428 protein-coding genes, 4 tRNA genes, 1 other RNA gene and 4 pseudogenes (2 of these 437 running past the window's edge) are annotated in these 455,725 nt (G+C 72.8%); 249 read left to right on the forward strand and 188 right to left on the reverse strand.

The features are described from left to right. Positions 1–1,530, forward strand: the 3' portion of a protein-coding gene (locus tag ACN27D_RS19115) for a hypothetical protein (protein WP_135243161.1). The gene continues 1,245 nt to the left of window position 1, outside the view; the window shows 1,530 of its 2,775 coding nt (coding positions 1,246–2,775); the start codon falls outside the window, past its left edge; the stop codon is at positions 1,528–1,530. A 76-nt stretch (positions 1,531–1,606) separates the two neighbouring features. Beyond that, positions 1,607–2,074 carry a GNAT family N-acetyltransferase gene (locus ACN27D_RS19120; protein WP_135243162.1) on the forward strand — a complete coding sequence of 156 codons (468 nt, stop codon included), beginning with the start codon at positions 1,607–1,609 and terminating at the stop codon, positions 2,072–2,074. A gap of 624 nt (positions 2,075–2,698) precedes the next feature. Here the strand turns inward: ACN27D_RS19120 and ACN27D_RS19125 are convergent. Then, positions 2,699–2,872: a hypothetical protein gene (locus tag ACN27D_RS19125; protein WP_158614803.1), complete on the reverse strand. Its 174-nt coding sequence runs from the start codon at positions 2,870–2,872 to the stop codon at positions 2,699–2,701. A gap of 724 nt (positions 2,873–3,596) precedes the next feature. On the opposite strand from ACN27D_RS19125, the gene ACN27D_RS19130 reads away from it, so the two are divergent. Continuing rightward, on the forward strand, positions 3,597–3,938 hold the full coding sequence (locus tag ACN27D_RS19130; protein ID WP_358176662.1) for a hypothetical protein: 342 nt from the start codon (positions 3,597–3,599) through the stop codon (positions 3,936–3,938). Here the strand turns inward: ACN27D_RS19130 and ACN27D_RS19135 are convergent. The 6 genes from ACN27D_RS19135 to ACN27D_RS19160 form a co-directional block, all read right to left on the reverse strand. Beyond that, on the reverse strand, positions 3,926–4,288 hold the full coding sequence (locus tag ACN27D_RS19135; protein WP_121685158.1) for a hypothetical protein: 363 nt from the start codon (positions 4,286–4,288) through the stop codon (positions 3,926–3,928). The two genes, ACN27D_RS19130 and ACN27D_RS19135, sit on opposite strands and share 13 nt — an antisense overlap. A gap of 123 nt (positions 4,289–4,411) precedes the next feature. Continuing rightward, positions 4,412–4,735, reverse strand: coding sequence for a hypothetical protein (locus ACN27D_RS19140; protein WP_147457899.1), 324 nt, complete (start codon positions 4,733–4,735; stop codon positions 4,412–4,414). Between the two features lie 103 nt (positions 4,736–4,838). Continuing rightward, a complete protein-coding gene (locus tag ACN27D_RS19145; RefSeq protein ID WP_421499647.1) occupies positions 4,839–5,630 on the reverse strand; it encodes an alpha/beta fold hydrolase in 792 nt (263 codons plus the stop codon). A 148-nt stretch (positions 5,631–5,778) separates the two neighbouring features. Continuing rightward, positions 5,779–6,441 carry a DUF6882 domain-containing protein gene (locus ACN27D_RS19150; protein ID WP_421499648.1) on the reverse strand — a complete coding sequence of 221 codons (663 nt, stop codon included), beginning with the start codon at positions 6,439–6,441 and terminating at the stop codon, positions 5,779–5,781. Between the two features lie 74 nt (positions 6,442–6,515). Then, positions 6,516–6,689: a hypothetical protein gene (locus tag ACN27D_RS19155; protein ID WP_421499649.1), complete on the reverse strand. Its 174-nt coding sequence runs from the start codon at positions 6,687–6,689 to the stop codon at positions 6,516–6,518. A gap of 288 nt (positions 6,690–6,977) precedes the next feature. Further along, positions 6,978–8,063 (reverse strand): family 43 glycosylhydrolase, encoded by a 1,086-nt coding sequence (locus ACN27D_RS19160; RefSeq protein WP_421499650.1) that lies wholly within the window; start codon positions 8,061–8,063, stop codon positions 6,978–6,980. Between the two features lie 229 nt (positions 8,064–8,292). On the opposite strand from ACN27D_RS19160, the gene ACN27D_RS19165 reads away from it, so the two are divergent. Together ACN27D_RS19165 and ACN27D_RS19170 are read left to right on the forward strand one after the other, a co-directional pair. Then, positions 8,293–9,069, forward strand: coding sequence for an HAD-IIB family hydrolase (locus tag ACN27D_RS19165; protein ID WP_064447558.1), 777 nt, complete (start codon positions 8,293–8,295; stop codon positions 9,067–9,069). 121 nt (positions 9,070–9,190) lie between these two features. Continuing rightward, the gene (locus tag ACN27D_RS19170) at positions 9,191–10,990 is read left to right on the forward strand and encodes an adenylyl cyclase (protein ID WP_421499651.1); all 1,800 of its coding nucleotides are present in this window, start codon (positions 9,191–9,193) and stop codon (positions 10,988–10,990) included. A gap of 47 nt (positions 10,991–11,037) precedes the next feature. On the opposite strand, the gene ACN27D_RS19175 is transcribed toward ACN27D_RS19170, so the two are convergent. From ACN27D_RS19175 to ACN27D_RS19185, 3 genes are all read right to left on the reverse strand, one after another. Next, the gene (locus ACN27D_RS19175) at positions 11,038–11,628 is read right to left on the reverse strand and encodes an ATP-dependent Clp protease proteolytic subunit (protein ID WP_121685152.1); all 591 of its coding nucleotides are present in this window, start codon (positions 11,626–11,628) and stop codon (positions 11,038–11,040) included. A 125-nt stretch (positions 11,629–11,753) separates the two neighbouring features. Continuing rightward, a complete protein-coding gene (locus ACN27D_RS19180; RefSeq protein ID WP_421501174.1) occupies positions 11,754–12,395 on the reverse strand; it encodes a helix-turn-helix domain-containing protein in 642 nt (213 codons plus the stop codon). A 106-nt stretch (positions 12,396–12,501) separates the two neighbouring features. Next, entirely contained in the window at positions 12,502–13,722 is a 1,221-nt protein-coding gene (locus tag ACN27D_RS19185) for a hypothetical protein (protein ID WP_421499652.1), read from the reverse strand. A gap of 176 nt (positions 13,723–13,898) precedes the next feature. On the opposite strand from ACN27D_RS19185, the gene ACN27D_RS19190 reads away from it, so the two are divergent. Continuing rightward, positions 13,899–14,912 carry a potassium channel family protein gene (locus ACN27D_RS19190; RefSeq protein ID WP_064447562.1) on the forward strand — a complete coding sequence of 338 codons (1,014 nt, stop codon included), beginning with the start codon at positions 13,899–13,901 and terminating at the stop codon, positions 14,910–14,912. Between the two features lie 22 nt (positions 14,913–14,934). Here ACN27D_RS19190 and ACN27D_RS19195 read toward each other — a convergent pair whose 3' ends face one another. After that, a complete protein-coding gene (locus ACN27D_RS19195) occupies positions 14,935–15,417 on the reverse strand; it encodes a MarR family winged helix-turn-helix transcriptional regulator (protein WP_231915576.1) in 483 nt (160 codons plus the stop codon). 86 nt (positions 15,418–15,503) lie between these two features. Between ACN27D_RS19195 and ACN27D_RS19200 the strand changes: the two genes are divergently transcribed. After that, positions 15,504–16,151, forward strand: coding sequence for an FMN-dependent NADH-azoreductase (locus tag ACN27D_RS19200; protein ID WP_421499653.1), 648 nt, complete (start codon positions 15,504–15,506; stop codon positions 16,149–16,151). An 80-nt stretch (positions 16,152–16,231) separates the two neighbouring features. Here ACN27D_RS19200 and ACN27D_RS19205 read toward each other — a convergent pair whose 3' ends face one another. From ACN27D_RS19205 to ACN27D_RS19215, 3 genes are all read right to left on the reverse strand, one after another. Beyond that, the gene (locus ACN27D_RS19205; protein ID WP_064447565.1) at positions 16,232–17,266 is read right to left on the reverse strand and encodes a 2-oxoacid:ferredoxin oxidoreductase subunit beta; all 1,035 of its coding nucleotides are present in this window, start codon (positions 17,264–17,266) and stop codon (positions 16,232–16,234) included. Beyond that, on the reverse strand, positions 17,259–19,106 hold the full coding sequence (locus ACN27D_RS19210) for a 2-oxoacid:acceptor oxidoreductase subunit alpha (protein WP_421499654.1): 1,848 nt from the start codon (positions 19,104–19,106) through the stop codon (positions 17,259–17,261). The genes ACN27D_RS19205 and ACN27D_RS19210 overlap by 8 nt, the downstream gene beginning before the upstream one ends. A gap of 196 nt (positions 19,107–19,302) precedes the next feature. After that, a complete protein-coding gene (locus tag ACN27D_RS19215; RefSeq protein ID WP_421499655.1) occupies positions 19,303–20,715 on the reverse strand; it encodes a hypothetical protein in 1,413 nt (470 codons plus the stop codon). A 124-nt stretch (positions 20,716–20,839) separates the two neighbouring features. Here ACN27D_RS19215 and ACN27D_RS19220 point away from each other — a divergent pair, with 124 nt between their 5' ends. Then, positions 20,840–21,217: an NADH-quinone oxidoreductase subunit A gene (locus ACN27D_RS19220; protein ID WP_013473888.1), complete on the forward strand. Its 378-nt coding sequence runs from the start codon at positions 20,840–20,842 to the stop codon at positions 21,215–21,217. A gap of 18 nt (positions 21,218–21,235) precedes the next feature. Here the strand turns inward: ACN27D_RS19220 and folP are convergent, their stop codons facing one another. Beyond that, entirely contained in the window at positions 21,236–22,105 is an 870-nt protein-coding gene (gene folP / locus ACN27D_RS19225) for a dihydropteroate synthase (RefSeq protein ID WP_358176630.1), read from the reverse strand. 152 nt (positions 22,106–22,257) lie between these two features. On the opposite strand from folP, the gene ACN27D_RS19230 reads away from it, so the two are divergent. The 4 genes from ACN27D_RS19230 to ACN27D_RS19245 are packed head-to-tail and all read left to right on the forward strand — an operon-like array spanning position 22,258 to position 24,674. Then, positions 22,258–22,896: a DivIVA domain-containing protein gene (locus tag ACN27D_RS19230; protein WP_421499656.1), complete on the forward strand. Its 639-nt coding sequence runs from the start codon at positions 22,258–22,260 to the stop codon at positions 22,894–22,896. After that, positions 22,893–23,393, forward strand: a complete 501-nt coding sequence (locus tag ACN27D_RS19235; protein WP_421499657.1) for an SRPBCC family protein — start codon at positions 22,893–22,895, stop codon at positions 23,391–23,393. Before ACN27D_RS19230 ends, ACN27D_RS19235 begins: the two co-directional genes overlap by 4 nt. Before the next feature lie 36 nt (positions 23,394–23,429). Further along, positions 23,430–24,014: a DNA-3-methyladenine glycosylase I gene (locus ACN27D_RS19240; RefSeq protein ID WP_162959173.1), complete on the forward strand. Its 585-nt coding sequence runs from the start codon at positions 23,430–23,432 to the stop codon at positions 24,012–24,014. A 36-nt stretch (positions 24,015–24,050) separates the two neighbouring features. Beyond that, a complete protein-coding gene (locus ACN27D_RS19245; protein WP_358176622.1) occupies positions 24,051–24,674 on the forward strand; it encodes a hypothetical protein in 624 nt (207 codons plus the stop codon). 22 nt (positions 24,675–24,696) lie between these two features. Here the strand turns inward: ACN27D_RS19245 and ACN27D_RS19250 are convergent, their stop codons facing one another. Together ACN27D_RS19250 and ACN27D_RS19255 are read right to left on the reverse strand one after the other, a co-directional pair. Beyond that, entirely contained in the window at positions 24,697–25,488 is a 792-nt protein-coding gene (locus tag ACN27D_RS19250; RefSeq protein ID WP_120571786.1) for an enoyl-CoA hydratase/isomerase family protein, read from the reverse strand. Positions 25,489–25,491: 3 nt separating this feature from the next. Further along, complete coding sequence (locus ACN27D_RS19255; protein ID WP_121685149.1) at positions 25,492–26,310, reverse strand: PaaX family transcriptional regulator C-terminal domain-containing protein; 819 nt, start codon at positions 26,308–26,310, stop codon at positions 25,492–25,494. A gap of 190 nt (positions 26,311–26,500) precedes the next feature. On the opposite strand from ACN27D_RS19255, the gene ACN27D_RS19260 reads away from it, so the two are divergent. Continuing rightward, positions 26,501–26,668, forward strand: a complete 168-nt coding sequence (locus ACN27D_RS19260) for a DUF3117 domain-containing protein (RefSeq protein WP_013283866.1) — start codon at positions 26,501–26,503, stop codon at positions 26,666–26,668. Positions 26,669–26,813: 145 nt separating this feature from the next. Next, complete coding sequence (locus tag ACN27D_RS19265; protein WP_421499658.1) at positions 26,814–28,313, forward strand: leucyl aminopeptidase family protein; 1,500 nt, start codon at positions 26,814–26,816, stop codon at positions 28,311–28,313. A 29-nt stretch (positions 28,314–28,342) separates the two neighbouring features. Here ACN27D_RS19265 and ACN27D_RS19270 read toward each other — a convergent pair whose 3' ends face one another. Further along, positions 28,343–28,993, reverse strand: coding sequence for an O-methyltransferase (locus ACN27D_RS19270; protein WP_081636063.1), 651 nt, complete (start codon positions 28,991–28,993; stop codon positions 28,343–28,345). Between the two features lie 212 nt (positions 28,994–29,205). Here ACN27D_RS19270 and ACN27D_RS19275 point away from each other — a divergent pair, with 212 nt between their 5' ends. Next, positions 29,206–30,510: a S1C family serine protease gene (locus ACN27D_RS19275; RefSeq protein WP_199733218.1), complete on the forward strand. Its 1,305-nt coding sequence runs from the start codon at positions 29,206–29,208 to the stop codon at positions 30,508–30,510. Between the two features lie 72 nt (positions 30,511–30,582). After that, positions 30,583–31,005, forward strand: a complete 423-nt coding sequence (locus ACN27D_RS19280) for a preprotein translocase subunit TatB (protein ID WP_120571782.1) — start codon at positions 30,583–30,585, stop codon at positions 31,003–31,005. 151 nt (positions 31,006–31,156) lie between these two features. Here the strand turns inward: ACN27D_RS19280 and ACN27D_RS19285 are convergent, their stop codons facing one another. The 3 genes from ACN27D_RS19285 to ACN27D_RS19295 all read right to left on the reverse strand — a co-directional run bounded on the left by ACN27D_RS19285 (position 31,157) and on the right by ACN27D_RS19295 (position 34,265). Further along, complete coding sequence (locus ACN27D_RS19285) at positions 31,157–32,305, reverse strand: Mrp/NBP35 family ATP-binding protein (RefSeq protein WP_120571781.1); 1,149 nt, start codon at positions 32,303–32,305, stop codon at positions 31,157–31,159. A gap of 72 nt (positions 32,306–32,377) precedes the next feature. Then, a complete protein-coding gene (locus ACN27D_RS19290) occupies positions 32,378–32,986 on the reverse strand; it encodes a DUF1003 domain-containing protein (RefSeq protein WP_120571780.1) in 609 nt (202 codons plus the stop codon). Continuing rightward, positions 32,979–34,265: a magnesium transporter MgtE N-terminal domain-containing protein gene (locus ACN27D_RS19295; protein ID WP_120573991.1), complete on the reverse strand. Its 1,287-nt coding sequence runs from the start codon at positions 34,263–34,265 to the stop codon at positions 32,979–32,981. Before ACN27D_RS19295 ends, ACN27D_RS19290 begins: the two co-directional genes overlap by 8 nt. 33 nt (positions 34,266–34,298) lie before the next feature. Between ACN27D_RS19295 and ACN27D_RS19300 the strand changes: the two genes are divergently transcribed. Beyond that, a complete protein-coding gene (locus ACN27D_RS19300) occupies positions 34,299–35,168 on the forward strand; it encodes a PhzF family phenazine biosynthesis protein (RefSeq protein ID WP_120571779.1) in 870 nt (289 codons plus the stop codon). A gap of 17 nt (positions 35,169–35,185) precedes the next feature. Further along, entirely contained in the window at positions 35,186–35,716 is a 531-nt protein-coding gene (locus tag ACN27D_RS19305; RefSeq protein WP_205775925.1) for a hypothetical protein, read from the forward strand. Between the two features lie 100 nt (positions 35,717–35,816). On the opposite strand, the gene ACN27D_RS19310 is transcribed toward ACN27D_RS19305, so the two are convergent. Next, a complete protein-coding gene (locus tag ACN27D_RS19310; protein WP_358176613.1) occupies positions 35,817–36,512 on the reverse strand; it encodes an HAD family hydrolase in 696 nt (231 codons plus the stop codon). A gap of 108 nt (positions 36,513–36,620) precedes the next feature. Here ACN27D_RS19310 and ACN27D_RS19315 point away from each other — a divergent pair, with 108 nt between their 5' ends. Beyond that, positions 36,621–37,577 carry a DMT family transporter gene (locus ACN27D_RS19315; RefSeq protein ID WP_252452354.1) on the forward strand — a complete coding sequence of 319 codons (957 nt, stop codon included), beginning with the start codon at positions 36,621–36,623 and terminating at the stop codon, positions 37,575–37,577. 119 nt (positions 37,578–37,696) lie between these two features. Further along, positions 37,697–39,832: an APC family permease gene (locus ACN27D_RS19320; RefSeq protein WP_421499659.1), complete on the forward strand. Its 2,136-nt coding sequence runs from the start codon at positions 37,697–37,699 to the stop codon at positions 39,830–39,832. A gap of 3 nt (positions 39,833–39,835) precedes the next feature. Here ACN27D_RS19320 and ACN27D_RS19325 read toward each other — a convergent pair whose 3' ends face one another. The 3 genes from ACN27D_RS19325 to ACN27D_RS19335 form a co-directional block, all read right to left on the reverse strand. Next, on the reverse strand, positions 39,836–40,480 hold the full coding sequence (locus ACN27D_RS19325; RefSeq protein WP_358176606.1) for a hypothetical protein: 645 nt from the start codon (positions 40,478–40,480) through the stop codon (positions 39,836–39,838). A gap of 84 nt (positions 40,481–40,564) precedes the next feature. Further along, positions 40,565–40,852 (reverse strand): hypothetical protein, encoded by a 288-nt coding sequence (locus ACN27D_RS19330; RefSeq protein WP_358176603.1) that lies wholly within the window; start codon positions 40,850–40,852, stop codon positions 40,565–40,567. Positions 40,853–40,870: 18 nt separating this feature from the next. Continuing rightward, positions 40,871–41,695: an SDR family NAD(P)-dependent oxidoreductase gene (locus ACN27D_RS19335; protein WP_358176600.1), complete on the reverse strand. Its 825-nt coding sequence runs from the start codon at positions 41,693–41,695 to the stop codon at positions 40,871–40,873. A gap of 124 nt (positions 41,696–41,819) precedes the next feature. On the opposite strand from ACN27D_RS19335, the gene ACN27D_RS19340 reads away from it, so the two are divergent. Continuing rightward, a complete protein-coding gene (locus ACN27D_RS19340) occupies positions 41,820–42,776 on the forward strand; it encodes an HpcH/HpaI aldolase/citrate lyase family protein (protein ID WP_128136855.1) in 957 nt (318 codons plus the stop codon). A gap of 43 nt (positions 42,777–42,819) precedes the next feature. Here ACN27D_RS19340 and ACN27D_RS19345 read toward each other — a convergent pair whose 3' ends face one another. Beyond that, a complete protein-coding gene (locus ACN27D_RS19345; RefSeq protein WP_421499660.1) occupies positions 42,820–43,353 on the reverse strand; it encodes a DUF4190 domain-containing protein in 534 nt (177 codons plus the stop codon). Positions 43,354–43,469: 116 nt separating this feature from the next. Here ACN27D_RS19345 and ACN27D_RS19350 point away from each other — a divergent pair, with 116 nt between their 5' ends. After that, entirely contained in the window at positions 43,470–44,360 is an 891-nt protein-coding gene (locus ACN27D_RS19350; protein WP_036311415.1) for an SDR family NAD(P)-dependent oxidoreductase, read from the forward strand. A 3-nt stretch (positions 44,361–44,363) separates the two neighbouring features. On the opposite strand, the gene ACN27D_RS19355 is transcribed toward ACN27D_RS19350, so the two are convergent. Beyond that, positions 44,364–44,759 (reverse strand): DUF4190 domain-containing protein, encoded by a 396-nt coding sequence (locus tag ACN27D_RS19355; protein ID WP_421499661.1) that lies wholly within the window; start codon positions 44,757–44,759, stop codon positions 44,364–44,366. A gap of 172 nt (positions 44,760–44,931) precedes the next feature. Here ACN27D_RS19355 and ACN27D_RS19360 point away from each other — a divergent pair, with 172 nt between their 5' ends. Beyond that, entirely contained in the window at positions 44,932–46,128 is a 1,197-nt protein-coding gene (locus ACN27D_RS19360) for an acyl-CoA dehydrogenase family protein (protein ID WP_421499662.1), read from the forward strand. A gap of 2 nt (positions 46,129–46,130) precedes the next feature. Here ACN27D_RS19360 and ACN27D_RS19365 read toward each other — a convergent pair whose 3' ends face one another. From ACN27D_RS19365 to trxA, 4 genes are all read right to left on the reverse strand, one after another. After that, the gene (locus tag ACN27D_RS19365) at positions 46,131–46,877 is read right to left on the reverse strand and encodes a hypothetical protein (RefSeq protein WP_421499663.1); all 747 of its coding nucleotides are present in this window, start codon (positions 46,875–46,877) and stop codon (positions 46,131–46,133) included. A gap of 31 nt (positions 46,878–46,908) precedes the next feature. Continuing rightward, the gene (locus tag ACN27D_RS19370) at positions 46,909–47,331 is read right to left on the reverse strand and encodes a CoA-binding protein (RefSeq protein WP_421499664.1); all 423 of its coding nucleotides are present in this window, start codon (positions 47,329–47,331) and stop codon (positions 46,909–46,911) included. A 40-nt stretch (positions 47,332–47,371) separates the two neighbouring features. Next, entirely contained in the window at positions 47,372–49,426 is a 2,055-nt protein-coding gene (locus ACN27D_RS19375) for an intein-containing Rv2578c family radical SAM protein (protein WP_421499665.1), read from the reverse strand. 96 nt (positions 49,427–49,522) lie between these two features. Continuing rightward, on the reverse strand, positions 49,523–49,885 hold the full coding sequence (gene trxA, locus ACN27D_RS19380; RefSeq protein WP_013283893.1) for a thioredoxin: 363 nt from the start codon (positions 49,883–49,885) through the stop codon (positions 49,523–49,525). A 547-nt stretch (positions 49,886–50,432) separates the two neighbouring features. Here trxA and ACN27D_RS19385 point away from each other — a divergent pair. From ACN27D_RS19385 to ACN27D_RS19435, 11 genes are all read left to right on the forward strand, one after another. Beyond that, the gene (locus tag ACN27D_RS19385; protein WP_120571765.1) at positions 50,433–50,948 is read left to right on the forward strand and encodes a MaoC family dehydratase; all 516 of its coding nucleotides are present in this window, start codon (positions 50,433–50,435) and stop codon (positions 50,946–50,948) included. 94 nt (positions 50,949–51,042) lie between these two features. Continuing rightward, entirely contained in the window at positions 51,043–51,534 is a 492-nt protein-coding gene (locus ACN27D_RS19390; protein WP_421499666.1) for a hypothetical protein, read from the forward strand. 35 nt (positions 51,535–51,569) lie between these two features. Beyond that, positions 51,570–52,193, forward strand: a complete 624-nt coding sequence (locus tag ACN27D_RS19395) for a TrmH family RNA methyltransferase (RefSeq protein WP_421499667.1) — start codon at positions 51,570–51,572, stop codon at positions 52,191–52,193. Positions 52,194–52,296: 103 nt separating this feature from the next. Continuing rightward, positions 52,297–52,983 carry a DUF6758 family protein gene (locus ACN27D_RS19400; protein WP_350814658.1) on the forward strand — a complete coding sequence of 229 codons (687 nt, stop codon included), beginning with the start codon at positions 52,297–52,299 and terminating at the stop codon, positions 52,981–52,983. A gap of 118 nt (positions 52,984–53,101) precedes the next feature. Next, the gene (locus tag ACN27D_RS19405; protein ID WP_013283898.1) at positions 53,102–53,260 is read left to right on the forward strand and encodes a hypothetical protein; all 159 of its coding nucleotides are present in this window, start codon (positions 53,102–53,104) and stop codon (positions 53,258–53,260) included. A gap of 6 nt (positions 53,261–53,266) precedes the next feature. Further along, complete coding sequence (locus tag ACN27D_RS19410) at positions 53,267–54,118, forward strand: PH domain-containing protein (protein WP_120571763.1); 852 nt, start codon at positions 53,267–53,269, stop codon at positions 54,116–54,118. 93 nt (positions 54,119–54,211) lie between these two features. After that, a complete protein-coding gene (locus ACN27D_RS19415; protein WP_358176582.1) occupies positions 54,212–54,913 on the forward strand; it encodes a SigE family RNA polymerase sigma factor in 702 nt (233 codons plus the stop codon). 56 nt (positions 54,914–54,969) lie between these two features. Then, a complete protein-coding gene (locus tag ACN27D_RS19420; RefSeq protein WP_357899677.1) occupies positions 54,970–56,187 on the forward strand; it encodes a hypothetical protein in 1,218 nt (405 codons plus the stop codon). 10 nt (positions 56,188–56,197) lie between these two features. Further along, positions 56,198–57,064: a PHP domain-containing protein gene (locus ACN27D_RS19425; RefSeq protein WP_421499668.1), complete on the forward strand. Its 867-nt coding sequence runs from the start codon at positions 56,198–56,200 to the stop codon at positions 57,062–57,064. 31 nt (positions 57,065–57,095) lie between these two features. Then, the gene (locus tag ACN27D_RS19430) at positions 57,096–57,710 is read left to right on the forward strand and encodes a MarC family protein (RefSeq protein WP_120571759.1); all 615 of its coding nucleotides are present in this window, start codon (positions 57,096–57,098) and stop codon (positions 57,708–57,710) included. Between the two features lie 129 nt (positions 57,711–57,839). Continuing rightward, on the forward strand, positions 57,840–58,673 hold the full coding sequence (locus tag ACN27D_RS19435) for a RecB family exonuclease (protein WP_421501175.1): 834 nt from the start codon (positions 57,840–57,842) through the stop codon (positions 58,671–58,673). A 13-nt stretch (positions 58,674–58,686) separates the two neighbouring features. Here ACN27D_RS19435 and ACN27D_RS19440 read toward each other — a convergent pair whose 3' ends face one another. Both ACN27D_RS19440 and ACN27D_RS19445 read right to left on the reverse strand, forming a co-directional pair. Next, positions 58,687–59,538 carry an oxygenase MpaB family protein gene (locus ACN27D_RS19440; protein WP_421499669.1) on the reverse strand — a complete coding sequence of 284 codons (852 nt, stop codon included), beginning with the start codon at positions 59,536–59,538 and terminating at the stop codon, positions 58,687–58,689. 65 nt (positions 59,539–59,603) lie between these two features. Beyond that, complete coding sequence (locus tag ACN27D_RS19445) at positions 59,604–60,032, reverse strand: Fur family transcriptional regulator (RefSeq protein ID WP_120571756.1); 429 nt, start codon at positions 60,030–60,032, stop codon at positions 59,604–59,606. A gap of 161 nt (positions 60,033–60,193) precedes the next feature. Here ACN27D_RS19445 and ACN27D_RS19450 point away from each other — a divergent pair, with 161 nt between their 5' ends. Further along, positions 60,194–60,676 carry a DUF2231 domain-containing protein gene (locus ACN27D_RS19450; RefSeq protein WP_121683262.1) on the forward strand — a complete coding sequence of 161 codons (483 nt, stop codon included), beginning with the start codon at positions 60,194–60,196 and terminating at the stop codon, positions 60,674–60,676. A 1-nt stretch (position 60,677) separates the two neighbouring features. On the opposite strand, the gene ACN27D_RS19455 is transcribed toward ACN27D_RS19450, so the two are convergent. After that, entirely contained in the window at positions 60,678–61,160 is a 483-nt protein-coding gene (locus ACN27D_RS19455; protein WP_421499670.1) for a hypothetical protein, read from the reverse strand. Positions 61,161–61,737: 577 nt separating this feature from the next. On the opposite strand from ACN27D_RS19455, the gene ACN27D_RS19460 reads away from it, so the two are divergent. Then, positions 61,738–61,914: a hypothetical protein gene (locus ACN27D_RS19460; protein WP_192580693.1), complete on the forward strand. Its 177-nt coding sequence runs from the start codon at positions 61,738–61,740 to the stop codon at positions 61,912–61,914. Positions 61,915–62,014: 100 nt separating this feature from the next. Here the strand turns inward: ACN27D_RS19460 and ACN27D_RS19465 are convergent, their stop codons facing one another. Continuing rightward, positions 62,015–62,491: a flagellar biosynthesis protein FlgA gene (locus tag ACN27D_RS19465; RefSeq protein ID WP_421499671.1), complete on the reverse strand. Its 477-nt coding sequence runs from the start codon at positions 62,489–62,491 to the stop codon at positions 62,015–62,017. 318 nt (positions 62,492–62,809) lie between these two features. Here ACN27D_RS19465 and ACN27D_RS19470 point away from each other — a divergent pair, with 318 nt between their 5' ends. Then, entirely contained in the window at positions 62,810–63,040 is a 231-nt protein-coding gene (locus ACN27D_RS19470) for a hypothetical protein (protein WP_421501233.1), read from the forward strand. 62 nt (positions 63,041–63,102) lie between these two features. Here ACN27D_RS19470 and ACN27D_RS19475 read toward each other — a convergent pair. After that, positions 63,103–63,231 (reverse strand): annotated as a pseudogene (locus ACN27D_RS19475) (FmdB family zinc ribbon protein); the annotation flags it as partial. 27 nt (positions 63,232–63,258) lie between these two features. Continuing rightward, complete coding sequence (locus tag ACN27D_RS19480) at positions 63,259–63,906, reverse strand: 5-formyltetrahydrofolate cyclo-ligase (RefSeq protein WP_421499672.1); 648 nt, start codon at positions 63,904–63,906, stop codon at positions 63,259–63,261. A gap of 82 nt (positions 63,907–63,988) precedes the next feature. Here ACN27D_RS19480 and ACN27D_RS19485 point away from each other — a divergent pair, with 82 nt between their 5' ends. The 6 genes from ACN27D_RS19485 (at position 63,989) to ACN27D_RS19510 (ending at position 70,341) form a co-directional block, all read left to right on the forward strand. Beyond that, the gene (locus ACN27D_RS19485) at positions 63,989–66,178 is read left to right on the forward strand and encodes a GGDEF domain-containing protein (RefSeq protein ID WP_252452293.1); all 2,190 of its coding nucleotides are present in this window, start codon (positions 63,989–63,991) and stop codon (positions 66,176–66,178) included. Between the two features lie 9 nt (positions 66,179–66,187). After that, positions 66,188–67,177 (forward strand): UTP--glucose-1-phosphate uridylyltransferase, encoded by a 990-nt coding sequence (locus ACN27D_RS19490; protein ID WP_120571750.1) that lies wholly within the window; start codon positions 66,188–66,190, stop codon positions 67,175–67,177. Then, the gene (gene glp / locus ACN27D_RS19495; RefSeq protein ID WP_334459871.1) at positions 67,174–68,487 is read left to right on the forward strand and encodes a gephyrin-like molybdotransferase Glp; all 1,314 of its coding nucleotides are present in this window, start codon (positions 67,174–67,176) and stop codon (positions 68,485–68,487) included. The genes ACN27D_RS19490 and glp overlap by 4 nt, the downstream gene beginning before the upstream one ends. Continuing rightward, positions 68,484–69,125, forward strand: a complete 642-nt coding sequence (locus ACN27D_RS19500) for a GNAT family N-acetyltransferase (RefSeq protein ID WP_421499673.1) — start codon at positions 68,484–68,486, stop codon at positions 69,123–69,125. The genes glp and ACN27D_RS19500 overlap by 4 nt, the downstream gene beginning before the upstream one ends. Before the next feature lie 169 nt (positions 69,126–69,294). Then, on the forward strand, positions 69,295–70,077 hold the full coding sequence (locus ACN27D_RS19505; RefSeq protein WP_421499674.1) for a hypothetical protein: 783 nt from the start codon (positions 69,295–69,297) through the stop codon (positions 70,075–70,077). Between the two features lie 190 nt (positions 70,078–70,267). Then, a tRNA-Ala gene (locus tag ACN27D_RS19510) sits at positions 70,268–70,341 on the forward strand. 120 nt (positions 70,342–70,461) lie between these two features. On the opposite strand, the gene ACN27D_RS19515 is transcribed toward ACN27D_RS19510, so the two are convergent. The 6 genes from ACN27D_RS19515 to ACN27D_RS19540 form a co-directional block, all read right to left on the reverse strand. After that, on the reverse strand, positions 70,462–71,157 hold the full coding sequence (locus ACN27D_RS19515) for a proteasome protein (RefSeq protein WP_120571748.1): 696 nt from the start codon (positions 71,155–71,157) through the stop codon (positions 70,462–70,464). A 192-nt stretch (positions 71,158–71,349) separates the two neighbouring features. After that, positions 71,350–71,568 carry a hypothetical protein gene (locus ACN27D_RS19520; RefSeq protein ID WP_120571746.1) on the reverse strand — a complete coding sequence of 73 codons (219 nt, stop codon included), beginning with the start codon at positions 71,566–71,568 and terminating at the stop codon, positions 71,350–71,352. Positions 71,569–71,595: 27 nt separating this feature from the next. After that, a complete protein-coding gene (locus tag ACN27D_RS19525; RefSeq protein WP_421499675.1) occupies positions 71,596–72,378 on the reverse strand; it encodes a methyltransferase domain-containing protein in 783 nt (260 codons plus the stop codon). Positions 72,379–72,487: 109 nt separating this feature from the next. Next, complete coding sequence (locus ACN27D_RS19530) at positions 72,488–72,967, reverse strand: SRPBCC family protein (RefSeq protein ID WP_357899706.1); 480 nt, start codon at positions 72,965–72,967, stop codon at positions 72,488–72,490. Further along, on the reverse strand, positions 72,964–73,311 hold the full coding sequence (locus ACN27D_RS19535; RefSeq protein WP_013473924.1) for an ArsR/SmtB family transcription factor: 348 nt from the start codon (positions 73,309–73,311) through the stop codon (positions 72,964–72,966). Before ACN27D_RS19535 ends, ACN27D_RS19530 begins: the two co-directional genes overlap by 4 nt. Before the next feature lie 27 nt (positions 73,312–73,338). Next, positions 73,339–73,965: a DUF1963 domain-containing protein gene (locus ACN27D_RS19540; RefSeq protein WP_421499676.1), complete on the reverse strand. Its 627-nt coding sequence runs from the start codon at positions 73,963–73,965 to the stop codon at positions 73,339–73,341. Positions 73,966–74,101: 136 nt separating this feature from the next. Here ACN27D_RS19540 and ACN27D_RS19545 point away from each other — a divergent pair, with 136 nt between their 5' ends. Beyond that, positions 74,102–74,842: a hypothetical protein gene (locus tag ACN27D_RS19545; protein ID WP_421499677.1), complete on the forward strand. Its 741-nt coding sequence runs from the start codon at positions 74,102–74,104 to the stop codon at positions 74,840–74,842. 25 nt (positions 74,843–74,867) lie between these two features. Here the strand turns inward: ACN27D_RS19545 and rox are convergent, their stop codons facing one another. The 3 genes from rox to ACN27D_RS19560 are packed head-to-tail and all read right to left on the reverse strand — an operon-like array spanning position 74,868 to position 77,482. Further along, positions 74,868–76,295, reverse strand: a complete 1,428-nt coding sequence (rox, locus tag ACN27D_RS19550) for a rifampin monooxygenase (protein ID WP_421499678.1) — start codon at positions 76,293–76,295, stop codon at positions 74,868–74,870. A 20-nt stretch (positions 76,296–76,315) separates the two neighbouring features. After that, on the reverse strand, positions 76,316–76,492 hold the full coding sequence (locus tag ACN27D_RS19555; RefSeq protein WP_421499679.1) for a hypothetical protein: 177 nt from the start codon (positions 76,490–76,492) through the stop codon (positions 76,316–76,318). A 51-nt stretch (positions 76,493–76,543) separates the two neighbouring features. After that, a complete protein-coding gene (locus ACN27D_RS19560) occupies positions 76,544–77,482 on the reverse strand; it encodes a helix-turn-helix domain-containing protein (RefSeq protein ID WP_278091308.1) in 939 nt (312 codons plus the stop codon). A 94-nt stretch (positions 77,483–77,576) separates the two neighbouring features. Here ACN27D_RS19560 and ACN27D_RS19565 point away from each other — a divergent pair, with 94 nt between their 5' ends. From ACN27D_RS19565 to ACN27D_RS19575, 3 genes are all read left to right on the forward strand, one after another. After that, positions 77,577–78,587, forward strand: coding sequence for a saccharopine dehydrogenase NADP-binding domain-containing protein (locus ACN27D_RS19565; protein ID WP_421499680.1), 1,011 nt, complete (start codon positions 77,577–77,579; stop codon positions 78,585–78,587). A gap of 124 nt (positions 78,588–78,711) precedes the next feature. Continuing rightward, positions 78,712–80,832, forward strand: a complete 2,121-nt coding sequence (locus tag ACN27D_RS19570) for a cellulase family glycosylhydrolase (protein WP_421499681.1) — start codon at positions 78,712–78,714, stop codon at positions 80,830–80,832. Between the two features lie 110 nt (positions 80,833–80,942). Beyond that, the gene (locus ACN27D_RS19575; RefSeq protein ID WP_358176534.1) at positions 80,943–81,806 is read left to right on the forward strand and encodes an alpha/beta fold hydrolase; all 864 of its coding nucleotides are present in this window, start codon (positions 80,943–80,945) and stop codon (positions 81,804–81,806) included. A 6-nt stretch (positions 81,807–81,812) separates the two neighbouring features. On the opposite strand, the gene ACN27D_RS19580 is transcribed toward ACN27D_RS19575, so the two are convergent. The 5 genes from ACN27D_RS19580 to ACN27D_RS19600 form a co-directional block, all read right to left on the reverse strand. Continuing rightward, positions 81,813–82,277, reverse strand: a complete 465-nt coding sequence (locus ACN27D_RS19580) for a hypothetical protein (protein ID WP_357899733.1) — start codon at positions 82,275–82,277, stop codon at positions 81,813–81,815. 117 nt (positions 82,278–82,394) lie between these two features. Next, entirely contained in the window at positions 82,395–82,586 is a 192-nt protein-coding gene (locus ACN27D_RS19585; protein WP_120571734.1) for a general stress protein CsbD, read from the reverse strand. 124 nt (positions 82,587–82,710) lie between these two features. Next, positions 82,711–83,427 (reverse strand): VOC family protein, encoded by a 717-nt coding sequence (locus ACN27D_RS19590; RefSeq protein ID WP_121686295.1) that lies wholly within the window; start codon positions 83,425–83,427, stop codon positions 82,711–82,713. A gap of 128 nt (positions 83,428–83,555) precedes the next feature. Continuing rightward, positions 83,556–84,755, reverse strand: coding sequence for a hypothetical protein (locus ACN27D_RS19595; protein WP_358176528.1), 1,200 nt, complete (start codon positions 84,753–84,755; stop codon positions 83,556–83,558). A gap of 75 nt (positions 84,756–84,830) precedes the next feature. Further along, complete coding sequence (locus ACN27D_RS19600) at positions 84,831–85,487, reverse strand: 4'-phosphopantetheinyl transferase family protein (RefSeq protein WP_358176525.1); 657 nt, start codon at positions 85,485–85,487, stop codon at positions 84,831–84,833. Between the two features lie 127 nt (positions 85,488–85,614). Here ACN27D_RS19600 and ACN27D_RS19605 point away from each other — a divergent pair, with 127 nt between their 5' ends. Continuing rightward, positions 85,615–85,890, forward strand: coding sequence for a hypothetical protein (locus tag ACN27D_RS19605; RefSeq protein WP_120571731.1), 276 nt, complete (start codon positions 85,615–85,617; stop codon positions 85,888–85,890). Positions 85,891–85,942: 52 nt separating this feature from the next. On the opposite strand, the gene ACN27D_RS19610 is transcribed toward ACN27D_RS19605, so the two are convergent. From ACN27D_RS19610 to ACN27D_RS19620, 3 genes are all read right to left on the reverse strand, one after another. Beyond that, positions 85,943–86,716 (reverse strand): peptidase, encoded by a 774-nt coding sequence (locus ACN27D_RS19610; protein ID WP_421501176.1) that lies wholly within the window; start codon positions 86,714–86,716, stop codon positions 85,943–85,945. A 2-nt stretch (positions 86,717–86,718) separates the two neighbouring features. Next, positions 86,719–88,011: a VWA domain-containing protein gene (locus ACN27D_RS19615; RefSeq protein WP_421499682.1), complete on the reverse strand. Its 1,293-nt coding sequence runs from the start codon at positions 88,009–88,011 to the stop codon at positions 86,719–86,721. Positions 88,012–88,306: 295 nt separating this feature from the next. Next, entirely contained in the window at positions 88,307–89,977 is a 1,671-nt protein-coding gene (locus tag ACN27D_RS19620; RefSeq protein ID WP_120571728.1) for a dolichyl-phosphate-mannose--protein mannosyltransferase, read from the reverse strand. A 92-nt stretch (positions 89,978–90,069) separates the two neighbouring features. Between ACN27D_RS19620 and rsmI the strand changes: the two genes are divergently transcribed. Beyond that, the gene (rsmI, locus tag ACN27D_RS19625; RefSeq protein ID WP_393378243.1) at positions 90,070–90,909 is read left to right on the forward strand and encodes a 16S rRNA (cytidine(1402)-2'-O)-methyltransferase; all 840 of its coding nucleotides are present in this window, start codon (positions 90,070–90,072) and stop codon (positions 90,907–90,909) included. A gap of 12 nt (positions 90,910–90,921) precedes the next feature. Here rsmI and ACN27D_RS19630 read toward each other — a convergent pair whose 3' ends face one another. After that, positions 90,922–91,752: a hypothetical protein gene (locus tag ACN27D_RS19630; RefSeq protein WP_244933095.1), complete on the reverse strand. Its 831-nt coding sequence runs from the start codon at positions 91,750–91,752 to the stop codon at positions 90,922–90,924. Between the two features lie 127 nt (positions 91,753–91,879). Between ACN27D_RS19630 and metG the strand changes: the two genes are divergently transcribed. Then, positions 91,880–93,682: a methionine--tRNA ligase gene (metG, locus tag ACN27D_RS19635; protein WP_120573982.1), complete on the forward strand. Its 1,803-nt coding sequence runs from the start codon at positions 91,880–91,882 to the stop codon at positions 93,680–93,682. Between the two features lie 57 nt (positions 93,683–93,739). Here the strand turns inward: metG and ACN27D_RS19640 are convergent, their stop codons facing one another. Both ACN27D_RS19640 and ACN27D_RS19645 read right to left on the reverse strand, forming a co-directional pair. After that, a complete protein-coding gene (locus tag ACN27D_RS19640; protein WP_252452241.1) occupies positions 93,740–94,591 on the reverse strand; it encodes an alpha/beta fold hydrolase in 852 nt (283 codons plus the stop codon). Between the two features lie 61 nt (positions 94,592–94,652). Beyond that, positions 94,653–95,897 (reverse strand): hypothetical protein, encoded by a 1,245-nt coding sequence (locus ACN27D_RS19645; protein ID WP_421499683.1) that lies wholly within the window; start codon positions 95,895–95,897, stop codon positions 94,653–94,655. Positions 95,898–95,978: 81 nt separating this feature from the next. Here ACN27D_RS19645 and ACN27D_RS19650 point away from each other — a divergent pair, with 81 nt between their 5' ends. The 6 genes from ACN27D_RS19650 (at position 95,979) to ACN27D_RS19675 (ending at position 101,811) form a co-directional block, all read left to right on the forward strand. Beyond that, the gene (locus ACN27D_RS19650) at positions 95,979–96,881 is read left to right on the forward strand and encodes a TatD family hydrolase (protein ID WP_421501177.1); all 903 of its coding nucleotides are present in this window, start codon (positions 95,979–95,981) and stop codon (positions 96,879–96,881) included. Positions 96,882–96,894: 13 nt separating this feature from the next. Continuing rightward, a complete protein-coding gene (gene rsmA, locus ACN27D_RS19655; protein ID WP_421499684.1) occupies positions 96,895–97,764 on the forward strand; it encodes a 16S rRNA (adenine(1518)-N(6)/adenine(1519)-N(6))-dimethyltransferase RsmA in 870 nt (289 codons plus the stop codon). A gap of 86 nt (positions 97,765–97,850) precedes the next feature. Continuing rightward, the gene (locus ACN27D_RS19660) at positions 97,851–98,804 is read left to right on the forward strand and encodes a 4-(cytidine 5'-diphospho)-2-C-methyl-D-erythritol kinase (RefSeq protein ID WP_357798607.1); all 954 of its coding nucleotides are present in this window, start codon (positions 97,851–97,853) and stop codon (positions 98,802–98,804) included. A 65-nt stretch (positions 98,805–98,869) separates the two neighbouring features. Then, positions 98,870–100,669 carry an ABC-F family ATP-binding cassette domain-containing protein gene (locus ACN27D_RS19665; RefSeq protein ID WP_350814579.1) on the forward strand — a complete coding sequence of 600 codons (1,800 nt, stop codon included), beginning with the start codon at positions 98,870–98,872 and terminating at the stop codon, positions 100,667–100,669. Between the two features lie 97 nt (positions 100,670–100,766). Continuing rightward, on the forward strand, positions 100,767–101,222 hold the full coding sequence (locus ACN27D_RS19670; protein WP_121686220.1) for a DUF4383 domain-containing protein: 456 nt from the start codon (positions 100,767–100,769) through the stop codon (positions 101,220–101,222). 115 nt (positions 101,223–101,337) lie between these two features. Further along, positions 101,338–101,811: a DUF4383 domain-containing protein gene (locus ACN27D_RS19675; RefSeq protein WP_121686221.1), complete on the forward strand. Its 474-nt coding sequence runs from the start codon at positions 101,338–101,340 to the stop codon at positions 101,809–101,811. Positions 101,812–101,845: 34 nt separating this feature from the next. On the opposite strand, the gene ACN27D_RS19680 is transcribed toward ACN27D_RS19675, so the two are convergent. Beyond that, positions 101,846–102,472, reverse strand: a complete 627-nt coding sequence (locus ACN27D_RS19680) for a TetR/AcrR family transcriptional regulator (protein ID WP_421499685.1) — start codon at positions 102,470–102,472, stop codon at positions 101,846–101,848. Positions 102,473–102,579: 107 nt separating this feature from the next. On the opposite strand from ACN27D_RS19680, the gene ACN27D_RS19685 reads away from it, so the two are divergent. Next, complete coding sequence (locus tag ACN27D_RS19685; RefSeq protein ID WP_121686223.1) at positions 102,580–103,038, forward strand: ester cyclase; 459 nt, start codon at positions 102,580–102,582, stop codon at positions 103,036–103,038. Between the two features lie 34 nt (positions 103,039–103,072). Here ACN27D_RS19685 and ACN27D_RS19690 read toward each other — a convergent pair whose 3' ends face one another. After that, positions 103,073–103,738 (reverse strand): TetR/AcrR family transcriptional regulator, encoded by a 666-nt coding sequence (locus ACN27D_RS19690; RefSeq protein WP_121686224.1) that lies wholly within the window; start codon positions 103,736–103,738, stop codon positions 103,073–103,075. A 72-nt stretch (positions 103,739–103,810) separates the two neighbouring features. Between ACN27D_RS19690 and ACN27D_RS19695 the strand changes: the two genes are divergently transcribed. The 9 genes and pseudogenes from ACN27D_RS19695 (at position 103,811) to ACN27D_RS19735 (ending at position 112,295) form a co-directional block, all read left to right on the forward strand. Next, positions 103,811–104,671 (forward strand): helix-turn-helix domain-containing protein, encoded by an 861-nt coding sequence (locus tag ACN27D_RS19695; RefSeq protein ID WP_421499686.1) that lies wholly within the window; start codon positions 103,811–103,813, stop codon positions 104,669–104,671. Positions 104,672–104,686: 15 nt separating this feature from the next. Next, positions 104,687–104,758 (forward strand) — tRNA-Gln (locus tag ACN27D_RS19700). 116 nt (positions 104,759–104,874) lie between these two features. Next, a pseudogene (glmU, locus tag ACN27D_RS19705) lies at positions 104,875–106,398 on the forward strand (bifunctional UDP-N-acetylglucosamine diphosphorylase/glucosamine-1-phosphate N-acetyltransferase GlmU); the annotation flags it as partial. Positions 106,399–106,453: 55 nt separating this feature from the next. Next, positions 106,454–107,434 (forward strand): ribose-phosphate diphosphokinase, encoded by a 981-nt coding sequence (locus ACN27D_RS19710; protein WP_013283956.1) that lies wholly within the window; start codon positions 106,454–106,456, stop codon positions 107,432–107,434. 286 nt (positions 107,435–107,720) lie between these two features. Further along, on the forward strand, positions 107,721–108,416 hold the full coding sequence (locus ACN27D_RS19715) for a 50S ribosomal protein L25/general stress protein Ctc (protein WP_120571717.1): 696 nt from the start codon (positions 107,721–107,723) through the stop codon (positions 108,414–108,416). Positions 108,417–108,513: 97 nt separating this feature from the next. Next, positions 108,514–109,104 carry an aminoacyl-tRNA hydrolase gene (gene pth, locus ACN27D_RS19720; RefSeq protein ID WP_116503868.1) on the forward strand — a complete coding sequence of 197 codons (591 nt, stop codon included), beginning with the start codon at positions 108,514–108,516 and terminating at the stop codon, positions 109,102–109,104. 65 nt (positions 109,105–109,169) lie between these two features. Further along, positions 109,170–110,003 (forward strand): inositol monophosphatase family protein, encoded by an 834-nt coding sequence (locus ACN27D_RS19725; RefSeq protein WP_120571716.1) that lies wholly within the window; start codon positions 109,170–109,172, stop codon positions 110,001–110,003. A gap of 79 nt (positions 110,004–110,082) precedes the next feature. Next, positions 110,083–110,994 (forward strand): sulfate adenylyltransferase subunit CysD, encoded by a 912-nt coding sequence (gene cysD, locus ACN27D_RS19730; RefSeq protein WP_120571715.1) that lies wholly within the window; start codon positions 110,083–110,085, stop codon positions 110,992–110,994. Continuing rightward, complete coding sequence (locus tag ACN27D_RS19735; protein WP_120571714.1) at positions 110,994–112,295, forward strand: sulfate adenylyltransferase subunit 1; 1,302 nt, start codon at positions 110,994–110,996, stop codon at positions 112,293–112,295. The genes cysD and ACN27D_RS19735 overlap by 1 nt, the downstream gene beginning before the upstream one ends. Positions 112,296–112,345: 50 nt before the next feature. On the opposite strand, the gene galK is transcribed toward ACN27D_RS19735, so the two are convergent. Together galK and galE are read right to left on the reverse strand one after the other, a co-directional pair. Beyond that, positions 112,346–113,500: a galactokinase gene (gene galK / locus ACN27D_RS19740; protein WP_421499687.1), complete on the reverse strand. Its 1,155-nt coding sequence runs from the start codon at positions 113,498–113,500 to the stop codon at positions 112,346–112,348. 58 nt (positions 113,501–113,558) lie between these two features. Beyond that, complete coding sequence (gene galE / locus ACN27D_RS19745; protein WP_374668812.1) at positions 113,559–114,545, reverse strand: UDP-glucose 4-epimerase GalE; 987 nt, start codon at positions 114,543–114,545, stop codon at positions 113,559–113,561. 177 nt (positions 114,546–114,722) lie between these two features. On the opposite strand from galE, the gene ACN27D_RS19750 reads away from it, so the two are divergent. The 6 genes from ACN27D_RS19750 to ACN27D_RS19775 all read left to right on the forward strand — a co-directional run bounded on the left by ACN27D_RS19750 (position 114,723) and on the right by ACN27D_RS19775 (position 119,294). Next, positions 114,723–115,739: a hemolysin family protein gene (locus ACN27D_RS19750; protein WP_252452210.1), complete on the forward strand. Its 1,017-nt coding sequence runs from the start codon at positions 114,723–114,725 to the stop codon at positions 115,737–115,739. Positions 115,740–115,772: 33 nt separating this feature from the next. Next, positions 115,773–116,798 carry a tryptophan--tRNA ligase gene (trpS, locus tag ACN27D_RS19755; protein WP_120571709.1) on the forward strand — a complete coding sequence of 342 codons (1,026 nt, stop codon included), beginning with the start codon at positions 115,773–115,775 and terminating at the stop codon, positions 116,796–116,798. 22 nt (positions 116,799–116,820) lie between these two features. Continuing rightward, entirely contained in the window at positions 116,821–117,408 is a 588-nt protein-coding gene (locus ACN27D_RS19760) for a 2'-5' RNA ligase family protein (RefSeq protein ID WP_120571708.1), read from the forward strand. 56 nt (positions 117,409–117,464) lie between these two features. Further along, a complete protein-coding gene (locus tag ACN27D_RS19765) occupies positions 117,465–118,406 on the forward strand; it encodes a YhjD/YihY/BrkB family envelope integrity protein (RefSeq protein WP_120571707.1) in 942 nt (313 codons plus the stop codon). Beyond that, positions 118,403–118,777 carry a GntR family transcriptional regulator gene (locus ACN27D_RS19770; protein ID WP_358176494.1) on the forward strand — a complete coding sequence of 125 codons (375 nt, stop codon included), beginning with the start codon at positions 118,403–118,405 and terminating at the stop codon, positions 118,775–118,777. The genes ACN27D_RS19765 and ACN27D_RS19770 overlap by 4 nt, the downstream gene beginning before the upstream one ends. Positions 118,778–118,850: 73 nt before the next feature. Continuing rightward, positions 118,851–119,294 carry a hypothetical protein gene (locus ACN27D_RS19775; RefSeq protein WP_162959168.1) on the forward strand — a complete coding sequence of 148 codons (444 nt, stop codon included), beginning with the start codon at positions 118,851–118,853 and terminating at the stop codon, positions 119,292–119,294. Positions 119,295–119,447: 153 nt separating this feature from the next. Here ACN27D_RS19775 and ACN27D_RS19780 read toward each other — a convergent pair whose 3' ends face one another. Together ACN27D_RS19780 and ACN27D_RS19785 are read right to left on the reverse strand one after the other, a co-directional pair. Next, positions 119,448–121,082 (reverse strand): glycoside hydrolase family 13 protein, encoded by a 1,635-nt coding sequence (locus ACN27D_RS19780; protein WP_252452198.1) that lies wholly within the window; start codon positions 121,080–121,082, stop codon positions 119,448–119,450. A 419-nt stretch (positions 121,083–121,501) separates the two neighbouring features. Then, on the reverse strand, positions 121,502–122,587 hold the full coding sequence (locus ACN27D_RS19785) for a LacI family DNA-binding transcriptional regulator (protein ID WP_358176491.1): 1,086 nt from the start codon (positions 122,585–122,587) through the stop codon (positions 121,502–121,504). 199 nt (positions 122,588–122,786) lie between these two features. Between ACN27D_RS19785 and ACN27D_RS19790 the strand changes: the two genes are divergently transcribed. The 12 genes from ACN27D_RS19790 to ACN27D_RS19845 all read left to right on the forward strand — a co-directional run bounded on the left by ACN27D_RS19790 (position 122,787) and on the right by ACN27D_RS19845 (position 137,843). Further along, on the forward strand, positions 122,787–124,037 hold the full coding sequence (locus ACN27D_RS19790; protein WP_120571702.1) for a sugar ABC transporter substrate-binding protein: 1,251 nt from the start codon (positions 122,787–122,789) through the stop codon (positions 124,035–124,037). Further along, complete coding sequence (locus tag ACN27D_RS19795) at positions 124,037–125,680, forward strand: ABC transporter permease subunit (protein WP_358176488.1); 1,644 nt, start codon at positions 124,037–124,039, stop codon at positions 125,678–125,680. Before ACN27D_RS19790 ends, ACN27D_RS19795 begins: the two co-directional genes overlap by 1 nt. Continuing rightward, positions 125,677–126,582: a sugar ABC transporter permease gene (locus ACN27D_RS19800; RefSeq protein ID WP_252452189.1), complete on the forward strand. Its 906-nt coding sequence runs from the start codon at positions 125,677–125,679 to the stop codon at positions 126,580–126,582. The genes ACN27D_RS19795 and ACN27D_RS19800 overlap by 4 nt, the downstream gene beginning before the upstream one ends. Positions 126,583–126,724: 142 nt before the next feature. Continuing rightward, positions 126,725–128,536 carry a glycoside hydrolase family 13 protein gene (locus tag ACN27D_RS19805; protein ID WP_421499688.1) on the forward strand — a complete coding sequence of 604 codons (1,812 nt, stop codon included), beginning with the start codon at positions 126,725–126,727 and terminating at the stop codon, positions 128,534–128,536. A 173-nt stretch (positions 128,537–128,709) separates the two neighbouring features. After that, positions 128,710–129,051 (forward strand): hypothetical protein, encoded by a 342-nt coding sequence (locus tag ACN27D_RS19810; protein ID WP_421499689.1) that lies wholly within the window; start codon positions 128,710–128,712, stop codon positions 129,049–129,051. Between the two features lie 276 nt (positions 129,052–129,327). After that, a complete protein-coding gene (locus ACN27D_RS19815; protein ID WP_162959377.1) occupies positions 129,328–130,398 on the forward strand; it encodes a BMP family lipoprotein in 1,071 nt (356 codons plus the stop codon). A 270-nt stretch (positions 130,399–130,668) separates the two neighbouring features. Next, positions 130,669–132,177 (forward strand): ABC transporter ATP-binding protein, encoded by a 1,509-nt coding sequence (locus tag ACN27D_RS19820; protein ID WP_358193801.1) that lies wholly within the window; start codon positions 130,669–130,671, stop codon positions 132,175–132,177. Between the two features lie 173 nt (positions 132,178–132,350). Continuing rightward, a complete protein-coding gene (locus ACN27D_RS19825) occupies positions 132,351–133,538 on the forward strand; it encodes an ABC transporter permease (protein WP_374668855.1) in 1,188 nt (395 codons plus the stop codon). Positions 133,539–133,540: 2 nt separating this feature from the next. Continuing rightward, positions 133,541–134,821 (forward strand): ABC transporter permease, encoded by a 1,281-nt coding sequence (locus ACN27D_RS19830; RefSeq protein WP_091415370.1) that lies wholly within the window; start codon positions 133,541–133,543, stop codon positions 134,819–134,821. 105 nt (positions 134,822–134,926) lie between these two features. After that, positions 134,927–135,628 (forward strand): cytidine deaminase, encoded by a 702-nt coding sequence (locus ACN27D_RS19835; protein WP_120573979.1) that lies wholly within the window; start codon positions 134,927–134,929, stop codon positions 135,626–135,628. A 152-nt stretch (positions 135,629–135,780) separates the two neighbouring features. Then, a complete protein-coding gene (locus ACN27D_RS19840) occupies positions 135,781–137,061 on the forward strand; it encodes a thymidine phosphorylase (RefSeq protein ID WP_421499690.1) in 1,281 nt (426 codons plus the stop codon). Positions 137,062–137,162: 101 nt separating this feature from the next. Further along, entirely contained in the window at positions 137,163–137,843 is a 681-nt protein-coding gene (locus tag ACN27D_RS19845; RefSeq protein WP_128136722.1) for a DUF4272 domain-containing protein, read from the forward strand. Between the two features lie 6 nt (positions 137,844–137,849). On the opposite strand, the gene ACN27D_RS19850 is transcribed toward ACN27D_RS19845, so the two are convergent. Beyond that, on the reverse strand, positions 137,850–138,701 hold the full coding sequence (locus tag ACN27D_RS19850; RefSeq protein WP_421499691.1) for a putative RNA methyltransferase: 852 nt from the start codon (positions 138,699–138,701) through the stop codon (positions 137,850–137,852). Between the two features lie 3 nt (positions 138,702–138,704). Continuing rightward, positions 138,705–139,193, reverse strand: a complete 489-nt coding sequence (locus ACN27D_RS19855) for a MarR family winged helix-turn-helix transcriptional regulator (RefSeq protein ID WP_121683549.1) — start codon at positions 139,191–139,193, stop codon at positions 138,705–138,707. 57 nt (positions 139,194–139,250) lie between these two features. Here ACN27D_RS19855 and ACN27D_RS19860 point away from each other — a divergent pair, with 57 nt between their 5' ends. From ACN27D_RS19860 to ACN27D_RS19875, 4 genes are read left to right on the forward strand one after another with little or no spacing between them, the layout of a single operon-like run. Beyond that, the gene (locus ACN27D_RS19860; protein ID WP_120571689.1) at positions 139,251–139,877 is read left to right on the forward strand and encodes a YczE/YyaS/YitT family protein; all 627 of its coding nucleotides are present in this window, start codon (positions 139,251–139,253) and stop codon (positions 139,875–139,877) included. Next, positions 139,865–140,434 (forward strand): NADPH-dependent FMN reductase, encoded by a 570-nt coding sequence (locus ACN27D_RS19865; protein ID WP_121683550.1) that lies wholly within the window; start codon positions 139,865–139,867, stop codon positions 140,432–140,434. The genes ACN27D_RS19860 and ACN27D_RS19865 overlap by 13 nt, the downstream gene beginning before the upstream one ends. Next, complete coding sequence (locus ACN27D_RS19870; RefSeq protein ID WP_120571687.1) at positions 140,431–140,853, forward strand: PPOX class F420-dependent oxidoreductase; 423 nt, start codon at positions 140,431–140,433, stop codon at positions 140,851–140,853. The genes ACN27D_RS19865 and ACN27D_RS19870 overlap by 4 nt, the downstream gene beginning before the upstream one ends. A 50-nt stretch (positions 140,854–140,903) precedes the next feature. Next, positions 140,904–141,980 (forward strand): adenosine deaminase, encoded by a 1,077-nt coding sequence (locus tag ACN27D_RS19875; RefSeq protein WP_128139094.1) that lies wholly within the window; start codon positions 140,904–140,906, stop codon positions 141,978–141,980. Here ACN27D_RS19875 and ACN27D_RS19880 read toward each other — a convergent pair whose 3' ends face one another. After that, the gene (locus tag ACN27D_RS19880) at positions 141,981–142,418 is read right to left on the reverse strand and encodes an ATP-binding protein (protein ID WP_421499692.1); all 438 of its coding nucleotides are present in this window, start codon (positions 142,416–142,418) and stop codon (positions 141,981–141,983) included. A 361-nt stretch (positions 142,419–142,779) separates the two neighbouring features. Between ACN27D_RS19880 and ACN27D_RS19885 the strand changes: the two genes are divergently transcribed. The 4 genes from ACN27D_RS19885 to ACN27D_RS19900 all read left to right on the forward strand — a co-directional run bounded on the left by ACN27D_RS19885 (position 142,780) and on the right by ACN27D_RS19900 (position 147,895). Further along, the gene (locus ACN27D_RS19885) at positions 142,780–146,424 is read left to right on the forward strand and encodes a nitrate- and nitrite sensing domain-containing protein (RefSeq protein ID WP_421499693.1); all 3,645 of its coding nucleotides are present in this window, start codon (positions 142,780–142,782) and stop codon (positions 146,422–146,424) included. After that, positions 146,421–146,825 (forward strand): roadblock/LC7 domain-containing protein, encoded by a 405-nt coding sequence (locus ACN27D_RS19890; RefSeq protein WP_013283992.1) that lies wholly within the window; start codon positions 146,421–146,423, stop codon positions 146,823–146,825. Before ACN27D_RS19885 ends, ACN27D_RS19890 begins: the two co-directional genes overlap by 4 nt. Positions 146,826–146,925: 100 nt before the next feature. Beyond that, positions 146,926–147,300, forward strand: a complete 375-nt coding sequence (locus ACN27D_RS19895) for a DUF742 domain-containing protein (RefSeq protein WP_073827018.1) — start codon at positions 146,926–146,928, stop codon at positions 147,298–147,300. Position 147,301: 1 nt separating this feature from the next. After that, positions 147,302–147,895 (forward strand): GTP-binding protein, encoded by a 594-nt coding sequence (locus ACN27D_RS19900; protein ID WP_030501201.1) that lies wholly within the window; start codon positions 147,302–147,304, stop codon positions 147,893–147,895. Between the two features lie 122 nt (positions 147,896–148,017). On the opposite strand, the gene ACN27D_RS19905 is transcribed toward ACN27D_RS19900, so the two are convergent. From ACN27D_RS19905 to ACN27D_RS19915, 3 genes are all read right to left on the reverse strand, one after another. Further along, complete coding sequence (locus ACN27D_RS19905) at positions 148,018–149,238, reverse strand: ABC transporter substrate-binding protein (RefSeq protein ID WP_421499694.1); 1,221 nt, start codon at positions 149,236–149,238, stop codon at positions 148,018–148,020. 121 nt (positions 149,239–149,359) lie between these two features. Beyond that, positions 149,360–151,765 carry a transposase gene (locus tag ACN27D_RS19910; protein WP_421499695.1) on the reverse strand — a complete coding sequence of 802 codons (2,406 nt, stop codon included), beginning with the start codon at positions 151,763–151,765 and terminating at the stop codon, positions 149,360–149,362. Positions 151,766–151,805: 40 nt separating this feature from the next. Continuing rightward, the gene (locus tag ACN27D_RS19915; protein WP_421499696.1) at positions 151,806–152,759 is read right to left on the reverse strand and encodes a DNA primase; all 954 of its coding nucleotides are present in this window, start codon (positions 152,757–152,759) and stop codon (positions 151,806–151,808) included. A 145-nt stretch (positions 152,760–152,904) separates the two neighbouring features. On the opposite strand from ACN27D_RS19915, the gene ACN27D_RS19920 reads away from it, so the two are divergent. Next, a complete protein-coding gene (locus tag ACN27D_RS19920) occupies positions 152,905–153,246 on the forward strand; it encodes a PadR family transcriptional regulator (RefSeq protein ID WP_120571680.1) in 342 nt (113 codons plus the stop codon). Between the two features lie 54 nt (positions 153,247–153,300). On the opposite strand, the gene ACN27D_RS19925 is transcribed toward ACN27D_RS19920, so the two are convergent. The 10 genes from ACN27D_RS19925 to deoC all read right to left on the reverse strand — a co-directional run bounded on the left by ACN27D_RS19925 (position 153,301) and on the right by deoC (position 165,109). Next, positions 153,301–153,984 carry a permease prefix domain 1-containing protein gene (locus ACN27D_RS19925; protein ID WP_421499697.1) on the reverse strand — a complete coding sequence of 228 codons (684 nt, stop codon included), beginning with the start codon at positions 153,982–153,984 and terminating at the stop codon, positions 153,301–153,303. A 62-nt stretch (positions 153,985–154,046) separates the two neighbouring features. Continuing rightward, the gene (cydC, locus tag ACN27D_RS19930) at positions 154,047–155,885 is read right to left on the reverse strand and encodes a thiol reductant ABC exporter subunit CydC (RefSeq protein ID WP_421499698.1); all 1,839 of its coding nucleotides are present in this window, start codon (positions 155,883–155,885) and stop codon (positions 154,047–154,049) included. Positions 155,886–155,919: 34 nt separating this feature from the next. After that, a complete protein-coding gene (gene cydD, locus ACN27D_RS19935; RefSeq protein ID WP_421499699.1) occupies positions 155,920–157,602 on the reverse strand; it encodes a thiol reductant ABC exporter subunit CydD in 1,683 nt (560 codons plus the stop codon). Then, complete coding sequence (locus ACN27D_RS19940) at positions 157,599–158,606, reverse strand: cytochrome d ubiquinol oxidase subunit II (RefSeq protein ID WP_357799983.1); 1,008 nt, start codon at positions 158,604–158,606, stop codon at positions 157,599–157,601. The genes cydD and ACN27D_RS19940 overlap by 4 nt, the downstream gene beginning before the upstream one ends. A gap of 11 nt (positions 158,607–158,617) precedes the next feature. Beyond that, positions 158,618–159,865: a cytochrome ubiquinol oxidase subunit I gene (locus ACN27D_RS19945; protein ID WP_421499700.1), complete on the reverse strand. Its 1,248-nt coding sequence runs from the start codon at positions 159,863–159,865 to the stop codon at positions 158,618–158,620. A 103-nt stretch (positions 159,866–159,968) separates the two neighbouring features. Next, the gene (locus ACN27D_RS19950) at positions 159,969–160,874 is read right to left on the reverse strand and encodes a M56 family metallopeptidase (RefSeq protein WP_121686509.1); all 906 of its coding nucleotides are present in this window, start codon (positions 160,872–160,874) and stop codon (positions 159,969–159,971) included. A 10-nt stretch (positions 160,875–160,884) separates the two neighbouring features. Further along, a complete protein-coding gene (locus ACN27D_RS19955; protein WP_120571673.1) occupies positions 160,885–161,331 on the reverse strand; it encodes a BlaI/MecI/CopY family transcriptional regulator in 447 nt (148 codons plus the stop codon). 565 nt (positions 161,332–161,896) lie between these two features. Further along, a complete protein-coding gene (locus tag ACN27D_RS19960; RefSeq protein WP_364813591.1) occupies positions 161,897–162,721 on the reverse strand; it encodes an aldehyde dehydrogenase family protein in 825 nt (274 codons plus the stop codon). Continuing rightward, positions 162,714–164,144 (reverse strand): aldehyde dehydrogenase family protein, encoded by a 1,431-nt coding sequence (locus ACN27D_RS19965; protein ID WP_355506736.1) that lies wholly within the window; start codon positions 164,142–164,144, stop codon positions 162,714–162,716. The genes ACN27D_RS19960 and ACN27D_RS19965 overlap by 8 nt, the downstream gene beginning before the upstream one ends. Positions 164,145–164,149: 5 nt before the next feature. Beyond that, positions 164,150–165,109: a deoxyribose-phosphate aldolase gene (gene deoC, locus ACN27D_RS19970; protein ID WP_047893661.1), complete on the reverse strand. Its 960-nt coding sequence runs from the start codon at positions 165,107–165,109 to the stop codon at positions 164,150–164,152. A 136-nt stretch (positions 165,110–165,245) separates the two neighbouring features. On the opposite strand from deoC, the gene upp reads away from it, so the two are divergent. Both upp and ACN27D_RS19980 read left to right on the forward strand, forming a co-directional pair. Next, positions 165,246–165,878, forward strand: a complete 633-nt coding sequence (upp, locus tag ACN27D_RS19975; protein WP_120571672.1) for a uracil phosphoribosyltransferase — start codon at positions 165,246–165,248, stop codon at positions 165,876–165,878. A gap of 158 nt (positions 165,879–166,036) precedes the next feature. After that, complete coding sequence (locus ACN27D_RS19980) at positions 166,037–166,723, forward strand: GOLPH3/VPS74 family protein (RefSeq protein ID WP_421499701.1); 687 nt, start codon at positions 166,037–166,039, stop codon at positions 166,721–166,723. A 55-nt stretch (positions 166,724–166,778) separates the two neighbouring features. On the opposite strand, the gene ACN27D_RS19985 is transcribed toward ACN27D_RS19980, so the two are convergent. Further along, positions 166,779–168,443 (reverse strand): phospho-sugar mutase, encoded by a 1,665-nt coding sequence (locus ACN27D_RS19985; RefSeq protein ID WP_421499702.1) that lies wholly within the window; start codon positions 168,441–168,443, stop codon positions 166,779–166,781. 49 nt (positions 168,444–168,492) lie between these two features. Then, positions 168,493–170,511 carry a serine/threonine-protein kinase gene (locus tag ACN27D_RS19990; RefSeq protein WP_421499703.1) on the reverse strand — a complete coding sequence of 673 codons (2,019 nt, stop codon included), beginning with the start codon at positions 170,509–170,511 and terminating at the stop codon, positions 168,493–168,495. Between the two features lie 203 nt (positions 170,512–170,714). Between ACN27D_RS19990 and ACN27D_RS19995 the strand changes: the two genes are divergently transcribed. Next, a complete protein-coding gene (locus tag ACN27D_RS19995; RefSeq protein ID WP_121684340.1) occupies positions 170,715–172,298 on the forward strand; it encodes an acyl-CoA mutase large subunit family protein in 1,584 nt (527 codons plus the stop codon). Positions 172,299–172,769: 471 nt separating this feature from the next. Continuing rightward, a complete protein-coding gene (locus tag ACN27D_RS20000; RefSeq protein ID WP_120571667.1) occupies positions 172,770–174,029 on the forward strand; it encodes an amidohydrolase in 1,260 nt (419 codons plus the stop codon). On the opposite strand, the gene ACN27D_RS20005 is transcribed toward ACN27D_RS20000, so the two are convergent. After that, on the reverse strand, positions 173,986–174,981 hold the full coding sequence (locus ACN27D_RS20005) for a DUF4349 domain-containing protein (protein WP_421499704.1): 996 nt from the start codon (positions 174,979–174,981) through the stop codon (positions 173,986–173,988). The genes ACN27D_RS20000 and ACN27D_RS20005 overlap by 44 nt on opposite strands. A 124-nt stretch (positions 174,982–175,105) precedes the next feature. On the opposite strand from ACN27D_RS20005, the gene ACN27D_RS20010 reads away from it, so the two are divergent. From ACN27D_RS20010 to ACN27D_RS20025, 4 genes are read left to right on the forward strand one after another with little or no spacing between them, the layout of a single operon-like run. Further along, entirely contained in the window at positions 175,106–175,735 is a 630-nt protein-coding gene (locus ACN27D_RS20010) for an MBL fold metallo-hydrolase (RefSeq protein WP_357904946.1), read from the forward strand. A gap of 2 nt (positions 175,736–175,737) precedes the next feature. Beyond that, positions 175,738–176,664 (forward strand): hypothetical protein, encoded by a 927-nt coding sequence (locus tag ACN27D_RS20015; protein ID WP_121684337.1) that lies wholly within the window; start codon positions 175,738–175,740, stop codon positions 176,662–176,664. Positions 176,665–176,707: 43 nt separating this feature from the next. Then, complete coding sequence (locus tag ACN27D_RS20020) at positions 176,708–177,448, forward strand: SCO6745 family protein (protein WP_357898032.1); 741 nt, start codon at positions 176,708–176,710, stop codon at positions 177,446–177,448. 42 nt (positions 177,449–177,490) lie between these two features. Continuing rightward, positions 177,491–178,453 (forward strand): GNAT family N-acetyltransferase, encoded by a 963-nt coding sequence (locus ACN27D_RS20025; protein WP_364807093.1) that lies wholly within the window; start codon positions 177,491–177,493, stop codon positions 178,451–178,453. Positions 178,454–178,527: 74 nt separating this feature from the next. Here the strand turns inward: ACN27D_RS20025 and ACN27D_RS20030 are convergent, their stop codons facing one another. Then, positions 178,528–178,983 (reverse strand): gamma-glutamylcyclotransferase, encoded by a 456-nt coding sequence (locus tag ACN27D_RS20030; RefSeq protein ID WP_013284020.1) that lies wholly within the window; start codon positions 178,981–178,983, stop codon positions 178,528–178,530. 165 nt (positions 178,984–179,148) lie between these two features. On the opposite strand from ACN27D_RS20030, the gene ACN27D_RS20035 reads away from it, so the two are divergent. Further along, positions 179,149–180,552: an NAD(P)H-quinone dehydrogenase gene (locus tag ACN27D_RS20035; RefSeq protein WP_421499705.1), complete on the forward strand. Its 1,404-nt coding sequence runs from the start codon at positions 179,149–179,151 to the stop codon at positions 180,550–180,552. A gap of 26 nt (positions 180,553–180,578) precedes the next feature. Here ACN27D_RS20035 and ACN27D_RS20040 read toward each other — a convergent pair whose 3' ends face one another. From ACN27D_RS20040 to ACN27D_RS20055, 4 genes are all read right to left on the reverse strand, one after another. Further along, a complete protein-coding gene (locus tag ACN27D_RS20040) occupies positions 180,579–181,232 on the reverse strand; it encodes a DUF998 domain-containing protein (RefSeq protein WP_358169467.1) in 654 nt (217 codons plus the stop codon). 95 nt (positions 181,233–181,327) lie between these two features. Continuing rightward, complete coding sequence (locus ACN27D_RS20045) at positions 181,328–181,660, reverse strand: helix-turn-helix domain-containing protein (protein ID WP_121684334.1); 333 nt, start codon at positions 181,658–181,660, stop codon at positions 181,328–181,330. Further along, complete coding sequence (locus ACN27D_RS20050; RefSeq protein ID WP_120571659.1) at positions 181,657–182,025, reverse strand: type II toxin-antitoxin system RelE/ParE family toxin; 369 nt, start codon at positions 182,023–182,025, stop codon at positions 181,657–181,659. Before ACN27D_RS20050 ends, ACN27D_RS20045 begins: the two co-directional genes overlap by 4 nt. Before the next feature lie 46 nt (positions 182,026–182,071). Beyond that, positions 182,072–182,695, reverse strand: coding sequence for a DedA family protein (locus ACN27D_RS20055; protein ID WP_350814600.1), 624 nt, complete (start codon positions 182,693–182,695; stop codon positions 182,072–182,074). 502 nt (positions 182,696–183,197) lie between these two features. Here ACN27D_RS20055 and thrS point away from each other — a divergent pair. Next, positions 183,198–184,415, forward strand: a complete 1,218-nt coding sequence (gene thrS, locus ACN27D_RS20060) for a threonine--tRNA ligase (RefSeq protein ID WP_421499706.1) — start codon at positions 183,198–183,200, stop codon at positions 184,413–184,415. Positions 184,416–184,485: 70 nt separating this feature from the next. Here thrS and ACN27D_RS20065 read toward each other — a convergent pair whose 3' ends face one another. From ACN27D_RS20065 to ACN27D_RS20080, 4 genes are all read right to left on the reverse strand, one after another. Beyond that, entirely contained in the window at positions 184,486–186,564 is a 2,079-nt protein-coding gene (locus ACN27D_RS20065; protein WP_421499707.1) for an ABC transporter ATP-binding protein, read from the reverse strand. Next, the gene (locus tag ACN27D_RS20070; protein WP_421499708.1) at positions 186,561–188,294 is read right to left on the reverse strand and encodes an ABC transporter ATP-binding protein; all 1,734 of its coding nucleotides are present in this window, start codon (positions 188,292–188,294) and stop codon (positions 186,561–186,563) included. Before ACN27D_RS20070 ends, ACN27D_RS20065 begins: the two co-directional genes overlap by 4 nt. Continuing rightward, entirely contained in the window at positions 188,288–188,809 is a 522-nt protein-coding gene (locus ACN27D_RS20075) for a MarR family winged helix-turn-helix transcriptional regulator (protein WP_120573976.1), read from the reverse strand. The genes ACN27D_RS20070 and ACN27D_RS20075 overlap by 7 nt, the downstream gene beginning before the upstream one ends. A gap of 61 nt (positions 188,810–188,870) precedes the next feature. Beyond that, positions 188,871–189,386: a MarR family winged helix-turn-helix transcriptional regulator gene (locus tag ACN27D_RS20080; RefSeq protein ID WP_358169473.1), complete on the reverse strand. Its 516-nt coding sequence runs from the start codon at positions 189,384–189,386 to the stop codon at positions 188,871–188,873. Positions 189,387–189,440: 54 nt separating this feature from the next. Between ACN27D_RS20080 and ACN27D_RS20085 the strand changes: the two genes are divergently transcribed. Continuing rightward, positions 189,441–191,063, forward strand: coding sequence for a DHA2 family efflux MFS transporter permease subunit (locus ACN27D_RS20085; RefSeq protein ID WP_350814604.1), 1,623 nt, complete (start codon positions 189,441–189,443; stop codon positions 191,061–191,063). A gap of 70 nt (positions 191,064–191,133) precedes the next feature. Here the strand turns inward: ACN27D_RS20085 and ACN27D_RS20090 are convergent, their stop codons facing one another. Then, entirely contained in the window at positions 191,134–191,577 is a 444-nt protein-coding gene (locus ACN27D_RS20090) for a DoxX family protein (protein WP_350814605.1), read from the reverse strand. Between the two features lie 84 nt (positions 191,578–191,661). On the opposite strand from ACN27D_RS20090, the gene ACN27D_RS20095 reads away from it, so the two are divergent. After that, the gene (locus tag ACN27D_RS20095; RefSeq protein ID WP_350814606.1) at positions 191,662–192,201 is read left to right on the forward strand and encodes a TetR/AcrR family transcriptional regulator; all 540 of its coding nucleotides are present in this window, start codon (positions 191,662–191,664) and stop codon (positions 192,199–192,201) included. 21 nt (positions 192,202–192,222) lie between these two features. Here the strand turns inward: ACN27D_RS20095 and ACN27D_RS20100 are convergent, their stop codons facing one another. Beyond that, the gene (locus ACN27D_RS20100) at positions 192,223–193,662 is read right to left on the reverse strand and encodes a GuaB1 family IMP dehydrogenase-related protein (protein ID WP_252453163.1); all 1,440 of its coding nucleotides are present in this window, start codon (positions 193,660–193,662) and stop codon (positions 192,223–192,225) included. A gap of 70 nt (positions 193,663–193,732) precedes the next feature. Then, entirely contained in the window at positions 193,733–195,484 is a 1,752-nt protein-coding gene (locus tag ACN27D_RS20105; protein ID WP_350814608.1) for an acetyl/propionyl/methylcrotonyl-CoA carboxylase subunit alpha, read from the reverse strand. A 132-nt stretch (positions 195,485–195,616) separates the two neighbouring features. On the opposite strand from ACN27D_RS20105, the gene ACN27D_RS20110 reads away from it, so the two are divergent. The 4 genes from ACN27D_RS20110 to ACN27D_RS20125 all read left to right on the forward strand — a co-directional run bounded on the left by ACN27D_RS20110 (position 195,617) and on the right by ACN27D_RS20125 (position 199,542). Then, positions 195,617–196,207, forward strand: coding sequence for a PadR family transcriptional regulator (locus ACN27D_RS20110; RefSeq protein WP_120571651.1), 591 nt, complete (start codon positions 195,617–195,619; stop codon positions 196,205–196,207). A gap of 127 nt (positions 196,208–196,334) precedes the next feature. After that, entirely contained in the window at positions 196,335–197,294 is a 960-nt protein-coding gene (locus tag ACN27D_RS20115; RefSeq protein WP_421499709.1) for an ATP-binding cassette domain-containing protein, read from the forward strand. Between the two features lie 17 nt (positions 197,295–197,311). Further along, positions 197,312–198,067 (forward strand): ABC transporter permease, encoded by a 756-nt coding sequence (locus ACN27D_RS20120; RefSeq protein ID WP_013284036.1) that lies wholly within the window; start codon positions 197,312–197,314, stop codon positions 198,065–198,067. Between the two features lie 62 nt (positions 198,068–198,129). Beyond that, a complete protein-coding gene (locus tag ACN27D_RS20125; protein ID WP_421499710.1) occupies positions 198,130–199,542 on the forward strand; it encodes an MFS transporter in 1,413 nt (470 codons plus the stop codon). Between the two features lie 77 nt (positions 199,543–199,619). Here ACN27D_RS20125 and ACN27D_RS20130 read toward each other — a convergent pair whose 3' ends face one another. The 6 genes from ACN27D_RS20130 to ACN27D_RS20155 form a co-directional block, all read right to left on the reverse strand. Further along, a complete protein-coding gene (locus ACN27D_RS20130; protein WP_121684328.1) occupies positions 199,620–200,273 on the reverse strand; it encodes an O-methyltransferase in 654 nt (217 codons plus the stop codon). Between the two features lie 9 nt (positions 200,274–200,282). Continuing rightward, on the reverse strand, positions 200,283–200,939 hold the full coding sequence (locus tag ACN27D_RS20135) for a Maf family protein (RefSeq protein ID WP_421499711.1): 657 nt from the start codon (positions 200,937–200,939) through the stop codon (positions 200,283–200,285). 10 nt (positions 200,940–200,949) lie between these two features. Then, entirely contained in the window at positions 200,950–202,062 is a 1,113-nt protein-coding gene (gene mycP / locus ACN27D_RS20140) for a type VII secretion-associated serine protease mycosin (RefSeq protein ID WP_421499712.1), read from the reverse strand. Beyond that, complete coding sequence (locus tag ACN27D_RS20145) at positions 202,062–203,426, reverse strand: hypothetical protein (RefSeq protein ID WP_421499713.1); 1,365 nt, start codon at positions 203,424–203,426, stop codon at positions 202,062–202,064. Before ACN27D_RS20145 ends, mycP begins: the two co-directional genes overlap by 1 nt. After that, positions 203,423–203,875, reverse strand: coding sequence for a hypothetical protein (locus tag ACN27D_RS20150; protein ID WP_121684324.1), 453 nt, complete (start codon positions 203,873–203,875; stop codon positions 203,423–203,425). Before ACN27D_RS20150 ends, ACN27D_RS20145 begins: the two co-directional genes overlap by 4 nt. A gap of 101 nt (positions 203,876–203,976) precedes the next feature. After that, positions 203,977–204,189, reverse strand: coding sequence for an acyl-CoA carboxylase subunit epsilon (locus ACN27D_RS20155; RefSeq protein ID WP_358169485.1), 213 nt, complete (start codon positions 204,187–204,189; stop codon positions 203,977–203,979). Between the two features lie 92 nt (positions 204,190–204,281). Here ACN27D_RS20155 and ACN27D_RS20160 point away from each other — a divergent pair, with 92 nt between their 5' ends. Then, a complete protein-coding gene (locus ACN27D_RS20160; protein ID WP_421499714.1) occupies positions 204,282–206,270 on the forward strand; it encodes a protein kinase domain-containing protein in 1,989 nt (662 codons plus the stop codon). 88 nt (positions 206,271–206,358) lie between these two features. Continuing rightward, positions 206,359–206,571 (forward strand): hypothetical protein, encoded by a 213-nt coding sequence (locus ACN27D_RS20165; protein WP_120571642.1) that lies wholly within the window; start codon positions 206,359–206,361, stop codon positions 206,569–206,571. 64 nt (positions 206,572–206,635) lie between these two features. On the opposite strand, the gene ACN27D_RS20170 is transcribed toward ACN27D_RS20165, so the two are convergent. Both ACN27D_RS20170 and ACN27D_RS20175 read right to left on the reverse strand, forming a co-directional pair. After that, positions 206,636–207,388: a GH25 family lysozyme gene (locus tag ACN27D_RS20170; protein ID WP_120571641.1), complete on the reverse strand. Its 753-nt coding sequence runs from the start codon at positions 207,386–207,388 to the stop codon at positions 206,636–206,638. Between the two features lie 128 nt (positions 207,389–207,516). Beyond that, positions 207,517–208,065 carry a Uma2 family endonuclease gene (locus ACN27D_RS20175; RefSeq protein WP_114919451.1) on the reverse strand — a complete coding sequence of 183 codons (549 nt, stop codon included), beginning with the start codon at positions 208,063–208,065 and terminating at the stop codon, positions 207,517–207,519. Between the two features lie 100 nt (positions 208,066–208,165). Between ACN27D_RS20175 and ACN27D_RS20180 the strand changes: the two genes are divergently transcribed. The 4 genes from ACN27D_RS20180 (at position 208,166) to ACN27D_RS20195 (ending at position 211,397) form a co-directional block, all read left to right on the forward strand. Further along, the gene (locus ACN27D_RS20180; RefSeq protein WP_252453143.1) at positions 208,166–208,909 is read left to right on the forward strand and encodes a M50 family metallopeptidase; all 744 of its coding nucleotides are present in this window, start codon (positions 208,166–208,168) and stop codon (positions 208,907–208,909) included. 61 nt (positions 208,910–208,970) lie between these two features. After that, positions 208,971–209,954, forward strand: a complete 984-nt coding sequence (locus ACN27D_RS20185) for a ketopantoate reductase family protein (protein ID WP_421499715.1) — start codon at positions 208,971–208,973, stop codon at positions 209,952–209,954. Positions 209,955–210,013: 59 nt separating this feature from the next. Continuing rightward, entirely contained in the window at positions 210,014–210,517 is a 504-nt protein-coding gene (locus tag ACN27D_RS20190) for a sigma-70 family RNA polymerase sigma factor (RefSeq protein ID WP_120571637.1), read from the forward strand. Beyond that, positions 210,510–211,397 (forward strand): hypothetical protein, encoded by an 888-nt coding sequence (locus ACN27D_RS20195; RefSeq protein WP_358169489.1) that lies wholly within the window; start codon positions 210,510–210,512, stop codon positions 211,395–211,397. Before ACN27D_RS20190 ends, ACN27D_RS20195 begins: the two co-directional genes overlap by 8 nt. Positions 211,398–211,440: 43 nt before the next feature. On the opposite strand, the gene ACN27D_RS20200 is transcribed toward ACN27D_RS20195, so the two are convergent. Then, entirely contained in the window at positions 211,441–213,024 is a 1,584-nt protein-coding gene (locus ACN27D_RS20200) for an acyl-CoA carboxylase subunit beta (protein ID WP_120571635.1), read from the reverse strand. Positions 213,025–213,120: 96 nt separating this feature from the next. On the opposite strand from ACN27D_RS20200, the gene ACN27D_RS20205 reads away from it, so the two are divergent. Continuing rightward, the gene (locus ACN27D_RS20205; RefSeq protein ID WP_421499716.1) at positions 213,121–213,993 is read left to right on the forward strand and encodes a biotin--[acetyl-CoA-carboxylase] ligase; all 873 of its coding nucleotides are present in this window, start codon (positions 213,121–213,123) and stop codon (positions 213,991–213,993) included. 114 nt (positions 213,994–214,107) lie between these two features. Beyond that, positions 214,108–214,677, forward strand: coding sequence for a PH domain-containing protein (locus ACN27D_RS20210; RefSeq protein WP_421499717.1), 570 nt, complete (start codon positions 214,108–214,110; stop codon positions 214,675–214,677). Positions 214,678–214,732: 55 nt separating this feature from the next. On the opposite strand, the gene ACN27D_RS20215 is transcribed toward ACN27D_RS20210, so the two are convergent. Together ACN27D_RS20215 and ACN27D_RS20220 are read right to left on the reverse strand one after the other, a co-directional pair. Continuing rightward, entirely contained in the window at positions 214,733–215,428 is a 696-nt protein-coding gene (locus tag ACN27D_RS20215) for a GtrA family protein (protein WP_421499718.1), read from the reverse strand. Positions 215,429–215,490: 62 nt separating this feature from the next. Then, positions 215,491–216,027 (reverse strand): GtrA family protein, encoded by a 537-nt coding sequence (locus ACN27D_RS20220; RefSeq protein ID WP_121685400.1) that lies wholly within the window; start codon positions 216,025–216,027, stop codon positions 215,491–215,493. A 491-nt stretch (positions 216,028–216,518) separates the two neighbouring features. Here ACN27D_RS20220 and ACN27D_RS20225 point away from each other — a divergent pair, with 491 nt between their 5' ends. The 4 genes from ACN27D_RS20225 to ACN27D_RS20240 all read left to right on the forward strand — a co-directional run bounded on the left by ACN27D_RS20225 (position 216,519) and on the right by ACN27D_RS20240 (position 221,318). Continuing rightward, positions 216,519–218,360 (forward strand): phosphoenolpyruvate carboxykinase (GTP), encoded by a 1,842-nt coding sequence (locus ACN27D_RS20225; RefSeq protein ID WP_091415722.1) that lies wholly within the window; start codon positions 216,519–216,521, stop codon positions 218,358–218,360. 40 nt (positions 218,361–218,400) lie between these two features. Further along, positions 218,401–219,270, forward strand: coding sequence for a hypothetical protein (locus ACN27D_RS20230; protein ID WP_421499719.1), 870 nt, complete (start codon positions 218,401–218,403; stop codon positions 219,268–219,270). Positions 219,271–219,355: 85 nt separating this feature from the next. Continuing rightward, positions 219,356–220,516, forward strand: coding sequence for a geranylgeranyl reductase family protein (locus tag ACN27D_RS20235; RefSeq protein WP_421499720.1), 1,161 nt, complete (start codon positions 219,356–219,358; stop codon positions 220,514–220,516). Positions 220,517–220,547: 31 nt separating this feature from the next. Further along, positions 220,548–221,318, forward strand: coding sequence for an isoprenyl transferase (locus ACN27D_RS20240; RefSeq protein WP_120571629.1), 771 nt, complete (start codon positions 220,548–220,550; stop codon positions 221,316–221,318). Positions 221,319–221,463: 145 nt separating this feature from the next. Here ACN27D_RS20240 and otsB read toward each other — a convergent pair whose 3' ends face one another. From otsB to ACN27D_RS20255, 3 genes are all read right to left on the reverse strand, one after another. Next, entirely contained in the window at positions 221,464–222,288 is an 825-nt protein-coding gene (gene otsB / locus ACN27D_RS20245) for a trehalose-phosphatase (RefSeq protein WP_120571628.1), read from the reverse strand. Between the two features lie 69 nt (positions 222,289–222,357). Then, positions 222,358–222,711, reverse strand: coding sequence for a hypothetical protein (locus ACN27D_RS20250; protein WP_013284062.1), 354 nt, complete (start codon positions 222,709–222,711; stop codon positions 222,358–222,360). A 163-nt stretch (positions 222,712–222,874) separates the two neighbouring features. Further along, positions 222,875–223,315, reverse strand: a complete 441-nt coding sequence (locus ACN27D_RS20255; RefSeq protein WP_318332388.1) for a helix-turn-helix domain-containing protein — start codon at positions 223,313–223,315, stop codon at positions 222,875–222,877. 264 nt (positions 223,316–223,579) lie between these two features. On the opposite strand from ACN27D_RS20255, the gene ACN27D_RS20260 reads away from it, so the two are divergent. The 6 genes from ACN27D_RS20260 to ACN27D_RS20285 all read left to right on the forward strand — a co-directional run bounded on the left by ACN27D_RS20260 (position 223,580) and on the right by ACN27D_RS20285 (position 228,824). Then, complete coding sequence (locus ACN27D_RS20260; protein WP_064447658.1) at positions 223,580–223,921, forward strand: hypothetical protein; 342 nt, start codon at positions 223,580–223,582, stop codon at positions 223,919–223,921. Further along, positions 223,918–224,343: a hypothetical protein gene (locus tag ACN27D_RS20265; RefSeq protein ID WP_120571626.1), complete on the forward strand. Its 426-nt coding sequence runs from the start codon at positions 223,918–223,920 to the stop codon at positions 224,341–224,343. Before ACN27D_RS20260 ends, ACN27D_RS20265 begins: the two co-directional genes overlap by 4 nt. 317 nt (positions 224,344–224,660) lie before the next feature. Then, positions 224,661–226,067, forward strand: coding sequence for a PhoH family protein (locus ACN27D_RS20270; protein WP_120571625.1), 1,407 nt, complete (start codon positions 224,661–224,663; stop codon positions 226,065–226,067). A 232-nt stretch (positions 226,068–226,299) separates the two neighbouring features. After that, complete coding sequence (locus tag ACN27D_RS20275) at positions 226,300–226,992, forward strand: transglycosylase SLT domain-containing protein (protein WP_199733226.1); 693 nt, start codon at positions 226,300–226,302, stop codon at positions 226,990–226,992. A gap of 103 nt (positions 226,993–227,095) precedes the next feature. Beyond that, on the forward strand, positions 227,096–227,749 hold the full coding sequence (locus ACN27D_RS20280) for a rhomboid family intramembrane serine protease (RefSeq protein WP_121685217.1): 654 nt from the start codon (positions 227,096–227,098) through the stop codon (positions 227,747–227,749). Positions 227,750–227,855: 106 nt separating this feature from the next. Next, on the forward strand, positions 227,856–228,824 hold the full coding sequence (locus tag ACN27D_RS20285) for an NAD(P)/FAD-dependent oxidoreductase (RefSeq protein ID WP_120571622.1): 969 nt from the start codon (positions 227,856–227,858) through the stop codon (positions 228,822–228,824). A 12-nt stretch (positions 228,825–228,836) separates the two neighbouring features. Here the strand turns inward: ACN27D_RS20285 and ACN27D_RS20290 are convergent, their stop codons facing one another. Next, complete coding sequence (locus ACN27D_RS20290; protein ID WP_334460100.1) at positions 228,837–229,523, reverse strand: TetR/AcrR family transcriptional regulator; 687 nt, start codon at positions 229,521–229,523, stop codon at positions 228,837–228,839. A gap of 139 nt (positions 229,524–229,662) precedes the next feature. Between ACN27D_RS20290 and ACN27D_RS20295 the strand changes: the two genes are divergently transcribed. Further along, entirely contained in the window at positions 229,663–230,601 is a 939-nt protein-coding gene (locus ACN27D_RS20295; protein ID WP_364807020.1) for an NAD-dependent epimerase/dehydratase family protein, read from the forward strand. Here ACN27D_RS20295 and ACN27D_RS20300 read toward each other — a convergent pair. Next, positions 230,598–231,482 (reverse strand): DMT family transporter, encoded by an 885-nt coding sequence (locus ACN27D_RS20300; protein WP_421501178.1) that lies wholly within the window; start codon positions 231,480–231,482, stop codon positions 230,598–230,600. The genes ACN27D_RS20295 and ACN27D_RS20300 overlap by 4 nt on opposite strands. A gap of 92 nt (positions 231,483–231,574) precedes the next feature. Next, complete coding sequence (glpX, locus tag ACN27D_RS20305; protein ID WP_120573972.1) at positions 231,575–232,606, reverse strand: class II fructose-bisphosphatase; 1,032 nt, start codon at positions 232,604–232,606, stop codon at positions 231,575–231,577. 147 nt (positions 232,607–232,753) lie between these two features. On the opposite strand from glpX, the gene ACN27D_RS20310 reads away from it, so the two are divergent. Together ACN27D_RS20310 and ACN27D_RS20315 are read left to right on the forward strand one after the other, a co-directional pair. Further along, positions 232,754–233,443 (forward strand): DUF4245 domain-containing protein, encoded by a 690-nt coding sequence (locus tag ACN27D_RS20310; protein WP_199733182.1) that lies wholly within the window; start codon positions 232,754–232,756, stop codon positions 233,441–233,443. A 92-nt stretch (positions 233,444–233,535) separates the two neighbouring features. Further along, a complete protein-coding gene (locus ACN27D_RS20315) occupies positions 233,536–234,375 on the forward strand; it encodes a hypothetical protein (protein ID WP_120571617.1) in 840 nt (279 codons plus the stop codon). Positions 234,376–234,415: 40 nt separating this feature from the next. Here ACN27D_RS20315 and ACN27D_RS20320 read toward each other — a convergent pair whose 3' ends face one another. Both ACN27D_RS20320 and xseA read right to left on the reverse strand, forming a co-directional pair. Next, entirely contained in the window at positions 234,416–234,628 is a 213-nt protein-coding gene (locus tag ACN27D_RS20320; protein WP_120571616.1) for an exodeoxyribonuclease VII small subunit, read from the reverse strand. Positions 234,629–234,641: 13 nt separating this feature from the next. Beyond that, positions 234,642–235,880, reverse strand: a complete 1,239-nt coding sequence (gene xseA / locus ACN27D_RS20325) for an exodeoxyribonuclease VII large subunit (RefSeq protein ID WP_421499721.1) — start codon at positions 235,878–235,880, stop codon at positions 234,642–234,644. An 87-nt stretch (positions 235,881–235,967) separates the two neighbouring features. Between xseA and ACN27D_RS20330 the strand changes: the two genes are divergently transcribed. Then, positions 235,968–236,957: a 4-hydroxy-3-methylbut-2-enyl diphosphate reductase gene (locus ACN27D_RS20330; protein WP_199733183.1), complete on the forward strand. Its 990-nt coding sequence runs from the start codon at positions 235,968–235,970 to the stop codon at positions 236,955–236,957. Positions 236,958–236,995: 38 nt separating this feature from the next. Beyond that, positions 236,996–237,406 (forward strand): hypothetical protein, encoded by a 411-nt coding sequence (locus ACN27D_RS20335; protein WP_120571613.1) that lies wholly within the window; start codon positions 236,996–236,998, stop codon positions 237,404–237,406. 61 nt (positions 237,407–237,467) lie between these two features. On the opposite strand, the gene ACN27D_RS20340 is transcribed toward ACN27D_RS20335, so the two are convergent. Together ACN27D_RS20340 and ACN27D_RS20345 are read right to left on the reverse strand one after the other, a co-directional pair. Further along, complete coding sequence (locus ACN27D_RS20340) at positions 237,468–240,758, reverse strand: S8 family serine peptidase (protein WP_421499722.1); 3,291 nt, start codon at positions 240,756–240,758, stop codon at positions 237,468–237,470. Positions 240,759–240,907: 149 nt separating this feature from the next. Further along, entirely contained in the window at positions 240,908–242,086 is a 1,179-nt protein-coding gene (locus ACN27D_RS20345) for a DNA recombination protein RmuC (protein WP_269702167.1), read from the reverse strand. A gap of 54 nt (positions 242,087–242,140) precedes the next feature. Between ACN27D_RS20345 and ACN27D_RS20350 the strand changes: the two genes are divergently transcribed. Beyond that, the gene (locus ACN27D_RS20350) at positions 242,141–242,932 is read left to right on the forward strand and encodes a hypothetical protein (RefSeq protein WP_421499723.1); all 792 of its coding nucleotides are present in this window, start codon (positions 242,141–242,143) and stop codon (positions 242,930–242,932) included. Positions 242,933–242,981: 49 nt separating this feature from the next. Here the strand turns inward: ACN27D_RS20350 and ppc are convergent, their stop codons facing one another. Further along, entirely contained in the window at positions 242,982–245,768 is a 2,787-nt protein-coding gene (ppc, locus tag ACN27D_RS20355; RefSeq protein WP_252453101.1) for a phosphoenolpyruvate carboxylase, read from the reverse strand. Positions 245,769–245,891: 123 nt separating this feature from the next. Beyond that, on the reverse strand, positions 245,892–246,920 hold the full coding sequence (locus ACN27D_RS20360; RefSeq protein WP_421499724.1) for a hypothetical protein: 1,029 nt from the start codon (positions 246,918–246,920) through the stop codon (positions 245,892–245,894). Between the two features lie 84 nt (positions 246,921–247,004). Here ACN27D_RS20360 and ACN27D_RS20365 point away from each other — a divergent pair, with 84 nt between their 5' ends. Further along, entirely contained in the window at positions 247,005–248,045 is a 1,041-nt protein-coding gene (locus tag ACN27D_RS20365) for a S66 family peptidase (protein WP_421499725.1), read from the forward strand. A gap of 93 nt (positions 248,046–248,138) precedes the next feature. Here the strand turns inward: ACN27D_RS20365 and ACN27D_RS20370 are convergent, their stop codons facing one another. Beyond that, positions 248,139–249,047 (reverse strand): cyclase family protein, encoded by a 909-nt coding sequence (locus ACN27D_RS20370; protein ID WP_421499726.1) that lies wholly within the window; start codon positions 249,045–249,047, stop codon positions 248,139–248,141. 156 nt (positions 249,048–249,203) lie between these two features. Here ACN27D_RS20370 and mfd point away from each other — a divergent pair, with 156 nt between their 5' ends. The 4 genes from mfd to ACN27D_RS20390 all read left to right on the forward strand — a co-directional run bounded on the left by mfd (position 249,204) and on the right by ACN27D_RS20390 (position 256,818). Then, the gene (gene mfd, locus ACN27D_RS20375) at positions 249,204–252,860 is read left to right on the forward strand and encodes a transcription-repair coupling factor (RefSeq protein ID WP_421499727.1); all 3,657 of its coding nucleotides are present in this window, start codon (positions 249,204–249,206) and stop codon (positions 252,858–252,860) included. A gap of 103 nt (positions 252,861–252,963) precedes the next feature. Further along, entirely contained in the window at positions 252,964–253,734 is a 771-nt protein-coding gene (locus ACN27D_RS20380; RefSeq protein WP_358169512.1) for a hypothetical protein, read from the forward strand. Further along, positions 253,731–254,720 carry a nucleoside triphosphate pyrophosphohydrolase gene (locus tag ACN27D_RS20385; protein ID WP_358169514.1) on the forward strand — a complete coding sequence of 330 codons (990 nt, stop codon included), beginning with the start codon at positions 253,731–253,733 and terminating at the stop codon, positions 254,718–254,720. Before ACN27D_RS20380 ends, ACN27D_RS20385 begins: the two co-directional genes overlap by 4 nt. Positions 254,721–255,198: 478 nt before the next feature. After that, positions 255,199–256,818 (forward strand): DUF885 domain-containing protein, encoded by a 1,620-nt coding sequence (locus tag ACN27D_RS20390; protein ID WP_121686511.1) that lies wholly within the window; start codon positions 255,199–255,201, stop codon positions 256,816–256,818. A gap of 30 nt (positions 256,819–256,848) precedes the next feature. On the opposite strand, the gene ACN27D_RS20395 is transcribed toward ACN27D_RS20390, so the two are convergent. Both ACN27D_RS20395 and ACN27D_RS20400 read right to left on the reverse strand, forming a co-directional pair. Next, positions 256,849–257,769, reverse strand: coding sequence for an NAD(+) diphosphatase (locus ACN27D_RS20395; protein WP_421499728.1), 921 nt, complete (start codon positions 257,767–257,769; stop codon positions 256,849–256,851). Continuing rightward, positions 257,766–258,458, reverse strand: a complete 693-nt coding sequence (locus tag ACN27D_RS20400; RefSeq protein WP_120571602.1) for a hypothetical protein — start codon at positions 258,456–258,458, stop codon at positions 257,766–257,768. The genes ACN27D_RS20395 and ACN27D_RS20400 overlap by 4 nt, the downstream gene beginning before the upstream one ends. Positions 258,459–258,670: 212 nt before the next feature. Between ACN27D_RS20400 and eno the strand changes: the two genes are divergently transcribed. The 5 genes from eno to ACN27D_RS20425 are packed head-to-tail and all read left to right on the forward strand — an operon-like array spanning position 258,671 to position 262,682. Further along, positions 258,671–259,954: a phosphopyruvate hydratase gene (gene eno / locus ACN27D_RS20405; protein WP_013284093.1), complete on the forward strand. Its 1,284-nt coding sequence runs from the start codon at positions 258,671–258,673 to the stop codon at positions 259,952–259,954. Positions 259,955–259,982: 28 nt separating this feature from the next. Beyond that, on the forward strand, positions 259,983–260,618 hold the full coding sequence (locus ACN27D_RS20410; protein ID WP_421499729.1) for an FtsB family cell division protein: 636 nt from the start codon (positions 259,983–259,985) through the stop codon (positions 260,616–260,618). A 23-nt stretch (positions 260,619–260,641) separates the two neighbouring features. Next, positions 260,642–261,199 carry a DUF501 domain-containing protein gene (locus ACN27D_RS20415; RefSeq protein WP_013284095.1) on the forward strand — a complete coding sequence of 186 codons (558 nt, stop codon included), beginning with the start codon at positions 260,642–260,644 and terminating at the stop codon, positions 261,197–261,199. 1 nt (position 261,200) lies between these two features. After that, complete coding sequence (locus ACN27D_RS20420) at positions 261,201–261,710, forward strand: amino-acid N-acetyltransferase (protein WP_252449820.1); 510 nt, start codon at positions 261,201–261,203, stop codon at positions 261,708–261,710. A 42-nt stretch (positions 261,711–261,752) separates the two neighbouring features. Beyond that, the gene (locus ACN27D_RS20425) at positions 261,753–262,682 is read left to right on the forward strand and encodes a Ppx/GppA phosphatase family protein (RefSeq protein ID WP_358170448.1); all 930 of its coding nucleotides are present in this window, start codon (positions 261,753–261,755) and stop codon (positions 262,680–262,682) included. Positions 262,683–262,789: 107 nt separating this feature from the next. On the opposite strand, the gene ACN27D_RS20430 is transcribed toward ACN27D_RS20425, so the two are convergent. Beyond that, positions 262,790–262,978: a hypothetical protein gene (locus tag ACN27D_RS20430; protein ID WP_205775921.1), complete on the reverse strand. Its 189-nt coding sequence runs from the start codon at positions 262,976–262,978 to the stop codon at positions 262,790–262,792. A gap of 88 nt (positions 262,979–263,066) precedes the next feature. Between ACN27D_RS20430 and ACN27D_RS20435 the strand changes: the two genes are divergently transcribed. Genes ACN27D_RS20435 through ACN27D_RS20445 form a run of 3 tightly spaced genes read left to right on the forward strand, consistent with a single transcriptional unit; the run spans position 263,067 to position 264,685 of the window. Continuing rightward, positions 263,067–263,345 (forward strand): hypothetical protein, encoded by a 279-nt coding sequence (locus ACN27D_RS20435; RefSeq protein WP_421499730.1) that lies wholly within the window; start codon positions 263,067–263,069, stop codon positions 263,343–263,345. Positions 263,346–263,393: 48 nt separating this feature from the next. Next, positions 263,394–263,726 carry a PadR family transcriptional regulator gene (locus ACN27D_RS20440; protein ID WP_041798804.1) on the forward strand — a complete coding sequence of 111 codons (333 nt, stop codon included), beginning with the start codon at positions 263,394–263,396 and terminating at the stop codon, positions 263,724–263,726. Further along, positions 263,723–264,685 carry an HAAS signaling domain-containing protein gene (locus tag ACN27D_RS20445; protein WP_358169521.1) on the forward strand — a complete coding sequence of 321 codons (963 nt, stop codon included), beginning with the start codon at positions 263,723–263,725 and terminating at the stop codon, positions 264,683–264,685. Before ACN27D_RS20440 ends, ACN27D_RS20445 begins: the two co-directional genes overlap by 4 nt. A gap of 84 nt (positions 264,686–264,769) precedes the next feature. Here the strand turns inward: ACN27D_RS20445 and ACN27D_RS20450 are convergent, their stop codons facing one another. Both ACN27D_RS20450 and ACN27D_RS20455 read right to left on the reverse strand, forming a co-directional pair. Then, positions 264,770–265,087 (reverse strand): helix-turn-helix domain-containing protein, encoded by a 318-nt coding sequence (locus ACN27D_RS20450; RefSeq protein ID WP_358169522.1) that lies wholly within the window; start codon positions 265,085–265,087, stop codon positions 264,770–264,772. Then, positions 265,084–265,446, reverse strand: coding sequence for a type II toxin-antitoxin system RelE/ParE family toxin (locus tag ACN27D_RS20455; protein ID WP_358169524.1), 363 nt, complete (start codon positions 265,444–265,446; stop codon positions 265,084–265,086). Before ACN27D_RS20455 ends, ACN27D_RS20450 begins: the two co-directional genes overlap by 4 nt. 177 nt (positions 265,447–265,623) lie before the next feature. On the opposite strand from ACN27D_RS20455, the gene ACN27D_RS20460 reads away from it, so the two are divergent. The 8 genes from ACN27D_RS20460 to ACN27D_RS20495 all read left to right on the forward strand — a co-directional run bounded on the left by ACN27D_RS20460 (position 265,624) and on the right by ACN27D_RS20495 (position 272,848). After that, complete coding sequence (locus tag ACN27D_RS20460; protein WP_120571597.1) at positions 265,624–266,310, forward strand: dienelactone hydrolase family protein; 687 nt, start codon at positions 265,624–265,626, stop codon at positions 266,308–266,310. 19 nt (positions 266,311–266,329) lie between these two features. Beyond that, positions 266,330–267,043, forward strand: a complete 714-nt coding sequence (locus ACN27D_RS20465; RefSeq protein ID WP_252449832.1) for a uracil-DNA glycosylase — start codon at positions 266,330–266,332, stop codon at positions 267,041–267,043. Positions 267,044–267,063: 20 nt separating this feature from the next. After that, complete coding sequence (locus tag ACN27D_RS20470) at positions 267,064–267,795, forward strand: DUF4129 domain-containing protein (protein ID WP_421499731.1); 732 nt, start codon at positions 267,064–267,066, stop codon at positions 267,793–267,795. Continuing rightward, positions 267,792–268,376, forward strand: coding sequence for a hypothetical protein (locus tag ACN27D_RS20475; RefSeq protein ID WP_121684827.1), 585 nt, complete (start codon positions 267,792–267,794; stop codon positions 268,374–268,376). The genes ACN27D_RS20470 and ACN27D_RS20475 overlap by 4 nt, the downstream gene beginning before the upstream one ends. Beyond that, complete coding sequence (locus tag ACN27D_RS20480) at positions 268,376–269,374, forward strand: AAA family ATPase (RefSeq protein WP_121684826.1); 999 nt, start codon at positions 268,376–268,378, stop codon at positions 269,372–269,374. Before ACN27D_RS20475 ends, ACN27D_RS20480 begins: the two co-directional genes overlap by 1 nt. Then, entirely contained in the window at positions 269,374–270,735 is a 1,362-nt protein-coding gene (locus ACN27D_RS20485; protein WP_421499732.1) for a DUF58 domain-containing protein, read from the forward strand. The genes ACN27D_RS20480 and ACN27D_RS20485 overlap by 1 nt, the downstream gene beginning before the upstream one ends. Positions 270,736–270,849: 114 nt before the next feature. Beyond that, positions 270,850–271,413 carry a hypothetical protein gene (locus tag ACN27D_RS20490; protein ID WP_350814640.1) on the forward strand — a complete coding sequence of 188 codons (564 nt, stop codon included), beginning with the start codon at positions 270,850–270,852 and terminating at the stop codon, positions 271,411–271,413. 103 nt (positions 271,414–271,516) lie between these two features. Beyond that, on the forward strand, positions 271,517–272,848 hold the full coding sequence (locus tag ACN27D_RS20495; protein ID WP_047891391.1) for an NAD(P)/FAD-dependent oxidoreductase: 1,332 nt from the start codon (positions 271,517–271,519) through the stop codon (positions 272,846–272,848). A 58-nt stretch (positions 272,849–272,906) separates the two neighbouring features. Here ACN27D_RS20495 and ACN27D_RS20500 read toward each other — a convergent pair whose 3' ends face one another. Then, positions 272,907–274,736 carry a hypothetical protein gene (locus ACN27D_RS20500; RefSeq protein ID WP_421499733.1) on the reverse strand — a complete coding sequence of 610 codons (1,830 nt, stop codon included), beginning with the start codon at positions 274,734–274,736 and terminating at the stop codon, positions 272,907–272,909. A 90-nt stretch (positions 274,737–274,826) separates the two neighbouring features. Between ACN27D_RS20500 and ACN27D_RS20505 the strand changes: the two genes are divergently transcribed. Together ACN27D_RS20505 and ACN27D_RS20510 are read left to right on the forward strand one after the other, a co-directional pair. Further along, a tRNA-Leu gene (locus ACN27D_RS20505) sits at positions 274,827–274,910 on the forward strand. 177 nt (positions 274,911–275,087) lie between these two features. Beyond that, complete coding sequence (locus ACN27D_RS20510; protein WP_421499734.1) at positions 275,088–277,925, forward strand: CHAT domain-containing protein; 2,838 nt, start codon at positions 275,088–275,090, stop codon at positions 277,923–277,925. Here the strand turns inward: ACN27D_RS20510 and ACN27D_RS20515 are convergent. After that, positions 277,906–278,463, reverse strand: coding sequence for a nucleotide-binding protein (locus ACN27D_RS20515; RefSeq protein ID WP_421499735.1), 558 nt, complete (start codon positions 278,461–278,463; stop codon positions 277,906–277,908). The two genes, ACN27D_RS20510 and ACN27D_RS20515, sit on opposite strands and share 20 nt — an antisense overlap. Before the next feature lie 114 nt (positions 278,464–278,577). On the opposite strand from ACN27D_RS20515, the gene ACN27D_RS20520 reads away from it, so the two are divergent. Together ACN27D_RS20520 and ACN27D_RS20525 are read left to right on the forward strand one after the other, a co-directional pair. Further along, positions 278,578–278,919, forward strand: a complete 342-nt coding sequence (locus tag ACN27D_RS20520; protein ID WP_421499736.1) for a CATRA system-associated protein — start codon at positions 278,578–278,580, stop codon at positions 278,917–278,919. Further along, positions 278,897–281,086, forward strand: coding sequence for a CATRA conflict system CASPASE/TPR repeat-associated protein (locus ACN27D_RS20525; RefSeq protein WP_421499737.1), 2,190 nt, complete (start codon positions 278,897–278,899; stop codon positions 281,084–281,086). Before ACN27D_RS20520 ends, ACN27D_RS20525 begins: the two co-directional genes overlap by 23 nt. A gap of 32 nt (positions 281,087–281,118) precedes the next feature. Here ACN27D_RS20525 and ACN27D_RS20530 read toward each other — a convergent pair whose 3' ends face one another. The 3 genes from ACN27D_RS20530 to ACN27D_RS20540 all read right to left on the reverse strand — a co-directional run bounded on the left by ACN27D_RS20530 (position 281,119) and on the right by ACN27D_RS20540 (position 285,456). Next, positions 281,119–281,883 (reverse strand): hypothetical protein, encoded by a 765-nt coding sequence (locus ACN27D_RS20530; protein ID WP_421499738.1) that lies wholly within the window; start codon positions 281,881–281,883, stop codon positions 281,119–281,121. Positions 281,884–281,888: 5 nt separating this feature from the next. Continuing rightward, a complete protein-coding gene (locus ACN27D_RS20535; protein WP_421499739.1) occupies positions 281,889–284,531 on the reverse strand; it encodes a CHAT domain-containing protein in 2,643 nt (880 codons plus the stop codon). Positions 284,532–284,598: 67 nt separating this feature from the next. Next, a complete protein-coding gene (locus ACN27D_RS20540) occupies positions 284,599–285,456 on the reverse strand; it encodes a macro domain-containing protein (protein ID WP_421499740.1) in 858 nt (285 codons plus the stop codon). A 3-nt stretch (positions 285,457–285,459) separates the two neighbouring features. Between ACN27D_RS20540 and ACN27D_RS20545 the strand changes: the two genes are divergently transcribed. After that, entirely contained in the window at positions 285,460–286,272 is an 813-nt protein-coding gene (locus ACN27D_RS20545; protein WP_421499741.1) for a hypothetical protein, read from the forward strand. Here the strand turns inward: ACN27D_RS20545 and ACN27D_RS20550 are convergent, their stop codons facing one another. Beyond that, on the reverse strand, positions 286,273–288,864 hold the full coding sequence (locus ACN27D_RS20550) for a M48 family metalloprotease (RefSeq protein ID WP_421499742.1): 2,592 nt from the start codon (positions 288,862–288,864) through the stop codon (positions 286,273–286,275). A gap of 96 nt (positions 288,865–288,960) precedes the next feature. Here ACN27D_RS20550 and ACN27D_RS20555 point away from each other — a divergent pair, with 96 nt between their 5' ends. Then, the gene (locus tag ACN27D_RS20555) at positions 288,961–293,010 is read left to right on the forward strand and encodes a tetratricopeptide repeat protein (protein WP_421499743.1); all 4,050 of its coding nucleotides are present in this window, start codon (positions 288,961–288,963) and stop codon (positions 293,008–293,010) included. Here the strand turns inward: ACN27D_RS20555 and ACN27D_RS20560 are convergent. From ACN27D_RS20560 to ACN27D_RS20600, 9 genes are all read right to left on the reverse strand, one after another. Beyond that, on the reverse strand, positions 292,974–293,474 hold the full coding sequence (locus tag ACN27D_RS20560) for a hypothetical protein (RefSeq protein ID WP_421499744.1): 501 nt from the start codon (positions 293,472–293,474) through the stop codon (positions 292,974–292,976). The genes ACN27D_RS20555 and ACN27D_RS20560 overlap by 37 nt on opposite strands. Then, the gene (locus ACN27D_RS20565; protein WP_421499745.1) at positions 293,468–294,631 is read right to left on the reverse strand and encodes an OmpA family protein; all 1,164 of its coding nucleotides are present in this window, start codon (positions 294,629–294,631) and stop codon (positions 293,468–293,470) included. Before ACN27D_RS20565 ends, ACN27D_RS20560 begins: the two co-directional genes overlap by 7 nt. Before the next feature lie 3 nt (positions 294,632–294,634). Beyond that, entirely contained in the window at positions 294,635–295,573 is a 939-nt protein-coding gene (locus ACN27D_RS20570) for a hypothetical protein (RefSeq protein ID WP_421499746.1), read from the reverse strand. Continuing rightward, positions 295,566–296,186, reverse strand: a complete 621-nt coding sequence (locus ACN27D_RS20575; RefSeq protein ID WP_421499747.1) for a hypothetical protein — start codon at positions 296,184–296,186, stop codon at positions 295,566–295,568. Before ACN27D_RS20575 ends, ACN27D_RS20570 begins: the two co-directional genes overlap by 8 nt. Further along, positions 296,183–296,947, reverse strand: a complete 765-nt coding sequence (locus tag ACN27D_RS20580; RefSeq protein ID WP_421499748.1) for a hypothetical protein — start codon at positions 296,945–296,947, stop codon at positions 296,183–296,185. Before ACN27D_RS20580 ends, ACN27D_RS20575 begins: the two co-directional genes overlap by 4 nt. A gap of 34 nt (positions 296,948–296,981) precedes the next feature. Next, entirely contained in the window at positions 296,982–297,827 is an 846-nt protein-coding gene (locus tag ACN27D_RS20585) for a VWA domain-containing protein (RefSeq protein ID WP_421499749.1), read from the reverse strand. Positions 297,828–297,947: 120 nt separating this feature from the next. Continuing rightward, complete coding sequence (locus ACN27D_RS20590) at positions 297,948–298,571, reverse strand: hypothetical protein (protein ID WP_421499750.1); 624 nt, start codon at positions 298,569–298,571, stop codon at positions 297,948–297,950. Positions 298,572–298,640: 69 nt separating this feature from the next. Then, positions 298,641–300,266, reverse strand: a complete 1,626-nt coding sequence (locus tag ACN27D_RS20595; RefSeq protein ID WP_421499751.1) for an FAD-dependent monooxygenase — start codon at positions 300,264–300,266, stop codon at positions 298,641–298,643. 27 nt (positions 300,267–300,293) lie between these two features. Then, positions 300,294–303,056, reverse strand: a complete 2,763-nt coding sequence (locus tag ACN27D_RS20600) for an AAA family ATPase (protein ID WP_421499752.1) — start codon at positions 303,054–303,056, stop codon at positions 300,294–300,296. An 864-nt stretch (positions 303,057–303,920) separates the two neighbouring features. Between ACN27D_RS20600 and ACN27D_RS20605 the strand changes: the two genes are divergently transcribed. The 5 genes from ACN27D_RS20605 to ACN27D_RS20625 are packed head-to-tail and all read left to right on the forward strand — an operon-like array spanning position 303,921 to position 308,962. Further along, a complete protein-coding gene (locus ACN27D_RS20605; RefSeq protein ID WP_421499753.1) occupies positions 303,921–304,706 on the forward strand; it encodes a 2-amino-3,7-dideoxy-D-threo-hept-6-ulosonate synthase in 786 nt (261 codons plus the stop codon). Beyond that, positions 304,703–305,812 carry a 3-dehydroquinate synthase II family protein gene (locus ACN27D_RS20610; protein WP_421499754.1) on the forward strand — a complete coding sequence of 370 codons (1,110 nt, stop codon included), beginning with the start codon at positions 304,703–304,705 and terminating at the stop codon, positions 305,810–305,812. Before ACN27D_RS20605 ends, ACN27D_RS20610 begins: the two co-directional genes overlap by 4 nt. Beyond that, complete coding sequence (locus tag ACN27D_RS20615; protein ID WP_421499755.1) at positions 305,797–306,558, forward strand: amidohydrolase family protein; 762 nt, start codon at positions 305,797–305,799, stop codon at positions 306,556–306,558. Before ACN27D_RS20610 ends, ACN27D_RS20615 begins: the two co-directional genes overlap by 16 nt. Further along, the gene (locus ACN27D_RS20620; protein WP_421499756.1) at positions 306,558–307,844 is read left to right on the forward strand and encodes an AMP-binding protein; all 1,287 of its coding nucleotides are present in this window, start codon (positions 306,558–306,560) and stop codon (positions 307,842–307,844) included. Before ACN27D_RS20615 ends, ACN27D_RS20620 begins: the two co-directional genes overlap by 1 nt. Further along, positions 307,844–308,962, forward strand: a complete 1,119-nt coding sequence (locus ACN27D_RS20625; RefSeq protein ID WP_421499757.1) for an FAD-dependent monooxygenase — start codon at positions 307,844–307,846, stop codon at positions 308,960–308,962. Before ACN27D_RS20620 ends, ACN27D_RS20625 begins: the two co-directional genes overlap by 1 nt. Before the next feature lie 135 nt (positions 308,963–309,097). Here the strand turns inward: ACN27D_RS20625 and ACN27D_RS20630 are convergent, their stop codons facing one another. Then, complete coding sequence (locus ACN27D_RS20630) at positions 309,098–310,297, reverse strand: helix-turn-helix transcriptional regulator (RefSeq protein ID WP_421499758.1); 1,200 nt, start codon at positions 310,295–310,297, stop codon at positions 309,098–309,100. 89 nt (positions 310,298–310,386) lie between these two features. Next, on the reverse strand, positions 310,387–311,082 hold the full coding sequence (locus tag ACN27D_RS20635) for a Crp/Fnr family transcriptional regulator (RefSeq protein ID WP_421499759.1): 696 nt from the start codon (positions 311,080–311,082) through the stop codon (positions 310,387–310,389). A gap of 222 nt (positions 311,083–311,304) precedes the next feature. On the opposite strand from ACN27D_RS20635, the gene ACN27D_RS20640 reads away from it, so the two are divergent. The 3 genes from ACN27D_RS20640 (at position 311,305) to ACN27D_RS20650 (ending at position 313,406) form a co-directional block, all read left to right on the forward strand. Continuing rightward, on the forward strand, positions 311,305–312,150 hold the full coding sequence (locus tag ACN27D_RS20640) for a Bax inhibitor-1/YccA family protein (protein WP_302904105.1): 846 nt from the start codon (positions 311,305–311,307) through the stop codon (positions 312,148–312,150). Between the two features lie 125 nt (positions 312,151–312,275). Beyond that, entirely contained in the window at positions 312,276–313,034 is a 759-nt protein-coding gene (locus ACN27D_RS20645; RefSeq protein ID WP_421499760.1) for a Bax inhibitor-1/YccA family protein, read from the forward strand. Positions 313,035–313,085: 51 nt separating this feature from the next. Continuing rightward, entirely contained in the window at positions 313,086–313,406 is a 321-nt protein-coding gene (locus tag ACN27D_RS20650) for a hypothetical protein (protein WP_121684823.1), read from the forward strand. A 106-nt stretch (positions 313,407–313,512) separates the two neighbouring features. On the opposite strand, the gene ACN27D_RS20655 is transcribed toward ACN27D_RS20650, so the two are convergent. From ACN27D_RS20655 to ACN27D_RS20670, 4 genes are all read right to left on the reverse strand, one after another. After that, entirely contained in the window at positions 313,513–314,997 is a 1,485-nt protein-coding gene (locus tag ACN27D_RS20655; protein ID WP_421499761.1) for a CHAD domain-containing protein, read from the reverse strand. A gap of 40 nt (positions 314,998–315,037) precedes the next feature. Then, positions 315,038–316,300, reverse strand: a complete 1,263-nt coding sequence (locus ACN27D_RS20660; RefSeq protein ID WP_073824922.1) for an acetyl-CoA C-acetyltransferase — start codon at positions 316,298–316,300, stop codon at positions 315,038–315,040. A 58-nt stretch (positions 316,301–316,358) separates the two neighbouring features. Continuing rightward, positions 316,359–317,171, reverse strand: coding sequence for an SGNH/GDSL hydrolase family protein (locus ACN27D_RS20665; protein ID WP_120571586.1), 813 nt, complete (start codon positions 317,169–317,171; stop codon positions 316,359–316,361). A 147-nt stretch (positions 317,172–317,318) separates the two neighbouring features. Then, a complete protein-coding gene (locus tag ACN27D_RS20670) occupies positions 317,319–318,365 on the reverse strand; it encodes an SGNH/GDSL hydrolase family protein (protein WP_120571585.1) in 1,047 nt (348 codons plus the stop codon). Positions 318,366–318,505: 140 nt separating this feature from the next. Here ACN27D_RS20670 and ACN27D_RS20675 point away from each other — a divergent pair, with 140 nt between their 5' ends. Both ACN27D_RS20675 and ACN27D_RS20680 read left to right on the forward strand, forming a co-directional pair. Then, the gene (locus tag ACN27D_RS20675) at positions 318,506–318,862 is read left to right on the forward strand and encodes a YkvA family protein (protein WP_120571584.1); all 357 of its coding nucleotides are present in this window, start codon (positions 318,506–318,508) and stop codon (positions 318,860–318,862) included. Between the two features lie 78 nt (positions 318,863–318,940). After that, positions 318,941–320,311 (forward strand): cystathionine beta-synthase, encoded by a 1,371-nt coding sequence (locus ACN27D_RS20680; protein WP_120571583.1) that lies wholly within the window; start codon positions 318,941–318,943, stop codon positions 320,309–320,311. 37 nt (positions 320,312–320,348) lie between these two features. On the opposite strand, the gene ACN27D_RS20685 is transcribed toward ACN27D_RS20680, so the two are convergent. From ACN27D_RS20685 to ACN27D_RS20705, 5 genes are all read right to left on the reverse strand, one after another. Beyond that, on the reverse strand, positions 320,349–320,858 hold the full coding sequence (locus ACN27D_RS20685; RefSeq protein ID WP_421499762.1) for a GNAT family N-acetyltransferase: 510 nt from the start codon (positions 320,856–320,858) through the stop codon (positions 320,349–320,351). Further along, positions 320,855–321,784, reverse strand: a complete 930-nt coding sequence (locus tag ACN27D_RS20690) for a ribonuclease Z (RefSeq protein WP_421499763.1) — start codon at positions 321,782–321,784, stop codon at positions 320,855–320,857. Before ACN27D_RS20690 ends, ACN27D_RS20685 begins: the two co-directional genes overlap by 4 nt. A 305-nt stretch (positions 321,785–322,089) precedes the next feature. Then, on the reverse strand, positions 322,090–323,274 hold the full coding sequence (locus tag ACN27D_RS20695; protein ID WP_128138800.1) for an osmoprotectant NAGGN system M42 family peptidase: 1,185 nt from the start codon (positions 323,272–323,274) through the stop codon (positions 322,090–322,092). Next, positions 323,271–325,109 carry an N-acetylglutaminylglutamine synthetase gene (gene ngg, locus ACN27D_RS20700; RefSeq protein ID WP_421499764.1) on the reverse strand — a complete coding sequence of 613 codons (1,839 nt, stop codon included), beginning with the start codon at positions 325,107–325,109 and terminating at the stop codon, positions 323,271–323,273. Before ngg ends, ACN27D_RS20695 begins: the two co-directional genes overlap by 4 nt. Positions 325,110–325,111: 2 nt before the next feature. Continuing rightward, positions 325,112–326,902 (reverse strand): N-acetylglutaminylglutamine amidotransferase, encoded by a 1,791-nt coding sequence (locus tag ACN27D_RS20705; protein WP_252449805.1) that lies wholly within the window; start codon positions 326,900–326,902, stop codon positions 325,112–325,114. A 425-nt stretch (positions 326,903–327,327) separates the two neighbouring features. Between ACN27D_RS20705 and ACN27D_RS20710 the strand changes: the two genes are divergently transcribed. Next, positions 327,328–327,834 carry a hypothetical protein gene (locus ACN27D_RS20710; protein WP_393378315.1) on the forward strand — a complete coding sequence of 169 codons (507 nt, stop codon included), beginning with the start codon at positions 327,328–327,330 and terminating at the stop codon, positions 327,832–327,834. A 14-nt stretch (positions 327,835–327,848) separates the two neighbouring features. On the opposite strand, the gene msrA is transcribed toward ACN27D_RS20710, so the two are convergent. The 3 genes from msrA to ACN27D_RS20725 all read right to left on the reverse strand — a co-directional run bounded on the left by msrA (position 327,849) and on the right by ACN27D_RS20725 (position 329,488). Then, positions 327,849–328,517, reverse strand: a complete 669-nt coding sequence (gene msrA, locus ACN27D_RS20715) for a peptide-methionine (S)-S-oxide reductase MsrA (protein ID WP_120571576.1) — start codon at positions 328,515–328,517, stop codon at positions 327,849–327,851. Positions 328,518–328,593: 76 nt separating this feature from the next. Next, the gene (locus ACN27D_RS20720; RefSeq protein WP_013474065.1) at positions 328,594–329,007 is read right to left on the reverse strand and encodes an HIT family protein; all 414 of its coding nucleotides are present in this window, start codon (positions 329,005–329,007) and stop codon (positions 328,594–328,596) included. A 154-nt stretch (positions 329,008–329,161) separates the two neighbouring features. Beyond that, the gene (locus ACN27D_RS20725) at positions 329,162–329,488 is read right to left on the reverse strand and encodes a hypothetical protein (RefSeq protein ID WP_421499765.1); all 327 of its coding nucleotides are present in this window, start codon (positions 329,486–329,488) and stop codon (positions 329,162–329,164) included. 95 nt (positions 329,489–329,583) lie between these two features. Between ACN27D_RS20725 and ACN27D_RS20730 the strand changes: the two genes are divergently transcribed. The 4 genes from ACN27D_RS20730 to ilvA all read left to right on the forward strand — a co-directional run bounded on the left by ACN27D_RS20730 (position 329,584) and on the right by ilvA (position 334,327). Next, positions 329,584–330,726, forward strand: a complete 1,143-nt coding sequence (locus ACN27D_RS20730; protein ID WP_421499766.1) for a cystathionine gamma-synthase — start codon at positions 329,584–329,586, stop codon at positions 330,724–330,726. 16 nt (positions 330,727–330,742) lie between these two features. Then, entirely contained in the window at positions 330,743–332,155 is a 1,413-nt protein-coding gene (locus ACN27D_RS20735) for an amidase (protein ID WP_421499767.1), read from the forward strand. Positions 332,156–332,303: 148 nt separating this feature from the next. Beyond that, positions 332,304–333,110, forward strand: a complete 807-nt coding sequence (locus ACN27D_RS20740; RefSeq protein ID WP_421499768.1) for a DUF4328 domain-containing protein — start codon at positions 332,304–332,306, stop codon at positions 333,108–333,110. After that, positions 333,107–334,327, forward strand: coding sequence for a threonine ammonia-lyase (gene ilvA, locus ACN27D_RS20745; RefSeq protein WP_121684808.1), 1,221 nt, complete (start codon positions 333,107–333,109; stop codon positions 334,325–334,327). Before ACN27D_RS20740 ends, ilvA begins: the two co-directional genes overlap by 4 nt. Positions 334,328–334,501: 174 nt before the next feature. On the opposite strand, the gene greA is transcribed toward ilvA, so the two are convergent. Continuing rightward, a complete protein-coding gene (greA, locus tag ACN27D_RS20750; RefSeq protein WP_013284133.1) occupies positions 334,502–335,002 on the reverse strand; it encodes a transcription elongation factor GreA in 501 nt (166 codons plus the stop codon). Positions 335,003–335,146: 144 nt separating this feature from the next. Beyond that, the gene (locus tag ACN27D_RS20755) at positions 335,147–335,581 is read right to left on the reverse strand and encodes a DUF4307 domain-containing protein (protein WP_121684807.1); all 435 of its coding nucleotides are present in this window, start codon (positions 335,579–335,581) and stop codon (positions 335,147–335,149) included. A 242-nt stretch (positions 335,582–335,823) separates the two neighbouring features. Between ACN27D_RS20755 and mca the strand changes: the two genes are divergently transcribed. The 6 genes from mca (at position 335,824) to purE (ending at position 343,550) form a co-directional block, all read left to right on the forward strand. Continuing rightward, positions 335,824–336,705, forward strand: coding sequence for a mycothiol conjugate amidase Mca (gene mca, locus ACN27D_RS20760; RefSeq protein WP_120571569.1), 882 nt, complete (start codon positions 335,824–335,826; stop codon positions 336,703–336,705). 48 nt (positions 336,706–336,753) lie between these two features. Next, positions 336,754–337,038: a hypothetical protein gene (locus ACN27D_RS20765; protein WP_120571568.1), complete on the forward strand. Its 285-nt coding sequence runs from the start codon at positions 336,754–336,756 to the stop codon at positions 337,036–337,038. A gap of 216 nt (positions 337,039–337,254) precedes the next feature. Beyond that, positions 337,255–339,750 carry a putative bifunctional diguanylate cyclase/phosphodiesterase gene (locus tag ACN27D_RS20770; RefSeq protein ID WP_421501179.1) on the forward strand — a complete coding sequence of 832 codons (2,496 nt, stop codon included), beginning with the start codon at positions 337,255–337,257 and terminating at the stop codon, positions 339,748–339,750. 50 nt (positions 339,751–339,800) lie between these two features. Continuing rightward, on the forward strand, positions 339,801–341,837 hold the full coding sequence (locus ACN27D_RS20775; protein WP_421499769.1) for a thioredoxin domain-containing protein: 2,037 nt from the start codon (positions 339,801–339,803) through the stop codon (positions 341,835–341,837). A 64-nt stretch (positions 341,838–341,901) separates the two neighbouring features. Next, positions 341,902–343,059, forward strand: coding sequence for a 5-(carboxyamino)imidazole ribonucleotide synthase (locus tag ACN27D_RS20780; RefSeq protein ID WP_358169547.1), 1,158 nt, complete (start codon positions 341,902–341,904; stop codon positions 343,057–343,059). Beyond that, positions 343,059–343,550, forward strand: a complete 492-nt coding sequence (gene purE, locus ACN27D_RS20785) for a 5-(carboxyamino)imidazole ribonucleotide mutase (protein ID WP_358169548.1) — start codon at positions 343,059–343,061, stop codon at positions 343,548–343,550. The genes ACN27D_RS20780 and purE overlap by 1 nt, the downstream gene beginning before the upstream one ends. Positions 343,551–343,952: 402 nt before the next feature. Here the strand turns inward: purE and ACN27D_RS20790 are convergent, their stop codons facing one another. Next, on the reverse strand, positions 343,953–348,866 hold the full coding sequence (locus tag ACN27D_RS20790; RefSeq protein WP_421499770.1) for an SCO7613 C-terminal domain-containing membrane protein: 4,914 nt from the start codon (positions 348,864–348,866) through the stop codon (positions 343,953–343,955). A gap of 162 nt (positions 348,867–349,028) precedes the next feature. After that, positions 349,029–350,456, reverse strand: a complete 1,428-nt coding sequence (locus ACN27D_RS20795; RefSeq protein WP_120571563.1) for a UDP-glucose dehydrogenase family protein — start codon at positions 350,454–350,456, stop codon at positions 349,029–349,031. A 246-nt stretch (positions 350,457–350,702) separates the two neighbouring features. Between ACN27D_RS20795 and ACN27D_RS20800 the strand changes: the two genes are divergently transcribed. Continuing rightward, complete coding sequence (locus tag ACN27D_RS20800; RefSeq protein WP_120571562.1) at positions 350,703–351,866, forward strand: acyl-CoA dehydrogenase family protein; 1,164 nt, start codon at positions 350,703–350,705, stop codon at positions 351,864–351,866. Positions 351,867–351,920: 54 nt separating this feature from the next. Here the strand turns inward: ACN27D_RS20800 and ACN27D_RS20805 are convergent, their stop codons facing one another. Continuing rightward, entirely contained in the window at positions 351,921–352,574 is a 654-nt protein-coding gene (locus tag ACN27D_RS20805) for a hypothetical protein (RefSeq protein WP_120571561.1), read from the reverse strand. A gap of 23 nt (positions 352,575–352,597) precedes the next feature. Here ACN27D_RS20805 and ACN27D_RS20810 point away from each other — a divergent pair, with 23 nt between their 5' ends. Further along, positions 352,598–353,113: an acyl-CoA thioesterase gene (locus ACN27D_RS20810; protein WP_091418577.1), complete on the forward strand. Its 516-nt coding sequence runs from the start codon at positions 352,598–352,600 to the stop codon at positions 353,111–353,113. A 154-nt stretch (positions 353,114–353,267) separates the two neighbouring features. After that, the gene (locus tag ACN27D_RS20815) at positions 353,268–355,259 is read left to right on the forward strand and encodes an acetoacetate--CoA ligase (RefSeq protein WP_421499771.1); all 1,992 of its coding nucleotides are present in this window, start codon (positions 353,268–353,270) and stop codon (positions 355,257–355,259) included. Between the two features lie 90 nt (positions 355,260–355,349). On the opposite strand, the gene ACN27D_RS20820 is transcribed toward ACN27D_RS20815, so the two are convergent. Then, the gene (locus ACN27D_RS20820; protein WP_421499772.1) at positions 355,350–356,039 is read right to left on the reverse strand and encodes a TIGR03089 family protein; all 690 of its coding nucleotides are present in this window, start codon (positions 356,037–356,039) and stop codon (positions 355,350–355,352) included. 150 nt (positions 356,040–356,189) lie between these two features. Here ACN27D_RS20820 and ACN27D_RS20825 point away from each other — a divergent pair, with 150 nt between their 5' ends. Then, positions 356,190–357,335 carry a glycosyltransferase family 4 protein gene (locus ACN27D_RS20825; RefSeq protein WP_091418585.1) on the forward strand — a complete coding sequence of 382 codons (1,146 nt, stop codon included), beginning with the start codon at positions 356,190–356,192 and terminating at the stop codon, positions 357,333–357,335. Positions 357,336–357,399: 64 nt separating this feature from the next. Next, complete coding sequence (locus ACN27D_RS20830; RefSeq protein WP_121683630.1) at positions 357,400–358,491, forward strand: mannose-1-phosphate guanylyltransferase; 1,092 nt, start codon at positions 357,400–357,402, stop codon at positions 358,489–358,491. Between the two features lie 55 nt (positions 358,492–358,546). Here ACN27D_RS20830 and ACN27D_RS20835 read toward each other — a convergent pair whose 3' ends face one another. Beyond that, on the reverse strand, positions 358,547–359,116 hold the full coding sequence (locus tag ACN27D_RS20835; protein WP_121683628.1) for an NUDIX hydrolase: 570 nt from the start codon (positions 359,114–359,116) through the stop codon (positions 358,547–358,549). 39 nt (positions 359,117–359,155) lie between these two features. Here ACN27D_RS20835 and ACN27D_RS20840 point away from each other — a divergent pair, with 39 nt between their 5' ends. Together ACN27D_RS20840 and ACN27D_RS20845 are read left to right on the forward strand one after the other, a co-directional pair. Then, positions 359,156–360,199 carry a hypothetical protein gene (locus tag ACN27D_RS20840; RefSeq protein ID WP_358169557.1) on the forward strand — a complete coding sequence of 348 codons (1,044 nt, stop codon included), beginning with the start codon at positions 359,156–359,158 and terminating at the stop codon, positions 360,197–360,199. Between the two features lie 245 nt (positions 360,200–360,444). Continuing rightward, the gene (locus ACN27D_RS20845) at positions 360,445–361,434 is read left to right on the forward strand and encodes an ArsR/SmtB family transcription factor (RefSeq protein WP_120571556.1); all 990 of its coding nucleotides are present in this window, start codon (positions 360,445–360,447) and stop codon (positions 361,432–361,434) included. 16 nt (positions 361,435–361,450) lie between these two features. Here ACN27D_RS20845 and ACN27D_RS20850 read toward each other — a convergent pair whose 3' ends face one another. Both ACN27D_RS20850 and cofD read right to left on the reverse strand, forming a co-directional pair. Beyond that, entirely contained in the window at positions 361,451–362,536 is a 1,086-nt protein-coding gene (locus ACN27D_RS20850) for a coenzyme F420-0:L-glutamate ligase (RefSeq protein WP_358169558.1), read from the reverse strand. Then, entirely contained in the window at positions 362,533–363,480 is a 948-nt protein-coding gene (cofD, locus tag ACN27D_RS20855; protein WP_421499773.1) for a 2-phospho-L-lactate transferase, read from the reverse strand. Before cofD ends, ACN27D_RS20850 begins: the two co-directional genes overlap by 4 nt. A 99-nt stretch (positions 363,481–363,579) precedes the next feature. Between cofD and ACN27D_RS20860 the strand changes: the two genes are divergently transcribed. From ACN27D_RS20860 to ACN27D_RS20885, 6 genes are all read left to right on the forward strand, one after another. After that, on the forward strand, positions 363,580–364,524 hold the full coding sequence (locus ACN27D_RS20860; protein ID WP_120571554.1) for a hypothetical protein: 945 nt from the start codon (positions 363,580–363,582) through the stop codon (positions 364,522–364,524). A gap of 158 nt (positions 364,525–364,682) precedes the next feature. Next, on the forward strand, positions 364,683–367,208 hold the full coding sequence (locus ACN27D_RS20865; RefSeq protein ID WP_421499774.1) for a bifunctional FO biosynthesis protein CofGH: 2,526 nt from the start codon (positions 364,683–364,685) through the stop codon (positions 367,206–367,208). A gap of 150 nt (positions 367,209–367,358) precedes the next feature. After that, positions 367,359–367,652, forward strand: a complete 294-nt coding sequence (locus ACN27D_RS20870; RefSeq protein ID WP_358169560.1) for a hypothetical protein — start codon at positions 367,359–367,361, stop codon at positions 367,650–367,652. 72 nt (positions 367,653–367,724) lie between these two features. Beyond that, positions 367,725–369,122, forward strand: a complete 1,398-nt coding sequence (locus ACN27D_RS20875) for a DUF4331 domain-containing protein (protein WP_120571552.1) — start codon at positions 367,725–367,727, stop codon at positions 369,120–369,122. Between the two features lie 13 nt (positions 369,123–369,135). Continuing rightward, complete coding sequence (locus ACN27D_RS20880; protein ID WP_358169561.1) at positions 369,136–369,474, forward strand: phospholipase; 339 nt, start codon at positions 369,136–369,138, stop codon at positions 369,472–369,474. 459 nt (positions 369,475–369,933) lie between these two features. Beyond that, positions 369,934–370,194: a WhiB family transcriptional regulator gene (locus ACN27D_RS20885; RefSeq protein ID WP_013284161.1), complete on the forward strand. Its 261-nt coding sequence runs from the start codon at positions 369,934–369,936 to the stop codon at positions 370,192–370,194. Positions 370,195–370,296: 102 nt separating this feature from the next. Here ACN27D_RS20885 and ACN27D_RS20890 read toward each other — a convergent pair whose 3' ends face one another. Further along, complete coding sequence (locus ACN27D_RS20890; RefSeq protein WP_018787548.1) at positions 370,297–370,746, reverse strand: metallopeptidase family protein; 450 nt, start codon at positions 370,744–370,746, stop codon at positions 370,297–370,299. A gap of 153 nt (positions 370,747–370,899) precedes the next feature. Between ACN27D_RS20890 and ACN27D_RS20895 the strand changes: the two genes are divergently transcribed. Continuing rightward, a complete protein-coding gene (locus tag ACN27D_RS20895; RefSeq protein WP_120571551.1) occupies positions 370,900–371,268 on the forward strand; it encodes a DUF3499 domain-containing protein in 369 nt (122 codons plus the stop codon). Positions 371,269–371,412: 144 nt separating this feature from the next. Here the strand turns inward: ACN27D_RS20895 and ACN27D_RS20900 are convergent, their stop codons facing one another. The 3 genes from ACN27D_RS20900 to ACN27D_RS20910 all read right to left on the reverse strand — a co-directional run bounded on the left by ACN27D_RS20900 (position 371,413) and on the right by ACN27D_RS20910 (position 374,805). Then, a complete protein-coding gene (locus ACN27D_RS20900; RefSeq protein ID WP_421501180.1) occupies positions 371,413–372,792 on the reverse strand; it encodes an NAD(P)/FAD-dependent oxidoreductase in 1,380 nt (459 codons plus the stop codon). Positions 372,793–372,797: 5 nt separating this feature from the next. Beyond that, positions 372,798–374,144, reverse strand: coding sequence for an aspartate aminotransferase family protein (locus tag ACN27D_RS20905; RefSeq protein WP_135243415.1), 1,347 nt, complete (start codon positions 374,142–374,144; stop codon positions 372,798–372,800). Between the two features lie 148 nt (positions 374,145–374,292). Then, positions 374,293–374,805 carry an Lrp/AsnC family transcriptional regulator gene (locus ACN27D_RS20910; protein WP_018787551.1) on the reverse strand — a complete coding sequence of 171 codons (513 nt, stop codon included), beginning with the start codon at positions 374,803–374,805 and terminating at the stop codon, positions 374,293–374,295. A 205-nt stretch (positions 374,806–375,010) separates the two neighbouring features. On the opposite strand from ACN27D_RS20910, the gene ACN27D_RS20915 reads away from it, so the two are divergent. The 9 genes from ACN27D_RS20915 to ACN27D_RS20955 all read left to right on the forward strand — a co-directional run bounded on the left by ACN27D_RS20915 (position 375,011) and on the right by ACN27D_RS20955 (position 383,810). Beyond that, the gene (locus ACN27D_RS20915; RefSeq protein WP_421499775.1) at positions 375,011–376,195 is read left to right on the forward strand and encodes an extracellular solute-binding protein; all 1,185 of its coding nucleotides are present in this window, start codon (positions 375,011–375,013) and stop codon (positions 376,193–376,195) included. Next, positions 376,192–377,349 carry an ABC transporter ATP-binding protein gene (locus ACN27D_RS20920; protein ID WP_421499776.1) on the forward strand — a complete coding sequence of 386 codons (1,158 nt, stop codon included), beginning with the start codon at positions 376,192–376,194 and terminating at the stop codon, positions 377,347–377,349. Before ACN27D_RS20915 ends, ACN27D_RS20920 begins: the two co-directional genes overlap by 4 nt. Before the next feature lie 351 nt (positions 377,350–377,700). Next, entirely contained in the window at positions 377,701–378,609 is a 909-nt protein-coding gene (locus tag ACN27D_RS20925) for an ABC transporter permease (RefSeq protein ID WP_135243417.1), read from the forward strand. After that, complete coding sequence (locus ACN27D_RS20930) at positions 378,606–379,439, forward strand: ABC transporter permease (protein ID WP_421499777.1); 834 nt, start codon at positions 378,606–378,608, stop codon at positions 379,437–379,439. The genes ACN27D_RS20925 and ACN27D_RS20930 overlap by 4 nt, the downstream gene beginning before the upstream one ends. Beyond that, positions 379,436–380,857 carry an NAD(P)/FAD-dependent oxidoreductase gene (locus tag ACN27D_RS20935; protein WP_421499778.1) on the forward strand — a complete coding sequence of 474 codons (1,422 nt, stop codon included), beginning with the start codon at positions 379,436–379,438 and terminating at the stop codon, positions 380,855–380,857. The genes ACN27D_RS20930 and ACN27D_RS20935 overlap by 4 nt, the downstream gene beginning before the upstream one ends. Next, positions 380,857–382,059 (forward strand): saccharopine dehydrogenase family protein, encoded by a 1,203-nt coding sequence (locus ACN27D_RS20940; RefSeq protein ID WP_421499779.1) that lies wholly within the window; start codon positions 380,857–380,859, stop codon positions 382,057–382,059. The genes ACN27D_RS20935 and ACN27D_RS20940 overlap by 1 nt, the downstream gene beginning before the upstream one ends. Next, a complete protein-coding gene (gene speB, locus ACN27D_RS20945; protein WP_421499780.1) occupies positions 382,056–383,069 on the forward strand; it encodes an agmatinase in 1,014 nt (337 codons plus the stop codon). Before ACN27D_RS20940 ends, speB begins: the two co-directional genes overlap by 4 nt. A gap of 40 nt (positions 383,070–383,109) precedes the next feature. Next, positions 383,110–383,502: a type II toxin-antitoxin system RelE/ParE family toxin gene (locus ACN27D_RS20950; RefSeq protein ID WP_355506541.1), complete on the forward strand. Its 393-nt coding sequence runs from the start codon at positions 383,110–383,112 to the stop codon at positions 383,500–383,502. Further along, complete coding sequence (locus ACN27D_RS20955) at positions 383,499–383,810, forward strand: helix-turn-helix domain-containing protein (protein ID WP_013284175.1); 312 nt, start codon at positions 383,499–383,501, stop codon at positions 383,808–383,810. The genes ACN27D_RS20950 and ACN27D_RS20955 overlap by 4 nt, the downstream gene beginning before the upstream one ends. Before the next feature lie 19 nt (positions 383,811–383,829). Here the strand turns inward: ACN27D_RS20955 and ACN27D_RS20960 are convergent, their stop codons facing one another. The 4 genes from ACN27D_RS20960 to ACN27D_RS20975 all read right to left on the reverse strand — a co-directional run bounded on the left by ACN27D_RS20960 (position 383,830) and on the right by ACN27D_RS20975 (position 387,587). Next, positions 383,830–384,279, reverse strand: coding sequence for a hypothetical protein (locus ACN27D_RS20960; RefSeq protein WP_421499781.1), 450 nt, complete (start codon positions 384,277–384,279; stop codon positions 383,830–383,832). Positions 384,280–384,413: 134 nt separating this feature from the next. Further along, positions 384,414–384,761, reverse strand: coding sequence for a DUF779 domain-containing protein (locus ACN27D_RS20965; protein WP_121685212.1), 348 nt, complete (start codon positions 384,759–384,761; stop codon positions 384,414–384,416). Beyond that, positions 384,761–386,266: an aldehyde dehydrogenase gene (adh, locus tag ACN27D_RS20970; protein ID WP_421499782.1), complete on the reverse strand. Its 1,506-nt coding sequence runs from the start codon at positions 386,264–386,266 to the stop codon at positions 384,761–384,763. The genes ACN27D_RS20965 and adh overlap by 1 nt, the downstream gene beginning before the upstream one ends. Before the next feature lie 40 nt (positions 386,267–386,306). After that, on the reverse strand, positions 386,307–387,587 hold the full coding sequence (locus ACN27D_RS20975) for a transcriptional regulator (RefSeq protein WP_421499783.1): 1,281 nt from the start codon (positions 387,585–387,587) through the stop codon (positions 386,307–386,309). Between the two features lie 237 nt (positions 387,588–387,824). Here ACN27D_RS20975 and ACN27D_RS20980 point away from each other — a divergent pair, with 237 nt between their 5' ends. From ACN27D_RS20980 to ACN27D_RS21005, 6 genes are all read left to right on the forward strand, one after another. Beyond that, positions 387,825–388,490 (forward strand): response regulator transcription factor, encoded by a 666-nt coding sequence (locus ACN27D_RS20980; protein ID WP_120571538.1) that lies wholly within the window; start codon positions 387,825–387,827, stop codon positions 388,488–388,490. Then, complete coding sequence (locus ACN27D_RS20985) at positions 388,487–389,539, forward strand: sensor histidine kinase (protein ID WP_120571537.1); 1,053 nt, start codon at positions 388,487–388,489, stop codon at positions 389,537–389,539. The genes ACN27D_RS20980 and ACN27D_RS20985 overlap by 4 nt, the downstream gene beginning before the upstream one ends. 114 nt (positions 389,540–389,653) lie before the next feature. Then, positions 389,654–391,777 carry a pyridoxal-phosphate dependent enzyme gene (locus tag ACN27D_RS20990; RefSeq protein WP_358169573.1) on the forward strand — a complete coding sequence of 708 codons (2,124 nt, stop codon included), beginning with the start codon at positions 389,654–389,656 and terminating at the stop codon, positions 391,775–391,777. Beyond that, positions 391,774–392,907 carry a D-alanine--D-alanine ligase family protein gene (locus ACN27D_RS20995; protein ID WP_421499784.1) on the forward strand — a complete coding sequence of 378 codons (1,134 nt, stop codon included), beginning with the start codon at positions 391,774–391,776 and terminating at the stop codon, positions 392,905–392,907. The genes ACN27D_RS20990 and ACN27D_RS20995 overlap by 4 nt, the downstream gene beginning before the upstream one ends. After that, the gene (locus ACN27D_RS21000) at positions 392,904–393,539 is read left to right on the forward strand and encodes a M15 family metallopeptidase (RefSeq protein ID WP_421499785.1); all 636 of its coding nucleotides are present in this window, start codon (positions 392,904–392,906) and stop codon (positions 393,537–393,539) included. The genes ACN27D_RS20995 and ACN27D_RS21000 overlap by 4 nt, the downstream gene beginning before the upstream one ends. Positions 393,540–393,614: 75 nt before the next feature. Then, positions 393,615–394,274, forward strand: a complete 660-nt coding sequence (locus ACN27D_RS21005; RefSeq protein WP_421499786.1) for a hypothetical protein — start codon at positions 393,615–393,617, stop codon at positions 394,272–394,274. A gap of 67 nt (positions 394,275–394,341) precedes the next feature. On the opposite strand, the gene gabT is transcribed toward ACN27D_RS21005, so the two are convergent. Continuing rightward, entirely contained in the window at positions 394,342–395,613 is a 1,272-nt protein-coding gene (gene gabT / locus ACN27D_RS21010; RefSeq protein WP_421499787.1) for a 4-aminobutyrate--2-oxoglutarate transaminase, read from the reverse strand. A 6-nt stretch (positions 395,614–395,619) separates the two neighbouring features. Beyond that, entirely contained in the window at positions 395,620–397,056 is a 1,437-nt protein-coding gene (locus ACN27D_RS21015) for a gamma-aminobutyraldehyde dehydrogenase (RefSeq protein ID WP_421499788.1), read from the reverse strand. Between the two features lie 142 nt (positions 397,057–397,198). On the opposite strand from ACN27D_RS21015, the gene ACN27D_RS21020 reads away from it, so the two are divergent. Further along, positions 397,199–398,638, forward strand: a complete 1,440-nt coding sequence (locus ACN27D_RS21020) for an aldehyde dehydrogenase family protein (RefSeq protein WP_421499789.1) — start codon at positions 397,199–397,201, stop codon at positions 398,636–398,638. Between the two features lie 30 nt (positions 398,639–398,668). Here ACN27D_RS21020 and ACN27D_RS21025 read toward each other — a convergent pair whose 3' ends face one another. Then, positions 398,669–399,904 (reverse strand): SUKH-3 domain-containing protein, encoded by a 1,236-nt coding sequence (locus ACN27D_RS21025; RefSeq protein WP_421499790.1) that lies wholly within the window; start codon positions 399,902–399,904, stop codon positions 398,669–398,671. A gap of 78 nt (positions 399,905–399,982) precedes the next feature. On the opposite strand from ACN27D_RS21025, the gene ACN27D_RS21030 reads away from it, so the two are divergent. From ACN27D_RS21030 to efeB, 14 genes are all read left to right on the forward strand, one after another. Continuing rightward, positions 399,983–400,396: a YbaB/EbfC family nucleoid-associated protein gene (locus ACN27D_RS21030; protein ID WP_421499791.1), complete on the forward strand. Its 414-nt coding sequence runs from the start codon at positions 399,983–399,985 to the stop codon at positions 400,394–400,396. A gap of 3 nt (positions 400,397–400,399) precedes the next feature. Then, on the forward strand, positions 400,400–400,756 hold the full coding sequence (locus ACN27D_RS21035; RefSeq protein WP_120571527.1) for a hypothetical protein: 357 nt from the start codon (positions 400,400–400,402) through the stop codon (positions 400,754–400,756). Positions 400,757–400,774: 18 nt separating this feature from the next. Then, the gene (locus ACN27D_RS21040; protein ID WP_421499792.1) at positions 400,775–404,986 is read left to right on the forward strand and encodes a toxin glutamine deamidase domain-containing protein; all 4,212 of its coding nucleotides are present in this window, start codon (positions 400,775–400,777) and stop codon (positions 404,984–404,986) included. Next, a complete protein-coding gene (locus ACN27D_RS21045) occupies positions 404,983–405,426 on the forward strand; it encodes a hypothetical protein (protein ID WP_120571525.1) in 444 nt (147 codons plus the stop codon). Before ACN27D_RS21040 ends, ACN27D_RS21045 begins: the two co-directional genes overlap by 4 nt. Before the next feature lie 17 nt (positions 405,427–405,443). Beyond that, positions 405,444–406,163 carry a deoxyribonuclease V gene (nfi, locus tag ACN27D_RS21050; RefSeq protein ID WP_421499793.1) on the forward strand — a complete coding sequence of 240 codons (720 nt, stop codon included), beginning with the start codon at positions 405,444–405,446 and terminating at the stop codon, positions 406,161–406,163. A gap of 105 nt (positions 406,164–406,268) precedes the next feature. Then, on the forward strand, positions 406,269–407,261 hold the full coding sequence (locus ACN27D_RS21055) for a hypothetical protein (RefSeq protein ID WP_421499794.1): 993 nt from the start codon (positions 406,269–406,271) through the stop codon (positions 407,259–407,261). A gap of 199 nt (positions 407,262–407,460) precedes the next feature. Continuing rightward, a complete protein-coding gene (locus tag ACN27D_RS21060) occupies positions 407,461–407,667 on the forward strand; it encodes a Trm112 family protein (protein ID WP_091418686.1) in 207 nt (68 codons plus the stop codon). Then, a complete protein-coding gene (locus ACN27D_RS21065) occupies positions 407,664–408,860 on the forward strand; it encodes an SIS domain-containing protein (protein ID WP_421499795.1) in 1,197 nt (398 codons plus the stop codon). The genes ACN27D_RS21060 and ACN27D_RS21065 overlap by 4 nt, the downstream gene beginning before the upstream one ends. A 28-nt stretch (positions 408,861–408,888) precedes the next feature. Beyond that, positions 408,889–409,911 carry a cation diffusion facilitator family transporter gene (locus ACN27D_RS21070; RefSeq protein WP_421499796.1) on the forward strand — a complete coding sequence of 341 codons (1,023 nt, stop codon included), beginning with the start codon at positions 408,889–408,891 and terminating at the stop codon, positions 409,909–409,911. Between the two features lie 3 nt (positions 409,912–409,914). Next, complete coding sequence (gene manA / locus ACN27D_RS21075) at positions 409,915–411,075, forward strand: mannose-6-phosphate isomerase, class I (RefSeq protein ID WP_421499797.1); 1,161 nt, start codon at positions 409,915–409,917, stop codon at positions 411,073–411,075. A 288-nt stretch (positions 411,076–411,363) separates the two neighbouring features. Then, on the forward strand, positions 411,364–412,863 hold the full coding sequence (gene ahcY / locus ACN27D_RS21080) for an adenosylhomocysteinase (protein ID WP_120571519.1): 1,500 nt from the start codon (positions 411,364–411,366) through the stop codon (positions 412,861–412,863). A 177-nt stretch (positions 412,864–413,040) separates the two neighbouring features. Next, positions 413,041–413,940 (forward strand): iron uptake transporter permease EfeU, encoded by a 900-nt coding sequence (efeU, locus tag ACN27D_RS21085; protein WP_421499798.1) that lies wholly within the window; start codon positions 413,041–413,043, stop codon positions 413,938–413,940. Positions 413,941–413,969: 29 nt separating this feature from the next. Continuing rightward, positions 413,970–415,100, forward strand: a complete 1,131-nt coding sequence (gene efeO / locus ACN27D_RS21090) for an iron uptake system protein EfeO (protein ID WP_421499799.1) — start codon at positions 413,970–413,972, stop codon at positions 415,098–415,100. Continuing rightward, positions 415,097–416,419, forward strand: a complete 1,323-nt coding sequence (gene efeB, locus ACN27D_RS21095) for an iron uptake transporter deferrochelatase/peroxidase subunit (protein ID WP_421499800.1) — start codon at positions 415,097–415,099, stop codon at positions 416,417–416,419. Before efeO ends, efeB begins: the two co-directional genes overlap by 4 nt. 7 nt (positions 416,420–416,426) lie before the next feature. On the opposite strand, the gene ACN27D_RS21100 is transcribed toward efeB, so the two are convergent. Beyond that, positions 416,427–417,395, reverse strand: a complete 969-nt coding sequence (locus ACN27D_RS21100; RefSeq protein ID WP_358169591.1) for an RDD family protein — start codon at positions 417,393–417,395, stop codon at positions 416,427–416,429. 41 nt (positions 417,396–417,436) lie between these two features. On the opposite strand from ACN27D_RS21100, the gene ACN27D_RS21105 reads away from it, so the two are divergent. Further along, entirely contained in the window at positions 417,437–418,390 is a 954-nt protein-coding gene (locus ACN27D_RS21105; protein WP_120571515.1) for a stage II sporulation protein M, read from the forward strand. On the opposite strand, the gene ACN27D_RS21110 is transcribed toward ACN27D_RS21105, so the two are convergent. The 5 genes from ACN27D_RS21110 to ACN27D_RS21130 are packed head-to-tail and all read right to left on the reverse strand — an operon-like array spanning position 418,368 to position 423,391. Further along, the gene (locus ACN27D_RS21110) at positions 418,368–419,678 is read right to left on the reverse strand and encodes a DUF58 domain-containing protein (RefSeq protein ID WP_421499801.1); all 1,311 of its coding nucleotides are present in this window, start codon (positions 419,676–419,678) and stop codon (positions 418,368–418,370) included. The two genes, ACN27D_RS21105 and ACN27D_RS21110, sit on opposite strands and share 23 nt — an antisense overlap. Further along, positions 419,675–420,652, reverse strand: coding sequence for an AAA family ATPase (locus ACN27D_RS21115; RefSeq protein ID WP_013284206.1), 978 nt, complete (start codon positions 420,650–420,652; stop codon positions 419,675–419,677). The genes ACN27D_RS21110 and ACN27D_RS21115 overlap by 4 nt, the downstream gene beginning before the upstream one ends. Next, positions 420,649–421,953, reverse strand: coding sequence for a DUF4350 domain-containing protein (locus ACN27D_RS21120; protein ID WP_421499802.1), 1,305 nt, complete (start codon positions 421,951–421,953; stop codon positions 420,649–420,651). The genes ACN27D_RS21115 and ACN27D_RS21120 overlap by 4 nt, the downstream gene beginning before the upstream one ends. Next, complete coding sequence (locus tag ACN27D_RS21125) at positions 421,950–422,549, reverse strand: DUF4129 domain-containing protein (protein ID WP_350817099.1); 600 nt, start codon at positions 422,547–422,549, stop codon at positions 421,950–421,952. Before ACN27D_RS21125 ends, ACN27D_RS21120 begins: the two co-directional genes overlap by 4 nt. Beyond that, complete coding sequence (locus ACN27D_RS21130) at positions 422,546–423,391, reverse strand: hypothetical protein (protein WP_421499803.1); 846 nt, start codon at positions 423,389–423,391, stop codon at positions 422,546–422,548. The genes ACN27D_RS21125 and ACN27D_RS21130 overlap by 4 nt, the downstream gene beginning before the upstream one ends. Before the next feature lie 215 nt (positions 423,392–423,606). Between ACN27D_RS21130 and mtrA the strand changes: the two genes are divergently transcribed. From mtrA to hpf, 5 genes are all read left to right on the forward strand, one after another. After that, positions 423,607–424,296 carry an MtrAB system response regulator MtrA gene (gene mtrA / locus ACN27D_RS21135; protein ID WP_013284210.1) on the forward strand — a complete coding sequence of 230 codons (690 nt, stop codon included), beginning with the start codon at positions 423,607–423,609 and terminating at the stop codon, positions 424,294–424,296. 13 nt (positions 424,297–424,309) lie between these two features. Continuing rightward, on the forward strand, positions 424,310–426,058 hold the full coding sequence (mtrB, locus tag ACN27D_RS21140) for an MtrAB system histidine kinase MtrB (protein ID WP_420899536.1): 1,749 nt from the start codon (positions 424,310–424,312) through the stop codon (positions 426,056–426,058). Then, complete coding sequence (locus tag ACN27D_RS21145) at positions 426,055–427,854, forward strand: LpqB family beta-propeller domain-containing protein (protein WP_120571510.1); 1,800 nt, start codon at positions 426,055–426,057, stop codon at positions 427,852–427,854. Before mtrB ends, ACN27D_RS21145 begins: the two co-directional genes overlap by 4 nt. Before the next feature lie 4 nt (positions 427,855–427,858). After that, positions 427,859–428,563 carry a ComF family protein gene (locus ACN27D_RS21150; protein WP_421499804.1) on the forward strand — a complete coding sequence of 235 codons (705 nt, stop codon included), beginning with the start codon at positions 427,859–427,861 and terminating at the stop codon, positions 428,561–428,563. A 251-nt stretch (positions 428,564–428,814) separates the two neighbouring features. Next, positions 428,815–429,459, forward strand: a complete 645-nt coding sequence (hpf, locus tag ACN27D_RS21155) for a ribosome hibernation-promoting factor, HPF/YfiA family (protein ID WP_357897901.1) — start codon at positions 428,815–428,817, stop codon at positions 429,457–429,459. Positions 429,460–429,501: 42 nt separating this feature from the next. Here the strand turns inward: hpf and ACN27D_RS21160 are convergent, their stop codons facing one another. Continuing rightward, a complete protein-coding gene (locus ACN27D_RS21160) occupies positions 429,502–430,608 on the reverse strand; it encodes a GNAT family N-acetyltransferase (protein ID WP_421499805.1) in 1,107 nt (368 codons plus the stop codon). Then, positions 430,605–431,762 carry a GNAT family N-acetyltransferase gene (locus ACN27D_RS21165; protein ID WP_421499806.1) on the reverse strand — a complete coding sequence of 386 codons (1,158 nt, stop codon included), beginning with the start codon at positions 431,760–431,762 and terminating at the stop codon, positions 430,605–430,607. The genes ACN27D_RS21160 and ACN27D_RS21165 overlap by 4 nt, the downstream gene beginning before the upstream one ends. A gap of 169 nt (positions 431,763–431,931) precedes the next feature. Here ACN27D_RS21165 and secA point away from each other — a divergent pair. Beyond that, positions 431,932–434,584, forward strand: a pseudogene (gene secA, locus ACN27D_RS21170) (preprotein translocase subunit SecA); the annotation flags it as partial. A gap of 107 nt (positions 434,585–434,691) precedes the next feature. Beyond that, positions 434,692–434,841: pseudogene (locus ACN27D_RS21175) on the forward strand (SEC-C metal-binding domain-containing protein); the annotation flags it as partial. A 500-nt stretch (positions 434,842–435,341) separates the two neighbouring features. Here the strand turns inward: ACN27D_RS21175 and ACN27D_RS21180 are convergent. Both ACN27D_RS21180 and ACN27D_RS21185 read right to left on the reverse strand, forming a co-directional pair. Then, the gene (locus ACN27D_RS21180) at positions 435,342–435,920 is read right to left on the reverse strand and encodes an Rv3235 family protein (RefSeq protein WP_358169610.1); all 579 of its coding nucleotides are present in this window, start codon (positions 435,918–435,920) and stop codon (positions 435,342–435,344) included. Positions 435,921–436,015: 95 nt separating this feature from the next. Next, positions 436,016–436,243, reverse strand: coding sequence for a helix-turn-helix domain-containing protein (locus tag ACN27D_RS21185; RefSeq protein ID WP_013474124.1), 228 nt, complete (start codon positions 436,241–436,243; stop codon positions 436,016–436,018). Positions 436,244–436,438: 195 nt separating this feature from the next. Between ACN27D_RS21185 and ACN27D_RS21190 the strand changes: the two genes are divergently transcribed. Next, positions 436,439–436,948 (forward strand): DUF6912 family protein, encoded by a 510-nt coding sequence (locus tag ACN27D_RS21190; protein ID WP_120571502.1) that lies wholly within the window; start codon positions 436,439–436,441, stop codon positions 436,946–436,948. 7 nt (positions 436,949–436,955) lie between these two features. On the opposite strand, the gene ACN27D_RS21195 is transcribed toward ACN27D_RS21190, so the two are convergent. Continuing rightward, the gene (locus tag ACN27D_RS21195) at positions 436,956–437,981 is read right to left on the reverse strand and encodes a hypothetical protein (protein ID WP_421501181.1); all 1,026 of its coding nucleotides are present in this window, start codon (positions 437,979–437,981) and stop codon (positions 436,956–436,958) included. A gap of 453 nt (positions 437,982–438,434) precedes the next feature. Between ACN27D_RS21195 and pruA the strand changes: the two genes are divergently transcribed. The 9 genes from pruA (at position 438,435) to ACN27D_RS21240 (ending at position 446,362) form a co-directional block, all read left to right on the forward strand. Next, positions 438,435–440,063 (forward strand): L-glutamate gamma-semialdehyde dehydrogenase, encoded by a 1,629-nt coding sequence (gene pruA, locus ACN27D_RS21200; RefSeq protein ID WP_358169613.1) that lies wholly within the window; start codon positions 438,435–438,437, stop codon positions 440,061–440,063. A gap of 134 nt (positions 440,064–440,197) precedes the next feature. Next, positions 440,198–440,713: a PadR family transcriptional regulator gene (locus ACN27D_RS21205; RefSeq protein ID WP_120571501.1), complete on the forward strand. Its 516-nt coding sequence runs from the start codon at positions 440,198–440,200 to the stop codon at positions 440,711–440,713. 102 nt (positions 440,714–440,815) lie between these two features. Then, entirely contained in the window at positions 440,816–441,937 is a 1,122-nt protein-coding gene (gene prfB, locus ACN27D_RS21210) for a peptide chain release factor 2 (protein ID WP_358169615.1), read from the forward strand. Between the two features lie 118 nt (positions 441,938–442,055). Beyond that, complete coding sequence (gene ftsE, locus ACN27D_RS21215; protein WP_013284225.1) at positions 442,056–442,736, forward strand: cell division ATP-binding protein FtsE; 681 nt, start codon at positions 442,056–442,058, stop codon at positions 442,734–442,736. A gap of 65 nt (positions 442,737–442,801) precedes the next feature. Continuing rightward, positions 442,802–443,677: a permease-like cell division protein FtsX gene (gene ftsX / locus ACN27D_RS21220; protein WP_091418746.1), complete on the forward strand. Its 876-nt coding sequence runs from the start codon at positions 442,802–442,804 to the stop codon at positions 443,675–443,677. A 133-nt stretch (positions 443,678–443,810) separates the two neighbouring features. Beyond that, positions 443,811–444,290, forward strand: a complete 480-nt coding sequence (gene smpB, locus ACN27D_RS21225; RefSeq protein ID WP_030271124.1) for an SsrA-binding protein SmpB — start codon at positions 443,811–443,813, stop codon at positions 444,288–444,290. 103 nt (positions 444,291–444,393) lie between these two features. Beyond that, positions 444,394–444,769, forward strand: a transfer-messenger RNA (tmRNA) gene (gene ssrA, locus ACN27D_RS21230). 180 nt (positions 444,770–444,949) lie between these two features. Continuing rightward, the gene (locus ACN27D_RS21235) at positions 444,950–445,375 is read left to right on the forward strand and encodes a hypothetical protein (RefSeq protein ID WP_421499807.1); all 426 of its coding nucleotides are present in this window, start codon (positions 444,950–444,952) and stop codon (positions 445,373–445,375) included. Positions 445,376–445,417: 42 nt separating this feature from the next. Continuing rightward, positions 445,418–446,362 (forward strand): hypothetical protein, encoded by a 945-nt coding sequence (locus tag ACN27D_RS21240; RefSeq protein ID WP_421499808.1) that lies wholly within the window; start codon positions 445,418–445,420, stop codon positions 446,360–446,362. Positions 446,363–446,365: 3 nt separating this feature from the next. On the opposite strand, the gene mdlC is transcribed toward ACN27D_RS21240, so the two are convergent. Together mdlC and ACN27D_RS21250 are read right to left on the reverse strand one after the other, a co-directional pair. Further along, entirely contained in the window at positions 446,366–447,958 is a 1,593-nt protein-coding gene (gene mdlC, locus ACN27D_RS21245; RefSeq protein ID WP_421499809.1) for a benzoylformate decarboxylase, read from the reverse strand. A 109-nt stretch (positions 447,959–448,067) separates the two neighbouring features. After that, positions 448,068–448,868, reverse strand: coding sequence for an S-methyl-5'-thioadenosine phosphorylase (locus ACN27D_RS21250; protein WP_421499810.1), 801 nt, complete (start codon positions 448,866–448,868; stop codon positions 448,068–448,070). 149 nt (positions 448,869–449,017) lie between these two features. Here ACN27D_RS21250 and ACN27D_RS21255 point away from each other — a divergent pair, with 149 nt between their 5' ends. After that, positions 449,018–449,608 carry a YqgE/AlgH family protein gene (locus ACN27D_RS21255; protein WP_091418814.1) on the forward strand — a complete coding sequence of 197 codons (591 nt, stop codon included), beginning with the start codon at positions 449,018–449,020 and terminating at the stop codon, positions 449,606–449,608. A gap of 89 nt (positions 449,609–449,697) precedes the next feature. Further along, a tRNA-Ala gene (locus ACN27D_RS21260) sits at positions 449,698–449,770 on the forward strand. A gap of 112 nt (positions 449,771–449,882) precedes the next feature. Here the strand turns inward: ACN27D_RS21260 and ACN27D_RS21265 are convergent. Continuing rightward, a complete protein-coding gene (locus ACN27D_RS21265) occupies positions 449,883–450,497 on the reverse strand; it encodes a TetR family transcriptional regulator (RefSeq protein ID WP_421499811.1) in 615 nt (204 codons plus the stop codon). Positions 450,498–450,573: 76 nt separating this feature from the next. Here ACN27D_RS21265 and ACN27D_RS21270 point away from each other — a divergent pair, with 76 nt between their 5' ends. Then, a complete protein-coding gene (locus ACN27D_RS21270; RefSeq protein ID WP_358169645.1) occupies positions 450,574–450,972 on the forward strand; it encodes a VOC family protein in 399 nt (132 codons plus the stop codon). Positions 450,973–450,993: 21 nt separating this feature from the next. Here ACN27D_RS21270 and ACN27D_RS21275 read toward each other — a convergent pair whose 3' ends face one another. After that, positions 450,994–451,479, reverse strand: coding sequence for a DUF1772 domain-containing protein (locus ACN27D_RS21275; protein WP_421499812.1), 486 nt, complete (start codon positions 451,477–451,479; stop codon positions 450,994–450,996). Between the two features lie 71 nt (positions 451,480–451,550). On the opposite strand from ACN27D_RS21275, the gene ACN27D_RS21280 reads away from it, so the two are divergent. Both ACN27D_RS21280 and ACN27D_RS21285 read left to right on the forward strand, forming a co-directional pair. After that, positions 451,551–452,495 (forward strand): AraC family transcriptional regulator, encoded by a 945-nt coding sequence (locus tag ACN27D_RS21280; RefSeq protein WP_421499813.1) that lies wholly within the window; start codon positions 451,551–451,553, stop codon positions 452,493–452,495. Then, positions 452,492–452,833, forward strand: coding sequence for a VOC family protein (locus tag ACN27D_RS21285; protein ID WP_357897876.1), 342 nt, complete (start codon positions 452,492–452,494; stop codon positions 452,831–452,833). Before ACN27D_RS21280 ends, ACN27D_RS21285 begins: the two co-directional genes overlap by 4 nt. Positions 452,834–452,876: 43 nt before the next feature. Here the strand turns inward: ACN27D_RS21285 and ACN27D_RS21290 are convergent, their stop codons facing one another. Then, the gene (locus tag ACN27D_RS21290; RefSeq protein WP_421499814.1) at positions 452,877–455,372 is read right to left on the reverse strand and encodes a DUF4153 domain-containing protein; all 2,496 of its coding nucleotides are present in this window, start codon (positions 455,370–455,372) and stop codon (positions 452,877–452,879) included. A 155-nt stretch (positions 455,373–455,527) separates the two neighbouring features. Here ACN27D_RS21290 and ACN27D_RS21295 point away from each other — a divergent pair, with 155 nt between their 5' ends. After that, positions 455,528–455,725 carry the 5' portion of a lytic polysaccharide monooxygenase auxiliary activity family 9 protein gene (locus ACN27D_RS21295; protein ID WP_421499815.1) on the forward strand. Its footprint extends 699 nt past the window's final position, so only the first 198 of its 897 coding nucleotides appear in the window; it begins with the start codon at positions 455,528–455,530; the stop codon falls past the right edge of the window.

Below are 455,725 nucleotides of genomic sequence, written 5' to 3' on the forward strand. Positions count from 1 at the left end.
CGGGTCCTCGGACAGTCGCAGCCGGTTACCGGGGCCTCGTTCGGGTCGTTGCCCCTTGTCCGTCGTCTCACCGCAACCGGCCTCGTCGTCGGCGATCACACGGAGCTGACGTTCGCGTTGCCGGTGTTCGAACAGTATTTCGGGTCCGAAGCCCTCCGGATGGGCCTGGCTGACCTGGAGACGATCGCGGCGGCCAGTTCGTTCCCGCGGTGGCGATACGCGCTCGCTTTCGCCGTGTCCACCGCCATCGACCATGATCAAGAACGCCTCTTCGCCGGCCTTGCGACGGTCAATCCTGCGGCAGCGTTCTGGATCCTCGATGAGATCGCCGACGCCAGTACGGACCGCACCCATGAGGGTCCATCTGATGAGGCGATCGCGGCGCTCATCAGCCGCCGCGACCCCACCGGCGAGGTCACCGCCGAGCCCGACCTTGCCATCCGCGCAGGGCAGTGGCTGCGCGGCGCGGAACAAGCCCTGCTAATCGGACTCGGACCCCTGGCCGAGTCATTGGCACGACACCGCGACGGTCGCCTCGTCCAGTGGGGCACCTGGTTGCAGAACGGCTATCTGACGCTCGCCCGCTCGCGCGACCAGTTGTCGCCGCCGGACGTCGTCAAACTTCCCGAAATGTTCCCCAGCCTCGGCCGATGGCACCGCATCGAGGGGATTCGCTTTCCGACCTCTGACCTTGGTCGCTGGCTGCGCGCCCAGGCGGCGCTGCAAGAACAGCTCCAGAACGCGATCAGGAGACGGACCCTGCCCGTTCCCCGCACATCAACGCTGGCACGCGAACGGCTGTACCTACTCGCCGAGTTCGTCTACAACTACAGCGCCACACGCCGGCGCCGCACCATCCACCTCGCCGAACTGCGTGACACCGTCACCAAATGGATGGAGCGGGTGAACCGGTCGGTGCGGTCGACGTGGCAGGGCACAGGCCGATCCGTCGACTCGGACGACATCCGGTGGCTCGCCGCTCAACTGGACATGGAGGACGGCGATACGCTCCTACCGCCCTGGCCCGAAGGCGATCAACGCGGAACAGGCAGGTGGATCTGGCAGACGTACTCACCGGAGCTGACTTTGACCCTGGCGACGGACATCGTGCAACACGCCCTGATCGGCTATCGGCAGCTCGCCGAAACCTCCTTCCCTGCCTTCGGTGACGCCTTGGGGCTCTACAGCATGCTGCCCGTACGCGTCGAAGGACTCGTCCGGCGACCCGTCAACGACGAGAACGCGTACACGATCGAGATGATTGTCAGCCTGGACCCCGACCGCGATGCGCAACGATCGGACGTCCCGTCAGTCGACCTACGACTCGTACCCGACGACGGTCACGCGTTCTGGACCTTCAGCCAGCAGCGCCGCAGCGCCGCTCGGACGACGTTCGGCCAGAGCCCGCTCCAGAACGTAGAGCTGCCCCTGGGCCACACGTGTCCGGCGACCAGCCTGGCGTACCGATGGCTGGTCCAGGATCTTGCCGGAGTCGGCTGGCTCAACAATCACCACGGTCTCCTCGATTGAAGCCGGTTGAGCGACCAGAAGACGATACGGCTCCCTACCTGAGCATCGGCAGCTCTTCCTGATGCAGAATCACGGTATGAGCCTCACCTTGGTTGAACTCGATCGTCCAGTGGGCGAGCGGTTTTGGTTCCCGTTCACGTACGAGGAAGCAGGCCTCGGATTCAACAACCAATGGTGGTACGACGGCCCCGTCTATCCCCATTCCAAGAGCATCTTTCTACGAGTCCTAGAGAACAACAACGAGGTCGCCCGGGTTCATCTGGACAACGAGGTCGGAACAATCGATCACTACGCCGACGTTCCGCCACTTGGAGCCACCGCACTCGAGATCCAGTTCATTGAGGTGCACGACGATCACCGCGGCCGCGGCATCGGCCACGCTGTCATCGACCTCCTCCACAACCGCTACCCAGACCGTCGGCTCGTGGCCTTCTCCGAGGGCGCCGACGGCTTCTGGTCATCTCTCGGTTGGCGTCGGCACCTTCACGCCGATCCCGAAGAGGCGCCTTTCCGCCGACCACTCTTCATCCAGCCACAGGCGTAACGCACTGCCGCCGCGCGGACGAGGCTCCCGGGACCTACCGGCCTCGTCGGCTCGTAGTGAGCCTGGCGGGGAGGTGCCGTTGCCCCTGCCGGGTGCGCGCTCATCGGCCAGACGCCCCGGACGTCGACGATTCCGGCCGATGTGGCTCACCCGCACACGTTCGCCGATGGGCAGGTCAGCCGCTATGGCCAGGTAACCCGATGGGGCACAGTTTTGGGATGTATCCCGCCGAGGGCGTTCACCAACTGCTCCCCTTGATCATTTGGAATCCAGCGTTGATGCCACGTGCGCGCCGGGAGCCGGGGCAATGGTCAGCCCAACTGCCATGTTCCGCTGATGATGGCGGCGTCATGATCAACGCCAGCGCGTTCCCATGTTTGACGGGACCCGCCGGGGGCACCTCGAAGACCAGCCAAAACGCCACCTGAACAGCGGATACGCTCCCGCGTCGATCGATCGGCCGGTTCAGCCGGATGTCACCCGTATCCGCCGTTTGCAGCCCTCCGTGCAAAATACGTGCAATGATTTCGGGTCCTTGAGCGGCCATGTTTCCCCATCTCAAAGCCGCTGCAACGCGGAAGGGCCGAAGCGTCGCCACGGCCCCGCGCATCCCACCAGCGATCATCATCGGCTCAGCGCCGCCTCGATTCGCTCGTTCATCCTGCTGCGATCCCCGTCGAGGCACTTCGCGTACACCTTGAGCAGCACGTCGACCGAATGCCCGGCCCGCTGCGCAACCTCCGGCGCCGGCAACCCGGCGTTGAGCCAGAGCTGCCTCCGGCCGGCATCGGCCGGCACGGCGGGCCGATCGTTCGACTGGTTAGCATCGGCGGTGCCACCACGGTAGTTCGGGCGATGTCCGCGGATCGTGAAGGCTCCGGCGTAGCAGGACGGCGTCTAGGGCATCGACGAGGGCGCGCACTTCACTCCCGGCGTGCGGTGGAAGCATCATCACGACGTCTTCGAGCAGGTCGCGGGACCAGCCCGCACCGCAGCAGGAACAGGTGAACTCGGTCTCCCACTGCTTCCACGAACGTCGGATCCGACGTACGTGCACGGACCAGACGTTGATTGCCGCAGCCACGGCCCCCGGCATCAGTCGCGCGCCTTCGAGCTGCCGAATCGCCGCGTTGGTTGCTCCGGACAGGCTGGCAGTGCTGCGATAGCGCACCCACGGTCGTCGCCAGGTCCGCTCCCGCAATCGAAGCGATGCTGGTCTTCTACGCGGCATAGCCCCTTCGAATAGCGTTCATGTCGACATCCTGTCAGCCGTACACGGCCACCGTCAGGCCGTGACGATCGCGAGGGTGGCTGGACACCGCCGAGGATGGGGCGATCGCTGCCGCGCCGCTTCGGGGTTTGCCATCGGGTACCGGGCGCCAGGTGGCGGTGAGCCGTACCGCCGGACGACCGCGCGCCCATGCGCAGCCGTGCCCGCTACATGCCAGCAGCCGGTGTTCCAGATGGTCTGCCGGAAGGGCATGCGTGTCGACCCGTCAGCGGCCCAGGAGAGAATCGCTCGATGACGATCGTCGAGCCGCCGCAGGTAGTTACAGAGAAGGCCATCTTGCAACTCCTGCACCTAGCCTTCCTGGAGATCCGGCTCTACACGGCTCCGGTGGACGACGACCAGGCGTTGGAGACCTTGCTGAAGCGGCGTAAACAGATCAACGAACTAGCCGACCTGTGCCATGGGCTGCCCGGTTGTGTTGCTCCCGAGCGGCGGCATCTGGTGAGCGACAACTTGAGGTACCTGTGGCGCACCTCCTCTGCTCGGAAGCAGCAGTGGATGCGTTCCCGTTGGGACCACCTCGGCTACGACCACCGTTGGCTCACGGACTCGGATGCACCTCACGAGGACTGAACCTGCGTTTGGTGTTTCTGATCCACGCCAATGCACGCGAGGACTGACGCCGCGTCGGCCGCCAGGAAGAGCTGGAAATAGTAGGGAGGGTCGAGCTGCGTCACCCCGCCAAGTCGCACAGGCTGTTCACCGAGCGCATGGAGCGTCTCGACAGCCGCCGCGAACCCGAGCGTCGGAATGCCTCGATCCCTGGTAATCGCCTCCCGCCCTCGGTACGTGGACGCAAGGTTGTTGGCGGGGACCACGCCGTCCCAGATGCGGAACGACGCTCCCCGATCGAGGGCTTCACGACACGCCCTGATGACTGGGCTCTCGTCGGCAAGAAGAGACGTCAACTCGTCGCGCTCCACGCAACGACGGTACAGCCGTCCCGTACCGCCGAGCCGTCCCACTGAGTCAGGCCCTGGCCGACAACTGACCAGGAGGAGCGTCATTGCGAGATGACCTGGTGCCGGCTGGCAGAATATCCGCGGTCAATCTCCGTTGAACAGGAGCTGTCGGTGGTGGGGGCGTCGGGGCGCGGCCTCTAGGAGCGATGCGAGCTGAAGTATGGCCTGAGCGGCTGCACGCACGCTGTCATCCGTGGACCGCTCAATGATCGATTGAAGTTCGGTTGTCAGCATGGCCGTCTGGCGGCTGTTGAACCACGTGTCGTCGTATGGATCGACTCCGCAGAGCAACGGGTAGCGGGACGGCTCCGATGCAGCCAGGGAGCAGAGAGACGCGACGCCGGCGGCGTCCGTAAGTTGCTCTACGACGACACCGCTGTATTCCCGGACCTGCACACTCATTCCCACGGCCTCATCGTGCCGGACAAGGGTGATCGCAGGATGAGACCGGCCTCCCTGAGCACCCCGATCCTGCCGATCAACTGGTCGCTCGTACTGAGATCGCGCCAGGTCAAGTCGTACGGAAATGCTCCCCTGGCTCAGCCGGGTCGGACAAGAAGGCGCGAACAGTGGCGGCGAACTGTGTTAGGGCGTCGTGATGCACCACATGACCGGCCGGCAGTTCGGCAAGGCGAGCGTGGCCGGAGCGACGGGCGATCATCTCGCGAGCGTGGTCGGCTGCCAGTTCATCGCTACGCGTTCCACGAATCAGGAGAGTCGGGCAGCTCACCGAAACCCAGTCCTTCCAGTGGTCACCGCTGAGTGCCTTCTGAGATCCCACCGTGTCGTCGATGTCGAATGAGAAGCCCCAGCCGTCGTCGGACTGGCGGAAGGAACATTCGAGGTAGGGTGCCGCCGCGCCCAGGGCCGCGGCCAGTGCGTCGCGGGTTGGCGCGTGGCGGGGGAGGCTGGTCGTGAACGACCAATCGACGTCTACGACCGCGCCGGCATCCTCGACGATGAGCGCGGTGACCCGGTCGGGGTACCGCCCGGCGTACTGATAGGCGTTCACTCCGCCGAGCGAGTGGCCCAGCACCGCCGCAGGGCCGACTTTCAAGTGCTGGTGGAACGCGGCGACGTCGGATATGTAGTCGTCACGCTCGTAGCTCTCCGCACGGTCCGACGCTCCGTGTCCGCGCTGATCGAGTGCGATCACCCGCCAGTGGGGTGCCAGCGCCTGGGCCAGCGGGGCGAATGCCGACGCTTCGTTGTAGTGCCCGTGAAGAGCCAGGAGCGGTGCACCCGATCCACCGAAGTCCAGATAGGAGAGCCTTCGGCTCTCAATCGCTAAAAACCCACGCATGGCCTGGGATGCTAGCCCCGGTCGTTGTCGGCGGTCGGGCGGCGTGAGGTTGGTCGCTGTGGCCGTCGCGTCCCAGGCGGTAGGGGCGACGGCGGTCAGCTGTTGGGCGTGTGCCAGGTTCGAAGCCTGCCGGGGCGCCGGATTCCGCCTACGGGCTGACCGTTCCGGACATGTTGCTGACCCGGCCCATCGCGTCGAAGTCGACACGCAGGACCGACCCGCCCCGATCCTGCGCCGTCACCGACATCGGCGCCCGATCCAACCGCCACCCCTGCTGGTGCAGGAACGACTCGACGGCGACGCGGTGTTCCACCGGGAAGGACTGAAGCACCTGCGTCAGTACGGTCAGCACCCGCTCCGGCCGGACCGGCGCGGTGATCTGTGGCGGGGCGTCGTCGAGGTGGAAGAAGACGGCGCCGCCGTCGTACGGCCCGCGGTAGTAGCAGCGGCCGGTCAGGCCGGACGCCAGCAGGGCGAGGCGGTGTCCGTCGGCGCGCTGGAGCGGGAACGTGGGCGTGGTGAGTTCGGCGACGCCCTGGCGGTGCCCGTACTCGCGGAGCCAGCCGGCGAGATGGAGGAGCGCCGGCGGGAGGTTGCTGGCCTCGTTGGCCCAGGCCCACAGCCAGGTGCCGTCGTCGTGGCTCTCGGTACCGAGGAGCTGGATGCGGTACCGCAGGTCGATTCCGAACGTCACTGTGCCGTCGGGCAGGTCGAGCTGCCAGTCGCGCTCGCCGAGCAGGTCGGCCAGCGCCAGCTGGCGGGCCAGGCCGGTGCCGACATGTTCGGCGAAGAGTCGATCAAACGTCGGCATCGCCGCAGTGTGTCAGACCTTCGGGTGCGGGGCGGCCCCGCGTCCGGCCGGAGCCGGAGCGCAGGGCCGGCGGGTCAGCGGACCAGCGCTGCCACCAGCGTCCCGATGCAGGCGACGACGGCGGCGATGATCGGACTGAGCGTCTTGATGTACGCCAGGATGAGCCGGTGCCGGTCGGTCTGCTCGGCAACGGTTTCGTCCTCGTCCTCTGGTGTCTCGAAGTCTGACCCGTGAGGGATTACAGTCAACGTGACTCCTTCCGTTGCAGCGGTGGAGTCGAATGCGGCGTCCGGTGGCAGCCGGGCGCCGCCCTCTGTGTGAGGCGGCGCAGTACCGTTCGACGGTTCGAGCATGCTCCCGGCGGACAGCTAGCACAAGAGTGGGCAATTCACTGTCGGGTACCTGACAAGCAGATGCATCGCATCGAGAAAATTTCGGTGCCATCTCTTGCCAAATGCAATTTTCCGTGAAGCAGTTCAACCGAGCGTGACCACACCGAAGCGCATGGTGAGCAGGCGTGCCGTCGGGCGCACCGGCTACGAGACGAGGAAACCAGTGGAGGGGCGGGTCAGGACGCCGGTCATCGGGAAGCGGGTGGAGCCGTTCCACCAGTGCCACACCACGCGCTCGCTTCCGTCGGCGGCGGCGAAGACGTCCATCCCGCCGGGGCCCCGGTGGTTGCCGGGCAGGCCGCGGATCGGGTTGAGGCCGGCGCTGCCGGTGAAGCCGAAGAAGGGCCGGGACACGCCTTCACGGATGGGGCTGCAGCGTGAACCGGGGAGAGGGCTGGCGCCGCAGCGGGCGATGCCGGTGGCGTAGCGCGCGCTGTCCCAGTTGTTGCCCGAGTACATGAGGTACCAGTCCCCGTCGGCGGCCTTCCACATCGACGGGTTCTCCACCACGTGCGTACCGCCGCTGGTCTTGGCGGTGTCCCAGGTGATGTCGGTGCTCTTGAGCATGTCCCGGCGGGTGTCCCAGATCGCGCGGCCCTCGCCGTCGGTGCGGACGGTGGAGATGCCGGTCTCGGCGCCGGAGGCGATGGCGTCGTCCCGGTAGGTGACGTACAGGTTCCCCCCGCCCACGAAGGGGTTGGCGTCGAGTGCCCACCGGCCGGCGTCAGGGCAGGCCCATTCGCCCTGGTTCTGGGAGGGGCCGCGGGCGCTGTCGGAGATCGCTCGTCCGATGCACTTCTGGCCCGTGCCCTTGCGGGAGGCGGTGTAGAACATGAAGAACCGGCTGCCGAATTGCGCGACGCCGGGGGCCCAGACCGCGCCGCCGGGCTCGGCCCAGGCGCCCGGACCGGACGGCAGGGCGTCGTGCGACGCGCAGTTCGCCATGCCCACGCTGTTGCCGGAGCCGTGGACGAGGACCGGTACGTAAAGCCTGCCGGTCGCGCCGCAGCGCGCGCCGGTCCCGGCGCCGACAGTGGTGCCGTAGGTGACGTACGAGCCGTCCTCCGCCAGCAGGGTGTCCGGGTCGGCCAGCGGGAAGGTGGACGAGTCGGCCAGCGTGGACAGGTCGCCGGTGGGTGCGGCGGCGGCGGGTGCCACCGCCGCCGCGGTGACCACCAGGGCGGCCGCGGCGAGGGTGACGAGCCCTCCGCGCGTTCGAAGGAATTTCACCGGCACTCCTCGATTGATGAAGGTAATTATCAGGGAAACGGTATCGACGGTCAGCGATGCCGTCAACGGGAGAGCGTGGGGGTCTGAGCGCGGGAAGCGGGGCCGCCCGGAGGCCTGCCGCGTTACGCTCCGTCGAGGGGACGTGTCACCCGCCGGGCCCTCAGGCCGGTGCCAGAACCCGTCGGTACCCTGGCAGGTCCTGGCCTGTCCGCGACGACATGAGGTATTCGTGAACGATCTTCGAGTGGTGGCGTTCGATCTCGACGACACCCTGGCGATTTCCAAGTCCCAGATCGATCGTCGGATGGCGGAGTTGCTCGGCCACCTGCTCACCGAGGTGGACGTGCTGGTCATCTCCGGTGGCCGGTTCGAGCAGTTCCAGTCGCAGGTGCTCGCCCACCTCGACCTCACCGAGGAGCAGCGCGACCGGCTGCACCTGATGCCGACCTGCGGCACCCGCTACTACCGCTGGTCCGACGGGGACTGGCGGCAGGTCTACGCGGAGGACCTGACCGAGGCCGACAAGGCCCGTGTCGTCGCCGCGCTGACCGAGTCGGCGCAGGCGCTGGGTCTGTGGGAGGCGAAGACCTGGGGCGACATCATCGAGGACCGGGGCAGCCAGATCACGTTCTCCGCGCTGGGGCAGTCCGCCCCGCCGGCCGAGAAGTACGGCTGGGATCCGGACGGCGACAAGAAGCGGCGGCTGCGGGACGCGGTCGCGGCGAAGCTGCCCGACCTGGAGGTCCGCGGCGGCGGGTCGACCTCGATCGACGTGACCCGCAAGGGCGTGGACAAGGCGTACGGCATGCGGAAGCTGCTGGAACACCTGGACCTGAAGATCGACAACGTGCTCTTCGTGGGTGACCGCCTGGACGTGGGTGGCAACGACTACCCGGTCAAGGCGATGGGCATCCGTAGCGTCGCGGTCACCCGCTGGGAGGAGACCGCCGACTACGTCGAGAAGCTCGTCGACGACCTGGTGAGGCAGCGCGCCGAGCGCGCCTGAGCGCAGCCCGACCCAGAGCCCGCCGGTTCGCCGAACCGGCGGGCTCTGGCGGTATCGACGGTGATGAGGTAGGAACAGCCGAGAGAGCGCTCTCCCGTCCCCTCACCGAACAGGCAGGCAGATGCGATCACCCGACCCCTCCCGCCGCCGTTTCCTCACGCTCACCGCCTCCGCGGCCTCGCTCACCGCCCTCGGCCTCCCGGCCGGCGCCGCCGCCGCGTCCCCGGCCGCATCGCCGGCCGCGCGCCCCGCCCGCGAGCCCGACTTCGGCCCCAACGTCTTCGTGTACGACCCCAGCACGCCGGCCGAGGAGATCCAGTCCACGCTGGACCGGCTGTTCACCGCCCAGGAACGCAACGAGATGGGCTTCGACAGGTACGCCGTGCTGTTCAAGCCCGGCCGCTACGAGGTGGACGCCCGGCTCGGCTACTACACGACAGTCGCCGGTCTCGGCGCCCACCCGGACGACGTGGAGATCCACGGCGCGGTCCGGGTGGTCGGGCAGCCGGACCCGAACTCGCCCGCCGGCATCTCCGCGCTCACCAACTTCTGGCGCTCGGCGGAGAACCTCGCGGTCACGCCGACGGACTGGTCGAACCAATGGGCCGTCTCGCAGGCGTCACCGATGCGCCGGGTGCACGTCAAGGGCGTGCTGTGGCTGGAACCCGGCAACGGCGGCTACTCCAGCGGCGGCTACATCGCCGACTCCAAGGTGGACGGCATCACCATCAACGGTTCCCAGCAGCAGTGGCTCACCCGGGACAGCGAGCTCGGCGGCGAGTGGACGAACGGCGTGTGGAACCAGGTCTTCTCCGGCGTGATCGGCGCGCCCGCGCAGGGCTTCCCCGACCCGCCGTACACCACGCTGCCGACCAGCCCGGTCACCCGGGAGAAGCCGTACCTGTTCGTCGACGCCAAGGGCGCCTGGCGGGTCGCCGTACCGCGCCTGCGCCGCGACACCGCCGGCACCACCTGGGCCACCGGCGGCGCGCCGGTGCCGTCGCTGCCGCTGTCCGCGTTCTTCCTGGCCCGGCCCACCGACTCGGCGAAGCGGATCAACGCGGAACTGGCCCGGGGCCGGCACCTGCTGCTCACCCCCGGCGTCTACCACCTGGACCGGGCCCTGCGGGTACGCCGCCCGGACACCGTCGTGCTCGGCCTCGGCATGCCGAGCCTCGTGCCGGACCGCGGGGACGCGGCGCTGCGGATCGAGGACGTGGACGGGGTCCGCATCGCCGGGGTGCTCGTGGACGCCGGGCCGGTCGAGTCGCCGGTGCTGGTCGAGGTCGGTGCGCGGCACTGCCACCGGTCGCACGCCACGAACCCGATCTCGCTCCAGGACGTCTTCTTCCGCATCGGCGGCCCGTACGCCGGGCGCGCGGTGACCAGCCTGGTGGTCAACAGCCGGCACACGCTCGTGGACAACATCTGGGCCTGGCGCGGCGACCACGGCCGGGCCGGCACGATCGGCTGGACCGTGAACACCGCCGCCACCGGCGTGATCGTCAACGGCGACGACGTGACCGCGTACGGGCTGTTCGTCGAGCACTACCAGCGCTGGCAGACGATCTGGAACGGCGAGCGCGGCCGGACCGTGTTCTACCAGAGCGAGCTGCCCTACGACCCGCCGAGCCAGGCGGCCTGGCGCAGCCCGACCGGCAACGGCTGGGCCTCGTACAAGGTGGCCGACCACGTCCGCACGCACGAGGCGTGGGGGCTCGGCGTCTACTCGTACTTCAACCAGGGCGTCGACATCCGCTGCGACCGGGGGATCGAGGCGCCGCGCCGCGCCGGGGTGCGGTTCCACGACGCGATCACCGTGTTCCTGGACGGCAGCGGCGGCATCGAGCGCACGATCAACGAGATCGGCACGCCCGTCGTCGGCTCGTACGGCACCAGCCCGGTGATCAGCTACCCCTGACCGCGAGGGCGGCCCGGCCGGTGCGGGACCGGCCGGGCCGCGCCCGCTCACGCCGCGAGCTGGTCGACGCGGGTGAGCACCTGGTCGACGAGTCCGTACTCGCGGGCCTCCTCTGCGGTGAACCAGCGGTCGCGGTCCCAGTCGCGCTGGATCTCCTCCAGCGTCCGCCCGCTGTGTCGAGCGATCAGCTCCTGCATGGTGCGCTTGACGTGCAGCATGTTCTCGGCCTGAATGGTGATGTCCGCGGCGGTGCCGCCCATCCCGCCGGACGGCTGGTGCATCATGATCCGCGAGTGCGGCAGCGCGAACCGCTTGCCCGCCGCTCCGGCGCAGAGCAGGAACTGTCCCATCGACCCGGCCATCCCGAGCGCCAGCGTCGCCACGTCGTTCTTGACGTACCGCATGGTGTCGTAGACGGCCATGCCCGCGCTGACCGAACCGCCGGGCGAGTTGATGTAGAGGAAGATGTCGCGCTCGGCGTCCTCGGCCGCGAGGAGCAGGATCTGCGCGCAGATCTGGTTGGCCGACGCGTCGGTGACCTCGGTGCCGAGGAAGATGATCCGCTCCTTCAGCAACCGTTCGAAGACCCGGTCGCCGAACGCCGGCTGCCCCTCGTCGAGCATCCAGATGCCACCCATCGCCGCCACCTCCGTGCCGCCGGTGGGCGGGGGACCGCCCGGGAACCCGGCGGTCTCCAGCGTCCGCCGGGCGCACCCGTGCGAACCAGGCTTTCTGCCCGGGGCAGATCCGCCGTGAGCAGAAGCTACGCGGCGACCGGCCGCCGCCGGCCGGCGCGGGCCCGCCGCCGGGCCAGCGTGACGGAGGTACGCGGACGGGGGCGGACGGCCGGGGCGGAGGGAGCCGGCCAGATCCGGATGCCGCCGGCGATCCCGATCGGCGTGGCGGCGTCGAACGCGGGACCGAGCGGCGCCGGCCCGAGATCCACCGGCCGCAGCACGCCGCCCAGCAGCGGCATGGCGGTGACCGGGCGACGGGCGACGTGCGGCCGGAGCGAGACGGCGGGCCGCCGGGTCACGGGCGGCCGGGGTGACACGGCCGGGCGGCGCGTGACGGACAGCCGGGGCGGGCCGACCCGCAGGTGTGGCCCGGTGCGGGCGGACGGCACCCGGTCGAACCGGGCCGCCGAGATGCCGGGGCCGACCGGGGCCGGACGCTCCCGGCGCAGCTCGTCGCGGGCCTCTTCGAGCAGGTCGGCGAGGTGGATACCGAGCGCGCGGCAGATCGCGGCCAGCACCTCGGAGGATGCCTCCTTGCGGCCGCGTTCGACCTCGGAGAGATAGGGCAGGGAGACGCCGGCGGCCTGGGCCACCTCGCGCAGCGTGCGGCCCTGGCGCAGGCGGATGCGCCGGAGCACCCCGCCGATCACGCGTCGCAGCAACGACATGCCGGCCTCCTCGCGGTCGGGCGTCCCGGACGTCTCCATCATGCCCCGTCCACGCGCCCGGCACCTGCCCGGTCGGCCCCCGTGGTACCGACCGGGCCGGCGTGGATCAACGCCAGACGACCGCGCGGGAGTGCCAGCTCGGCGAGGTGAAGTAGGCCAGACCGACGATCAGGCCGGGGTCGTTGACGTTGATCGCGATGCTGCTCACCGCCCCGTCCGGCATCGGCAGCAGCTGGGACTCGGCGGTGGGTGAGGGCCAGATCATCGCCCGGCTCGTGATGCCGTCGGTGCCGATCACCAGGCCCGAGTCGTTCACCGCCTGCGCCGTCGGGGATTCCGCGCCGGTGGCCAGCCGGTGCATCGTCGTACCGTCCCAGAAGAAGGCGGCGAACCGGCCGTCCGCGGTCCAGCTCGTGCCGACCACCTGACCGAGGTCGTTGATGCCGGTCGCGTCGCTCGTGGGTCCGCCCAGGGTGCCCAGCGACCGCAGGACGCCGTCGCGCCAGACGAATGCCTGGTTGACGAAGGGCGGATCGGTCCAGTCCTTGTAGCCGTAGGTGCCCGCGACGGTGCCGGCCTCGTTCACCGCGAGCGCGCTCGCACCCGGCGGGGCGTCGATGGTGATCTCGGTGTTCCCGGTCCGGACGAACGGCCGCCGCCCGGAGAAGCTGTCGGTGACGTGGTAGACGCCGACCACCCGGTCGCCCGCCGTGTCGTACGCGATGGAGAAGATGCCCCCGGTCAGGCCGAGATCCTGGATCCTCCCGTCCACCCAGGCCACGGCATGGCTGCTGCCGTCGGCCGCCTGGGCGGTGCCCACGATGCGCCCTCGCTCGTCGATCGCCTCGGCCTGGCTGTTCGGCCCGCCCAGCGTCCCCAGATCCTCGATCTGCCCGTCCACCCAGCGCACCGCGTGCCAGTAGCCGCTTGCCACCTGCGCCGACCCGACAACCACCCCGGCGCTGTTGACGTCCGACGCCGAGGTGCCCCCGCCCAGTGTCGGCAGCAGCACGGCCGTCCGCTTCGCCGTCGGCATCGGAGCCGGCGTGGTGGCGGTCGGCGTACCGGTGGGCGACGGTGAGGCGGTCGGCGTCGCCGTGGCCGTGGCCGTGGCCGTGGCCGTCGGTGTCGGTACGGCGGTCGGTGTCGGCGAGGCGGTCGGTCGTGGGGAGAAGGTCGGCGAGGGGACGACGGTGGGCTTCGGCCGGGTGGGCCGGGCCGTCCCGGGTGGGCGGTCCCCGGGCCGGTTCGCCACAGCGGGCGGCGCCCCGGCGACCACCATCCCGACTGCCACGGCAAGCGCGGCCAATGCCATGCGTGTACGCATCCGACGTCCCCTCGTCACGATCGGTGAGTCATCAGTCTCACCCGTGGGCGCGTCGATGGATCTGACGAAATCCTTACCGCTCGCGGGCAGCAGCGGTGCCCGGCCCAGCCAGCCGGCTCGCGGCGTAACCGCTATCTTGAGGGCGTGCAGGCGACAGTGGCGGAGCAGGACCGACGGTGATCCATTTTCCCGCGCAACGGCGGGGGCCGCTGAGCGCGCTGAGCCTGCGCCTGCTCGCCGCCCTCGGCCTGGTCTTCGCCACCGTGGCGGTGGTCTGGCTGGACCGCGACGGCTACCGCGACGTGGACGAGAGCGGCCTGAGCCTGCTCGACTGCTTCTACTACGTGGTGGTCTCGCTCTCCACCACCGGGTACGGCGACATCACCCCGGTCAGTTCGTCGGCGCGGCTGGCGAACGTCCTGTTCATCACCCCCGCCCGGGTGCTGTTCCTGATCATCCTGGTCGGCACCACCCTGGAAGTCCTGACCGAGCAGTACCGCACCGGCCGTCGCCTGTCGCGGTGGAGGAGAACCGTGAAGGACCACGTCATCATCTGCGGCTACGGCACCAAGGGCCGCAGCGCGGTCTCCGCCCTGCTGGAGAACGGTACGGACAAGTCCAAGATCGTGGTGGTCGAGCGGAGCGGGCCGGCGCTGCGGCAGGCCACCTCCAACGGGCTGGTGACGATCGAGGGCTCGGCGACCCGCTCGTCGGTGCTGGAGCAGGCGCACGTGCGTACCGCGAAGTCGGTCATCATCGCGACCGACAGCGACGACGCCTCGGTGCTGGTGGCCCTCACGGTCCGGCAGCTCACCGCCGGTCAGGTCCGCATCATCGCGGCGGTCCGGGAGGCGGAGAACGCGCCGCTGCTCAAGCAGAGCGGGGCGCACCACGTGATCGTGTCGTCGGCGACGGCCGGGCGGCTGCTCGGCCTGTCGACCTCGGCCCCGCCCCTGATCGACGTGGTGGAGGACCTGCTCACCCCGGGTCAGGGCATGGCGCTGGCGATGCGGTCGGCCGAGCGCGACGAGGTGGGCCGCTCACCGCGTGAGCTGGAGTCGCTCGTCATCGCGCTGGTCCGCCGGGGCAAGGTGGTCACGCTCAACGACCGTGCGGGCGCGGTGATCGAGACCGGCGACATGCTCGTCCACGTCCGGGACGACCGGCCGCAGGCCACCTCCGCGATCTGACCCGGCCCGCCGGGCCGCCCGGTCAGCAGGCGCCCGGACCGCCCTCCGCGATCACTTCGCCGCAGGTCGACGACCGGCCCTGGGTAGCCCGGCGCAGGAGGTCGTAGAGCAGGTCCCGCTCGCCGGGGGCCAGCGCGCCGAGGACGTCCTCCTCCGCGCCGGCGAGCGCGCACTCGGCCTCGCGTAGTCGCTTCGTGCCCGCGTCGGTGAGGCGTACCTCGTGCCGGCGGCGGTCCTCCGGCGAGCGGCGGCGCTCGGCCAGGCCGTCCGACTCCAGGTCGTTGAGCAGCCCGACCACGTTCGTGCTGTCGATCTGGAGCGTGCCGGCCAGCGCCTGCTGGCTGATGCCGCCGGAGTCGCGCAGCACGGTGAGCGCCACCAGGTGGCGGGGGCGCAGGCCCAGCGGGGCCAGCACCGACTCCGAGCGCAGCCGCATCCGCCGGGCCAGGTGGTCGAGCAGGGGCCCGGAACGGCGCTCGGACTCCTCGGCCGGTGCGGCGGACATGTGACCCAGTTTACGCGCTCCGAGGAACGTCGACCTGCTATAAATAGTTGGTCCTACACGAACGATCGTCGGAGGAGGAATCACCAATGGCGCACCTACTGCACATCGACTCCAGCATCACCGGGGAGCGGTCGATCAGCCGGCGGCTCACCGCCCGCGCCGCCGCCGCCTGGCGCGTCGCCCACCCGGACGGCACTGTCACCTATCGCGACCTGGGTCAGAACCCGCTGCCGCACCTGAACACCGCCAGCGGCCTCGCGCGCATGGTGCCGCCGGATCAGCACACCCCCGAGCAGCAGGCGTCCTGGCAGCTGACCCAGGAGGTGGTGGCCGAGGTGAAGCAGGCCGACACGGTCCTGCTCGGGCTCCCGCTCTACAACTACGGCCCGCCCAGCAGCGTGAAGTCCTGGGTCGACCACCTGATCGCCCCCGGCATCGCGTACGACCCGGTGACGAACGCCGGGCTGCTCGGCGACCGCCAGTTCGTCGTCCTGGTCAGCCGCGGCGGCGGGTACGGCCCGGGCACCCCGCGCGAGGGCTGGGACCACGCCGAGCCGTGGCTGCCGCACGGCCTCTCCCTGACCGGGCTGGACCCGCGGTTCATCTGCGCCGAGCTGACCCTGGCCCCGGTCAACCCGGCGATGGCCGAGCTGATCCCGCTGTTCGAGCAGAGCCTCGCCGCGGCCGAGCGGGCCGTCGACGAGCTGTGGGTGCCCGCCTCGGCGGCCGCCTGACCGGGCCGCGTCACACCCGAAAGGGCGGGCCGTTCCGCGGGGGAACGGCCCGCCCTTTCGCGTGACGGGTCAGCGGTGGATCAGAGGATCGTCCAGGTGTCGCCGCTGCCGAGCAGCGCCGCGAGCTGCTGCTCCGGGGTCTTGTCCACGCCCGCCTTGGCCGCCGCGACCTGCTCCTGCACCACGCTGTCGTAGGAAGGGCGGTCCACCGACCGGAACACCCCGATCGGGGTGTTGCTCAGGTCCAGGCCGGGCAGCCGGGACAGCGCGAAGGCGTACGCCGGGTCGGCCACGCCCGCGTCGTGCACGACGATCTCCTCGGCCGGCGTGTTCGCGGTCTCCCGGACCTCCAGCCCGAAGCCGCCCGGCGGGTGGACGACGCAGAACTGCCCGTCCTTGCCGAACGTGATCGGCTGCCCGTGCTCCAGCCGGATCAGGAAGTCGTCCCGGGTGGCCGGCTCCTTCAGCGGGTCGAACGCGCCGTCGTTGAAGATGTTGCAGTTCTGGTAGATCTCCACGAACGCCGAACCCTCGTGCTGGGCGGCGGCCCGCAGCACCGACTGGAGGTGCTTGCGGTCCGAGTCGATCGTCCGGGCCACGAACGTGGCCTCGGCGCCGAGCGCCAGCGACAGCGGGTTGAACGGGGCGTCCGCCGAGCCGACCGGCGTCGACTTGGTGATCTTGCCGACCTCGGAGGTCGGCGAGTACTGGCCCTTGGTCAGCCCGTAGATCCGGTTGTTGAACAGCAGGATCTTCAGGTTCACGTTGCGGCGCAGCGCGTGGATCAGGTGGTTGCCGCCGATGGAGAGCGCATCGCCGTCACCGGTGACCACCCAGACCGACAGGTCCGGCCGGGACACCGACAGGCCGGTGGCGATCGCCGGGGCCCGGCCGTGGATCGAGTGCATCCCGTACGTGTTCATGTAGTACGGGAAGCGCGACGAGCAGCCGATGCCCGAGACGAAGACGATGTTCTCCCGGGGGATGTTCAGCTCCGGCATGAAGCCCTGCACGGCCGCCAGGATGGCGTAGTCACCGCAACCGGGGCACCAGCGCACCTCCTGGTCGGACTTGAAGTCCTTGGCGGTGAGCTTGAGGGCGACGGGCTCAGACATTCTTCAGGACCTCTTCCAGCATCGTCTCCAGCTCGGCGGCGGTGAACGGCAGGCCGCGGACCTGGTTGTAGCCGATCGCGTCGACCAGGTACTTCGCCCGGATCACGTGGGCGAGCTGGCCGAGGTTCATCTCCGGCACGACCACCTTGTCGTAGCGGCCCAGCACCTCGCCGAGGTTCGCCGGCATCGGGGCCAGGTGCCGCAGGTGGGCCTGGGCCACCGAGAGCCCGCGCTGGCGCAGGCCACGGCAGGCGGCGCCGATCGGCCCGTACGTCGAGCCCCAGCCCAGCACCAGCACCCGGGCGTCGCCGTCCGGGTCCTCGACCTCGACGTCCGGCACCGGGACGGTCTCGATGCGGGCCGCCCGGGTCCGCACCATGAAGTCGTGGTTGGCCGGGTCGTACGAGATGTCGCCGGTCTTGTCGGCCTTCTCCAGGCCGCCGATCCGATGCTCCAGACCGGCCGTGCCGGGCACCGCCCACGGGCGAGCCAGCGTCTGCGGATCCCGCAGGTACGGCAGGAACGTGGTGCCGTCCTCACCGTTGGGCTGCGTGGCGAACTCGACCCGCAGGTCGGGCAGCGACTCCACGTCCGGCAGCAGCCACGGCTCCGAGCCGTTGGCGACGTAGTTGTCCGACAGCAGGATCACCGGCGTGCGATAGGTGAGCGCGATCCGGGCCGCCTCCAGCGCCGCGTGGAAGCAGTCCGACGGGGACTTCGGCGCGACCACCGCCACCGGGGCCTCGCCGTGCCGGCCGTACAGCGCCATGTTCAGGTCGGCCTGCTCGGTCTTGGTGGGCATACCCGTCGACGGCCCGGCCCGCTGCACGTCGACGATGACCAGCGGCAGCTCCAGCGCCACCGCCAGGGAGATCGTCTCGCTCTTGAGCGCCACGCCCGGGCCGCTCGTGGTGGTGATGCCGAGCGCGCCGCCGTACGAGGCGCCCAGCGCCGCGCCGACCGCCGCGATCTCGTCCTCGGCCTGCATGGTGACCACGCCGAACTTCTTGTGCTTGCTCAGCTCGTGCAGGATGTCCGAGGCCGGCGTGATCGGGTACGCGCCGAGGAACACCGGCAGCCCGGAACGCACCCCGGCGGCCACCAGACCCAGCGACAGCGCCGCGTTGCCGGTGATGTTCCGGTAGGTGCCCGGCAGCATCTTGGCCGGCTTGACCTCGTACCGGACGGAGAAGTCCTCGGTGGTCTCGCCGAAGTTCCAGCCGGCCCGGAACGCGGCCACGTTCGCCGCCACCAGCTCGGGACGGGCCGCGAACTTGCGCTCCAGGAAGCGCAGCGTGGACTCGTACGGGCGGGAGTACATCCAGCTCAGCAGCCCGAGCGCGAACATGTTCTTGGCCCGCTCGGCGTCCTTCTTGGACACGTCGAGCTCGGCCAGCGCGCCGATCGTCATCGAGGTGAGCGCCACCGGGTGCACCGCGTACCCGGCGAGCGAGTCGTCGTCGAGCGGGCTGGTCGCGTAGCCGACCTTGGCCAGGTTGCGCCGGGTGAACTCGTCGGTGTTGACGATGATGTCCGCCCCGCGCGGCAGGTCGGCCAGGTTGGCCTTCAACGCGGCCGGGTTCATCGCCACCAGCACGTTCGGCGCGTCACCCGGCGTCAGGATGTCGTAGTCGGCGAAGTGCACCTGGAAGCTCGACACGCCGGGCAGGGTGCCGGCGGGAGCGCGGATCTCGGCGGGGAAGTTGGGCAACGTCGAGATGTCGTTGCCCAGCTGCGCCGTCTCCGAGGTGAACCGGTCGCCGGTGAGCTGCATGCCGTCGCCGGAGTCACCGGCGAACCGGATGACCACCCGGTCCAGCTGACGGATCTGCTTGGTCACACCCGCACCTCGCTTAACTGAGCGCCGTCGCCCTCGCCGGCCCGGCCCGCTCCGATTCTCACGTCAGAGCCTACGTCGCCACGTTAGGGCCACCTTGGTCGAGGTCCGACGTATGGGACTGGATCGGGCCGCTGTATGCCCTGCTTTGCAGCGTTTAGTACCTGGGCCCGTAACCCAGATCACCACATATCCATGATCACCGGTCGGTGATCGGACGGTCCGGTGCGGTGATGTCGCTGCGGCGGCGCAGTGAACGGGTCGCCAGCGTCAGCGCGAGCACGACCAGGAGACCGGACACGGCGATCAACGCGACGGCCGTCCGCCGGGTCGAGGTGCCGTCCCCGTCCCGTTCGCCGGCGGCGACGAGCACGCCCTGCGAGCCGGTCGGGGCCGGCGCCCCGCCGGGCGGGGCGGTGTCCGCCGCCGCCGCGCTGATCCGGAAGCTCATCTGCACCTGCCGGTCCCGCCCGCTGCGCGGGTCGAGCCGGCCGATCACCGCGCCGGACAGGGGCGCCCGCCGCTGGGCCTCCGCCGAGGCGGCGAGCGTCAGCCGTACGGTCGCGGTCCGCCCGGCCGCCAGTACGCCCAGTTCGCAGCGGGTCCGGTCGGGGGAGACCGGGGCGCAGCCGCCCTCGGTGCCGGCCGCGGTCACCCCTTCGGGCAGGAGCACCTCGATCCGGCCGGCCGCGTCGACCCGGCCGGTGTTGCCGAGCCGGACGGTGAGCGTGCTGGGCGCGCCGCTGATGTCGAACAGCACCTCGTCGGCGCGCAGCGAGATGCCGGGCACCGGCGGTCCGGGCGGGAACAGCACCGCGAAGCCCTCGTCGTCGTACGCCGCACCGGTCACACCGGGCGCGACGGCGGTGACCTGGACCGATCCGGCCAGCGGCATGGTCCGCCAGGCGTCGCCATCGACCCGGACCCGGATGGTCGTGCTGAACCGGGCGCCCGGCTCCGCGTCCCACCCGACGCAGCTGTGGTTGCCGCCGCCGGCCGGCTCGCAGCCCGGGGTGCCCGCGTCGGTCAGCCCGGGCGGCAGCGTGTAGCCCAGGCTGATCCGCTCCGCCCGCCCGCCGGTGTTGGTCACCGTCACCCGCAGCGTGGCCACCGTGGCGTCGGCGTTCCAGTAGGCCGGCGTGAGGACCACGTCCTCGGTGTTCACGCGTACCCCCAGAGGGCCGCCCGCCGGCTGGGCCGGTGGTGGCGGCGGGGTCTTGACCGGCGGCACGACCGGCGGGGGCGCCGGTGCCGTGGTGGCCGGCGCGGCGGTGGTCGGCGCCGGTTCGGCGGGCGCGCTCGTCGGCGGCGGGGCCGGCGAGGTGGTGACCGGCGGCGGGGGCGTGGTCGGAGGCGGCGGCGGCTCGGTGGGCGGCGGGGCCGGCGCGGTGGTCGTCGGCTCGCCGGTGGGGGCGGGCTCGGTCGGCTCGCCTCCGGGATCGCCGCCCGGCTCCACGGGTTCGATCACCTGGAGCGCGGCGGCCGGCCCCGGGTGTGCGACGGCACCGGCCGGCGCCACCGCCACCAGCGCCGCGACGAGCGCGGGCGCCAGCAGCGCGAGGGTACGGCGGAGCGCGACCCGCTGAACGGGCGCAACGCGGGGGCGGGCCATCTGTCCTCCGGACGATCAACGAGATCCCATTATTCGGTGATACTTGCCATCAAGCACTAGTCCTGCGAGGAAACGAATTCGTAACGTGTCCGGGACATCTGGACGGGACCGGTACGCTCCGGTCGTGACCGGATATCTCGGCTCGTACGCCACGCTCGGTCTGCTGCTGCTCGCCGCCGTGCTCTTCTTCGTGACGGCGTTCTCCGCGAACCGGGTGTTACGTCCGAGCCGGCCGGCCGAGCCGTGGGGCAAGCGGGCCACGTACGAGTGCGGTCTCGACCCGGTCGGCGGCGACTGGGCCCAGATGCAGATCCGCTACTACGTCTACGCGTATCTCTACGTGCTCTTCGCGGTCGAGGCGGTCTTCCTGTTCCCCTGGGCGCTGGTCTTCGACCGGCCCGGTTTCGGCGCCACCACCGTCGTGGAGATGGGTGTCTTCGTGGCGATCGTCGCGCTCGGCATCCTCTACGCCTGGCGGCGCGGCGTCCTGCGCTGGACCTGACGGCGTCGGACCGGCCCGTCAGGCGAGCCCGCGCCGGGTCGCCGCCGGCGGCCGGTCGCCCCGGATCGACGCCACCATGTCCAGCACCCGCCGGGTCTCGCGGATCTGGTGGGCGCGGAACACCCGGGCGCCGAGCCAGGCCGACACCGCCGTGGCGGCGAGCGTCCCCTCCAGCCGCTCGGGCACCGGCAGGTCGAGCGTCTCGCCGATGAAGTCCTTGTTCGACAGGGCCACCAGCAGCGGCCAGCCGGTGTCGGTCAGCTCCGCGAGCCGCCGGGTGATCTCCAGGGAGTGCCGGGTGTTCTTGCCGAAGTCGTGCGCCGGGTCGATCAGGATGCCGTCCCGGCGCACCCCCAGCCCGACCGCGCGTTCGGCCAGCCCGGTCACCGTGCCGACCACGTCGGCCACCACGTCGTCGAAGGCGGCCCGGTGCGGCCGGGTACGCGGGGCGAGCCCGCCCGCGTGCGAGCAGACCAGCCCGGCGCCGGTCGCCGCGGCGACCCGGGCCAGCGCCGGGTCCGCCCCCGACCAGGTGTCGTTGAGCAGGTCCGCGCCGGCTGCGACCGCCTCCACGGCCACCTCGGCACGCCAGGTGTCGATGGAGACGACCACGTCGGGGAAGGCGGACCGGACCGCGGCGATGGTGTCCACCGTCCGCCGGATCTCCTCGGCCACGTCGACCTCGTCGCCCGGCCCGGCCTTCACCCCGCCGATGTCGATGATCTCGGCGCCCTCGTCGACCGCGCGTTCCACCGCGCGCAGCGCGCTGTCCTGGGCGAAGGTGGCGCCCCGGTCGAAGAACGAGTCCGGGGTGCGGTTGACGATCGCCATCACCACCAGCTCACCGGGGCCGAACGTCCGTCCGCCCAGCCGCAACGCCCCGGTCATGCCCGCCTCCTCGCCGCCGGACCGCACCGGCCGGTCCGACGCTATCCGGTCCCGCCCGCGCCGCCCGTGCCGGTCCCGTGCGCCGGACGCATTTACGGACCGGACGTCTCGGAGGGCTCGCCCGATCCCGGCCCGCATGCCACGATCTGTGCATGGGTGAGGTTCTGCTCCTCTTGGTCGTCGCGCTGACCGTCGCGGCTGTGGTGTTCGGGGTGACGGTGCTGGTCTCCGGCAAGGATCCGGGCCTCACACCGGCCGAGCCGGACGGGCGGGCCGTGCCGCTGCCCGGCAGCCGTCCGCTCGACGAGTCGGACGTGTCCGACGTCCGCTTCGACACGGCGTTGCGCGGCTACCGGATGAGCCAGGTCGACGCGGCGCTGCGCCGGGCGGCGTACGACATCGGCTACAAGACCGAGCTGATCGGCGTCCTGGAGGCGGAGAACGCGGCTCTGCGGGACGGGCGTACCGAGGACGCCGACGCGCTGCGCCGGGCGCGCGAGGAGGCCGCCGCGACCCGCCCCGAGACCGAGCAGGCGCCCGACCCGTCCACCTCCGAGCCGGTCGTGATCGACCTGTCCGCGCCGGAGCCGCCGGCCCGCACCGGCACCGACCGGCCGGTCCGCGGCGAGGCCGACGGGCAGCCGGGGCGCGCGCCGGCCGAGGCGGGCGTGGCGGAGGCTCCGGCCGCTGCGGCGACCGAGGACACCGTCTCCCCGGCGAACGGGATCGCGGCCGGGCCCGCCGACGACGACCGGGAGCGCGGTTCGGTGGTCCGCTCGGAGTCGGCGTGACCGGCACCGGCCGGCCGGCCGACGACTTCACCGACGCGTCCCGCCGCGGCGCCGCCGAGGTCACCGCCACGGTGATCGTCGACGCCCCGGCCGACCGCGTGTTCGCCGCGCTCACCGCGTGGGAGCGGCAGTCGGACTGGATCCCGCTGACCCGGGTCCGGGTGGTCGAGGGCGACGGCGGCGAGGGCAGCCTCGTCGAGGCGGTCACCGCGCTCGGTCCGGCCGTGCTCCGCGACGAGATGCGGGTGGTCCGGGTCGACGCGCCGTACGAGGTCGGCGTGGTGCACTGCGGCAAGCTGCTGCGCGGCCCCGGCGTGCTGCGCTGCACCCCGATGGACCGCGACCGCACGCAGGTGGTCTGGCACGAGTGGTTCCACCTGCCGGGCGGGCCGGCCGGCCGGGTGGCGTGGCCGGTGCTCTGGCCCGGCTCCAAGTTCAGCCTCACGCAGGCGCTGAAGAAGTTCGCCCGGCTGGTCGAGCAGGGCCGCCTGCCCTGACCGGGGTTGTCGGTGGGCTGGCCTACCGTGGACGCCGTGACTGACCTGGTGACCGGCGCCGACGGGCTGCCGCGCTGCGCGTGGGGGGCGAGCACCCCCGACTACGCCGTCTACCACGACGAGGAGTGGGGCCGGCCGCTGCGCGGCGACGACGCGCTCTACGAGCGGCTGACGCTGGAGGCGTTCCAGTCCGGCCTGTCCTGGCTGACCATCCTGCGCAAGCGGCAGGCGTTCCGGGACGCCTTCGCCGGCTTCCGGATCGACGCGGTGGCCCGCTACGGCGAGGCCGACGTGACCCGGCTGATGGCCGACGCCGGGATCGTCCGCAACCGGGCCAAGATCGAGGCGGCGATCGCGAACGCCCGGGCCGCGTCGGAGCTGCCCGAGGGACTCTCGGCGCTGCTCTGGTCCTTCGCGCCCCCACCCCGGGCGGCACGTCCCCGGTCCTTCGCCGAGGTGCCGGCCACCAGCCCGGAGTCGGTGGCGATGGCGAAGGCGCTCAAGAAGCGGGGCTTCCGGTTCGTCGGCCCCACGACCGCCTACGCGCTGATGCAGGCCACCGGCATGGTCGACGACCACCTGGCCGACTGCCACGTGAGCGGTGACCGGGCCGGGGTGTGACGGAGCGCCCCACCTCCGGCGTGATGGGATTGGGGCATGACCGACACCGAGCCGCGTACGAGCGGGACGACAGACGGTGCGACCACGACCGGAGCCTGGGCGGTGCTGCTGCCCGCCGAGCGCTTCGAGGCCGAGCGGCTGGTGCACCACGACGCGCTGGAGCTGACCGGGCTGTCCGGGGCGGCCCGCCCCCGGCCCGGTGACCGGGTGGCGGTGCTCGTCGACGAGCCGCTGCGCCTGGTCGCCCTCGGCCGGGTCGCGCTCGCGTCGTCCGAGACCCGGGAGGACCCGGACGATCCGCAGTCCGACGCGGTGGCCGGGTCGCTCGTGGTCGCGTACACCCGGCGGGTGCTCGACGAGCCGGTGCCGGTCGACGGCCCGGCGCCGGACGGCCCGGTCGTGGCGCTCGACCCGGCCCGCTGGCGGTCGCTGGCCGACCGGCTCGGCCCGCCGCCCGCCCGCAGCACCTGGCTGGTCAGCCTGGACCTGCCGATCGAGGCCGCGTCGCGCGCCGAGGCGGTACGGATCTTCTGGTCCTACGTGCAGGAGCTGGGCCCGCGGGAGCTGCCGGCGTTCGTCTCGCCGTACGGCGACGAGCTGGCCATGCAGGCGTTCGTGCTCGGCGTCGAGGCCAACCAGGATCCGGAGGAGGACGACTGACCTCCGGGCCCGACCGGCGCGGTCAGCGGCCCTCGAAGACCGGCTTCTGCTTGGCGACGAACGCCTTCGTGGCGGCCCGGTGGTCGGCGGTGGCGCCACAGATCGCCTGCGCCTGCGCCTCGGCGGCCAGCGCGTCGGCGAGCGTGCCCGCGTCGGCGATGGAGAGCTGGCGCTTGATCGCCCCGTACGCGACGGTCGGGCCGGCGGCCAGCCGGGCGGCCAGTTCCTGCGCGGTGGGAAGCACCTGCTCGTCGTCGTCCACCAGCTTGGTCAGCAGGCCCAGCCGGCAGGCCTCGTCGGCGCCGACCGGCTCGGCGAGCATCAGCAGCTCGACGGCCTTGGCGTGACCGACCAGCCGGGGCAGCGTCCAGGAGGCGCCGGTGTCGGCGGCGAGGCCCACCCCGGCGAACGCCATCAGGAACCGGGTCTTCGGGCCGCCGATGCGGAAGTCGGCCAGGAACGCCAGCGAGGCGCCCGCCCCGGCGGCCATCCCGCGCACCGCGGCGACCACCGGCTTGGGCAGGTTGGCCAGCCGGGCGGCGATCGGGTTGTAGTGCGCCCGCACCGTGCCCAGCGGGTCGGCGTCCGAGGCCTCCAGCGTCCGCACGTGCTCGCGCAGGTCCTGACCGGCGCTGAACGAGCCGCCCGCGCCGGCGAGCACGACCGCCCGGCAGGACCGGTCGGTCTCCAGCTCGGCCAGGGTGTCCCGGAGCGCCTCCTTGAGCGCCACGTCGAGCGAGTTCATCGCCGTCGGGCGGTTCAGCGTCAGGGTGACGACGGCGTCGGTGCGGTCGACGAGCAGCGGCTCGGTCACGTTCTAACGACCCTTCTGTCGGGCGAGGCGGTTGCCGGCGTCGAGGCACTGCTCGACGTACCGGTCGGCGGCCGGCCGGAGCCGGGCCGCGTGCCGGTCGAAGAAGCTGGCCGCGCTGGTGCCGGGCCAGCGCTCGGGCAGCAGTGCCGGGGGCAGTTGCGGATCCCGGAACAGGAACGTACGCCATGCGTGCACGAGCCGGAACCGGGCCGCGTACGCGTCCTCGTCGCTGCTGCGCACCGTGACGCCGGAGAGCAGTGGCTTCTGCTCGGCGACGAAGCGTTCGTACGCCCGGCCGATCTCGGCCAGGTCCCAGGCACGGCGGACCACGCCCATGGCGCCCGGTGTGCCGGCCGCGTGCGCGGCGGTGAACCGCTCGTAGCGCACGCCCGCCTCGTCGAGCATCAGGTCGACGTCCTCACCCGGGCGGGTGGCCACCCAGGTGCAGTCGTCGAGCGTGCCGTAGCCGAGGAAGGCGAGGTTCGCGGCGAGCCGCTGCCGGTCCCGGCGGGACGAGGGCGCGGTGAGCACCAGGAGATCGAACCGTCCGTCCCAGCTGTGCCGCCCGGTCCGGTAGATCCGGGACGCCGCCTCGTCGAGTCGACGAGCCGCCTTCGGGGTGATCGAATATCCCGGTCCGGACGCCAGCCGGAGCGGTTCCAGCCAGCCCTGGCGAACCATCCGGGAGACCGCGGTGCGTACCGCCGGTGGGGCGATCCCGAGCGGGGCGAGCAGCTTGACCAGGGCGGCGACCGGTGCGCGGCCACCCCGGGCCCGGAGGTGGTCGCCGTACAGGTCGAAGAGTGCCGACCGTGCCTGCATGACCGCACATTGTGACAGGCCTATCCAAGATAAGCTAGATGCTGTTACATCAATGCTGCTTCGGTTTGGGTCCGGCGGTGTTCATCAGGGAAAATCGTTGGTCGAGCCTTCCGCGACGGTTGCGGATGGCGATGGCGAAGTGGCTGTGGGGCAACTCACCGACCCTGGTGTAGGTCTGAGGGGAGACAACATGGCGGCGATGAAGCCGCGGACGGGCGATGGTCCGCTGGAAGTCACCAAGGAGGGCCGGGGCATCGTCATGCGAGTCCCGCTGGAGGGTGGTGGCCGGCTCGTCGTCGAGATGACTCCCGACGAGGCCACCGCGCTCGGTGACGCGCTGAAGGCGGCCGCGGGCTGATTCGAGGAGTGTCCCGCGTGGCGTCCGCCGCGCGGGCGGTTCGTCCTACCCTGAGCCACCGGCATGCCCGGTGGCTCAGGGTCTTTCCTCTGCGGGTGCGTGGTGAAACGTGCCCGTTCAACCCATTTCGGAGGTACGGTCCAGCGTGCTGGTCATTCGTCTGGTGAGTGGGCCCGCGGGGCCTGACGCTCTCGTCCTGCCCGTCCGTCCCGGAGGGCCGGACTCGCCGGACTCCCTGACCTCGCCGGACTCCACGGCCTCGCTCGAACCCGGACTGGTCCCGACCGCCGTGCCGATCGGCGACGACGTCCGGGCCGAGGCCGCCGCCGTCCTGCCGGCCGCCCGGCTCACCGGCGCGGCCGGTGAGGTGCGCGAACACCTGCGCCCCGGTGGCTCCCCGGCGCGGCTGTGGCTGCTGGGCGTCGGCGACGGCGACGAGCGCGACTGGCGCACCGCCGGAGCGGCTCTCGCCCGCGCGGCGAAGGATGAGACGCAGATCACCATCGCGCTTCCCGGCGAGGCGACGGCGGCGCTGCGTGGCCTCGCCGAGGGGCTGCTGCTCGGTTCCTACCGCTTCCGCCTCACCGAGGCCGGCGCGCGGTCCGCCCTGGCCGAGGTGTCGGTGCTCGTCGACGACCCGGACGCTCTCGCCGGCACGCTCGACGCCGCCCGGGCCACCGCCGAGACGACCCGGCTCGCCCGGGACCTGACCAACATGCCCTCGTCCACCAAGAATCCGGAGTGGTTCGCCGCGCAGGTGGCCGAGGCCGCGTCCGGGCGCCCCGGCGTGCACCTGCGGGTACGCGGCCCGGAGGAGCTGGCGGCCGAGGGCTTCGGCGGCCTGCTGGCCGTCGGCGGCGGCTCCGCGACCGGACCGCGCCTGGTGGAGCTGGACTGGCGGCCGGAGGGTGCGCGTACCCACGTGGTGCTCGTCGGCAAGGGCATCACGTTCGACACCGGCGGCATCTCGATCAAGCCGGTGCCGGCCATGAAGCTGATGCGCAAGGACATGGCCGGTGCCGCCGCGGTGATCGCCGCGACGCTCGGCGCCGCCGAACTGCGCCTCCCGGTACGGGTCACCACGCTCGCCCCGCTCGCCGAGAACATGGTCAGCGGCTCGGCGTTCCGCCCCGGCGACGTGATCCGGCACTACGGCGGGCTGACGAGCGAGAGCACCAACTCCGACGCAGAGGGCCGGCTCGTGCTCGCCGACGCGCTGGCGTACGCGGTCCGCGAGCTGAAGCCCGACCTGCTGATCGACCTGGCGACGCTCACCGGCGCGAACGCCGTCGCCCTGGGCAAGCGGCACGCCGCGCTCTACAGCGAGAACGACACGCTCGCCGCCGGTCTGCTCGACGCGATCACCGCGGCCGGCGAGCGGGCCTGGCGGATGCCGCTGGCCGACGACTACGTGGAATACCTGGCCAGCGAGATCGCCGACCTGCACAGCTCCCCGGCGCAGGGCGCCGGCTCGGTGGTCGCCGCGCTGTTCCTGCGGGAGTTCACCGGCGACCTGCGGGACCGGTGGGCGCACCTGGACATGTCCGCGCCGTCGTGGTCCGACGACACGCACGGCGAACTGGTCAAGGGCGCTACCGGCTGGGGTGTGCGCGGGCTGCTGCGCTGGCTGGCGACGCTGGGCTGAACCGGCCGTTCAGGGCACGCCGGCCTGACTCAGGCCTTCACGGCGGCCAGCAGGCCGTGGCCGACCGGCAGCAGCGCGGGCACCCAGTGCTCCGACTCGCGGATCGCCTTGATCGTCTCCCGCACGGTGACCGTCTCGACGTCCCGCGCGGCCGGGTCGCCGATCCGGCCGGCCGCCAGCGCGCCGTTGAGCGCGAGCACGCCGCCGGGGCGCAGCAGCCGCAGCGCCGCGTCCACGTACGCGGCGAAGCCGGTCGACACCGCGTCCACGAAGACCAGGTCGTAGGCGCCGTCCGCGAGCCGCGGCAGCACGTCGAGGGCCCGGCCGGTGATGATCCGGGTACGCCCCGACGGAAAGCCCGCCTCCTGGAACAGCCGCCGGGCGATGCGCTGGTACTCGACCTCGACGTCGATCGTGGTGAGCACACCGTCTGGGCGCATGCCACGCAGCAGCCACACGCCGCTCACCCCGGTGCCGGTGCCGATCTCCACCACCGCCCGGGCGTTGCCGGCGGCGGCGAGCAGCCGCAGCGCGGCACCCGACCCGGGCGTGACCGCCTCCACCCCCACCTCGTGGGCGAGGGCGCGGGCCGTGCGCAGCACGAGATCCTCGGTGACGAAAGACTCGGCGAAGTGGAGCGCCTGGGCCGTCGAACTGCCGTGACCGGCGACCGTGGCGATGGGACACCTCCGAGGGGCGGACTGGTGCGAGGGGCGGTATGCACTGTGAGCGTAGAGGCGGGCCGGTACCGGCGCAGCCGCGAGTCCGCCGTCGAGTGCTCACGGAGGGCAACCCCTGACCCCGTTCGCGCCATCCGTGTAATCCTGGATGTGTCCCGCGCGTCACTGTCGTCCGGCTCCGCCGGCCGTCGGCGCGGGGCCAGCGGGACTGAGTGGGAGGCACCGACGTGACCGACGGCTGGGACTGGCGGCGGCCCGGCGGATCGCCGGCACCGGGTGGGCCGGCGTCCGGACGACCGCCGCAGGACGCCCCCGGTCAGGCGACGTCGCCGTGGTGGTCCGACGCTCTGGCCGACCCGTGGCGCGACCCGTACGCGCCCGCCGCCGTGGTGATCCCGGCGGCGCCGGCACCGGGGGCGGGGGAGCCGGAACCGGTCACCGACCCGGACCTGCCGACCCGGCCGGGGCTGCGTCAGGTGGTGCTGATCTCCCTGGTCACGGCCCTTCTCGCCGGTTCTCTCGGCAGTGCCCTGACGTACGCCTTCCTGCGCGGCGGTGACGTGCCGACGATCGGCGCGCAGACCGGCCAGGCCCCCGCGCTGGCCCAGCGCAAGCCCGAGTCACTGGCCGGGGTGGCCGAGCGGGTCCTGCCCAGCGTGGTCACGATCCGGGTGGTCAGCCTCGGCGGCACCAGCGAGGGCTCCGGCTTCGTGGTGACCGGCGAGGGCCACATCGTCACCAACGACCACGTGGTCGCCGACGGCACCGGCAAGGCCACTGTCGTGTTCAACGACGGCAGCACCGCCGCCGGCACCGTGGTCGGGCAGGATCCGGAGTCGGACCTCGCCGTGATCAAGGTCTCGCGCAGCGGGCTGACCCCGGTGCAGTTCGGCGACTCCGACGCGCTCGCCGTCGGTGACCCGGTGCTCGCCATCGGGTCGCCGTTGTCGCTCGCCAACACCGTCACCGCCGGCATCGTGAGCGCGCTGGACCGGACCATGCAGGCCGGCGAGCCGGGCGGGCCGACCCGCTACTACGCGGCGATCCAGACCGACGCCGCTGTCAACCACGGCAACTCCGGCGGCCCGCTGGTGGACGGCGCCGGGCGGGTGGTCGGGGTGAACTCGACGATCAAGTCGCTGGTGGCCGACGGGCAGGAGGCCGGCAACATCGGCCTCGCGTTCGCCATCCCGATCAACCAGGCGAAGCGGATCACCGAGGACATCATCGGCACCGGCAAGGCCCGGCGTACGGTGATCGGCGCCCAGGTGGGCGGCACCGGCGCCACGGGCGGCGGGGTACGCCTCAACGCGGTCGAGCCGGCCGGCCCGGCGGCGGCGGCCGGACTGCGTACCGGGGACGTGGTGCTGCGGCTGGGCGGCCGTCCGATGACCGATCCGACCGACCTGGTGGCCCTGGTGCGCAAGTACGCGCCCGGTTCCGTGGTGACAGTCGAGTACCGGCGCGGGTCGGCGCGGCAGAACGCGTCGGTGACGCTCGCCGCTGATGCGAAGTGAGGACCCGTCACCCCCTCCCCGATGGGCACCTGACGTGCGTAGTCTGGCCCTGACACGGACGAGGAGGCGGCGGTGTTCGAGAACCTGAACTGGTGGGAGATCGGCGTCCTGCTGCTCCTGGCGCTGTTGATCTTCGGCGATCGGCTGCCGAACGTGATCAGCGACGGCCTCCGGATGGTCCGCAACCTGCGCAACATGGCGCGCAACGCCACCGGCGACCTGAGCCGCGAGCTGGGCACAGACATCCAGCTGGAGGATCTGCACCCCAAGGCGTTCATCCGCAAGCACCTGCTGAGCGAGGACGACGAGCAGGCGATCCGCAAGCCGCTGCAGAGCATGTACGACAACCTGCGCTCGGACGTCACAGGCGTGCACGACGAGCTGAAGGACGTGGCCAAGGCCGCCGACCTGCGCACCCCCAGCGTGGCCACCAGCACCCCCACCCCGACGCCGACGCCGCCGGCCCCCCGCCCGTCCTACGACGACGCCACCTGAGCCCTCCCCCTCTTTCGCCGTCGATCATGAAGTTGACGGCGCGACACGCCGGTCCGGCGACCGTCAACCTCATGATCGACGCCTGGAAAGGGGACCGCCCCTCGCGCGGAGCGGGAGGGGCGGTGGGGTGTGGTGGAGCGGTGGGTGTGGGTCAGCGGCCTGCGGGCTTGAGGCCCAGGGGCTTGCCGAGGAGGGACTCGCGGCGGACCGCGAGGCGGTCGGCGACCTGGAACAGGGCCTTCGCGGCCGGCGCGTCCGGCTGCGCCAGGACGATCGGCTGACCGGCGTCGCCGCCCTCGCGTACCCGGGTGTCCAGCGGGATCTGCCCCAGCACCGGCACCTGCGCGCCGATCGTCCGGGTCAGCGACTCGGCCACCGCCGCGCCGCCACCGGCCCCGAAGACCTCCATCCGGGAGCCGTCCGGCATCTCCAGCCAGGACATGTTCTCGATGACGCCGACCACCCGCTGGTGGGTCTGCAACGAGATCGCACCGGCCCGCTCGGCCACCTCGGCGGCGGCCGCCTGCGGCGTGGTGACCACCAGGATCTCCGCGTTCGGCAGCAACTGGGCCACCGAGATCGCGATGTCGCCGGTGCCCGGCGGCAGGTCGAGCAGGAGGACGTCCAGGTCACCCCAGTAGACGTCGGCGAGGAACTGCTGGAGCGCCCGGTGCAGCATCGGCCCGCGCCAGACCACGGCGGCGTTGCCGGGGGTGAACATGCCGATCGAGATGACCTTCACGCCGTGCGACTGCGGCGGCATGATCATGTCCTCGACGCGGGTCGGCGCGCCGTCCGCGCCGAGCATGCGGGGCACCGAGTGGCCGTAGATGTCCGCGTCCACCACACCCACCGACAGGCCACGGGACGCGAGCGCGGCGGCCAGGTTGACGGTGACGCTGGACTTGCCGACACCGCCCTTGCCGCTGGCGACCGCGTAGACCCGGGTCCGCGAGCCCGGCTGGGCGAACGGGATCACCGGCTCGGCCGTGGCACCGCCACCGCGCAGCTTCGACTGGAGCTCCTGGCGCTGCTCCGGGCTCATCACCCCGAAGACGATCTCGACACCGCTCACGCCGGGTACCGCGCCCACGGCGGCGGTGATGTCACTGCGCAGCTTGTCCTTCAGCGGGCAGCCGGCCACGGTGAGCAGCAGCTCCACCCGGACCACGCCGTCCTCGTCCCGCTCGGCGGACTGGACCATGCCGAGTTCGGTGATCGGCCGGCGGATCTCCGGGTCGTTGACGGTGGCCAGGGCGGCCTGGATCGCGTCGGAGACGGTGCTGACGGGTGCAGACATGCCCGCAATGCTACGTCGCGGGTCATCGGCCACCGCCGCTGGCGGCGGCGGTGTGAGCGATTCGATGACCGCTCAACCCTCGTAGCGGCCGCCCCGGGCGTAGTCGCCGTCCAGCTCGTCCCGGGGCTCGTCCAGCCGCTCGCCGCCGGCCGCCCGCCGGGCCCCCCGCTCCTGCTGCCGCCGTTCCAGCTTGCGCCGCCGTTCGGCCGCCTCGTCCAGCTCCTCACCGAGCCGGCTCAGCTCGGAACGGAGGAAGTCCCGGGTGGCCACCTCACCCATAGCGATCCGCAACGCGGCGATCTCCCGGGCCAGGTACTCCGTGTCGGCCTTCTGCATGGTCGCCCGCCGCCGGTCCTCCTCCATCGCGATCCGGTCCCGGTCCGCCTGCCGGTTCTGCGCGAGCAGGATCAACGGCGCCGCGTACGACGCCTGGAGCGAGAGGATCAAGGTCAGGAACGTGAAGGTGTACGGGTCGAAGCGCAGATTCGCCGGGGCCAGCGTGTTCCACAGGAACCACGCCACCAGGATCAGCGTCATGTAGACGAGGAAGTTCGCCGTACCCATGCCCCGGGCGATGCCCTCGGCCCAGCGGCCGAACGTCTCCGCGTCGACCCGGGGCAGTTGCAGGTTCCGCGGGGCGCGCGGCTGGTCCAGCCGGTCGCCTCGTCGCTGATCACTCATCGTCGCCGTCCATGGTGCCGTCGTCGGTGGCGGACGAGGGGAATGCCGCGTCCCGGTCCCGCCAGTCCCGCGGCAGGGAATGGTCGAGCACGTCGTCCACTGTCACCGCGCCGACGAGCCGGTTGTTCCGGTCCACCACCGGCATGCCGACCATGTCGTAGGTGGCCATCCGGCGGGTGATCTCGGGCAGCGGCGTCGACGCCCGCAGCGGGTCGATGTCGTTGACCACGATGCCGCCGAGCAGATCCGCCGGAGGCTCGCGGAGCAACCGCTGGAAGTGCACCATACCCAGGTAGCGGCCGGTGGGCGTGGTCAGCGGGGCACGGGCCACGAAGACCTGGGCGGCCACCGTGGGGGACAGCTGCGCCTCGCGGATCCGGGCCAGCGCCTCGGCCACCGTGGCGTCCGGCGGCAGGATCACCGGCTCCGAGGTCATCACGCTGCCGGCGGTGCCGGACGCGTAGCGCAGCAACTGGCGTACCGGGTCGGCCTCGTCCGGCTCCATCAGGTCGAGCAGCACGTCCTGTTCCGGCGGGGGCAGCTCGTTGAGCAGGTCGGCGGCGTCGTCCGGCTCCATCTCCTCCAGCACGTCGGCGGCGCGCTGACGGTCCAGCGCGGCCAGGATCTCCACCTGGTCGTGCTCGGGCAGCTCACTGAGCACGTCGGCCAGACGTTCGTCGTCGAGCGCGGCGGCCACCTCGTTGCGCCGGGCGTCGGGCAGGTCCTGGAGGGCGTTGGCGAGGTCGGCCGGGCGCAGGTCCTCCAGGACGGCGAGCAGGTTCGCCGTACCCCGGTTGTCGCCGACCGCGCCCAGGCCGTGCACCCGGTCCCACTCGACCTGGTGGAGGTGGCCGCGCCGGGTGAGCCGGCCGGTGTGCTCGCGGACGGCGACGCGGCCCAGCGTCCACTCGCCGCCGCGGCTGCACTCCATGGCCACGTCCACCACGGAACCGGCCTGCCCGCCTTCGACCTGGACCCGGCGGTCGAGCAGTTCCTGGAGCACCAGCAGCTCGTTCGGGCGCTTCTCGAAGCGGCGCAGGTTGAGAGTGCCGCTGCCGAGCACGACGCCGTCCGGATCGATGGAGGTGATCCGGTTGATGGACAGGAAGATGCGCCGCCGCATCGGCATCTCGGCGACCAGGCCGACCACCTCCGGCGGTCGCTGGGTCGCGCGCATCCGGGCCACCGCGTCGCGGACGCGGCCGACCTGGTCGCCGTTCGGGTCGAAAACGGCGACTCCGGCGAGTCGAGCGAGGTAGACCCGGTTCGGCGTGCTCACGGCCACCAGCCTAAGGGCCTAGTCTCTAACAACATGTCGACCTTGGGCTACGAGATCGTGGACGTCTTCACCGACCGCCCGTTCGCCGGCAACCCGCTGGCCGTGGTGTTCGGCGCGGAAGGGCTGGCCACCGAGCAGATGCAGGCGCTCGCGCTGGAGTTCAACCTGTCCGAGACGGTCTTCGTGCTCCCGCCGACACAGGTGGGCGCCACCTACCGGGCCCGGATCTTCACCCCGGCCGACGAGCTGCCGTTCGCCGGGCACCCGAGCGTCGGCGCCGCGGTGACCGCGAGCCGCCGCGGCGTCTTCGGCGCGGGCCGGGTCACCCAGGAGTGCGGCGCCGGCGTCCTGCCGATCGAGGTGACAGCCACCGGCGCGACGCTCACCGGCGGCACGCCCACGCTCGGCCCGGAACTCGACCCGGAGCCGCTGCTGGAGATGGTCGGCCTCACCGGCCCCGACCACGTCGGCCCGCCACCGCGGGTCGCCGGGTGCGGCCTCGAATTCCCCTATCTTCCGGTACGCCCGGACGCGGTGGCCCGGGCGCGGTTGAACACGACGGCGGCGCAGCGGTACGGAGTGGAGCACGTCAGCCTCTTCTCCTGGGAGCCCGGTTCGCAAACCGCGCACGCCCGGGTCTTCGTGCCGGGACTCGGCGTACCGGAGGACCCGGCGACCGGCTCCGCCGCCCTGGGACTGGGCGTGTGGCTGGTCGCCAGCGGCCTGCTGCCCGGCGAGGGGCGCTCCACGTACACGGTCCGGCAGGGCATCGAGATCAACCGCCCGTCGACGCTCGACTGCACGGTGACCGCGTCCGGTGGCCTGGCGATGGGCGCGACTGTGTCCGGCCAGGTCATGCCGGTGGCCCGGGGCGAGATCACCGTCCCCCCGTTCATCGGCTGACCGCGGCTCGGGGCGGGATGGGGGAGGATGGCGGGGTGAGCGACGAGGTGGACGAGCGGGTGACGCCGCCCCTGGTGGACGAGGCGGTGAAGAAGGCCGCCGTGTGCTGGGTGAGCACCGGCGGCCCGGCCTACGCGCTGTGGTGCCTGCCGCTGGAGGGCACCCTGCTCGTGGTCACCGGTCCTGGCGAGCAGACCGCACCCGGGCTGGCCGACAGCGACACGGCCGACGTGACGCTGCGCGGCGACCACGGCGGGCGGATCGTCACCTGGCCGGCGCGGGTGACCCGGCTGCGACCGGGCACCGAGGAGTGGGACACCGTCGCGCCGCTGGTCGCGGCGAAGCGGCTCAACGCCTCCGGCTCCGCCGCCGAGCTGGTGCAGCGGTGGGCGGCGCAGGGGTGCGCGCTCAACCGGCTCACGCCCGCCGGCACCGCCGTGAGCGGCGCCGACCTGCCGGACGGCTCGCTGAGCGAGCAGCCCCGCCCGGCCCCCGTGGTACGGGCCGTCCGCAAGCCGTTCCGCCTGCACCGCGTCCGCCGCCGCTGACCGCGAACCCGTCGGCGCCAGGCGGTCGACGCCATGCGGATCGGTCGCCGTCGGCGGAGTCGGTCCAGTCCGACGGGCCGGCCGCGTTCGACGAGCCGGGTCAGGCCACCGGGACCGGGTCGAGCAGGTCGAGCACCTCTGTCAGCGAGGTGAGCGACGGCCCGTCGAACCCGTGGTCGGCGTTGAGGACCACGTGGTCGGCGAGATCCGGCGCGGCCAGCCGGACCGCGCTCAGCCCCGCCCGCTCCGCGCCGCTGAGTTCCTGGCTGTCGCCGTCGCCGACGTAGAGGCAGTCGGCCGGGGCCTGGCCGAGCCGGTAACACGCGGCCAGGTAGAGCGCCGGGTCCGGCTTGCAGCGCCCGAGGCGTACCGAGAAGACATGAGCGTCCAGCAGCGGCGCGACGGCGAGCTGCGGCAGGAACGCCGGTAGTTCGTGCGTGCAGTCGCTGACCAGCCCGGTGCGTACGCCCCGGTGGCGCAACGCGGCCAGCACCGGCACCGCCTCGGCACGCAGCCGGGTGTCGGCGCGTACCGCCCGGTGCCGGGTGGCGACGGCGGCGCGTACCGCCGCGTCGGACGGGTGGACGCCGAGCCGGGCGCACACCCAGCGCATCGTCGACTCGGCGTTCCCGAAGGATCCGCTCGCCCGTTCGTAGAAGCTGCCGTTCAACACCTCCACCAGCGCCTCGGCGGAACAGCCGAGCAGGTCGGCGGTGGCGTGGTGGGCGGCTCCGCGCCGTACGCCGTGGGTGAGGGTGCCGAAGAAGTCGAACAGCACCGCCTGGAACCTGGGCATGAGGGAACGCCTCCGGACGTCGAGGGGGAGGATCGCCGGGACGCGCATGATCGTAACGGAGTGCTGACGTTCCGTGCCTGTCGGGTGCCCGTGTGAGGATTACCGTTCGTGCCGACCGTTCCGCATCGCCCGCCGCTCGACGCGTTGACGGTGGGCGCGCTCGCCCTGGCCGTCGCCTCAGTCTCGTCCTCGGCGCCGCTCGTGGCGTTCGCCGCCGCGTCGGCGCTGGCGGTGGCATTCTGGCGTACCGCGTTGTCGGTGGCGGTCCTCGGGCCGGTCGCGTTGACCAGGCGGCGCGCCGAACTCCGCGCGCTGACCGTCGGGCCGGGCCGGCGCGAGGGGCTCTACTGCGTACTCTCCGGGGTCGCCCTGGCCGCCCACTTCGCCACCTGGATGCCGAGCGCGCAGCTCACCTCGGTGGCGGCCGCGACCGCGCTCGGCGCGACGCAGCCGGTGTGGCAGGGGCTGATCGCCCGCGGGCAGGGACGGCGGCTGCCGACGGCGGTGTGGGCCGGCATCGCGGTGGCGGTGCTCGGCGCGGTACTCGCCACCGGCGCCGACTTCGGCGTCTCCGGCCGGGCGTTCGCCGGTGACCTGCTCGCGGTCGTCGGCGGCCTGTTCGCGGCCGTCTACACCGCCTTCGGCGAGCGGGCCCGGGCCAGCATCAGCACCACTACCTACACCACCGTCTGCTACGGCGTCTGCGCGGCGATCCTGCTCGTGGTGTGCCTGGTCGGCGGGGTACGCCTGCACGGCTTCGACGGCGCGACCTGGCTGGCGATCCTCGGCCTGGTGGCGGGCGCCCAGCTGCTCGGCCACTCGATGTTCAACTACGCGTTGCACCGGGTCTCCGCGACCACCGTCAGCGTGCTGATCCTGCTGGAGGCGCCGGGCGCGGCGCTGATCGGCTGGGTGTGGCTGGGGCAGTTGCCCCGGCCGTTGGCGCTGCCGGGCCTGGCGCTGCTGCTGGCCGGCGTGGCGGTGGTGGTGCTCGGCGGCGCGCGGGCCGGCCGCCGCGCCGCGCCGGTCGCGGCACCGGCCGACCCGACGCCGCTCGGCGACTGAACGACGCGGCCCTCGCGCGTGAGCGCCGCCGTCGAGCATCAGCGGGCCGCCGCGCCGGTCGGGGCGAAGTCGCGCCGTTCCGGCCACCGGGCCGTCCGGTTTGCACGAAAGTGCTCAGGGTGGGGTCGGACCGGGACGACGCGGCGGAGGCGGGCACCGTCGTCACGCCCTCGGCCGAGTTCCCGCCGCTCGGCGACGAGGAACGGGCCGCGCTCGGCCGGATCGGTGAGCGCTGGCGCGGCCCGCGCCGCGCCGACGACCTGCCGGTCGACCCGGCGCTCGGGCGGCACGACCACCACCCGGCGCCCACCCGGTTCGGCCGGCTCGCGCCGATCGACATGTTCACCGTGGCGCAGCCGGACGAGCTGGTCGCCACCGGCGCCGCCGACCTGCCCGCCGACCGGGCCGGCCGGGCCGCCACCCGGCTGCGCCGGGCCCTGATCGGGCCGCCGCTGTCCAGCGCGTCGGTGCTCTACGAGCGGATGCGCAAGCTGGTCGCGCTGCCGGTGCTCTCCTCGGACCTGCTCAGTTCCGTGGCGTACGGGCCGGAGGCGATGCTCGTGGTGCTGGTGCTGGCGGGGAGCGCCGCGCTCGGGCTGGCTCTGCCGCTGGCCGCCGTGCTGGTGGTGCTGATGGTCGCCGTCGGCCTCTCCTACCGGCAGACCATCCCGGCCTACCCGCACGGCGCGGGCTCCTACATCGTCGCGGGCGACAACCTCGGGCGTACGCCGGGACTCGCCGCCGCGGCCGGGCTGATGCTCGACTACGTGCTGACCGTGTCCGTGTCGGTGGCGGCCGGGGTGCACGCGGTCACCTCGGCGCTACCCGGGCTCAGCCCGTGGGCGGTGCCGCTCGGGGTGCTGGTGATCGTCGTGCTGCTCGCCGGCAACCTGCGCGGCGTACGCACCGCCGGGAACATCTTCGTGCTGCCCACGTACGCGTTCGTGGTGGTGCTGGTCGCGGTGCTGGCGGTCGGGTACGCGAAGGCCGCGGCGCGGGGTTTCGCGCCGGTGCCGCCGCCCTCGGTGCCCGCCGCCGAGGGCCTGGGCCTGCTGCTGGTGCTGCGGGCGTTCTCCTCCGGCGCGGTGTCGATGACCGGCATCGAGGCGGTCTCCAACGCGGTGCCCGCGTTCCGTCCGACCGAGTGGCGCAACGCCCGCACCACGCTCGGCTGGATGGTCGCCATGCTGGTCACGCTGTTCGCCGGCCTGGTCGGGCTGATCCACCTCGACGGCCTGGTGCCCCGGGCGGATGAGACGCTGCTGTCCCAGCTCGGCCGGGTGACGTTCCCGAGCGGGCCCTGGTACGCGATCCTCCAGGCCACCACCGCGTTGATCCTGCTGCTGGCCGCGAACACGGCGTTCAACGACTTTCCCCGGCTGCTGTTCTTCATGGCCCGGGACGGGTATGCGCCGCGCCGGTTCCTGCACATGGGCGACCGGCTGGCGTTCAGCAACGGGCTGGTGGCGCTGGCGCTGACCGCCGCGGTGGTGTTCGTGGCGTTCGGCGGGCACACCGAGCGGCTGATCCCGCTCTACGCGGTGGGCGTGTTCCTCGCCTTCACGCTGTCCCAGACCGGGATGGTGGTGCACTGGCGGCGCCGCCGGGGACCGGGATGGCGCCGCCGGCTCGCGGTCAACGCGGTCGGCGCGGCGCTGTCCGGGCTGGTGCTGCTGACCGCGGCGGTCGCCAAGTTCACCGAGGGCGCCTGGGTGGTGGTGCTCGCCGTGCCGCTGCTGGTGCTGCTGTTCCGCCGGATCCACGGGCACTACGCCCGGCTGCACCACGCGCTGGCGCTGCATCCGCCGCCACCCGCGCCGCCCGCCGAGGGCGACGAACTGCCCCAGCAGGTACGCCACCTGGTGGTCGTGCCGGTGGCCCGGCTGAACCGGGCGTCGCTGCGCGCGCTGGCGTACGCGACGTCACTCGGGCGGCCGACGCTCGCCGTGCACCTCGCGCCGGAGGAGGCCGAGGCGGACCGGTTCCGCGAGCAGTGGCGGGCCTGGGGCGACCATCTGCGGCTGGAGACGATCGTGTCGCCGTACCGGTCGGTGATCGGGCCGCTGGCGCACTACCTGGAGGCGCTGCACGCCGCGAGCCCGGACCTGACGCTCACCGTGATCGTGCCGGAGGTGGTGCTGCGCCGGCGGCGGTACCGGCTGCTGCACAGCCGCGCCGAGCAGCGGCTACGGGTCGCGTTGCGCGCGCTGCCCGGCGTGGTGGTCACGAGCGTCCCGGTGCACGTGTCGCGGTGACGCTCAGAGGTATCCGGCGAAGTGGTCGGCGACCAGCGCTGCGACCGCCTCGGCGTCCCGGCCGAGGTCCACCTCGATCACGCGTACGCCGAGCGCACGGGCACCGGCGACCGCGTCGGCGGCGACCAGCTCGTCGCGCGCGATCCGATGACGCCACGCCCGCTCCGGGTCGCTCACGCCGGGATGCCGGGCCATCGCCCGCGGCAGCCGTTCCACCTGGTACGCGCGGAACTCCGGCGTCGGCACGAGCACCACCATCTGCCCTGTCGACTCGACGACCGGGGCGACCAGTTCGGGCCGCAGCCCCCAGCCCTCGGCGACCACCCGACGGCCGCTCACCAGCGCGCTCAGGTCGTCGAGCACCCACTCGAAGCGGCGCGGAAACCCGGCGAGGGTCTCGGCTGCCATCCGCTCGGGGTCCGTCGTCACCCAGGTCGCCTCCGCGTCCGGGCCGTCCGGCGGCTCACCCCGTCGGATCCGGTCGGCGATCCGCCGGTCGTCGTGCCCGCGCGCGTCGTGGCGGTCGTAGAGGTACGCGGTCAGCCCGTACCGCAGTGCCAACGTGACCGCGAGTGTCGTCTTGCCGGCCCACTGCGCGCCGCCGATCCAGAGTGCGCGGCGGGCGGTGGCCAGGGGATCGAAGTCCATGCCCCGACACTGCGCCTCGCAAGCTCCAAGATCAAGTCTTGTTCTCAGCGTCCCCGCGTGATGAAGTGAGGGAGAAGGCGCAGCTCAGACGTCGCGTACCTCCAGCACCCGGGTGGCGGGCGCGGCGTCGCCCAGCTCGGCGCGCAGCGCGACGCGGTCCGGGTCGACCAGGAACGCGTCGAGCCCGGCGCGGGCGGCGAACCGGATCACGTGCACCTCGGTCTCCCCGTCCCCGGCGCGCAGCCGCCGTTCCAACTCGCCGCCGTGCCGGCCGAGCAGCGCCAGCACGGCGTCCTCGTAGCGCCGGCCGGCGTCCACGTCGGCGCTCAGGTCGACGAGTGCGACCAGCAGGACTTCTCGCTCCGCGGTCATGTGTCCCCCCGGGTGTCGTCAGGCCTCGACGCCGACCGCTTTCGCGCTGGCCGTCCAGAGCCGGGCGGCCAGCGCCGGGTCGGCCGCCTTGGGCCGGGGCCGGTGCGGCTTGCGGTCGGCGTAGTAGCCGCCGTCGGTCAGCCGGGACGGGTCCTGGCAGGCGAGCCAGACCAGCGTCTCCGCACCCTTCTCCGGGCTGCGGAACGGCAGCAGCCGCATGCCCAGCGCCACGATCCGGCTCTCGTTGCCGAAGCGGGTGCGCACCACGCCGGGGTGGAACACATGCGCCGGCACGTCCGGCCAGCGCCGGGCCGCCTCGGCGGTGAACAGGATGTTCGCCTGCTTGCTGGTGCCGTACGCACGGAACGGCCGGTACGAGCGCAGCGCGGAATTGAGGTCGTCCGGGTCGAGCACGCCGCTGCGGTGCGCGTCCGAGCCGGTGACCACCATCCGCCGGATCCGGTCTCGCAGCAGGTTGCTGAGCAGGAACGGGGCGAGGTGGTTGGCCTGCATGCTCAGTTCGAAACCGTCGACCGTGGTGATCGGTTCCAGCACGATCGCGCCCGCGTTGTTGGCGAGCACGTCGATCCGGTCGTACCGCTCGCGCAGCCGTTCGGCGAGCCCGCGTACGTCGTCGAGCACCGCGAAGTCGGCGCGGAACAGCTCCGGCTGTTCGCCGCAGCACTCGCGGACCCGCTCGCCCGCGGCGCGCAGCCGGGCCGGGTCGCGGCCGACCAGCACCACCTGGTCACCGCGGCGCGCCAGCTCTTCCGCGGCGGCCAGGCCGATGCCGGAGCTCGCCCCGGTCAGCACCACGATCCGACGCTCAGTGAGATCTTCCACAGGTCCATTCACCCCGGTCACGGCACGAGGTTACCGTGGCGTCACCACGCCCTTTGGGATCGTTAAGTTCTCGAAATCCACCGCTGCGCCGGCACCCGCGCCGGACGCTGGAAGGAGCGCACCCATGACCGCTGTCGGTCGTCCCCGCCGATCCTGCCTGGCGGTGCCCGGCTCCAGCGTCAAGATGCTCGGCAAGGCCCAGGGCCTCCCCGCCGACCAGGTCTTCCTGGACCTGGAGGACGCGGTCGCGCCGCTGGCCAAGCCGGACGCGCGCAAGAACATCGTGGCGACGCTGAACGAGGGCGACTGGGCCGGCAAGACCCGGGTGGTCCGGGTGAACGACCTGACCACGCCGTGGACCTACCGGGACGTCATCGAGGTGGTCGAGGGCGCCGGGGCGAACCTGGACTGCATCATGCTGCCGAAGGTGCAGAACGCCGAGCAGGTGCACTGGCTGGACCTGCTGCTCACCCAGATCGAGAAGACGCTCGGCCTGGAGGTGGGCCGGATCGGCATCGAGGCGCAGATCGAGAACGCGGCCGGGCTGGTGAACGTGGACGCCATCGCCGGCGCCTCGCCCCGGGTCGAGACGATCATCTTCGGCCCGGCCGACTTCATGGCCTCGATCAACATGAAGTCGCTGGTGGTCGGTGCGCTGATCCCGGACTACCCGGGCGACCCGTACCACTACATCCTCATGCGCATCCTGATGGCCGCGCGGATGCACGACAAGCAGGCCATCGACGGCCCGTTCCTGCAGATCCGGGACGTGGACGCGTTCCGCGAGGTGGCGAAGCGCTCGGCGGCGCTGGGCTTCGACGGCAAGTGGGTGCTGCACCCCGGCCAGATCGACGCCGCGAACGAGGTCTACTCCCCGGCGCAGGCCGACTACGACCACGCCGAGCTGATCCTCGACGCGTACGACTACTACACGTCGGAGGCGGGCGGGAAGCTCGGCGCGGTGATGCTCGGCGACGAGATGATCGACGAGGCGTCCCGCAAGATGGCGCTGGTGATCGCCGCGAAGGGCCGGGCCGCCGGCATGTCCCGTACCTCTTCGTTCACGCCGCCCGCGTCCTGACCGCGCGTCGGGCCGCCTCCCTGCCGGGGGCGGCCCGATCGCGTCAGTAGCCGCTGGTGCTGCTGGCGCCGACCGCGATCACGATCATCACGATGTAGAAGATGATCACGGCGAGCATCAGGGCGGTCATGATCCAGCCCACGATGATGCCCGCCAGGGCCATGCCGTCGCCCTCTTCACCGGTCTCCCGGATCTGCTTGCGGGCGACGTGGCCCATGATCGCGCCGATCGGCGCGGTGATGCCGCACGAGGCGAAGCCGACCAGCGACAGCACCAGCGCCACGATGGCGAGCGTGTTCGTGCGGGACGCCGGCATGGCGTAGCCGGGATATGCGCCGGGCGGAGGGTAGGCGCCCGGACCCGGATAGCCCGGCATCGGCGCCGCGTACTGCTCGCCGCCGGGCGGGGGATAGGGCGACTTCGCTCCCGCGTACGGGTCGGTGCCCGGTGCGTACGGGTCCGCGACCGGCGCGTACGGGTCGGCCGGGCCCGGCTGGTTCGGCACGGCCGGCGGGCTCGACTGCGGCCCGGCAGCCAACGGATCCTGCCAGCCACCGGACGGTGGGGGATAGGTCATCTGATCATCTCCAGGTACGTGGTCGCGCTCAGGGTAGCCATCCGGTGCGCGACACGGACGTCCCCTTTCCGGCCACCGCGTTGCCCGTGGGGTCGGCACCGGGCAGGATCCTCGGCATGGCACTTGACGCGCGTGGGGGTCGGTCGCGACGGGACATGAGCCGACCGGGGTCGGTGCGGCGCCCACGTGGCGGCGAGCCGGTCGGCGCCGCCGACTCCGAACGGCCGGCGCCGCTGCCGGAACCGGCCACCATGCGGCTGGACGGCCGGGTCGCGCTGGTGACCGGCGCGGGCAGCCCGGACGGCATCGGGTACGCGACCGCGCGCCGCCTGTCCGACCTGGGCGCCCGGGTCGCGATCGTGTCCACCACGAGGCGCATCCACGAACGCGCGGGCGAGCTGGGCGTCACCGGTTTCGTCGCCGACCTCACCGACGAGTCGGAGGTGGGCGCGCTCGCCGACGCGGTGGCCGAGCAGCTCGGCGACGTCGAGGTGCTGGTGAACAACGCGGGCCTGGCCAGCCGGGCCAGCCCGGAGGTGCTGCGGCCGGTGGCGCAGCTGACGTACGACGAGTGGCGCGGCGAGATCGACCGCAACCTGACCACCGCGTTCCTGTGCAGCCGCGCGTTCATCGGCGGCATGGCCGAGCGGGGCTGGGGCCGGATCGTCAACCTGGCCGCCACCGCCGGGCCGGTCAACGCGCTGCCCACCGAGGCGGCCTACGCGGCGGCCAAGGCCGGTGTGGTCGGCCTGACCCGGGCGCTGGCGATGGAGATGATCGCCGACGGGGTGACCGTGAACGCGGTGGCACCGGGGATCATCCACACCGCGGCGTCCACCATGGCCGAGATCAAGCAGGGGCTCGGTACGCCGGTCGGGCGCCCCGGCACGCCGGACGAGGTGGCGGCGGCGATCGCGTTCCTCTGCTCGCCCGCCGCGTCGTACATCACCGGGCAGATGCTCGTGGTCGACGGCGGTAACAGCGTCCGGGAGGCGCAGTTCCGCTGACCGTCAGTAGCCGCTGGTGTCGGAGTTGGCCCAGAACGCCAGCCCGATCCAGCCGCAGCAGACCAGGATGCCGATGACGGTGAAGATGTAGCTGAGGATCAGACCCCAGTTGGCGAGCTGGTCGCCGTCCTCGCCGGTCTGCCGGATCTGCCGCTTGGCCAGGTGGCCGCAGACGATGCCGGCGGGTGGGAAGACGAACGCGAAGACGAGCGACAGGATGGCGAGCACGTTCGTGCCACGGGGCCCCTGGCCGGGCGGCCCGTACTGCCCGTAGGGCGGCTGCGGGGCGTACGGGGGTTGTTGGCCCCACTGCGGGTGCTGCTGGCCGTACTGCGGTTGCCCGTAGGGCTGACCGTGCGGCGGCGGCTCGTACGGCGACGGTGGCTGCTCGTCACTCACGGGCGCCCCTTCCCCCAGGTCAACGGCCCTCTCTCTTGCGGACGCTACCCGCAGCGGTGAACCTTTTCACAGCGGTTGTGTGGACTGGTCACCTTGGCGCGGCCGGTCCCGGGACCGATACTGACCGAGCGTTCAGTTACCCATGAGTAAGGCGCCGACCCCGGAGGCTGAGATGGCCCGACTCGCCCAGACACCCGGACTGACCGACGTGCAGCGGTCGATCCTGGAAACCGTCCGGGAGTTCGCCGACAAGGAGATCATCCCGCACGCCCAGCGGCTGGAGCACGCCGACGAGTACCCGAGCGACATCCTCGACGGCATGCGCGAGATGGGGCTGTTCGGCCTCACCATCGACGAGGAGTACGGCGGCCTGGGCGAGTCCCTGCTGACCTACGCGCTCGTGGTCGAGGAACTGTCCCGGGGCTGGATGTCGATCTCCGGCATCGTCAACACCCACTTCATCGTCGCGTACCTGATCTCGCAGCACGGCTCGGCCGACCAGAAGGCCCGGCTGCTGCCCCGGATGGCCTCCGGCGAGGTGCGCGGCGCGTTCTCGATGTCGGAGCCCGAGTGCGGCTCGGACGTCGCGGCGATCAAGTCGAAGGCCGTCCGCGACGGCGACAACTACGTCCTCAACGGCCAGAAGATGTGGCTGACCAACGGGGCGTACTCCTCGGTGGTCGCCACCCTGGTCAAGACCGACACCGGGGCCGACTCGGTCTACGGCAACATGAGCACCTTCCTGCTGGAGAAGGAGCCCGGCTTCGGCGAGACCGCGCCCGGCCTCACCATCCCCGGCAAGATCGACAAGATGGGCTACAAGGGCGTCGAGACCACCGAGATGGTGCTCGACGGCGTCACGGTGCCCGGCTCCGCCGTGCTCGGCGGCGAGGAGAAGGTCGGCCGCGGCTTCTACCAGATGATGGACGGCATCGAGGTCGGCCGCGTCAACGTCGCGGCTCGCGCCTGCGGCATCTCGATCCGGGCGTTCGAGCTGGCGGTCGCGTACGCCCAGCAGCGCCACACCTTCGGCCAGCCGCTCGCCAAGCACCAGGCCGTCGCGTTCAAGCTCGCCGAGATGGGTACGAAGATCGAGGCCGCCCACGCGCTCATGGTCAACGCGGCCCGGCTCAAGGACGCCGGCCAGCGCAACGACGTCGAGGCGGGCATGGCGAAGCTGCTCGCGTCCGAATACTGCGCCGAGGTGGTCCAGGAGGCGTTCCGGATCCACGGCGGCTACGGCTACTCCAAGGAGTACGAGATCGAGCGCCTGATGCGCGAGGCGCCGTTCCTGCTGATCGGCGAGGGCACCTCGGAGATCCAGAAGACGATCATCTCGCGCGGCCTGCTCAAGCAGTACAAGCAGTAGGGCTACCGTTCCGCCACGCCGGGGGCCGGTTCCGGGGGAGTCACCGGCAACCCCACCGCCAGCGCCTCCGGCGTGGTCCGGAACCGCTCGATCGCGGCCAGCAGCCGCTCGTCCGGCACGGCCAGGTCGCGCCCGCCGATCAGCGGCCGGGGCAACTGCTCCGGCTCCAGACGCAGGTGCAGACCGCCACCGCGTTCGCCGGACCGCCGCACGCCACGGATCCCGGACCACGGGTACCAGTCGCCGCCGTACCGGAGCCCGCCGCCGGTCAACGTCAGCCGGCCGGTGAACCGCGTCTCCGCGTAGACGACCCAGCCCAGGCCGAGGGCCACCGAGGCCAGCACCAGCGGTCGCCACGCCTCGACCTGCGGCCAGCGTTCGGTCAGGAACGAGAACCCGCCGAGCGCCACCACGACACCCGCCGTCACGTCCGCGGTCAGCTCCAGCCATCCCACCGCCGACCGCCGGGCCATCAGCCCCGGCTCGGCGCCGTGCGGCCCGGCCACCCGGGGCCGCCAGATCAGCCGTCCGGTCCGCCGTGGCCGCCAGTACCGCAGCGCCAGGGGCCCCAGCATCACCAGCCACACCACGCCACGAACCGCGCTCAGGTGCGACGGACCCAGCGCTAGGAGGACCCGGCCGCTCACAGCGGCCACCGCCGCGCCGGCCAGGAGCGCAAGCAGCCTGCGGGACCAGAGCCCGTCGCGGCCGGGCACCGCCGCAGCCGCCGTCGGGCCGGGAGCGGACATGCCCGAAGGGTACGCGCAGCGTGCCCGGTCGTCAGTCGGACGTTCCACCGGATGTGCGGGTCAGGCCGGCGGCGGCCCGCTCGACGATGAGGCACTTGTCCTCGACGTAGTCGAGGCCGCCCTCCTCGGCGATCCGGCGCGCCTCGTCCGAGAAGATCCCGAGCTGCAACCACACCGCCGGGGCGCCGATCGCCACCGCCTGCCGGACCACGTCGACCGCGTCGCGGGCCGGGCGGAACACGTCGACCAGGTCGACCGGGTGCGGGATGTCGGCGAGCGTCGGGTACGCCTTCTCGCCGAACAACTCGTCCACTGTCGGGTTGACCGGGATGATCCGCCAGCCGTGCCGCTGCATCTCCAGCGGTACGCGGTGCGCGGCCTTGCCCGGGTCACGGGAGGCGCCCACGACGGCGATCACGGTGGAGTCGGCGAGGATCTGCTGAGCGGAACGCATTCCCCGAGACTAGCCCCGCCGGCGGGGGTTCCCCCGGTCGCTAGAGCAGGGAGAGCTGTTCGGCGGCCGGGGCGGGCGGCGGGGTCTCCGGCAGCCGCCTGTTGTCGCCGGTCTCGCCGCGGTGCAGCCCGTGCCGGCGTGCCGCCATCCGCACCCGCGCGGTCACCTCCCGCTGGTACGCCTGCGGCGCGTACGAGCCGGCCTGGTAGAGCTGCCGGTAGCGGGGCACCAGATGGGGGAACTCCCGGGCCAGCCAGCGGGCGTACCACTCCCGGGCGCCGGGCCGCAGGTGCAGCGGCAGCGGCGTCACGCTCGCCGCGCCGGAGGCGGCGACGGCCGCGACCGTGGCGTCGATCGACTCCTCGTCGTCGCTGAGGCCGGGCAGGATCGGTGCCATCAGCACGCCGACGGAGAAACCGGCGTCGGTGAGGCGACGGACCGCGTCCAGCCGGCGGCGCGGGCTCGGCGTGCCGGGCTCGGCCGCCCGCCAGAGCACCTCGTCGACGAACCCCACCGAGTACGAGAGCCCGACCCGGGTCACCTCGGCGGCCTGGCGCAACAGGGGCAGGTCGCGCAGCAGCAGCGTGCCCTTGGTCAGGATGGAGAACGGGTTCGCGAAGTCCCGCAGCGCCTCGATGATCGGCGGCATCAGGCGGTAGCGGCCCTCGGCCCGCTGGTAGCAGTCCACATTGGTGCCCGTGGCGACGTGCGCGCCGCGCCAGCGCGGTGCGGCCAGCTCGCGCCGGACCAGCTCGCCCGCGTTGACCTTGACGATCACCTTGCGGTCGAAGTCGGCGCCCGCGTCCAGGTCGAGGTAGGTGTGGGTGTTGCGGGCGAAGCAGTTGTGGCTGACCACGCCGTTGGCGATGAAGTCGCCGGTGCCGGTGGTGATGTCCCACAGCGGAAGCTCCAGGCCGAGATTCTCGACGGCTGTCACCTGGAGTCGCGCCGCGCACTTGAGCGCTATGCCCTCGATCGAGCGCCGGGCGGTGACGGCCGGGTCGGTCAGGTGGAAGAAGCGCAGCCGTTCCGGCAGCCCGCCGGTCAGCCGGAGCTGACTCGCCGCACCCGGGGCGCCCGGCACGTCGAGCGCCCACCGGAAGCCGAACCGCTCCAGCGCGCCGGCCGCGCGGGCACGGCTCTCGTCGTCGGCGACGCTGATCCGGAACACGCCCCGGTGGCAGGTGCCGACGGCGTCGAACGTGCCGGCCAGGTAGCCCAGCGCCCAGTCGTCGGTCGTCTCGGCGGGTGGCTCGAACAGCCCGGTGACGGCCTCGGCCGGGCCGGCTGTGCGTACCACTGTGGTCGTCGCCCGGCGGCCGACCCGGGCGACGGTGGCCCGCTCGACGGTGACGCCCGCGTCGGTCAGGTAGCGCTCGGCCCGGTCCAGCGCCTCGGACTCGGCGGTGGCCAGCCGGAACCGGGTGTCTCGTCGGTCGCCGGAGGGGCCGTCGTCGCGGACCAGGGCGTGCAGGTAGCCCCGGCGGTAGTCGGCCGAGCGCTTCGGCGCGACCGCGAACCGGCCGGTGCCCAGCAGGCGGTTGCGGGTGGTCAGGTGGGGACGGCGCCCGCCGCCGCGCATCGTTCCGGTGACGTGCTTCCAGCCGCGTTCGGTCAGGAACCGGTGGTCGCCGCTGGCGACGAGCGTGGTGCCGTCGGCCAGCGTGACCCGGTAGGCCCGCTTCACAGTGGACCACTTGTCGAGCACTGTGGTGACGACGTAGTGGCGGTAGGCGCCGCGCCGCCGGGTGCCGTAGATCCGGTCGCCGGGCTCCAGCTCGCTGATCGCCTTGGTGCGGCCGTCGGCCATCAGGATCGGCGTGTCGCCGCCCAGGCAGTAGACGCAGGCGTGCGAGCAGCCCCGGTAGGGGTTGATCGTCCACTCGAACGGCACGCGCGACTGGCCGGGCACCCGGTTGATGATCGACTTGGCCTGGACCTCGTAGAAGGTCATGCCGGCGAAGTCCGGGGTGTCGAACGTGCGGGTGACGGCGCCGGGCAGCGCCAGCGGCAGGGGTGGAGCCGCCGGCGCCGCCCGATCGGGAGTCCCCTCGTCCGGGGGAGCGGAGAGGTTGTCCCAGCGCATGGCGTTCATTCGAACACGTGTACGAACTAAGCGCAAGCGAGCCGGCACGAGAAACGCCGCCGGCCGGTGCCCGAAGCGGGGCACCGGCCGGCGGCGTGTGGAACGTCAGTGGTTGTGCTCGGCCAGCTTCTTGCGCACGTCGTCCATGTCCAGCGCCTGGACCTGCTCGATGAGGTTCTCCAGCGCGGACTCCGGCAGCGCGCCCGGCTGGGCGAAGACGATCACGCCGTCACGGATCGCCATGATCGTCGGGATGGAGCTGATGTTGAACTTCGCCGCCAGCTCCTGCTGCGCCTCGGTGTCGACCTTGCCGAAGGCGATGTCCGGGTGCTTCTCCGAGGAGCGCTCGTAGACCGGGGCGAAGCGCTTGCACGGGCCGCACCAGTCCGCCCAGAAGTCGAGCAGGACGATCCCGTCGCGCCCGGTCACCTCGTCAAAGTTGGCCGTGGTCAGCTCAACCGTTGCCATTTGCTCTCTCCGATCACCGCGGATTGTCGTACGTCCGGTGGAACCAGGGTCAGTCCGTCCGAATTCCCGTCGCGGGGGTGACGAAACGCTGAGCGCCTGGACGGTGACCCTGGGCACATCGAACACCATCTGTTCGGCCCGGTCGTGCGGAACGCAAATGCATGCCGCACTTGCGTGACGGGACGTGATGGGAGCGTTTCCAAGGAGATCACGCTCAGTTGCGGCTACGTATCGGTAACTTTGGGCTTGACGAGCATCTATCCGGCCTGCAGAGATCGCTTACCGACCGCTTGTCGGTTACTTTGAGTAGTGTTACGAAAAGATAAATGTGACCTCCGTCTCTGTCGGTGCCGGGTGTTCGTACGGCAGAATTCTTCGCATCAGAGCGTGGGCGGCGGGTGCCGGGGAGGGCCCCGCCGCTCATTGCGTCCGGACCTCGGTGACCCCCGGTGTGACATTTCCGCCGGGCGAGCGCCCCGCCCCTCGCCTTAACAAGCGATAAGGCATGCTGTGCCGAACTCCATCGCCGCCCGTGAAGGGGACAAGGATGCAGTTCGGCCGCTACTACGAGGAGTTCGAGGTCGGCGCGGTCTACCGGCACTGGCCGGGCAAGACGGTCACCGAGTACGACGACCACCTCTTCTGCCTGCTCACCATGAACCACCACCCGCTGCACATGGACGCGCACTACGCCGAGTCCGCCTCGCAGTTCAAGCGCAACGTGGTGGTCGGCAACTACATCTACTCGCTGCTGCTGGGCATGTCCGTACCGGACGTCAGCGGCAAGGCGATCGCCAACCTGGAGATCGAGTCGCTGCGGCACGTCGCGCCGACGTTCCACGGCGACACCATCTACGGCGAGACGACGGTGCTGGACAAGCGGGAGTCGGCCTCGAAGCCCGACCGCGGGGTGGTCGCGGTCGAGACCCGGGGCTACAACCAGGACGGCACGCTCGTCTGCGTGTTCCGCCGCAAGGTCATGGTCCCCAAGCAGGAGTACGCGGCCGCCGCCGTCCCGGACGGCGTCGACCCGGAGCGCCCCAGCTTCCCCGAGCCGCGCTGACCTGAACATCTCCGGCCACCGGGCCTCGTTCTCCGTTCGGCGGGGACGGGGCCCGGACCTCGCCCGGGGGCATATGCTCGGGCTGGAGGTGCCCATGAGCCACTCCGTAGCCGGAGAGCCGCCTTCCGCCGGTCGCCGCGCCGCACCGCTCACCACCGCCGCCTACTCGGCGGCGGAGTGGGACCTGCTGACCGACCTGCCGGGCCGCGTCCTCGTCGCCGCCGCCTCACCCGGGTCCGGGCGCCCGCCGCGCGGCGTCGCCGCCGGTCTGGCCGGCCTGGACGCGGTGGCCGCCGGCCGGGCCTTCGACAGCGATCTCGTCCGCGCCGTGGTGGCCGCGATCTACGCCCGCCACGACGGGGCCACCGAGCGGGACGAGCGCCTGACCGACCTGGTCGACCTGCTGGCCGCCGCCCGGGCCGCGGTACGGGTGCTGCACCGCCGGGCCGACCCGGCCGACTCGGCGGCGTACCGGCAGTGGGTGGAGTCGGTCGCCGCCCGGGTTTGCCGGGCCGGGCAGACCACGCCGAGCCCCGCCGACACGCGTTTCCTCGACCGGCTGGGCGGCGCGCTCGACCTGCGCTGACCGGGGACGCCGCCGGGCCGTACCCTCTGCAGACCGTGACCGACGACCAGCTCGACGTGGGTGTGGGGCCCTGGCCCGGTGACCCGCCGGACGACCCGCGCTACGACCCGGAGCTGCTCGCGGCCGGGGACCGGCGCAACGTGGTGGACCGCTACCGCTACTGGCGGCGCGAGGCCGTGGTGGCCGACCTGGACCGGCGCCGGCACGACTTCCACGTGGCGATCGAGAACTGGCAGCACGACTTCAACATCGGCACCGTGGTCCGCAACGCCAACGCCTTCCTCGCCGCCGAGGTGCACATCGTCGGACGGCGGCGGTGGAACCGGCGGGGCGCCATGGTGACCGACCGCTACCAGCACGTCCGGCACCACCCGACGATCGAGGAGTTCGTCGCGTGGGCGCGTGACGAACAGCTGCCGGTGGTCGGGATCGACAACCTGCCCGGCTCCCGGCCGATGGAGACGGCGGTGCTGCCGCGCCGCTGCGTGCTCCTGTTCGGCCAGGAGGGGCCGGGGCTGTCGGCGGTGGCCCGGTCGGCCTGCGACGCGCTGTTCTCCATCGCCCAGTACGGCTCGACCCGGTCCATCAACGCGGGTGTGGCCAGCGGCATCGCCATGCACGCCTGGATCCGGTCGTACGCCGGGCCGCCGCCGGACTGAACCCGCGCGTGGGTCCACCACCGGACGGAAATCCCACGCTCGTCCGCCCGCCCCGCTTGACGCCTCGCCGGTCCGGGGCGACGGTGAGAGTGTGACTGTCGCGGTGAGTTGTCCGAGATGTGCGGGCCCGGTGCGCGAGCCGGACCTGATGCATGCCGAGCACCGGTGCGTACGTTGCGGCCCGGTCGCGCCGCTGCACGTGCCGGAGCACATCAGCGCCGAGATCATGGCCAGTGTGGTGGACCGGATGGCCGCGGACCCCGACCCGGCCGGCCGGCTCCGGATGCCGCTGTGGTGTCCGTGGCCGCTCCCGCCGGGCTGGACGCTCACCGGCGTGGCGTGGGCGGGTGACGACCGCGCGGGCGTACGGGCGACGCTGGTCGCCTGCGCCGGACCGGCCCCCCTGGACGGTGGGCCGGCCGACCTGATCTTCGTCGCCGAGGAACCCGGCGTGGGCCTCGGATCCCGCTTCGCGGGACTGCCCGGACCCGACCCCGGCCCACAGGTGGAGGAGGCGCTCACCGATCCCGGCCCTGGTCATCCCGAGCGGCTGCCGCACGCGAAGATCCGGGTGGGCGGCCATCCGACTCCACTGTGGCTCGTCCGCTCCGAAACGGATCGAAGCGCGTACGCCGGCGAGGCTCGGGGAATGTGGCTCCATGCGATAGCCTGGCCGGCGAGTGCGGGTCACCTCCTCGCGGAAGAAGTCGTGCTGCACGACCTCACCGAGTGGACACCGCCCGAACTCGTGTACGGCGCACCATCTCCGTACCTGCACGGGCGGGCCTGACCGGCTCGCCACGGCGAGTCGGGGAGCGGACGCAGATATTCACGGTAAGACACCATGCTGATACTCTGGGTGCCGCTGCGGTAAACGGACCCGGCGCCGCGCGAGAGGATGGCCCGCTATGGTCAAGAAGGTCCTCACCTGGGCCGGCATCGCATTCTTGATCTTCTTTGTTGCGTACCGGCCCAACTCTGCCGCCGACGTCTTCAAGTCTCTCGGCGGCGGCATCATGGACATCGCGCAGGGCTTCGGCGACTTCTTCACCAACCTCGTCGCCTAGCCGCCCATGGGAAGCCCCTCCGGTCCACCCTTCGACCCGGACGACCCCGACCGGGCACGCCGGGAGCGCGACACCGAGCCGATCCCCCGGATCGACCCGGACGACCCGGCCGGTTACGGCCCCGGCCCGTACGCGGACGCGGACGACGCCGGCTACGGCAGCGCGTACGCCGGTGAGGGGCGGTCCAGCCGGGCCTGGGCACGTGACCCGGACGGCTTCCCGGACCAGCCGATCTCCGAGGACGAACTGGCCGGGCTGCGGTCCGACGCCACCGGCATGGCACCCCGCCGGGTGCTGCCGCTGGAGGACGAGCCCAGCTCGCTCGTGGCCCGCTACCTCTTCCCCACCGAGCGCTACCGGGGCGAGTGGAAGCGGCACTGGATCCACCTCACCACCCCGATCATCGTCGGCGTGGCGGCCACGTTCGTGCTCGGCTACCTCTCCGGCTTCCTCGCCGGGCGGGACGTCGGCGCGTTGACCACAGTCGCCGTGCTGCTCTGGTTCGCCGTGATGGGCTGGGTCGCGTGGAAGGTCGCCGACTGGTGGTACGACCGGTTCATCCTGACCAACAAGCGGGTGATGGTGGTCAACGGGATCATCACCCGGCAGGTCGCGATGATGCCGCTCACCCGGGTCACCGACATGAAGTACGAGCAGAGCCCGACCGGCCGCGCCCTCAACTACGGCACGTTCGTGCTGGAGTCCGCCGGCCAGGAACAGGCACTCCGGGTGATCAAGAACCTGCCCAACCCGAACGAGCTCTACCTGCGTGTGGTCGAGGAGATGTACGAGCCGCAGGCGGTCGAGGCGCGGTTGGGCAAGGAGGCCGACGAGGCCAAGGCCGACGACGGAGCCTGAAACTTTTCGTCCGAACATCGGATGAACTGCACACCTTCCGCCATCGACCCGACCGGCCCGGCCGTGGCATTCTGCCAGGCAGGACGGGGGGAGATGAGCGTGGCGAGCAGAGATCCGCTGGAGGAGGAGTTCCGCGAATTCGTCGCGGCCCGGTCCGGCGCGCTGCTGCGTACCGCGTACCTGCTCGCCGGTGACTGGGCCACCGCCGAGGACCTGCTCCAGACCGCGCTGACCAAGACCTACCTCGCCTGGAAGCGGCTCGGCGGGATCGACGCCATCGAGCCGTACGCCCGCCGCGTCATGGTCAACACGTCCACCAGCTGGTGGCGGCGCCGCTGGCACGGCGAGCGCCCCACCGAGGTGCTGCCGGAGCGCGCCGGTGTCGACGAGATCGAGCAGCAACTCGACCGGGACGCGCTCTGGCGGCACCTCCAGGCGCTGCCGGCCCGGCAGCGGGCGGTGCTGGTGCTGCGCTTCTACGAGGACATGTCCGAGGCGCAGACCGCCGCGCTGCTGGAGATCTCCCCGGGCACGGTCAAGAGCCAGACCTCCCGGGCGCTGAACACGCTGCGCCGGCGGCTCGGCTCCGAAGCGGCCCTGAGCCTGCCCGCGCCGGCCGACGCGCCCGCGGCGAAACCGACCGCGCCCGCCGCGGGCGGCCGGTCCGTCCCGCCGGCCCGGGGCACCGAACCGGCCCGTACCCCCGCGCGGCAGCCCGCCGCCCGGGTGCCGCGACCGGCCCCACCCGCGGCTCCGGTCCGCCCCGCCGTCCCGATCCCGGCGAAGAGCCGATGAGCGGCACCCGGCAGCACGGTGACAACCGGACCGGCAGCCCGGAGCGTCCATTCCCCGTGAGCGACGACGAGCTGGAGCGGGCGCTGCGGGAGACGCTGACCCGCCGCGTCGCGACGTCCCGCCCGCTGCCCGCCGACCCGGCCGGGGAGATCCTGCGCCGGGCGCGGCGCACGGGCCGGCGGCGTACGCTCACCGGCCTGGCCCTGGCCGGGGTCGCCACCGTGTTCATCACCACCGGGGTGGCGCAGTTCAGCGCGTCGGGCGGCAACGGCGGCACGCCCACTGTGGTGCTCGGCGACCCGCCCGTCCTCTTCCCGTCCCCGGAGCCCTCCGGACCGTCCTCGATCACCCGTTTCGGGCCGGTCCGCGCCGAACTCGACCTGCTCGTCGGTGACCGGCTGGACACCAGCGGCGGCGAACGACGGCAGCTGCCCGGTGTGAGCGGCGTCGAACGGGCGCAGCGGATCCACGACCAGGAGGGCTGGCTGCTCACCTCGGCGGCCACCGTCGCCGGCCGTACCCTCTGGTGGGTGCCGGTCGGTGGCGCCGCGCCGCAGGTCATGCTCGCCGCCGCGGACGCGGTGGCGGTCTCCGCGGACGGCCGCCAGGTGGCCTGGCGGGACGGCACCGACGTGATCGCCGCCGGTGTGGTCGCCGGCCAGCTCATCGCGCCGGTCCGGACCGCCGCGCCGGACGGCGCCGTGCCGGTCGGCTTCGCCGGCGACTCCGTGCTGATCCAGCAGCCCGGCGACGGCGGGATGAGCGTCTGGGACCGCGCGCTGGGCGGGCAGCCGGGCCCGGTGAACCCGGACGTACGCGCGGTCTACGGCACCCGGCCCGACGGCCGGGTGGTGGCCCTGGTCGCCGCCGGCCGGGATCAGCAGCGCTGCCTCGCCCTGCTCGACCCGGCCCGGGACCTCGCCCCGGTGCGTACCGGATGCGGTCTGAAGCTGGCCACCGACGGACTCGGCGCCGTCTCCTCCGACGGCCGGTGGCTGCTCGCGAACGGCACCTCGCGCACCGCCCTCCTGGTGGACCTGGCCGACCCGGCCAGCCCGGTCACCCACCCGGCCGGGCCGGTGCTGGCCGCCGGCGTGGCCTGGACCCGGGGCGGCGTGGCGCTGCACGTGGACGCGAGCGGCGGGCTGGTCCGGGTCAAGCCGGAGCGGGTGCTGGCCGGTGACCGGCCCACGGCCTCGAAGGTCGAAGGGCTGGCGCCGGAGGACCACCCGGTGGTGGTGGCCGACGTCCCCACGGTGCCCGAGGGGGCGTAGCGTCGGGCGGGTGAGCGCCCCCGCCCGCATCGACCTGCACACCCACTCCACCGCAAGCGACGGCACCCTGACCCCCGCCGAACTGGTCCGGGCCGCCGCCGACGCGGGGCTCGACGTGGTGGCACTCACCGACCACGACACCACCGCGGGCTGGGCGCCCGCCGTCGCCGCACTGCCGCCCGGCCTCACCCTGATCCGCGGCGCGGAGATCTCGTGCCGCTGGTTCGGCGCCGAGCCGGCGATCCCGCTGCACCTCCTCGCCTACCTGTTCGACCCGGCCGAGCCGCACCTGGCCGCGGAGCTGGCCCGGGTCCGCCGGGCCCGCGAGGAACGCGGCGAGCGCATCGTCCGGCTGCTCCAGGCCGACGGCGTCCCGGTGAGCTGGACGGAGATCCTGGCCGGCGCGGGCGGCGGCACCGTCGGCCGCCCGCACATCGCGCAGGCGCTGATCCGGGCCGGTCTGGTCGCCACCACCACCGAGGCGTTCGGGCCGGACTGGCTCGGCGAGCGGTACCGGCTGCCGAAGGACGACATCGAGGTGTTCCAGGCGGTGGCGCTGGTGCGGGCGGCCGGTGGCGTGCCCGTCTTCGCCCACCCGAAGGCCAGCCGGCGCGGCCGGATCGTGCCGGACCAGCTGATCGCGGACCTGGCGGCGGCCGGCCTGGCCGGGCTGGAGGCCGACCACGAGGACCACGACCCGGCCGAGCGGGCGCACGTCCGCGGGCTCGCCGCCGACCTGGGACTGCTGGTCACCGGCTCGTCCGACTTCCACGGCACGCACAAGACCGTCCGGCTCGGCGCGCACACCACCGGGCCCGAGGCGTACGAGCGGATCGTCGCGCTGGCCCGCGGGGTGACCCCTGTCGCTTCGAGCTGAAGCGATCCGACGGCACGGCTACCGTGTCCGCGTGGATCTCAAGCTCTTCGGCGAGGTCTTCGTGACCCTGCTGGTGATCGTCGACCCGCCCGGAATGATGCCCATCTTCCTCGCGCTGACCGGGCCGCTGCCCGCGCGCGACCGGAACCGGGCCGCCTGGCAGGCCGTGGCGCTGGCGCTCGGGGTCATCGTGATCTTCGCGGTGGCGGGGCAGACGATCCTGGCGTACCTGCACGTCGACCTGCCCGCGCTCCAGGCCGCCGGCGGTCTGCTGCTGATCCTGGTCGCGCTGGAGCTGCTGACCGGCAAGGCGGACGACCCGAGCCAGCAGGTCACCTCCAACATCGCGCTGGTGCCGCTGGGCACCCCGCTGCTGGCCGGACCGGGCGCCATCGTGGCCACCATGCTGTTCGTGCAGCAGGCCGGCGGTCCCGTCGACTACCTCGCCATCGCGCTGGCGATCGTCGCGGTGATGGTGACGGTCTGGGTGGTGCTGCGCTTCTCCGGCGGGATCGTCAAGGTGCTGCGCCCCGGCGGCATCGAGGTGCTGACCCGGATCGCCGGCCTGCTGCTGGCCGCCATCGCCGTGCAGCTCATCGCCGACGCGATCGCCGCGTTCGTGACCCAGTACCTCAACAACGCCTGAGCGCTTCGTCCGCTGTCGTACCGGGGTGGCAGGATCTCAGGGGTGCGACGACCGTCAGCAGCCGGCCCGACCGGCTCCCGGGCTCCCCGACCCCGCGCCGAGCAGTCCGAGCAGCTCGGCTTCGAGGGCATGCCGGAACGCCTGTTCGTCTGCACCCCGAGCAAACTCGGCACGTACGCGGACTGCCCCCGCCGCTACCGCTACGCCTACGTGGACCGGCCCGCGCCGCCGAAAGGCCCGCCGTGGGCGCACAACTCGCTCGGCGCGAGCGTCCACACCGCGCTGAAGAACTGGTACGCGCTGGCCGCCGACCGCCGCCGCCCCGAGGTGCTCGGCACGCTGCTCAAGGGCACCTGGGTCCGTGAGGGCTACCGCGACGACGAGCAGGAGCGCGACGCCTTCCGGCGCGCGCTGACCTGGTTGGAGAGCTACGTGGCGGGCCTCGACCCGGCCGACGAGCCGGTCGGCGTGGAACGGGTCGTCGCGGTCAAGACCGCTGTGCTCGCGTTCAACGGCCGCACCGACCGGATCGACTCGCGTCCCGGCCCGGACGGGCGGCCCGAGCTGGTCATCGTCGACTACAAGACCGGCCGCACCGGGCTCGACGCCGACGACGCGCGCGGCTCGCAGGCGCTCGCGCTCTACGCGTACGCGGCCGAGCGGGTGTTCCGCAAGCCGTGCCGCCGGGTCGAGCTGCACCACCTGCCCACCGGCACCGTCGCCGCCCACGAGCACACGCCGGAGTCCCTGCACCGGCAGCTCACCCGCGCGGAGGACACCGCCCGCGACATCATGGCCGCCGAGCGCGCCGTGGCCGACGGCGCCGACCCCGACACGGCGTTCCCCACCGAGCCGGGGCCGCGGTGCGGCTGGTGCGACTACCGGCGTACGTGCCCGACCGGCGCGCAGACCCCGGGCAAGGAGCCCTGGTCCGCGGTCGAGCGGTTCGCCGGACCGGAGTGAGTGCGCGGCGGCGTCAGGCCGCGGTCAGACGGGCGGCGCGTTCCTTAGCGGCCTGCTGCAACGGGCCCTCCCGGTAGCGCCGGGGGACCGCCGCCAGCGCCAGCCGCAGCGCCCGCGCGCTCAGGTCCGCCGACAGGGCGGTGGTGGGCAGGCCCAGCCCACCGTAGAGCCGCAACGCCCACGGCGGCAGCATCCCCAGCGCGGTGGCGGCGATCCCGAAGTACGCCCAGCGCGGCGGCCCCAGGTTCAGGCCGACCCGCGCCGGCAGGCTGACCTTCCACGGGATCGGCGGCGCGGTCAGGAACACCGCGGTCTCGGCCGCCTCCCGGGTCATCCGCAACTGCGGGCGTACGTCCCGGTAGTAGTCAGCCACCTCGGCGGCGGTACCCGGTACGTCGTCCGGGTCCAGCCCCACCAGGGCCGCCGACCGGCGCTGCTCGGTGTAGTAGCCGTCCACCTCGTCGTCGGTGAGCGCCAGACCGGCCCGCCGGGCGGTGCTCACGAACGACTCGACCTCGGTCACGTGCACCCAGCGCAGCAGCTCCGGATCGTCGACGCGGAACTCCTCACCGGTGAACGGGTCGGTGGCGCGCATCCGGGCGTGCCGCGTACGCAGCCGTCGCCCGGCCGTCTCTGCCTCGGCCGTCGTGCCGTAGATCGTCGTCGCCACGTACGTCGCCGTGCGGACCAGCCGGCCCCAGGCGTCGGTGCGGTAGTTGCTGTTCTGCGCGACGCCGGCCATCGCGCGCGGGTGCAGCGCCTGGAGGTAGAGCGAGCGCAGGCCGGCGACGATCAGGATCGGTTCCTCGTGCACCTTCCACGTGACCGATCCCGGACCGAAGAGGCCGAGGTCTTCGGTGTCCACCGATCAAGAGTGCCACGCGCCGTCGCCGGGCGTCCCGGTGCGGCGGTCGGTCGACGGTGCGGCGGTCAGTCGTCGGCGGAGCGGCGGGACTGGCAGGACGGGCAGAGGCCCCAGAAGGTCACTTCCGCCTCGTCCAGCTCGAAGCCGTGCGCCACGTTCGGGTCCAGGCAGGGGGCGCTGCCGACCGCGCAGTCCACGTCGGCGATCTCACCGCAGCCCCGGCACACCACGTGGTGGTGGTTGTCGCCGACCCGGGCCTCGTACCGCGCGGGACTGCCGGCCGGCTCGATCCGGCGGGACAGCCCGGCCCGGGACAGGGCACCGAGCACGTCGTAGACGGCCTGGGTGGAGACCGAGTCGATCCGCTGGCGGACCCGCCGGGTGATCTCGTCGACCTCCAGGTGACCGCCGGCGGAGAGCACGTCCAGCACGGCGAGACGCGGCCGGGTGACCCGTAGGCCCCTCGACCGGAGCAGCTCCTCACCTGTGGACATGGATCCATGACAGCACGGGGCAGACGGGCCGACAAGCGAGCGTTGTTCACCCGTGGCCGGGGCCACAGGTGAACCGGCGCCGCCGCGCTCGCGTGTATCGAGGCAGACGGCGTCACGCCGTACGCTGAGCGCGCCAAACCACCCACTCGCCGGAGGTGTCGGTGTTCAGGGAAATCAACGGTCTGCCCGTCCATGTGCTCGTCATCCACGCGGCGGTGGTGCTGGTGCCGCTGCTGGCACTGCTCGCCGTCGGGTACGGGGTGCTGCCCCGCTGGCGGCCCCGCCTCGGCTGGGCGGTTGCGGCGCTCGCCGTGGTCACCCCGATCGTCGCCTGGGTGGCGACCGAGTCCGGCGAGGAGCTGGAGGAGGCCCTGCGCGCGAAGGGCTACCCGCCGGACCGGCTCCAGCAGATCAGCGAGCACGCCGAGTACGGCGACACGCTGTTCTGGTTCGCGCTCGGGCTCGGCGTCGCCGCGCTGCTGCTCGTGCTGTCGACGAGCCGCCTCGTAGCGGGCCGGAACCTGCCCCGCTGGCTCCCGATCGTGCTCACCGTCGTGGTGGCGGTGCTCGCGGTCTTCGCGCTCGTGTACGTGTACTGGACCGGTGACAGCGGCGCCAAGATGGTCTGGGACGGCGTCGTCTGACTCAGAACAGCACCCGCGAGCAGAGCAGGCAGGTGAGCAGCACCAGCACCACGGCGACGACCGCCCCGATGCCGTAGGTGAGGCGCTGCGCGCGCTGCTCCGCCTGGTCCATCGCGGCCATGTCCTGCGGCGGGAGCCGGCGGGGCGGTGACGGCTGCACGTGTACCGGTGGCCGCCAGCCGGGCGGCGGAGGCGTGCTCGGCGGCGGTCCCGCGTATCCCGGGGGCGGCGGGCCACCAGCGGGCGCGCCGCCCCCGAACTGCGGGCCACCACCGGGCGGGCCGGCACCGGGCGTGCCCGGCCACGCGCCGCCGGCCACCGTCCAGCCGCCTGCCGCCTCCGGCCGGGCCCACGGGCTCTCGGTGGCCGCCTCGCGCGACCACGGGCTGGCGCTCCCGGCCGCCTCGGGGTTGTCGGCGGCTGCTCCGGTCGTCTCGACGCCCTCGGTGACGGCCCGCTCCACCGGGAGGGAGGCCGGCTCCACCGGGAGGGCGGTCGGCTCTGCTGTGAGGGCGGTCGGCTCCGCCGGGAGGGAGGCCGGCTCGGGCTGCCCGGCGGCCCCGGCCGAGTCGGCGGTGCGGTCCGACTCAGGTGCTCCGCCTGCGTCACCGGCGTCATCGCCTTCACCGGCGTCATCGCCTTCACCGGCGTCATCGCCTTCACCGGCGTCATCGCCGTCGCGGGCGTCACGAGCGTCACGAGCGTCACGGGGGTCACGGGCGTCACCCGGCCGAGGTCCGGGACCGGCCGGGTGGACGTCCGCGCTGTCCGCGCCGCCCCGGGGGACCGCCCCGGGGGCGTTCTCCCCGGCTGTGGCCGGTTGCTCCGGGCGTCGCCAGGTCTCGTCGTCGGGGCTGCCACCGCTCGGCGTCGTCACGCCGTCCGACGCTACCAACGCCCCGGCCGGTCGGCCGCCCGACGCGTCGATCACCGCCGCTCGGCCATTCGCGCCCGGTGGGTGGCGGTCCGGCGGCTTCCGGGCCGGTACGGCCGGGCTCGGGTCGATCCGCCCGGTCCCGGGGATCGAGCCGGCGGCCCGTCCGGCGGTATCGTTGCTGCTCGTGACCGACCCCGCCATCCGGGCACCGCGCGACGACGACGACCGCGTGGTCGACCTCAGCGACGACTTCGTGGTGCTGCCCGAACAGACCAGCGACGACACCGACCGCGGCTGGGGCGAGCGCCCCGGCGGCAACGACGACTGGCTGCTCGCCGAGCGCCCTCCGCACTGGGGCTGATCGCCCCGCAGCGGCCCGATCGCCCCGCAGTGGCCCGATCGCGCCGAGCGGACCGTCGAGGGCCGATGGCGCCGCGCCGAGGCCTCCCGCTGTGCTCACGTCAGCCGCGTACCACCACGGCGAAGCGACTGCCCTCCGGCAACCCGACCGCCCGCCGGGCCTGCTCCGGCGGCAGCGCCAGGTAGAGCGCCGAGGAGCCGTCGACCGCTCCGGCGGCGCCGACCACGTCGAGCACCAACGCGCGCGGAGCCAGCAGCGTCGGGTCGGGCGAACCGCCGGCCGGCACGACGAGCAGGTCGACCCGGGCACCCGGGCGCAGCACCGCGAGGGCGGCCGGCTCGGCCAGCCGGATCGGTACGCCCACCGCACCGGCCGGCAGGGCGCGGATGCCGCCGGACGGTGACGCGGTCGCCGGGGCGGACGGCAACGCGCGAGGTGGTGGGCAGGACGGCGGCGTCTGGAGCACCGCCGCGGCCAGCCCCAGCAGAACCGCGACGAGCGTCACCCGCAGCAGCGTCCGGCGCCGAGGCAGCCCGCGCCAGCGGACCGGCCGTAACGTCGTCTCGCCATCCGTCACCGCTGCCTCCCGCCGCCGGCCAACCGTCCGACCCGCAGGCTAGGACCGGCCCCCCGACGCGCGCCGCCCCATCGCCCGCCCCTGTGGATAACCCGCCGGCCTGTGGAAAACCGTTCCCCGGAAGGCCCGCCGTCACCAGCGCGGAGGTCCGGTGCGGCCGGGACCGCCAGCTCGGGGAGCTTGCTGCTTCCGAACCGGCGGATGCAGCAACCTCCCCGAGCTGGCGAGCATCCGCCGCCGGCTGGTGCAGCGACCTCGCCGAGCCGGCGAGCATCCGCCGCGAACGGAACGTGGCCGCCCCCGAGCGGGGACGGCCACGTGTCGCGTGAGAAGCGCGAGAGGCTGATTCAGGACGAGCTGGACGCCGCCGGCGCCTTGCTCGCAGTCGACCCCGACCCGGAACCGGACGAGGAGGACGACCCGGACGAGGAGGACGACGAGGACGAGGAGTCCGACGACGACGAGGACGAGGACGACTCGGACTTGGCCGGCTTGCTCGTGGCCGCGGTGCCGTTGTCGGAGCCGGACGAACGGGAGTCCGTGCGGTAGAAGCCGGAGCCCTTGAACACGATGCCCACCGAGTTGAAGAGCTTTCGCAGCCGCCCCTCACACGCCGGGCACTCGGTCAGCGGGTCGTCCGAGAAGGACTGCACCGCCTCGAGCTGGTGGCCGCACGCGGTGCAGGCGTACTGGTACGTGGGCACGTTCTCCTCCGGATCTTCGGCACGGCCGGTTGGCACTCCTGGTCTTCGAGTGCCAATGGTGCGTCATGACCCCCGGGTTCGTCCAGCGGAAGCGCCCGGGCCCACACCCGGGACCGCCACCAGTCCGTCCGCCGGAGTGATCACACAGTGCACCGGGCGGTCGTGCGGCAGGGCGGGCACCGCCTCGACCAGCTCGCCGTCGTGCAGCAGCGCCACGGTCGGCACGGTGGCGGGCACCCGGGCCAGCGCGCGGTCGTACGAGCCGCCGCCCCGGCCCAGCCGGATGCCGCGGCGGTCCACCGCGACCGCCGGCACCACGACCAGGGCGGCTCCGGCCACCGCGGCACGCCCCCGGGGCGGTGCGGTCGGCTCGCGCAGGCCCCGGCCGGCGGCGCGCAACGACTCCGGGCCGGTGTACGGGGCCCAGTCCAGGTCCAGGTCCTCGCGCAGCACCGGCAGCAGCAACTCGGCGTCGGGCGGCAGCGCGGCGCGCAGCACGTCCGGCAGGTCGTCCCCGCCGGGCTCCGAGGCGACCGGCACGTACGCGCTCATCCTGGCCGGCCGCAGCCGTCGTACCAACGTCACCAGCTCGGCCTGGACGGCGGCCGCAGCCACCGCGCGGTCGGCCGCGGACAGCGACCGGCGCGCGGCGAGTAGCGCGATGCGCATCTCCCGCTTCGCATCGTGCGCTTCATCCGAAAATTCCGGCACGCAACACTCCTGACGCAACGCTTGCCTAATGGTCGCTCTGTGTCAGCATCGCACCAAGGGAGCGGAACTTCCGGGGGGAAGATTGACGCTACGCGGGCGGTTGACGGCGGCTTTCCTCGCGGTGGTCCTCGGCCCCGTCCTGCTCGGCGCGTTCTTCGTCGGGGTCACGCTCAGCGCCGTCGACCACAGCCGCGCCACCGAGCGGCTGGGTCTGGCCGCGGCCGGCGTCCGTACCTCGATCGACGCGCTCTGCCAGCAACTACGCGCGGCGGCCGACGCGGTCGCGCTGGTCGGCGACCCGGCCGCCCGCTCGCGCGCGGCCGACCAGGTGGTCGCCCGGGGCCTGGCCGCCGCCGTGCGGATGGCCGACGCCGCCGGCCGCACCACCTACGCCACGGCCGGCGGGCCGGCCGGGCGCTGGCAGGACTGCGCCGGCGCGCCCGCCACCGGAGTCGGGGCGCTCTCCGCCCAGGTCGGGCTCCGCGACCCGGCCGGCACCGACCTGGGCGCGGTCGCCGCCGCACAGCCCGTCGACCGGGCCTTCGTGGCGCGGCTCGCCGCCGTGACCGGCGTCGGTGTCACCCTCCTCGACGACCCCGGCGGCATCACCCACACGACCGAGGCCCAGGGGGTGCGCGCAGCGGTGCTGGCCGCCGCCGGCAAGGCGGACGGGAACCGGGTGACCGGCACCGGCGACGGCCGGTACGTGCGGCGGGTCGGTCCGTCTCCCGGTCAGCCGCTGCCGCTGGTGCTGTCGGTACCGGGGGAACGTGCGCCCGGCCTGTACGGGGCGCTGATCGCCGCGGTCGCGCTCGCCGCCCTGCTGGCAGTGCTCGCGGCCTGGCGGCTGGCCCGGGTGACCACCCGGCCGCTCGGTGAGCTGGCCGGCGCGGTGGACCGGGTGGCGCGCGGTGACCTGAGCGCCCGGGTGCCGGTGCGCAGCCGCGACGAGATCGGGCGGCTGGCCAGCGCGTTCAACCGGATGACCCGGGAGACCGGCACCTACGTGACGGCGCTGACCAGCAGCCGCGACCAGATCCGCAACCACCTCGCGGTGCTCGGCGACACGCTCGCCAGCACGCACGACCTGCAACGCATCCTGCGGGTGATCCTGGACAGCGCGATCGCCGCCACCGGCGCCCGGGCCGGCGCGGTGCTGCTGGTCGACGGCGACGGCGTCCTCGTCGGCCGGTGCGTGGAGGGACTGACCGGGCGCTGGCCCACGGGCGACCCGGCCGACCCGGCGACGCTGCGGGTGCCGGTCGGCGCCGGGGTGCTCGGCGCGGTGGCCGCCACCGGCGAACCGCTGCGCGGACGGTGGGCGTCGCCGGACACGGAGACCGGGGAGCCGTCCTGCGAGACGTACGTGGCGGTGCCGTTCGCCACCCCCGGCGCCGCCGAGCCGCGCGGCCCGGACCGGCCCGGCCACCCGCCCGCCGACGGCGAACCGCCCGGCTCGGCCTGCGCGGCCCTCGGCGTGCTCGTGCTCTACGACCGGCTCGGCGGGCACGAGTTCCACGACGACGACGTGGTGACGCTGCGGACGTTCGCCGGGCACGCCGCGGTCGCCGTGGAGAACGTCCGGGTGCACGAGGAGGCGCAGCGGCTCTCCCTCACCGACCCGCTCACCGGGCTGTGGAACTACCGCTACCTGCGGGAGTCGATCCGCCGCGAGGTGGAGCGGGCGAACCGGTTCGGCCGCATGCTCAGCGTGCTCGCGCTCGACCTGGACCGGTTCAAGAACGTCAACGACACCTGGGGGCACGCCGCCGGGGACGCCGTCCTGGTCGAGTTCGCGCGCCGGGTACGCGGCGTGATCCGCGAGGTGGACCTGGCGTTCCGGCAGGGCGGCGAGGAGTTCGTGGTGCTGCTGCCGGAGACCGACGCCCGGGGCGCCACGATCGTCGCCGAGCGGCTCGGCGCGGTGGTACGCGACCAGCCGGTGGCGGTCGAGGGGAACGGCGACGAGCCGGTGCGGGTGCCGGTGACCGTCTCCATCGGCATCGCCGTCTACCCGGACCACGCCGCCGACGGCCAGCAGGTGCTCGACGCCGCCGACGACGCGTTGTACGCGGCGAAGGCCGCCGGACGCGACGGCTACCGGCTCGCCCCGGCGCCCGATCCGGTGCCCACCCAGGAGATCCCGGTGGTGGCCGCCGGTGCCGGCCCACCGGACGGGCTGCCCCGGGCCGGCGCGGCGGACCCGGCGGGCACCGTCCAGGGCGGCGCGTCTTCCGGTCCTCACCCGCCGCGGCAGAGCCGTGGCCGATAGTCTCGCGACATGTCGGAGCACTCAGCGAACCCCTCAGCGGCCCCCGGCCGCTCCCGCGCGGTCAAGGCCGTGATCCCGGCCGCCGGCCTGGCCACCCGGTTCCTGCCGGCCACCAAGGCGGTTCCGAAGGAACTGCTGCCGGTCGTCGACCGGCCGGTGCTGCAGTACATCGTCGAGGAGGCCGCGCAGGCCGGCATCGACGACATCCTGCTGATCACCGGTCGCGGCAAGACCTCGATGGTGGACCACTTCGACCGCCGGCCGGACCTGGAGGAACGGCTCGCCAAGAAGCCCGAGCTGCTGGCCGAGGTCAAGCGCACCGAGGAACTGGCCGCGATCTACACGGTCCGCCAGCCGGAACAGCTCGGCCTCGGCCACGCCGTCGGGTACGCCGAGTCGCACGTCGGCGACGCGCCCTTCGCGGTGCTGCTCGGCGACGAGTTCGTCAAGCCGTCCGAGCCGCTGCTGCCGGCCATGCTGGAACTCCAGGCGCGCACCGGCGGTGTGGTGCTCGCGTTCTTCGAGGTCGACCCGGCCGAGACCAGCCGATACGGCATCGCGTCGGTCGAGCCGGCCGAGTCGGAATACGCCGACATCGCCGAGGTCGTCAAGGTCACCGGCATGGTGGAGAAGCCCAGCCCGGAGGACGCCCCCAGCAACCTCGCGGTCCTCGGCCGGTACGTCCTGCCCGGGAAGATCTTCGACGCGATCCGGCGTACCCAGCCGGGCAGCGGTGGCGAGATCCAGCTGACCGACGCGATGGAACTGCTGCGTACCGAGGGGGTGCCGGTGCACGCCATCGTCTACCGGGGCACCCGCTACGACACCGGCATGCCGCTCGGCTACCTCCAGACCGTGGTGCAGATCGCCGCCGAGCGGGAGGACCTGGGCGCCGAGTTCCGCAAGTGGCTGACCGAGTTCGTCAACAACGGCGACGAGACGGTCACCGCTGCGGTGCTCAACGGCATCCGCGACGCGTCCGGCGGTGCCGATACATGACCGCGACGGCCGACGCCGAGGCGGCCGCGAACGAGTTGACGCCGCTCGCCGACTACCTGGGCAGTGTGCTGCGCAGGTTACGAGCGCTGCCTCCACTCGACCTCGACCTGACCCAGGCGTACGGCAACGTGCTTGCCGAGGACGTGGTCGCCCCGCACTCGTACCCCGCCTTCGACCAGGCGGCGGTGGACGGGTACGCCGCGCGCTGGGAGGACATCTCCGGTGGGAGTCGGGGGCCGGGCTACGTCCCGGCCCCCTCCGGTATGCCCGGCGGCCGCAGCATCCGCCTCAACGTGGTGGGTGACCTGGGCGCGGCGAGCTGGCGGCCGGTGCGGCTCACCCCCGGCTCCTGCTTCTCGGTGGCGGCGGGGGCGCCGCTGCCGATCGGCGCGGACGTGGTCGTCCCGGTGGAGTGGACCGACCAGGGCATGGCCGCCGTCGAGATCTTCCGCGCCCCCAAACGGGGGTACGGCCTGCGCCGCGCCGGGGAGGAACTCGTCGCCGGCACGCTGCTCGCCCGCGCCGGCGCGTACGTCTCCCCGGCCCTGGTCGCGGTGTTCGCCGCCACCGGCATCGGGCACGTGGTGGTACGGCCCAGCCCGCGCGTGGTCATCGTGGCCACCGGCGACGAACTGGTGGACGTGGGCCGGGGCAGCCAGCCCGGGCAGGTGGTGGACACCAACTCGCACGCGCTGACCGCGGCGGCGGCGGAGGCGGGCGCGCTCGCGTACCGGGTGGGGATCTGCGACGACGACCCGGAGGCGCTGCGCGGCCTGTTGGAGGACCAGACGCTGCGCGCCGATCTGATCATCACCACCGGCGGCACCGGCACCGGCCCTGGCGACATGGTCCGCCGCATCCTGTCCCGCCGCGACGGCGGCCGGGCCGGGCCGGTCACCTTCACAGAGGTGGCCCTCTATCCCGGAACGGCCCTCGGGTTCGGTACGGTCGGCGCCGAGGAGGTGCCGGTGGTGTGTCTTCCCGGTGAGCCCGGCGCGGCGCTGATCGGCTTCGAGGTGCTGGCCCGCCCGGCCATCCAGCTGCTGGCCGGCGCCGAACCGGTGTTCCGGCCGAGCGTCCGCGCGCACCTGCTGGAGACGGTCTCGTCCCCGGTGGGGCTGCGCGAGTTCCGGCCCGCGCACGTGGCCGAGCGGCGCGGAGGCGGGTACACGGTGCAGCCGCTGGCGGGTGGTCCGTACACGCTCTCCGGCCTGGCCGAGGCGAACGGCCTGCTGGTGCTCGGCGAGCGGGTCACCACGGCCGCTGCCGGGTCCACGGTGGATGTGTTGTTGTTGGACCGGCGCCGGTGAGGTTCCGGCGGGCGCCGGGGTGGCCGGCGGTGCTGGTGGACGGCCCGGTGGTGCTGCGGCCGTACCGGCGTTCGGACGCCACCGCATGGTCGGAGATCCGGCGCGCGAACCGGGAGTGGCTGGCGCCGTGGGAGTCCCATGTGCCCGGTGGCTGGTACGAGACGAACTCGCCCGCCGCGTTCCGCCTGGTGCACGCCGACCAGCGCAAGTCCGCGCGTACCGGTGAGGGCATGCCGTTCGCGGTCTGCCTGCGCGAGAACGGGCAGGAGCGGCTGGTCGGTCACGTCAACATCGGCAGCATCGTGCGGCGGGCGTTCTGCTCCGGGTACGTGGGCTACTGGGTGGACTCCAGGGTGGCCGGTCGCGGCGTGATCCCGACCGCTGTGGCGCTCGCCGTGGACCACGCGTTCGGGCCGGGCGGCCTGCACCGGATCGAGGTGAACATCCGGCCGGAGAACCTGCCTTCCCGCCGGGTGGTGGAGAAGCTCGGCTTCCGCGAGGAGGCCTATCACGTGCGCTACATGCACATCGACGGCGCGTGGCGCGACCACATCGGATACGCGATGACCGGCGAGGAAGTGGTCGCCGAGGGCGGACTGCTGGCGCGGTGGCACCGCGTACGTGACAACCGCCGCTGAGGCGAACGCCCGGCGCGGCGCACTGTGAACCGGGTCGGCGGCCCGTAACCTCAAGTAACTGCAAGCTGTGGCAAGCGCTGCCCGCCCGCACGAAGTGCGCCGTAAACGACGGTCGACGGAAGAAGTTGCGGCGGTGTGACGCTCGCCCCGAACTTTGGTGACGGGAGGGGTGAGGGTGCCCACGTCGGTGCTCCTCGCCGTCCTCGCCGCCGCCGGTCTGCTCGCCCTCGCTCCGGCGCTGGTCCGCCGGTACGACGCCACCGAGCGGCTGGTGGCGGAGCGGGCGCAGTCGACGGCGCGGGTGCTCCAGCGCCAGCGTCGACGGCGCACCGTGCCCGGGCGGCGACCGCTGCAGCCTCCGCGCTCCCTCGTCGTGACCCTCAGTGAAGATTCCGACACGGGCAGTCTTGCCCGCCCGGTCTCCGCGCCACCGCTGCGGCGTCGCTCCGGGCGGCTCCGGCCCGTCTCCGCGGTGCCGGCCCAGTCCCGCCGACGGCACCCGCCCCGGCGGCGGCACACCCCGGCGATCTACCGCCGGCGCCGGGTGCTGGCCGCGCTGCTGCTGCTCAACCTGGTCGAGCTGGGCGGCGTGGTGCTCGTCGGACCCGGGTTCTGGATCAGCGTCTCGGTCACCGGCGCACTGCTCGTGGCGTACGTCGTACACCTGCGGCAGCGCGCCCTGGCCGAGCGCCGGCGGCGGCGCGCGGACGCCCGCGAGGCGGCCTGGCTGGCCGCCCGCCAGGCCGAGGTACGCCGCGAGCAGGCCCGGCGCGCGGCGGCCCGGCGGGAGGCGCAGCGCCGGCTGGCCGCCCAGCGCGAGGCGGTCCGGCGTACGGCGATGGGGCTGGACCGTCCCGCGGACCTGCCGCCGGCCGCGAGCGGCGGTTCGGTGTCCTACCGGCGTGCGGGCGGCCTGCGCGGACGCCCCTACCAGTCCGGCCGAGGCGCCTGACCCCTCACCTGCCTCGCCGGTGCTGGGCTCGGTAGCGATCTTGGAAGAATTGGGCCCCTCTGGGGGCCGCTTTCTTCCAAGATCTACGTGGGCGGTGGGGCGGTTCGCGTCGCGGGGCCGCGACCTGTTAGCCTTGTTGCCGGCCCACCCGGTGAAAGCTGGGTGGGACCGACGCTGGTTCGCCAGCGGAGGGGCTGTGGCGCAGACCGGTAGCGCACCTCGTTCGCATCGAGGGGGTCAGGGGTTCAAATCCCCTCAGCTCCACCCAGTTCAAAGGCCGTTTCCGCCAGTCGGAGACGGCCTTTTCGATCTCGCCCTCATGGCACGGTGGACAACCCCCGACGGGTCGCCACCGTGCCGGTCGTCGCCGATCACCCGCCGGCGTCAGTCGAACAGGTCGTCGAGCGCCTTCTGTTCGAGGTCGCGCCAGCGCTCGGCGTCCTTCAGCGCCTTGGCGATCTCCTTCTCGTCGAGGTGGTGGGCGCCCTCCTCGCGGATGCACGCCACGCTGAACGGCCCGCCGACCGACGGCGAGGTCCGCTCCAACGCCTCCAGCACCCGCACCACGCCCACCACGCCGTACTCGACGGTGCGCGTCGTCATCCGGAAGTGGGACAGCAGCGCGCCGGCCTGCTGGGCCATGGGTGCGCCGGAGCCGATGGCGTGGAAACCCACGTCCTCGTATCGGCCGATGAGCCCGTTTGGGTTGATCTCCACGATCCACGGCCCGCCCTGGCTGTAGCCGGCCGCGAGCAGGTACGCCGACACCCCGCCGCCGCTGCCCTCGCCCGGTACGTCCGGGATGTAGTTCTCGTAGTGCTTCTTGAAGACGGGCAGGACGCGCTCCTGCAGTTCGTCGCCGATGTCCGGTGCTTCGAGGATGGCGGTGGCCGAGTCCTGGAGAAGGGGGCGCAGGTCGTTGAGCACTCCCCGCGCGCCGCTGCCGCCCCAGGCGGCGCAGTCGCCCAGCGGGTGCAGCTTCTGGGCGGGGAAGCTCAGACCGCGGTCGCTCTCGGTGATCTGGGAGTCGGCGCCGATCACGACCCCGTCTTTGCAGACAACGGCGAGTACGACGGTCATAAGGTCCTCCTGAGCAGGGGTGCGGGGTTGGGCGCGAGGTACCCGACGCCCCGCCTGCCTACACCCCGACAGGTGTCAGCCCGCTCACTGCCCCGGTTCGACTGGAGCCCGAGGCGCGCTCCAGTGCCCTCTCGAACTCTCGGTGCTGTGCCGCAGGATCTACGTGATCAGCCGGGGTAGCCACCGGGTGCGTTACCGCGACGGCTCGTGGAAGTAGACGGTGGCCGACCACCAGTCACCGTCGGCAGTGATCTCGTTCTGTACGACGACGTCCTGGACCTCGATGCCCGGCCGCTGTTCGATGCTGTCGGCGATGCGGCGTAGCAACGCCGGGACACTGTCCTGTCCTGGACCCACGGGATTGGCCTGCGAGAAGTGCCTGATGGTCCACGACTCCGGTTCGGGCGGCATGGCGACAGTCTGCCAGTGCCCTCCGTCTCAGGTGACGGTCGCCGCCGTGAGGAAGAACGTGACTGCATAGGTGAACCGGCCCGCGTCGACGGCCTCGTCGAACTGGTCTTCCAACGCGCGAGCGTCGCCGGGTTCGAGTACGCCGCGCTGAGCCGCTGTGGCAGCCCAACTGCGCAGGCCCAGAACGTTGTCGGCGGCGGCCGGGTCGCGAACCAGCAGCGTTCGGGGCTCGACGGTGATGTCGGCCAGACTGAGCGTGGCGAGAATGCCGGCGTGCTGGTGGGCCAGGGTGCCGTTGCGGAGGAGGACGTCGGCCCGGAACCGCAGCACACGTCGCGCCAGATCCTGGTCGGCGATGTCGAGTACCTGCGTGTCGTAGTCGGGGTCCGCGAGGGCGATGCGGCCACCCGGCCGGACGACCCTGACGAGCTCCCCGATCGCGGCGTTGGGATCGGCGAGGTGTTGCACGGTGCGGTCGGACCAGGCGCCGTCGAAGGAGTCGTCGAGGAACGGCAGCCGGTGGGCGTCGGCGACGGCGCATTGCGTCAAGCCGCGCGCCTGCATGGCGGCAGCCATGGTGACTGCGCGGTCCACGGTCACCACGCAGGCGTCGTGTTCGTCTCTGAGGCGGACCGCGCTCGCCCCGGTGCCCGCACCGACCTCGACGTAGCGCCGGCCGGGCACCGGATGGAGCAGTTCGCGGACCCGATGCTGATACGCCTGGTAGAAGGGCTCGTCGGTGAGGCGGTCGAGCACGCCGATCCACGAGTCCGGGTCTGACTGCCGGTCGACGTCGGTGAATCCGTGCACGATCCGGAGCCTATTGCGCCGCCGTCGGCTCCTGCGGCAACGGCGTGGGGTGCATCGTGAGGTGGATCAGCCCGTGCTCCTCGTGCACCGTGCGGCCCAGGACTCTGCGCTATCTCGCCTCGGTGAACAGGGCGGCGTAGCGGTTCAGGTACAGCGGCCAGCCCTCGTCGTGGCCGACGCCGTCACGAACCGACTCCCAGCCCGGACCGTGCCGGTCCAGGTTGCGGTGTTCCAACTCGACCCGGGTCCGCCCCGGTGTCTCGGCGACGAACCGGACCTCGACCTCGCTGGCGTTCTCCAGATCCTGTTCGAGTTGCCATGCCGGGCTGATGTCCCAGCTGAAGACGAGCCGGTCCGGCGGCTCGAAGACGAGGATCCGCGCCCAGGCGCACTCGCTGCCGTCCTCGGCGCGATCGTAGATGTGTCCACCGACCTTCGCCTCGAACACCGTCTCCGCGATCGGCGACGACAGCAGGTTGTGCTCCTTCGGCTTGAAGTCGCCGAACCGCTCCGTGAACACCGCGAAGGCGCGCTCGACCGGCGCGTCGACCACGATCTGCCGCCGTACCACCGCATCCGTTCCACTCATGATTCCTCCTCGTCAGGGCGCTCGGCGACGTCCTTGAAGCCGTCCAACGCGCGGCTCCAGTAGGTGTCGAGCTGATCTCGTAGGGCGGCCACGCCGGCGGGATTGAGCCGGTAGACACGCTTCGTGCCCGCCGTCCGGTCCGTCACGAGGCCGGCGTCCTTCAGCACCCGCAGATGCTGCGACACCGCCGGCCGGCTGACCGGCAGCACCGCGGCCAGCTCGCCGACCGCCCGCGGCTGCTCCGCGAGACACGCGATGATCGCCCGCCGCGTCGGGTCGCCCAGGGCGTCCCACCCGTCCTCGGTTCGGTAAGTGCCCACGAACGGTAAGCTACGGCTTACCATTGGCGTTCGTCAAGCCCGAAAGGCAGGTCACTGTTGCCACAGGAACGCCGCCGTCGAGCACGGCCGGCAGCGGAATCCGTACCCGCAACCACCGCCACCGAAGTTGAAGCCGGTGCGGTGATCGTGGCCCTCCTCAAGCTGGACGACGAACGACATGGGCAGGGCACAGGCGGGACAGGTGGGCGTCTGGTCGAACTGGAGCCACGCCGGCAGTCCGCCGAGTTGCCCGAGGACGTCTCGCAGCGGTCGGCCCGACTCACCGCGCCAGCGTTCGCGCGCCTCGTCGTAGCCGTCGGAGTCCCGCATCGGCACGTACGTGACGGCGGACGTCTCGGCCGCCAGGACGGTGTCGCCCGAGGGCACGGCAGGCGGAGCCAGCTCCCCGGAAGGGAAGACGAACGCGCGATTGCCGCCGGCTGTCGCATCCCACTCGTCGCAGAGGCCCGGATCGTTCTGGCACATGAAGATCGACAAGAGTCCGACGTCGGCCGCGTCGATGTCGTCGAGCCGGACCTGGGCCAGGAACTGCATCGGTCCGTCGCACTCGCCGCACACCGGCCAGTCGAAGCCCGCAGGTACGAGCGGAACACCGCCGGTACGTGTGCCGGGAGTGTCCGGCGCCGTGTCACCGTTGTAGATCATCAGAACCGTCACGCGGCGCAGCATAGGGGAGAGCGGATGCGCTGGGGTCCGTCCGGCGGTCGGCCCGCGGCCGGGCGGCCGATTGGAGTCACGTCCGTTGGTAGCCTGACGCGTCCGTACGACAGATGGAGTCTGCCCGGTGCTCAGGATGGTGCTACGGAGGCTGGGCGCGGCGGGCGCGGTCTGCGTGGTGGCCGCGTGCGGACCCTCTACTGCTGATCCAGCGGATCGTTCGGCGGGCGAAGCCGTCCCCTCCACGGCCGAGGCGACCGGCACGCCCACCACCCGGAAGCTTCCGGCGACCGGCGGCGCCGGCTACTCCGCGTCGCTGTCAGCGCGGCTGGTGACCACGGACGCACTGCCACCAGGGTTCACAGTGGACATCGCGACGGTCCTGGCCCCGGATGCGGGCCGGCAGCGCCCCGGCCCCGAGGTGCCCTGTGCGGACATGATTCCGCTGTTGTCGGCCAAGCGGCTGACCGGTACTCCGTCGGCGATGGCCGCTGCCACAGTCAGCTCCGCCGAGGGCCCCGACTACCCGTGGGTGGCGAACGAAGTGCTCAGGACGTACGCCGACGACGGCGCCCGAGGGGCGATGGCGGACCTGCGGACGCTCATCGGCCGGTGCCCTGCCGTGGCGTCACCGGGCCAGGACGGAGGCAGCTACCGTTTCGCGGTGGTGCCGGGGCCGCGACTGGGCGACGAGAACATGCGCATCGACTCCAGCACGATTTCCGGTTCGACCACGCTGGAATGGGACAGCATCCTCGTCCGGACCGGCACCACCCTGGTGACCGTTCATGAGCAGGGCAACGAGCCCGGCGGCGACGACCACCTCACCCGACTCGTCGAAGCCGCGCTCCGCAGCTACCAGACGACGGGACCCTGACCGTCCTTTGGCGGTCGGCGGCAGCTCACCGCGTCGCTCCGCCGAACCACCTGGTGAGAGCGTCGTCCAGCGTCCGCTGGTCGTCACCGGTCCAGACCACGTGCCCGTCCGGCCGCAACAGCACCGCCGGCACGTCCAGCTCGTCGCCGGTGCCGGCGACGAGCCCGACCCGGTCGGCCCAGCCGTCCACCGACAGCTTCCCGGTCCCGTCGAGCAACAACCCACCGCCGGTACGCATCAGCTCGTACAGGCGTCCATGCGGCAGCGGTACGTCGCGCAGCCGCCGCCCGAGCAGGGCGTGCCCCTCGCCGACGTCGTACCGGACGCCGATCGCCGTGACCTTTTCGATCAGGAAGCGGTTGACCTCGTCGAAGTCCATGAGCTGCGTCAGCATCTCCCGCACGGCCTGCGGCCCGGGCTCGTTCGTGGTGAGCAGCATCTGGGCGCGCGTGTTGGTCAGCACGTCGGCGGCGACCGGCCGCCGCTCGGACTCGTAGGTGTCCAGCAGGCCGTCCGGCGCCCATCCGTTCACGGCCGCCGCCAGCTTCCAGCCCAGGTTGAATGCGTCCTGGATGCCCAGGTTGAGCCCCTGCCCGCCCAGCGGCGGGTGGATGTGCGCGGCGTCGCCGGCCAGGAACACCCGCCCGATCCGGTAACGCTCGGCCAGGCGGGTCGCGTCGCCGAACCGGGACAGCCAGCGGGGGGAGTGCACGCCGAAGTCGGTGCCCGCGTACGCGGTCAGTTGCCGTTTGAAGTCGTCGAGCGTCGGCGGCACCGAAGTGACGTCGGCCGCCGGTACGACCACCCGGAACACGCCGGGCCTGCCGGACGGCCCGAGCCCGAACCGCTTCTCGGTGCGGCGTACCTCGGTCATGACCCTGGTGATCTCGTCCGGGGAGGCGGTCACCTCCATCTCGCCCAGCAGCGTGTCGACTGTCGACGGCTCGCCGGGGAATCCGACGCCGAGCAGCTTCCGGACGGTGCTGCGCCCGCCGTCGCAGCCGACCACGAACCGCGCCCGCAACGGCTCCGAGGGCTCGCCGTCGAGGTGGACCGTCACGCCGTCGTCGTCCTGCTCCAGCCCGGTCACCGCACGGCCGCGCCGGATCTCGGCGCCGACCTCGGCGGCGTGGTCGGCGAGCAGCCGGTCGGTGTGCGTCTGCGGGATGCCGAGCACGTACGGGTGGGCGGTGTCCAGATCGGCGGGCGCGGGCTTGTCGATGCCGGCGAAGAATCCCCGGATCGGATGCTTGCCGCCGTTGTCGAGGAACCGCTCCAGCAGCCCGCGCTGGTCCATCACCTCGATGCTGCGGACGTGCAGGCCGAGCGAGCGCACGTACGGCGGCGGCTCGGCGTCCCGCTCCAGCACGAGCACGCCGACGCCCTGAAGGCGCAGCTCGGCGGCCAGCATCATTCCGGTCGGTCCACCGCCGACCACGATCACGTCGAACACATCTTCCCCCGTGTCGAGTGTCAGGCGACCGTCCCCCCGAGCGGCACGACACCACCGGACAGGGAGCGGATGCGTGACACGAGCGCGGCGACGATCGGCCGCTGGTCGAATCGACCATATCCTCCGTGCCGGAACGCGCGGGCCTCTAACTCGCTGCCGCCGGCGCCGTCGTCGGGCACCCGTACCTGGTCCGTCATGGTCTGCTCCGGTGATCGGGTGGCCGACGCTACTACCGCCGGGCAATCCGGTCAGCCGCGGCGGAACGTGCGGCGGTAGGTGTCCGGCGGTACGCCCACGGTGCGCTGGAAGTGCCGGCGCAGTGTCGTCGCCGTACCCATGCCCGACGCCTCGGCGACGGCGTCGATGCTGTCGTCGGTGTTCTCCAGCAGCTCCTGCGCCCGCCGGATGCGCTGCGTCGCCAACCACTGCGAGGGCGTGGCGCCGGTCGCGGCGGTGAAGTGCCGGACCAGGTTGCGGGTGCTCATGGTCGCCTGGCGGGCGAGGTCGGCGACGGTGAGCGGGTGGTCCAGCCGCGCCATCGCCCAGGGGAGCAGCGCGGCGAGCGGGTGGTCCTCGCGGGCCGGGACGGGTGTGGTGACGTACTGGGCCTGGCCGCCCGCGCGGTGCGGCGGCACCACCAGGCGGCGGGCGACGGCGTTGGCGACTGTCGAGCCGTGGTCGCGGCGGATCAGGTGCAGGCACAGGTCGATCGCGGCGGCCTTGCCGGCGGAGGCGAGCACGTCGCCGTTGTCCACGTAGAGCACGTCCGGGTCGACCTGGACGCGCGGGTAGCGGGCGGCGAGCGCGTCGGTGTGCGCCCAGTGGGTGGTGGCGCGGAGCCCGTCGAGGATGCCGGCGGCGGCGAGCACGAACGCGCCGGTGCAGAACGAGACCATCCGGGCGCCCGCCTCGTGGGCGGCGCGGACGGCGTCGACCAGGTCGGGCGGCGGCTCGGCGTCGGTGTCCTCGATCGCCGGGACGATCACCGTGTCGGCGCGGGCCAGGTGGTCCAGCCCGTGGTCGGGCGTGACGGCGAACCGGCCGACGCCGACCGGGCCGGGGCCGCAGACCACGAGGTCGTACCAGGGGTCGGCCAGGCCGGTCGGGTCGCGGACGAAGATCTCGCAGGCCGCCGCCAGCTCGAAGTGCAGCATCCCGTCGGTGGCGGCGAGCGCGATCAGAGTCATGTCCGAAACTGTACGGGCATTGGCGTTTGCGCCACTGTCCCGGCCCTCGGATCCCGGCGAGGATCAGTTCAGTCGATCTTCGAGGGAGAGCAACATGCAGGTGGCGGTGTTCGGGGCGTACGGGCACACCGGACGGTTCGTGGTGGCGGAGCTGCGGGAGCGGGGTTACGAGCCGCTGCCGGTCGGGCGCGACGCGGGCAAGCTGTCGGCCGCGTTCCCGGGGGAGGAGCGCCGGGTGGCGTCGGTGGACGACCTGGCCTCGCTGGATCGGGCGCTGGCCGGGGCGGCGGCGGTGGTCAACTGCGCAGGTCCGTTCGCCTCGACCGCGGGTCCGCTGATCGAGGCCGCGGTGCGAGCGGGGATCCCCTACGTCGACGTGGCGGCCGAGATCGAGGCGAACCGGGACACGTTCGCCGACTACGCCGGGCGTGCCGGGGCCGCGGGCGTGGCGGTGGTGCCGGCCATGGCGTTCTTCGGCGGACTCGGCGACCTGCTGGTCACCGCCGCGATGGGGGACTGGACGGCGGCCGACGAGGCGCACGTCGCGTACGGGCTGAGCAGCTGGCATCCGACGGCCGGGACGGTCGCCTCCGGCGTCGTCTCGCGCGAGCGCCGCGCCGGTCGGCGGGTCCGCTTCACCGACGGGCGCCTGGTGTACGCCGACGGCGACCTGCCCCGGCTGGACTGGGAGTTCCCGGCGCCGCTCGGTGTCCGGCCGGTGCTCGGCGAGTTCACCATGGCCGACGTGGTGACGGTGCCGAGCCACCTGGACATCCCGGAGGTGTGCACGTACATGACCGTGGACGCGGCAGGGGACCTGGCCGCCGGGGACGCGCCGGCCGCTGTGGACGAGCGTGGCCGGTCCGCGCAGACGTTCACAGTCGACGTGGTGGTGCGCGCGGGTGACGTCCGGCGGCGGGTCGCGGCCCACGGGCAGGACATCTACGCGATCAGCGCGCCGCTGGCGGTCGAGGCGGTCCACCGGATCCTGACCGGGCGGACGCGGGCGACCGGTGTCGCCTCGGCCGGCCGGATCTTCGACGCGCCCGATTTCCTGCGCGCACTGTCGGCGCACCTCACCGTCGAGACGCCGCCGACCGCCTGACGTGCTTCCTGCATCCACGTCTGCCGATTGACAATGTTTAGATTCCAAACTTACTCTCGCGCTGGGCGGGTGCGCGCCCCGCCTTCCCCGTCCACGCGCCCCACCCCACCACGAAGGAACCACCATGTTCCGCTCTCCCCGTACCGCCCGATTGCGGGTCGGCCTGGTCGCCGCGACCGCCGCCACGCTCGTGACCGGCACCGCCGTGATGGCGACGAACGCCCAGGCGGCCGCCGGCTGCCGCGTCACCTACACGACCGCCAGCCAGTGGCCCGGCGGTTTCACCGCGAACGTCGACGTGACCAACCTCGGTGACCCCGTGAACGGCTGGAACCTGCGCTGGACGTTCCCGTCCGGCCAGCGGGTCACCCAGGCGTGGAGCGCCACGGTCACGTCCTCCGGCGCCGACGTCACCGCCACGAACGTCGGCTACAACGGCGCCATCGCCACCAACGGCAGCGTCTCGTTCGGCTTCAACGGCTCCTGGTCCGGCGCGAACACCGCGCCGACAGCGTTCTCGCTCAACGGAGTGGCCTGCACCGGCGGCGTCGGCGGAACCACCCCGCCGCCGACCACCACGCCCCCGCCTACCACGCCGCCCCCGACCACCCCGCCGCCCACCACGCCACCGCCCACCACCCCGCCGCCCGCCGGCAACGCGATGGCCGCCGTCGCCGCCATGCAGCCCGGCTGGAACCTCGGCAACTCCTTCGACGCGGTCGGCGCGGACGAGACCGCGTGGGGCAACCCGCGGGTCACCGAGGCGCTGCTCGACAACGTCCGGGCGCAGGGCTTCAACAGCATCCGCATCCCGGTGACCTGGAGCAACCACCACGGCGCCGCGCCGAACTACACCATCGACGCGGCCTGGCTCAACCGGGTACGCGAGGTGGTCGGCTGGGCGCTCGCCGACGGCTTCTACGTGGTGCTCAACATCCACCACGACTCGTGGCAGTGGATCAACACGATGCCCACCGACCGCACAGGCGTGCTGAACCGCTACAACGCGCTCTGGACCCAGATCGCCGCCGCGTTCAAGGACTCCTCGCCGAAGCTGACCTTCGAGAGCGTCAACGAACCGCAGTTCACCGGCAACTCCGGCGACGCGCAGAACGCCACGCTGCTCAACGAGCTGAACACCTCGTTCCACCGCATCGTCCGCCAGTCCGGCGGGAACAACGCCACCCGGCTGCTGGTCCTGCCGACCCTGCACACCTCCGCCGAGCAGGCCCGGGTGGACGAACTGGTCAGCACGTTCAACACGCTGAACGACCCGAACCTGATCGCCACCGTGCACTTCTACGGGTACTGGCCGTTCAGCGTCAACGTCGCCGGGGGCACCCGGTTCGACGCGACGGTCCAGCAGGACCTGACCGACCAGTTCGACCGCGTCTACAACGCCTTCGTCACCCGCAACATCCCGGTGATCATCGGTGAGTACGGGCTGCTCGGCTTCGACCGCCACACCGGCACCATCGAGCAGGGCGAGAAGCTCAAGTTCTTCGAGTTCCTCGGCCACTACGCGCGCAGCCGCAAGCTGACCACCCAGCTCTGGGACAACGGCCAGCACTTCGACCGGACGTCCTTCGTCTGGAAGGACCCCGAGCTGTTCGCGCAGATCAAGTCGAGCTGGACCACCCGCTCCGGCACCGCGTCCAGCGACCAGGTGTACGTGCCGCGTACCGGCTCGATCACCGCCAAGAGCCTGACGCTCAACCTGAACGGCACCACGTTCCAGGGGCTGCGCCAGGGCACCACCGACCTCGTGAACGGCACCGACTACACGGTCTCCGGCAGCACCCTGACGCTCACCGCGTCGGCGCTGACCCGGCTGGTCGGCTCCCGCGCGTACGGGGTGAACGCCAACCTCCAGGCCCGCTTCTCCACCGGCGTGCCGTGGCGGATCAGCATCATCTCGTACGACCCGCCGGTGCTCTCCAACGCGACCGGCACCACCGCCGCGTTCACGCTCCCGGCGCAGTTCCGCGGCGACCAGCTCGCCACGATGGAGGCGAAGTACGCCGACGGCAGCAACGCCGGGCCGCACAACTGGACCTCGTACAAGGAGTTCGACGTGACGTTCGCGCCGAACTACACCGGCAACACGATCGCGCTGAAGCCGGAGTTCTTCGCCGAGGTCAACGACGGCCAGCGGGTGACGCTCACGTTCCACTTCTGGAGCGGCACGAAGCTGACCTACTACGTGACCAAGTCCGGCAGCACCGTCACCGGCACGGTGAGCTGACCGCGACGGCACGGCTCGCGGCGGTGGGCGCCGACACCGCCGCGAGCCGCGCCCGGCACACGTTTCCGCAGGACCGATGATTTTCCCGGCCGGCACCGGTCGACAGAGGCATGAAGACGCTCACTCTGCAGACGCCCGAGGTCGACCTCGTCTACGACGTCCACGCCCCCACGGCGGCCGAGGGCGGGCACCGCCCCCTGTTCATGATCGGCCAGCCCATGTGCGCCGACGGCTTCACCACGCTCGCGTCGTACTTCCCGGACCGCACCGTCATCACGTACGACCCGCGCGGGCTCGGCCGGAGCGTCCGCAAGGACGGCCGGAACGACTCGCTGCCCGAGGTGCAGGCCCGAGACGTACGCGACATCGTCGACGCCCTCGGCGTGGGCCCGGTCGACATGTTCGCCAGCAGCGGCGGCGCGGTGACCGCGCTCGCCCTGGTGGCCGCGTACCCGGACGTGGTGACCACGCTGGTGGCGCACGAGCCGCCGCTGACCACGCTGCTCCCCGACGCCCAGGCGGCCGGCCGGGCCATGGCCGCCTGCCAGGAGGCGTACCGGAAGAACGGCTGGGGTGCCGGCATGGCGGCGTTCATCGGCCTGACGTCGTGGCGGGGCGAGTTCACCGACGACTACTTCGCCCAGCCCGCGCCGGACCCCGCCGCGTTCGGGATGCCGACCGAGGACGACGGCAGCCGGGACGACCCGCTGCTCTCCGACCGGTCCGCGGCGGTCACCGTGTACCGGCCGGACGCCGACGCGCTGCGCGCCGCGCCGACCCGCGTGGTGATCGCCGTGGGCGAGGAGTCGGCGGACACGCTCACCGCGCGGACGTCGGTGGCCACCGCCGAGCTGCTCGGCGGGCAGCCCGCCGTCTTCCCGAGCCACCACGGCGGGTTCCTCGGCGAGGAGATGGGCCAGGCCGGGCAGCCGGAGGCGTTCGCGCGCCGGCTGCGGGGGATCCTCGACGCCTGATCGGGCTCAGGCCCGGCGCACCTCGGTGAGCATCGCGGGGTAGGGCCCGGCCGGTGTGCCGGGCCCGGCCTGGTCCGCGGGGACGACGTTCTCCATCCGCAGTCGCAGGAGGGCCGGGTCGGCGGTGTCGAGGACGATCCGCCATCCCCAGCCGCCGCCGTACTCGGCGCTCAGTTCGACAGCCGAGACCCCGTCCGCCGCGCCGGTGAGCGTCATCGGGGTCGGTTGCTGGTGCCACGAGTCGCCCCACCAGGCGACGAGCGAGCCCGGCCGGTCGCCCGCGGCGATCACCAGCAGGCCGTCCTGCGGGCCGTCGTCGGGGTGGTCCCACGAGTACGACACGGTGGTCAGGTGCCCGCCGGCCGCGGTGGCGACTGTGAGCGCTGCGGGCGACTCGGCGAGCGGGTCGGCGGGCATCAGCCGGAAGCCGTTGGTGCCTGCCCAGGACCCGGTGACGTCGGTGAGAACCATCGCCACAGGATAGGAACCACCCCCGACACCGCCCCTCCACGCCGGTCCGTGGAGATCTTGGAAGATTTCGGCCCTCTGTGCGGGCCGTCGGCTACCGGGATCTCCGGCGACGCAGGGTCAGGCGGAGAAGTTGTCGTCGGCGTCGCGGGCGTCCGCCTGGATGTGCTCGCCGGGGCGCTTGCCCCGGATCTCGTCCTGTTCGCGTACCCGGTCCGCTTCGGCGTGTTCGTCCTGGTTCAGGTCACCGAGCCGCGCCCGGGCCGGACCGGCCAGATCCTCCAGGTCGTTCTTCGCGCGCTCGACGCTCATGCCGCCTCCCCGGATCGTCGCGTCGCGGCCCTCGCCGCCTGCCGCGTCGCGTCCCCGCTGGCCCGGCCGGCAAACCGCCACCGGCCGGGCTCCGCCGCGCTACCCGGGCCGCCGCGCCGGGTGGCTATCCGGGCGGCATGCTCGCGGTCAGGTCCTCGGCGTGCCGCAGTGTGTCGGCCAGCGCGTCGCGCGCAGCGTCGTCCAGCGGGACCGACCGGGCCTGCCGCACCAGCTCCCGCGCCGTCTCCGGCTCGCCGAGCTGCAGCGCCAGCTCCGCCCGGTAGACCAGCGCCTCCACCTGGACGGCCGGGTCGTCGGCGGCCTCCGGGCGGGCCAGCGCGCCGTCGAGGATCCGCGCGGCCTGGGCGGGATTGCCGCGCGAGTCGGCCTGCACCACCGCGTTGCCCAGCGTGCGGGCCAGGCCGCCCTTGTCGTCGGCCCGGGGTGGCTCGGCCCGGCCGACGAACCGGATCCAGTTGCCGCCGGGGTCGACGATGCTGAACCCGAAGTGGCCGTCCTGGTTGCGGCGGGGCCGGGGCCGGGTCATCCGGGGCACGCCGGAGACGAGCACCCGGCCGTACGTGGCACGCATGCCGTCGGCGAAGGCCCGGTGGATGTCGACCAGGTCGTCCACCACCACCAGGCAGGAGCCGTACGAGTCGGCGGGATCGAACTCCGGCATCCCGAAGAAGTGCAGATGGAGATCCTCCCGCCGCAGCGTGAGGTACGGGTTCGGGCGCTCCTGCCGGTACGTGGCCTCGAAGCCGAGGGCCTGGTAGAAGGGTGCCACGTCGTCCAGGGAGCGGCACGGCAGCAGTGGGATCGTCGTCTCGTTCGCCATGCTCCGAGCCTGGCGACCGAGGGTCGGCACGCGCACATGGAAATATCCGATCGGCTGCCGGCGTCACCCGAACGGACACGGGGGCCGGTCCGCTGTGGACCGGCCCCCGTGCGGGGCATCGCGTGGGGTCAGGGCTTCCAGGACCCGGCGGAACGGAAGCGGTGCTTGTACTCGACGACGCCGTTCTGGTCCTTCACGTCGAAGATGAGCTGGCCGCTGCGCTTGGAACCCTCGGGCAGGTTGGTGCCCGAGGTCATCAGCTTGCCGCAACCGGAGAAGGCGCCGCCGATGCCGCTCTCCTCGGTGCCGTCCGCGGCGACCCAGGTGAAGTAGAACGGGTTGATCGAGCCGGTGCCCTTGGTGATCTCGGCGGTCACATCGGCGATCAGGAACATGCCGTTCTTCGGGCCGGGCATGACCTCGCTGCAGGCGGCGTTCCTGGTCCGGAAGTTGCCGACGGTGATCTCGATCGTGCCGCGGTCGTCGTTGACGACCAGCTTGTCGCCGGCCGGCATGTTGAACGTCTTGTCGTCGGTGTTGCCCGGCTGCGGCGTACCGGTGGGAGCGCCCGTCGGGGTGTCACCTGTGGGCTGGCCGTAGGTGACGCCCGGCGTGGGCAGCGAGTCGATCGCCTCCTGGGTCTTCTTCGCGCCGCTGTAGATGGCGAAGATGCCGCCACCGCAGCACAGCAGCAGCAGGATCACCGCGATGATGCCGACCGTGATCCAGACGTTCTTGTTCGACTTCTTCGCCGGCGGCCCGAACGGCGCTCCGGGCGGCGGCGGGTACGCGCCACCACCCGGCGGCGGGTAACCGCCCGGCGGCGGGTACGCCCCGCCCGGCGGCTGGTACTCACTGCCCGGCGGCTGGGACGCGGCACCCGGGGGCTGGTACTCGGACCCCGGCGGCTGGTAGGCGGCGCCCGGTGCCTGGTACTCGAACCCCGGCGGCTGGTACGCCCCGGGCGAGGGCTGGTACTCGCTGCCCGGCGGCGGGTAGGGCGCGCCCGAGGTGGGCGGCGCCGGCGGGAACGCCGTGGTGGGAGCGGGCGCGGGCGGGTACTGCTCGCCCGGACCCGGCTGCGCGGGATAGGGCGCCCCGGAGGTCGGCGGCTGCGGCGGACCGGAGACGGGCGGCGCGCCCGAGACGGGCGGCTGCGGCGCGTCCGAAGGCGGCGGATAGGGCGCGCCCGAGGTCGGAGCGGGCGGCGGCGCGTACGGGCTGCCCGGCACCGGCGGCATCGGGGCGGTGGGGAACGCCTGCGTCGGCGGTTCCTGCGGCTGCTGGTTCGGGTCGGGTGACCCGGACGGAGGCTGAGGGTGGCTCACCGTACTCCTTGGGCGCCTTCGGAATTTTCAGTCGGAACGACGGTACAAGCCGGGCACAACCCGCCCGGCAGTGGCTCATCGATGTGGCAGGACGGCCGCGGTGCGGACCAGGTCGTCGTCCACGGCGAACCGTCCGGTCACCGCTGACGGCGGATCGGGTACCGGGGCGGCGGCGATCCGGGCCGGTGCGATCACCGCGTGGAAGGTGCCCGCCTCCGGGTCGAGCACGACGCGCGCGTCGGCGAAGCCCAGCCACGTCCCGACCAGCGGGTGCCAGACCTTGTAGACGGTCTCCTTCGCGCTGAACAGCACTGTGGGCCAGGGCGTGCCGGACGGCAGCCGGGCCAGGTCCGCCTCCTCGTCGGGGTGGCACACCTTCCGCCGTACCCCGGCAGAGAGCGGCCGGTAGCGCTCGGCGTCGATACCGACGGCGCGCACGTCGGCGGCGCGGGCGGCGGCCGCCGCGCAGTAGTCGCGGGTGTGGGTGATCGCGCCGACCACGCCGGGCGGCCAGATCGGGGCCCGGTCGGCGCCGGCCGGTACCGGCGTGGCGGGCAGGCCGAGCGCGCCGAGCGCCCGGCGGGCGCAGACGCGCCCGGCGGTGAAGTCACGGCGGCGGCCGGGCACCGCGCGCTCACCCAGGGCGGCCAGCTCGGCCGGGAGCAGGTCACCGGCCCAGTCGGCGGGGGCGGCCACCGCGACGGCGACCTCGGCCGGAAGCAGATCACGCACGAGAGGTGGATGACGGGGACACGCGGTGAACGTACCGTAACGCTTGGGCGTGCCGCTGCGCTGAAGGAACGTTGCGGGGAGGCAACCGGTCCATCACCACCCATTTCCGACTCGGAAGGAGCGGCCGATGACGCCTGGCGCGGAGGGCTCGGGGAGCACCGGCGGCGAGCACGTGCCGGTGACCCCCCACTGGACCTGCGGCTCGTGCGGTGACGACTGGCCCTGCGCCACGAAACGTCATCACCTGCTGCGCGAGTACCAGGTGGACCGGGCGTCGTTGAGCGTCTATCTCGGATCCTGCCTCGCCGCGGCGACGCAGGATCTGCGCTCCGTGCCGGTCACCGCGCTCCAGGACCGGTTCATCGGCTGGGTGCCGCGCGGCCCGCGTACCGCCGAGGCTTGAGCGCGTCCGGTGGCCGCCGCGTCGGGTTCGCGGCGGCCACCGGCTGCGGTCCTCAGGGGCGGCGGGGCCGCCGGGTGAGCCCGAAGCCGACCACGCCGGCCACGGCGGCGAGCACTCCGCCCACCGTGGTCCACACCCAGCGCGACCCGGCCTCCGGGAGCCAGCCGGTCAGGTCGATCTCCTCGTCGGCCACCGGCTCGGGCGTCGGCTCGGCGGTCAGCACGGTGCCGGCCCGGGTGTTCGGCACCAGCGGCGCGGCCAGTTCGCCGTCGTCGCCGGACGCGCCGCCCTCGTCGGTCGCGCCGACGAGCATCTCCACGTCGATCGGCAGGCCGAGGTCGGGCTCGGGCAGGTCGGTGACGGAGAGCCGGATGTAGTAGGTGCCGGGCAGCGGGTCGCCCGACCAGGGCTCGGCCCACGGCCGTACCCGCCGCAGCGTGCAGCCCAGCGCGACGCTCGTCGCCGACGCGTCGGCGGTGGGGGTCTGCGCGCCCGCTGTGCACGCCTGCCGGCGGCGCAGCCCGTCGAAGACGTCGACGGTCCAGGTGGACGCGCCGCTGCGTGTCTTCGGGAACGTGACGGTGGCGGTCACCTCGTGCACCTGCCCGGCGTCGGCGCGGAACGACCAGTACAGGTGGTCGCCGGTCGACGCGCCGACCTGCACCGGCTGACCGGCAGTGACGGTCGTGGCGGTGAGGAACGAGGTGCCGGCCTTGGTCACCGTGGTCGCGCCCGGTGACGGGCTGGGCGCGGCCAGGGCCGCCGCCGGGGTGAGCGCGAGTCCGGCGGCGGTGGTCGCCGCCGCGGCGCGGATCAGCGTACGCATGCTCAGTTCGTCCTCCACGTGTGCACCCACCAGCGGGTGAGCAGTCCGGCGAGCAGCCCGGTGAGCAGTCCGGCGAGCGTGAGCAGGAGCAGCAGCACCCAGCCGCGGCCGAGGTCCGGTCCGTCCGGCGCGGGGGAGGCGGCCACCACGTCGACCGTCAGCTCGACCGGCATGCCGGGACGGGCCTGGGTGCCGGGCTTGGCCGCGAACGAGTTGCTGACCACCAGGCAGACGGTCCGTGCGGCCTGCTCCGTGCCCGGCGTCGGCTCGGCGCTCGGGCCGTCCTCCTCCTCTTCGGCGGCCGACCAGCGCAGCCCGGCGGAGACCACGTCGGTACGCCCGCTGCCGGCGTCGACGCCCCGGACCAGTTCCCGCCCGTCCGGCGCGGTGGCGCGCAGCAGCACGCCGTAGTCCGGGTTGACCGGGCGGTCCAGCGCGACGCTCACCGAGGCGCGCAACTCCTGCCCGGGCCGCACCGGCACCCGGTACCAGCGGTGCTCGGAGAACGCCTCCCGGTCGCTGTAGACGCCGGGGGCGAGCAGCGGCGCGCCCTCGCAGGCCGTGCCGCCGCCGACCACCGCGGGGGCAGCCGTGTACGTGTCCCGGGCGCGGTCGACCAGTTGCTTGATCCGGCCGGTCAGCTCGTCGGCGCTCTGCGCGGCGGTGTAGGTGCCACCGGTCGCGCCGGCGATGCAGAGCAACTGCTTGCGTACCTTCTCGTCCGGCGCGAGGCCGAGCGTGTCGACCACCAGGCGCGTGCCCTGGGCGGCCAGCTCGCGGGCCACCTCGCACGGGTCGGGCGGCGCGCAGGTGTCCTCACCGTCGGTGATCAGCACGATCCGGCGGGCGGTGCTGCCGGTGCCCAGGTCCTGCGCGGCGGAGCGCAGCGCCAGCCCGACCGGGGTGAAGCCGGTCGGGCGCAGCCCGGCGACGGCGGCCTTGGCCTGGGTACGGTCCACCGGGCCGACCGGCACGATCTGCTGGGTGTCCAGGCAGCCCTGCCTCTTGTCCTTGCCCCGGTAGGTGGCGCCGAGCACCCGGATGCCGAGCTGTGTTTCGTCCGGCAGGGCGTCGACCACCTCGTTGAACGCCTGCTGGGCGACGGAGATCCGGCTGCGGCCGTCGATGTCGCGGGCCCGCATCGACCCGCTGACGTCGAGGACCAGCTCGACCTTGGGTGGTTCGGCGACGGGCTCGGTGGTCTCGTCGTCGGCCCCGGCGGGGCTCGGCCCGATCATCGCGGCCGCCGCCAGCAGTCCGATGAGGACGGCCGTCGATCGTCTCTTGTTGATCACCGGGCGAAGTGTAGTGAGATCCACTTTGGAAGATCATCCGGGTCACGGGTGCCCGTTCCCGGCGTCCGCCGGGGTCGTCACGGTCGCGCCCGGCCACCCACCGTTAGCTGCACCATGTAAACCTTTCGGCCGGTGGTGCACTCGTCGGAAATCTGACCGGCCCGCACCCGTTGTGCGGTTGCCGGAGTGTGGTTAAGCTCTGTCTTGCGCGCCCCAATCGCCCGCTTCCCCCGTGGCAGGCGATCGGGGCGCGCTTCTTTGTGCCGGGGCGCCGCGCAGTGCCCGGCGCCCCGCCTCAGATCCAGCGGCCGTCCAGCCACATCCGCGCCGACCAGTCCGCGTACGGCAGCACCCGGCCCACGAAGATCGGGTAGAAGTACGCGAAACACAGCGCCACGAGCAACACGTACGCGCCCGCGATGATCCCGCCCACCAGCCGGCGGTCGTGGACCTGTTGCGGGTCCGGTGGCGCGGCCGTGTTCGTCACCGGCGCCGGAGTGGCGATCGCGCCGAGCACGTAGACCACCGCGAGCACCAGGAACGGCACCGCCGGTGCGGCGTAGAAGGAGAACATCGTCCGGCCGTCGAGGGCGAACCAGAACCAGGGCAGCAGGCCGGCGGCGACGCTGAGCAGGATCGCGCCCGCCCGCCAGTCACGCCGGGCCAGACCGAGCCAGGCGGTCGCGGCGATCGCCGGCAGGAACGACCACCACAGCAGCGGCGTGCCCAGCAGCAGCACCTCCGAGGCGCAGCTCGGCGCGCCGCAACTGCCGTCACCGGACCAGTGGAACGCCACCGGGCGGCCGAGCAGCAGCCACTGCCAGGGCCAGGACTGGTACTTGTGCGGGTCGTCGAGCTGGGTGTGGAAGCCGTACGCGGCCTTGTGGTACTCCCACAGGTTGATCAGCGCACCGACGAACGGGGTGTCGCTCAGCTCCGGGTTGTTCGGGTAGCGCTCCGCCAGGCGGTAGTAGCCGTCCTGCCCGAGCAGCCAGCCCGACCAGGTGGCGACGTAGGTCACGAGCATCAGCACGCCCGCCGCGAGCAGCCACGGCAGCTCGTCGAGCACGGCGTCGCGCCACGGCCGGCGTACCCCGGACGAGCGGCGGACGCCGACCTCCCAGAGCAGCACCAGCAACGCGAACGCCGGCACGAAGTAGAGCGCACTCCACTTCACCGAGCAGGCGCAGCCGAGCAGCACCCCGGCCGCCAGCCGCCACCACGGCCAGTCCCGCCAGCCCGACGACGGACGGCCGGCCCGCCCCGGCTGGGTCGGGTCGAGCCCGCCCTCCAGCGCCCGGGCCCAGCGCCGCCGCCGGGCGTCCCGGTCGAGTACCAGCGCGCCGAACGCGGCGAGCACGAACAGCAGCAGGAAGATGTCGAGGATGGCCGTGCGGGACAGCACCAGGTGGTAGCCGTCGAGCGCGAGCAGCAGGCCGGCCGCGCAGCCGAGCACCGTGGAGCGGAACATCCGCCGCCCGATGCGGACCAGCAGCAGCACCGACAGCGTGCCGGCCACCGCCGCGCCGAACCGCCAGCCGAACTCCGGCGAGGTGGTCATCAGGTGACCCGGCACCGAGACGCCGCTGTCCGCGTCCTGGTAGCCGAAGGCCCACTCGCCGATGCCGATCATCCACTTGCCCAGCGGTGGATGCACCACGTACGAGGGGCCGTTGTCCTTGTAGTTCCACTCGAAGCCGCGGTCGATCAGCCCGTACGCGTCCTTGGCGTAGTAGGTCTCGTCGAAGATCTTCCCGGGCGGGAAACCGAGCCCCACGAAACGCAGGATGGCCGCGATGGCCACCACCACGGCTGTCGCCAGCCACGCCTGACCCCGGCCGATGCGGTCGTCGACGGTGGCGAGCCGGCGCCGCACGGCGGCGGCGAGCCCGGGCCCGGCGCCGTCGCCCCGGTCGGTGGTGGAAGGGTCCGGGTTCGCGCTCTGTGCTGTCGACGCACTCGTCACCCGGCGATCGTAGGCTGCGAGGGTGCCCGGTGGCGTCCGTCGTCTCCGAAATTGGTACGACCGTCGATGAGGGAGCGCACGCCGTGGGGGAAATGTCCGAGGTAGGACGGCTCGTGTTGCTCGGCGCGCCGCTCGGCAACCCGGCCGACGCGTCCGCCCGGTTCCGCGAGGTGCTGGCCGCCGCCGACGTGGTCGCCGCCGAGGACACCCGGCGGCTGACCCGGCTGGCCCGCGACCTGGACGTGACGGTGCCCGGCCGGATCGTCTCGTACTTCGAGGGCAACGAGGAGCGGCGTACCCCCGAACTGGCCGAGGTGCTCGCCGCCGGCTACACGGTCGCGCTTGTCACCGACGGCGGCATGCCCAGCGTCTCCGACCCCGGGTACCGGCTGGTCCGGGCCGCGCTGGACGCCGGGGTGCCGGTCACCGCGGCGCCCGGGCCGAGCGCTGTCACCACCGCGCTTGCGCTGTCCGGGCTGCCCTGCGACCGGTTCTGCTTCGAGGGCTTCCTGCCGCGTACCCCCGGCGCCCGCCGCTCCCGGCTGCGCGCGCTCGCCGCCGAGGAGCGCACGCTGGTGTTCTTCGAGGCGCCGCACCGCATCGCCGGTGCGCTCGCCGACCTGGCCGAGGCGTTCGGCAAGGATCGTCCGGCCGCGCTCTGCCGGGAGCTGACCAAGACCTACGAGGAGGTCGTCCGCCGGCCGCTCGGCGAGCTGGCCCAGTGGGCCGCCGAGGGCGACCCCCGGGGCGAGATCACGCTCGTCGTGGCCGGCGCCCCGGCCACACCGGCGGTCCGGCCGGACGACGAGACGCTGCGCGCCGCGGTGGCCGAGCGCGAGGCGGCCGGGCTGTCCCGCCGGGACGCGATCACCGAGGTCGCAACCGCGTACGGGCTGCGGCGGCGGGAGGTCTACGCGGTGGTGCACAGCTGAGGTGCCGGGCACCTACCAGGCGGCGGCCAGGAAACCGACCGTGATCAGCAGCGGGCCGGCCAGCGCCAGACCGACCGCCCAGCGCCGCTGCCGTTCCTCGGCGAGCCGGGTCGCCCCGGTCCACCTGGCGATCCCGGCGGCGCAGCCGGCCACCAGGGCCAGCCCCAGCAGCCAGCGCAGGTGCCGTCCGGCGCCGGTGTCCGCGTAGGCGGTGGACCCGTCCGGCCCGGTCATCCGCGCGCGCAGCGAACTGCCGGTGTCGGTGCGCCCGGCCGGTACGCCGCTGACCCGCACCCCGTGGGCCTGGAACCGGTCTCCGTCGGCGGAGAAGATGCCCCGGCAGCGCTGGGTGAGCCCGCCGCCCGCGCACTGCGTGATCATCACGGTGCCGCCGGTCGAGTGCCCCACGGCCAGCCAGAACGGCCCGGCGCTCACCCAGGCGAAGAACGCGGCGAGCAGGCTCAGCGTCAGCAGCACGGCCAGACCGGCGGGCGGGCTCGGCGGCGTGACCGGGCGGGCGCGTTCCCGCCGGGCGGGCGGCCGGCCGGGACGTGGGCGGGGCTCGTCACGCAGCGGCGTGCCGTCCCAGTGCACCTCCTCGATCGGCGCCCAGCCGCCGGACGTGGCGGCCTCGCGCTGCCAGCGCGGCTGGCGCACCGGCACCCGGTTCGGCACCGCGTCGACCGGTGCGCCGGTGGTCGGCTCCACCTCCACCGGCGGGTCCGCCGGGTCGAGCCGGGGCTGTGGGGCGACGGGCCCGCCGGGCGGCGTGGGCCGCGCCGCCCGCCGGGTGGCGGCCGCCGACGGCTCGGGCGCCGCTGGTCTGCTGGTCACGATGTTCATTTCACACCGGTACGTCCGGCTTGTCGGGCAGCTCACGCCGCGTGTCGGCGACAAATCGGACGTACGGTCGGAGCGCACACCCCATTGGTTCGCGGCGCGCCCACGGCAATCACTAGGCTTGCTGCTCATGAGTCACGTTCTCGCCGCGGTCGCCTGGCCCTACGCCAACGGCCCGCGCCACATCGGCCACGTATCCGGATTCGGCGTTCCCTCCGACGTCTTCTCCCGGTACATGCGGATGGCCGGTCACGACGTGCTCATGGTTTCCGGCACCGACGAACACGGCACCCCGATCCAGGTGCAGGCCGACGCCGAGGGGGTCACCCCGCGCGAGCTGGCCGACCGCTACAACCGGGTGATCGCCGAGGACCTGCGCGCGCTCGGCCTGTCGTACGACCTGTTCACCCGCACCACCACGCGCAACCACTACGCGGTGGTGCAGGAGCTGTTCACCGGCCTGTACCGCAACGGCTACATCGTCCCGAAGGTCACCACCGGGGCGATCTCCCCGTCCACCGGCCGGACGCTGCCCGACCGCTACATCGAGGGCACCTGCCCGATCTGCGGCTACGACAGCGCACGCGGCGACCAGTGCGACAACTGCGGCAACCAGCTCGACCCGATCGACCTGATCGACCCCAAGTCGAAGATCAACGGGGAGACGCCGGAGTTCGTCGAGACCGAGCACTTCTTCCTCGACCTGCCCGCCCTGGCCGACGCGCTGCGGCAGTGGCTGGACACCCGCGAGGGCTGGCGCCCGAACGTGCTGCGGTTCTCCCGCAACCTCCTCGACGACCTCCAGCCCCGGGCCATCACCCGCGACCTGGAGTGGGGCGTGCCGATCCCGCTCGACGACTGGCGCGACCGCCCGGACAAGCGGATCTACGTCTGGTTCGACGCGGTCATCGGTTACCTGTCCGCGTCCATCGAGTGGGCCCGCCGCACCGGCGACCCGGAGGCCTGGCGCAAGTGGTGGTCCGCCGACGGCGAGGGGAAGGACGCCGTCTCGTACTACTTCATGGGCAAGGACAACATCGTCTTCCACTCGGTGATCTGGCCGGCGCTGCTCGGTGGCTACTCCGGTGCGGGCGCCCGCGACGGCGAGCCGGGCGAGCTGGGCCGGCTCAACCTGCCCACCGAGGTCGTCTCCAGCGAATACCTGACCATGGAGGGGCGGAAGTTCTCCTCCTCCCGCAAGGTGGTCATCTACGTCCGGGACTTCCTGGAGCGCTACGACGCCGACGCGCTGCGCTACTTCATCGCGGTGGCCGGGCCGGAGAGCAACGACACCGACTTCACCTGGGCCGAGTTCCTGCGCCGCAACAACGACGAGCTGGTCGCCGGCTGGGGCAACCTGGTCAACCGCTCGGTGTCGATGGCGGCGAAGAACTTCGGCGCGATCCCGCCGGTCGACCCGGCCGGGCTCACCGAGGCCGACCAGGCGCTGCTGGACACCGCGAAGGCCGGCTTCGCCACCGTCGGCGACCTGATCGCCCGGCACCGGCAGAAGCAGGCCATCGGCGAGGCCATGAAGGTCGTCGCCGAGGCCAACAAGTACCTCTCCGAGCAGGCGCCGTGGAAGCTCAAGGGCGAGGACGACAAGCCCCGCATGGGCACCATCCTGCACGTCGCGCTCCAGGTCGTCAGCGACGCCAACACGCTGCTGACCCCGTTCCTGCCGCACTCCGCGCAGAAGATCCACGAGCTGCTCGGCGGCACCGGCGTGCACGCGCCCATGCCGGTGATCGAGGAGGTCGACGACCTCGACGGCGGGCCGTCGTACCCGGTGCTGACCGGTGACTACACGGTCGGGGCGCGCTGGGAGTCCGTACCCCTGGAGGTGGGCCGGCCGCTCGCGGCGCCGAAGCCGGTGTTCCGCAAGCTCGACCCGTCCATCGTCGAGGAGGAGCTGGCCCGCCTGGCCGGCTGACCACGCACGCGTGACCGCGGCCCCGGGGAGACCCCGGGGCCGCGGTCGTCCGCCAGGTCAGGCCGTCGCCATGCTCGGCTTGCCGATGAACTCCATGATGGCCTTGTTGACCTCGGTGGGATGGGTCCACGGCGTGCCGTGCGGCGCACCCTTCAGCGTGACCAGCTTGGCGTCGGACAGCATGTTCACCAGCCGCTGGCCCGTCACCGGGTACGGCAGCACGTTGTCCTTGTCGCCCTGGATGATCAGCACCGGCACGTCGATGTTCGGCAGGTCACCGCGGAAGTCGGTCTGCCAGGCGTCCACCGAGTCGTGGGTGCCCTTGGCCGACGCCTGCGCGCCGATCTGCCAGTGCGCGTGGTACGCCTCGTCGCTGACCAGCTTCCCCCGGTTCTCGCTGGCGTTGAAGAACGCGTCGCAGAACTGGGTCAGGTAGGCGAACCGGTCCTGGATGATCGCCTTCTGGAACCCCTCGAACATGCTCTTGTCGACGCCCTCCGGGTCCTCGGGCGCCTTCAGCAGGTACGGCGCCAACGGGGCCATCATGACCGCCCGGTCCACCCGGTCCGACCCGTACGCGCCCAGGTAGCGGGTCACCTCACCGGTGCCCATGGAGTGCCCGACCAGGATGGCGTTGCGCAGGTCCAGCTCGGTCATCAACACGTCCAGGTCGGCGGCGAACGTGTCGTAGTCGTAGCCCATGGCCGGCTGGGCGGAGTTACCGAACCCACGCCGGTCGTACGTGATCACCCGGTACCCGGCGTTCAGCAGCGGACCACTCATCTTCTCCCAGGTCGCCCCGTTGAACGGGAAACCGTGGATCAGCACGACCGGCTGACCGGAACCGTGATCCTCGTAGTACAGGTCGATGGGTGCGGAGTTCTCCGTACCGACGGTGACGAAAGGCATGTCGGGATTCCCCCTCGCGCGGGTTTCTCGGACCCCCCACGCCTTCCCGACCTGCCCCCGTCTATTCGTGGCGGGCCGGATAGGGCAGGTCCACCACCCGGTCGTCGGTCAGCTCTCCGCCGGGCGCCCAGACCTCGTACACGCCGCGTTCCAGACACTGCGCGCCGGTCGCGGCCACCGCGTCCGGATCCGGGCGACGCAGCCGCAACCGCAGCCAGCCGCCCTCCTCCCGCAGCACCAGGCACGGCACGCCGCGCCACACCGCCGTGCGCACCCGCCGGGCCGCCGCCTCCACCGGGTACCGGGCCGCCCGGGTCATCGCCAGCACCCGGAACCCGCCCGGCTGGTCGGCCACCGCCTCGTACTCCGATCCGGCGTACGTGCCGACGAGCCGGGTGGAGCGCGGCGCGTCGCCGGTCGGCACGTACTCCTGGTCGGCGGCCAGACCGGGCACCGCGGCGAGCAGGTGCCGCCACTGCGGCCCGGCCAGGCGCAGCCAGCCCCGCTGCTCCGCCTGGTAGGTGTAGAGCACCACCTCCACCCCCTCGGCCGGGTAGGCCAGCAGCGTGGCGTTCGCCGGCATCGGCAGGTCGGCGAACTCGCGGGTGACGAACTCCGGTACGAGCTGCCCGTTGCTCGGCACGAACCCGGTGCCCAGCACCGGCGGCCCCAGCCGGTCCCGGGGCGGCAACGCCGTCAGCCCTCGGTGCGCCTCACCCACCGGCACGTCGTAGTCGGCCGGGTCGGCGGCCCGCCAGCGCAGCGCGTACGCCACGTCGCCGCCCTCCGAGTCGCCCCGCAGCACCGCCATCCCGGCCGGTGTCCGCAGGTGCGCCACGTCGTGCTCCCGGTAGCAGAAGCCGTGCGGCAGCCACCCGCGCACGTACCCGGCGAGCTGCCGGGCGGAGAGCACCTTCACCATCCGGGTGCCGGGCCGGATCACCGCCGACTCCCGCACCGCGGCGAGCGTCGGATCGGCCGCCGCGCCCGGCTGCTGGCTGAGCCGGTGCACGTACGCCCAGCCCCGGTCCCGATGCAATGGCATCAGCAGCGGTGCGTCCGTGTCGTCGGCCGGACCGGTGCCCCCGTGCACCGCGTCCACCTCGGTCGCGTGCACGAACCGGCGCCACGGACAGCCGCTGCCGGGCCGGGGGCACCACTCGAACCCGGGCGCCTCGTCGGCGCTGAACAACTCGTACGCCGCGCCCCGGGCGATCTCCTCGGCCGGGTGCACCCGGCCGGCGTACGTCACGTGCAACCCGGCCCGGTCGGAGGCGGGCCCGCCGGCCTGGTCGGTGACGGTCACTCCGGGACGCTAAGCCCGCCAGATGTGGGGCACGTGAACAGCCGGTGGCGGTCCGGGAACGCCGCACCGGGCCGGTGTGTGATGCTGGCCGCGATGACCGAGCAGACCGAGACCCGCAAGCAGCGCGCCGCCCGCCGGGCCGGGGAGTTCCCGCCCGCCCCCGAGCCGCTGCCCGTACCCGTGCTGGACAGCCACACCCACCTCGACATCACCGTCGGCGAGTTCGGCACGCCTCCCGGCGGCGCCCCCGGCGACGACCCGGTGGCCGCCGCGATCGACGTCGCCGCCCGGGCCGGCGTGGACCGGCTCGTCCAGGTCGGCGTGGACGTCGACTCGTCCCGGTGGGGCGCCGACGTCGCCGACAAGTACGCCCCGGTGCTCGCCACAGTCGCGCTGCACCCGAACGAGGCGCCCCGGCTGGCCGACCTGGACGAGGCGCTGCGCGAGATCGAGACGCTCGCCGGGCGGGACCGCGTCCGGGGGGTCGGCGAGACCGGCATGGACTTCTTCCGTACCGGCGACGAGGGGCGGGCCGCGCAGGAGGAGAGCTTCCGGGCGCACATCGCCATCGCCAAGCGGCACGGCAAGGCGCTCGTCATCCACGACCGGGACGCGCACGCCGACGTGCTGCGCATCGTCGACGACGAGGGCGCCCCGGACACCGTGGTCATGCACTGCTTCTCCGGCGACGCCGACTTCGCCCGCGAGTGCGTCCGGCGCGGCTTCCTGCTCAGCTTCGCCGGCACCGTCACGTTCGGCAGCGCCGCCGCGCTGCGCGAGGCCGCCGCCGTCACCCCGCCCGCGCAGATCCTCGTCGAGACCGACGCGCCCTACCTCACCCCGATGCCGTACCGGGGACGGCCCAACGCGTCGTACCTGATCCCGCTGACGGTCCGCTTCCTCGCCGAGACCACCGGCACCGACCTGGACGAACTCTGCGCCACCATCTCCGCGACCGGCGACCGCGCGTTCGGGCCGTGGTGAGAGGATGCCCGGCGTGACCGGACTCCTCGGCCCGGCGGAGATCCGGGAACTCGCCGCGCGCCTCGGCGTCACGCCGACCAAGAAGCTCGGCCAGAACTTCGTGCACGACCCGAACACCGTGCGCCGGATCGTCACCACCGCCGGGCTCACCCCGGACGACGTGGCGCTGGAGGTCGGCCCCGGGCTCGGCTCGCTCACGCTCGCCCTGCTCCCGGTCGCCGCGCACGTGCACGCGGTGGAACTCGACCCGGCGCTCGCCGCCGCGCTGCCGGAGACCGCCGCCCGCTTCGCCGGTACGGCCGCCGAGCGGCTCACCGTCCATCCGGCCGACGCGCTGCGGATCACCGCCGCCGACCTGGCCGGCCCGGCGCCGACCGCGCTGGTGGCGAACCTGCCCTACAACGTCGCCGTGCCGGTCGTGCTGCACCTGCTCGCCGAACTGCCCACGCTGCGCCACGGCCTGGTGATGGTGCAGAAGGAGGTCGCCGACCGCCTCGTCGCCGGTCCCGGCTCCAAGGTGTACGGCATCCCGTCGGTGAAACTCGCCTGGTACGCCCGCTCCCGCGCGGCCGGCAAGGTCCCGCCGAACGTGTTCTGGCCGGTGCCCAACGTCGACTCCGGCCTGGTCGCGTTCACCCGGCGGGAGCCGCCCCGGCCGGACGTACCCCGGAAGGCTGTCTTCGCGGTAATCGACGCCGCGTTCGCGCAGCGCCGCAAGACGCTGCGCGCCGCCCTGGCCGGCTGGGCCGGCGGCGCGGACCGGGCCGCCGCCGCGCTCACCGCCGCCGGTGTGGATCCGGGCGCACGGGGCGAATCGCTCACCGTCGAGCAGTTCGCCGCCATCGCCGCGTCGGCCCCGGACGCCCCCGGCGGCGAGCAGTAGGCTGGCGCCGTTGTCCGACCCCTCGCCGAGGAGCTGACCGTGCCGAAGCCGTTCGACATCCGCCCACGTCCGGTGGAGTCCACCCGGTGACCGAGGCATGGCGACCGGAGGACGAGGACGGGCAGCGGCGCGGGTCCAGCGGCCCGGTCAAGGTGCGGGTGCCCGCCAAGGTCAACCTGCATCTCGGTGTCGGGCCGCTGCGGCGTGACGGCTACCACGAGCTGAACACCGTCTACCACGCGATCTCCATCTACGACGAGCTGACCGCCCGTCGCGGCGACACGCTCACCCTCACCATGGAGGGCGAGGGCGCCGGAGAGCTGGCGCTGGACGACACGAACCTGGCGCTGCGCGCCGCGCACGCGCTCGCCGGCTACGCGGGCGTCGCCCCGCACGCCCGGCTGCACCTGCGCAAGCAGATCCCGCTCGCCGGCGGGCTGGCCGGCGGCAGCGCCGACGCCGCCGCCGCGCTGGTCGCCTGCGACACGCTCTGGGGCACCGGGCTGTCCCGCGACGAACTGGCCGGCATCGCCGCCGACCTCGGCTCCGACGTGCCGTTCCTCATCCACGGCGGCACCGCGCTCGGCACCGGCCGGGGCGAGGCGGTCAGCCCGGTGCTGGCCCGCCCCACCTCCTGGCACTGGGTGGTGGCGATCGCCGACGGCGGCCTGTCCACCCCGGCCGCGTACCGGGAACTGGACCGGCTGCGCGACGCCGGAGCCGCCGGCACGCCGCTGGGCAGCACCGACGCGCTGCTCGCCGCGCTGCGCCAGCGCGACCCGCGGGTGCTCGCCGCCACGCTCGGCAACGACCTCCAGGACGCCGCGCTGACCATGCGCCCGTCGCTGGCCGAGACGCTCAAGGCCGGCGAGGCGGCCGGCGCGCTCGCCGGCATCGTCTCCGGCTCCGGTCCCACCTGCGTCTTCCTCGCCACCGGCGAGGCCGACGCGGTCCGGATCGCCGCCGAGATCACCGCCGCCGGGGTGTGCCGGGAGGCCCGCGTCGCGCACGGCCCGGTCGCCGGCGCCCGCGTGGTCTGACGCCCCGTACCCTTGACTCAGGCGTCCCGGGCCCCCGGGACGCCTGAGTCGTGAAGGGTGGGTCAGTGGCCAACATCGTCAACCTGGACCGGGTGTCCAAGGGGTACGGCGCCGCCGGGCCGCTGCTCACCGACGTCTCGCTCGGCCTCGACGACGCCGACCGGGTCGGTGTGGTCGGCCTCAACGGCGCCGGCAAGTCGACGCTGCTGCGGCTGCTCACCCGCACCGAGGAACCCGACGACGGCCGCGTCACCCACCGCCGCGACCTGCGGGTGGCCTGGCTGCCGCAGCGCCTCGACCTGGCCCCCGACCTCACCGTGCGGGACGTGGTGCTCGGCACCGCCTGGCTCGGCGAGAGCATGGGCGCCGAGCACGAGTGGGCCGGCGACGCGGGGGTGCGCGCCATCCTCGACGGCCTCGGCATGCCCCACCTCGGCCTGGACACGCCGGTCGGCCCGATGTCCGGCGGGGAACGCCGCCGCGTCGCGCTCGCCGCGCTGCTGGTCCGCGACGCCGACCTGCTCGTCCTCGACGAGCCCACCAACCACCTCGACGTCGGCGGCGTCGACTGGCTCGCCCGGCACCTCGTCACCCGCAAGGGCGCGCTCGTCGTGGTCACCCACGACCGCTGGTTCCTCGACGCCGTCTGCACCAGCACCTGGGAGGTCGCCGACCAGACCGTCCGGGCGTACGAGGGCGGCTTCGCCGCGTGGACGCTGGCCCGCGTCGAGCGGCAACGCGTCGCCGCCGCCACCGAGGCCCGCCGGCAGAACCTGCTCCGCAAGGAGATCGCCTGGCTGCGCCGGGGCGCTCCGGCACGCACCTCCAAGCCCAAGTTCCGTATCGACGCCGCGAACGCGCTCATCGCCGACGTGCCGGAACCCCGCGACACCATGTCGCTGCAACGGCTCGCCACCGCCCGGCTCGGCAAGCAGGTGTACGACCTCGAACACGTGCGGCTGCACGCCGGCCCGAAGGAGATCCTGCACGACACCACCTGGCAGGTCGGTCCCGGCGACCGGGTGGCCATCCTCGGGCGCAACGGCGCCGGCAAGACCACCCTGCTGCGGATGCTCGCCGGGGTGACCGGCCCCGACGGCGGGCGCTTCGCCGCCGGGCAGACCGTCCGGCCGGCGTTCCTGTCCCAGGAACTCGCCGAACTCCCCGGCCACCTGCGCGTGCTGGAAGCCGTCGAGGAGGTGGCCCGGCGGGTGCAGTTCGGCGACCGGGAGATCAGCGCCTCCCAGCTCGCCGAGATCTTCGGCTTCGACGACCGGCGGCTCTGGACCCCGGTGAGCGACCTGTCCGGCGGCGAGCGCCGCCGCCTGCAGATGCTGCGGCTGCTCGCCGGGGAACCCAACGTGCTGCTGCTCGACGAGCCCACCAACGACCTGGACACCGACACGCTCGCCGCGCTGGAGGACCTGCTCGACTCGTGGCCCGGCACGATCGTGGTGGCCAGCCACGACCGCTACCTGATCGAGCGGGTCACCGACGTCGCGTACGGCATGTTCGGTGACGGCCGGCTGGTGCACCTGCCCGGCGGCGTCGACGAGTACCTGGCGCGCGCCGCCGCGGCCGGCGGCCCGGCGCCCGCCGACCTCACCCCGGCCACGGCGGCGCCGGCGCGCGAGGGCATGTCCGCCGCCGAGGTGCGCGTCGCGAAGAAGGAACTCAACCGGCTGGAACGGCAGATCGCCAAGCTGGAACAGAAGGAGGCGGGCCTGCACGAGCAGCTCGCCGCGAACGCCACCGACTACGCCCGGGTCGCCGAGCTGGACGCCCAGCTCAAGGAGGTACGGGCCGAGCGGGACCGCACCGAGGAGACCTGGCTGGCTCTCGCCGAGGAGCTTCCGGCCGGCTGACCTGCCGCCGGGGTGGGGGGTGTGCGGCGTCACTGACCGGCGTACGGGACAATCACCGGTGGAACCCTCGTCCGAACGGTCTTTTGGAGACGCAGAGATGGCCCACACCCCCGTCAACCACCCCGCGCGGCCGATCTACCGGGCGATCGGCGGGATCGTTGGTCTGTACTTCGTCGTCTTCGGCGGCCTCGGCATCATCGCCAGCGCCGGCAACGACTTCCTCGCCCAGGACGACACCAAGGTCCTCGGCCAGGGCACCAACATGGCGTTCTCGCTGCTGTCGGTGCTGTTCGGCGTCGTGATCCTGGTGGGCACCGCGATCGGCCGCAACCTCGACGTGGCGATCAACCAGTGGCTGGCCTACACGCTGATGGTGATCGGCCTGGCCGCGCTGGCGTTCCTCCAGACCGACGCCAACATCTTCAACTTCTCGATCATGACCGACGTCGTGGTCCTGACCCTGTCCCTGGTGCTCCTGATGGTCGGCATGTACGGCAAGGTCGGCTCCGACGACGAGCACGAGGCCTGGCAGAAGGCCCGCCTGGTGCTCTGATCCCGCCTCGTACCGAAGGCCCGGCGCGGCGCGCCGGGCCTTCGGTGTTTTCCGGACGCGCGCGGACACGTCAGGCGACAATTGCCCCGAATCAGTCACACGGCTGGAGGGCATCATGGCGCACTTCCCGGTGAACCACCCCGCGCGGCCGCTGTACCGGGTGCTGTCCGGGCTCATCGGCCTCTACATCCTGGTCTTCGGCGTCTTCGGCGTCTTCCAGACCTGGGGCGAGGGACTGTTCGGCCGGGATGGCGACTGGGCGCTCGGACTGCGCACCAACCTGGCCTTCTCGCTGGTCTCGGTGGTCTTCGGCGCGGTCCTGCTGGTCGGCGCGTCCCGCCGCGACAACCTCGGCCACTACATGAACCTCACCGCCGGGGTGGTCTTCCTGGTCACCGGCATCCTGATGATGTCGGTGCTCCAGACCTCGGCGAACTTCCTCAACTTCTCGATGTCGACTGTCATCGTGTCGCTGCTGTTCGGGCTGGTCCTGCTCGCCACCGGCCTGTACGACAAGGTCGGCACGCCCGAGCACGCCGAGGAGGAACGGCAGCGCCGCTACCACCCCATCGGGGAACGCTCTCGGTGACCGGCGCCCTCGTCGCCACGACGGGCGCCGCGGCTCATTGGAGGGTGGGGCGACCGCCGTCGGTCTGGTCGGTCCGCGGGTCGTGGAGCGCGCGAAGCGCGTCGAGTGCGACAGCGGTGAGAACGCCACGGCCGACACCGGCGCGGCCGAGCAACTCCATCCCCCGGGTGACCGCGACGAAGTAGACCGCCAGTGACTGCACGTTCGCGTCCTCCGGGAGATCCCCGTTCTCCCGGGCGTGTTCCAGGCATCCGGCGTAGACCCCGGCGAGCTGCTCGATGGCGGCCTTCGTGACGGTCGAGAGCGGGTCCTCCTCGCCTGTCGACTCGACGAGCGCGCGCGTGGTGAGTGAGACCCGCCGATCGCTGCTGCTGAACTCGATCGCCATGCGGAGCATGTGCCCCCGGATTCGTTCCAGCGGCGAAGCGCCGTCGTGCCCGAGTGCTTCCGAGACGGCGCGCGTCGCCTCCTCCCGATCCTCGGAGAGGGCCCGGAGGAACAGTTCCCGCTTCCCGCCGAAGGCGTTGTAGAGGCTCTGCTTGCCCAGGCCGGTCGCCCGCACCAGGTCGTCGAGGGTCGCGGCGGCGAGGCCGTGCACGGCGAACACCTCGCTGGCGCTGCTGACGACATCGCTCTCGACGAACTTGCGGGGACGGGGCACGGGGGAAGCCTACGTTATTGACCATCCGGTCAAAAACTTGCTAGCGTGGGCGGCGCACATCGACGAGAACTGTTCCCGCGGTGGCACGACAATCGAGGACGGGCCGAATGAAGAGCAACGAAGAGATCGTTCGCGAGGCGTACCGGCTGGCGGAAGGGGATGTCCTCGACGGGCCCGGCTTCCGCGCCCTGTTCACCGAGGACGGAACGTTCAACGACATGCCCAACGGGCTGACATTCCGCGGAGACCAGATTCCGCAGGCGCTGACCGGCTTCGCCGGCGTCTTTCCCGACGTCCACCGCGAACTGCTCGACGTGCATGCTCTCGGTGACGTCGTCGCCGTCGAACTACGAATTCAGGGCACCCACCTCGGCGGTTTCCCCACGCCGGCCGGCGAGATCCCGCCGACCGGCAACCGGATCGACGTGCCGACCGCTGATCTCTGGCATCTGCGGGACGGAAAGATCGAAAGGTTCGACTGCTACAACGCGGCGAACGTGCTGCTCGCCCAGATCGGTGCCGGCCCCGACTTCGACTCGGCGATCGCGGCCGCCGCGGGGGCGTAGTGCCATCACCGCACCGCACGGCCGAGGATCCGGCTCACGTCCCGATCGGCCCCGGCTTCGAGGCCAGGTGCGACAACCCGTTCCAGGCCAGATTCACCAGGTGCGCCGCCACCGTCTCCTTGCGCGGCTTGCGCACCTCCAGCCACCAGCGGCCGGTCAGCGCCACCATGCCCACCAGCGCCTGCGAGTAGAGCTCCGCCAGCTTCGGGTCGTACCCCCGGATGGAGAACTCGCCCGCCAGGATGTGCTCCACCTGGTGCGCCACGTCGTTCATCACGCTGCTGAAGTTGCCCGTCGCGGACATCAGCGGGGACTCCCGGACCAGCACCCGGAAGCCGCTGGTCTCCTCCTCGATGTAGGTCAGCAACGTCAACGCGGCCTGCTCCAGCAACTCCCTCGGATGACCTGCGGTCAGCGCCGTGGTGATCCGGTCCAGCAGCGAGCGGACCTCCCGGTCCACCACCACCGCGTAGAGCCCCTCCTTCCCGCCGAAGTGCTCGTAGACCACCGGCTTGGAGACCTTGGCGCGCGCCGCGATCTCCTCGATCGAGGTCGCGTCGAAACCCTTCTCGGCGAAGATCTGCCGGGCGATCGAGATCAGCTGCTCGCGCCGCTGCGTCGCGGACATCCGTACCCGGGAGGGCTTCGTCGCCGGCACGGGCCGCCGACGGGTGCGGTCGTTGCCGGAAACGTCGGTCACCCGTCCATCCTGCCAGGCGCGACGCTCGCGGTCAGACCGGCCGCTGTCGTACGCACGTTCTAATCTGTGTCGGTGACCGACCCCCTCGCCGCCGAGGCGCGGCGCCTACGTGTGGACGAGCAGCTCTCCGTCGCCGAGATCCGGGTTCGCCTGGGCGTCGGCCGCGACCGGGTGTACGCGCTGCTGCGCGGCATCCCGCCGCCGGAGTGGACCCGCCGGCCGCGAGCCCGCGACGACGCCCGTGCCGAGGCCCTGCGGCTGCGCACGGCGGGCCGGTCGGTAAACGAGATCGCGGCGCGGCTCGGGGTGGCGAAGTCGACCGCCTACCAGTGGGTGCGGCACCTGCCGCTGGACCCGGACGACGAGACGGCCGAGCGGCGCCGCGAGCACTCGAAGGCGATGACGGAGGCGCGCTGGAGCGCGTACCGGGAGACGCGGGACGCCGCGCGGACCGCGGAGCACGCCCGCGCCGCCGGTGTGGTCGGCGGTCTCGGCGAGCGGGACCTGCTGATGCTCGGTGCCGCGATCTACTGGTGCGAGGGAGCCAAGTCCAAGCCCTGGCGTCGGGCGGTGACGATCCAGTTCGTCAACAGCGATCCGGGTTTGCTGGCCCTCTTCCTCCGGTTCCTGGAAGTCTGCGGCGTGGACCGGACGGTGCCGACCTACCGGGTGAGCATCCACGAGTCGGCGGACGCCGAGGCTGCGGTGCGCTGGTGGGTGGGGCGGCTCGGGCTGCCCGCGGAGAGGTTCCGCCGCACGGTGCTCAAGCGGCACAACCCGACGACGGTACGGCGGAACACCGGCGACACCTATCACGGCTGCCTCGTGATCACTGTGCCCCGCAGCCGCGAGCTCTACTGGCGGATCGAAGGTATGATCGCCGAGCTGTTCCGGATTGCGGACGAGGCGCAGGGGAAAGATGTCGCTCCGTAGGTCTTGACATGGCGATGGGGTGTGGGGTAACGGCAACCCGCAGGCCTTTGGAGCCTTGAGCTCCTGGTTCGAATCCAGGCACCCCAGCTCATTCGTCGGATCGCTCGCGAGCGGACGGCGTTTGTGTGGCCGGATGCGAATTGTGGCGAGCCGCGTGGTTAGCATGACCGCGAGACTGTCGCCGTCCCGACGGGAGCCACGTCGTGTCCCAGCCCCACCTCCGCACCGTTGTCGTGCTCGCCGCCGGTGAGGGCAAGCGGATGAAGTCGTCCCTGCCCAAGGTGCTGCACCCGCTGCTCGGCCGTACCCTGCTCGGTCACGTCCTCGCCGCGGCCGGCCCGCTGGGCGCGGACCGCACCGTGGTCGTGGTCGGCCACGGCGCCGACCAGGTCCGGGAGCACCTGACCGAGGTCGCCCCGGGTGCCACGCCCGTGCTCCAGGAGCGCCAGCTCGGCACCGGGCACGCGGTCCGCATCGCGCTGGACGCGGTGCCGGACGCCACCGGCACCGTGGTGGTGATCAACGGGGACGTGCCGCTGCTGCGGCCGGAGACGGTCCAGGCGCTGGTCGAGGCGCACGAGGACGCCGCCGCCGCGGCGACGGTGCTCGCCGCCGAGGTGCCCGACCCGACCGGCCTGGGCCGGATCGTGCGGGACGTGCAGGGGCAACTGGAGCAGATCGTCGAGGAGCGCGACGCCACCCCGCAGCAGCGCGCGCTGCGGGAGATCAACGCGGGCATCTACGCGTTCGACGCGGCTCGACTGCGGGAGGCGCTGGGCAAGCTCTCCACCGACAACGACCAGGGCGAGGAGTACCTGACCGACGTCTTCGCGCTGCTGCGCGACGCCGGTGAGCCGGTGGCTGTGCACTGCGCCGCCGACCACGTGGAGACGCTCGGCTGCAACGACCGGGTCGAGCTGGCCGCGCTGCGCCGCCTGCTGCGGGACCGGGTGAACGAGGGCTGGATGCGGACCGGGGTCAGCATCCTCGACCCCCACACCACCTGGATCGACGTGACGGTGACCGTCGAGCGGGACGCGGTGATCGACCAGAACACCCAGCTCCAGGGCGCCACGACGGTCGGCGAGGGCGCGCTCGTCGGCCCGGACACCACGCTCGCGGACACGGTGGTGGGCGCGGGCGCGAGCATCGTGCGCAGCCACGCGCTCGGTGCCGAGGTGGGGCCGCAGGCGAGCGTCGGCCCGTACGCGTACCTGCGGCCGGAGTCGCGGCTGGGCCGCAAGGCGAAGGTCGGCACGTTCGTGGAGACCAAGAAGGCGTCGATCGGTGACGGGTCGAAGGTGCCGCACCTGTCGTACGTGGGCGACGCGACGATCGGTGAGCACAGCAACATCGGCGCGGCGACCGTCTTCGTCAACTACGACGGGGTACGCAAGCACCACACCACCATCGGCAGTCACGCGCGTACCGGGGCGGACAACATGTTCGTGGCGCCGGTGCGGGTGGGCGACGGGGCGTACACCGCTGCGGGTTCGGTGATCACCGGGGACGTGCCGCCGGGTGCGATGGCGGTGGCGCGGGGTCAGCAGCGCAACGTGGAGGGCTGGGTGCTGCGTAAGCGGGCCGGCACGGACGCCGCGGAGGCGGCGCGGCGGGCCGGTGAGGGTGCGTCGGACACGGGCGGCGCCGCAAGCGAAGGTGACTGACTCCACGGCGGCCGCCGGGCCGTGGGTGGATCGCTGAACCGGGGGCATACTGCAACCGAACAGTCCCCGGCCCACCGCCGCCGGGTACCACCGACATACGGGAGCAGACGGGCCCATGGGCAGCATCGTCGCCGAAAACCGCAAGAGCCTGATGCTCTTCTCCGGGAGGGGTTTTCCGGAGCTGGCCAAGGAGATCGGTGAGGTGCTCGGCGTCGCGCCGACGCCGGCCGACGCGTACGACTTCGCCAACGGCGAGATCTTCGTACGGTACAAGGATTCGGTCCGTGGTTCGGACGCCTTCGTGGTGCAGTCCGTGACGCACGGCGTGAACACCTGGGTCATGGAGACCCTGATCATGGTCGACGCGCTGAAGCGCGGCTCGGCCAAGCGGATCACAGTGGTGCTGCCGTTCTACCCGTACTCGCGGCAGGACAAGAAGCACCGCGGCCGGGAGCCGATCTCGGCGCGGCTGATCGCCGACCTGTTGAAGACCGCCGGTGCGAACCGGATCCTGACCGTGGACCTGCACACCGCGCAGATCCAGGGTTTCTTCGACGGCCCGGTGGACCACCTGTTCGCGATGGACGTGCTGGCCGAGTACGTGGAGCACAAGTACGCGGGCCGGCCGATGACCGTGGTCGCGCCGGATTCGGGCCGGGTACGCGTGGCCGAGCGCTGGACCGACCGGCTGGGCGGCTGCCCGCTGGCGTTCATCCACAAGACCCGCGATCCGCTCAAGCCGAACCAGGTGGTGGCGAACCGGGTCGTCGGTGAGGTCGAGGGCCGGGTGTGCCTGATCGTGGACGACATGATCGACACCGGTGGCACGATCACCAAGGCGGCGGACATCCTCAAGGAGCAGGGCGCGGCGGAGATCGTGGTCGCCTCGACCCACGCGCTGCTGTCCGACCCGGCGACGGAGCGGCTGAAGAACAGCCCGATCAGCGAGGTCGTGGTGACGAACACGCTGCCGCTGCCGTCGGAGAAGCAGCTGGACAAGCTGACCGTGCTGTCGATCGCCCCGCTGCTGGCCCGGGCGATCCGGGAGGTCTTCGACGACGGGTCGGTGACCACCCTGTTCGGTGGCCTGAGCTGAGCGCGCCGGTCCGGTCGCCGGGGTGTCTCCGGCGGCCGGGCCGATGCCCTGCGCAAGCGGCCGGGCGGTGATATGGGGGACTGCCGGAGAGCCGGGAATTCCCTCGGGTAGACTGGTGCGGTTGCCACGGCGAGGGTGCCCGGCGGGCTGCTGACAAGCACCGCACGGAGGCGCCGTCATCGACGCGGTGCTCCGGGCGGTCGTTCATGACCCTAGCCCCAGCGAGCCCCTCGCCCCAGCACCGCCAGACGACAAGCCGCCGCAGCGAAGCATCAGGAGTTTCCCCGTGTCCGAGGTAAAGATCAGCGCCGAGCCCCGTACCGAGTTCGGCAAGGGTGGTGCCCGTCGTACCCGCCGGGCCGGCAAGGTGCCCGCCGTGCTGTACGGCCACGGCGAGAAGCCCAAGCACATCGCGCTTCCGGCGCGGGAGTTCGCCGCCGCGATCCGCAAGGGCGGCGCGAACCAGCTCTTCGCGATCGAGGTCAGCGACGGCACCCAGGTGCTGGCGCTGCCGAAGGCGATCCAGCGTGACCCGATCAAGGACACCTTCGAGCACGTGGACCTGCTGCTGGTCCGCCGGGGCGAGAAGGTCACCGTCGAGGTTCCGGTCCAGCTGACCGGTGAGGCCGCGAAGGACACCCTGATCGTGCACGACCACGACACGCTGTCGGTGACCGCCGACGCGACCAAGGTGCCGGACCACCTGGAGGCGTCGATCGAGGGCGCCGAGCCGGGCACCACGATCACCGCCGCCGACGTCGAGCTGCCGTCCGGCGTCGAGCTGGCCACCGACGAGGAGACCGCTGTCGCCTCGGTGACCGCCGCTCCGACCGCCGAGCAGCTCGAGGCCACCCTCCCCGAGGTCGAGGAGGCCACCGAGGAGGCCGAGGCCGAGGTCGGCGAGGAGACCGCCGAGGGTGCCGAGGGCGCTCCGGCCGCCGAGGGCGAGGAGGCCCCGGCCGAGGCGAAGACCGAGGCCTGACCGGTCCGCAAGGCTGTGCGACAGGCGTCCCCGGTTCCCGGGGGCGCCTGTCGGCGTATCGGGACTGGTCGGGCGAGCGAGCGGGAAGGGGCGTCGGGTGACGGACGAGGCGGGGCCGTGGCTGGTGGTCGGCCTGGGCAACCCCGGCCGGGAGTACGCGAACAACCGGCACAACGTCGGGTTCATGGTGGCGGACCTGCTGGCGGCCCGGGTGGGCGCGAAGTTCGGGCGGCACAAGCGCGCGATGGCCGAGGCCGCCGAGGGGCGGTTGGGGTTCGGCGGTCCGAAGCTGGTGCTGCTGAAGCCGTTGACGTACATGAACCTCTCCGGTGGTCCGGTGGCCGGGCTGGCGCAGTTCCACAAGATCCCGCCGGCGCACGTGATCGCGGTGCACGACGAGCTGGACATCCCGTACGGGCAGGTGCGGGTGAAGTGCGGCGGCGGCGAGGGCGGGCACAACGGCCTGCGGTCGATGTCGAAGTCGCTCGGCACCAAGGACTACGTGCGGGTGCGGTTCGGCATCGGCCGGCCGCCGGGCCGGCAGGACCCGGCCGACTACGTACTCTCGGATTTCTCCTCGGCGGAGCGCAAGGAGCTGGAGTTCCTGGTGGACCGCGCGGCGGACGTGGTGGAGTCGGTGGTTCTCAAGGGCGTGGAGCCGACGCAGAACCTGTACCACGGGGGTTGACCGGCGGGGCGGAGCGCGGCCGGTAGCCTCGGGCGGCGGGAGCGAAGGCGGGTGACGGGAGCATCATGGGCAGTCCTCCGATGATCGACGGCGGGTTCGCCCGGTGGCTGGCGTCCCGGGCCGGTCAGGCGCTGACGGCCCTGCGCGCGGAGATGGGCTTCGCCGACGCGGGCGCGCTCCGGTCGGCCGGTGACAAGGTCTCGCACGATCTGATCCGCACCGAGCTGGCGAAGTGGCGGCCGGCGGACGCGGTGCTGTCGGAGGAGGACGAGGGTTCGCGGCTGGCCTGGACGGCGGAGGTGACCGACGAGGCGCTGCCGCGTCTGACCGCGGACCGGGTCTGGATCGTCGACCCGCTGGACGGCACCCGGGAGTACGCGGAGGAGGGGCGCGCGGACTGGGCGGTGCACGTGGCGCTCTGGTCGCGCAACGCGTCGACGCCGCACGGTCTGGTGGCGGGCGCGGTGGCCCTGCCGGCCCAGCACCGGGTGCTCGGCACGGACCACCCGCCGGCGTACCCGCCGATGACTGTGGAGGCGGCCATCGGGGGCGGCGCGCGGGTCATCCGGTTGGCGGCCAGCCGTAGCCGTCCGCCGGTTTTCCTGACCGACCTGGCAGAGGACGTCGGCGCTCATCTGGTTCCGATGGGCTCGGCGGGCGCGAAGATCGCCGCCGTGGTGACCGGTGAGGTCGACGCGTACATCCACGCGGGCGGTCAGTACGAGTGGGATTCGGCCGCTCCGGTCGCTGTGGCGACGGCCACCGGTCTGCATGCTTCCCGGATCGACGGTTCTGCGCTGAAATACAACGGGGCCGACCCGCGCCTACCGGATCTGCTGGTCTGCCGCAAGGATCTCGCGAGTCGGTTGCTTGCAGCGTTGCAGCGGCATTCCGGGTAACCTGAGCGTTCTTCTTCACGAGTCCGACCTGAAAGGTCTGGAATCCGATGTACGGATCCGTGCGAATCGAGTTCGTGTCATGACGTCCCCCGCCGCGTACCAGGTGTCGCACCTCGACGCGCTCGAGGCGGAGAGCATCTTCGTGATGCGCGAGGTCGTCGCCGAGATGGAACGGCCGGTGCTGCTGTTCTCCGGCGGCAAGGACTCGATCGTGATGCTCCGGTTGGCCCAGAAGGCGTTCGCGCCGGCCAACATCCCCTTCCCGGTGATGCACGTGGACACCGGGCACAACTTCCCCGAGGTGCTCGACTACCGCGACCGGCGGGTGGCCGAGCTGGGCCTGCAGCTCATCGTGGCGAGCGTGCCGGAGGCGCTGAACAAGGGCCTGGTCCGCGAGTCCGCCGACGGCATGCGCAACCGGATCCAGACGCCGGTGCTGCTGGAGGCGGTGGAGAAGCACCGCTTCGACGCGTTGTTCGGCGGCGCCCGGCGCGACGAGGAGAAGGCGCGGGCCAAGGAGCGGGTGTTCAGCTTCCGCGACGAGTTCGGCCAGTGGGATCCGAAGAACCAGCGTCCGGAGCTGTGGGCGCTCTACAACGGCCGGCACCACCCGGGCGAGTCGATCCGGGTGTTCCCGCTGTCGAACTGGACCGAGCTGGACGTCTGGCACTACATCGCGCGGGAGCAGATCCCGCTGCCGTCGATCTACTACGCGCACGAGCGTGAGGTGATCGAGCGCGACGGGATGCTCTACGCGGTCAACGAGTTCTTCCGGGCCCGCGCCGGTGAGCAGCCGTTCAAGGCCCAGGTGCGGTACCGGACCGTGGGTGACGCCTCCTGCACCGCGGCGGTCAGCTCGGACGCCGACACGGTGGAGAAGGTGATCGAGGAGGTGGCCGCCACGCGGATCACCGAGCGCGGCGCGACCCGCGGTGACGACCGGGTCAGCGAGGCCGCCATGGAGGACCGCAAGCGAGAGGGCTACTTCTGATGAGCGTCGAGACCCTGGCCCCGGCCGAGAGCGAGACCGCCCGGCCGATGGACCTGCTGCGGTTCGCCACCGCGGGCAGCGTCGACGACGGCAAGTCGACGCTGATCGGCCGTCTGCTCTACGACACCAAGTCGCTGTTCAGCGACCAGCTCGCCGCCGTCGAGGCGGTCAGCGCCGCCCGGGGCGACGAGTACACCAACCTGGCGCTGCTCACCGACGGCCTGCGCGCCGAGCGGGAGCAGGGCATCACCATCGACGTGGCGTACCGCTACTTCGCCACGCCGCGGCGGAAGTTCATCATCGCCGACACCCCGGGGCACATCCAGTACACCCGGAACATGGTCACCGGCGCCTCCACCGCCGACCTGGCGCTGATCCTGGTGGACGCGCGCAAGGGCCTGGTGGAGCAGTCCCGCCGGCACGCGTTCCTCTGCTCGCTGCTGCGGGTGCCGCACCTGGTCCTGTGCGTGAACAAGATGGACCTGGTGGACTGGTCGCAGGAGGTCTACGAGCGGATCGCGGACGAGTTCACCGCGTTCGCCGCGAAGCTCGACGTACCGGACCTGACTGTGGTGCCGGTCTCCGCGCTGCAGGGCGACAACATCGTCACCCGCTCGGAGAACATGCCCTGGTACGAGGGCCCGTCGCTGCTGCACCACCTGGAGCGGGTACACATCGCCTCGGACCGCAACCTGGTCGACGTGCGGTTCCCGGTGCAGTACGTGATCCGGCCGCAGTCCACCACCGTCACCGACTACCGGGGTTACGCCGGTCAGGTGGCCTCGGGCGTGCTCAAGCCCGGCGACGAGGTGATGGTGCTGCCGTCCGGCTTCACCAGCCGGATCGCGGCGGTGGAGACGGCCGACGGCCCGGTGGACGAGGCGTTCCCGCCGATGTCGGTGACGGTCCGGCTGACCGACGAGCTGGACATCTCCCGCGGCGACATGATCTGCCGGCCGAACAACGCCCCGATGGCCGTGCAGGACATCGAGGCGATGGTCTGCTGGATGGACGAGACCCGGCCGTTGCAGGTCGGCGGCAAGTACGCGATCAAGCACACGACCCGTTCGGCGCGGGCGATCGTGCGCGGGCTGCACTACCGGCTGGACATCAACTCGCTGCACCGCGACGAGACGGCCGCCGAGCTGAAGCTCAACGAGATCGGCCGGGTCCGGCTGCGGACCACTGTTCCGCTGCTGGCCGACGAGTACCGCCGTAACCGCACCACCGGCGGCTTCGTGATCATCGACGAGTCGACCAACCGTACGGTCGGCGCCGGCATGATCGTCGAGGCTGGCTGACGCACGCGACGAGAAGGCCCCCGGCGCTGCGCGCCGGGGGCCTTTCGCGTTCAGTCCAGGCGGGTGACGCCGTCGGCCGGCAGGACGGTGAGCGTGCCGGGGGCGGTGAAGCCGTTCCGGGCGTACGCGTCGGTGACGGCGGCGGCCACCGCGTCGGCGGAGCCGGCGTCGACCAGGGCGAGCACGCAGCCGCCGAAGCCGCCGCCGGTCATCCGCGCGCCGTACGCCCCGGCGGACAGCGCCGCCTCGACCGCGGTGTCGATCTCCGGCACGGTGATCTCGAAGTCGTCGCGCATGGAGGCGTGCGAGGCGGTCAGCAGCGGACCGGTGTCGCGGACCCGGCCGGCGCGCAGCAGCGCGACGGTGTCGAGGACCCGCTGGTTCTCGGTCACCACGTGCCGCACCCGGCGGCGGGTCTCGTCGTCGTCGAGGCGGGCCAGCGCGGCGTCGAGGTCGGCCACCGTCACGTCGCGCAGCGCGGTCACGCCGAGCGTCGCGGCGGCCCGCTCGCAGCTCTCGCGGCGGGCCGCGTACTCGCCGTCCGCGTGCCGGTGCGGCGCCCGGCTGTCGATCACCAGCACGGCCAGCCCGGCGCCGTCCAGGTCGAACGGGATCTGCTCGATCTCCTCGGTGCGGCAGTCGAGGAACAGCGCGTGCCCGGCTCGGCCGCGGATCACCGCGGACTGGTCCATGATCCCGGTGGGCGCGCCGACGTAGTCGTTCTCGGCCCGCTGGGCGAGCCGCGGCCACCGACCGGCGGGCAGGTCGAGCCCGCCGAGGTCGACCAGGGCGGCCAGCACGGCCGACTCGATCGCCGCCGACGAGGAGAGCCCGGAGCCGACCGGCACGTCGGAGGCGACGGCGAGCCGGGCGCCCGGCACGTCGTGGCCGTCGGCGCGCAGCGCCCACACCACCCCGGCCACGTAGGCGGCCCAGCCGTCGACCCGGCCGGGCTCGTCGGCCTCCGCCGGGCCGAACTCGACCGGCTCGTCGTCCAGCTCCGACCAGACCGTCCAGCGTCCGTCGGGGGTGGGCGCGGCGGCGACCACGGTACGCAGCGGCAGCGCGAAGGGCAGCACGAAGCCGTCGTTGTAGTCGGTGTGCTCGCCGATCAGGTTGACCCGTCCGGGAGCCGCCCAGCGGCCCGCCGGCTCGGTGCCGTACCGCTGCCGGAAGCCGGCCGTGGCGCGGTCGGCGACGTTCATGCCGTGCCTTCTTTCGTTCGCGACTGCGGGGCTCGCAACCACGGCTCACTCCTCGCGCTCACGAGGGCTGCCTCGCGACGTGCGCCCGGTAGAACGCCCAGGCGTCGCCGACCATGTCGTGCAGGGTCGGCTTGGCCGGCGTCCAGCCCAGCTCGTCGCGGGCCAGTGCGGAGGACGCGACCAGCTCGGCCGGGTCGCCCTCGCGACGGGCGGCCACCTCGACCGGAACCGGCTGCCCGGTGACCTCGCGGACCACGTCGACGACCTGCCGGTTGGTGAAGCCGTTGCCGTTGCCCAGGTTGTAGATCCGGTGCCGGCCCGGCGTGGCCGCGTCCAGCGCGAGCAGGTGGGCGCGGGCCAGGTCCTCGACGTGGATGTAGTCGCGGACGCAGGTGCCGTCGACTGTGGGGTAGTCGTCGCCGAAGAGCTGGAGCTTCTCCCGCCGTCCGGCGGCCACGTCGAGCGCGATGGGGATGAGGTGGGTCTCCGGGTCGTGCCGCTCGCCGATGGCCAGCCCGTCGCGCAGGTACGCCCCGGCGACGTTGAAGTAGCGCAGCGAGACGGCGGCCAGGTCGTGCGCGATCGCCTCGGACGTGAGCGCCATGTCGACGGCCAGCTTGGTGGCGCCGTAGGTGCTGGTGGGGGCCTTGACGGCGGTCTCCGGGATGGGCAGCTCGGTGGGGTTGCCGTAGACGGCGGCGGTGGAGGAGAAGACCATCCGGGGCACCCGGGCGGCGCGGACCGCGTCGATGAGCGCGATCGAGCCGACCGTGTTGGCGTGCCAGTACAGCTCGGGGCGGATCATCGACTCGCCGGCGGCGATCAGGGCGGCGAAGTGCAGCACGCCGTCGAAGCCCGCGTCGGGGGTGAGCACCCGGGCGGCCTCGTGCACCGGCAGCTCGACGTGGGTGGCGTCGGGGGCGAGGGCCTCCCGGTGACCGGTGCGCAGGTCGTCCAGCACGGTCACCTGGTGGCCGTGGTCGAGCAGCATCCGGGTCACCACGCTGCCGATGTAGCCGGCGCCGCCGGTGACGAGCAGTTTCACGTCGGTCCTCCTGCCTGGGCCGCGTCCCGCGGCGGCCGTCCCGTGATCACCCTAAGGCCGGGGGCTGTGTCGCGGCTGTCGAGTTGAATCCACCTCTATTCCACCACAATCCTTCACGATTGAACAGATCCGAACATCGGGCCGAGCGTCCGGTGGCCGCTGTCTACCATCCTTCTCATGCGGGAGGGTGGTGGTCCCGGGCCCCGGCGGAAACCGTCGGGGCGGCCCCGACGCGAACCCGGCCCGCTGGCCCGCACCGTGGCCCGTCTCGTGGTGCGCGGCGCCGACGGCGCCACCCGCCTCGTCACCGCCCTGCTCGGGGCCAGCCCCACCGCCGGCCGGGAACGGATCAGCGAGGCCGAACTGCGGGACCTGGTCGCGGCGAACACGCTGCTCGACCCGGACGAACGGCGGATCATCGACGAGGTGCTGGTCGCCGGCGCCCGGCTCGTCCGCGAGGTGATGGTGCCCCGCACCGAGGTGGTCTTCCTCAGCGCGGCGCTCCCGCTGGCGCAGGCCCAGCGGCTGGTCCGGGCCGACCCGCACACCCGCTACCCGGTGGTCGACGGCACCCACGACGACGTGGTCGGCATGGTGCACCTGCGGGACGTGCTGCTGCGCCCGGAATCGGACCGGCCGCTGCTGGTCGGCGACCTGATCCGGGAGGTCAAGCGCCTGCCGGACAGCAAACGCGTGCTGGCGGCGCTCACCGAGATGCGCCGGGAGGGTCACCACCTGGCCGTCGTCGTCGACGAGTACGGCGGCACCGCCGGCATCGTCACCTGCGAGGACCTGGTCGAGGAACTGGTCGGGGAGATCCGGGACGACGAGCACGGCCCCCTCGAACCGGAACCCGCCGGCCTGCCCGCCGTCGTCGACGGCCGGCTCAACCTGACCGACTTCGCCGAGCGCACCGGCGTGCCGCTGCCCGCCGGGCCGTACGAGACGGTGGGCGGGTTCGTGATGGCCGCCCTGGGCCGGCTGCCGGTGGCCGGCGACGAGGTGCCGGTGGCCGTCGATCCGGCCGGCGGATCGGTTCCCGCCGATCCGGCCGGCTGGCTGCTGCGGGTGCTCACACTCGACGGCCGGCGGGTGTCCCGCCTGGCGGTCTCCGCCGCACGGCTGCCCGAGCCCCGACGTGAGGTGAACGGTCCGCTTCCGCCCGTACCCGCCCGATCCACCGGCCCGTCATGACGGACGCCGGGGCTTGCTGACAGAATTGCCGCCATGTCCGACGTACCCGCCCGCCCGCGCGTCTTCTCCGGCATCCAGCCGACGGCCGACTCGTTCCACCTCGGCAACTACCTGGGCGCGCTGCGGCACTGGGTGGCGTTGCAGGACAGCCACGACGCCTACTACTGCGTCGTCGACCTGCACGCGATCACCGCGGGGCACGACCCGTTGGTGCTCAAGCGCCGCAGCCGGGTGGCCGCCGCGCAGCTGTTCGCGCTCGGCCTGGACCCGGAGCGCAGCACGCTGTTCGTGCAGTCGCAGGTGCCCGAGCACTCGCAGCTGGCCTGGGTGCTCGGCTGCATCACCGGCTTCGGCGAGGCCGGCCGGATGACCCAGTTCAAGGACAAGTCGCAGAAGCAGGGCAGCGAGCGGGCCAGCGTCGGCCTGTTCACGTACCCGATCCTCCAGGCCGCCGACATCCTGCTCTACCAGGCGAACGCGGTGCCGGTCGGCGAGGACCAGCGGCAGCACCTGGAGCTCTCCCGCGACCTGGCGCAGCGGTTCAACTCGCTGTTCGGCCGCACCTTCACCGTGCCCTCCCCGCACATCGTGAAGGACACCGCGAAGATCACCGACCTCCAGGATCCGACGGCCAAGATGTCGAAGTCGTCGTCCTCCCCGGCCGGCATCATCGACCTGCTGGAGGACCCGGCCCGCTCGGCCAAGAAGATCCGCTCGGCGGTCACCGACACCGGCCGCGAGATCGTCTTCGACGCCGAGGGCAAGCCGGGCATCACCAACCTGCTCACGATCTACTCCGCGCTCTCCGGCCGGAGCATCGACGACCTGGTCGCCGCGTACGACGGCAAGGGCTACGGCGACCTGAAGAAGGACCTCGCCGAGGTGGTGCGGGAGTTCGTCACGCCGATTCAGGAACGCACGAACGCCTACCTGAACGACCCGGCGCAGCTCGACAAGCTGCTCGTGCGGGGCGCGGAGAAGGCCCGGGTGGTGGCCGCCGGGACGCTGCGGGACGCGTACGAGCGGGTCGGCTTCTTCCCGCCGGTGCGGTTCGAGTAACGGCCCGGACGGGCGGTAACGGGTGACGCAGCCGGTGGCCGGAGGGGTGGCGCGCGACGTGGCGGGCAGTGACACGGCGCCGGGCGGCGCGGACACGATCCAGATCGGGATCGCGGTCGACGTCCCCGAGCCCTGGGGCGGGATGCTCACCCGCCGCCGGGTCGAGGCCGGCGACCCGCTCGCCGTCCCCGCGCACGTCACCCTCCTCGGGCCCACCGAGATCCCGGTACGCGCGCTGCCCGCCGTCGAGGACCACCTGGCCCGGGTCGCCGCCGCGCACCTGCCGTTCACGCTGCACCTGCGCGGCACCGGCACGTTCCGCCCGGTCACCCAGGTGGTGTTCGTGGCGGTGGCGGCCGGGATCAGCGAGTGCGAACTGCTGGCCGCCGCGATCAACTCGGCCCCCGAGCTGCGGCGCGAGCTGCGCTTCCCGTACCACCCGCACGTCACGGTGGCGCAGGACGTGCCGCCCGAGGTGCTCGACAAGGCGTACGAGGATCTGGCCGACTTCTCCGCGTTGTTCCAGGTGGACGCGTTTACGCTGTTCTCGCACAGCGGGGCGACCCGGTGGCAGCCCCGCCGCGACTTCCGGCTCGGCGGCCGGAGCTGAACATCCGACCGGCCGGGGCCCCTCCGCCACGGGCGGAGATCGGCGAGGATGACGGGGTGAACGTCTTCGGCCGGATCGAGGCGGCGGTGGGGCGCCGCATCGACGCGGCCCGGAGCCGCTCGTCGGTCTTCGACCACGTCTGGCGGGCCGGGACGCTCTACGCCGACCTGCTCGCCGGGCGGCTCGCCGCCGCCATCGCGTACTACGGCTTCTTCGCCGTGTTCGCGCTCGCGCTCGTCGCGTACTGGATCTTCGGCGCGGTGCTGCGGGACAACGAGGAGGTCAGCCGCGGCGCGGCGCACTTCCTGGAGGAGAACCTGCCCTTCCTCGACCCGGCGCAGATCGCCGAGAGCAGCGGCACCGTCGGCGTGGTCGGCCTGGTCATCCTGGTCTTCACCGGCATCGGCTGGGTGGAGGCGATCCGTTCCTCGCAGCGGCTGATGTACGGCTTCAACCAGCAGCCCGGCAACCTGGTGGTGCGGCGCCTGGTCGACCTGGGCGTGCTGGTCGCCGTCTTCGTGCTGCTGTTCGTCTCGGTCGCCGCCGTGGACGCGCTGGAGTCGCTGCTGCGCTTCCTGCTGCGCAGCACCGGCTCGGTGGGCCTGACCACCGTCAGCGCGGTGCTGAGCGTGCTCGTCAACGCCGTGCTCGCCGCCGCGCTGCTGCTCGCAGTGCCCCGGCTGCGGATGAGCCGGCGCCGGCTGCGCCCGGCGATCCTGACCATCGCCGTCGGGATCACCCTGCTCAACACCGTGGGGCGCTACTACGTGGTACGCACCGAGCGGAACCCCGCGTACACGGTGGTCGCCACCGCCGTGGGCCTGCTGCTCTACCTCTACCTGCTCAACCAGCTCGTCCTCTTCGGCGCCGCGCTGGCCGCCACCAGCCGGTACGGCCGGGTGGTGGACCTGGCCGAGGGCGGGGCCCGGGAGGTGGACGTGGAGGCGGACGTGCTCGACGAGGAGACCGAACCGGGCACACCGGGGGGAGCGGGGTGAGCGCGCGGATCCGGATCGACGCCGAGTCGGCGGTGCCGCCGTACGAGCAGGTGCGGGCGCAGTTCGCCGCGCGCATCGGCGACGGGCGGCTGCCGGCGGGCACCCGGCTTCCGGCGGTGCGGCAGCTCGCCGCCGACCTGGGGCTCGCGGTGAACACCGTGGCGCGGGCGTACCGGGAACTGGAGGGCGCCGGGCTGGTGGAGACGCGCGGCCGGCACGGCACGGTGGTCGCCCCCGGCCGGGACGACGCCACCGACCGGCTGCACCGGGCCGCCGCCGAGTACGCCGAGCAGGCGCGTCGCCTGGGCGTCCCGCCGGAGCGGGCCGTCGCCCTGGTCCGTGCGGCGCTGGACGCCGGTACGCGTGGCTGAGCGTGGTCCCCGAAGCGGGGAGAGTCCGATGTTTGCGTTCCCCGGGCCGATGCGCGACGACCATGATGGGCCGGTGGGCGCACTCGTGACACTGGACCTGCCGGACGACTCCCCGATCCGGGGCCTGCCGTGGATCATCACGTTCGGCCCGCTCGGCGCCGAGGACGACTGGGAGCCGGTGGTCTGCGGCCCGTACGAGCGACCGCACGCGCTGGCGCTGGCCGAGGCGGTGGTGGCCGACGAGCAGTTGATGGCGGTGGTGGAGCCGCTGCTGCCGGCGCTCACGCCGGAGGAGATCCGCAGCGAGATCGCGGCCGCGCAGATCGCCGCCGAGGACGAGGCGGCGCAGGTCGACCAGGCGGACCTCTACGGCGACTTCGAGGACGTCATCGACGAGGAGCTGGAACTGGCCGCCGAACGCGAGCCGGAGCCCGAGCCGGCGAAGGCGCCCGACCGGGAGGAGATCCGGGCCGGGTTCGCCCGGATCGCCGCGCTGCTCACCGCCAAGGGCGGCTGAGGACGCGCGCGCTCCCCGATGGACGCCGGCCCCCCGGGAGCGCACTCCCGAGGGGCCGGGGCCACCTCACCCCCCACCACAAGGGGTCGGCAGCCCAGCCGCCCGTCGGCGCGGGGCACAACGGACGGCCAGGTCGTTGGCGGGTTACCCGGCTCAGCGCCGTTCGAACCACGCAGCCGCGTCCACCGGCAGGACGTACCCGTCGCCCCGCTCGGTGAGGCCGGCGCTGGCGACGAGCGGGCGGCCGTAGCCGCTCACCGTCACGTCGGCGCCGCTGATGTTCACCACGCAGGTCACCTCGGCGTCCCCGGCGCTGCGGCGGAACGCCAGGACACCGGGCTCGGTCTCCAGCCAGGTGATGCCGTCCAGGCCGGCCAGCGCCGGGTGCTCGTGCCGGATGCGCAGCGCGGTCCGGTACAGCTCCAGCGTCGAGCCGGGCACCCCGGTCTGGGCGGCCACCGACAGCGACCGCCAGGTCGCCGGCGCCGGCAGCCAGCTCAGCTCGCTGCCGCCCGGCCCGAAGCCGTACGGGGGCAGCTCGCCGCCCCACGGGATCGGCACGCGGCAGCCGTCCCGGCTCTCCCCGGTACGCCGGAACGCGGGGTCCTGACGCAGCTCGTCGGGGAGGTCCAGCACCTCCGGCAGACCCAGTTCCTCGCCCTGGTAGACGTACGCGCAGCCGGGCAGCGCGAACATCAGCAGCGCGGCGGCGCGGGCGCGGCGCAGGCCGACCTCGCCGTCGCCGTACCGGGTGACGTGCCGCTGCCGGTCGTGGTTGGAGAGCACCCAGGTGGTCGGCGCGCCCACGATCGTGGACTCGGCCAGCGCCGTGTCGATCACCTTGCGGAACGAGTCGGCCGACCAGGTGGCGTCGAGGAAGTCGAAGCTGAACGCCTGGTGCAGCTCGTCCGGGCCGATGTAGCGGGCCAGCCGCTGCGGCGTCTCGGCCCATGCCTCGGCGACGGCCATCCGGCCGCCCGGGTAGCTGTCCAGGATCGGCCGCCAGGCGCGGTAGATGTCGTGCACCTCGTCCTGGTCGAAGTACGGCAGCCGGCCCTTGCCCAGCAGCTCGGACTGGCGCTGGCCGGTGGTCATCGAGTTGAAGCCGACGTCCGGCAGGCCCTCGGCCTTGATCATCCCGTGCGCCACGTCGATCCGGAAGCCGTCCACGCCCCGGTCCAGCCAGAAGCGCAGCACGTCCTCGAACTCGGCCCGCACCTCCGGGTGGCGCCAGTTCAGGTCGGGCTGCGCCGGGTCGAACAGGTGCAGGTACCACTGGCCGTCGACCACGCGCGTCCACGCCGGGCCGCCGAAGATGCTCTCCCAGTCGTTCGGCGGCAGCTCACCCTGCTCGCCCTTGCCGTCGGCGAACAGGTAGCGCTCGCGCTCCGGAGAGCCCGGCCCGGCGGCGAGCGCGGCGGCGAACCACGGGTGCGCGCTGGAGGTGTGGTTCGGCACCATGTCGACGATGATCCGCAGGCCGAGCGCGTGCGCGTCGGTGATCATCTCGTCGAAGTCGGTCAGGTTGCCGAACAGCGGGTCGACGTCGCGGTAGTCGGCCACGTCGTAGCCGGCGTCGACCTGCGGCGAGGTGTAGAACGGCGTCAGCCAGAGCGCGTCCACGCCGAGATCGCGCAGGTAGGGCAGGCGCTGCCGGATGCCCTGGAGGTCACCCACGCCGTCGGAGTTCGCGTCGGCGAAGCTGCGGACGTACACCTGGTAGACGACAGCGGACCGCCACCAGTCGTCGCCGGCGGTGCGTGGGGTGGTGCTGGGGGCGGAGGTCATCGCTGTCGATCCCGTTCTGTGGCGGCTTCTGGTGCGGCGCAGGGTGTCTGAGCAGAATGCCGCCATTGCACTGCAAGAGTCAAGCATTCCTTGCGCAAGAAATGACAGCCATCACCCTCCGCCACCCCGAAACCCCCTCCCGAATCCCGAGACACCCACCCCCTCCTGCCCGGACCGACCCGCCCCCAGGCGTTGATCAAGGAGTTTGTGTCCCGAGTGGAGATCAACCCGGGCACAAACCCCTTGATCAACGGGGGTCCGTGGGGTGGGCGCGGCCGGGGTGGCTCGCGTGATCATGAGGTTGGCGGCCTTTGCCGTCCGATTTGTCGCCGTCAACTTCATGATCGACGCGTTGGAGGGCGGAGGGCGGGGGAGGGGGGAGGGGGGAGGGGAGGAGGGGGGGAGGGGTGCGGCGGGGGTTAGGCGGGGATGGGGAGGGACGGGGTGGGGGAGGAAGGGGTGGCGGGGCGCTGGCGGGTGGGGGGAGTCGCGGGCTTCGCCACCGCGGTCGAGCCGCGTACCACCAGCTCGGGGCGGAACAGGTACTCGGAGTTCGGGGACGGGTGGCCGTTGATCTCGTCGACCAGGGCCCGCACCGCGGCCACGGCCATGGCGGCGACCGGCTGGCGCACCGTGGTCAGCGGCGGGTCGGTGAACGCCATGAGCGGGGAGTCGTCGTACCCGACCACGGAGATGTCGCCGGGCACCGACAACCCGCGCTGCCGGGCGGCCCGGATCGCGCCGAGCGCCATCAGGTCCGAGCCGCAGACCAGCCCGGTGACGCCGCGCTCGATGAGCCGGCCGGCGGCCGCCTCGCCGCCCTCGACGCCGAACAGGGACAGCTCGGTCAGGTCGGCCAGCTCGTCCTCGGCGATGTCGGTGAGGCGCCCCATCGCGGCCTTGTAGCCGGCGACCTTGCGCTGCACCGGCACGAACCGGTCCGGGCCGGTGATCAGGCCGATCCGGCGGTGCCCGAGCGCGACCAGGTGGGCGACCGCGAGTTCGGCGGACTCCCGGTCGTCGCAGGAGACGAACGGCGCGGGGATGCCGGGCGCGTACCCGTTGATCATGACGATCGGCAGCGGCCGGGCCAGCAGCGTGCGGTAGCGGTCGTGGTCCGCGGCGGTGTCGGCGTGCAGGCCGGAGACGAAGACGATGCCGGAGACCTGGCGGTCCAGCAGCATCTCCACGTACTCGTCCTCGCGGACGCCCCCGGGGGTCTGCGTGCAGAGCACCGGTGTGTAGCCGGTGGGGGCGAGCGCGGACTCGATGATCTGGGCGAACGCCGGGAAGATCGGGTTGTCCAGCTCCGGCACGACCAGGCCGACCAGTCCGGCGCTGCGCTTGCGCAGCCGGGCGGGGCGCTCGTAGCCGAGCACATCGAGGGCGGTGAGGACGGCCTGGCGGGTTTCGGGGGCCACGCCGGGGCGGTCGTTGAGCACCCGCGACACCGTGGCCTCGCTGACTTCAGCCTGTTGGGCGATGTCGGACAGTCGAGCGCGCATGTGCGGCACTTTAGCCCAACGGCAAAGTCTTGCGTACACTTCTGCAAGCCCTTCCATTCTCTGCAACCTCTTGCTAACGTCCCCGCAACATGCGAGAGCAGCGGCGCAGCATCTCGGCGCCGGTCAGCAAGAACTTTCAGAGGTTTCCACTGGCGGGCCGCCCTTCCCCCGGCGGGCCGCCATGACGACAGGAGTACCGATGCGCATCCGTACCGCGGGTGTGGTCGCCGTCCTCGGCCTGGCGCTCGCCGCCTCCGGCTGTGGTGACAGCGGCAGCGACAAGCCGGCCGCCGACGAGTCCGCCAAGGCGACCGGCGGCAAGCTGGTCATCTGGGCCGACGACAAGCGCACGGCCGCCCTCAAGCCGTTCGCCGAGGAGTTCGGCAAGGAGAACGGTGTGACCGTCGAGGTCCAGGCCGTCTCCAAGGACCTGCAGACCAACTTCGTCACCGCCTCTCAGCAGGGCAGCGGCCCGGACGTCGTGGTCGGCGCGCACGACTGGATCGGCAACCTGGTCCAGAACGGCGCCATCGACCCGGTGCAGCTCCCCGCCGAGCAGAAGGCCGGCTTCAACGAGACCGCCGTCAAGGCCGTCACGTTCAACGGCCAGCTCTACGGCGTGCCCTACGCCACCGAGAACGTCGCGCTGATCCGCAACACCGAGCTGGCCCCCGAGGCGCCGAAGACGATCGAGGACCTGGTCGCCGCCGGCAAGAAGCTCAAGGCCGAGAAGAAGGCCAGCGAGATCCTGTGCCTCCAGTCCGGCCAGAACGGCGACGCGTACCACATCTACCCGCTCTACACCTCGGGCGGCGGCTACCTGTTCGGCACCGCGGCGAACGGCGACTACGACCCGAAGGACCTGGGCGTGGGCAAGCCGGAGTCGATCGCTGCCTTCCAGAAGATCGCCAAGCTGGGTGAGAAGGGCGAGGGTGCGCTGAAGCGCTCCATCACCGGCGAGAACTCCATCGCCACCTTCACCGGCAAGAAGTGCGCGTTCCTGGTCTCCGGCCCGTGGGCCGTGGCCGACGCCAAGAAGGCCGGTATCTCCTACGACATCTCCCCGGTCCCCGGCTTCGCCGGTGGCAAGGAGGCCCAGCCGTTCGTGGGTGTCCAGGCGTTCTACGTGGCCGCCAAGGGCAAGAACAAGGCCCTGGCCCAGGAGTTCGTCACCAACTACGTGACCAAGCCCGAGCTGGCCGTCGCGCTGTACAAGGCCGAGCCGCGCCCGCCGGCGCTGACCGCCGCCTTCGACCAGGTCAAGGGCGAGGACGCGGACCTGGCCAAGTTCTCCGAGGCCGGTAAGAACGGCCAGGTGCTCCCGGCGATCCCGGCCATGGCCGCGATCTGGGACCCGTTCGGCAAGGCCGAGGCCGCCATCATCGGCGGCGCCGACCCGGCCAAGACGATCACGGCCGCCGGCAAGACCATCCAGGGTCAGATCAAGTAATGAGCGCGCCGCTGTCCGGCCCGGGGTCTGCACCGCAGGCCCCGGGCCGGGAGCCCGTACGCCGTGGGCTCCCGCGCACGTCCCGTACCGCGCGGCAACACGCGCCGATCACCGCGACCGGCCTCGTCGTCAAGGTGGTCCTGCTCGGCCTGGTGGCCGGGATCGCGATCTGGGCGGCCTTCCCGCTCATCGAGGCCGAACACTGGATCGCGCTGGGCGTCCTGGCGGTCACCACCGCCGGCCTGTTCTACCTCTACCTGAGCCGCCGGCACATCCCGGCCAAGTACCTGGTCCCCGGCACGCTCTTCCTGATCGCGTTCCAGGTCTTCCCGGTGCTCTACACCGCGAGCACCGCGTTCACGAACTTCGGCGACGGGCACCGCGGCAGCAAGGACGACGCGATCGTCGCCGTGCAGACCGCCTCGGTGAAGCAGGTGCCCGGCTCGACCGAGTACAACCTCACCATCGCCACCACCGGCGACCCGGCGACCGGCTCCCTGACCTTCCTGCTCAGCGACCCGAAGACCAAGGAGGTCTTCGCCGGGGACGCGGACGGGCTGCGCAAGCTCGACGCCGCCGACGTCGAGGTGAGCAGCCTCAGCGGCAAGATCACCGCCGCGGACGGCTACACCCTGCTGAACATCGGGCAGGCCAGCAGCCGCAGCGACGCGGTCACCGCGCTCGTCGTGCCCACCGACGAGGGCGCCATCCGCTCCAACGGCCTGACCCGCGCGTACGAGGGCAAGGCGATCCGGGCGTACGACGCCGCGTGCGACTGCGTCAAGGACAGCGAGACCGGCAAGACGTGGACCGCCGACGAGGATTCCGGCTCCTTCGTCGCCGCCGACGGCGAACGCCTCGCCCAGGGCTGGAAGGTCGGCGTCGGGCTGAAGAACTTCGCCACGGTGCTCACCGACCGCAACATCTCCGGCCCGTTCTTCGGCACGCTGGCCTGGAACTTCGCGTTCGCGATCGGCTCCACCGGGCTGACGTTCCTGCTCGGCATGGCCATCGCGCTCGCGCTGCACTCACCCCGGATGCGCGGCACCAACCTCTACCGGATGGTGCTGATCCTGCCGTACGCCATGCCGTCGTTCGCCATGCTGCTGATCTGGCGGGACATGTTCAACACCGACTTCGGCCTGCTCAACAACCTGTTCGGGCTGAACGTCGACTGGTTCGGCGGCAACTGGTCCGCCCGGATCGCGGTGGTGCTGGTGCAGTTGTGGCTCGGCTATCCGTACATGTTCCTGGTGGCAACCGGCGCGTTGCAGGCCATCCCGCGGGAGCTGACCGAGGCGACCTCGGTCGACGGCGCGTCGCCCTGGCAGTCGTTCCGGGCGGTCACCCTGCCGCTGCTGCTGGTGGCGCTGTCGCCGCTGCTGATCGCGTCGTTCGCGTTCAACTTCAACAACGTCAACGCGATCCTGTTCACCACCGAGGGCGGCCCGTTCGCGCCGGACAACCCGACCAACGGCGCCACCGACCTGCTGATCACCTACACGTACCGGCTCGCGTTCGGCGCGCAGGGCGCCGAGTTCGGCCTGGCCGCCACCGTCTCGATCTTCATCTTCGCGATCGTGGCGACGGTGTCGGCGATCAGCTTCCGGCGGACCCGCAAGCAGGAGGAGGTGTACTCGTGACCAGCATCGCGGAGACGCCCACACCCACGGCCACCCGTCGGCCGGTCCGCCGCTCGCGCAGCCGCTGGTTCGCCCAGGTGGGCTGGCGGCACCTGGTCGGGGTGCTGGCGGTGGTGTTCAGCCTCTTCCCGATCCTGTTCGTGATCTCGGCGGCGTTCAACCCGCTCGGCACGCTCTCCTCCACCGAGCTGCTGCCGACCGGGGTGTCGCTGGAGAACTTCACGAACCTGTTCGACAACACCGCGTTCGGCCACTGGTTCCTCAACTCGCTGCTGCTCGCGGGCGTGGCCAGCTTCGCGTCGATCTTCCTGTCGTCGCTGGCGGCGTACGCGTTCTCCCGGATGCGCTTCGCCGGGCGCCGGGTCGGCCTGCTCGCGCTGTTGCTGATCCAGATGTTCCCGCAGTTCCTGGCGATCGTGGCGATCTTCCTGATCTTCACCACGCTCACCGACCTCTACCCGGCGATCGGGTTCAACACCCCGTGGGGCCTGTTCCTGCTCTACATGGGTGGCGCGCTCGGCGCGAACACCTGGCTGATGAAGGGCTTCTTCGACACCCTGCCGAAGGAACTGGACGAGTCGGCGACCATGGACGGCGCGTCGCACGTGCAGGTCTTCTTCCGGATCATGCTGCCGCTGGTGGCGCCGATCCTGGCGGTGACCGGCCTGCTCGCGTTCATCGGGTCGATCAACGAGTTCATCATCGCCAACGTGTTCCTCACCGAACCCGAGTCGAAGACCCTCGCGGTCGGCATGTACGGCCTGGTGGCCGGCGAGCGCAACAACAACTTCGGGATGTTCGCGGCGGGCACGCTGCTCACCGCGATCCCGACGGTGCTGGTGTTCCAGCTGCTCCAGCGCTACATCGTCTCCGGACTCACCTCCGGAGCGGTCAAGGGCTGAGCCTCCTCGGCTCACGCTGCGGCAAGGGCGTCGTGTCGGCGTACACCGGAGCGGTTTCCGGGCGGACCGCCGCGGTCGGGTGAAACCGGCCGCGGCGGGTGCCCGCCCCTCTCCCTGTCGGTACGACGCGAAAGGCAGCACCATGTCTCTTCAGCCGCACCACGACGGCTCCGCCACCTACGTCCCGGAGCAGGAGCCCGCGCTCGGGCAGACCGTGCCGGTCTTCGTCCGGGTACCGGCCGGATCCGGCGTCTCCCAGGTGCACGTGCGCACCACCGGCGACGGCGAGCCGCGCTTCGCCGAGGCGCGGATCGACCGCACCGACGGCGGCGACGTGTGGTGGCGGGCCGACGTCGAGGTCCGCAACCCGGTCAGCAACTACCGTTTCCTGCTCGACGGCGAGCGCGGCGCCCGCTGGCTCAACGCGGCCGGGCTGGCCGGCCACGACGTACCGGACAACGGCGACTTCAAGCTGGTCGGCTACGCCCCGCCGCCGGCCTGGGCCCGCGACGCCGTGATCTACCAGATCTTCCCGGACCGGTTCGCCCGCTCGGCCGCCGCCGACGGCCGGACCGCCCCGGACTGGGCGATCCCGTGCGACTGGGACACCCCGGTCGTCGGCCACGGCCCGGAGACGCCCCGCCAGTTCTACGGCGGCGACCTCGACGGCGTCACCGAGCACCTGGACCACCTGGACCGGCTCGGCGTCAACACCGTCTACCTCACGCCGGTCTTCCCGGCGCGCTCCAACCACAGGTACGACGCGTCGAGCTTCGACACCGTCGACCCGCTGCTCGGCGGCGACGCGGCGCTGGCCCGGCTCGCCGACGCGGTGCACGCCCGGGGCTGGCGGCTGCTCGGCGACATCACCAGCAACCACACCGGCGACGCCCACCACTGGTTCACCGCCGCCGTCTCCGACGTGAACGCTCCGGAACGCGAGCTGTACTACTTCGACCTGCCCGGCTCGGACTACGAGTCGTGGAACGGGGTGAAGTCGCTGCCGAAGCTGAACTGGGGCAGCGCCGAGTTGCGCCGCCGGTTCGCCACCGCCGAGGACTCGCTGCTGCGCCGCTGGCTGCGCCCGCCGTACGGGCTGGACGGCTGGCGGGTCGACGTGGCGAACATGACCGGACGGCGCGGCGCGGACGCGTACACCCACGAGGTGGCGCGGCTGCTGCGCGAGGTGGTGGCGCAGACCCGGCCGGACGGGCTGCTGCTCGCCGAGCACGGCCACGACCACACCGGTGACCTGGACCGCGACGGCTGGCACGGGACGATGAACTACGTCGGCTTCACCGACCCGGTCTGGTCCTGGCTGCGTCACGGCGACGACCCGGTGCCGAACTTCCTCGGCACCCCGGGCGGGGTACGGCGGCGCGACGCCGCGGCGATCCTCGCCACCATGAACACCTACCGGTCGCTGGTGTCCTGGCGGTCGTACACGCACTCGTGGCAGCTGCTCGGCTCGCACGACTCGGCCCGGATCCGCACAGTGGTCGGCGACGCGGCCCGGCAGGAGGTGGCGGCCGGGCTGCTCGCCACCATGCCCGGCACGCCTGTGGTCTTCGCCGGGGACGAGCTGGGCCTGACCGGTACGAACGGGGAGGGCTCGCGTACCCCGATGCCGTGGCACCGGCCGGAGAGCTGGGACCGGCGCACGTTCGACGCGTACCGGTCGTTGCTGACGCTGCGCCGCGACGAGCCGGCGCTGCGGCACGGCGGCCTGCGCTGGGTGCACGCGGACGCGGACACGCTGGTCTTCCTGCGCGAGGCGCCCACGTCGACGGTGCTGGTGCTGGCGAGACGCGCCGCCGGCACTCCGGTCCGTCTGACCGGCCTGCCCAACGCCGAGAACGTCTACGGCAACGCCCCCGCCCTGCGCCCCGACGCCGAGGGCGCGGTGACCCTCCCCGCCGACGGCCCCACGTTCCAGGTCTGGCGCCTGCCCTGATCCCGTGCCCCCGCCCCGTCGATCTTGCGGTTCCGGCCCGTGTGGCGCGGCTTTCGTCCCGGATGCCGGGGCGGCAACTGCAAGATCGCGGGGGAGGGGAGTGGGTCACGGTATGACGGCAGGTCGGCGGGGTGACTACTACGTTGCGTCGTTGATGGGGGAGGATGGGGCGCGTGGAAGCTCTTCGACTGATTCTTCTCTACGTCCATCTGATCGGCTTCGCGCTGCTGCTCGGTGGTGCGATCGCCCAGTACGTCACCGGCCGGCTGCGGATCAACGCGGCCATGCTCTGGGGCGCGATCATCCAGATCCTCACCGGCATCGGGCTGTCCGCTCCGCTGCGGGACGGGGGCGAGCCGGCCCCGGCGAAACTTGTTACCAAGTTGGTGCTCGCGCTGCTCATCTTCGTCATGGTCTTCTTCTCCCGGAAGCGGGAGAGCGTCAACCGTGGCCACTTCCTCGCGATCGTCGGGTTGACGCTGGTCAACGCTGCCGTCGCGGTGTTCTGGCGTTAGTTCGCCGCAAGTCGGGGAAGCTCGGGAAAACGGACGTTAGCGACACCGCCACGCACGCCTACCGGCCGGATAAGTGACGTGCCCCACGCAAGGGTTACACCGGGGTAACGGACGCTCAACAGTCGTGCACGATTGTCGGCCGGTGGGTGGGCGCGGGCGTACGCTCCCGTCCGTAACGTGGGACGCCGGCGGCACACCGCAGGCCGGCGAAGGGCTGCACGCCGCGCACGACGCGGTGTGCAAGGGGAAGGAGACGTCTTGCGCTCTGTGCGTGGGATGCGGATCGCCTCCGTCATTGCGGCGGGTGGACTCGTGCTGGGCGCTGCCGCGTGTGGTGAGGCTCCGGACGACGACAACAACGCCGGCGGCGACGGCGGCAAGAAGTTCAGCGCCTGCATGGTGACCGACGTCGGCGGCGTCGACGACAAGTCCTTCAACGCCTCGGCCTGGAAGGGCCTGCAGGAGGCGAAGAAGGAGAACGACAAGATCGACATCAAGTACGTCCAGTCGAAGGCCGAGGCGGACTACGAGGTCAACCTGACCGGGTTCGTCAACCAGAAGTGCGACTTCATCCTGGCCGTCGGTGGCCTGATGTCGGACGCCACCAAGGCGGCGGCTGAGAAGAACCCGAACCAGCAGTTCGCCATCGTCGACGCCAACCCGGGTGTGTCGAACGTCTACCCGATGCAGTTCGACACGGCGCAGGCGGGCTTCCAGGCCGGCTACCTGGCCGCCGGGATGAGCAAGTCCGGCAAGGTCGGCACCTACGGCGGCCTGCCGATCCCGCCGGTCACCATCTTCATGGACGGCTTCGCCGACGGCGTGGCGTACTACAACAAGGCCAAGAGCAAGAACGTCCAGGTGCTGGGCTGGGACAAGGCCACCCAGAAGGGCTCCTTCGCCAACTCGTTCGAGAAGCAGGACGAGGGCAAGAAGGTCTCCGACGCGCTCGTCGCGCAGGGCGCCGACATCGTGATGCCGGTCGCCGGTGGCGCCGGTCTCGGCACCACCTCCGCGGCCAAGGCCTCGGGCGGCAAGTACTCGGTCGTCTGGGTGGACATCGACGGCTGCGAGAGCACCCCGGACTGCTCGGCGATCCTGACCACCGTGGTCAAGAACATCCCGGACGCCGTCAAGGAGGCCGCGCTGAAGGCCGCCGGTGGCGAGAAGCTCGAGGCCACCCCGGGCTTCGTCGGCACGCTGGCCAACGACGGCGTCTCGATCGCCCCGTACCACGACTTCGACAGCAAGGTCCCGGCGGACCTGAAGGCCGAGGTCGACAAGATCAAGGCGGACATCGCCGCCGGCACCATCACCGTCACCTCGAAGGCCCAGCCGACCAAGTGACAGCCCCGCCGGCCACCGCGGTGCCATCATCGGCAGCGAGGGCCGGCGGGCACCAGCTCTGACGATCCGGCCGTCCCGGCGCCACGGGGAAGGTACCCCCGGTGCCGGGGCGGCCGATCACCTTGAATCCCCCGGAACATCCCCACCCGGCGTGGTGGCGGCGCGGCAGGTCGCTACGCTGCACCATCGCTCGCACTCCAGGAGGTTGCGCTGAGACTCGAACTGCGCGGCATCACCAAACGGTTCGGTGATCTGGTCGCCAACGACCACATCGACCTGACGGTGGAGCCTGGAGAGATCCACGCCCTGCTCGGCGAGAACGGCGCCGGCAAGTCGACCCTGATGAACGTGCTCTACGGCCTCTACCAGCCGGACGAGGGCGAGATCCTGGTCGACGGCAAGCCGCTGAAGCTGAAGGGCCCGTCGGACGCGATCGCCGCCGGGATCGGGATGGTGCACCAGCACTTCATGCTGGTGCCGGTCTTCACCGTGGCCGAGAACGTGATGCTCGGCGCCGAGCAGGTCAGGGGGCCCTTCGCCGGCATCCTCGACCGGCGGCGCGCCCGGCGCGAGGTCGCCGAGGTCTCCGAGCGGTACAACCTGCGGGTCGACCCGGACGCGGTGATCGAGGACCTGCCGGTCGGCATCCAGCAGCGGGTGGAGATCGTCAAGGCCCTCACCCGCGACGTCGACCTGCTGATCCTCGACGAGCCCACGGCCGTGCTCACGCCGCAGGAGACCGAGGAACTGCTCACCGTCATGCGGTCGCTCAAGGCCGCCGGCAAGTCGATCGTGTTCATCACCCACAAGCTGGGCGAGGTGAAGGCCATCGCCGACCGGATCACCGTGATCCGGCGCGGGAAGACGGTCGGCACCGCCGAGCCGAGCGCCAGCCGGGACGAGCTGGCCGCGCTGATGGTGGGACGCAGCGTCCGGCTGACCGTGGACAAGAAGCCGGCCACCCCTGGTAAGCCGATCCTGGAGGTCGCCGGCCTGGTCGTGGACGACGACCGGCAGGTACGCGCGGTCGACGGCGTCGACCTGACCGTGCACGCCGGCGAGGTGCTCGGCGTGGCGGGCGTGCAGGGCAACGGCCAGACCGAGCTGATCGAGGCGATCATGGGCCTGCGCCCGGTGCTCGCCGGCACGATCAGCCTCGACGGCGAACCGACGCACGGCTGGTCGACCAAGAAGGTGCTCCGCGCCGGCGTCGGCTACGTGCCGGAGGACCGCAGCGTGGACGGCCTGGTCAAGGAGTTCTCCGTGGCGGAGAACCTGGTGCTGGACATCTACGACCGGCCGCCGTTCGGCAAGGGCCTGTCGCTCAAGCCCGACGCCATCGCGAAGTCGGCGCGGGAGCGGATCGAGCAGTTCGACGTCCGCACCTCCTCGGCCGACGCGGCGGTCGGCACGCTCTCCGGCGGCAACCAGCAGAAGGTGATCGTGGCCCGGGAACTGTCCCGGCCGCTGAAGCTCTTCATCGCCGCCCAGCCCACCCGGGGCGTGGACGTCGGCTCGATCGAGTTCATCCACAGCCGGGTCATCCGCGAGCGGGACATCGGCACCGCGGTCATGGTGGTCTCCAGCGAACTGGACGAGGTGATCGGCCTGGCCGACCGGATCGCGGTCATGTACCGCGGCCGGATCATCGGCATCGTCGGCCCGGACACCCCGCGCGAGGAGATCGGCCTGCTGATGGCCGGCATCACCCCGGACGCCGCCACCCCGGACGCCGCCACCGCGACCGAGGACGGCCCTGGCAACGAGGACGAGGCATGACCAACCCGAACCCCGACTCGGGCTCACCGGACAAGGAGCCGGCGACCGAGGCGCAGGAGTCGCTGAGCGAGGCCCGGGCGACGCCGACGCAGCCGGCCGGTGACACCGAGCAGACGGTGCCCGCCACCGCGACCGCGAAGAAGCCGGCTCCGGGCGGAGAGTCCCGCCCGAGCATGGGCCGGATGTTCCTGGACAACCTCTGGGCGTCCAACACGTTCACCGTGACGGTGCTCGCGGTGCTGCTGGCCATGGTGGTCGGCGCGGTGCTGATCATCGTGTCCGACCCGGAGGTGCTCGCCACCTACAGCTACATCACGGCCCGTCCCACGGACGCGCTGAACGCCAGCTGGACGGTGGTCAGCGAGGCGTACGCGAACCTGTTCAAGGGCGCGATCTTCGACCCGGAGGCGGTCGGCTTCACCGCCGCCCTCAGCCCGATCTCGGAGACGCTCACCTACGCCGCGCCGCTCGTCTTCACCGGTCTGTCGGTGGCGCTCGCCTTCCGCGGCGGCCTGTTCAACATCGGCGCCCAGGGCCAGGCGACGATCGCCGTCATCCTGGCCGCCGTGGCCGGCTTCGCGCTGCCGCTGCCGCCCGTCGTGCACCTGCTGGTGGCGCTGATCGCCGGCGCGCTCGGCGGCGCGCTCTGGGGCTTCATCCCCGGCATCCTGAAGGCACGGGCCGGCGCGCACGAGGTGATCAACACGATCATGCTCAACTACGTGGCGGTCTACTTCCTGTCCTGGATCATCGTCCAGAACGGGGTGCAGAACCCGAACCGGTCGGACGCCATCAGCAAGCCGGTCGACTCCTCCGCGCAGTTGCCCCGCCTGCTCGGCGACGACCTGCGGGTGCACGCCGGCATCCTGCTCGCGGTGGCGGCCACCTGGTTCATCGCCTGGCTGCTCAACCGCTCCACGCTCGGCTTCGAGCTGCGGGCCGTGGGCGCGAACCCGGACGCGGCCCGCACCGCCGGCATCAGCGTGACCAAGACGTACGTGCTGGTGATGGTGTTCGCGGGCATGCTGGCCGGGCTGGGCGGCTCGACCATGGTGCTCGGCACCACCGCGACCGCGCTGACCCCGCTGGTGATCGCGCAGATCGGCTTCGACGGCATCCTGGTCGCGCTGCTCGGCCGCGTGAAGCCGTGGGGTGTGCTGCTGGCCGCGCTGCTGTTCGGCGCGCTCCAGGCCGGTGGCAACCGGATGCAGTCGTACTCCGGCATCTCGCTGGAACTGGTCACCGTGCTCCAGGCGCTCATCGTCATCTTCATCGCCGCGCCTGCCCTGGTGAAGACGATCTTCCAGCTCCGGGCGGCCCGCGCCGCCCGGTTGCAGACGAGCCTCGCGAAGGGCTGGTGAGCATGTCCACCACCGCTGTCCCCGAGGTCGCCGTTACCGCGGTCGACGAGGGTTTCTGGACCCGCAACCGGAAGATCGGCGCGGTCCTGCTGGCGCTCGGCGTGCTCGCGGCGGTGCTGTTCGGCGCGCTCGCGACCGACCAGCACGCGCGGTTCACGCTCAGCGAGACCGAGGGCGGGGCCGCCCTGGAGATCAACGGTACGGTCGGCGCGATCCTGTTCGGGCTGATCACCGCCGCGGCCGGAGGGGCGCTGCTGGCCGGTGTGCCGAAGCGCTGGTTCACGCTGCTGCTCGGCGCCGGGCTGGTCGCCTTCGTGCTGAGCTTCCTGTGCTGGCAGGTCTCCGCCGCGCCCGAGGGCCGCAACTTCATGCCGCTGGTGAACGTCGTCCGCGGCACGTTCATCCTGGCCCTGCCGCTGATCTTCGGTGCGCTCGCCGGTGTGCTCTGCGAGCGTTCCGGCGTGGTGAACGTGGCGATCGAGGGCCAGCTCCTGATGGGCGCCTTCTCCGGCGCGCTGTTCGGCAGCATGTCCGGCAGCGTCTGGGTGGGCCTGGTGGCCGCCGCCATCGGCGGCGCGTTCATCTCGTTCCTGCTGGCCGTGTTCTCCATCCGCTACCTGGTCGACCAGGTGGTCATGGGCATCGTGCTCAACCTGCTCGCGGTCGGCATCACCGGCTTCCTCTACGAGCGGCTGATGCAGACCGACGCGGCGAAGTACAACAGCGCGCCCCGGTTCGGCAACTGGGAGATCCCGCTGCTGTCCGACATCCCGCTGCTCGGTCCGGCGCTGTTCCGGGGCAACATCTTCCTCTACCTCGGCCTGCTGCTGGTGCTCGTCATCCACCTGGCGCTGTTCCGTACCCGGTGGGGCCTGCGGACGCGGTCGGTGGGCGAGCACCCGACCGCCGCGGACACGCTGGGCGTGAAGGTGCTGCGGCTGCGCTACCGCAACGTGATCCTGGCCGGTCTGGTGGCCGGTGTCGGCGGCGCCTCGTACACGCTGGCGCTCTACTCGTTCACCAAGAACATGATCGGCGGTAAGGGCTTCATCGCCCTGGCCGCGCTGATCTTCGGCCGGTGGAGCCCGACCGGCGCGCTGCTCGCGGCGCTGTTCTTCGGCTTCGCCGACCAGCTCGCCACCTACCTGGGCGCGATCGGCAGCAGCATCCCGAGCCAGTTCCTGGCGATGCTGCCGTACCTGGCGACGATCCTGGCCGTGGCCGGGCTGGTCGGCAAGGTCCGGGCGCCGGCCGCCGACGGCAAGCCGTACATCAAGGGCTGACCGCCCGCGGCGACACCGTGCCCGGCGGGGCGACCCGCCGGGCATCGTCGTCTCCGGCCGCGCTCGCGACCGATCGGGCGTGAATTGGGCAGAATGGGAGTCGTGATGGAGATCGACTGGGAGCGGTTGCGTACCGCCGCCACCGAGGTGATGCGGCACGCCTACGTGCCGTACTCGAAGTTCCCGGTGGGTGCCGCCGCGCTCGTCGACGACGGCCGGGTCGTCGTCGGCTGCAACGTGGAGAACGCCGGGTACGGCGTCACGCTCTGCGCCGAGTGCGGCGTGGTCTCGCAGCTGCACGCGACCGGCGGGGGCCGGATCGTGGCGCTGTCCTGCGTCGACGCCACCGGTGAGCCGCTGATGCCGTGCGGCCGGTGCCGGCAGCTGCTCTGGGAGCAGGGCGGCCCGGAGTGCCTGGTCGAGGCGAAGGGCGGCCCGCTGCGGATGGCGGAGCTGCTGCCGCACGCCTTCGACGTGGCCGACATCGAGGCGGTGACCGGCGAGCATCCGGTGCCTGTGGTGCCGGACCGGCTGGCCGCCTGGCGGGGCCGGGGCACCGTGTTCGTGCACCCCGACCTGTCCGCCGGGCAGCAGGTCTGGACGACGTACTGGGAGCGGTCGTCCGGTGACACCGCGGACGCCGAGACCGGTGTGCTGGAGGAGGGCTCGACCTGGGACGACCCGGCCGGGGCGATCGAGTGGGGGCTGGCTCGGACGCCGCGCGTGGTGGTGGTGGACGCCTCGGGCACGATCTTCTGGGCTGGTGAGGGTGAGCCTCCTTCGGAGATTCCGGTTCGTTGGGGTTGATCCGTGGTTGCGGTGGGGGCCGGGGCCGACCGTGCCCGGCTCCGGGCGGTCAGGCTTGATCCCTCCGCCGGGCACGGTCGGCCCCGGCCGGACCTGGTCATCGTTCGCGGGGTCGGTGCGGCCACGCGCAAATACTGATTGGATCACCAGAAGTGAGTGCTTTTACGGCGGTTGACGTCATCCGGGCGAAGCGGGACGGGGGTGTGCTGAGCGACGGGCAGATCGACTGGGTGGTCGACGCGTACACCAAGGGTCTGGTCGCCGACGAGCAGATGTCGGCGCTGGCCATGGCGATCCTGCTGCGCGGCATGACCGCGCCGGAGATCGCCCGGTGGACGGCCGCCATGATCGCCAGCGGCGAGCGGCTCGACCTGTCGCCGGTGTCCCGGCCGACTGTGGACAAGCACTCCACCGGCGGCGTCGGTGACAAGATCACCCTGCCGCTGACCCCGCTGGTGGCCGCGTGCGGCGCGGCGGTGCCGCAGCTGTCCGGCCGGGGCCTGGGCCACACCGGCGGCACGCTGGACAAGCTGGAGTCGATCCCGGGCTGGCGGGCGGCGCTCACCAACGACGAGTTCATCGCCCAGCTCCGCGACGTGGGCGCGGTGATCTGCGCGGCCGGCGACGCGCTCGCCCCGGCCGACCGCAAGCTGTACGCGCTGCGCGACGTCACCGGCACTGTCGAGGCGATCCCGCTGATCGCCAGCTCGATCATGAGCAAGAAGATCGCCGAGGGGACCGGCGCGCTGGTGCTCGACGTGAAGGTCGGCTCCGGTGCCTTCATGAAGAACGTCGACGACGCCCGCGAGCTGGCCCGCACCATGGTCGAGCTGGGCGGTGCGCACGGTGTGCGGACCGTCGCCCTGCTCACCGACATGTCCACCCCGCTGGGCCTGGCCGTGGGCAACGCGGTCGAGGTGACCGAGTCGGTGGAGGTGCTCGCCGGTGGCGGTCCGGCCGACGTGGTGGAGCTGACGCTGGCGCTGGCCCGGGAGATGCTCGACGCGGCCGGCCTGCCGGACGCCGACCCGGCCGCGGCGCTGCGGGACGGCCGGGCGATGGACTCCTGGCGCACGATGATCCGGGCGCAGGGCGGTGACCCGGACGCCCCGATGCCCGTCGCGAACGAGGTCGAGGTGGTGACCGCGACCGAGGACGGGTGGGTCGCCGAGGTCGACGCGTACGCCATCGGGGTTGCGGCCTGGCGGCTCGGCGCGGGCCGGGCCCGCAAGGAGGACCCGGTGAGCATCCCGGCCGGCGTGGTGCTGCACCGGCGTCCCGGTGACCGGGTGCGCGCCGGTGACCCGCTGTTCGAGCTGCGCGCCGAGCACGCCGAGCGGATCCCGGCCGCGCTGGCCGAGGCGCGCCGGGCGGTACGGATCGCGCCGGACGCGCCGGAGACTGCGCCTCTCGTCGTCGAGCGGATCGGCTGACCGGGACCGGCCATGGTGCCGGCCCGGCCGGAGCCGCTATCCTCCCAGGCCAGGGGGGATCGGCCGGCGACGAGCCGAGGTGAGCAGACAGGGGCTTGACCGTGCGCGTACCCGCTCCCGATCCCCGGGCCGTCCGGGAGGCGAGCCTGGACGAGTTGTCCCGGCTGGGTCTTCCGCTGCCGCCGCCGCAGTTCCCGCTGGTGTGGGAGCCGGGCGACGAGATCGAACTGCGTCCGACCCCGGAGATCGAGGCGCGGATCGCGGTGCTGCACGTGATCCTGGCCCGCTGCTTCGGGATGCCCGCGCGGGCGGCGACGGGCTGGCTGCTGGAGTCGCACCTGGTCGACTCGGTGACGCCGCCGGAGTGGCAGTTCGTGATGGGCGGCCGGGGCGACCACAGGTCGTTCGTGCTGCACCACGACGCCTTGTTCTCGCTGGCCTGGGTGCTCGGACTGGCCAAGGAACTGGACCCGACGGTGCCGGTGGACGAGCGGCTGGTCGAGCGGATGCCGAACCTGGTCGCGGGGGAGACGTTCGGCCAGTGGCGGGCCCGGATCCTGGCCGCGCCGCAGCATCCCGGTGACGCCGCGGCCCTGCTCGACCTGCACTACTGCCTGGACTGGGCGTACCTGGAGACCGAGAAGGCCGGCGGCGCGCTGCCGGGGCTGGTGGACGCGAACGCGATCGGGCAGCGCCGGTGGGCGCTGGAGTGGGCGGTGGTGTTGCGTGGGCCGTACCACGACGAACCGCCGGGCTGGGAAGAGGTCGACCTCTCCACCTGAGGCGGGTCAGCGCGGGCGGTGCACGCCGAGCCGGACCGAGAGCGTGACCGGCATCGGCTCGGGCAGCGCGGCGATGCGCGCGGCGAGCCGTCGCGGGTCGGCGTGCCAGGCGCTCGGTCCCATCCCGACGAGCGTGGTCACCTCGGCGCGGGTGAGCGCGAGCCGGGCCCGGTGCCCGGTCGCGGACTCCTCGGCGAAGTGGCCGCCGAGGCTGCCGGCGACCCGGTCGGCCTTGTCCGGGTCCACCCGCAGCAGGTCCAGCGCGTCGACGAGTTCGGCGAGGTGGTCGGCGGCCGGGGTGACCACCAGCAGCGCGCCGCCGGGGTCGAGCACCCGGTGGAACTCGGAACCGTTGCGCGGCGCGAACACGTTCAGCAGCACGGCGGTGGACCGGTCGGCCAGCGGCAGCCGCTGCCACGTGTCGGCCAGCGCGGCGGCGGCCCGCGGGTGCGCCCGGGCCGCGCGGCGCAGCGCCGGCTTGGAGACGTCCAGGGCCAGGCCGGCGGCGTCCGGCAGCGCCGCCAGCACCGCCGCGAGGTAGTGCCCGGTGCCGGCGCCGGCATCGACCACCAGGGGGTACGGGTCGGAGCCCGCGACGCGTACCGCGGTGCCGGCGAGCGCGGCGGCGACGGTGTCGTAGTGGCCGGCGGCGAGGAAGCCGGCGCGGGCGGCGACCATCTCGGCGCTGTCCCCGGTGTGCGGGGCGCGACCGGCGAGCAGGTTCACGTATCCCTGCCGGGCGATGTCGAAGCTGTGCCCGCGCGGACAGCGCAGCGCGCGTGCGGTGCCGGCGGTGGCCTCGGCGAGCGGTTCGGCGCAGACCGGGCAGCGCAGCCGGGCGAGGACGCGGTCGTCCACGGCTCAGCCCTCCGCTGCTTCCGGGCGGCCGGTGGGACGGCCGGTGAGGTGGTCGATCACCCGTTGGCTGAGCGTGCCGAGCGCGGCCACCTCGGCCGGGGTGAGCCGGTCGATCAGGTGCCGGCGGACGGCGGCCACGTGCCCGGGCGCGGCGGCTTCGACGGCCCGGCGCCCGGCCGGGGTGAGCACGACGACCGAGCCGCGGCCGTCGGTGGCGCACTCCTCCCGGCTGACCAGGCCGCGTTGCTGCATCCGGGAGATGTGGTGGGACAGGCGGCTGCGGGACCAGAGCATCCGGTCGGCGAGTTCGCTGAGCCGGAGTCGTTGTTCCGGGGTCTCGGACAGGTCGCTCAGGACGTCGTAGTCCGGCTCGGAGAGGCCGGCGTCCTGCATCAGCTCCCGGGCCAGTTCCAGGTCGAGCAGGCGGCGCATGCGGCGGTAGCCGCGCCACGCGCGGTTCTCCTGCTCGTCCAGCCAGCGCGGTTCGTCCATGCGCCGATCCTACCGGTGTTGTTGACATGTCACCAAGTTGCGGCCTAGGTTGATGACATGTCAACCAAACTGCCGTCCCGGCTGGTGCGGCTGCTCACCGGCCTGGCTCTGTTCGGCGTCAGCGTCGCGCTGATGGTCCGCGCCGACCTCGGGCTCGCCTCCTGGGACGTGTTGCACCAGGGTCTCGCCGACCGCACCGGCCTGCCGATGGGCCTGCTGGTCAACGGCGTGGCGCTGCTGGTGCTGCTGCTGTGGATCCCGCTGCGGCAGCGTCCGGGCGTCGGCACCGTGGCGAACGTCGCGCTCGTCGGCCTGGCTCTCGACGCGACGCTGGCCCTGCTGCCGCCGGTCGACCCGCTCGCCGGCCGGATCGGCCTGCTGGCCGCGGGCGTCCTGCTCAACGGCCTCGCCACCGCGCTCTACCTCGGCGCCCGGCTCGGCCCCGGCCCGCGGGACGGGTTGATGACCGGCCTGGCCGCCCGTGGCCTGCCGCTCGGCCCGGCCCGCACCGGGATCGAGGTGACGGTGCTGGCGGTCGGGTGGCTGCTCGGCGGCGCCGTCGGCCCCGGCACCCTGCTTTACGCGATCGGCATCGGGCCGATCGTCGCCTGGTTCGTTCCCCGACTCACCACGCCGGCCCCGGCCGCCGCCCCGACAGGAGTGACCTCGCCATGCCCCGCCTGAACGTCGTCGTCGCCAGCACCCGCCCCGGCCGGGTCGGCCGCCGCATCGGTGACTGGTTCACCGAGGCCGCCGTCCGCCACGCCGGCTTCGACGAGGTACGCCTCCTCGACCTGGCCGAGATCGGGTTGCCCTTCCACGACGAGCCGCACCACCCGTCCGAGCGGGTCTACCTGCACGAGCACACCCGCGCCTGGAGCGCCGAGATCGACGCCGGAGACGCCTTCGTCCTGGTGATGCCGGAGTACAACTACGGCTTCAGCGCCCCGCTGAAGAACGCGATCGACTACCTCTACCACGAGTGGCAGCACAAGCCGGTGGGCTTCGTCAGCTACGGCATGACCTCCGGCGGTCTGCGCGCGGTGCAGATGATCAAGCAGGTGGTGACCACGCTGAACATGACCCCGGTCAACGACCAGGTGGTCGTCTTCCTGCGGCAGGCGCTGGACGAGTCGGGCGAGCTGCGACCCGACCCGGGCCGGGAGGAGGCCGCCGCGCTCATGCTCGACCAGCTCGCCCGGCTGGCCGCCGCGCTCGCGCCGCTGCGGGTGAACGCGTGAGCGCCGTGAGCGCCCGGCTCTGGGAGCTGTTCGGCGAGCGCGGGCGCGGGGTGCTCGTCACGCTGCGCCGGGACGGCCGTCCCCAGCTGTCCAACCTCGACTACCTGGCCGAGCCGGGCCTGATCCGCTGCTCCACCACCGGCGACCGGGCGAAGGTGCGCAACCTGCGCCGTGACCCCCGGGCCAGCTTCCACGTGACCACCGCCGACGGCGGGGCGTACGCGGTCGCCGAGGGCACCGTGACGCTCACCCCGCCGGCCGCCGCCACCGACGACGCGACAGTCGACGAACTGGTCGAGGTGTACCGGCGGATCCGCGGCGAGCACCCGGACTGGGCCGACTACCGGGCCGCCATGGTGGCCGACGGGCGGGTGGTGCTGCGGCTCACGGTGGAGCGGGTGTACGGCTGGCGGCCCTGACCGGCCCGGTCCACCGCCGCGCCCGTACCGGGGGTGACTAGGGTCTGAGCATGGTCGCAATCTCGTACGAGGACATCGTCAAGGTCCCGAAGGCGCTGCTGCACGATCACCTCGACGGCGGCCTGCGGCCCGCGACGATCGTCGAGCTGGCCGCCGAGGTCGGCCACGAACTGCCCACCACCGACCCGGCGGCGCTGGGCGTCTGGTTCACCGAGGCGGCGAACTCCGGCTCGCTGGAGCGCTACCTGGAGACGTTCGCGCACACGGTGGCGGTCATGCAGACCGCCACCGCGTTGCGCCGGGTCGCCCGTGAGTGCGCGCTGGACCTGGCCGCCGACGGCGTGGTCTACGCCGAGGTGCGGTTCGCGCCGGAGCAGCACCTGGAGCAGAACCTGACCCTGGACGAGGTGGTCGACGCGGTGGTCACCGGGTTCCGGGAGGGCAGCGCGCTGGCCGCCGAGGCGGGCACCCCGATCCGGATCGGCACGCTGCTGACCGCGATGCGGCACGCGGCCCGCTCGCAGGAGATCGCCGAGCTGGCCGTACGGCACCGCGACACCGGGGTGGTCGGCTTCGACATCGCCGGCGCCGAGGCGGGCTTCCCGCCCACCCGGCACCTGGACGCGTTCGAGTACCTCCAGCGGGAGAACTTCCACTTCACCATCCACGCCGGCGAGGCGTTCGGTCTGCCGTCCATCTGGCAGGCGATCCAGTGGTGCGGCGCCGACCGGCTCGGCCACGGCGTACGCATCGTCGACGACATCACCCCGGGCAACCCGCCGGTGCTGGGCCGGCTGGCCGCGTACGTGCGGGACAAGCGCATCCCGCTGGAGCTGTGCCCGTCGTCGAACGTGCAGACCGGTGCCGCGGCCTCGATCGCCGACCACCCGATCGGGCTGCTGCGCGACCTGCGGTTCCGGGTGACTGTGAACACCGACAACCGGCTGATGAGCGGCACCTCGATGTCGCGGGAGATGGCGCTGCTGGTGGAGGCCTTCGGCTACGGCTGGAAGGAACTCCAGTGGTTCACCATCAACGCGATGAAGAGCGCGTTCATCCCGTTCGACGAGCGGCTGCGGATCATCGACGAGGTGATCAAGCCGGCGTACGCCGAACTGATCGGCTGATCACGACTGGCGGGGGTGGCCGGAGAGCAGTGCGGCCACCCCGCGCAGCACCTGCCCGGCCCGGGCCGCCTCGGCGCCCAGCCCGGTCTGCCGGCGCAGCACGGCCGGCTCGGCGCGCAGCAGCGCGACCCCGCGCCGGAGCAGCACCCGGGGTGCCTTGCGCTGCTCGGCGAGGTCCCGGGCGAGGCGGCGCAGGAACGTCGCTCCGCGCGGGCGGCGCAACGCGTACGCCCCGGCGAGCAGCCCGAGTCGCCGGCACTCGGCCACGATCTCGGCCGCGAAGATCCCCTCGGCGACGAAGATTGGCGATCCGTCGACATCGAATGGCCGGGTGGCTACCCGACGGTCTGCGCCGATCGCATAAACCGGCACTTCGGCCTTGCCCTCACGAGCCAGTCGGGCGATTGTTTGCACCGCCGTGTCCGCATCCCAGGACAAGGGGGACTCCCAATCCACCTGTCCGTTTCGACGCGGACACGTAGGGTCATCGCCGTCCTTGTAGAAGTCGTCCAGGCAGAGCACCGGAAGTCCGGTTCGCTGGGCTATGTATGACTTTCCCGACCCGGAGGGGCCGGCGAGCAAGACGACGCGGTGCGGGTGTTCCATTACCTTCAGTGACTCCGGCCAGACGGATTGCTATCAAATTGCATCAACATCTCATCACACCTCCGGTGAGGGACAACCTGGTCTTTCTCTTTGCGGAGCGGCGTGATGGAATCTCGGAGGTCCGACCCGCCGGGTCGGTCGCTCGGCGTTGCCCTCAGGGTGGCGCGGGGCGCGGTAATGCGAGGGCGGTGACGTGAGCAAACGGCCAACGACGGCGGGCTCCTTCCTGTCGCGGCTGCGCCGGCCGATGAGTCGGCTGCGCGACATGCCGATCTGGTCCAAGCTCGGTCTGATCATGATCGTGCCGACCATCGCCACGGTCGTGGTGGGCACCAGTGGTCTCGTCGACCACCTGGAGACGCTCAACAATGCCAACCGGGCGGGGGATCTGGCCAATCTGATCGGCTACTCGGGTGACCTGGTCGACAGCGTGCAGGACGAGCGGGTCGGTGCCGTGCTCTTCCTCGGCGCGAAGGAGTTCCAGACCCGGGCGCAGTACCAGGAGGGTTACAACCGCGCCAACCAGCGGGTGGACCAGAGGAAGTCGTCCTACCTGCGGCAGCGTGGCGAGATCGACGACCTGCCCCGCAACTTCGTCGGGCTGCTGGACACGATCGACACCCAGCTCAAGGATCTGCCGGCGACCCGCAGCCAGGTGCTGAACGGCAAGCTCAAGATCAATGACGCCGACCAGGCGTACCGGCAGCTGATCGAGGACCTGCTGGCGATCCGCGACTCGGCCACCCAGCTCGCCGGCGACAACGACCTGAGCGACCGGATGCGCGCGGCGGCCGCCGTGGCCCGGCAGAAGGAATACCTGACCCAGCGCCGGGTCGTGGTCCACCAGGCGCTCACCCAGAACCAGTACACCGCCGCGCTGCGCGAGCAGTTCATCGCCAGCGGCACCGGCCAGTCGCAGTCGCTGGCGACCTTCCAGGCCGTCGCCACCGAGCCCGACAAGCTGTTCTACGAGCAGACCGTCTCCGGGCCCGACCTGCGCAAGGCCGACCGCTTCACCAGTTTCATCTCGGGCAACAACAGCGGCTCGATGGAGAACGCCCCGTTCGGGTCGGACCAGTGGGACCAGACCATGGTCGCCAACGCCGAACTGATCCGGACCGTGGAGGCCCGGCTCGACGGCAACGTGGTCCGGCAGGCCGACGCACTGCGTTCGGACACCCAGCGCCAGGTGTTCCTGGAGACCGGCCTGCTGCTCACCATGCTGCTGCTGGCCATCCTGTTCGCGTACCTGGTGGCCCGCTCGATGGCCCGCTCGCTGCGCGACCTGCGCCAGGGCGCCCTGGCGGTGGCCCAGTACGGGCTGCCGCAGGCGGTCGCCCGGCTGCGCGACCCGCAGGTGACCGGCCAGCTCTCCCCGGTGCAACTGGCGAACCAGATCGCCGAGCCGCTGCCGGTGCGCAGCAAGGACGAGTTCGGCCAGGTGACCGAGGCATTCAACGCCGTCCACCTGGAGGCCGTCCGGACCGCCGCCGAGCAGGCCGCCCTGCGGGCGTCGGTCGCGACCATGTTCGTCAACCTGGCCCGCCGTTCGCAGATCCTGGTCGACCGGCTGATCGGCCACCTCGACCGGCTGGAGCGCGGCGAGGAGGACCCGGACCGCCTGGCCGAGCTGTTCCAGCTCGACCACCTGGCCACCCGGATGCGCCGCAACGACGAGAACCTGCTGGTCCTCGCCGGCGCGGACTCCACCCGTGTGCAGCGCGAGCCCGCCGCCCTGATCGACGTGCTCCGCGCCGCCCAGTCCGAGGTCGAGCACTACACCCGGATCGAGTTCGGCGTGATCGACCGGGACATCGAGGTCGCCGCCCACGCGGTCAACGACCTGGTGCACCTGGTCGCCGAGCTGTTCGACAACGCCACCGCCTTCTCCCCGCCGGACTCGCAGGTCATGGTGGAGGCCCGGCGGGTCGGTGACCGCGCCTCGCTCTACGTGGAGGACCGGGGCATCGGCATCAGCCCGGAGCAGCTCCGTGACCTCAACGAGCGGCTGGCCACGCCGCCGCAGGTGGACGTCGCGGTCTCCCGGATGATGGGCCTGGTCGTGGTCGCGCGGCTGGCCGCCCGGCACGGGGTGCGGGTCGAGCTGCGACCGGGCGCCGACCGGGGCACCGTCGCCGACGTGACGATGCCGACCTCGGTCCTGGTGCCGCGTGCCCTGGCCGGCCGTGGTCCGGGCGCGCCGGCCCTGCCGCCCGCCGCCCCGCAGCAGAGCGGACCGACGCCGGCCTTCGGCGCCCTGGCCGCCTTCGGCAACAACAACCCGCCGGGTCTGCCCCCGGCGCCGCACCCGGGCTCCTCGGGCAACCAGGTCACGCTCGGCGGGCGCGCCTTCGACCCGGCGCCGCGCAACGGCTCGGGCACCCCGGCGAACGCCGGTGGCGGCCGGGCCATGCCGGCCTGGTCCGACCTGACCGGCGCCAACCCGTCCGGTGGGGACGGCGGTTTCGGCTCCCGGCCCTCGAACGGCCAGGGATTCGAGCCGCTGCCGCAGCGGCGCAACCCGGGCGAGGGCGACCCGGGCACCAGCGGCCAGCAGCCGGCGATCCCGCGCCAGCTGCCGAGCAGCCCGGAGGCGCGGCCCTACAGCCCGCCGCCGGTCTCCGCGCCGCCGGTCCCGCCGGTGTCCGCGCCGCCGCTGCCCCCGGTCTCCGGCGCACCGGTCTCCGGCAACCCGTACCGCCCGGTCTCGGCCGCACCGGTCTCCGGCGACCCGTTCTCGGGCCGTCCGGTCTCCGCGGCGCCGGTCTCCGGCGACCCGCTGCCGTACCGCCCGGTCTCGGCCGCCCCGGTCTCCGGGCATCCCGCGTCGGCCGCTCCGATCTCCGGGCAGCCCGCCGCCGGACACCCGGCCTCCGCGCCGCCGGCGAACCAGCCGCAGACGCGCCCGGTGCCCGCGCCGGGTGTCAGCGCACCGCCGGTCTGGCCCCCGGTCGCGCCGACGCCCGCGCCGGCGCCGGAACGGCCGACGAGCGGCATGGACATGACCACCGAGCTGCCCCGGGTGCCGCGCACGGAGATGCCGGCCACCCCGCGGCCGACGGCCGGCCAGCCGTCCGCCGCTCCGGCCGCGAGCCGGCCGTCCGAGACCCGGCCCGCCACCCCGGCGGCACCGGCGTCGCGGCCGGCCACGCCACAGCAGGCAGGCAACCGCCAGCGGTACGCGGACGAGACGATGGAGCTGCCGATCTTCCGGGAGCTGGAGTCGGCGTGGTTCCGCACCCGCCGGCCCGGGCCCAACGAGGAGTCGGCGGCACCGGCCGCGACGACCAACGGCGGCGCCGCCACCCAGCAGTTCGCCAAGGTGGACACGGCCGGCCGGCCCGTGCCGCAGACGACACCCGCAACGACAGGTAACACACCGATGGCACACACTCCGACGGCCGGCGGAGCACCGCGTGACAACGGCGCGGCGAACGGGAACACCCGTCCCGCGTACACCGGCGGGTTGCCCACCCGGCAGCCGTCCGCGTCGCCGCAGGGCTCCTCCCCGTGGCAGACCGCGGCCGACGACGGCTGGCGTGCCGCCTCGGCGGCCACCGAGGTGCCGGTCGCGGAGACCACCCAGAAGGGCCTGCCGAAGCGGACGCCGATGGCGCAGCTCGTGCCGGGCAGCATCGACAAGCCTTCCGCGTCGGTGCAGCGACGTACACCGGAGGGGGTCCGGGGTCTGCTCTCGGCCTACCATCGGGGCGTGCAGCGCGGGCGTAACACCGACAGCAACACGACCGGCCCGGAGGGCACTCCGGGCGGGCAGCAGTCCTCGCAGTCTGACTCAGGCCCGGTGGCCGGGAGCGGGCAGAAGGAGCAACAAGGATGACTACTACGCAGGATCTCGGATGGCTGCTCGCCAACTTCGCCGACCGGGTGCCCGGTGTGGCGCACGCGGTCGCGGTCTCGGCCGACGGCCTGCTTCTCGCCTCGTCCCGTGACCTTCCGCGGGACCGCGCCGACCAGCTCGCCGCGATCGCGTCCGGTCTGGTCAGCCTCACCCAGGGCGCGGCCCGCTGCTTCGAGGGCGGGGCGGTGTTGCAGACAGTCGTCGAGATGGACAACGGCTTCCTGTTCCTGATGTCCATCTCGGACGGATCGTCGTTCGCGGTGCTGGCGGCGCGGAGCTGCGACGTGGGTCAGGTCGGGTACGAGATGGCCCTGCTCGTGGACCGGGTGGGCGATGCCCTGACGCCGCAGCCGCGCACGGCTGTGGGGATGATGGGCTGAATGACGCGCTGGCCGGTGGGTCAGGTGCGGGAACAACAACGACAGCGACGGATGTCACCGGGGCGAGCCGGTGCCGGGTACGAGGGAGGTGAGCGGCGACATGGATCGTGACGAGCCGACCGGCGCGTTGGTCCGGCCGTACGCCGTCACCCGCGGTCGTACCCGTCCCCGGCTCGACATCGCCCTGGAGGCACTCGTCGAGACGACGGTGCGCGGCCGAGCGGTTGCCACTGGCAATGGTGGCCACGGTCGTGAACACCAGTACATCGCCGCGTTGTGTGACGGACGTGTGCAGTCGCTCGCCGAGATCGCGGCGCGGATGCAGCTTCCGCTCGGCGTGGCCCGGGTGCTCATCGCCGACATGGCGACGGACGGCCTGGTCGCGGTCCACGAGCCGACCATTTTGGACGACTCCGACGACGCGGTGGGCACTGAACTGCTGGAGAGGGTGCTGAGTGGACTTCGCAGGCTCTGACATGTCGCACCGGCCGCCGGCCCCGAGCGGCCGAGTGACGTCGGCGAAGATCGTTATCGCCGGTGGGTTCGGCGTCGGCAAGACGACGCTGGTCGGCTCGGTCTCCGAGATCACGCCGCTGACCACCGAGGCGATCATGACCTCCGCCGGTGTCGGCGTCGACGACACCCGGCAGGTGCCGGGCAAGACGACGACCACGGTGGCGATGGACTTCGGTCGTATCTCGATCGACCGGGATCTGATCCTGTACCTGTTCGGTACGCCGGGTCAGACGCGCTTCTGGTTCATGTGGGACGAGTTGGTCCGGGGTGCGATCGGCGCGGTGGTGCTCGTCGACACCCGGCGGCTCGCCGACTGCTTCGCCGCCATCGACTTCTTCGAGCACCGGCGGCTGCCGTACCTGGTGGCCATCAACTGCTTCGACGGCATGCAGTACCACGATCCGCAGGACGTCCGGGACGCGCTGGCGATCTCCCGCGACGTGCCGGTGGTGCCGTGCGACGCCCGTAACCGGGAGTCCACGAAGCACGTACTGATCTCGCTGGTCGAGTACGTGCTCACCATGCGGCGCTCGCGGGCCGTCGCGCCCGCCTGACCGACGCGGAAGCGCCCGGCGGCCTCAGGGCCACCGGGCGCTTCCTGCCGTCCGGGGTCGGACACGGTACGCGATCAGCCGGTGACCCTCCACGCGGGAGGCTCACCGGCTGTCGTTGGAGGTCAGGCGAAGCGGGTCCAGGTGCCCCGGAACACCTGGTACACGGAGAGCGAGTCGGGCTCCATGCCGCCGTGCCGGTCGGCGCGGAACGCGTACCCGCCGGCGATTCCCTCGACCGTCTGCGCCTGGAGGAGGGCCCGCAGCCGGCCCCGGTCGAGGCTCGTCGCCATCCGCGCCGACGTGGCGACGAGCTGGAGCGCGTCCGAGGCGTACGGGGCGAAGTCCGGGCTGACGCCGTGTCGCTGCGTGTAGCGGTTGACGAAGTCCCGGCGGGCCAGCTGCGCCGTCGTGGTGGCGGTGGCCGCGGAGACGTCCAGGCAGGCCGGGTGCACGGCGTACGCGCCCTCCACGGCGGCGGCGTTCGCCCCCTGGACGGTGTCGTCGGCGACCGCGCCGGCGTCGAAGAAGATCGGGCCGCGGTGGCCGGCGGCGCGCAGTTCCCGCGCCGCGACACCGGAGTCGGGTGCGGTACCCCAGACCACCACGCCGTCCCGCTGGCTGCCGGCGACGCGCTCGGCGGCGGCACGGAAGCGGCGGCCGGACGTCGGCAGGCGGACCGTGCGGGCCAGGTCGGTGCTGCTGTCGGCGAGCGCCTCCCGCATCGCCCGCACACCCGAGTCGCCGTGCAGCCCGTCGGCGGCGAGCACTGACACCCGCCGGATCCGCTTGGACTCGAACAGCTCCACCAGGCGGCGCGCCATGTCGACGGCGTCCGGGGTGAGCTTGTAGGTGAACGTGCGCTCCTCCAGCGGCAGCGCGATGCGGTCACCGTAGCCGAGCGACAGGAAGGGCGTCTTGACCCGCTGGGCGGCCGCCGCGAGGGCCATCGAGGTCTCGCCGAGCACGCCGCCGATGAGCGCCTGCGCCCCGAGCCGGGTGAGGTCGGCGGCGTGGCGTGCGGCGACCTCGGGATTGCTGCCGTTGTCCAGGATCTGGAGCCGGACCGACCGGACCAGGTTCCCGACCGGTAAGCCGGTGCGGTTCAGCGAGTCGGCGGTGAGCTGCAGGGCCTGCCGCTGGGCGACGCCGAGCAGCGCCCCGGCGCCGGTCAGCTCCAGACTCGCGCCGACGATCAGATCCTGGTCGCTCGGCGCGCTGCTGGACGGGCCGTCGTCCGGCCGCTGGCCCTGAGGCGCGCAGCCGGCGAGCAGCAGGCTCCCGGCAGCGGCGGCGAGAACGCCCCGCCGGGTGAGCACAGTGGAGTCGAACGCCGGTGTCGCCAATGGAATCGCCTTCCCACCCCGGCGAACAGGCGCCGCCGCTGGTCCGCCGGGTATGTTCCCGGCCGGTCCAGCCCAGCGTCAAATCGCCCCGGTGTGGGATGAAACACCCCGGTGGGCCCGGTCAGGAGCGGTAGCCCGCCGAGCGGTACTCGTACTCCCGGTCGTCGTCGCGGTCACCGGTGTCGCGGGTGAAGTCCCAGCCGCCGGCCGCCTCACGGCCCGGACGGCCGCCCACGGCGAAGCCGCCGATCTCCTGGCCGCGCCGCCAGCCCCGGAAGTATCCGGTGGTGTTCTCGGCGAGGCTCGCCGCGTTCCGGACGATCCGCAGCGGACGCTCCTCGCGCAGCGGGGAGCCCGGCACCAGGTTGGCCTGCGGCACGCGCTTCGGCAGCCCGGCCTTGGTCTCCGCGCCGACGGCCGGGCGGGCCGCCTGCTCGGCCGCCTGCCAGCCGGTGTCGGCGGTGCTCGACCACTCCAGGTCGGCCTCGTCGCCGTGCCCGACGAACCAGGCGGACTTGGCCTGCGCGAAGATCAGCAGGTCGCCGTCACCCTCGTCGGAGACCGGCGGCGGCCGGTGCTCCTTCGGGGCGGGACGACGCTCGGGCGCGGCGGGAAGCGGGACGCGACCCGGGTCGCCCTGGTCGACCAGACGCAGCGGGGGCGCCTCCAGACCGGGGTCGGCCGGCCGGCCCATCTCGTCGCGCAGCGCGCGGTCGGCGAGCGGCGGCGGCTCCACCAGCCGCAGCATCGGCGGCTCCTGCGGCAGGTCGTCGGCGAGCCACGGCGGCGTGACCCGGCCGGGGTCGCTCGGCGCGTCCACGCCCCGCCCGTACGAGTAGGTGGTGCCCTCCCGCTCCCGCGCGGTGTCGTCCTCGTTGTTCACCAGCGGCCAGTTCGCCCGGGAGCCCGGCGGCGCCTCCGGCGCGGGCGGACGCGGGGCCGGCACCGGGATGCTGAGGTCGGTGGCGCTGAACCCACCGGTCGGCGGTTCCGGGGTCTGGTTCGTCTTGGGCCGGGGCGGGATGACGGTGCGCTGCCGCTCGGCCCGCGCCTTGTTGATCGCCGCGGTGGTGAGCGTCGGGCGGAACGGCTCGCCGGCCTCGGCCGGCGGCACGGCGCCGCGTGGGGACGGGGCGATCGGCGTGATCCCGGGAGGCGGCGGGGGCGGCGCGGAGATCGGCCGGTTGGTGGGGCCGTCCACCCGCGACGGCAGCGGCGCGCCGGTCGGCTCGGGCCGCGCCGGGGGAGCCGAGGACGGCCGGCCCAGTGCGGCAGCCGGGGCGACGGGCGTGACCGGGGCCGGGGCGACCGGCGGCGGCGTCAACGGCGCGGGTGCGACCGGTGGCGGGCCGAGCGGCCGGGGCGTCGTCGTGGCGGCCGCACCGGACAGCGGCTCCGGACGGCTGCGCCGCCCACCGGGGACCGGCTCGGGGCGGCCACGACGGCCAGCCGGCTCGGGTGCGCCGGCGGGTTCGGGACGTCCACGGTGGGGCTCGGCGATCGGCTCCGGTGGGATCGAACGCACCGGACGCAGGTCGGTCGCCGACGTCGAAGCCAGCTCGTCGACCTGCTCTCCCCGTCGGGCGGCGGCCCGGCGGCCGGTCGCGGGGGCGGGAGCGGTGCGTTCGGCGAGCGCGCCGACGAGCGCGTCGCAGCCGGCGTCGCAGGTCCGGACCGAGGCGACGGCCTGGCGCACGGTCTCGGCGACGGCCGCGGTGAGCGTGCGGTTGACGGTGGCCCGCCGGGGCGTCTCGGAGATGGCGACGCGCAGCGCGGTCACCGCGTCGGAGACGTCGTCGGCGTCGGCCACGCCCTCGCCGGCCAGTTGCGCGACGACCGCGTCGGCGGCCAGCGCGCCGTCCCGGCCACCACGGCCCGCGGGGCCGGTGAGCATCCCCGGCTCGGGCAGCGCGTCGAGGACGGCCAGGGCGACCCGGTCGGCAGGATCCGGGTAGGCCCGCAGCGCGGCCGGGTAGAGCTCGCGGAGTACCTCGCGCAGCGTCACCGCGGCCGAGTGCCGGCCGCTCGCCAGCGCCGCGTGCGCGGCCAGGACCTGCGTGTATCCGGCGAGTTCACGCGGCGCCGGGAGGGTCACCGCGGAGAGCGCGCCGGCCTGGAGCGCGCGGGCCAGCCCGACCGCGCGGCGCTCGGCGGGCGGGGAGTTCATCTCCTCCAGGGAGTCGTCGTCGGCGAAGCGCTCGGCGAAGTCGTCGACCGAGTCGTCGTCCGCGATCGCCAGCGGCCGGCCGGCGGCGCTGAGCAGCGAGGTGACGATGTGGTCGTCGCTGTCCGCGGCGATGGCCGCGCCGCTCGGACCGCCGGACCGTTCCACCAGCAGCGCGACCAGCCGGGCGTAACCGGCGGGATCGTCACCGATCTCGCAGACGTGCAGCAGACGGCCTGCGTCGTCGACCACAGCGGACGTCAGCGTCGTTCCGGCCGAAGCCGTTCGGTCGGCCGGATCTGCCGAGGCCAGACCGCAGTACACGCGCACGAGCGCCACGGCGTCGTCCTCCTCCCGGGACACAGGTCTTGCTCTGCCAGAGACTGATGCTCCCCGCTTCGGGTCAGTCGCGCCAGTCCACAACCGCAGAGATCTTGCCGACAATGGTGCGCCAACCCAAGCTTGCGGTTTGTGCCCCGATTTTCTTCAGCCGGCGACGACCCAGGAAACCACCGACGCCACCGTTGACGGAAGCGCGCAGCGCCTCGTCCAGGTCGTCCAGGCTGGAGCCGGAGGAGAGCATGTCCAGCACGGCGGGTAGCCGCAGGGCGTACGCCAGGTCACGGGCGATCTCACCGGCTTCGATGAGCAGCTCGTGGTCCCACGCGTCGTGGCCGCCGCGCAGGTTCTCCACCACCAGGTCGAGCTCGTACGTGTCCTCGTCCAGCGGGGCGATGTCGGCCGGCTCCAGCCGTTCGGACAGTTCATTCCAACTGTCCAGCTGGGACAGATCGTTGGGCGCACCGGAACGGATGAAAGTGACCAATGACTCCGGGGTCTTGAACAGCAGGAGCCGGCCCTTGTGGGTGAGGAAGACCGGCACCTCCTCGTCGCCCGCCTCGTCGTCCTCGTCCTCGTCCTCGGCGTCGTCCTCGGTCTCGGTCTCGGCCTTCTCGTCGTCCGAGGCGCCGGCCTTGTCCTTGCGGCGGGCCTTGGCGCCCTTCTCCTCGTCCTCGTCGTCCTCCTCGGCGGAGAGGGCGGCGAACTCCTCGTCGAGGATCACCACCTCCTCGTCGTCCTCGGTCTCGACGACCTGGCGACGGGCCAGGAACGGGTCGTCCTGGTCGCGCTCGGCGACGTCGGTCGGGGTCAGCTCGCGCGCCTGCCGGTACGCCCGCAGCGTGAATCCGGTGCCGGAGGGCAGGGCGATCTCCACCGGGTCGATCCGCACTTCTTCCCAGAGCGCGCGGTCGGCCGGCGGGCGGTCCTCCTCGACCTCGTCGGCCGCGGCGGCGGCGTCGGTGTCGTCGAGCTCGGGCTCGTCGGCGTCGGGCCGTTGGGGCGACTGGCGGGCCACGCTGACCTCCGTGTGCGTTCGGGTTGCCCACCCGACGGCGTCGCGCCGCCGAGTGACTCTGCGCACATACCCTAGTGGGCGACGGTTCCGACCGGGAGTCGCACCCCTTGGCGTCCCGGCCGCGCGACAAGTAGCGTTGCTACGCATGAAGGCGCAGGCGCTGCACGGACACCTGGACGCGCTGCTGCTCGCCGTGCTGGAACGGGGCGCGCTGCACGGCTACGCGATCATCGAGGCGTTGCGTGCCCGCAGCGGCGGCACGCTGGATCTGCCCACCGGCACCATCTATCCGGCGCTGCGCCGGCTGGAGCGGGCCGGGCTGGTGGCGAGCACCTGGAGCACCGTGAACGGCCGGGAGCGCCGCACCTACGAGCTGACCGATGCCGGCGGCCGGGCGCTGGCGGGGGAGCGGGCCGGCTGGCACGAGTTCAGCGCCACCGTCGGGCGGTTCCTCGGCGCGGACGAGCCGCCCACCGCACCGGCCTGAACGCGCCCGGCGGCCGCGCCAGGGCCGTCCGAGGGCCGGCCGGCGGCGGGTCGCTCAGCTTGCCAGCCGGCGGTCGGCGAGCACCCAGCAGCGGGCCGCCCGGGCCAGGGCGAACCAGGCCGCCGAGACCACCACCATCCCGATGATCAGGGGAGGCCAGGTGAGCGCGGCGTCCCACAGCCCGATCGACCAGCCGAACAGCGCGCCCCCGGCGACCGCGCCGAGCAGCAGGCTGCCGGTCAGACCGAAACCGATCAGTCGCGCCGAGCGGACGAGCCACGGTGATCCCCACCTGGCGGCGAGCGGGCCCACCAGCAGCGCGATCAGCGCCAACGCGGCGACCACGCCCCAGATGCCGTTCAGCGAGGCGGAGAGCAGCAGGTAGCTCTGCGGTGGCGGCGGACCGCCGCTCCAGCTCGACCCCTGCCAGGTCAGGTCACCGGCGGCGATGAGCACCACCGCCACCACGAGCGTGCGCAGCGCCAGCCCGCGTAGCGCGCCGACGGCCAGGTCGGCCTGGAAACCCGGCACGAGCTGGGCGTCGCTGCCGAACTCGGCGACCGCCCGCCGCTGCGCCTCCGCCCGCGGCAGGCCCCCGTCCCGGTACGCCTCGACGGCGTCCTCCAGCGCGTGCCGCGCCTCGGCCAGCAGGTCGGCCTTGAGCCGGTTCGGCCCGTGCAACCGCGCGGACAGTTCGTGCAGCCGGCGGTCGACCACTGCCTCCTCATGCACCAGCATGCGGCCAAGCCTGCCACCGACGGGCGACACCCGCGTCAGGGAAAACCCCGATCGGCCGGGCGTCAGGGCGTGATCGCCAGGTAGCCGCGCTCGGCGGCCTCCTGGCGCAGCCACTGCTCCCGGTACCAGCCGGGGCGTGCCACCAGCTCGTCGTGCCGGCCGCGCTGCACGACCCGGCCGCCTTCGAGCACCACGATCTCGTCCAGCCCGGCCAGGCCGCTGAGCCGGTGGCTGATCAGCACCACCGAGTGCCCGGCCGGGGTGGCGGCGAGCGCGGAGTCCAGCACCGCGTCGGCGGCCGCCGGGTCGAGCCCTTCGGTCGGCTCGTCGAGCACCAGCACCGGCGGGGCGGCCAGCAGCGCCCGGGCCAGCGCGAGCCGCTGCCGCTGCCCGCCGGAGAGCTGCCCGCCCTGCTCGCCGACCACCGTCTCCCAGCCGTCGGGCTGCTCGCGTACCCAGTCGAGCAGGCCGGCCGCCCGGGTCGCGGCGGTCAGGTCCGCCTCGGTGGCGTCCGGACGGCCGAGGAGCAGGTTCTCCCTGACCGTGGCGTGGAAGACGTACGCCTCGGCGAACAGGCCGCCGACCACCCGGGGCAGGTGCTCGGCCGGGATCTCGGACACCGGCACGCCGCCGGCCGTGACCCGGCCGGTGTCGGGGCGTACCGCGCCGGTGAGCACCGCGGCGAGCGTGCTCTTGCCGGCGCCGCTCGGCCCCACCACCGCCACCCGGCGGCCGGCCGGCAGATCGAGGTCGAACCCGGCCAGAGCGGGGGCGGCACCGGCCCGGTAGCGGACCGTCACGTCGGAGAACCGCACGTCGTGGCCGTCGGTCCGGGACTCCGGCGCGGGCTGCGGCGTCGCCGTGGCGGGTTCGGTGAGCAGGTCGGCGACGCGGGCCAGCCCGGCCCGTAGCTGGGTGCGCTGGCGGGCCGCCGCGACGAGCGCGAGCGCCACCTCCACGGCGGCGAGCGAGCCGACCGCGAGAACGCCGACCAGCACGCCGCCGACCTCGGCCCGCAGCGCCACGACCACCACGGCGGCGGCGGTGACGCCACCGACGAGGACGCCGAGCGCGTCCACCGCGAAGCCGGTCGCGGCGAGCCGGCGTTCCAGCCGGGCCAGCCGTCCGGCCCGCTCGTCGGCGGCGGCGAGCGCGGCGCCGGTCGCCCCGAACGCGGCCAGGTCGGCGGCGCCGTGGGTGAGGTCGACCGCGTCCACGGCGAGCGCGCCCCGCAGCGGGGCCACCTCGTCGGCGGCGCGGCGGGTGATCCGGGTGGCGAGCGTGGGCAGCGCCACGCCGGCCACGAGCAGGCCGATCGCGAGCACCCCGGCGGCCGGTGGTGAGATCAGCGCGGCGACGCCGACCGCGAGCACGCTGACCAGTGCCGCCGCCGCGCCGGGCACGAGGACGCGCAGGAGCAGGTCCTGGGCGGCCTCCACGTCGGAGACCAGGCGGCTCAGCGCGTCCCCGGTACGGCGGCCGGTCTCGCGGCGGGCGGCGAGCGTGGCGAAGACGCGGGCCCGCACGTCGGTGATCATGCGGAGGACGGCGTCGTGCCCGGCGAGCCGTTCGGTGTACCGGAACACGCCCCGGCTGACCGCCAGTGCCCGGACCGCGACGATGGCCACCGTCAGCCGGTCCAGCGGAGGCCGGCCGGCGGCGCTCATCAGCAGCCAGGTGGCGGTGGCCATCAGCGCCAGGCCGGCGAACTCGGTCGCGGCGGCGAGCAGCCCGGCGCCGAGCAGCCGGCTCAGGTACGGGCGGGCCAGTCGCAGCACCGCCCGCTCGGCCCCGGGGCGGGCAGGCGCGGGCGGTTCCGGTGCGCCGGAGGGTGCGACCGGAACCCCGGTCGGCCCGGCCGGCTCGCGGCCCACCGGCGTCACGCCGTCGCCGGCGGTCACCGGGCCACCACCGGGCAGGCGGGGGAGACGGGGCTCATCGGGACACTCCCGGGCCGGTGGCGGTCGCGTGCAGTTCGGTGACCCGGCCGTCCTCGACGCGCAGGATCCGGTCGGCGTCGGCGAGCAGCGCGGGCCGGTGCGCGACGAGCAGCGCGGTACGCCCGGCGACCAGCCGCCGGGTCGCGTCCAGCACCACCGCCTCGCTGGCGCTGTCCAGCCGCGCGGTCGGCTCGTCGAGGAGCACGACCGGGGCGTCCCGGAGGAACGCGCGAGCCAGCGCGACGCGTTGCCGCTGCCCGCTGGACAGGCCGTGGCCGCGCTCGCCGAGGCGGGTGTCCAGCCCGTCGGGCAGGGCGTCGACCACCTCGTCCAGCGCGGCGCCGGTGACCGCCGCGGCGAGCGCGGCGTCCGGGGTGTCCGGCGCGCCGAGGCGGATGTTGTCGGCGAGCGACCCGGCGAACAGGTGCGCCCGCTGCGGCACCCAGGCCAGCTCGCGCCGCCAGGTGTCGAGGTCGACGCCGGCCAGGTCCACCCCGTCGACGGTGACCCGGCCGGAGGTCGGTGCGACGAAGCCGAGCAGCAGGTTGAGCAGCGTGCTCTTGCCCGCGCCGCTGGGCCCGATGATCGCCACCCGGTCGCCGGGCCGGATGGTCAGCGTGACGTCGCGCAGCGCGGTGGTCCGGTCGTACGCGACTGTGACGCCCTCGAACCGGATCTCGCCCCGGCCGCCCGGCGCGGGCCGGCGGGGCTCGGCGGTGGTGGCGGGTGCGTCGGTGGCGGAGAGCGTGAGCGCCTCGTCCAGCGCGGTGAGCCCTTCCATGCTGGCGTGGAACCGGCTGCCCGCGGCGCGCAGCGGCAGGTACGCCTCCGGGGTGAGCAGCAGCACCAGCAGCGCGGTGGAGAGCGTGAGGCCGCCGCCGAGCAGCCGGATGCCGACCGGCACCGCGACCAGCGCGACGGACAGCGTCGCGACCAGTTCCAGCACCAGCGCGGACAGGAACGCGATGCGCAGCGTCTTCATGGTGGCCTGGCGGTGGCCGTCGGCCATCCGGCGTACCACGTCGACCTGCCCCTTGGACCGGCCGAACGCGCGCAGCGTGGGCAGCCCGGCCACCATGTCGAGGAAGTGCCCGCCGAGCAGCGACAGCCGGCGCCACTGCCGTTCGGTGGCGGCCTGCGCCTGCCAGCCGAGCAGCGCGCCGAAGATCGGGATGAGCGGGATGGTGAGCGCGATGATCAGCGCCGAGCTCCAGTCGGCGAACACGATCCGGGCCAGCACCGCCACCGGCACGGTGACGCTCAGGACGAGCTGCGGCAGGTAGCCGGTGAAGTAGGGGTCGAGCGCGTCCAGCCCGCGCCCGGCCAGGGTGGCGAGCTGCCCGGCCCGCTGCCCGGCGACCCAGGTGGGCCCGTGCCGGCCGACCGCGCCGAGCAGGTCGGCGCGCAGCGCCGCCTTGACCGTCGCGGCGGCCCGCGCCGCCACGGTGCCCTGCGCCCAGCTCACCAGCGCCCGCCCGGCGACAGCGGCCACGAAACCGGCCAGCGCCGGCCGGTGCAGCCGCCCGTCGAACGCCGTGGCCAGCAGCGTCGCCAGCGCGGTGGCCTGGGCGATCACCAGCAGCGCGGTGAGCCCGCCCAGCACCGCGAGCACGGCGAGGTCGCGCCGGGCCGCGGGGACCCGACGCAGCAGACGCGGGTCGAACGGGCGGCGGTTCACCAGTACACCGGTGCCCTGCCGTCGATCCGTCCCCGGAAAACCCACCAGCACATCGCCTGAAAGCCTAGTAGGGCCGGCAGGAGCGGTAACGCGAGCCATCCCAACAGGGCCAGCGTCGGGCGGCTGGCGGCCGCCTCGGCCACTGTCAGCGACGCCGCCGGATCGGTGGTGGAGACCAGGATCCGGGGCCAGAGCGCGGCTCCGATCAGCGGCGCCGGAAGCGCCAGCGCCGTCGCGGTCGCCGCGAAGGCGATCCCGGCCCGCCCCCGCCGCAGCGCCGCACGGGCCGCCAGCAGCGCCGCCACGAGCGCCAACGGCAGGAGTACGGCCGCAGCCGGGCGCGCCACCGCGGCGCGTACCCGATCGGAGAGCAGGCCCAGGACGGTGGCCGAGGCGACGGCGACGAGCGCGGCGGGCACCAGGCCGCTCGCCAGCCGGGCGAGCGCCGGCGCCTCGGCGGCGGGCAGCCGGAGCGTGAGGAACGTCGCACCGTGCACCGCCACCAGTGCGAGCAGCGCCAGCCCGGCGGCGGCGACGAACGGGGTGGCGAGGTGACCGACACCGACCACGTGGCCGTCCGCGCTCAACGGCACGCCCTGGAGCAACCCGGCGAGCAGCGCGCCCCAGCCGAGCGCCGCGAGCAGACAGCCGACCACCACCACCCGGTCCCAGCGGGCACGAGCGGTGGCGGAGGCCGGGCGGCTGCGCAACTGCACCCCGGCGGTCACCAGCACCACCCCGGCCAGCGCGGCGAGCACGGCCGGGTAGAAGCCGGAGAGCAGTTCGCCCTCCAGCCGGGGGAACGCGCCGAACAGGATGCCGACGGCGGCCACCAGCCAGACCTCGTTGCCGAGGAAGAACGGCCCGAGCGCGGTGAGCGTGGCCCGGCTGCCCGGTGCCGGGCCACGCCGGGCCAGCAGCAGGCCGACGCCGTAGTCGTAGCCGCCCAGCACGAGGTAGGTGGCGAAGAAGAGGCCGAGCAGGGCGTACCAGGCGAGTTCCACGGCGGGCTCCCTCAGACGAACACGGGCTGGTGGTGGACGTCGGTGTCGGGCGCGGGCGGCCGGCCGAGCGCCGGGTCGTGCGCCCCGCGGGCGGCGTGCCGGGCCAGCAGGACCCAGTTGGTCACCGCGAGCGCGCCGAGCAGCAGGCTGAACCCGATCAGCGAGGTGAGCATCAGCCCGGGTGAGACCGGCGAGACGGCCTGCGCGGTGGGCAGCAGCCCGTACGCGGCCCAGGGCTGGCGGCCGACCTCGCGGGCGATCCAGCCGAGCAGCATCGCCACGAAGGGCAGCGGCAGGCCGAGCAGGATCAGCCAGAGCGGCACCTTCAGCCGGATGATCCAGTCCCGCCAGAGCAGCGGCAGCAGGAGCCAGAGGGCGCCGAGCGTGAAGCCGATTAGGATCATGAAGCCGAGGCCGACGTTGGAGAGCACCGGTGGTTCCCAGTCGCCGGGGCCGAACCGCGCGGTCCAGTCGGCGACGAGCGCGTCGCGATCGGGGCCGCCGCCGAACTTGGTCGGCTGGAGCTGCGCGACCGGGCCGAACTGGGCGAAGCCGAAGCCCTGGAGCATGCTGACCGAGAGCGCCGCGGTGACCAGGCCGAGCCGCAGCGAGGTGCGGAAGAGCGCGTAGTCGGGGGTGCGCCGGAGCAGGTGCCAGGCGCTCACCGCGGCCATCAGCAGGCCGCCGGTGACCAGGCTCGCCGAGACGACGTGGCCGAACGCCATGCCGAACGTGGGGTTGATGAGCAGCGCGCCGAAGTCGGTGAGGTGGGCGACGCCGTCGCGGACCTCGTACCCGACCGGGTTCTGCAGCCAGGCGTTCGCCACCATGATCCAGAACGCCGAGGCGTACGCGGTGATCGCCACGCCCCAGAGCAGCGCCAGGTGCACGCCGCGCCGCAACCGGTGCCACCCGAAGATCCACATGCCGAGGAACGTGGACTCCAGGAAGAACGCCACGAGCGTCTCGATGGCCAGCGGCGCGCCGAACACGTTCCCGACGTAGCGCGACAGCCCGCTCCAGTTCAGCCCGAACTGGAACTCCATCACGATGCCGGTGGCGATGCCGAGCACGTAGTTGATCACGTAGAGCTGGCCCCAGAACCGGGTCAGCCGCTCGTACACCGGCTTGCCGGTCAGGTAGCCGGCCGTCTGCAACCCGACCAGCAGCGTGACCAGGCCGAGCGTGACCGCCACGAAGAGGAAGTGGATCGAGGTGGTGGTGGCGAACTGGAGGCGGGCGAGGAGCAGCGGGTCCACTGTCGTCCTCCCATGGGTTGGCTCTCTTGTCGTAGCCAACCTACACGTAGCCTCGCTACCTATAGGGCCGCGCGAACCCGGAGAAGTCCCGTAGGGGGCGAGGTCAGCTCAGGAACAGGGCGAACGGCAGGGAGACGAGCGTGCCGGCGACGGCCAGCGCCATCGCGCCGAGCACCCGCGGCGGACGGTCCGCGACGAGCAGCCGCTGCACGCGTACGTCGAGGTCGCGGTCGCCGAGTCCGAGCGTGCCGGCCGGCTGGACCCGGTGCTCGGCGGCGGCGAACCGGCGCAGCGCACCGGCCAGCGGCGCGTCCGCGTGCAGCTCCCGGGCCTTGTCGTCGGCGCGCATCTCGACCAGCAACGCCACCCGCGCGTGCGCGTCCCGCACCCACCGGAACCAGGGCAGCGCCCGGCACAGCGCGGTGAACGGCAGCAGCACCAGGTCGTGCCGCTCCTGGGCGTGCGCGCGCTCGTGGGTCAGCACCGCTGCCAGCTCGGCCGGGTCGAGCAGGTCGAGCGTGCCCGCGCTCACCACCACCCGGGGACGCACCCCGGGCAGGCAGTACGCCGCCGCGCTCGGATGGTCGAGCACCAGCGCGCCGGGCACCGTCGGGTCACGCCGGGCCACCAGGTGCAGCAGCTCCCGGTGCCGGCGCTGGGCGCGGACCGCCCCGTGCAGGCTGCGTACCGTCGTGGTGAGCAGCACCACGCCGATGCCGAGACCCACGCCGACCAGGCTGAGGTGCACCGCGCCCACCCCGGCGGGCAGCGTGCCGTGGGCCAGGTCGTCGGCCAGGGCCAGCAGCGCGTACCCGGTCGCCCGGTCGTACGCGTCGAGCCCCAACGCCATCGGCAGCCCCATGGCGGACAGGCCGAGCGCCAGCCCGACCGCCTGCCAGCAGAGGATCGCCACCCGGGGCGCCCGCCAGGTCCAGCGCGCGGCGGCGAGGACCTGCGCGGTCAGCCAGCAGGCCAGGATGATCGCGGCGAAGTGCAGGGCGTACGCCACGGCAGCCGCCCTACCGGTCCGTCGCCTCGTCGAGCGCCGGCCGAACGGGCCGGGGGTTCTCGACCCGGCCGGCCGGTCCGTCCTCGACCGTCGCCCCGGCCTCGGCGCCGAGCGCGGCGCGGAGCACGTCCGCCTCCGTGCCGGTCACCGAACGGGCGAAGCGCACGAGTGCGGCGTCCCGGCTGCCGCCGAGGTCGAGGGCTTCGAGCATGAGCTGGGCGATGTGCGCCTCGCGGGTGGCGGCCGGGCGGTAACGCCAGGCGCGCCCCTCCCGCTCGCGCTGCACCATGCCCTTGCCGGCGAGCCGGTCGAGCACGGTCATGACCGTGGTGTAGGCGAGTTCGCGCCCGTCCAGGGCGTCGGCGACCTCGCGCACCGTCACGCCACCCGACGAGGCGGGCGCCGCGTCCCACAGCACGTCCATCACCGCACGCTCAAGGTCCCCCAGCCGAGTCACCCGTCAATCCTACCCCCGGTAGTAGACCCCTTCCGCCGCCCCGGTCCTCGTTCCCCGCTCCCGAAGATCCACGCCAGTCCGGGGAGGTGGTGCTGCCCTGGGCTGGTTGATGCAGCCACGTCGGGGAGATGGTGTTGATCTTGCCCGTCCCAGGCGGGCGCCCTCGGTGAGATCAACACCGGCTCGGCGAGGTGGTGCCGTCCCGGGCTGGTCGATTCAGTCACCTCGGCGTGCTCGCGTCGATCTTGCGACGGAGAGTCCGGGGCTACTTCCCGGGAATCCGGTATCGACCACGCCGTGGTCGGGTGGGTGCCGCATCGGCAAGATCCACGCCAGTCCGGGGAAGTGGTGCTGTCCTGCGTCGTTCGATGCAGCCACTTCCGCGTACTGGTGTTGATCTTGCCCATTCCGTGTGGGCGCACCGGGTGAGATCAACACCGGCTCGGCGAGGTGGTGCCGTCGCGGCTGGTCGATGTGGCCACTTCGCGGAGCTGGTGTTGATCTCGGTGGTCGAGGGTGGACGAGGGTGGACCGTGGGGACGAGGCCGGACCGGGCTGCCCTCGGTCAGACGCCCTTCGGGTGCCAGACCGTCTTGGTCTCCAGCAGCGTGGTCATCCGGGTGATGCCGGGGTCGGCGTACCAGTCGTGGTCGGCCGGGGCCGGCCGGAGCACCCGCTTGAGGTTTTCCGCGGCCTTGATCTCCAGGTCGGCGGCCAGCTCGGCGTCGGCGACGCCGGTCAGGTCGATCGCGTTGACGTCCATGTGCGCGGCGAGCGTCGGCACGGTCTCGGTCAGCCGGCCGGTGAGGATGTTGACCACCCCGCCGGGCAGGTCGGAGGTCGCGAGCACCTCGGCCAGTGTCACCGCCGCCAGCGGCGCCGCCGGGGAGGCGGCCACCACCACCGTGTTGCCGGTGACGATCGCCGGGGCGATCACGCTCACCAGGCCGAGCAGCGCGGGCTCCTCGGGGGCCACCGCCGCCACCACGCCCGTCGGCTCCGGCGCGGACAGGTTGAAGTACGGGCCGGCCACCGGGTTGGCGCCGCCGTACACCTGGGCGATCTTGTCGGACCAGCCCGCGTACCAGACCCAGCGGTCGATCGCCGCGTCCACCTCGTCGGCCGGGACGCCCAGGGCGACGAACTGCTCGCGCCGGCCCTCCAGCATCTCGGCGACCCGGTAGAGGATCTGACCCCTGTTGTACGCGGTCGCCCCGGCCCAGCCCTTCACCGCGGCGCGGGCGGCCACGACCGCGTCCCGCGCGTCCTTCCGGGAGGCAAGAGACACGTTCGCGGATTGCACGAGATACGACCGTCCCGACTCGCTGCGCGGGAACTTCCCGCCGATGAAGAGCTTGTACGTCTTGCGTACCGCGACCCGCTCAGACATTGAGGTACCCCTCCAGGCCGTGCCGGCCGCCCTCGCGACCGTAGCCCGACTCCTTGTAGCCGCCGAACGGCGAGGTCGGGTCGAACTTGTTGAACGTGTTGGCCCACACCACTCCGGCGCGCAGCCGGTCGGCCAGCCACAGGATCCGGGAGCCCTTGTCGGTCCAGATCCCGGCCGACAGCCCGTACGGCGTGTTGTTGGCCTTCTCGACGGCCTCCGCCGGGGTGCGGAACGTCAGCACGGACAGCACCGGGCCGAAGATCTCCTCGCGGGCGATCCGGTGCGCCTGGGTGACGCCGGTGAAGATGGTCGGCGCGAACCAGAAGCCGCGCTCGGGCAGCTCGCACGGCGGCGACCAGCGCTCGGCGCCCTCGGCGGACCCGGCGTCGGACAGCTCCCGGATCCGGGCGAGCTGCGCGGCCGAGTTGATCGCGCCGATGTCGGTGTTCTTGTCCAGCGGGTCGCCGACCCGGAGCTGGGCCATCCGGCGCTTCAGCGACTCCAGGACACGGTCGGCGACCGACTCCTGGACCAGCAGCCGGGAACCGGCGCAGCAGACGTGGCCCTGGTTGAAGAAGATGCCGTTGACGATGCCCTCGACGGCCTGGTCGATCGGGGCGTCGTCGAAGACGATGTTCGCGGCCTTGCCGCCCAGCTCCAGCGTGAGCTTCTTGCGGGTGCCGGCGACCGAGCGGGCGATGGCGCGGCCGACCTCGGTGGAGCCGGTGAACGCGACCTTGTCCACGCCCGGGTGCTCGACCAGCGCCCGGCCGGTGTCGCCGGCGCCGGTGACGATGTTCACCACGCCGGCCGGCAGGTCGGCCTGCTGGCAGATCTCGGCGAACAGCAGCGCGGTGAGCGGGGTGGTCTCGGCGGGCTTGAGCACCACCGTGTTGCCGGCGGCGAGCGCCGGGGCGATCTTCCACGCCAGCATGAGCAGCGGGAAGTTCCACGGGATGACCTGCGCGGCCACGCCCAGCGGCTTCGGGTCGGGGCCGAAACCCGCGTGCGGAAGCTTGTCCGCCCAGCCCGCGTAGTAGAAGAAGTGCGCGGCGACCAGCGGCAGGTCGACGTCGCGGGATTCCTTGATCGGCTTGCCGTTGTCCAGCGACTCCAGCACCGCCAGCTCGCGCGAGCGCTCCTGGATGATCCGGGCGATCCGGAACAGGTACTTGGCCCGGTCCCGGCCCGGCATCGGACCCCAGACCTTCTCGTACGCGGTCCGGGCGGCGCGGACCGCGCGGTCCACGTCGTCGGCGCCCGCCTCAGCGATCTCGGCCAGCACCTCCTCGGAGGCCGGGTTCACCGACTTGAAGCTGCCGCCGGAGGCCGGGTCGACGAACGCGCCGTCGACGAAGAGCCCGTACGAGGGCTTGATGTCCACCACCGAGCGGGACTCGGGGGCGGGAGCGTATTCGAACATCGCGTTCAGTCCAGGGTGAAGTAGTCGGGGCCGGCGTAGACGCCGGTCGTCAGCTTGGTGCGCTGCATGAGCAGGTCGTTGAGCAGGCTGGACGCGCCGAACCGGAACCAGTCCGGGCTGAGCCAGTCGGCGCCGACCGTCTCGTTGACCATGACCAGGTACTTGATCGCGTCCTTGGTGGTCTTGATGCCACCGGCCGGCTTCACGCCGACCTGACGCCCGGTGGCGGCGCGGAAGTCGCGGACCGCCTCCAGCATGACCAGCGTCACCGGCAGGGTCGCCGCGACCGGGACCTTGCCGGTGGAGGTCTTGATGAAGTCGCCGCCGGCCAGCATGGCGAGCCATGATGCGCGCCGCACGTTGTCGTACGTGGCCAGCTCGCCGGTCTCCAGGATCACCTTGAGGTGTGCGTCCCCGCACGCCTCCTTGGTGGCGACGATCTCGTCGTAGACCTCGGAGTAGCGCCCGGCCAGGAACGCGCCCCGGTTGATCACCATGTCGATCTCGTCCGCGCCGGCCTCGACCGCCGCGCGCACGTCGGCGAGCTTGATCTCCAGCGGCGCCTGACCGGACGGGAACGCGGTCGCCACGCTGGCCAGGTGCACGCCGCTGCCGCGCAGCACCTCGGCCACGTACGGAACCATGGACGGGTAGACGCAGACGGCGCCGACGTGCGGGCAGCTCGGGTCGGCCGGGTCGGGGCGCAGCGCCTTGGCGGCCAGCGCCCGCACCTTGCCCGGGGTGTCCGCCCCTTCCAGGGTGGTCAGGTCGACCATCCGGATCGCCAGGTCGATCGCCTCAGCCTTGGCCGTGGTCTTGATGGAGCGGGTGCCGAGTTGCGCCGCCCGCTGCTCCGCGCCGACCTGGTCCACGCCGGGCAGGCCGTGCAGGAAGGTCCGCAGAGCGGTCTCGGATCGTCCCAGCTCGGTGAGGTCCGACCGGGCCGACGTCGTTGTCGCCGTCATGCCCCGAATAGTACGCACCCGCGAGTCGAGTGATCTTGCTCACGATCGACCGGTCGTGAGCGTCATACGTGAGCGGTGTCGCTGGTCGTACCGCACCCGCCCTGCGCCCGGCCGGCAAACGGTAGGTTGAGCGATCGTGGACGTAACCGTCATTGACCATCCGCTCGCCCAGACGCGGCTGACCGCCATGCGGGACGCCCGGACCGACTCGTCGTCGTTCCGGGCCGCGCTGCGCGAACTCACCACCATGCTGGTGTACGAGGCCGCGCGCTCCTTCCCGGTCGAGAAGTACTCGATCCAGACCCCGGTCACCGCCACCGAGGGCAGCCGGCTGGCGAACCCGCCGCTGCTGGTGCCGGTGCTGCGGGCCGGTCTCGGCATGGCCGACGCCGCGCTCGGCCTGCTGCCCGAGTCGTCGATGGGCTTCGTCGGCCTGGCCCGCGACGAGGAGACGTACGAGCCTCGCGCGTACATGGAGTCGCTGCCGCGTGACCTCGCCGGCCTGCCGGTGCTGGTGCTCGACCCGATGCTCGCCACCGGCGGCTCGCTGGAGCACTGCTGCCGGCTGCTCGCCGACCGCGGCTGCACCGACATCACGGTGCTGTGCGTGCTGGCCGCCCCGGTCGGCATCGAGCGGCTGGAGCGCTCCGGCCTGCCGCTGCGCCTGGTCACCGCCTCGATCGACGAGGGCCTGAACGACTCGAAGTTCATCGTCCCCGGCCTGGGTGACGCCGGCGACCGTCAGTTCGGCGGCATGCCCCGCTTCTGACCCGGCCGTCCGGGAAGCCGGTTCGACCCGGCGACCCCGGATCCGGCGATTCGGTGGAGAGGGCTCCTTCCCGCGTGGAAGGGGCCCTCTCGGCGTGAATCGGGCGGCCCCGGCGAGTCGATGCGCGGGGGTGCGGGGAGGCGCTAGCGTTCCGGGCCATGACTGGTGTTGCGCTCGCCGAGGAGCTGCTGCTCCTCGCGTATGACGACGAAACCGGCAAGGCCACCATGCCGCGGATCAGCCTTGACCTGGGCATGGCCGCCGCCGTGCTGGTCGAGCTGGCCCTGGCCGGACGGGTCGCGTACGCGGACGGGAACCTGACGGTGGTCGACCCGGCCCCGACCGGCGAGCCGATCGCGGACGCCGTCCTCGCCAAGATCGCCGCGGACACCCCGCACACGCCGTCGTCGTGGGTGCAGCGGCTGCGGCACGGGCTGCGCGACCGGATCCTGTCCGACCTCTGCGGCCGGGGCGTGGTGCGGGACGTGGACGAGACCGAGCTGGGCTTCATCCACGTGCACCGCTACCCGGTGGCCGACGCCTCGGTCGAGGCGGACATCCGGCAACGGCTGGCCGACGCGCTGACCAGCGGACAGCTCCCGGACGAGCGGACCGCCGCGCTGGCCACGCTCGTCGCGGTGCTGCGGATGGAACCCGCGTTGGGGCTGACCGGCCCGGCCGCCGAGGACGCCGGCCGGCGCCTGGAGGAGATCGCCGCCGGCGCCGGGTTCTCCGGCACCGTCAGCCTGGACGACAGCGTGGTTCGCCCGTCGATCAGCCTGGTCATCGCCGCGCTGGGCCAGGCCGTGGACGCCGCCCTCGGCAAGCGGCCCGCCGCGAGCTGAGGTCGTTGACCGCTGCGTCCGTCGCCGCCGGAGCGACGACGGACGCACCGGGCCGTCAGAGCCCCAGGGCGGCGGCGATCTCGTTGCGCAGCTCGGCCACGGCGGCCCGCGCGCGCTGCCGGGCCGCGGGCACGTCGCCGCCGCCCACCGGCTCCACCACCTCCAGGTACGCCTTGAGCTTCGGCTCGGTGCCGGACGGCCGGATCACCACCCGGGCCGCGCCGGTGCGCAGGATCACCACGTCCGCGTCGGGCAGCAGGTCGGACGCCTCGGTCACCGGCTGCCCGAGCAGCGCGTTCGGGGTGGCCGCCCGGATCCGGGCCATCGAGTCCGCGATCACCCGCAGGTCCTCCACCCGGACCGAGAGCTGCTCGGTGTGGTGCACGCCGAACTCGGCGGCGAGCTCGTCCAGCCGGTCGAGGAGCGTACGGCCCTCGGCCTTGAGACCGGCGGCCAGCTCGGCGACCGTCAGCGCGGCGGTGATGCCGTCCTTGTCGCGGACGTGACCCGGCGCGACGCAGTAGCCCAGCGCCTCCTCGTAGCCGTACACCAGCGGCTCCCGGCCCCCGCCGGCCCGGACGATCCACTTGAACCCGGTGAGCGTCTCGTCGTAGGGCAGGCCCCGGGCCGCCGCCATGGCCCGCAGCAGCGCCGAGGACACGATCGTGGTGGCGTACAGGCCGGTCACCCCGCGCCGCATCAGGTGGTCGGCCAGCAGCGCGCCCACCTCGTCGCCGCGCAGCATCCGCCAGGATCCGGCGTCGCGTACGGCCACCGCGCAGCGGTCCGCGTCCGGGTCGTTGGCGATGGCCAGGTCCGCGCCGGTGCGGTCGGCGAGCGCGACCAGCAGGTCCACCGCGCCCGGCTCCTCCGGGTTGGGGAAGCTGACAGTCGGGAACGCCGGGTCCGGCTCGGCCTGCTCGGGCACCACGCCGGGAACGCCGAAACCGGCGCGCGCGAACGCGGCGGTCAGCACCGCGGCACCCACCCCGTGCAGCGGCGTGTACGCCACCTTCAGGTCCCGTGGTCCGGCCGGGTCCACCACGGCGGCGGCCTGCTCGACGTACGCGGTCACCAGGTCGTCGCCGAGCACCTGACCGGCCGGGCCGAGCGGTACCGCCGCGAGCGGGCCGACCGCCCGGATGGCCGCCTCGATCCCGGCGTCGGCGGGCGGCACGATCTGCGCGCCCGCGCCCAGCTCCCCGCCGAGCTGCGCGCCCAGGTAGACCTTGTAGCCGTTGTCCTGCGGCGGGTTGTGGCTGGCGGTGACCATCACCCCGGCGACCGCGCCGAGCTGCCGGACCGCGAACGCCAGCACGGGCGTGGGCAGCGGCCGGGGCAGCAGCAGCGCCGGGCGGCCCGAACCGGTGGCCACCTGCGCGGTGCGCTCGGCGAACGCACGGGATCCGCGCCGGGCGTCGTACCCGATCACCAGCGGGCCCTCGCCGCCCTGGGCGGCGAGCCAGCCGACCAGCCCGGCGGCGGCCTGGGTGACCACGGCGAGGTTCATGCCGTTCGGCCCGGCCCGCAGCGGGCCGCGCAGCCCGGCGGTGCCGAAGGTCAGCGGACCGGCGAACCGGTCGGCCAGGTCGGCCGCCGTGCCGGGCAGCCCGTCGAGAACCGCGCGCAGCTCGACGCGGTCGTCCGGGTCCGGGTCGTCGGCGAGCCAGCGCTCGGCGCGTACGCGAAGGTCGTCAAGGTCAGTGGTTTCCGCCGCCATTGCCTCATGAAAGCACGGCGGCGGATCACCACTGGCCGTCGGCCTCGACTCAGTTGGCCGCCGTGAGCTGGAACGAGTCGACCATCGCGTCGAAGATCGGCTTGCTCTCGGCGAATCGTGCGTCGGTCGTGGAGAGGTAGAACGAGTAGACCTTGCCGTCCTTGACCAGGCCCCGCCAGATGCCGTGCCGCATGGCCTCGCCCTCGCCGCAGGTGTATTCGAGCTGGCCCGCGGTCTGGCCGGCGAGTGGCTGCTCGGAGACTGACAACTCGGTGTAGGGGGCCGGGCAGGTCTTGCTGTTCGCGGTCTTGCTCTTCAGGTTCCGCGAGGCGAACTCGGCCCAGCTGATCGAGGTGCCGCCCCACTTCTCGGCGATGACCCGCACCTTGCGGCCCTCGTCCTCCGGGTCGACGTAGTCGACGTAGAGGCCGCCGGTCTGCTGCTGCCAGCCCTTCGGGACCTGGATGGTGACGCCCTTGACGGTCCGCTCCTGCATCTCCGGCGCGGCCGCCGCCGAGGTGGTGGGCAGCGTGCCCACGATCGGCGGGGGAGCGTCGTCGCCGCCGCCGGTCAGCGCGATCACGCTCACCAGCAGCACCACGGCCAGGCCACCGGCGGCGGCGAGCTGGACCTTGCGCGGCCACGCCTTCACCCGGCCGAGCAGGCCCTTGGCGCTGCCGAGCGCGCCGCCACCACCGGCGGCGGCCGGCGCGGTGGCCGGGGTGGTCCACGCCTGGCCGGTGCCGGGCACCGACCACTGGTTGCCGCCGCCGTACACCGGCTGGGTGGCGTCGACGGTACGGCCGTAAGCGGTGGGCACCGCCTGGGTCGCGTCCGCTCCGGCGCCCTGGCCGAGCCGGACCGTGGCGTCCGGCGAGATGCGCTGGGTGGCCTCCGGCGTGCCCGGCCCGGACATCGCACCGGTCGGGGTGTGCAGCGGGCCGGCCAGCGCGTCGGCGCTGGTCTCGTCGAGCGCGGCGGCACCCGCCGCGGCCTTCTCGGCCTGGGGCCGCTCGCCGCGGCGCAGCGCGGCGAGCCGGTCGGTGAGCGACTCGTCGGGGCCGATCATCGCCCGGCCGCCGATCTGCCCGCTCGGCTTCGGCTCCGCCGCGATCGCCGGCGGCGTGGTCGGGCGCGGCACCGGCACCACCGCGTACGGGTCGGTGACCGAGTTGACGGCGGTGGCGGTGCTGGTCAGCGGACCGGCGAGCAGCTCGCGCAGGTTGGCCCGGGCCCGGTGCACGTCCATCCGGCGGGCCGGGTCCTTCTCCAGCAGCCCCATCAGCACGCCGGTCAGCGGGCCGCTGCGCTGCGGCGTGGCGGGCGGGTCCTCGACCACGGCGTGCATGGTCTCGATCGGGTCGCCCTTGTCGAACGGGGGCCGGCCCTCGACCGCCGTGTAGAGCGTCACGCCCAGCGAGAACAGGTCGCTCGGCGGCCCGAACTCCTGGCCCATGGCCCGCTCGGGCGAGATGAAGTGCGGCGAGCCGAGCACCATGCCGGGCGTGGTGAGCTGCACGTCGGTGGGCATCCGGGCGACACCGAAGTCGGTCAGCACGCAGCGGCCGTCGGTGCAGATCAGCACGTTGGCCGGCTTGACGTCGCGGTGCAGCACGCCGATCGCGTGCGCCACCTCCAGCGCGCCGAGCAGCGCGATCCCGATCTTGGCGACGGCGCGCGGCGCGACCGGCCCGTCCTCGATCACCATGTCGGCCAGGCTGCGGGCGTCCAGCAGCTCCATCACGATCCACGGGCGGCCACCCTCGGTGACCACGTCGTAGACCTGCACCACCGCCGGGTGCTGGATCGCGGCGGCGGCACGGGCCTCCCGCAGCGTCCGTTCGTAGAGCGCGTCCCGGTCGCTCGGGGCGAGCCCCGGCGGAAGGACGACCTCCTTGACCGCCACATCGCGGCGCAGCAACGTGTCTGTGGCCCGCCAGACCGTGCCCATGCCTCCGTTGCCCACCGGGGAGCGCAGCGAGTAGCGACCACCGATGGTGGTGCCGGGCGCCGCGCGTCCAGTGGGGGGACTGGCCGGTCCGCCGCTCCACGTCGGAATCTGAGTCACAGAAAAGCCACCGGGGGATATCGAGGGGGCTGGGACACAACCCCTCTATCTTGCTGGTTCCGACGCCCGATGCGAAACCCGACGCGGCGGGCGTTTACCTACTCGACGGTATGTGGTCGGCCGCTCACCTCCGGTGGGTCGCCGCCGGGAGGTGTGCGGTATCCCTCACCCACCTGGCGGTCTGCGCGTCCTACCATCCGGTAATGAGCGATGCGCGGTCAAGCGAGTCGGGTTTCCCGATCCAGGGCGTCTACACGGCGGCAGACCTTCCGGCGGACCTGGACGCCCGGCTGGGCGAGCCGGGCGAGTTCCCGTACACCCGCGGGGTCTACCCGACGATGTACACGTCCCGGCCCTGGACCATGCGACAGTACGCCGGGTTCGGCACCGCGACCGAGAGCAACGCGCGCTACCACCAGCTGCTGCGCGCCGGCACCATGGGCCTGTCGGTCGCGTTCGACCTGCCCACCCAGATGGGGTACGACTCGGACGACCCGATCGCGCACGGCGAGGTGGGCAAGGTCGGCGTCGCCATCGACTCCATCGAGGACATGCGCACGCTGTTCGGCGGCATTCCGCTGGACAAGGTCTCCACCTCGATGACCATCAACGCGCCCGGCTCGGTGCTGCTGCTGCTCTACCAGCTCGTGGCCGAGGAGAACGGCGTGCCCGGGGCGGCGCTCAACGGCACGATCCAGAACGACATCCTCAAGGAGTACATCGCCCGGGGGACGTACATCTTCCCGCCGAAGCCCTCGCTGCGGCTGGTCGCGGACACCTTCGCCTACTGCCGGGCCGAGGTGCCGAAGTGGAACACCATCTCCATCTCCGGCTACCACATGGCCGAGGCCGGCGCCTCGCCCGCGCAGGAGGTCGCGTTCACGCTCGCCAACGGCGTGGAGTACGTCCGCGCGGCGCTCGCCGCCGGGCTGGCCGTGGACGACTTCGCGCCCCGCCTGTCGTTCTTCTTCGTGGCCCGCACCACGCTGCTGGAGGAGGTCGCGAAGTTCCGCGCGGCCCGGCGGATCTGGGCCCGGCTGATGCGCGACGAGTTCGGCGCGAAGAACCCGAAGTCGATGATGCTGCGGTTCCACACCCAGACCGCGGGCGTGCAGCTCACCGCCCAGCAGCCGGAGGTGAACCTGGTCCGGGTGGCGGTGCAGGGCCTCGGCGCGGTGCTCGGCGGCACCCAGTCGCTGCACACCAACAGCTTCGACGAGGCCATCGCGCTGCCCACCGAGAAGGCGGCCCGGCTGGCGCTGCGGACCCAGCAGGTGCTGGCGTACGAGACGGACCTGACCGCCACCGTCGACCCGTTCGCCGGGTCGTACGTGGTGGAGGCGATGACCGCCGAGGTGGAGGCGGCCGCCACCGAGCTGATGGACCGGGTCTTCGACCACGGTTCGGCGGTGGACGCGATCGAGGCCGGCTTCCAGAAGCGGGAGATCGAGCAGTCCGCGTACCGGATCGCCCAGGAGATCGACTCGGGCGAGCGGGTGGTGGTCGGGCTCAACCGGTTCCAGATCGACGAGGAGGAGCCGTACGAGCCGCTGCGGGTGGACCCGTCGATCGAGGCGGCGCAGGGCGAGCGGCTGGCCCGGCTGCGTGCCGAGCGGGACTCGGGCGCGGTCGAGCGCGCCCTGGCCGAGCTGCGTGCCGCCGCCGAGGGGGACACCAACGTGCTCTACCCGATGAAGGAGGCGCTGCGCGCCCGCGCCACGGTCGGCGAGGTCTGCGGAACGCTGCGCGAGGTGTGGGGGATCTACCGGCCCAGCGACCGGTTCTGATTCGTCCGGCGGCGGCCCCGCCGCGCACCCTGAGTGCGCGGCGCGGGCCGCCTTCGCGTGTGCGATTCGGCGATTCGGGTAACCGGAACGGGTGAACGGGACGGACAGCGTGTGCGGTCGGCGGTCGGGCGCTCGTGTCACCGTCGGGAGTCTTCCGGCAGCCGACAGTTGTCGTGCAATTGTCGGAGCGGCAGTTAATTGCCGCGACTAATGCGACAATTCGGAACGACGGGTCGGTATTTGTGGCCGTTGAAACGGTTACGCGTTGTAGGAGGTGGGAGGCGGATGACGGCGTTCGACCGCGATCTACCTGCTGTCCCGCAGATATTCGAGCCCTCTCACCAGGGCATTCGTGACGCTGCGCGGTCCGACCGCTACGCGAAAGATGTTGCGCAGCGTCACCGTCGGAGGTCTAGGCTGTCTGCTGTCCGACCCGAAGATCCATCCACTTCTAGTGATCGAGAATTCGACGTGACGAGTGCGTTGACGCTGCCTTCCGGCGGCCTGCTGTCGTCGTCCCGGCCCGAGGCGCCGACCGGTTACCAGCCCCTGCCCTTCGAGCTCGACCATCTGCTCGCGCTGCGCGTACCCGGCCTCATCGCCACCCGCCGTCACATCCACTCCCACCCGGAGCTGTCCGGCGAGGAGTTCGAGACGGCCGCCCTGGTGCACCGCGAACTGTCCCTCGCCGGGCTGAAGCCGCGCCTGCTGCCCAAGGGCAACGGCGTCATCTGCGACATCGACGGCCGCCCGGACGGCCCGGTGATCGCGCTCCGCGCCGACATCGACGCGCTGCCGCTGAGCGACCCGAAGGACGTGCCGTACCGCTCGACGGTGGAGGGCGTCTGCCACGCCTGCGGCCACGACGTGCACACGTCGGTGATGCTCGGCGTCGGCATGCTGCTCGCCCAGCTCGCCGACACGGGCCGGCTCGACGGCCGGGTCCGGCTGATCTTCCAGCCCGCCGAGGAGATCCTGCCCTGCGGCTCGCTGGAGGTCATCGAGGCCGGCGGCTTGGACGACGTGGTGCAGATCTTCGCGCTGCACTGCGACCCGAACCTGCCGGTGGGCAAGGTCGGCCTGCGGGTCGGCCCGATCACCGCCGCCGCCGACAACGTCACCGTCCGGCTCACCGGGCCGGGCGGGCACACCGCCCGCCCGCACCTGACCGTCGACCTGGTGGACGCGCTCGGCCGCCTGGTCACCGAGGTGCCGACGCTGATCAGCCGCCGGGTGCCGGCCAACAGCGGGCTGCTGCTGGTGTTCGGCCACGCGTCGGCCGGCACCCGTTACAACGTCATCCCGTCCGAGGCGTGCGCGGCCGGCACCCTGCGGGTGATGGACCGCGACACCTGGGACCAGGCACCCAAGATCGTGGCTCAGGTGGTGCGGGACGTGCTCGCCCCCACCGGCGCCACGGTCGACCTGGAATACCTGCGTGGCCGGCCCCCGGTGACCAACGACGCCGGTGCCATCGGTGTGCTCACCGCGGCCACCGCCGCGGCGCTCGGCCCCGACGGCATCGCCGAGACGCCGCAGAGCATGGGCGGCGAGGACTTCTCCTGGTACCTGGAGCACGTGCCGGGCGCGCTCGCCCGCCTCGGCGTCGGCCGCAGCGGGCCCAACGTGGACCTGCACCGGGCCTCGTTCGACGTGGACGAGCGCGCCATCGAGGCGGGCGTACGCCTCATGGTCCAGACCGCGCTGCGGGCACTGGCGGCGGCGCGCTGACCGGACCGCCGGGCGGTCCCGGCGGCACCGGTGCCGCCGGGTTCGGCCCGGGCGGCGGCGTCCGCCGGGCCCGCACCCGGCGCCGCCACAGCAGCAGCAACCACAGCGGTACGCCGATCACGACCGCGAAGGGCAGCACCGCGCCGAGCACTGTGAGCAGGACCCGGGCCGAGGCCAGGAACGCCGTCCAGCCACCGCCCAGCCCGGCCAGGAAGCCCAGGTCGGCCTCCTCCTCGGCGGTGCTGGCGTCCTGACCGAGGAACGTCACGGTGATGGTGGAGAGCGAGGTCAGGTCCGCCAGCCGGCGCTTGCGGGCCTCCAGCGAGGCCAGGTCCGCCTGCCGGGTGCCCACCTCGTTCTCCAGCCGCACCAACTCGTCCACCGAGGTGGCCCGGGCGAGCAGCTTCCGGGCGCTCTCCACCCGCGCCCGCTGGGTGGCGATCCGGGCGTCCAGGTCCACCACCTGCTCGGTGACGTCCTCGGTGCGGATCTCCCGGCGCTCCTGCCGGCCGAGGCCGGCGAGCTGGTCGATCACCGCGCTGAACCGGTCCGCCGGCACGCGCAGTGTCAGCGCCGCCCGCGCCTCGGCGGCCCGGCTCGACCGCCGGTCCGCGCCGACGAACCCGCCGGCCGCTGTCACAGCCGTGGTCGCCTCCCGCGCGGCGGCCTCCACATCGTCCACCCGGACCTGCATGGTCCCGGTGTAGATGATGGACCGCTGGTCGACCCGCAGGTCCGCGCCGCCGGTGCCGCCGGGGGCGGCCTGGTCGCGGTCCGCGCCACCGCCGTCCGCGCCGCCCTCGGCGGCCTGCTCGCGTCCCGCGCCCGAGTCGGCGGCCGGCGCGGCCGAGTCGCTGCCACTGTCACCGCCCGCGCCGCACGCGCCCACACCCAGCGCCGCTATCAGACTCACAGCCACCAGGGCCACGCCCCGGAGTCGTCGTCCACCCATTCCCCGTACTCCGATCGTCGACGGCCCCGCCCACCGGGACCGATACCTCGGACGTGACGCGTGGTCGCGCCGGTTCCGGCAGACTGCGCTGAGGACATCACGATTCGATAATCGAGGAGTCACGATGCAGGTCACCAAGTACGCCCACTCCTGTCTCCGGCTGGAGCACGACGGTGCGGTGCTCGTCGTCGACCCGGGTGTCTTCAGCGATCCCGCCGCGCTGGACGGGGCGGACGCGGTGCTGATCACCCACGAACACCCGGACCATGTGGACGTCGGCGCGCTGACCCGGGCACTGGAGCGGCGGCCGGTGCCGGTGCACGGCCCCGCCTCGCTCGCCGGAGTGCTCGGCGACGCCGCCGAGGCGCTGGTGACGGTCGAGCCCGGACAGTCGTTCACAGTCGCCGGGGTGCCGGTGCGGGCGTACGGCGGGCAGCACGCGGTCATCCACCCGGACATCCCGGTGATCCAGAACATCGGCTACCTCTTCGCCGACGTGGTGTACCACCCGGGTGACGCGTTGTTCGTGCCCGACGACGTGCAGGTGGACACGCTGTTCGCCCCGATCCACGCGCCCTGGTCGAAGTTCTCCGAGGTGGTCGACTTCATCCGCGCGGTCGCGCCGCGCCGGGCGTACGCGCTGCACGACGGGCTGCTCAACGACAACGGCTTCGGCGTGCTGGACCGGCAGTACACGGCGATGTCCAAGACCGACTACCGCCGTCTGGAGCCGGGCACCCGGATCGACGCCTGAACATGGCCGAGGTGCCCGCGGAGGTGATCCGGCAGCTCTACGCCACGCCGCCGGACCGGTTCGTCGCGGCCCGGGACGCCGCCGTCGCGCAGGCGCGGCAGTCCGGCGATCCGCGTACCGCCCGGGAGATCGGCAAGCTGCGCCGCCCCACAGTGGCGGCCTGGCTGGTCAACCTGCTGGCGATCCGCCGGCCCGAGCTGGTCGCCGACCTGAGCCAGCTCGCCGAGTCGCTGCGCGCCGCGCAGCGCGACCTGCGCGGCGGCAAGCTCCGGGAACTGTCCGCGCAGCGGCGCGCCGTCGTGGGCGCGCTGGTGGCGGAGGTACGCCGGCTCGCCGCCGCCGAACCCGCCGCGCCCCCGGCCGGGAAGCTGCCGCTGGGCGAGGTGGAGGCGACACTCAACGCCGCGCTCTCCGACACCGAGGTGGCCGGACAGGTACGCGCCGGACGCCTGCTGCGGGCCAGCCACTACGCCGGGTTCGGCGAGGTGCCCCGCCCTCAACTGCGGCTCGTGACAGGGGGCGAGGAGGCGCCGGTCGTACCGGATCGGGCGGCCGAGCGGGCCGACGCGCGCCGGGCCCGCGACGAGCGCGCGGCGCGGGCCGAACGGGCCGGGCGGCGGCGGACCGCGACCCGGGAGCTGACCCGGGCCCGCGCGGACCTCGACCGGGCCGAGAAGGAGCTGGCCACGGCCGACGCGGCCGAGCGGGACGGCGCCGCGACGCTGGACCGGATCGAGACCGAACTGGCCGAGTTGGAACGTCGCCGGGCCGTGGCCGAGCAGGATCTGAGCCGGGCCCGGCTGGCCCGCCGGGGCGCGGAACGGGCGGTCACCGCGGCCCGGCGCCGGGCCGGTGAGGTGGAGGCCGTGTTGGAGGCGCTGGACGCCGAAGAGGGGGATGCCGACACCGGTGACCACGCGGCAGACTGAGCGTGATGAATGGCAACGGTGGAGTGACGGCGACGGGCGGCCGATGACCCCGGAACAACTCGCCGCCGCCTGCAAACCGCTCGTGCTCGAACTCGGGGAGGCGTTCGCCCGCTGCCCGTCGACGCTGCGCCGGGCGCGGCTGCTCGGCATCTCCGGGTGGGCCTTCTACATCACCGGGCGGGCCGGGGCGCTCGGTGACGTCCGCGCCGAGACGGTCGCCGCGGCGCTCGGCTTCATCGCGCCGGAAGCGGTCACCGACGGCTGGGACGCCGCCGCGCGGACCGTCCCGCCGCTGGAGGTGGCCGCCGCCAACCTGGCCGAGTGCTGCCGGTGGGGCACCGCCCGGCTGGGCGACGGCGCCGAGTCGTCCCGGCTCGCCGCGCTGATGGGCCGGGCGGTCGACGCGGCGGACGGCAGCGGCATGCCGTTGTTCGCCGCCTGGCGGGCCATGCCGGTGCCCGATCCGTCGCCCGGTGCGCGGGCGGCTGTGGGCATGCTGCTGCTGCGTGAGCACTTCGCCGGGGCGTACCTGCTGGCGGTGCGCGCGGCCGGGCTGACGCCGCTGGAGGCGGTGCTGGCCGGGCCGGAGGGCGAGACGGGCGCGGCCGCGTGCGGCTGGGTGCCCCCGTACCCGCCGGTCGGGCCACTGGTGCGGCGCCGGCTGTGGGCCGAGGCGGTGACCGACCGGCTGGCGTCGGCGGCGTTCCGTGCGTTGAGCACCGCCGAGGGCGCTGAGCTGCTGAGTCTGCTCGGCGCCGCGCGGCAGCGCGCCCGCGGCGGATAAATGGGAGGCGACGCAGCCGGTCCGGCTGCCAGGATCTGGCCCGTGACGCTCCCCGCCGGCTGGTCGGCCCGCCGCCCGACCCTCGACGACGTGCCCGCGATCCTGGCGGTGGTGCACGCCGCCGACACGTTCGCCGTGGGCTATCCCGACTTCGACGACGAGGACGTGCGGTCCGCGCTGACCGCGCCCCACGTCGACCCGGCCCGGGACTCCTGGCTGGTCACCGACCCGGACGGTACGGCGGTCGCCTGGTCGATCCTGGCCAACCCGAGCGGGGTGGGCCGGGAGTGGGTGGACGTCCTCGTCGACCCCGACCGCGGCGCCGACCTGCGCGCGCCGCTGCTGGCCCGGCTGCTGGAGCGGGTCGCCGAACGGGCCGCCGAGCGCGGCCTGCCCGCGCTGACCGCCCGCACCGGCGTGTACGCGCCGGAGACCCGCTGGGCCGGTGAGCTGACCGAGGCCGGGTTCACCCGGATCAAGCGCTACATCCGGATGAGCCGTTCGCTCGCCGGCCTGCCCGCCGAGCCGGCGCCCCCGCCCGGGGTGACCGTCCGGCCGCTGCGCGCCGACGACGAGAGCGACATGCGACTGTTCCACCGGATCTACGACACCGCGTTCCGGGACACCCCCGACCACGACCCGCTCGACTTCGAGCAGTGGCGGAACCTGCTGCCGTCGTACGGGAAGGTCTGGGACGAGTGGTTCCTGGCCGAGGTCGACGGCGAGCCGGCCGGCGCGCTCCAGTCCTCCGACCAGGCACTCGACCAGGACCTGGGGTGGGTGCGGACGCTGTCGGTGCTGCCCGCGTACCGGCGTCGCGGGGTGGGCGCGGCGCTGCTGCGCCGGGCCTTCGCGGTCTACGCGGCGAAGGGCCGCGCCGGGGCCGGGCTCGGCGTCGACCTGGCCAACCCGACCGCGCCGGTCACGCTCTACCGCTCCGTCGGGCTGGTGGAGGAGCGCTGGACCGACATGTACGAGCGGAGTGTGCCCGCCTCGCGGGTGTGACCCGGCACCCCCGTAGCGGGGTCGACGAGCGACCGGCAGGCCGCGCGGCGCACACTGTGGGTGTGGGAGACGCGCTACGCGGACGCGGTGCCGGTGGGGCGGGACCGCAGCTCGGTGACGTAGTCGTCCGGCGCGCCCGCCTTCTCCGCGGCGTTGGCGATCTCCGAGAGGTACCAGGCTGTGGGCAGCCCGCCCTCGTACCCGTCGAACACGTAGACCCACGCGGTCACGTCGCCGTCGAGCGTCGAGACGCGGACGGTCAGCCTGCGGTACGTCTCGGCGGTCACGCCCTCGATCTCGTCGAGCTGCGCGGCGTCGTACGGGTGGATGTCGTAGAGCGCCACGAACACCCGGTCACCGGGGGACTCGACAACGGTGCTGACCGAGCCCTCCCACCCGATGACGTCCTCGCCGGCGAAGGTGAGCCGCCACCCCTCAAGCCAGCCGGTGCCCACCATCGGCGAATGCGGGCAGTAGGCGCGCATGCGGGCGGGGTCCAGGTTCGAGCCGTAAGCAGCGTAGAGACGCACGGCGACGACGATAGCCCGGCTGGCGGGTGGGGGAGAATACGACAGTGCGTGTCGAACCCGACGGGGAGAAGAAAGTCACTGTGAGCACAGACGAGGGGCGACTGCTGTGAGCGCGAGGAGTGCAGCGGAGCGGAGCCCCGCAGTCGCGAGCGAAGGGATGGCTCTGTGAGCCAGATCGTGATCATCGGCGGCGGGCCGGCCGGGTACGAGGCGGCTCTGGTCGCCGCGCAGTTGGACGCCGATGTCACAGTGGTCGAGGCGGAGGGTGCCGGCGGCGCCTGCGTGCTCTCCGACTGCGTGCCCTCCAAGACGTTCATCGCCAGCTCCGAGGTGGTCACCGGCTACCGGGACACCGAGGAGTTCGGGGTGCACTCCGACGGCCTGGAGGCGGTCACCGTCGACGCCCGGGCGGTGCACGAGCGGGTCAAGCGGCTCGCGCTGGCCCAGTCCGCCGACATCCACACCAAGCTGGTCAAGGCCGGGGTCGAGTTCGTCGCCGGCACGGCACGGCTCGGCGAGGACACGCTCGGCCACACCCACCGGGTGATCGTCACCCCGGCCGGCGGCGGCGAGGAATACTCGATCGCCGCGTCGACGGTGCTCGTGGCGACCGGCGCGACCCCCCGCCAGTTGCCCACCGCCGTACCGGACGGTGAGCGCATCCTGACCTGGCGTCAGGTGTACGACCTGCCCGACCTGCCCGAGCACCTGATCGTGGTCGGCTCCGGCGTGACCGGCGCCGAGTTCGCCAGCGCGTACCTGGCCATGGGCGTCAAGGTCACGCTCGTGTCCAGCCGCGACCGGGTCATGCCGCACGAGGACGCCGACGCCGCGATGGCGATCGAGCGGGTGTTCCGCAACCGGGGCATGAGCATCCTGAACAACTCCCGCGCCGAGGCGGTCCGCCGCGTCGGTGACGGCGTCGAGGTGGTGCTCTCCGACGGCCGGCAGGTGACCGGATCGCACGCGCTGATCGCGGTCGGCTCGATCCCGAACACCGCCGACCTGGGCCTGGCCGAGTACGGCGTGGAGCTGGCCCGGGGCGGTTACGTCACCGTCGACCGGGTCTCCCGTACCAACGTGCCGGGCATCTACGCGGCGGGCGACTGCACCGGCGTGCTGCCGCTCGCGAGCGTCGCGGCCATGCAGGGCCGGATCGCCATGTGGCACGCGCTGGGTGAGGCGGTGCGGCCGCTGCGGCTGCGTACCGTCGCGGCGAACGTCTTCACCGACCCGGAGCTGGCCACCGTCGGCGTCTCCCAGGACGAGGTGGACGCCGGCAAGACCCCGGCACGCCAGGTGATGCTGCCGCTGTCCGGCAACGCCCGGGCGAAGATGGACGACCTGGCCGACGGTTTCGTCAAGCTGTTCTGCCGGCCGGCGAGCGGCCAGGTGATCGGCGGTGTGGTGGTGGCGCCGAAGGCGAGCGAGCTGATCCTGCCGATCACGATGGCGGTGGAGAACAACCTCACCGTCAACGAGCTGGCCCACACCATCACCATCTACCCGAGCCTGTCCGGCTCCATCACCGAGGCCGCCCGCCAGCTCATGCTCCACGAGCTGGAGTAGTCCGGTCCCGCACCTTCTTTCGTCGATCATGGAGTTGCGGCCCCCGATCCGACCGGAATGCCCGGTCTGTGCGGGGCCACAACTGCATGATCGACGACCCTGGTCAGGGTGAGGTGCAGGGCCAGGGTGGCCAGCAGGGCCGTCTCGGTCAGGATGAGCAGGCGCTCGATCAGGCCCAGCAGGGCCCGGTCGCCGGGGTAGGCGGACCAGATCATCGCGGCCGCCAGCACCAGGCTGGCCAGGGTCAGTCCGCGCAGCCAGGCGGCGGCTCCGGCGACCGGGTGCCGGGCGAGCAGCCAGCCGGCCACCGGCAGGGCCAGGAACGACAGCACCGAGGCGTACCGGTGCACGTACGCGGCGGTGTCCATGGGCGTACCCGGCTCGTTCGTGGGCACCACGGCGGCGGCCAGCAACCCGGCCGACCAGGCGGTCAGCAGCGCGAGCGGCACCCGGCCCGCACCGGCCCGGCGCAGCGCCGGCAGGAGCACGACACTGGCCGCCGCGAGCACCGCCATCGCGGTGTCGATGACGCCGCCCCGATCGGATACGGCGAAGTCGCTGACGGTCAGCGACCAGGGATCCAGATCGTCGCTCACCTCCAGGTGACCGATCATCGCGAGCACCGCCGCCAGGACGATCCCGCCGAGGGCCAACAGGCCGCTGCTCCGCGTTCCAGGCATACGGCCAGCCTGTCGCCGGAACCGCCCCAGACGGATCCGGGACCACCACCCACTTCGCTACCCGGGTCGTCCCCTACCGGACCCCCGAGAACGCGTCAGGCCACGTCCAGGCGGATGTTCCCGATTCGGGCGACCACATCGAGGTGGCCGCCCAGGCCGGTTACGTAGGCGCGCAGGATGTCCAGGTTGACACTCTCGCCGTTTTCGATCTGGCTGATCCGTGCCTGAGACAAACCGGCCGCTTCCGCCAGCTGGGCCTGGGTCATGCCCAGCTGCTTGCGGATCTCCGCCAGCTGCGCGCCGCTGACCGAAGCCAGCATCTGCTCTCGGATTTGCCCCCGCCTGGCCACACGCTCGCTGTCGTCCCACGAGGGATCGATACTTCGGGCTTTCGCCTTGACGTCGCGCCAGTTCGCCCCACCACTCATGGCTGTTCTTCCTTCAAGTTGATCAGGTGCTCCTGGAACCGCTCGTCCGCCAATGGAATGGCGAGCCGGTACCAACTCTGCCACTGCCCCGCCTTGTCCCCGGCCACCAGGAAGATGGCTTCACGGGAGGGGTCGAACGCGAAGATCATCCGAACCTCTGAGGCGCCGCTCGAACCTGGTCGTAGCTCTTTCATGTGGTGATACGCGCTGCCCTTGAGTCGGTCCACCAGTGGCCGGCCCAGGGCGGGGCCGTGCTCCGCCAGTAGGTCGAGTGCCTCGCTGACGAGGTCAGCGGTGCTCGGTTCACTCGCGCACAGGTCCAGGAACCAGCGCTCGACCTCGGGATGAAGCCTGATCTCCCACACCTGGTCAATATAAACGGAACTTATAAGCGCGCGGGTCAACTCCGCGTCAGTTGCCGGTCGAGTCGGCGGTGGCCTCGGCGCGGGTCTGCCGGGTGCTGCTGATCCAGGTCATCGCCCACCCGGCCAGCGCGAACCCGGCCGCGGCCACGCCGCCGATCAACAGCAGCCGCCACGCCGAGTGGGTCAGCGCCGTACCGCCCAGGTGGCCGACGAGCGTGCCGTAACTGGACCAGGCGAGCGCCGCCGCCGCCTCGTAGGGCAGGAACAGCCGGTACGGGTAGCGGCTGCGTCCGGCCGAGAAGCACGCCGCCATCCGGCCACCGGGCACGAAACGGCAGAGCAGGATCACCAGCGGCCCCGGTTCGCGCAGCCCACGGGTGACGCGAGTGACCGCCCGGCGCGCCCGTCCGGGTGGCGTGGCGCGTGCCGCGCGGCGGGTCGGCGTGCTGCGGCCGATCAGGTAGCAGGCCAGGTCACCGATGAAGACTCCGGCCGCGCCGACCGCGATGGTCAGCGGCAGGCTGAGCCCGCCGTACACGGTCAGCGCCCCGCTGGTGATCATCACGAGCTGGGTCGGCACCACCGGGACGAAGGCGTCGGCGATCAGCAGGATCAGCAGCAGCGCGTACGCCCACATGGGCGACGCGACGTCAGAGATGAGTTCGGCCACGATCGCCACCTCGCCGGGGTTCTCCGTTCGACCGGATCGAGCCTGACGCCGTGTCCGGCGTCACCACCACCGGCCCCACCGCACGGTGACAGCCGACACCGGCAGGCCGTAGATGGGAAACGAGGTGACCTGCCCGCGAGTGACGGGTCACCGGTGCACACGCCCCGGGGCGGGGCGGCGCATCGTCGATTCCCGGCGTACCGTTGGTCGGACGCGGCACCGGAGTCGTCGGGTCCCCCGTTCCTGACGACCGGGCCGCCGCGGGTCGCCGGCAGGTCCCGTGCCGGCGACCCGCACCCACTCTCCGAAACTCAGGTGCGCCGTCGATGTCCGCGTGCCTATCGTTCGGGCATGCGCAGCGCGGTAGTGACCACGACGCCGGGTGTTCCCGGCGCGCCGCACTGACGTTTCCGTCGACGAGGCCCCGGGGCGATCCGCTCCGGGGCCTCGCGGCGTTCCGGGCCTGCTCGCCTCCGGGTCGTACCCGATCAAGGAGAGCGACATGATCGACCACCGCAGGCTCGGCCGGGACCTGGAGCTGTTCGTCTCCGACCCGCTCGCGGGCGCCGGGCTGCCGATCTGGCTGCCGGCCGGCGCCGCCGCCCGGCACGCCGTCGAGGAGTACGTCCGGGAGTTGGAGCGCCGGGCCGGCTACCAGCACGTCTACTCGCCGCCGCTCGGTAAGCGGGAGCTGTTCGAGCTGTCCGGGCATCTGGGCTACTTCGCCGACGACATGTTCCCGCCGATGCGGCTGAGCGCCGACGACGAGTTCGTGCTGCGCCCGGCGCTCTGCCCGCACCACGCGCTGGTGTTCCGCGCCCGCGGCCGCTCCTACCGGGAACTGCCGCTGCGGGTCGCCGAGCTTGGGGGCATGTACCGGGCGGAGCGTTCCGGGGTGCTCGGCGGGCTGTCCCGGGTGCGCGCCATCTCGCTCAACGACGCGCACAACTTCTGCGCCCTGGAGCAGGTCGGCGACGAGGTCCGCGAGATCCTGCGGCTGATCGGCGAGGCGCACGCCGCGCTCGGCGTCCGTCCCGCCGGGTTGCGGTTGTCGCTGCGCGGGCCGGACCAGCGGTACGTGGGCGACGACGCCGGCTGGGCGCGGGCCGAGGAACTGCTCCGCGCCGCGCTCGACGGGGTGGACGTCGTCGAGGCGCCGGGTGAGGCCGCGTTCTACGGCCCGAAGATCGACATTCAGATCGTGGACGCGGCCGGCCGGGAGTCGACCATCTCCACCGTCCAGCTCGACTTCGACAAGCCGGAGCGGTTCGACCTGTCGTACACCGACTCGGACGGCCGCCGGAAACGGCCGGTGATGGTGCACCGCAGCCTGGTCGGCAGCATGGAGCGGCTGTTCGCGTACCTGATCGAGGTGCACGAGGGCGCCTTCCCCGCCTGGTACGCCCCGGTGCAGTTGCTGCTGCTCCCGGTGGACGCGGCGCAGGCCGACGCGGCCGTCGGGCTGGCCCGCCGGTCCGAGGCGGCCGGGCTGCGGGCCGAGGTGGACCACGCCGGTTCGCTCGGTGCCCGGATCCGGGACGCGTCCCGCCGCCGCGTCCCGTACACCGGGGTGGTCGGCCCCCGGGAGGCGGCCGACGGGTCGGTCTCGCTGCGCCTGCGCGACGGCCGGGTGCTCGACCCGATGTCCGCCGAGCAGGCGCTGGGCCTGGTCGGCGCGGTGGTCGCGAGCCGGTCGGCGGGGCTGCTCCCGCCGGCCTGACCCCGGCCCGTCCGGGTGCCGGGAAGGCACCCGGACGGCGGCCGGTGCCGGACCTGTGGCCGGGTCCATCTCAGTTCCCGACCGGCGTGCCGGCGCCGGCACGCATTCCCGGCGGGCCGGCCGGGGCGGGTGCCGGCACCTCGTCGGAGATCACCGCGCCGCTGAACTGCGCCCGGTAGAGCCGGGCGTACGCGCCACCGGCGGCGACGAGCTGGTCGTGGGTGCCCTGCTCGACGATCCGGCCCTGCTCCATCATCAGGATCAAATCGGCGTCGCGGATGGTGGACAGCCGGTGCGCGATGACGAAGCTCGTCCGGTCCGAGCGCAGCGCCGCCATGGCGCGCTGGAGCAGCACCTCGGTCCGGGTGTCCACCGAGCTGGTCGCCTCGTCCAGGATCAGCAGCGACGGCTCGGCCAGGAACGCCCGGGCGATGGTGATGAGCTGCTTCTCCCCGGCGCTGACGTTGCTGCCCTCCTCGTCGATCACCGTGTCGTAGCCGTCCGGGAGGCTGCGGACGAACCGGTCCACGAAGGTCGCCCGGGCGGCGGCGAGGATCTCGTCCTCGGTGGCGTCCGGCCGGCCGTAGGCGATGTTGTCCCGGATGGTCCCGCCGAACAGCCAGGTGTCCTGGAGCACCATGCCGATCCGGCCGCGCAGGTCGTCGCGGCGCATCGTGGAGATGTCCACCCCGTCCAGCGTGATCCGCCCGGCGTCCAGTTCGTAGAACCGCATGACCAGGTTGACCAGCGTGGTCTTGCCGGCGCCGGTGGGGCCGACGATGGCGACCGTGTGACCCGGCTCGGCGACCAGCGACAGGTCGTCGATGAGCGGCTTCTCCGGGTCGTACCGGAAGGAGACGTGCTCGAACTCGACGCGCCCGTGCGGGTCGGCGACCCGGGCCGGCTCGGCCGGGTCCGGGCTCTGCTCGCCGGCGTCGAGCACCGCGAAGACGCGCTCGGCCGAGGCCACGCCGGACTGCAGCAGGTTGGCCATCGACGCGACCTGGGTGAGCGGCTGGGTGAACTGCCGCGAGTACTGGATGAACGCCTGCACGTCACCGAGGCTCATCGAGCCCGACGCCACCCGCAGACCGCCGACCACGGCGATCGCGACGTAGCTGAGGTTCCCGATGAAGAACATCGCCGGCATGATCAGCCCGGAGACGAACTGCGCGCCGAAGCCGGCCCGGAACAGCTCCTCGTTCTTGGCGTGGAAGGCGGCCTCGACCTCCTTCTGCCGGCCGAAGACCTTGACCAGCTCGTGCCCGGTGTACGCCTCCTCGATCTGGCCGTTCAGCTCGCCGGTGTGCTTCCACTGGGCGATGAACTTGCCCTGGGACCGCTTGGCGATCTGGCCGGTGACCACCACCGACAGCGGCACCGCGACGAGCGCGACGACAGCCAGCAACGGCGAGATCCAGAACATCATCGCGAGTACGCCGACGACGGTGAGCAGCGACGTGAGCAACTGGCTCAGCGTCTGCTGGAGCGTCTGCGACACGTTGTCGATGTCGTTGGTGACCCGGCTGAGCAGCTCACCGCGGGGCTGCTTGTCGAAGTAGGGCAGCGGCAGCCGGTTGAGCTTGTCCTCCACGTCGGCGCGCAGCGTCAGCACGGTGCGCTGCACCACGCCGTTGAGCACCCAGCCCTGCGCCCACTGGAGCATGCTCGCGCCGACGTAGAGCACGACGGCGAACGCCAGCACCCGGCCCAGCGCGTCGAAGTCGATGCCGGCGCCCGGGATCACGTCCATCCGGGCCAGCATGTCGGCGAAGTTGCCGTTGCCCTCGGCGCGGGCCGCCTCCGCCGCCGCCTCGGTGGTGGTGCCGGGTGGCAGCTGCCGCCCGATCACCCCGCTGAAGATGATGTCGGTGGCGTGGCCGAGCACCTTCGGCCCGATCACGCTGAGCCCGACGCTGGCCAGGGCCAGCGCGAGCACGCCGGTGAGCTGGAGCCGGTACGGCCGCAGCCGCCCCAGCAGCCGGCGTGCCGACGGCCCGAAGTTCATCGCCTTCTCGGCCGGCATGCCCATGCTCATGTGCGGCGGGCCGCCGCCGGGACGCCGCCCGGCCGGAGGCAGCCGCGTCGGCTCGTTCTTCTGCTGCGGAACCGGTGGCGTCCCGCCGTTCCCCCCGGTCGGCGCGCTCACGCGGCCACCTCCGCCGTCTGCTGCGACGCGACGATCTCGGCGTACGTGGGGCAGCTCTCCAGCAGTTCCTCATGTCGTCCCATCCCGACGACACCCCCGTCCTCGAGCACGATGATCTGGTCGGCGTCGACGATCGTGGAGACCCGCTGGGCCACGATCACCACCGCCGCGTCCGCGGTGACCGGCTTGAGGGCGGCCCGCAGCCGGGCGTCCGTGCCGAGGTCGAGCGCGGAGAAGGAGTCGTCGAAGAGGTAGATCTCCGGTTTGCGGACGAGCGCGCGGGCGATGGCCAGGCGTTGCCGCTGGCCTCCGGAGACGTTCGTGCCGCCCTGCGCGATCGGCGCCTCCAGCCCGCCCGGCATCTCGGCGACGAAGTCGCGCGCCTGGGCGATCTCCAGCGCGGCCCACAGGTCGGCGTCGGTGGCGTCCGGGTTGCCGTAGCGCAGGTTGCTGGCGACCGTGCCGGTGAACAGGTACGGCCGCTGGGGCACCAGCCCGATCCGCCGCCACAGTTCGTCCGGGGCCAGGTCCCGTACGTCCACGCCGTCCACCAGGACCGCGCCGGCGGTCGGGTCGACGAGCCGGGGGATGAGCGTCAACAGCGTGGTCTTGCCGGCGCCGGTGGAGCCGATGATCGCTGTGGTCCGGCCCGGCTCGGCGCGGAACGAGATGTCGTGCAGTACCGGGGCGCTCGCGCCCGGGTACTGGAATCCGGCACCGCGCAACTCCAGCTCGCCCCGGCCGGTGACCTCGCTGACCGGGTCGGCCGCCGGCACCACCGACGAGTCGGTGTCCAGCACCTCCTCGATGCGCTCGGCGCAGACCGCCGCCCGGGGCACCATCATCAGCATGAAGGTGGCCATCATGACCGCCATCAGGATCTGCATGAGGTACTGCAGGAACGCGGTGAGCGCGCCGACCTGGATCTGACCGGAGTCGACCCGTGCCGCGCCGAACCAGAGCACCGCGACGCTGGAGACGTTCAGCACCAGCATCACGATCGGGAAGATCAGCGCCTGGAGCCGCCCGATCCGCAGCGCGGTGGTGGTCAGGTCGGTGTTCGCGACCCGGAACCGGTCGGTCTCGTACGGCTCGCGGACGAACGCCCGGACCACCCGGATGCCGGTGATCTGCTCGCGCAGCACCCGGTTGACCGTGTCGATCCGGGTCTGCATGAGCCGGAAGCCCGGCACCATCCGGCGGATGATCAGGCCCAGCGCGACCGCGAGCACCGGCACGCAGACCAGCATCAGCCAGGAGAGCCCGACGTCCTCGCGCAGCGCCATCACCACGCCACCGACGCTCATGATCGGTGCGGCCACCAGCATGGTGCAGCTCAGCAGCACCAGCATCTGCACCTGCTGGACGTCGTTGGTGTTACGGGTGATCAGGGACGGCGCCCCGAACCGGGCGACCTCGCGGGCGGAGAAGCTGTTGACGCGCCGGAAGATCGAGCCGCGTACGTCGCGGCCGAAAGCCATCGCGGTCTTGGCGCCGAAGTAGACGGCGGCGATCGAGCAGGCGATCTGGAGCAGGCTGACCAGCAGCATCCACCCGCCCGTACGCATGATCTGGTCGGTGTCGCCGACGGCGACGCCCCGGTCGATGATGTCGGCGTTCAGGCTCGGCAGGTAGAGCGAGGCGATGGTGCCGACGAACTGGAACGCCACCACGGCGGCCAGCCATCGTCGGTACGGGCGCAGATGTGTGCGGAGCAGGCGGATCAACACGGATGGCTCCCCGTTGGCGGCTCGGTGTCGGACTCGCTGTCCCGGTTCAACCGACGGAGGTCCCCGTCGGACATGCCGGTGATGATTTCGATCAGGAACTCGCGGATCACCGCCCGCTTCGCGGGGTCGGCGTCGACCGACGTCAACGGCCGGTCGCTGTGGATCATGTCGATGATGGCGCGGGCGTGCTCGCCGCCCTTGTCGGTCAGGGTGAGCCGGACCGTGCGGCGGTCCTCCGGCGCGCGACGGCGGCTGACGAAGCCGTCGCGTTCGAGGGTGTCCACGATGCCGGTGAGCGTGGCGGGCCGGACGAAGCACAGCTCCGCCATTTCTCGGTGGCTCACGTCGCCGGAGCGGAGGAGGATCATCAGGACCCGCATGCCGGCGGACGTGAGCCCGTGGTGTTCGGCCAGGTAACGCCCCCAGTGCTGCTCGACGACGTGACCGGCGATCGAGATCAGCCGGCCGAGTGGCGCGTGGTGCAACGCGTCGGGGAAGCGGACGAGCGGGCCCATGTTCACGAGCGTCAGATTAGCTCCCGAACCATCAGGGCCCAAACTAATTCTGAGAATCTCCTCAGCCGCGGTCGGCGCGAGCCCGGGACGGCTCGTCCGGCGCGGTGGCGACGTACTCCCGCATCACCTCGGTTACCTCGCGCAGGAACGCAGTGGTGGCCTCGGCCTGCTCCGGGGTGAGCCGGGCGACCGCCCGGTCGATGCCGACGAGCATCGGGCGCAGCGCCTCCAGCACCTCGCCCACGGCGCTCTCGGTCACCTGGAGGCTGAGCCGCCGCCTGTCGTGCGGGTGCGGGGCGCGGGCGACGTGACCGGCCTGCACGAGCCGGTCAACGAGCGTGGTCGCCGAGGCGGACCGGATGCCGAGCCGGTTGCCCAGCTCGACCGGGCCCAGCGGCTCCGGGCTGGAGACCAGGTGGTCGATCGCGGCGGCGTCGGTCGCGTTGAGACCCAGGCGGCGGGCCAGCGCGGCCCGGGTGTCACCGGCGATCCGCAGGACGTCGCGCAACGCGCGGGAGGCCTCGCTGCTCGGCGGCGGGCCCGGCGCGGGCTCTCCGGTTGACGGCACCCCCTCCATGGGATAAAGCTAGCATCTCGGGTAGCTAGAAAATCTAGCTAAAGGGAGGACGTCATGCGCGGCGACGGGCGCGGACGCTGGTTCGGGCTGCTGGCCATCAGCCTCGGCGTAGCGATGATCATCGTGGACGCCACGATCGTGAACGTCGCGGTGCCGCAGATCATCCGGGACCTCGACATCACCTCCACCGACGCGCAGTGGGTGCAGGAGGCGTACACCCTGGTCTTCGCCGCGTTGCTGCTGGTCGCCGGCCGCTTCGCCGACCGGTCCGGGCGGCGGCGGATGTTCCTCGTCGGCGTCACCGTGTTCGTGGTCGCGAGCGTGCTCGCGGCGCTCGCCGGCTCCGGCGAGACGCTGATCGCCTCCCGGGTGCTCCAGGGCGTCGGCGGGGCGATGATGCTGCCCACTTCGCTCTCCCTGCTCAACGCCAACTTCACCGGCCGGGAGAAGGGCATCGCGTTCGCCGTCTGGGGCTCCACGATCGGTGGCGCGGCGGCGCTCGGGCCGCTGCTCGGCGGCTGGCTCACCACCACGTACTCCTGGCGGTGGGCCTTCGGCATCAACGTCCCGGTCAGCCTGGCCGTGATCGTGGCGACGCTCGTGCTCGTGGCCGAGTCCCGCGACGAGCGGGCCGAGCGCGGGCTGGACCTGCTCGGCGCGCTGCTCTCGGTGATCGGCATGACCGGCGTGGTCTTCGCGCTGATCGAGGGCCGCACCTACGGCTGGTGGGAGCGGGAGCGGCCGTTCAGCTTGTTCGGGCTGGACTGGACCGCCTCCATCTCGCCGGTGCCGGTGGCCGCGCTGGTCGGCCTCGTCGCGCTCGGGATCTTCCTGGCCCAGCAGGTACGCCGCAACCGGGCCGGCCGTCCGGCGCTGCTCGACCTGTCGCTGTTCGGCATCGGCTCGTTCCGCAACGGCATCCTGGCCGCCGCGATCGTCAGCCTCGGCGAGTTCGGCCTGCTGTTCGCCCTGCCGCTGTGGTTCCAGAACGTGCTCGGCTACAGCGCCTTCCGGACCGGCCTGGCGCTGCTGCCGCTGGCCGTCGGCAGCTTCCTGGCCAGCGGCATCGGCGCGCCGCTGACCCAGCGCTGGGGCGCGGCCCGGGTGGTCCAGCTCGGCGTCGCCGCCGAGCTGGTCGGCGTCGCCGGGCTCGGGTTCGTGGTCGCGCCGGACACCAGCTGGTGGGCGCCGCTGGGCTTCCTGTTCGTGTACGGCGTCGGCGTCGGCCTGGCCACCGCCCAGCTCACCGGCGTCTCCCTGTCGCAGGTGCCGGTACGCCGCAGCGGCCAGGGTTCGGGCCTGCAGAGCACCGCCCGGCAGGTCGGCTCCGCGCTCGGCATCGCGGTGCTCGGCACCGTGCTCTTCGCCGGTCTCGGCGGGCTGCTCGGCGACCGCCTCGCCGACCAGCCCGGACTCACACCCGCTCAGCGGGACCAGGTGGTGAGCGCGGTGAAGGAGAGCGCCGGTGCGGCGATCGGCGGTCTGGAGGCGGACCCGCGTACCGCCCCGATCGCCGCGGAGGCGAAGGCGGCTTTCTCCGACGCCACCCGGTACGCGGCCTTCGCGGGTGCCGGATTCCTGCTGATCGGCCTGGTCGCCTGCCTGCGCCTGCCGACGGTCCGCGCCGACGAGACCGGGGACTCCCCACCGGCCGAGACGGAGCCGGCCCGGGCCTGAGCCGGCGCCCCGCCGGCCCTCGTCCCGGCGGGCCACCGGGTCGGCCCGGGCGGCCCGGGTGGGCGGCGGGTCATCCGCCGACGGCCACCGCCAGCGCGGCGGCCACGAAGACGACCTGGAGCACGGTACGGACGCCGAGCGGGGTCACCGGGCGCCCGGCGAGCGTGAGGCGACGCCGCGCGGCGGACACGTTCGCGGGGAACATGGCGAGCATCAGCAGCACCAGCCCGGCCGCCGCCGGGCGCGCCGTGGCCGGGACCAGCAGCGCGAGCGCGCCGGCCAGTTCCAGCACGCCGGTCACGGTGACCAGCAGGTCGGGCCGGGGCAGCGACGGCGGGACCATCGCGATCAGGTCGGCCCGGCGGGACGCGAAGTGGGCCACGCCGGTCAGCACGAACATCAGCGCCAGCCCGACCCGCAGCGCGGGGTGCCACCCGTCCAGGGCGTCCACGCCGAGCAGGCCGGCGATCCGGGCCAGCGCGGTGCCGGCGAGGAGTGCGATCAGGGGTGCCATTGTCGATCCCTCCGACGAGCATCTTGTCGATGACAAGATTGCGCGACGGGTGCCATCTTGTCAATGACAAGTTAGGGTGACGGCATGGCCTCGTATCACCACGGCGACCTCCGCCGCGTCCTGCTGAGCACCGCCGCCGAGGCGATCGCCGAGTCCGGGCCGGCCGCGCTGAGCCTGCGTGAGCTGGCCCGCCGCGCCGGCGTCTCGCACGCCGCGCCCGCACACCACTTCGGCGACAAGGCCGGGCTGCTCACCGCGCTCGCCACGCAGGGCTTCGACCTGCTCGCCGACGCGCTGCGGCAGGCCGGGGACGACCTGCTCGACACCGGCGTGGCCTACGTCGGGTTCGCGGTGCGGCACCGGGCGCACTTCGACGTCATGTTCCGGCCCGAGCTGTACCGGGCCGACGACCCGGAGCTGGTCGCCGCCCGCGCGCGGTCGGGGGCACTGCTGCGCGGCGGCGTGGCCCGGCACACCGGGCGGGAGCCGGACACGGACGCGCTGGCCGCCTGGTCGATCGTGCACGGCTTCGCCACGCTCTGGCTCTCCGGCGCGCTGCCGCCCCGGGTGGGCGACGACCCGGAGGCCGCCGCCCGTACCGTGATCAGGCGGCTGTTCGACTGAGCCGGCGGGCCGGCCGGGGCGTCACCAGCTCGTCGGCAGCGGCATCCCCTCGGTGTACCCGGCGGCGCTCTGCACGCCGACGAGCGCCCGCTCGTGGAACTCCTCCAGGCTGCGCGCGCCCGCGTACGTGAACGCGCTGCGCACCCCCGAGATGATCTCGTCGATCAGGTCCTCGACGCCGGGCCGGTTCGGGTCCAGATACATCCGGGCCGAGGAGATGCCCTCCTCGAAGATCGCCTTCCGGGCCCTGTCGAACGCGCTGTCCTCGGCCGTCCGGGCGCTCACCGCACGCGACGACGCCATCCCGAAGCTCTCCTTGTAGCGCCGCCCGTCGGCGTCGGTGTAGAGGTCGCCGGGGGACTCGTAGGTGCCGGCGAACCAGGAGCCGATCATCACGTTCGAGGCACCAGCGGCCAGCGCCAGCGCCACGTCCCGCGGGTGCCGCACGCCGCCGTCGGCCCAGACGTGCCGCCCCAGCGAACGGGCCGCCGCGGCGCAGTCGAGCACCGCGGAGAACTGCGGGCGGCCCACACCGGTCATCATCCGGGTGGTGCACATCGCACCCGGACCGACGCCCACCTTCACGATGTCCGCGCCCGCGTCGACCAGGTCGCGTACGCCGTCGGCGGTCACCACGTTCCCGGCCGCCACCGGCACCGGCGGGTCGAGGCGGCGGACCGCCCGCAGCGCCTGGAGCATCCGCTCCTGGTGCCCGTGCGCGGTGTCCACGACGAGCGTGTCCACCCCCGCCTCCAGCAGCGCGGCGGCCTTGCCGGTGACGTCGCCGTTGATGCCCACGGCGGCGGCGATCCGCAGCCGTCCCCGGTCGTCCACCGCGGGCTTGTAGAGCGTGGCGCGCAGCGCGCCCTGCCGGGTCAGCACCCCCACCAGGCGGCCGTCGCCGTCCACCACCGGGGCGAGCCGCCGGCGGCCCGCCGACAGCCGGTCGAATCCGGTACGCGGGTCCGCGTCCGCCGGAACGGTGTGCAGCTCGGTCGACATCACGTGCCGGAGCTGGGCGAAGCGGTCCACCCCGACGGTGTCCGCCTCGGTCACCACGCCCATCGGTCGCCCGTCCGCGTCGACCACGACCACCGCGCCGTGTGAGCGCTTCGGCAGCAGGTGGATGGCGTCGCCGACGGTGTCGGTCGGGCCGAGCGTGATCGCCGTGTCGTGCACCAGGTGCCGCTGCTTGACCCAGCCGACCACGTTGGCGACGACCTCGATCGGGATGTCCTGCGGGATCACCGCCACCGCGCCGCGCCGGGCCACGGTCTCGGCCATCCGCCGGCCCGCGACGGCTGTCATGTTCGCCACCACCAGCGGGATCGTGGTGCCGGTCCCGTCGGTGGTGGCCAGGTCGACGTCGAGCCGGGAGCCCACCTCGGAACGGTTGGGCGCCATGAAGACGTCGTTGTAGGTCAGGTCGTGCGCGGGGACCGCGCCGTGAAGGAACCGCACCCGGCCATCATTCCCGCCCGGGCGCGGTCCCGCCGCCGGTGGTGGCTCAGACCACCCCCGGCTCGCGTCGTCAGGCGATGGTGCAGATCGCCGCACCGGCGGTGATCACCGCGCCGACCTCGGCGGCGAGCCCGCTCACCGTGCCGGCCTTGTGCGCGTGCAGCGGCTGCTCCATCTTCATCGCCTCCAGCACCACGACCAGGTCGCCCTCGGCCACCTCGTCGCCGTCGGCGACGGCGATCTTCACGATCGTGCCCTGCATGGGGGAGGTGAGCGTGTCACCGCTGACCGCGGCACCCGCCTTGCCGCCGCCACCCCGGCGGGCCGGCTTCTTCGCGGCGGGCGCGGCTGCCGCCGTACCCGCGCCCAGACCGGCGGGGAGGACGACCTCCAGCCGCTTGCCGCCCACCTCGACCACGACGGTCTCGCGCCCGGCCGGCTCGTCGGCGGCGCCCGCGCCGGCGGTGAAGGCCGGGACGGTGTTGTCCCACTCGGTCTCGATCCACCGGGTGTGCACTGTGAACGGCTCGGCGGTGAACGCCTCGTCGCGGATCACCAGGCGGTGGAAGGGCAGCGCGGTGGCCATGCCGTCGACCACCATCTCGTCGAGCGCGCGGCGGGCCCGCTCCAGCGCCTCGGTACGCGTCTCGCCGACGATGATCACCTTGGCCAGCAGCGAGTCGAAGTTGCCGCCGATCACGTCGCCGGCCGAGATGCCGGTGTCGACCCGCACGCCCGGCCCGGAGGGCAGGCGCAGCGCGGTGACTGTGCCCGGGGCGGGCAGGAAGTTGCGGCCCGGGTCCTCACCGTTGATCCGGAACTCGATGGCGTGCCCGCGCGGCGTCGGGTCCTCGGTGAAGCGCAGCTTCTCCCCGTCGGCGATGCGGAACTGCTCGCGCACCAGGTCGATTCCGGCGGTCTCCTCGGTGACCGGGTGCTCGACCTGCAGTCGCGTGTTGACCTCCAGGAACGAGATCGTGCCGTCCGCGCCGACCAGGTATTCCACGGTGCCGGCGCCGTGGTAGCCGGCCTCCCGGCAGATGGCCTTGGCGCTGTCGTGGATCTGGGCCCGCTGGGCGTCGGTGAGGAACGGCGCGGGCGCCTCCTCGACCAGCTTCTGGTGGCGGCGCTGCAACGAGCAGTCCCGGGTGCCCACCACGATCACGTTGCCGTGCTGGTCGGCCAGCACCTGCGCCTCGACGTGGCGCGGCTTGTCCAGGTAGCGCTCGACGAAGCACTCGCCCCGCCCGAACGCGGCGACCGCCTCGCGGGTGGCCGACTCGAACAGGTGCGGGATCTCCTCCATGGTGCGGGCGACCTTGAGGCCCCGCCCGCCACCGCCGAACGCGGCCTTGATGGCGACCGGCAGGCCGTGGTCGACGGCGAACGCCATCACCTCGTCCGCGTTGCCGACCGGGTCCGGCGTGCCGGGCACCAGCGGTGCGCCGGCGCGCTGCGCGATGTGCCGGGCGGTCACCTTGTCGCCCAGGTCGCGGATCGCCTGCGGGGTGGGGCCGATCCAGGTCAGCCCGGCGTCGATGACGGCCTGGGCGAAGTCGGCGTTCTCGGAGAGGAAGCCGTAGCCGGGGTGCACCGCGTCCGCGCCGGAGCGGGCCGCCACGTCGATCAGCTTGTCGATGCGCAGGTAGCTGTCGGCGGCGGTGTCGCCGCCGAGGGCGTACGCCTCGTCGGCGAGCGTGGCGTGCAGGGCGTCCCGGTCGGAGTCCGCGTAGACGGCGACGCTGGCCAGCCCGGCGTCGCGGCAGGCGCGGATGACGCGGACGGCGATCTCGCCGCGGTTGGCGATGAGAACCTTGCGCACCTTGTGGCTCCTCCCGGGAGGTCGTTGCCGGGAGTTTAGCGGCCGAGCTGCGGAGCCTAACGATCGCTCAGTGTGGGATGCCGCACTGTAGTCAAACTTGGTTATTACGCTTGTCCCGTGTCGGCAACGCGGATGATGATTCTGGGTCTGGTCAGGTGGATGCAGCCGGTGCACGGCTACGACGTGCGTCGCGAACTACTGAGCTGGAGCGCGGACAAGTGGGCCAACGTGCAGCCCGGTTCGATCTACCACGCGCTACGCAAACTCACCGACGAGGGCCTGCTCCGGACCGTCTCGGTCGAGCAGGTGGGCGCCCGCCCGGCCCGCACCACGTACGAGGTGACAGCGAAGGGGGAGGACGAGTTCGAGACGTTGCTGCGGGCGCAGTGGTGGCAGCTCCACGAGCCGCCGGACCCCTTCGTGGCGGCGTTCTCGTTCCTGCCGGCGATGCCGCGCGAGGAGGCCGCCGCGGCGCTGCGCAACCGGGCGAACCTGCTCCGGGCCGGGGTCGAATCGACGCGCGCCTCGCTGGACTCGGACTGGGTGCGCACCCGCAAGCCGGTGCACGTCGGGTGGATGTTCGAGCTGTGGCTGGCCCGCGCCGAGGCGGAGTCGGCGTGGTGCGAGCGGATCGCGGAGCGGATCGAGTCGGGAGTGTCGTACCTGCCCGATGGGATGGAGCGGGCCGAGGGCTGGTCGGGCTGGTCCGACGGATCGCGGTGACACGACATAATCAACGTTGACCAGAAGAGCTATATCGCGTTAGCCTCGGCGTGAATCGCGGGGGATTCGTGCGTCCTCGCGGACGATCGGCGGCCGCTCAGGTCCGCCCGGACGACCAGGAGCAGAAATGATCGAGACCAGGGGGTTGCGGAAGTCGTACCGCTCCCGCGCGGGTCGCGAGACGAAGACAGTGGACGCGGTCCGCGGCGTCGACCTCGACGTCGCGGCGGGGGAGATCTTCGGCTTCCTCGGGCCCAACGGCGCCGGCAAGACCACCACGCTGCGGATGCTCGCCACGCTCATCGAGTCGGACGGCGGCGAGGCCACGGTGGCCGGTGCCGACCTGCGCAAGGACCCGGCCGAGGTGCGCCGCCGGATCGGGTACGTGGCCCAGGGCGGCAGCACCTGGGACGAGTCGAGCGCCCGCGAGGAGCTGGTGCTCCAGGCCCGCCTCTACGGCATCGGCAAGGCCGACGCGCACCGCCGTGCCGAGCGCGCGCTCGAAGCGTTCCAGCTCGTCGAGTACGCCGACCGCAAGTGCAAGACCTACTCCGGCGGCCAGCGCCGGCGCGTCGAGATCGCGCTCGGCATCATCCACGAGCCGAAGATCGTCTTCCTGGACGAGCCGACCACCGGCCTCGACCCGCAGAGCCGTGCGCACATGTGGGACGAGATCCGCCGGCTGCGTACCGAGGGGATGACCGTCTTCATCACCACGCACTACCTGGACGAGGCGGACGCGCTCTGCGACCGCATCGCGATCATGGACCACGGCGAGGTGGTCGCCGAGGGCACACCGGCCGAGCTGAAGCGGGAGATCTCCGGTGAGGTGGTGATCGTCGGCCTGGACGCGCCGAGCACTCCGCGCGCCGCCGAGCTGCTCGACACCGAGGCGTACGTGAGCAAGCTGGAGACCGTCGACGAGGGCGGCCTGCGCCTCTACGTCGACGAGGGCGCCACCGCCATCCCGCAGGTGCTGCGCCGCCTCGACCACGCCGGGCTGGACCTGCGCTCGATCGAGCTGCACCGCCCCAGCCTCGACGACGTCTTCCTCACCAAGACCGGCCGCTCGCTGCGCGAGTCCTGACCCCCGGAGAAGCTGTCATGAAACTCGCCCGCGACACCTGGCTGATCTTCCAGCGCCAGACGCAACTGCTGCTGCGCAACCCGGTGTGGATCTTCGTCGGCGTCTTCCAGCCGGTGATGTACCTGCTCCTGTTCGCCCCGCTGCTCAAGCCCGCGCTGAACGCGCCCACCCAGGCCGCCGCGTACAAGATCTTCGTGCCCGGCCTGCTCGTGCTGCTGGCCATCTTCGGCGGCCTCTTCCAGGGCTTCGGCCTGATCGCCGAGCTGCGCGCCGGCGTGATCGAACGCTCCCGGGTCACCCCGGTCAGCCGGCTCGCGCTGCTGCTCGGCCGCTCGCTGCGCGACGTGGTCTCCCTGATCGCGCAGGCGATCATCATCACGCTGCTGGCGCTCGCGTTCGACCTGCGCGTGTTCATCGGCAACCTGCTCCTGGCGTACCTGATGCTCGCCCTCATCGCGCTGATGACCTCGGCCGTCTCCTACGGCATCGCGCTCAAGGTCAAGAGCGAGGACGCGCTCGCCCCGCTGATGAACACAGTCGCGCAGCCGGTGCTGCTGCTCTCCGGCATCCTGCTGCCGCTCACCTTCGCCCCCGGCTGGCTCCAGGGCGTGGCCAAGTGGAACCCGTTCTCCTGGGCGGTCGAGGGCACCCGCGCGCTGTTCAACGGCGACCTCGGCAACGACCGCGTCTGGCAGGGCCTCGGCATCATCGCGGTGCTCGCCGCCGCGGGTGTCTTCTGGGCCGCCCGCCAGTTCGCCCGCAGCGTCCGCTGAGCAGGGGAGACGTACCTCTCAGCAGGCAGGGGGCACCGGTGTCACGCGCGTAGCGTGGGCCGGTGCCCCGCCTCACCCGCGACCGGATCACCTGGCTGACCTACGCCCAGCTCGGTCTCTGGGGCTTCTTCCTCTACGGGTTCGGCCCGGTCGTCCCCCTGCTCCGCGACGAACAGGGCACCAGCGCCGCCGTCGCCGGCCTGCACAGCACCGGCATCGCCGTGGGCGCGCTCGCCGGCGGCGCGCTGTTCGCCCCGGCCGCCCGCCGCCTCGGCCGCGGCCCCGCCATCTGGCTCGGCCTCGCCGGCGTCGCCGTCGGCGTCACCGCGCTCGGCCTGCTCCGCCCGCTACCCGCCACGCTCGCCGCCGTCGCGGTCATCGCCACCTTCGGCATGATGGTCGTCAGCGGCGTGAGCGTGGTGCTCACCGCCCGGCACGGACCCGCCGCCCCCGCCGCACTCACCGAGGCCAACGCGGCCTGCGCCGGCATGGGCATCCTGGCGCCGCTGACCATCGGCGCCACCGTCGACGCCGGTCTCGGCTGGCGACCGCTGATGGCCGTCGAGGTCGGGCTGATCACGCTGGTCGCGCTCGCGGCCCTGACTTTCCGGGTACGCGGGCCGCGACGCGCCCCCGCTGACGCGGCTGCCGGCATGCCGGTCCCCGTCGCCGCCCCGACCCGGGTGCCTGCCGTCCCCGGTTCCGGGGTGGCCGAAGCCGTCGTGCCCGCTACGGCCGTCCCTGCTTCGGCCGTTCCCTCTCCCGCCGTGCCGGCTCCTGCCGTCCCCGCTTCCGTCGTTCCCGCCTCCGGTGTCGCCGAAGCCGCCGTGCCCGCTCACTCCGTCCCGGCTTCGGCCGTTCCTGCCTCCAGGGCGCCCGTTTCCTCCGACTCCGGTGTGGCGGGGCGGCTGCCGCGTGCGTACTGGATCGCCTGGGTCCTGATGTCCGTCACCGGGTCGATCGAGGTGTGCCTGTCGTTGTGGACCGCCGACGTGCTGCGGACCCACGCCGGGCTGAGCGCGGGCGGGGCGTCGGCAGCGGTAGCCGCGATCGTCTGCGGCATGTTCGCCGGCCGGATCGCCGGTGGCCGGGCCGCGTTGCGCTGGGCGCCGGTACCGCTGCTGCTCGGCGCGCTCACCGTCTCGCTGGCCGGGTTCGCGCTGTTCTGGGCCAGCACGGTCGGCTGGCTGGCGGTCACCGGGCTGGTCGTGCTCGGGCTCGGCAACGCGCTGCACTACCCGTTGGCGATCTCGATCGCGCTGGCCGTGGCCGGTCCGGCCGCCGACAAGGCGGCGGGCTGGTCCGCGTACTCGATGGGTGTGGGTTTCGGGATCGCGCCGGTGGCGCTCGGGTGGGTGGCCGACGGGGTCGGCCCGCACCCGGCGTTCCTGCTGCTGCCCGTGTTCATCGCGGTCGCGGTGCTGCTCACGGTGCGGCTGGGCCGTGCCCTGCGCGTGCCGGTCCGCGCTGCTTGATCGACTCCATTACGGCGTGGTGGCGGCTTCCGGCGATCAGGGATACCGCCACCACGGCGAGGTCGTGTCCGGCCGACTCAGAGCACCCGGGCGAGCGTGACGCCGTCGGCGATCGGCAGCATGACCGCCTCGACGCGGACGTCAGCGATCACCGCGTCGTTGAAGGCGGCGATGGCCCGGTCGTCGGCGTTGCGCGGGGCGAGCACGCGGCCGTCGCGCAGCGTGTTGTCGACGGCGATCACCGCGCCGGGACGCATGCGGGGCACCAGCTCGTCCCAGTAGATCGGGTAGCCGACCTTGTCCGCGTCGATGAACGCGAAGTCCAGGTAACGCTCGCGGGGCAGCTCGCGCAGCGTCTGGGCGGCCGGGCCGATGCGCAGCTCGATCCGGTCCTGCACACCGGCGCGCTCCCAGTAGCGCCGGGCCACGCCCGTGTACTCCTCGGAGATGTCGAAGCAGGTCAACCGCCCGCCCTCGGCCAGCCCGCGGGCGATCGCCAGCGAGGAGAGGCCGGTGAACGTGCCCACCTCGACCGCCTGCCGTACGCCGAGCAGCCGGGTCAGGAACGTCAGGAACGCGGCCTGCTCCGGCGCGACCTGCATGACCGCCTCGGCGGGCAGGGCCGCGAGGGTCTCCTCGGCCAGCTCCCGGACGATCTCGTCCGGCGCTGAGCCGTGGGCCACCAGGTAGGCGTGCAGTTCCGGGGTGAGCGGCAGCGGCTTCGTGGTCATGTCCGGACGTTAGCCGAGATGTTCGATCTCCTGGCCCCCGGGCGCGACCTTCGTCCACAGGTCGACGATGCTCAGGTCCACCTCGGCGAGCAGCCGGCGCAGCAACGGCAGGGACAGCCCCACCACCGTGCCCGGGTCGCCCTCGATCCCGGTCAGGAACGCACCGCCCAGCCCGTCGATGGTGAACGCGCCGGCCACGGCCAGCGGCTCGCCGGTCGCCACGTACGCGGCGATCTCGTCGTCGCTGATGTCGGCGAAGTGCACGGTGGTCGAGGCGACCGCCTCGGCCCGGGACTCGTGGGTCACGTCGATCAGGCAGTGCCCGGTGTGCAGGACGCCGCTGCACCCGCGCATCCGCTGCCACCGCCGGGTCGCGTCCGCCGCGTCATCAGGCTTGCCGAGGATCTCGCCGTCGAAGGCCAGCACCGAGTCGCAGCCGAGCACCAGCGTGCGCTCGTCCGGCGACGGCCGCAGCCGATCGCGTACGGCCTGCGCCTTCAGCCGGGCCAGTTCCAGGCACAGATCCTCGGCCCGATCGCTCACCACCTGCGACTCGTCCACGCCACTGACCAGCACGTCGGGCTCGATCCCGGCGGCCTGGAGCAGCTTGCGGCGGGCGGGGGACTGCGAGGCGAGCACGAGGCGCACAGGTACGGAGGTCGACACCCCGCCGACGCTACCGGCTGATCCTCGGCGGCGGGTCGTCGGCACGTCGGCGGCGCCGCCAGAACAGGTACCCGCCGCCTGCCGCCACCAGCACACCCAGGGTCGCGAGCCCGCGGACTGTGCCGGCACCGTCGCCCTCGTCCGGGGCTGCCTCCGCCGACGCCGGTGGGGTGACGTTGGAGGACTCGAAGCCGAGCGGGGGGACGTCGGCGGTGAGCGCGGCGACGAGGTCGATGACGCCGTAGCCGTACTGGTCGTCGCGGCCGGGCGGTCCCTTGTCGACGGCGGTGGCGGTCAGGCGGTGGGCGACTTCCTGGGCGGGCAGGTTGGGGTACTTGGAGCGGATGAGAGCAGCAGCCCCGGCAACGATCGCAGTCGCACTGGAAGTCCCTGTGCCCTTCGAGTACTTGCCGTCATAGCTCGTGCTGTAGATATCGACAGCAGGGGCAACTATATCGATCTCAGGTCCAGTGGCTGAGATTGAGGCGTGGATCCCGGATCTGTCGATGCCGCCCACGCCGATAACGCCGGGTTCAGACGCGGGGTAGCCGACAGTGCGATCCTCGGGCTGATTGCCGACCGCAGCAACTACGACGATCTCCGCTTCTAGCGCTGATCGAATAGCGCCCTGCAGGCGACTGGTTGCCCCTGCTACTGCCGAGATACTGATTACGTCAGCGTGGTTAGCAACCGCCCACTCCACACTCGCCGCCAGCTCGTCTGCGCTTCCCTTGCCGTTGACGAGTCGGGTGCGGATTGGCAGCAGCTTAGCCCTTGGCGCCACGCCGAGGGCGCCACTGTGGTCAGGCTGGCCGTGCGCCCCAATAAGGCCAGCCATAGAGGTGCCGTGCCCGTCGTGGTCTTGCCGACCATCTCCTTTGCTCGAAAGGTCGGTACCTGCAAGCAGGTTTTCTCTCAAGTCCGGATGAGGATCGATCCCTGTGTCCGGGACTGCAACGGTAACTCCATCGCCTTCACTAATTACGTGAGCTGCGGCTGCATTCAGGAACCTGAGGTGCCACTGGTCCTGACGAACATTTGGAGCCGTTGCTGCCGCTGGTGCAGTCAAGACGAAGCTGGCTAGGCAGGCGGATGCCAAGCGAACTATCAGGGAGAGGCTCATTATCGATCGAGGCCGATTGCGGGTCCCGGATCTGAGGGTCGGTCATCGGGCGGGCGCATGACAGGATCGACGCCCTCGGTGACTTGCCAAGGATTGTCGGGATCCCATGATTTCTCATCATCGGTTCCGGCATGAGGTTTGGCCTTGGTCGCGGGCGTATTGAAGCTCGTAGGGCTGAAAGCCGTCGAACCCGGGCCTCCTCCCAAAGGCATGGCGCCAGGACTGCCGGAAGAGGGCAGTCTTCCCGTGCCCGGTCGAGAGCCTGCACCTCCACTTGGGGCAGTTCCCGCTCCTCCTCCACCAATCACGCCGCCCACCGGGTTGACTCGTCGTCCACTCGTGCCGCCATTCGCAGGTGGCAGCCCGACTGCCGGGCCTCCACCGATGACGCCGCCAATGGGCGCCGACTTGGGCGGAGAGGGCGGCGATCCGCCCGAGAATCGTCCCGCCGGAACGTCCCCAGGCGTGGCAGGCGTCGGCGGTTTGAGGGTCGAGCCGGTGATCGGATTGATTGGCGGGGTCAAGGCTCCGCCGCCGGTAGGCCCAACGGAACCTGGGTGTGGCAATAAGCCCGGCGCGGTGCTAGGCGTTGGAGGGGCGACGCCGGTGCTGATGCCGCCCAGGAGAGGTCCCCTGTTTGCTTCGGTTGAGATTGCCGCAGGGCGAGGCGCGGGCCCTGTGCGGTGTTGAGGATTAACGGCGACGGATGTCGGCACCGGAACTACAGGGGGAATTACTGGTGCCGTAGAGGCGTAAGTGTCTGTGTCTTCAGTTTGCCGCGGAAGCTTTGGCCTAGGTGGCGGCTGGCGAAGCATTACCTGGGCGTGCTGGAGTTCGCCGCTCAATCCCGTCATCAACCCGCGCGCTCGTACGTTCAACTGCTCCAGGTCGTCGTCCGTAACCGGGGGCCGCTCCGGCAACCGGCTGCCCGCCACCGCCTTCGGGTCGGCGATCGTCGCCTCGTACGCCTGCTTCTGCCGCAGCTTCTTCGCGTACTCCTCGTGCAGCGGTTGCAGCTCGGCCCGCGCGCTGCCGATGGCGCGGGCGGCGGCTGCCAGCGCGTCGTAGTTCGCGGCTGCGGCGTCGTGGGTGCGCTGCACGCGGTCGATGAGCTGGTCGAGTTCGCCGATGTACGCCCGCGCGGCGGTGTTGGTCTCCGGTGGCCACGCCTCGGCCAGGCCGCGCCGGTATTCGCGCAGGCGGCTCAGGTGGGCCAGGGCGAGGTCGCAGACCTTGCGCCAGCCGGCGACCTGCTTCCACTGGCCGGCGGTGTCCTGGTCCTGCACGCACGCCCACATGCTGAGGACGTCCATCAGCCGCCAGTCGGTCAGCCCGGAGGTGCGTCCGCTGCCACGTTCGATCACGGCAGGATCACCCGGCTCTGTTCGGGGGCGGTGGGGTCGGCCAGTGGTGGCATCGGGCGCGCGACGGTGGCGGAGGGGCCGGCGAGCGCTCGTTCCACGTCGGCCACCCGGGCGGAGGAGAACGCGTCGGCGTCGCCGTAGCGGGCGGCGATCCGTCCGGCGGCGTCGGCGAGCCGGCCGGTGGCCGGTGCGAGATCCCAGACCGCGCTCACCGCGGCGGTCTGGGTGTCGTGGTGGGCCTGGAGGAACTGGACCAGCTCGATGAAGGCGTCGGCAGGGTTGGGCACCGGGGCCTTCATGTCGTCGGCGATGTAGGACAGGTGCGGCGAGTAGTTGCGCGTCACCTCGTCCTGGAGGCGGTCGGCGAACTCCCGCATCTGTCGGATGTCGGCCTCGATGCCGCCGTAGCCGCGCAGCCAGCCGGCTGGCTGGTTGTCCTCCGGGATCATCGGAGCCTCCTGCCCGTCACCACACGGTTTCCCTGAGTGAGGTTAATGGCTCGAAGCTGATCCCGGCAGCCCCGCCCCGTCGTCGCGAGCGGGAGGTGAGGTCAGCGGGGGAGGGCGGAGGCCCGCCACGCGCCGGGGCCCGCGACGGGCCCGGCCAGGGCGGGGCGTGCGCTGCGCGCCCACTGCGACACGGGGGCCGGCGCGGCGGCCGGGGCCGGGCGGGTGCGCACCACGATCGCGCCGACCAGAGCGGCCAGCTCCTCGGCGGTGGGCACGCCGCGGACGATCCGGAACAGCGGCTCCTCGGCAGACATGACCCCAGGGTACGCGTCGCGAATTCGACCTTCGCCGTACAGTGGCGTGCCGACGGTGTGAGCGTCGCAGCGGCCGGGTACGGTTCTCTGCGATGTCGAACGCGCTCCCCCAACTCGTCGCCGACCGGTACCGGCTTCTCACGCCGCTCGGTCAAGGCGGCATGGGCCGCGTCTGGAAGGCGCGGGACGAGGTGCTGCACCGGGACGTGGCCATCAAGGAACTGGTCCCGCCCCCCGGCCTCACCCCGGAGGAGCGCCGCGAGATGCGCGAGCGCTCGCTGCGTGAGGCGCGGGCGATCGCCCGCCTCAACAACGTCAACGTGGTCCGCATCTTCGACGTGCTGCGCACCGACGGCGATCCGTGGATCGTCATGGAGTACGTGGCGTCGAAGTCGTTGCAGGACACCATCGCCGAGGACGGCCCGGTGTCGGCGGCGAAGGCGGTCGAGATCGGCCTGGGCGTGCTGAACGCGCTGAAGGCCGCGCACAAGGCCGGCATCATGCACCGCGACGTCAAGCCGGGCAACGTGCTGCTCGGCGAGGACGGCCGCGTGGTGCTCACCGACTTCGGCCTGGCCACCATCCCCGGCGACCCGAACGTGACGCGCACCGGCATGGTGCTCGGCTCGCCCGCGTACATCTCGCCGGAGCGCGCCCGCGACGGCACGGCGGGCCCGGAGGCGGACCTCTGGTCGCTCGGCGCCACGCTCTACGCGGCCGTCGAGGGCAAGTCGCCGTACGCGCGCCCGTCGGCGATCGCCACGCTGGCCGCGCTCGCCACCGAGCCGATGCCGCCGCCGCGCAACGCCGGGCCGCTCAAGCCGGTGCTCCAGGGACTGCTGCGCAAGGATCCGGACGAGCGGATCACCGCCGAGGTGGCGGAGCGCATGCTGCGCAAGGCCGCCGGCCGTCGCGCCAAGAGCATCTCGCTGCTGGATGGCGTACGCCGGCCGGGGCCGAACGGTCCGCGCGTGCCGCGCCCGCCGCTGGTGCCCGCGCCGCGCCCGGCCGACCAGGCCGAACGCGCGGCGAGCGCCGCGTCCGGGGTCGCCGCAACCGGGGGTACGGCGGCAGTCGCCGACCCGACGGCGAAGGTGCCGGCGCCCACCTCGGACGCCGGTCCCACCGCGAAGGTGACCCCGCCGCCCGCCGATCCGACGGCGAAGCTCGACCCGGCGCCCTCGGCCGACGAGACGCTTGTGGACGACGAGGCGCGGGTGGACGGCGTCGACCCGGCGCTGGACGAGACGCGGCTCGACGGCGAGCCCGTCACCGACGCCCCGGCGCCGGTCAGCCCGGCCGTGACCGGCTCCGCGCCGGTCAGCCCGGCTCCGGTGCAGGAAGCACCGTCGACCGGCCGGGCCACCGTGCTGCCGGTCGAGAAGTCCGCGCCGAACCGGCGCAACCTGCTGATCGGCGCGCTGGTCCTGCTGCTGCTCGTCGGTCTGGTGGTGGCTGTGCCGCTGCTGAACAACGGTGACGACGGCGACGGCGGTGAGCCGACGGCCGGCACCTCGGCGTCGGCGGCGCCGCCGCCCGCGCCGAGCGAGAGCGCGTCGCCGAGCGCCCCGGCGACCAGTGCGTCGGCCAGCCCCACGCCGTCGGCCAGCCCGTCGGCCTCGGGATTCACGCTGCCGGCCGGGTGGCGTCTCTACACCGGCCCGAACGGCTTCAAGGTGCCGATTCCGAACGGTTTCGAGGCGCGGGTCCGCAGCGACAACGTCGTGCTCTACGAGGTCGGCGGCGCTCGGCGGGTGCTGTTCATCCAGTGGACGCCGAACCCGAAGCCCGACGCGTACGCCGACTGGAAGGGCCAGGAGTCGAGCCGGCGTAACTACGTGCGCGACTACAAGCTGGTCGGCATCACCAAGTGCGACGGCTACTACCGCACCTGCGCCGACTGGGACTGGCTGGAGACCCGCGACGACGGCACCCGCTTCCACGTCCGTAACCGGGGTGTGGCGACGGCCAGCAACCGGGGCTTCGCGTTGCGCTGGGAGGTCCCGGCGAAGGACTGGGACGCCAACCTGGCCAACTGGGAGATCATCACCAAGGGCTTCGTGCCGGACCGCAAGAACTGACCGGGAATCCCGCCGGTCACGAAACTCGCTCGCATGGCTTTCCGTCCTCGGGGGTATGAATCCCTCCGACGACGGAAGGAGGCGCGACATGGGTTACCGACGGAGGTACACCGGCCCGCGGCTGGCACTGTGGATGCTCGTTGCGCTCGGCGACGTCGTACTGCTCCTGATCAGCGCCGGCCTGTCCGCGCCGGTCGCGGTCCTCGGCGTGCTGACGCTCACGGTCGTGGGTGTGACGGCGTGGCGCCTGACGCGCCGCACGCCGGTGCCCGTCCCAGCCACCGCGCGCCGCAGAGCCTGACCTCGGGTACGACGACAGCGGGACCGCCTCGTGACGAGGCGGTCCCGCCTGTGTCGCACGTACGTCAGGTGTTGTTGGCCAGGGCGATGAGCCGGCTGCGGTCACCGTTCCAGTAGTTGCGGTCGACGTTGCCGCTGATCCCGGAGACGGCGCCGGTGCTGGTGTACTGCCAGAAGCTCCAGAACGGGGCGCCGGCCGGCAGCGTGCCGGGCGCGCTGGCCCAGCGGGCGAGCCACAGCGGGTGGTTGGCCCACGGGCCGGTCCAGCTGCCGGTGCACTGGTTCCACCAGCTCGTGGTGGTGTAGATGACCGCGTACCGGCCGGTGCGGGAGCGGTAGGTGTTCAGGAAGTCCTGGATCCAGTTGCGCATGCCGGTGGTGCTCAGGCCGTAGCAGTAGCCGCCGCTGTACGGGTTGCCCTCGATGTCCAGCGCGGCGGGAAGCGTACGGCTGTCCGCCGACCAGGCGCCACCGTTGCTGGCCAGGTAGTTGGCCTGGGTGGAACCGGCGGAGATGTTCGGCCGGGCGAAGTGGTACGCCCCGCGGATCACCCCGGCGTTGTACGCGTTGACGTAGTTCGCGTTGAAGTTCGGGTCCTTGTAGCTCGTGCCCTCGGTGGCCTTGATGAAGGCGAACTGGATGCCCGAGTTACGCACGCTGGTCCAGTTGATGCTGCCCTGGTAGCGGGAGACGTCGATCCCGGGCGTGGTCGCGGCGGCGGCCGGTCCGGCGGTCGCCACGAGGGCCACGGCCGCGGTGGCGGCGGCGGCCAGGCCGGCGGCGAGAAGCCGGCGTACGGAGAGTCTGGTGCTGGGCATGGTTGCCTCCAGAGGGACGTCCGTCTATTGACGCCCATCTTTGGAGCTTAGTGCCCTAGATCGCAATAGGGGGAAAGGAAATTTTCATCGACGGTCGTCGTTCGCCCAGGTGGCACGTCGGTTGCTGATCAGCGCAGGGTGCTCGGGTCCATCGCCCAGCGGAACGGCTCGGTGACACTGAGCGTCTCGCCCGCCTTGGCGACGGCATCCTCGACGTAGTGCGCGCCGTCGAGCCGGTGCAGCCGCAGCGAGTGGCTGTCACCGTCCTGCTCGACGAGCAGATACCACGGAATCCGGGCGATCGCGTAGAGCTGCATCTTCAACACCCGGTCGACTCCGGAGTTCCGGGGCGAGACGACCTCGCCGACCAGCGCCACACGTTCCGCGTCCAGGATCGCGCCCTCGTCGTCGGCATCTGTGACGACGAGGTCGGGGATCATGATCCGGTCGACGCCGAGCCGAACGTTGACGCCGTGATGGACGCAGAACCCGACCGGCGCGGCCACCGACTCGACGGCGTTCGCCAACCGGCGCACCACCCGCTGATGCCGCAGGTCCGGGGCGGGGCTGACGACCAGTCCTCGGTCGAACAGTTCGACGCGGTGGTGACCGTCGCCCATCGCGAGATAATCGGCCTCGGTCAGCGGGGTCACGGACGCACCGGTTACCGAATCCACCCGACATCATCTCCGTTCCAGTAACTGCCCGGCCAAGTCTGACCGGCTGCGGGAGCACGCCGGTCGAACGACACGGCTCGGGGCGGTAGGCTCCCCGCCCATGCCCCTGATCGACGGTCTCACCACGCTCTGGGACACGCTGACCAGCGCCCAGCCGGACCCGCCGCCGCTGCTCGTGGTGGTCACCGCCGTGGTCGCGCTCGCGGTGGTCGTGGCCCGGCTGCCCTGGCGGATCGCCCGCAACGCGGTGACCATCGCGCACGAGGGCGGCCATGCGCTCGTCGCGTTGCTCACCGGCCGGCGGCTGCACGGCATCCGGCTGCACTCGGACACCTCCGGGCTGACGCTGTCCGCCGGCCGTCCCACCGGGCCCGGCATGATCCTCACGCTGCTCGCCGGGTACGTCGCGCCGTCGCTGCTCGGCCTCGGCGGCGCGTGGCTGCTGGCCGGGAACCGGATCACGCTGCTGCTCTGGCTCGCGGTGGCGCTGCTGCTGGGCATGCTGGTGATGATCCGCAACCTGTTCGGCGCGCTGTCGCTGCTGGTCACCGGCGGCGTGGTGCTCGCCGTCTCCTGGTACACCTCGCCCGAGGTGCAGGCCGCGTTCGCCTGGACGTCGGTGTGGTTCCTGCTGATCGGCGGCGTACGGCCGGTGTTCGAGCTGCACCGGCAACGCGCCCGGGGCCGGATGCCGCAGTCCGACGCCGACCAGCTCGCCCGGATCACGCCGTTCCCGGCGCTGTTCTGGGTGGGCCTGTTCCTGCTGGTGAGCGTGGGCGCACTCGCCGCCGGAGCGCTGCTGCTGGCCGGCCCGATCCTCGCCGACACGGGCCTCACCGCCTGACCGCGCCGAGCCGCATCTCGTCCCGGAGCGGGCCGCCTCGCGGCAGGGCAGAATCGGACCCGTGCGATACGTGATCATCGGAGCGGGCGCGGTCGGCGGCACCATCGGCGTACTCCTGGCCGACGCCGGCCACGACGTGACGCTCGTGGCCCGCGGCGCGCACCTGGACGCGCTGCGGGAACGGGGTCTGACGCTGCGCACGCCGGACCGCGACGTGACCGGCCGGCTCCCCGCTGTGGCCGGGCCGGACGGGCCGCCACTGCCGGCGGACACCGTGCTGGTCCTCACCGTGAAGTCGCAGGACACCGTGGCGGCGCTCGACACCTGGGCGGACGCCCCGGTCGAGGGCGGCGGAACGGCGGGCGAACGGCTGCCGGTCGTGCTGGCCCAGAACGGCGTGGCGAACGAGCCGGCCGCGCTGCGCCGCTTCGCCCGCGTACACCCGGTGTGCGTGTGGCTGCCCGCCACCCACCTGGAGCCGGGCGTGGTGGTCGCCAACGGCCATCCGCATCCGGGCATGCTGCACATCGGCCGCTACCCGGGCGGGGCCGACGACACCAGCCGGGCGGTCGCCGCCGACCTGACCGCCGCCGGGTTCGTCGCGCCGGTCCGCGACGACGTGATGCGCTGGAAGTACGGCAAGCTGCTCGCGAACCTCGGCAACGGCCTCCAGGCGCTGCTCGGCCGGGGCGTGCCCGAGCCGCTGTCGAAGCGGGTACGCGCAGAGGGAGAGGCGGCGCTCGCCGCGGCGGGCATCGCCCACACCACTGTCGAGGAGGAGGCCGCCGAACGGGGCGACCTGGTGTCGCACCGGCCGGTCGGCGGCGAGGAGCGCTCCGGCGGCTCCACCTGGCAGAGCCTGGCCCGTGGTGCCGGCTCGGTCGAGACCGATCACCTCAACGGCGAGATCGTGCTGCTGGGGCGCCTGCACGGCGTGCCCACCCCGGCCAACGCGGCCGTGCAGACCGCGGTACGCCGGGCGGTCCGCGACCGGATCCCGGCCGGCGGCTTCCCGCTCGGCGAGTTGGAGAAATTGGTCGGCTGAGCGGGCAACCCGCGCCGCGCCGCCAGGCGTGTCCCCTCACGAACACGGGGAGGTGGCAGGTGCCCGACAGCGACGGGTTCGACGAGTTCTACCGGGGCAGCCGACAGCGGCTGCTCGGGTTCGTCTACGTGCTCACCGGTGACCTCGCCGAGGCGCAGGACGCCGTGCAGGAGGCGTACATCCGGGCCTGGCAGCGGTGGTCCACAGTGCGCGGGTACGACGACCCGGAGGCATGGGTACGGGTGGTGGCGAGCCGGGTCGCGGTGAGCCGCTGGCGCAGCCTGCGCAGCCGGGCCCGTGCCTACCTGCGCCACGGCGCGGTGGCGGACGTGCCGGCGCCGAGCACCGAGACGCTGGAGGTGGTCGCCGCGCTACGCCGGCTGCCCGAGGCCCAGCGCACCGCGATCGCCATGCACTACCTGCTCGGCATGCCGGTCGCCGAGGTGGCGCGCGAGACCGAGGCGCCGATCGGCACCGTGAAGGCCCGGCTGTCCCGGGGGCGGACCGCGCTCGCCGAGTTGCTCGCCGTGGTGGACCTGGAAGAGGAGGCGGCAGATGCCTGACGACGTCGCGCTCGTGGAGTTGCTGCACCGGGACCTGCGCAACGTCACCTGGCCGGAGCCGGAGGCCCTCCGAGCCACGGCCCGGCGGCGCAGCCGGCGCTCCGCCGCGCTCGCCGCGGTCTCGGTGGTGGTCGTGGCGGCGCTCACCGCGACCCTGGTGGACCGGGCCGGTGCGCCGCCACCGCCCGCCGCCGGTGTCGTCGACGGGCCGGGAGAGATCGTGACCGAGGCGATGCTGGAACCGGCCGACATCCCCGTTGCGACCGGCGAGCGACTCGGCGAGACCGGCCTCGACGAGCCGGTCCGGGTCGACGACCTCCTCCAGGTCTGCGCGCGGGAACAGGGGCGGCCGGCCGAGGAACCGCGCTCGCGCTACTCACGGTCGCAGACCCTGATGGAACCGCCGACCGAGCCCGCGACCGCCATCGGAACGGTCCTCACCCAGGATGTCTACCGGATGGCGCCAGGCGCGGCGGGCCGGTTCGTCGCCGATCTGGAAGGCACTGTCGCGGCCTGCGGCGCGTGGCGGACGACGGGCCAGGTCTACACCGAGCGGGGGATGGCCGGCGCCGAGGTCGTGCACCGCTGGTACGTCGCAGCGAGCGGCTTCGCCGGAGACCAGGCGCTGCTGCTGCGGCACGAGGCGAGCGTGGCGCCGGACGGGGCGACCGGCCGGCCGCCCGGCTATGCGCCGCTGTTCGAGGACCGCCTGGTCGTACGGGTGGGTGACCTGGTGACGGTGCTGATCCCGTCCGGCCGGCTGCGGACCGACCTGCCCATGGGCCAGGTGCCCGAGGACAGGGTGACCGAGGAACAGGTGCGGCAGATCGCCCGGGTCGCGGCCGAGCGGATGTGCGTGGCCGCGAACCCGGGCTGCTGACGCCGGTGCCCCCGCCGCCGAAACGGCGGGGGCATCCGACGTACTACAGCGGGATGTTGCCGTGCTTCTTCGGCGGCAGCGTCTCGCGCTTGGTGCGCAGCACCCGCAGCGCCCGCACGATCTGGGTACGCGTCTCGTGCGGCGGGATCACCCCGTCGACGTAGCCGCGCTCGGCCGCGATGTACGGGTTGGCGAGCGTGTCCTCGTACTCGGCGATCTTCTCGGCCCGGACGGCGGCCGGGTCCTCGGCGTTCGCCAGCTCCGAGCGGTAGAGGATGTTCACCGCGCCCTGCGCGCCCATCACCGCGATCTGCGCGGTCGGCCAGGCGAAGTTCAGGTCCGCGCCGAGGTGCTTGGAGCCCATCACGTCGTACGCGCCGCCGTACGCCTTGCGGGTGATGACTGTGACCTTCGGGACGGTGGCCTCGGCGTACGCGTAGATGAGCTTCGCGCCGCGGCGGATGATGCCGTCCCACTCCTGGCCGGTGCCGGGCAGGAAGCCGGGCACGTCCACGAAGGTGAGCACCGGGACGTTGAACGCGTCGCAGGTGCGCACGAACCGGGCCGCCTTCTCCGACGCGGCGATGTCGAGCGTGCCGGCGAACTGCATCGGCTGGTTCGCCACCACGCCCACCGGGCGTCCCTCGACGCGGCCGAAGCCGACCACCATGTTCTGCGCGTACAGCGGCTGCACCTCGAGGAACTCGCCGTCGTCGAGCACGTGCTCGATGACCCGGTGCATGTCGTACGGCTGGTTCGCCGAGTCCGGGATCAGCGTGTCCAGCTCGCGGTCGGAGTCGGTGACGTCGAGGATCGCGGGCGCGTCGAAGACCGGCGGTTCGTCCAGGTTGTTCGACGGCAGGTACGACAGCAGCGCCTTGACGTACTCGATCGCGTCCTCCTCGTCGGTGCCGAGGTAGTGCGCGTTGCCGCTGCGGGCGTTGTGGGTGCGGGCGCCGCCCAGCTCCTCCATGCCGACGTCCTCGCCGGTGACCGTCTTGATCACGTCGGGACCGGTGATGAACATGTGCGAGGTCTGGTCGACCATGACTGTGAAGTCGGTGACCGCCGGGGAGTAGACCGCGCCGCCCGCGCACGGGCCCATGATCAGCGAGATCTGCGGGATGACGCCGCTGGCCCGTACGTTGCGGAAGAAGATCTCGCCGTAGAGGCCGAGGGACGCGACGCCCTCCTGGATCCGCGCGCCGCCGGAGTCGTTGATGCCGACGACCGGGCAGCCGATCTTCATGGCCAGGTCCATCAGCTTGACGATCTTCTCGCCGAAGACCTCGCCGAGGGAGCCGCCGAAGACGGTGAAGTCCTGCGCGAACACGCAGACCTGCCGGCCGTCCACGGTGCCGTAGCCGGTCACCACGCCGTCGCCGTACGGGCGGGTCTTCTCCAGCCCGAAGTTGGTCGAGCGGTGCCGGGCGAACTCGTCCAGCTCGACGAACGAGCCCTCGTCGAGGAGCATCTCGATCCGCTCGCGGGCGGTCTTCTTGCCCCGCGCGTGCTGCTTCTCGACCGCGCGTGCCGACCCGGCGTGCACCGCCTCGTCGAGCCGTCGCTCCAGGTCCGCCAGCTTGCCGGCGGTCGTGTGGATGTTGAACCCGGTCTCGGTAGTCACCCGTGGAATATAACGATGGTTCAGGTGTCTGAGGCTGTGCAGTGCGCCTCACCGCTTCGCGGCGACCGGCGGGCCGGGTGGCCGTAGGCTGGCGGGATGCCCGGCTCGCCGTACACCGATCTGGACCGACCGCCGCTGTCGGCGGCCCGGCTGCGGCGCGCGCTGGTCGCGCCGAACGGGCCCTGGCGCCGGTTGGAGCTGCTGGCCGAGACCGGCTCGACGAACGCGGACGCGGTGGCCGCGGCCCGGGCCGGCGAGCCGGAGGGCCTGGTGGTGGTCGCCGAGCGGCAGACCGCCGGCCGCGGCCGCCGGGGCCGCATCTGGCAGTCGCCGCCGCGCGCGGGTCTCGCGACGAGCGTGCTGCTGCGGCCAGGTGAGGCGGTCGCGGAGCGCGGCTGGTCGCCCGTGCCCGCCACCGGGTACGGCTGGCTGCCGCTGCTGGCCGGCGTCGCGCTGGTCGAGGCGGTACGCCTGCTGGCCGAGCTGGACGCGCGGCTGAAGTGGCCCAACGACCTGCTGGTGGACGGCGCGAAGTGCGCCGGGGTGCTGGCCGAGGCGGTGCCGGGGGAGATCGACCGGCCCCCGGCGATCGTGGTCGGTGTCGGGCTGAACGTGACGCTGCGCGCCGACGAGCTGCCGGAGAACCCGACCGGGCTGCCCGCCACCTCGCTCCAGCTCGCCGGCGCCACCGCCACCGACCGGGATCCGCTGCTGCGGGCGCTGCTGCGCTCGCTCGCCGACTGGTACGAGCGCTGGCGTGACGCCGGAGGTGACGCGGAGGCCAGTGGGCTGCGTGAGGCGTACCTGGCGGGGTGCGCGACGGTCGGCCGCCGGGTGCGGGTGCTGCTGCCCGACGGCCGGGAGGCGCACGGCACCGCCACCGGCGTGGACGCCGACGGGCAGCTCCTGGTCGACGCCGACGGGGAAACCTTGCGGCTGGCCGCGGGCGACGTGCTGCACCTGCGCTGAGGCACCCGGGAAGATCACCGCAACAACGGTCGCCGACCGCCCGCGCGGCCGATGCCGGCCGGATGCGCCGACCGGTTACGGTCAGCGCGTCCGGTTCTGCGAGGAGGTTCCGCCGTGGCGTTCCCCGAAGACGTGCTCACCGAGGACGAGCACGTCGTGTTGCACCTGCACCCGCACTGGAAGGCCCTGATCCGGCCGGTCCTGGTGCTCGTGCTCGCCGTCGCGGCGGTCGTCGCCGGGTGGCTCCTGCTGCCCGACGGCAGCGGCGGCACGATCGCGCTCTACGCGATCGCGGTGGTCGCGCTGGTGCTGGTGTTGTGGCTGGGTCTGTGGCCGTTTCTGGTCTGGCGCACCACGCACTACCTGTTCACGAACGAGCGGGTGCTGCTCCAGCAGGGCGTGCTGTCGCGTAACCGGCGGGATCTGCCGCTGACCCGGATCAACGACCACGCCATGCACCAGCGTTTCGTGGAGCGGCTGCTGGGCTGCGGCACGCTGACCATCGAGTCGGCGGGTGAGCGCGGTCAGTCGGTGCTGCACGACGTGCCGAGTGTGGACCGGGTGCAGACGAAGCTCTACGAGCTGGTCGAGGCGCACCACGACAAGCACAGCCTCGGTGACGGCGAGATGCGCGAGATCCTGGCCGACATGACCGAGGGCAAGTCCCTGCGCGACCAGGCCTGACCCGGCGACGGAAGAGGCCGGCACCCCCGTGGCAGGGGTGCCGGCCTCTCGTCGTTCAGCGGCGGGCGCGGCGAGGCTGGAGTTCCGCGGCGAGTTCGGCGTCCAGGTCGGCGCCGAGCGTGCCGCCGAGCCCGGCGTCCGCCGGTGCGGGGCGCCCCCGCGGTGGCGGGAAGTCGGCCGCCCGGCCGGCGCCCGCGGGCGGTTCCTCCTCCTCCAGCTCGCTGACCGACTCGGCCAGCTCGGCCACCGGGTCCATCTCGGCGACGTTGTCCCACTCGTCACGCGGCACCGAGTGCCAGGTCTCCTCGGCGTGCTTGGGGACGGGCTGGAAGACGAACGTCCGGTAGGACCAGAAGCGGAACAGCGTGGCCAGCAGGACACCGATGGTCTTGGCGACGTTCAGCGCCAGCAGGCCGTGTACGCCGAGGCCGTACTTGGCCAGGGCCAGGACGCCGAGTTCGATGACCAGGCCCGCACCGTTGAAGAGGAAGAACAGGACGTATTCGCGCCGGAGTGCCGATTTCGGTCGATCACGGTACGTCCAGTGACGATTCATCAGATACGACGTGATCGTGGCGACAATCGTCGCGATCACTGTCGCCTTCAACTGACCGTCACGGAAAACCGTGAGTGCCAGCGCATTGAACACCGCGTAATTGATGACGGTGTTGATGCCGCCGACGATGCCGAATTTGAGCGCCTCGTGGATGAACTTCTGCCAGCGCTCGGGCAGCAGACGGACTCCAGGCATGCGGAACACCTTAGGCAGTTGGCTGGGCCGGCTGGGCCCGGCGGGTCGGGATGGGCGGTTCGTCACGCCCCGGACTCTCGGTCGTGGCTCGTTGCCGGAACGGGAGGTGTTCCCGCCTCGACGAAGACGAACCGTCGGTACGACCAGAACCGGAAGAGCGTGCCCAGGCCGGTGCCGACGACGAAGCTCGCGATGTTGTCGGCCAGGGGGGTCTGGAACACCGCGGGCCAGATCGCGCCCAACCCGTAGTGGCTGATCGCCAGGCAGGCCACCGCGATGCCGAGGCCGACCGCGTTGAAGAAGAAGAACAGCGCGTACTCGCGGGCCGGGTTCGACCGCTGCCGGTGCCGCCAGGTCCAGAACCGGTTGCCGAGGAAGGCGACGGTCGCGGCGATCACCGTGGAGATGGTCTTCGCGGCCAGCGGGGGCATGTCCCGGCCGCTGGACAGGTAGTTGAAGAGGACGAAGTCCACGACGAAGGCCAGACCGCCGACGGTGGCGAACTTGCTCAGCTCGTGGATGAGGTGACCGAAACGGTCGAGCAGTGCTCCGATCGGACCCCGGCGGGTCTGCGGAGCCCCCGGTTGGTCTCCGGTCATCGTCGCGGCCACCCGCCGAGAGTACCGGTTGTGCGGTAACCGGGCGGACTGCAACGGCGAGTCGGCCACGACGGCTTCGCCGCGGCCGTCGCGCTCGGGCCGCGCGGGTCGGAGAGGCGTCGCCCGTTCTCGATGTCCGTGAGCAGAGCGTAACGCGCTGTGCGAATCTGTGGAGCGCATCACGGAATCGTCTTTCGCGACATGTTCGTACGCTTCCCCTCGATCGGGCGTCGGGGTCACTCCGGCGCCGGACCCGGTCGTCGAAGGTTCACCGCAGGATTTGCGTGAAACTGCGCGCGAAAGCGGGTATCAGATCGTGATGCCGCAGCGTGGCCGTACCTTGTGCAGTTCTTCACAACCAGTCCCACTGACTGACGAGGCAGTCCGGTTTACGCTGAGCCCAATCCCAGGTTTCCACGAGGCGGCGTACCAGCCCGCCGGAACTCGTGCACCCCATAGATCGGTCAGCGTCGACCACAAGGAGAAGTGACATGGTTGCTCCGGCTGCTGTTCGGGGTATCGATCAGGCCCCGACGTCCCACCCCAAGCTGCTGGCCTGGGTACGTGAGGTCGCGGAACTGACCACCCCGGACCGCGTGGTCTGGGTGGACGGGTCTGATGAGGAGTGGCGCCGTCTCACCGACGAACTCGTCGCCAACGGCACCCTGATCCGCCTTAATCCCGAGAAGAAGCCCAACTCGTTCTACGCGCGTACCGACCCCACGGACGTCGCCCGGGTGGAGGAGCGCACCTTCATCTGCTCCGTCGACGAGGCGGACGCCGGCCCCACCAACAACTGGATGGCGCCGGCCGAGATGAAGCGGACGATGACGGAGCTGTACCGCGGCAGCATGCGCGGACGCACCATGTACGTCATCCCGTTCTGCATGGGCCCAATCGAGGCCGAGAACCCCATGTTCGGCGTGGAGATCACCGACAGCCCGTACGTCGTCGCCTCGATGCGGATCATGACTCGGATGGGGTCGGCGATCCTGGAGGCGATGGGCGACGACGCCGATTTCGTGCACGCGCTGCACTCCATCGGCGCCCCGCTCGCGCCGGGCCAGCAGGACGTGGCGTGGCCGTGCAACGAGACCAAGTACATCTCGCACTTCCCGGAGAGCCGGGAGATCTGGTCCTACGGCTCCGGCTACGGCGGCAACTCGCTGCTCGGCAAGAAGTGCTACTCGCTGCGTATCGCCAGCGTGATGGGGCGCGACGAGGGCTGGCTGGCCGAGCACATGCTGATCCTCAAGATCACCTCGCCGGAGGGCAAGGTCTACCACATCGCCGGCGCCTTCCCGTCCGCCTGCGGCAAGACCAACCTCGCCATGCTGGAGCCGACCATCCCGGGCTGGAAGGTCGAGACCATCGGCGACGACATCGCCTGGATGCGGTTCGGCGCGGACGGCCGCCTCTACGCGATCAACCCGGAGTACGGCCTGTTCGGCGTCGCTCCCGGCACCGACTGGAAGACCAACGCCAACGCCATGCGGACGCTGGACCGGGGCAACTCCATCTTCACCAACGTGGCGCTCACCGACGACGGCGACATCTGGTGGGAGGGCATGGGTGAGCCGCCGGCGCACCTGATCGACTGGAAGGGCAACGACTGGACGCCGGAGAGCGAGAACCTCTCCTCGCACGCGAACAGCCGTTTCTGCACCCCGATCACGCAGTGCCCGATCCTGGCCGACGACTACTACGACCCGAACGGCGTGCCGATCGACGCGATCCTGTTCGGTGGCCGCCGCCGGGACACCATCCCGCTGGTCACCGAGGCCCGCGACTGGGTGCACGGCGTCTACATGGGCGCCACGCTCTCCTCGGAGACGACCGCCGCCGCCTCCGGTGCGGTCGGCGTGGTCCGACGCGACCCGATGGCCATGCTGCCGTTCATCGGCTACAACGCCGGCGACTACTTCCGGCACTGGATCGAGATGGGCAAGGGCGCGGACGGCGACGAGGCCAAGCTGCCCAAGATCTACTACGTGAACTGGTTCCGCAAGGACGCCGAGGGCAACTTCCTCTGGCCGGGCTTCGGCGAGAACTCCCGCGTGCTCAAGTGGGTCATCGAGCGGCTGGAGGGCCGGGCCGAGGCCGTGGAGACGCCGATCGGCATGGTCCCGGCGCAGGACGCGCTCGACGTCGAGGGCCTGGACATGACCCCGGAGGACGTCCGGATCGCGCTGAAGGTCGACGCGGACGAGTGGCGCAACGAGCTGCCGCTGGTCACCGAGTGGTTCGAGAAGTTCGGGGACAAGCTCCCCGGCGTGCTCTGGGCCGAGCTGGACGCGCTGCGCGCCCGGCTGGACGCGGAGCCGCAGAAGTAACAGGTGTGCTTGTTGCCCGCGCCGGGCAACATCGGATGCCATGAGGACGGCCGCTGAACCTGTCGAGGTCCGGCGGCCGTCCGCCGTCCGGGCGCTCACCACGCTGCTCGCCGTGACCGCGGCGGCCACCGTCGTGGTCGAGCTGCTCAACTACTGGTACGCCCCGGAGCAGGAGTTCGGTCTGGCCGTACGCACCGGCTGGGCGATGCTCCGGTCGCTCGGTTTCCTGCTGCTGATCGGGCATGTGAACAAGGGCCGGGTGGGCGCCCGGCCGTTCGGGCTGATCCTGGCGGTGACCACGATCTTCGCGGTCGGGCGGCTGATCGTGCCCCGGCAAGGGGTGCCCGCGCTGCCCGGCCTGATCGGGTTCGCCGTGCTCACCGCGCTCTGCGTCGCCGTGGTGGTGCTGCTCTACCGCTCCGAGGCGATCCGCGCGCACCTGGTCCGGCACCGTAAGGGCCTGGTCGTCGAGGGCGGGACGATCGCCTGGCGGGAGATGACGCCGAAGCGCCCGCAGGCGAACGGGTGGGTGCTCACCGCCCGCGTCGCGGCGTTCACCTACAGCCCGCTGATGCTGGTGCCGGCGCTCGTCGCCACGGGCGCCGTGCTGGACGGGCGGTTGGCCGCCGTACCGGCGGTGATCCTCTGGTTCGGCGCGGGCATCGCGGTCAGCTACGCCGTGCTGTTCTGCACCGCCTTCCTGCTGCGCGACAAGGCGTGGGCGCGGAACGGCCTGGTGGCCGTCACCCTCGGCGTACTCGCGATCGACCTGCCGCTGTGCTGGTGGCTGCTCGGCACCGACGGCCTGATCCGAGACGGCGCCCCCCTGGTCACAGCCGCCGCCCTCTGCCTCTGGTCCCTGAACCGAGCCACCCGCACCCCCACCCCCACCCCACCCCGTCGATCATGAAGTTGGCGGCGATTTCGATCTCCGTTGATGCCGTCAACCTCATGATCGACGCCCGTGGCGGGGCGCGGCGGGGCAGGATGAGGGGGTGTGGGACGTCGTGGTGGTGGGAGCGGGGCCGGCCGGGGCCGCCGCGGCGCTCGGTGCGCGGCGTGCCGGCGCGGCACGGGTGCTGCTGCTCGACCGGTCCGACTTCCCCCGCGACAAGGCGTGCGGGGACGGCATCGCCGCGCACGCGCTGGACGTCCTCGCCGAACTGGGCGTGACCGGGGCGGTCGACGGCTATCCGCCGCTGCCCGCACTGCGCCTGGTCGGCCCCGGCGGCGGCACCGTCGCGAGGACGCTGCCCCGGCCCGCGTACACGGTGCCCCGCCAGGTGTTCGACGCACGCCTGGTCGCGGCGGCGGTTGCCGCCGGCGCGGAGTTGCGGCGGCACACGGTACGCCGGGTGGAGATGGCCGCCGACCGGGTGCTGCTCGACGGAGAGCTGTCCGCGCGGGCGGTGGTCGGCGCGGACGGCGCCGGATCGGTGGTACGGCGCGCGCTCGGCCACCCGGTCAACCCGGACCGGCATCTGGCCCTCGCCATCCGGGGCTACGCGCCCGCGCCGGCCGGGCCACCCGAACAACTCATCGTCACCTCGGCGGCGCGCTGGCCCGCGTACGCCTGGGCCTTCCCGATCGGCGACGGACGCGCGAACGTCGGGTACGGGGAGGTGCTGCGCGGCGAACCGCTGACCCGCGCGCACCTTCTGGACCGGATGGCCGCGCTGCTACCGGACGTCGACCCGGCGACGGTGACCGACCTGCGGGCGCACCACCTGCCGCTGTCCACCCACCGCCCGGCGCCCGGCCGGGGCAGGGTGCTGCTGGCCGGGGACGCGCTGTCGCTGATCAACCCGTTCACCGGCGAGGGCATCTTCTACGCGCTGCGCTCGGGCGCGCTGGCTGGCGCGGCGGCGGCCGGCTCCCCCGCCGAGGCCGCCCGGGCGTACGCCGCCGCGCTGCGCGCCCGGCTCGGCACCCACCTGCGGCACAGCTCGGTGGCCGCGTGGCTGGCCCGGCGGCGCCGGGTGGTCGACGCGGCGGTCGGCGCGGCCCGGCGCGACGAGCGCGTCTACCGCACGGTGGTGGAGCTGGGACTCGGCGACGGCCGCCTGGACGCGCGCACCCTGATGGCGATCGGGGCGGACCTGCCGCGACCGCGCCGGACCGTCTCACCCTCAGGTGATATGCCACCGAGACACTGATCTCTCCCGCGGGTCGCTACCCTGCAAGGTGATGACTCTGCGGAAACTCCTCTACTCCGTGTACGAGCGCCGGCTGACGGCGAAGCTCGCGGGCAAGCCCGTACCCGCACACGTCGGCGTGATGTGCGACGGCAACCGCAGATGGGCCCGGGAAATGGGCTTCGTCGACCCGAACGACGGCCACCGGATGGGCGCCGAACGGATCAAGGAGCTGCTCCGCTGGTGCGACGCGGCCGGCGTCGGGCACGTCACACTCTGGCTGCTCTCCACCGACAACCTCTCCCGCCCGGCCGCCGAGCTGGACCCGCTGCTCCAGATCATCGAGGACCTCACGACCGAGCTGGCCGAGGAGGGCAACCCCTGGCGGCTGCGGATGGTCGGCGCGCTCGACGTGCTGCCGGCGCAGCACGCCGCCGCGCTCAAGGCCGCCGAGGAACGCACCCGTGACCGCGACGGCGGGGCTCAGGTCAACATCGCGGTCGGGTACGGCGGGCGGCGCGAGATCGCCGACGCGGTCCGCTCGCTGCTGCTGGAGCACGCGGCCAACGGCGGCACGATCGAGGAGCTGGCCACCTCGCTCGACGTCGACCACATCTCCGAGCACCTCTACACGAAGGGGCTGCCGGACCCGGATCTGATCATCCGGACCAGTGGTGAGCAGCGGCTCTCCGGCTTCATGCTCTGGCAGAGCGCGCACTCGGAGTTCTACTTCTGCGAGCTGAACTGGCCCGACTTCCGCAAGGTCGACTTCCTGCGCGCCCTGCGCTCCTACGCCACCCGCCAGCGCCGCTTCGGCACCTGATCCCCCGCCCCCGGCCCCGCCTCGCCCCGCCCCGGCGATCTTGCACTTTCGGCCCCGGGGGCGCGGCTTATGCCCTTTTTGCCGGGGCGGCAAGTGCAAGATCGCGGAGAGACCGGGCCCCGGGCCGGGGCCGGGGCCGGGGGCGTCAGCGGAGGTGGGGGAGGGCGGCGGTGAGGAAGTCGGCCAGGGCTGCCGGGGAGTCCAGGGTCAGGTCGGCGGCGTCGGCGACCTCGTGACCGGTCTCCGGGTTGGCGACCGCGACGCAGACACCGAGGAAGTCGGGATCGGAGGCGGCGCGGGCGCGCAGCGCGGCGAACGCCTTGATGTCGGAGACGTCGTCGCCGAAGTACCAGGCGCCACCGGCGTCCCGGACCGTCTCGCCGATCACCATGCCCTTGTCCCGGTCGACCGGGGGCTTGAGTTCCAGCACCATCCGGCCCGGCTGGGCGCGCAGGCCCAGCCGCTCGGCCTGGGCGCGGCCCCACTCCTGCACCAGGTCGCCGAGCTGCGGGGCGGTACGCCAGTGCAGCGCGACGGAGAGCCGCTTGTACTCGACGAGCGCGCCGGGCGGCAGTTCCGCGCGGGCCTGCTCGGCCAGCTCGGACATGGTGGGCACCCAGGGCAGGGCGGCCGGCTCGGTGACCGTCTCGCCGCCGGAGTGGCTGTGCTCCAGGCCGTAGAGCCCGTACAGGTCGATGCCGGCGAGGCCGCCGAGGTGGTCGCGGAGGAAGTCCACCGGGCGGGCGGAGACGATGGCGATCCGGCGGACGTGCGGGGCTAGCGCCTCCAGCGCGCTGAGCACGTTGGGCGCGGGCCGTACGGCCGTGGGATCGTCGTCGACGGGCGCCAGGGTGCCGTCGAAGTCGAAGAAGAGGACGACGTCACCCGCGCGGTCGGCGGTCGCACGCCAGGCGTGCTCCGCGTTCAACGGGGTCTTCGGCTGCTGGTTGCCCAGATTCAACGGCGGCACGCGCGTCAGCGTACCCCGCGCCGGGCGGCGTATTCGTGGCCGAGATGTGACGTCGGAACGACGTGGGGATCAGCGTTCGGCGGCTCCTCGTCCCCGGCGACCGAACGGCACCACGGCCGCCTCCTGCCCGTGGCTGAGCAGGTAGCCCTCCACGAAGCCGGTGTTGCGGTCGCCGGTGTGCGCCTCGATCTCGTTGAGCCGCGCCACCAGGAACTCGGTGAGCGCGCTGACCCGGTCGTTGAGCCGATCGTGCAGCTCGGCGACGACGGCGAGGATCACCGCGGTGCCGGCCGTGGTGAGCGCGAAGAGGTTGACGACCAGGGGAAGCTGCCCGCCGTCCAGTACGCCGACCACCACGTTGCCGGTCACGCACGATGTCAGCGACACCACCGCGACCACGACTGCCAACCATTTCAGGGTCATGGACAGACCCCTCCTTCTGTCCCGCAGGGCTGGGTTCGGCTGTGTCCCGTCCCCCCGCCGATGACGAGCCCCTAGCAGTACAAACGTGGACGCTAGCGGGTCCGTTCCGTCCCCGCGGCGAAACGATCGGGTCCGACCTTCCGTTCTTTCGCCATCTGAGGAACTAGCCCGCCTGTTTACCCCTATTTCGGACACCGCCCGGCAGAGTCGGGCGATATGCGAGGTAACGAATGGTTTCCCGAATGTGGAACTTCTCCGCGTCGGACACGTTCGGGTCGACCAGCCGGCGCAGCAGCGCCTCCACGTCCGGGTCCATCGGGGGCGGGGCCGGCGCGGTACGCGGCCCGGTGGTCCGATCCCAGCCCAGAGCGGTGAACGCGGCGGCCGGATCGAGCCCCAGCCCTTCGCAGAAGGCGACCACCCGCTCCGCCTCCGGGTCGCTGGCCCAGTCGCCGCGAACCCATCGGTTGATGGTCTGGCGGGAGACGCCGGTGCGCCGGGAGACCTCGGTGCCGCTCCAGGCCCGCAGCGCGCGGGCGTCGTCGAGCGCGCGCCGGACGAAGGTGGCGAACGCGATCTTCCGTGCGTTGGTCGTCTCGGTCACCCCGTGACGGTACGGCCAGTCGGTCCCGAGAGGGCGGCTCGGCACGCTGCTGTCACGCCGACGTGACGGCGATCGGGGATTTCCGGTAAACGATTCAGTGCTGCTCCTGAGGGGTGTCACCCGGGCAGAATAGATGGACACCAGTACGGCGGCAAAGGCCTGAAAAGCTGATACTGTCACGCTCATGAGACAACTTACGGTGTGTCACGTGCTTGAGACGACGAGTGCTCACATGCGTCACTCCGCGGGTGCCGAGGGGGTCTCGTGACCGAGCTCGCGACCCGCGCCCAGGCCTTCGGGCTGATCGCGGACGGAGTGTCAGCCGGGCTGAGCGCCCCCTGGCGTCTCTATCTCGCCCGCGGGTGCCGGTACCTCTCACTCAGCGTCGGCGACCGGGGGGAGTGGGACGCCTGGCGGACCCACCTCGGCTGCCCCGAGCTGAGCGTGCGGGTCTACGACTCCGGCGGCGAGATCCGCCGCGCGTCGGTGGCCGAGGTGATCCTCGACGGCTGCCGGATCAGCGTCGAGCTGGTGGAGGAGGTCAGCACCGACGACCTGGAGCGGCTGCTGGTGGTCGATCCACTGCCCGGGACGGACGAGCGATGACCCCCTTTCTCGCCGTGGTGCTCGTTCTCGTGCTCGGGTCCACCTGCTACGCGGCCGGCCGCCTGCACGGCCAGCTCAGCTACCGCATCGGTTACCGGTTCGGCTACCGCCAGGGCTACTTCGACGGGGACCGGGGCGCCTGGAACCGCCGTCGGCGCGACGCCCAGGCGGCGATCGCCTCGGCGCTGTCCGGTCCCGGCCCGACCGTGGTGACCTCGGCCGGGCGCTCGGCCGTGCCGTTCGCCGGCACCTCCGTACCCGCGGCGGTCGCCGCCCGGCCCGGCTCGGCCCCGGCCGTCCGCGTCACCGCCACCGGCCGGCTCGGCGCCGTCGGCCGGGTGGGCACCACGTACACCGGATCGTCGTTCGGCGCGGCCGGCGCCGGGCCGCGGGCCGGCACGCTGGTGCGCCGCCAGGGCTGAGGCCCGCGCCGCGTCGCGGCGCCGCAGTGGACGACCGGCCGGGGTGCGCGCAGGGGGCATGCATCCCGGCCGGTTCCGGTCCGCCCGTCACCCGAACAGGTGTACGTCCCGCGAAGACCACGCGATGATCCACGCGCACCTCTAGCCCAGCGGCCCCGCGGCGATTAGCGTCTAGGCATGGCGCGGGGTTTTCCCGGGCCAGCCGGACAGCCCGGACCTGCGTCCTCGCGCACGGGGCCCGCATCCGACCCCGTGTCCTCCGGGCACCGGAAGAGGCGGAACTCGGGTGGCCGGGTGCCCATCCGCGGAGCAGGCCTGTGACCACTCGCCGTACCCCCGCCGGAGCCGAGCAGACCCCGGCCTCGACCGCCCCGACCCGCCGGACCACCCGCAGCCGCCGCGCCGCCGCCGCGGAGGCCGAGGAGCCCCGACCAGCCGGCCCGGCCTTCGTCCTGGACACCTCGGTCCTGCTGTCCGACCCGGCGGCGTTCCACCGCTTCGCCGAGCACGAGGTGGTGCTGCCGCTGGTGGTGATCTCCGAGCTGGAGGGCAAGCGGCACCACCCGGAGCTGGGCTGGTTCGCCCGCCAGTCGCTGCGCATGCTGGACGAGTTGCGCGTGCGGCACGGCCGGCTGGACCGTCCGGTGCCCGCCAACGACCAGGGCGGCACGCTGCGGGTGGAGCTGAACCACACCGACGACGGGGTGCTGCCGCCCGGCTTCCGCAACGAGTCGAACGACGCGCGCATCCTGTCCGTGGCGCTCAACCTGGCCGCCGAGGGGCGTGAGGTCACGCTCGTCAGCAAGGACATGCCGCTGCGGGTGAAGGCGGCCTCGGTGGGCCTGCGCGCCGACGAGTACCGGCACGGCCAGGCGAGCGACCCGACCTGGACCGGGATGGCCGAGCTGGACCTGGCCGAGGAGGAGATCGGCCGGCTGTACGCGGGCGAGACGCTCGACGTCGACGCCGCGGCGGGGATGCCCTGCCACACCGGCCTGGTGCTGCACTCGGGGCGGGGCTCGGCGCTGGGCCGGGTGCTCCCGGACAAGACGATCCGGCTGGTCCGGGGCGACCGGGAGGCGTTCGGCGTGCACGGGCGCTCGGCGGAGCAGCGGGTCGCGCTCGACCTGCTGCTGGACGAGTCCATCGGCATCGTGTCGCTGGGCGGGCGGGCCGGCACCGGCAAGTCCGCGCTGGCGCTCTGCGCCGGCTTGGAGGCGGTGATGGAGCGGCGCCGGCACAAGAAGGTGATCGTGTTCCGTCCCCTGTACGCGGTCGGCGGCCAGGAACTCGGCTACCTTCCCGGGTCGGAGTCGGAGAAGATGTCGCCCTGGGCGCAGGCCGTCTTCGACACGCTCGGCTCGGTGGTGCACGAGAACGTGCTGGAGGAGGTCACGTCGCGCGGGCTGCTGGAGGTGCTGCCGCTGACCCACATCCGCGGCCGCAGCCTGCACGACGCGTTCGTCATCGTGGACGAGGCGCAGTCGCTGGAGCGGGGCGTACTGCTCACCGTGTTGTCGCGCATCGGCCAGGGGTCGCGGGTGGTGCTCACCCACGACGTGGCCCAGCGGGACAATCTGCGGGTCGGCCGGCACGACGGGGTGACGGCGGTGATCGAGGCGTTGAAGGGGCATCCCCTCTTCGCGCACGTCACGCTCAGCCGATCGGAGCGATCTCCGATCGCCGCCATGGTCACCGATCTGCTGGAGGACATCCCCGGCTGACCGCGGCTTTCGCCCTACTTTGTCCGCATTTTTAGGGTGACGCAGATCACTTTTAGGCCTGGTCATTTCCCACCGGCCTCACTGTGCGCAATGGTGTCCATCGAGCGTCACCTACCACTCGGGGGCCGGACACGGCCCGGAGTCACACCGGTACCGGTGCGCTCACGGCACCGGCGTGACCCGACAGGGCCATGCGCGTGCCGTGTCCCTGCCCCCGACGAAGGGAAACTTCGTGAGTCGGCTCTGGAGCCGGTTCGGCGCCCGTACGGCCGCTGTCGCGCTGCTCTCCGTGGGCGTCGCCGGCGGCTTCTATCTGGGTGAGGATCGACAGACCCAGCAGCAGGGCCTGACCGCGCAGGTCGGCCTGGAGGTCGACCAGGCGGAGCACGCGTACCAGCGCGACCGGCTGTCCGACCACCGCGTGGACTCGTCCCGCCAGCGTGCCGCCGAGTACCAGGCAAAGCTGCGTGCCGCCGCGGCGGCGAAGGAGGCCGCCGAGCGGGCCAAGAAGGCCGAGGCGGCCGCCGCCACCCGCAAGAAGGAGCGGGCCGCGGCGGAGGAGGCGGAGAAGGAGGCGAAGATCAAGCCGTACGACGGCCCGATCCCGTCCTCCTGCGCGGAGTACAGCGGCAACCGGAAGATCGGTTGCGCCATCATGCTCGACAAGGGCTTCGGCATCGACCAGTTCCCGTGCCTGGACAAGCTCTGGACCAAGGAGAGCGGCTGGAACCCGAAGGCCTCCAACAGCTCGTCCGGGGCGTACGGGATCCCGCAGGCGGTGCCGGGCAGCAAGATGGCCTCGGTCGCCGACGACTGGAAGACCAACCCGGCGACCCAGATCACCTGGGGTCTCGGCTACATCAAGGGCCGGTACGACACCCCCTGCGGCGCCTGGCAGAAGTCGCAGAGTTCGGGCTGGTACTGACATCACCACGACGGCGGGACACGCGGGCAGACCCGGGTGTCCCGCCGTCGTCGTACCGCCGCCCGACTGGCGGCCGACCGCTTTTGCTGATAGCTCTTGGTAGGTGACCTGGTACGGCCCTAGCGGCGACCCCCACCGGTTCGGCACCGACGCGTTCTACGCGGCGCTCGGCCGGGCCTTCGTCGCGATGTGCGCGGTCGTGCCGGTGCTGTTCCTCATCGAGGCGCTCGACGTCGGCCTGCGACTCGGCCTCGACTACACCGCCGGCATCATCCCGCAGCGGCTCCAGGGCCTGGACGGCGTCTTCTTCTCGCCGTTCCTGCACGCCGGCTGGAACCACCTCTACAGCAACAGCATCCCGCTGATTCTGCTCGGCACGTTCGTGCTCGCCGCGGGCACCCGCCGGTTCCTCTGGTCCACCGCCGTCATCATCCTGGTCAGCGGCCTGGGTGTCTGGTTCACCGGCTCGCCCGACTCGGTGGTGGTCGGCGCCAGCGGCGTGATCTTCGGCTACCTCGGCATCCTGCTCACCCGCGGCGTGGTGGAGCGGAGCTGGTGGAACTTCGCCGTCGGCCTGCTGGTCGGGTTGCTCTACGGCTGGCAACTGCTCGGCATCCTCCCGACCGACGAGCGCATCTCCTGGCAGGGCCACCTGTTCGGGCTGCTCGGCGGCGTGGTCGCGGCGATCCTGTTCCGCCGCCGCAACGACACCGGCGAGTCCGACCGCCTCGGCTCACCGAGGATGACGCTGCCCTGACGGCGCGTTGATCGAACCGCGGGACGTGCTTGCCCACGGCCACCCGCCCGCCTACCGTCTCCGCATCAGCACGGGTTGACCCCGAAGCGGAAAGTGACGGTGCGCCATGCGCGAGGTCGATGTCGCCGTGATCGGGGCCGGTCCCGCCGGGCTCTTCGCCGCCTACTACGCCGGTTTCCGTGGACTCTCCGTGTCGGTGATCGACGCACTGCCCGAGCCGGGCGGTCAGGTCACCGCCATGTACCCGGAGAAGCTGATCCTCGACGTCGCCGGCTTCCCCGCGATCAAGGGCCGCGAGCTGGTCACGAACCTGGTCGCCCAGGCCGCGCCGTTCCACCCCGACTACCGGCTCGGCGTACGCGCGGAGAAGCTGTCCTACCTCGACGGCCGGCCGGTGCTCGGTCTCGCCGGCGGTGAGCAGCTCAGCTGCGGCGCGGTGCTGGTCACCGGCGGGCTCGGCAGCTTCACGCCCCGGCCGCTGCCGGTCGCGGAGAGCTTCACCGGCGGCGGGATCGTCTACTTCGTGCCGCAGCCGACCGAGCTGACCGACCGGCACGTGCTCATCGTCGGCGGCGGCGACTCGGCGTTCGACTGGGCGGCCACGCTCGCCCCGCTGGCCCGGTCGGTGACGCTGGTGCACCGGCGGGACCGCTTCCGGGCGCACGCGGCCACCATCGAGCGCGTGCGTGCGCTGCCGGTGCGGATCGTGGTCAACGCCGAGGTGAGCCGCCTGTACGGCGAGGAGGCGGTCACCGGCGCCGAGCTGACCGTACGCGGCGGCGAGGTGGAGACGCTGCCGGTGGACACCGTCGTGGCCGCGCTGGGCTTCACCGCCGACCTCGGCCCGCTCGCCGAGTGGGGGCTGAACCTCGACCGGCGGCACATCGTGGTGGACAGCGCCATGGCCACCAACCTGCCCCGGGTGTTCGCGGCCGGGGACATCACCGAGTACCCGGGCAAGGTCCGCCTGATCGCCACCGGCTTCGGCGAGGCCGCCACCGCCGTGAACAACGCGGCTGTCGTCATCGACCCGACCGCGCACCTGTTCCCCGGTCACTCCTCCGACGGCACCTGACGCCGATCGGCGTCAGGGCAGGCCGACCAGGTCCGCCATCAGGCCGATCTGGTGGTCGAAGTACTCGTCGCGGTGCGGCAGCGCCCGGTTGATCCGGCCGAACAGCTCGAAGCTGATCAGCCCGAACAACTGGGTCCAGCCGGCCATGCCGCGCGCCAGCAGTGCGGGCGGCACGTCCATGCCGAGCAGCCCGACCAGTTCGGCCACGTCGCCGCGCAGCGGCTCGGGCAGCTCCTCGTCGGGCGGGGTGAGCCGGCCGGAGGCCAGTCCGTCGCGCAGGATGCCGACCAGGGTCACCGGAGGGCGCTGGGCCGGTGCGACGGTGTCGTCCGGGGCCGCGTACCCGGGCACCGGGCTGCCGTACAGCAGCGCGTACTCGGCGGGGTGGGCCAGCGCCCACGCGCGGGCGGCCCGGCAGGCGGCGAGCCAGCGTCCGCGCAGGTCGGCCTGGTCGGCGGCGGCATCGGCCGCCTCCACCGCGTCGCCGAGCGCGTCGTACGCCTCCAGGATCAGCGCGGTGAGCAGGTCGTCGCGGCTGGGGAAGTAGCGGTAGATCGCCGAGGAGACCATGCCGAGGTCGCGGGCGACAGCGCGCAGGGAGAGGTTCGCGCCGTCGGTGTCCAGGTGGCGGCGGGCGACCGTCTTGATCTCTTCGATCATCCCGGCGCGGACCCGGGCGCGGAGCGAGGGAGCGACCATGCCCTCACTCTGCCACGGATGAGAGCAGCAATCAAAATAGAGAGCACTGCTCTTGACGTGATCCGCCCGCATGGGTCATGCTCTTTGCGAGAGCGGTGCTCTCGATTCGGATTACTGCTTCAGTGAAGGTGGACCTGTCATGGCACTGCACGTGATCGTCGGCGCCGGCCCCGTCGGCACCGCCACCGCCCGCCTCCTCGCCGAACGCGGCGAGCGGGTCCGGGTGGTCACCCGGCGCGGCACCGGCCCCGAGCACCCGGCGATCGAGCGGGTGGCCGCCGACGCCGCCGACGCGGACCGGCTCACCGCGCTCAGCGAGGGCGCTGACGCGCTCTACAACTGCGCCAACCCCGAGTACCACACCTGGCCGACGGACTGGCCGCCGCTCGCCGCCGCCCTGCTCACCGCCGCCGAGCGCAGCGGCGCCGTGCTCACCACGGTCGGCAACCTCTACGGGTACGGCCCGGTCGACGCGCCGATGACCGAGGCGACCCCGCTCGCCGCCACCGGCGTCAAGGGCCGGGTCCGCAACCGGATGTGGGCCGACGCCCTGGCCGCCCACCGCGCCGGCCGGGCCCGGATCACCGAGGTACGCGGCTCCGACTACATCGGCCTCGGCGGCAAGTCGCTGCCCATGATGGTGCTGCCCAAGGTGCTCGCCGGGCAGCGGGTGTTCCTGCCGGTCGCCTGGGACGCGCCGCACACGTGGACGTACGTGGGAGACGTCGCCCGTACCCTCGTCGCCGCCGCCACCGACCCGCGGGCCTGGGGACGGGCCTGGCACGTGCCGAGCGCGCCCCCGATGTCGATGCGGGCGCTCGCCGACCGGGCCGCGGAGCTGGCCGGGGCGCCGGCGCCCCGGCTGACCCGGATGCCCTACCCGGTGCTCTGGCTCGGCGGCCTGGCCGACCCGTTCGCCCGGGAGATGCGGGAGACCGCGCACCAGTTCGCCGGGCCGTTCGTGATGGACTCCACCGCCGCGAGCGAGACGTTCGGGATCGAGGGGACGCCGCTGGACCGGGTCGTCGACGAGATGGTCACCGGCCTGCGTGCCGCTGCGCCCGTCGCCGCCCGTTAGGGGCGGCGGGCCGGGCCGAAGGCGGCGACGAGCACGGCGACCATGGTCAGCGCCGCGCCGAGCAGCGTGTCCAGCCCGGGGTGTGAGGCGGCGGTCGGCAGCAGCAGGTCCAGCAGCACCGCGCCGACGATCTGCCCGGCGATCGTGGCCAGGCCGAGCAGCAGCACCCCGGTGAACCGGACGAGGGCGGCGGCCAGCGCGATGAACACGATGCCGAGCGGGCCGCCGAGATAGAGCCACGGCTCGTCCGGGAACGCGCCGGCCGGCCGGCCGCGTACCGCCAGGTCCACCGCGAACGTCACGAGCAGCGCCGCCGTGCCGACCGTGAAGTTCACGAGCGTGGCGGTCATGGCGCTGCCCGAGGCCGCCCGGACCCGCCCGTTGACCGCCTGCTGCCAGGCGATGCCCACCCCCGCCGCCAGCGGCAGCAGGGCCAGCGCCAGCGCCTGCGGGTCACCGAGCCGGTCGCCCACCGCCAGCAGGACGGCGAGCACTGTGAGCACCGCGCCGATCAGCCGGTTCGGGGTGACCGGCTGCCGGCCGGCCGGGCCGATGCCGGTCCGGTCGACGAGCAGGCTGCTGCCGGACTGCCCGGCCACCACCGCGACGGTGAAGACCGCCACGCCGAGCGCGCCGATGGTCAGCCCCTGCGTCGCCACCAGGAACGCGCCGCACACCCCGCCCAGGCACTGCCACGGGCGCAGCGTGCCGGTGCGCAACGCGCCGCGCAGGGCGACCAGTCCCCGCCGGCCACCGGGGGTGGCGGGGACCAGCACCAGCAGGATCAGCAGACCCACGCCGAACGAGACCACCGCGGCGGCGATCCCGTCGGCCAGGCGTACGCCCAGCTCGCCGTTGATCCGGGACTGGACGGCGACCATCACGCCCGAGGCGGTGGCCAACCCGACACCGGCGACACGTCGCCCGGTCGACAGCGTCGGCGGTGCCGGTGGTGCCGCCGTCCCGGCTCTGCTCACTCCTGCTCGGCCAGTGGGCGTCCGTCGAAGTCGACAGCCGAGTAGAGGGCAAGCTTCTCCAGGCGGTGGTACGAGTCGATCACCCGGATCGTGCCGCTCTTGGAGCGCATCACGATCGACTGCGTGTACGCCCCGCCGGAGCGGTAGCGCACGCCGCGCAGCAGGTCGCCGGAGGTGACGCCGGTGGCCACGAAGAAGCAGTTGTCGCCGGTCACCAGGTCGTCGGTGAACAGCACCCGGTCCAGGTCGTGCCCGGCGTCCAGCGCCTTGCGGCGTTCGTCGTCGTCCTTCGGCCAGAGCTTGGCCTGCATCATGCCGCCCATGCACTTGAGCGCGCAGGCGGCGGTGATGCCCTCCGGGGTGCCACCGATGCCCATCAGCACGTCCACGTCCGACTCGCCGCGCGCCGCCGCGATGGCACCCGCGATGTCGCCGTCGGAGATGAACCGGATCCCGGCGCCGGTACGCCGGATCTGCTTGACCAGGTCGTCGTGGCGCGACCGGTCCAGCACGCACACGGTCACCTCGGCGGCGTCGGTGCCCTTGACCTTGGCGATCCGGTTGATGTTCTCGGCCACCCCGGCGTTGATGTCCACCACGTCGGCGTACATCGGGCCGACCGCCAGCTTCTCCATGTAGAAGACCGCGCTCGGGTCGAACATCGCCCCGCGCTCGGCCACCGCGAGCACCGCCAGCGCGTTCGGCATGCCCTTGCTCATCAGCGTGGTGCCGTCGATCGGGTCGACCGCCACGTCCACCTCGGGGCCGGTCCCGTCGCCGACCTCCTCGCCGTTGAACAGCATCGGGGCGTTGTCCTTCTCGCCCTCGCCGATCACCACGACGCCGCGCATCGGAATCGAGTTGATCAGCTTTCGCATGGCGTCGACTGCTGCGCCGTCGCCGCCTTCCTTGTCGCCCCGGCCGACCCAGCGGCCGGCGGCCATCGCCGCGGCCTCGGTGACCCGGACCAGATCGAGGGCGAGGTTGCGGTCGAGATCCTGGGGCGTCCGCGTACTGGTGGTTGTCATGGCGGCCTCCTCGCGACGTTGCGGGGTGGGACCGGCGGTCACCGCCGCCGGTTTTGTCGCTGATCCTCACACGATCTCAGGTTCGCCGTCCCGGCGGGGCGGAGGAGGCCAGGATCACGTCACCCGGTGGGCTGCGACAATGGCCGGGTGGAAGCCGCACAGCCTGCCGACCGCACACCGACCGACGCCACCCCGCCGGAGGGACAGCCGCCGGTCCGACCCGACGGCGGCCCGGCCCCGTCCGAGGGTCAGCCCGCGCTCGTCGCGGACCGGGGCGAGCCGGCCGCCGTGGCGGACACCCCCGCGCCGCCCGCCGGCAAGGAGAAGGGCCGGTCCGAGCGGTCGCCGAAGGACATGGCGCTGTCCCTGCTGATCCTGCTGGTCCCGATCGCGCTGCTGCTCGCCTTCTACCGGGGCTTCCTCGGCGGCGACTCGCCGGTGACCGTCGACCCGGCGCCCGCGCTGGAGCAGGCCCGCTCCGCGAACGCCTTCCCGGTCGCCGAGCCGACCGGGCTGGGCGACGACTGGCGTACGGTCAACGCCCGCTTCCGGACCGAGGCGGACGGCTCGACGCTGCGGATCGGGTACGTGACCCCGGAGGGCCGGGGCGCGCAGCTCGTGGAGAGCAACGTCCCGGCGGAGAAGCTGCTGCCGGCCGAGCTGACCGAGGGGCAGCCGCAGGGGGCGGCCGACCTGCCCGGCGGGCTGAGCTGGCAGCGCTACACCGCACGCGGCAACGAGCACGCGCTCGTCCTGCTGGAGCCGAACCGCACGGTGATCGTGGTGGGTGACGCGGGCGAGACGGAGCTGCGCAAGCTCGCCACGTCGCTGCGCTGACGTCCTCCCTCCGGGTGAGGCGGGATTGCGGAACCCCGCTTCCGGGAACAGAAGGGACATCGAGCCCGGACGACCCACCTGGAGAGGTTGACGTGAAGATACGACGCTTCAGCGCCACCGCGTTCGCCGCGGCGCTGCTCATTCCCGGCCTGGCGGCCTGCAACGGCAACGGGACGACGTCCGACGCCTCCGCGACCCCGAGCGCGTCCGGCAGCGTCGCACCGAGCGCCACGGCGTCCAGCAGCGCGGCCAAGCAGGCTCTGCTCGACTCCACGAACGCGATCCGCGAGGGGAACTTCAAGTTCTCCATGACCGGCGCGGGTTCCACCGCCGAAGGGCAGGTGCACGAGCCGAGCCAGAGCGCCGACATGCGGATGACCATCGGCGACCCGTCGTCGGACCTGATGATGAAGCTGGACCTGATCCACGCCAAGCCGGACAGCTGGGTCAAGCTGGAACTCGGCGGCACGGCGGCCTCGCAGATCCCCGGCGTGAAGAACCTCAACACCGGCAAGTACCACCACCTCGACCAGAACCGGATCAAGGGCAACCGGGCGCTGGGCTTCGACTTCGAGAAGCTCGACCCGGCCGGCAGCGCCGTGCTCACCCAGGGCATCACCGAGGTACGGCAGACCGGCGAGGGTGCGTACGAGGGCACCGTCGACGTGTCGAAGGCCGCCGAGGCGGGCTCGCTCGACCCGGCCGTGATCACCGCGCTCGGTGCGCAGGCCCAGTCGGTGCCGTTCACCGCCAAGGTCGACACGCAGGGCCGGCTCAGCGAGATGGTGCTCAAGATCCCGGCCGCCGGCCAGAGCGCCGCGCAGGACCTGAAGATCACCTACACCGACTACGGCAACGCGGCGCCGGCCCAGAAGCCCTCGGCCGACCAGGTCGTCGAGGCCCCCGCCGAGCTGTACAACCTGTTCAACTGACGTCCTCGGTGGGGTTCGGCGCTCGCGCCGAACCCCACCGTCAGTCCTCGGCGCGCTGGCGGGCGGCGTCGATGCGGGCGCGGGCGCCGTCCAGCCAGCGCTGGCACACCCCGGCGAGCTGCTCGCCGCGCTCCCAGAGGGCCAGCGACTCCTCCAGCGAGGTGCCGCCCGCCTCCAGCTTCTCCACCACCGAGGCCAGCTCGGCGCGGGCCTGCTCGTAGCTGAGCTGTTCGTCCTGCTTCGTCCCGGTCATCGTCTCTCTTCCCTCAGCCGTCGACGGTGGCGGTCAGCTCGCCCTCGGCGAGGCGTACCCGCAGTGGATCGCCCTTGGCCGCCTCGGAGGCCGCGCGGACGACGTGGCCGTCGGCGCGCTGCACGATCGCGTAGCCGCGCTCCAGCGTGGCCGCCGGGGACAGCGCGCGCAGCCGGGCCAGCGTGTGCCGCAGGTCGTCGGTCGCGCCCCGCAGCCGGTGCTCCAGGGACCGGCCGGCGCGGTCGCGCAGCGCGGACACGTCCACGGCCCGCTGCTCGACCATCACCTGCGGCCGGGCCAGCACCGGACGGGACCGCAGCAGGTCGATCCGGTGCTGCTCCCGGTCGACCAGGTGACGCACGGCCCGTTCGAGCCGGGACCGGGCCTGGCCGATCAGCCGGACCTCCTCGGTCAGGTCCGGCACGATGCGCTTCGCCGCGTCGGTCGGGGTGGAGGCGCGGACGTCGGCCACGTAGTCGAGCAGCGGCGCGTCCGTCTCGTGGCCGATCGCGCTGACCACGGGCGTGCGGCAGGCGAACACCGCCCGGCACAGCGCCTCGTCGGAGAAGGGCAGCAGATCCTCGATGCCCCCGCCGCCGCGGGCGATGACGATCACGTCGACGGCCGGGTCGGCGTCGAGCACCTTCAGCGCGCCGACGATGTCCGGCACCGCGCTCGGCCCCTGCACCGCCACGTTGATCGTGCGGAAGTCGACAGCGGGCCAGCGGCGGCGGGCGTTGGTCAGCACGTCCCGCTCGGCCGCCGAGGCGCGGCCGGTGATCAGGCCGACCCGGCCCGGCAGGAACGGCAGCCGCCGCTTGCGGGACCGGTCGAACAGGCCCTCGGCGGCGAGCAGCTTCTTGAGCTTCTCCAGCCGGGCCAGCAGCTCACCGAGACCGACCTGACGGATCTCGTCGGCCCGCAGGCTCAGCGTGCCCCGCGCGGCGTAGAACTCGGGCTTGGCGTGCAGCACCACCCGGGCGCCCTCACGCAGCTCCGGCGCGCCCGCGTCCAGCACGTCGCGGTTGGTGGTGACGGTGAGGCTGAGGTCGGCCGACGGGTCGCGCAGCGTGAGGAAGACGGTGCTCGCGCCGGGCCGGCGGCTGATCTGCGCCACCTGGCCGTCGACCCAGACCCAGCCCAGGCGGGCGATCCAGGCGCCGACCTTCTGGCTGACCACCCGGACCGGCCACGGCTCCTCGGCCGTGCTCCGCCCGTCCGGTGCCCCCCGCCCGTCCTCTCCCGCGCTCACCCGCCCACCCTACGGCCCGGGACCGACAGCGCCCGCGTGCGCCTCGCGGCCGCTGCCGCGCGGGAGAGCGGCACGTACGATGGGCGGGTGACTGACGCTGAGACGACTCCCCGGACCGGCAAGCGCGTGCTCCTGGCCAACCCCCGCGGCTACTGCGCGGGCGTGGACCGGGCGGTGCAGACCGTCGAGGAGGCGCTGAAGCTCTACGGCGCGCCGATCTACGTGCGCAAGCAGATCGTGCACAACAAGCACGTGGTGCGCACGCTGGAGGCCCAGGGCGCGATCTTCGTGGAGGAGAACGAGGAGGTGCCGGAGGGCGCCACCGTGATCTTCTCCGCCCACGGCGTGGCCCCCGAGGTCTACGAGCAGGCCAAGCAGCGCTCACTGCGGGCGATCGACGCGACCTGCCCATTGGTCACGAAGGTGCACCACGAGGCCCGCCGGTTCGCCGCGCAGGACTACGACATCCTGCTCATCGGCCACGAGGGGCACGAGGAGGTCATCGGCACCGCCGGTGAGGCGCCCGCCCACATCCAGCTCGTCGACGGCCCGGACGGCGTCGACAAGGTCACCGTGCGCGACCCGGAGAAGGTGGTCTGGCTGTCCCAGACCACGCTGTCGGTGGACGAGACGCTGGAGACCGTGGCCCGGCTCAAGAAGCGGCTGCCGCTGCTCCAGTCGCCGCCCAGCGACGACATCTGCTACGCGACCTCCAACCGCCAGCACGTGGTCAAGGAGATCGCCCCCGAGTGCGACGTGGTGATCGTGGTCGGCTCGCGCAACTCCTCGAACTCGGTCCGGCTGGTCGAGGTGGCGCTCGACGCCGGGGCCCGCGCCGGCTACCTGGTCGACTTCGCGCACGAGATCGAGGACGCCTGGCTGACCGGCGCCCGGACCGTGGGTGTGACCTCCGGCGCGAGCGTGCCGGACGAACTGGTCCAGCAGGTGCTCACGCACCTGGCCGAGCGCGGCTTCGGGGACGTCGAGGAGATCACCACCGCCGACGAGCGGCTGACGTTCTCGCTGCCGCAGGAGCTCAAGCGCGACATGAAGGCCGCCGCCGCGGCCCGCGGCTGACCGGGAACGGATCGGCCGCCCGCCGCGTCCAACCGAGCATGAAGACTCCTCGTACGGTGCTCGTCGCACTGCTCGCCGGTCTCGCGTTGACCGCCTGCGCCGCACCCGGCGACGGGTCCACCGATCCCAGCCCCAGCCCGAGTACGACGGGAGCCGCCCCCGTGACCAGCCAGCCCGACCCCGGCACCGGCCCGAGCCGTCCGAACCCCTCCTGGAAGGGCGGCCCGTCGACCCCGCCGGGTGTCGGCGGCACCGTAATCAGCGGCACCGTGCAGGCCGGCGTCGAGCCGAACTGCCTGCTGCTCGACGGCCACCTGCTCGTCGGCGGCCCGCGCGACGTGCTCAAGGCCGGTGCCCGGGTCGAGGTCACCGGCCGCCCCGAACCGGGCATGATGACCACCTGCCAGCAGGGCACCCCGTTCGTGGTCGAGTCCGCCCGCCCCGCCTGACGACGACACGAAGGAGCCCCGCCCCCTGCGAGAGGGGACGGGGCTCCGTCGTGTCAGCGGATCAGTTGACCGCGAGGACCTCGACCGAACCACGGCCGACGACCGCGCCCTCGGTGGTGGTCACGGCCAGGTCGCCGTACAGCTCCCGGCCGGCGGCCGGGGTGGACAGGGCGGTCACCGCACCGGTGAGGGTGGCGGTGGCGCCGTTGGCCAGCGACAGCGGCGTGGACGGCGCGGAGAGCGTGCCCAGTTCCGGGGAGGCGAACGAGTCCCGGTAGTCGTACGCGGTGCTCGGGTCGCTCATCGAGTAACCGTCGACCACGACCCGGTAGGTGCCGGGCGTCGGGTTGGTCAGCGTGACCGCCTCCTCCGAGTCACCGTCGGCCGACTGGCCCACCTGGGTGGTGCCACGGAACACGGTCAGGTCCAGGTCGGCGCTCAGGTCGGACGGGTTGCCGATCCGGGCGGTGAACGAGGTGGCGCCCGCGGGCACCTCCACCACGTACTCCTGGCTGGCGCCCTCGGTGATGCTCGGCCGCTCGGTCCGGACGCTGGCCAGCGGGCCGCCGACGCCGGTCACCTGGACCGGGCCGAACGTGTTGGTCAGGCTCCAGCTCACCGGGGCCGGGGTGCCCGCGGTGACCGACGGGAGCTGGACCACGGCCGGCTCCACCTTGACGCCCTGCACGCGGGCCTGGAGCCGGAACGGGTTGTCCAGCGCCGGCGAGGTGCGACGCGCCTCCACCTCGATCTCCCACACACCCGGCAGCGGGTTCTGGTAGTCCCGCTCCTGCGGCTTGCAGACCGCGGCGTCGGAGAAGTTGGTGTAGCAGGCGGTGCTGGCGGTGCTCTCGACCGGCACGCCGTACGGGTTGATGGCGATGAACCGGGTCTGCGAGCCGGTGGCGATGCCGGACAGGTTGACCTGGAGCGCGCCCGCACCCGGCGGCACCGTCACGAAGTACGACCGGAAGCCGTTGCGCTCGACCGAGCCGTCGGCCGAGAACGAGTACGCCGGAGCGGCGACCGGGTTCGAGGCGATCACGACGGTGGCGACCTCGAAGTCGACAACGGAGGTGGCCGGGTCGTCGACGGTCATGATGGCGCCGTGCGCGCCGGCCGTCATCGGCTTGGCCTTCACCTTGACCGTGACGGTCTTGTTCAGCGGCAGCCACACCACCTTGGGGGCGCTGTAGGTGCCGTCGTTGCCGCGGAAGGCGACCTCGTGCTTGATGCCCTTGTTCGGGCCGCTGGTACGGGTCAGCTTCACCTCGTAGTGGCGGCTCTCCTTGACCTTCTGGCCACCACGGTCGGCGGCGCAGCGGTTGTAGAGGCCGGTCCCGACGTTCGGGTTCGGCACGAACTTGCCGGAGGCCCGGTCGTAGCGGGTCAGGTTCGGCGACAGCTCGGTGCAGACCGGCGCCTCGGAGGTGTAGGTGCGGGTCTGCACGCCCTTGGCGAGCAGGCTCCACGCGCCCGGCACGTTGAACATGCCGTAGCCCTGCGCGTACGTCGGGACGCCGGTGATCGGCTGGCCCGAGGTGTAGACGGCCCGGCGCAGCGCGGCCGGGGTGACGCCCTTGCCGGTCGCCTTGGCGGCCGACAGCAGCAGCGCGGCGGCGCCGGTGGCCTGCGGGGCGGCCATCGAGGTGCCGTTGAGCATCTGGTAGCCCGGGGGCAGCGGGTAGCCCGCCTCCGGCACCGGGTTGCCCGGCTGCCAGGTCGGCGCGGTGGAGATGGCCGAGCCGGGGGCGGTGATGTTCGGCTTGAAGCCGCCGTCCTCACGCGGGCCGCGCGAGGAGAAGTTGAACAGCGCGTTGTCCTTGCGGACCACCGAGCCGTAGTTGGCCAGCCAGGTGTCCTTGCTGATGCTCGCCGCGACGCTCACCACGTCGGTGGCGACCGACGGGTCGCCGACCGTGTTCACGCCCGGACCGGAGTTGCCGGCCGAGATGAACAGCTGCACGCCGTACGTGTTGATCAGGTCGTTGTAGAGGACCGCGCGGGCGTTCGAGCCGTCGTTGAGCGCGGGCAGGCCGCCGATCGACATGTTCACCACGTCGACCTTGCGGTTGATCACCAGGTCGGCCATGCCGGTGGTGAGCGCCGCCGCGGTGCAGCCGCCGCCCCACGAGCAGGCGCGGGCGGAGACCAGCTTGGCACCGGGGGCGGCGCCGTCGAAGGCGCTGTTGCCCAGCATGTCGTTGGCGGCGGTGATGCCGGCGACATGGGTGCCGTGGGTGCTCTCGATGATGCCGATGTTGACGTAGTCGACCAGGCCGGGGCCGCCGACCGGGGCGGTGTTCACGTTGCGCCGGTACTCGACCACGAACGGGATCTGCTCGCGTACGGCGGTGGCCGGGTCGTCCGTGCCGAAGTGACCGACCTGGAACTTCTCCTTGTACGGCCGCATCACCTCGTCGTCGGTGAAGTCGTTGTTCTGGTTCGCGTCGACGCGCACGTCACCGGTGGTGGGGTTGTAGAGCACGCCCCAGAAGTCGGTGGTGTCGCCGTCGCGGTTGACGTCACCCCGTGCGTCGCTGTTCGCGGTGATGTTCTCGCGGAAGACGTTGAACCGGTAGTTGCCGGCCGGCGCCGTCCAGGTGCCCAGCGAGGTGGTGAACGACGGGCCGCTGACCTCGGTCAGCATCGGCCGCCAGGAGGCGTCCTCCAGCGGGTCGGTGGCGGTGACCCAGTCGACGATCTTGCGTTCGCCGGTGGTGGTCGTCTGGAGCGCCGGCTGGTCGAGGTCCACACCGGAGTCCATGATGCCGATGGTGACGCCGCGGCCGTCCCACTGCGGGTTCGCGGCCTTGAAGGCCTCCGCGCCGGTCTCGTTGGTCGGCATGTACGGGTTCACCGCGCCGGTGTCACCGCCCGGCCCGGCCAGAGCCTGAGCCTGGGTGGCGGTCTTCGCGCCCTTCGGTGCCGCCTCGGGCGCCGGGTCGGGGAGCTTGATGGTCTCGTCCAGGTCGACGGCGGCGACACCGGGCAGCGTGGCGGCCTTGAGCGCCTTCGCGGTGGGGACCTTCGCCAGCACGTAGCCGATCTGGTCGTACCGCTGGCTGACGGTGGCGCCGAGGCCGGTCAGGCCGTCGACGACCTTCTTGGCCGAGCCCTTCTTCGCCGCGATGATCATCGTGACGGTCGGCGCGTTCTTCGCCTCGGCCTCGTCGAGCAGCTTGGCGTCGTGTGCGCCCAGTGCCTTCGCGGCGGTCGGCTGCGAGGGTTGGGTGGCGGGGGCGGCGCTCGCGGTACCGGCGCCACCTCCCACGGTCAGGGCACCGGCCGCGAGGACCGAGGCCAGAAGCGCGGCGGACGGACGCCGGCTGCGCGTGCGGGGTTTACTCAACGTTCTCTTCCTCCAGAGAACAGGGCCCTCGAAGGGGCAGGGCACGTGTGACGGTGATCCTGCGTGTCACGACGGCAGGTGTCACTACCCGGCCTGGGTTTGTGATCAGTCCGTGACAAGAATCGGTCTACGTCATCACGTGCGGCGTGTTAGGCGTCGACGTCCGTCGACCTCTCGGCCGATGTGGACGGCGCGCCCAGCAGCTCCGGCGCCTGCGGCTGCCTCGGCGCCAGCTCGACCTGCGCCGGCGCGGCCAGCTCGTCGTCGGAGACACCCAGCTCGGCCAGCTTGCGGGCGCTCACGAGCACCCGCGCCTCCAGCGAGCCCACCGCCCGGTTGTAGGCCGTGACCGCCCCGCTCAGCGAGCTGCCGAGCTTGCCGACGTGGTCGCCCAGTGTGGACAGCCGCCCGTACAGCTCGCGGGCCAGCGAGTGGACGGTGGCCGCGTTGCGCGCCAGCGCCTCCTGCCGCCACGAGTAGGCGACGGTACGCAGCAGCGCCACCAGCGTGGCCGGCGTGGCGAGCACCACGTTGCGGGCGAACGCGTGCTCCAGCAGGGACGGGTCGCGTTGCAGCGCCACGTCGAGGAACGGATCCGCCGGCACGAACAGCACCACGAACTCGGGGGTCTGGTCGAACGCCGACCAGTAGGACTTGGCGGCCAGGCCGTCCACGTGCGCACGCAGGTGCCGGGCGTGCGCGTCCAGGTGGGTGTCGCGCCCGCGCTCGTCGCGCGCCTCCATGGCGGTCAGGTACGCGTCGAACGGCGCCTTCGCGTCCACCACCACCGTCCGGCCGCCGTGCAGGCGTACCACCAGGTCGGGGCGTACCCCCTGGTGGTCGGTCGCGGCGGTGACCTGCTCGCTGAAGTCGCAGTGCTCCAGCATGCCGGCGGCCTCGACGATCCGGCGGAGCTGGTGCTCGCCCCAGCGGCCCCGCACCTGCGGCGCGCGCAGCGCGGCGACCAGCTGCTTGGTCTCGGTGCGCAGCTCGCCGGAGACGGCGCTCATCGACCGCACCTGCTCGCGCAGCTCGGCGTACGCGTCGACCCGGTCCCGCTCCAGCTCCGCCACCCGCTGCTCGTAGCGGCGCAGCGTGTCGTGCAGCGGCGCGACCGCGCGGGCGACCGCCTCCTGGGACTGCGCGGTGGCCTCGTAGCTGAGCGCCCGCATGGACTGCTCCAGCCGGCCCTCACCCGCCCGGGTGGCGGCCAGTGTCGCCTCCAGGCGGGCGATGTCCGCCGCGGCGCGCGCCCGGGCGGCCAGCCAGCCCACCGCGCCGCCCGCGGCGAGACAGAGCACCACCACGGCCAGCGTCGCAAAGCTCATGGCCAAGAGCTTGCCAAACGGGTACGACGAGCGCCCGGTGGGTACGTTCGAGTCATGGAGTTCGCGTTGTGGCTGGTCCTGATCCTGCTGCTCGGAGGTGCGTTCGTGTTCTGGCGGAGGGGGAGCAGATCGCGTCGGTCCAACGAGCTGGCCGACGCCCGCGCCGAGGCACAGCGGTGGTACGAGCGGCTCGGCGGCCAGCTGATGAACCTGCACGGCGACGCCCCGGCGGTCCGGCAGGCGCTCGCCGACGCCGGTGAGCGGTACAACGCGGCCGGTTCGCAGCTGGAGCAGGCGACCACGCCGCGCCAGTTCGGGCTGGCCCGGGAGACCGCGCTGGAGGGGCTGGCGTACATCCGGGCGGCGCGGACCGCGATGGGCATCGACCCGGGTCCGGAGCTGCCGCCGCTCGCCGCCGCCCAGGGCGCGGGCGCGCTCACCAAGGAGCGCCAGGTCGACGTGCAGGGGCAGACGTTCCGGGCGGGCCCGCAGCCGGGCAACGCCACGCCCTACTACTACCCGGGTGGGCGTTTCCAGGGGCGGCCGGTGCCGGCCGGCTGGTACTCCACGCCGTGGTGGAAGACCGCGCTCGGCGCGGGCGTCGGTGTGGTCGGTGGTCTCCTGATCGCCGACGCGCTGTTCTCGCCCGCGTTCGCCGACCCCGGGTACGACGCCGGCTACCAGGAGGGCTTCGGCGACGGCCAGGACTTCGGCGACCAGGGCGGCGACATGGGCGGAGACATGGGCGGCCAGGGCGACTACGCCGGTGGCGACTTCGGCGGCGGGGACTACGGCGGCTTCGGCGGCGGCGACTTCGGTGGTGACTTCGGCGGCGGCGACTGGTAGCCGGCCCCGGCGGGGCCCTCGCTCGCACGAGTGCCCCGCCCGGGGGAGATCAGCCGGTGTTGCGCATGCCGGCGGCGATGCCGTTGACGGTGGTCAGCAGCGCCCGCTCCAGCGCCGTACCGTCGTTCGGGGCACGCCGCCCACCCGGCGCGGTCACCACCGCCCGCCCGGCGGCGCCGGATTCGCGGTACTGCCGCAGCAACGCCACCTGCAGGTGGTGCAGCGGCTCCAGGTAGGTGTCCCGCACGGCGAGCGTGCGCTGGAGCACCGGCGAGTTGTCCAGCAGCGCCGGTGACGCGGTGACCGCCAGCACCTCCTGCTTGGTCAGCTCGTACTCCTGCTCGATCTTGTCGAAGATCGGGTGCAGCTTCTTCGGCACCAGCGTCTCCACGTACCGCCGGGCGATGGTCAGGTCGGTCTTGGTCAGCATCATCTCGACGTTCGACAGGAACGTGCGGAAGAAGTGCCAGTTCCGGTTCATCTCGGCGAGCACGTCGGCCAGCCCGGCCGCCCGCGCGGCAGCCAGCCCGGAGCCCACGCCGAACCAGCCCGGCACGATCTGCCGGGTCTGCGTCCAGCCGAACACCCAGGGGATGGCCCGCAGGCCCGACAGCCCGGCGCCGGTGTTCGGGCGCTTCGCCGGCCGGGAGCCGATGTTGAGCGCGCCGAGCAGCTCGGTCGGGGTGGAGGCCCAGAAGTACGCGGGCAGGTCCGGGTCCTCGACCAGCGACCGGTACGACCGGAACGCCGACTCCGAGACCACGTCCATCGCCGCGTCCCAGCGCTCCAGCATCTCGGCCGGCTGCCGGGGCGCGGTGTGCAGCAGCGTCGCCTGGAGCACCGCGGCCACCGTCAGTTCCAGGTTCTCCCGGGCCAGCGCCGGCAGCGTGTACTTGTCGGAGATGACCTCGCCCTGCTCGGTCACCTTGATCGCGCCGTCCAGCGTGCCGTACGGCTGGGCCAGGATCGCGTCGTGCGTGGGGCCGCCACCCCGGCCGACGGTGCCGCCCCGGCCGTGGAACAACCGCAGGTGCACGCCGTGCCGCGCGGCCACGTCCCGCAGCGCGCGCTGCGCCCGGTGGATCGACCACTGGCTGGTGGTGATGCCCGCCTCCTTGTTGGAGTCGGAGTAGCCGAGCATCACCTCCTGCACGTCGCCCCGGGCCGCGACGAGCGCCCGGTACGCGGGCAGCGACAGCAGCTCGTCCAGCAGCTCGCCACCGGCGTTCAGCTCGGCCGGGGTCTCCAGCAGCGGCACGATGCCGATGCGGGCGCGCCCCGAGTGCACGTCCACCAGGCCGGCCTCGCGGGCCAGCACCACGGCGGCCAGCACGTCGTCCACGCCGAGCGTCATCGAGATGATGTACGACTCGATGACCTCGGGGCCGAACCGGTCCTGCGCCTCGCGGATGGCCGCGAACACGTCGAACGTCTTGCGGGCCGACTCGGTGAGCGGGCTGTCCTGGGTGGAGAGCGGCCGTCGGCCGGTCAGCTCGTCGGCGAGCAGCTTGGTGCGTTCCAGCCGGGACAGCGCCGGGTAGTCGGAGACCTCACCGACCGCCTCGTAGAGCTGGGCCAGCACCTCGTGGTGCTTCTCCGCGTGCTCCCGGATGTCCATGGTGGCCAGGTGCAGGCCGAACGCGGACACCGTACGGATGGCCGAGGCGAGCCGGCCCACGGCGGTGAGCTGGCCGGAGTTGCGGGCCAGCGACGCGCGCAGCAGCTCCAGGTCGGCGATCAGCTCGGTCGAGCCCCGGTAGTCCCGCCCGGGCACGTGCGGGGTGCCGGTGCGCAGCCGCTCCCGGGTGTTGGCGAGCTTCGCCTTCACGCACCGCGCCTTGAGCCGGTACGGCTCCTCCGCGTTGACCCGGCGGAACCGGGGCGCCACCTCGGGCAGCGCGTCCAGGTCCTTGGCCAGGCTGGCGGACAGGTCGAGCGACACCGCGCGCAGCCGCCGGGAGACGCTGACCTCGGTGATCAGCTCGTCCATCGCCTTCTCGGTGGCGGCGATGCCGTGCTCGTGCTGGATGCGCAGCACCTCGCGGGTGACCACCGGCGTGACGAACGGGTTGCCGTCGCGGTCGCCGCCGATCCAGGTGCCGAAGCTCAGCGGGCGGGACGTCGGCGACGTCTCCACGCCGAGCGTGCGCAGCGTGTCGGCGAGGTCGTCGAGGACCTGCGGCGCGGCCTCGGCGTACAGGTCCCGCAGGTAGTAGATGGCGTTGCGCGCCTCGTCGGTCGGGTCCGGCCGGTCCAGCCGCAGCTCGTCGGTCTGCCACATGAGATCGAGCAGTTCGGCCAGGCGGCGGTTCGCCGGGCCCTCGTCGCTGGCGCCGTAGAGGATCGCGTTGGCGGTCTCGGTGTCCAGCTCGTCGGCCACCGCGCGCAGCTTGGACAGGATGGACCGGCGGGCCGCCTCGGTGGGGTGGGCGGTGAAGACCGGGCGTACGGCCAGCCGCCGGGCCGCGGCGGCGATCTCCTCGGCCGGTACGCCCCGTTCGGCGATCATCTTGGCCGCCTGGTCCAGCCAGCCGCCGTGGGTGGCGCGGCGGCGGCGCAGGTCCCGGGCGCGGTGCACCTGCTCGGTGATGTTCGCCAGGTGGAAGTAGGTGGAGAAGGCGCGGGCCAGCTTCGTGCCGGTGGTGACGTCGAGCCCGGCGAGGCGCTGGGCGGCGGCCGGCACGTCGGAGCGGACCTGGGCGCGGATCTCCTCGACCAGGTCGAGCAGCGGGCGGCCCTCCTGCCGGGCGAGGGTCTGCCCGAGCAGCGTGCCGAGGCGGCGGATGTCGGCCCGGAGAGCGGCGTCGGGGCCGTCGTGGTCGTGCTGGTCGGTCACGGTTGCGCTCCTTACGCGAGGACGAAGGACAGCGCTGTCCGACTCCTCTGGATGGTATCCGCGTGGGCCCGGGGGACAGGAGGGGGACACCGTGATGATCTGCACTCTGGGACGGTTTGCCGGTCAGCCCTGATCGGCGGCGTTCCGCCCCGGTGCGGGTCGCCGGCGGGCGCGGAACATGGTCGCGGTGAGCAGACCGGCCAGGCCGGCGACCACCCAGACCAGCAGCCCGGTCAGCGCCCAGCCACCACCGCGCCAGTCGAAGTAGATCGCCGACTTGAACAGGTCGGTGGCCAGGCCGGGCACGTTCCAGCGGTGCATCCCGCGCAGGAACGGCGGCAGGAACTCGGGCGCGTAGATGCCGCCGGAGCCGGGGTTGCCGAGCACCACGAGCAGCAGGATCACGATGCCGGTGCCGAGCAGCCCGAGCCAGCCCTGCACGGCGGCGGCCACCATCCCGGCCGCGAACGCGGCGAGCGCCCCGACCACCGCTACCGTCGCCACACGGTCTTCGAACACGCCGAGGACCGGTCCGACCAGGATCGCCCCGATGACGCCGAGCAGGATCGCGTGCACCGCGAGCGTGGCGATCCGCAGCCCGGCCCGGCGCAGGTCGCGCGGGCTCGTGCCGAGCGAGATGCCGAGCGCCGTGGACGCCAGGTAGCCGCCGAGCACCACGCCGACGGCCAGGTAGAACGGGACCAGGCCGCGCGGGTCGTCGGCGGAGACCGGCACGTCGTCGGTGACCTGGAGCGGCACCCCGGCCTGCCGGGCCGCCTCGGTGAACACGTCGGTGACGAGTTCGGTGGCGGCGGGCGCGCCGGCGCTGGCGGTGGCGAGCGTCAGGCCGCCGTCCGGGGCGGAGCTGAGCACCGCGTACACCGACCGGTCGGTGAGGCCGTCCTGGGCGGCGCCGCGGCTGTCGTACCCGATCGGTTTGATCGTGTCGGTGCGGGCGCGGACGGCGGACATCACGGCCTGCGCCTGCTGGTCGCTCGTGACGACGGCGACCGGCACGTCGCGCGGGTCCGGCTTGTGCAGCGCGCCGACGTAGGCGGCGATGAACGCGCTGGCCAGCGCCAGGGTGCCGAGGATCAGCGCCGCCGTGCGGGGCAGCCAGTCCCGGGTACGCAGCTCCGGCTCGTCGTCCACGGCCACAGCCTATTGCGGGCATATGCCCGTCTCGTGCGGTTTCGTCGGGCGAAAACCGCTGGTCCCGGCCGATAGCGTCGGCTCATGCAGGTGCCTGTCTATCCCGCCAAACCGCAGCCGGGCGACCGCGTCGCGGTCGTCTCGCCCTCCGCCGGCCTGCCGGGTCTCTTCCCCCACGTGTACGAGCTGGGGCTGCGCCGGCTCCGCGACGAGCTGGGTCTGGAGCCGGTGGAGTATCCGACCACCCGGGTCATGGGCGCCGACCCGCGCGACCGGGCACGTGACCTGACCGCCGCGTTCGCCGACCCGACGATCACCGCCGTGCTGGCCACGGTCGGCGGGGACGACCTGATCACCGTCACGCCGTACCTGGACGACGACGTGCTGCGGGCCAACCCGAAGCCGTACTACGGCTACTCGGACAACACCAACGTGCTCAACCACCTGTACCGGCTGGGTGTCGTCGGCTACCACGGCGGGTCGGTGCTGGTGCACCTCGGGCGCTCCGGCAAGCCGCACCCGCTCACGCTCGACTCGCTGCGCGCCGCGCTGTTCACCACCGGCTGGTACGACCTGACCGCCGCCCCCGAGTGGGGTGACGAGCCGTGCGACTGGCGTGACCCGGCCACGCTCGCCGAGGAGCCGCCGATGTACCCGTCCGAGGGCTGGCGCTGGCACGGCCCGGCCCGGGTGGTGCGGGGCCGGACGTGGGGCGGCAACCTGGAGATCCTGCACTGGCTGATGGCGGCCGACCGCGTTCCGCGCGCGGCCGACCTGGCCGGCTCGGTGCTGGTGCTGGAGACGTCGGAGGAGTTGCCGTCCGCGCAGGAGGTCTTCCGGATCGTGCGCAACATGGGCGAGCGGGGTCTGCTCGCCGCCGTCCCGGCGATCGCGGTCGGCCGCCCCAAGGCGTGGGACTTCGACCGGCCGCACTCGGTCGCGGAGCGGCTGGCCTGGGCCGCCGACCAGCGGGCGGCGATCCTGCGGGCGATCGCCCCCTACGCCGACGACCCGGTGGTGGTCTTCGACGTCGACCTGGGCCACACCGACCCGCAGGTGATCATCCCGTACGGCGGCGAGATCCGGGTGGACGCCGTGGAGCGCCGGATCGCCGTGCGCTACTGACCCCGGACGGGTTCGCCGCCAGTCCGGCGAGGTGGTGGCACCACGAGGACCGTGATGCCGCCACCTCGGCGAAGTGGTGTGGATCTTGCTGGGTCAGGCGTCCACGACGGCGAAGGCGCGAACCGGGAACGTGCCCATGCCGGCCACCCGCGGCGGGGCGGCGGTGAACCGGAAGCCGGTCGGGGGCAGCGCGTCCAGGCCGGTCAGGTGCTCCACGATCGGGATGCCGGCGGCCAGCAGACCGGTGTGCGCCGGGCGCTGACCCGCTGCCGCCGCCGTCATGTCGTCGATGTTGATCGAGTCGATGCCGACCAGAGCCGCGCCCGCCTCGGCCAGCCACTGCGCGCCGTCACCGGTCAGGTAGGGCGCCTCCGCAGCGGCGTACGCGTCGGTGCCGAAGTGCGCGTCCCAGCCGGTGTGCAGCAGCACCGCGCACCCGGCCACGTCGTACGGGGCGAGCAGCAGCCTGTCCACCGCGCGGGTACCGGCCGGCACGCGTACCACCAGGCCGGGCAGGTCGGCGAGGCGGTCCAGCGGCACCCCGGTCAGGTCCGGGCCGTCGGCGAAGCGGTGCGACGGCGTGTCCACGTACGTGCCGGTGTTGGCGACCATGTCGATCCGCGCGACGTGGAACTCGACACCCGGCGCGTACCGCTCCCGGGACGCCTCCCGGGTCAGCCAGTCGCTGATCGCCGGGCCGGGCCAGCCGGGCAGCGTGACCAGGCCGTCGGTGATCACGTGACTCAGTTCGACGAGCTTCCGGCCGCCGCCGGCCGGGGCGGCCACCCCTCGCCCGCCCTTGTGCGGCTCCTCGACGACGGTCCGGTTGGTGATCCGTACCTCGCCGACCATGAGCAGTCCCAGGTGCCGGACCAGCAGCGCGGCCACCTCGTCGTCGGTGACGTCCGGGTGCGGCACGTCCAGCCGGAACCCGTCGGTGCGCAGACCGCCACCGTTTGCGAAAACCACCTCGGCGTCGAAGACCGCCCGATACTCGACCATCCGCCCACCGCACCACGTGCCGTGGCGCAGCGTCAAGATCCGCAAGCTGGGCAGGCCCGGATTGTCGGGACAGGGGGATAGGCTCGAACGGTGCACCCCCCGTCCGGCTGGACGCGGGGTCGTCGTCGTGTGTCGATCCGCTGGAAGTGATCACTGATGCTCACCGGACTCTTCTCCGCCGCCCTGGCCGACCCGGGGCTGGCCCGGGCGCGTGACCTGGCGCGCTCCGGTGCCGCGCAGGTCGACGGGCTCGACCTGACCGCCCCGGCCGCGCTGCGCCCGTTCGCGGTGGCAGCGGTCGCCGCCGACGAGCCGGCCGGCGGCGCGGGCCGCCCCGTGCTCGCGGTCACCGCCACCACCCGGGAGGCCGACGACCTGGCCTCCGCGCTGGGCAGCCTGCTGCCGCCGGAGCAGGTGGCGGTCTTCCCCTCCTGGGAGACGCTGCCGCACGAGCGCCTGTCGCCCCGCTCCGACACGGTCGGGCGGCGCCTCGCCGTGCTGCGCCGGCTCGCCCACCCGGACGCCGCCGACGCGCACGGCCGCACCGGGCCGCTGCGGGTCGTCGTCGCGCCGGTCCGCTCGCTGCTCCAGCCGCAGCTCAAGGGCCTCGGCGACCTGGAGCCGGTGCAGCTCGCCGCCGGGGACGAGGCCGACCTGGAGGAGGTCGCCCGCCGGCTCACCGACATGGCGTACGCCCGGGTCGACCTGGTCACCAAGCGCGGCGAGTTCGCCGTACGCGGCGGCATCCTGGACGTCTTCCCGCCCACCGACGAACACCCGTCCCGGGTCGAGTTCTGGGGCGACGAGGTGGAGGAGATCCGCACCTTCGCGGTCGCCGACCAGCGCACCATCGAGGGCGTCGCGCAGCTCTGGGCGCCACCGTGCCGGGAGCTGCTGCTGACCCCGGCGGTGCGGGAGCGGGCCGCCGCGCTCGCCGCCGAGCACCCCGAGCTGGCCGAGATCCTGGACAAGCTGGCCGAGGGCATCCCGGTCGAGGGCATGGAGTCCCTCGCCCCCGCGCTGATCGGCGCCGACGCGCTGGAACTGCTCGTCGACTGCATGCCGGCCGGCACCCACGTCCTCCTCTGCGACCCCGAGCGCATCCGCACCCGCGCGCACGACCTGGTCCGTACCTCGGAGGAGTTCCTCCAGGCCAGCTGGGCCGCGGCCGCCGTCGGCGGCCAGGCCCCGGTCGACCTCGGCGCCGCCGCCTTCAAGACCCTGGCCGAGGTACGCACGGCGGCCCGCGCCCTGCGCCAGCCCTGGTGGACGCTCGCGCCGTTCGGCCTGGTCGAGGCGGACGCAGCACCGGCCCGGCAGCCCTGGGAGGACGAGCCGGCCGCTGTCGACGTCACCCCCGACGACGCCATCGCGGTGAGCCTGGCCGCCCAGCCGGCCCCGCTCTACCACGGCGAGACCGCCCGGGTGGTCGACGACCTCAAGCGCTGGGCCGGCGAGGGCTGGTCGATCGCGCTCGTGTTCGAGGGGCACGGTCCCGCCCAGCGGGCCGTCGAGGTGCTGCGCGACGCCGGTCTCGGCGCCCGGCTCACCGAGGAGGTGCCCACCGCGCCCGCACCCGGCGAGCTGCTCGTGTCCTGCGGCTGCCTGACCGCCGGGTTCGTCGACGAGGCGTCGAAGTTCGTGCTGCTCACCGGCAACGACGTCACAGGCGGCCGGGGTACCTCCACCCGCGACATGCGCAAGATGCCCAGCCGGCGGCGCAACACCATCGACCCGCTGGAGCTCAAGGCCGGCGACTTCGTGGTGCACGAGCAGCACGGCATCGGCCGGTACGTCGAGCTGGTGCAGCGCACAGTCAACGGCGCCAGCCGCGAATACCTGGTCATCGAGTACGCGCCGAGCAAGCGCGGCCAGCCCGGCGACCGCCTGTTCGTCCCCACCGACCAGCTCGACCAGCTCTCCCGCTACGTCGGCGGCGAGCAGCCCACGCTGCACAAGATGGGCGGCTCGGACTGGCAGAAGTCCAAGGCCCGGGCCCGCAAGGCGGTCCGCGAGATCGCCGCGCAGCTCATCCAGCTCTACGCCGCGCGCAAGGCGTCCAAGGGGCACAACTTCGGCCCCGACACCCCGTGGCAGCGGGAGCTGGAGGACGCGTTCCCCTGGCAGGAGACACCCGACCAGATGGCCGCCATCGAGGAGGTCAAGCGGGACATGGAGCAGACCGTCCCGATGGACCGGCTGATCTGCGGCGACGTCGGCTACGGCAAGACCGAGATCGCGGTACGGGCGGCGTTCAAGGCGGTGCAGGACGGCAAGCAGGTGGCCGTGCTGGTGCCCACCACGCTGCTGGTGCAGCAGCACTACAACACGTTCGCCGAGCGGATGAGTCAGTTCCCGGTGTCGATCCGGCAGCTGTCCCGGTTCCAGACGCCGAAGGAGACCGAGCAGACGCTGGAGATGGTCGCCGCCGGCACCGTCGACATCGTCATCGGCACCCACCGGCTGCTCCAGGCGTCCACCCGGTTCAAGCAGTTGGGCCTGGTGATCATCGACGAGGAGCAGCGGTTCGGCGTCGAACACAAGGAGCACCTGAAGACGCTGCGCGCCTCGGTCGACGTGCTCGCCATGTCGGCCACCCCGATCCCGCGCACGCTGGAGATGGCGATCACCGGCATCCGGGAGATGTCCACCATCGCCACGCCGCCGGAGGAGCGGCACCCGGTGCTCACGTTCGTCGGCGCGTACGACGACCGGCAGGTGGCCGCGTCCATCCACCGTGAGCTGCTGCGCGACGGTCAGGTCTTCTACCTGCACAACCGGGTCGAGTCGATCGAGAAGACGGCCCGCAAGCTCCGGGAGCTGGTGCCGGAGGCCCGCGTCGCGGTGGCGCACGGACAGATGGGCGAGGAAGCGCTGGAGAAGGTGATGGTCGGCTTCTGGGAGAAGGAGTTCGACGTCCTCGTCTGCACCACGATCGTCGAGTCCGGCATCGACATCCCGAACGCCAACACGCTCATCGTGGAGCGGGCCGACCTGCTCGGCCTGGCCCAGCTGCACCAGATCCGCGGCCGGGTCGGCCGGGGCCGGGAGCGGGCGTACGCGTACTTCCTCTACCCGCCGGAGAAGCCGCTCACCGAGAACGCGCACGAGCGGCTGGCGACCATCGCCCAGCACACCGAACTCGGCGCCGGCATGTACGTGGCGATGAAGGACCTGGAGATCCGCGGCGCCGGCAACCTGCTCGGCGGCGAGCAGTCCGGCCACATCGAGGGCGTCGGCTTCGACCTGTACGTGCGGATGGTCGGCGAGGCGGTCTCCGCCTTCAAGGGCGAGAGCACTGAGGAGGAGACCGAGGTCAAGGTCGACCTGCCGATCGACGCGCACCTGCCGCACGACTACGTCGCGGTGGAGCGGCTGCGCCTGGAGATGTACCGCAAGCTCGCCGAGGCCCGCGACGAGGAACGCCTGCGCGAGGTGGTGGCCGAGATGACCGACCGGTACGGCGAGCCGCCCGCGCCGGTGCAGAACCTCGTCGCGGTGGCCCGGTTCCGGCTGCTGGCCCGCCGCTACGGGCTCACCGACGTGTCGATGCAGGGCAAGCACATCCGGTTCGGCCCGCTGCCGCTGCCCGACTCGAAGCAGATGCGGCTCAAGCGCTACCACCCGGACTCGGTCTACAAGCCGGCGCTCGACCAGGTCAGCGTGCCCCGGCCGAGCACCCGGCGGATCGGCGGCGAGCCGTTGCGCGACCAGGCGCTGCTGGAGTGGTGCGGGCAGCTCCTGGCCGACGTCCTCGGCAAGCCCGAGGAGCTGGCCGGTGTTGCCAGCCCCGCAGTGGCGAGCGGACGATGACCAGCAAGCCCGAGGAGTTCGCCGGTGTCGCCCGGTCGGCGGCGGGTGCGCGATGAGGTGGGCGGAGTCACAGGTCCGTACTCGCCGTGAGAGAGTGACCCTCATGCGTGCTCGCCGTTCCCTCGTCGCCGTCAGCGTCGCGGCCCTTGCCGCGCTCTCTCTCGCCGCCTGTGGCCGCTCCGCCCCGGACGTCGCCGCGTACGTCGGCGACAGCCGGTACTCCGTCGACCGGGTCGACGCGATCTACGAGGACGCGCAGCGGCAGTACGCGGACGCCGTCCGTAGCCAGTCCCCGCAGACGCCGTCGCCGGCGGAGCTGCGGTCCTCGGTGACCCGGCAGGACGTGCTGAACCTGCTGGTCGCGATCGACCTGGGCAAGCGCGTGGTGGCCGACAAGGGCCTCCAGGTCACCGACCAGATCTCCCCGGAGCAGATCCAGCAGGCGCTCCGCATGCCGGCGACCACCGAGTACACGAAGCTGTGGGGCGAGTGGGTCGACCTCTCCGGCACGCTCCAGCAGAGCCTGCCCCCGGCCGACCTCAGCGACGAGTCCCTGATGGCCGTCTACCACGCCCTGGAGAAGACCGGGGCGATCCAGCCGGGCCTGAGCGTCGACCAGGTCCGGCAGGCGTTCGGCGAGGCCGGGTTCGTCCGCACCGCCACCGCGCTCAGCAGCGCGCTGCAGGAGCAGGCCGAGAAGTCGGACGTCCGCGTCAACCCGCGGTTCGGCGTGACGGGCGTGCCGTCGCTGGTCAACACCGGCCAGTCGTTCGTCTTCTACTCCCTGCCGTACGTCGACCAGGACGGCCCGGTCACCGACATCTCGACGCCGGAGGCGCCGGCCTCCGACTCCCCGGCTCCCGGAGCCGTATGACCGCCCGGATCGTCCTGCTCGTCACCTCACCCCGGCTGCCCGCCGGCCTGCTGACCTCGGCCGCCTGGGACGCCGTACGCTCCGCGCCGGTTCTCGCCGGTGCGGAGAGCGAGCTGACCCGCGCGGTCCGGACAGCCGGCGCCGACGTCAGCGTGGTGACCGAGGGTGCGACCCAGGCGCTGCTCGACGCCGCCGCCGCGCGGGGCGGCGCGGTGTGGCTGGCCGGCCCGGCCGGCGACGAGACGCTGGCCCGTGAGCTGGGGCTACGGCTGGCGCGCGAGCCCGGCCTGGCCGAACTGGAGCTGATGTACGGCTCGTGGGACCCGCCCGGCGCCCGGCTGCTCGACGCGGTCGAGGTGATGGACCGGCTGGCCTCCCCCGGAGGCGATCCGTGGAAGCGGGCGCAGACCCACCGCACCCTGGCCGGGTTCCTGCTGGAGGAGTGCTACGAGGCGTACGACGCGATCAGCGCCGACGACACCGACGCGCTCCGCGAGGAACTGGGTGACGTGCTGCTCCAGGTGCTGCTGCACGCCCGGCTGGCGGAGAACCTGCCGGAGGGCAAGAGCTGGACCGTCGACGACGTCGCGGGCACGCTGGTCGACAAGATGGTGCGGCGCAACCCGCACGTGTTCTCCGGCGAGCCGGCCGGCTCGATCGAGGAGATCGAGGCGAACTGGGAACGCATCAAACGGGCCGAGAAGACCCGCGAATCGGTGCTGGACGGTATCGCGCTGAGCCAGCCCGCGCTCTCGCTGGCCGCGAAGATCCTGGACCGGGCCGGCCGGGTCGGCCTCGCCGTACCGCCCCCGCTGGCCGAGTCGCAGGTGGACCCGGAGGCCCGGCTCGGCGCGAGCCTGCTGGCCGCCGTCGCCGCCGCCCGTCAGGCCGGCATCGACCCGGAGGCCGCGTTGCGGCGGGCCACCTTGGCGTACGCCGAAGCGGTCCGAGCCGCCGAACGCACCACCCCGAACCACCCCACCTGACCCAAGCCGCCCCGCCCGCGGCGCCGCCCCGCACCCCGCCCCAGGCCCGCCCGGCCCGCCCCGCCCCGGCCCGGCCCGGCCCGGCCCGCCCCGGCCCGCGATCTTGCACTTGCTGCCCGTGGATGTCGTGAATGCCCCATTCGCCCGGGCGCAAAGTGCAAGATCGCCGCAGATGACGCCCCGCCTCCCGGCACGCGAGACATGCAGTCCGCATTCCGGGCGTTGCTGTAGATCTTGGTAGGAAAGTGCCCTCATGGGGGCCTTTTCGTACCAAGATCTACAGGCTGCCCGGGCCGTGGTGCTCGCCACACGCGCCTCCAGGCGACTCCGGGCGGTGATCAAGGAGTTCGTGTCGGGATTGGAGGCTGACGAGGACACAAACTCCTTGATCAACGCGGAGGGGGGAGAGGGGGAGAGGGGGAGAGGGAAGGGGAGGCGGCGCGGGGAGGAGGGAAGGGGCGGTCGGTAGGGTCGGGGGATGGAAGCGTTCGGGCCGCTGGCGGAGCGGATCGTGGAGGCGTTGCTGGAGAGCCGGCCCGGGTTGGCCACCTCCGCCGGAGACCACCGGTACGACGACCGGCTGCCCGATCTCTCCGCCGACGCCCTCGCCGCCGACCAGGCGATGCTGAAGGACGCGGCCGACGCGCTCGCGGAGATCGACCCGGACGCGCTCGACCCGGCGGAGAGCGTCGACCACGCGCTGCTCGCCAGCCTCGTCGACCGAGGTCTGTTCGAGGCCACCGAGATCCGCACCCACGAGTGGGATCCGCTGCGCCACAATCCGGGGCCGCTGCTGCACGCCCTGCTGGCCCGTCCCTTCGCCCCGGCCGAGGAGCGCCTGACCAGCCTGGCCGGGCGTCTGTCGGCCGTACCCGATGCGCTGTCGACGGCGCGCGCGACGCTGCGGGACATGCCGCGGGTCCACGCGGAGACGGCGGTCGGGCAGTTCACCGGTACGGCGGCGCTGATCCGCGACGAGGTGCCCGGGCTGCTGGCCGAGGCGCCGGCGTTGCGCGACCGGGTCGGCCCGGCGGCCACCGAGGCGATCGCCGCGCTGGAGGAGTTCGTGGCCTGGCTGCGGCAGGGCCTGGCCGCCGACGCCGGTCCGGGGCGTGACCCGCGGCTGGGCCGGCGGCGCTGGGAGGCGCGGCTGTGGCACACGCTCGACACCGAGCTGAGCGCCGCCGAGGTGCAGCGCCGCGCCTGGGCGAACCTCGACCGGGTCACCGAGGAGATCCGCGCGGCGGCGGTCGAGCTGGTCGGTGGTCCGGCCGACGACGAGACGGTACGCCGGGCGCTGGACCTGCTGGCCGCCGAGCGCCCGGACGACGCCACGATCGTCGACCTCGCCTCGGTCACGCTGGACGAGGCGAGTGACTTCGTCCGCCACCACGACCTGGTCAGCATGGTCAGCGACCCGTGTGTCATCCAGGAGATGCCGGAGTTCGCGCGGGGCGTGGCGGTGGCCTACTGCGACTCGCCGGGGCCGCTGGAGACGGCCGACGTGCCGACGTTCTACTGCATCTCGCCCACCCCGTCGGGCTGGCCGGCGCAGCGGGTCGAGTCGTTCTACCGCGAGTACAACGACCACATGATCCGCAACCTGACCGTGCACGAGGCGATGCCCGGGCACTTCCTCCAGCTCGCCCACGCCCGCCGCTACGAGGGCCCGACGCGGGTACGCGCGCTCACCGAGTCGGGCGTGTTCATCGAGGGCTGGGCGGTCTACGCGGAGGAGCTGATGGCCGGGTTCGGCTTCGGCGGGCTGCCGGTGCGGTTGCAGCAGCTCAAGATGCAGCTGCGGATGACCATCAACGCGCTGCTGGACCAGCTCGTGCACTGCGACGACCTGCCCGAGTCCGAGGCGATGGCGCTGATGACCGGGCGCGGCTTCCAGGAGGAGGGCGAGGCGGCCGGCAAGTGGCGGCGGGCGTTGCTCACCTCGACGCAGCTCTCCACGTACTTCGTCGGCTACAGCGAGATGGCCGACATCGCCGCCGCCCGGCCGGACGGGGTGCCGCTGCGGGACTGGCACGACGCCATGCTGGCGCACGACTGCCCGCCGCCGCGCCACCTGCGGACGCTGCTGGGGGTGTGAGGGTCACCGCGGGCAGCGACCGGCCTGCGGTCACCGCCGGGCGGCGACCGCGTCGATCAGCCAGCGCGACAGGGAGTACGCGGGCGGCAGCTCGGCGGGCAGCGCGCCGGTCGGGAACCAGCGCGCCTCGGTCAGTTCGGTGCCGTCGACGACCGGTTCGGCGGCCGGGTCGGTCACCTCGGCGGTGAACCCGGCGAGCAGCGTGCCCGGTCCGGACAGCGCCCACGGCTGGCTGTCCACGTACACCGGTCGCCGCAGCGTCAGGCCGACCTCCTCGGCGACCTCGCGGTGCACCGCGGCCTCCAGCGACTCGCCCGCCTCGACGAATCCGGCGACGAGCGCCCACAGCTGCGTCGGTCCATGCGCGTGGCGGACCAGCAGCAGCTCGTCGGGGCCGTCGGCCGGGCCGGGGCGGGTGATCGCGGTCAGCACCGCGACGGACAGCGGCAGGAACACGGTGAGGTCGCAGTCCGGGCAGTGCCGCGCGGTCTCGCCCGGCACGTCGGCCAGTTCGGCCCGGCACGCGCCGCACCACCTGTGGGTACGCCGCCAGGTGACCACGGCCAGCGCCCGCCCGGCCAGGTCGGCGCGGGGTGCGGGCAGCTCGGCGGCGAGGCCCCGCCAGCTGCGCCACCGGCCGGGCAGCGACTCCGGATCGGCCACCTCGGCCGCCCACGCGGGGATGCCGTCGAGCGTGCCGACCGGGGTCCAGGCGAGGTCGCCGGGCAGCGCGCCGACCCGTAGCGGATGCTCGTCCGGGCCGGTCAGCAGCTTCCGGCCGGCCACCGGCAGCGCCAGGTCGTCGGGCCGAGGCGGCCGCCCGTGACCGGCAGCGGGCAGGAATCCGGTGCCCGGCGGGCGAGCGTCAACGGCCCGGGTCCCGGCGCCGGACGAGGAACCGTCGGCGGCCCGACCTGCGGCACCGGCGGCGGAACCGGCGGGCGGGGTCACGACGTGGACGGGCGGCGGTCCACCACGCCGGCGCCGTCCGGCACCGCGAACGCGGCGGCCTCGACGCTCTCGGTGTAGCGGCTCAGCGTCACCTCGGCGGGCTTGCCGTCGAGCGTGCCGGAGAAGCTGGCCAGCACTCCCTCGTTCGTCACGCAGGCGTTGAAGCGCTCCCCGTCGTGGGTGACGTCGACGCAGGTGGCGTGGCGGCCGGCGAGCGTGGTGTCGCTCTGCTCGATGACCGCCTCCGGCGCCAGCGCGGCGTCGGTGAGCAGCCGGATCACCGCGGGCGGCGTGACCAGGCCCTGCTTGCGCGCCTCGTCGTAGACGATCACCGACGGCTTGCCGGCGGTGAGCACGGGCGGCGAGACGGTGCAGGAGGTACGGGCGGCGGTGCTCGCGCACCGGGTCACCGACTCCTGGGTCACCGTGATCTTGCCGCCGGGCCAGGTGTACGTGGACCGCAGCGGCTTCTTGGTCTGCGCGATCGAGGCGGTCCGGCCGCCGTCGAGCTGGTAGTCGGCGGCCCAGGTCTGCTCCAGCGCCCGGTCCATCCGCGCGGCGAGGTCGTTGACCAGGTCGGCGCGACCGAGCGCGACGTTCGCGTCGTCCAGGGCCTGACAGCCGGTGACCGAGAGCGACGCGATGACCGAGGCGGCGAGCACGCGGAGAGTCGTCGAGGCGGCAGGCATGATGCCCAGCCTTGTCGATCGACGCAACGTCTCGCAAACCGGTTGCCGGTTGACGACCGGTAATCCGGGAATGTCCGTCTCAGCAAGCGCCTCGGGGGCCGCCCCGAGCGGGGTGCGGCAGGGCGGGGACCGATACGCTGCGTTCAACACCTGCCTCAGCCGCACCGTCGCGGCCCATACGGACCGGAACCACACAAACGAGGAGCGACTCAGTGGCAACCATCGAGGGAATCGTCGCCCGGGAGATCCTGGACTCGCGGGGCAACCCGACGGTCGAGGTCGAGGTCGGGCTCGACGACGGCACGATCGCCCGCGCCGCGGTGCCGTCCGGCGCCTCCACCGGCGCCTTCGAGGCGGTCGAGCTGCGCGACGGTGACAAGGACCGCTACCTGGGCAAGGGTGTCGAGAAGGCCGTCGCCAACATCGAGGACCGGATCGTCGACCAGCTCATCGGCTACGAGGCCAGCGAGCAGCGGCTGATCGACCAGAAGATGATCGACATCGACGGCTCGGACAACAAGGGCGAGCTGGGCGCGAACGCCATCCTCGGCGTCTCCCTGGCCGTGGCGAAGGCCGCCGCCGGCAGCGCCGAGCTGAGCCTGTTCCGCTACCTGGGCGGCCCGAACGCGCACCTGCTCCCGGTGCCGATGATGAACATCCTCAACGGTGGCGCGCACGCCGACTCGAACGTCGACATCCAGGAGTTCATGATCGCGCCGATCGGCGCGCCGACGTTCCGGGACGCGCTGCGCTCGGGTGCCGAGGTCTACCACGCGCTGAAGTCGGTGCTGAAGAAGAAGGACCTGTCGACCGGCCTGGGTGACGAGGGCGGCTTCGCCCCGAACCTGCCCACCAACGCCGCCGCGCTGGACCTGATCGCCGAGGCGGTGGAGAAGGCCGGCTACCGGCTGGGCACCGACATCGTCTTCGCGCTCGACGTGGCCGCCACCGAGTTCTTCGACAACGGCACCTACACGTTCGAGGGCAGCGCCAAGAGCGCCGAGGAGATGAGCAACTACTACACCAAGCTCGCCGGCGACTACCCGATCGTGTCGATCGAGGACCCGCTGGCCGAGGACGACTGGAGCGGCTGGGCCACCCTCACCGCCGCGCTCGGCGACCGCATCCAGATCGTCGGCGACGACCTGTTCGTGACCAACCCGCAGCGCATCGCCCGGGGCATCGCCGAGCAGGCCGCCAACGCGGTGCTGGTGAAGGTCAACCAGATCGGCTCGCTCACCGAGACGCTCGACGCCGTCGACCTGGCCCACCGGGCCGGCTTCAAGTGCATGATGAGCCACCGCTCCGGCGAGACCGAGGACACCACCATCGCCGACCTGGCCGTCGCCACCGGCTGCGGGCAGATCAAGACCGGCGCACCGGCCCGCTCGGACCGGGTGGCCAAGTACAACCAGCTCCTGCGGATCGAGGAGGAGCTGGCCGACGCGGCGCGGTACGCCGGTGCCGGCGCGTTCCCGCGCTACCGTTCGGCCTGAGCGAGCGCTCCGGGGGAGGGGTGTGACGATGCAGCAGCGCCGCACACCGGGTGGCCAGCGGCCCGCCCGTCGGCCGGGGCAGCCCGGCCGGACGGGCGGTGCCCGGGTCCGGTCCACGGCACGCGACAGCGGCGTCCGCGCGGAGGCGCGCGCCGCCGGCCGGTCACCCGGCGCGTCTCGGGCCACCGACGGCGTACGCTCCGCGAGCCGCCCCGCCGCGGCCCGGCGTACCGCCGCCGGTGGCCCGGTCAAGCGGCTCACCGCACCCCAACCCCGGCGCTTCACCGGGCGCGCCACAGTGCTGTTCGCGGTGCTGATCGCGCTCGCCCTGGCGTACACCTATCCGGTCCGGGTCTACCTGGACCAGCAGGCCGACATCGAGCGGATGGAGGCGGCGCAGGCCGCCCAGCGGGCCGAGATCGACCGGCTCACCGCCGAGGCGGCCAAGTGGAAGGACCCGGAGTACGTCAAGACGCAGGCCCGGGAGCGGTTCTTCATGGGCAAGCCGGGCGAGACGCTGCTCGTGGTGCTCTCCGACCCGGAGGGCGCCGCGAAGGACGCCGGCAAGGGCGCGAAGCCGGGGGCGCCGAAGCCACCCGAGCCCTGGTACGACACCCTGTGGGGGAGCGTGCGGGCGGCCAACGCCGAGCGCCCCGACAAGTGAGCTTTGATTCGAGAGGCACTTCCTTGAGCGTCGTACCACCGCAGGAGCCGGCGGCGGACTCCGTACCCCCGCCGGAACGCCAGCCGGCCACCGAGGCCGACCTGGCCGCGGTGGCCGCGCAGCTCGGACGCCCGCCGCGCGGCACCCGCGCGGTGGCCCACCGGTGCCCCTGCGGCCTGCCCGACGTGGTGGAGACGACGCCCCGGCTGGCCGACGGCACGCCGTTCCCGACGCTGTTCTACCTGACCTGCCCGCGCGCCACGGCGGCGTGCAGCCGGCTGGAGTCGGCCGGGCTGATGAAGGAGATGGCCGAGCGGCTCGCCGAGGATCCGGAGCTGGCGGCGCGGTACCGGGCGGCGCACGAGGACTACCTGACCCGCCGGGAGGCGATCGGCGAGGTGCCGGAGATCGCCGGCATCTCGGCCGGTGGCATGCCGGGGCGGGTGAAGTGCCTGCACGTGCACCTCGGGCACGCGCTCGCGGCCGGGCCGGGGGTCAACCCGTTCGGCGACGAGACGCTGGCGCTGGTGGAGAAGTGGTGGGCGGCCGGGCCCTGCGTGGACGTGCCAGCGGTCCAGTGAGATGAGCGTCGACGAGATCACTGTGCGCCGGGCCCGCACCACCGACGTGCGCGGGATCCGGCGGCTGGTGGACACCTACACCGACGACCGGCGGCTGCTCAGCAAGGCGACTGTGACGCTGTACGAGGACGTGCAGGAGTTCCGCGTCGCGGTGACGTCGGACGGCACTGTGGTCGGCTGCGGCGCGCTGCACGTCATGTGGGAGGACCTGGCGGAGATCCGGACGGTGGCGGTCGACCCGTCCTGCCGGGGCCACCGGATCGGGCACCGGATCGTCGGTGAGCTGATCGACGCGGCGCGGGAGCTGGGCATCGCCCGGATCTTCGTGCTGACGTTCGAGACCGGCTTCTTCGGCTCGTTCGGCTTCCGCGAGATCGACGGCGCACCCGTCCCGCAGCCCGTCTACGAGCAGCTCCTGCGCTCGTACGACGAGGGCGTGGCCGAGTTCCTGGACCTGGAACGCGTCAAGCCCAACACCCTGGGCAACACCCGCATGCTGCTGCGCCTCTGACCCCGGGCGGGCTGCCGTAGGGTGGGCGCCGTGAGTGCGCGTGTGGCCGCCATCGACTGCGGGACCAACTCGATCCGACTGCTGATCGCCGACCTGCCAGAAGCGTCGGCCGGGGAGACGGCGCCGCTGGTGGACGTCAGCCGGCGGATGGAGATCGTCCGGCTGGGGCAGGGCGTCGACCAGACCGGCATGCTCGCCCCGGAGGCGATCGAGCGGACCCGGGTGGCGCTCGCCGACTACGCGGCCGAGATCGAGAAGTCCGGCGTCGAGCGGGTACGCATGTGCGCCACCTCGGCCTCCCGCGACGCCTCCAACGCCGCCGACTTCCGCGCCATGGTCGAGCGCACGCTCGGCGTACCGCCCGAGGTGGTGACCGGCGATGAGGAGGCACGCCTGTCGTTCACCGGCGCGGTGCGCGGCCTGCCCGCCGACGCCGAACCGCCGTACCTGGTGGTCGACATCGGCGGCGGCTCGACCGAGTTCGTCGTCGGCACCCGCGCCGACGGCGTGCGCGGCGCGATCTCGGTGGACATCGGCTGCGTCCGGATGACCGAACGGCACCTGCACGGCGACCCGCCGACAGCGGCGCAGATCGCCGCCGCCGAGGCCGACATCGCCGCCGCCGTCGACCGTGCGCTCGCCGCCGTGCCCGGCCGCGAGGCCGCCACGCTGGTCGGGCTCGCCGGTTCGGTCACCACAGTGGTCGCCCTGGCGCAAGGGCTCCGGGAGTACGACCCCAGCCGCATCCACCACGCCCGGGTCTCGTACGAGCAGGTGGCCGAGGTGACCGCCGACCTGCTCGGCAAGAGCAGCGAGCAGCGGCTGGCGTACCCGGTGATGCACCCGGGACGGGCCGACGTGATCGGCGCGGGCGCGCTGGTGCTGCGAGTGATCATGGAGCGGGCCGGGATGCCCTCGGTGGTCGCCTCCGAGCACGACATCCTCGACGGCATCGCCTGGAGCCTCGCCTAGCCCTCCGGCTCTCTCGCCGCCGCCTCCTCAGGCGGTGATCAAGGAGTTTGTGTCCAATTGAGGCGCCTGTGGGGACGCCAACTCCTTGGTCAACGGCGAGGGTCGGTTCAGTCCGTCGCCAGATCGGGGCGGTGTTCCTTGATCCACTTTTCGACGTCCGACTTCCGCCAGACCTTGCCCATCGCCAGCACTGCGATCGGCTCCGGGAAGTTCCGTTGGTTGGCGATCACCGACGCGCGCTGACGCGACACGTTGCCGAGCATCGCCCGGATCTCCGACACGCCCACCAGCTCCACAGGTTGACGATGGCAGCGTTGCTGTCGGTAGACGCCGACAACTACGCAGGCTGTTGACAGCGACAACAGTAGGCGACACCATCGGGGGATGACCGCGAGGAACTGTTCTCCCGTACCCGAGCGCGGCCGGCGGGCCGTGCTGCCGCACGTACCCATGCGGCCCCTGTGGTTGTGCCGGGCGTGCGCGGCCCCCTGGCCGTGCCAGCCGGCGCGGTTGTTGCTGCTCCTCGACTACCGGCGTGACCGCGTCGCCCTGTCGATCCACATGGCGAGCTGCCTGTTCGACGCAACCGCCGACCTGCTGCGCACCAACCCGAATCCGGCCGACCTGTTCGACCGTTTCATCGGGTGGACCGCTCGTCTGTAGGTGCTGTGTCGTTGACGGTAGTGCGCAATACGCACTAGTGTGCTGAGCGTGGATACCACGCAGCTCCTCAAGGGCGTGCTCGACCTGGCGGTGCTCGCCGTGCTCAAGGACGAGGACGGATACGGCTACGACATCCTGCGGCGGCTGCGCGAGGCCGGCCTCACCGAGGTCGGCGACGCCTCGGTCTACGGCACCCTGCGCCGGCTGTTCGCCGCAGGCCTGCTCACCACGTACGTGGTGCCGAGCGAGTCCGGGCCGCACCGCAAGTACTACTCGCTGAACACCGCCGGGCGCGACCAGCTCACCCGCTCCGGCAAGACCTGGCGCTCGTTCGCCACCACCATGGACGCACTGCTCGACGATCGGGGGATGGCGGCATGACCGTCACTGGGCAGGAGATCACGGACTACGTCGACCGGGTACGCGCGGCGCTCGCCGACCTGCCGCCGACGGTCCGCGACGAGCTGACCGAGGACCTGCCGGAACACCTCGCCGAGGTGGCCGCCGAGGGCGAGGGCGCGCTCGTGGACCGGCTGGGCACCCCCGAGGCGTACGCGGCCGAGCTGCGTGCCGCCGCCGGCGCCGGGGAGGGGCGGCGACCGGCGCGCTTCCACCGGCTGGCCGAGGCGCGGGAGCAGGCGGCCACGCAGATCCGCCTGCTCGACCGCCAGCTCGGCCCGGTGCTCGGGCACGAGACGGTGAGCGACTTCCTGCGTCCGCTGCGCCCGGCCTGGTGGCTGGTGCGTGGCTGGCTGGCCGTCCTGGTCGTGGCATGGATGGTGGACGGCCGGTCCGGCCTGGTGCCCCGGCTGGGCGGTAACACTTCCATGGGGCTGCTGCTGCTCATCGGCGCGATCGTCGCGTCCATGTGGTGGGGGCGCCGCTCGGGCGGGATCACCGGGTGGCGGCGACAACTGCACCAGATCGCCACCGCCGCGTTGCTGCTGTTCTCCGTCGCCGTGCTGGTCCAGGTGGACGAGCGCGCCGACGCCGACGTCTACAGCGGTTACGAGCAGACCTCGGTGGACCACCGGTACGACCGGATCGAGGACGTCTTCGTCTACGACCCGCAGGGACGGCTGATCCGCGACGCGCGGCTCTTCGACCAGAACGGCGTGCCGATCCGGCTCGGCTGGCCGAGCTGCATGGACGGCACGGGCGCGGTGCCGGAGATGCGCAACACCTACCCGTACTGCCCGGAGCTGGCCCCGTTCGGCCCACCGGCCTCCCCGTCGATCGCCCCGCCCGCACCCGCGCCCACGGACAGCGCCACCCCGACTGCGCCCGCCATGCCCGCGCCCAGCACCAGCGCTTCCCCGGAACCCACGCCGACGCGCTGAAGCGCGCTCGATCCCGCGAGATCTTGGTAGGAAACGGCCCTCATAGGGGCCGGAATCCTCCAAGATCTCGCGGGGGATTCGCTGTCAGGCGATGGCGGCGATGTCACCGTCGTCGAAGTAGATCGCCTGGTGGAGCCGGCCACCCAGCGCTGCAGCGAACCGGGCCACCACCTCCTGGCCGGAGATCTTTCCCTGCTCGATCTGGGAGACCCGTCCCTTGGTGACGCCCATCCGGTCGGCGACCTGTTGCTGGGTCAAGCCGCGCGCTCGCCGTACCTCCGCGAGGCGGTGGCCGATGACCTCGGCGAGGAGTTCCTGCTTACCCGCATCGACCGCATCTTCCCCGCCGGCCCGGGCGACGTGGTCGGCGCGGATGTCCTGCCACCGGGAGTAGTCGCTCATGCCTTTCCCTCCTCTCGTGCCCGGTCCTTGAGGTAGATCTCGTAGCGGTGCTCGGCGACGGGAATGGCCTCCTGGTACCACGTCTTCCACCGGCCGGACTTGTCGCCGGCGACCAGGAGGATGCTCGAGCGCCACGGGTCGAACGCGAAAAGAATACGCACGGTGCCCGGCCGGAGTTCCTTCAAGTTCGCCATCGACGAACCGTGGATGGTGTCGACAAGGGGTCGTCCGAGTCCTGGTCCGTGCTCTGCCAGGAGGTCGATCGCCTGCACCACCCGCGCATGGGCGGACGCGTCGAGAGTGCCGAGCCACTGCCGCACCTCGTCGACCAGGTAGACGTCCCAGTCTCCAGCCACCACGCGACTAGTTTAGCAATAGCTATACCCGGCGTGTGTGCCTGTCCGGCGGTTCAACAGGAGGTGAATGCCACTGTTGTTCCGTCTTCCCCGGGCCGGTGACCGCGTGGCACGCTACCGGCACGTAGCAGCCAACTGGGCGACCAGCCAATGATGACTGACCGCTAGGAGGACGGGCCCATGGGCGAGATGGTGAGCTTCACCGGCAACGGGGGGACGAGCGAGGGGTATCTCGCGATACCCTCCGGCGGTGCGGCCAGCCCGGCGGTCATCGTCATCCAGGACTGGTGGGGACTGGTGCCCCACGTCCGGGCCGTGGTCGACCGCTTCGCCGAGGCCGGCTTCGTCGCCCTCGCGCCGGACTTCCGGCACGGCGGGCCGGCCGTGAAGCCGACCGAGCCGCGGCTGATGCTGAACAGCTCCCAGATGGACGAGGCGGCGAGCGACATCGCAGCCGCCGCCGAATACCTGGCGAGCCGGTCGGAGGTCGCCGGCAAGGTGGGCTGTGCCGGGTTCTGCGCGGGCGCCAGCCTGGCCCTGTGGTCCGGCACGTTCTCCGAGCGCATCGTGGCCACCGCCGGGTTCTACCCGCGTCTGCCCTGGGAGGGCATGGCCACCGACTGGGCCGACTACGCCGGGAAGGCCGCGCTCATCCACTGCTCCGAAGCCGACGGCCTGTCCGCCGCCGACGGGGTGCAGAGCGTACGCCGGTCCATCGAGTCCGCCGGTGGCACCTGCCAGACGTTCGACTACCCGGGCACCGCGCACGCGTTCTTCAACGAGGACCGGCCCGAGCACTTCGACCAGCGGGCCGCCGCGACCGCCTGGGCCCGCACGCTGGAACTGTTCCGGGCGAAGCTTGGCTGAGTCGCGTACCCCGCAGGACGTGGTCGCCCGCGCCGCGCGGGCGGCCGACCTGGCCGACCTCGACGGCGCGGTCAGCGACTGTTTCGCCTGCCCGCGCCTGGTGGCGTGGCGGGAGGAGGTCGCCCGGGTCAAGCGGGCGGCGTTCCGCGACCAGGACTACTGGGGACGGCCGGTGCCCGGCCTCGGTCCGCAGGACGCGCGCATCGCGATCCTCGGCCTCGCGCCGGCGGCGCACGGCGGTAACCGCACCGGCCGGATCTTCACCGGGGACCGGTCCGGTGACGTCCTGTTCGCCGCGCTGCACCGCGCCGGGCTGGCGAACCAGCCGACGAGCGTCGCCGCGGACGACGGCCTGACGCTGCGCGACACCCGCATCTTCGCGGCCGTGCGATGCGCGCCGCCGGACAACAAACCCACCCCGGCCGAGCGCGACACCTGCGCGCCGTGGCTGCACCGCGAGGTCGAGTTGATCCGGCCCACGCTGCGCGTCGTGGTCGCGCTGGGCGCGTTCGCGTGGGCCGCGTGGTGGCCGGTGCTACGCCAGGTGTACGGGCAGCGACCGCCCACGCCGCGGCCGGTGTTCGGCCATGGGGCACACTGGTCCGGCGAGTCGGTGCCGGCGTTGCTGGGCTGCTACCACGTCAGCCAGCAGAACACGTTCACCGGACGGCTCACACCGGCGATGCTGGACGACGTGTTCACCCGGGCGAAGCACCTGGCCGGGGTGGACTGAGGAGCACCTGGGGCGGTGGGATGGATTTCGGCGTACTGCGCAGGTGGTGGCCGGTCGCCGCGGTGACGATGCTGCTCGCGCTCGCCGCGTTCGCCGCCGGTCACTCCGCCATCGGGGCCAGCCGGATCCCGCCCGCCGCCGACACCATCCCGTACGTGCCGGAGTACCCGTCGCCCGAGGCGGTGCCGTCGTACCCGGTGGAACCCCGCGACGTGGGTGAGTCCACGTCGGGCGGTGTGCCCGACTGGCTGGCCACCGCCGCCGTGGCGTTGCTGTTCGCGGTGGTGCTGGGCGCCATCGGGTACGTCCTGTGGAACGTGGTCCGGGGCGCGCTGCGGCGCACGACCCGGGCGGTGCCGGTGCGGCGCACCAGGCGTACCGCCGAGGGGACCGCCCGCGAGGTGGTGGCCGCGCTCGACGCCGGGCTCGTCGAACTGGACGACCGCTCCACCGACCCGCGGACCGCCGTGATCGCCTGCTGGGTACGCCTGGAGGAGGCCGCCGAGGACGCGGGCGTGCCCCGGCACACCGGCGACACCCCGACCGACCTGGTCGCCCGGTTGCTGCGGGGCGACCCGGAGGCCGGCATCCCGGCGATCGCCAGCGCCGACGTGCTCGACGGTTTCGCGCACGTCTACCGGGAGGCCCGGTACGCCACGCACCCGGTCGACGAGCGCACCCGGGACCAGGCCCGCGCCGCGTTGCGGCGGCTGCGCGGCGAGCTGACCAGCCTGGCGGGGGAGGCGTCGTGAGCACCAGCATCGACGACCTGCTCTCGTTCGGCGAGGAGCCGGCCGGGGAGGCCGAGCGTCCGTCCGGTGGCGGCCGGGCCCGCGCGCTGCTGCGGACCGCCGCGGTCACCGCCGCCGTCGTCGTGGTGGTGTTGGTCGGGCTCCGCGCGGTCGGCCTGAAGGTGCCGATCTGGATCATCGTGGCCGGGGTTCTCGCCGTGCTCGCCGTACGCCGGGTCACCACCGCGCTGTCGCCCCCGCCGCCGCCCCGCGCCGGTGCCCGGGCGCCCGCCGGTGAGGAACCCGGCACCTGGAACTGGTCCGCCCGGGACGCGCTGCGCACCGCGATCAACGGCTGGGAACGCCCGCTGGACTGGTCCGCCGACAACCGGGAGCGGTTCACCGAACGCATCCTGCCGCGCCTCGGCGAACTGGCCGACGAACGGCTGCGTCAGCGGCACGGCGTCACCCGTGAGTCCGACCCGGCCCGTGCCCGAGCCCTGCTGGGCGAGCCACTGTGGACGTTCCTCGACACCCCCGTCCGCCGCCCTCCGTCGCCGCGCGACCTCGCGGCGATCGTCGCCGAACTGGAGAAGATCTGATGAACGACGTGGACCGGAGCATGCCCCCCGCCGAGGTGGGCCGGCTCGCCCGGACCGTCCTGGACGCGGTCGGCACCGTCGTGGTCGGCAAGCGGGACGCGCTGGAGCTGGTGCTGGCCGGCATCCTCGCCGGTGGTCACGTGCTGCTGGAGGATCTGCCCGGTCTCGGCAAGACGCTCACCGCGCGTTGCTTCGCGCAGGCGCTCGGGCTGGACTTCCGGCGGCTCCAGTTCACGCCGGACCTGCTGCCCGCCGACGTGACCGGCTCGTTCCTATACGACCAGAGCAGCGGCGACTTCGCCTTCCGGGCCGGGCCCGTGTTCACCAACCTGCTGCTCGCCGACGAGATCAACCGGACGCCGCCGAAGACGCAGTCGGCGCTGCTGGAGGCGATGCAGGAGAAGCAGGTCTCGGTGGAGGGCGTGACCTACCGGCTGGACGAGCCGTTCCACGTGCTCGCCACCGCCAACCCCATCGAGTACGAGGGCACGTACCCGCTGCCGGAGGCGCAGCTCGACCGGTTCCTGCTGCGGGTGTCGTTCGGCTACCCCACCCACGACGAGGAGTGGGACGTGCTGCGCCGCCGGATCGCCCGCCGCCGCGAGGAAGCGGAGATCAAGCCGGTGGTGGACGCCGCCACGCTGCGCGCCATGCAGGCCGCGCTGGAGGACGTGGTGGTCGAGGACTCGGTCGGCCGGTACATCGTGGCGCTCACCGCCGCCACCCGGGAGCACCCGTCGGTGCTGGTCGGCGCGTCCCCGCGCGGCTCGCTGGCGCTGCTGCTGCTGTCCCGGGTACGGGCGGTGCTCGCCAACCGCGACTACGTCGTTCCGGAGGACGTCAAGGCGGTGGCGGCGCCCGCGCTGGCGCACCGGATCACGCTGCGGCCGGAGATGTGGCTGCGCCGGGTCGACCCGTCGTTCGTGGTCGGCGAGGTGCTGGAGTCGACGCCCGCACCGGCCAGCGGCGCGCTGCCCAGCTACGCCGCCGGACGCTGATGGACCGGGCCGACGCGGCGAGCGGCTGGGCGCCCACCTGGGCGCTCGGCCGGGCCGTGCTGCTCACCGGCGTGCTGCTCGTCGCCGCCGTCCTGCTCGGCCGCATCGACCTGGTGGTGCTCGCCACACCGTTCGCGCTCGGGACCGCGTACGCGCTGCGCCGCCGTCCCGCCGCGCTGCCCGAGCTGGAACTCGGTGTCGGGGACACCCACCTGGTCGAGGGCGCGCCGCTGGCCGCCACCGTCGCGGTGGCCAACCCCGACCTGATCGGGTACGACCTGGCGGTGGTCCGCACCCGGATGTCGCGCTGGCTCCGGGTGGAGCAGGTCGGCTTCGGCGGCGCCGGGCTGGACGTGAGCCGCTCCGGCGGCGCGGACCGCCCGTTCGTCACCTCCGTACCCCGGGGCAGCGCTGTCGACCTGGAACTGACCGGCACCGCCCTGCGGTGGGGACGGCACCCGATCGGCCCGGCCGGGGTCCGGGTCGCCGCCGCCGACGGGCTGCTGGTCTCCCGCGCGGTGATCACCGAGCCGATCCGGGCCCGGGTCTATCCGCGTACCGAGCCGTTCGACGCGGTCGAGGCGATGCCCCGGGCCGCCGGGCTCGTCGGCGCGCACCGGTCGCGGCGGCCGGGCGAGGGCGGCGAGCTGGCCGGCGTACGCGTCTTCGCGCCCGGCGACCGGCTGCGCCGGATCGACTGGCGGGTGTCGCTGCGGGCCCGTCAACTGCACGTCGCGGCGACGCTCTCGGACCGGGACGCCGAGGTGGTTGTGCTGCTGGACGTGCTGGCCGAGGCGGGCCGCTCCGGTGGCGTGAACGGGACCGCGTCGGTGCTGGACACCACGGTCCGGGCCGCCGCCGCGATCGCCGAGCACTACCTGCACCGCGGCGACCGGGTGTCGATGCTGGAGTACGGGCCGGCCGCGCGCCGGCTGCGTCCGGCCACCGGGCGGCGGCAGTACCTCACCGTCCTGGAGTGGCTGCTCGACGTGCAGGCCGAGTCGTCCCCGCACGAGCCGTACGACCAGGTCTTCGGACCGCAGGTGCTCTCCTCCGACGCGCTCGTGGTGGTGCTCACCCCGCTGCTCGACGAGCGGTCCGCGCAGATGCTGGCCCGGCTGGCCCGTGGCGGGCGGTTCGTGGTGGCGGTGGACACGCTGCCGGCCGAGCTGCCGATGCCGAAGGAACGGGGCTGGGCCGAGGTCGCGTACCGGCTGTGGCGGCTGGACCGGGACACGATGATCGGCCAGCTCCGCGAGCACGGGGTACCGGTGGTGCGCTGGGCCGGCGCCGGCAGCCTCGACGAGGTGCTGCGCGACGTGGCCCGGCTGGCGACCGCCCCGAAGGCAGGGCTTCGGTGAGCGCGAGGAACGCAGCGAAGCGGAGTCCCGCAGTCGCGAACGAAGAGGCAGCCCGGTGAGCGCGAGGAACGCAGCGAAGCGGAGTCCCGCAGTCGCGAACGGAAGGCCAGCCCAGTGACGGACGCCCTGGTGGAGCGGGTGCGGGCGCTGCGGTACGCCGCCGCCCGGGTCAGCCCGCTGCCGCTGCTCGTACGCGGCGGCATCTTCCTCGTCGTGCTGGCGGGCTTCCTGCTCGCGTACCCGGTGCAGGCCCTGACCGCGCGCTCGCTGCTGGCCCTGACGGTGGCCGCGGTGCTGCCGGCGGTCGGGCCGCGCCGGATCTGGCCGACGTTCACCGCGTTGGTGACAGTCGGCGGCTGGCTGCTGGCCACGCTCGGCTTCGACCGGCCGCCGGCGCTGTGGCGGCTGCTCGCCGTGGCGACGCTGCTCTACCTGGCGCACTCGCTCTGCGCGCTCGCCGCGCTGCTGCCCTACGACGGGCTGATCGACCCGGACGTGGTGCTGCGGTGGCTGGGCCGCGCGGGTGCCGTGGTGCTCGCCAGCGCCGTGCTCGGCGTGGTGCTGGCGTGGCTCGGGGGAGTGGGCGGTACGGACGGCTCACAGGTCGCGACAGTCGTGGGACTGCTGGTGGCGGTGGGGCTGAGCGCGCTGCTGGGCTGGCTGCTCCGGCGCAGGTGACGCGGCGCTCCAGGGACGTTGCGCAGGTCACACGGGTTGTGCTCCGTCACAGAAGGGGGTCTCGCGCGGGATTACCCGAAGCACCCGGGGAAAGATAGATGACGTGAACCCGAAGCGGATCCTTGTCGTGGGTGCCGGTCACGTGGGCCTGTACGCCGCTCTGCGCCTGTCCAAGAAGCTGAGCAGGCGTGAGGCCGAGGTCATCGTCGTCGACCCGCAGCCGCACATGACGTACCAGCCGTTCCTCCCGGAGGCATCGGCGGGCAACATCTCCCCTCGGCACGCCGTGGTGCCGCTGCGGCGGGAGTTGCGTAAGTGCACCGTGGTGGCGGGGACCGTCACCCGGATCGACCACGACCGCATGACCGCCGTGGTGCAGCCGATCAGTGGCCCGGCCCGGGAGATCCGGTACGACCACGTGGTCGTCGCCCCCGGCTCGGTCTCCCGCACCCTGCCGATCCCCGGCCTGCACGAGAACGGCATCGGGTTCAAGACCATCGGCGAGGCCATCTTCCTGCGCAACCACGTGCTGGACCGGCTCGACGTGGCGGCCTCCACCACCGACCCGGCGGTCCGCAGCCGCGCGCTGACGTTCGTCTTCGTGGGCGGCGGCTACGCCGGCATCGAGGCGCTCGCCGAGATGGAGGACATGGCCCGTGACGCGCTGCGCTACTACCCGGAGCTGAAGCCGGAGGACATGCGCTGGGTGCTCGTCGAGGCGACCCAGCGGGTGCTGCCCGAGGTCGACCGGGACATGGGTGCCTACACGGTGCAGCAGCTGATGAAGCGGGACATGGACATCCGCCTGGACACCCGGCTGGAGTCCTGCGTCGACGGTGTGGTGAAGCTCTCCGACGGCGACAGCTTCCCGTCCGACACCATCGTCTGGACCGCCGGCGTGAAGCCGTCGCCGATGCTCGACGCGACGGACTTCCCGCGTGACGAGCGTCGCCGGGTCACCTGCCGGCCGACGCTGCAGATCGTGGACGGCGACCGGGTGGTCGAGGGCGCGTGGAGCGCCGGTGACTGCGCCGCCGTACCGGACCTGACCAAGGAGCCGGGCAACTTCTGCTCGCCGAGCGCCCAGCACGCGGTGCGGCAGGCGGCGCGGATGGCCGACAACATCGCGAACGTGATCCGCGGGCGCGAGCCGGTCGACTACAAGCACAAGCACGCCGGCAGCGTGGCCAGCCTCGGCCTGCACAAGGGCGTGGCGCAGGTCTACGGCATCAAGATGACCGGCTGGCCGGCCTGGTTCATGCACCGGACGTACCACATGTCGCGGATCCCCTCGTTCAACCGCAAGGTGCGCGTGGTGGTCGACTGGACGCTGGCGTTCTTCCTCAAGCGTGAGGTGGTCGCGCTGGGCCAGCTGCACGACCCGCGCGAGGAGTTCGCCGAGGCGTCCGCCCCGCCGGTCGCCGCCCGCGTCTGACGAAGCCGGACGAAAGGCCCTTCCCGTACGCGGGAGGGGCCTTTCGCCGTGACCGAGGTCAGAACCGCCAGGTCCAGGCGTCGGCGAGCCGTACCCCCGGCCGCCCGTAGAGCTGCTCCAGGGTCCGGCGCAGCATCTCCGCGTGCGGCGTGTCGTCGGTCACCGCGACGCACGACGCGTGCCAGAACTCGACGTCCCGGGCGGCCTGGCGGCGTTGCCGGTCACCGACCGCCGGCGCCACGCCGCGGCGGGCCACGTCGGCGAGCAGTGCCGAGGTGGGACGCTGCCAGGTGCCCATTGTGGCCGAGCCGTCCGGGCCGTACGGGCCGATGAAGAAGCCCTCCGGCATGGCGAAGGCGACACCGGTGGCGGTGGCCCAGCGCATCGGCCAGGGATCCTGCGGGGTGGCGGTGGGCACCGGCACCAGCACCCCGCCGGGGCGTACGCACTGCCGCCAGTGGCCGCCGGTGACGAACTCGGGCAGCGGCGGCCGGTCCATCGTGGGCAGCGGGGTGGGGAAGATGCTGAGCAGCGCCGCGCCGACCGCGAACGGGACGACCCGGCGGGCCCGGCCGGGTTCGCCGAGCGCCCGGTGCACGGCGAGCGTGAGCACGGTGCCGGCGAGCGGCAGTACCGCCAGCGCGAAACGGGTCGGCAGCGCGCCGTCCACCACCGGCAGCCCGGCCAGCAGCGCGTACGGGCCGGGGATCCCGGTCCGCTCACCACCGGCCACCACCTCCGGGCCGAGCGCGAGCGCGGCCATGGCCAGCGCGGCGGCCACGATCGCCACCACCGGGGCGCGCCGGCCCAGCCAGACCGCGCAGCCCACGGCGACCAGCAGCAGCGGCCAGCCCAGGAACGTGGTGAACTCGGCCGGGCCGGTGGTGAGCCGCACCGCCTCCGGGCTGCCGAAGACCGACAGCGCGGAGAGGCGGGTCCAGGCGATCAGGTCGGCGGAGAAGTAGGCGGGCGGGAACATCCCGTGGGCGACGCTCTGCGGACCGGCGAACTGCACCCACAGCGGGTACGCCAGCACCGGCAGCGCCAGCCCGGCGGCGGCGAGCAGCCCACGGGCGAAGCCGGAACCGGCCCGGCGGAGCAGGTCCCGGTCGGCCAGCCCGTACGCGACGGCGGTCACCGCCAGGGTGAGCGCGGCGAGGAACAGCACCTCCTCGCCGACGAAGACCTGCACGGTGACGACAGCGGCGAGCCCGGCCGCGGAGGTGGCCGTCCGGCGGCGGTCCGGGCCGTCCGGGCGACCGGCCGGGTCGGCGGCGCGCAGCAGCCGGACCACGAGCCACACCAGCACCGGGACCAGCCACTGCGCGGTCATGTGCAGGTGGCCGTTGCTCTGCGAGACCATGCCCGGCCCGAAGCCGCACAGCGCCGCACCGAGTGCGGCCGCGAGCCGGCGGGCCCGCAGGACGCGGGTGAACAGCAGGTACCAGGCGAGCGCCGTACCGGCCGTGTTCGCGGCGACGAGCAGGGCGAACGTCACAGGCGCCCCGAACGCCAGCGTGACCGGTCCGAGCAGCACGCCGAGCGCCACCACCGACGTGTTCGCCATCAGGTTGACCCCGTCCGGCGCGTTCAACCGGCCGGTGACCAGGCTCAGCTCGCCGCGCAGGGCGCGCGCGTCCAGCGCCAGGAACCACTCGTACAGCGTCTGGTCGGCCGGGTTGAGCGCGAGCACCCGCGTGCCCGGCGCCGGCCAGAGACCGTGGGTGAGCCAGCCGGCGAGGGCGACGAACGCCACCCCGACGAGCAGGTCCGCCCGGTGCCGCCGGACGGCGGCCGTCACCCGCCGCGTGACCGCCGCCGGGCGGGCCGCCCGGGCGTGGTCGGGCGCCCGGCTCGTGCGGACGGCGCTGGTCACGGCCTCGACCATAACGGCCGCATCCGTCGGGGTACGCCGCGTCGCGGCCGAGCCGCTACGGTGAGATCTGCACCGCCGCGTGTCGACGCGCCGGTGTCACCCGCCCGGGTGGTGGAACGGCAGACACGGCCGCCTTAAAAGCGGCTGCCGCAAGGCGTGCGGGTTCGACCCCCGCCCCGGGCACCACATCGCAAAACATGTCCTTTTTTCGCATTTCGGGCGGTTTGCTAACCAGGTCGCACGATCAGCGAAACCGTCCCCGACGATGGATGGCCCAGCCCACGTACTCGGTGGCATGAGCTCACCACGACCGGACGCGGAACGGGTGGGCCGTACAGACGGTGCCGTGCAGAGCCTCCGCCGATGCACGGTGATCTGGTGGCGCTTTTCACGCTCCGGCCCAGCACCTTGCGCGAGCAACAGCGATCCCGCCGCCTGTTCCTCGCCGGGCTCACCACGATCGCCCTGCTCTGCGGGCTCGGCGTGTGGTGTGCGGGACAAGTCAACTACGTCGGGCACCCGTACGCGTTCTGGCTCCGGCTCATTCCGGCCGTCACCACCGTGCTGGGTGCTCTGGCCTACATGACGTTGCTGGCCAGCGATTACCGCACCGAGCGGATCAGCGCATGGGCGATCGCGGCGAACGCGGCGATCGGCGGCGCTCCGGTGATCTACCCGATCCTGCGGGAGTCGGCCGGGTTGTCCGCCCGCTCGGCGACGCTGGCCACCGGCCTGGAGGCCTTGCTCGTCCTGGTCTGGTTACGACGGTCGGTGCGTCACCATGCGCAGGAGCAGCTGCGCCGTCCGAATCGGCCTGCCCTCGGTGCCGACCTCGACGCGTTCATCCTGCAGTCGGAGCACCAGGGCAATCTGATCAACCAGGCGCGCGGCCTGATACGGCGGTCGATGAGCCTCAGCCGGCCGGATGATCTCGCTCAGGCCACCGATCTGCTGGTGCGGGCCGCCGAGGAGCTGCCCGCCGACGAGGCGCTGACACTGGCCGGCGCGGCCTTCGACCTGGTCGACGCCATGGACACCAAGCACAGCCGCAGCGGCGACCTCACCGGATACGGCGAGGCGATGCAGGTGCTGTGGACCGCGGTGAGCCGCTTGCCCGCCGAACGGGAGACGCAGGCGATGGTCGCCTACTGCAATGCCCGGTACCTGCTGGCCCAGGCGTCGAGGGCCGACGAGGTGGCCCGGAAGGCGTTGCGGTCCGACGCGATCCGGCAGCTGCGGTACGCCCGCCACCTGTCCGGGAGCGCGCCGATCGCCGACCTGTCCGCGATGCGAGGAACCCTGGCCGAGGTGGCCTATTCCGAAGGCGAGATGAGCGCGGAGGAGGCCGTCGAGCTGTGCCGGGAGGGGCAGCGCCTGGCCGGGTGGTCGCGGCGGCGGCGAGCTCCGTCCGATCTGTCGCTGGCGCAGGTGCTTATGGCCCGTGGCGAGCCGCCCGACGTGCTCCTGGCGATCCGACTGTTCCGCCGGGTCACGCGCCTGCCCCCGGGCGGCAGTCGGATCGAGGCGTGGGCCGGGCTGGCCGACGCGGAGGCGTACGCGAACGCGCTCGGTCTCCGGCCGCGCAGCGACGACCGGCTCGCCGCGCGGTGGGAGCGCGCCTACCTGGAGAGCCGGTCCGGGAGCCCGGCGGACGTCATCTGGGTCGGCAGCAACTGGGTGGACTGGGCGCAGGAAACCGGCAACCCTCGGCTGTGCGCGCGGGCGTACCGGGCTCTGATGGAAGCCGTGCCACTTGCCGCCGGGCCGCTCTACCAGCGTGGAACGAAGGACTTTCTGCTCGCCCAGGTGCAGGCCCGCACCGAGGAGGCGGGGTGGTGGATGATCCGCGACGGCGATCCGGTCGGCGCCGTGATCGCGCTGGAGAACGGTCGCGCCGTGGCCATGCGGGAGATCACAGGTCGCGCCGATCCGGCGGTGGAAAGTCTCCTTCTCGAGGCCGGCCACACTGACCTCGCCGCCCGGCACCGGGCCGCCGCTCACGCGCTCGACCTGGCCGAACGTGATCTGCTACCGGGTGACCGGTTCACCTCCGCCCTGCAACGGGCCGCGGCGGAGTTCGGCCGGGTGGGCCGCGAGATCGACGGGCTCGGACTCAACGCCGGCGACGACCTCGAGCAGGTGCGGCGGGCCACTGTGGAAGGCCCGCTGGTCTACCTGGCGGCCGCGAGCTCGGGCGGCTATGCCCTTGTCGTTCGGGGTTCGGGGAACCCGAAGCTGGTCGAGATGCCGGAGCTGACCAGGGAGGCCGTGGCGGAGCAGGTCGCGAGCCTGGAGAACGAGGAGGACGGCAGACGCGTCGAGCGAGTCGCGGCCTGGCTCTGGCACGCCGGGATGGCCGATCTCGACAGGGCCCTCGGCGACGGTGATCTGGTCACTGTCGTGGCGGTCGGCCTGCTGGGACTGCTGCCGGTGCACATCGCGACGATACGCGACCCCTCGGGCGCGTACCGCTGGTGTGGCCTGGCCGACCGTAACGACTTCCGCTACGCACCCAGCGCGCGCATCCTGCGTACCTCTCAGGCGCGTACCGCAGCTCTGCGCGCCGCACCGCCGTCGATCGTTGCCGTCGCGGCGCCAGAGGGCGACGGCGAGGCGAGCCTGAAGCACGCCGCAGCGGAGGTGAGCACGGTCGCCGATGTCTGGGGGCGCCGCACCGACGCGGTCACCGTCCTCCCGCACGCCACGCGCGATGTCGTCCTCGATGAGCTTCCCCGCCACACCGTGTGGCACCTCGCCTGCCACGGGCACGCCGCGCCGGACGAGGTGCTGCTCAGCCGGGTGCAGCTCGCCGACGGCGAGTTGACCCTGCGCGACCTGCTGCGTCTGCCGGTCGGTGTACGGCGGCTGGCGGTGCTGTCCTCCTGCGAGAGCCACCGGATCGGCCACGAGCTGCCGGACGAGGTGGTCGGCCTGCCCGGTGGCATGCTCCAGCTCGGCCTGGCCGGTGTGGTGGCCGCGCACTGGGAGGTCAACGACCGGGCGACCGCCCTGCTCATGGCCCGGTTCCACGAACTGCTCGCCGAGCACGAGCCGGCCCGAGCGCTCAACCTGGCCCAACGTTGGCTGCGCACGGCCACCACGGCCGAGATGCGGGAGCGTCACCCGGACCTGGTGGGCGACCGGTCGACGCGGTTCGCGCACCCGTACTTCTGGGGTGCCTTCACGCTGACCGGGGCGTGAAACTCCGACGGTAGGCGTCGAGCCGGGAAAACGGTTCGGTGTCGAGCCAGTCCGTGCCGTCGCGGTTGACCGCGCAGCCCGCGCCCTCGAGACGACCGGCGATCTTCTGCAGGCTCGGCGTGCTGCCGTCGAAGCGGATCACGTTACGGCCGGTGGTGTCCGAGGCGGGTCGCAGCGTGCCGATCTCGATGATCACCGTACGTCTCGGCTGGACGGCCAGCGCCATGCCCATCTCGATGAGCACGTTCTGGCGGGGCTGGCCGGTGAGCCCGGTCTCGTACGCCGGCTCGTGCTCGCTACGCAGATCGTGGTGCAGCAGAGCGCCGTCGTCGGGAGTGCAGAGCACCACCGCCGCCTGGTTCTCCTCGAACGCCCTGGCCAACACCTCACCCATGTACGGCACACCTGTCCCGGTGCGGCGCACGATCTCCTCCCAGTCGAGCGGGTGCAGGTCGAGGGCCTGCAGGAACCGCCACAGCGCCCGGCGGGCCTGCTCGTCGCGACCGTGGATGACGAAGACTTCACGAGGGTTCGGCACGTGACCGATGGTAGACACGGCGAACGCGGATCGAGGTCGGCCGAAACGTCAGCCGGAACGGTTCATGGATTCGGCCGACGACACGGCAGGCGGACCGTAGCTACCGTCGGATCCATGAATCTCGAGGACAGCTGGGATGACGAGACCGCCCAGGATGCCGTCGACGTGTTGCAGGACCTGGTGCTCTGGGAGATGACCGCCCAGCGCTGGGAGCACATTGCCGAGATTCTTCGCCGGATCGAGAGGGCGTGGGACACCGGCGAGGCTATTGAGCTGCGCGACGCGATCACCGACCTGGAGATCAACGGGCCGGTCCGGATCATGCGAATCGGCAGCAAGACGGTGACCGGAATTCCGAAGCCCGTCCTCGATCAGCGCAACACGCTCGTCCACAAGCTCACGTCGGAGACGCGGAACACGCCGGAGGACGAACGTGGCCGCCAGCAACCTCGTTGAGCCGGAGTTCGTCGCTCATCTCTTCGTCCCGCTGAGCGGTCCGGACGCCTCAGTCGCGTTGGCCGGTGTCCGTACGCTGTGGGAGAACTGCCGCAACCAGCTCGGTATGACGCAACCGATCGTGGAGGCCGGCCTCGCTGCCGAGCTGCCGGAAGAACCTGCGAACCGCCCCGACGGCGCCCTGGCCGGCCTGCAGGATCCGGCCGTGCGTTACCAGGCGATCGTCCGTCGCGAGCACGACGTCCTCAACTTCTCCTTCGCCATCGCGGCGCCCGACGCGGTGCCGCAGGCACGCTTCCGGCTCGCCGCCTCGGTGCCGCCCGGCTGGCACGAGTTCACGCGCTGGTGGGACAACCTCGGCGCCGGTGCCGCCGCGCTCGGCGCCGCGATCGTCTACCTGGCCAAGACCCCGGACGTCACGGCGGTCGACCTGCGGGCCGAGGTGCCCCGCCGGGAGGACGACGCGGATGCCTGGTGGGAGGACGGCTACTCGCTCAGCACGTTCGCGGCGTGGGAGGTGACAGCCGCGGGCGTCTACGGCTCCCGGCGGTTGGTACTGCTCGCCGGCCTCGACCAGGACGTCGAGCTGAGCCGGTTCGCGTGGAGCGACGGCGGCACCGCGCTTCCGCCGCTTGCCCGCTACCTGATGCACGCCGCCAAGCTGCGCTACCTGGCCCGGGTCCTGGGCGACGGTCAGCAGCTGGCCCGGTTGCGGGAGCGGACCGACGGCCACCGTGACCACGTCACGCGGTTGCTGCGTGACATCGAGCGCCGGCGCGAGTTGGCGCGGCGGTCCGTCGAGGTCTCCGCCGACGAGGCTGAGGTCGCCGGCGCGCTGCGGGAGCTACGCCAGATGCGGCAGAGCGCCCAGGTCGCCCGCACCAACATGGCTCGGGCACTGACCGAGCCGCTGCCCGGCGACGCCGAACTCGCCGAATGGCTCATCGACCAGCTCGCAGTCGAGTCCGAACTGATGGACGCGACCCGGGAGCAGGCCGAGCGGTTCCGGCTGATCCTCGGCACCCCGATCCCGCCTGAGCCCGAGAAGCCGAAACCAGCGGAACCCGAGCCGACGGCGACCGAGTCCCGGGTCGAGCACCGCGTCGCCTTCGGCATCGACGTGGTCAGCTACAGCTCCCGCTCGGTACCCGTGCAGAAGGCGGTACAGGACCGTCTCGCCGGCATGGTCGAGCGGGTGCTGACCGGCGTCGGCCTGGCGGTCCACCAGACCGACCGGCAGAACAGCGGAGACGGCATGATGGTCGTGCTGCCGGCGTCGGTGCCGTCGCACATCGCCCTCCCGAAGCTGCTGGGCGGCTGGCTGGCGGTGCTGGCCGACGACAACGCCGCGCACCCGGAGGACCGCATACGAGTGCGGCTGTCGATCGGGTCGGGGCTGTTCACGGCCGCCGCGACCGGGTTCGCCGGCCTGGCCATCATCGAGATCGGCCGGGTGCTGGACAGCCAGGAGCTGCGCCGGGCCGTGGCCGAACACCCGGACGTCGACGTCGTCGCGGGGATCGGGGACCGCCTCTACCAGGACGTGGTCGCGAGCGGCTACCCCGATCTCGAGCCCGACGACTTCCAGCCGCTCCACGTCACAGTGAAGTCCTACCGCGGCCGGGTGTGGCTGTGGACCGGCGGCCTGTCCCGACCACCGGCGTCGGAGAGTAAGAGACCGGCATCGCCATCTGCCTCCCGCGATGTCTTCGTCATCCACGGCCCCGGTCATCGGCCCCGCAACGACGTGTTCGAGCTGCTCCGCGCGATCGAACTGCATCCGCTGGACTGGGAGGAACTGGTGGCGCGGACCGGCGAGCCGGCACCCTATCGGGACGACGTCCTTGCCGCGGGCTTCGCTGCCGGGCCCGGCGTGCTCGTCGTGCTGACCGCGGAGGATATGAGCGGGGGCGCCTCCGACGCGCTGACCCGGGCCGGCCGTGCGCTGGCTCTCCGACCCGATCGAACTGTCATCGCGATGATCGGCCCGCTCGCGTCCATCGACGACTTCGACGGACGCGAGGTGGTGCGGCTCGGCGCCGACACGGAGGAGGAGCGCAGGCTCTTCCAGCACCGGATCGCGCAGCGCCTGCGAATCGTGGGTTGCCCGGTCGACACGAGCGGCACCGGGTGGCTCGACCCGGAGCGCTTCGCCGGCCTGCTCTGACCGCGCTTCCCCGTACGTCGGGAGCCGGCGGTCTACCGGAGCAGGAAGCCGGCCAGGGCACCGAACGCGACGGCGAGCACCATGAGCAGTTCGATCACCCGTAGCTCGGGCGGGCGGCGGGGGATGGGCCCGGCGTCCAGTAGGCGGAAGAGCTCGCGTATCGTCGCCGCCCGGCGATGGGCCCACGGCGGCGCCAGCATGCCTGTCAGTTCATCGCGCGGCCCTGTGCGCATGGCGGCGGCGACCCGGGCGACCTGCCTGCGGTTGTACACCGCTACCGCGGCGCGGAATGCGACGACGAGGACGGCCGCGACGGCGGCGGGCCAGAGCAGCGAGATGGTGCTGACCTCGAGAGTGGCGCCGAGAGTGGTCCCGAGCACCGATCCGAGTAGCACGGCGGCCGCACGGTTGAGGATCCGCACGGCTGGCGGCACGGCTCGCTGTGCCGGGCCCGCCGCTCGCAACTCCGCCATCCGCGCGGCGAGCCGGTCGGCTGGCACGGCGATCAGCCGAGGCACCGGAGCCCCGGTCCTCACCCACGAGTCGTGCAGCCACTGGTCGGTGGCGAACTCCTGGGCCATCCGGTCGGCGCCGCCGGCGACCGCGGAGTGGGCCCAGTACTGCTCCAGCCGCAGCGACAGATACTCCACGTTGCAGGTGCGGTAGAGCAGGATCAGCAGCAACGGTCCGACCATGACCGCGAACTCGTCGACTGCGACGTAGAGCAACGCCGACCCCGCTGCCGCCAGGACGACGAACTGGAGCAGGGCAATGCGCCACTCGGTCGGACGATCCACCGTGATCATTCGACTGCCCTCCCGGTGCCCAGGTCGATCAGGGCCAGTGCCGCCCACTCCCGCGGATGCGGGTGGGTGTGGCGCAGTTCGAGGGCGACTCCGCGAACCGCCTGAGCGGCCGTCTCGCCCACCGCCAGCCGCCGGTAGAGCCGGCGCATGTACCGGGCAGAGATCGGGTCGCTGATCGGCCACCGGCTCACCAGCACCGCCCGCGCACCAGCGGTGAACAGCGCATATGCCAACCCGACCGTTCCCTCGCCGGCCCGGGACTCACCCTTGGCGGTGTCGCACGCGGAACAGACCACCAGATCGGCGCAAAGATCGAAACCTGCGATCTCGTACGCGTGCAGGAACTCCTCACCGGCGAGCGGGAACCCGGAGTACAGCGGCTGCCTGTCTTTGATCACGCCGTGCATGGCGAAGTGCACATAGCGGGCCCGCGCCGCCCGGGAGCGGACCGTGGCGACGGTGAGGTCGGTGCCGACCACCGGTGGCTCGCCGCCGAGGATGTCCGCCACCCGACGCACCTCGCGCAGCGAAGCCGGCAGCGGTCCCTGGCCCGGCGTCTCGGGCATGGCGAAGCCGGCGAACGGCTGCTCCGGACGGCGGCTGCGACGTTCGGCCCCGAAGCGGGTGAGGATGGTCGCGGACGGGACCGACCATACCGTCGACCGCTCGAGCAGGGCGACACCGTCCAGTTCCAGCGCCTCGAACGGCAGGCCGGCCAGCACGTCGTCGGCGCACACCGCCAGGTCGCCGAGCCGGTCGGCGATAGGGCCCAGCAGCCAGGATCCCAGCCGGCGGAGGGCGTCCGCCGGCGCGGTTCCCGCCCGGTCGTGACAGGCGGTGCCGACTTCCGCGACGGCCGCGGCGATGTCGGCGACGTCGGCCTCCAGCTTAGTGAAGGCGAAGCTGTCCCGGCGTATGGCGAAGAGGAACACGCCGTCGTCGGTCACCTCGTAGATCGCGACGGTGGTGGTCTCGTCGAGGCCGTGCTGCACCTCGGTGAGCGTGGACGGCTTCGGGTAGTCACGGTCGGCGCTGCGCGGGTCGAGAGCGCGCAGGCGTAACCGGAGCGATTCGGCCCGCTCCTCCAGCCGGTCTCGTTCATCGATGAGCGGATCGTCCGGGACCGCCTCGATCCGCCGGTAGAGGGCGCCGAGCCGGCGTCGCGTCTCGCCCAGTTCGGCGTCGAGCGCGGCGGCCGCACCGCCCGGCGGGGCGGCAGCGACTGTCTGAGCGAGCGACTCGGCGAGTGCGCGAGCGCGGAAGCTCTCCGCCGCGTGGAAGGCGACAACCGTGTCGTCGGCGGTGCCGCGACGCCAGGCGGCCTCGATCCGGCCGTGGTACGCCGACCGGGCGGTGCCGAACAGCAGGCCCAGCCCCGGTTCGTCGGCGGAGCCGGGGCGCATCGTCTCGGCCACCTCGATCGCGCGGTCGAAACATTGCGCGGCTTCGTCGACGGCACCATGGTCGAGCAGGAACTCCCCGAGCATGGTGTGCACCCAGCGCAACTCGGGCAGGACCGGGGAGATTCGTTCGCAGACGTCCCGGGCCGTCTCCAGCATCGCGCGCGCGACGTCCGGCCGGTCGAGCATCTTGTAGGCGGCGGCAATGGCCAGGCGCAGCGCGGTGAGCTGGCGCCCGGCACCAGGCGCCGCGGCCAGGGCGCGTTCGCCCAGCGCCAGCGCGGCGGCCGGATCGCCGGCGTCGAGCAGTTGCCAGGCCCGGGCCCCACGCATCGTGGCCAGCTCGGCGCCCTGTGGGGCGATCCGCTCCGCCAGGGTGATCGCCTCGTCGAGGGTACGCGCCGCCTCGTCGGTGTCGCCGGTGCCTACCAGCGAGTGGGCCAGGTTGCTGAGGGCGATGGCCAGCGGCAACGATCCGGGTTGTCGTTTCCGGCGGATCTCGACGGCGCGCTCGTGCCATCGCTGCGCCATCTCCGCGTTCTGCAACTCCGCGTATGCCTGCGCCAGGTTCCCGGCGAGGTGCGCCGCGTCGATCGAGCCGGGCGTCGCCGCCTCGAACTGCTCGGTCAACTTCACCAGTGCCTCGGCGAACTTGCCGCGCGTCATGAGGTGGAACGACCGCTCCTCGGCCAGGCGCTGGATTGTGCCCGGCTTCAGCCCGGCGAGGTCGGCGGCGTGCTCGATCGCCTGTCCGGCCTCATCCAGGTAACCGGCCGCCTGGTAGCTCAGCGCGAGATTGGCGAGGCCGACCGCGACGTCCTCCGGGCCCCGGCCGATCAGGCGGTCGATCTCCACCGCCCGGCGCAGGGCGCGTTCCGACTCGACGAGCATGCCGAGCCGCTCGTAGACGACGCCGAGGTTGTTGAGCACGATCGCGACGTCGGCGGACTCGTGGTACGAGATCTCGGCGTAGCGCCGCTCCGCCTCCTCGAACGAGTGCCGGGCCAGGTCGGGGCGGCCGCGCTCCAAGTCGATCTGACCGAGCACGGTCCGCCCGTCGGCGGCCGCCCGCGCCCAATTCAGCTGGGTGAGCGGCGACTGCCACCAGGCGCCGATCCGGTCGATGAGGGCGAGGGCGCGGACGTAGTCCGCACCCGCGCTCGCGTAGTCCTCGGCTCGGCGGTGCCGGTCACCCGCCGCGATGTGGTGGCGGATCCGCGTCGCCTTGCCGAGGGCCATACCGTCAGCATGCGGCCGGCGCGATGGACTCGGAACGGCCGTTCGACCGACCGGTTCCGGCTGCCGCTCAGAGCGAGTCCAGGAAAGCCTGCAGTTCCGCCCGGTTGAGCGCGGCGAACTCGGCCGGCCGGACGACGATTCGCAGGCGCGTCGTCAGCAGCCGGTCGCGGGCGGCGGCTACGAACGAGAGCAGCATCAGCCGCAGCAGTGCCTCCCGATCGAGGGCGTCCACCCGGGCCAGGGTGGCGCCGACGATGGGCATGGCCACGGGTTGCCGCTGGCCCCGGTCGTGCACCGCTGTCCACAGTCGGGTGAGGCTGTGCCACAGCATGTCCGCCGACGACTGTGCCACGAGGTTGGAACCCATGGCGCTGTACGCGACGCAGAAGTAGAGCCGCCGGGGCTCGCCCAGCACAGCCACGGTTCCCACCGGGTAGCGACGCGCCTTGCCGAGCGGCTTCTGCTCCGCCGCGATCGTGGCCTCGAGCGGCACCCCGGCCAGCGCGCGGATGAGGTCGGCGTCCAGCCGCGCCCGGTCACCGGCGTAGACCCGACGCAGGAACTGGCCCTGCACGCTGTCGGCCCGCACGATCCGATCGTCGGTGACGTCGGTGTCGAACACGTCGGTGAAGCCCACCACCAGGTGCGCGTCGTCCTGGGCGAACAGATCGCCGGCCACCACCTCGATCCGGCAGCGGGGGTGTCGCAGGTCGCGCACCACGGCGCGGGCCGGCCGGGTGCGGACCAGGCCGTAGATCGCCGAAGCGGCCGCGACGACCAGGGCTACCGCCCCGGCGTGCCCAGCGAACAGGGGCCGGTCCCACACCGCCTGGTAGGACTGCAGGAGCAGGGCGCCGACCCCGAACGCCGCGAACGCGTGGGTCGCCCATCGGCGAAGTCCCCGTGCCGTCGTTACCCACCGCATGCCGTGATCGTGACCGGTGCCGTCCAGCGCGGCAAGGCCGATCGTTGGACGCACGTCCGATGCAGTCCGGCTAGTGCGTTGTCACGCTTGGTCAAGCTTCAGGCATTGGAGGACACTTTGCGGTTAAAGATCAACATTGTTTCGTTGTTCCTGATATCTGCCATGGCTGCCGCGGCCTGCTCGGTCGATCCCCCGCCGACGCCGGTGCCCGCGGAGCCCTCCACGACGGGTCCGGCGCCCGCCACGTACCCACCACGGAAGCTGCCCGCCAAGGCCGCCGTGGAGAAGGCCCTGCTGACGCCGTCGGAGATCGGCGACGGATACACGGCCAACCCGGGCATGGCCGAGAAGAATCCGGCCGCCGGGATGAACACCAGCCTGACCGGCTGTGCCGAGGCCGCCGAAGACGCAGACGCGGTGAGCGCCCACCAGGTCTACCAGGGCGGCGCGACCGGCCCGTTCGCGGTCGAGACGATCACCGCCACCCAGGTGGACGAGGCGATCGCGCTGATGCGTCAGCTCCGCAAGGTGAGGCGGAACTGCCATCAGTTCGACGGCCAGATGGCCGGTGGTATGAAGCTCGAGATCACGATCGACGACTTGAGCATCACCCGGATGGGGGAGGAGACGGTCGCCTACCGATTGACCGCAACCGTTCCGGGTGTCGGAGCCGCGTTCTACGCGCACCTGGTCACTGCCCGCTCCGGCGGCCTCGTGGTGCTGATAACCGTGATGCAGATGTCCTCGCCGGAGGTCGCCGGCACTGAAGAGATCCTGCGTGCCGCGTTGGCGAAGGCGAAAACGACACTGGACTGATCAGGCGAGGGCGGCGCAGTAGCGGATCGCGGCCGTCACCCCGCGTTGGGCGCGCAGCAACTGGCCCCGCCGCAGCGCCTCCACCGAGCTCTCGCCCATCATCCGCAGTGCCGGGTCGGCCGCGGTCCGGGCGCCGGCGGCGGCACGAGCCAGCAGGATGTCGAAGCCGCTGCTCGTGGCGGTGGTGCTCCACCGCACCTCCCCGACGGGTCGTAGGAGGTGGCCGCATGCCTGGTCCAGCGGCGCGTCGATCGGCCAGGGCTCGGCGAGCACCTGCTCGACCTGCCCGATCTCGATCGAGTCGGGCACGACGGCCGTCTCCGGCACCCGCCATTCCCTGCCACCCATGACCGCTGTCGCCGTGCCGAGCAGCAGGATCGGCGTGACGAGGACGGCCGTCACCCGGCCCGGCCGGCCGGGCGGGCGGCGCGGCACCGGGGCGGGTCGGACCGTGCGCACCATACTGCCCACGACGGTCGCCGGTAGCCCCGCCAGCAGCAACAGGCCGAACAGCAACACGACCATCAGTCCGAGGGCGGCGTTCTCCGGACGGTCAGTGGCGGGTCCGCCGGCCATCGTCAGCCCCGTCAGCATCTCGAAGAAGCCCTTGGCGTCGGGCGTCGCCAGGCTGACGTGCAGCAGCATCAGGAGGACAAGGGCGGCCGAGGCGGGCAACACCGCGGCGCCGGCGGCGGTCACGGCCCGCTCCAGGCGTTGCCGACCACCCACGATCGCGCCCAGGAGAAGCAGGCCGGCACAGGTCACCGCCACGGCGGGCCACGCCAGCAGCGCGGCGATCCCGAGATGTTCCGACGGCGTCGGAGTGAGATCGTCCATCCGTTTCTCCAGCATCGACCGGAGCGCCGGGCGGAGCGGGATCATCACGATCGCGTACGCGGCGGGGATGCACACCGCGGTGAGAAGCGCCGCGCCCAGGGGTGTGCGCAGCCCGCGCAGCGCGACGTCCGATCTTGCCTCCTGCCACAGCCGGAATCGGCCTCCGGCCATCCCGCGCCTGCCCCGCCAGGTGACGAGCGGATACCAGCAGGCCCACGGCAGGGAGATCATCAGCAGCGGGTTGAACAGTGCCGCGACCAGCACGACGGCCAAGCCGACCCAGGTCACGCCGGTGCCGAGCAGCAGCCCGCCGATCTGGAACCAGGCGGCCAGCCAGACGCCGAGCACCAGCGCCGACTGCGTCACGCCGAAGCGGTAGGCGGACCGGGGACGGCCGGCCACCGGCAGGTGACTGGCCGCGCAGAAGACGGTCCAGCGCAGGTAGACGTAGGCCAGGCCCAGCAGCAGCACTCCGATCGTCACCGCGATCAGCGGCTCGGCCTCGGCCACCCGCCAGAACGACCCGGTCTGCGGCAGGTCCGGAGTCAGCAGCAGCCCGCCCATCAGGGCCGCGGTGAATGACAGCGCGGACGGGAACGTTCGGACCGTCCGCCCCGGGGCGGCGGCGGCCCATAGGGCGGCACGCCACGCCGCTCCGGCCAGCACGGCGGCGACGAAGGATCCGAACGTCAGGCCGCAGATCCAGCCCGGCAGGTAGGTGTGGTCCGGTAACAGCAGCGCCGCCAGGTACTCGGCGGGCGGGTAACCCAGGCCGACCAGCGCGCCCACTGCCGCGGCGACCCCTGGTTCCAGCGTGAACAGGCGGTCGGTGTCACGGATGACGGCGAGGCGCGAGCGGACGTACGGGTGGAACGCGAACCATCCAGCCGGCCGCGTCCCCTCGTGCGGGCCCGGCGACGCGGTGAGCGTCCGGATCAGACCGTCGCTGTCGTCCGTGCTCGCGTCGGCGTAGAGTTCACGGGCCCGCAGCACCGACGCGTTCAGCAGCCAGAACAGCACGAGCAGGACGGCCAGGCGCCAGGACAGACCCCACAGCGCCTCGGGCGCCTGCCACGCCACGTACGCCAGGGGAAGGACGACCACGGCGCCCAGGAATCCCCACCGAACCGCGATGGTCAGATAGGTCAGATCGATGTCGCGGTTGCGCAGGTGGGCGATCTCGTGCCGCAGGACGGCGGCCAGGGCCGGATCGTCCGGACGTGCCGCGGCCACGGCCAGCCGGCTGATGTTGAGCACGATCGCGTAGCGGCCGATCCGGCCGAAGGCGCGGTCCATGCCCCGGCCCGAGGCAGGCGCCACGTAGAGGTCGACGCCCTTGCGCTCGGACGCGACGAGTTCCTCGATCCGCCTGACCGTGGGGCCGAGGACGGGGTCGTCCGCGTACCGTCGCAGCGGCACGAGACCACGCCGGGTGTAGCGCGGCATTGCGAAGTAGATGGCGACGGTGACGACGGCGAAGACGGCGATCATCAACGCGACGAGACGGGCTTCGCGGACACTGGCCCACACCTCGCACTCCGCGTACCAGTCGATCAGCTGATCGGGGCGGACCGTGCCGCTCATCCCGCGGGCGGTGCCGACGCACCGCGCCGGTGCCGCGCTCACCGTCTCCAGCCGGGCCACGAGCCAGCCGTACACCTGCACGGACGCCGCCACCGCGGTCGCCATGAGCAGCAGGAATCGCCCGGTAGTGGCGGGCGGCAGAGCGAACGGATTGAGCCGAGGGCCGGTCATGCGCTCAAGGTATGCCGAGGCCAGCGGCGACCGTACCGGAACGGGTCGTCCCTTCGGCCGCATCTGCCGGGCATCGGACCGTGCGACCATCGATCGATGGATCAGCCTCGGCTCCGGTTCCTGGGCATCGGAGTAAGTCGATACCAGCACGGTCATTGTGAGCTGCCGGCGGCCCGCCGGGAGATCGCCACGCTGAGCCGAATGCTCGACGGCGAGCCCCTGATCGATCCGAGCGAGGAGGACGTACGCCGGCGGCTCCGTACGGCCGGCCCCGACCCGCGGCCGAGAGTCCTGGCGTGGAGTGGGCACGCCGCCGTGGTGGACGGTGACCTGCGACTGCTCGCCGCGGACAGCACCACCGGTTACAGCGCCGGCCTGCCGCTGCGCGAGATCGTCCTGCAACTGGCCGACTCCGGCACCACCCAGCTTCTGGTGATCGTCGACGCGTGCCTCGCCGGCAGCGGCGCGGTCCGGGCCGTGGAAACCGCGCTGCACGTCTTCGACCGGCGGTCCGTCACGGATCAGCCGATGTGGGCGGGCGTCCTAGCCTCGTGCCGACCCTGGGAGAACGCGGTCGACGGGGTCTTCGGTCGACGCCTGATCCGCCTGCTCCGGCGCGGCCCGGTCGGCCGCGTGGCCCGGTTGTCCTGGTCACGGGAGAGCGAATACGTCACCGGCGATGCCGTCGGCGACGCCGTGCAGCGGGCCTTCCGCCGCGCGGCGCCCGCCCAGCAGCCCGTGTTCGCTCGCGTGGGCCTCGCCGGTGACCTGCTGCGGAACCCGCTGTTCACGCCACACGTACACCCGGTCGTGTCAGCTCGTGGGGTCGACCTCGTCCTCGCGGGCAGGGACGGCCCGGTACCGGACGCGGCCCGGCGTGACGCGGAGGCGGCGGTGCTGGGGTGGATCGAGGCGGCCCGTCCCGGGCTGTATCTGCTGACCGGGCCGACTGGCAGCGGGAAGTCGGCTGTGGTCGCCCACGTGGTGAACGAGGCGGCGGTGGGGCGGGTGGACGCCTACGTGAGCGCACGTGCGCGCACCGCCGACCAGGTTCGTGACGAGCTGGGGCCCGCCCCGCGTGTCGTCGTGGTCGACGGCCTGGACGAGGCGGGCCCGCACGCGGCCGACATCGTCGCCAAGGTGCTCGTGCCGCTGGCCGTCGAGAGCTGTGTCGTCGTGGCGACGCGCGACCCGGCGGGGCTCGGCCGGCCGGCCGGCCGGGTGGATCTCGACGCGCCGGACCGCCGCCAGCCGGCGCCGGCCGACCTCGATCCCGTTCTCGCGGCACTGTCCTACTCGTACGGTGCCGGCTTCCCGGAACAGGAGTGGATCGTCGTCGCGGACGCGATCGCACCCGCCGGAGTGACAGTCGGCCGCAGGGACGTGCTGCGGACCCTCGAACGACACGGCCGACACGTCGTGCAGGACAGCGAGGCCGGCACCACCGTCTACCGGCTCGCCCGCGAGGTGCGCTTTCCCCACCCGGCCAGGAACACCGCCGTCGCGGTGGCCCTGCTCGGCCGCTACCGTCGCCTGATCGCCGGAGGTGTGCCCGCCGACCAGCCCACCTACCTCTGGGAACACGGATGGCGGCACGCGGCCGAGGGCGGCGACCTGACCCTGGCTGCCTTCCGTGAGCTGACGACCGCGGCGCCCGCCCTGCGTACCGCCCTGGCCCACGCGGAACTCGAACACTCGGCGGCGCTGCGCGCGCAGGGGGAACGGGGCGCGGCCGTCACGCACGCGGAACGCGCTGTCGACCTCCTCGACGACGGGCCGTTCCTGGCCTCGGCGCGCAACAACCTGGCCGTCAGGTACCGGGATGCGGGCCGCCCCGGTCGCGCCGCCGAGGTGTGCGCACTCGCCGTCGGCTACTACCGTCGCGCCCGGGCGGACGTCAGCGATCTGGCGGGCACCCTGAACAACCTGGCCGTGTGCCTCGTCCAGGCCGGGCAGCCGGAACCGGCGGTCGCCGCCGCGGCCGAGGCGGTCGAGCTGTACCGCTCGCACCCGGCCTACCGCATCGACCTCGCCATGTGCCTGACCAGCCTGAGCCTCGCCCGTCGGCGGGCCGGCGACGCCCGGGCCGCGCGCGATGCGGCGACCGAGGCGGTCGGGATCTACGCCGAGGTCGAAGGCGCGGAGGCCAGCCGGGCGGGAGCGCTCAGCGGACTGAGTGAGTCGCTGCGGGCGCTGAGCACCCCCGACGAGGAGCCGGCCGCCGAGGCTGTCGAGCTGCTCCGGGTGTGCGTCGCCGAGGACCCGGCGATGGGACCGCACCTGGCCGCCGCGCTGGCCATGCTGGCCGACTGCCGGCTCGACCTGGGCCGCCCGGAGGCGGCGGTGCCCGCGGCACGCGAGGCCGTGACCCGGTGGGAGGAGGCCGGGCCGGAGCCGTACTTCCGGACGGGGCGCGCCCGGGCCGGGACCGTCCTGTCCGCGGCGTTGCTCGCGGCCGGCGAGATCGAGGCGGCCCTCGACGCCGCAGTCGAGGCGGCGGCGGGCGACCAACCGGAGGCGCTCAATCAGCTCGCCCTCTGCCGGCACGCGGCGGAAGACGTCGCCGGTGCCGAAGCGGCCGCGGAGCGCACCGTGGCCATGGCACCGCTGGAAGCCACCGGATGGAACACCCTGTCGGTCACGGCACTACGTCGCGGCCGGATCTCCGCCGCCGTCGCCGCGGGCCGGCGGGCCGTGGCCCGGGCGAGTGACGACCGGGTCCGGGCCGCGGCGCTGACAAACCTCGGCGTGGCGCACCAGGCGGCGGGCCGGCCGGCCGCGGCGGCCGAGGCGTTCGCCGCCGCGGTCGCCCTCCGGCCACCGGGATCGCCGCAGCTCGCGGCAGCGCTGGACCGGCTCGTCGCGGTCCTTCTCGAACTTCCCGGCCGGGAAGCGGAGACGGTCGAGGCGGCGGCGCGGGCCGTCGAGTCGCGTCCGTCCGCGTCGGCCACCGCTCTGGTACGCCTGGCCTGGGCGCACTTCCGCACCGGGGACCACGACGCGGCCCTCGCGGCGGCGAAGCAGGCGGCCGAGAGGGACGCTGACGGTGCGCACGCCGTCGCTGGGTACGCCCTGCGCGCCCTCGGCCGCGACGACCTCGCCGCCTCCCGTTTCGACGAGGCGATCCGACGGTACGAGCAGTGCCTGCCCGAACAGATGGACGAGTTGGCGCAGGTCCTGGCCGTGCGGGGATCGACCGACGCCACCTGGGCCGGGTTGACGGCTCGCTATCCGGCTCAGGCCCTGGTCAGCCGGGCCGCGGTGAGCGTGGCCGGCGATCCACGGGCGGCCGGATGGCTGGCCGAGGCCGCCCGGCACGGCGCCGACCCCGCCGCTCTGCACCCCGAGGCCCGGCGGCACCGAGCGGCCGACGCCTCGTTGTTCGACCGGGCGTGGCCGACGGCCCCCGACTGGTTGACCGTCGATGCGGGGTTGCTGGAGACCGCGCGGCAGTGGGCGGTGTCGAACACCCCGGAGTTCCTGCGCGACCACCCCGAGTTGCTCGACGCCGGTGCAGCGGTCGCCGTGCGGGAGGCGTGCCTGACCCTGCCCGCGGCCGAGGCGGCGGAGCTGGCTGAACTTCGGGCGGCGGCGGCGGAGATCGGCGCGGACCGGGCCTACCGACGTCGATGCTGTCGTGACCTGGCGCAACGATTCGTCGTCGCCGGGCCGACCGGGAAACGCGACATGCTCAGCGAGGAACCACTGCGCGACGCGGACTGCCGCGAACTGGTCGCCGGACGGGACGCGTCCGCCGCCGCCCTGCTCGACCTCGCCGCCCGGGACGCGGCCCGGCCGGTGCTCGACGCGCTCGGCGAGCCGCGGTCCGAGCTGGTCCGGGTGCTGGCCGGAATCGCCGGGCGCGACGACCGGCTGATCGGCCCGGCGGCGGTGATCGCCGGGTCGGCTGCCGACCCGCTGACCGCCCACGTGTTGGCAGCCATGGCGGCCCTGGTCGAGGGGCGGCCGGCCGGCTCGCATCTGGCCGCCGTGGCCCGTTCACTGCCGACCGCGCCGGACGGCGGGTGGCGGGTGCTGGCCCACGCCGCTGCTGTCGTCGTGGGCCGCCACCCTGCCGTCCTACCGGTGCTTCTGGCGGTGACCGCCGATCAGTCGGTGAGCGCCGCCACCAGCTCCGTCGCGTAGCGCGACGCATCTGCCTCGGACATGCCACATCGCCGTGCCAGCCGCCGGGCGTGCCCGGCGATCTGGGCCGCGAGTCCGGTGGAGATCGGCGGCAGGGGTGTGTCCGCACCGGACGCGGCCCGCCGCCGGCGTAGCCGCCACCACAGCCGGCAGCGGGCGAGCCGATCGGCCACCGGCTGGCCCCGCTCAGCCGTGGCCGCGTCGAAGGCGCCCGCGGCGACACCGTTGAGCAGCACGAGTGTGAGTTGCAGGACGAGCGAGCCGCCGTTGGGGTCGAACGCGGTGGGCAACTGCCGCCGTACCCGTGCCTGCACGGTCCCGGCCATCTTCTCCCGCACCGCGCCGTCCTCGTAGTACGACTGCGTGACCACCGAGAGGATCGGCAGGTCCTGGGCCGACCGGGCAGCGACGATCTCCCCGGTCAGCGCCAGGACGCTGCGTGGCGGGCGGGGCTCCTTCAGCATGTGATCGTCAGGACCACGCGCCGGTTGCGCTTGTCGACCTCGTCGCCGGTGCCCTGGTACGGCCCCCACCCGGCACCTCGGGCGGTCACCCGGCTCGACGCGACGCCCAGATCGACGAGGGTGTCCGCGACGGCCCGCGCCCGCTCCATGGCCAGGCCGCCGTTCTTCACGTTCGCCCCGTGGTGCGCGATCGTCCCCACCGCCATCACCCGCGCCGACGGCGTCGAGCGTAGCCAGTCGGCGACCGTGGACAGGGTGGCCCTGGCCCGGCCCTGGTCGCGGAAGGTGGCCTTCTCGGGCTCGAAGCCGACCGCGCCGCCGTCGGGGAAGTCGAGGGACGAGTCGCAGGACGGGCTGACCGGATCGGGTTCGGGGATCGAGACGGCGCTGACCTTCGGCGCCTTCGACACCGACGGGTCGGTGTTCGGGCCCTCGACGACCTCGACCGTCTCGGCGCCGCCCGCCGAGGCGATGGCCTTCCAGATCTCCACCAGGCGGCGCTGCAGTCCGCCCAGCGACTTCTGCGGCCGGGCCGTGTAGCCGATGCCGGACAGCACCACGTGCCGCCCGGTCAGGTCGGGCAGCTGCCCGGGCTCCTTCCTCAGCTGCCGGACGATCTCGCCGGGTGGCATGAACAGCGTGCCGGGCGCCCGGAAGTCGAGCGGCGCCTTGGTCTGCAGCCCCGAGTCGACCAGGACGACAGTCCCGCCCGGTCCGGCCGCGGAAGCGGCGAGCCGGAGGGCGCTCAACGGATCGGCCTCGGCCTCCCGGGCGACAGTGGCCCGCATCTGGTTGACCGCCCGCTGACCGAAGGCACGCCGCTCGGCGGCAAGGACGACGTCGGACTTGGCGTTGCTGCTGAAGACGTCGGCGCAGACGATGCTCGGTGCGCCGTCCACCCGGACGATCGTGTAGCCCTTCTCCCTCGGGATGTCCTGAAGGTAGGTCGCGATGACGGGCGGAAGTTTGGGTGCCGGGCTGTTGGCGCGGGCGCCGACTGCGACCGCGAGTCCGTTCCGCGCGCTGGTCGGGCAGGGCGCGGCTGTCGCGCCGCCACCACCGCCCCCGCCACCGTTGTCGTCACCGCCGCATCCGACGAGGAGGGCGGCCGTGACGCCGATGACCATCGTGGAACTGAGGAGAGCCGAGAAACGCATGTATCAGTCCTTCCCGATGTCGGAGGTCGTGAAGTGCTCGTGCGAGTTGGTCGGGGAGGTCTGCTCCGCAGAATCGGCGGTGCGCCGTCGGCCGTTCACGGTCGTACGCAGGTTGTTGTTCTGCGCCTCCCACGACCGGGCCGGCCGGGGGGCGGCGGGGCGCCAGTCCCGTTCCGTCATACCGTCGGTCGCCGACGGGTCCTGCAGGTGAGCCGCGATGCTGATCTGGGCCAACTGCTTCAGTTCCTCGCCGAACGCGATCCGCTCGAACTTGGCGTTCTGCAGGAGAGCCGCGTCCTCTCGGTAGGCGGCGAGGTGCAACTCCCGCACGGAGAGCGCCCGCTGGTACGGCGGCTGCGAACGGCGAAGCTTGCGCTGGGCGCTCTTCATCGTCCGTAGGGCGCCGCGGTAAGCGGTGCGCAGGGGATTGCGGGTGAGGAACTCCCCGACGCCGGCTAGCACGCCGGAGGCGACGTAGAGCACCAGAAAGAGCAGAGCCGCCGCGACCTGGTCGGCCTGCTGACCGGATGAGCCGCCGCCCTCGAGGTCGATTCCGCCCGAGGTCTGGTGGGTCCTGAGCCGGACGACCATCGCCGCGACACCGAGCAGGGCCCAGGGGACGCCGCAGACCAGGACGTCCCGCCAGCGCAGCCGGCCGTTCGCCGCCGCGGCATCCCGGGCTACGCGTCCGCCCAGGTGGGCGAGCATCAGCGCGATCACGGTGAGCCCGGCGACGATCAGGGCGTTGGTTTCGTTGGTGCCCTCGTCGCCCGTAGCGAGGGAGACGATCACATAGAAGGCCGCGGCGTCGGCGCCCGCGGCCACCAGCAGCGCGAGCACGTAGACGTACTCGCCCGCCGGCCGCCGGCCGATCTCGGACGAACTCTGGTAGGACCAGCGGTTGTACGGCTGGTCAGGTGGTGCCGTGCGGTCGTCAGCCATGGCGGCGTTCCTCGCGGTCGAAGGTGGGCATGTCCGGGTCGGCGGTGAGGTGGAGGTCGGGGTCGGACCGGGCGGGCCGTTCGTCCGGTGCGGCTGCGGGCTCGTCGAGGCCTAGGTCGATGCGGCCCACGGTGGAGTACAGCGGCCGGTCACCGGCGCGCTCCGGCGCGGCGGCCAGGTAATCCGTGGCCGGCCGGCCGGTCAGCTTCTCGAAGGCGATGGCGGCGGCGGCGATCGCGTGACACGCGCGGGCGAAGTCGACGTCGAAGCGGGGCTTGCGCCGGGCGACCTCCTCGTCGGCGATCCCGACCAGCACCCGGGCGATGGCGCGCCGCTCGTCGCGCATGCCCTCCACCGCCTTGAGGGATTGCTGCACCTGGGCGTTGATGTAGTTGTGCACCACCTCGCGCGTGCCGGCGTCGATCGCGCCGGGCTTCAGCGACTCGATGCGCTGGAGCACCTGGGCCCTGATCTCGGCACGCCACGACTCGTCCAGCTCGTAGCCGGGCGGCTTGACCAGGTCGAGCGGGTGGTCGGGCGCGCCCGCGAAGAAGACCTTGTTGCGCCTGCCGGGGCGGTACCGGTCACGGCCGAAGCCGGGGAATCTCATCATGCTCGGTCACCGCCGTTCTGCCGGGCGTACTCGGGTCGCTTGGTCACGCCGCTCTCGGCGCTGGTCCACTCGGGTGCGGCCGGCCAGTCCGGGCGCAGCAGGCGATTGAGGAGCCGGCCCTGAGGGTGCTTGCGGACCAGGCGCTTCTCGTACGCCGCGCGGCGCCGGCGGATGTGTGCCTCGATCAGCGCGGCGCGGCGCATGGCGATCCGGTGCCTGATCTCGATCTGTTCCCGTACCTGCGCCGCCCGGGCCTCGTTCTGGTTGATCTCGGCGGTGAGGCGGTGGATGTCAGCCTGCGCCTGGTCGCGCTTGCGGCCGTGCTCCCGAGCGCGGCGCATGGCCACGATCTGCGCGTCTGTCTCGGCCTCGCCGGCCCTCTTCTCGACGCCGGCGGGGGACGCGCCGAGGCGGTCGAAGCGGTCCTTCGCCTCGATCAGCTCCTTGTGGAGCGCCTGCGCCTCGGCTTCGAGGTCACGCATGTCGGCCATCGGGTCCGCGACCTCGGCCTGGTAGACGATCCACTCCTTCTCAATCCGGCCGAGTGCCTGCTGTCCCAGGTAGGACATGTGCGGCGTGCCGGTCGGGATCTCGGCGTCGGGCATCGTGCGGTCGTCGGCCGGGAGATCGGGAAGGCCCCGGCGGGCGTCGCGGGTGGCGCACCACCAGTCGGCGACGCGTGCCACGAGGCCGTATCGGACGGGCTTCTCGGAGCGCCGCGTCCAGCGCCGGCTGCGCCGCTCCACCTCTCTTTTCGTCATCTCTGCGTAACCTTCCGCGGCCCCTGGGCCGCCGTCACTGGGCATCGTCGGGGTCGGTTCCGGACTTGGTCAGTTGCTGTCCGGTGAGGTCGGCGAGGATGTCGCCGAAGATCACATCGAGCGGGCGCGCGTCGCCGAGAACGGAGGCGACCCGGCCGAACGTGCCGCCGTCGTGGAAGCCGTAGACGGTGATCGAGTCGAGGAGACCGCCGCTGAGGTTTCCCCGGCCGGCACCGGTGGCGCCGGCCGGGGCGACCGCGTAGATGCGGGTGTAGCCGCCGGCACGGATCGCGGCGTCGATCAGGCCGGGCTCGTCGCCGATCAGGCCGTCGGTGATCAGGATCAGGGCGCGTGCGGCGCAGTCGGCCGGGTCGGACCCGCGGGCCGCGATGAGCCCGGCCACGGCCGGCGTCAGGCTGGTGCCACCGCCGAGGTCTTCGGGGGGCGGCGGCACCGTCGAAAGCGACTGCAGGGTCGACGGCTTGAGCGTCACCCGGCCGTCGGACGCGAAGAACGCCTGGGAGAGCCGGTCGGTTGGGCTCAGCTCGCGCTTGGCGAAGGCGAACAGCTCGCGTTCGGCCCGCTCCCGCTGCTCGGTGTACGCCACCATCGAACCGGAGAGGTCGACGGCCTCCTCCAGGCAGACCGGGCCGGCCACCTTCCGTGCCCCGGTCAGCGTCGACCCGGACAGGCTCTCGGGCTTGCGCGCCTCACGGCACGAGACCAGACAGAGCAGCAGAAGCAGCAGCGCGAGCAGGGCGAGCAGGAGCCGGCGAAGCCATCGCGGCATGACGTACGGCGGTGGGACGGCGTAGGGGACGCGCCCGATCGCGGTACGGGAGAAGACGCTTCTCCGCAGACCGTACTGAGGTTGGGTCATGACCTCTCCGAGAGGTTGCCGTTGCGACCGACAGCGATGAGTGTTGTGCGACGATCAGCGCCTGCCATGACGTGATCGCGTAGTTTTCGTCGTCGAATCACGGGAGTTCCTCGCTTCCGGTCAGTGACCGGTGGCGGCGATCAGCGCCTCGCGCAGGCACTGCATCGCGTGAGTGCCGGAGACGAGTCCTCGATGGATCACCGTGAGGTCCTCCACGGCGCAGGCCGGCGGTTTGTGGCCGACGGCCCGGGCCAGGGCCGGGTTCCGGCTCGCCCAGGTGACCAGCTCGGCTGTGAGTTCCGCCCCGGCAGCAGCCGGGCTGGTGTGGTCGGTGAGCGTCCGCACGAGTCGCTGCCGGTACGGCCAGAACGACCACACCTTGGCCTCGTCGATGAGCTTCTCCACCGGATCGGATCGCCAGTAGTACAGCGCGATCTGGCATGAGTCGGTGCTGCCGTCGCTGATGAGCTCGGTGACCATGCTGTGCCGCGCGTGCGAGCCGGCGACCTCGTAGAAGGTGCTGCGGCAGCCACGCTCACCAGCCGCCTTGACTACGTTCCGCCAGGTCAGTGACGGACGCGGCGTGGAGTCGAGCAGGCGTACTGCCGCCCGGTAATAGATCAGCTTGGTGTGCCAGTGGTTGCGACGGGGCGACGTGTTACTGGAGAGGCGCCCCATCCATCGCGCTACCACTGTGTGGTCGAATTCCCGGATCGTGGCCGGTGCGGTAGGTGCCGTCGTCATCGCCATCGGTCCTCTTCGCTGGGGTTGCCTGCGTCAGACGAGCGTGGCGAGAGAAGAGGCGTCGGCACATCACGTGTTCACGTGGTCCTGCGGTCGGTGACCGGTGACGACGTCAAGAACAGCGCCCCAATCGGACGGACGGTCGATGGTGCGCCACACGACGTGGTGGTCCGGACGGACAAGGAGCAGCCCGGTGCGCCACCGGTCGCGTACAGCGAGGTCGGGCAGGCTCAGGTGGGTCATCGGGATGCCGCGGGAACGGGCGGCGTCCACGAGGGGCCTGCCGTCCCGCTCGTCGGTCAGGTCGAGCAGCGTGAACTGCGGTCCGAGCATGTCGTAGAGCTGGTGGCCGGCCCGCGTGCGGATGGCCGGCAGTCGGCTGCCGGGTTGGATCGGGGCGTTCTCCGTCCCATCGTCGTCGTGCCAGACGACCGAAGATGTGGCGTATTCGCCGCTGGGGGAGGTACCCGCCGGGTCGATCTGGGGCGGCTCCTCGCGCAGCACGTCGGCCAGGTAGTCACGGGAGGCGCCGGCCGCCGCTAGGCGGCGGAACCGTTGGCGGGCCTCGAGCGACCGCGACAGCAGTTCGCGCTCGAGCACCGCCCGCTGACGGCGTTCCGCCTCGTAGCTGACCAGCAGGCCGGGGCCGCCCCACCGGCAGACCGCGGCGGCGAGTTTCCAGCCCAGGTCGATGGCGTCGCCCAGGCAGATGTCGATGGCGTCGCTGGGTGGGTGGAATCGGTGCGCGGATTGGCCGGCAAGGTAGACGGTGCCGCGGCGATAGGTGCGCGCGATGCCGAGCGCCTCCTGCCACTGGGTGACCTGCAGGATCTGGGACGCGTCGAGGCTGATGCCGAGTCGCTGGTGCAGCAGGGCGGCCGGGTCGGTGATCGCGGTCTCGTCCTGGTCCAGCGGTAACTGGCCGATCCACAGGTCAGCGCCGGACTGGCGGGTCAGCGCCGCGCCGGACGCGATGATCGTGGAGCGGGACGGCAACCGCCGGGTGAGAAGTTCGCTGCGGAAATAGATCGTGCAGTGATGCTCGGGGGTGAGCGCGGCGTCGAGTGGCACGCTGAGACACCGGCGCACTGTGCTCTGCGCGCCGTCGCAGCCGGCAAGGTAGTCGGTCTCGATCATGTGACGGGTTCGGGTGCCGCCGTCCAGGACGGCCGCGATTGTCCGCCGCGGTTCGAGCCGAAGGTCGGTGAACGTCCACCCCTCGCGCAGGTCGATCAGGGGGTGCTCACGCACGATGTCACGCAGCCGTGCGGTGAGGTCGGTACCGCTGAGAAGCACGTAGGGCTCGATCGGCGCGTTGCCGCCGGCGCTGGTCGCGTATCGGCGGCCCAGTTCGTTGGCTGACGGCACCGACGTGACGAGCACCGGCGGCTTGTCGATCGACCGGCTCCAGACGACCGAGGCCTGGCTGTCCGGGTCGACGCTGTTCGCCCGGATCCGCTCAGCAAGCCCGAGTCTTCGGAGCAATTCCATGCCGCGGCCGCTGACCAGGTTGAGCTCCGGATGTCGAGGTAAGCCGGCTGCCCTCTCGATGATCACGCTCGATACGCCGTGATGGGCGAGCTCGAGGGCGAGCACACAACCGGTCGGACCGGCACCGACCACGAGCACGGGCGTACGCGAAGGGGGCATGTCAATCGACTCCAGCTGGACTGGGCGGACGTCACCTCCCGCCATGCTGTGCCAGCGGAGCCGATGGCGCTATCACGTGATCCCGGGATTGCGCGCGATTTCCTGGGCGACCCGGGCTGCCAACTCGACCCGGCTGTGAATTTCCAGCTTCTGGAAGATCTTCCGAAGGTGGCTGTCCACGGTGTGCGCAGACTTGAACAACTCGTCCGCGACGGCGCTGTTGGTCTTGCCGGCGGCGACCAGGAGGGCGACCTCGCGTTCCGCCGTGGTCAGCAGCGGCAGCAGCCTCCTCTCCTCGGTCTTCACCGGGTTCGGCGTGCCGTCGCCGGCTTCCAACCACCGCCGGATGCCCTCCGCCCCGGCCGCGTTGACAAGGACGAGCGCCTCGTCGTAGCTGTCGCGCTGACTCCGGCCGAGCACGGCCGCATCGGCCAGTGCGCCGGCGAGTACGAGCGGCCGCCCGATGAACCGGAACTCGCTCACCGCGTGGTGCACCTGCTCCGCGTCCTTGCGCAGCAGCCCGGCAGCGTGCGCAGCCGCACCGGCCATCGCGTGTGACCCGGGGTTGCGCCGGGCAAGCCGCGATGCCGCGTCGGCGACTTTCGCGGCGCGATCCGTGTCGCTGGCAGTCAGGGCGAGTCGCACCAGGGCGCCGGCCGCGCCCGGATGCTGCGCGATCAGGGTGGGGCGGTCGACCAGCGTGTCGTAGAACTGGTCGGCCAGAGAGAGCGCCGACTCGATCGATCCCTCGGCGGCGAGCAGCAGCACCCGAGGCCATTCCACGTCCTCGGGTGGAGCGGTGATCCCGGTGGCTGTCAGCTCGGCCATCCGGGCGGCGTGGGCGTGCGCCTGATCGAGATCACCACGCAGCACGGCGAGCCGGACGAGCGTGCCCAGCAGTGGCACGATCAATTGGTAGGCGGTCTCCTGCTCGGCGATGGTCACACCGGCGTCCGCTTCGGCCGTCGCGTCGTCCAGTTTGCCGCGCGCGGTGAGCAGCGCGGCCAGGTAGTAGTGCTGCAGCGGCTGGGCCCACCGGGTGCCGAGGCTCTCGACCTCCTGGCGGCTGCGGCGAAGTTCCAGCTCCGCCTCGTCGAAGCGATCCAGCGAGGTCAGCGCGTTGGCGAGCCAGATCCGCGGGTGGCGGTGCAGAGCCGTGCCCCCGGCCTGGTCGGCCAGCTCGGTGGCGGCGGTGGCGTGCCCGAGAGCCTCGGTCAGCCGGCCCTCGGCCTGGGCGACGAGGCTGCGGGCGGTGAGGCCGAAGACGGCCGCGCCGGGTTCGTGCTCGCGGCCGATCCGATCGGCTTCGGCACCCGAGGCGTCCGCGGTGGCGTAGTCCTTCATATAGAAGGTGGCGTGGGCCAGGATCCCGTGCAGCTGTGCCTGTGTCGCCGGCGAGGCCTGGCTGCTCAGGCCGTCCTGGGCATATTCGGCGGCCTTGGCGTTGTGGCCGGCGTGCTTGACCGCCTCGGCCAGGCCGAGCTGAAGGTAGGCCCGCGTCGCCGGGTCGAGTCCGGCCCGCAGCGCGTTCTCGCCCAACTCCTGGGCCTTGGCGACCTTGGCGGCCGAGGCGAGCAGCCGCACGGTCTCGGCGACCATCGCCGGCCATTCCGGATCGTGCTTCCCCGAAGCGTGAAGGGCCTGGAGCATCAGTTCCGCGGCGTCGGCCGGCGAGTTGTAGGCGATCCGGGCGGCGGCGCCCCGCAGCAGCTCGATGCCGGCGCGGGTGCTGGCCGGGCCGCTGAGCAGCAGATGTGCGGCGCTCTCCGAGGTCGGCCGACCCTGCTCGCTTGCCAGAGCGGCCGCCTCCCGATGCAGATGTTGGGCCTTCACCGCGCCGAGAGTGCTCTGCACCGCCAGCCGGACCTGGTCGTGCCGGAAGGCCAGGCCGTACTGGCCCTCGACCAGCATCCCGGCCGCAACCACCTCGTCGATCAGGTCGAAGAGGCGTCCGGGTTCGCGGCCCATCAACCGGATCGCCGCCTCGATGCCGAACGGCCGGCCCAGGACCGACGTGGCGCGCACCAGCCACCGGGCGTCCGGCGAGAGGCTCTCCAGCCTCTCGTTGATCGTCGCCACGAAGCTGGACGGAAGGTCGCCGCCGGTCACCGTGGCCGTACCGTCGGCGACCACGAGCTGGCCGGAGGCGAGCAGGGCGGAGAGCAACTCCTCGATCCGCAACGGGTTGCCGCCGCAGCCGCTCGCCAGCGCCAGCACGGTGTTGTCGACGGGGGTGCCGATCACCGCCTCGCACAGCTGAGCCGTCTCCTCGTCGTCGAGGACGCCGAGGACGACCGGCGTGCTGCGCTGTGCGAGCCAGTTCAGTGTCTGCCCGCCGGGTGTTCCGTCCTGCTGCGATCGGCCGGCCAGCATCCAGCGGACCGGTGAGGAGGCGAGGGCGGGGACCAGTTCGCGGACAGCAAGGGCGCTCAGCTCGTCCATCCAGTGTGCGTCGTCGATGACGATCAGCAGTGGCTGCTCGGCCGCGTACCGTTCGAGCGAGTCGCGCAGCCGGAGGATCTTCGCGTAGTTGGTCGACTCCGAGTCCTCCGGTCTGGACAGCCAGGCGAACTCCGTGGTCGGCGGGCTGCACGCGAGCAGCGCCCCGGCCAGGGTGATCAGCGGGGCGGCGAGGTCGTGCCGGAACGCCTCGCGCACGGCCACCGCGATCTCGCGCTCGAACGCGTGGTCGCCGGCCGCCAGCAACAGCCGCGACTTGCCGATGCCGGGCTGCCCGAGGATCACCTGGCAGCCCCCGATGCCGACCTTCGTGTCGTCCAACGCCCGGCGGATCACCGCCAGCTCCCGGGCGCGGCCGATGATGTTGTCACTCACTAGCGCGAACCGTCTCCCTCACAAGGTGGTTGTTTCCGAGAGGTTCCGAGCGCCGAAGCTAGTGCGCTTTTGCGCTCCGCCCGACCGGCCGATTCGGCATCGTTTTCGACCGGCTGACTACTCAGGATCAAACGTGTCGGTGCGCACCTTGCCGGATGAGGCCGTTCGAGACCAATCGATCAATGGATGGCGCGTCGCCGACGTCGGCATTGCATCCAAAACGGTCGGGCGCCCCCCGGTCACAGCGATTCCGCAAGGAAATGTATGGAGCGCACGTCGGGCCCGGCCGGCGCGTGGACCGATCGTCCCCTGGTCAGGCGTCCCCTAGACGGGACTGGCGACCAACGGCGACGTCCCGGTGACGGGGCCGCTCACGGTGTTGAACGAGGTGTCCAGGCCGACCGTTCACGTCCGGCCGTCCAGGGTGATCCACGGGTGTACGTCCCGCACAGGGTCACTCAAACGGGGCGATGCCGAGTCCCGCTTCACCGGCCGGCCGATGTGTCCGGTAGCCGACGCTTCACCTCGTCGAGCGGCACCGGGATGGGCGCATCCGCCCGGGTGGCGCCGGCGGCGTGTCGTCGTCGGCGCATTGAACCCGCGCTCGCGCCGCCGGAAGGGCGCTACGCCGGGCGTGCCGGCACCGGTCAGCGGGAGATTGCCAGGCGCCTCCGCGGCGCGGGTGACGGTCTCGACTCGACGGCAACTACTCGAATCTCCGGGAGTCCCTATCCGTGAGGCTCTGAACTGCATGGTTCTGATTGCCGCCGATCACCTACCAATTCGAGTAGTGGGCGGCCCGACGCGATGTCGATAGCGTCCGGAGCAGTTCTGAAATGCCGAACGGAAACAGAGGTGACTCCCGTGTACGGCAACGGATCCTTCGCCCGGCGCCTTCGCCTGCGCCGGCTTTACCGGCACGATTCCTCCGGCCTGCTGGTGGTGCCCCTGGACCACGCGATCGGCGCCGGCCCGCTGGCCCACCGGGGCACCCTCGACGGTCTGCTGGCCGGGCTCAACGAGGCCGGCGCCGACGCCGTGGTGCTGCACAAGGGCGCGGTGCGTCGGGTGCGACCGGACCGCTTCCGGGCGATGTCGCTGGTGCTGCACCTGAACGCGAGTACCGGCCTGGCGGCCGATCCGGACGCGAAATACCCGGTGGCGACGGTCGCGGAGGCGCTGCGGCTCGGTGCCGAGGCGGTGAGCGTGCATGTCAACATCGGCTCGGCGACCGAGGACCGGCAGATCGCCCACCTGGCCGCCACCGCAGAGGAGTGTGACCGCTGGGGAGTGCCGCTGCTGGCCATGATGTACGTGCGTGGCCCGCTGGTCGACCGCCGTGATCCGGCACTGGTCGCGCACGCCTTGGCGGTGGCCGCCGAACTCGGTGCCGACCTGGTCAAGACCGCGCTTCCGGACGACCCGGCCGCGATCGCCCGGATCACCGCGAACTGCCCGGTCCCGGTGCTGGCCGCCGGTGGCGCGGCCGGCGACGGCGAGGCGGCAACAGCGCGGCTGGTCGAGGCGCTGCGCGCCGGCGCCGGTGGCGTGGCGGCCGGCCGGGTCGTCTTCACCGCCGACGACCCCGGCGCGGTCACCGCGAGGCTCGCCGGCATCGTGCACGGCCGAACCAGTGTGGGTGTCCGATGACCGGAACTCTTTGCTGGCTCGACATCAGGACGACGGGCGAGACCCGGCGCGCGGTCAGCGAAGAAGCGATCCACCAGCGGTTCGATGCCATCGTCGCGGACGATCCGGCCGACCTGGCGCCGCTGCCGCCGACGGTGACCCGGGCGCTCGCACCGGCTGGCGACCGGCTCCCCGACGACTTCGGCGCCGCCGATCTGGTGCTGGTCGACCCGGTGGTGCACGGTGATCCGAACCGGCTGGCGGAGCGGCATCCGGGGGTACGGTTCGGCGGCTGGCACACGATCTCCGACGCGGAGAGCCTGGATCACGCTTGCCGCGCGGCCCGCAGCGACGGCCTGACCGTGTTGACCTTTCGCGATCCCACCAACATCCCGATGGAGATCGTGCTCGCCGCGGCCGCCGGCAGCGCCGGCACCATCATCACCACCGCCGACCTGGTCGACGACGCGATCGTGCACCTCAGCGTGCTCGAACATGGGCCGGACGGGGTCATGCTCACCCGGCCCGCACCCGGGGACGCGACCCGGCTCGCCAGCCGGGTCCATGCGCCCTCGCCCGGACTCGACCTGGTGACCCTGACCGTGGAGGGCGTCCGGCACGTCGGCACCGGCGAACGTGCCTGCGTCGACACCTGCACCTACCTCCAGCAGGACGAGGGCATCCTGGTCGGCTCGTGGGCCAGGGCCTTGGTGCTCTGCGTCAGCGAGACACATCCGCTGCCGTACATGCCGACGCGACCGTTCCGGGTCAACGCCGGCGCGATCATGTCGTACACGCTGGCCGATGCCGGGCACACCCGCTACCTCAGCGAGCTGACCGCGGGCGACACCGTGCTCGCGGTCAGGGCGGACGGGAGTACCCGGCCGGTCACGGTGGGCCGGGTCAAGATCGAGACGCGGCCGCTGCTGGCGATCGCCGCCACCGCGCCCGACGGCGAGCCGGTCAACCTGATCGTGCAGGACGACTGGCACGTCCGGGTGCTCGGCCCGGGTGGTGTCGTGCGCAACACGACCGAGCTGCGCGCCGGTGACGAGATCCTCGGCCACCTGCCCGGGCGGGAACGGCACGTCGGTTACCCGATCGACGAACTGTGTCACGAGCGATGATCGTCATCGACTTCCACGCCCGGCTCGGGCCGGACGAGGGCGAAGCGGCGAGGCTGGTCGCGACGATGGACGCCGCCGGCATCGACCGTGCCGCGGTCAGCGCCGGCGGAATCATCCCGCTCGACCGGCTCGCCGTGCAGATCGACGGCGGCGGCCGAGCCGAGGCGGCCGCCGACAACGACGCTGTCCGTCGAGCGGCCGAGCGGTCCCACGGGCGGCTGCTGCCGTTCTTCTTCGCCGATCCCCTACGCGACCTGCCGGTGTACCGGAGAAGCGCGGTCGACTTTCGCGGCCTGGAGATCTCACCCGCCGTACACGGTGGACGGCTCGACGCCCCGGCCGTCGCCGATCTGGTCGCGGTCGCCGAGGAGGCCGGGCACCCGGTCTACCTGGTCACGGTGGCGCAGGCCGGCAGCCGACCGGCCGACCTGGCCAGGCTCGCCGAGCGGTTTCCGCGGGTGACCTTCGTATGGGGGCACTGCGGGCACCACGGACTGGACCTGGCCGGGCTGGCCGTGCTCGCCGGCCGGCCGAACGTGCTCGCCGAGATCTCCGGTTGCCTGACCGTGACCGCCCGGCTCGCCGTGGCGCGCCTTGGCGTGCGCCGGGTGCTGTTCGGCACCGAGTACCCGCTCCAGGCACCGGCCGTGGAGCTCAGCAAAGTCGCCGCGCTCGACCTCGACCCGACCGACAGGCAGGCCGTCCTCGGGGGGAACGCGCGGCGGATACTGGGAGGTGACATCTGATGGAGACGTTGGCCGTGACCTGGACCGATGAGGCCGGTCTGGGAAGACTGCAGGAGAGCCGGCTCGCTGCGGCCCTGAGAGCGGCGGAGCGGTCGCCGTTCTACGCCAAGCGTGGCGTGCCTGCCGACCGGACCGAGTTGGCCGCCTATCCGCTCACCACGAAGCAGGATCTGCGGGAGGCGTATCCGTTCGGGCTGCTCGCCGTAGACCGGGCCGAGTTGGCCACCTATCACGAATCGAGCGGTAGCAGCGGCGTCCCGACGTCCTCCTACTACACGGCGGGCGACTGGCAGGACCTGATCGAGCGGTACGCCCGCAAGCACGTCGGCATCCGAGCGGACGACATGTTCCTGGTCCGTACCCCCTACGCCCTGATGATCACCGGCCATCTCGCGCACGCCGCCGCCCGGTCCCGCGGCGCGACCGTGGTGCCTGCCGACAACCGCTCGCTCGCCATGCCGTACGCCAAGGTGGTCCGCGTCTTGCACGACCTCGACGTGACTCTGACCTGGTCGCTGGCGACCGACACGCTCCTCTGGGCGGCCGCCGCGCGGCTCGCCGGGCGAGAGCCGGGCCGCGACTTCCCGGCGCTGCGTGCCCTGTTCGTCGGCGGTGATCCGCTCGGGCCAGCCAAGAAGAAGCGGATCGCCGAGATCTGGAAGGCGCCGGTGGTCGAGGAGTACGGCGCCACCGAAACCGGCAGCCTGGCCGGCGAATGCCCGCACGGCCGGCTGCACCTCTGGGCCGACCGTGCCCTGTTCGAGGTGCACGACCCGGTGACTGGACGCACCTCCGCTACCGGACGCGGGCAGCTGGTGGTTACCCCGTTCTACCGCGAGGCGATGCCGCTGCTGCGCTACAACCTCGAGGACTCGGTGGAGGTGTCCTTTCCGGACTGCCCGTGCGGCTGGGCGCTGCCTGTGGTCCGGGTGCTGGGCCGCTCGGCCTGGACTGTGCAGACCGGAGCCGCGGACCTTACCCAGGCCGACGTCGAGGAGTTGGTCTTCGGGCTGCCCGCCGAGTACGGCGTGATGTTCTGGCGGGCCCGGTTCGAAGAGTCCCGGCTTCGCGTGCAGATCGAGGTCACGGAGGATCATCGGGACGCCGCAGCACGCGAACTGCGGGCGGCGGTGGAGTACGCCCACGGCATCGGGGCCGTGATCGAGCCGCTCCCGCCCGCAGCCCTGGTTCCGGAGAGGCTGCTCACCGCGGAGCCGGATGTGGTCAAGCCGCGCGGCCTGTTCCACGCCGGCGAGGACTGGGACAAAGCCCTGGAGTACTACTGATGAGCGCGCGGGTCATCGTGGTGGGCGGTGGGATCGGTGGTCTCGCCGTAGGCGCCGCGCTCGCGGGTCGCGGCGTGCGCTGCCTGGTCCTGGAACGCAACGCGGCGCCGTCCACGGCCGGGGGCGGCATTCAGATCGCGCCGAACGGCTCCGCGGTCCTGCACCGGCTGGGCCTGGGGAGGGAACTGGCCGGGGCGTCCCGGCCGGCCGCGCGGGAGCTGCGCCGGTGGCGGGACGACAGGACGATCGGCGCGGTCGAGCTCGGTGGGGCGGCCGAGCATCGGTACGGCACCCCGTACTACGCACTGCGCCGGGCGGAACTGAGCCGGATGCTGCTGGCAGCGGCCCGGCGGCACGGTGAGGTGCGGTTGGGTGCACCCTGTGTGGCTGTCGAGGATCTCGGAGACCGGGCCGCCGTGCGGCTCGCCGACGGCTCCCGGATGACGGCCGACGTGGTGGTCGGAGCCGACGGACTGCGCTCTGCGGCCCGCCGGGCGATCGTGGCCGACCAGCTCCGATACAGCGGCTACGTCGTTTATCGGGGGCTCGTCCCGGCTCAGCGGCTGCCGCAGCACAGTGATCGTGTCGTCGTGCGGCTCGGGCCGGGGCGGCATTGCGTCAGCTATCCGGTCGACGGTGGGCGCACGATCAGCGTGGTCGCCGCCGTCGCCGTTCCGGACCCGCCGCCGGCCGCCCGGGGTGTTCCGGCCGACGAGGTACTCGCCGCATTCAGCGGCTGGCACCCGGCCGTGCGGAAGCTGCTGGCCGCCGCTCGCCGGTTCGACCGGCACGGCCTCTTCGACCGGCATCGGCCCGCCTGGCGGAACGGGCGGGTGGTGCTGCTCGGCGACGCGGCCCATCCGCTGCTGCCGTTCCTGGCGCAAGGCGCCTGTCAGGCTCTCGAAGACGCTGCGGCGTTCGCCGAGACCGGCCTGGCCGGGTACGAGGAGGCTCGCGCCGCCCGGCGGGCCCGGGTCGCCGCCGCCAGCCGAGTCGGCATCCGCGATCACCACCTCGACGACGGCCCCGAGCAGCGGGACCGCGACGCGCGCCTCGCCGCGGCCGGATTACCGAGCCACGACTGGCTGTACGGCCACGGATCGGCGGTGCGGGCATGACGTACGAGCGGATCGCCCTGGTCATCGGGTCCGCGTGCGGCATCGGGGCGGTGGTGGCGTGGGTGCCACGCCGAGACGGGTGGCATGTGGCCGACCATTTGCTCGCGCTCGACCATCCGGCCCGGCGGTGCACGGTCAGGATGATGTCGGCGGAACGTCGGCACGGCCTGCTGCCGCCCATCGGTGCAGTAGCGCAACCAGCTCCACCCGCGAGCCGATTCCGAGCTTCTGGAAGATCTGCCGCAGGTGGTAGTTCACCGTGTGCGGGCTGATCGACGTGCGGTTGGCGATCTGGCGGTTGGTCAGCGCCTGCCCGACCAGGTGGGCGATCTCCCGTTCGCGCGGGCTCAGCGCGGCCCAGTCGACCGGGCCGCGTTCCGGCTGCCGGCGTGACGTCGACGCGGGTGGGCGCCGGGCAGGCCGCCGGGGCGGCTCCACCCGTAGCGCTGCAGCCACCGGCCGAGGCAGGGTCGATGCCACCGCGGCCCGTACCAGATCGTGCCCGAAGGCGAGTCGTTCACCGTCACCGTCGAGCAGGCCCGAATCCAGCGCCTCCTCTAGGGCCGGCAGCATCGTGATCGGGGCGATGCCCATCAACCTGGCCAGCCGAAGCAGCGGAAACGACACCCCGATGGTGGCCGCCGCCTGCAGCAGGTGCCGGGCCGGCGTGGATACCGACGCGACCTGCTCGCGCAGATGTGCCTCGGTTCGCCGAGGCAGCCGCGCGGCGCGCAGCGTTGCCCAGCCGCCGTCGACCCGCAGCAGCCCTTCTTCCTCCAGGCCGACGAGCAGCTCACGCAGTGCCGCGGGGCGTCCGGCCGCGGCCCGGCACAGGTCCATCAGCAGCGGATCGGGGCGTCCGCCCACGGTCTGCGCCACGAACTCTGCCTGGGCGGCGGACGCCAGCGGGGTCAGCCGGATCCGGTGCACGTCGGCCGCTGGCAGTTGCGGAATGCCGCCGACCTGCGAGGTGAGGGCGACCAGTATCGGCGTGGTCTCGGCGAGTTGCTCCGGCACCGACCACGCGCCTGGGCCGATGCGGCACGGATGGTCGGTGACGAACAGCATCGGTGCCGGCCGCACGCCTACCGTTCTGAGAATCTGCTGCGAGCCGATCGCACCTGCCCACTCCGGCTCCTCGAAAACCGTGACGCCACGTCGCCGGGCCAGCCCGGTGGTCTCGTCCAGCAACCGGGTGCGGCCGCTGCCCGGCGGGCCTTCCAGGATCAGCACTGTGGGTCTGCGCACGCGCAGGTTGTCGATCAGCCGAGCGATCCGGCCGAGCTCGTCTTCTCTTCCGATCAGTGCATAGACAGCCATCCGCCGGAAACCCATCGATCCTCCCCGATTAAGCTCGTATGCCCGATGGTGGTTCCGACTCCGGCGTCAGACCGCCTACTTATAGGGGGTCTCGCAGATCGGGCTCAGGATTCGATCGACCGGAGGTTCGCGAGGTCGGTGACGACGAGCCGGCGGTAGCCGGTGGTGATCAGCCCGCGGTCGCGCAGATAGTGCAACGCCTTTTGCATGGTGGCCGGAGCGATGGCGATCATCGCGGCCAGGTCGGACTGGCTCAGCGACACCAGCAGCTCGGTGCTGCCGTCCGACCGCTCCCGGCCGCAGACCTCGGCGATCTCGGCGAGAAGGCGGGCCAGCCGGATGTGCGCCGGGAACGCTGCGAATTCCATGCGCCGACGGTTCGCCCAGCGCAGCTGCCGGGTGACGGCGGCGGCGATCAGGGTGGCCGCATCGGGTCGCTGCCGCAGGAAGGCGTCGAATTCGCTTCGGCTCAACTGGCTGACGATGAGCGGACCGCAGGCGATCACTGTCGCGTTCCGTGGTTCGCCGGTGAGCGCCCCGATCTCGCCGACCACCTCTCCCGGCAGCCGGATGCCGAGCAGCGTCTCGATGCCCTCGACCGAGGTGGTCACCTTGACGAAGCCACTCACCAGCAGGAAGACGTGCGAGCTTGTCGATCCTTCGCGTAGAATCACCCGGCCGGCGGTGAACCGACGCTGTATACCACTTCTGACCAGCCTCTGAGCCGCATCCGGGGGCAGGCTCCCCAGGAAAGTCCCCGCTCCCCAGGTCTTGTCTCGCCAAGGGATGTCGGCCGCCACTAGAGAGCCCCCAGAGCTGTTGTGTGCCCAGTCAATCACTGCTCGTGTTTCCCCGCAACGGCGGTGATCTCGTCGCGCGGAGCTCAGGCACAGCTGTTCAGCTGCACGGGCACGTGAACTCTCAGCTTTCCCACAGCTAGCGGTAGCACGCGCGTTTGCGCCCACGTCTACCCTGGAGTAGCACGTCTACGTGCGATCGACCCCCTGAGGGAGGCCTGAGAAGTGAAGACCTCGAACCCGGTGCTCGCCCGGCTCGGCCAGGCGGCAGAGCGTGAGCGGGCGGCCGGGTACGCCCAGCCCGGGCCGTACGGTCAGCCCGGATACCCCCAGCAGCAGTACCCCCAGCAGCCCTACGCCCAGCCCTACCCGGGCGGCTACGGCCAGCCGGTGGCCCCGCCCACCGTGACCCCGATGACCCTCGACGACGTGGTCGTCAAGACGGTCCTCATGCTCGCCATCCTCGGTGCCTCGGCCGCGGCGGCCTGGGTGCTCGTGCCGGACTCCCTGGTCGGCGTCGCGTGGATCGGCGCCGCCGTGGTCGGCCTGGTGCTCGGTCTGATCATCTCGTTCTCGCGGATGGCCAACCCGGCGCTCGTCGTGGCGTACTCGATCATCGAGGGCGTCTTCGTCGGCATGGTCAGCAAGGCGTTCGAGTCGCTCTACGACGGCATCGTGCTCCAGGCGGTCGTGGCCACGTTCGGCGTCTTCTTCCTGATGGCGATGATCTACAAGGCGCGGATCATCCGGGCCACGCCGAAGTTCGCCCGGATCATGGTGGCGATCATGGCCGGCCTGTTCGGCGTGATGCTGGTCAACCTGGTGCTGGCACTGTTCGGCGTCAACACGCACCTGCGTGACGGCAGCCCGCTCGCGATCGGCTTCAGCCTGGTCTGCATCGTGGTGGCGTCGCTGAGCTTCGTGCTCAACTTCGCCGACATCGAGGAGGGGGTCCGGATGGGCCTCCCGCAGCGCTACTCGTGGACCGCCGCCTTCGGCATCGTGGTCGGCCTGGTCTGGCTCTACATCGAGATCCTGCGGCTGCTCAGCTACTTCCAGGGCGACGACTGACATCACGCCCTCCCCGACGACGCCCGCCTGCCGCATCCGCGGCGGCGGGCGTCGCCGTTTCCCCGTCCCCGCCGCGCCGCCCGGGGCAGAGTGGGATCCGGGTACGTGGGCGGGAGGTGGTCACGGTGCGCAGTGCCAACCCGGTGCTGGACCGGCTGGACGACGTCGGCCGCGCCGAGCGGCAGGTGCTCGGGGTCGGCACCGCCGACACGATGACGGTCGCCGACGTGGTCAGCCGGACCGTGGGGCTGCTGCTGGTCGCCGGCGTCACGGCGGCGGTGTCCTGGGTGGTGGTGCCGCAGGCCGCGTGGATCTCCGCCGCGCTCGCCGGAAGCGCGCTGGCCAGCCTGGCCCTGGTGCTCGTCATCTCGCTGAAGCAGATCACCAGCCCGCCGGTCATCGTCGGGTACGCGGTGCTCCAGGGGCTGCTGCTCGGGGTGGCCAGCCGCGCCTTCGAGATGGTCTACCCGGGCATCGTGGCGCAGGCCGTGGTCGGCACGTTCGGCGTCTTCCTCGGCATGGCGGTGCTCTACCGGACCCGGCTGGTGCGCGCCACCCCGCGCCTGGCCCGGCTGGTCATCGGCACGCTCGTCGGGATCGTGGCGATCGGCCTGGTCAACCTGTTCGCGTACCTGTTCACCGGGCGGCAGGGGGTGGTCGTCTACAGCCTCAGCGACCGGGTGGGCTGGCTGCCGTACCTGTTCTCGGTGGTGGCGATCATCGCGGGCGCGCTCAGTTTCATCCTCGACTTCGACCTGGTCGAGCGGTCGGCCGCGAACCGGCTGCCCCGCCGCTACGCCTGGTACTGCGCCTTCGGTCTGCTGGTCGGGCTGATCTTCCTGTACTGGCAGATCCTCCGCCTGCTCAGCTACGTGCGCCGCTGACCGTTCCGGCCTGCCGCGCCGGGGCCCGGGGCCGCCGTAGACTCGGCGGCGATGAGCGCAGCGGAACTGGACCGGGCCGTGACCCTGCTGGTCCGACAGGTCGGGCACTGGCAGCAGCCGCGCTGGTCGGCCAAGGCCGACGGCGGCAACGTGTCCCGCGCCGACCTGGTGCACAAGCTGGTCCAGGAGATCGCCAACCTGGCCGCCGACGCGGCCGGTGAGCCGCGCCGCGAGGTGCCCCGCCTCCCCAGCGACCTGGCCCTGCCCGACCAGCTCCGCGTGGTCACCGCCGACCTGACCCTCGCCGCGCCCCCCGACCAGATCCTGGCCACCGCCGCCGAAGCGGTGACCCGAACCCGCGCCGCCCTCTAACCCCCCGGGGCCCTGACCCCGTTGATCATGAGGTTGGCGGCGACAAAACGGACACTGACCCCCGTCAACTTCATGATCGACCGGGTGGGGGCCGGGAGAGGGTGGGTCAGGGGTTCAGCCAGCGGCGTGCCTTGCGGTGTCTTGAGCGGTCGCGCGCCCGCAGGACGGCCGGGCGGTCGTGGCCGGCGGCCTCCGCCTGCCTCGCGTGCAGCAGGCCGTAGGTGAACGTGTTCTCGCCGTCGGCGTACGCCTGGAGCGCCTGCCGCCGGAGCATTTCCCGGGTGACCACCGAGTCCTGGTGGGTGCCGAGCAGATCCTGGAGCGCCTTGAACCGCTTCACCAGGCGGGCGGCCCGCTTGCCGGCGGCCGGCTCGCGCACCTCCACCGCGTAGCGGGCGGCCTTGAGCTTCTTGCGTGCCTCGTGCAGCGCGGCGTCCCCGTCCGGCCCGGTGGTGGCGAGCGCCCGGTCCAGCCGGATGTCGGCGCGGCGTACCGCCTTGCGGACCCGGCGGTCCACCCAGCGTCGGCCGACGTCGGCGGACGGGGCGTCGGCCAGCCGGTCCAGGCGGGTCAGCAGGGCGGGATAGCGGTCGGCGTCCAGCGCGGACCGCAGCGCGGTGGCCGCCTCGGCCAGGTCTGCGGCGAACCGTTCGCCGATCCGCGCCGCGACCGGGCCGAGCACCAGCTCGTCCGGCAGCTCGTGCACCGCCCCGGTGAGCCGGGCGGCCATCACCTGGGTGTCGCGGACCCGGCCCAGCTCGCCGCCGAGGCGGCGCAGCTCGGCCCGGACCGCCTCGCTCTCCCGGCGGTCCCACAGGCCCCGGAAGGTACGCAGGGTCGCCCGCAGCCGACGGGTCGCGACGCGCATGTCGTGGACCGCGTCCTCGTCCCCCTGGTACGCGGCCGCATGGTTGCCGACGATCGCGTCCCGCTGCGTCCGGACGTACTCCAGGACCGCGCCCGCCGGGCCGTCCGGTTCCCGATCGTCGAAACGCTCGATCCGGCCGGCGACGGCCCGGTGCGACTTGCTGACCGCCACCTCACGGGCGCCGGCCTCGCGCAGCCGCTCTCCGAGCGCGTCGAGCAGCCCTTCGTCGCCCTCGACCAGCTCGATCTCGATCTCGTGCCAGGTCCGCTCGGCGCCGTCCACCAGGTCCTCGGACCGGACGTCGTCCTCGGCCACCTCGGCCAGCACCCGGCCGTCCGCGTCCAGCAGCCGGTGTTCCCGGCGGCGGTTGACGACCCTGGCCGCCGGGGCGACCGGACGACCGCGCGACGCGGCCCGGATCAGCGCGACCAGCTCGGGCGGCGGGCCGTCGTCGGACGCCCCGGCCGGGAACTGGTGCTCGACCCGGGCGCCACCGACCGCGCCCACCTTGAGATGCCAGCCCGCGTCGTGCCCGCCGGTACGGCGGCGCAGCGCGTGCCCGCTGCGCAGCAGGAGCAGGTCGTCGGTGTCCCAGTAGACGGCGTCCAGATCCGAGACGGTGGCGTCGGACATGGTCACGACGCCACCGCACCCGGTCAGGTCGGGCAGCCGGAAACCCTCGTCGCCGGAGTACTTGCGCTCACGTTCCACGACGGTCGCCATGCGGCCTCCCGTACCCGGCCCGTGCTCCGGCGAACCGGTCTCAGCTCAGTCGTTCGAGCACCATCGCCATGCCCTGGCCGCCACCGACGCACATGGTCTCCAGACCGATGGTCTTGTCGTGCCACTCCAGCGCGTTGAGCAGCGTGCCGGTGATCCGGGCGCCGGTCATGCCGAACGGGTGGCCGACAGCGATCGCGCCACCGGCGACGTTCAGCTTCTCCTCCGGGATGCCGAGCTGCCGGTACGAGGGGATCACCTGGGCGGCGAACGCCTCGTTGATCTCGACCAGGTCGACGTCGTCGATGGTCATGCCGGCGCGCTTGAGCGCCTGCTTCGACGCCTCGACCGGGCCCAGGCCCATGATCTCGGGGGAGAGCCCGGTGACGCCGGTGGAGACGATCCGGGCCAGCGGGGTGAGCCCCAGCTCGGACGCGCGCTCGGCGCTCATGATCACCACGGCGGCGGCACCGTCGTTGAGCGGGCAGCAGTTGCCCGCGGTGATCCGGCCGTCCGGGCGGAACACCGGCTTCAGGCCGGCCACCGCCTCCAGGGTCACCCCGGCACGGGGACCGTCGTCGGTGCTGACGACGGTGCCGTCCGGCGTGGTGACCGGGGTGATCTCGCGGGCCCAGAAGCCGTCCGCGATCGCCTTCTCGGCGAGGTTCTGGCTGCGGACGCCGAACGCGTCCATGTCCTCGCGGGTCACGTCGTACACCTGGGCCAGGTTCTCCGCGGTCTGCCCCATGGCGAGGTAGATGTCGGGGAGCTGCCCGGCCTCGCGCGGGTCGGTCCACACCTCGGCGCCGCCCTGGGCGCGGGCAGCGGAACGCTCCCGGGCCTCGGCGAAGCGGGGGTTCTCCCAGCCGCCGCCGACGAGGGCCTGCGCCTCCGGCGGCAGCGTGTCCGAGTTGCCCCGGGCGTACCGGGAGACCATCTCCACACCGGCGGAGATGAACACGTCGCCCTCGCCGGCCCGGATCGCGTGCATCGCCATCCGGGTGGTCTGGAGCGAGGACGCGCAGTAGCGGGTCAGCGTGGCGCCGGGCAGGCCGTCGAGGCCCATCAGGGTGGCGACCACCCGGGCCATGTTGAAGCCCTGCTCGCCGCCGGGCAGACCGCACCCGAGGTAGAGGTCGTCGATGGTGGTGGGATCGAGCGCCGGGACCTTGTCGAGGGCGGCCTGGACGATGGTGGCGGCGAGGTCGTCCGGGCGGACCTCGCGGAGGGAACCCTTGAACGCGCGGCCGATGGGGGACCGGGCGGTGGCGACGATGACGGCGTCGCGGGGCGACTCAATCGGCATGAGCCAACGTTAACGCGCGAGTAACATGCCCGGGAAGCCGCGAGGCGGGCGGGAAATGTCACCCCGTGGGCGGCTGCCGGTGGTGCCGGAACGCGACGGCCGCCGCCGCCTCGACCGCGGGGAGCAGGGCGTGCGCCCACACCCGGTAGCCGTCGGCCGACGGGTGGAAGCCGTCGTGGCAGAGCGTCCCCGCGTCCGCGCGGAACACCGGACCGGTCTCGGTGCCCAGGTCGACGACGGTGCCGCCGGCGTCCAGCACGGCCGCCGTCTGGGCCCGCGCCATCCGCCGCCCGGACCAGCCGAGCACCTGGCGCAGCGGCGTGGCGACCGCGCGTACCGCGCCGAGATCCGGACACGTGCCCACGACCACCTCGACGTGCGCCTCCCGCAGACGGCGTACCGCCGAGCCGAGATAGGCCGCCGCGTCACCGGGCCGGGACATCGCGGTGGCGTCGTTCGCCCCGATCAGCACCACCGCCACGTCCGGCCGCTCGCCCAGCAGCGCCCGGGCCACCTGGGTGGCCAGGTCGGTGGCGCGCGAGCCGGAGACCCCCACGCTCGACAACTGCACCCGGCGGCCGGTCGGCCCCTCGGCGAGCAGGTTGGCGAGTTGACCGCCGATGGTGTCCTCGAACCGGTCGACGCCCACGCCGAGCGCCGACGAGTCACCCAGCAGCACCAGCCGCAACGGCGGCGCGTCCGCACGGCCGACCGTCGCGCGCAGCACCAGACCCAGCTCGGGCTGGGCGTACTCGCGGGTGCGGGCGGCGATGGCCTGGCCGGCGAGGACCGCCGCGCCGCCCACCGTGCCGGCCAGCAGCGACAGGGCCGCCGCCCGGCCCCACCGGGCCACCTCGTTCCGTTCGCTCATGACAGCACTCCGCTTCGCTCCGTGCCGCCATGAGGCACCTTCGCGCTGAGCCGGCCGATTCGCTCGCTGCGCTCGCTCATGACAGCACTCCGCTTCGCTCCGTGCCGCCATGAGGCACCTTCGCGCTGAGCCGGCCGATTCGCTCGCTCATGCCGTTCCCTCCAGCGTTGCCGAGTCGGCGGCGCTGCCGGTCGGGGGCACCGCGCCGACGCCGAAGAAGGCCCGCCGGCGAAGCTGCGCCCACCGCCCGCCCGGCCCGCGGTCGCGACCCCGGAGCTGGGCGCCGCTGACCTCCGTGCCGGCGTGCCGGGCCGCCTGGTGGGCGGCCTCCGGGAGCGACCGTACGCCTTCCACGCCGGGCAGGACAGGCCTGCGTTCCGGGACGGCGCCCAGCGCGGACAGCACGGTGGGCAGCAACGCCGCCGCGGCTATCGCGTACCCCTCGGCGGAGGGGTGGAACCGGTCCCAGGCGAACATCCGCCCAGGGTCGGCGGCGAAGCGCGGCCCGAGCATGTCGCCGAGCGAGACGGCACGGCCGCCGGCCTCGACCACGCCCACCGTCTGCGCGGCGGCGAGCTGGCGGCTCCAGCGCCGGGCCAGCCAGCGCAGCGGCGGCTGGATCGGCCGGATGGTGCCCAGGTCGGGACAGGTGCCGACGACCACCTCACAGCCGGCCGCCCGCAGCGTGCGGACCGCGTCGACCAGGTAGCGCACCGCCACCGAGAACGGTGAGCGGTTGGTGACGTCGTTGCCGCCGATCAGGATCACCGCGACGTCCGGCTCGACCTCCAGGGCGGACTCGACCTGCGGCTTCAGCCCGGACGACAGCGCGCCGACCACGGCGAACCTGTGCAGCCGGACCGGTCGGTGCAGGCGGCGGGACAGCCCGGTGGCCAGCAGTGAGCCCGGTGTCTCCCGACGCCTGTGCACGCCGTACCCGGCCGCCGAGGAGTCGCCCAGGATGACCATGGTGATCGGCGGGCCGGGCAGTCTCGCGCCGTAGACGCCGTCGCAGCGCGGCGGCGGGGCCTGAGCCATCGGGATGGTGCGGCGGGCCTGCCGGGCCTGGCCGAGCAGCACCCCGCCGGTGGCGGCGGTGGCCGCCACCGTGGCACCCGTGCCGATCGCCGCGAGGCGGGCGATCTGCCGGGCGCGCTGCCGGCGGACCGGCGCGACGGAACCAGCGTCCCCCATGAACCGACAGTATCGCGCCGGTACGACCACTGCTGTCCTTGATCGGATGGCTGGGTCGTGCCCGGATTGGGTACCGATGGGGGCAGCGGACGCGGGCTTGCCACCGGGCCGCACCATGTCGGGCGGAGAGGGGCGACATCATGGGGAAGACGTTGAAGCGCAGCGCCGCGTTCGCCGCGCTGGCCCGGGCGCTGGCGGCGGGTACGCGGGGCGGGCCGTCGCTCGGGGCACGGCTGGCGGCGCTGCCGCGGATGATCCGCGCGACCAGCAGGGGCGAGTACGACGGCGGCCTGCGCCTGGCGCTGATGGCCGGGGCGACGGCGTACATCGTCTCGCCGATCGACCTGCTGCCGGAGATCCCGCTGGCGATCTTCGGGCTGGCCGACGACGCGGTCATGGTCACCTGGCTGGCGGGCAGCGTGCTCGCCGAGACCGAGCGGTTCCTGGAGTGGGAGGCACGTCGCAGCTCCGTCATCCCCGGGCATGTGGTGCCCTGACGGCACGTACGCTGGTCGGCGAACTGAGGGCTGACCGGCCGCCGGAACCGACGGCGGCGCGACGAAGGGCACAACGAGGTGCAGTACTACGACAACGTCGTCGAGCTGATCGGCAACACCCCGCTGGTACGCCTGCGCAACGTCACCGAGGGCATCCAGGCCACCGTGCTGGCGAAGGTGGAGTACGTCAACCCGGGCGGCTCGGTCAAGGACCGGATCGCGCTGCGCATGGTCGAGGACGCCGAGAAGGCGGGCATCCTGCGGCCGGGCGGCACGATCGTGGAGCCGACCAGCGGCAACACGGGCGTCGGGCTGGCCCTGGTGGCCCAGCTCAAGGGCTACCGCTGCGTGTTCGTGTGCCCGGACAAGGTCAGCCAGGACAAGCAGGACGTGCTGCGCGCGTACGGCGCCGAGGTGGTGGTCTGCCCGACCGCCGTCGCGCCGGAGGACCCGCGCTCCTACTACAACGTCTCCGACCGGCTGGCCCGGGAGATCCCCGGCGCGTGGAAGCCCAACCAGTACAGCAACCCGGCCAACCCGCGCTCGCACTACGAGACCACCGGCCCGGAGCTGTGGCGGCAGACCGAGGGGAAGATCACCCACTTCGTCACGGGCGTCGGCACCGGCGGCACCATCTCCGGCATCGGCCGCTACCTCAAGGAGGCGTCCGAGGGCCGGGTCAAGGTGATCGGCGCGGACCCGGAGGGCTCGGTCTACTCCGGCGGCACCGGGCGGCCGTACCTGGTCGAGGGCGTCGGTGAGGACTTCTGGCCGGAGACGTACGACCGGTCGGTGGCCGACGAGATCGTCGAGGTGTCGGACAAGGAGTCGTTCGAGATGACCCGCCGGCTGGCCCGCGAGGAGGGGCTGCTGGTCGGCGGCTCCTGCGGCATGGCCGTGGTGGGCGCGCTGGAGGTGGCCCGCAAGGCCGGCCCGGACGACGTGATCGTGGTGCTGCTGCCGGACGGCGGCCGGGGCTACCTGTCGAAGATCTTCAACGACAAGTGGATGGCCCGGTACGGCTTCCTGGACGACTCGGGCACCGAGCCGACGGTCGCCGACGCGCTCGCCGGCAAGCCCGGTGGCCTGCCCGAGCTGGTGCACGTGCACCCGACCGAGACGGTCCGCGACGCGATCGACTACATGCGCGAGTACGGCGTCTCCCAGCTCCCCGTGCTCAAGGCCGAGCCGCCGGTGGTGACCGGCGAGGTGGCCGGCTCGATCGCCGAGAAGGACCTGCTCGACGCGCTGTTCACCGGCCAGGCCCACCTGCACGACACGATCGAGCGGCACATGGGCGAGCCGCTGCCGATGATCGGCGGCGGGCAGCCGGTGAGCGAGGCGGTCGGGCTGCTGGAGAAGGCGGACGCGGCGCTGGTGCTGGTCGACGGCAAGCCCAAGGGCGTGCTGACCCGGCAGGACCTGCTCGCCCACCTCGGCGCGCGCTGAGCGGGGCGGGGTCCCGGCACTCCGGGGCCCCGCCCGTTCACAGCTCCCGGCTGTAGCGCAGTTGCGGCACCAGCGCCGAGCCGATGTGCTCGTCCCGCTGCAGACCGGTCAGGACCCAGCCGCCGCGCTCGTAGAACCGGCGCGCGTGGGTGTTCTCCCGCAGCACCCATAGCGCGGCGCGGGTCCATCCCCGGGCCCGCATCGCGTCCAGCGCGTCCACCATCAGCGCCCGGCCGGTGCCCCGGCCCCGCTCGGACGGCTCCAGGTGGATCGCGTTGAGCAGCCCGGTCGCCGGGTCGCCCTCGTCGTCCGGCCCGAGATAGCTGAAGCCCACCAGCCGGCCGTCCCGCTCGGCCACCGTCATCCGGTGGTCGGCACCCTCCCAGGTCAGCCGCTCCACCCAGTAACGGCCCATCGCCTCCGGCGTCGGGTCGGCGAGCGCCTCGGGCGGCAGGAACGACGAGTACGCCGCCACCCGTGAGCGCTGGTGCAGGGCGCCGACCGCCATCAGGTCGGCCTCGGTCGCGGAACGTAGGGAGATCGTCACCCGGGCGACGGTACCCGCCGGGGCGGCACCTGCACCGTCTGGAGATCCTCGGCGATCACCAGATCACCGGTGAAGTGCTCCCGGGCCTCGTCGTGGAAGCGGCGCGGGTCGGCGTACCGCTGGGAGAAGTGGGTGAGCACGAGCGTGCGTACCCCCGACTCGGCCGCCACCCGCGCGGCCTGGCCGGCGGTGAGGTGCCCGACCTCGGCGGCGAGCGCCGCCTCCGACTCCAGGAACGTCGACTCGATCACCAGCAGGTCGGCGTGCTCGGCCAGCGCGTACACGCCGTCGCAGAGCCCGGTGTCCATCACGAACGCGAACCGCTGCCCCGGCCGGGTCACGCTCACCTCGTCGCGGGTCACGCGGCGCCCGTCGCGGTCCAGGTGGCCGTCGCGCAGCAGCCGCCCCACGTCCGAACCGGCGATGCCGTACGCGGCCAGCCGCTCCGGCAGCATCCGGCAGCCGTCCGGCTCGACCAGGCGGTACCCGTACGTCTCGATCGGGTGCCGCAGCCGGCGGGCCTCCAGCGTGCCGACGCCCAGCGTGATCCGCTGCCCGTCGGCGTCGATCGGCTCGACGGACAGCTCGGCGGTCTCGTAGAAGCTGGAGGCGTGGCGCAGCCGGGCGAAGTACTCGGCGCCGCCGGCCGGGAAGTGCACCGCCACCGGGTGCGGTACGCGGTCCAGCGAGAGGCGCTGGATCGTGCCGGGCAGCCCGAGGCAGTGATCGCCGTGGAAGTGTGTGACGCAGATCCGGGTCAGGTCGGTGGCGGTTATCCCGGTGTGCAACATCTGCCGCTGGCTGCCCTCGCCCGGGTCGAAGAGGATCACCTCGTCGTCCCAGCGCAGCAGGTAGCCGTTGTGGTTGCGCTGCCGGGTCGGGGCCTGGCTGGCCGTACCGAGCACCACCAGCTCACGCATGGACACGGCATCCTCCGGAGCGCATAAAGCGACCCCCGGGGCTTCCGCGCTCGCGCGCGGGCCGGCTGGACTGGGCCGGCACCCCGGGGGTCGGGTGGCTGTCGTGGTTTCGCCGCACCGCTGCCACACGGTCTCGACGATCATGCAGTGCCCGCCTCGCGGCGGACGAGTTCTCACTGTCGAGGACAGCGGCTAGCGGACAGCCACCTCACGAGTCCGATTGCTATACAAGTCTGGACCACCTCCTTTCCCGTGTACCGCCACGCTATCCACTTCCCGGCGGCCGCGGCAACGGATTTCGATCACAGGCGTCAGTCCAGGCCGATCGGGCCCTCGCGCGGGCCCTCCTCGTTCGCCGGCTGCACCGCCAGCGACGGGAAGTCGGCCAGGTCGCCCTCCGGCTCGGCGTCCCACTCGGGGAACACCAGCGGGCTCTGCAGGTAGAGGCAGAGCAGCTGGGTGAGCTGGTGCAGGCCGTCGAGGTGGGTGCGCTCGTGGCCGTGCGTGGCGTCCACGCCGAACCCGAGCAGCGCCACCCGGGCGTGCGCCCCGGCCTCGACCGCCGCGGCCACGTCCGAGCGGTAGTAGTCGAACACGTCCCGGACCAGGTCGACGCCGTGCTCCTTGGCGATCGAGGCCAGGTTGCGGGTCAGGTGGTAGTCGAACGGGCCGACCCCGTCGCCCATCGCCAGCGTGGCAGCGGTCTCCCGGGACTGCTGGCCCGGCGCGACCACCGCCGCGTCCACCGAGACGATCTCCGCGACGTCCGGGTCCAGCCCGTGGCTGGCGCCGTGGCCGATCTCCTCGGTGACGGTGACCAGCAGGTGCGCGGTGACCGCCGGGGTGACCCCGGCGTCGACCATCGCCTTGAACGCGGTCAGCACCGCCGCCACGCCCGCCTTGTCGTCCAGGTGCCGGGACTTGACGTACCCGTTCGGGGTGATGGTCGGGTTGGGCAGGAACGCGACGAAGTCCCCGGCGTCGATGCCGAGCGCCCGCAGCCCGGCCTCGTCGTGCACCGGCTCGTCCACCCGCACCTCGACCAGCTCCCAGCCGACGCCCTGGAGGTCGACCGCCTCGTTGTAGCGGTGCCCGCTCGCCTTCAGCGGCAGCACCTGGCCGGTGACGACCCGCTCCAGGTCGTCGGTGAAGATCCGCACGTGGGCGCCCTCGGCGAAGCGGGCGCTGTGCGTGCCGATCGGGTTGACCTCAAGCCGGCCGTTCTCCTTCAGCCGCTTCACCATGCCGCCGATGGTGTCGGTGTGCACCACGATCGCCCGGTCGGCGCCGGTCGACCGGGGGCCGGGCAGACAGGCGCTCAGCGCCCCGCGACGGGTCAGCGTGGAGCTGATCCCGATCGCGGAGAGCCGCTCGCCCACGTACTGCTGGATGTGGTCGGTGCGCCCCGACGGGCTGGGGATCTCCAGCAGCTCCACCAGCACCTGGCGGAGGTAGTCGAGGTCGAGCTTGAGCGGTTGGGGTTTGCGTGCGGTCATGCCCCAGAGCCTGCCGCACCGGCAGGCGACCAGAGTCGCTGCGGTGCCCGGGTACCCGGGAAGAGCAGGTCGACGAAGCGTTCGGCGGTCGGCTGTGGCTCGTGGTTGGCCAGTCCGGGGCGCTCGTTCGCCTCGATGAAGACGTGTTCCGGCTGGTCCGGGGCGGGAACCAGCAGGTCCAGCCCGGTGACCGGGATGTCCAGCGCCCGGCTGGCGGTGACGCACGCCTCGGCGATCGCCGGGTGCAGCTCGGCTGTCACGTCGTGGATCGTGCCGCCGGTGTGCAGGTTGGCCGTCCGGCGGACCGCCAGCACCTCGCCCTCCGGCAGCACGTCGTGCATCCGGTATCCGGCCTCCGCGACCACCTCGCGGGTCATGTCGTCGACCGGGATGCGGGACTCGCCGCCGGTGGCTGCCGCCCGCCGCCGGCTCTGCCGCTCGATCAGCTCGGTGATGTCGTGCACGCCGTCGCCGGTGATCTGCGCCGGGCGGCGTACCGCGGCGGCGACCACCTCGTGGTCGATCACCACGACCCGCAGGTCCTCGCCCGCGCGCAGCTCCTCGATCAGCACGTCCGGGCAGAACCGGCGGGCCAGCTCGACGGCCGCGGTCAGGGCCTCCGGCGTACGCACGCCGACGGTGATGCCGTTGCCCTGCTCGCCGCGCGCCGGCTTGACCACCACCGGACCCACGTCGTCGAGGAACGCGACGTCGTCGGGCTCGCCGGTCGCGGTGCGCCCGCGCGGCACCGACAGCCCCGCCTCGGTGAGGATGCGCCGGGTCACCCGCTTGTCGTCGCAGCGGCTCATCGCCACCGCCGAGGTCAGCTCCGACAGCGACTCGCGGGTGTGGATGGTCCGGCCGCCGGTGGTCAGCTTCAGCTCACCCCAGTGCGGGTCGGTCACCTCCACCCGGATGCCGCGCCGCATCGCCTCGTCCGCGACGATCTTCGCGTACGGGTTCAGCTCGTCGTACCCCTGCGGCATCGCGGGCAGGAACAGGCGCTCGTTGATCGGGTTCTTCCGCTTCACGCAGAGCGTGCCGGTGCGGTGGAAGCCGAGACGCTCGTACAGCCGGATCGCACCCGAGTTCTCGGCCAGCACGGACAGGTCCACGAACGCCCGGCCGCGCCCGTCGAGACGGTCGGCGAGCGCGGTGAGCAGCGCCTGGCCGGTGCCGGGCGGGGCGATGTTGAAGTCCACGGTCAGGCACCACAGGCTGGCGCCGTTCTCCGGGTCGCCGAACACCGCGACGTGGTCCACGCCGGTGATGGTGCCGACCACCTCACCGGTGGCGTCCTCGGCCACCAGGTGCAGGAACCGGTCCGTGCCGGCGTTGTCCACCAGCACCTCGACCGGGGCGGTGACCATGCCGTTGCGCGCGTAGATCCGGTTCACCGCCTCGGCGTCGGCGGCGTCCCGCAGCGGCCGGACGGTCAGCCCGGGCACGTCGCCGCCCTCGGTGGCGGCGGGCCGCTTGTCACCCAGCGGCAGCCGGTAGGTCAGCGACGGGTCGATGAACAGCTCGTCCGGCAGCCGGGACACCAGCACGTGCGGGTCACGCAGGTAGATGCAGATGTCCCGGGCGCCGACCGCCTCGGAGCGCAGCACGTCGGCCACGTGCACCTGGTCGTCGAACGTCTGCCCGAACACCAGCCGGCCCCAGCCGCAGTCGAGCACCACGCCCGAGGCGTCGGTGGACGCGGTCTCCGGCTTTCGCGGCTCCGGCGTACCCGGTGCGACCGGGTCACCGCCGGGGCCGATGCGTTCCCGGCGGCGCCCCAGCACCCGTTCCCGGTCGGTACGCGCCGTTCCGGTGGCGAGGGTGTCGGTCACGCTCAGTCGATTCCGTGGCTCTGGAGCCACATTTCCAGGAGTCCCAGTTGCCACAGCTTGTTTCCGTTCAACGGCGTCAGTTCGGCATTCGGGTCGGCGAGCAGCGCGTCGACGTAGTCGGCGCGGAACAGGTCACGACGGCGGGCCTCCGGCGAGGTGAGCGCGTCGCGTACCCGGTCGAGGAGCTTGCCCTCCAGGTGGGTGAGACCGGGCACCGGGAAGTAGCCCTTGGGCCGGTCGATGACCTCGTGCGGCAGGACCCGGCGGCCGATCTCCTTGAGCACGCCCTTGCCACCCTGGGCCAGCTTCAGCTCCGGCGGGCAGCTCGCGGCCAGCTCGACGAACTCGTGGTCGAGGAACGGCACCCGGGCCTCCAGCCCGTGCGCCATGGTCATGTTGTCGACCCGCTTCACCGGGTCGTCGGTCAGCATGACCTGGGTGTCGATCCGCAGGCCCGCGTCGACGGCGGTCTGCGCCCCCGCGCGGCCCAGGTGCGCGGCCACGAACTCCCGCGCCGGGTCGCCGTCGGCCAGCCACGCCGGGTTGAGCACCCGGGCCAGTCCGGCCGCGTCGCGGTCGAAGAACGCCTTCGCGTACGTCTCGAGCGCCTGCTCCCGGTCCACCCCGGCCAGCGGCGGGTACCAGTGGTAGCCGCCCAGGATCTCGTCCGCGCCCTGGCCCGACTGCACCACCTTGACGTGCTTCGCGACCTCCTGACTGAGCAGCCAGAACGCCACGCAGTCGTGGCTGACCATGGGCTCGCTCATGGACGCGACGGCGGCCTCCAGCGGCGGCAGCAGGTCGCCGGTGGGCACCCGGATCTGGTGGTGGTCGGTGCCGAACGTCTTCGCCACCAGGTCGGAGTAGACGAACTCGTCGCCCTCCCGACCACCCACCGCGTCGAAGCCGATGGAGAACGTGGCCAGGCCGGACTGCGCCTGCCCCTCGCCGGCGAGCAGTGCGACCACCAGGCTGGAGTCGAGGCCGCCGGAGAGCAGCACGCCCACCGGCACGTCGGCCACCATGCGGCGGCGTACGGCGGTGGTCAGCGAGTCGAGCAGCGCGTCCTGCCAGTCCCGCTCGGACCAGCCGGCCCGCTCGGCGGCACGGCTGAACGCCGGATCCCAGTACACCCGCTCGTGGGTGGAGCCGTCCGCCTCGTACACCCGGACCGTGGCCGGGGGCAGCTTGGTGACGCCGGCCAGGATGGTGCGCGGCGGCGGCACGATGCTGTGGAAGCTCAGGTAGTGGGCGAGCGCCACCCGGTCGATCGTGGTGTCGACGCCGCCGCCGGCGAGCAGCGCCGGCAGGGTGGAGGCGAACCGCACCACGCCGGGGCTCTCGGCCAGGTAGAGCGGCTTGATGCCGAGGCGGTCCCGGGCCAGCACCAGGCGGCCGGTGTCGCGCTCGCTGATCGCGACGGCGAACATGCCGATCAGGTGGTCGACGAAGTCGAGCCCCCACTCGGCGTACGCCTTGATCACGACCTCGCTGTCGCCGGACGAGAAGAACCGGTGCCCCTTGGCCTGGAGCTCGGCGCGCAGCTCCCGATAGTTGTAGATGCAGCCGTTGAAGACACCGGTGAGCCCGGCGGCGGCGTCCACGATGGGTTGGCCGCTCGCCGCGGACAGGTCGATGATCTTCAGGCGCCGGTGTCCCAGCGCGGTCGGGCCCTGCGACCAGACGCCGCTGTCGTCGGGCCCTCGGTCACTCATCGTGGCCGCCATCCGCTCCACGGCCGAGACGTCGGCGCGTGAACCGTCACGGCGGAACTCTCCCGCAAGTCCGCACATACGAGCCAATGCTGCCAGAGCTTGTTGCAGTTCGCCTGTTGAGACGATGACGAACGTGTGACAGCTTGCTACGATGCGCCGTCACGCAGGGTGGTCACCTGTCACGCCTTCGGTTCCTGCCCTCCAGGCCGCAGATGCCGGAAACCCGGCCCGTGCCGGGTGTGAGGAACACCGCACGTACCGGCACACGCCCCCTGCGTTGTCGGCTCGCCGATCTTGCACTTTGGTGCCCCGCAATCCTCGTAAACCGAACAAGCTGTGGGCAGGAACTGCAAGATCGCGCGAGCGAGACGCTGTCGGCACGGTGATCGGCCTCGCAGTTCACCGTGCCGGAGTCGTGGTTCGGATCTCGGGTCAGCCCGCGGCGCGGGAGCCGCAGCGAGGGCTCCCGACGGCTGGTGCGGGACCGCTGCGATGATGCGGACGTGGACATCGACGAGATCCGGGCCGCCTTCGACGACGTGTTCGATCAGGCCATCGTGTTCCACGGCTTCGCCGACTACCTGCGCGACTACGATGTCTTCGTCTACGCGACCGCCGATCCCCGTACCGGAATCACGCCCCAGCACCTGAGGTACCGGTTCAAGCACTGCGTCCGAGCCGTGACCACGTCCGCCGTGCCGCCCGAGGTCTGGATGCGGTCGCTGGACGAGCGGCTCGTCGACTACGAGCAGGGCGTCGACCTCGACGGCTACGTGTGGGGCGTCAAGTGGCAGGTGCTGTACCCGGGAATGAAACTTCTGCGGGAGTCACCTGACGCGGAGCGGTGGTCACGGCTCCTCGATCTTCCGTTTCACGAGGCCCTCATCGAGACGAACGGCCACAACATCTCGCTGGTCTTCTCGGACCTGGTCGTCGATGTGGTCGACCCTGGGTACGCACCGTTCGTGGTGACGGGAGGGGAACCGGACGTCGAGGTCCCCCTCCCGTAGGTCGCGAGACGCGCTCAGTGCGCCTCGGTGACTCGCGCGACGCCGACGGGGCAGGTCATGCCGTTGGGCCCGTGGTTGCAGTAACCACCCGGGTTCTTCGTCGGAGCCAGGTACTGCTGGTGGTAGTCCTCGGCGAAGTAGTAGTCGCCGAGCGGGGCGATCTCGGTGGTGATCTCACCCTTGCCGGCCCGCTCCACGATCGGCGCGAACGCGTCCCGCGACGCCTTGGCGGCGGCGAGCTGCTCGTCGGTCGTGGTGTAGATCGCCGAGCGGTACTGGGTGCCCACGTCGTTGCCCTGGCGCATGCCCTGGGTCGGGTCGTGGTTCTCCCAGAACACCTTGAGCAGGTCCTCGTAGGCGATCTTCGACGGGTCGTAGACCACCTGGACCACCTCGGCGTGCCCGGTCATGCCGGAGCAGACCTCCTCGTACGTCGGGTTGGTGGTGTACCCGCCCGCGTAACCGGCGGACGTGGTGATCACGCCGGGGAGGGTCCAGAACAGCCGCTCGGCGCCCCAGAAGCAGCCCATGCCGAAGACGGCGACCTGCGCGCCCTCGGGGAACGGGCCCTTCAGCGAGGACGGCAGCACCTCGTGCCGGTCGGCGATCGGCATCGCGATCGGACGGCCCGGCAGGGCCTGGTCAGGAGAGATCATTTCGGCCTTCATGCGGCGGAGGAACACGGTGGGACTCCTCTCTTGGCTTTCCCAGCGTGTGCAACAGCGTCGCCCCCCGGTTCCTTACCCGCCCACGCCGGCGTCAGGCCAGCGCCGCCGAGATCCGCCCGGCGAACTCCGTCGCCTCGGCGTCGTCGGCGTACCGGGTACGCGGCCAGAAGAAGCCGCGCAGCCCGTCGCCCTTGGTCCGGGGCACCACGTGGGTGTGCAGGTGCGGTACCGACTGGGACACCCGGTTGTTCATCGCCACGAACGTCCCACCGGAGCCCAGACCGGACTCCACGGCCACGGCGATGCGCTGCACCAGCCGGAAGTAGCCGGGCAGCGCGTCGGCGGGCAGGTCGGACAGGGTGACCAGGTGGGTGCGGGGCACCACCAGCACGTGGCCCTTGAACACCGGCCGGGTGTCGAGGAACGCGACGCCGTCCGGCTCGTCGGTCACCCGGAAGGCCGGCACCTCGCCCGCCACGATCCCGCAGAACACACACCCGCTCATCCGCCCACCCTAGGCCCGGCCCCGCCACCCCACCTCCGGGCGAGCGTGATCATGAGGTTGGCGGCGACAAATCGGACCGGCGGCACCGTCAACCTCATGATCGGCGCGGCGTGGAATCCGACGCGCAGCAAGCGCGTGTGCAGCTCGTCCACGGCTAGGCCGCCAGGCCCGGGATCCTGCTCTCCCAGAGGCGGATCACCCGGCGCGCGGTCAAGCGCCGAATACGTGGCCAGTCCTGGCGGAGCAGCGTGGCGTCGACGTATCTGATGATGTCGTCCCGCTGGCCGCAGTCCAGCAGGAGGCAGTAGAGGGTCAGCCGCTCACCCGGGTCACCCACGTCATAGTCGCCGGGGCCCGACCAGGCGAGGCGCACGGGCAGCTTGACCCGCCCCGACCGCGGCCCGCTCAGGAGGCCCAGCGAGACCGGGATCCGGTCGGCGACGCCGTGCAGGCGGGAGGGGAGCGCCCCGGTCGTACTCACCGGACCAGTATGGCCGACCGCCCCGACACCTCCGCGGTTGTGACTCGCGCCGGGTTGCCGGGAGCGGGACCGGGCGGGGGGCTAACGTCTGCGGCATGAGCCACGGCTTCGAGACACTCGCCATCCACGCCGGTCAGGACCCGGAGGCCCGCACCGGTGCGGTGATCCCGCCGATCTACCAGACCAGCACGTACGCCCAGGACGCCGTCGGAGCGCCCCGCGAGGGCTACGAGTACAGCCGCTCCGGCAACCCGACCCGGGACGCGCTCCAGGAGTGCCTGGCCGCGCTGGAGGGCGGCCCGGTGGCGCTCGCCTTCGCCAGCGGCCTGGCCGCCGAGGACGCGCTGCTGCGGACCGTCTGCAAGCCGGGCGACCACGTGGTGATCCCGGACGACGCCTACGGCGGCACGTACCGGCTGTTCGCCAAGGTGGCCGAGCGCTGGGGCCTGGCGTACACCCCGGCGAAGGTCTCCGACCCGGACGCCGTGCGCGCCGCGACCCGCCCGGGCACCACCCGGATCGTGTGGGTGGAGACGCCGACCAACCCGCTGCTCGGCATCGCGGACATCGCGGCGCTGGCCGCTGTGGCGCACGACGCCGGCGCGCTGCTGGTGGTCGACAACACGTTCGCCTCGCCGTACCTCCAGCAGCCGATCGCGTTCGGCGCGGACGTGGTGGTGCACTCCACCACCAAGTACGTCGGCGGGCACTCCGACGTGGTCGGCGGCGCGCTCGTCGCGGCGGACCGCACGCTCGGCGAGGAGCTGCGCTACCACCAGAACGCGATGGGCGCGGTGAACGGCCCGTTCGACGCCTGGCTCACCCTGCGCGGCATCAAGACCCTCGGGGTACGGATGGACCGGCACTGCGACAACGCCGAGCGGATCGCCGCCTACCTGGACGGACACGCCAAGGTCGCCCAGGTTCTCTACCCGGGCCTGCCGTCGCACCCCGGTCACGAGGTGGCCGCCAAGCAGATGCGCCGGTTCGGCGGCATGATCTCGTTCCGCGCGGCGGGCGGCGAGGAGCACGCTGTGGAGATCTGCAACCGGGCCCGGCTGTTCGTGCTCGCCGAGTCGCTGGGCGGCGTGGAGTCCCTGATCGAGCACCCCGGCCGGATGACACACGCGAGCGCTGCGGGCTCGCCGCTTGAAGTTCCCGGCGATCTCGTGCGACTGTCTGTCGGCATCGAGACGGTCGACGACCTGCTCGCCGATCTGGAGCAGGCCCTGGGCTGACCGCTGGCTGGGGAGGGTGGCAGTGCCGGAGATCTTGCCGACGACCTGGGTCGGGACGACCGCGAAACAGATCGCCCGGGCGGTACGCCGTGGCGACGTCTCCGCCACCCAGGTCGTCGCCGACCACCTGGACCACGTCGCCCGGGTCGACGCCGAGCTGGGCGCGTTCCGCACGGTACGCGGCGGCGAGGCGATCACCGAGGCGGAGAAGGTCGACGAGCAGGAGGAACTGGCGAACCTGCCGCTGGCCGGCGTGCCGGTGGCGGTCAAGGAGAACACGCCGGTGGCCGGCCTGCCCACCTGGAACGGGTCGGCCGCCATGCGTACCGAGGTGGCGGAGGCCGACCACGAGGTGGTCCGGCGGCTTCGCGGCGCGGGCGCTGTCATCCTCGGCGTGACCCGGATGCCGGAGCTGGGCCTGTGGGCCCTCACCGACGACGACACCGCCGTCACCCGCAACCCGTGGGACCTGGCGCGTACCCCCGGCGGCTCGTCCGGCGGCGCGGCCACCGCGGTGGCCGCCGGGCTGGTGCCGATGGCCCACGGCAACGACGGCCTCGGGTCGATCCGCATCCCGGCGGCCTGCTGCGGCCTGGTCGGGCTCAAGCCCGGCCGGGGCGTGGTGCCCTGCCAGCTCGGTGCGGACGACTGGTTCGGCCTCACCGAGCACGGCGTGCTGACCAGCACCGTCGCCGACGCGGTGGTCGGCTTCTCGGTGCTGGCCGGCCGCCGGCCGGACAAGCTGGTCCCGCCGGAGCGGCTGCGGGTGGGCGTCTCGCTGCGGTCGCCGGTACGCGGCGTCTCGCCGGACGCGCCGAACCGGGACGCGGTCGCCGCCGCCGGCCGGCTGCTCGCCGCCGCCGGCCACGACACCGTGCCCGCCGACCCGGTCTACCCGACCCGGCTCGGCCTCCAGGGCATCGCCACCTGGTTCGCGGCCGCCGCCGCCGACGTGCGCGCCGCCGGGGTGGCGCCGCGCCAGCTCCAGCGACGCAGCCGCCGGCACGTCGCGCTCGGCGAGTGGGCGCAGCGCCGGGGGTACGTGCGGGAGGCCGACCGGGCCGCCTGGCGCGAACGGTCCGTGCACTTCTTCGCGGACAACTCGATCGACCTGCTGCTCACCCCGGCGCTGGCCGGGCCGCCGCCGGAGGCCGCCGGGTGGTCGGGCCGCTCCTGGCTCGCGAACATGTCGACCAACATCAGGTACGCCCCGTACGCGGCGCCGTGGAACATCGCCGGGCTCCCGTCGATCGTGGTGCCGGTCGGGCGCCGCCCGGACGGCCTGCCGGTGGGCGTGCAGTTCGTCGGCCCGCCCGGCTCCGAACTGCTGCTGCTCGGGGTGGCCGGCCAGTTCGAGATGCAGGCGCCGTGGGCCCGGCACGCACCCGGCTATCCCCGCGTCGGAACGGGGTCGCCGGCCACCGCGTGATCGTCTAGCGTGTGCGCACCCCTGTCGCGCACACCACCTCGGACGGTCCCCGATGTACTGCCAGACCTGCGGGGACCCCACGTCCCCGGCCCATGAGGAGTGCCTGCGCTGCGGCACCCGCGTCGGTCAGCCCGCGGTGAGTCCCGGCATGCCCACGTACGGCGTGCGTGGCCTGGCCGTGGCCGGCGCGTTCGCGGTCGGCGCCGTCACCCTGTGCTACCTGCTCACGGCGCTGTTCCCGCTCGTGGGTGTGCGGATGGCCCGTTCGGCCGCCGAGCAGCTCGACCGGGACGTGCTGCTCGGCGCGGTGCTGGCCGAGGTGCTGTTCTCGCTGCCGTACCTGCTCGCCCTGCTGACCGCGGGGACGCTCGTGGTGATCTGGACCTGGCGGGCCCGCAAGAACCTGGACGCGTTCCCGGGCGCGGTGCCGAACCTCGGCCCGGCGTGGGCCATCGCCGGCTGGCTGGTGCCGTTCGCCAACTTCGTCGTACCGGCCCGGGTGCTCGCCGACCTGCTCCGTAACAGCGTCTGGCAGCGCCGCCAGTCGTGGCTCGTCGGGGTGTGGTGGGCGAGCTGGCTGGTGTTCCTGATCGGTGACCGGTTCGTCGCCCGGGCCGAGCAGCAGCGCTACGACCGGCTGACCGAGCTGCCCCGCAACGACGCGGAGTTCGGCACGTACGTGCGCTTCTACGAGGACGCGCTCGCGCCCCGGCTGGTGCCGGCGGTGGCCTGCCTGGTCGCCGGGATCACGTTCGTCGTGCTGATCCGCCGGATCTCCGCCGCCCAGCAGGACCGGCTGGCGCGGGCCGTCCCCGCGTGGCCGGGACAGCCGGTCCGGCCCGGCCAGTCCGCCTGGCCCGGTCAACCGGGCTGGCCCGCGCCCGCCGCGCCGATGCCGGTCGCGCCGACGTCGCCGCAGGTTCCGCCCGCCCAGGGTGGCACGATCGGGGCATGACGGAACTGGTCGGTCTCGCCGACGTACAGGCCGCGCGGGAACTGCTCGCCGGTGTCACCCGTACCACCCCGCTGGAGCCGTCCCGGCCGCTCAGCGCCGCGCTCGACGGGCCGGTCTGGCTCAAGTGCGAGAACCTCCAGCGCGCCGGGTCGTACAAGGTGCGCGGCGCGTACGTGCGGATCTCCCGGCTCTCGGCCGAGGAGCGGGCCCGCGGCGTGGTCGCGGCGAGCGCCGGCAACCACGCCCAGGGGGTGGCGCTCGCCGCCGGGCTGGTCGGCGCGCACGCCACCGTCTTCATGCCGGTGAACGCGCCGCTGCCGAAGGTCGCCGCGACGAAGGGGTACGGCGCGCAGATCGAGCTGGTCGGCAACACGGTGGACGAGTCGCTCGTCGCGGCGCAGACCTTCGCCGAGCGGACCGGCGCGGTGTTCATCCACCCGTTCGACCACGCGGACGTCATCGCCGGGCAGGGCACCGTGGCGCTGGAGATCCTCGAACAGTGTCCGGACGTGCGCACCATCGTGACCGGGGTGGGCGGCGGCGGGCTGGTCTCGGGCATGGCGGTGGCGGCCAAGGCGCTGCGTCCCGACGTACGCGTGATCGGGGTCCAGGCGGCGAGCGCCGCCGCCTTCCCGCCCTCGCTGCGGGCCGGCGAGCCGATGCGGCTGCCCTCGTTCGCGACGATCGCCGACGGGATCGCCGTCGGCCGTCCGGGCGAGCTGACCTTCACCCACGTCCGCAAGCTCGTCGACGAGGTCGTCACGGTCTCCGAGGAGGACATCTCCCGGGCGCTGCTGATGCTGCTGGAACGCGGCAAGCAGGTCGTCGAGCCGGCCGGCGCGGTCGGCGTGGCGGCGCTGCTGGCCGGCGCGGTGGAGGTGACCGCGCCGGTCGTCGCGGTGCTGTCCGGCGGCAACATCGACCCGCTGCTGATGCTCCGGGTGATCGAGCACGGCCTGGCGGCGGCCGGCCGGTTCCTGCGGATCACCGTGCGCTGCACGGACCGGCCCGGCCAGCTCGCCTCCCTGCTCGGCGAGATCGCCGAGCACCGGGCCAACGTGGTGGACGTGGTGCACCAGCGCGCCAACCCGCACCTGCGCCTCGGCGAGGTGGAGGTGGCCCTGTCCGTGGAGACCCGCGGGGTGGAGCACTCGGACACGCTGATCAGCGCGTTGCGGGCGAGCGGCTACCAGGTGGTCTTCACCGGCGAGGGCTGAGCCCTTCGGCGGATTCGTGACGCCCGAGCGGAACGGGAGCACCACAGCGGAACGCGAACGCCCCGGCCGGATGATCCGGTCGGGGCGTTCGGGTGTGCGGCTCGGGTCCGAGGAGGGCCTGTCAGCCTCGGTCGGGTTCGGGACCCGAGCCATCCGGCGCGGGTCCGGAAGGGGTCAGCCGCTGTACGGCTCGAAGGAGACGATGGTCACCTTGATATCGGCGCCGCTCGGCGCGGTGTAGGTGCAGGTCTGCCCCGCCTTGCCACCGAGGATCGCCTTGCCGAGCGCGGACTCGGGGCTGTAGACCGTGAGGTCGGTGGTGGAGGCGATCTCCCGGGAGCCGAGCAGGAAGGTCTCGCTGTCGTCGGCGTCGTCGTCGAAGTAGATCTTCACGACCATGCCCGGCGACACCGCGTCGGTGTCCGGCGCCTCACCGACCTTGGCGGTGCGCAGCAGCTCCTTGAGGTAGAGAATGCGGCCCTCGGCCTTGCCCTGCTCCTCACGGGCGGCGTGGTAGCCACCGTTCTCCCGCAGGTCGCCCTCCTCGCGACGGGCGTTGATCTCGGCGGCGATGACCGGCCGGTTGGCGATCAGCTCGTCGAGCTCGGCCTGCAGACGGTCGTAGGCGTCCTGGGACAGCCAGGTGGCGGGCGCCTCGTTTCCATTTGTGGACACAGGCGGTCTCCTCGATTGGTGCGGACTGGCTGACAGGTGAACTTGCAAGGCTACCAGTGCGGGTCGCGTCGAGGTGTGATCAATCACCCCGGGTGCCGGTGGCGGGCCGGGGTGCGGTGGCCGGCGACTCGCCGGCGGTCCGGCTCAGCCGGCGGGCCGGCAGCGCAGGACCTCGCCGATGAACGGCCGGGCGCTCGTGGGCACCTCCTGCCGGGTGCGGATGTGGCGCTGGCCGGGCTCCGCGGTCACGGTGGTCTCGGCGCTGCCCACCTGGGCCCCGTCGTGGGAGCGGGCCCGCAGCAGACAGGTGGCGGAGCCGCCCGGCGGCACGGTGACCCGGAAGTCGACCACCACCCGGGAGTCGGTGATGTCGGTGTAGCTGATCATCTCGCCCTGGTACTGCGGGTCGCCGTACTGGTAGTAGAGCTTCGCCGCGCCCAGCCCGAGGACGGCGAGGAGGACCGTCACCGTGAGGGCGAGCAGGAGTGGCCGGCGGCGTCCCGGCTCCCGGCGGCGGCCGTAGCGGCCCGGCGGGAAGGCCGGCGCCTCCGCGGCGACTGTGGCGTGCGTCTCGCTCACCGGCGGGTATCTCCTGGCGTTGTTGTCGGCGGCATCGGCAAGAATGGCTAGGTCCATCTTCCCAGCCCGGCGCTGAGTCAAGGATGGCAGGTCGGCCTGGACCGGCGGGCGTGGCCCTGGCCACTCCGGTGGCGGGCCCGGCCGGCCGTCACGGGGGCTTTCGCGGGCGCGGGGGGAGATTCCGGCAGGTCAGCCGGTCGGCCCGGGGGCCGGTCGGCGGGCACAGACGAGGAGCGCCGAAGGTGGCAGAACAGCTGCGTCTCATGGCGGTGCACGCCCATCCCGACGACGAGTCGAGCAAGGGCGCCGCCATGATGGCGAAATACGTCGCTGAGGGGGTGGACGTCCTGGTCGTCACCGCCACCGGTGGCGAGCGGGGCAGCGTGCTCAACCCCAAGATGGACCGCCCCGACGTCTGGGCGAACATCGGTGACATCCGGCGCGCCGAGATGGACGCCGCCCGGGCCATCCTCGGCGTCGAGCAGGCGTGGCTCGGCTTCGTCGACTCCGGGCTGCCCGAGGGCGACCCGCTGCCGCCGCTGCCCGAGGGCTGCTTCGCCCTCCAGGACGTGGACGTCGCCGCCGCGCCGCTGGTGCGCCTGATGCGGCAGTTCCGCCCGCACGTCGTCACCACGTACGACGAGGAGGGCGGCTACCCGCACCCCGACCACATCATGACCCACAAGATCACCGTGGCGGCGTTCGACGCGGCCGGTGACCCGGAGCGCCACCCCGAGCTGGGCGAGCCGTGGCAGCCGCTGAAGCTCTACTACGACGTGGGCTTCTCCCGCGCCAAGATCATGAGCCTGCACGAGGCGGTGCTCGCCGCCGGGCTCGAATCGCCGTACGGCGAGTGGATGAAGCGCTGGGACGAGCGCCCCGACAAGGGCGCCCGGATCACCACCCGGGTCGAGTGCGCCGACTACTTCCCGGTCCGCGACGACGCGCTGCGCGCGCACGCCACCCAGATCGACCCGGACGGCTTCTGGTTCCAGGTGCCGATGGAGCTGCAGAAGCGCGCCTGGCCGACGGAGGACTTCCAACTCGCCCGTTCGCTGGTCGACAGCCCGCTGCCGGAGTCCGACCTGTTCGCGGGCGTACGTGAGGCGTGCCGTGCCCACTGACCGGGCCGGGGGCTACCCTGGTGCTCAGTCGCACATCGGAGGAACACCATGCTGACCACCGTCGAGGTGCTCGCGCAGAACAACTTCGGTGACACCCGCACGGGTGGTCTGGCCGGTCCGATGGGCCTCTTCCTGATCGTCGCGCTGGCCACCGTCACCGTCCTGCTGATCCGCAACATGAACGCCCGGCTGCGCCGGCTGCCCGACCGCTTCCCGCAGCAGGGCGCCCCGGGCCGGGCCGATTCCGCAGTCGCCGATCCGACAGACGGGCTCGTCGAGCAGGATTCACCGACGAACGCGCCCAACGGCTCCCAGCAGCACCGGAACAGCTGAACACCGCGTGAATCACGTCGAAGCCGGTCGTCGCCCCCTGTTGCGACCACCGGCTTTGGCTTAGCCTTCCGCCGGGGGGACCGTCAGGCCCCGGACCCTGCGCGGAAGGGGGACGCCGATGTCGAAGACAGCACCGGCCCCCGACCATGCCCCGGCCCGACCCGTTGACGGGGCGGCCCCGTGACCACCGAGCCGGCCGACCGTTCCCCCGACCGGATCGGCCTGCGCGGGACACCGGTGGGCGTCGTCCTGCTCACCGTCGCGGTCGCGCTGACCGGTCTGCTCGCCGCCGCGCTCGGCCTCACCGTCCCGTCGCACCTGCCGGCCGGCGAGGCACTGCCCGGTCCGGCGCGCTTCGGCATCGCCGCCGCCGCGTTCGCGGTGGCCCAGCTCGCCCGGCTGCGCTTCCGCAGCGCCTCGGGCATGGTGAGCATCACCTGGGGCGAGGCCGCGCTCGTGGTCTGCCTCTGGCTGGTGCCGGCCGGCTGGCTCCCGGCCGCCGCCCTGCTTGGCGTGGGCGCCGCCTGGACCGCGATGTCGGTGGTCTCCGACCGCCGTCCCGCACTGGAACTGGTCGGTATCGCCGGTACGCTCACCGCCGCCACCGCGCTCGCCGCGGCCGTGGCCACCGCGCTCGGCCCGCCGCTGCTCGCCGCGCCGACCCCGGAGCTGGCGCTCACGCTCTCCGCCGCCGCGGTCGCGTACCTGCTGACCACCGCCTTCCTGGGCGCCGTCACGCTCGCGCTGCGGCACGGCATCGCGATCGGGCCGCCGCTGCTCGCCGCGCTGCGCGGCAAGCTGCTCATGTTCGTCGGCAACGTGGCGGTCGGCCTGGTGGTCGTCGCGCTGCTCGAACTCGACGCGCGCTGGCTGCTGCTCCTGCCGCCACCGCTCTGGCTGCTCCAGCAGACCTACCGGCACCGGCTCCGCGCCGACCAGGAGCGGCGCACCTGGCGGGCGTTCGCCGAGGCCACCGCCGCGCTCAACCAGCTCGACGAGCGCGGCGTGGCGACCGCCGCGGTGACCGGCGCGCTCACCCTGTTCGGCGCGGAACTGGTCGAGGTCGACGTGGCCCGGGGCGAGGGCCGCTGGCGCCGCTACCGGGCCGACCGCGGCGGGCAGGTCCGTGACCGGGAGGTGGAGCCGTCCGCCGGCGCCGACCCGGGGGAGCACGAACTGGTGCGGCGCCTCGCGGTGGGATCGGCCGAGGTCGGGCACCTGCGGGTGCGGTTCGCCCGGTCCGCCCCGCCGAGCGCCCGGGAACGCGACGGCGTGGCGGCCTTCGGCGACGCCCTGGCCGCCGCCCTGCACGACGCCGCCACGCACCGGGAGCTGCGTCTGGTCACCGCCCGCTCGTCGTACGACGCGGTGCACGACCAGCTCACCGGACTGCTCAACCGGGCGGCGCTGCTGGCCAAGGGGGACCAGGCGCTGCGGCAGCGCGCGCACGACCACCCGGTGGCCCTGCTGCTGCTCGACGTGAACCAGTTCAAGGAGGTCAACGACACGCTCGGGCACTCGGCGGGCGACCAGTTGCTGCGGCTCACCTCCAACCGTCTCGCCGCGCTGACCCGGCCGGGCGACCTGCTCGGGCGCCTCGGCGGCGACGAGTTCGCCCTGCTGCTGACCTCGGTTCCGCTGGTCGAGGACCGGACGGCCCCGCTGGCGTACGCGCTGCGCCAGGCCCGGGAGGTCGCCGAGCGCCTCGCCGCTCCGACCGAGGTGGCCGGGGTACGGATGTCCGTCGAGGTGGCGGTGGGCGTGGTGGTCGCCGACGCGGGCGCGGCCGACCTGACCGAGCTGCTGCGGCGTGCCGACATCGCCATGTACCAGGCGAAGGAGGGCGGCGGCAGCGTCGCCGCGTACGACAGTTCCCGCGACGCGGCGAGCACCGACCACCTGGCGTTGCTCGCGGAGATGCGGGAGGCCCTGGCCGCCGACGACCAGCTGGTGCTGGCGTTGCAGCCGGCGGTGGACCTGGCGACCGGCGCGCCGACCGGGGTGGAGGCGCTGATCCGGTGGCGGCATCCGCGCCGGGGCTGGCTCGGCCCGGCCGACTTCATCCGCCCGGTGGAGAACAGCGAGCAGCTCGGCAGCTTCACCCGGTACGTGCTGGACAAGGCGCTGGCCGTCGCCTCCGGATGGGCGCGGGACGGGCTGGACGTCCCGATCTCGGTGAACCTGTCCGCGCGCAGCCTGCTCGATCCGCGGCTGCCCGCCGAGATCGAGGAGGCGCTGCGCCGCCACCAGGTGCCGCCGCACCGGCTGGTCCTGGAGATCACCGAGACGGTGGTGATGAGCGAGCTGGAGGTCATCGACGAGGTGCTGGCCACGCTGCGCGGCATGGGCGTGCAGCTCGCGGTGGACGACTTCGGCACCGGGTTCTCGTCGCTGACGTTCCTCACCCGGATCGCCGTGGACGAGTTGAAGGTGGACCGCTCGTTCGTGCTCCGGATGGCCGACTCACCGGAGGCGGCGGCGATCGTCCGGACCACCGTCGGGCTGGCCCACGAGCTGGGGCTGCGGGTGGTGGCCGAGGGCGTCGAGACCGCCGAGCAACGCACCGCGCTGGCCGAGCTGGGCTGCACCGCCGCCCAGGGCTACCACTTCTTCAAGCCGATGCCGGCCGACAAGATCGCCGCGGTGCTGGGGTCGCTGCGCGACGCCGCTGTCGGCAACGTCTTCCCGCTGCGCGCCGACGGCGCCTCCTGACCCGTGCCGCACCGGCGGCGTCGGAAGGCGATGGTGGATAGGGTCGGGTGGTGAACCGACTCGCCAAGGCCACCTCGCCCTATCTGCTCCAGCACGCCGACAACCCGGTCGACTGGTGGCCGTGGTGCGACGAGGCGTTCGCCGAGGCGAAGCGGCGCGACGTGCCGGTGCTGATCTCGGTCGGCTACGCGGCCTGCCACTGGTGCCACGTGATGGCCCACGAGTCGTTCGAGAACGAGGCCGTGGCCCGGCTGATGAACGACGACTTCGTCTGCGTCAAGGTCGACCGCGAGGAGCGCCCCGACGTCGACGCGGTCTACATGACCGCCACCCAGGCGATGACCGGGCAGGGCGGCTGGCCGATGACCGTCTTCGCCACGCCGGACGGCACCCCGTTCTTCTGCGGCACGTACTTCCCCCGCGCCAACTTCGTCCGCCTGCTCGGCTCGGTCGCCACCGCCTGGCGCGACCAGCGCGAGGCGGTGCTGCGGCAGGGTGCCGCCGTGGTCGAGGCGATCGGCGGCGCGCAGGCAGTCGGCGGCGTCACCGCCCCGCTCACCGCCGAACTGCTCGACGCCGCCGCCGGTCAGCTCGCCCGGGAGTACGACGAGACGAACGGCGGTTTCGGCGGCGCGCCGAAGTTCCTGCCGCACATGAACCTGCTGTTCCTGCTCCGGCACCACCAGCGCACCGGCTCGGCGCGCAGCCTTGAGATCGTCCGGCACACCTGCGAGGCGATGGCTCGCGGCGGCCTCAACGACCAGCTCGCGGGCGGCTTCGCCCGCTACTCGGTGGACGGCCACTGGACCGTGCCGCACTTCGAGAAGATGCTCTACGACAACGCGCTGCTGCTGCGGGTCTACACCCAGCTCTGGCGGCTCACCGGCGACCGGCTGGCCCGCCGGGTGGCCCGCGACACCGCCCGGTTCCTCGCCGACGAGCTGCACCGGGCCGGTGAGGGCTTCGCCTCGGCGCTCGACGCGGACACCGAGGGCGTCGAGGGGCTCACCTACGTCTGGACGCCCGACCAGCTCGCCGAGGTGCTGGGGGAGGACGACGGCCGGTTCGCCGCGGACCTGTTCGGCGTCACCGCCGACGGCACGTTCGAGCACGGCACCAGCGTGCTGCGGCTGGCGCGGGACGTCGACGACGCCGACCCCGAGGTGCGGGCCCGCTGGCAGGACGTGGTGGGCCGGCTGCTGGCCGCCCGCGACACCCGCCCCCAGCCGGCCCGCGACGACAAGGTGGTGGCCGCCTGGAACGGGCTCGCGATCACCGCCATCGCGGAGTTCCAGCAGGTCGCCACGCTTCTCGTGTCGCCCGACGACGAGGATGCGAACCTGATGGACGGCGTCCTCATCGTCTCCGACGGCGCGATGCGGGACGCGGCCGAGCACCTGGCCGCCGCGCACCTGGTGGACGGCCGGCTGCGCCGGGTCTCCCGGGACAAGGTCGTGGGTGAGCCGGCCGGCGTGCTGGAGGACTACGGCTGCGTCGCCGAGGCGTTCTGCGCGATGCACCAGCTCACCGGCGAGGGGCGGTGGCTGAGCCTGGCCGGTGAGCTGCTCGACGTGGCGCTGGCCCGGTTCGCCGGCCCGGACGGCGCCTTCTACGACACGGCCGACGACGCCGAGCGCCTGGTCACCCGGCCCGCCGACCCGACCGACAACGCGACCCCGTCGGGCCGGTCGGCGATCGTCGCGGCGCTCGTGGCGTACGCGGCGCTGACCGGGGAGACCCGCTACCGGGAGGCGGCCGAGAAGACGCTGTCGACTGTCGCGCCGATCGTCGACCGGCACGCCCGGTTCACCGGGTACTCGGCCACCGTCGGCGAGGCGCTGCTGTCCGGGCCGTACGAGATCGCAGTGGCGACCGGCGACCCGGAGGGCGACCCGCTGGTGGCCGCGGCGCGGCGCCACGCCCCGCCCGGCGCGGTGGTGGTGGCCGGCGCCCCGGACCAGCCCGGCGTGCCGCTGCTGGCCGGGCGGCCGTTCGTCGACGGGCGGCCCGCCGCGTACGTCTGCCGGGGCTTCGTCTGCCAGCGGCCGGTGACCGGCGTCGACGAGCTGATCGCGCAGCTCGGCTGAGCGGAGCGGGCCGGGCCGCCCTCACGGTCCGGCCCGGTACCGGCCCTTATAGGCTGGCGGCGCTATGGACTCCCGTACCGGTCTCCCCGTCGTGGGCATGGTGGGTGGCGGCCAGCTCGCCCGGATGACCCACCAGGCCGCCATCGCTCTCGGCCAGTCGCTGCGCGTGCTGGCGCAAGCCCCGGACGACGGCGCCGCGCTGGTCGCCGCCGACGTCCAGTACGGCGACCACACCGACCTGGCCGCGCTGCGTACGTTCGCCAAGGGCTGCGACGTGGTCACCTTCGACCACGAGCACGTCCCCAACGAGCACATCCGCGCCCTGACCGACGAGGGCGTGAAGCTGTTCCCGCCGGCCGAGGCGCTGGTGCACGCGCAGGACAAGCGGGTGATGCGGGAACGGCTCGGCGAGCTGGGCGCGCCGAATCCGGCCTGGCGTCCGGTGGAGTCCCCGGCTGACCTGATCGCCTTCGGCGAGGAGACGGGCTGGCCGGTGGTGCTCAAGGCCGCCCGGGGCGGCTACGACGGCCGCGGCGTCTGGATGGTCGACGACGCCGGCCAGGCCGGCGAGCTGGCCGCCACCCTGCTCGCGGGTGGCACCCCGCTGCTGGTCGAGGAGCGGGTGGCGCTGCGCCGGGAGCTGGCCGTGCAGGTCGCCCGCTCACCGTTCGGGCAGGTCGCCGCGTACCCCGTGGTGGAAACGGTGCAGCGCGACGGCATCTGCGTCGAGGTGCTGGCGCCCGCGCCCGACCTGCCCGAGGAGCAGGCCGTGGCCGCGCAGCAGCTCGCCATCGACCTGGCGACCGCGCTCGGCGTGGTCGGCCTGCTCGCGGTGGAGCTGTTCGACACGCCGTCCGGGCTGGTCGTGAACGAGCTGGCGATGCGGCCGCACAACTCCGGGCACTGGACCATCGAGGGGGCCCGGACCTCGCAGTTCGAGCAGCACCTGCGAGCCGTGCTCGACTACCCGATGGGGGACACCTCGCTGACCGCGCCGGTCGTGGTGATGGCGAACGTGCTCGGCGGCGAGCCGGGCGGCATCTCCGTCGACGAGCGGCTGCACCACCTGTTCGCCGCCGAGCCCGGGGCCAAGGTCCACCTGTACGGCAAGCAGGTCCGCCCGGGCCGCAAGATCGGGCACGTCACCGTGCTCGGCAACGACCTGGCTGACGTACGGGCCCGGGCTGCGCGTGCCGCCCGCTGGCTCCAGGAGGGGCACTGATGAGCACGGTCGGGCTGATCATGGGCAGCGACTCGGACTGGCCGGTCATGAAGGCCGCCGCCGAGGCGCTCGACGAGTTCGGCGTGCCGTACGAGGTGGGCGTGGTCTCGGCGCACCGCACCCCGGTCAAGATGATCGAGTACGGCCGGTCCGCCGCCGGCCGTGGTGTCCAGGTGATCATCGCGGGCGCGGGCGGAGCGGCGCACCTGCCCGGCATGGTCGCCTCGGTCACCCCGCTGCCGGTGATCGGCGTACCGGTGCCGCTGAAGTACCTGGACGGCATGGACTCGCTGCTGTCCATCGTGCAGATGCCGGCGGGCGTGCCGGTCGCCACCGTGTCGATCGGCAACGCCCGCAACGCCGGCCTGCTGGCGGTACGCATCCTGGGCGCCTCCGACCCGGTGCTGCGCGACAGGATGGCCGCCTACCAGGCGAGCCTGGAGGATCTGGTCGCCGAGAAGGAAGCCGCGCTGCGCGCCTCCCTGATCTGACCACCCGTCACCCTGCGTGCTCAACCCCGCCTGGTCGCTCTGCGTGACCAACCTGGCGGGCGAGGGTTGCTGCCCTCCGCCGCCTTTGCTCTGCAGCCATCGGCGCACCATCGCCCTGAACTGCGACGCGGCATTTCGACGCCAGCGGCTCGGCGACGGCGATTGTCACGTCGGGTAACTGCTGCGTCGGTGGGTGCAGAGCAAAGGCGGCAGAGGGGAATACTCCCGCCGCGCCCGGCCGGCACGGAGCGTGACCGGGTTGAGGGCCGTCTCGCAGGGTGCCGCGGACCCGGGCGCGCGCCGGCTAGGCCGACCAGTCACAGCCCGGGCCGGTCGCAGCCCGGGCCGGTCGCAGCCCGGGCCGGTCGCAGCCCGGGCCGGTCACAGCCCGGGCCGGACGGCTCACCGCATGCCGCGCAGCGCGGTCTGGAGGCGTTCCTGGGCGCGACGGCGACGTTCGTTGCTCGCACCGAGCACCAGCAGCACGATGCCGACCGGGATCAGCACCAGCCACGGGCCGAGGCTGAACAACGCGTGCACGGCCGCGATCGCCGTCACCGTCGCGCCGACGATCACCGGGGCCTGCTGCCGGCTGGTCGAGCCGAAGATCAGCACCGCGACGGCGCCGAGCAGCAGCAGCACCTGACGCAGCATGCTCGATTCGGTGGCGATGACGATCGCCAGCGTGGGCAGGAACGCGGTGACCAGCGCCGGCCCGTACGCCACCCAGCTCGACAGGTCGGGCCGGTGCCGCAGTTGCAGGACGCCGACCAGCAGGGCGAGCGCGGCGAACGGCAGCGTGTACGCCTCCGGCAGCGCCACGTCGGCCACCCGCATCAGGATCCACCAGGCGCTGATCTCGCAGGCCACCACCGCCCAGAACAGAAGGTTGCGCTCCATCGGCCGGCGTCCCGGACGGCTGGCCGCCACCCCGAGGACCGCGCCCCATGCGGCCAGCAGCGCGGCGATGTGCCGGGGCGAGTCGTACGCCAGCGCCAGCGCGATGAGCGCCGCCCCGTAGCCGCTCCACTCGACTGTGGCCGCCTCCCGGTATGCCTCGGGGCGGCGCAGCCGGGGCAGCGTGGCGGCGAACACCTGCAACGCCGCGCCGACCGCGAGCACCCCGAACGCGGACCAGACGGCCGCCAGCCCGGACTTCAGGCCGATCGTGAGCACGAACAGCTGAGCCATCACCGAGCCGAACAACCAGCCCAGGATGCGCGCCCGCTGGGTGGTGCCGAACAGCGCGGCGACGGCACCCACGCCGACCGCCCCGCCGAGCGTGAACACGGTCAGGTCGCTCGTGGCGAGGCTGCCGGCGAGCCCGGCGCCACCGGCGGCCAGCCCGAGCGCGAAGACCAGCACCCGGGCCACCCGGATCGACCGGCCCGGCTCGGCGATCGCCGGCGGCGGGGTGAGCGCCAGCCCGAGCATCGAGATGGTGAACACCGCGAGCGCGGCCAGTGCGGTCACCGGCCAGCCCTTGCCGAGCGCCACCGGCGTGATCAGCAGCGTGATCGCCGCGCCGGGCAGGATCACCGGCACCGCCCGGGACCGACGCCCGCCGCTGAATCCGGTGGCGGCGAGGGCCGCGGTCACTGTCAGCAGCAGCGCGGTGAGCACGTGCGTGGGGTTGACCGCCTCCGGCGGCGGGGTCAGCAACTCCGGTGGCGGGCCCTGCCACACCCGGCTCAGCACCGCGAAGGGCGAGAACAGCGCCACCACGAGCGACGGCGCCAGGGTGGCCAGCGCCAGCGCGGTGGGCAGCGCCGCGGCGGCGAGCGCACCGGCGGCCGGGCTGACCCGCCAGCGCAGCTCGGGATCGTCCGGGGCACGCCGCAGCGCGCCGTTGAGCAGCACGGTCCAGCGGCGTACCGGCCGGCCCGAACCGGCGGGCGGGACGGTGGCGGCCCGCACCAGCTCGGCGAGCACACCGAGCAGCGCGGCGGCGGCGGCGAACACGCCCGCCGGCAGGCCGACAGCGAGCGCCGCGGCGGCGGTGACGGTGGCCGCGCCGACCACCGCGACGCTGGCGTACGGAAGGTACTGCGGCACCTGCCGGCGTACCGCCGCGATCGCGGCCAGACCGATGCTGGCGGCGGCGAGCGCGGCGGTGAGCACCACCTGGGGCGGGCGGCCGTACTCGACTGCCAGCGCGGCCACCGCGCCGGGCAGCGCGAGCACTGCGGCTCCGGCACCCGCGCCGCCCACCTGCACCAGGTGCGGCGGCATGCCCTCGGTGCGGATGTCGTCGACGAGCGACGGCGCGAGCGTGCGGGCCACCGCGGCCACCGTCGCGCCGATCAGCGCGATGCTGCCGAGCGCCAGCGCCGTGGTCCACGGCCGTACCAGCCCGGCCCCGGCCGCGTGCAGCGCCACCACCCCGGCCACGGTGGCCCGGGACAGCGCGGCCCGGGGATCGACAGCGGCCGCGGCAGCCATGCCGTAGACGGTGGCGACCATGCAGCCGACCAGCACCGGGGACCACCAGGGCAGGTCGAACGCGGCGGGTGCGCCCACCGTGGCGAGCACGGCGGCCAGGCCGGAGACGTCGTACTTCCACGGTGGCGGCAGCAGGATGGCCGCTGTCACCGCCAGCAGCGCCAGCGCCACCGGGGCCTGCCAGGTCGAGCCGCCGGTCGGCGCGGCCGGCCAGCCGGTCAGGTCGCCGGCCCAGATCGGGCCGGGCGTGGCGAGCACGCCGAGCCCGCCGCGCAAGGCGCTCCAGGCGGCGATCAACCCGATCAGCGTGCCACCGGCGGCGATGCCGAGGATCGGGCCGCGCCGCCACTCGTCGGGCAACGCCCGGGCGGCCACCGCTACCAGCAGCACAAGTGCGGAGGCCACCACGAGCTGGCCGCCGGGAGCGAGCACCGCGGCGATCCGGGCCAGCGTGGCGACGAGCGCCACGGTGGTGGCGGCCAGCGCCAGGTCGGACCCGTCGAGGGACATGTCGGCCCGGCGCCCGGCGTCGATGCGCGGAGCGAGCGCCAGCAGCGCGGCGGCGACCAGGAGCAGGCTGCCCACCCAGGCGTCGGCCGAGGTCGCGCCCGGCGCGCCGAACGCGGCGGCGGCGACTGCCACCGTGCCGAGCACCGTGCCGAGCGCGTGCGGCATGCTCAGATGCCGCTGCGCCACCTGCACCAGGGCGGCGTAGCCGAGCGTCACGCAGACGGCGAGGAAACTCGCCGCGAGGATCGGCACGGTGATCTCACGCAGGTTCGCCGGTGTGGCGACCGGCGGCGTCGGCACCGTGGCCGCCACGAACGCGGCGACGGCGCCGGGCAGGGCGAACGCCGCGCCACCGGCGGCCCAGGCGCAGACCGTCTCCGTCGCGGCGGCGGCGAGCCGGACCCGGGGGGCGAGGGACACCAGCGCCCCGGCCAGGAACAGCACCGTCAGCGCGGCGGCGGTGAGCGCCGGGCGGGCGAGCGCCGCGCCCGCGCCGATCAGGCCCAGCCCGCCCGCTGTCACCGCGTGCGCCGCCGCGGCCCGTTCGGTGCGTGCGGTCAGCCCGAGCACGCCGACCGCGACAGCGGTCAGCAGCATCGGCCAGCAGGCCGCCGCCCAGCCGAGACCGAGCGACGCGGGTACGGCGAGCGCGGTGAGCGCCGCACCGACCACGGCGAACTCGCGCCGGATCTCGGCCGGCAGCGCGATCACGGCGGCGACGGTCAGCAGCAACGCGCTGGCCGCGAGCTGCCAGCCGGTCGGGCCGACCGCCCGGGCCAGCTCGGCGTGCCATCCGCTCAGGTCCGCCGACCACGCGGGCAGCGCGGCCCGGACCGGGGCCAGCCCGGCGCGCAGCGCGCCACCGGCCACCACCAGGCCGCTGACCGTGAGCGCCACCGCGGAGGCGATCTGCGGACCACGCCGGGCCGTCTCCGGTACGGCCCGGACGGCGAGCCCGGTCAGCGCTATGACGGCGGAGATGAGCAGCAGGGACCGGCCGGGCAGGGCCACCGAGGCGACCCGCCCGAGCGCGCCGATGACCGCCAGCGTGAGGATGCCGGCGCCCACGTCCGGCAGCGGCGGCCGGCGTAGCACCAGCGCCCCGGCCAGCGCGACCAGGGCGGCGAGCAGCAGCACCGTGCCCGCGGCTGCGGCCGGCGGCACCGTGGCGGCGCGCAGCAGGCCGGTGACCGCGTACGCCAGCGCGAACGCGACCGCCACGCCGTGCAGCAGCCAGGTCAGCTCGGGCAGCCAGGGCACCGGCCGGGCGGTGCCGGTGGCGGCCGGACCCGGCGGCGTCTCACCGCCCAGCACCTCGGCGGACTCCTCCGGCGCCGACTCGGGCCGGTCGTCGTCGGCGCGTTGCCGGGGCGGGACGGGCGGGGCCGGCTCGGTGGCGGGCAGGTCACGCCGGACGGGGCGCTCGCGTACCACCGCCGAACGGGCGAGCGCCAGGTCGAGCACGGCCACCACGGTCAGCACCAGCGCCCAGCCGACCGGCCCGGTGATCCGCTCGTACGCCAGCAGGGGCAGCACCGGCTGGGCGGCCAGCACGGTGGCGAAGCGTGGCGCGCGCAGACCGGTCCCGTACGCGTACCCGAGGGCGACGAGCGTGGTGACCAGGAAGATCGTCCCGGCGAACGCGGCGCCCGACGAGCCGCCGCCTATCCGGTCCACGGCCCAGAGCGCGTACCCGGCCAGCGGCACCAGCAGCAACCCGACCGCCGCGATGGTCTCGGCGGTGGAGGTGAGCCCGCGCCGGGCCAGCACCGGCGGGGCGAGCAGCATCAGCGCCGTCGCCACGAGCAGCACGCCGAGGCGGGCCAGCGCGTCCATCGAGCTGGTGGCGACCGCGGCGAAGACCACGGCGGCGACGCCGAGCAGGAGCGCGCCCAGCCCGAGCGGGATGTTCTGCACCTCGCGCGAGGACGCCTCGGGCGGGTGCTCCGGGTCGTCCGCGTCGAGCCAGCGCGGGCGACCGCGCGGCGGCGACGGGGGCAGGTCCTCCGGTGGGCCGGGCGGCGGGGTGCCCTGGCGGGGCACCCGGGGTGGCGCGCCGGTGGCGGCGGTGGGCGGGCGGCGGCCGGGCCGGCGGCGCAGGACCCGGCGCGGCCGGGTGGCCTGCCGGATCCGTTCCTCACCGGCGTGCGCCAGGATGTCCCGCTGGAAGAGGGCGGCCTGCATCTTGGCGGCGATCTGCCGCTGTTCCCGGGCGATCTCGGCGTCGCGGGCCTTCATCTCGGCGATCGAGCGCTCGATTTCGGCCAGGTGCTCGGCCCACTGGGGCTGGTGCGCGCCGCAGTGCGGGCAGACGACGGCGGGCTTGATGTCCTGCCCGCACGAGGCGCACCTGAAGCTCTCCACGACAGTCTCCCGTCCGCCCGTGCCCCCGCACTGTGGACCTCCCAGAGGCAGCATGCCTTGAGTGGGCCGGGATTTCGACAGTTGCCGCCGCGTTCCGGACAACAAAAACGGACCGGCCGCCGGGGAGACGTTCCCCGGCGGCCGGTCCGCACGGTCAGCGGGTCAGGGGCGGCCCATGCCGCGGTACTCCCAGCCGGCCTGCGTCCACAGTGTCGAGTCGAGGCAGTTGCGCCCGTCGACCACCTTGCGGCCGTTCGCCAGCTCGCCCAGGGCGACCGGGTCGGCGTTGCGGAACTCGGCCCACTCGGTGAGCACGCAGACCAGGTCGGCGCCGCGGACGGCGTCGTTCATGGTCTCCTCGTACGTCAGCTCGGGCACCGCCCGGCGCGCGTTCTCGATCCCCTGCGGGTCGAACACGTGCACGTCGGCGCCGGCCTTGCCGAGCAGCGAGGCGACCGCGAGCGCCGGCGCGTCGCGTACGTCGTCGGTGTTGGGTTTGAACGTGGCGCCGAGCACCGCGACCCGGGTGCCGGACAGGTCCGGGCCGGCCGGGCCGGAGCGGCGGCCGAGCAGTTCGGCGGCGAGCTGCACCACGCGACTGCGGCGGCGCTGGTTGATCAGGTCGACCTCGTGCAGGAAGCGCAGCGCCTCACCGGCGCCCAGCTCCTGCGCCCGGGCCTGGAAGGCGCGGATGTCCTTGGGCAGGCAGGCGCCGCCGAAGCCCAGCCCGGCCTGGAGGAAGCGGTTGCCGATACGCGGGTCGTAGCCGATCGAGCGGGCGAGCTGGGTGACGTCGCCGCCGGCCGCCTCGCAGACCTCGGCCATCGCGTTGATGAAGGAGATCTTGGTGGCGAGGAACGCGTTCGCGGCGACCTTGACCAGCTCGGCGGTGGCGAAGTCGGTGACCACCAGCGGCACCTCGCGGTCCTCGGTGGCGGCGAGGTCGAAGACGCCTTTGTGGGCGGCGAAGAGCATGCCGTTGGCCCACTCGCTCTTGACGCCGACCACGATCCGGTTCGGACGGAGCACGTCGTCGACGGCGAAGCCCTCCTGGAGGAACTCGGGGCTCCACGCCACCTCGACGCCGAGGTCGGCCGGGGTGTGCTTGCCGACGAGCTGCTCCACCCACTCGGCGGTGCCCACCGGCACGGTGGACTTGCCGACGATCAGCGCCTTGCGGGTCAGGTGCTGGGCGAGGCTGGTCACGGACGCCTCGACGTACGACAGGTCGGCGCCCATCCCGTCGGCCCGCTGCGGGGTGCCGACGCAGATGAAGTGGACGTCGCCGAAGTCGGCGGTCTCCTGGATGTCGGTGCTGAACCGCAGCCGCCCGGCGGCCAGGTTGCGCCGCAGCAGCTCGTCGAGGCCCGGCTCGTGGATCGGCACCTCGCCCGCGTTCAGCTTGGCGATCTTGTCCGCGTCGACGTCGAAGCCGAGCACCTCGTAGCCCAGCTCCGCGTAGCAGATGGCGTAGGTCGCACCGAGGTAGCCGGTGCCGAGGAACGTCACCCGCGGGCGGGCGGCGCCGGACGGCGGGGTCACCGCGGCGATGGCGGGCATCGGCTGGGTGTTCGGGTACGGAATCGTCACGCCTGTCTTCTCCGCTCGCACTGGCGGCGCTTCCACGCGTCGCATTCTGCTGGGGCGCCGAGCCGGGCACCGAGGGAACTGGATGTCTGCTGTGAGGGTAATGGGGTCGGGCGGGCGAGGCTCGGGCGCGAGCCTACCCGCCGGTAAGGTTCGGCCGGGGCCGGTGGCTATCCTTCAGTTTGCGGCAGTCGTCGGCCTCCGGGCGGCACAGACTGCGCATGATAGCGGTGAAAGGGGAGGGCCGACATGGCCGCAGAGCAGTCGTTCGACGTCTACCGGTTGCCGGAGGAGCACGAGGCGATCCGGGAGGCGGTCCGTGAGGTCTGTGCGGCCAAGGTGGCTCCGCACGCCGCCGAGGCGGACGAGACAGGTGAGTTCCCCAAGGCGTCCTACGAGGCTCTGCGCGCGGCCGACTTCCACGCCCCGCACATCCCGGTCGAGTACGGCGGCGCCGGCGCCGATGCGCTGGCCACGGCCATCGTGATCGAGGAGGTGGCCCGGGCCTGCGCGTCGTCCTCGCTGATCCCGGCGGTGAACAAGCTGGGCACCATGCCGCTGCTGCTGGCCGGCTCCGAGGAGCTGAAGCGCAAGTACCTCACCCCGGTCGCGGCCGGGGAGGGCATGTTCTCCTACTGCCTCTCCGAGCCGGAGGCGGGCAGCGACGCCGCCTCGATGACCACCAAGGCGGTACGTGACGGAGACCACTGGGTGCTCAACGGCGTGAAGCGGTGGATCACCAACGCGGGCGTGTCCGAGTACTACACCGTGTTCGCCGTGACCGATCCCACAGCCCGGTCGAAGGGCATCTCCGCGTTCGTGGTGGAGAAGTCCGACCCGGGCGTCAGCTTCGGCGCGCCGGAGAAGAAGCTCGGCATCAAGGGCTCGCCCACCCGCGAGGTCTACTTCGACAACGTCCGGATCCCGGCCGACCGCATGATCGGCGCCGAGGGCACCGGCTTCGCCACCGCCATGAAGACGCTGGACCACACCCGGGTCACCATCGCCGCCCAGGCGGTCGGCATCGCGCAGGGCGCGCTGGACTACGCCAAGGGCTACGTCCAGGAGCGCAAGCAGTTCGGCAAGGCGGTCGCCGACTTCCAGGGCATCCAGTTCATGCTCGCCGACATGGGCATGAAGCTGGAGGCGGCGCGGCAGCTCACGTACACCGCCGCCGGCAAGTCCGAGCGCGGCGACGCGGATCTGACCTACTTCGGCGCGGCGGCGAAGTGCTTCGCGTCGGACGCCGCGATGGAGATCACCACGGACGCGGTCCAGCTGCTCGGCGGCTACGGCTACACCCGCGACTACCCGGTCGAGCGGATGATGCGGGACGCCAAGATCACCCAGATCTACGAGGGCACCAACCAGGTGCAGCGCATCGTGATGGCGCGTCAGCTGCTCAAGGGCTGACGGCAGGGCGTTCGGGCGGGCGGGCCGGTTGCGTACCGGCCCGCCCGCGCTCGTTCAACGGCTTTCGGTGCCCTCCGGCCGACCCGCGCCGCGCGGGGGCGCGGACCACGGCGACTCGCCGCCGGTGCGGCGGGGCAGGGGTTCGGTGGGGGCCTCGGGGTACGCCAGCGTCAGCGGCGGCGTGTCCGGGTCCTTCGCCGGCGCCGGGGGCCAGTCGGTGAGCGCCGGCTTGTGCTCCACCGGTGTGACGGCCGGGGTCAGCTCCGCCTCGGCCGTCGCGGGTGTGGCGGGGCGCCGCCAGCGGCTCGTGCTGAACACGGCCATCAGCAGCAGCACGCCGATGAGGAACAGCGTGCCGTTGTCGAGCGGGTCGCGCAGCGGCAGCGGGTCACCGAGCAGCTTCAGGTCGTCCGGCACCCGGTCCCGCACACTGAACGGCGCGACGAACAGTCCGAGGTACGGGACAGCGAGCAGCAGGCCGGCCACCAGCGGGCCGAACGGCGAGAAGCGCAACGTGCCGAGCAGGCCGAGCAGGATGCCGGCGACGCCCAGATAGACGGCCGGCTCGATCAGGTTCGGCGTGCTGTACGTCCCGATCTCCACCCAGCGGTCGACGGTCCGCTCAGATCCGTCCTGACCGAGCGTGACGAGCACCCAGGTGACGGGTGCCACCGCCAACCCGGCGAGGAAGCTCCAGAGATGTCGCATCCGCGCACCGTACCGTTTCCGGCATGACAGATCATCCCGCGGTCCCGCCGGGTAAGCCGACCTCGTACTCCCGCGTCACGCTCAGTCGCATCATGACCGCGGTCGATGTCAATCTGTACGGGACCGTGCACGGTGGGGTACTGATGAAATTCGTGGACGACGTTGCCGGTGCGGCGGCTGCGCGGCACAGCGGCGGCACCGCGGTGACCGCGTCCATCGACGAGATCGTCTTCTCCGAGCCGGTCCGGGTGGGCGACCTCGTGCACGCGCACGCACAGATCAACTGGACCGGCCAGACCTCGATGGAGGTCGGGGTGCGGGTGGTCGCCGAGCGCTGGGACTCGGCCGAGGAGGAGCCGGTCCGGGTCGCCACCGCGTACCTGGTCTTCGTGGGCGTCGACGTGGGTGGCTCGCCCCGCCCGGTCCGCCCGGTGCTGCCCGAGACGCCGGAGGACGAGCGCCGCTTCCGGGAGGCCGAGATCCGGCGCGCGCACCGGCTCGCCCGGCGCCGCGCGATCCAGGCCCACCGGGCCGGCTGACCGGTGCCCCGCCCACACCGGCCCGGGGTGCGGGGTGTGGGCGGGGCACGCCCCGTACGGCGCACCCGGCGCGGACAATGGCGGCACGAGGTAGGGCAAGATGGCGCCACGGCTCCGGCACACCGTCGTGGCGGGCCCAGGGGAGGGTGGAACAGTGGCTGACGTGCTGTGGACGCCGCCGGCGGACGTGCGGGAGCGGTCCCGGATCGGTGACTACCTGCGCTGGCTGGCCGAGCACCGCGGGCTGGAGTTCGCCGACTACGACGCGCTGTGGCAGTGGTCGGTGACCGACCTGGACGCGTTCTGGCGCTCGATCTGGGACTGGTTCGACGTGGTCGCGCACACCCCACCGAGTGCCACCCTCACCGACCGGGCCATGCCGGGCGCCCGCTGGTTCCCCGGCGCGACGCTCAACTACGCCGAGAACGTGCTGCGGATGCCGGGGCTGGGCGACGACGACCCGGCGGTGATAGCACACGGGCAGACCCGCGCACCGGAGACGCTCACCGCGGCCGGGCTGCGTGAGCGGGTCCGCCGGGTGGCCGCCGGGCTGCGCCGCCTCGGCGTGGGGCCGGGCGACCGCGTGGCCGCGTACGCGCCGAACATCCCCGAGACGTACGTGCTGCTGCTCGCCACCGCCAGCCTCGGCGCGATCTTCTCCTCCTGCGCGCCCGAGTTCGGCACCCGCAGCGTCACCGACCGCTGGCAGCAGATCGAGCCCACGGTGCTGGTCGCAGTGGACGGCTACCGGTACGGCGACAAGCCGGTCGACCGGCGCGCCGAGGTGGCCGCGATCCGGGCCGCGCTGCCGTCGCTGCGGCACACCGTCGCCGTCGCGTACCTCGATCCGGACGGCCCGGCCCCCGACGGCGCGCTGCCGTGGGCGGAGCTGGCGGCGGACACCGACGAGCCGCTGACGTTCACGCCTGTCGCCTTCGACCACCCGCTGTACGTGCTCTACTCCTCCGGCACCACCGGCCTGCCCAAGCCGATCGTGCACGGCCACGGCGGCATCCTGCTGGAACACCTCAAGATGCTGGCGCTGCACCACGACCTGGGTCCGTCCGACCGGTTCCTGTGGTTCACCACGACCGGCTGGATGATGTGGAACTTCCTGGTCTCCGGCCCGGCGGTGGGCGCGGCGATCGTGCTGTTCGACGGCAACCCGGGCCATCCCGACCTGGGCGCGCTGTGGCGGCTGGCCGCCGACACCGGCACCACGTACTTCGGGACGTCCGCGCCGTTCCTGCTGGCCTGCCGCAAGGCCGGGCTGGTGCCGCGGGACATCGCCGACCTGTCCGCGGTGCGCGGCCTCGGCTCGACCGGCGCGCCGCTGCCGGCCGAGGGCTTCACCTGGGTGTACGAGAACGTCAGCGACCGCCTCCAGCTCCAGTCGCTGTCCGGCGGCACCGACGTGTGCACCGGGTTCGTCGGCGGCGTGCCGCTGCTGCCGGTGTACGCCGGTGAGATCGCCTGCCGGGCGCTCGGCGCGAAGGTGGAGGCCCGCTCCGCCGACGGCAGCGCCGTGATCGGGCAACTCGGCGAGCTGGTGATCACCGAGCCGATGCCGAGCATGCCGGTCGGGTTCTGGAACGACCCGGACGGCGCCCGCTACCGGGAGGCGTACTTCGAGGTCTATCCCGGCGTGTGGCGCCACGGCGACTGGATCACCGTGAACGAGCGCGGCGGGTGCGTGATCACCGGCCGGTCCGACGCCACGCTCAACCGGGGCGGCGTACGGCTGGGCACCGCCGAGTTCTACTCCGTGGTCGAGGGACTGGACGAGGTGGTCGACTCGGTGGTCGTGCACCTGGAGGACGATGAGGGCGGCGCAGGCGAGCTGCTGCTGTTCGTGGTGCTTGCCGACGGCCTGGAACTCGACGACGAGATGCGGCGAAAGATCTGCCGGGAGCTGCGTACCGCCCTGTCGCCGCGGCACGTGCCGGACGAGATCCACCAGGTCCGGGCCGTGCCGCGCACGTTGAGCGCGAAGAAGCTGGAGGTGCCGGTGAAGAAGATCCTGACGGGCACCCCGGTGGACAGCGCGGCGGCCAAGGGCGCCCTGGCCAATCCCGAGTCCCTGACGGCGTTCGCCGCCCTGGCCCAGCGCCGGGCCGCCACCGACAGCCCTGTCGCCCCTCGCTGATCTTGCGCTTTCCGCCCCGGGCGAAAGGGGCGAATGCCCCGCGCCGAGGACCGAAAGTGCAAGATCGACGGGGACGGGGAGGGCGGCGGCTCAGGCCAGGGTGTGCGTGGTCTTCTCGGTTTCGGCGCGGGAGGCGAGGCGGGTCGGGTCGGGGTGGGCGCACGCGACCACGCTGGCGCCTGCCGTGAGCGGGGTGAGCAGCCAGTCGACCGGGTCGGGGTGGGCGGTCACGTCCACCAGGAGGCGGTCGCCCTGGGTCAGGCCCAGCTCGGTGGCGCGGGCCGCCGCCCGGGCCAGCAGCGCCGCGTCCCCGTCCCCGGCGGCCGGGTCCGGCGTGAAGTGGTCGCCGTGCCCGCGTACCGCCGTGACGAAGTCGGTGCAGCCCGCCGGCACCTGCCGCATCGGCAGCGCGAACGGGTCGAGCGCCAGCGCGTACCGCTCGCCGGCCGGCCACCCGGCCGCCTCGCCGACCCGGTCGACGGCCACGAACAGCGCCTCCACCGGCCCCGGCGTGCCGGCCACCGTCAGCTTCGCCGACCAGCAGCCGAGCAGCACGGCGGCGGTCTGCCAGTGCGGCGGCAGCAGCACCCCGGCCGCGTCGCCGGGCGCGGCGCCCACCTCGTCGGTGAGCAGGTTGGCGGTCTTCGCCACCCAGTTCGCGAGCGTCGCCCCGGACAGTTCGGTGCGCTCGCCGGTGGCGTCGTCGTACCAGGTCAGCAGCGGTCGGGTGGGGTCGGGCGCGAGCGCGTCGGCGAACACCCGGGCAATGTTGTCGGCCATCGGCGCGAACGATACGCGCCCCGCGTGCGTACTCGATGACAACGACAAGTCGGCGTACCGTCGGGTCGCGGTCAGCGCCTTGCGTCCGGCCCGGCGTAGGCTTGCCGAGAGTGTTCTTCCCCACAACTGCGCCACCTGAGGAGTCGCCCCGTGACCGCCGGTCGCCCGCCCCGCGTTCTCATCGACGCCACGAGTGTCCCCGCCGACCGTGGCGGCGTCGGTAGATACGTCGACGGACTGCTCGGCGCGCTGGGCCGGGTCTGCGGCACCGGCGTCGACCTGGCCGTGGTGAGTCTCCGCACCGACCTGGAGCGCTACACCCGGATGCTGCCCGGCGCCGAGGTGATCCCCGCCCCGGCGGCGGTGGCGCACCGGCCGGCGCGGCTGGCCTGGGAGCAGACCGGCCTGCCGCTGCTGGCCCAGCAGGTCGGCGCCGAGGTGCTGCACTCGCCGTTCTACACCTGCCCGCTGCGGGCGGGTTGTCCGGTGACTGTCACCGTGCACGACGCGACGTTCTTCACCGAGCCGGAGCACTACGACAAGTCGCGCCGGACGTTCTTCCGCAGCGCGATCAAGACGTCGCTGCGCCGGGCCGGCCGGGTGATCGTGCCGAGCAAGGCCACCCGCGACGAGCTGATCCGGCTGCTGGACGCCGACCCGACCCGGATCGACGTCGCCTACCACGGCGTCGACCAGGACGCGTTCCACGCGCCGGGCGACGAGGAGAAGGCACGTGTCCGGGCCCGGCTGGGTCTCGGCGACAGCAGCTACATCGCGTTCCTCGGGGCCAAGGAGCCGCGCAAGAACGTACCCAACCTGATCCGCGGCTGGGCCCGGGCGGTGGCCGACCGGCCGAACCCGCCCGCGCTGGTGGTGGCCGGCGGTCAGGGCCACGACGACGACATCGACCGCGCGGTGGCCGAGGTCCCGTCGCACCTGCGGCTGCTGCGCCCGGGTTACCTGCGCTACGCCGACCTGCCCGGCTTCCTCGGCGGCGCGCTGGTGGCGGCATACCCGTCCTACGGCGAGGGCTTCGGCCTGCCGATCCTGGAGGCGATGGCGTGCGCCGCCCCGGTGCTCACCACGCCGCGCCTGTCCCTGCCCGAGGTGGGCGGCGACGCGGTGGCCTACACCAGCGAGGACCCGGACCAGATCGCCACCGACCTCGGCGCCCTGCTGGACGACGAGCAGCGGCGGCTGTCCCTGGCCAAGGCCGGTTTCGACCGGGCCAAGGAGTTCACCTGGGAGTCCAGCGCGGAGGTCCACATCGCGGCGTGGCGACGGGCCCGGTCCTGAGCGCCGGTCGCCGGTCCCGGGCGACCGACCGTGACGGCTCGCCCGCTTCGGGCATGATGTGCTGATGTTCTACGCCGTCATCCCGGCGGGCGGCAGCGGCACGAGGTTGTGGCCGTTGTCCCGTGCCGGCCATCCCAAGTTCCTCCACCCGCTGACCGGCACCCCCGCCTCGCTGTTGCAGGCCACTGTCGACCGGTTGTCGCCGTTGACCACCCCGGAGCGCACGCTCGTGGTCACCGGGGCCGCGCACGCCGCGGCGGTGGCTCGGCAACTGGCCGGCCTGCCGGAGGAGAACATCCTGGTCGAGCCGTCGCCGCGGGACTCCTGCGCGGCGATCGCGCTGGCCGCGGCGGTGATCGCCACCCGGACCCCGGACGCGGTGATGGGCTCGTTCGCCGCCGACCACCTGATCGGCGACCCGGCCCGGCTGGCCGAGGTGGTTCGCCAGGCCATCCGGGGCGCGGAGCAGGGGCTGCTGATGACTGTGGGCATCACCCCGACGCGTCCGGAGACCGGCTACGGCTACCTGGAGACCGGCGACCCGGTGGGTGACGGCCCGCTGCGCCCGGTACGCGAGTTCAAGGAGAAGCCGGCCGCCGAAGTGGCCGAGGTGTACGTCCGCTCCGGCCGGCACCTCTGGAACGCCAGCATGTTCGTCTGGCGGGTGGACGTCTTCCTGTCCGAGCTGGCCCGCCAGCAGCCGGAGCTGCACGCCGGGATCACCGCCATCGCGGCGGCCTGGGGCACCCCGGAGCAGGACGACGTGCTCGGCCGGATCTGGCCGACGCTGCCGCGGATCTCGGTCGACTACGCGGTGATGGAGGGCGCGGCGACGGCCGGCCGGGTGGCCACGGTGCCCGGCGACTTCGGCTGGAACGACGTGGGCGACTTCCACACGCTCGGCGAGGTGCTGCCCGCCGACGGCGCGGGCAACGTGGTGCTGGGCGGGGACGCGAAGCCGGGCGTGCTGCTGCACGACACCACCGGCACCGTGGTGGTGCCGCACTCCGGGCGGCTGGTGGCGACCGTCGGGGTGCACGACCTGATCGTCGTGGACACCCCGGACGCGTTGCTGGTCTGCCCCCGCGACCGTGCGCAGGACGTGAAGAAGATCGTGGACGAGCTGAAGGAACGCGGCGAGGAGGGCCTGGTCTGATCCGCCGGGCCGCCGGAGTGGCGACGCGTCCGGCGGCGCGGCGTGGTACCGCCGCTCAGCCGCCGGCGTGGCGGGCCAGCACCGCGAGCGCCGGCGGCACGAGCTGGGCGGTGGCGTGGGCGAGCGGCTCGGGCAGCCGGTCCGGCGGGAACCAGCCGAGCGCCTCGGACTCCGCGCTGACCCGCTCGACCGCCCCGGCCGGGGCCAGGACGGCGTACCGGACGTCGTAGTGGAACGACCCGCCCTGGCAGGCGACCTGGTGGATGTCCACGTCGATCGGGTCCGGCTCGACGGTCAGGCCGGTGATGCCGGACTCCTCGGTGGCCTCGCGCAGCGCGGCGGCCACGAGGGTCCGGTCGCCGGGCTCGCAGTGCCCGCCGAGCTGCACCCACCTGCGGATCTTGCCGTGCAGGCAGAGCAGCACCCGGCCGTCCGGGTCGAGCACCAGCGCGCTCGCCGTGACGTGCCCGGCCCGGTGCGTCCGGCTCATCGCCACCGGTCCGTCGGCCAGCAGCGCCAGCGTCCGGTCCCGGGCGGCGTCGGCGGCGGGGCTGGTCGCCGTCCAGCGGCTCAGCGTCGCGACGGCATCGGCGTGCAACTCGGTGTACGGGATGAGATCGGGCACCCGGACACTCTACGAGCGCCGCCTCCGTACCCTGGCGCGGTGACCCTGCGACTCGTCGAGTTCCTGGTGGCCGGTAACGAGGCGAGCGACCTCCTGCCGGTGCGGTCGGCCGCGCTGCTGCGGGCGTACGGCGCGCGCCGCGGCTTCTGGACGGTGCTGGACGAGGGGCCGGTCGAGCAGTGCCTGGCGCTGCTGCTGGAACGTGACGACGGCCACTGGGAGGCGCACCACGTGGCCGCCGACGCCGGCCGGGAGAACGGCCGGACCGAGGACGGCGAGGCGCTGGCCCACCACGACGGCTGGGTGTACGTCTTCGGCTCGCACTTCGGGTCCAAGGGCGGCCCGTTGCGGCCCCGGCGCGCGTTCGTGGCCCGGTTCCGGGAGGACGACGCGGTGGCCGGGCCGCTGCCGGTACGCGTGGTGCGCAACCGCTTCCGGCTGCACCGGGCGGTGAACGACGCGCTCGCCGCCGCTCCGTTGACGCTGCTGCCGCCCGGTGACCGGGTCCGGCAGCGCTTCATCGTGGAGACGCTGGCCCGGGGCACCGCCCGCGCGAAGAGCTGGGTGACCCGGCTGGCCGCGGACGACCTGCCGATCAACGTCGAGGCGGCGGCGTTCACCCCGGCCGGTACGGCGCTGCTGGGCCTGCGTTTCCCGGTGACCGCCGAGGGGGAGCCGGTCTACGTGGAGCTGGCCGGTGTACCGGAGATGTTCGACGATCCGGAGCGGCCGGGTGACCTGCGCGCGCTCGGGGCGTACGCGCTGACCGGGGTGACGCCGCCCGGTGCGCTGGCCGGCTTCCGCGCGATCACCCCGACGGGCGACGGCGGCTACGCGGCGGTGACCGGGTCGATCGACGCGCTGGGCAAGGGCTCGGTGCTGCTGGACGACCACCCGCACGGCGGCGCGGTGACCTCCCGGCACGTGCGGTTCCGGCACGACGCGGGCGGGGGTGCGCTGGTGGCCGGGGAGGTGGTGGCGGAGCTGGCGCCGTTCCATCACGTGGAGGGGCTGGCCGAGCTGGCGGGGCGCTGCTACTACGTCACCGACGAGGACCATCGGGTGGCGCTCTGGATCGGATGAGCGAGGGCCGGGCGGCACCCCTGCGACTGCTGTCGCAGACCCTCGTGGTGCCACCCGGCCACGCCCGTCAGCCGGCGTCCGGGTCGACGTTGCACCCCGGCGTCGGCGGGCAACAGAGAGTTTGCCGAACCGGCCCGTCCAGCGTCGAGGTTTTTCACCTGACGCTTAAAGATGGAGATTAGTACCGGCGGGTACAGTGCGAGGTGTGGCGGGCACCCCCGCCGTCCGCACGGGAGCAGCAACCCATGTTGAAGATCATTTTCTCGGGCGAGGACGTCCTGCGGACCCGGGTCGCACCGGCCGCGGACCCGCTCTGGGAGCTGGTCCTCAGCCTGCACCTGCTCCAGGGGCGCAGCCGGGACCCGATGATGACCACGTGGCGGCGCACCGTGGCGCACGGCCTGCGGACCGACACCGACGCCGAGCAGTACCGACTGCTGCTCGCGCTCAACCCGCCGCGCGGCTACTTCCCGGACTTCCTCACCCCGTCCGCCAGTCGCGAGGGCATCGAGGCCGGGCTGGACGCGGTCCGGGGCACCCCTGTGGACATGCTGCGCCGCGACCTGACGCGGCTGGCCGGGGAAACAGCGCTGCCGTCGTCGGCCGGCGCGCTCGCACGCGGTGAGCCCGCGACGCTGCACCACCTCACCGACGCCATGGCCCGCTACCAGTCGCTGGCGGTCACGCCCTACTGGGCCCGGGTGCAGGCGGCGGTCGAGGCGGACCGGGCCCGGCGTGCGCGCGCCATGCTCGACGGTGGCGCCGAAGGGCTGCTGGCCAGCCTGCGGCCGAACATGCGCTGGGTCTCGGGCGTGCTGGAGGTGCTCGACTACCCGGACACCCGCGAACTGCACCTGGACGGCCGAGGGCTGCTGCTCGTGCCGTCGTTCTTCTGCTCGCGTACGCCGGTGGCGCTCGTCGACCCGACGCTGCCCCCGGTGCTGGTCTACCCGGTCGACCGGCTGGCCGGCCTGACGCCGGCGTCCGGCCCTGCCGCGTCACCGCAGGGCGAGGCGCTCGCCGCCCTGCTCGGCCGTACCCGCTCCCGGGTGCTCCAGGCCGCCGACGAGGGCTGCACCACCGGCGAGATGGCCCGCCGGCTGCGCATCTCCGCCGCCGCGGCCAGCCAGCACACCACGGTGCTGCGCAACGCGGGACTGCTGGTCAGCCAGCGTGACCGCAACACCGTCCTGCACACGCTGACCCCGCTGGGCCGGGCCGTCCTCGACGCCTGAGCGTCGCCCGCCGGAGTCAGAGCGCCAGCGTGGCGCTCGCGGTGCTGCCGGACGGGGGTGGGAGCAACGTCGAGTCGATCCCCTCCGCGGCCAGCGCGGCGCGCAGGCGTTGCAGGTCCGCGCCGAACCGGACCAGGTCCGCCGGGTCGACCGGGGCGGGCGCCGCGCCGAGCAGCAGGCCGGTGGCCGAGGCGGGCCAGCCGGGCACCGTGGCGGCGAGTCCGGCGCGTACCTCGTCGTCGGTGACGTGGGTGAAGACGGTTCCCGGCGCGACCACCTGGGCGACGGCGTCGATCGCCCGTCGCACCGCGGCCGGGTCGGCGGGCTCGGTGCCGGTCCGGTCCGCCAGCGTCGCCGCCGCCCGCAGACCGGCGGCGTGCGCCTCCGCCGTGCCGAGCGAGAACAGGTCCATCGAGGCGTCGCGCACCAGCGTGCGGGCGCCCTCGTCGTCGTCCCGGGTGGCGGCGAGGTAACCCCGCACCACGGCGACCGGCACCTGGTCGCACTTGCCCTTGATCAGCTCACCGGCGGCGGCGAGTTCGTCGACCACCGCCATCTGGGTGACGAACAGTTCGTTGCCGTACGGGTCGACCTCGCCCCGGTGGTCGCGGATCGCCGGCATGCCGGCCACCCCGAGCGCCACGTCGGTGAGCCCGTTGCGCCACGGGCGGCCCATGGTGTCGCTGACGATCACGGCGACGTCGAGGCCGTACCGCTCGCGCAGATCGGCGCGCAGCGCCCGGGCGGACGCGTCCGGGTCGACCGGCAGCAGCACCAGCCGGGTCTTGTCCACGTTCGAGGCGTCGATGCCGGCGGAGGCCATCACGAACCCGTGGTGGGTCTGCACGATCCGGGTCGCGCCCCGGGTCGCCACCACCCGGGCGGTCTCCCCGGCCAGGATGCGGTCCCGCTCGGCGAGCCGTTCCGGGCCGTCGGCCGGCACGTCGACCAGCCGGCCCTCCGCCTTCGACACGATCTTGCTGGTGACCACGAGCACGTCGTGGTCGCGCAGCCAGGGCGCCGCACCGGTGATCAGCGCCGCCAGGTCGTCGCCCTCGGTCACGTCGCCGATGCCCGGCACCGGCAGGATCTCCAGCCTCACATCAACTCCAGCGCGGCGCGCACCATCGCGGCGGTCGCCGCCTCGTCGGTCATCCGCAGCGGCGCCGGGCGGACCGTCACGTCCGGCACCACGGTGCCCTCGTCCTCCGGCGCGACCAGCCAGCCGTCGAGCAGCCCGCCCGCCGTCCGGGCGCCGTAGAGGCCGCCCACGCCGGCCGCGCTGCACTCCACGCCGAGCACGGCGAGGCAGCGGTCGGCCATGCCGCGCACCGGCGCGCCGCCGATGATCGGCGACACCCCCACCACCGGGGCCGGGCCGCCGGTCACCGCGTCGCGCAGACCGGGCACGGCCAGCACCGGGGCGATGCTCACCACCGGGTTGCTCGGCGCGATCAGCACCACGTCCGCGGCCGCGATCGCCTCGACCACGCCGGGCGCGGGCTTCGCCGCGTCGGCGCCGACGAAGACGAACCGGTCGGTGGGTACGTCCGCCCGATGGCGCACCCACCACTCCTGGAAGTGGATCGCCCGCCGGCCCTGCTCGTCGGTGACGACGGCATGGGTCTCCAGGCGGTCGTCGGTGGCGGGCAGCAGCCGTACGCCCGGCTGCCAGCGGGCCGCCAGCGCCTCGGTGACCTGGGACAGCGGGTAGCCGGCGTTGATCATCTGGGTGCGCACCAGGTGGGTGGCGACGTCCTTGTCGCCCAGGCCGAACCAGCTCGGCTCCGCGCCGTACGCGGCCAGCTCGTTCTTCACCGTCCAGGTCTCGCCCGCCCGGCCCCAGCCGCGCTCCGGGTCGGCGCCGCCGCCGAGCGTGTAGAGCACGCTGTCCAGGTCGGGGCAGACCTTCAGCCCGTGCAGCAGCAGATCGTCGCCGACGTTGACCACGGCGGTCACCTCGGCGCCCACCTCGCGGGCGTACGCCCGCACGCCGAGCAGGAAACGGGCGCCCCCGATGCCGCCGGTCAGTACCACGATGCGCATGGCGTCCATCCTTCCGCACGCGCCGCCGTCGATCGTCCGGTGGCCGGAGAGACTACGCTCACTTCGGCAACTGTCCGCTTTCGTCCCCTGGGGGAGTCCGTGACCAGCCCCGCCGAGCCCGCGTCCGGCGACGCCACGCAGGCCAGCCAGTTGATCAAGCCGTTGCGCGAACTGGCCGCGCTCGTCCTTCTCGGCGCCAACGCCGTGCTTCTCTTCGTCGGCCTGGTGCGTCTGCTGCCGGTCGACGACTACAGCACGGCCAGCGGCCGGGCCGGGAGCACGTACTTCACCTTCATCGGCCTGGAGTCGACGGTCCTGCCGCTGCTCGCGGTCCTGATCGCCACCGTGATCCTCCCGGTCGTGCCGAAGGCCAAGCTGATCACGCAGGTGGCGTTGGTCGAGTACGCCGTGTCCGCCGTGTTCGGCGCGCTGACGTTCCTGATCTGGCTGGTCGGCCGGCTGGCCGACGGTGAGGTGCTGGACGCGTTCCTCGGCCTGCTGACCCGCGCCGCCTGGCTGGCGATCTTCGCGGTCGCCGCGTTCGTCGTGTTCAAGATCTGGCGCACGCTCTACTACGTGCCGAAGCCCAAGGCGCAGCCCGGCGTGTACGGCCAGGCCCAGCCCGGCTGGCCGCAGCAGCCGGGTCAGCCCGGTGGCTACCCCGGTCCGGGCGGCTACCCGCAGCAGCCCGGTCAGGGCTACCCGCAGGCCGGCTCGCCGCCCCCTGGCTGGCCGCAGCAGCCCGGCCCGTACGGCCAGCCGCAGTCGGCGCCGCCGTTCAACACGGCCCCGCCGCACGCCCCGCAGTCCGGCCCGCCGTTCGCCGACCCGCAGTCGGCGCCGCAGTCCGGCGTCCCGTTCGCCGGCCCGCAGCAGGCGCCGCAGTACGGCTCGCCGCAGCCCGCGCCGCCGTTCGGCCAGCCGCCGTCGGCCGACCCGACGCAGGCGATCCCGCGCCAGTCCGCCGAGCCGGGCGCGCCGTCGCCCGCCGACGACGAGCGCACCCAGCGGTTCGACCGCGAGGACCCGAACCAGCCCCGCTGAGACCCGCGCGGCGGGCGACGGAGAGCCGTCGCCCGCCGCCGTCTCGGCCCGCTGCCGTCGCGGCGGCCACTGTGCGGCGGCTCACCCGGGCCGTCCCGGTGCCCGGACCGCGACCGGGGGCGGGCATCCGGCGCCCCGGCAGCGCTTAGGCTGGGCGGATGGTTGATCGCAGCGACCCCGAACCGACCGAGGCGAGCATCCGGCGGGCGCTGGGGCGGGCCGCCACCGGCCGGGCGCTCGACGCCGGCGAGGCGGGCGCGCTGCTCGCCGCCCGCGGGCCGATGCTCGACGAGCTGCTCCGGATCGCCTCCGACATCCGCGACGCCGGGCTGCGTGACGCCGGGCGGCCGGGCGTGGTGACGTACTCGAAGAAGGTCTTCATCCCGCTGACCCGGCTCTGCCGGGACCGCTGCCACTACTGCACGTTCGCCACCGTGCCGCACCGGCTGCCCGCCGCCTACCTGGAACGCGACGAGGTGCTGGCGATCGCCCGCGAGGGTGCCGCGCAGGGATGCAAGGAGGCGCTGTTCACGCTCGGCGACCGGCCCGAGGAGCGGTGGCCGGCGGCCCGCCGGTGGCTGGACGAGCGGGGGTACGACTCGACGCTGGACTACCTGCGCGCCTGCGCCGTGGCGGTGCTGGAGGAGACCGGCCTGCTGCCGCACCTGAACCCGGGCGTGCTCACCTGGTCGGAGTTGCAGCGGCTCAAGCCGGTCGCGCCGAGCATGGGCATGATGCTGGAGACCACAGCCACCCGGCTCTGGTCGGAGCCGGGCGGCCCGCACTACGGCTCGCCGGACAAGGAACCCGCGGTACGCCTGCGGGTGCTCGACGACGCCGGCCGGGTCGGGGTGCCGTTCACCACGGGCATCCTGATCGGCATCGGCGAGAACCGGGCCGAGCGGGTCGACGCGATCTTCGCGATCCGCCGGGCGATGCGGGAGTACGGCCACCTCCAGGAGGTGATCGTGCAGAACTTCCGCGCGAAGCCGGACACCGCGATGCGCGGCATGCCCGACGCGGAGCTGCACGACCTGGCCGCCACGGTGGCGGTGGCCCGGGTGCTGCTCGGCCCGAAGGCCCGCATCCAGGCCCCGCCGAACCTCATCGCGGGCGAGTACGACCTGCTGCTGCGCGCCGGCATCGACGACTGGGGCGGCGTCTCCCCGGTCACGCCCGACCACGTCAACCCGGAGCGGCCCTGGCCGCACCTGGACGAGCTGGCCGCGCGTACCGCGAGTGCCGGGTTCACGCTGCGCGAGCGGCTGACCGTCTACCCGGAGTACGTCCGCGCGGGCGAGCCGTGGCTGGACCCGCGCCTGCTGCCGCACGTCACAGCGCTCGCCGACCCGGCCACCGGGCTCGCGGTCGAGGCGGCCCGCCCGGTGGGACGGCCCTGGCAGGAGCCGGAGTCGGGCTACGGCGGCCGCACTGACCTGCACGCCACCATCGACGTCACCGGCCGCACCGACGACCGGCGGGGCGACTTCGACAGCGTGTACGGCGACTGGGAGGAGGTGGCCGGCAAGGTGGCGCCGGAGGCGCGCGCGGGCGTACCCCTGGGTGCTGGCGCGGACGCCGACCTGCGCGCGGGCCTGCGGCTCGCCGCCGACGACCCGGCGGCGCTGCTGACGCCGGCGCACGAGGCGAAGGCGCTGGCGCTGTTCGGCGCGGACGGCCCGGCGCTGGACGAGCTGTGCCGGCTGGCCGACGACGCGCGCCGGGACGCGGTCGGCGACGACGTGACCTACGTGGTCAACCGCAACATCAATTTCACGAACGTCTGCTACGTGGGCTGCCGGTTCTGCGCGTTCGCCCAGCGGGAGAGCGACGCCGACGCGTTCCGGCTGTCGCTTTCGCAGGTGGCCGACCGGGCCGAGGAGGCGTGGACGGCCGGCGCGACCGAGGTCTGCCTCCAGGGCGGCATCGACCCCAAGATGCCGGTCACCGGTTACGCCGACATCGTCCGCGCGATCAAGGCGCGGGTGCCGGACATGCACGTGCACGCGTTCTCCCCGATGGAGATCGTCACCGCCGCGGCGAAGGCCGGCGTGCCGGTGCGGGAGTGGCTGCTCCGGCTGCGCGAGGCCGGGCTGGACACCATCCCGGGCACCGCCGCCGAGATCCTCGACGACGACGTGCGCTGGGTGCTCACCAAGGGCAAGCTGCCGGCCGCCGCCTGGGTCGACGTGGTGAGCACGGCCCACGAGCTGGGCATCCGGTCCAGCTCCACGATGATGTACGGCCACGTGGACCACCCGGGCCAGTGGCTCGCCCACTTCCGGGTGCTGGCCGGCGTGCAGGACCGTACCGGCGGGTTCACCGAGTTCGTGGCGCTGCCGTTCGTGCACACGAACGCGCCGATCTACCTGGCCGGCATCGCCCGCCCGGGCCCGACCTGGCGGGAGAACCGGGCGGTGCACGCGATGGCCCGGCTGCTGCTGCACGGCCGGATCGACAACATCCAGTGCTCCTGGGTGAAGCTCGGCGACGCGGGCACCGTGGAGATGCTGCGCGGCGGCTGCAACGACCTGGGCGGCACGCTGATGGAGGAGACGATCTCCCGGATGGCCGGCTCGGGCAACGGCTCCGCCCGTACCGAGGAGCAGTTGCGGGCGATCGCCACCGCCGCCGGGCGGCCGTTCCGCAAGCGGACGACCGCGTACGGTCACGCCCGCGCCTGAGGTCGAACCTTTCCCGACCGCACGCCGTACCTGTGGATGCCGGCGGCGGTTTCGGCGAGGACCGCCGCCGGTGACCCCGAACCGGGGCCCGGCGGCGTCCGGGCGCCCGGCCCGCTGCGGCGCTGCGGCGCCGGTCCGGAAAGGCTGCCGATGAGCACTGACGAGACCACCGAGGCGCCGAAACGGCGGACCTGGCCGCGGTTGACCCGCAGGCAGACGCTCACGGCCGCGGCGAGCGCGACACTGGGCGCCGCCGCCCTCACCGTGCCGGGCCTGTCCGCCGCGCAGAACGCCCCCACGGCGAGCCGGCGCGACGAGCCGATCGTGGTCCACCTCCGCGACGCCGCCACCGGCGTCATGGACGTCTTCGTCGGCACCACCCGGGTCGAGGTACGCGACCGCGGCCTGGCCGACCGCCTGGTGCGCGCCGCCGGCCGGCGCTGACCCGGCCCTCCGCCGGCGCGGGCTCCCGGCGCCGGTTCCGCTTTCCGTTCCCCCGACGAAGGTGCGTCCGCCATGTCCTCTCACCGCGAGGCCCCGGAGATCGCCAAGGATCCGGTCGCCGACAGTTCCGACCTGTACGCGTTCGTCACGCCGAGCCAGCCGGACACGGTCACGTTGATCGCCAACTACGTGCCGGTGCAGCTTCCCTCCGGCGGCCCGAACTTCTTCGAGTTCGGTGACGACGTCCGGTACGAGATTCACATCGACAACGACGGCGACGGTTATCCCGACGTCACCTATCGTTTCGAATTCACTACCGAGATCACGAACCAGAACAGTTTTCTCTACAACACCGGGCCGATCGAGTCGCTGGAGAGCAAGAACTGGAACCGGCGCCAGTTCTACCGGCTGACCCGGATCGCCGACGGCCGAGCCCGTGTGCTGGCGCACAAACTGCCCTGCCCGCCGTGCAACGTCGGGCCGCTGTCCACGCCGAACTACCAGAACCTGGTCCGGCAGGCGACGTTCAAGCTGTCCACCGGCGAGAAGGTCTTCGCGGGGCAACGGGCCGACGGCTTCTTCGTCGACCTGGGCGCGGTGTTCGACCTGGGTACGCTGCGGCCGTTCCAGCAGCTGCACGTCGCCGGCAAGAAGCTGTTCCGGACCGAGGGGGAGCCGGTGAACGCGCTGGACCGGCTCAACGTGCACAGCCTCGCCGTGCAGGTGCCGCTGAACCAGGTGCGCCGCAAGGCGGCCCGCTACGGCTACGCCGACCGCGCCTCGACGATCGGGGTCTGGACCAGCGCGTCCCGCCAGCAGGTGCGGGTGCTCGGCGACCGGGTCGCCGCCGACACCGCCGCCGGGCCCTTCACCCAGGTGTCGCGGCTCGGTAACCCGTTGTTCAACGAGGTCATCGTGCCGATGTCCAGGAAGGACGTCTGGAACACGCTGCCGCCGTCGGAGGACAAGCGGTTCGCCGGGTTCGTCGAGCGGCCCGAGCTGGCCGCCCTGCTGCCCGCGCTCTACCCGGGTGTGTTCCCCAATCTGGACGCGCTCAACAAGTCCAAGAAGCCGCGTGCCGACCTGGTGGCCATCCTGCTCACCGGCGTCCCGGCGGGACTGATCGACGGCTTCGCCAACACCACCGGCGACGTCCAGGCGGACATGCTGCGGCTGAACACCGCGATCCGGCCCAGCCCCAAGCCGGACCGGTTCGGCGTGCTCGGCGGCGACCTGGCCGGCTTCCCCAACGGCCGCCGCGTCGCCGACGACGTGGTGACGATCGCGCTGCGCGCCGTCGCCGGGCTGACCGTGCCGCTGGTCGACAAGACGTTCCGGCCGGACGCCGCCGCCGCGGCGGTGACGCCGGGCCTGAGCGCGGCCGACGTGACAGCGCCGTTCCTGGCGGACTTCCCGTTCCTCGGCACGCCGTACGACGGGTTCGGCAACCCGCAGGCGAAGAAGTCCTGACGGGAGGCGGCCGATGTCACACCATCACGATCTCGGCCCGTCGGAGGTCGGCAGCGTCGTGCTCGACCTGGGCGGCGACCGGGGCGCACTGATCATCCACACCGGGCGTGACCTGCACGGCCGGGAGATCGAGATCAGCCGCGTGGACCTCGACGGCCCGCGGACCCACTCCGCCGTACGCGAGCGGCACGTCCGGGACGGGGTGTTCCACAGTGCCGTCTACCCGGATCTGGAGGCCGGCGTTTATACCGTCTGGTGGGACGAGAGTACGTCCGCCGGCGCGATCTCGGTCACCGGCGGGTCGGTCGCCGAATTCGTCTGGCCCACCAGCTCACCAGTCCGCTTGGACTGAGCCGTCAGTCGCGCCGCAACCCGCGCCCCGTCCACATGATGGACGGGGCGCGGTCGGCGTTGGACGGCTCGACGGGCGGTACCGCGGGAAGCGGGTTACCCTTTGCCCCACCATTCTGATCTTGGTACGAGCGGCCGGCGGGGGCGTCCGGCCGGCCTGTCGGCGATGCGCCACGGCAGAAAACTTCCGGCAACTCGCCGGGGAGGGCGTTACTCGTCCGGGGTCTGAATCGATAGGGCAGGTTGCGAGGCTACGGGCGACCGCGGCGGTCGTCCCGGACGTGTCGGGAGGGCGACTCCATTATCAAGTTTGGCTTGACGGCGCACGCATTACACGCGTGTAATTTGAATGGGGTTGTTCGCACGGAACGCAACAAATGGTGACCGTACGGACAGGCACGCCTTTCGCGTGGGGGGTTGCAGCGGCGAATGACGCCGGTGCGCGACAAGGAGGCAATCGATGGACGGCCAGCTCGAGGTGGCCGACCTGCTCGGGAACGCGCCGGAGTGGCAGGAGCGAGCGCTCTGCTCGCAGACCGACCCGGAGGCGTTCTTTCCCGAGAAGGGCGGCTCGACCCGCGAGGCGAAGCGCATCTGCTCGCGGTGCGAAGTGAAGACGGAATGCCTGGAGTACGCGCTCGGCCACGACGAGCGGTTCGGAATCTGGGGTGGCCTCTCCGAGCGGGAGCGGCGCAAGCTCAAGCGGCGGGTCGCCGCCTGATCCACGTACGGGTCCACGGGCGGTGGGGGCCGCCCCGGACCCGGGTCGCCGTCCGGCCGGAGGGGTCCGGCCGGGTGGCGGCGTCCTGTCCGGCCGAACCGGTCAGGCCAGCTCGTCCGGGTCGACCCCGAGCAGATTCGCCACCTGCTCGATGATCACGTCGTGCACCAGGTCGGCGAGGTCCTCGCGGTCCATCGCGCGGAACTCCAGCGGCCGCCGGTAGAGCACGATCCGCGGCGGCACCTCCTGGCGGCCGGGCCGCCCCGGCAGCAGCCGGGCGAGCGGCACCTCGCCGTCCTCCAGCACGTCCGAGTCGTAGACGTTCAGATCCGGCGGGACGTCCTCGACCGCGAACTCCACACCGGCCAGCTCCTTGGCGAACCGGCGTTCGAGCGTCTCCACGGTGTCGAGCACCAGATCGTCGAAGACCTCGGCCTTCGTCCGCGCCAGCGGCACCGTGGCCGGCACCAGCCGCCCGCGCAGCCCGCGACCGTGCCGGTCACGGTGGGTGCGCCGGCCGGAGCCGGGGCGGCGGTTCTGGGGGCTCGTCATGACGCACAGGGTAGCCCGGGCCGGCGGTCCACCCGCCGTCGCGCGGCCGTCCGGCGTGCCGGTGCGCCGGTCGGAGGAATTGTGATCACCATGACGGGCGTGTCGTAACGCGAAGCGGTGCGCCGGACCCGGTAATGGGGATACCCTGCCGCCGTGAGGTCACCACGGCGCTGCTCCCGTAACGGCTGCCCCCGGCAAGCGGTCGCCACATTGACCTATGTCTACAACGAGTCGACGGCGGTGGTGGGCCCGCTCGCGGCGTTCGCCGAACCGCACACGTACGACCTGTGTGAGCCGCACGCCCGCAGCCTGACCGCCCCGCGCGGCTGGGACGTGGTGCGGCACGAGGGCGAGTTCGAGCCGCCGCCGCCCACCACCGACGACCTGGTGGCGCTGGCCGAGGCGGTACGCGAGGCCGCCCGCCCGGCCCCGCCGCGTCCCCCGGAGGACGAGCCCACCAAGCCCCAGACCCCCCAGCAGGGCCGCCGGGGCCACCTACGGGTAATCCCACCCCACCACTGACCCACGCGCCCGCCCCCCGGCCCGCGCCCCCGCCCCTCACCGCGTCGATCATGAACTTGACGGCGTTTTCGATCTCCCTGAGTGCCGTCAACTTCATGATCAACGGGGTGAGGTGGGGTGGGGTGGGGTGGAACGGGGAGTGGGTCAGTGGCCCAGGAAGTGGTTGAAGAGGTCTGCTCGGCGGGACGGGCGATGGGTTCGGTGCTCGGTGTGGTCGGCTGAGGACATGATCTTCAGGCCGGCGTTCATCGCCAGCCAGCGCAGCGGCTCCGGTTCCCAGTGGGGGGAGCGGTGCCCGACCCAGGGCAGCGCCGTGAGGTCGCTCTCCACGCCCCGGATCAGGTCGGCGAGCGTACGCCCGGCGAGGTTGCTGGTGCCGACGCCGTCGCCGACGTAGCCGCCCGCCCAGGCCAGCCCGGTACGCCGGTCCAGCCCCACCGACGCGGACCAGTCCCGGGCCACTCCCAGCGGCCCGCCCCAGGCGTGCGTCACCGGCACGTCCGGCCCGAGCACCGGGAACAGTTCCGCGAGCGCCCGGCGCAGCGCCGCGAACACCCGGGGCTCCCGGTCGAAGCCCGGCCGCACCCGGGAGGCGAAGTGGTAGGGCGCGCCCCGCCCGCCGAACGCGAGCCGGCCGTCGGCGGTGCGCTGGCCGTACACGATGACGTGCCGGTAGTCGGAGAACGTCTCCCGCTCCGCCAGCCCGATCCGGGCCCAGGTCTCCTCGGGCAGCGGCGGGGTGGCCACCATCAGCGAGTAGACCGGCGCCACCGCACGCCGTTGGCCGGGCAGCCCCGGCGTGTAGCCCTCGGTCGCGCGGACCACCACCGGCGCCCGGACCACGCCCGCCGCCGTCACCGCCGCGCCCGGTCGCAGCGCGGTCACCGCTGTGCGCTCGTGGATGCGTACGCCCCGGCGCTCCACCGCCCGGGCCAGGCCCCGGACCAGCTTCGCCGGGTGCACGGCGGCGCAGTGCGGGGTGTACGTGCCGCCGCGTACCCCCTCGGCGTTGCACCGCGCGGCGGCCTCGCCGGCGTCGAGCAGCGTCAGGTCGTCGTCGGTCAGCCCGTGCGCGTGGGCCTGCGCGACCTCGGCCCGGGCCCGGTGGAGCTGGGCCTCGCCGCGCGCGAGCGTCACGGTGCCGCCGGCCCGCCAGTCGCAGTCGATGCCCTCGGCGGCGGCGACCCGGCCCACCTCGCCGACCGTGTCGTGCATGGCCCGCTGCATGGCCAGTGCCCGGTCCCGGCCGTGCCGCCGGGCCAGCGCCGGCAGCGAGGTGGGGAACAGCGCCGAGCACCAGCCGCCGTTGCGCCCGGACGCGCCGTACCCGGCGATCTCCCGCTCCAGCACGACGACGCGCAACGTGGGGTCGGCCTCGGCCAGGTACCACGCCGTCCACAGCCCGGTGTACCCGGCGCCCACGATCGCCACGTCGGCGTCCGTGTCGCCGGGCAACCCGGGTCGCGGTGTCAGCGGTTCGTCCAGGCCGGACAGCCAGTACGACAGATGCCGGTAGTCGGTCATCGGCGTCAGAGCCGGGACCACGCCTCGGTCAGCACCCCGCGCAGGATCTGCTCGATCTCGTCGAAGTGCTGCTGGTCGGCGATCAGCGGCGGGGCGAGCTGCACCACCGGGTCGCCCCGGTCGTCGGCCCGGCAGTAGAGCCCGGCGTCGAACAGCGCGGTGGACAGGAAGCCGCGCAGCAGCCGCTCGGACTCGGCCTCGTCGAACGTCTCCCGGGTCGTCTTGTCCTTGACCAGCTCGATGCCGTAGAAGTAGCCGTCGCCGCGCACGTCGCCGACGATCGGCAGGTCGTGCAGCTTCTCCAGGGTGGACCGGAACGCGCCCTCGTTGGCCCGGACGTGCCCGATCAGGTCCTCCCGGGCGAACACCTCCAGGTTGGCCAGCGCGACCGCGCAGGAGACCGGGTGGCCGCCGAACGTCACGCCGTGCGCGAACATGCCGGTCTCGGTGAGGAACGGTTCCATCAGCCGCTCGCTGGCGATCATCGCGCCGAGCGGGGCGTAGCCGGAGGTGATGCCCTTGGCGGTGGTGATGATGTCCGGCTGGTAGCCGTAGCGCACGGCGCCGAAGTACTCGCCGAGCCGGCCCCAGGAGCAGATCACCTCGTCGCTGACCAGCAGCACGTCGTACGCGTCGCAGATCTCGCGTACCCGCTCGAAGTAGCCGGGCGGCGGCGGGAAGCAGCCGCCGGAGTTCTGCACCGGTTCCAGGAAGACGGCGGCGACCGTCTCCGGCCCCTCCCGCTCGATGGCCCGGCCGATCTCCTCGGCGGCCCAGCGGCCGAACGCCTCGGCGTCGTCGCCGTGCTCGGGGGCCCGGTAGAAGTTGGTGTTCGGCACCTTGATGCCGCCCGGCACCAGCGGCTCGAAGTCGGTCTTGATGCCGGGCAGGCCGGTGATCGACAGCGCGCCCATCGAGGTGCCGTGGTAGGCGATGTAGCGGCTGACCACCTTGTGCTTGGTGGGCTTGCCGGTGCGCTTGAAGTAGGCCCGCGCCAGCTTCCACGCCGCCTCGACGGCCTCGGAGCCGCCGGTGGTGAAGAAGACTCGGTTCAGGTCGCCGGGGGTGAGCGTGGCGATCTTCTCGGCCAGCTCGACGGCCTTCGGGTGGGCGTACGACCAGAGCGGGAAGTAGGCCAGCTCGCCGGCCTGCTTGGCGGCCGCCTCGGCCAGCTCGGCGCGGCCGTGGCCGGCGTTGACGACGAACAGCCCGGCCAGCCCGTCCAGGTAGCGGCGGCCCTGGGCGTCCCAGACGTACGCGCCCTCGCCCCGGACGATTGTCGGAACCTCGCCGGCGGGGTAGCTCGCCATGCGGGTGAAGTGCATCCACAGGTGGTCGGTGGCGTTGGCCATGTCAGCCCCATCGGGTCTCGGGCCGGTCAGGGGTGACACCGGCCGCTCTGCCCACGGTTATCCCACAGGCGATGCCGATAAGGCAAGCGAACAAGCTTCAACGCGACGGATTCAGCGCTGTATCACTGCGCTGTCAACGGAATCCGCATCAGGCGGTGCCCCAGCTGTAGGTCTGCTTGCGCAGCTTCAGGTAGACGAACGCCTCGGTGGAGAGCACCCCGGGGACGCCGCGCAGCTTCTGGAGGATCTCCAGCAGGTGTGCGTCGTTGCGGCAGACCACCTCGGCCAGCAGGTCGAACGAGCCGGCGGTGATCACCACGTAGTCGATCTCCTCGAACTCGGCCAGCCGGTCCGCGACCGGCTCCAGGTCGCCGTCGGTACGCAGCCCGATCATGGCCTGGCGGGGGAAGCCGAGCTGGAGCGGATCGGTGACCGCGACGATCTGCATGACGCCCGCGTCCAGCAGCCGCTGCACCCGCTGGCGTACCGCTGCCTCGGAGAGGCCGACCGCCTTGCCGATGCTCGCGTACGGGCGGCGCCCGTCCTCCTGGAGCTGCTCGATGATCTGCTTGGCCACGTCGTCGAGCAGAGCGTGATTGGCGCCTTCACGCACGGTGACCCGGCGGTTGCCGTTCCCGATCTCCTGGTGCCGGTTGACCATCGACGCTCCTCGTGTCCGAATCTCCGTGTTGAGCGTAGTGCCCCGTGCAGTCTGGCGTATTTCGTGGCGACTGGCTATTCCGGCAACGGAATCCCTTGTGAGAGAGGTTTTCTCATGTCAGGATCAGTCGTCCATCGCCACTGACCCTCCCGCCGGCGCGCCGCCCCCGTCCCGCCGCCGACGATGCCCCCCAAGGAGTCGTCACATGCGTAGTCCCCTCCGGACCCTCACCCGGCGTGGTCTGCTCACCGGGACCGTCGGCTCGGCCGCGCTGCTCGCCACCGCGGGCACCCTGGCCGGCTGCGGGACCAAGGGCGCCCAGCAGACCGAAGCCGGCTGCAAGAGCGAGGATCTGTCCGCCACCGAGAAGAAGGTCGCCTTCTCGAACTGGCCGCAGTACATGGACACCGACGAGAAGGACGAGTCCAAGCGCCCCACGCTCGACGCGTTCGTCGCCGCCTCCGGCGTCCAGGTGACGTACACCGAGGACGTCAACGACAACAACGAGTTCTTCGGCAAGGTCCGCAACCAGCTCGCCGGGTGCCAGAGCACCGGCCGGGACATCATGGTGCTCACCGACTGGATGGCCGCCCGGATGATCCGCCTCGGCTGGGTGCAGAAGTTGGACAAGTCGAAGATGCCCAACGTCGAGGCGAACCTGCTGCCGTCGCTGCGCGGGCGCTCCTTCGACGCCGAGACCCAGCTCGCGGTCCCGTGGCAGTCCGGTCTGGCCGGGCTCGCTTACAACGCGAAGGTCACCAAGGAGATCCGCACCGTCGACGAGCTGCTCACCCGCCCCGATCTCAAGGGCAAGGTGACAGTGCTGTCGGAGATGCGCGACACCATCGGCCTGCTGCTCCAGTCGCTCGGCCACGACCCGGCCAAGTTCACCGCCGCCCAGTTCGACGACGCGCTGAACAAGCTCAAGAAGGCCGTGGACAGCAAGCAGATCCGGCGGTTCACCGGCAACGACTACGCGCCCGACCTGGCCAAGGGCGACATCGCCGCGTGCATCGGCTGGTCCGGCGACGTGGTCCAGCTCGGCTTCGAGGACGAGAAGATCAAGTTCGTGGTGCCCGAGTCCGGCGTGATGCTCTGGTCGGACAACATGCTCGTGCCGAACAAGGCCACCCACAAGGCCAACGCCGAGGCGTTGATGAACCACTACTACGACCCGGCGGTGGCCGCGAAGCTGGCCGCGTACGTCAACTACATCTGCCCGGTGCAGGGCGCGCAGGCCGAGATGGAGAAGATCGACCCGGATCTGGCCACCAACCCGCTGATCTTCCCGGACGACGCGATGCTGTCCAAGGCCAAGGTCTTCATGGCGCTCGACGAAGCGCAGGAGAAGGAGTACGAGACCAAGTTCCAGCAGGTGATCGGCGCGTGAAGGGGCAGCAGACCCCGGCCGGCGACCTGCGACTGGTCGACCTGACCAAGCGGTTCGGCGTCTTCACCGCCGTCGACGACCTCACCCTCACCGTCCCGCGGGGCTCGTTCTTCGCCCTGCTCGGCGCGTCCGGCTGCGGCAAGACCACCACGCTGCGGATGATCGCCGGGCTGGAGCAGCCCACCAGCGGGCAGGTGCTGCTCGGCGACCAGGACATCGCCGGGCTGCGGCCGTACAAGCGGCCGGTCAACACCGTCTTCCAGAGCTACGCCCTGTTCCCGCACCTGGACATCCACGAGAACGTGGCGTTCGGGCTGCGCCGCCGCGGCATCCGCAAGGTGGGCGACCAGGTCGAGCGGATGCTCGCGCTGGTGCAGCTCGAAGGGTACGGCCGGCGCCGCCCGGCCCAGCTCTCCGGCGGCCAGCAGCAGCGCGTCGCGCTGGCCCGGGCGCTCATCAACCACCCGCAGGTGCTCCTGCTCGACGAGCCGCTCGGCGCGCTCGACCTGAAGCTGCGCCGGCAGATGCAGATCGAGCTGAAGCGGATCCAGACCGAGGTGGGCATCACGTTCGTGCACGTCACCCACGACCAGGAGGAGGCCATGACGATGGCCGACACGGTCGCGGTGATGAACGCAGGCCGGATCGAGCAACTCGGCGCGCCCGCCGACATCTACGAGTACCCGGCCACCGCCTTCGTGGCGAACTTCCTCGGCCAGTCCAACCTGCTCGCCGCCGAAGCCGGCGGCCGCGCCGCCGACGACGTGCTGGTCACGGCGCACGGCGCGCGCTTCTCGGTGCCCGCCGGCCGGGCCCGGCTCACCGACGGGCCGGCCTTCCTCGGCGTACGTCCCGAGAAGCTGCACCTGGCCGTCGGCCCGGACCGGGTGCCGGCCGGGCACCAGCACGTCGGCGGCGTGGTCACCGACACCTCCTACGTCGGGGTGAGCACCCAGTACCTCGTGCGCACCGCGTGGGGCAGCGAGCTGTCCGCGTTCGCCGCGAACAGCGGGCTGGGCGGCCGGCTCGCCGTCGGTACGGCGGTGACCGCGCACTGGGATCCGCGGCACGCGTTCCTGCTGCCCCGGGCCGCCGGTGAGGACGACCAGACCACGCCGCTGCTCGACGAGCCGCCGGTGGGTGCGCCGGCATGAGCGAGCGCAGCGAGCGAAGCGGAGTGGCGGCATGAGCGAGCGCAGCGAGCGAATCGGCAGGCTCAGCGCGAGGGTGCCTCATGGCGGCGCGGAGCGAAGCGGAGTGGCGGCATGAGCGCGCGCAGCGAGCGAATCGGCAGGCTCAGCGCGAGGGTGCCTCATGGCGGCGCGGAGCGAAGCGGAGTGGCGGCATGAGCGCGCGCAGCGAGCGAATCGGCAGGCTCAGCGCGAGGGTGCCTCATGGCGGCGCGGAGCGAAGCGGAGTGGCGGCATGAGCGCGCGCAGCGAGCGAATCGGCAGGCTCAGCGCGAAGGTGCCTCATGGCGGCGCGGAGCGAAGCGGAGTGGCGGCATGAGCGCGCTGGCCCACGTACCGACCTCCGCCGGGAAGCCGGTGCCGCCGCCGGTGCGGCGCGGGCGCAGCCGCCTCCTGCCGTACCTGTTGCTGCTGCCCGGCGCGGTCTGGCTGCTCGTCTTCTTCGCGCTCCCGCTGGTGCAGCTCGCCTCCGCCAGCCTCTACGACCCGGCCGGGTCGCTCTCCACCGGGTACGCGATGACCTGGGCGTTCGGCAACTACCCGGACGCGTTGCAGGCGTACTGGCCGCAGTTCTCCCGGTCGTTCCTCTACTCGGCCATCGCGCTGGTGCTCGCGCTGCTGATGGGCTATCCGCTGGCGTACGCGATCGCGCAGAAGGCCGGCCGGTGGAAGAACCTGCTGCTGGTGGCGGTGGTCGCGCCGATGTTCACCAGCTTCCTGGTGCGCACGCTGGCCTGGAAGACCATCCTGTCGGACAACGGCGCGCTGGTCGGGCTGCTGCGTGACGTGCACCTGCTCGGCCCGGACGGCCGGCTGCTGGCCACCCCGATCGCCGTGGTGCTCGGCCTGACGTACAACTTCCTGCCGTTCCTGGTGCTGCCGCTGTACGCGAGCCTGGAGCGGCTCGATCCCCGGCTGCTGGAGGCGGCGAGCGACCTGTACGCGAGCCCGCTGCGCGCGTTCGCCAAGGTCACGCTGCCGCTGTCGATGCCCGGCCTGATCGCCGGCACGCTGCTGTTCTTCATCCCGGCCACCGGTGACTACATCAACGCCGAGCTGCTCGGTACGCCGAACGAGTACATGATCGGCAACGTCATCGACTCGGCGTTCCTGGTCCGGCTGGACTATCCGCAGGGGGCGGCGCTGTCGTTCCTGCTGATGGCCGCGATCCTGGCGATCGTCTTCGTCTACCTGCGGAAGGCCGGCACGGAGGAGGTCCTGTGAACGGACTCAGGCGCTGGTTCGCCGACCGGTGGGTGATGGGCGTGGCCCTGCTCGTCCTCGGCTACCTGACGCTGCCGATCATGGTGGTCGCCGGCCTGTCCTTCAACCGGCCCTCCAGCCGGCTCTCCTACGACTTCAACGAGTTCACGCTCGACAACTGGAGGCAGCCCTGCGCCACCTCGGACATGTGCGACGCCGTGGTGCGCAGCATGCAGATCGGGCTCATCGCCACGGTCGTCTCCACGCTCCTCGGCACGCTGATGGCGTTCGCGCTGGTCCGGCACAGCTTCCGCGGCCGGTCCGGGCTCAACGGCCTGATCTTCCTGCCGATGGCCACCCCGGAACTGGTGATGGGCACCTCGCTGCTCGCCCTCTTCGTCGCCGCCGGGGTGCCGCAGGGCTTCTGGACCATCGTCATCGCGCACGTCATGTTCTGCGTGTCGTTCGTCGTGGTCACCGTGAAGGCCCGGCTCGCCGGCATGGACCGGCGGCTGGAGGAGGCCGCGATGGACCTGTACGCCAGCGAGTGGCAGACGTTCCGCCGGATCACGCTGCCGCTGGTGCTGCCCGGCATCGTGGCCGCCTCGCTGCTGGCGTTCTCGCTGAGCTTCGACGACTTCATCATCACGAACTTCAACGCCGGCACCACTGTCACGTTCCCCATGTACGTCTGGGGCGCCTCCCAGCGGGGCATCCCGCCGCAGGTCAACGTGATCGGCACGGCCATGTTCGTGATCGCGTTGCTGCTGGTCGGGGCCACCTCGCTGCGTGGGCGGCGGGCGCGGCGGGCCGCCCTCGCGATGGTCGCCACACCGGCGGGCAAGCCATGACACTCCCGCATACCGGCCGGGCGCTGGCCGACGCCGCGCCCGTGTCGTACTGGCTGGACCGCCCGGTTCGCCCCGACCCGCTGCCGCCGCTGGCCGGGTCGCACACCGCCGACCTGCTCGTGGTCGGCGGCGGGTACGCCGGGCTGTGGACCGCGCTGCTGGCCAAGGAGGCCGACCCGGACCGCGACGTCCTGCTCGTCGACGCGGGCACGTGCGGCTGGGCGGCGTCCGGGCGCAACGGCGGGTTCTGCGCCGCGTCGCTGACCCACGGGCTCGCCAACGGCGTCGAGCGGTTCCCCGGCGAGATCGGTGAGCTGGAACGGCTGGGCCGGGAGAACCTGGACGCCATCGCCGCCACTGTGGCGAAGTACGACATCGACTGCGACCTCGAACGTACCGGCGAGCTGGCGGTGGCGGTCGAGCCGTACCAGCTCGACGGGCTCGCCGCCGACGCCGCGCTGGCCCGCCGGTACGGCCACGACGTGCGGCTGCTCGACCGCGACGAGGTACGCGCCGAGGTGGCGTCGCCGACGTACCTGGGCGGGATGTGGGACGCCGACCGGGTGGCCCTGCTCGACCCGGCGAAGCTCGCCTGGGGACTGCGCCGGGCCGCGCTCGACCTGGGCGTACGCGTGCACGAGCACACCCGCGTCATCGGCCTGGCCCGCGACGGCGCCGGGCTGCGCGCCACCACGGCGGGCGGCGCGGACGCGGCGCCCGGCGCGGTACGGGCGCGGCAGGTCGTGCTCGCCACGAACGCGTTCCCGCCACTTCTGCGCCGGCTGCGCTCCTGGATCGTGCCGGTCTACGACTACGCGCTGACGACCGAGCCGCTGACCGCCGCGCAGCGCGACGCGATCGGCTGGCGGCACCGGCAGGGGCTCGCCGACACCGGCAACCAGTTCCACTACTACCGGCTCACCGCCGACAACCGGATCCTGTTCGGCGGCTACGACGCGATCTACCACTACGGCAACCGGGTGGCGTCCGCGCTGGAGCAGCGCGAGGCCACCTTCACCACGCTGGCGTCGCACTTCTTCTCCACGTTCCCGCAGCTCGCCGATGTGCGGTTCAGTCACCGCTGGGGTGGCGTCATCGACACCTGCACCCGGTTCTGCGCGTTCTTCGGCACCGCGTACGAAGGGCGCCTGGCGTACGCGGCCGGGTTCACCGGGCTCGGCGTCGGCGCGACCCGGTTCGGCGCCCGCGTCACGCTCGACCTGCTCTCCGGCGCGGACACTCCGCTGACCCGGCTCGACCTGGTGCGCCGCAAGCCGCTGCCGTTCCCGCCGGAACCGGCCCGGTCCGTGGGCATCAACCTCACCCGCTGGTCGCTCGCCCGCGCCGACGCGCGCGACGGCCGACGCAACCTCTGGCTCCGTACTCTCGACCGTCTTGGACTGGGGTTCGACTCCTGATGCGTATCCTCCTCGTCGGCGCCGGTGGCGTCGGCTCCGCCGCCGTATCCATCGCCGCCCGCCGTTCCTTCTTCGAGCTCATGGTGGTCGCCGACCACGAAGCGGCGCGTGCGGCACGGGCAGTCGCCGGGCACGGCGACCGGTTCGTCGCCGCCACTGTGGACGCCTCCTCCGCCGACGCGGTGGCCGCGCTGTGCCGGGAACACCGCATCACCCACGTGCTGAACGCCGTCGACCCGCGCTTCGTCATGCCGATCTTCGACGGCGCGTTCGCCGCCGGGGCCGACTACCTGGACATGGCCATGTCGCTGTCCCGGCCGCACCCCGAGCGCCCCTACGCCGAGACGGGGGTCAAGCTCGGCGACGAGCAGTTCGCCGTCGCGCAGCGGTGGGCCGCCGCCGGGCGGCTCGCGCTGTGCGGCATCGGCGTCGAACCGGGCCTGTCCGACGTCTTCGCCCGCTACGCCGCCGACGAGCTGTTCGCCGAGATCGACGAGATCGGGGTACGCGACGGCGCGAACCTCACAGTCGCCGGGTACGACTTCGCGCCGTCGTTCTCCATCTGGACCACCATCGAGGAGTGCCTCAACCCGCCGGTGATCTGGGAGGCCGGGCGCGGCTGGTTCACCACCGAACCGTTCAGCGAGCCGGAGGTCTTCGACTTCCCGGCCGGGATCGGCCCGGTCGAGTGCGTCAACGTCGAGCACGAGGAGGTGCTGCTCATCCCGCGCTGGGTGCCGGCGAAGCGGGTCACCTTCAAGTACGGCCTCGGCACCGAGTTCATCGAGGTGTTGCGCACGCTGCACAAACTCGGGCTGGACTCGACCCAGCCGGTGCGCGTACGCGGCGTCGACGTGTCGCCGCGCGACCTGGTGGCCGCCGCGCTGCCCGACCCGGCCACGCTCGGCGACCGGATGAGCGGCAAGACCTGCGCCGGCACGTACGTCACCGGCACCGGGCCGGACGGCCGCCCGCGCCGCGTCTACCTGTACCACGTGGTCGACAACGAGTGGTCCATGGCCGAGTACGGCCACCAGGCGGTGGTCTGGCAGACCGCCGTCAACCCGGTCGTCGCGCTGGAACTGCTCGCCACCGGCGCCTGGACGGGCACGGGCGTGCTCGGCCCGGAGGCGTTCCCGCCGACCCCCTTCCTGGACCTGCTCACCGGCTACGGTTCGCCGTGGGGGATGGAGGAACGATGACCCGGTACGGCCCGATGTACGGTCCCGACATCACGTTCCTCGGTGTGCCGCCGTGCACCGTCGAGGAGCCGGTCACGTCCGCCGACGCGGACGTGGTGATCATCGGGGCGCCGTTCGACGGTGGCACCTCGCACCGGCCGGGCACCCGGTTCGGGCCGTCCGCCATCCGGCAGGCCTGCTACCTGCCGCACGACGGCTCCCGCCCGTCGCTGGCGCTGCGCGTGGACGGGCTGAAGGACCTGTGCGTCTACGACGCCGGCGACGTCGAGATGTTCGGTGGCGACATCGAGCGCTCGCTCGCCGCGCTGGAGACCGCCGTACACGCGGTCGCGTCGGCCGGGGCGATCCCGGTGATCCTCGGCGGCGACCACTCCATCGCGCTGCCCGACGCGACAGGGGTGGCCCGGCACCACGGGCTCGGCCGGGTGTCGCTGGTGCACTTCGACGCGCACGCCGACACCGGGGACGTCGAGTTCGGCTCGCTGCACGGCCACGGCCAGCCGATGCGGCGGCTCATCGAGTCCGGCGCGGTACGCGGCGACCGCTTCCTGCAGATCGGGCTGCGCGGCTACTGGCCCGGCCCGGACACGCTGGCGTGGATGGCGGAACAGCGGATGCGCTCGTACGAGATGACCGAGATCGTGGCGCGCGGCCTGGACACCTGCCTCACCGAGGCGTTCGGGATCGCCACCGACGAGTGCGAGGGCGTGTTCCTCTCCGTCGACGTGGACGTGGTCGACCCGGGCATGGCGCCGGGAACCGGCACGCCGGAGCCGGGCGGGTTCACGTCCCGGCAGCTGCTCGACGCGGTGCGCCGGGTCTGTTACGAGCTGCCGGTGGTCGGGCTGGACGTGGTCGAGGTCGCCCCGCCGTACGACCACGCCGACATCACCGCGTACCTGGGCAACCGGGTGGTGCTGGAGGCGCTGTCCGCGATAGCCCGCCGCCGCCGCGACGCAAGAACCGGAACCCCATGGAACCCCACCCAGCCGCTCCTGGATGACCGCTGACTGGTAGCCCGGGATGTTTAGCCCGGGCTATAGTCGGGGCATGGGTGCGGACGGGAAGCGCTGGTCGGTCCGGGTGACCGGAGAGGTCCGGCACTGGCTGCGTGACCTGCGGGACCACGACCCGGCGTCGTACGAGAGCGTCCGGGTGGCGGTGGACAAGCTGGCCGAGGTCGGGCCAGGGCTGGGTCGCCCGCTCGTGGACACGCTGCGTGGAAGCAGCCTCCGTAATCTGAAGGAGCTGCGGCCCCGCTCCGGTCGGGACGTGGCTATCCGGGTGCTGTTCGTCTTCGATCCCTGGTCGCAGGCGGTCCTCCTGGTCGCCGGCAACAAGGCGGGCAATTGGGCCCGCTGGTACCGGCAGCACATCCCGGCGGCGGAGGTTGCCTACAAGGCTTGGCTCGACAGCGAGCGCGAGCGAAGGGGGGAGTCGTGACGGAGTTCTATCACTGGGACGAGGTCCGCGCCGAACTCGGCGGTGACGACGAGGCGTACGAGGCGGAGCGCGCCCGGACCGACGCGTGGGTGAGCGCGTTCCACCTGGCGGAGGAGCGCAAGCGGCTGGGGCTCACCCAGCGGCAGGTCGCCGAGATCATGGGGGTCACACCCGGCCGGGTGAGCCAGATCGAGAACGGCGACCTCGACGTCAACGAGGTGGCCACGCTCAGCCGATATGCCAACGCCCTCGGCGCCCGGCTGCGGATCATCTTCGACTACGGCGACGACCTCCGGCAGATCGCCTGACCGGAGGCCGCCGACGCGGTCAGGGGCGGGCGCAGTGGGGGCGCAGGCGGACGCGTTCGGTGGTTTCGGTGAGGGAGTTGGGCTCGACCACCAGGCGCGCGATCGTGGTGGCCGGGCCGGGGCGGAACGCGCCCTGGTCGGCCGGGATCGTCGCGGTCCAGGTGCCGGCGGTGCGCTCGTCGGTGCACGCGCCGATCACGCCGAACCCGAAGCCGGTGACCGTGCCGCGCCGTGCCCACTGCTCCAGGTGCACCTCGATGTACGCGAGGCCGCGCTCGGCGCCGCAGTCGAACCGGCCGCCGACGGTGGCGGTGTGCGCCCGGACGTCGGCTGCGCCGAACCAGTTGACGGAAATGCGGGGGGAGGCCGCCGGGGCGGCGACGGCGGCGCCCGGCGCGAGCCCGAGCGTGGCGGCGGTGGCGAGGGCGGTGAGGCCGGCGGCGAGCACTGGCTGTCGGACCGAGTTCATGCGCGGTCTCCTGTCGGGCGGTGGCGGAACGCGACCCGGTAGCGACTCGAGCGGTGGTGGGACGCGGACTCCGAACTGGACGGCGTCAGCATCCCACCGCCGCGATGCCCACGAGCTGCAAGATCTCGGACAGATCAGCGGTTCAGGTGGGAGCGGATGAGGAAGCGCACTCCCTCCGGGGCCTCCAGGGAGAAGCCGCTGCCCCGGCCGGGCACCACGTCGACGGTGAGCCGGGTGTGCTGCCACAGCTCCCACTGGGCCTTCGACATCCAGAACTCCACCGGCTCGGGCACCCCGTCGACGGTGAGCGAGGCGAGGAGCACGTCCGAGCCGCCGGTGCGGAACTCACCGGCCGGGTAGCACATCGGGGCGCTGCCGTCGCAGCAGCCGCCGGACTGGTGGAACATCAGCGGGCCGTGCTGCCCCCGCAGCGACCGGATCAGGTCGGCCGCCGCGGGGGTCAGGGTCACCGGGTCAGCCATCAGAAGAAGCCCAGCTTCTTCGGCGAGTAGCTGACCAGCAGGTTCTTGGTCTGCTGGTAGTGCTCCAGCATCATCTTGTGGTTCTCCCGGCCGATGCCGGACTGCTTGTAGCCGCCGAACGCCGCGTGCGCCGGGTAGGCGTGGTAGCAGTTCGTCCACACCCGGCCGGCCTGGATCGCCCGCCCGGCCCGGTACGCGGTGTTGAGGTCCCGCGTCCACACGCCCGCGCCGAGCCCGTACAGCGTGTCGTTGGCGATCTTCACGGCGTCGTCCAGGTCGGCGAACGAGGTCACCGAGACCACCGGGCCGAAGATCTCCTCCTGGAAGATCCGCATCGAGTTGTCGCCCTCGAAGATCGTCGGCTGGACGTAGTAGCCGCCGGACAGCTCGCCGCCGAGGTCGGCCCGCTCACCGCCGGTCAGCACGCGGGCGCCCTCCTGCCGCCCGATGTCCAGGTAGGACAGGATCTTCTCCAGCTGGTCGTTGGAGGCCTGCGCGCCGACCATCGTGTCGGTGTCCAGCGGGTGCCCCTGCTTGACCGCCTTCGTCCGCTCGACGGCGGCGGCGAGGAAGTCGGAGTAGTGGCCCTGCTGGATGAGCGCCCGGGACGGGCAGGTGCACACCTCGCCCTGGTTGAGCGCGAACATGGTGAAGCCTTCCAGGGCCTTGTCCAGGAAGTCGTCGGAGGCGGCGCTGACGTCGTCGAAGAAGATGTTCGGGCTCTTGCCGCCCAGTTCCAGCGTGACCGGCTTGATGTTCTCGCTGGCGTACTGCATGATCAGCCGCCCGGTGGTGGTCTCGCCGGTGAACGCCACCTTCGCCACCCGCGACGAGGACGCGAGCGGCTTGCCCGCCTCGACGCCGAAGCCGTTCACCACGTTGATCACGCCGGGCGGCAGCAGGTCGCCGATCAGCGAGAGCAGGTAGTGGATCGAGGCGGGCGTCTGCTCGGCCGGCTTGAGCACCACCGCGTTGCCGGCGGCGAGCGCCGGGGCGAGCTTCCACACCGCCATGAGGATCGGGAAGTTCCACGGGATGATCTGCCCGACCACACCGAGCGGCTCGTGGAAGTGGTAGGCCACCGTGTCGTCGTCGAGTTCGCCGAGCGAGCCCTCCTGCGCCCGGATCGCCCCGGCGAAGTAGCGGAAGTGGTCGATCGCGAGCGGGATGTCGGCGGCGAGCGTCTCGCGTACCGGCTTGCCGTTCTCCCACGTCTCGGCGATCGCGAGGGACTCCAGGTTGTCCTGCATGCGGTCGGCGATCCGGTTGAGGATCAGCGAACGCTCGGCGACCGAGGTGCGGCCCCACGCGTCGGCCGCGCCGTGCGCCGCGTCGAGCGCCTTCTCCACGTCCTCGGCGGTGCCCCGGGCCACCTCGCAGAAGGTCTGCCCGGTCACCGGGGTCGGGTTCTCGAAGTACTTGCCACCGTGCGGCTTCACGTACTCGCCGCCGATGTAGTGGTCGTAGCGGGACTGCCAGTGGGTGGGGGCGTCGTAGCGCGTCATGGGTACCTCCGCCGTCCGTCTGGGGTGGATGGCGGGCAGGCTAGTTTCCGCGACGTTGCAGCAACGTTGCGCGCGGCAGCGCGTACTCCTCGGCGAGCTGGCGGGCCCGCGCGAGGGCGAGCGGCCGGCGGGGCGCGCCCGGCGGCAGCGCCCGGGCCAGGGCCTGCCACGCGGCGAGGTCGTCGGCCCCGGCCGCCGTCGCGGTCCAGGCCGCGAGCAGCCCCGGGTCGGCGCCGGCCAGCACGGCGGCGCGCAGCTGGCCGTCGACCAGTCGGCGTAGTCGCGCCACTCCCGGCGCGTCCGACCCGGGCAGCAGAGGCCCGGGGTACGCGCGCAGCGCCGCCGCCGGATCGCCACGTTCGAGCAGTTCGGTGACGGTACGGAAGTCGGCGCGCACAGTCGGCCGCAGCCGGTACGGGCGGGAGTCGAGCAGTTCCTCGCCCAGCACGCGGCGCAGCCGGGACAGCTCGGCGCGCAACGTGACCGGGTGCCGCCGGTCGTCGCCGTACAGGTCGAGGCCGAGCTGTTCCCCGGTGCGCCCCTCGGGGTGGTCGACGAGCAGCACCAGCAGTTCGCTGTGCCGCCGGCCGAGCCGGATGCGCCGGCCGCCGACGCGCAGCTCCGCCTCGTCGCGCCCGAGCGCCGACACGTACGCCACGTCCGGCGCGGCGGGCGCGGCGCCGGCCAGGAACGCCTCGGCGGCCCGGGCGGTGGCCCGGACCAGGGCGAGGCTCTGCGGGTTGGCCAGGTGGTCCCCGCCGGTGATGTCGACGGCCCCGAGCAGCGCGCCGCTGACCGGGTCGTGGATCGGCGCGGCGGCGCAGGTCCAGCGCTGCACCGGCCGGACGAAGTGCTCGGTGGCGAAGATCTGCACGCCGTGGTCGACGGCGAGGGCGGTGCCGGGGGCGTTCGTGCCGGCGTGCGCCTCGTCCCAGCGGGCGCCGGGTACGAAGTTCATCCGCTCGGCGTGCCGCAGCACCCCGGGATGGCCCTCCACCCAGAGCAGCCGGCCGGCGGCGTCGCAGACCGCCATCAGGTGCGCGCCGTCCTGCGCGATGCCGCCGAGCAGGTCGCGGAAGAGCGGCATCACCCGGGCCAGCGGGTGCGCGGCGCGGTAGGTCTCCAGCGCGTCGTCGGTGAGGTCGACCGGTGCGGTGGCCTCCGGGTCGAGCAGCGCGGACCGCTCCCAGGAACGGGCGACCACGTCCCGGACGCCGCCGGTGGCGCCCCTGGTGAGGAACGCCTCGTGGGCGGCACCGACCTGCGCGATCCGTTCCGCCGGATCCGCGCCGAACTCCAGGGCGAGCCACGGGTCAGCCACCAGCGCCTCCTTCCACCCATCGTGACCCACCTCACCCCCGAGCGCCAATGCGTGATCCGGGTCACTTCAGCGGTGCTCGCGCCGCCCGAGGACCGGACGAACGGCCCAGACGGCTCTGCGCCGGTTGTCGCAGCCCGGCCCGCGTGGAGGATGGCTGCTGCGGACGCTTACGGAACCCTTAACTCCGGCCTGCGAGGGTGTGCCGGACAACCAGGGAAGACACGGGGGAGCGCAAGGGTGCGGGTGCTGGTGGCGGACGACGAGCGGCTCTTGGCGGACACGGTCGCCGAGGGGTTGCGGCGGTTCTCCATGGCGGTGGACGTCTGCTACGACGGCGACGGCGCGCTGGAACGGATCGGGGTCAACCGGTACGACGTGGCGGTGCTGGACCGGGACATGCCCGGCGCCACCGGCGACGAGGTGTGCCGGAGCCTGGCCGGGTCCGACGCCGGCACCCGCGTGCTGCTGCTCACCGCCGCCGCCGGCATCCGGGACCGGGTCGCCGGTCTCGGGCTGGGCGCCGACGACTACCTGACCAAGCCGTTCGCGTTCGCCGAGCTGGTGGCCCGGGTGCAGGCGCTGGGCCGCCGGTCCACCCCGGCGCTCCCGCCGGTGCTGGAGCGGCACGGCGTGGTGCTCGACGTGGCCCGGCACACCGCGACCCGGGACGGCCGCGCGCTCGGGCTGAGCCCGAAGGAGTTCGGCGTCCTGCACGTGCTGATGCGGGCCGGCGGCCGGGTGGTGAGCGCCGAGGAGCTGCTGGAACAGGCGTGGGACGAGTTCGCCGACCCGTTCACCAACGCGGTCCGGGTGACGGTGATGACCCTGCGCAAGAAGCTCGGCCAGCCGTCGGTCATCCACACCGTGCCGAAGGCCGGCTACCGGATCGGCGCGCCGGAGTGAGCCCCCGCCGTCGCATCCTGCTGGTCGGGGTGCTTGCCCTGCTCGCCGGGTTCTTCGTGCCCAACATGGTCAAGTCGCTGCTCGAACTGGTGTGGGGGCAGGCCCAGTGGTTCTGCGGCCTGGCCACGATCGGCGCGGTGTGCGAGCCGGGCCGTCCGTTCGTGCCGCTGCTGCCGCTGGTGACCCAGTTGCTGGTGCTGGTGGCTGCCGGATTCGCGGTGTGGGGTGCTGCCCGCTGGTGCCTGCGCCCGGTGCACGACCTGGCCGCCCCGATCGCGAACCTGGGGCCGCAGAACCTCGGCTACCGGATCCGCCGCGGCGGCCGGGACGAGCTGGCCGGGCTCAGCCGCGCGATCGACGACATGCTGGACCGGGTCACCGCCGGGTACGAGGGGCAGCGGCGGTTCGCCGCGAACGCCTCGCACGAGCTGCGTACGCCGCTCGCGGTGCAGCGCACCCTGATCGAGGTCGGCATGGCCCAGTCGCTCACCGGCGAGCAACTGGAACTGCTGACCGCCCAACTGCTCGCCACGAACGAACGCAACGAGCGGCTGATCGAAGGGCTGCTCGCGCTCAGCGAGAGCGACCAGGGCCTGCGGTCCTCCACCCCGCAACGCCTCGAACAGATCGTCACCGGCGTGCTGGCCGCGTACGCCGACCGGGCCGCCGGGGCCGGCGTGACAGTGGAGAGCCGGCTGTCGCCCCGGATCGTGACCGGCGAACGGGTACTGCTGGAACGCCTGGTCACGAACCTGGTGGAGAACGGCATCAAGTACAACCGCGAGGGCGGGCGGCTCGTCGTCACAGTCGGCGGCGACCCCGCGCTGACAGTCACCAACAGCGGGCAGAGCGTCCCCGCCGAAGCGGTCGACGGGCTGTTCGAGCCGTTCCGGCGCCTCGCCCGGGACCGGACCAACCAGGGCGGCGGTGCCGGGCTCGGCCTGGCCATCGCCCGCTCCATCACCCAGGCGCACGGCGGCATCATCGCCGCCCGCCCGGGTGAGGACGGCGGCCTGCGGGTCGACGTCCACCTGCCCTCCGTGGGCTGACATCTCACACACGACCTCCGGGAGCCGCGTCGCGGCGTCCCGCGATGACACCTGCCCGAGAACGGGACCGGCGGCACCGCCGCCCGCCCCGAAGACGGCCGAGAGGAGACCGCCGTGCCGACCCGCACCGAGGGGAACGCACCGCCCGACGGCCGGGTGGTCTGGGCCGACGTGGCCAAGGGCGCCTGCATCGTGCTCGTGGTGCTCTGGCACGTCGTCGTCAAGGACTACCTGCGCATCGACTGGCGGGTCGGCCTGCCGGTGCCGGGCGCGTGGGGGCTGCTCGGCGAGCAGTTGCTGCCGCTGCGGATGCCGTTGTTCTTCGCGATCTCCGGCGTCTTCGCGGCGAACGCCGTGGCCCGCCCGTGGCGGGTGTCCGGGCGGCCCCGGATCGCCCGGAACCTCTACCTCTACGCGGCCTGGCTGCTCATCCACACCGCGCTGCTGGCGCCGGCGCCCGGTTTCCCGACCGACCGGGCCACCGACCCCGGTGAACTGCTGGCCCAGCTCACCGTGACGCCCTCGAACCTGTGGTACCTGTACGCGCTGGCGCTCTACTTCGCGATCGCGAAGGCGCTGCGCCGGGTGCACCCGGCGGTCCTGCTGACCGCCGCGGGCGCGCTGTCCGCGGTGGCCGCCACCGGGCTGCTCGACAGCCCCGGCAACCGGGGGCAGGTCTACCAGAACCTGGTGTTCTTCCTGGCCGGTGTGCACCTGCGGCCGTACCTCACGCGGTGGGCGGACGGCGCGAGCACCCGGCGGCTCGCCGGCACCGGCGCCGCGTACGCGGTCGGGCTGGCCGTCATGGCGTTCGCCGGTGCGCAGAGGTGGCCCGGCGTGTACCTGCTCGTCTCCGTGCTCGCGGTGGCGTTCGGGCTGACCGCCGCCGCCCGGCTGGCCCGGCACCGCGTGGCCGGTCCGGCACTGGCCCGGCTGGGCCGCCGCACGCTTGGTGTCTACGTGATCCACATGCCGGTGCTGGCGCTGCTGGACCGGCTGCTCGCCGCGCCGGTGGCCGGGCTGGCCGGTCCCGCCCGGGCGCTGCTCGTGACCGTCTACCCGGTCCTGCTCACCGCGCTCGTGCTGGCACTGAGCCTCGCCGCGCACCGCGGCCTCACCGCGCTCGGCGCGCACTGGCTGTTCGACCTGCCGCGCCGCCGCGCCCACTCGAATCCCGAAGGAGAGACCATGTCCCGAATCGACGTGCCGGCGCTGCCGGACCGAACACATGTCGAGGAGGCCGCGCGCGCCCTGTCCGGCCGGGTGGTGCGTACCCCCGTGCTGCACAGCCCGGCGATCGACCGCCTGGCCGGCACCCGCGTCCTGCTCAAGGCGGAGAACCTCCAGGACGGCGGCTCGTACAAGATGCGCGGCGCGATGCTGGCGGTGGGCCGGCTCGCCGCCGCCGGGCACACCGGTGTGGTCGCGCAGAGCACCGGCAACCACGCGGTAGCGGTCGCGCTCGCCGCCCGCCGGCACGGTGTCGCCGCCACTGTCGTGCTGCCGGTGGACGCCGCGCCGGTCAAGGTGGACCGGGCACGTGCGGCCGGGGCGCGGGTGGTGCGGGCCGGCACCACTGTGGAGGAGCGTCTGGCCGTCGCCCGGCGGATCGCCGAGGTGGAGGGCCACCCGCTCGTCGACGCGTACGACCACCCGGACGTGGTGGCCGGGCAGGGCAGCGCCAGCCTGGAACTGATCGAGGAGGCGGCGCGGCGCGGCACTCCGCTGGACGCGCTCGTGGTGCCGGTGGGCGGGGGCGGCGGCATCGCCGGGGCCTGCCTGGCAGCGGCCGGAACGCCGATCCAGGTGTACGGCGTGGAGCCGGTCGGGTGCGACTCGCTCGCGCGCAGCCTGGCCGCCGGACGGCCCACACCCGTCGCCCCGGCGCCGAGCCTGGCCGACGGGCTACGTCCCGGGTGCGTCGGCGACCTGCCGTTCGCGGTGGCCCGGACCGCGGTGCGGGGGGTGGTCCGGGTCGACGACGACGCGATCGTCGAGGCGTTCCGGCTGCTTCTGCTGGACCTCAAGGTGCTCGTCGAGCCGTCCGGCGCGGCCGCGCTGGCCGGCGCGCTGCGGCTGGGCGAGATGGCGCGTCCCAGCGGCGGCGGGACCGAAGCCCGGCCGTCGGACGGCGGGCGGCAACTGACGGTCGGCGTGGTGCTGACCGGCGGAAACGTGGAAGCGGACCTGGTGGCCCGGCTGGCGGGCGACCGGATGACTGTGGGAGTTGCGGCATGAGGTCGACAGTGCGGATCGGTGTCCTGTTCGGAGGCCCGTCGGCGGAACACGAGGTCTCCTGCGCCTCGGCGCTCGGCGTTGCCCGCGCCCTCGCGGAGCAGGGGCACCGGGTGGTGGCGCTCGGCATCACGCGTACCGGGGGGATCCGGCTGCTGCCGGAGCCGGTGCTCGCGCAGCACCTCGGGACGGTGGCGGGCGGACGGGCGATCGACGACCGGCTGCCGGTCACCGGCGAGGCGGTGGAGCTGCGGCGCGGGGCAGCCGCCGGCACTGTGGCGGTCAGCGCGGCCGACGCCCCGGCCACTGTGCACGCCGAACTGGACGTGGTGTTTCCGGTGCTGCACGGCCCGTACGGCGAGGACGGCGTGGTGCAGGGGCTGCTGGAATCGCTGGGTGTGCCGTACGTCGGGTGCGGCATCCTCGCCTCCGCCGTCGGCATGGACAAGGTGGCGATGAAGCGGGCGCTGCGCGCCGAGGACGTGCCGACCACGCCGTACGTCTGGTTCGACGAACCGACCTGGCGGGCCGCCGACGACCCGGAGAAGCTGGTGGTCGGGCTGCGTGGGCCGCTGTTCGTCAAGCCCGCCCGGATGGGCTCCTCGATCGGCATCTCCCGGGTCGCCGACGGCGACGACCTGGTGGCGGCCGTGGAGGAGGCGTTCCGGCACGACCACGTGGTGCTCGTCGAGCAGGGCGTGACCGGCCGGGAACTGGAGTGCGGCGTGCTCGGCGGCTGGCAGCCGGAGGCGTCGGCGGTCGGCGAGGTCCGGGTCGCGGGCGGCTGGTTCGACTACCGGCAGAAGTACTTCGGCGACGCCGACCCGATGATCGTCCCGGCGCCGCTACCCGCCGAGGTCACCGAGCGGATCCGCGAGCTGTCGGTGCGGGCGTTCACCGCGATCGGCGGCTGGGGCCTGGCCCGGGTCGACTTCCTCTACGACGAGGCCACCGGCGACCTGTTCGTCAACGAGCTGAACACGCTGCCCGGCTTCACCGCGCACTCGATGTACCCGAAGGTGTGGGCCGAGTCGGGTGTCGCGTACCCCGAGGTGGTGGACCGGCTCGTCGCGCTCGCCTTCGCCCGGCACGCGGCCCGGCCGTCGCGTGAACACCCTGGGGGTACGCCGTGATCCTGCTCTCCGACCCCCGGGTCGCCGCGGTGTCCAGCCGGGACGACGGCGAACCCCTGGTGGACCTGCGCGAGGTGCCCGGGCTGCGGGTGGACGGGCGGGCCGCCGATCCCGCCGGGGCGTACGCCCGGGTGCGGCGTGGTGTCGCGGACCGGTTGCTGGCCGCGCAGCGCGCGCTGCCGGCCGGGCTGCGCCTGCTCGTGGTGGAGGGTTACCGGCCGTACCGGGCGCAGCTCGACATCTTCACCGGCTACCGGGACGAGTTGCGGCGGCGCCACCCGGACTGGCCGGCGGACCGGCTGCACCGGGAGACGACCAAGTTCGTCTCGCCGGTCGAGGTGGCCCCGCACAGCACCGGCGGCGCAGTCGACCTCACCCTGTGTGACGCCAGCGGTGTGGAACTGGACATGGGCACCGCGCTCGACGCCACCCCGGAGGAGAGCGCCGACGCCTGCTTCACCGCGGCCCGGCACATCCCGGTGAGCGCGTGGCGCAACCGGAACCTGCTGGTGGCGGCGCTGAGCGGAGCGGGATTGGTGAACTACCCGACGGAGTGGTGGCACTGGTCCTACGGCGATCGGTACTGGGCGCTGATGACCGGAGCGCCACACACCCGCTACGGTCCGGTGTAGTCCACGAGTCCGGGTGAACGGTCCGGCCCTCCCGTCCGTACCACGCGTCGAACGACAGCGACGACGGGAGAGAACGTGAGGGTGCAGCGTAAGCACGTGCTGGCGGCCACTGTGGCGGTGACCGCCACGGTGGCGGTCTCGGTGGGCACCGGACTGGGATTCGCGGACACCGCGCCGGCCGCGCGGTCGGTCTGCGCCGGGTCGGTGACCTTCTCCGCCGAGGGTGGGCCACCGGCCGCGACCAGCGACCGGTTCCCGGTGGGCACCCGGCTGCGGGTGACGAACCTGGACAACCGCAAGGTGGCCACTGTGACAGTGACCGGGCCGTCCGGGAGCTGCATGCTGCTGAACGCCGCCGCCATGGACCTGGTACGTGAGCCGGGCAAGAACGTCATCCGCCGCAACGTGGTGGAACGCCTCGACGGCGCCGGCGCCCCGGCGCCCGGCGCGCAACCGGGCGAGACCCGCCCGGGCGCGGCGCAGCCGATCGGCGGCAGCGTCTGCTCCGGCGCGCTCACGTTCTTCGCCGAGGGCGGGGCACCCGCTGCCACCAGCGGCCAGTTCCCGCTCGGCACTCGGCTGCGGGTGACGAACCTGGACAACGACAAGGCCGTGACCGTGACCGTCACCGGACCGTCGGGCAGTTGCGTGCTGCTGAACACGGCGGCCATGGACGCGATCCGGGAACCCGGCAAGAACCTGGTCCGCCGTAACACCGTCGAGCTGCTCCGCTGATCCTCCGGGCGGAACACCATGGGCCGGTCCTGGGGGAGATCGGGCCCATGGTGTTCCACGTCCGGGGTCAGCCGAAGGCGGCCGCCAGGATGTCCAGTCCCCGGCCCAGCTCGTCGTCGGAGATGACCAGCGGGGGCAGGAACCGCAGCACGTTGCCGTAGGTGCCGCAGGTCAGCGTGAGCAGCGCGGCCGCGTGGCAGGCGGCCGAGACCGCCGCCGTGGCGGCCGGGTCCGGGGTCAGCGTGCCCGGCCGCACGATCTCCACGGCGAGCATCGCGCCCCGGCCGCGTACCTCGGCCACGCGCGGGTCACCGGCGGCGATCGCGTCCAGCCGCTCGCCCATCACCGCACCGATCCGGCGTGCGGCGGCGGCCAGGTCCAGCTCCCGCATCGTCTCCATCGCCGCGAGCGCGGCGGCGCAGGCGATCGGGTTGCCGCCGTACGTGCCGCCGAGACCGCCGACGTGCACCGCGTCCATCAGGTCCGCCCGGCCGGTCACCGCCGCCAGCGGCAGCCCGCCCGCGATGCCCTTGGCCAGCGTGATCAGGTCCGGTTCGACGCCCTCGTGCGCGCAGGCGAACCAGTCGCCGGTGCGGCAGAAGCCGGTCTGGATCTCGTCGGCGACGAACACCACGCCGGCCGCCGTCGCCCACTCGCGCAACGCCGGCAGGAACCCCTCGGCGGGTACGACGAAACCGCCCTCGCCCTGGATCGGCTCGATCAGCAGCGCGGCCACGTTCTCCGCGCCCACCTGCTTCTCGATCATCTCGATCGACCGGGCCGCCGCGGTGGCGCCGTCCAGCCCGCCGTCGCGCAGCGGGTACGACATCGGCACCCGGTAGACCTCACCGGCGAACGGCCCGAACCGGTGCTTGTACGGCATGTTCTTCGCGGTCAGCGCCATGGTCAGGTTGGTCCGGCCGTGGTACGCGTGGTCGAACACCACCACCGCGGGCCGCCCGGTCGCGTGCCGGGCGATCTTCACCGCGTTCTCCACCGCCTCGGCGCCGGAGTTGAACAACGCCGAGCGCTTCTCGAAACCACCCGGGGTCAGCGCGTTGAGCTGCTCGCAGACCGCCACGTACGACTCGTACGGCGCCACCATGAAGCAGGTGTGGGTGAACCGCTCGACCTGCGCGCGTACCGCCTCGACCACGCGCGGCGCGGAGTTGCCCACGTTGGTGACAGCGATGCCGGCCGCGAAGTCGATCCACTCCCGGCCGTCCACGTCGGTGATCGTGCCGCCGCCCGCCCGGTCCACGTACGCGGGAATCGTGCTGCCCACGCCCCGCGCCACGGCCTCCACCCGGCGCTTGTGCAACTCCTCGCTGGTCGCCATCGCCGATCAGCCCTCGATGTTGTGCATGACGTGCTTGACCCGGGTGTAGTCCTCCAGGCTGTAGACCGACAGGTCCTTGCCGTGGCCGGAGTGCTTGAAGCCGCCGTGCGGCATCTCGGAGACGAACGGGATGTGCGTGTTCACCCAGACGCAGCCGAAGTCGAGCCGCCGCGTCATCCGCATGGCCCGGCCGTGGTCGCGCGTCCACACCGAGGCGGACAGGCCGTAGTCGACGCCGTTCGCCCAGCGCACCGCCTCGTCCTCGTCGGAGAACCGCTGCACGGTGATGACCGGCCCGAACACCTCGTCCTGGATGATCTCGTCGGTCTGCCGTACGCCGGAGACCACCGTCGGGGCGTAGAAGAAGCCGCGCTCGCCCACCCGCGACCCGCCGGTGGTGACGTTCGCGTGGTCCGGCAGGCGGTCCACGAAGCCGCTCACCCGGGCGAGCTGGTTGGCGTTGTTCAGCGGACCGTAGAGCACGTCGGCGTCGTCCGGCCCGCCGGTGCGGGTGTTGCGGGCCTGCTCGGTCAGCGCGGCCACGAAGTCCTCGTGGATGCCCGGCCCGGTGAGCACCCGGGTCGCCGCCGTGCAGTCCTGGCCCGCGTTGAAGTAGCCGCCCATCGCGATCGCCTCGGCCGCCGCCGCCAGATCCGCGTCGTCGAAGATCACCACCGGGGCCTTGCCGCCCAGCTCCAGGTGCGTCCGCTTCAGGTCCGGCGCCGCCGCGGCGGCGACCTCCATGCCCGCGCGGGTCGAGCCGGTGATCGACACGAGTTGCGGGGTCGGGTGGGAGACCAGCGTACGGCCGGTGTCGCGGTCGCCGCAGACCACGTTGAACACGCCCGGCGGCAGGTGCTCGGCGGCGATCTCGGCCAGCAGCAGCGTCGACACCGGCGTGGTGTCCGACGGCTTCAGCACCACCGCGTTACCGGCCGCCAGCGCCGGGGCGATCTTCCAGACCGCCATCATCAGCGGGTAGTTCCAGGGCGTCACCTGGGCGCAGACGCCGATCGGCTCGCGCCGCACGTACGAGGTGTGCCCGGCCATGTACTCACCGGCCGAGCGCCCCTCCAACAGGCGGGCCGCCCCGGCGAAGAAGCGCAGCTCGTCCACCGCCGGCGGCAGCTCCTCGTCGGCGGTGAGCTGCCGGGGCTTGCCGGTGTTGCGGACCTCCGCGTCGACCAGTTCGGCGGCCCGCGCCTCCACCGCGTCGGCGAACTTCAGCAGCGCCCGCTGCCGCTCGGCCGGCGTGGTGTCCCGCCAGGTCTCGAACGCGGCGGCGGCGGCCTTCATGGCCGCGTCCACGTCCGCCGCGCCGGAGACCGGGGCCTGGGCGAAGACCTCGCCCGTGCACGGGTCGATCAGGTCGGCGTAGCCGCCGTCCACCGGGTCGACGTACTCGCCGTTGACGAAGTTGCGCAGCTGCTGCTGGTCGCTCATCAGAAGTCTCCGAGAGGGTGGCCGGGGAGAGGGTCAGCGGAGGTTATCGCAATCTGACTGCCATCTTGGCTACTAAATCCGAGGCAGACAAGGGTTTGAGCAACTGTTTCCGCGTGGGCGCCTGTGGTCTAGGCTGCCGATCGTGGAGCCGAGAGCCTTCTACGTCGCCGGTCGCCCCGCCCACGGCGAGGACGAGCTGACAGTCATCCACCCGTACGACGGGCAGCCGGTGGGGCGTACCACGCTCGCCACGGCCGACCAGGTCGAAGCCGCCGTCGCGGGCGCCGCCCGGGTGGCCGCGGAGGCCGCGGCCCTGCCCGCGCACGCCCGCGCGGCGGCCCTGGACCACGTCTCCCGCCGGCTCGCCGAGCGGGCCGACGAGGTCGCCGCGCTGATCACCGCCGAGAACGGCAAGCCGGTCAAGTGGGCGAAGGCCGAGGTGGGGCGCGCGGTCTCCACGTTCCGCTGGGCCGCCGAGGAGGCCCGCCGTTTCTCCGGCGAACTGCAACGGCTCGACACCGACCCGGCCGCCACCGGGCGGATCGCCCTGGTCCGGCGCGTGCCGCGCGGGCCGGTGCTCGGCATCACCCCGTTCAACTTTCCGCTCAACCTGGTCGCCCACAAGGTCGCCCCGGCGCTCGCCGTCGGCACCCCGATCGTGGTCAAGCCCGCACCGGCCACCCCGCTCACCGCGCTGCTGCTCGGCGAGATCCTCGCCGAGACCGACCTGCCCGAGGGCATGTTCTCCGTGCTGCCGCTACCGAACGAGCGCGCCGTCGAACTGGTCACCGACCCCCGGCTGCCGGTGGTGTCGTTCACCGGCTCCGGACCGGTCGGCGCGGCCATCCGCCGGGCCGCGCCGGACAAGCACGTCACGCTGGAACTCGGCGGCAACGCCGCCGCGGTGATCTGCGAGGACTGGGCGGCGGACGAGGACCTGACCTTCGCCGCGCACCGCATCGCCACGTTCTCCAACTACCAGGCCGGGCAGTCGTGCATCGCGGTGCAGCGGGTCTACGTGCACGAATGGCTCTACGACGGCTTCCTGCCGCGGCTCGTCGCGGCGGTGCAGGCGCTGCGCACCGGCGACCCGCGTTCCGAGCTGACCGACGTCGGCCCGCTGGTGTCGGTCGAGGCGGCACAGCGCGTCGAGACCTGGGTGGACGAGGCGGTCGCCGCCGGCGCGGTCATCGAGACCGGCGGGCGGCGTGACGGCGCGACCTACCCGCCCACTGTGCTCAGCGGCGTTCCGGCGGACGCGAAGGTGTGCGCCGAGGAGGTGTTCGGGCCGGTGCTGGTGGTCGCCCCGGTCGCGGACGACCGGGCCGCGTTCGCCGCCGTCAACGACTCCGCGTACGGGCTCCAGGCCGGCGTCTTCACCCACCGGCTCGACGTGGCGTTCGACGCCGCACGCACGCTCGAAGTGGGCGGCGTGATCGTCGGGGACGTGCCGTCGTACCGGGCCGACCAGATGCCGTACGGCGGCATGAAGGGGTCCGGCGTCGGGCGCGAGGGGCTGCGCAGCGCGATGGACGACTACACCGAGCCGCGTGTCACGGTGCTGACCGGCGTGGCCCTCTGATCACTCGCTCTCTGCTCGCTCGCCTTCGGCTCACCAGGTGCCGTCGTCGCGGACCCGGGCGGGGGCGCGGCCGAGCAGCAGGGTGGTGAGGGCGGTGTCGATGTCGGCGCCGAGGAACCACTCGCCGGCCTGGTCGAGGGCGAAGACCCGGCCGTGCTCGTCGACCGCGAGGATGCTCTCCTGACGTTCGCTGCCGAGCGGGAAGAGGCGGGCACCCAGGACGGCGGCGAAGTCGGCGAGAGAGTCGGCGGTGTGCGCCACCTTCCGCGGCCGCACCTCGAAGCGGGAGATCCACACCGCTTCACCAGGGCCCTGACGCGCGGTCACCAGCCCGGGAAAGGCGGTGAGCGTCGCCAGCGCGGCGGGGAAGGACGCATGCGTGTGCGTGGTGCCGCTGACCTCACTGACCTTGCGGACCGAGGTGGCGGCGGACACCTCGTCGCCGAAGTGCGGCCGCCAGCCGGCGATCACGAGCGCGTTCGCCACCTCCGCGGGAAACCGGTCGGGCTCGGGAGGCGTCTGGGGCTCGGACCGCCACTCCTCGGCGAAGGCCAGTTCCGGCCAGGGCAGCACGTTGACGTGCACGAGGAACCTGATGCACGACTCACAGCGAAGATCGGCCGGCCCGCCCGCGGGGTCCCCGGGTTCCCGGACCCGGAAGCTCTCGATCCGGCTGGTGCCGAGCAGGTCGCGCGCGTCCTCGATGGACAGCGGCGGCAGGCCCTCGGCGGCCCGGCGGTGGTCGTGCTCGTAGAGCGCGTCGGAGACGACAATCATCTCGGCGTGCCGCTCGCCGCCGCGTACCAGATGCCCCGCGGGCAGCTCGTCCAGATAGGACTGGACCAGCGGGTGGTGACGCACCTCGACGTCGCCCTTCGCGCCCTGCGCTACGTGCTGCCGGCCGTCGAGCGTGAGGTGCGCCGCGGCGCCGGGCGTGGGCAGGCGGGTCAGCTCACGCAGCAACTGGGCGGCCGGATCGACGGTACGCGGCGCACGCGGCTCGGCCGGACGCCGCTGCCGGTACATCTGCTCGACCGCCGCGGCAGGCACCCGGGGCCACGTGGACACCTCGCCGGTCTCCTTGTCGATCACAGTGGTCGGCAGGTCGCCGGGCAGCGCGCGGGCCTCGGTGGACACGATGGAACTCACCACGTACCCCAGGTCGAACTCCTCGACCTCCGGCGTGCACGGAAAACCGAGACGGTCGGAGTCCCGCCGGGCCCACACGGAAGCGATCTGCTCGGCCTGCTGTCGCTCGATCACCACCTGAAATTACCGGACCCCACGGATTTCGTGGCACCCGGTATGGTCGGCCCTACCCACGGTGACGGAAGGGGAGCGACGGTGGCCGAGAGTGCGGACCGGGATGCGAACCGTGCGCTACGCGCGCGATTCGACGAGGTGTACGGCCAATACCAGCGCTTGCGGTCCGGTCTGGACGAACTCCAGACGAAGCTGGCCGAGCTACGCGTCACCGAACGCTCCGACGACGGCCAGGTGACCGCCGTCGTCGGCGCGCGGGGCGAGCTGATCAGCGTCGACGTGAGCCCGGCGGCGTTCCACGACCGGGACGCCCGCGCGCTGAGCCGGAAGATCACCGAGACCGTGCTGCGCGCCTCCACCGCGGCGACCACCGCCACCCGCGAGCTGGTGTCCGGCTACCTGCCGCCGGGTTCGCCGTCGGTCGAGTTCCTGCGTACCAATGACTTCGGCGCGCTGCTCGGCCGGGCCGACTCCGTGCTGGCCCGCGGCGAGTGACAGGTGGCCGGGGGAGAGATCTGGCTGGACCCGGACCGGGCCCGGCGCGGCGGCGCTGACCTGGCGCTGTCGGGGCGGGCGGTGAGCGCGGCCCGGCGGGAGACGGGCGAGCCGATCGCCGCCGCCGGCGCCCAGCGGCCCTGGGGCCGGGACGACATCGGCGCCGCCTTCGACAAGCACTACCAGGGTTACGCCGAGACGCTGCTGCGCGCGTGGGAGCTTCTCGGCCGGTCGCTGGAGGTGCTCGGGTCGGACGTCGTCCGCTCGGTCACGGCCACCGTGGAGACAGACCTCGGCAACGCCCGTGACCTCGGGAAGATCCCACAGCAAGGGCACAACCCCCATCGGCCCCGGCGCTGACCACCGGAGGACCCGCGCGTGAGCATGCTGCCCAGCCCGATCCCGCACCCGCTCGACTTCTGCCCCTGGGACCTGCCCGGCTGGATCTACGAGGCACTCGACTGGGTGGTCGGCGTCGAATGGCCGGAGGGCAACGAGCGCGCCGTCTGGGATCTGGCCGACCAGTGGTACGGCGTGGCAGGCGTCCTGACCCGCCCGCGCGACGACGCGGTCACCGCCGCCGGTGAGGTGAAGAGCGGGTACGGGGGAGTCGGCCTGGTCGCCGGCGCGTTCGACACGGCCTGGCACAAGCTCGCCGAGGGTGAGGACGCGCCGCTGCACGTCCTCGTCGCGGCCACCGACGAGCTGGCGCGGCTGGTCGACTCCTGCGGCTGCGACATCGAGGGCGCGAAGCTCGAAGCCTGGATCGAGCTGGGCATCCTGGTCATCGAGTTGCTGTCCCTGGCGGTCGCCACAGTGCTCACCCTGGGCGCCGCCTCTCCGGCGGCGGCCGCCGCGGTCACCGCCACTCGGGTCGTGGTGCAGCAGATCTTCAAGCGGCTGGTGGCCCAGCTCGCCCGCAAGGCGGTCAAGCAGGGCCTCAAGGAGGCGGGCGAGCGGGCCGCGAAGGAGGTGGCCAAGTCCGGTGTCCGCACGCTGGCGCGGCGGGCCGCGATCGGCGGGCTGCTGGAGGCCGGTCAGGAGGCCGGCACCAGCCTCGGCACGCAGGCGTACCAGAACTCCACCGGCCGGCGGGACGGCCTCGACCTGACCGACGTGAGCACGTCGGCGCTCGGCGGATTCGCCGGCGGCGCGGTCGCACCGCTGGCCGGGCTGGGCCGGCACGCCAACGGCCGGTTCGCGGAGGTCGGCGAGCGGTTCGGGCGGGAGATGGCCGGAGAGACGCTCGCCGAGACCGCGGCGGGTCTGGCGACCGGCCAGGGCCCGTCGCTGGAGGATCTGGCGCGTGCGGCTGCCTCCGGCGCGACCGGCTCCGCCACCAACCAGGCGGACTCGGCTCTGCAACGTCGCCTCGACGGGCAGCTGAGCGGGTTGACCGTGTCGCCGGTCGGCCTGGACGTGCCGGTCGCCGCCGATCCCGTCGGGCTGATCCCGGCCCAGCGGGCCGCCGAGCCGATCGTCCAGGGCGGCGGCGACACGATCGCCGGTGCCGTTCCCGTGACAGCCACACACGTCACACCCCAGCCAGCGAACTCGCACCCGCTCGCCGTGGACCTGCCCCACCCGACGCCGGATCCCACGACGACGCCGCCGCACAGCGATGTCGTCCCGCACGACGTGGCACGTCCGGCGGTCACCACCAGCCCCACGTTGTCCTCGGTGATGACTGACGCACCCGTCGCCGGCTCTTCCTCGACAGCGCCCGGAGTCCATGGCGGCACGGATGCGGTCGTGACGCCGATCGACCACGCCCCACTGCCCTCGACCCCCGTGCAGGCGGGAGCGGCGCCGGCCACGTTGCCGCCGCCCACTGCGGATCATCTGCCTGTGGCGGCGTCGCCGTTGGCGGACCGGACCGGTCCCGGCGTCGGGCCCTCGACGCCGCTGTCCGCGCCGTCACCGCAACCACATGCGGCACCGTTCCCAGGACTGCCCGGCCCGGATCCACGCCCGATTCCCAACCCCCGCTTCCCCCTGTTGGAGTCATTGGCGCCGCCCCGGCCGTCCGCCGACCTCCCTGGCCCCGACGTCGGCCCGCCGCCTCCGGACCTGCGAACCATTCGGGAGCGCGCCGCGCGGTTGGTCGCCGACCGGGAGTCGTTCGACCGGCGCCGCTATCGCGGTCATCTCCAGTTCCAGCGGACGTGGTTCGAGGACCGTCGACGGGAGACCAGAGCCGACTGGCTGCACGAGCGCGCCAACTACCACGAGGAACGGGCCAGTGACTGGGCCGCGCAGGCCATGGAGCTGCGCCGCGCCGGCCGGACCCTGGCGGCCGAACGATGGCACCGGGAGTCGCACGAGGCCTCCCTGGAAGCGGCTGACCTGCGCGAAGAGGCTCGGCACGTTCTAGCCGGCAGGCTCGTTCCGGGGCAGGTGATGGTCGAGGACGACCTCGACTTCTACCGCATCAACGACGACGTGGCCGACCTGGCCGTCGGCGCGGTGGAGACGGCCGACCACTCGGCGCTCACCGGTCACGGCCACCCCGAACCGATCGACAGGTCCCGGCCCTACGGCCGCCGGGGAGGGCTCCGGCCTCCGCTGGCGCTGCACCAGACCGACCTCGAACGGCAGATGCCCCGCAACCCGGACGGCAGCGTGACGCGTACCGCCGATCCCCGGCGCGGCGGCTGGTTCCGCCTCGCAAACGACGGCGGCCCGGCGGCCGACGCCACCCGGGGCATCAACTGCCTCGACTGCACGCTGTCGCTGTTCGAGACCTGGGTCCACGGCCGGCCGCGCGTCGCGGCGCCGCGTACGTTCGACGGCTATCTGCACGGCGACGTGAACCGGCCGGTGGGCGGCGAGGCGGACGGACCGCTTCGCGTCGAGCAGACGACCGGCGGCCGGTTCCAGAACCTCTGCCCGCCGGACCGGCCCGGTGTCACCGGCCGGGAGCGTCAGCTGTTGGTGGACGGCGGTTACCGCGACCTGTACGGGCAGCTCGCGTCGGGTGGCCACGGCAGCTACGCGTTCCTCATCACCAGCTTCGAAGGCGGCGGCTCGCACGCGTGGGTGGCGTTGAACCAGAACGGCACGATCCTCTTCCTCGACCCGCAGACGGGCCTGGTGGCGGACCGGCCGATCTACCACCACAGCGGCCGTCCGGCAGCCGGCAACGTGGTCGGCGTCGACGCGCTGGTGCTCGGCCCTGACGGGCGGCCGATGCCGCTCACCGGCCGCCCGCCCGGCACCTACAACGTCCTGCCCGAGCCGCTGCCCCGTCCGGCGCCGCCACGGCCGCCGGCTCCGCCGCCGATCGCCGACGGCCACGTCCCGGACTTCAACCACGTCCACCTGCTCGGCGAGTCCACCACCATCCACCGCCGAACCGACGGATCGCTGCCGGGCAGCGCGCCGCCCGTCGAGCCGGATCCCGACCGGGTACGCGAGGATCACCGGCAGGCGCACGCCGACCGGATCGCCGCCGGGCTCTACGTGCGCGACGCGCTCGCGCAGAGCGGGAACCTCGACGCCGCCTTCGCGGCCGGGGTGACGCCCGTCGAGCTGGCGCAGCACGCCGACGTGCCGACGCTGCGGCGGCTCGTACCCGGGCTGGACGAGGACGCCGCGGCCGACCTGACCCGGTTGTTCGCCGACCCGCGCGTCCAGCGGATGCTCGACCAGAGCTGGGAGGCTCCGCCGCGACGGGAGGAGCTGCTGGCCGAGACGTTGGTGCGGCAGCTCGCGGAGCGGCCCGACCTGGTCCGGATGATCCTGGCGACACCGGAACTCGCCAACTCGCTGACCGCCCGGCCGCTGACCCTGCACCACCTGGCCACCCACCAGCAGGCCATCGACGTGCTCGGCGACGTCCTCAACGACATAGCCGAGTACGGAGCGGACGCGGTCGTAGCGCACGAACCATTGACGCCCGAACCGACGCCCATCACCCAAGAGCAGCGTCGACTCACCGATTCGGTGGCATCCCGCAGTCAGTCGAGACTGCAACCGGGATTCGATGAGAGGCGACGCCATGACGAGGCATACCGCCTTGCGTACATTGATCAGCTTTATGCGGATGCGGTGGTCGCCCAGCAGGAGCTGAACAGGCTTGCCGTCAACCTGGCTGCAGACGACGGCACACCCGGCTGGAGAACGGAGCCGAAGAGCCGAGAGCGTGTCCTCGACAAGCTGGAAGGTGAGTACGAGTACGACGCGTCCCAGCTCAAGGACTTGGCCGGCGCCAAGGTGCAGTTCGACAGCCTCGATGCGGTTTACCAGGCACTAGGCCGTCTGGCAGCCGACCCAGAGGTCTTGATTCTGCACATAAAGGACCGTTTCCTTGACCCGCAAGCGAGCGGCTATCGAGACCTGCTCCTGAACCTCCGGATGTCGAACGGCCACGTCGCAGAGCTTCGACTGCACCTGGCGTCGCTCGACGGCGTCGCGGAGTGGGAGCATGCGCTGTACGAGATTCGACGTGATTTGGAAGCGGTGTCTGAGATCGAGGGCAGGCCGTTGACGCAGGGTGAACGTGCGATTCGAGACGGACTTCTCCGGCGAGCGCAGAGTACGTACTGGAGCAAGGTGCAGGAGAGCCTCGGGGAGGGGTCATCGCGGTGAGTCAGGTAGAGGGCTTGAGGCTGCCGAAGTTCTTCGACTATTTCGGCTCCCCCCTGAAGCTTGTGACCACCGCCGACGGCGGCATAGCGGGCTGGAGGCTCTCCAAGGACACGGGGGGCTGGCGCGAGGCAAGCAATCTCATCGACAAGGTGCTCTTTGTCGGCGGCGACGAGATCAGTCAGATCTCACCGGATGAGTTCGTGCAACTCACTGAGCACGAGCGAGGTCGTTATCTGAGTGGCGACGGGCCGATCTTCGCTCTCTACGAAACCGTCCGGGCGATCGAGGACACGCTCCAGGAGGAACGTCGATACCCGACTCCCCAGGAGCAGGCGCTGATCCGCGGCGTCCGGCGGCGGACCTTTGTGATGTTCGAGGAGCAGCTCCAACAGGCCGGCGATCCCGCCGCCGACCCCACCATCGCCTCCACCGCCTCCTGACAGCGGCCGGGAACCTCATGCCCTCCATCGACGGTTCACCCGTGCCCTACGTGCCGCCCGCCGACGTGGCCGAGGCGAGACGCGTACAGGAGGAGTTGCGGTCCCGGGTGGACCTGACCGGGCCCGGTCCCGCCGCGCCCGCGACGGTGGCCGGGCTGGACGTGGCGTACGCACCCGACGGTGACCTGCTCGCCGCCGCCGTCACGGTCCTGGACGCGGCCACCCTCGACGTGGTGGACGAGGCGGTGTGCGTGGGGCGGCCCGCCTTCCCGTACGTGCCGGGGTTGTTCGCGTTCCGCGAGATGCCGGCATTGCTCGCCGCGCTGGACCGGCTCACCACCGGTCCGGAGCTGCTGGTCTGCGACGGGCACGGGCTGGCGCACCCGCGCCGGTTCGGGCTGGCCTGTCACCTGGGCCTGGTGACCGGGCTGCCGACGATCGGGGTGGGTAAGACGCCGCTCGTCGGCTCGTGGACGGGGCCCGGCCCCGAGCGTGGGGACAGCGCCGACCTGTGTGACGAGGGCGACGTGGTCGGGCGGGTGCTGCGGACTCGGGACGGTGTGCGGCCGGTCTTCGTGAGCGTCGGGCACCGGATGGGGTTGGACAACGCGGTGGACCGGGTACTGGCACTGACGCCCCGGTACCGGCTGCCGGAGACCACCCGTACGGCCGACCGGCTGTGCCGACGGGCGCTCGCCGAGGCAGGCGCATCGGGCGGTGACCTGGGCGGGCGGTGATCGCGTGGCGCGGCACACATGTGGCGTGCTCGATGCGCGGGTGCCCGGAGGGGCCGGTAGTAACCTGACCGGCGGATCCGGTCCGGACGCAACGGTGAGGTGGAGATGTCGGCAGGGCGGCACGCGGCGCGGTGGGCCATGGTTGGCGCGCTGCTGGGTGGCCTGATCGCCGTCCCGGCGTCACCGGCGTCGGCCCGCGACGACCGGGTGGGACTGCGCTCGGCGAAGAGCTTCACCGCCGGTGGCCCGCCGGGCACGGTGGCGGTCGAGGTGCGTAAGCGCACCGACGGCTGCGTGCAGTTGCGTACCGCGGTCGGGCTCCGGTTGGAGGGCCTGCGGGCGGACCAGGTCCGGGTGCAGGTGGCGTCCGGGGGCCGATGGGTGCCGGTGCAGGTCTCCGGGGACGGCGCCGTCGCCACCGCTGCGGTCGCGCCGGTCGACCGGCCGTTGTGCAAGGGCAAGGGCGTCACCGTCCGCTACCGGTTGTCCTTCCTGGCCGGGGCCGTCGGTGGGCGGCTGGAACTGGCCGCCGAGGCGAGCGCCGCGAACGGCGACGTGCTCGGCCGGGCCGGTGGCTCCGCCCGGCTGGTCGGTGCCCCGCGGACGCCGAGCCCCAGCCCGTCCCGCAAGCCCTCGCCGACGCCCAGCGCGAGCGAGACCACGGCGGCCGAGGTGACCGGCACGTCGCCGGTGGCCGCCGCCGTCGCCCCGGCCACCGCCGCGGCCGACGACTCGTCGTTCGGAGGTTCCATGATCATGTGGTTCGGTATCGGGCTGGTGCTCGTCGGCGCCGCCCTCATCGTCCTGCTGCTGCGCCGCAACCGCGCCGACCGGACCGGCGGCGGGAGCTCCGCCGATCTCCCGCCGGTCCCGCTGCCGCGCAGCACCACCACCTACCGCTCCGGCGCGCCCGGACCGGCCCCCACGGTGTACGGGGGTGCGACGCCGTCCCGCCCGGCCGGCAACGTGTACGGCGCGCCCGCGGCCGCCCCGGCACCATCGGCACCGGCGAGCGCGGACGCGACCAGCGTCCTGCCTCCGCCCCAGCCCTCGGCGGGCGGGGACGCGACGAGCGTTCTGCCCCGCTTGCCGGACTGAGCCGGAACCCGACCGGCTCCCGGGGTTACCGTGACGGTGGGTGGTCGCGTCGTGACCCGGTAGCCGCCACCTGCCCGACCGGAGGACGGAACACCGGGGCCGAACGGGGCCCGGTGCCGGGGCCGCTCGGCCGATAAGATCGCGTGCGCCGACCGGCACCGCCGACCGGTGAGACCGCATACGTGGAAGGAGCCGCGCCGTGGCCCTGGACCCGCAGTTGCTCGACATCCTCGCCTGCCCGGACACGCACCACGCCCCCCTCGACTACGACGCGCAGGCGCAGACGCTCACCTGCACCGAGTGCGGTCGCATCTTCGAGGTCCGGGACGACGTCCCGGTGCTCCTGCTGGACGAGGCGCGCGGTGGACCCGCCGCCGACGAGGCGCGGGGCGGGTCGTCGCGGTGATGGAGGGTACGGCCGGGGTCAGCGGCCACCGGCACGCGGACGAGGCCCTGCTGGACGACGCGGCGCAGCTCTCCGAGCGGGATCCGGGCGGCATGCTCCGGCACACCGCGTCGGCGGGCGCCCAGGTGCGCGAGTCGGCGGCGCTGGCCGCCGAGGCGAACCTGTCCGTGCTCGCCGACGACGGACGGCCCCGCGCGGTGGTCATCGCCGGCATCGGCACCGCCGGGCGTACCGGTGACGTGCTGGCCACCGTCGCCGGGCCGCGCTGCCCGGTGCCGGTCATCCCGCACCGCAGCGCCGGCGTGCCCGGCTGGGTGGGCGCGGCGGACGTGGTCATCGCGGTGAGCGCGTCCGGTCGCAGCCCGGAGGCGCTGGGCGCGGCCGAGGCGGCGCACCGGCGCGGTGCCCGGCTGGTCGCCGTCGGCGCGCCCGACTCGCAGCTCCAGTCGGTGGCGGAGCGGGCCCGTGCGCCGTTCATCCCGGTGCCCCGGCGCGCGCCGGCCCGGGCCAGCCTCTGGGCGCTCACCGTGCCGGTTCTGCTGGCCGCCCGTACCCTCGGGCTCGTGAAGGTCAACGAGGCGGATCTGGCCGAGACGGCGGCCCGGCTGGACGCTGACGCCGATCGATGCCGGCCGACCGCCGAGTCCTTCGTCAACCCGGCGAAGTCGCTGGCACTCGGGCTGTCCGGTTCGATCCCGATCGTGTGGGGTTCGTCCCCGCTGGCCACCGTGGCCGCCCGGCGGTTCGGTGACACGCTGTCCGCCAACGCCCGCTACCCGGTGGTCGCCGGTGCGCTGGGCGAGGCGGGCCGGGGCCGTGTCGGCCTGCTCGACGGGGTGTTCGGCGGCCTGGCCGAGGGCGAGCGGGACATCTTCGCCGACCCGGGCGTCGACGACTCCGACGGCACCCGGCTGCGGCTGGTGCTGCTGCGCGACGGCGGGCTCAACGCCGACGACGACACCGACGAGCCGCTGGCGGTCGAGGAGCGCCGCGCGGACGCGGTGCAGACGCTCGCCGAGCGGCGCGGGGTGCGCTGCGACGTGGTGACCGCCGAGGGCGGTTCCGCGCTGGAGCGGCTCGCGTCGCTGGTCGCGGTCCCCGACTTCGCCTCGATCTACCTCGCCCTGGCACACGGGCTGGACCCGATGGCGGTACCGGCCATCACGGAGATGAAGGAGCTGGCGAACCAGTGACCACACGGGGCATCGAGCGAGGCGGGGAATGAGCGCAAACGGGGGCACCAAGGCGATCGTCGCCGCCCTGGCGGCGAACCTCGGCATCGCCGTCACCAAGTTCGTCGCGTTCGCCCTGACCGGCTCGTCGTCGATGCTTGCCGAGTCGATCCACTCGGTTGCCGACTCGGGCAACCAGGGCCTGCTGCTGATCGGCGGCCGGCGGGCCAAGCGGCAGGCCACGCCGCAGCACCCGTTCGGGTACGGCCGGGAGCGCTACATCTACGCCTTCATCGTGGCGATCGTGCTGTTCAGCATCGGTGGCCTGTTCGCGCTCTACGAGGCGTACCACAAGGCGTCCGACCCGCACCCGATCGAAAGTTGGCAGTGGGTGCCGGTGGCGGTGCTGGTCGCGGCGATCGCGATGGAGAGCTTCTCCTTCCGTACCGCGATCAAGGAGTCCAACCTGGTCCGGGGCAACCAGACCTGGGTCCGGTTCATCCGCCGGGCCAAGGCGCCGGAGCTGCCGGTGGTGCTGCTGGAGGACTTCGGCGCGCTGGTCGGTCTGGTCTTCGCGTTGTTCGGCGTCGGCATGACGCTGATCACCGGCAACGGCATGTGGGACGCGGCGGGCACCGCGATGATCGGCGTCCTGCTCGTGGTCATCGCGGTCACGCTGGCGATCGAGACCAAGAGCCTGCTGCTCGGCGAGGGTGCCGAGGAGGGCGAGCTGACGAAGATCGAGCAGGCCGTGACGAACGGTCCCGAGGTCGAGCGGATCATCCACATGAAGACGCTCTACCTGGGCCCGGAGGAGCTGATGGTGGCCGCGAAGATCGCCGTGCCGGCGTGGGAGACCGCCCAGGACCTGGCGCGCGACATCAACGCGGTCGAGGCGCGGATCCGCCGCGAGGTGCCGACCGCCCGGGTGATCTACCTGGAGCCGGACATCTACTCGCCGGAAGCCGAGCGGGCCGGCACCGGGCAGGCGGCGGACACCGCCGTCCCGGAGGCCGTGACCAGTGGTGGGACGCACGCGGCCGACGAGGTGGCCGGGCGGCCCGGGAGCTGACCGATGGAGTTGTTGCAGGGCCGGATCCGTGACTACGCCTGGGGTTCGCGCACCGCGATCGCCGAGTTGCAGGGGCGGCCGGTGCCGAGCAACGGGCCGGAGGCGGAGCTGTGGCTGGGCGCCCACCCGGGCGCCCCGGCCACCGTGCAGCGCGACGGCCGGCCGGTCAGTCTCACCGAACTGCTGGTGGCCGAGCCGGGCCACTGGCTGGGTGAGCGGCTGGTCGGCCGGTTCGGCACCCGGCTGCCGTTCCTGCTGAAGGTGCTCGCCGCCGACGCGCCGCTGAGCCTCCAGGCCCATCCGGACGCCGAGCAGGCCCGCGCCGGGCACGCCGCCGACGTGGGGCGGGTCAACTACGTCGACCCGTACCACAAGCCGGAGCTGCTGGTGGCGCTCTCGGACTTCGACGCGCTGTGCGGCTTCCGCGATCCGGGGGAGTCGGCGGCGGCGATCGCCGCGTTCGGCGTACCCGCGCTGGAGCCCGTCGTGGCGGCGTTGCGCGACGGGCCGGCGGGGCTGCGGGAGGCGGTGCGTCTGCTGTTGAGCTGGCCCCGGGCGGAGCGCGCCGGGCTGGTGGCGGCCGTGCTGGCGGCGGCGGAGGCCGGGCCGGCCTCGGCGGACGCCGAGCTGGTCCGCACGCTGGCGTCGGGCTATCCGGCCGACCCGGGCGTGGTGGTGGCGTTGCTGCTGCACCACGTCCGGCTGGCGCCCGGCGAGGGCATCTGGATGCCGGCCGGGAACCTGCACGCCTACCTGCGCGGCACCGGCGTCGAGATCATGGCGGCCAGTGACAACGTGCTGCGCGGTGGGCTGACCCCGAAGCGGGTCGACGTGGCCGAGCTGCTGCGGGTGCTCCGGTTCGAGGTGCTGACCCAGCCGGTGCTGCGGCCCGAGCAGGTGGAGCCGGGGGTGCAGACCTGGCCGGTGCCGGTGGAGGACTTCGCGCTGCACCGGGTCGAGGTGGCCGCCGGGTCGCCGGGGGTGCGGCTGACGCTGCCCGGGCCGCGGGTGGTGCTCTGCCGGGCCGGGAAGCTGACCGTGGACGACGGCGTGGGTGTGGTCACGCTGGACGCGGGTCAGGCCGCGGTCGGCACGGCGGCCGGTGGCCCGCTCACCGTGGGCGGGGCGGGCGAGGCGTTCGTCGCCACTTGCGGCATGCACTGATCCGCACAAGTCCGACTTTCCCGAAATAGCTTGACGGTCACGCTGCGTGGTGTGACTCTATGGGTACGCAGCGTTGTCGCGACGAAGGTCCGGTGACGTGCGGGGGAACCAAACCGGGGGGATGCGCGGGGCGGCCGGGCCGTGAGTGGAAAGTCCGCTCACGACCGACCGCCCCGTGCGCTGTCCGCCGACCGGCCGATTGCGCGGTCGGCCAACCGGGCACGGGCCGAGTGGCCCGCGAGCGTAAGGTGGAAGGCTGCGCACCACCATCGTTCGACAGGAGCTTCCATGACCAGCACCCTCCCGGCGGCCTCCAGCGGCGCGTCGTCGCAGGCCCGGCCGAGCACCCTCGCCGAGGGCGACTACAAGGTGGCGGATCTGTCGCTCGCCGCGTTCGGGCGCAAGGAGATCCGGCTCGCCGAGCACGAGATGCCCGGCCTGATGGCGATCCGGCGTGAGTTCGCCGAGGCCCAGCCGCTGGCCGGCGCCCGCATCACCGGTTCGCTGCACATGACCGTTCAGACCGCCGTCCTGATCGAGACCCTGGTCGCGCTCGGCGCGCAGGTCCGCTGGGCGTCCTGCAACATCTTCTCCACCCAGGACCACGCCGCCGCTGCGATGGTGGTCGGCCCCGAGGGCACCCCGGAGGCCCCGGCCGGCGTGCCGGTCTACGCCTGGAAGGGCGAGACGCTGCCGGAGTACTGGTGGTGCACCGAGCAGGTGCTCAACTGGCCGGACGGCCAGGGCCCGAACATGATCCTCGACGACGGTGGCGACGCCACCCTGCTCGTCCACAAGGGCGCCGAGTTCGAGAAGGCCGGCGTCGTGCCGCCGGTCGAGTCCGCCGACTCCGAGGAGTACGCGGTCATCCTCGAACTGCTGCACCGCTCGCTGGCCGAGGACGGCGGGCGCTGGACCCGGATCGCCGCCGGCATCAAGGGCGTCACCGAGGAGACCACCACCGGTGTGCACCGGCTCTACGAGATGCACCGCGCCGGCACGCTGCTCTTCCCGGCCATCAACGTCAACGACTCGGTGACCAAGAGCAAGTTCGACAACAAGTACGGCTGCCGCCACTCGCTCATCGACGGCATCAACCGCGCCACCGACGTCCTGATCGGCGGCAAGATGGCAGTCGTCATGGGCTACGGCGACGTGGGCAAGGGCTGCGCCGAGTCGCTGCGCGGCCAGGGCGCCCGGGTCGTGGTGACCGAGGTCGACCCGATCTGCGCGCTCCAGGCGGCGATGGACGGCTACCAGGTCGCCACGCTCGACGACGTGGTGGAGCAGGCCGACATCTTCATCACCGCGACCGGCTGCTTCGACGTCATCACCAACGAGCACATGGCCCGGATGAAGCACCAGGCCATCGTGGGCAACATCGGCCACTTCGACAACGAGATCGACATGGCCGGCCTGGCCAAGCGCAGCGACGTGACCCGGGAGAACATCAAGCCGCAGGTCGACGTGTGGCGCTTCGACGACGGCCACGCCATCATCGTGCTCTCCGAGGGCCGCCTGCTGAACCTGGGCAACGCGACCGGCCACCCGAGCTTCGTGATGTCGAACTCGTTCGCCAACCAGACGATCGCCCAGATCGAGCTGTTCACCAAGACCGAGGAATACCCGATCGGCGTCTACGTGCTGCCCAAGCACCTGGACGAGAAGGTCGCCCGGCTGCACCTGGACGCGCTCGGCGCGAAGCTGACCACGCTCACCAAGGAGCAGGCCGCCTACCTGGGCGTCTCCCCGGAGGGCCCGTTCAAGTCGGACCACTACCGCTACTGAGTTCCACGTTCGGAGAAGGGACCGGGTTCGGCCGCCGCGCGGCCGTCCCGGTCCTTTTTCGCGTACGGGGGAAGGCCGGCGGATGTCGAACCGGGTGACGTTACCCGGATCAGCTTGACGTTTGCTGTGAACAGGAGCAAGGTATGCCTGCCCTAACTAAGCGACGACGGAGTGCTGATGTTCGCCACGTACCTGATCGGCCTGCGCGAGGGCCTGGAAGCGACGCTCGTGGTCAGCATCCTCGTCGCCTTCCTGGTCAAGTCGCAGCGCCGGGACCGGCTGCCGCAGGTGTGGGCCGGCGTCGGCCTGGCCGTGGCGCTCTCCGTCGGCTTCGGCTCCCTGATCCAGTACACGTCCACCTCGCTGCTGCGCACCTCCGAGTCGCGCGAGCTGTTCGAGGCGGTCACCTCGGTCGCCGCCGTGGTCTTCGTGACCTGGATGATCTTCTGGATGCGACGGGCCGCCCGCACCATCGCCGGTGAGCTGCGCGGCAAGCTCACCGACGCGCTCGCGGTCGGTTCCCTGGCCGTGGCCGGCATGGCGTTCCTCGCCGTGATCCGCGAGGGCCTGGAGACCGCGCTGATCTTCTACGCCGCGGCCGAGAGCGCAGCCGGCGGCACCGGTCCCGGCTCCCTGCTCGCCCTGGCCGGCGGCATCGCCACCGCCGTCGTGATCGGATTCCTGCTCTACCGCAGCGCGGTACGGATCAACCTGAGCCGGTTCTTCACCTGGACCGGCGCGCTGCTCATCCTGGTCGCCGCCGGCATCCTCAAGTACGGCGTGCACGACTTCCAGGAGGCGGGCGTGCTGCCCGGCCTGAACGACCTCGCCTTCGACATCTCCACCACGCTCGACCCGGGCTCCTGGTACGGCGCGCTGCTCGCCGGCATGTTCAACGTCACCGCCGCGCCGACGGTGCTGGAGCTGGTCGCCTGGGTCGCGTACGCGGTGCCGGTGCTCGTCCTCTTCCTGCGCAGGCCGTCCCTGCCCGCGAAGTCCGCCGAGCCCGCTCACCCGACGCCGCCCGCCGAGCCGGTGCCGGCCGACGTCGCCGCCGTCCCGTCCCCCCGCTCCTGACCCGCCCGTTCCCGAGGAGACCCCGCACGATGCGTACCACTCGACTCGTCGCGCCCGCCGCCGCCGGGCTGCTCGCCGTCGCCGGACTGGCCGGCTGCGGGGCCGGTGACGACGCCGACGCCTCGAACGGCGGGCCGATCGCCGTCAAGGCCACCGACACCGTCTGCGAGGTCGGCGACACCGAGATCGACGCCGGTCAGGTGACCTTCAAGGTGACGAACACCGGTTCCAAGGTCAACGAGTTCTACGTCTACGCGGCCGGTGACCGGGTGATGGGCGAGGTGGAGAACATCGCCCCCGGCCTCAGCCGCGAGCTGCGGGTCGAGCTGACCGCCGGCACGTACGAGACGGCCTGCAAGCCGGGGATGAGCGGCCGGGGCATCCGGGGCGCGCTGAAGGTCTCCGGCACCGCGGCGACTGTCGCCCCGGACGCCGCGCTGACCCAGGCCACCGAGAGCTATCAGCGGTACGTGCGCAGCCAGACCGCCGCGCTGCTGACGAAGACCGAGGAGTTCGTGGCGGCGGTCAAGGCGAACGACGTGGCGAAGGCCAAGGCGCTGTACCCGGTGGCCCGCACCTACTGGGAGCGGATCGAGCCGGTCGCGGAGAGCTTCGGCGACCTCGACCCGAAGATCGACGGCCGCGAGGAGGTGGTCGAGGAGGGCATGGAGTTCACCGGCTTCCACCGGATCGAGAAGGACCTCTGGACCGCCGGGGACGTGAGTTCCGACGGCGCGATCGCCGACCGGCTCCTGGTCGACGTGAAGGCGATCGTCGCCAAGGCGGACGCCGAGAAGCTCACCCCGCTCCAGCTCGCCAACGGTGCCAAGGCGCTGCTCGACGAGGTCGCCAGCGGCAAGATCACCGGCGAGGAGGAGCGCTACTCGCACACCGACCTGTGGGACTTCAACGCCAACCTGGAGGGCTCGAAGGCGGCGATCGCCGCGCTGCGCCCGGCCCTGGAGCAGCGCGCACCCGACCTGGTCAAGCAGCTCGACAGCGAGTTCGCGAACGTGGAGACCACCCTCGGCAGGCACCGGGCCGGGGACGGCTGGAAGCTGCACACCCAGCTCGGCAAGGCCGAGCTGAAGGAGCTGTCGGACGCGGTCAACGCGCTGGCCGAGCCGGTCAGCAAGGTCGCGGCGGCAGTCGCGCGATGACCGGCCCGGCCGGAGGTGACGCGACGAGCGAGCCGAACAACCGGCGGACCGGCCGCGGCCTGTCCCGGCGCCGCGCGATGACCCTGGCCGGCGTCGGCGTGGCAGGCGTCGCCGGGGTGGCGGGCGGCGCGGGCGCCCTGCTCGCCGGCGGGAACGAGGCCTCCGCCACCGGATCGGCGGCCGGTTCCGTGCCGTTCCTCGGCGAGCACCAGGCCGGCATCACCACCCCCGCCCAGGACCGGCTGCACTTCGTCGCGTTCGACGTGGTCACCAAGGACCGCGACCGGCTGGTCGCGATGCTCCAGGAGTGGACCGCCGCCGCGGCCCGGATGACCGCCGGCAAGGACGCCGGGGTCATCGGCGCGGTCGGCGGCATGCCGGAGGCCCCGCCGGACGACACCGGCGAGGCGCTCGGACTGCCCCCGTCGCAGCTCACCCTCACCGTGGGATTCGGGCCGTCGCTGTTCCGCGACGCGCAGGGCCGCGACCGCTTCGGCATCGCCGCCCGGCGTCCGGCCGCCCTCGCCGACCTGCCGCACTTCGCCGGGGACGCGCTGCGGCCGGAGCTGTCCGGCGGCGACCTGTGCGTTCAGGCCTGCGCCAACGATCCGCAGGTGGCCGTGCACGCCATCCGCAACCTGGCCCGGATCGGCATGGGCGTGGTGAGCGTCCGCTGGTCGCAGCTCGGCTTCGGGCGTACCTCGTCGACGTCGCGGGACCAGGCCACACCGCGCAACCTGTTCGGCTTCAAGGACGGCACCGCCAACCTCAAGGCCGAGGACGCCGGCCTGCTCCGCGACCAGCTCTGGGTGCAGCCCGGCGACGGTCCGGACTGGATGACCGACGGCTCCTACCTGGTCACCCGGAAGATCCGGATGCTGATCGAGACGTGGGACCGCAGCCCGCTGGCCGAGCAGGAGACGATCGTCGGCCGGACCAAGGGCAGCGGCGCGCCGCTGGGCCGCCGCGACGAGTTCGACGAGCCGGACTTCGCCGCCAAGGGCGACGACGGCGAGCCGCTCATCGCCGACACCGCGCACGTACGGCTGGCCCACCCGGACCAGAACGACGGCGCCCGCCTGCTGCGCCGCGGCTACAACTTCGTGGACGGCTCGGACGGGCTGGGCCGGCTCGACGCCGGTCTGTTCTTCATCGCCTACCAGCGGGATCCGCGCCGGCAGTTCGTGCCGATCCAGACCCGGCTGGCCCGCAACGACGCGATGAACGAGTACCTGCGGCACGTCTCCAGCGGCCTGTTCGCCTGCCCGCCCGGCGTACGCGACGCCGCCGACTGGTGGGGGCGGGCGCTGTTCGCCTGAGCCCGACTCAGCGGCGTACCGGATCGGGGCCCGCGTCCGGGACGGCGGACCGCAACCGGCCGTCGACCGGCGCGGCGGGACGCAGGGCGGCCGGCGCGACGGCGTGCGGCACCGTGGCCGGGGCCGGGACCAGCTCCGGCCAGAGCGCGGCGGTGACCGTCCGGGTCCGGCCCAGCCGGAGCGCGGCGCGGCGCCCCCGCTCGGCCAGCACGGCCGACAGGTAGACCGAGTCCGGCGCGGCCCACGGCGGAGGCGGCGAGGTGACCGCAGCGACCTCCGCCCACAGCGCCCGGCCCAGCCGGAAACGGTCCGGCTCGGCGAGCTGGGGCAGCCGGTCCAGGTACTGCCGGACGGCCAGCGCCAGCCCGTCGTCCAACCGGGTCAGGTCGAGCGTGGTCGCCCAGGCCAGCAGCGGCGGCGGAGCCGGCGGCAGCGGCCGCCACAGCGCGGCGCCCCGGCTGTGCACCACGAGCGTGCCGGCGACCAGGTCGCCCAGCCGCCGGCCCCGCGGGTCGGTGAGCATCACCGTGACGCTCGCGACCCAGCTCAGCAGCGGCAGCACCAGACCGGGCCATTCCACCGCGACGCCGACGAGCGCCCGGGTCAGCGACTGGCCCACCCCCACCGGGCCGCCGTCGGCCCGCACCACGCGCAGCCCCACGGCCAGCTTGCCCACCGTCCGGCCACCGGCGAAGCGTTCCATCACCACCGGATAGCCGAGCAGGACCAGCACCAGCAGCAGAGTCTGGAGCGCGCCGGCCAGCGCCGTGTCGAGGACGTCGCCCAGCAGGGCGAGCGCGACCATCGCCAGCACCGCGCCGAGCACCAGGAACAGCGCGAGCTGGATCACGGCGTCGATCAGCAGGGCGAGCACCCGGGAGCCCAGCCGGGCCACCCGGACGTCCAGCTCCACCGCCTCGCCGCTGACCAGACCGGCGTCGGCCCAACGGGGCGGTGGGGGAGGTTGCGCACGCACCCCGACAGTGAACACCATGGACGCCGAACGGGGGAGGGTGAGTGGATCTCGACGCGTACGTGGCCGAGCACGGCGCCGAATGGCGGCGGCTGGAACACCTGACCGGCCGGCGTCGCCTCGACGCGGCCGAGGTCGACGAACTGGTGGCGCTCTACCAGCGCAGCGCCACGCACCTCTCCGCGCTGCGCGCCCGGGCGCCCGAGCCGGCGCTGGTGAACCGCCTGTCCCACCTGGTCCTCGCGGCTCGCGCCCGGGTCACCGGCCGTCCCCGGCCGTCCTGGGCGGCGGTGGGCCGGTTCCTGGCCGCCGACCTGCCCGCCGCCCTCTACCGGGCCTGGCCCTGGTGGTGCGGCGTGGCCACGGCGTTCAGCGCCCTGAGCGCCTTCCTCATCTGGTTCGTCGCGGGCAACCCGGACACCGCCGCCGCGTTCGTCGGCCCCGAGGCGGCGCGGCAGCTCGTGGACTCCGGTTTCGCCGGCTACTACACCGAGTTCGCCGCGCCCACGTTCGCGTTCCACCTGTGGACGCACAACGCCTGGCTGGCCGCCCAGTGCCTGGCCGCCGGCGTGCTCGTGATCCCGGTGCTCTGGCTGCTGTGGCAGAACGCGCTCAACATCGGCGTGGTCGGCGGCGTGATGATCTCCTACGGCCGGGCGGACGTCTTCTTCGGCATGATCACCCCGCACGGGCTGCTGGAGCTGACCGGCATCTTCGTCGCCGCCGGGGTCGGACTGCGGACCGCCTGGGCGTGGATCGCCCCGCCCGCGCACCTCGGGCGCGGCCGGGCGGTCGCCGAGGCGGGACGGCTCGCCGCCGTGGTCGCGGCCGGCCTGGTCGGCGTCTTCGCGGTCTCCGCGCTGATCGAGGCGTTCGTGACCCCGGCGCCGGTGCCGATCCCGCTGCGGGTGGCCGCCGGCGCCGCCGTGTGGCTGGCGTTCCTGGCGTACGCGCTGGTGCTCGGCCGGCGCGCGGTCAGAGCTGGCCGAGGGACTTGAGCCGCAGATAGGTGTCGGCGACGGCCGGGGCCAGCCGGTGCCCCGGTACGTCCACCACGGTCACGCCGTAGCGCGACAGGGCGGCGCGCACCCGGTCCCGTTCGGCCAGCGCCCGCCACGCCGACGCGGCCGCGTACGGGTCGTCCGGGCCGGCCGGGGTGGCGGTGGCGAGCCGGTTCAGCACCGGGTCACCGGCGGCGGCCAGCACCACCCGGTGACGGGTCGCCAGCCGGGGCAGCACCGGCAGCAGCCCTTCGCCGATCGCGCCCGCCTCCAGCGCGGTGAACAGCACCACCAGGCTGCGCTGCCGCTCCCGGCGCAGCACCTCGGCGGCGATCAGCTCGAAGTCGGTCTCGGCCAGCGCTGGCTGCAACGGCGCCACCGCGTCGACCAGCCGGGCGAGCAGCGCCGGCCGGCCGCTGCCGGTCACCCGGGCCCGGATCTCGGTGTCCGCCGCCAGCAGGTCCACCCGGTCACCGGCCCGGGCGGCGAGCGCGGTGAGCAGCAGCGCCGCGTCGATGGCGGTGTCGAGCCGGGGCTCGTCGCCGAGGCGTACCGCCGACGTGCGGCCGGTGTCCAGGACGCAGACCAGGCGCCGGTCCCGCTCCGGGCGCCACGTGCGCACCAGCACGTCGGCCCGGCGGGCGCTGCCCCGCCAGTCGATCGAGCGGACGTCGTCGCCCACCGCGTACTCGCGGAGCGTGTCGAACTCGGTGCCGTGACCGCGCCCCCGGGTGACCTGCACACCGTCGATGACCCGCAGCCGGGCCAGCTTCTCCGGCAGGTGCCGGCGCGAGTCGAAGCGCGGCAGCACCCGCAGCGTCCACTGTGGTGTGGCGGGTGCCCCGGCGCGCTGCCGGGCGCCCAGGCGCATCGGCCCGAGCGAGCGTACGGTCAGCGCCACCGCCGGCCGGTCGCCGCGCCGGGTCGGGGTGAGCCGGACCGGCAGCGTGGCGGTGCCACCGGGCGGCACGGTGAGCAGGTGATCCGGCGGCACGTCGGGGCGCGCCCCGGCCGAGGGCACCCAGGCGTCGCGTACCTGGGCGTACAGCGTGCGGTCGGTCGGGTTGGCCAGGTGCAGCGTGACGGTGGCGGTGCCGCCGAGGCGGACCGTCCGCTCGCCGGAGCGGGTCACCGTGAGCGCGTCCGGCGGGACCGCCATCGCCCGGTCGAGCAGCACCAGCAGCAGCACCGCCGCGGTCAGCATGGCGACGCCGAGGAACGGCGCCGGCCAGGCCGGCAGGGTCAGCGCGCCCACGCCGAGCAGCAGACCCGCCCGCCAGGTCATCGCGGCGTCGGCACGGTGGCCAGCACCGAGTCCAGCACGGCGTCGACCGTGACGCCCTCCAGCTCCGCCTCCGGACGCGGGCGCAGCCGGTGGCGCAGCGTGGGCCGGGCGACCGCCTTCACGTCGTCCGGGGTGACGTGGTCGCGGCCGGCCAGCCAGGACCACGCCTTCGCCGCGTTGAGCAGCGCGGTGGCGCCCCGCGGGGACGCGCCCAGCTCCAGCGCCGGGGCGGACCGGGTGCCCCGGCACAGGTCCACGATGTAGCCGAGCACCGGCTCGGCCACGTGCACCATCCGCACCTCGGCCCGGGCGGCGGCCAGGTCCGACGCGTCGGCCACCGGGCGTACGCCCGCGGCACGCAGGTCGCGCGGGTCGAAGCCGGCGTGGTGCGCGCGCAGCACACCCAGCTCCTCCTCCCGCTCCGGCAGCGGCACCGTCAGCTTGAGCAGGAAACGGTCGAGCTGCGCCTCGGGCAGCGGGTAGGTGCCCTCGTACTCGACCGGGTTCTGGGTGGCCGCGACGATGAACGGGTCGGGCAGCGGGCGGCGCTCGCCCTCGACGGACACCTGCCGCTCCTCCATCACCTCCAGCAGCGCCGACTGCGTCTTGGGCGGGGTGCGGTTGATCTCGTCGGCGAGCAGCAGGTTGGTGAAGACCGGCCCCTCCCGGAACGTGAACGCGGCGGTGCGCTGGTCGAAGATCAGCGAGCCGGTGACGTCGCCGGGCATCAGGTCGGGGGTGAACTGCACCCGCTTGGCGTCCAGGTCGAGCGCGGCGGCCAGCGTCCGCACCAGCAGCGTCTTGGCCACCCCCGGTACGCCCTCCAGCAGCACGTGCCCCCGGCAGAGCAACGCGATCACCAGGCCGGTGACCACGGCGTCCTGCCCGACGACGGCCTTGGCGACCTCGGCACGCAGCCGGTGCAGGGCGGCGCGGGCGCCGGACGGGGCGGTGGTCGTGACGGGTCCGGTCACCGGGGGTCTCCTTCGCTGGGATGCGGGGCCAGGGTACGGGTCAGGGCGTCCAGTTCGCGGGCCAGCTCCAGCAGCTCGCGGTCCTTCTCCGGGGCGGGGCCGTAGAGCAGGCCGGCCACCCGTTCCGGGTCGGCGCCGGCGCGCTCGGCGACCCGGGCGGCCACCTCGTCTTCGGGCGTGCCCGGAGGCAGGTTGAGCCGGGTCACCAGCCGGTCCAGCGCGGCGGCGCGCAGCGTCCCGGCGACGGTGTCCCGGGCGCCGGCCCGGCGGTAGAGCCGAGCCCGGCCGCGTACCGTCTCGGCGGACCGGACGGTCACCGGCAGCGGCTCCGACACCGGCGGCCCGAGCCGGCGGGCCCGCCACAGCACCACCAGCAGGCCGGCCAGGGCGAGCTGCACCAGGAGGGCCCAGAACCACTGCGGGAATGCGCCCCAGAGCGGGTTCTCCCGCGGCGGGTCGGCGCGCTCGGGCGGGTCGGGCCGTTCCGACCTGCCGCCGCCGCTCGAGGCGGGCTCCTCGGTGAACGGTTCCGGGGACCAGCTCGGACGCGTCGGGGCTGGCGCCGGCTCGGGCAGGTCGAGCCAGACCAGCGGGCGGTCGCCGCCGAGCAGGCCGGTGGCGAGGGCCTCGTTGCCCCATTCGCCGATCCGGTCGTTGCGGAACGGGTCGCTGGCACCGGCCAGCACCGTCTCGACCCGGCCGGGGACGCGCAGCAGCGCGCCGCCGTAGCAGTGGTCCACCTCGGCCGGTCCGGCGTAACGCTGGAGGTCGATCGCGGCCGTGCCGGCCCGGACCGCCTCGGGCAGCGGGCACGGCGTGCCGCCGGCGTCGGGCGGCACCGCCCGGGCGGCCCAGCGCCCGCCGGCCGGTTCGACCGGGGTGTCCAGCTCGGCGAGCACCCGCCGGGAGGGCTCGACGAGCACCAGCCGGCTGCCGGGCGGCAGGGCGGTCAGCCCGTCGAGCAGCTCCGGGTGCACCAGCCCGGGCGCGGGCACGAACAGCGTGCTCGGCTGCGCCCCGGCGGTACGCAGCGCCGCCGTCAGGTCCGTCTCCCGGCGTACCGCGACGCCCTGCGTCCGTAGCGCCTCGGCGAGCCGGCTGGCGCCGTCGTCGTCGGTGGCGACCGGGGACAGGAAACCGGGCTCGTCCGCGTCGGGCCGGTCGACGGCGCGCAGCACGAGCGTGGTCACGATCAGCAGCACGGCCAGCCCGAGCGGGACGAGCAGCCGGTACGTACGCCGACGCGGCGCGAGGGTGGTGGCCGCCGCCGTCGCGGTCTCCGGTACGGCTGTGGCGGTCACCGCGGCTCCTCCCCGGTCAGCTCGCGACTCAGGTCGGTGGCGAGTTCACGCATCCGCCGGTCGTGCGCGGCGGTCGCGGGGCGCTGGGCGTACCAGAGGTCGGAGAAGATCGCCCCAGCCGCGTGCAGCGTCGGCCCGACCTGCGGCCGGGTGCGGGCCGCCGCCTCGGTCAGCTCGACGACCGTGAGCCCGGGGCGGGGTTCCACCACCTGCCGGACGACCAGCAGCCGGACCATCTCGCGCAGCCGCTCCCGGACCGCCTCGGCGTACCGGCCCTCGGCCGCCAGCCGGTCCGCCGGCCCGAGCCCGCCGGCCGGCGCGGGTTCCGGGGTCCGGGGCGCGGGCAGGCGCACGGCCGGCGGTTCGGTGCGGGCGCGGCGGGCACGCCGCCGGAACCGGGGCAGGCGGAACCGGGGCAGCCGTGGGCGCCGCAGCCGGGGGAGACTGAACCGGGGCAGCCGGCGGGGCACCCAGGCCGGGAAGAAATACCAGCCCAGCGCCACCAGCAGCGCGACCGCCAGCAGGATCAGCGCGGCCAGCGGCAGCGGCACCACGTCACCGAGGGCCGCCACCGCCTCGGTCCACCACCGGCTCACCGGTGGGCCGCCAGCAGGACCGGATCGGGCACGCCGGCCGGCGCGCGGGAGAGCCGGATGTCCAGCCCCTCGGTGCGGATCCGGGTCTCCAGGTGCAGCACCGCGTCGAGGCAGGCGAGCGCCGGGTACGCCAGCGCGTTCACCGCGGTGAAGGCGGCGATCGTCACGGGCAGCGCCCAGGCCGAGACGTCGAACAGGCCCAGCATGTTCAGGCCCTGGTAGAGGCCCAGCCCGATGCCGAGCCGGATCAGCCACCAGCCCAGGTAGCCCAGCAGCCGGATCGCGGCGGCCCGCGCGCTGACCCGGCCGGCCAGGCGTACCGCCCGCCAGGGCGCCAGGTGCCCCGGCACCCCGTCCAGCACCAGCACCGGCACCACCAGGCCGAGCAGCGCGTACGCCAGGAACCAGCCCGGCCCGGTCAGCCCGGCGGCGGTGACGGTCAGCCCGACCAGGACGGCGGCCGGCAGTGCCACGCCGAGCCGGGCGCCGCGCAGCAGCTCCCACGGCGCCGGACGGCGCCCCAGCAGCGCCGCGCCGGCGCCGCGCGCGGCCGGGGCGCCGAGCAGCGCGACGATCGCGGCCTCGGTGCCGGCACCGGCCGCCAGCAGCAGCCAGTACGCGGGAAGGGAGTCGCCGAACTCCGCCGGCCACCAGTACGGCGGTTCGGTCCCGGCGAGCATCCGCAGCGGGTGGAGCACCGCCTGTTCGGCGAGGGCCAGCAGGAGGGCGAGCGGGACGAGCACCCGGGCCTGGTCGTGCAGCAGCAGCACGGCCGCGTCGAGCAGCTCGCCGACGGTCAGCGGACGGCGCGGCAGCACCGCGGTCGGGCCGGCGTCGGGCACGCGTACTCCTGGGCGGGGCGAGCGGAGGTGGCGGGCGGGGCGACGCCCGGGGGATCATGGTTGCACGGCGGGTCCGCATCCGGTGGACCCGTCCGACCCGGCGCGCCACGCTGGGCGGCCACGCCGACTTGCTGTGGTGCACGGGGCCGCTCGGCGCTACGGTGCCGTGGAGACGCCGAACACTCCAGACGAACGGGGATGGAACGATAAACCCCATGAGAGCCCGGGTACTCGTGGTCGATGACGACCCCGCCCTCGCCGAGATGCTCGGCATCGTGCTGCGCAGCGAGGGCTTCGTGCCGTCCTTCGTCGCGGACGGCGAACGGGCGCTGGCCGCGTTCCGCGACAACCGACCCGACATCGTCCTGCTCGACCTGATGCTGCCGGGCATGAGCGGCATCGACGTGGCCCGCGCCATCCGGGGCGAGTCCGGCGTGCCGATCGTGATGCTGACCGCCAAGAGCGACACCGTCGACGTGGTGCTCGGGCTGGAGTCCGGCGCCGACGACTACGTGGTCAAGCCGTTCAAGCCCAAGGAGCTGGTGGCCCGGATGCGGGCCCGGCTGCGCCGGGGCGAGGACGTGGCGCCGGAGATGCTGACCATCGGTCCGCCCGGCAACCAGATCACCATCGACGTGCCGGCCCACACGGTCAGCCGCGACGGCGAGGAGGTGAAGCTGACGCCGCTGGAGTTCGACCTGCTGGTCGCGCTCGCCCGCAAGCCGCGCCAGGTCTTCACCCGCGAGGTGCTGCTGGAGCAGGTCTGGGGCTACCGCCACGCGGCGGACACCCGCCTGGTCAACGTGCACGTCCAGCGGCTGCGCGCCAAGATCGAGCCGGATCCGGAGCGACCCGAAATCATCCTCACCGTGCGGGGCGTGGGCTACAAGGCAGGCACCGGATAGCCTGGTCAGCACTGTGGTGACCACCCCGCTGCCCGACCCGCCGACCGCCGCGTCCCGCCGGCTCCACGCCGTGCGGGCACTCTGGCTCGCCCTGACCGGCCGGGTCGCCCGACTGGTGGCCGCGGTGCACCAGGCGTGGCGGCGGTCGCTCCAGGTCCGTGTGGTCACCATCACGCTGGTGGCGTCGAGTCTGCTGGTGGGCGGTTTCGCCTATCTGATCGCCGACAAGATCACGAGCATCCTGCTGGAGAACGCCGAGACCGACGTGCGGCTGCGGCTGAGCAACGGCAGCGAGTACGCGGCCAAGCAGTTCAACCTCTACAGCCAGCCGCAGGAGGCGCAGCTCCAGAACACCATCGACGGCACCGTGAACTACCTGGCCGGCGGGGACCCCACCCAGACCAGCGGCGTGGTGGTGGCGATCACCGCCGACAACTTCGCCGAGTTCATCGAGCCGCGTACCACGCCGGACGTCCCGGTGGGCGCGGTGATCGGCGACGAGCTGCGGGCCACCGTCGCCTCCGGCAAGGTCGCCCACCAGATCCGTACCGGCTCGCTCGGCGGCGAGCGGACGAAATACCTGGTCTACGGCTCCCCGGTGCCCACCAAGTTCGGGCAGGTCGAGCTCTACTACCTCGTACCCCTGGCCCGGCAGGACGCGACGGCGGCCGACGCCCGGGCCACGGTGGTCGCGACCGGCGTCGCGCTGGTGCTGCTGCTCGGCCTGCTGGCCGCGCTGGTCACCCGCCTGGTGGTGACGCCGGTACGGGTGGCCGCGCGCACCGCGCAGCGGCTGTCCGCCGGCCTGCTCGACCAGCGCATGGTGGTCTCCGGCGAGGACGACCTGGCCCTGCTGGCCGCCTCGTTCAACCAGATGGCGACGAACCTGCAACGGCAGATCCTCCGGCTGGAGGAGATGTCCCGGCTGCAACGCCGGTTCACCTCCGACGTCTCGCACGAGCTGCGGACACCGCTGACCACGGTACGGATGGCCGCCGACCTGATCTTCGCCGAGCGCGACGAGTTCGACCCGGCGGTGGCCCGCAGCGCCGAGCTGCTCCAGGCCGAGCTGGACCGGTTCGAGGAACTGCTCACCGACCTGCTGGAGATCAGCCGGTTCGACGCCGGTTTCGCGGTGCTGGACAGCGAGCCGACCGACCTGGTGCCGGTGGTGCACCGGGTGACCGAGCGGCTGGCCGGCCTGGCCGAGCGGGTCGGGGTGACCATCGAGCTGGACCTGCCGGACACTCCGGTGATCGCCGAGGTCGACCCGCGCCGCGTCGAGCGGGTGCTGCGCAACCTGGTCGGCAACGCGGTCGAGCACGGCGAGGCCAAGCCGGTACGGATCACCCTGGGCCAGGACCAGAGCGCGGTGGCGATCACCGTGCGGGACCACGGTGTCGGCCTCAAGCCGGGGGAGGAGAAGCTGGTGTTCAACCGCTTCTGGCGGGCCGACCCGTCGCGCGCCCGGCAGACCGGCGGCACCGGGCTGGGCCTGTCGATCAGCCTGGAGGACGCCCGCCTGCACGGCGGCTGGCTGGAGGCGTGGGGCGCGCCGGGTCAGGGCGCACAGTTCCGCCTCACCCTGCCGGCCCGGGCCGGGGACCGGCTCACCACCTCCCCGCTGCGGCTGGTGCCGGCCGACGCCACGGTGCCGTTCGGCGGCCCCCGCGACGGCGGGCTGCCCGCCATCGGGCCCGGCGGCGTCGCGGCGCTGACCGCCGGACCGGCCGGCGGCGACCACGCGGAGGCACGGCCGTGAACCGCCGCGTCCTGGCCCTGCTGCTGACCGGCGCGCTGCTGCCGGCCGCGCTCGCCGGATGCGGCATTCCGCACCAGACCGACGTGCAGGTGGACGGCTCGGTGCCGGCCGCCGAGTCCGGGGCGCTCAACGGCAGCCCGGCCCGGCCGCCCGAACCGGCCGACAGCAGCGAGCCGGTGCCGTTCATCGAGAACTACCTGCGGGCCGCCGCCGCCGGGGAACGCGACCAGGCGTACGCCCGGGCCCGGAAGTTCCTCGCCGCGGAGGCCCGCGACCTGCTGCCGGGCAAGCCGCAGACCAGCGAGGTCGAGCTGACAGTGGTCCGGCTGCGGGAGAAGCCGGAGAGCACGCCGCCCAACAACCAGGGCACCAGCACCGTGACGCTCAAGGTGCAGCAGGTGGGCGTGCTGCGCGCCGACGGCACGCTCGGCCCGCCGGTGGCGAGCGAGACGCAGTACGTCTTCGAGCTGCGCCGGGCCGAACCGGCCGGCACCGGCCTGCTGATCACCGAGCTGCCGAACGTGCTGCTGGCCAGCGACTCGGCGATGCGCGAGTACTACCGCCCCCGCACCGTCTACTTCTGGAACACCGACCTGACCCGGCTGGTGCCGGACCAGCGTTACCTGCCCTCGTCCGCGCCGACCGAGCGCCGGATCACCGAGGTGATGAAGTGGCTGGCCGACCGCCCGTCGGACTGGCTGGCCCCCGGCGTGACCGGGCTGCCCGACGGCACCCAGCTGATCAACAACGCGACCGGCGCGGACGGCCACTGGGAGATCAACCTCAACATGCCGGGCGCCAACGAGCAGCGGCTGACCCGGCTCGGCACCCAGCTGGCGTGGTCCCTGTCGGACCTGGACGGCCAGGTCGACCTGAAGATCCAGAACCAGAAGCGGCTCACCGTCGACCTGGGGCGCGAGCGCGTTGCCACCGCCGCCTATCCACGCGGCGGCGACCCGATGCGGTTCGCCGTCTACGACGGCGCCGTCCGTCCCCTGGCGTTCGGCAACGAGTCGCGGGCCGCCGTGCCGCTGCCGCCCGCGGAGAACCGCAACGTGGTCTCCGCGTCGCTCGCCCGCGCCGACGACCAGGTGCTCGCCGCGCTCGTGGTGACCGGGCCGGACAACCGCAGGCGGCTCAAGGTGGGCACCGGCCCGGATCCGGTCACCACCCTCAACCCCGGCGACCGTACGTTCCGGACGATGAGCCGTCCCACCTGGCTGCGGTCGCTGAACAAGGCCCGCCCGGCCGGTCTGGTGGCGGCGGACGGCCGGCTCTACCGGTTCGACGGCGCGGGCCGGACGAGCGAGATCCCGCTGTCCGTTCCCGGGCCGGTGACGGCTGTCGCCGGTTCCCTCGACGGACACCGGATCGCGCTGGCCTCCGGCGGCGCGGTCTTCGTCGCCGCGGTCAGCGTCGACGGCGGCGTGGTCAGCCTCGGGCAGCCCCGCCGCGTGACCACGCTGCTCACCGGCGTGACGGTGGTGGACTGGGTGGCGGAGAACGAGCTGGCGCTGGCCGGCAACGAGGCGGACCGGCGCTCGGCGATCCACCAGCTCACCGTCGACGGCGCCTGGGAGACCCCGCTGGCGGTGGAGATCGGCGCCCCGGTGACCCAGCTCGCCGGGTATCCGGGCGGCGGCGACCGCGGCCTGGCCGCGTTCTCGTTCATGTTCGAGACGGACGGCGCGGCCTGGCGGAACAACCCGTTCGACTACGTCAAGCGGGAGCAGGTGCTCGACGTTCCGTCGGGCAGCCGGGCGACCAACCCGACCGCACCGTTCTTCCTCTACTGAGCCCGTGCGTGAACTGGGCGGGCTCTGGTCGGACCTGACCGACCTGGTGCTGCCCGCCGGGTGCGCGGGCTGCGGCGCGGGGTCGGTACGGCTGCGGCACGGCTTCTGCCCCGGCTGCGTGCGGGAGCTGGAGTCGCTGCGTCCCGCACCTGCCCGGCCCGATCCGGCTCCGCCCGGCCTGCCGCCCTGCGTCGCGCTCGGCCCGTACGGCGGCGCGTTGCGCGAAGGGCTGCTGGCGTACAAGGAACGGGGCCGGCACGGGCTGGCCCGGCCGTTGGGCGCGCTGCTCGCCGAGGTGGTCGCCGCGGCGGCGGGGCCTCCCGGCCCGGTGACGCTCGTGGCGGTGCCCGACACCGCCCGCGCCGCCCGGGCCCGCTACGGCGACCACCTGGACCGGCTGGTCCGCCCGGCGGCGGCCCGGTTGCGCGCGGCCGGCTGGCCGGTACGCGTGCTGCGCCCGCTCCGCGCGCTGCCCCGCACCGACTCGGTGGCGCTGGACAGCGCCGGACGGGCCGCCGCGGCCGAGGCGGCGTTCCGGTTGCGTCGCCCGCTCACCGGACACCGGCCGGGGGAGAACGTCGTGCTGCTCGACGACATCGTCACCACCGGCGCCACGCTGGCGGCGGTGAGCCGGATGTTGCACCGCGCGGGAATGGCGCCAAAGGCCGCGGCGGTGCTCGCCGCAACGCAAAAGCGGCACCGCCGGTGACGCTTCGTGTATCCGTTTCACCCCATGGTGTATGAGCTGTTAAATTTCGCGACCGCCTTCGGCAACCAGGGGTGACGGTTGGCCGTACAGGAGTTAGCGTTTCGGTGTCGGGGGTAGTGAGGATCCAACCTTCCCCCGGCACTGGAAGGAGGCGTAGCCGAACAACACCGGTCGACGCCGAGCGGGGCCCTCCCGGGTGCGTCGACCGGATCTGATCCGGACCGAACGACCGTCCGAACAAGGGAGGTCACGTGGACATCGTGGTCAAGGGCCGTAACGTCGAAGTGCCGGACCATTACCGGGTGCACGTAGCCGAGAAGCTCGCGAAGATCGAACGCTACGACCAGAAGCTCATTCGCGTGGACGTGGAGTTGTTCCACGAGCGCAATCCACGCCAGGCGGACACCTGCCAGCGGGTGGAGATCACGTGCGTGACGCGCGGCCCGGTGATCCGGGCCGAGGCCTGCACGAACGACTTCTACAGCGCGCTCGACGCCGCAATCGCCAAGTTGGACACGCGATTCCGCCGCGCGGCGGACCGTCGCCGGGTGCACCGCGGGCGGCACGCGCCGATCTCCGTGGCCGCCGCGACAGCCGGCCTGCCGGTGGCCGATCTCGACGGCCCGGGGTTGGCGGCGATCGACGGCCACGGCACCGCCACAGCGGTCGCCGAACGCCCCGACGAGAGCGGCTACACCGAACCCGACGACCAGCCGTGGCACATCGCCCGGGCGAAGGTCCACCCCGCCGAACCGATGACCGTCGACGACGCGCTGTTCCAGATGGAACTGGTCGGCCACGACTTCTACCTGTTCCAGGACAAGGAGTCCGGCCGCCCGAGCGTGGTCTACCGGCGGCACGCGTACGACTACGGGATCATCCAGCTCGGCACGTGACCCCTTGACCGGCGAGGACGGGCCCCGCGCAGGGGTCCGTCCTCAGTTCTCGTCCGTGGCCAGGCGGCCGTAGACCACCGAGTCGACACGGACGCCGTCCGGGCCGGGCAGCCGGCCGCGCAACAGCCCCTCCCGCCGGAAGCCGGCCCGCTCCAGCACCCGCTGCGAGGCGACGTTGTCCGGCCGGGTGCCGGCCCACAGCCGGGCCACCCCGACACCGAACGCCCACCCCGCGACCAGCCGGACCGTCCGGGCCGCCAGCCCGCGACCGCGCGCCTCGGGCAGCAGGCTGTAGCCGACCATGGCCTGCCCGGTGGCCGGCTCGTCGTAGAACAGCGCGCAGCCGCCGACGACAGCACCGGTGGCCGCGTCGAGGATCGTCAGGTCGGCGGCCTCGCCGGCCAGCCAGCGGCTCGCCGCCAGCCGGCAGCGGCGCTCGAGCGCCGCCCGCTGCGGCGCCACCGGCGGCACCCGGTTCGCCACCACCTCCGGCAGCGAGTGCAGCCGGAACAGCGCGTCCGTGTCCGCCGGCTCCACCGGGCGCAGCGTCACCACGCCGTCGGTGAGCCGGCCGTCCGGCAGGTCCGGCAGCAGGCGCGCCACCGGCCCGGGCGGGTCGTCGGCCAGTCGCACCCAGGCGATCAGATCCTGGCGTACGCCGTGGCCGTCCGCGCCCGCCGCCCGGCGTACGCCCTCGTGCCGGTAACCGCAGGCCAGTGCGATGCGCTGGCTCGCCACGTTGTCGACGCGGGTGAGCAGCTCCAGCCGGGCCGCCCCGGCGGCGAACGCCCGCTCGGTCAGCAGCCGCGTGGCGGCGGTCGCCACGCCCCGGCCGCGCGCCGCCGGCCCCACCCAGTAACCGATCTCGTACGTGGCCCGCTCCGCGCTGAGCCGGGTCAGGCCGATGCTGCCGAGCAGCCGGTCGGTCGCCGGGTCGGCGATCGTGTACGCGGCGCCACCGGCCGCCCACGCCGCGGGCGCGCCCTCGGTGATCCACCAGCGGGCGGCGTCGGCGTCGTACGGGTCCGGCAGCAGGGGCATGAACCGGCGGGTCTCCGGATCGGCGCACCCGGCCACCGTCTCGGGCACGTCCGCGAGGTGGCACGGCCGCAGCCGTACGCCGTACCCCTCGATCGTCTCCGGGGTCACGTCAGGTCGCCCGGCAGCAGCGCGCCGATCCAGACGTCCTGCCGCTCGCCGCGGTGCTGGACGCCGCCGCGCAGCGTGCCCTCGACGGTGAAGCCGGCCTTCTCGGCGGCCCGCCGCGAGGCGGTGTTGCCCACGTTCGCCCGCCACTCGATCCGGGCCAGGCCGAGCGTGGTGAAGCCCCAGGCGCAGACCGCGGCGAGAGCGGCCGGCAGGTAACCCCGGCCGCGCGCGTACGGCGCGGTCATGTACCCCACGTCGGCCACCAGCGGGTCGTTCGGCAGCAGGCGCAGGTCGACCGAGGCGACGTAGCGGTCGTCCGGGTCGGCCACGGCGAACGTCACGGCCGTGCCCCGCGCCCAGGCCGGGCGCACCAGGTCGCGCAGGAAGCCCTCGGCGTGCTCCGGCCGGTACGGGTGCGGCACCGTGGTCCAGCGGACGGTCTGCTCGTCCTGGCAGGTGCGGGTCACCTCGGCCAGGTCGCGTTCCTCCAGCGCGCGCAGCCGCAGCTCGGTGTCCCCGGCGGTGGCGAACAGGACCGGCTGCGGGCGGCCGAAGACCGCCGCCCGGCGGGCCTGGAGCGTGTCCGGACCGTAGGGGACCGGGTCGCCGGGCTCGGCCAGCTCGGCCGGGAGGAGGGAGCCGATCCAGCCCTCCGGGCGGCCGCCGGGGCTGGGGTGGGCCAGCCGCAGCTCACCATCGATCCGGAAGCCGGCCCGCAGCGCGACCAGCCGGGAGGCGTGGTTGCCGATCTCGGCCTGCCAGGTGAGCCGGCACAGCTTGAGCGCGTCGAACGCCCAGCGGGCGAGCGCGCGGGTGGCGCGGACCGCGACGCCCCGGCCCCGCGCCCACGGCGCGGTCCAGTAGCCCACCTCGGCCGAGTCCAGCGCGCGGTCGACGGAGACCAGGCCGATCGAGGCGAGCAGCTCGCCGGTGCCGGCGTCGCAGACCGCGAACTGCGCCGCGGTGCCCTCGGCCCAGGCGGTGGCGCTGATCGTGGTGACGAACTCGGTCGCGTGCTCCGGCAGGTACGGGCGAGGTACGGTGGTCCAGCGCTGGATGTCCGGATCCTGGCAGGCACGGTGCACCGCGTCGGCGTCCTCCGCGCGCCACGGGCGCAGCAGCAGGCCGTCCTCGATGATCTCCACAGGCTCCATTCGAGCCATCGTGCCGGATCGTTCGCGCACGGCGTAACCCGATTAGCGGCCGGTGGCGCACGGTCGCGGCGTTATGTCGGGTTCCGGAGCCCGGACCGCCGCCACCAGTGACCATCGTCGCCTCGGAGCGCCTACGATGGTTCGAGACCGTCTAGGGGAGCGTTGATCCGTGTCGATTCTGGAAAAGTTCCTTCGCGCCGGCGAGGGCCGCATGGTGCGTCGGCTGAAGGCCATCGCTGCCGCCGTCAACTCGATCGAGGACGACTACGTCAACCTCAGCGACGACGAGCTGCGCGGCATGACCGACCAGTTCAAGGAGCGGCTCGAGGATGGCGAGACCCTCGACGACCTGCTGCCCGAGGCGTTCGCGGTGTGCCGGGAAGCCGCCTCGCGGGTGCTCGGCCAGCGCCCCTACGACGTCCAGGTGATGGGTGGCGCGGCGCTGCACTTCGGCAACATCGCCGAGATGAAGACCGGTGAGGGCAAGACGCTCACCTCGGTCATGCCGGTCTACCTGAACGCGCTGGCCGGCAAGGGCGTGCACGTCATCACGGTGAACGACTACCTGGCCGAGCGCGACGCCGCCTGGATGGGCCGCGTCCACGAGTTCCTCGGCCTGCAGGTCGGCGTGGTGCTGCCCAACCGGCCCGCCACCGAGCACCGCGCGGCCTACGAGTGCGACATCACCTACGGCACCAACAACGAGTTCGGCTTCGACTACCTGCGCGACAACATGGCCTGGTCGAAGGACGAGCTGGTCCAGCGCGGCCACTTCTTCGCCGTGGTCGACGAGGTCGACTCGATCCTGATCGACGAGGCGCGTACCCCGCTGATCATCTCCGGTCCGGCCGAGCACTCCGCCCGGTGGTACCAGGAGTTCGCCACGGTGGTGGCCCGGCTCCAGCCCGGCACCGACGGCGAGGGCGACTACGAGGTCGACTACGCCAAGCGCACCATCGCGATCACCGAGCGCGGCGTGGCCAAGGTGGAGGACCGCCTGGGCATCGACAACCTCTACGAGTCGGTGAACACCCCGCTGGTCGGCTACCTGAACAACGCGATCAAGGCCAAGGAGCTCTACAAGCGCGACAAGGACTACATCGTCAACGACGGTGAGGTCCTGATCGTCGACGAGTTCACCGGCCGCATCCTGCACGGCCGCCGCTACAACGAGGGCATGCACCAGGCGATCGAGGCCAAGGAGGGGGTGGAGATCAAGCAGGAGAACCAGACCCTGGCCACCATCACCCTCCAGAACTACTTCCGCCTCTACGAGAAGCTCTCCGGCATGACCGGTACCGCCCAGACCGAGGCGGGCGAGTTCAACAAGGTCTACAAGGTCGGCGTCGTGACCATCCCGACGCACCGGCCGATGGTCCGGCTCGACCGGCCCGACGTCATCTACAAGACCGAGAAGGCCAAGTTCAACGCCGTCGTCGAGGACATCGCCGAGCGGCACGAGCAGGGCCAGCCGGTGCTGGTCGGCACCGTCTCGGTGGAGAACTCCGAGATCCTGTCGCACATGCTGCGCCGCCGCGGCATCCCGCACTCGGTGCTGAACGCGAAGTTCCACGCCAAGGAGGCGGAGATCGTCGCGCAGGCCGGGCGCAAGGGCGCGGTCACCGTCGCGACCAACATGGCCGGCCGCGGTACGGACATCCTGCTCGGCGGCAACCCCGAGTTCCTCGCCGCGAACGAGCTGCGCCAGCGCGGACTCGACCCGGTCGAGCAGCCGGAGGAGTACGCCAAGGCGATGGAGGAGATCCTCCCGACCTGGAAGCAGGCGTGCGACGTCGAGGCGGAGGAGGTCGCCGCCGCCGGTGGGCTCTACGTGCTGGGCACCGAGCGGCACGAGTCCCGCCGGATCGACAACCAGCTCCGCGGTCGCGCCGGCCGGCAGGGTGACCCGGGCGAGTCCCGCTTCTACCTGTCGCTCCAGGACGAGCTGATGAAGCGCTTCCGGGCCGGCGCGGTCGAGGCCGTGATGGACCGCTTCAACATCCCGGAGGACGTGCCCATCGAGTCGAAGATGGTCACCCGCCAGATCAGGAGCGCCCAGGCCCAGATCGAGGGCCAGAACGCCGAGATCCGCAAGAACGTCCTCAAGTACGACGAGGTGCTGAACAAGCAGCGCCAGGTGATCTACGCCGAGCGCCTCCGGGTGCTCAACGGCGAGGACCTGTCCGACCAGGTCCGCAACATGATCGACGACGTGGTCACCGCGTACGTGGTCGGCGCGACGAGCGACGGCTACGCCGAGGACTGGGACCTCGACCAGCTCTGGTCCAGCCTGAAGCAGCTCTACCCGGTCGGCATCACCGTCGAGGAGCTGGAGGAGGAGGTCGGTTCCCGCTCCGGCATCGACCAGGACTTCCTGCTCGCCCGCCTGAAGGAGGACGCGCACGCCGCGTACGACAGGCGTGAGGAGAACCTCGGCGAGGAGGCGGTGCGCCAGCTCGAGCGCATGGTCCTGCTCCAGGTGATCGACCGTAAGTGGCGCGAGCACCTCTACGAGATGGACTACCTCCAGGAGGGCATCAGCCTGCGGGCGTACGCCCAGCGCGACCCGGTCATCGAGTACCAGCGCGAGGGCTTCGACATGTTCGCCTCCATGATGGACGGCATCAAGGAGGAGACGGTCGGCTTCCTCTACAACCTGGAGGTCCAGGTCGAGGAGGTGGAGCCGGAGGCCGAAGAGGTGGCGCTGCTGGAGAAGCCGGTGGAGATCCGGGCCAAGGGTCTCAACCGCGCGCCGCAGCAGCAGGGCCTGCAATACTCCGCACCGTCGGTGGACGGCGAGGCCGGCCGGGGCACCCCGGTGATCGAGCGGCCCGAGCAGCAGGCCCCGGCGCTCGGCATCGGCCAGCAGTCCTCGGAGCGTCCGGCCGCCTCCACGCAGCGCCGTACCCCGGGTGCGGCGGCCGGGGCGAGCGGCCAGGCGGTCGCCGCGAGCACCGCCCGGCGGGCCGCGCCGGGCCAGGTCGACGGCGGCGAGGGCCCGTCCCGTAACGCGCCCTGCCCGTGTGGCTCGGGCCGCAAGTACAAGCGCTGCCACGGCTCGCCCAACGGCGGCAACTGACCCCGAACGAGCGCCCCGACGGGCCCCGGCCTTCCGGCCGGGGCCCGTCCCCGTCCCGCCGCCCGTCCCCGCCCGCCCTCCCGCCCATCCCCACCCGCCCCACCTGCCCCGCGATCTTGCAGTTTCGGCCATTATCGTGCCCGCTTCATGCCGTTATCGGGGGACCGAAAGTGCAAGATCGGCGCCGTGGAGGCGCGGGCGTGGGCCGGTGATCCTCGTTGGGCTGGTTTGTGCGGCGAGCCTCCCGTTGAGCGAGATTGGCGTTCCGCTTGGTGGGAGCGGTGGAGATCTTGGTAGGAAAGGGCCCCTATGGGGGCCGTTTGGTACCAAGATCTGGCCGGGAGCCGGGAGCCGGGAGCCGGGAGCCGGGAGCCGGGAGCCGGGAGCCGGGAGCCGGGAGCCGGGAGCCGGGAGCCGGGAGCTGGTTGACTGCGCCCGGTCACAGGTCGGCGCGGGTGGCCGCGGCGCGTCGAGGCAGGTCGGGGAGGTGACGGCCGGGCTCAAAGGACGTCGAGGACCAGGCACAGCCAGGTGCCTCGGCGGCGTTCCAGGCGTATTGCGATCGCCCAGCTCGCGCCTGCGGCGCCGGCGAACACGGCGGTGGCCTCGACCGCGCCCGCGCGGGGCTCGCAGACCCGCAGGCGCCGCAGCAGCAGCGCCGGCCGGGCGGTACGGCGGCGGACCGGGGTCACCCGGCGGGCCGCGCGGGTCAGTTCGGCAGCCACCGGCCCGGCCGACTCGGGCAGGCAGAGCGGCCGGAGCTGACCGGGCGGCCGGAAGCCGTTGACGATCTCCAGGAAGGTGCGCACGAACCGGTGTGCCGCGCGCGCTCCCTCGGGTGTGGCGGAGGCGAGGGCTGACGGCTGCGCGCCGGACCAGCGGGGCCAGGTGGGTGCCGGGTCCGGGGCGCGGCCGGCGGGGCGTGCGGCGGCACGGCGGCGCGGGTCGGCGAGGTCGAGCGTGAGCTGGCCGACGGGAGTCCAGAGCGGTTCCTCGTCGGTGCAGGGCGGATCGAGGGGCGGGGCGGGCCGGAGACGGACCGGCGGGCGGGGTGCTCGGGGACGGCGGGTGTCGACCATCTCGAATCCTTGCGTTTGCCTTCGTTTGCCTCCGACAGGCTCTCATCTTTCCGGACTGAGGTGACCGTCGTCAATGGCGGGCGGTCCCCGGGCGGTCACTCCTCGTCGCGCTCGCCGAGCGGGTTGCCGCGTACCCACTCGGCGGTCTCGGCGTACTTGCGCTCGATGTATTCCTCCAGCCGGGCGCGCTCGACCCGCCACTGGCCCCGGCCGCCGATCTTGATCGCGGGCAGTTCGCCGCTGCGGACCATGTGGTAGACCTGCGAGTCCGAGACGTTCAGCTCGGCGGCGACGTCGGACAGCAGCAGGAACCTCGACTCCACGGTGACTCCCGGGGTTGGTTGCGTTTGCTTCAGTTTGCCATCACCTGGTGAGATCGCCGCGCGCCCGTTCGGGAGACACACCGGCGGGACACTTCACCCGCGCGGGTGCCGGGTGTATGACGGTCTCGGCGTACGGCATGATCGGCGCCCGGAGTCGGCGTCCGCCGACGATCGGCCTGAGTGTGGGAGTGACCCGTGACCGACGAGCTTGTCCGGGTGTACCTGCCGGCGACCGTCCCCATGCTCGCCCGGCTGCGCGAGGAGGGGCTGAGCGCCGAGGCGGCGCACGCCGTGACCCCGGAGCTGCGCGAGTGGTACGCCGAGGGTGACGAGGAGGAGCTGGAGTACGTGGCCTTCACCCGGGCCGCCCAGGACGCGCTGCTCCTGCTCCGCAACGACCCCACAGCGCCCCGGCGACGGGTGGTCGTCTCGGCCGACCTGCCGGCCCGCGCGGTCGGCCGGGTCGACGGCGAGCTGGGGTCGAGCGTGGTCCGGCCGGCCGGGCCGGTGCCGGTGAAGTCGATCGCCGCGTTGCACGTGGACGGCGCGGACGCGGTCGAGGACGTGGCCGCTGCCGTCGACGTGGTGGTCGAGGCGCAGGCCGGCGACCCGGACGCCCAGTTCACAGTCGACGGCGCCGAGGACCACGAACTGGAGTGGTACGACGTGACCGAGCTGGATCTGCTGCTGCGTGAGGCCGGCTGACGGCCGGTCAGGCCGCCGGCTCGTCCTCGTCGTCGTCCACCGGGCGCGGGCCGAGCGTGCGTCCGAAGACGATGAGCGTGGTCAGCGCACCCACGAAGAGCACCCAGATCCCGTTGTCCACCCGTGAGGTGCCCAGCGCGGTCTGCGCCACCTCGTCGGCCTCGCTGAGCGCGGCGGCCAGGTCGAGCAGCCCGCGCCCGCCGATCCGGATGATCACCTCGGTGAGCAGCAGGAGCAGGCCCGCGCCCGCCCCGGCGACCAGGTACGCCGGCCAGCGCAGCGGCGACGCCACGCCGTCGCGGCGCTCCGCCCGGCGGCGGGACCAGGTGAGATAGAGGTACGCGGCCAGGCCGGCGAGCAGCCCCGCGAGCAACGATTCGGTACGCGAGACCCACTTCGCGGCGTCGAGCATCGACTGCTGGGTCTCCCCGGCGCCGAACAGGTCGGACAGTGGATCGCGGGCGCGGCTGAACAGCACCACGAAGATCTGCGCGGTGAGCGTCGCGAGGGTGATCGCCCCCACCACCCGGGCCTGGCGCGCGCCCGCCATCGCCCCGCCGATGATCGCTGCCGCCGCCGCGGTGCCGGCGATGGTGTTCGTGGTGGCGTTGTCCGCGTACGTCAGGTTGATCGCCACCGCGGTGACGAGCCCGACCAGGAGGCCGGTGCCGACGGCGGCCAGGAAGCGCAGCGTGGCGCGGCCCAGCCGGTTGGTCGCGAGCAGGGCGACAGTGGCGCCGGTGACCAGTGCCGCGCTGATGACGCCGGGCAGCGCGTACGCGGAGAGGCTGATCGCGGTGACGCCGGCCGCCGTCGAGTGGATCGCCTCGCGGGTGGACCAGAGCATGGCGGCCAGCCACCCGATGGAGAGCAGGGCGAGCACGAGCGCGCCCGGGGCGAACTCCGGCCGCCCGGTCGGGACGGCCTCGTCCGTGGCGGTGGCCTCGTCCGTGCTCGCCTCGCCGGCCGACGGCTCGACGGCCTCGGGCTGGTCCGTCTCCGCGGCCGTGGAGCTGCCGGGCTGGTTGCTCATCGTCTTCCCTTCGACGGTCGCCGGATCGCCCCCCGCCGGGCCGGGCAGGTCACCGGTCATCCAGCCTACGCGGCGCGCCGCCGCTCCTCGGGCGGGCCGTGTGCCGCCTGGGCCTGATCGACTGCGGTTCGCCGATGTGGTGGCATCCCCGGGGCTCGGACACCGCCGTTTCCCCGAGGTGGTGTGGACCGACGCGCAGCGGCGTGCCGACGAATCGTCAACAGAAAAGGCTGTGGCCCGATGTTTCGTCGGGATCGGGCGGGTTGGGGCCGACGGTACGGAGATGGCCGGGCTGTCCGGTGTGCCGGGGAGGCACGGTCCGCGGGGGCGTCTCGTGACAGAATCGGGCCAGGTCCCGCCGCCGCTGACCCCGCGGTGTCCGGCGTCCGGCCGCCGGCCGGCGCCCGCGGGTCCGGTTTCGCCGTCGCCGTCGAGATCGCCAGGAGCCTTGTGATGGACGCCGTGTTCTCCGTACCCGAGCCGATCAACGAGCCGGTACACACCTACGAGCCCGGCAGCGCCGACCGGGAACGGCTCCAGCGGCGGCTGGCCGAACTGGCCGCCGAGCGGATCGAGCTGCCCATGACGATCGCCGGCGAGCGCCGGATGGCCGGCGGCGCGTCGATCGACGTGGTGCAGCCGCACAAGCACGCGCACGTCCTCGGCGTGACCGGGCACGCCACCCACGACGACGCCCGCGCCGCCGTCCGGGCCGCCAAGGACGCCGCGCCGATGTGGCGGGCGCTGCCGTTCGAGGAGCGGGCCGCGATCTTCCTGCGCGCCGCCGACCTGCTCGCCGGCCCCTGGCGGGACACGCTCAACGCGGCCACCATGCTCGGCCAGTCCAAGACCGCCGTCCAGGCCGAGATCGACTCGGCGTGCGAGCTGATCGACTTCCTCCGGTTCAACGTGCACTTCGCCCGGCGGCTCCTCGCCGAGCAGCCGCTGTCCTCGCCCGGGGTCTGGAACCGCCTCGACCACCGGCCGCTGGAGGGGTTCGTCTACGCGATCACCCCGTTCAACTTCACCGCGATCGCCGGCAACCTGCCGTCCGCGCCGGCCATGCTCGGCAACACGGTGGTCTGGAAGCCGTCCCCGACGCAGCAGTTCGCGGCGCACTTCACCATGCGCCTGTTCGAGGCCGCCGGCCTGCCGCCCGGTGTGATCAACATGGTCACCGGGCGCGGTGAGGAGGTCTCCGAGGTGGTGCTGGCCGACCCGGACCTGGCCGGCATCCACTTCACCGGCTCGACCAAGGTGTTCCAGCACCTGTGGAAGACCGTCGGCGACAACATCGCCGGTTACCGGGGCTACCCCCGGCTGGTCGGCGAGACCGGCGGCAAGGACTTCGTGGTCGCGCACACCAGCGCCGACGTGGACGCGCTGCACACCGCGCTGATCCGGGGCGCCTACGAGTACCAGGGGCAGAAGTGCTCCGCCGCCTCGCGAGCGTACGTCCCGCGGTCGATCTGGGAGGGTGGGCTGCGTGACCGGCTCGCCGCCACCGCCGACTCGCTGACCTACGGCGACGTGACCGACTTCAGCAACTTCGGCGGCGCGGTGATCGACGACAAGGCGTTCGGCCGGCACACCGCCGCGCTGGAGCTGATCAAGGGCGACGACTCCTGCCGCATCCTGGCCGGGGGCACCGCCGACGACTCGGTCGGCTACTTCGTCCGGCCGACGCTGTTCGAGTGCTCCGACGCCGCGCACGAGACGTTCACCACCGAGTACTTCGGGCCGATCCTCGGCGTGCACGTCTTCGACGACGCCCGCTTCGACGAGGTGGTCGCCCAGGCCGAGTCGATCGCGCCGTACGCGCTGACCGGGTCGATCTTCGCGACCGACCGCCGGGTGGTCGACCAGGTGGCGGAGAAGATGCGGTACGCCGCCGGCAACTTCTACATCAACGACAAGCCGACCGGCGCGGTGGTCGGGCAGCAGCCTTTCGGCGGCGCCCGGGCCAGCGGCACCAACGACAAGGCGGGCTCCTGGCACAACCTGGTCCGCTGGATGTCGCCCCGGACGATCAAGGAGACGTTCGTTCCGCCGACCGATCACGCCTACCCGCACATGGGCTGAGACGCTTCGAGAGGGCCCGTCCCGGCCGGGGCGGGCCCTCTTCCTCATCCGACAGTGCACATCGGACCCGTCATCGGGTGCCGAAATGAGCAAATCCTGGACGCCAGAGCCGACAAAGTGGCAGCTTAGAGGGCATGGCGGAATCCGGAGTCAACCCGACGGCAGCAGCTCTGCTCGGTCTGCTGCACGACGGCCCGATGACTGGCGGCCAGTTGATGGCCGCCGCTGAGCGCCGGCTGGCGCCGTACTGGTCGATGACCCGCAGTCAGGTCTACCGGGAGCTGCCGGTCCTGGCCGAGAAGGGTCTGGTGCGTCTCGGCAAGCCCGGGCCGCGGATGAGCCAGCCGTACGCGCTGACGGCGGCCGGGAAACGGACATTCTCCCGCTGGCTGGCGGAGAATCCCGGCAAGGACACCATCCGTAACCCGATAGCGCTACGGATCGCGTTCGGTGACCTGCACTCGTCGAGCCAGCTCAAGAACCTGTACGCCACGGCGAACGAGTACCACACCGAGGCGCTGGCGGCGGTGCGGGAACAGGTCAAGAACGCCAAGAAGGAAGGCGACAGCTACGACGCCAGCGCGCTGGAGTTCGCCGTCGCCTACCACAAGGCGGCGCTTTCCTGGCTGAAGAGCGCTCCGGTCGGCTGACCACCTCCGGCGAACCCGCTGGACTAGGCAGCGCAGACTTTTCGCGCGTGACTGCGGGGCTCGCAAGCTCACTCCTCGCACGCGCCGGTAGTCTTGTCTGTCGTGACCGCTGCCGATTACGCCGAACAGCTCAAGGAACTCGACGCCACGCTGCGCAACATCGAGGCTGTGCTCGACCTCGACAAGCTGCGCGAGCAGAAGGCCCGGCTGGAGCAGGAGGCCTCCGCGCCCGACCTCTGGGACGACCAGGCCAAGGCGCAGCAGGTGACGTCGCAGCTGTCGTACGTCAACGGCGAGATCTCCAAGCTCGGTGACCTGCGCTCCCGGCTCGACGACGCCAGCGTGCTGCTGGAGCTGGCCCAGGCGGAGGACGACCCGGGCGTGCTGACCGAGGTCGAGTCGGAGATCGCCGGGCTGACCAAGGCCATCCAGGAGATGGAGGTCCGCACGCTGCTCTCCGGTGAGTACGACTCCCGGGAGGCGCTGGTGGCGATCCGGGCCGGCGCCGGTGGTGTGGACGCCGCGGACTTCGCCGAGATGCTGCTGCGGATGTACCTGCGCTGGGCCGAGCGGCACGGCTACCCGACCGAGGTCTACGAGACCTCGTACGCCGAGGAGGCGGGCCTGAAGTCGGCCACCTTCACGGTGAAGGTGCCCTACGCCTACGGCACGCTGAGCGTGGAGTCCGGCACGCACCGGCTGGTGCGGATCAGCCCGTTCGACAACCAGGGCCGCCGGCAGACCAGCTTCGCCGGCGTCGAGGTGCTGCCGGTCACCGAGCAGACCGACCACATCGACATCCCGGAGAACGAGGTCCGGGTGGACGTCTACCGGTCGTCCGGGCCGGGCGGGCAGAGCGTCAACACCACCGACTCGGCGGTGCGGCTGACCCACATCCCCACCGGCATCGTGGTCACCTGCCAGAACGAGAAGTCCCAGCTGCAGAACAAGGCCTCCGCGATGCGGGTGCTCCAGGCCCGCCTGCTGGAGCGCAAGCGGCAGGAGGAGGAGGAGAAGCTGGCCGGCCTCAAGACCGGCGGCACCAGCTCCTGGGGCGACCAGATGCGCTCGTACGTCCTGCACCCGTATCAGATGGTGAAGGATCTGCGTACGGAACAGGAGACGGGCAATCCGTCCTCGGTCTTCGACGGCGACCTGGACAGCTTCATCGAGGCGGGAATCCGCTGGCGGAAGCAGCAGCAGCTCAGCGCTGACGGTGCGTGATCACGGTCGGACTGAGCGCGTCATCGATCTCGGTCTGACCGGGTAAATCGACGACGCGCACCGCTTCGGCGGGGCTGGGGGCTTGGCTCTGCGGTTACACCGCGTAGACTACCGACCCGTGATTCAGCTTGAGCAAGTGACGAAGACGTACCCGAAGGCGTCCCGGCCTTCGCTCGACAACGTGTCCGTCTCGATCGAGAAGGGCGAGTTCGTCTTCTTCATCGGTCCATCCGGCTCCGGCAAGTCCACCATCATCAAGTTGCTGCTGCACGAGGTCACGCCCAACAAGGGCCGGGTCGTCGTCAACGGCAAGGACGTCACGTCGATGCGTTCCTGGAAGCGACCCCACTTCCGGCGTTCCATCGGCTGCGTCTTCCAGGACTTCCGGTTGCTGCCGAACCGCACCGCGTACGAGAACGTGGCGTTCGCGCTGGAGGTGATCGGCAAGACGAAGGCGGTCGCCCGCCGGGTCGTGCCGGAGGTGCTGGAGCTGGTCGGTCTCGGCGGCAAGGAGCACCGCTACCCGCACGAGCTCTCCGGTGGTGAGCAGCAGCGTGTCGCGGTGGCCCGGGCGTTCGTCAACCGGCCGCTGATCCTGCTGGCCGACGAGCCCACCGGAAACCTGGACCCGGACACCTCGATCGAGATCATGCGCCTGCTGGACCGGATCAACCGCACCGGTACGACCGTCGTGATGGTCACGCACGACTCCAACATCGTGAACCAGATGCGGCGCCGGGTCATCGAGATCGAGAGCGGCCGCATCGTGCGCGACCAGGCCCGCGGCGTCTACGGCTGAGCCGGACGACGTTCCGTAGACCCTGACGACGAAACCTCACGCCGGAGAGCCGGAGGAATATCCCGATGCGGATGAAGTACGTCCTGTCCGAAGTACTGGTCGGGCTGTGGCGCAACGTCACCATGACCATCGCCATGATCATCACAATGGCGGTGTCGCTGTTCATGCTGGGCGGCAGCGGCCTTCTCTACCAGAAGGTCGGCGACATGAAGGACCTCTACTACGAGAACGTCGAGGTCTCGATCTTCCTGAAGACCGATGCCACCAAGGAACAGGTCGACGCGCTGGGCCAGCAGCTCGGCCAGGACCCGCTGGTCAAGGACTCGACGTACGTCAACAAGGAGCAGGCGTACGAGCGCTTCCAGCAGATGTACGCCGACGCCCCGGACCTGGTCAGCGCCGTCAAGCCGGACCAGCTTCCCGAGTCGTACCGGGTCAAGCTGAACGACCCGGAGCAGTACAAGGCGATCTACGACAAGTACAAGGCCACCGAGGGCATCGACACGATCGTCGACCAGAGCAAGCTGCTCGACAAGGTCTTCGGCGTGCTGAGCGGCTTCCAGAACGGAGCGCTCGCGATCGCCACCGTGATGGCCATCGCCGCCCTGCTGCTCGTCGCGAACACCATCCAGGTCGCCGCGTACAGCAAGCGGCGTGAGGTGGCGGTCATGAAGCTGGTCGGCGCGTCGAACTGGTTCATCCAGGCGCCGTTCGTGCTGGAGGCGGTGGTGGCCGGTCTGTTCGGCTCCATCCTCGGCCTGCTCGCGTTGATCGGGGTGAAGGTGGTGGCGGCCGGCAGCTCGATGGCCGCCCTGGAGGGCCTGATCACCCCGATCTCCTGGTCCGAGATCTTCCTGACCTTCCCGCTGATGGCCGCCGTCGGTGGCGTGGTCAGCGCGGTCACCGCCTGGGTCACGCTCCGCTTCTACCTGCGGGTCTAGTCGCCCGTACGGCTCTGCCGAGGGCCCTCCCGCGCCGGAATAAACGGCGCGGGAGGGCCCTTGTGGTTCCGGTAGCATGATCTCCGCTCGCCGGCCGGTGGCCGGTGAGTCGATCAGGAAGGGGGTGGCGCCGATGCCACGGGAAAAGGGTCGCAAGGTGGTCGCCTCCAACAAGAAGGCACGCCACGACTACGCCATCCTCGACACGTACGAGGCGGGCATGGCGCTGACCGGCACCGAGGTCAAGTCGCTGCGGGCCGGGCGGGCGTCGCTCGTGGACGCGTTCGCCCAGGAGCGCGACGGCGAGATCTACCTGCACGCCATGCACATCCCGGAGTACGCGCAGGGCACCTGGACCAACCACGAGCCCCGGCGTACCCGCAAGCTGCTGCTCAACCGGCTGGAGATCGACCGGCTGCTGGGCAAGCTCAAGGAGAGCGGCCTGACGCTGGTGCCGTTGCAGGTCTACTTCTCCGACGGCTGGGCCAAGGTGGAGATCGGCCTGGCCCGGGGTAAGAAGTCGTACGACAAGCGCCAGGACCTCGCCAAGCGGGACGCCGACCGGGAGATCGCCCGGGCGGTGGGCCGGCGCGGCAAGGGCATGGGTGAGTGATACGTCCGGTTCGTCCGGCAGTCCGCGTCGAGCGGGCCTCGGGATGAATCCGGTTGCGCCAGGCGTTAGGCTTGGTGTGCTGCCGACAGGGGCAGCGCTACGAGGGGGTGACTGGTTTCGACTTCGTACGCAGCGACAGGGGAAGCGAGCCGAGGAAGCCGACGTCGTCTCGAGAATCGGTCGTCGGAAACCAATAAGCGCCAAGAACAATCGCGCTGACTTCGCTCTCGCCGCCTGAGGCGAGTAGCAAGTCTGTCGGCCTGGGAGCGCCTTCGACCCAGTCTGCCGGCATCAGCTAGAAGGCTGGCCAACCGGACCCGGTCGCGGGGTCCGTGCGGCGAGATCAATCAGCGACTGGGCCCGTCACACCAACTTGCTCGCGTGAGCGGTGGGGCCGAGTAGAGGCATAGCGAGCTGCGCTCGGAGAAGCCCTGACAAACCGGCGAAGGACCCGGGTTCGATTCCCGGCACCTCCACCACACGGCCTGTGCGCCTCGGTCCACCCGGACCGGGGCGCACAGTCGTCTCTGGGGTTGTCGAGACCGGCTGGGGCCTCTGTTGCAGACGGGGCAGATGAGGCGGCGCCGACCGCTGGACAGGCCCTCGAACCGGGTCCACCATCGCCATACGGGTTCGCACCCAGCAGCGGGAGGTGTCCCATGGTCACCAGTCCGATCCAGCAGCCGACCGCCGTGCTCCCGAGCGCCGCCGGTGACCTGCGTGCCCTCGGGCGGGCGCCGGCCACCGGGCCGCGCTGGCGGGAGCGACTTCTCACCGATCTTGACCCCGTCCGGCGGGGCTTCACCGAACACGTCCGCGTCACCGAGGGAGCGGGCGGCCACTACGCCGAAGTGGTGCGCGCCGCGCCCCGGCTGGACCGGGGCGTACGCCTGCTGGTCGGCGAGCACGCCGCGATCAGCGCGGCGCTCGCGGCGCTCCAGCACGCCGTACACCTGCCCGGGGTGTCCGCCGCGGAGGTGCGGGCCCGCACCCGCGACCTGTTGCGCGCGCTCGACCGGCACCGCCGGCTCGGCGCCGACCTGCTCTGGGAGGCCTACCAGGCCGACCTCGGCGGCGAGGACTGAGCCCGGGGGGAACCAGCCGGGACCGGCACGCGTCCAACCGGCATGCGTCGCGTGCTCGCCCTGCTCGGTATCCCGTTGCTGGCCCTCTCCGCCTGCGCCACGCCCGGCGCCGCTCCCGTCCGGACGCCGCCCACCGGTCCGGACCAGCGGCCCGCGTTCACCGAGCGGGCCGAGGAGGTCGCCGCGGGCTGGCGTCCCGGGCCGGGCTGGCGCGACGGGTACGTGCCGCTCCAGGACGCCACTGTGCTCACCGGCGACCCGGGCTTCACCGAGGAGACGAAGACGGCGTTCGGCGCCGGCTGGTACCGGGACCAGATCCCGATCCCGGCCGCCGTGCCGAAGGACGGCACGATCCGGTTCCCCGACGGCACGCTGCGCGTTCCGCTGGTCAGCGCAGCCGACGCGTACGCCCAGCTCCGCCAGGGCGACCCGCCGCCCTGCGACGGGCGACCGGCCGCACCGGACCCGGCACCCACCGGCCGACCCGGCCCGAACGACCCGGTGTCGACCTCGGCGCCGACCCCGTGCGTGGCGCTCACCGTGACCGAGGTACGGCTGGGCAGCGCACCGGTGTGGACCAGCCGGGGCCGCGCCGAGGTGCCCGCCTGGCTGTTCACGGTGGACGAGCTGGCCGTGCCCGTGGCGCGGATCGCTGTCGCGCCGCGCGTGACCGGCCGGGTCCCCGGCGGTGCGGTGCCCGGTGAGCCGCTGCCGAACGGTCTGGTGTCCGCGCAGCAGCTGCGTGCGGTCGAGGGCAACCGCGTCGACTACCTGCTCGGCGTCGGCGCCTGCGACGGCCCGCCCACGCCGCTGGTGCTGGAACGGCCGGACGTCGTGGTGATCGGTGGCGCGGTGGTCTCGCCGACCGGCCCCTGCACCGCCCAGCTCGTGCTGAAGCCGGTGAGCGTCACGCTCGACGCGCCGCTCGGCGGCCGGGCCGTGCTGGACGCCGCGAGCGGCGCCCCGCTGACCGTCCGGCCCGGCTGAGGTTCACAGGATCCGCGGCACGTCGGTGCTGATCGGCACCGGCAGCACGGTCGGCCGGTCCGCCGCGAGCGCGGTGGTCAGCGCCGCACCGAGCCCGTCCAGCGTGGTCACCTCACCGGCGCAGCCGTAGCCGTGCGCCACAGCCGTCACGTCCAGCCCGGGCAGGTCCAGCGCGGGCACGCCCGGGGTGTGTTTCAGCTCGGCGAACGCCTTCAGGATCGCGTACTGCTGATTCACCGGGACCACGACGGCGAGCGGCAGCCGCAGCCGCGCCGCCGTCCACAACGCCTGGACCGAGTAGTGGAACGAGCCGTCCCCGACGACCGCGACCACCGGGCGGCCGCGCCCGGTGTCGCGTTCCGCGAGCGCCATGCCGACCGCCGCCGGCAGTCCGAAGCCGAGACCGCCGCTGGCCATCGTCAGGTACGAGCGCGGCCGCTCGATCGGCAGCCGGCGGCGCAGCGCGGCCAGGTTGGACGGCGACTCCTGCACCAGCACCCCGTCCGCCGGCCACGCGTCCGCCAGCGCGGCGAACAACGCGTCGGCGCTCGGCGGGTCGGCCGGTTCGGGCGGGGCCGGCTGCGGGCGCGGTGACGGCGCCGCCCGGCCGGTCGCCGGCAGCAGCTCGCGCAGCGCGGCCATGGTCAGCCCGGCGTCGCCGAGCAGGCTCTCCCCGACCGGGGCGCGCGCCGCCTCGTCCGGGTCGTCGGTGACGTGCAGCAGGCGTGCGTCGCCGGGCAGGTAGTCACCCGGCACGTGCGGGTAGTACCGGAACACCGGCGCACCCACCACCAGCACCACGTCGTGGCCGCGCAGCGCCTCCGACAGCGGCCCGATCGCGTACGGCAGCACGCCCCGGAAGTGCGGGTGCCGCTCGGGGAACACGGCCCGCTCCGGCGCCGGGGCGGCCCAGACCGGGACGGCCAGGTGCTCGGCCAGCGCGACCGCGTCCGGCCAGGCGTCCGACCGGTCCACCGCCGCGCCGAGCACCAGCGCCGGGGCGCGGGCGGCGGCCAGCGCCTCGGCGAAGGTCCGCAGCCGGTCCGGGTCCGGCGCGATCCGGGTGGCGACGGTACGCACCTGCGGCGGCGGGTCGGCCGGACGGTCCCAGTCGTCCATCGGCAGGGAGAGGAAGACCGGTCCGGCCGGGGGCTGCACCGCCGAGGCGTACGCCCGCATGAAGGCCGCCGGGATGTCCTGCGCGCGGGCCGGCTCGTGGGCCCACTTGACGTACGGCTGGGCCAGCTCGACCGCCCGGGGGCTGGCCAGGCGCGGCTCGATCAGCAGCATCTCGCGGGTCTGCTGACCGGCGCTGACGATCAGCGGCGTCCGGTTGTGCCAGGCGGTGACCAGGTTGCCCATGCCGTTGCCGGTGCCCGGCGCGGTGTGCAGGTTGACGTGCGCGGGCCGGCCGGTGCCCTGGGCGTAGCCGTCGGCCATGGCGACCGCCGACGCCTCCTGGAGCGCGTGCACGTAGTGGAAGTCGGCCGGGAAATCCTGGAGGAACGGCTCCTCGGTCGAGCCCGGGTTGCCGAAGACGGTGGTCAGGCCGAGCGCGCGCAGCAGGTCGTAGGTCGCCTCCCGCACCGTCGCCATCGCCGGCTGCCTCCGTTCCGCACGCGGATGCCGGAGCCGGCCCGGTGCCCAGTCTCCCGACCAGCCGAATCTATCGGGCCGAAGGCGACTTTTCGGGCGCTTCCCAGGCTCAGGGCAGCGGGAACGGCAGCTTGATCCCGTCCAGCGCGCTTCCGCACTCGCACTGCCGCTCGTCGGGCAGCGCGGCGACGGCGTCCAGCAGCAGACCGCGCAGCCGGTCGGTATTCTCCGCGAAGACCCGGAACACCTCCTCGTGGGTGACCGACTCGCCCGCCTCGACGCCCGCGTCCAGGTCCGTGACCAGCGCGATGGACGTGTAGCAGAGCGCCAGCTCGCGGGCCAGCACCGCCTCCGGGTGACCGGTCATGTTGACGATCGTGCCGCCCATCGAGGCGAACCAGCGCGACTCCGCCCGGGTCGAGAAGCGCGGACCCTCGACCACGACGACGGTCCCGCCGTCCACCGCCGGCACGCCGCGCCCGGCCGCCGTGTCCAGCAGCGTGCGCCGCCCGGCCGGGCAGTACGGGTCGGCGAACGACACGTGCACCGCGCCCCGGTCGTAGTAGGTCTGTGCGCGCCCGCTGGTGCGGTCGATCAACTGGTCCGGCACCACGAACGTCCCCGGGCCCAGCTCCGGCCGCAGGCCGCCGACCGCGCAGGGCGCCAGCACCTGGCGTACGCCCAGCGACCGCAGCGCCCACAGGTTCGCCCGGTACGGGATCAGGTGCGGCGGGTACCGGTGATCGCGCCCGTGCCGGGGCAGGAACGCCACCCGGCGGCCGCCCACCTCGGCGACGGTGATCGGGCCCGACGGCTCGCCGTACGGGGTGTCCACCACGTGCTCCACGCCGTCGAGCAGGGCGTAGAGACCCGACCCGCCGATCACCGCCAGTTCGGCCTGCGCCGCCATCCGGCCCTCCCTCGATCCGTCGTGATCACCCGCCCGTCAGACCTTAACCAGCGGGCCGGGCGCAGGCTATGGTGCGTGACATGGCGTTGACAGGGTGGACGGTCGACGGCCTCGGGCCCGTACGGGCGCACGGCTGACGGGTGTCGGACATGCAGAGTGAGGGGCAGGCGATCGGTGGCCGAGCCATGGAGTCGATGACCGGACGACTGCTGGTCGCGACACCAGGGCTCAAGGATCCGAACTTCGACCGTACGGTCGTGCTGCTCGTCGCCCACGAACCCGGCGGCGCCCTCGGGGTGGTGCTGAACCGGGCCACCGAGGTCTCCGTGGCCGACGTGCTCGGCGACTGGAGCGACCTGGCCCGCGACCCGGCCGTGCTGTTCGAGGGCGGCCCGGTGCAGCCCGACTCGGCCATCTGCCTGGCCCGCATGCGGCACCCCGTCCGGCCGGTCAAGGGCTTCCACCGCGTCTCCGGCGCGGTCGGCACGATCGACCTCTCCGTCGACCCGGAGAAGCTGCGCGAGGCCGTCGGCGGGATCCGGGTCTTCGCCGGTTACTCCGGCTGGGGCGCCGGGCAGGTGGAGCGCGAGATCGAGGAGGGCTCCTGGTTCGTGTTCGACGCCCTGCCCGGTGACGCGTTCGTCGACCGGCCGGATGATCTCTGGCCGATGGTGCTGCGCCGGCAGGGCGGCATGATGGCCGCGGTGGCCCACTTCCCGCCGGATGTGGCGCTTAACTGACCCCTCGGTGGGGGGACCCCGCGAGATGACCATGCCGGGGGGCGTGTGTATAGTTCTCTCCGTGCCCGGGCGACCGGGTGCGACCGCAAGGGGCCGTGGCGCAGCTGGTAGCGCACCACACTGGCAGTGTGGGGGTCAGGGGTTCGAGTCCCCTCGGCTCCACCCATGCGAGAACGCCCTGGTAGGGACATGATCCCGTACCAGGGCGTTTGTCGTATCCGTGGTGGCGGGCGGCAAGCGCCTTCGTGATCACCTTCGACGGCCGCAGCGCCAGCTAACCGTGCCGGACGGGTGCGGTGCGCGGTCCGCGGAGACCGTGAAGCAGGCGCAGCAGATCGGGCCACGTCTCGACCAGTGCGGCGTCCCGGTCCGGGGCCTCGGCGATCCGTAGCACTGCCTCGTTCATCGCGCCGGAGAGCAAGGTGGCAGTTGCCTCGGGCGAGTTGACCTCAAGGTGCCCGGCTGCTGCCAGCGTGGCCACCGCCTCGGCCAGGTGGTGCCCGGAAGCGGCCGCGTCCTGGCTGCGCCACGTGCGCCAACCCATCACCGCGGGCGCGTCGACCAGCAGGATCCGCCGGTGTGTGTCGTCGACACTGGCGGTGAGGAACGCCCGGCAGCCGGCGACCAGGCCGTCCCATGGATCGGCGACCGCCTCGGCGGCGCTGGCGACCGCAGCGGCGACCCGCTGTTGCGCGGCGGCTGCGACGGCTTCGAACAGGTGCTGCTTGCTGCGGTAGTGATGGTAGACCGCACCCCTGGTGACCTGGGCCGCGGCGGCCACTTCCTCCAGGCGGACGGCGGTGTAGCCGCGTTCGGCGAACAGGGCGGTAGCGACGTCCCGGATGCGCCGGCCGGTGATCTCGCTCTGCTCCTTGGTGGCTCGCGCCATGCCGCACCCTTCCTTTTACATGCGCCGTGTATGTATATTCCTCTTACCTGCACAGTGTATGTAAAGGGAGTTCGCCATGGCACTCGCCAGCTCGTACCCGGTCCTCATGACGACCGACGTGACCTCGGCCGCGGCCTTCTACCGCGAGCACTTCGGGTTCCAACCGACGTTCGAGACGGAGTGGTACGTGAGCCTGCGCCGCGACAACTGGGAACTGGCGGTGCTGGACAGCAGCCACGAGACCATCCCGGCGGCCTACCGCGGGCCGGTCGCCGGTGGGATGCTGCTCAACCTGGAGGTGGACGACGTCGACGCCGAGTGGGAGCGCCTGCGGCACCTGGAGGTCGTGCTTCCCGTCCGGACCGAAGAGTTCGGACAGCGGCACTTCATCGTCGCCGGCCCGGACGGTGTCCTGATCGACGTCATCACCAACGTGGAACCTGCGGAGGAGTACGCGGACAGGTTCATCTCCTAGCATCTCGCAGGGGAACGGCGCTCACGCGGCGCGGCCGGAGAGCACCAACGCCCAGCACAGCGCGCCGAACCCGGCCGTGCTCGCCAGCGTCCGGACCACGTTCCAGGTGACCCAGGTGGATTCGAAGCGCTCCCGCGCCGCAGCGGGATCCGCCGTGCCGGCCGCGGCGAGCGCGTCGTTCAGCGGCACGTTCACCGCCACGGTGACGACGAACATCACCAGGTACAGCGCGAGCCCGGCGACGATCCACGGCAGCGCCGGCCGGGCCGCCCCGCGCCACGCCAGCACCGCCGCGAACGCGGCCAGCACCGGCGTACCCAGGAACGCCAGCAGGAACCAGCCGTTGACGATTGTGACGTTGATGCGCTGCATGGCGTCCACGAACGTGCGGTCGTCCGCGCCGCGCAGCGCCGGCATCACGGCGTACGCGAACGCGGCGAACAGGCCCGCCATCAGCCCGGCCCCGACTGTGGCGCCGACCAGCGTCAGTTGTTGTACGAGTCGCATGTCCTCATCGAACCGCCGCGCGGTGAGACGGCCCATGGTCAGGACGCGCGATCCTGTGTTCAATCGTCTCCGTGGACGCCGTTTCCGGCCTGCTCGACGGCCCTCGGGCGCGGGGCGCCTTCCTGCTGCGCTCGATCCTCACCCCGCCCTGGTCGATGCGGATCCGGGACGAGGCGCCGCTCACGCTCGTCGCCGTGGTGCGCGGGGACGGCTGGATCGTGCCCGAGGAGGGGGAGGCCGCGCGGCTGACCGGCGGTGACGTGGCGATCGTGTGCGGCCCGGCCCCGTACACGGTCGCGGACGAGCCGGCCACGGCGCCGCAGGTGGTCGTGCACCCGGGCCAGCGCTGCACCACACCGGACGGGCGCGAGCTGTTCGCGATGACGCGCTGGGGCGTACGCACCTGGGGCAACGGGCCGGACGGCCGGACCGTGCTGCTCACCGGCACGTACCCGGTGCGGGGGACTGTCGGGAAGCGTTTGCTGGACGCGCTGCCGCCGCTCGCGGTGGTGCGGCGCGAGTCCTGGGACACGCCGCTGGTGCCGCTGCTGGCCGCCGAGATCGTCAAGGACGACCCCGGCCAGGAGGCGGTGCTCGACCGCCTGCTCGACCTGCTGCTCATCGCCGCGCTGCGGGAGTGGTTCGCCCGGCCGGGTGCCGCCGCACCCGCCTGGTACCGGGCGTACGCCGATCCGGTGGTCGGCCGCGCGCTGCGGATGCTGCACCACGACCCGGCCCGGCCGTGGACTGTGGCGTCGCTCGCCGCCGAGGTGGGGATGTCCCGGGCGGCGCTGGCCCGACGCTTCACCGCGCTGGTCGGCGAGCCGCCCGTGGCGTACCTGACGGGCTGGCGGCTGGCGCTCGCGGCCGACCTGCTCCGCGAGCCCGGCGCCACAGTCGGCGCGGTGGCCCGCCGGGTCGGCTACGGCAGCTCGTTCGCCCTGAGCACGGCGTTCAAACGCCGGTACGGCGTGAGCCCGCGCGGGCACGTCGACCCGGATAGATTGGCCGGATGACTGTCGACCTGTTCGCCGGCGTCCCGGTCCGCGACCTCGCGGTGGCGACGGACTGGTACGAGCGGCTGTTCGGCGCCCCGCCGCAGTTCCGGCCGAACGACAGCGAGGCGGTGTGGGAGCTGGCCGAACATCGCTACCTCTACGTCGACGTGCGGCCCGAGCACGCCGGTCACGCCATGCAGACGGTCTTCGTCGACGACCTCGACACCCGCGTCGCGGCGATCGCCGCCCGTGGTCTGACACCGGTCGCGCGGGAGACCTACGACAACGGCGTCCGCAAAGTGATCTTCCACGACCCGGACGGCAACGAGATCGGCTTCGGCGGCGGCCCGGCCTGACGGTCCGGCCGGGCCGCGTGGATTCGCGGCCCGGCCGGTGGCGTCAGCGGGGACGCCGCGTCTTCGGCAGGTCGAACTGGTCGGCCCGGCGGCAGTCCTTCGGGCCGCCGACCGCCTGGGGTCCGACCTCCTCCAGGGCCTTTCGGGCGCGCTGGCGGCCCAGGTTCCAGGCGTACCAGGGGTCGGGTTCGGCGAGGTCGTCGGCGATCCAGCTCAGCGTGCACCGGCGTACCGGGTCGGGGAGCTTGGCGAGCGCCGGGGTGGCGTCGGCGGACAGCGCCCGCAGGTACCAGGCGTCGATCTTGCCGGTCTGCTCGTACCGCAGCGTGTTGCGGCGGGCGACGTAGTCCTCCGGGTTGAGCACGGCCAGGCCCAGCAGCATCGCCACCGCCAGCGCGAGCGTGGTGCCGGGAATCCACCGGCCCTTCCACCGGACACCGGCCGCGATGATCATCAGGAAGACCGTGCCGAGCAGCATCTCGAACGCCATCACGAAGATCCGCTCGCCGGTGAAGCTGTAGACCTTCTGGTACGTCCACATCCGGGACAGCGCCGACGCCACGATCACCACGCTCAGCGCGCTGATCAGCCCGAGCAGCACACGCAGCAGGATGCGCTCGGCCGGCCGCTCCCGGCGGGCCCAGCGGCTCACCCCGCCGAGCACCGCCACCGTCAGCAGCGTGACGAACATCAGCTGCCAGAAGCCGCTGCGCGCGTACTCGGCGTAACTGAGCCCGGCGACCCGCTGCACGTGCCGCTGGCCGCCGAAGAGCGTGGTGAACTGCACCACCACGAACCCGGCGAACAGCAGCGCGAGCGCGCCGATGGCCGGCGCCCACTCCAGCAGGCCGAGGCGGCGCTCACCGGCGCGATCCACGGTGGACAGATCCGGCGGCGCGGCGAGCGTGTAGAGCCCGGCGACAGCGATCAGACCGCCCACCACGGCCAGGAACAACCAGCCGAACACCGTGCCGAGGTTGATCTCGGGGACGAGCTGGCCGAGCGCCTCGGAGAACGCCGCGTCGGCCGACGCGAGCAGGCTGCCGAAGACCACGAGCACCACGACCGTGGCGACGACCGAGACGGTCACCTTGCGCACCGTCGCCTCCTGCGGCGAGGCGGTGATGTGCCGGCGTACCCAGGGCAGGCCGCGCAACGCCGCGAACGGCGTGGCCACCAGGCCGAACAGGATCGAGCGCACCAGCCGCCCGCCGATGATCGCGAGGGTGGCGCAGCCGAGCGCGCCGAGCACGCAGAACGTCACGAGCCACCAGGCGTTGCGGAACGCCGGCACGGCGATCAGGGCCAGGGCGGCCGCCGCCCACCCGGCCCGGATGAGCTTGTCGGCGCGCGGCAGGTCCGCGGTCTTCGACCGGACCGCCAGCAGCACCGCGAGCGTGAGCGTCAGCCACCCCAGGAACCAGCCCACGCCGACGCGGCCGAGCGGCACGAACACCGCGCTGCCGACCGCGGCGGCCAGCACCGCGAGCGGTACGGCCCGCCCGGTCGCCGCCTTCGGGCCGGGCCACTTCGCGCCGAGGAACGAGGTCCGCGGCACCTGAGGTCGCGGCGCCCACGTCGGCGCCTGCGGGTGCCCGCTCCACCCCATTCCGGGGTACGGCGGCGCGGGCACCGGCCCACCGCCGTGCGGAGGCGGCGTGCCCGGAGCGCGCTGAGTACCCGGCGCGGGCGGCGGCCCGGAGGCCGGCTGCGCGCCCGGCGCGGCCCATGCTCCGGAGGCAGGCGCCTGCGTGGCGCCGGACGGGCCGGTAACCGCTGGCGTGCCGGGGGAGTCGGCTGTCGGTGGCGTGCCCGGGGGAGCGGCAGATGTCCGCGAGGCTCCCGACGGGCCGGAAGTCGCGGAATCGGCCGCCCGCGGAGCACCGTCGCCGGGGCGCGCGCCGGTCCCGGCTCCACCGGAGTCGGCCGTGGCCGCGTCTGCCGGGCCGGCATCCGGAGTGGACGATGCGGCGTCGCCGGTGGCCGAGGACGTTGCGCCAGCCTGCTCCCGGCGAGCCGCCGGAACGGCGTCCGGCGGGGCGGCGACGGGCTCTCCGCCCGTCGGACGGTCGGCGACGGGCTTCCCAGCCTCGGCTGCTGCCGCCGGACCGCCGTCGACCGGTGTGGACCCGGCCGCGGCGGTCGGGCCGCTCGCGCCGGCGGAAGGGGCCGAGCCCTCAGCCGGTGTGGACAGTGCGGCGGTGGTGCCGCTCGCGCCGGTGGCCGGGGCGGCGCCCTCCGCCGGGGAGCGCTCGGCGGCGGGCGCCGTCGCCTGGGCGGGCACCCCCGCCGTCGGCTGGCCGGGCGCGGGGACCAGCGGGAGGAACAACGCGTACCCCTGGGTGCCGGGCGGCACGGTGACCGGAATGGCCCAGCCGGGCTGGCCCTCGGCGCCCGGCCAGGGCACCGGCGTGGGCGCGCCCTCCATGGTGGGCAGCACCAGCAGGTACGGCTGTGCGGGGGCGGGGACGTCACCCGGCGCGGGCCCGGCCGCCGGGGCGGCGCGGGACGGCTCGGGGGACGGGGCCGGTTCGGTCAAGGGACGCTCCTCGATCACAGGGTTTCGTCACTGTAGGGCCCCTCCGGCGTCCGTCGCCGCCCCGGTTGTCCGTTCGGTCATGTCCCCTGGGCCGATCGGCGCGGATCGAACCTTTCGCGGCTCGCGGCCGTACCAGTGCGCGGGAGGTCGATCACATGGCCGCACGTCGCGCGCTCGCCGCGCTCGCCGCCGTCGCGGCGACGGTGCCGCTGACCGCCGCGCCGGCCGCGGCGCACGGTGCGCCGACCAGCCCGCTGAGCCGGTCCGCCGCGTGCGGGCCGGAGGGCGGCCGGGCGCAGACGCCCGCCTGCCGGGCCGCGATCGCCGCCGGAGCGGCGGTACGCGAGTGGGAC

The organism is Micromonospora sp. WMMD1274 (assembly GCF_049179035.1).
Lineage (GTDB): Bacteria > Actinomycetota > Actinomycetes > Mycobacteriales > Micromonosporaceae > Micromonospora > Micromonospora tulbaghiae.

Excerpts from the sequence above, each read along its gene's own strand:
- ACN27D_RS19120 (WP_135243162.1), top strand. The coding sequence starts at position 1,607 with ATGAGCCTCACCTTGGTTGAACTCGATCGTCCAGTGGGCGAGCGGTTT.
- ACN27D_RS19130 (WP_358176662.1), top strand. The coding sequence starts at position 3,597 with ATGACGATCGTCGAGCCGCCGCAGGTAGTTACAGAGAAGGCCATCTTG.
- ACN27D_RS19145 (WP_421499647.1), bottom strand. The coding sequence starts at position 5,630 with ATGCGTGGGTTTTTAGCGATTGAGAGCCGAAGGCTCTCCTATCTGGAC.
- ACN27D_RS19150 (WP_421499648.1), bottom strand. The coding sequence starts at position 6,441 with ATGCCGACGTTTGATCGACTCTTCGCCGAACATGTCGGCACCGGCCTG.
- ACN27D_RS19170 (WP_421499651.1), top strand. The coding sequence starts at position 9,191 with ATGCGATCACCCGACCCCTCCCGCCGCCGTTTCCTCACGCTCACCGCC.
- ACN27D_RS19175 (WP_121685152.1), bottom strand. The coding sequence starts at position 11,628 with ATGGGTGGCATCTGGATGCTCGACGAGGGGCAGCCGGCGTTCGGCGAC.
- ACN27D_RS19180 (WP_421501174.1), bottom strand. The coding sequence starts at position 12,395 with ATGTCGTTGCTGCGACGCGTGATCGGCGGGGTGCTCCGGCGCATCCGC.
- ACN27D_RS19185 (WP_421499652.1), bottom strand. The coding sequence starts at position 13,722 with ATGCGTACACGCATGGCATTGGCCGCGCTTGCCGTGGCAGTCGGGATG.
- ACN27D_RS19195 (WP_231915576.1), bottom strand. The coding sequence starts at position 15,417 with ATGTCCGCCGCACCGGCCGAGGAGTCCGAGCGCCGTTCCGGGCCCCTG.
- ACN27D_RS19200 (WP_421499653.1), top strand. The coding sequence starts at position 15,504 with ATGGCGCACCTACTGCACATCGACTCCAGCATCACCGGGGAGCGGTCG.
- ACN27D_RS19205 (WP_064447565.1), bottom strand. The coding sequence starts at position 17,266 with ATGTCTGAGCCCGTCGCCCTCAAGCTCACCGCCAAGGACTTCAAGTCC.
- ACN27D_RS19215 (WP_421499655.1), bottom strand. The coding sequence starts at position 20,715 with ATGGCCCGCCCCCGCGTTGCGCCCGTTCAGCGGGTCGCGCTCCGCCGT.
- folP (WP_358176630.1), bottom strand. The coding sequence starts at position 22,105 with ATGACCGGGGCGTTGCGGCTGGGCGGACGGACGTTCGGCCCCGGTGAG.
- ACN27D_RS19230 (WP_421499656.1), top strand. The coding sequence starts at position 22,258 with ATGGGTGAGGTTCTGCTCCTCTTGGTCGTCGCGCTGACCGTCGCGGCT.
- ACN27D_RS19245 (WP_358176622.1), top strand. The coding sequence starts at position 24,051 with ATGACCGACACCGAGCCGCGTACGAGCGGGACGACAGACGGTGCGACC.
- ACN27D_RS19255 (WP_121685149.1), bottom strand. The coding sequence starts at position 26,310 with ATGCAGGCACGGTCGGCACTCTTCGACCTGTACGGCGACCACCTCCGG.
- ACN27D_RS19260 (WP_013283866.1), top strand. The coding sequence starts at position 26,501 with ATGGCGGCGATGAAGCCGCGGACGGGCGATGGTCCGCTGGAAGTCACC.
- ACN27D_RS19285 (WP_120571781.1), bottom strand. The coding sequence starts at position 32,305 with ATGTCTGCACCCGTCAGCACCGTCTCCGACGCGATCCAGGCCGCCCTG.
- ACN27D_RS19290 (WP_120571780.1), bottom strand. The coding sequence starts at position 32,986 with ATGAGTGATCAGCGACGAGGCGACCGGCTGGACCAGCCGCGCGCCCCG.
- ACN27D_RS19300 (WP_120571779.1), top strand. The coding sequence starts at position 34,299 with ATGTCGACCTTGGGCTACGAGATCGTGGACGTCTTCACCGACCGCCCG.
- ACN27D_RS19305 (WP_205775925.1), top strand. The coding sequence starts at position 35,186 with ATGGGGGAGGATGGCGGGGTGAGCGACGAGGTGGACGAGCGGGTGACG.
- ACN27D_RS19310 (WP_358176613.1), bottom strand. The coding sequence starts at position 36,512 with ATGCCCAGGTTCCAGGCGGTGCTGTTCGACTTCTTCGGCACCCTCACC.
- ACN27D_RS19325 (WP_358176606.1), bottom strand. The coding sequence starts at position 40,480 with ATGGACTTCGATCCCCTGGCCACCGCCCGCCGCGCACTCTGGATCGGC.
- ACN27D_RS19330 (WP_358176603.1), bottom strand. The coding sequence starts at position 40,852 with ATGACCGCGGAGCGAGAAGTCCTGCTGGTCGCACTCGTCGACCTGAGC.
- ACN27D_RS19340 (WP_128136855.1), top strand. The coding sequence starts at position 41,820 with ATGACCGCTGTCGGTCGTCCCCGCCGATCCTGCCTGGCGGTGCCCGGC.
- ACN27D_RS19345 (WP_421499660.1), bottom strand. The coding sequence starts at position 43,353 with ATGACCTATCCCCCACCGTCCGGTGGCTGGCAGGATCCGTTGGCTGCC.
- ACN27D_RS19350 (WP_036311415.1), top strand. The coding sequence starts at position 43,470 with ATGGCACTTGACGCGCGTGGGGGTCGGTCGCGACGGGACATGAGCCGA.
- ACN27D_RS19360 (WP_421499662.1), top strand. The coding sequence starts at position 44,932 with ATGGCCCGACTCGCCCAGACACCCGGACTGACCGACGTGCAGCGGTCG.
- ACN27D_RS19365 (WP_421499663.1), bottom strand. The coding sequence starts at position 46,877 with ATGTCCGCTCCCGGCCCGACGGCGGCTGCGGCGGTGCCCGGCCGCGAC.
- ACN27D_RS19370 (WP_421499664.1), bottom strand. The coding sequence starts at position 47,331 with ATGCGTTCCGCTCAGCAGATCCTCGCCGACTCCACCGTGATCGCCGTC.
- ACN27D_RS19375 (WP_421499665.1), bottom strand. The coding sequence starts at position 49,426 with ATGAACGCCATGCGCTGGGACAACCTCTCCGCTCCCCCGGACGAGGGG.
- trxA (WP_013283893.1), bottom strand. The coding sequence starts at position 49,885 with ATGGCAACGGTTGAGCTGACCACGGCCAACTTTGACGAGGTGACCGGG.
- ACN27D_RS19385 (WP_120571765.1), top strand. The coding sequence starts at position 50,433 with ATGCAGTTCGGCCGCTACTACGAGGAGTTCGAGGTCGGCGCGGTCTAC.
- ACN27D_RS19390 (WP_421499666.1), top strand. The coding sequence starts at position 51,043 with ATGAGCCACTCCGTAGCCGGAGAGCCGCCTTCCGCCGGTCGCCGCGCC.
- ACN27D_RS19405 (WP_013283898.1), top strand. The coding sequence starts at position 53,102 with ATGGTCAAGAAGGTCCTCACCTGGGCCGGCATCGCATTCTTGATCTTC.
- ACN27D_RS19410 (WP_120571763.1), top strand. The coding sequence starts at position 53,267 with ATGGGAAGCCCCTCCGGTCCACCCTTCGACCCGGACGACCCCGACCGG.
- ACN27D_RS19415 (WP_358176582.1), top strand. The coding sequence starts at position 54,212 with ATGAGCGTGGCGAGCAGAGATCCGCTGGAGGAGGAGTTCCGCGAATTC.
- ACN27D_RS19435 (WP_421501175.1), top strand. The coding sequence starts at position 57,840 with ATGCCGGAACGCCTGTTCGTCTGCACCCCGAGCAAACTCGGCACGTAC.
- ACN27D_RS19445 (WP_120571756.1), bottom strand. The coding sequence starts at position 60,032 with ATGTCCACAGGTGAGGAGCTGCTCCGGTCGAGGGGCCTACGGGTCACC.
- ACN27D_RS19490 (WP_120571750.1), top strand. The coding sequence starts at position 66,188 with ATGTCGGAGCACTCAGCGAACCCCTCAGCGGCCCCCGGCCGCTCCCGC.
- glp (WP_334459871.1), top strand. The coding sequence starts at position 67,174 with ATGACCGCGACGGCCGACGCCGAGGCGGCCGCGAACGAGTTGACGCCG.
- ACN27D_RS19515 (WP_120571748.1), bottom strand. The coding sequence starts at position 71,157 with ATGACCGTCGTACTCGCCGTTGTCTGCAAAGACGGGGTCGTGATCGGC.
- ACN27D_RS19520 (WP_120571746.1), bottom strand. The coding sequence starts at position 71,568 with ATGCCGCCCGAACCGGAGTCGTGGACCATCAGGCACTTCTCGCAGGCC.
- ACN27D_RS19530 (WP_357899706.1), bottom strand. The coding sequence starts at position 72,967 with ATGAGTGGAACGGATGCGGTGGTACGGCGGCAGATCGTGGTCGACGCG.
- ACN27D_RS19535 (WP_013473924.1), bottom strand. The coding sequence starts at position 73,311 with ATGGTAAGCCGTAGCTTACCGTTCGTGGGCACTTACCGAACCGAGGAC.
- ACN27D_RS19545 (WP_421499677.1), top strand. The coding sequence starts at position 74,102 with ATGGTGCTACGGAGGCTGGGCGCGGCGGGCGCGGTCTGCGTGGTGGCC.
- ACN27D_RS19555 (WP_421499679.1), bottom strand. The coding sequence starts at position 76,492 with ATGACGGACCAGGTACGGGTGCCCGACGACGGCGCCGGCGGCAGCGAG.
- ACN27D_RS19560 (WP_278091308.1), bottom strand. The coding sequence starts at position 77,482 with ATGACTCTGATCGCGCTCGCCGCCACCGACGGGATGCTGCACTTCGAG.
- ACN27D_RS19565 (WP_421499680.1), top strand. The coding sequence starts at position 77,577 with ATGCAGGTGGCGGTGTTCGGGGCGTACGGGCACACCGGACGGTTCGTG.
- ACN27D_RS19570 (WP_421499681.1), top strand. The coding sequence starts at position 78,712 with ATGTTCCGCTCTCCCCGTACCGCCCGATTGCGGGTCGGCCTGGTCGCC.
- ACN27D_RS19575 (WP_358176534.1), top strand. The coding sequence starts at position 80,943 with ATGAAGACGCTCACTCTGCAGACGCCCGAGGTCGACCTCGTCTACGAC.
- ACN27D_RS19580 (WP_357899733.1), bottom strand. The coding sequence starts at position 82,277 with ATGGTTCTCACCGACGTCACCGGGTCCTGGGCAGGCACCAACGGCTTC.
- ACN27D_RS19585 (WP_120571734.1), bottom strand. The coding sequence starts at position 82,586 with ATGAGCGTCGAGCGCGCGAAGAACGACCTGGAGGATCTGGCCGGTCCG.
- ACN27D_RS19590 (WP_121686295.1), bottom strand. The coding sequence starts at position 83,427 with ATGGCGAACGAGACGACGATCCCACTGCTGCCGTGCCGCTCCCTGGAC.
- ACN27D_RS19605 (WP_120571731.1), top strand. The coding sequence starts at position 85,615 with ATGACGCCTGGCGCGGAGGGCTCGGGGAGCACCGGCGGCGAGCACGTG.
- ACN27D_RS19610 (WP_421501176.1), bottom strand. The coding sequence starts at position 86,716 with ATGCGTACGCTGATCCGCGCCGCGGCGGCGACCACCGCCGCCGGACTC.
- rsmI (WP_393378243.1), top strand. The coding sequence starts at position 90,070 with ATGTCCGAGGTAGGACGGCTCGTGTTGCTCGGCGCGCCGCTCGGCAAC.
- ACN27D_RS19630 (WP_244933095.1), bottom strand. The coding sequence starts at position 91,752 with ATGAACATCGTGACCAGCAGACCAGCGGCGCCCGAGCCGTCGGCGGCC.
- metG (WP_120573982.1), top strand. The coding sequence starts at position 91,880 with ATGAGTCACGTTCTCGCCGCGGTCGCCTGGCCCTACGCCAACGGCCCG.
- ACN27D_RS19640 (WP_252452241.1), bottom strand. The coding sequence starts at position 94,591 with ATGCCTTTCGTCACCGTCGGTACGGAGAACTCCGCACCCATCGACCTG.
- ACN27D_RS19650 (WP_421501177.1), top strand. The coding sequence starts at position 95,979 with ATGCTGGCCGCGATGACCGAGCAGACCGAGACCCGCAAGCAGCGCGCC.
- ACN27D_RS19670 (WP_121686220.1), top strand. The coding sequence starts at position 100,767 with ATGGCCCACACCCCCGTCAACCACCCCGCGCGGCCGATCTACCGGGCG.
- ACN27D_RS19675 (WP_121686221.1), top strand. The coding sequence starts at position 101,338 with ATGGCGCACTTCCCGGTGAACCACCCCGCGCGGCCGCTGTACCGGGTG.
- ACN27D_RS19685 (WP_121686223.1), top strand. The coding sequence starts at position 102,580 with ATGAAGAGCAACGAAGAGATCGTTCGCGAGGCGTACCGGCTGGCGGAA.
- ACN27D_RS19710 (WP_013283956.1), top strand. The coding sequence starts at position 106,454 with ATGGGCAGCATCGTCGCCGAAAACCGCAAGAGCCTGATGCTCTTCTCC.
- ACN27D_RS19725 (WP_120571716.1), top strand. The coding sequence starts at position 109,170 with ATGGGCAGTCCTCCGATGATCGACGGCGGGTTCGCCCGGTGGCTGGCG.
- cysD (WP_120571715.1), top strand. The coding sequence starts at position 110,083 with ATGACGTCCCCCGCCGCGTACCAGGTGTCGCACCTCGACGCGCTCGAG.
- ACN27D_RS19735 (WP_120571714.1), top strand. The coding sequence starts at position 110,994 with ATGAGCGTCGAGACCCTGGCCCCGGCCGAGAGCGAGACCGCCCGGCCG.
- galK (WP_421499687.1), bottom strand. The coding sequence starts at position 113,500 with ATGAACGTCGCCGACCGCGCCACGGCCGGCTTCCGGCAGCGGTACGGC.
- ACN27D_RS19750 (WP_252452210.1), top strand. The coding sequence starts at position 114,723 with ATGCGGGAGGGTGGTGGTCCCGGGCCCCGGCGGAAACCGTCGGGGCGG.
- trpS (WP_120571709.1), top strand. The coding sequence starts at position 115,773 with ATGTCCGACGTACCCGCCCGCCCGCGCGTCTTCTCCGGCATCCAGCCG.
- ACN27D_RS19780 (WP_252452198.1), bottom strand. The coding sequence starts at position 121,082 with ATGACCTCCGCCCCCAGCACCACCCCACGCACCGCCGGCGACGACTGG.
- ACN27D_RS19785 (WP_358176491.1), bottom strand. The coding sequence starts at position 122,587 with ATGCGCGCTCGACTGTCCGACATCGCCCAACAGGCTGAAGTCAGCGAG.
- ACN27D_RS19790 (WP_120571702.1), top strand. The coding sequence starts at position 122,787 with ATGCGCATCCGTACCGCGGGTGTGGTCGCCGTCCTCGGCCTGGCGCTC.
- ACN27D_RS19795 (WP_358176488.1), top strand. The coding sequence starts at position 124,037 with ATGAGCGCGCCGCTGTCCGGCCCGGGGTCTGCACCGCAGGCCCCGGGC.
- ACN27D_RS19805 (WP_421499688.1), top strand. The coding sequence starts at position 126,725 with ATGTCTCTTCAGCCGCACCACGACGGCTCCGCCACCTACGTCCCGGAG.
- ACN27D_RS19815 (WP_162959377.1), top strand. The coding sequence starts at position 129,328 with ATGCGGATCGCCTCCGTCATTGCGGCGGGTGGACTCGTGCTGGGCGCT.
- ACN27D_RS19825 (WP_374668855.1), top strand. The coding sequence starts at position 132,351 with ATGGGCCGGATGTTCCTGGACAACCTCTGGGCGTCCAACACGTTCACC.
- ACN27D_RS19830 (WP_091415370.1), top strand. The coding sequence starts at position 133,541 with ATGTCCACCACCGCTGTCCCCGAGGTCGCCGTTACCGCGGTCGACGAG.
- ACN27D_RS19835 (WP_120573979.1), top strand. The coding sequence starts at position 134,927 with ATGGAGATCGACTGGGAGCGGTTGCGTACCGCCGCCACCGAGGTGATG.
- ACN27D_RS19855 (WP_121683549.1), bottom strand. The coding sequence starts at position 139,193 with ATGGACGAACCGCGCTGGCTGGACGAGCAGGAGAACCGCGCGTGGCGC.
- ACN27D_RS19860 (WP_120571689.1), top strand. The coding sequence starts at position 139,251 with ATGTCAACCAAACTGCCGTCCCGGCTGGTGCGGCTGCTCACCGGCCTG.
- ACN27D_RS19865 (WP_121683550.1), top strand. The coding sequence starts at position 139,865 with ATGCCCCGCCTGAACGTCGTCGTCGCCAGCACCCGCCCCGGCCGGGTC.
- ACN27D_RS19875 (WP_128139094.1), top strand. The coding sequence starts at position 140,904 with ATGGTCGCAATCTCGTACGAGGACATCGTCAAGGTCCCGAAGGCGCTG.
- ACN27D_RS19890 (WP_013283992.1), top strand. The coding sequence starts at position 146,421 with ATGACTACTACGCAGGATCTCGGATGGCTGCTCGCCAACTTCGCCGAC.
- ACN27D_RS19895 (WP_073827018.1), top strand. The coding sequence starts at position 146,926 with ATGGATCGTGACGAGCCGACCGGCGCGTTGGTCCGGCCGTACGCCGTC.
- ACN27D_RS19900 (WP_030501201.1), top strand. The coding sequence starts at position 147,302 with ATGTCGCACCGGCCGCCGGCCCCGAGCGGCCGAGTGACGTCGGCGAAG.
- ACN27D_RS19920 (WP_120571680.1), top strand. The coding sequence starts at position 152,905 with ATGAAGGCGCAGGCGCTGCACGGACACCTGGACGCGCTGCTGCTCGCC.
- ACN27D_RS19925 (WP_421499697.1), bottom strand. The coding sequence starts at position 153,984 with ATGCTGGTGCATGAGGAGGCAGTGGTCGACCGCCGGCTGCACGAACTG.
- ACN27D_RS19960 (WP_364813591.1), bottom strand. The coding sequence starts at position 162,721 with ATGTCTGAGCGGGTCGCGGTACGCAAGACGTACAAGCTCTTCATCGGC.
- ACN27D_RS19965 (WP_355506736.1), bottom strand. The coding sequence starts at position 164,144 with ATGTTCGAATACGCTCCCGCCCCCGAGTCCCGCTCGGTGGTGGACATC.
- deoC (WP_047893661.1), bottom strand. The coding sequence starts at position 165,109 with ATGACGGCGACAACGACGTCGGCCCGGTCGGACCTCACCGAGCTGGGA.
- ACN27D_RS19980 (WP_421499701.1), top strand. The coding sequence starts at position 166,037 with ATGACTGGTGTTGCGCTCGCCGAGGAGCTGCTGCTCCTCGCGTATGAC.
- ACN27D_RS19985 (WP_421499702.1), bottom strand. The coding sequence starts at position 168,443 with ATGGCGGCGGAAACCACTGACCTTGACGACCTTCGCGTACGCGCCGAG.
- ACN27D_RS19995 (WP_121684340.1), top strand. The coding sequence starts at position 170,715 with ATGAGCGATGCGCGGTCAAGCGAGTCGGGTTTCCCGATCCAGGGCGTC.
- ACN27D_RS20005 (WP_421499704.1), bottom strand. The coding sequence starts at position 174,981 with ATGGGTGGACGACGACTCCGGGGCGTGGCCCTGGTGGCTGTGAGTCTG.
- ACN27D_RS20010 (WP_357904946.1), top strand. The coding sequence starts at position 175,106 with ATGCAGGTCACCAAGTACGCCCACTCCTGTCTCCGGCTGGAGCACGAC.
- ACN27D_RS20015 (WP_121684337.1), top strand. The coding sequence starts at position 175,738 with ATGGCCGAGGTGCCCGCGGAGGTGATCCGGCAGCTCTACGCCACGCCG.
- ACN27D_RS20020 (WP_357898032.1), top strand. The coding sequence starts at position 176,708 with ATGACCCCGGAACAACTCGCCGCCGCCTGCAAACCGCTCGTGCTCGAA.
- ACN27D_RS20040 (WP_358169467.1), bottom strand. The coding sequence starts at position 181,232 with ATGCCTGGAACGCGGAGCAGCGGCCTGTTGGCCCTCGGCGGGATCGTC.
- ACN27D_RS20045 (WP_121684334.1), bottom strand. The coding sequence starts at position 181,660 with ATGAGTGGTGGGGCGAACTGGCGCGACGTCAAGGCGAAAGCCCGAAGT.
- thrS (WP_421499706.1), top strand. The coding sequence starts at position 183,198 with ATGATCGACCACCGCAGGCTCGGCCGGGACCTGGAGCTGTTCGTCTCC.
- ACN27D_RS20075 (WP_120573976.1), bottom strand. The coding sequence starts at position 188,809 with ATGGGCCCGCTCGTCCGCTTCCCCGACGCGTTGCACCACGCGCCACTC.
- ACN27D_RS20080 (WP_358169473.1), bottom strand. The coding sequence starts at position 189,386 with ATGGAGGGGGTGCCGTCAACCGGAGAGCCCGCGCCGGGCCCGCCGCCG.
- ACN27D_RS20085 (WP_350814604.1), top strand. The coding sequence starts at position 189,441 with ATGCGCGGCGACGGGCGCGGACGCTGGTTCGGGCTGCTGGCCATCAGC.
- ACN27D_RS20090 (WP_350814605.1), bottom strand. The coding sequence starts at position 191,577 with ATGGCACCCCTGATCGCACTCCTCGCCGGCACCGCGCTGGCCCGGATC.
- ACN27D_RS20095 (WP_350814606.1), top strand. The coding sequence starts at position 191,662 with ATGGCCTCGTATCACCACGGCGACCTCCGCCGCGTCCTGCTGAGCACC.
- ACN27D_RS20110 (WP_120571651.1), top strand. The coding sequence starts at position 195,617 with ATGATGATTCTGGGTCTGGTCAGGTGGATGCAGCCGGTGCACGGCTAC.
- ACN27D_RS20115 (WP_421499709.1), top strand. The coding sequence starts at position 196,335 with ATGATCGAGACCAGGGGGTTGCGGAAGTCGTACCGCTCCCGCGCGGGT.
- ACN27D_RS20120 (WP_013284036.1), top strand. The coding sequence starts at position 197,312 with ATGAAACTCGCCCGCGACACCTGGCTGATCTTCCAGCGCCAGACGCAA.
- ACN27D_RS20130 (WP_121684328.1), bottom strand. The coding sequence starts at position 200,273 with ATGACCACGAAGCCGCTGCCGCTCACCCCGGAACTGCACGCCTACCTG.
- mycP (WP_421499712.1), bottom strand. The coding sequence starts at position 202,062 with ATGAGCCTCTCCCTGATAGTTCGCTTGGCATCCGCCTGCCTAGCCAGC.
- ACN27D_RS20150 (WP_121684324.1), bottom strand. The coding sequence starts at position 203,875 with ATGATCCCGGAGGACAACCAGCCAGCCGGCTGGCTGCGCGGCTACGGC.
- ACN27D_RS20155 (WP_358169485.1), bottom strand. The coding sequence starts at position 204,189 with ATGTCTGCCGAGGAGCCGCTGTTCCGGATCGTCCGCGGCGTGCCCACC.
- ACN27D_RS20160 (WP_421499714.1), top strand. The coding sequence starts at position 204,282 with ATGTCGAACGCGCTCCCCCAACTCGTCGCCGACCGGTACCGGCTTCTC.
- ACN27D_RS20165 (WP_120571642.1), top strand. The coding sequence starts at position 206,359 with ATGGGTTACCGACGGAGGTACACCGGCCCGCGGCTGGCACTGTGGATG.
- ACN27D_RS20170 (WP_120571641.1), bottom strand. The coding sequence starts at position 207,388 with ATGCCCAGCACCAGACTCTCCGTACGCCGGCTTCTCGCCGCCGGCCTG.
- ACN27D_RS20180 (WP_252453143.1), top strand. The coding sequence starts at position 208,166 with ATGCCCCTGATCGACGGTCTCACCACGCTCTGGGACACGCTGACCAGC.
- ACN27D_RS20195 (WP_358169489.1), top strand. The coding sequence starts at position 210,510 with ATGCCTGACGACGTCGCGCTCGTGGAGTTGCTGCACCGGGACCTGCGC.
- ACN27D_RS20205 (WP_421499716.1), top strand. The coding sequence starts at position 213,121 with ATGCCCGGCTCGCCGTACACCGATCTGGACCGACCGCCGCTGTCGGCG.
- ACN27D_RS20215 (WP_421499718.1), bottom strand. The coding sequence starts at position 215,428 with ATGCCTGGAGTCCGTCTGCTGCCCGAGCGCTGGCAGAAGTTCATCCAC.
- ACN27D_RS20220 (WP_121685400.1), bottom strand. The coding sequence starts at position 216,027 with ATGACCGGAGACCAACCGGGGGCTCCGCAGACCCGCCGGGGTCCGATC.
- ACN27D_RS20225 (WP_091415722.1), top strand. The coding sequence starts at position 216,519 with ATGGTTGCTCCGGCTGCTGTTCGGGGTATCGATCAGGCCCCGACGTCC.
- ACN27D_RS20230 (WP_421499719.1), top strand. The coding sequence starts at position 218,401 with ATGAGGACGGCCGCTGAACCTGTCGAGGTCCGGCGGCCGTCCGCCGTC.
- ACN27D_RS20240 (WP_120571629.1), top strand. The coding sequence starts at position 220,548 with ATGACTCTGCGGAAACTCCTCTACTCCGTGTACGAGCGCCGGCTGACG.
- ACN27D_RS20250 (WP_013284062.1), bottom strand. The coding sequence starts at position 222,711 with ATGACCCTGAAATGGTTGGCAGTCGTGGTCGCGGTGGTGTCGCTGACA.
- ACN27D_RS20265 (WP_120571626.1), top strand. The coding sequence starts at position 223,918 with ATGACCCCCTTTCTCGCCGTGGTGCTCGTTCTCGTGCTCGGGTCCACC.
- ACN27D_RS20285 (WP_120571622.1), top strand. The coding sequence starts at position 227,856 with ATGCGCGAGGTCGATGTCGCCGTGATCGGGGCCGGTCCCGCCGGGCTC.
- ACN27D_RS20290 (WP_334460100.1), bottom strand. The coding sequence starts at position 229,523 with ATGGTCGCTCCCTCGCTCCGCGCCCGGGTCCGCGCCGGGATGATCGAA.
- ACN27D_RS20295 (WP_364807020.1), top strand. The coding sequence starts at position 229,663 with ATGGCACTGCACGTGATCGTCGGCGCCGGCCCCGTCGGCACCGCCACC.
- ACN27D_RS20300 (WP_421501178.1), bottom strand. The coding sequence starts at position 231,482 with ATGGTCGCCGTCCAGTCCCGGATCAACGGCGAGCTGGGCGTACGCCTG.
- glpX (WP_120573972.1), bottom strand. The coding sequence starts at position 232,606 with ATGACAACCACCAGTACGCGGACGCCCCAGGATCTCGACCGCAACCTC.
- ACN27D_RS20320 (WP_120571616.1), bottom strand. The coding sequence starts at position 234,628 with ATGACCGGGACGAAGCAGGACGAACAGCTCAGCTACGAGCAGGCCCGC.
- ACN27D_RS20335 (WP_120571613.1), top strand. The coding sequence starts at position 236,996 with ATGAAGACTCCTCGTACGGTGCTCGTCGCACTGCTCGCCGGTCTCGCG.
- ACN27D_RS20345 (WP_269702167.1), bottom strand. The coding sequence starts at position 242,086 with ATGAGCTTTGCGACGCTGGCCGTGGTGGTGCTCTGTCTCGCCGCGGGC.
- ACN27D_RS20350 (WP_421499723.1), top strand. The coding sequence starts at position 242,141 with ATGGAGTTCGCGTTGTGGCTGGTCCTGATCCTGCTGCTCGGAGGTGCG.
- ACN27D_RS20365 (WP_421499725.1), top strand. The coding sequence starts at position 247,005 with ATGCAGGTGCCTGTCTATCCCGCCAAACCGCAGCCGGGCGACCGCGTC.
- ACN27D_RS20370 (WP_421499726.1), bottom strand. The coding sequence starts at position 249,047 with ATGGTCGAGTATCGGGCGGTCTTCGACGCCGAGGTGGTTTTCGCAAAC.
- mfd (WP_421499727.1), top strand. The coding sequence starts at position 249,204 with ATGCTCACCGGACTCTTCTCCGCCGCCCTGGCCGACCCGGGGCTGGCC.
- ACN27D_RS20380 (WP_358169512.1), top strand. The coding sequence starts at position 252,964 with ATGCGTGCTCGCCGTTCCCTCGTCGCCGTCAGCGTCGCGGCCCTTGCC.
- ACN27D_RS20385 (WP_358169514.1), top strand. The coding sequence starts at position 253,731 with ATGACCGCCCGGATCGTCCTGCTCGTCACCTCACCCCGGCTGCCCGCC.
- ACN27D_RS20390 (WP_121686511.1), top strand. The coding sequence starts at position 255,199 with ATGGAAGCGTTCGGGCCGCTGGCGGAGCGGATCGTGGAGGCGTTGCTG.
- ACN27D_RS20400 (WP_120571602.1), bottom strand. The coding sequence starts at position 258,458 with ATGCCTGCCGCCTCGACGACTCTCCGCGTGCTCGCCGCCTCGGTCATC.
- ACN27D_RS20410 (WP_421499729.1), top strand. The coding sequence starts at position 259,983 with ATGCAGCAGCGCCGCACACCGGGTGGCCAGCGGCCCGCCCGTCGGCCG.
- ACN27D_RS20420 (WP_252449820.1), top strand. The coding sequence starts at position 261,201 with ATGAGCGTCGACGAGATCACTGTGCGCCGGGCCCGCACCACCGACGTG.
- ACN27D_RS20435 (WP_421499730.1), top strand. The coding sequence starts at position 263,067 with ATGACCGCGAGGAACTGTTCTCCCGTACCCGAGCGCGGCCGGCGGGCC.
- ACN27D_RS20445 (WP_358169521.1), top strand. The coding sequence starts at position 263,723 with ATGACCGTCACTGGGCAGGAGATCACGGACTACGTCGACCGGGTACGC.
- ACN27D_RS20450 (WP_358169522.1), bottom strand. The coding sequence starts at position 265,087 with ATGAGCGACTACTCCCGGTGGCAGGACATCCGCGCCGACCACGTCGCC.
- ACN27D_RS20460 (WP_120571597.1), top strand. The coding sequence starts at position 265,624 with ATGGGCGAGATGGTGAGCTTCACCGGCAACGGGGGGACGAGCGAGGGG.
- ACN27D_RS20470 (WP_421499731.1), top strand. The coding sequence starts at position 267,064 with ATGGATTTCGGCGTACTGCGCAGGTGGTGGCCGGTCGCCGCGGTGACG.
- ACN27D_RS20480 (WP_121684826.1), top strand. The coding sequence starts at position 268,376 with ATGAACGACGTGGACCGGAGCATGCCCCCCGCCGAGGTGGGCCGGCTC.
- ACN27D_RS20485 (WP_421499732.1), top strand. The coding sequence starts at position 269,374 with ATGGACCGGGCCGACGCGGCGAGCGGCTGGGCGCCCACCTGGGCGCTC.
- ACN27D_RS20500 (WP_421499733.1), bottom strand. The coding sequence starts at position 274,736 with ATGGTCGAGGCCGTGACCAGCGCCGTCCGCACGAGCCGGGCGCCCGAC.
- ACN27D_RS20510 (WP_421499734.1), top strand. The coding sequence starts at position 275,088 with ATGCACGGTGATCTGGTGGCGCTTTTCACGCTCCGGCCCAGCACCTTG.
- ACN27D_RS20520 (WP_421499736.1), top strand. The coding sequence starts at position 278,578 with ATGAATCTCGAGGACAGCTGGGATGACGAGACCGCCCAGGATGCCGTC.
- ACN27D_RS20535 (WP_421499739.1), bottom strand. The coding sequence starts at position 284,531 with ATGGCCCTCGGCAAGGCGACGCGGATCCGCCACCACATCGCGGCGGGT.
- ACN27D_RS20540 (WP_421499740.1), bottom strand. The coding sequence starts at position 285,456 with ATGCGGTGGGTAACGACGGCACGGGGACTTCGCCGATGGGCGACCCAC.
- ACN27D_RS20550 (WP_421499742.1), bottom strand. The coding sequence starts at position 288,864 with ATGACCGGCCCTCGGCTCAATCCGTTCGCTCTGCCGCCCGCCACTACC.
- ACN27D_RS20555 (WP_421499743.1), top strand. The coding sequence starts at position 288,961 with ATGGATCAGCCTCGGCTCCGGTTCCTGGGCATCGGAGTAAGTCGATAC.
- ACN27D_RS20560 (WP_421499744.1), bottom strand. The coding sequence starts at position 293,474 with ATGCTGAAGGAGCCCCGCCCGCCACGCAGCGTCCTGGCGCTGACCGGG.
- ACN27D_RS20565 (WP_421499745.1), bottom strand. The coding sequence starts at position 294,631 with ATGCGTTTCTCGGCTCTCCTCAGTTCCACGATGGTCATCGGCGTCACG.
- ACN27D_RS20570 (WP_421499746.1), bottom strand. The coding sequence starts at position 295,573 with ATGGCTGACGACCGCACGGCACCACCTGACCAGCCGTACAACCGCTGG.
- ACN27D_RS20575 (WP_421499747.1), bottom strand. The coding sequence starts at position 296,186 with ATGATGAGATTCCCCGGCTTCGGCCGTGACCGGTACCGCCCCGGCAGG.
- ACN27D_RS20580 (WP_421499748.1), bottom strand. The coding sequence starts at position 296,947 with ATGACGAAAAGAGAGGTGGAGCGGCGCAGCCGGCGCTGGACGCGGCGC.
- ACN27D_RS20585 (WP_421499749.1), bottom strand. The coding sequence starts at position 297,827 with ATGACCCAACCTCAGTACGGTCTGCGGAGAAGCGTCTTCTCCCGTACC.
- ACN27D_RS20590 (WP_421499750.1), bottom strand. The coding sequence starts at position 298,571 with ATGACGACGGCACCTACCGCACCGGCCACGATCCGGGAATTCGACCAC.
- ACN27D_RS20595 (WP_421499751.1), bottom strand. The coding sequence starts at position 300,266 with ATGGCGGGAGGTGACGTCCGCCCAGTCCAGCTGGAGTCGATTGACATG.
- ACN27D_RS20610 (WP_421499754.1), top strand. The coding sequence starts at position 304,703 with ATGACCGGAACTCTTTGCTGGCTCGACATCAGGACGACGGGCGAGACC.
- ACN27D_RS20620 (WP_421499756.1), top strand. The coding sequence starts at position 306,558 with ATGGAGACGTTGGCCGTGACCTGGACCGATGAGGCCGGTCTGGGAAGA.
- ACN27D_RS20625 (WP_421499757.1), top strand. The coding sequence starts at position 307,844 with ATGAGCGCGCGGGTCATCGTGGTGGGCGGTGGGATCGGTGGTCTCGCC.
- ACN27D_RS20630 (WP_421499758.1), bottom strand. The coding sequence starts at position 310,297 with ATGGGTTTCCGGCGGATGGCTGTCTATGCACTGATCGGAAGAGAAGAC.
- ACN27D_RS20650 (WP_121684823.1), top strand. The coding sequence starts at position 313,086 with ATGAGCGCAGCGGAACTGGACCGGGCCGTGACCCTGCTGGTCCGACAG.
- ACN27D_RS20655 (WP_421499761.1), bottom strand. The coding sequence starts at position 314,997 with ATGGCGACCGTCGTGGAACGTGAGCGCAAGTACTCCGGCGACGAGGGT.
- ACN27D_RS20660 (WP_073824922.1), bottom strand. The coding sequence starts at position 316,300 with ATGCCGATTGAGTCGCCCCGCGACGCCGTCATCGTCGCCACCGCCCGG.
- ACN27D_RS20665 (WP_120571586.1), bottom strand. The coding sequence starts at position 317,171 with ATGAGCGAACGGAACGAGGTGGCCCGGTGGGGCCGGGCGGCGGCCCTG.
- ACN27D_RS20670 (WP_120571585.1), bottom strand. The coding sequence starts at position 318,365 with ATGGGGGACGCTGGTTCCGTCGCGCCGGTCCGCCGGCAGCGCGCCCGG.
- ACN27D_RS20675 (WP_120571584.1), top strand. The coding sequence starts at position 318,506 with ATGGGGAAGACGTTGAAGCGCAGCGCCGCGTTCGCCGCGCTGGCCCGG.
- ACN27D_RS20695 (WP_128138800.1), bottom strand. The coding sequence starts at position 323,274 with ATGACCGCACGCAAACCCCAACCGCTCAAGCTCGACCTCGACTACCTC.
- ACN27D_RS20705 (WP_252449805.1), bottom strand. The coding sequence starts at position 326,902 with ATGTGCGGACTTGCGGGAGAGTTCCGCCGTGACGGTTCACGCGCCGAC.
- ACN27D_RS20720 (WP_013474065.1), bottom strand. The coding sequence starts at position 329,007 with ATGAGCGGGTGTGTGTTCTGCGGGATCGTGGCGGGCGAGGTGCCGGCC.
- ACN27D_RS20730 (WP_421499766.1), top strand. The coding sequence starts at position 329,584 with ATGAGCCACGGCTTCGAGACACTCGCCATCCACGCCGGTCAGGACCCG.
- ACN27D_RS20740 (WP_421499768.1), top strand. The coding sequence starts at position 332,304 with ATGCCCACGTACGGCGTGCGTGGCCTGGCCGTGGCCGGCGCGTTCGCG.
- ilvA (WP_121684808.1), top strand. The coding sequence starts at position 333,107 with ATGACGGAACTGGTCGGTCTCGCCGACGTACAGGCCGCGCGGGAACTG.
- ACN27D_RS20765 (WP_120571568.1), top strand. The coding sequence starts at position 336,754 with ATGCTGACCACCGTCGAGGTGCTCGCGCAGAACAACTTCGGTGACACC.
- ACN27D_RS20780 (WP_358169547.1), top strand. The coding sequence starts at position 341,902 with ATGGACTCCCGTACCGGTCTCCCCGTCGTGGGCATGGTGGGTGGCGGC.
- purE (WP_358169548.1), top strand. The coding sequence starts at position 343,059 with ATGAGCACGGTCGGGCTGATCATGGGCAGCGACTCGGACTGGCCGGTC.
- ACN27D_RS20800 (WP_120571562.1), top strand. The coding sequence starts at position 350,703 with ATGGCCGCAGAGCAGTCGTTCGACGTCTACCGGTTGCCGGAGGAGCAC.
- ACN27D_RS20805 (WP_120571561.1), bottom strand. The coding sequence starts at position 352,574 with ATGCGACATCTCTGGAGCTTCCTCGCCGGGTTGGCGGTGGCACCCGTC.
- ACN27D_RS20810 (WP_091418577.1), top strand. The coding sequence starts at position 352,598 with ATGACAGATCATCCCGCGGTCCCGCCGGGTAAGCCGACCTCGTACTCC.
- ACN27D_RS20820 (WP_421499772.1), bottom strand. The coding sequence starts at position 356,039 with ATGGCCGACAACATTGCCCGGGTGTTCGCCGACGCGCTCGCGCCCGAC.
- ACN27D_RS20830 (WP_121683630.1), top strand. The coding sequence starts at position 357,400 with ATGTTCTACGCCGTCATCCCGGCGGGCGGCAGCGGCACGAGGTTGTGG.
- ACN27D_RS20845 (WP_120571556.1), top strand. The coding sequence starts at position 360,445 with ATGTTGAAGATCATTTTCTCGGGCGAGGACGTCCTGCGGACCCGGGTC.
- cofD (WP_421499773.1), bottom strand. The coding sequence starts at position 363,480 with ATGCGCATCGTGGTACTGACCGGCGGCATCGGGGGCGCCCGTTTCCTG.
- ACN27D_RS20865 (WP_421499774.1), top strand. The coding sequence starts at position 364,683 with ATGGTTGATCGCAGCGACCCCGAACCGACCGAGGCGAGCATCCGGCGG.
- ACN27D_RS20870 (WP_358169560.1), top strand. The coding sequence starts at position 367,359 with ATGAGCACTGACGAGACCACCGAGGCGCCGAAACGGCGGACCTGGCCG.
- ACN27D_RS20875 (WP_120571552.1), top strand. The coding sequence starts at position 367,725 with ATGTCCTCTCACCGCGAGGCCCCGGAGATCGCCAAGGATCCGGTCGCC.
- ACN27D_RS20880 (WP_358169561.1), top strand. The coding sequence starts at position 369,136 with ATGTCACACCATCACGATCTCGGCCCGTCGGAGGTCGGCAGCGTCGTG.
- ACN27D_RS20885 (WP_013284161.1), top strand. The coding sequence starts at position 369,934 with ATGGACGGCCAGCTCGAGGTGGCCGACCTGCTCGGGAACGCGCCGGAG.
- ACN27D_RS20890 (WP_018787548.1), bottom strand. The coding sequence starts at position 370,746 with ATGACGAGCCCCCAGAACCGCCGCCCCGGCTCCGGCCGGCGCACCCAC.
- ACN27D_RS20900 (WP_421501180.1), bottom strand. The coding sequence starts at position 372,792 with ATGACCGACTACCGGCATCTGTCGTACTGGCTGTCCGGCCTGGACGAA.
- ACN27D_RS20905 (WP_135243415.1), bottom strand. The coding sequence starts at position 374,144 with ATGGCCAACGCCACCGACCACCTGTGGATGCACTTCACCCGCATGGCG.
- ACN27D_RS20910 (WP_018787551.1), bottom strand. The coding sequence starts at position 374,805 with ATGGTCAACCGGCACCAGGAGATCGGGAACGGCAACCGCCGGGTCACC.
- ACN27D_RS20915 (WP_421499775.1), top strand. The coding sequence starts at position 375,011 with ATGCGTAGTCCCCTCCGGACCCTCACCCGGCGTGGTCTGCTCACCGGG.
- ACN27D_RS20925 (WP_135243417.1), top strand. The coding sequence starts at position 377,701 with ATGAGCGCGCTGGCCCACGTACCGACCTCCGCCGGGAAGCCGGTGCCG.
- ACN27D_RS20935 (WP_421499778.1), top strand. The coding sequence starts at position 379,436 with ATGACACTCCCGCATACCGGCCGGGCGCTGGCCGACGCCGCGCCCGTG.
- ACN27D_RS20940 (WP_421499779.1), top strand. The coding sequence starts at position 380,857 with ATGCGTATCCTCCTCGTCGGCGCCGGTGGCGTCGGCTCCGCCGCCGTA.
- speB (WP_421499780.1), top strand. The coding sequence starts at position 382,056 with ATGACCCGGTACGGCCCGATGTACGGTCCCGACATCACGTTCCTCGGT.
- ACN27D_RS20950 (WP_355506541.1), top strand. The coding sequence starts at position 383,110 with ATGGGTGCGGACGGGAAGCGCTGGTCGGTCCGGGTGACCGGAGAGGTC.
- ACN27D_RS20960 (WP_421499781.1), bottom strand. The coding sequence starts at position 384,279 with ATGAACTCGGTCCGACAGCCAGTGCTCGCCGCCGGCCTCACCGCCCTC.
- ACN27D_RS20965 (WP_121685212.1), bottom strand. The coding sequence starts at position 384,761 with ATGGCTGACCCGGTGACCCTGACCCCCGCGGCGGCCGACCTGATCCGG.
- adh (WP_421499782.1), bottom strand. The coding sequence starts at position 386,266 with ATGACGCGCTACGACGCCCCCACCCACTGGCAGTCCCGCTACGACCAC.
- ACN27D_RS20995 (WP_421499784.1), top strand. The coding sequence starts at position 391,774 with ATGAGGTCGACAGTGCGGATCGGTGTCCTGTTCGGAGGCCCGTCGGCG.
- gabT (WP_421499787.1), bottom strand. The coding sequence starts at position 395,613 with ATGGCGACCAGCGAGGAGTTGCACAAGCGCCGGGTGGAGGCCGTGGCG.
- ACN27D_RS21015 (WP_421499788.1), bottom strand. The coding sequence starts at position 397,056 with ATGAGCGACCAGCAGCAGCTGCGCAACTTCGTCAACGGCGAGTACGTC.
- nfi (WP_421499793.1), top strand. The coding sequence starts at position 405,444 with ATGCCCTCCATCGACGGTTCACCCGTGCCCTACGTGCCGCCCGCCGAC.
- ACN27D_RS21055 (WP_421499794.1), top strand. The coding sequence starts at position 406,269 with ATGTCGGCAGGGCGGCACGCGGCGCGGTGGGCCATGGTTGGCGCGCTG.
- ACN27D_RS21070 (WP_421499796.1), top strand. The coding sequence starts at position 408,889 with ATGAGCGCAAACGGGGGCACCAAGGCGATCGTCGCCGCCCTGGCGGCG.
- manA (WP_421499797.1), top strand. The coding sequence starts at position 409,915 with ATGGAGTTGTTGCAGGGCCGGATCCGTGACTACGCCTGGGGTTCGCGC.
- ahcY (WP_120571519.1), top strand. The coding sequence starts at position 411,364 with ATGACCAGCACCCTCCCGGCGGCCTCCAGCGGCGCGTCGTCGCAGGCC.
- efeU (WP_421499798.1), top strand. The coding sequence starts at position 413,041 with ATGTTCGCCACGTACCTGATCGGCCTGCGCGAGGGCCTGGAAGCGACG.
- efeO (WP_421499799.1), top strand. The coding sequence starts at position 413,970 with ATGCGTACCACTCGACTCGTCGCGCCCGCCGCCGCCGGGCTGCTCGCC.
- efeB (WP_421499800.1), top strand. The coding sequence starts at position 415,097 with ATGACCGGCCCGGCCGGAGGTGACGCGACGAGCGAGCCGAACAACCGG.
- ACN27D_RS21110 (WP_421499801.1), bottom strand. The coding sequence starts at position 419,678 with ATGACCTGGCGGGCGGGTCTGCTGCTCGGCGTGGGCGCGCTGACCCTG.
- mtrA (WP_013284210.1), top strand. The coding sequence starts at position 423,607 with ATGAGAGCCCGGGTACTCGTGGTCGATGACGACCCCGCCCTCGCCGAG.
- ACN27D_RS21165 (WP_421499806.1), bottom strand. The coding sequence starts at position 431,762 with ATGGAGCCTGTGGAGATCATCGAGGACGGCCTGCTGCTGCGCCCGTGG.
- ACN27D_RS21180 (WP_358169610.1), bottom strand. The coding sequence starts at position 435,920 with ATGGTCGACACCCGCCGTCCCCGAGCACCCCGCCCGCCGGTCCGTCTC.
- ACN27D_RS21195 (WP_421501181.1), bottom strand. The coding sequence starts at position 437,981 with ATGAGCAACCAGCCCGGCAGCTCCACGGCCGCGGAGACGGACCAGCCC.
- pruA (WP_358169613.1), top strand. The coding sequence starts at position 438,435 with ATGGACGCCGTGTTCTCCGTACCCGAGCCGATCAACGAGCCGGTACAC.
- ACN27D_RS21205 (WP_120571501.1), top strand. The coding sequence starts at position 440,198 with ATGGCGGAATCCGGAGTCAACCCGACGGCAGCAGCTCTGCTCGGTCTG.
- ftsX (WP_091418746.1), top strand. The coding sequence starts at position 442,802 with ATGCGGATGAAGTACGTCCTGTCCGAAGTACTGGTCGGGCTGTGGCGC.
- smpB (WP_030271124.1), top strand. The coding sequence starts at position 443,811 with ATGCCACGGGAAAAGGGTCGCAAGGTGGTCGCCTCCAACAAGAAGGCA.
- ACN27D_RS21235 (WP_421499807.1), top strand. The coding sequence starts at position 444,950 with ATGGTCACCAGTCCGATCCAGCAGCCGACCGCCGTGCTCCCGAGCGCC.
- ACN27D_RS21240 (WP_421499808.1), top strand. The coding sequence starts at position 445,418 with ATGCGTCGCGTGCTCGCCCTGCTCGGTATCCCGTTGCTGGCCCTCTCC.
- mdlC (WP_421499809.1), bottom strand. The coding sequence starts at position 447,958 with ATGGCGACGGTGCGGGAGGCGACCTACGACCTGCTGCGCGCGCTCGGC.
- ACN27D_RS21250 (WP_421499810.1), bottom strand. The coding sequence starts at position 448,868 with ATGGCGGCGCAGGCCGAACTGGCGGTGATCGGCGGGTCGGGTCTCTAC.
- ACN27D_RS21255 (WP_091418814.1), top strand. The coding sequence starts at position 449,018 with ATGCAGAGTGAGGGGCAGGCGATCGGTGGCCGAGCCATGGAGTCGATG.
- ACN27D_RS21265 (WP_421499811.1), bottom strand. The coding sequence starts at position 450,497 with ATGGCGCGAGCCACCAAGGAGCAGAGCGAGATCACCGGCCGGCGCATC.
- ACN27D_RS21270 (WP_358169645.1), top strand. The coding sequence starts at position 450,574 with ATGGCACTCGCCAGCTCGTACCCGGTCCTCATGACGACCGACGTGACC.
- ACN27D_RS21275 (WP_421499812.1), bottom strand. The coding sequence starts at position 451,479 with ATGCGACTCGTACAACAACTGACGCTGGTCGGCGCCACAGTCGGGGCC.
- ACN27D_RS21285 (WP_357897876.1), top strand. The coding sequence starts at position 452,492 with ATGACTGTCGACCTGTTCGCCGGCGTCCCGGTCCGCGACCTCGCGGTG.